General features: G+C 48.9%; 348 protein-coding genes, 8 tRNA genes, 2 rRNA genes, 1 other RNA gene, 8 pseudogenes, 6 riboswitches and 1 other annotated feature. Of the genes and pseudogenes, 116 read left to right on the top strand and 251 right to left on the bottom strand.

Features of this window, described 5'->3' with window-relative positions; genetic code table 11:
* Window positions 1-492 precede the first annotated feature (492 nt).
* From BMW55_RS01855 to BMW55_RS01830, 5 genes are all read right to left on the bottom strand, one after another.
* Complete coding sequence (locus BMW55_RS01855; RefSeq protein ID WP_211663646.1) at window positions 493-1,326, bottom strand: hypothetical protein; 834 nt, start codon at window positions 1,324-1,326, stop codon at window positions 493-495.
* 2 nt (window positions 1,327-1,328) lie between these two features.
* Window positions 1,329-2,063: an AAA family ATPase gene (locus tag BMW55_RS01850; protein ID WP_211663645.1), complete on the bottom strand. Its 735-nt coding sequence runs from the start codon at window positions 2,061-2,063 to the stop codon at window positions 1,329-1,331.
* A 21-nt stretch (window positions 2,064-2,084) separates the two neighbouring features.
* Window positions 2,085-3,005: a radical SAM/SPASM domain-containing protein gene (locus tag BMW55_RS01845; RefSeq protein WP_139179409.1), complete on the bottom strand. Its 921-nt coding sequence runs from the start codon at window positions 3,003-3,005 to the stop codon at window positions 2,085-2,087.
* Window positions 3,006-3,018: 13 nt separating this feature from the next.
* On the bottom strand, window positions 3,019-3,567 hold the full coding sequence (locus tag BMW55_RS01840) for an arylamine N-acetyltransferase family protein (protein WP_170839682.1): 549 nt from the start codon (window positions 3,565-3,567) through the stop codon (window positions 3,019-3,021).
* A gap of 807 nt (window positions 3,568-4,374) precedes the next feature.
* On the bottom strand, window positions 4,375-4,725 hold the full coding sequence (locus BMW55_RS01830; RefSeq protein WP_089964692.1) for a hypothetical protein: 351 nt from the start codon (window positions 4,723-4,725) through the stop codon (window positions 4,375-4,377).
* A gap of 395 nt (window positions 4,726-5,120) precedes the next feature.
* On the opposite strand from BMW55_RS01830, the gene BMW55_RS01825 reads away from it, so the two are divergent.
* Together BMW55_RS01825 and BMW55_RS01820 are read left to right on the top strand one after the other, a co-directional pair.
* On the top strand, window positions 5,121-6,425 hold the full coding sequence (locus BMW55_RS01825) for a helix-turn-helix domain-containing protein (protein WP_170839681.1): 1,305 nt from the start codon (window positions 5,121-5,123) through the stop codon (window positions 6,423-6,425).
* 675 nt (window positions 6,426-7,100) lie between these two features.
* Window positions 7,101-11,855, top strand: coding sequence for a DEAD/DEAH box helicase (locus BMW55_RS01820; protein WP_089964688.1), 4,755 nt, complete (start codon window positions 7,101-7,103; stop codon window positions 11,853-11,855).
* A gap of 199 nt (window positions 11,856-12,054) precedes the next feature.
* Here the strand turns inward: BMW55_RS01820 and BMW55_RS01815 are convergent, their stop codons facing one another.
* The gene (locus tag BMW55_RS01815) at window positions 12,055-12,741 is read right to left on the bottom strand and encodes an N-acetylmuramoyl-L-alanine amidase (protein WP_089964686.1); all 687 of its coding nucleotides are present in this window, start codon (window positions 12,739-12,741) and stop codon (window positions 12,055-12,057) included.
* 102 nt (window positions 12,742-12,843) lie between these two features.
* On the opposite strand from BMW55_RS01815, the gene BMW55_RS01810 reads away from it, so the two are divergent.
* The 7 genes and pseudogenes from BMW55_RS01810 to BMW55_RS01785 all read left to right on the top strand — a co-directional run.
* The gene (locus tag BMW55_RS01810) at window positions 12,844-13,140 is read left to right on the top strand and encodes a hypothetical protein (protein ID WP_089964684.1); all 297 of its coding nucleotides are present in this window, start codon (window positions 12,844-12,846) and stop codon (window positions 13,138-13,140) included.
* Window positions 13,141-13,144: 4 nt separating this feature from the next.
* Window positions 13,145-13,306 carry a hypothetical protein gene (locus BMW55_RS19190; protein ID WP_170839680.1) on the top strand — a complete coding sequence of 54 codons (162 nt, stop codon included), beginning with the start codon at window positions 13,145-13,147 and terminating at the stop codon, window positions 13,304-13,306.
* Window positions 13,307-13,549: 243 nt separating this feature from the next.
* Complete coding sequence (locus BMW55_RS01805; RefSeq protein WP_089964682.1) at window positions 13,550-14,890, top strand: hypothetical protein; 1,341 nt, start codon at window positions 13,550-13,552, stop codon at window positions 14,888-14,890.
* Between the two features lie 19 nt (window positions 14,891-14,909).
* Window positions 14,910-16,445 (top strand): cell wall-binding repeat-containing protein, encoded by a 1,536-nt coding sequence (locus BMW55_RS01800; protein WP_170839679.1) that lies wholly within the window; start codon window positions 14,910-14,912, stop codon window positions 16,443-16,445.
* 186 nt (window positions 16,446-16,631) lie between these two features.
* Window positions 16,632-17,021: a hypothetical protein gene (locus tag BMW55_RS01795; RefSeq protein WP_089964678.1), complete on the top strand. Its 390-nt coding sequence runs from the start codon at window positions 16,632-16,634 to the stop codon at window positions 17,019-17,021.
* Between the two features lie 104 nt (window positions 17,022-17,125).
* Entirely contained in the window at window positions 17,126-17,371 is a 246-nt protein-coding gene (locus tag BMW55_RS01790; protein WP_089964677.1) for a hypothetical protein, read from the top strand.
* An 18-nt stretch (window positions 17,372-17,389) separates the two neighbouring features.
* Window positions 17,390-18,175 (top strand): annotated as a pseudogene (locus BMW55_RS01785) (IS4 family transposase); the annotation flags it as partial.
* A 261-nt stretch (window positions 18,176-18,436) separates the two neighbouring features.
* Here BMW55_RS01785 and BMW55_RS01780 read toward each other — a convergent pair.
* The 3 genes and pseudogenes from BMW55_RS01780 to BMW55_RS01765 all read right to left on the bottom strand — a co-directional run bounded on the left by BMW55_RS01780 (window position 18,437) and on the right by BMW55_RS01765 (window position 19,936).
* Window positions 18,437-19,222 carry an N-acetylmuramoyl-L-alanine amidase gene (locus BMW55_RS01780; protein ID WP_089964673.1) on the bottom strand — a complete coding sequence of 262 codons (786 nt, stop codon included), beginning with the start codon at window positions 19,220-19,222 and terminating at the stop codon, window positions 18,437-18,439.
* Window positions 19,222-19,350, bottom strand: a pseudogene (locus BMW55_RS01775) (phage holin family protein); the annotation flags it as partial. The pseudogene BMW55_RS01775 and the gene BMW55_RS01780, both read right to left, overlap by 1 nt.
* A 370-nt stretch (window positions 19,351-19,720) precedes the next feature.
* On the bottom strand, window positions 19,721-19,936 hold the full coding sequence (locus BMW55_RS01765; RefSeq protein ID WP_089964669.1) for a hypothetical protein: 216 nt from the start codon (window positions 19,934-19,936) through the stop codon (window positions 19,721-19,723).
* A gap of 70 nt (window positions 19,937-20,006) precedes the next feature.
* On the opposite strand from BMW55_RS01765, the gene BMW55_RS01760 reads away from it, so the two are divergent.
* Window positions 20,007-21,545, top strand: coding sequence for a recombinase family protein (locus BMW55_RS01760; RefSeq protein WP_089964666.1), 1,539 nt, complete (start codon window positions 20,007-20,009; stop codon window positions 21,543-21,545).
* On the opposite strand, the pseudogene BMW55_RS19890 reads toward BMW55_RS01760, so the two are convergent.
* Window positions 21,526-21,678: pseudogene (locus tag BMW55_RS19890) on the bottom strand (RNA polymerase subunit sigma-70); the annotation flags it as partial. The gene BMW55_RS01760 and the pseudogene BMW55_RS19890 sit on opposite strands and share 20 nt — an antisense overlap.
* Window positions 21,679-21,702: 24 nt before the next feature.
* A complete protein-coding gene (locus tag BMW55_RS01755) occupies window positions 21,703-23,211 on the bottom strand; it encodes a recombinase family protein (protein WP_089964664.1) in 1,509 nt (502 codons plus the stop codon).
* A gap of 266 nt (window positions 23,212-23,477) precedes the next feature.
* On the opposite strand from BMW55_RS01755, the gene BMW55_RS01750 reads away from it, so the two are divergent.
* Complete coding sequence (locus BMW55_RS01750; protein WP_089964662.1) at window positions 23,478-23,837, top strand: winged helix-turn-helix transcriptional regulator; 360 nt, start codon at window positions 23,478-23,480, stop codon at window positions 23,835-23,837.
* An 85-nt stretch (window positions 23,838-23,922) separates the two neighbouring features.
* Here BMW55_RS01750 and BMW55_RS01745 read toward each other — a convergent pair whose 3' ends face one another.
* A complete protein-coding gene (locus BMW55_RS01745; RefSeq protein WP_089964660.1) occupies window positions 23,923-24,480 on the bottom strand; it encodes an NAD(P)H-dependent oxidoreductase in 558 nt (185 codons plus the stop codon).
* Window positions 24,481-24,763: 283 nt separating this feature from the next.
* Between BMW55_RS01745 and BMW55_RS01740 the strand changes: the two genes are divergently transcribed.
* From BMW55_RS01740 to BMW55_RS01725, 4 genes are all read left to right on the top strand, one after another.
* Window positions 24,764-26,233 carry a protein adenylyltransferase SelO gene (locus BMW55_RS01740; RefSeq protein WP_089964658.1) on the top strand — a complete coding sequence of 490 codons (1,470 nt, stop codon included), beginning with the start codon at window positions 24,764-24,766 and terminating at the stop codon, window positions 26,231-26,233.
* Window positions 26,234-26,617: 384 nt separating this feature from the next.
* Window positions 26,618-27,142: a DinB family protein gene (locus tag BMW55_RS01735; protein WP_089964656.1), complete on the top strand. Its 525-nt coding sequence runs from the start codon at window positions 26,618-26,620 to the stop codon at window positions 27,140-27,142.
* A 184-nt stretch (window positions 27,143-27,326) separates the two neighbouring features.
* Window positions 27,327-27,557: an RNA chaperone Hfq gene (gene hfq / locus BMW55_RS01730; protein ID WP_089964654.1), complete on the top strand. Its 231-nt coding sequence runs from the start codon at window positions 27,327-27,329 to the stop codon at window positions 27,555-27,557.
* Window positions 27,558-27,660: 103 nt separating this feature from the next.
* The gene (locus BMW55_RS01725; RefSeq protein ID WP_089964652.1) at window positions 27,661-28,296 is read left to right on the top strand and encodes a hypothetical protein; all 636 of its coding nucleotides are present in this window, start codon (window positions 27,661-27,663) and stop codon (window positions 28,294-28,296) included.
* A 290-nt stretch (window positions 28,297-28,586) separates the two neighbouring features.
* On the opposite strand, the gene BMW55_RS01720 is transcribed toward BMW55_RS01725, so the two are convergent.
* From BMW55_RS01720 to BMW55_RS01710, 3 genes are read right to left on the bottom strand one after another with little or no spacing between them, the layout of a single operon-like run.
* A complete protein-coding gene (locus tag BMW55_RS01720; RefSeq protein ID WP_089964650.1) occupies window positions 28,587-29,213 on the bottom strand; it encodes a class I SAM-dependent methyltransferase in 627 nt (208 codons plus the stop codon).
* Window positions 29,206-31,335, bottom strand: coding sequence for a heavy metal translocating P-type ATPase (locus tag BMW55_RS01715; RefSeq protein ID WP_089964649.1), 2,130 nt, complete (start codon window positions 31,333-31,335; stop codon window positions 29,206-29,208). The genes BMW55_RS01720 and BMW55_RS01715 overlap by 8 nt, the downstream gene beginning before the upstream one ends.
* A complete protein-coding gene (locus tag BMW55_RS01710; RefSeq protein ID WP_089964647.1) occupies window positions 31,316-31,693 on the bottom strand; it encodes an ArsR/SmtB family transcription factor in 378 nt (125 codons plus the stop codon). Before BMW55_RS01710 ends, BMW55_RS01715 begins: the two co-directional genes overlap by 20 nt.
* A 513-nt stretch (window positions 31,694-32,206) precedes the next feature.
* Window positions 32,207-32,352, top strand: a riboswitch (cyclic di-AMP (ydaO/yuaA leader).
* A 185-nt stretch (window positions 32,353-32,537) separates the two neighbouring features.
* Between BMW55_RS01710 and BMW55_RS01705 the strand changes: the two genes are divergently transcribed.
* Both BMW55_RS01705 and BMW55_RS01695 read left to right on the top strand, forming a co-directional pair.
* The gene (locus BMW55_RS01705; protein WP_089964645.1) at window positions 32,538-34,367 is read left to right on the top strand and encodes an APC family permease; all 1,830 of its coding nucleotides are present in this window, start codon (window positions 32,538-32,540) and stop codon (window positions 34,365-34,367) included.
* A gap of 422 nt (window positions 34,368-34,789) precedes the next feature.
* Window positions 34,790-35,536, top strand: a complete 747-nt coding sequence (locus BMW55_RS01695; protein ID WP_211663644.1) for a class I SAM-dependent methyltransferase — start codon at window positions 34,790-34,792, stop codon at window positions 35,534-35,536.
* A gap of 28 nt (window positions 35,537-35,564) precedes the next feature.
* Here BMW55_RS01695 and BMW55_RS01690 read toward each other — a convergent pair.
* From BMW55_RS01690 to BMW55_RS01655, 10 genes and pseudogenes are all read right to left on the bottom strand, one after another.
* Window positions 35,565-35,750 (bottom strand): annotated as a pseudogene (locus BMW55_RS01690) (sigma factor); the annotation flags it as partial.
* Complete coding sequence (locus tag BMW55_RS01685) at window positions 35,710-37,326, bottom strand: recombinase family protein (protein ID WP_089964638.1); 1,617 nt, start codon at window positions 37,324-37,326, stop codon at window positions 35,710-35,712. The gene BMW55_RS01685 and the pseudogene BMW55_RS01690, both read right to left, overlap by 41 nt.
* A 59-nt stretch (window positions 37,327-37,385) precedes the next feature.
* Window positions 37,386-37,526: a hypothetical protein gene (locus tag BMW55_RS19185; RefSeq protein WP_170839678.1), complete on the bottom strand. Its 141-nt coding sequence runs from the start codon at window positions 37,524-37,526 to the stop codon at window positions 37,386-37,388.
* A 462-nt stretch (window positions 37,527-37,988) separates the two neighbouring features.
* Entirely contained in the window at window positions 37,989-38,756 is a 768-nt protein-coding gene (locus BMW55_RS01680) for an SDR family NAD(P)-dependent oxidoreductase (RefSeq protein WP_089964636.1), read from the bottom strand.
* A gap of 25 nt (window positions 38,757-38,781) precedes the next feature.
* Window positions 38,782-40,152 (bottom strand): glutamine synthetase family protein, encoded by a 1,371-nt coding sequence (locus tag BMW55_RS01675; protein ID WP_089964634.1) that lies wholly within the window; start codon window positions 40,150-40,152, stop codon window positions 38,782-38,784.
* A 27-nt stretch (window positions 40,153-40,179) separates the two neighbouring features.
* The gene (locus tag BMW55_RS01670) at window positions 40,180-41,604 is read right to left on the bottom strand and encodes an NAD-dependent succinate-semialdehyde dehydrogenase (RefSeq protein ID WP_211663648.1); all 1,425 of its coding nucleotides are present in this window, start codon (window positions 41,602-41,604) and stop codon (window positions 40,180-40,182) included.
* 41 nt (window positions 41,605-41,645) lie between these two features.
* Window positions 41,646-42,836 carry a M20 family metallopeptidase gene (locus tag BMW55_RS01665; RefSeq protein WP_089964631.1) on the bottom strand — a complete coding sequence of 397 codons (1,191 nt, stop codon included), beginning with the start codon at window positions 42,834-42,836 and terminating at the stop codon, window positions 41,646-41,648.
* A gap of 47 nt (window positions 42,837-42,883) precedes the next feature.
* Window positions 42,884-44,422, bottom strand: a complete 1,539-nt coding sequence (locus BMW55_RS01660; protein WP_244527399.1) for an amino acid permease — start codon at window positions 44,420-44,422, stop codon at window positions 42,884-42,886.
* Window positions 44,400-44,564: a hypothetical protein gene (locus BMW55_RS19180; protein ID WP_170839677.1), complete on the bottom strand. Its 165-nt coding sequence runs from the start codon at window positions 44,562-44,564 to the stop codon at window positions 44,400-44,402. Before BMW55_RS19180 ends, BMW55_RS01660 begins: the two co-directional genes overlap by 23 nt.
* A 248-nt stretch (window positions 44,565-44,812) precedes the next feature.
* Complete coding sequence (locus BMW55_RS01655; protein ID WP_089964627.1) at window positions 44,813-45,961, bottom strand: metallophosphoesterase; 1,149 nt, start codon at window positions 45,959-45,961, stop codon at window positions 44,813-44,815.
* A 409-nt stretch (window positions 45,962-46,370) separates the two neighbouring features.
* Here BMW55_RS01655 and BMW55_RS01650 point away from each other — a divergent pair, with 409 nt between their 5' ends.
* Entirely contained in the window at window positions 46,371-46,799 is a 429-nt protein-coding gene (locus BMW55_RS01650) for a ferritin-like domain-containing protein (protein WP_089964625.1), read from the top strand.
* Window positions 46,800-47,075: 276 nt separating this feature from the next.
* Here the strand turns inward: BMW55_RS01650 and BMW55_RS01640 are convergent.
* The 3 genes and pseudogenes from BMW55_RS01640 to BMW55_RS01630 form a co-directional block, all read right to left on the bottom strand.
* Window positions 47,076-47,276, bottom strand: a pseudogene (locus tag BMW55_RS01640) (hypothetical protein); the annotation flags it as partial.
* Window positions 47,277-47,584: 308 nt separating this feature from the next.
* Window positions 47,585-48,922, bottom strand: a complete 1,338-nt coding sequence (locus BMW55_RS01635; RefSeq protein ID WP_089964621.1) for an MFS transporter — start codon at window positions 48,920-48,922, stop codon at window positions 47,585-47,587.
* Window positions 48,915-51,425, bottom strand: coding sequence for a PEP/pyruvate-binding domain-containing protein (locus BMW55_RS01630; protein WP_089964619.1), 2,511 nt, complete (start codon window positions 51,423-51,425; stop codon window positions 48,915-48,917). Before BMW55_RS01630 ends, BMW55_RS01635 begins: the two co-directional genes overlap by 8 nt.
* A 931-nt stretch (window positions 51,426-52,356) precedes the next feature.
* Here BMW55_RS01630 and BMW55_RS01620 point away from each other — a divergent pair.
* Window positions 52,357-53,754, top strand: a complete 1,398-nt coding sequence (locus BMW55_RS01620; protein WP_089964614.1) for a peptide MFS transporter — start codon at window positions 52,357-52,359, stop codon at window positions 53,752-53,754.
* 175 nt (window positions 53,755-53,929) lie between these two features.
* Here BMW55_RS01620 and BMW55_RS01615 read toward each other — a convergent pair whose 3' ends face one another.
* Window positions 53,930-54,208 (bottom strand): hypothetical protein, encoded by a 279-nt coding sequence (locus BMW55_RS01615; protein ID WP_089964612.1) that lies wholly within the window; start codon window positions 54,206-54,208, stop codon window positions 53,930-53,932.
* A 310-nt stretch (window positions 54,209-54,518) separates the two neighbouring features.
* Between BMW55_RS01615 and BMW55_RS01610 the strand changes: the two genes are divergently transcribed.
* Entirely contained in the window at window positions 54,519-55,253 is a 735-nt protein-coding gene (locus BMW55_RS01610) for a sulfotransferase family 2 domain-containing protein (RefSeq protein ID WP_089964610.1), read from the top strand.
* 168 nt (window positions 55,254-55,421) lie between these two features.
* Window positions 55,422-56,279, top strand: coding sequence for an undecaprenyl-diphosphate phosphatase (locus tag BMW55_RS01605; protein ID WP_089964607.1), 858 nt, complete (start codon window positions 55,422-55,424; stop codon window positions 56,277-56,279).
* A 60-nt stretch (window positions 56,280-56,339) separates the two neighbouring features.
* Here the strand turns inward: BMW55_RS01605 and BMW55_RS01600 are convergent, their stop codons facing one another.
* The 4 genes from BMW55_RS01600 to BMW55_RS01585 all read right to left on the bottom strand — a co-directional run bounded on the left by BMW55_RS01600 (window position 56,340) and on the right by BMW55_RS01585 (window position 62,098).
* Window positions 56,340-56,645 (bottom strand): hypothetical protein, encoded by a 306-nt coding sequence (locus BMW55_RS01600; RefSeq protein ID WP_089964606.1) that lies wholly within the window; start codon window positions 56,643-56,645, stop codon window positions 56,340-56,342.
* Window positions 56,646-56,748: 103 nt separating this feature from the next.
* Window positions 56,749-58,560 carry a peptidoglycan D,D-transpeptidase FtsI family protein gene (locus BMW55_RS01595; protein ID WP_089964605.1) on the bottom strand — a complete coding sequence of 604 codons (1,812 nt, stop codon included), beginning with the start codon at window positions 58,558-58,560 and terminating at the stop codon, window positions 56,749-56,751.
* A gap of 250 nt (window positions 58,561-58,810) precedes the next feature.
* Window positions 58,811-60,409 carry a PhoX family protein gene (locus tag BMW55_RS01590; RefSeq protein WP_089964604.1) on the bottom strand — a complete coding sequence of 533 codons (1,599 nt, stop codon included), beginning with the start codon at window positions 60,407-60,409 and terminating at the stop codon, window positions 58,811-58,813.
* A gap of 351 nt (window positions 60,410-60,760) precedes the next feature.
* A complete protein-coding gene (locus BMW55_RS01585) occupies window positions 60,761-62,098 on the bottom strand; it encodes a tetratricopeptide repeat protein (RefSeq protein WP_089964603.1) in 1,338 nt (445 codons plus the stop codon).
* Window positions 62,099-62,369: 271 nt separating this feature from the next.
* Here BMW55_RS01585 and BMW55_RS01580 point away from each other — a divergent pair, with 271 nt between their 5' ends.
* The 3 genes from BMW55_RS01580 (at window position 62,370) to BMW55_RS01570 (ending at window position 64,376) form a co-directional block, all read left to right on the top strand.
* On the top strand, window positions 62,370-62,639 hold the full coding sequence (locus BMW55_RS01580) for a hypothetical protein (RefSeq protein ID WP_089964602.1): 270 nt from the start codon (window positions 62,370-62,372) through the stop codon (window positions 62,637-62,639).
* 122 nt (window positions 62,640-62,761) lie between these two features.
* A complete protein-coding gene (locus BMW55_RS01575; protein WP_089964601.1) occupies window positions 62,762-63,844 on the top strand; it encodes a radical SAM protein in 1,083 nt (360 codons plus the stop codon).
* Window positions 63,834-64,376, top strand: a complete 543-nt coding sequence (locus tag BMW55_RS01570; RefSeq protein ID WP_089964600.1) for a class IV adenylate cyclase — start codon at window positions 63,834-63,836, stop codon at window positions 64,374-64,376. The genes BMW55_RS01575 and BMW55_RS01570 overlap by 11 nt, the downstream gene beginning before the upstream one ends.
* Window positions 64,377-64,682: 306 nt before the next feature.
* On the opposite strand, the gene BMW55_RS19885 is transcribed toward BMW55_RS01570, so the two are convergent.
* From BMW55_RS19885 to cymR, 16 genes are all read right to left on the bottom strand, one after another.
* Window positions 64,683-64,868 carry a LemA family protein gene (locus BMW55_RS19885; RefSeq protein ID WP_089964748.1) on the bottom strand — a complete coding sequence of 62 codons (186 nt, stop codon included), beginning with the start codon at window positions 64,866-64,868 and terminating at the stop codon, window positions 64,683-64,685.
* Window positions 64,869-65,388: 520 nt separating this feature from the next.
* Entirely contained in the window at window positions 65,389-66,447 is a 1,059-nt protein-coding gene (gene mltG / locus BMW55_RS01555; RefSeq protein WP_089964598.1) for an endolytic transglycosylase MltG, read from the bottom strand.
* A 174-nt stretch (window positions 66,448-66,621) separates the two neighbouring features.
* Window positions 66,622-67,683, bottom strand: coding sequence for an endolytic transglycosylase MltG (gene mltG / locus BMW55_RS01550; RefSeq protein WP_089964597.1), 1,062 nt, complete (start codon window positions 67,681-67,683; stop codon window positions 66,622-66,624).
* 108 nt (window positions 67,684-67,791) lie between these two features.
* Window positions 67,792-68,088 (bottom strand): DUF1292 domain-containing protein, encoded by a 297-nt coding sequence (locus BMW55_RS01545; RefSeq protein WP_089964596.1) that lies wholly within the window; start codon window positions 68,086-68,088, stop codon window positions 67,792-67,794.
* An 18-nt stretch (window positions 68,089-68,106) separates the two neighbouring features.
* Window positions 68,107-68,412 (bottom strand): DUF1292 domain-containing protein, encoded by a 306-nt coding sequence (locus BMW55_RS01540; protein ID WP_089964595.1) that lies wholly within the window; start codon window positions 68,410-68,412, stop codon window positions 68,107-68,109.
* 2 nt (window positions 68,413-68,414) lie between these two features.
* Window positions 68,415-68,867: a Holliday junction resolvase RuvX gene (gene ruvX / locus BMW55_RS01535; protein ID WP_089964594.1), complete on the bottom strand. Its 453-nt coding sequence runs from the start codon at window positions 68,865-68,867 to the stop codon at window positions 68,415-68,417.
* A gap of 14 nt (window positions 68,868-68,881) precedes the next feature.
* On the bottom strand, window positions 68,882-69,118 hold the full coding sequence (locus BMW55_RS01530; protein ID WP_280139725.1) for an IreB family regulatory phosphoprotein: 237 nt from the start codon (window positions 69,116-69,118) through the stop codon (window positions 68,882-68,884).
* A 92-nt stretch (window positions 69,119-69,210) separates the two neighbouring features.
* A complete protein-coding gene (gene alaS / locus BMW55_RS01525) occupies window positions 69,211-71,835 on the bottom strand; it encodes an alanine--tRNA ligase (protein ID WP_089964746.1) in 2,625 nt (874 codons plus the stop codon).
* 421 nt (window positions 71,836-72,256) lie between these two features.
* Entirely contained in the window at window positions 72,257-73,327 is a 1,071-nt protein-coding gene (locus BMW55_RS01520; protein ID WP_244527398.1) for an AI-2E family transporter, read from the bottom strand.
* 111 nt (window positions 73,328-73,438) lie between these two features.
* A complete protein-coding gene (locus tag BMW55_RS01515) occupies window positions 73,439-73,645 on the bottom strand; it encodes a hypothetical protein (RefSeq protein WP_089964592.1) in 207 nt (68 codons plus the stop codon).
* Window positions 73,646-73,669: 24 nt separating this feature from the next.
* A complete protein-coding gene (locus tag BMW55_RS19610; protein WP_089964591.1) occupies window positions 73,670-73,870 on the bottom strand; it encodes a hypothetical protein in 201 nt (66 codons plus the stop codon).
* Between the two features lie 15 nt (window positions 73,871-73,885).
* Entirely contained in the window at window positions 73,886-74,389 is a 504-nt protein-coding gene (locus tag BMW55_RS01505) for a PRC-barrel domain-containing protein (protein WP_170839676.1), read from the bottom strand.
* A 90-nt stretch (window positions 74,390-74,479) separates the two neighbouring features.
* On the bottom strand, window positions 74,480-76,744 hold the full coding sequence (recD2, locus tag BMW55_RS01500; RefSeq protein ID WP_244527397.1) for an SF1B family DNA helicase RecD2: 2,265 nt from the start codon (window positions 76,742-76,744) through the stop codon (window positions 74,480-74,482).
* An 89-nt stretch (window positions 76,745-76,833) separates the two neighbouring features.
* Window positions 76,834-77,334, bottom strand: coding sequence for a hypothetical protein (locus BMW55_RS01495; protein WP_089964589.1), 501 nt, complete (start codon window positions 77,332-77,334; stop codon window positions 76,834-76,836).
* A 16-nt stretch (window positions 77,335-77,350) separates the two neighbouring features.
* A complete protein-coding gene (locus tag BMW55_RS01490) occupies window positions 77,351-78,493 on the bottom strand; it encodes a cysteine desulfurase family protein (protein ID WP_089964588.1) in 1,143 nt (380 codons plus the stop codon).
* A 12-nt stretch (window positions 78,494-78,505) separates the two neighbouring features.
* Window positions 78,506-78,925 (bottom strand): cysteine metabolism transcriptional regulator CymR, encoded by a 420-nt coding sequence (gene cymR / locus BMW55_RS01485; RefSeq protein ID WP_089964587.1) that lies wholly within the window; start codon window positions 78,923-78,925, stop codon window positions 78,506-78,508.
* Between the two features lie 622 nt (window positions 78,926-79,547).
* Here cymR and BMW55_RS01480 point away from each other — a divergent pair.
* Both BMW55_RS01480 and BMW55_RS01475 read left to right on the top strand, forming a co-directional pair.
* Complete coding sequence (locus tag BMW55_RS01480) at window positions 79,548-80,876, top strand: AAA family ATPase (RefSeq protein ID WP_089964586.1); 1,329 nt, start codon at window positions 79,548-79,550, stop codon at window positions 80,874-80,876.
* Between the two features lie 153 nt (window positions 80,877-81,029).
* Window positions 81,030-81,563, top strand: a complete 534-nt coding sequence (locus tag BMW55_RS01475; protein WP_089964585.1) for a superoxide dismutase family protein — start codon at window positions 81,030-81,032, stop codon at window positions 81,561-81,563.
* A gap of 188 nt (window positions 81,564-81,751) precedes the next feature.
* Here the strand turns inward: BMW55_RS01475 and BMW55_RS01465 are convergent, their stop codons facing one another.
* The 4 genes from BMW55_RS01465 to hisS form a co-directional block, all read right to left on the bottom strand.
* Window positions 81,752-82,315, bottom strand: a complete 564-nt coding sequence (locus BMW55_RS01465; RefSeq protein ID WP_170839674.1) for a 5' nucleotidase, NT5C type — start codon at window positions 82,313-82,315, stop codon at window positions 81,752-81,754.
* 194 nt (window positions 82,316-82,509) lie between these two features.
* A non-coding RNA gene (gene ssrS, locus BMW55_RS01460) (6S RNA) lies at window positions 82,510-82,690 on the bottom strand.
* 68 nt (window positions 82,691-82,758) lie between these two features.
* Window positions 82,759-84,531, bottom strand: coding sequence for an aspartate--tRNA ligase (aspS, locus tag BMW55_RS01455; protein ID WP_089964582.1), 1,773 nt, complete (start codon window positions 84,529-84,531; stop codon window positions 82,759-82,761).
* 32 nt (window positions 84,532-84,563) lie between these two features.
* On the bottom strand, window positions 84,564-85,832 hold the full coding sequence (gene hisS, locus BMW55_RS01450) for a histidine--tRNA ligase (protein WP_089964581.1): 1,269 nt from the start codon (window positions 85,830-85,832) through the stop codon (window positions 84,564-84,566).
* 528 nt (window positions 85,833-86,360) lie between these two features.
* On the opposite strand from hisS, the gene BMW55_RS01445 reads away from it, so the two are divergent.
* Window positions 86,361-87,071, top strand: a complete 711-nt coding sequence (locus tag BMW55_RS01445) for an isochorismatase family protein (protein WP_170839673.1) — start codon at window positions 86,361-86,363, stop codon at window positions 87,069-87,071.
* Window positions 87,072-87,476: 405 nt separating this feature from the next.
* Window positions 87,477-87,851 (top strand): DUF423 domain-containing protein, encoded by a 375-nt coding sequence (locus BMW55_RS01440; protein ID WP_089964579.1) that lies wholly within the window; start codon window positions 87,477-87,479, stop codon window positions 87,849-87,851.
* Window positions 87,852-87,887: 36 nt separating this feature from the next.
* Here the strand turns inward: BMW55_RS01440 and BMW55_RS19175 are convergent, their stop codons facing one another.
* The 7 genes from BMW55_RS19175 to BMW55_RS01410 all read right to left on the bottom strand — a co-directional run bounded on the left by BMW55_RS19175 (window position 87,888) and on the right by BMW55_RS01410 (window position 100,298).
* A complete protein-coding gene (locus tag BMW55_RS19175) occupies window positions 87,888-88,046 on the bottom strand; it encodes a hypothetical protein (RefSeq protein WP_170839672.1) in 159 nt (52 codons plus the stop codon).
* A gap of 121 nt (window positions 88,047-88,167) precedes the next feature.
* On the bottom strand, window positions 88,168-90,171 hold the full coding sequence (gene tkt, locus BMW55_RS01435; RefSeq protein ID WP_089964578.1) for a transketolase: 2,004 nt from the start codon (window positions 90,169-90,171) through the stop codon (window positions 88,168-88,170).
* Between the two features lie 80 nt (window positions 90,172-90,251).
* Complete coding sequence (gene dtd / locus BMW55_RS01430) at window positions 90,252-90,707, bottom strand: D-aminoacyl-tRNA deacylase (protein ID WP_089964577.1); 456 nt, start codon at window positions 90,705-90,707, stop codon at window positions 90,252-90,254.
* A 12-nt stretch (window positions 90,708-90,719) separates the two neighbouring features.
* Window positions 90,720-92,870, bottom strand: coding sequence for a RelA/SpoT family protein (locus tag BMW55_RS01425; protein ID WP_089964576.1), 2,151 nt, complete (start codon window positions 92,868-92,870; stop codon window positions 90,720-90,722).
* A gap of 180 nt (window positions 92,871-93,050) precedes the next feature.
* On the bottom strand, window positions 93,051-93,434 hold the full coding sequence (locus BMW55_RS01420; RefSeq protein WP_089964575.1) for a hypothetical protein: 384 nt from the start codon (window positions 93,432-93,434) through the stop codon (window positions 93,051-93,053).
* Window positions 93,435-93,543: 109 nt separating this feature from the next.
* Window positions 93,544-97,104 carry a UvrD-helicase domain-containing protein gene (locus BMW55_RS01415; protein WP_170839671.1) on the bottom strand — a complete coding sequence of 1,187 codons (3,561 nt, stop codon included), beginning with the start codon at window positions 97,102-97,104 and terminating at the stop codon, window positions 93,544-93,546.
* Window positions 97,101-100,298, bottom strand: coding sequence for a PD-(D/E)XK nuclease family protein (locus BMW55_RS01410; protein ID WP_089964573.1), 3,198 nt, complete (start codon window positions 100,296-100,298; stop codon window positions 97,101-97,103). The genes BMW55_RS01415 and BMW55_RS01410 overlap by 4 nt, the downstream gene beginning before the upstream one ends.
* A gap of 466 nt (window positions 100,299-100,764) precedes the next feature.
* Here BMW55_RS01410 and BMW55_RS01405 point away from each other — a divergent pair, with 466 nt between their 5' ends.
* Complete coding sequence (locus BMW55_RS01405; protein ID WP_089964572.1) at window positions 100,765-101,139, top strand: group I truncated hemoglobin; 375 nt, start codon at window positions 100,765-100,767, stop codon at window positions 101,137-101,139.
* A 60-nt stretch (window positions 101,140-101,199) separates the two neighbouring features.
* Here BMW55_RS01405 and BMW55_RS01400 read toward each other — a convergent pair whose 3' ends face one another.
* The 5 genes from BMW55_RS01400 to greA all read right to left on the bottom strand — a co-directional run bounded on the left by BMW55_RS01400 (window position 101,200) and on the right by greA (window position 107,897).
* Complete coding sequence (locus BMW55_RS01400; protein WP_089964571.1) at window positions 101,200-103,866, bottom strand: AAA family ATPase; 2,667 nt, start codon at window positions 103,864-103,866, stop codon at window positions 101,200-101,202.
* The gene (locus BMW55_RS01395) at window positions 103,863-105,002 is read right to left on the bottom strand and encodes a metallophosphoesterase family protein (RefSeq protein ID WP_089964570.1); all 1,140 of its coding nucleotides are present in this window, start codon (window positions 105,000-105,002) and stop codon (window positions 103,863-103,865) included. The genes BMW55_RS01400 and BMW55_RS01395 overlap by 4 nt, the downstream gene beginning before the upstream one ends.
* A 210-nt stretch (window positions 105,003-105,212) precedes the next feature.
* Window positions 105,213-105,452, bottom strand: coding sequence for a hypothetical protein (locus tag BMW55_RS01390; protein ID WP_089964569.1), 240 nt, complete (start codon window positions 105,450-105,452; stop codon window positions 105,213-105,215).
* 174 nt (window positions 105,453-105,626) lie between these two features.
* Window positions 105,627-106,868, bottom strand: a complete 1,242-nt coding sequence (gene fabF / locus BMW55_RS01385; protein ID WP_170839670.1) for a beta-ketoacyl-ACP synthase II — start codon at window positions 106,866-106,868, stop codon at window positions 105,627-105,629.
* A gap of 549 nt (window positions 106,869-107,417) precedes the next feature.
* The gene (gene greA / locus BMW55_RS01380) at window positions 107,418-107,897 is read right to left on the bottom strand and encodes a transcription elongation factor GreA (RefSeq protein WP_089964568.1); all 480 of its coding nucleotides are present in this window, start codon (window positions 107,895-107,897) and stop codon (window positions 107,418-107,420) included.
* A gap of 1,341 nt (window positions 107,898-109,238) precedes the next feature.
* Window positions 109,239-109,402, bottom strand: a riboswitch (cyclic di-AMP (ydaO/yuaA leader).
* A 372-nt stretch (window positions 109,403-109,774) separates the two neighbouring features.
* On the opposite strand from greA, the gene BMW55_RS01370 reads away from it, so the two are divergent.
* Both BMW55_RS01370 and erm read left to right on the top strand, forming a co-directional pair.
* Window positions 109,775-110,818 carry an oxidoreductase gene (locus tag BMW55_RS01370; RefSeq protein ID WP_089964566.1) on the top strand — a complete coding sequence of 348 codons (1,044 nt, stop codon included), beginning with the start codon at window positions 109,775-109,777 and terminating at the stop codon, window positions 110,816-110,818.
* Window positions 110,819-111,309: 491 nt separating this feature from the next.
* Window positions 111,310-112,167: a 23S ribosomal RNA methyltransferase Erm gene (gene erm / locus BMW55_RS01365; RefSeq protein WP_089964565.1), complete on the top strand. Its 858-nt coding sequence runs from the start codon at window positions 111,310-111,312 to the stop codon at window positions 112,165-112,167.
* 77 nt (window positions 112,168-112,244) lie between these two features.
* Here the strand turns inward: erm and BMW55_RS01360 are convergent, their stop codons facing one another.
* The gene (locus BMW55_RS01360) at window positions 112,245-115,028 is read right to left on the bottom strand and encodes a DUF2339 domain-containing protein (RefSeq protein ID WP_170839668.1); all 2,784 of its coding nucleotides are present in this window, start codon (window positions 115,026-115,028) and stop codon (window positions 112,245-112,247) included.
* A 179-nt stretch (window positions 115,029-115,207) separates the two neighbouring features.
* On the opposite strand from BMW55_RS01360, the gene BMW55_RS01355 reads away from it, so the two are divergent.
* Complete coding sequence (locus BMW55_RS01355; RefSeq protein WP_089964563.1) at window positions 115,208-116,080, top strand: metal-dependent hydrolase; 873 nt, start codon at window positions 115,208-115,210, stop codon at window positions 116,078-116,080.
* Window positions 116,081-116,098: 18 nt separating this feature from the next.
* Complete coding sequence (locus tag BMW55_RS01350; protein ID WP_089964562.1) at window positions 116,099-116,938, top strand: sulfurtransferase; 840 nt, start codon at window positions 116,099-116,101, stop codon at window positions 116,936-116,938.
* 52 nt (window positions 116,939-116,990) lie between these two features.
* On the opposite strand, the gene BMW55_RS01345 is transcribed toward BMW55_RS01350, so the two are convergent.
* A complete protein-coding gene (locus BMW55_RS01345; protein WP_244527396.1) occupies window positions 116,991-118,361 on the bottom strand; it encodes an aldehyde dehydrogenase in 1,371 nt (456 codons plus the stop codon).
* Between the two features lie 376 nt (window positions 118,362-118,737).
* The gene (locus BMW55_RS01340; RefSeq protein WP_139179408.1) at window positions 118,738-119,379 is read right to left on the bottom strand and encodes a hypothetical protein; all 642 of its coding nucleotides are present in this window, start codon (window positions 119,377-119,379) and stop codon (window positions 118,738-118,740) included.
* A gap of 398 nt (window positions 119,380-119,777) precedes the next feature.
* Between BMW55_RS01340 and BMW55_RS01335 the strand changes: the two genes are divergently transcribed.
* Complete coding sequence (locus tag BMW55_RS01335) at window positions 119,778-120,185, top strand: hypothetical protein (RefSeq protein WP_089964559.1); 408 nt, start codon at window positions 119,778-119,780, stop codon at window positions 120,183-120,185.
* An 86-nt stretch (window positions 120,186-120,271) separates the two neighbouring features.
* Here the strand turns inward: BMW55_RS01335 and BMW55_RS01330 are convergent, their stop codons facing one another.
* Window positions 120,272-120,631, bottom strand: a complete 360-nt coding sequence (locus BMW55_RS01330) for a hypothetical protein (RefSeq protein WP_089964558.1) — start codon at window positions 120,629-120,631, stop codon at window positions 120,272-120,274.
* A gap of 271 nt (window positions 120,632-120,902) precedes the next feature.
* Window positions 120,903-121,388 carry a gamma-glutamylcyclotransferase family protein gene (locus tag BMW55_RS01325; protein WP_170839667.1) on the bottom strand — a complete coding sequence of 162 codons (486 nt, stop codon included), beginning with the start codon at window positions 121,386-121,388 and terminating at the stop codon, window positions 120,903-120,905.
* A gap of 212 nt (window positions 121,389-121,600) precedes the next feature.
* Between BMW55_RS01325 and BMW55_RS01320 the strand changes: the two genes are divergently transcribed.
* A complete protein-coding gene (locus tag BMW55_RS01320) occupies window positions 121,601-121,927 on the top strand; it encodes a DUF4870 domain-containing protein (protein WP_089964556.1) in 327 nt (108 codons plus the stop codon).
* 61 nt (window positions 121,928-121,988) lie between these two features.
* Here the strand turns inward: BMW55_RS01320 and BMW55_RS01315 are convergent, their stop codons facing one another.
* The 3 genes from BMW55_RS01315 to asd all read right to left on the bottom strand — a co-directional run bounded on the left by BMW55_RS01315 (window position 121,989) and on the right by asd (window position 124,756).
* Entirely contained in the window at window positions 121,989-123,203 is a 1,215-nt protein-coding gene (locus BMW55_RS01315) for an MFS transporter (protein WP_089964555.1), read from the bottom strand.
* A 99-nt stretch (window positions 123,204-123,302) separates the two neighbouring features.
* Window positions 123,303-123,896, bottom strand: a complete 594-nt coding sequence (locus tag BMW55_RS01310) for a rhomboid family intramembrane serine protease (RefSeq protein ID WP_089964554.1) — start codon at window positions 123,894-123,896, stop codon at window positions 123,303-123,305.
* Between the two features lie 2 nt (window positions 123,897-123,898).
* The gene (asd, locus tag BMW55_RS01305) at window positions 123,899-124,756 is read right to left on the bottom strand and encodes an archaetidylserine decarboxylase (RefSeq protein WP_089964553.1); all 858 of its coding nucleotides are present in this window, start codon (window positions 124,754-124,756) and stop codon (window positions 123,899-123,901) included.
* Window positions 124,757-124,851: 95 nt separating this feature from the next.
* On the opposite strand from asd, the gene BMW55_RS01300 reads away from it, so the two are divergent.
* The gene (locus tag BMW55_RS01300) at window positions 124,852-125,058 is read left to right on the top strand and encodes a gamma-type small acid-soluble spore protein (RefSeq protein ID WP_089964552.1); all 207 of its coding nucleotides are present in this window, start codon (window positions 124,852-124,854) and stop codon (window positions 125,056-125,058) included.
* On the opposite strand, the gene BMW55_RS01295 is transcribed toward BMW55_RS01300, so the two are convergent.
* Window positions 125,055-125,687: a DUF502 domain-containing protein gene (locus tag BMW55_RS01295; RefSeq protein ID WP_211663643.1), complete on the bottom strand. Its 633-nt coding sequence runs from the start codon at window positions 125,685-125,687 to the stop codon at window positions 125,055-125,057. The two genes, BMW55_RS01300 and BMW55_RS01295, sit on opposite strands and share 4 nt — an antisense overlap.
* Window positions 125,688-125,698: 11 nt before the next feature.
* Entirely contained in the window at window positions 125,699-127,675 is a 1,977-nt protein-coding gene (locus BMW55_RS01290) for a peptidoglycan D,D-transpeptidase FtsI family protein (protein WP_089964551.1), read from the bottom strand.
* 260 nt (window positions 127,676-127,935) lie between these two features.
* On the opposite strand from BMW55_RS01290, the gene BMW55_RS01285 reads away from it, so the two are divergent.
* Complete coding sequence (locus BMW55_RS01285; RefSeq protein ID WP_089964550.1) at window positions 127,936-129,240, top strand: S8 family peptidase; 1,305 nt, start codon at window positions 127,936-127,938, stop codon at window positions 129,238-129,240.
* Here the strand turns inward: BMW55_RS01285 and BMW55_RS01280 are convergent.
* Complete coding sequence (locus tag BMW55_RS01280) at window positions 129,229-130,356, bottom strand: S8 family peptidase (RefSeq protein ID WP_170839666.1); 1,128 nt, start codon at window positions 130,354-130,356, stop codon at window positions 129,229-129,231. The two genes, BMW55_RS01285 and BMW55_RS01280, sit on opposite strands and share 12 nt — an antisense overlap.
* Before the next feature lie 86 nt (window positions 130,357-130,442).
* On the opposite strand from BMW55_RS01280, the gene BMW55_RS01275 reads away from it, so the two are divergent.
* Complete coding sequence (locus BMW55_RS01275; protein WP_089964548.1) at window positions 130,443-130,841, top strand: hypothetical protein; 399 nt, start codon at window positions 130,443-130,445, stop codon at window positions 130,839-130,841.
* Window positions 130,842-130,848: 7 nt separating this feature from the next.
* Here the strand turns inward: BMW55_RS01275 and BMW55_RS01270 are convergent, their stop codons facing one another.
* The 4 genes from BMW55_RS01270 to BMW55_RS01255 form a co-directional block, all read right to left on the bottom strand.
* The gene (locus BMW55_RS01270) at window positions 130,849-131,184 is read right to left on the bottom strand and encodes a hypothetical protein (protein WP_089964547.1); all 336 of its coding nucleotides are present in this window, start codon (window positions 131,182-131,184) and stop codon (window positions 130,849-130,851) included.
* Between the two features lie 133 nt (window positions 131,185-131,317).
* On the bottom strand, window positions 131,318-131,857 hold the full coding sequence (locus BMW55_RS01265) for a hypothetical protein (RefSeq protein WP_089964546.1): 540 nt from the start codon (window positions 131,855-131,857) through the stop codon (window positions 131,318-131,320).
* 59 nt (window positions 131,858-131,916) lie between these two features.
* A complete protein-coding gene (locus tag BMW55_RS01260) occupies window positions 131,917-133,479 on the bottom strand; it encodes an acetate--CoA ligase (protein WP_089964545.1) in 1,563 nt (520 codons plus the stop codon).
* A 121-nt stretch (window positions 133,480-133,600) separates the two neighbouring features.
* Window positions 133,601-133,822: an alpha/beta-type small acid-soluble spore protein gene (locus tag BMW55_RS01255; protein ID WP_280139726.1), complete on the bottom strand. Its 222-nt coding sequence runs from the start codon at window positions 133,820-133,822 to the stop codon at window positions 133,601-133,603.
* A 328-nt stretch (window positions 133,823-134,150) separates the two neighbouring features.
* Here BMW55_RS01255 and BMW55_RS01250 point away from each other — a divergent pair, with 328 nt between their 5' ends.
* The 4 genes and pseudogenes from BMW55_RS01250 to BMW55_RS01235 all read left to right on the top strand — a co-directional run bounded on the left by BMW55_RS01250 (window position 134,151) and on the right by BMW55_RS01235 (window position 135,480).
* Window positions 134,151-134,402 (top strand): spore coat associated protein CotJA, encoded by a 252-nt coding sequence (locus BMW55_RS01250; RefSeq protein ID WP_089964543.1) that lies wholly within the window; start codon window positions 134,151-134,153, stop codon window positions 134,400-134,402.
* Window positions 134,402-134,656 carry a spore coat protein CotJB gene (locus BMW55_RS01245; protein ID WP_089964542.1) on the top strand — a complete coding sequence of 85 codons (255 nt, stop codon included), beginning with the start codon at window positions 134,402-134,404 and terminating at the stop codon, window positions 134,654-134,656. The genes BMW55_RS01250 and BMW55_RS01245 overlap by 1 nt, the downstream gene beginning before the upstream one ends.
* An 18-nt stretch (window positions 134,657-134,674) precedes the next feature.
* Window positions 134,675-134,905 (top strand): annotated as a pseudogene (cotJC, locus tag BMW55_RS01240) (spore coat protein CotJC); the annotation flags it as partial.
* Window positions 134,906-135,141: 236 nt separating this feature from the next.
* Window positions 135,142-135,480 (top strand): hypothetical protein, encoded by a 339-nt coding sequence (locus tag BMW55_RS01235; RefSeq protein WP_089964541.1) that lies wholly within the window; start codon window positions 135,142-135,144, stop codon window positions 135,478-135,480.
* A gap of 80 nt (window positions 135,481-135,560) precedes the next feature.
* Here the strand turns inward: BMW55_RS01235 and BMW55_RS01230 are convergent, their stop codons facing one another.
* Window positions 135,561-136,406, bottom strand: coding sequence for an MBL fold metallo-hydrolase (locus tag BMW55_RS01230; RefSeq protein ID WP_089964736.1), 846 nt, complete (start codon window positions 136,404-136,406; stop codon window positions 135,561-135,563).
* A gap of 271 nt (window positions 136,407-136,677) precedes the next feature.
* Here BMW55_RS01230 and BMW55_RS01225 point away from each other — a divergent pair, with 271 nt between their 5' ends.
* Both BMW55_RS01225 and BMW55_RS19590 read left to right on the top strand, forming a co-directional pair.
* Window positions 136,678-137,436 carry a DUF2087 domain-containing protein gene (locus BMW55_RS01225; protein WP_089964540.1) on the top strand — a complete coding sequence of 253 codons (759 nt, stop codon included), beginning with the start codon at window positions 136,678-136,680 and terminating at the stop codon, window positions 137,434-137,436.
* A gap of 18 nt (window positions 137,437-137,454) precedes the next feature.
* A complete protein-coding gene (locus BMW55_RS19590) occupies window positions 137,455-137,817 on the top strand; it encodes a GIY-YIG nuclease family protein (protein ID WP_089964539.1) in 363 nt (120 codons plus the stop codon).
* A gap of 379 nt (window positions 137,818-138,196) precedes the next feature.
* On the opposite strand, the gene BMW55_RS01215 is transcribed toward BMW55_RS19590, so the two are convergent.
* Window positions 138,197-138,559, bottom strand: coding sequence for a VOC family protein (locus BMW55_RS01215; RefSeq protein ID WP_089964538.1), 363 nt, complete (start codon window positions 138,557-138,559; stop codon window positions 138,197-138,199).
* A gap of 64 nt (window positions 138,560-138,623) precedes the next feature.
* Window positions 138,624-139,460, bottom strand: coding sequence for an AraC family transcriptional regulator (locus tag BMW55_RS01210; RefSeq protein ID WP_342027726.1), 837 nt, complete (start codon window positions 139,458-139,460; stop codon window positions 138,624-138,626).
* Window positions 139,461-140,249: 789 nt separating this feature from the next.
* Between BMW55_RS01210 and BMW55_RS01205 the strand changes: the two genes are divergently transcribed.
* Window positions 140,250-141,689, top strand: a complete 1,440-nt coding sequence (locus BMW55_RS01205) for a flavin monoamine oxidase family protein (protein ID WP_089964734.1) — start codon at window positions 140,250-140,252, stop codon at window positions 141,687-141,689.
* A 267-nt stretch (window positions 141,690-141,956) separates the two neighbouring features.
* Here BMW55_RS01205 and BMW55_RS01200 read toward each other — a convergent pair whose 3' ends face one another.
* Entirely contained in the window at window positions 141,957-142,457 is a 501-nt protein-coding gene (locus BMW55_RS01200; protein WP_089964536.1) for a VOC family protein, read from the bottom strand.
* 267 nt (window positions 142,458-142,724) lie between these two features.
* Here BMW55_RS01200 and BMW55_RS19605 point away from each other — a divergent pair.
* The 4 genes and pseudogenes from BMW55_RS19605 to BMW55_RS01180 all read left to right on the top strand — a co-directional run bounded on the left by BMW55_RS19605 (window position 142,725) and on the right by BMW55_RS01180 (window position 145,512).
* Window positions 142,725-143,022 (top strand): annotated as a pseudogene (locus tag BMW55_RS19605) (ArsR/SmtB family transcription factor).
* Window positions 143,023-143,083: 61 nt separating this feature from the next.
* Window positions 143,084-143,566 (top strand): SRPBCC family protein, encoded by a 483-nt coding sequence (locus BMW55_RS01190; protein ID WP_089964535.1) that lies wholly within the window; start codon window positions 143,084-143,086, stop codon window positions 143,564-143,566.
* Window positions 143,567-144,060: 494 nt separating this feature from the next.
* The gene (locus BMW55_RS01185) at window positions 144,061-144,486 is read left to right on the top strand and encodes a VOC family protein (RefSeq protein WP_089964534.1); all 426 of its coding nucleotides are present in this window, start codon (window positions 144,061-144,063) and stop codon (window positions 144,484-144,486) included.
* Between the two features lie 264 nt (window positions 144,487-144,750).
* Window positions 144,751-145,512, top strand: a complete 762-nt coding sequence (locus BMW55_RS01180; protein ID WP_089964533.1) for a MerR family transcriptional regulator — start codon at window positions 144,751-144,753, stop codon at window positions 145,510-145,512.
* Window positions 145,513-145,669: 157 nt separating this feature from the next.
* Here the strand turns inward: BMW55_RS01180 and BMW55_RS01175 are convergent, their stop codons facing one another.
* Window positions 145,670-148,324, bottom strand: coding sequence for a phosphoenolpyruvate synthase (locus BMW55_RS01175; RefSeq protein ID WP_089964532.1), 2,655 nt, complete (start codon window positions 148,322-148,324; stop codon window positions 145,670-145,672).
* Between the two features lie 184 nt (window positions 148,325-148,508).
* Window positions 148,509-148,672: riboswitch (cyclic di-AMP (ydaO/yuaA leader) on the bottom strand.
* A gap of 328 nt (window positions 148,673-149,000) precedes the next feature.
* Here BMW55_RS01175 and BMW55_RS01170 point away from each other — a divergent pair.
* Together BMW55_RS01170 and BMW55_RS01165 are read left to right on the top strand one after the other, a co-directional pair.
* Complete coding sequence (locus tag BMW55_RS01170) at window positions 149,001-150,527, top strand: recombinase family protein (protein WP_089964531.1); 1,527 nt, start codon at window positions 149,001-149,003, stop codon at window positions 150,525-150,527.
* Between the two features lie 17 nt (window positions 150,528-150,544).
* A pseudogene (locus BMW55_RS01165) lies at window positions 150,545-150,892 on the top strand (manganese catalase family protein); the annotation flags it as partial.
* Between the two features lie 159 nt (window positions 150,893-151,051).
* Here the strand turns inward: BMW55_RS01165 and BMW55_RS19170 are convergent.
* A complete protein-coding gene (locus tag BMW55_RS19170) occupies window positions 151,052-151,219 on the bottom strand; it encodes a hypothetical protein (protein ID WP_170839664.1) in 168 nt (55 codons plus the stop codon).
* 263 nt (window positions 151,220-151,482) lie between these two features.
* On the opposite strand from BMW55_RS19170, the gene BMW55_RS19165 reads away from it, so the two are divergent.
* Both BMW55_RS19165 and BMW55_RS01155 read left to right on the top strand, forming a co-directional pair.
* On the top strand, window positions 151,483-151,638 hold the full coding sequence (locus tag BMW55_RS19165) for a hypothetical protein (RefSeq protein ID WP_170839663.1): 156 nt from the start codon (window positions 151,483-151,485) through the stop codon (window positions 151,636-151,638).
* Between the two features lie 12 nt (window positions 151,639-151,650).
* Entirely contained in the window at window positions 151,651-151,869 is a 219-nt protein-coding gene (locus BMW55_RS01155; protein ID WP_089964529.1) for a hypothetical protein, read from the top strand.
* A gap of 42 nt (window positions 151,870-151,911) precedes the next feature.
* On the opposite strand, the gene BMW55_RS01150 is transcribed toward BMW55_RS01155, so the two are convergent.
* Window positions 151,912-152,361, bottom strand: a complete 450-nt coding sequence (locus BMW55_RS01150) for a hypothetical protein (RefSeq protein WP_089964528.1) — start codon at window positions 152,359-152,361, stop codon at window positions 151,912-151,914.
* Between the two features lie 306 nt (window positions 152,362-152,667).
* Between BMW55_RS01150 and BMW55_RS01145 the strand changes: the two genes are divergently transcribed.
* The gene (locus BMW55_RS01145) at window positions 152,668-153,492 is read left to right on the top strand and encodes a hypothetical protein (protein WP_089964527.1); all 825 of its coding nucleotides are present in this window, start codon (window positions 152,668-152,670) and stop codon (window positions 153,490-153,492) included.
* A 38-nt stretch (window positions 153,493-153,530) separates the two neighbouring features.
* Here BMW55_RS01145 and BMW55_RS01140 read toward each other — a convergent pair whose 3' ends face one another.
* The 5 genes from BMW55_RS01140 to BMW55_RS01120 all read right to left on the bottom strand — a co-directional run bounded on the left by BMW55_RS01140 (window position 153,531) and on the right by BMW55_RS01120 (window position 157,254).
* A complete protein-coding gene (locus BMW55_RS01140) occupies window positions 153,531-153,791 on the bottom strand; it encodes a hypothetical protein (protein WP_139179407.1) in 261 nt (86 codons plus the stop codon).
* A gap of 21 nt (window positions 153,792-153,812) precedes the next feature.
* Entirely contained in the window at window positions 153,813-154,613 is an 801-nt protein-coding gene (minD, locus tag BMW55_RS01135) for a septum site-determining protein MinD (RefSeq protein WP_089964525.1), read from the bottom strand.
* Window positions 154,614-155,029: 416 nt separating this feature from the next.
* Window positions 155,030-155,548, bottom strand: a complete 519-nt coding sequence (locus BMW55_RS01130) for a hypothetical protein (RefSeq protein WP_089964524.1) — start codon at window positions 155,546-155,548, stop codon at window positions 155,030-155,032.
* Between the two features lie 115 nt (window positions 155,549-155,663).
* Window positions 155,664-156,893 carry an MFS transporter gene (locus BMW55_RS01125; protein ID WP_089964523.1) on the bottom strand — a complete coding sequence of 410 codons (1,230 nt, stop codon included), beginning with the start codon at window positions 156,891-156,893 and terminating at the stop codon, window positions 155,664-155,666.
* A 106-nt stretch (window positions 156,894-156,999) separates the two neighbouring features.
* Entirely contained in the window at window positions 157,000-157,254 is a 255-nt protein-coding gene (locus BMW55_RS01120) for a YlbG family protein (RefSeq protein WP_244527395.1), read from the bottom strand.
* A 318-nt stretch (window positions 157,255-157,572) separates the two neighbouring features.
* Here BMW55_RS01120 and BMW55_RS01110 point away from each other — a divergent pair, with 318 nt between their 5' ends.
* Window positions 157,573-157,893 (top strand): hypothetical protein, encoded by a 321-nt coding sequence (locus BMW55_RS01110; RefSeq protein WP_089964520.1) that lies wholly within the window; start codon window positions 157,573-157,575, stop codon window positions 157,891-157,893.
* 8 nt (window positions 157,894-157,901) lie between these two features.
* Here BMW55_RS01110 and BMW55_RS01105 read toward each other — a convergent pair whose 3' ends face one another.
* From BMW55_RS01105 to BMW55_RS01095, 3 genes are read right to left on the bottom strand one after another with little or no spacing between them, the layout of a single operon-like run.
* On the bottom strand, window positions 157,902-158,318 hold the full coding sequence (locus tag BMW55_RS01105; protein ID WP_089964519.1) for a YlbF/YmcA family competence regulator: 417 nt from the start codon (window positions 158,316-158,318) through the stop codon (window positions 157,902-157,904).
* Between the two features lie 57 nt (window positions 158,319-158,375).
* Window positions 158,376-160,286 (bottom strand): helicase-associated domain-containing protein, encoded by a 1,911-nt coding sequence (locus BMW55_RS01100; protein ID WP_139179406.1) that lies wholly within the window; start codon window positions 160,284-160,286, stop codon window positions 158,376-158,378.
* A gap of 11 nt (window positions 160,287-160,297) precedes the next feature.
* On the bottom strand, window positions 160,298-161,944 hold the full coding sequence (locus tag BMW55_RS01095; RefSeq protein WP_089964517.1) for a DNA repair helicase XPB: 1,647 nt from the start codon (window positions 161,942-161,944) through the stop codon (window positions 160,298-160,300).
* A 413-nt stretch (window positions 161,945-162,357) separates the two neighbouring features.
* Here BMW55_RS01095 and BMW55_RS01090 point away from each other — a divergent pair, with 413 nt between their 5' ends.
* Window positions 162,358-162,726: a protease complex subunit PrcB family protein gene (locus BMW55_RS01090; protein ID WP_170839662.1), complete on the top strand. Its 369-nt coding sequence runs from the start codon at window positions 162,358-162,360 to the stop codon at window positions 162,724-162,726.
* 40 nt (window positions 162,727-162,766) lie between these two features.
* Here BMW55_RS01090 and BMW55_RS19160 read toward each other — a convergent pair whose 3' ends face one another.
* Together BMW55_RS19160 and BMW55_RS01085 are read right to left on the bottom strand one after the other, a co-directional pair.
* The gene (locus BMW55_RS19160) at window positions 162,767-162,919 is read right to left on the bottom strand and encodes a hypothetical protein (RefSeq protein WP_170839661.1); all 153 of its coding nucleotides are present in this window, start codon (window positions 162,917-162,919) and stop codon (window positions 162,767-162,769) included.
* Between the two features lie 160 nt (window positions 162,920-163,079).
* The gene (locus BMW55_RS01085) at window positions 163,080-163,430 is read right to left on the bottom strand and encodes a hypothetical protein (protein WP_089964515.1); all 351 of its coding nucleotides are present in this window, start codon (window positions 163,428-163,430) and stop codon (window positions 163,080-163,082) included.
* Window positions 163,431-163,545: 115 nt separating this feature from the next.
* On the opposite strand from BMW55_RS01085, the gene mgtE reads away from it, so the two are divergent.
* Both mgtE and BMW55_RS01075 read left to right on the top strand, forming a co-directional pair.
* Entirely contained in the window at window positions 163,546-164,904 is a 1,359-nt protein-coding gene (mgtE, locus tag BMW55_RS01080; protein ID WP_244527394.1) for a magnesium transporter, read from the top strand.
* 98 nt (window positions 164,905-165,002) lie between these two features.
* Window positions 165,003-166,343: a hemolysin family protein gene (locus BMW55_RS01075; protein ID WP_244527393.1), complete on the top strand. Its 1,341-nt coding sequence runs from the start codon at window positions 165,003-165,005 to the stop codon at window positions 166,341-166,343.
* Between the two features lie 40 nt (window positions 166,344-166,383).
* On the opposite strand, the gene BMW55_RS01070 is transcribed toward BMW55_RS01075, so the two are convergent.
* The 3 genes from BMW55_RS01070 to BMW55_RS01060 all read right to left on the bottom strand — a co-directional run bounded on the left by BMW55_RS01070 (window position 166,384) and on the right by BMW55_RS01060 (window position 168,596).
* Window positions 166,384-167,478 carry a S8 family peptidase gene (locus BMW55_RS01070; RefSeq protein ID WP_089964513.1) on the bottom strand — a complete coding sequence of 365 codons (1,095 nt, stop codon included), beginning with the start codon at window positions 167,476-167,478 and terminating at the stop codon, window positions 166,384-166,386.
* A gap of 81 nt (window positions 167,479-167,559) precedes the next feature.
* Entirely contained in the window at window positions 167,560-167,748 is a 189-nt protein-coding gene (locus BMW55_RS01065) for a type II toxin-antitoxin system antitoxin (protein ID WP_089964512.1), read from the bottom strand.
* Window positions 167,745-168,596: an SPFH domain-containing protein gene (locus BMW55_RS01060; protein ID WP_089964511.1), complete on the bottom strand. Its 852-nt coding sequence runs from the start codon at window positions 168,594-168,596 to the stop codon at window positions 167,745-167,747. The genes BMW55_RS01065 and BMW55_RS01060 overlap by 4 nt, the downstream gene beginning before the upstream one ends.
* A gap of 132 nt (window positions 168,597-168,728) precedes the next feature.
* On the opposite strand from BMW55_RS01060, the gene BMW55_RS01055 reads away from it, so the two are divergent.
* Complete coding sequence (locus BMW55_RS01055) at window positions 168,729-169,508, top strand: HAD family hydrolase (RefSeq protein ID WP_170839660.1); 780 nt, start codon at window positions 168,729-168,731, stop codon at window positions 169,506-169,508.
* A gap of 74 nt (window positions 169,509-169,582) precedes the next feature.
* Here the strand turns inward: BMW55_RS01055 and BMW55_RS01050 are convergent, their stop codons facing one another.
* The 7 genes from BMW55_RS01050 to BMW55_RS01020 all read right to left on the bottom strand — a co-directional run bounded on the left by BMW55_RS01050 (window position 169,583) and on the right by BMW55_RS01020 (window position 174,575).
* On the bottom strand, window positions 169,583-170,248 hold the full coding sequence (locus BMW55_RS01050) for an SGNH/GDSL hydrolase family protein (protein WP_089964509.1): 666 nt from the start codon (window positions 170,246-170,248) through the stop codon (window positions 169,583-169,585).
* A gap of 17 nt (window positions 170,249-170,265) precedes the next feature.
* Complete coding sequence (gene spoVAD, locus BMW55_RS01045; RefSeq protein WP_089964508.1) at window positions 170,266-171,279, bottom strand: stage V sporulation protein AD; 1,014 nt, start codon at window positions 171,277-171,279, stop codon at window positions 170,266-170,268.
* Window positions 171,280-171,296: 17 nt separating this feature from the next.
* Window positions 171,297-171,773, bottom strand: coding sequence for a stage V sporulation protein AC (gene spoVAC, locus BMW55_RS01040; protein ID WP_089964507.1), 477 nt, complete (start codon window positions 171,771-171,773; stop codon window positions 171,297-171,299).
* Window positions 171,774-171,901: 128 nt separating this feature from the next.
* Window positions 171,902-172,255 (bottom strand): cupin domain-containing protein, encoded by a 354-nt coding sequence (locus BMW55_RS01035; protein ID WP_170839659.1) that lies wholly within the window; start codon window positions 172,253-172,255, stop codon window positions 171,902-171,904.
* 57 nt (window positions 172,256-172,312) lie between these two features.
* Window positions 172,313-172,723 (bottom strand): YhjD family protein, encoded by a 411-nt coding sequence (locus tag BMW55_RS01030; RefSeq protein ID WP_089964505.1) that lies wholly within the window; start codon window positions 172,721-172,723, stop codon window positions 172,313-172,315.
* A 124-nt stretch (window positions 172,724-172,847) separates the two neighbouring features.
* On the bottom strand, window positions 172,848-173,294 hold the full coding sequence (locus BMW55_RS01025) for a CBS domain-containing protein (protein WP_089964504.1): 447 nt from the start codon (window positions 173,292-173,294) through the stop codon (window positions 172,848-172,850).
* 90 nt (window positions 173,295-173,384) lie between these two features.
* Window positions 173,385-174,575 carry a M20 metallopeptidase family protein gene (locus BMW55_RS01020; RefSeq protein ID WP_244527392.1) on the bottom strand — a complete coding sequence of 397 codons (1,191 nt, stop codon included), beginning with the start codon at window positions 174,573-174,575 and terminating at the stop codon, window positions 173,385-173,387.
* A gap of 135 nt (window positions 174,576-174,710) precedes the next feature.
* Here BMW55_RS01020 and BMW55_RS01015 point away from each other — a divergent pair, with 135 nt between their 5' ends.
* Entirely contained in the window at window positions 174,711-175,088 is a 378-nt protein-coding gene (locus tag BMW55_RS01015; protein WP_089964502.1) for a YugN family protein, read from the top strand.
* Window positions 175,089-175,347: 259 nt separating this feature from the next.
* Here BMW55_RS01015 and BMW55_RS01010 read toward each other — a convergent pair whose 3' ends face one another.
* Window positions 175,348-175,731, bottom strand: coding sequence for an Asp23/Gls24 family envelope stress response protein (locus tag BMW55_RS01010; RefSeq protein ID WP_089964501.1), 384 nt, complete (start codon window positions 175,729-175,731; stop codon window positions 175,348-175,350).
* 347 nt (window positions 175,732-176,078) lie between these two features.
* On the bottom strand, window positions 176,079-176,897 hold the full coding sequence (locus BMW55_RS01005; protein WP_170839658.1) for an NYN domain-containing protein: 819 nt from the start codon (window positions 176,895-176,897) through the stop codon (window positions 176,079-176,081).
* 232 nt (window positions 176,898-177,129) lie between these two features.
* Here BMW55_RS01005 and cax point away from each other — a divergent pair, with 232 nt between their 5' ends.
* Window positions 177,130-178,197 carry a calcium/proton exchanger gene (cax, locus tag BMW55_RS01000; RefSeq protein WP_089964499.1) on the top strand — a complete coding sequence of 356 codons (1,068 nt, stop codon included), beginning with the start codon at window positions 177,130-177,132 and terminating at the stop codon, window positions 178,195-178,197.
* 264 nt (window positions 178,198-178,461) lie between these two features.
* On the opposite strand, the gene BMW55_RS00995 is transcribed toward cax, so the two are convergent.
* From BMW55_RS00995 to BMW55_RS00960, 8 genes are all read right to left on the bottom strand, one after another.
* Window positions 178,462-179,148, bottom strand: a complete 687-nt coding sequence (locus BMW55_RS00995) for a class I SAM-dependent methyltransferase (RefSeq protein ID WP_089964498.1) — start codon at window positions 179,146-179,148, stop codon at window positions 178,462-178,464.
* A 101-nt stretch (window positions 179,149-179,249) separates the two neighbouring features.
* Window positions 179,250-179,567 (bottom strand): PQ-loop domain-containing transporter, encoded by a 318-nt coding sequence (locus BMW55_RS00990; RefSeq protein WP_089964497.1) that lies wholly within the window; start codon window positions 179,565-179,567, stop codon window positions 179,250-179,252.
* Window positions 179,568-179,664: 97 nt separating this feature from the next.
* Entirely contained in the window at window positions 179,665-180,096 is a 432-nt protein-coding gene (locus BMW55_RS00985; protein ID WP_089964496.1) for a hypothetical protein, read from the bottom strand.
* Between the two features lie 156 nt (window positions 180,097-180,252).
* Window positions 180,253-181,533, bottom strand: a complete 1,281-nt coding sequence (locus BMW55_RS00980; protein ID WP_089964495.1) for a dicarboxylate/amino acid:cation symporter — start codon at window positions 181,531-181,533, stop codon at window positions 180,253-180,255.
* 228 nt (window positions 181,534-181,761) lie between these two features.
* Window positions 181,762-182,472, bottom strand: coding sequence for a response regulator (locus BMW55_RS00975; protein WP_089964494.1), 711 nt, complete (start codon window positions 182,470-182,472; stop codon window positions 181,762-181,764).
* Window positions 182,469-184,073 carry a DcuS/MalK family sensor histidine kinase gene (dcuS, locus tag BMW55_RS00970; RefSeq protein ID WP_089964493.1) on the bottom strand — a complete coding sequence of 535 codons (1,605 nt, stop codon included), beginning with the start codon at window positions 184,071-184,073 and terminating at the stop codon, window positions 182,469-182,471. Before dcuS ends, BMW55_RS00975 begins: the two co-directional genes overlap by 4 nt.
* 156 nt (window positions 184,074-184,229) lie before the next feature.
* Complete coding sequence (gene sugE, locus BMW55_RS00965; protein ID WP_089964492.1) at window positions 184,230-184,553, bottom strand: quaternary ammonium compound efflux SMR transporter SugE; 324 nt, start codon at window positions 184,551-184,553, stop codon at window positions 184,230-184,232.
* A 71-nt stretch (window positions 184,554-184,624) separates the two neighbouring features.
* Window positions 184,625-184,724, bottom strand: a riboswitch (guanidine-I (ykkC/yxkD leader).
* Window positions 184,725-184,787: 63 nt separating this feature from the next.
* Window positions 184,788-185,891: a citrate synthase/methylcitrate synthase gene (locus BMW55_RS00960; RefSeq protein WP_089964491.1), complete on the bottom strand. Its 1,104-nt coding sequence runs from the start codon at window positions 185,889-185,891 to the stop codon at window positions 184,788-184,790.
* A 123-nt stretch (window positions 185,892-186,014) separates the two neighbouring features.
* Here BMW55_RS00960 and BMW55_RS00955 point away from each other — a divergent pair, with 123 nt between their 5' ends.
* Window positions 186,015-186,908: a LysR family transcriptional regulator gene (locus tag BMW55_RS00955; RefSeq protein WP_089964490.1), complete on the top strand. Its 894-nt coding sequence runs from the start codon at window positions 186,015-186,017 to the stop codon at window positions 186,906-186,908.
* Window positions 186,909-186,939: 31 nt separating this feature from the next.
* On the opposite strand, the gene BMW55_RS00950 is transcribed toward BMW55_RS00955, so the two are convergent.
* Together BMW55_RS00950 and glsA are read right to left on the bottom strand one after the other, a co-directional pair.
* The gene (locus tag BMW55_RS00950) at window positions 186,940-187,233 is read right to left on the bottom strand and encodes an Fpa/YlaN family protein (RefSeq protein WP_244527391.1); all 294 of its coding nucleotides are present in this window, start codon (window positions 187,231-187,233) and stop codon (window positions 186,940-186,942) included.
* A 125-nt stretch (window positions 187,234-187,358) separates the two neighbouring features.
* Window positions 187,359-188,270, bottom strand: a complete 912-nt coding sequence (glsA, locus tag BMW55_RS00945; RefSeq protein WP_089964731.1) for a glutaminase A — start codon at window positions 188,268-188,270, stop codon at window positions 187,359-187,361.
* 105 nt (window positions 188,271-188,375) lie between these two features.
* On the opposite strand from glsA, the gene BMW55_RS00940 reads away from it, so the two are divergent.
* Window positions 188,376-188,747, top strand: coding sequence for a hypothetical protein (locus BMW55_RS00940; RefSeq protein WP_089964488.1), 372 nt, complete (start codon window positions 188,376-188,378; stop codon window positions 188,745-188,747).
* Between the two features lie 378 nt (window positions 188,748-189,125).
* On the opposite strand, the gene xylB is transcribed toward BMW55_RS00940, so the two are convergent.
* Together xylB and xylA are read right to left on the bottom strand one after the other, a co-directional pair.
* Window positions 189,126-190,625, bottom strand: coding sequence for a xylulokinase (gene xylB, locus BMW55_RS00935; protein WP_089964729.1), 1,500 nt, complete (start codon window positions 190,623-190,625; stop codon window positions 189,126-189,128).
* A 117-nt stretch (window positions 190,626-190,742) separates the two neighbouring features.
* Window positions 190,743-192,056 carry a xylose isomerase gene (gene xylA, locus BMW55_RS00930; RefSeq protein WP_089964487.1) on the bottom strand — a complete coding sequence of 438 codons (1,314 nt, stop codon included), beginning with the start codon at window positions 192,054-192,056 and terminating at the stop codon, window positions 190,743-190,745.
* A gap of 452 nt (window positions 192,057-192,508) precedes the next feature.
* On the opposite strand from xylA, the gene BMW55_RS00925 reads away from it, so the two are divergent.
* The gene (locus tag BMW55_RS00925; RefSeq protein ID WP_089964486.1) at window positions 192,509-192,880 is read left to right on the top strand and encodes an iron chaperone; all 372 of its coding nucleotides are present in this window, start codon (window positions 192,509-192,511) and stop codon (window positions 192,878-192,880) included.
* 126 nt (window positions 192,881-193,006) lie between these two features.
* Here BMW55_RS00925 and BMW55_RS19155 read toward each other — a convergent pair whose 3' ends face one another.
* The 9 genes from BMW55_RS19155 to BMW55_RS00880 all read right to left on the bottom strand — a co-directional run bounded on the left by BMW55_RS19155 (window position 193,007) and on the right by BMW55_RS00880 (window position 203,798).
* Entirely contained in the window at window positions 193,007-195,073 is a 2,067-nt protein-coding gene (locus tag BMW55_RS19155) for a family 43 glycosylhydrolase (RefSeq protein ID WP_170839657.1), read from the bottom strand.
* A gap of 155 nt (window positions 195,074-195,228) precedes the next feature.
* The gene (locus BMW55_RS00915; protein ID WP_089964485.1) at window positions 195,229-196,977 is read right to left on the bottom strand and encodes a glycoside hydrolase family 2 protein; all 1,749 of its coding nucleotides are present in this window, start codon (window positions 196,975-196,977) and stop codon (window positions 195,229-195,231) included.
* A gap of 25 nt (window positions 196,978-197,002) precedes the next feature.
* Complete coding sequence (locus BMW55_RS00910) at window positions 197,003-197,809, bottom strand: carbohydrate ABC transporter permease (protein ID WP_089964484.1); 807 nt, start codon at window positions 197,807-197,809, stop codon at window positions 197,003-197,005.
* Entirely contained in the window at window positions 197,806-198,696 is an 891-nt protein-coding gene (locus BMW55_RS00905; RefSeq protein ID WP_342027725.1) for a carbohydrate ABC transporter permease, read from the bottom strand. Before BMW55_RS00905 ends, BMW55_RS00910 begins: the two co-directional genes overlap by 4 nt.
* 67 nt (window positions 198,697-198,763) lie before the next feature.
* Window positions 198,764-200,035: an ABC transporter substrate-binding protein gene (locus tag BMW55_RS00900; RefSeq protein WP_244527390.1), complete on the bottom strand. Its 1,272-nt coding sequence runs from the start codon at window positions 200,033-200,035 to the stop codon at window positions 198,764-198,766.
* A gap of 303 nt (window positions 200,036-200,338) precedes the next feature.
* The gene (locus BMW55_RS00895; protein ID WP_089964483.1) at window positions 200,339-201,256 is read right to left on the bottom strand and encodes an ArsR/SmtB family transcription factor; all 918 of its coding nucleotides are present in this window, start codon (window positions 201,254-201,256) and stop codon (window positions 200,339-200,341) included.
* A 340-nt stretch (window positions 201,257-201,596) separates the two neighbouring features.
* Window positions 201,597-202,079, bottom strand: coding sequence for a PaaI family thioesterase (locus tag BMW55_RS00890; RefSeq protein WP_342027724.1), 483 nt, complete (start codon window positions 202,077-202,079; stop codon window positions 201,597-201,599).
* Between the two features lie 78 nt (window positions 202,080-202,157).
* Entirely contained in the window at window positions 202,158-202,637 is a 480-nt protein-coding gene (locus tag BMW55_RS00885) for a PTS sugar transporter subunit IIA (protein WP_244527389.1), read from the bottom strand.
* A gap of 30 nt (window positions 202,638-202,667) precedes the next feature.
* Window positions 202,668-203,798, bottom strand: a complete 1,131-nt coding sequence (locus tag BMW55_RS00880; RefSeq protein ID WP_089964481.1) for an aminopeptidase — start codon at window positions 203,796-203,798, stop codon at window positions 202,668-202,670.
* A 180-nt stretch (window positions 203,799-203,978) separates the two neighbouring features.
* On the opposite strand from BMW55_RS00880, the gene BMW55_RS00875 reads away from it, so the two are divergent.
* A complete protein-coding gene (locus BMW55_RS00875) occupies window positions 203,979-204,482 on the top strand; it encodes a GAF domain-containing protein (protein ID WP_089964480.1) in 504 nt (167 codons plus the stop codon).
* A gap of 79 nt (window positions 204,483-204,561) precedes the next feature.
* Here the strand turns inward: BMW55_RS00875 and BMW55_RS00870 are convergent, their stop codons facing one another.
* The 15 genes from BMW55_RS00870 to BMW55_RS00800 all read right to left on the bottom strand — a co-directional run bounded on the left by BMW55_RS00870 (window position 204,562) and on the right by BMW55_RS00800 (window position 220,248).
* Window positions 204,562-206,232 (bottom strand): DUF4179 domain-containing protein, encoded by a 1,671-nt coding sequence (locus BMW55_RS00870; protein ID WP_089964479.1) that lies wholly within the window; start codon window positions 206,230-206,232, stop codon window positions 204,562-204,564.
* Entirely contained in the window at window positions 206,216-206,776 is a 561-nt protein-coding gene (locus tag BMW55_RS00865) for an RNA polymerase sigma factor (RefSeq protein WP_089964478.1), read from the bottom strand. The genes BMW55_RS00870 and BMW55_RS00865 overlap by 17 nt, the downstream gene beginning before the upstream one ends.
* A 115-nt stretch (window positions 206,777-206,891) precedes the next feature.
* Entirely contained in the window at window positions 206,892-207,653 is a 762-nt protein-coding gene (locus BMW55_RS00860) for a GntR family transcriptional regulator (RefSeq protein ID WP_211663642.1), read from the bottom strand.
* Between the two features lie 162 nt (window positions 207,654-207,815).
* Window positions 207,816-208,553 carry a glucosamine-6-phosphate deaminase gene (nagB, locus tag BMW55_RS00855; protein ID WP_089964477.1) on the bottom strand — a complete coding sequence of 246 codons (738 nt, stop codon included), beginning with the start codon at window positions 208,551-208,553 and terminating at the stop codon, window positions 207,816-207,818.
* On the bottom strand, window positions 208,540-209,736 hold the full coding sequence (gene nagA / locus BMW55_RS00850) for an N-acetylglucosamine-6-phosphate deacetylase (RefSeq protein WP_089964719.1): 1,197 nt from the start codon (window positions 209,734-209,736) through the stop codon (window positions 208,540-208,542). The genes nagB and nagA overlap by 14 nt, the downstream gene beginning before the upstream one ends.
* A gap of 255 nt (window positions 209,737-209,991) precedes the next feature.
* Window positions 209,992-211,674, bottom strand: a complete 1,683-nt coding sequence (locus BMW55_RS00845) for a sugar phosphorylase (protein ID WP_425283806.1) — start codon at window positions 211,672-211,674, stop codon at window positions 209,992-209,994.
* Window positions 211,671-212,825, bottom strand: coding sequence for a glycerate kinase (locus BMW55_RS00840; protein ID WP_089964475.1), 1,155 nt, complete (start codon window positions 212,823-212,825; stop codon window positions 211,671-211,673). Before BMW55_RS00840 ends, BMW55_RS00845 begins: the two co-directional genes overlap by 4 nt.
* 72 nt (window positions 212,826-212,897) lie before the next feature.
* A complete protein-coding gene (locus tag BMW55_RS00835; protein WP_089964474.1) occupies window positions 212,898-213,716 on the bottom strand; it encodes a sugar phosphate isomerase/epimerase family protein in 819 nt (272 codons plus the stop codon).
* Between the two features lie 26 nt (window positions 213,717-213,742).
* On the bottom strand, window positions 213,743-214,807 hold the full coding sequence (locus BMW55_RS00830) for a zinc-dependent alcohol dehydrogenase (RefSeq protein ID WP_089964473.1): 1,065 nt from the start codon (window positions 214,805-214,807) through the stop codon (window positions 213,743-213,745).
* Window positions 214,808-214,828: 21 nt separating this feature from the next.
* Entirely contained in the window at window positions 214,829-215,671 is an 843-nt protein-coding gene (locus tag BMW55_RS00825) for a carbohydrate ABC transporter permease (protein WP_089964472.1), read from the bottom strand.
* A complete protein-coding gene (locus tag BMW55_RS00820) occupies window positions 215,665-216,570 on the bottom strand; it encodes a carbohydrate ABC transporter permease (protein WP_211663641.1) in 906 nt (301 codons plus the stop codon). Before BMW55_RS00820 ends, BMW55_RS00825 begins: the two co-directional genes overlap by 7 nt.
* Before the next feature lie 24 nt (window positions 216,571-216,594).
* Window positions 216,595-217,896, bottom strand: a complete 1,302-nt coding sequence (locus BMW55_RS00815) for an ABC transporter substrate-binding protein (RefSeq protein ID WP_170839656.1) — start codon at window positions 217,894-217,896, stop codon at window positions 216,595-216,597.
* Window positions 217,893-218,942 carry a LacI family DNA-binding transcriptional regulator gene (locus tag BMW55_RS00810; RefSeq protein WP_170839655.1) on the bottom strand — a complete coding sequence of 350 codons (1,050 nt, stop codon included), beginning with the start codon at window positions 218,940-218,942 and terminating at the stop codon, window positions 217,893-217,895. Before BMW55_RS00810 ends, BMW55_RS00815 begins: the two co-directional genes overlap by 4 nt.
* A 389-nt stretch (window positions 218,943-219,331) precedes the next feature.
* On the bottom strand, window positions 219,332-219,763 hold the full coding sequence (locus BMW55_RS00805) for an NUDIX hydrolase (protein ID WP_089964469.1): 432 nt from the start codon (window positions 219,761-219,763) through the stop codon (window positions 219,332-219,334).
* Window positions 219,760-220,248 carry a PaaI family thioesterase gene (locus BMW55_RS00800; protein ID WP_089964468.1) on the bottom strand — a complete coding sequence of 163 codons (489 nt, stop codon included), beginning with the start codon at window positions 220,246-220,248 and terminating at the stop codon, window positions 219,760-219,762. The genes BMW55_RS00805 and BMW55_RS00800 overlap by 4 nt, the downstream gene beginning before the upstream one ends.
* Before the next feature lie 347 nt (window positions 220,249-220,595).
* Between BMW55_RS00800 and BMW55_RS00795 the strand changes: the two genes are divergently transcribed.
* From BMW55_RS00795 to BMW55_RS00785, 3 genes are all read left to right on the top strand, one after another.
* A complete protein-coding gene (locus tag BMW55_RS00795) occupies window positions 220,596-221,498 on the top strand; it encodes an ABC transporter substrate-binding protein (protein WP_089964467.1) in 903 nt (300 codons plus the stop codon).
* Between the two features lie 89 nt (window positions 221,499-221,587).
* Window positions 221,588-222,706, top strand: coding sequence for an ABC transporter ATP-binding protein (locus tag BMW55_RS00790; RefSeq protein WP_089964466.1), 1,119 nt, complete (start codon window positions 221,588-221,590; stop codon window positions 222,704-222,706).
* 14 nt (window positions 222,707-222,720) lie between these two features.
* The gene (locus BMW55_RS00785) at window positions 222,721-223,356 is read left to right on the top strand and encodes an ABC transporter permease (RefSeq protein ID WP_089964465.1); all 636 of its coding nucleotides are present in this window, start codon (window positions 222,721-222,723) and stop codon (window positions 223,354-223,356) included.
* 248 nt (window positions 223,357-223,604) lie between these two features.
* Here the strand turns inward: BMW55_RS00785 and BMW55_RS00780 are convergent, their stop codons facing one another.
* The 6 genes from BMW55_RS00780 to BMW55_RS00755 all read right to left on the bottom strand — a co-directional run bounded on the left by BMW55_RS00780 (window position 223,605) and on the right by BMW55_RS00755 (window position 230,314).
* Window positions 223,605-224,267, bottom strand: a complete 663-nt coding sequence (locus tag BMW55_RS00780; protein ID WP_170839654.1) for a histidine phosphatase family protein — start codon at window positions 224,265-224,267, stop codon at window positions 223,605-223,607.
* Window positions 224,268-224,430: 163 nt separating this feature from the next.
* The gene (locus BMW55_RS00775; protein ID WP_089964463.1) at window positions 224,431-225,258 is read right to left on the bottom strand and encodes a carbohydrate ABC transporter permease; all 828 of its coding nucleotides are present in this window, start codon (window positions 225,256-225,258) and stop codon (window positions 224,431-224,433) included.
* 14 nt (window positions 225,259-225,272) lie between these two features.
* Window positions 225,273-226,577 (bottom strand): carbohydrate ABC transporter permease, encoded by a 1,305-nt coding sequence (locus tag BMW55_RS00770; protein ID WP_089964462.1) that lies wholly within the window; start codon window positions 226,575-226,577, stop codon window positions 225,273-225,275.
* 97 nt (window positions 226,578-226,674) lie between these two features.
* Window positions 226,675-227,958 (bottom strand): ABC transporter substrate-binding protein, encoded by a 1,284-nt coding sequence (locus tag BMW55_RS00765; RefSeq protein WP_089964461.1) that lies wholly within the window; start codon window positions 227,956-227,958, stop codon window positions 226,675-226,677.
* Window positions 227,959-228,001: 43 nt separating this feature from the next.
* Window positions 228,002-229,288, bottom strand: coding sequence for an ABC transporter substrate-binding protein (locus tag BMW55_RS00760; protein ID WP_089964460.1), 1,287 nt, complete (start codon window positions 229,286-229,288; stop codon window positions 228,002-228,004).
* A gap of 57 nt (window positions 229,289-229,345) precedes the next feature.
* Window positions 229,346-230,314, bottom strand: a complete 969-nt coding sequence (locus tag BMW55_RS00755) for a sugar phosphate isomerase/epimerase family protein (protein WP_089964714.1) — start codon at window positions 230,312-230,314, stop codon at window positions 229,346-229,348.
* A gap of 223 nt (window positions 230,315-230,537) precedes the next feature.
* Here BMW55_RS00755 and trmB point away from each other — a divergent pair, with 223 nt between their 5' ends.
* The 3 genes from trmB to BMW55_RS00740 all read left to right on the top strand — a co-directional run bounded on the left by trmB (window position 230,538) and on the right by BMW55_RS00740 (window position 232,867).
* Entirely contained in the window at window positions 230,538-231,185 is a 648-nt protein-coding gene (gene trmB / locus BMW55_RS00750; protein ID WP_089964459.1) for a tRNA (guanosine(46)-N7)-methyltransferase TrmB, read from the top strand.
* A 417-nt stretch (window positions 231,186-231,602) separates the two neighbouring features.
* A complete protein-coding gene (rpsD, locus tag BMW55_RS00745; RefSeq protein WP_089964458.1) occupies window positions 231,603-232,205 on the top strand; it encodes a 30S ribosomal protein S4 in 603 nt (200 codons plus the stop codon).
* Window positions 232,206-232,459: 254 nt separating this feature from the next.
* A complete protein-coding gene (locus BMW55_RS00740; RefSeq protein ID WP_170839653.1) occupies window positions 232,460-232,867 on the top strand; it encodes an NUDIX hydrolase in 408 nt (135 codons plus the stop codon).
* Between the two features lie 47 nt (window positions 232,868-232,914).
* Here the strand turns inward: BMW55_RS00740 and tyrS are convergent, their stop codons facing one another.
* Window positions 232,915-234,180: a tyrosine--tRNA ligase gene (gene tyrS / locus BMW55_RS00735; protein ID WP_089964457.1), complete on the bottom strand. Its 1,266-nt coding sequence runs from the start codon at window positions 234,178-234,180 to the stop codon at window positions 232,915-232,917.
* A 40-nt stretch (window positions 234,181-234,220) separates the two neighbouring features.
* Window positions 234,221-234,434 (bottom strand) — a binding site (T-box leader).
* Between the two features lie 91 nt (window positions 234,435-234,525).
* On the opposite strand from tyrS, the gene BMW55_RS00730 reads away from it, so the two are divergent.
* Together BMW55_RS00730 and BMW55_RS00725 are read left to right on the top strand one after the other, a co-directional pair.
* Entirely contained in the window at window positions 234,526-236,820 is a 2,295-nt protein-coding gene (locus BMW55_RS00730) for a transglycosylase domain-containing protein (RefSeq protein ID WP_089964456.1), read from the top strand.
* A 237-nt stretch (window positions 236,821-237,057) separates the two neighbouring features.
* Entirely contained in the window at window positions 237,058-239,406 is a 2,349-nt protein-coding gene (locus tag BMW55_RS00725; protein ID WP_170839652.1) for a transglycosylase domain-containing protein, read from the top strand.
* A 41-nt stretch (window positions 239,407-239,447) separates the two neighbouring features.
* Here the strand turns inward: BMW55_RS00725 and acsA are convergent, their stop codons facing one another.
* The 12 genes from acsA to nagZ all read right to left on the bottom strand — a co-directional run bounded on the left by acsA (window position 239,448) and on the right by nagZ (window position 250,892).
* On the bottom strand, window positions 239,448-241,166 hold the full coding sequence (gene acsA, locus BMW55_RS00720) for an acetate--CoA ligase (protein ID WP_089964454.1): 1,719 nt from the start codon (window positions 241,164-241,166) through the stop codon (window positions 239,448-239,450).
* Window positions 241,167-241,310: 144 nt separating this feature from the next.
* Entirely contained in the window at window positions 241,311-241,466 is a 156-nt protein-coding gene (locus tag BMW55_RS00715; RefSeq protein WP_089964453.1) for a DUF1540 domain-containing protein, read from the bottom strand.
* A gap of 130 nt (window positions 241,467-241,596) precedes the next feature.
* The gene (locus BMW55_RS00710) at window positions 241,597-242,307 is read right to left on the bottom strand and encodes a 5'-methylthioadenosine/adenosylhomocysteine nucleosidase (protein WP_089964452.1); all 711 of its coding nucleotides are present in this window, start codon (window positions 242,305-242,307) and stop codon (window positions 241,597-241,599) included.
* 32 nt (window positions 242,308-242,339) lie between these two features.
* Window positions 242,340-243,377, bottom strand: coding sequence for a catabolite control protein A (ccpA, locus tag BMW55_RS00705; RefSeq protein WP_089964712.1), 1,038 nt, complete (start codon window positions 243,375-243,377; stop codon window positions 242,340-242,342).
* Window positions 243,378-243,560: 183 nt separating this feature from the next.
* Window positions 243,561-244,868, bottom strand: a complete 1,308-nt coding sequence (locus BMW55_RS00700) for an SseB family protein (RefSeq protein ID WP_089964451.1) — start codon at window positions 244,866-244,868, stop codon at window positions 243,561-243,563.
* 167 nt (window positions 244,869-245,035) lie between these two features.
* Window positions 245,036-246,136 carry a bifunctional 3-deoxy-7-phosphoheptulonate synthase/chorismate mutase gene (locus BMW55_RS00695; RefSeq protein WP_342027722.1) on the bottom strand — a complete coding sequence of 367 codons (1,101 nt, stop codon included), beginning with the start codon at window positions 246,134-246,136 and terminating at the stop codon, window positions 245,036-245,038.
* A gap of 81 nt (window positions 246,137-246,217) precedes the next feature.
* The gene (locus BMW55_RS00690; RefSeq protein WP_089964449.1) at window positions 246,218-246,952 is read right to left on the bottom strand and encodes an anti-sigma factor family protein; all 735 of its coding nucleotides are present in this window, start codon (window positions 246,950-246,952) and stop codon (window positions 246,218-246,220) included.
* A 9-nt stretch (window positions 246,953-246,961) separates the two neighbouring features.
* Window positions 246,962-247,513, bottom strand: coding sequence for an RNA polymerase sigma factor (locus BMW55_RS00685; protein WP_089964448.1), 552 nt, complete (start codon window positions 247,511-247,513; stop codon window positions 246,962-246,964).
* Between the two features lie 22 nt (window positions 247,514-247,535).
* Window positions 247,536-247,886 (bottom strand): bacillithiol system redox-active protein YtxJ, encoded by a 351-nt coding sequence (ytxJ, locus tag BMW55_RS00680; RefSeq protein ID WP_089964447.1) that lies wholly within the window; start codon window positions 247,884-247,886, stop codon window positions 247,536-247,538.
* Between the two features lie 122 nt (window positions 247,887-248,008).
* Complete coding sequence (locus tag BMW55_RS00675) at window positions 248,009-248,353, bottom strand: YtxH domain-containing protein (protein WP_089964446.1); 345 nt, start codon at window positions 248,351-248,353, stop codon at window positions 248,009-248,011.
* Between the two features lie 255 nt (window positions 248,354-248,608).
* Window positions 248,609-248,992, bottom strand: a complete 384-nt coding sequence (locus tag BMW55_RS00670; protein WP_089964445.1) for a DUF948 domain-containing protein — start codon at window positions 248,990-248,992, stop codon at window positions 248,609-248,611.
* 130 nt (window positions 248,993-249,122) lie between these two features.
* Window positions 249,123-250,892, bottom strand: coding sequence for a beta-N-acetylhexosaminidase (gene nagZ / locus BMW55_RS00665; RefSeq protein ID WP_089964444.1), 1,770 nt, complete (start codon window positions 250,890-250,892; stop codon window positions 249,123-249,125).
* 191 nt (window positions 250,893-251,083) lie between these two features.
* Between nagZ and BMW55_RS00660 the strand changes: the two genes are divergently transcribed.
* The 4 genes from BMW55_RS00660 to BMW55_RS00645 all read left to right on the top strand — a co-directional run bounded on the left by BMW55_RS00660 (window position 251,084) and on the right by BMW55_RS00645 (window position 254,397).
* Window positions 251,084-252,142 (top strand): isocitrate/isopropylmalate family dehydrogenase, encoded by a 1,059-nt coding sequence (locus tag BMW55_RS00660; RefSeq protein WP_089964710.1) that lies wholly within the window; start codon window positions 251,084-251,086, stop codon window positions 252,140-252,142.
* A 172-nt stretch (window positions 252,143-252,314) separates the two neighbouring features.
* The gene (locus BMW55_RS00655) at window positions 252,315-252,524 is read left to right on the top strand and encodes a hypothetical protein (RefSeq protein ID WP_089964443.1); all 210 of its coding nucleotides are present in this window, start codon (window positions 252,315-252,317) and stop codon (window positions 252,522-252,524) included.
* A 208-nt stretch (window positions 252,525-252,732) separates the two neighbouring features.
* Entirely contained in the window at window positions 252,733-253,425 is a 693-nt protein-coding gene (locus tag BMW55_RS00650) for a GntR family transcriptional regulator (protein ID WP_244527388.1), read from the top strand.
* Window positions 253,426-253,449: 24 nt separating this feature from the next.
* Entirely contained in the window at window positions 253,450-254,397 is a 948-nt protein-coding gene (locus BMW55_RS00645) for a DMT family transporter (protein ID WP_089964441.1), read from the top strand.
* A 189-nt stretch (window positions 254,398-254,586) separates the two neighbouring features.
* On the opposite strand, the gene BMW55_RS00640 is transcribed toward BMW55_RS00645, so the two are convergent.
* Window positions 254,587-255,348, bottom strand: a complete 762-nt coding sequence (locus BMW55_RS00640; RefSeq protein ID WP_089964440.1) for a hypothetical protein — start codon at window positions 255,346-255,348, stop codon at window positions 254,587-254,589.
* Window positions 255,349-255,694: 346 nt separating this feature from the next.
* Here BMW55_RS00640 and BMW55_RS00635 point away from each other — a divergent pair, with 346 nt between their 5' ends.
* Window positions 255,695-256,651 carry an ArsR/SmtB family transcription factor gene (locus BMW55_RS00635; protein WP_089964439.1) on the top strand — a complete coding sequence of 319 codons (957 nt, stop codon included), beginning with the start codon at window positions 255,695-255,697 and terminating at the stop codon, window positions 256,649-256,651.
* 17 nt (window positions 256,652-256,668) lie between these two features.
* A complete protein-coding gene (locus BMW55_RS00630) occupies window positions 256,669-257,964 on the top strand; it encodes an MFS transporter (protein WP_089964438.1) in 1,296 nt (431 codons plus the stop codon).
* On the opposite strand, the gene BMW55_RS19150 is transcribed toward BMW55_RS00630, so the two are convergent.
* The 7 genes from BMW55_RS19150 to BMW55_RS00600 form a co-directional block, all read right to left on the bottom strand.
* Window positions 257,951-258,124 carry a hypothetical protein gene (locus tag BMW55_RS19150; protein ID WP_170839651.1) on the bottom strand — a complete coding sequence of 58 codons (174 nt, stop codon included), beginning with the start codon at window positions 258,122-258,124 and terminating at the stop codon, window positions 257,951-257,953. The two genes, BMW55_RS00630 and BMW55_RS19150, sit on opposite strands and share 14 nt — an antisense overlap.
* A gap of 4 nt (window positions 258,125-258,128) precedes the next feature.
* Complete coding sequence (locus BMW55_RS00625; protein ID WP_089964437.1) at window positions 258,129-258,413, bottom strand: hypothetical protein; 285 nt, start codon at window positions 258,411-258,413, stop codon at window positions 258,129-258,131.
* A gap of 129 nt (window positions 258,414-258,542) precedes the next feature.
* Complete coding sequence (locus tag BMW55_RS00620; RefSeq protein ID WP_139179405.1) at window positions 258,543-258,818, bottom strand: DUF5320 domain-containing protein; 276 nt, start codon at window positions 258,816-258,818, stop codon at window positions 258,543-258,545.
* A gap of 32 nt (window positions 258,819-258,850) precedes the next feature.
* Window positions 258,851-259,417: a hypothetical protein gene (locus BMW55_RS00615; RefSeq protein WP_089964435.1), complete on the bottom strand. Its 567-nt coding sequence runs from the start codon at window positions 259,415-259,417 to the stop codon at window positions 258,851-258,853.
* A 260-nt stretch (window positions 259,418-259,677) separates the two neighbouring features.
* Entirely contained in the window at window positions 259,678-260,052 is a 375-nt protein-coding gene (locus BMW55_RS00610; protein WP_089964434.1) for a DUF309 domain-containing protein, read from the bottom strand.
* A gap of 263 nt (window positions 260,053-260,315) precedes the next feature.
* Window positions 260,316-261,038: a tetratricopeptide repeat protein gene (locus BMW55_RS00605; protein WP_170839650.1), complete on the bottom strand. Its 723-nt coding sequence runs from the start codon at window positions 261,036-261,038 to the stop codon at window positions 260,316-260,318.
* Window positions 261,039-261,221: 183 nt separating this feature from the next.
* Window positions 261,222-261,731: a DUF3907 family protein gene (locus tag BMW55_RS00600; RefSeq protein ID WP_089964432.1), complete on the bottom strand. Its 510-nt coding sequence runs from the start codon at window positions 261,729-261,731 to the stop codon at window positions 261,222-261,224.
* 212 nt (window positions 261,732-261,943) lie between these two features.
* On the opposite strand from BMW55_RS00600, the gene BMW55_RS00595 reads away from it, so the two are divergent.
* The gene (locus BMW55_RS00595) at window positions 261,944-262,417 is read left to right on the top strand and encodes an acyl-CoA thioesterase (RefSeq protein WP_170839649.1); all 474 of its coding nucleotides are present in this window, start codon (window positions 261,944-261,946) and stop codon (window positions 262,415-262,417) included.
* Between the two features lie 43 nt (window positions 262,418-262,460).
* Here BMW55_RS00595 and BMW55_RS00590 read toward each other — a convergent pair whose 3' ends face one another.
* Both BMW55_RS00590 and BMW55_RS00585 read right to left on the bottom strand, forming a co-directional pair.
* The gene (locus BMW55_RS00590) at window positions 262,461-262,646 is read right to left on the bottom strand and encodes a hypothetical protein (RefSeq protein ID WP_089964430.1); all 186 of its coding nucleotides are present in this window, start codon (window positions 262,644-262,646) and stop codon (window positions 262,461-262,463) included.
* Window positions 262,647-262,769: 123 nt separating this feature from the next.
* Complete coding sequence (locus tag BMW55_RS00585) at window positions 262,770-263,195, bottom strand: CoA-binding protein (RefSeq protein ID WP_089964429.1); 426 nt, start codon at window positions 263,193-263,195, stop codon at window positions 262,770-262,772.
* A 122-nt stretch (window positions 263,196-263,317) separates the two neighbouring features.
* Here BMW55_RS00585 and BMW55_RS18930 point away from each other — a divergent pair, with 122 nt between their 5' ends.
* On the top strand, window positions 263,318-263,584 hold the full coding sequence (locus BMW55_RS18930) for a hypothetical protein (protein ID WP_139179403.1): 267 nt from the start codon (window positions 263,318-263,320) through the stop codon (window positions 263,582-263,584).
* Between the two features lie 58 nt (window positions 263,585-263,642).
* Here BMW55_RS18930 and BMW55_RS00580 read toward each other — a convergent pair whose 3' ends face one another.
* The 9 genes from BMW55_RS00580 to BMW55_RS00535 all read right to left on the bottom strand — a co-directional run bounded on the left by BMW55_RS00580 (window position 263,643) and on the right by BMW55_RS00535 (window position 271,936).
* The gene (locus tag BMW55_RS00580; protein ID WP_089964428.1) at window positions 263,643-264,320 is read right to left on the bottom strand and encodes a hypothetical protein; all 678 of its coding nucleotides are present in this window, start codon (window positions 264,318-264,320) and stop codon (window positions 263,643-263,645) included.
* 375 nt (window positions 264,321-264,695) lie between these two features.
* Window positions 264,696-265,691, bottom strand: a complete 996-nt coding sequence (gene cbiB, locus BMW55_RS00575) for an adenosylcobinamide-phosphate synthase CbiB (RefSeq protein ID WP_089964427.1) — start codon at window positions 265,689-265,691, stop codon at window positions 264,696-264,698.
* A 2-nt stretch (window positions 265,692-265,693) separates the two neighbouring features.
* Window positions 265,694-266,395: an adenosylcobinamide amidohydrolase gene (locus BMW55_RS00570; RefSeq protein WP_089964426.1), complete on the bottom strand. Its 702-nt coding sequence runs from the start codon at window positions 266,393-266,395 to the stop codon at window positions 265,694-265,696.
* 13 nt (window positions 266,396-266,408) lie between these two features.
* Window positions 266,409-268,199: a S9 family peptidase gene (locus BMW55_RS00565; protein WP_089964425.1), complete on the bottom strand. Its 1,791-nt coding sequence runs from the start codon at window positions 268,197-268,199 to the stop codon at window positions 266,409-266,411.
* 37 nt (window positions 268,200-268,236) lie between these two features.
* Window positions 268,237-268,824, bottom strand: a complete 588-nt coding sequence (locus tag BMW55_RS00560; RefSeq protein WP_089964424.1) for a histidine phosphatase family protein — start codon at window positions 268,822-268,824, stop codon at window positions 268,237-268,239.
* The gene (gene cobS / locus BMW55_RS00555) at window positions 268,796-269,563 is read right to left on the bottom strand and encodes an adenosylcobinamide-GDP ribazoletransferase (protein WP_089964423.1); all 768 of its coding nucleotides are present in this window, start codon (window positions 269,561-269,563) and stop codon (window positions 268,796-268,798) included. The genes BMW55_RS00560 and cobS overlap by 29 nt, the downstream gene beginning before the upstream one ends.
* Entirely contained in the window at window positions 269,560-270,105 is a 546-nt protein-coding gene (gene cobU, locus BMW55_RS00550) for a bifunctional adenosylcobinamide kinase/adenosylcobinamide-phosphate guanylyltransferase (RefSeq protein WP_089964422.1), read from the bottom strand. The genes cobS and cobU overlap by 4 nt, the downstream gene beginning before the upstream one ends.
* Before the next feature lie 3 nt (window positions 270,106-270,108).
* Window positions 270,109-271,239, bottom strand: coding sequence for a threonine-phosphate decarboxylase CobD (gene cobD, locus BMW55_RS00545; protein WP_089964421.1), 1,131 nt, complete (start codon window positions 271,237-271,239; stop codon window positions 270,109-270,111).
* Window positions 271,240-271,570: 331 nt separating this feature from the next.
* Window positions 271,571-271,936 (bottom strand): hypothetical protein, encoded by a 366-nt coding sequence (locus tag BMW55_RS00535; protein WP_089964419.1) that lies wholly within the window; start codon window positions 271,934-271,936, stop codon window positions 271,571-271,573.
* Window positions 271,937-272,420: 484 nt separating this feature from the next.
* Between BMW55_RS00535 and BMW55_RS00530 the strand changes: the two genes are divergently transcribed.
* Together BMW55_RS00530 and BMW55_RS00520 are read left to right on the top strand one after the other, a co-directional pair.
* On the top strand, window positions 272,421-274,151 hold the full coding sequence (locus BMW55_RS00530; RefSeq protein WP_089964418.1) for an aromatic amino acid hydroxylase: 1,731 nt from the start codon (window positions 272,421-272,423) through the stop codon (window positions 274,149-274,151).
* Window positions 274,152-274,522: 371 nt separating this feature from the next.
* A complete protein-coding gene (locus tag BMW55_RS00520; RefSeq protein WP_089964416.1) occupies window positions 274,523-274,942 on the top strand; it encodes a hypothetical protein in 420 nt (139 codons plus the stop codon).
* A gap of 83 nt (window positions 274,943-275,025) precedes the next feature.
* On the opposite strand, the gene cobT is transcribed toward BMW55_RS00520, so the two are convergent.
* The gene (gene cobT, locus BMW55_RS00515; protein ID WP_089964415.1) at window positions 275,026-276,078 is read right to left on the bottom strand and encodes a nicotinate-nucleotide--dimethylbenzimidazole phosphoribosyltransferase; all 1,053 of its coding nucleotides are present in this window, start codon (window positions 276,076-276,078) and stop codon (window positions 275,026-275,028) included.
* Window positions 276,079-276,298: 220 nt separating this feature from the next.
* On the opposite strand from cobT, the gene leuC reads away from it, so the two are divergent.
* Window positions 276,299-277,738 carry a 3-isopropylmalate dehydratase large subunit gene (gene leuC, locus BMW55_RS00510; protein ID WP_089964414.1) on the top strand — a complete coding sequence of 480 codons (1,440 nt, stop codon included), beginning with the start codon at window positions 276,299-276,301 and terminating at the stop codon, window positions 277,736-277,738.
* Entirely contained in the window at window positions 277,725-278,330 is a 606-nt protein-coding gene (gene leuD, locus BMW55_RS00505; protein WP_089964413.1) for a 3-isopropylmalate dehydratase small subunit, read from the top strand. The genes leuC and leuD overlap by 14 nt, the downstream gene beginning before the upstream one ends.
* 86 nt (window positions 278,331-278,416) lie before the next feature.
* Here leuD and BMW55_RS00500 read toward each other — a convergent pair whose 3' ends face one another.
* The gene (locus BMW55_RS00500) at window positions 278,417-278,617 is read right to left on the bottom strand and encodes a YqgQ family protein (protein ID WP_089964412.1); all 201 of its coding nucleotides are present in this window, start codon (window positions 278,615-278,617) and stop codon (window positions 278,417-278,419) included.
* 80 nt (window positions 278,618-278,697) lie between these two features.
* Between BMW55_RS00500 and BMW55_RS00495 the strand changes: the two genes are divergently transcribed.
* Complete coding sequence (locus BMW55_RS00495; protein WP_089964411.1) at window positions 278,698-279,084, top strand: hypothetical protein; 387 nt, start codon at window positions 278,698-278,700, stop codon at window positions 279,082-279,084.
* 44 nt (window positions 279,085-279,128) lie between these two features.
* On the opposite strand, the gene BMW55_RS00490 is transcribed toward BMW55_RS00495, so the two are convergent.
* The 3 genes from BMW55_RS00490 to BMW55_RS00480 all read right to left on the bottom strand — a co-directional run bounded on the left by BMW55_RS00490 (window position 279,129) and on the right by BMW55_RS00480 (window position 283,283).
* On the bottom strand, window positions 279,129-279,710 hold the full coding sequence (locus BMW55_RS00490) for a biotin transporter BioY (protein ID WP_089964410.1): 582 nt from the start codon (window positions 279,708-279,710) through the stop codon (window positions 279,129-279,131).
* Between the two features lie 143 nt (window positions 279,711-279,853).
* Complete coding sequence (locus BMW55_RS00485) at window positions 279,854-281,758, bottom strand: S9 family peptidase (protein ID WP_089964409.1); 1,905 nt, start codon at window positions 281,756-281,758, stop codon at window positions 279,854-279,856.
* Window positions 281,759-282,194: 436 nt separating this feature from the next.
* Window positions 282,195-283,283: an alanine racemase gene (locus tag BMW55_RS00480; RefSeq protein ID WP_089964408.1), complete on the bottom strand. Its 1,089-nt coding sequence runs from the start codon at window positions 283,281-283,283 to the stop codon at window positions 282,195-282,197.
* A gap of 146 nt (window positions 283,284-283,429) precedes the next feature.
* Between BMW55_RS00480 and BMW55_RS00475 the strand changes: the two genes are divergently transcribed.
* Window positions 283,430-284,161 carry a S1C family serine protease gene (locus tag BMW55_RS00475; protein WP_089964407.1) on the top strand — a complete coding sequence of 244 codons (732 nt, stop codon included), beginning with the start codon at window positions 283,430-283,432 and terminating at the stop codon, window positions 284,159-284,161.
* Window positions 284,162-284,324: 163 nt separating this feature from the next.
* Here the strand turns inward: BMW55_RS00475 and sat are convergent, their stop codons facing one another.
* The 6 genes from sat to BMW55_RS00445 all read right to left on the bottom strand — a co-directional run bounded on the left by sat (window position 284,325) and on the right by BMW55_RS00445 (window position 291,058).
* The gene (gene sat, locus BMW55_RS00470; RefSeq protein WP_089964406.1) at window positions 284,325-285,500 is read right to left on the bottom strand and encodes a sulfate adenylyltransferase; all 1,176 of its coding nucleotides are present in this window, start codon (window positions 285,498-285,500) and stop codon (window positions 284,325-284,327) included.
* 263 nt (window positions 285,501-285,763) lie between these two features.
* Window positions 285,764-285,904, bottom strand: a complete 141-nt coding sequence (locus tag BMW55_RS19145) for a hypothetical protein (protein ID WP_170839648.1) — start codon at window positions 285,902-285,904, stop codon at window positions 285,764-285,766.
* Between the two features lie 67 nt (window positions 285,905-285,971).
* A complete protein-coding gene (locus BMW55_RS00465) occupies window positions 285,972-286,730 on the bottom strand; it encodes a phosphoadenylyl-sulfate reductase (protein WP_089964405.1) in 759 nt (252 codons plus the stop codon).
* Between the two features lie 69 nt (window positions 286,731-286,799).
* Window positions 286,800-287,015, bottom strand: a complete 216-nt coding sequence (locus BMW55_RS00460) for a DUF3906 family protein (protein ID WP_244527387.1) — start codon at window positions 287,013-287,015, stop codon at window positions 286,800-286,802.
* Window positions 287,012-288,637, bottom strand: a complete 1,626-nt coding sequence (locus BMW55_RS00455) for a nitrite/sulfite reductase (protein ID WP_089964404.1) — start codon at window positions 288,635-288,637, stop codon at window positions 287,012-287,014. The genes BMW55_RS00460 and BMW55_RS00455 overlap by 4 nt, the downstream gene beginning before the upstream one ends.
* Before the next feature lie 918 nt (window positions 288,638-289,555).
* Entirely contained in the window at window positions 289,556-291,058 is a 1,503-nt protein-coding gene (locus BMW55_RS00445; RefSeq protein WP_089964402.1) for an MATE family efflux transporter, read from the bottom strand.
* A 105-nt stretch (window positions 291,059-291,163) separates the two neighbouring features.
* Between BMW55_RS00445 and BMW55_RS00440 the strand changes: the two genes are divergently transcribed.
* Complete coding sequence (locus tag BMW55_RS00440) at window positions 291,164-291,604, top strand: YtoQ family protein (protein ID WP_089964401.1); 441 nt, start codon at window positions 291,164-291,166, stop codon at window positions 291,602-291,604.
* Between the two features lie 155 nt (window positions 291,605-291,759).
* On the opposite strand, the gene BMW55_RS00435 is transcribed toward BMW55_RS00440, so the two are convergent.
* The 3 genes from BMW55_RS00435 to BMW55_RS00425 form a co-directional block, all read right to left on the bottom strand.
* Window positions 291,760-292,116 carry a spore coat protein GerQ gene (locus BMW55_RS00435; RefSeq protein WP_089964400.1) on the bottom strand — a complete coding sequence of 119 codons (357 nt, stop codon included), beginning with the start codon at window positions 292,114-292,116 and terminating at the stop codon, window positions 291,760-291,762.
* Window positions 292,117-292,128: 12 nt separating this feature from the next.
* Window positions 292,129-292,557: a cell wall hydrolase gene (locus BMW55_RS00430; RefSeq protein ID WP_089964399.1), complete on the bottom strand. Its 429-nt coding sequence runs from the start codon at window positions 292,555-292,557 to the stop codon at window positions 292,129-292,131.
* Window positions 292,558-292,640: 83 nt separating this feature from the next.
* The gene (locus BMW55_RS00425) at window positions 292,641-294,248 is read right to left on the bottom strand and encodes an amidohydrolase (RefSeq protein ID WP_089964706.1); all 1,608 of its coding nucleotides are present in this window, start codon (window positions 294,246-294,248) and stop codon (window positions 292,641-292,643) included.
* Window positions 294,249-294,429: 181 nt separating this feature from the next.
* Here BMW55_RS00425 and BMW55_RS00420 point away from each other — a divergent pair, with 181 nt between their 5' ends.
* On the top strand, window positions 294,430-295,659 hold the full coding sequence (locus tag BMW55_RS00420; RefSeq protein WP_089964398.1) for a DNA polymerase IV: 1,230 nt from the start codon (window positions 294,430-294,432) through the stop codon (window positions 295,657-295,659).
* Window positions 295,656-295,994, top strand: coding sequence for a YolD-like family protein (locus BMW55_RS00415; RefSeq protein ID WP_089964397.1), 339 nt, complete (start codon window positions 295,656-295,658; stop codon window positions 295,992-295,994). Before BMW55_RS00420 ends, BMW55_RS00415 begins: the two co-directional genes overlap by 4 nt.
* Before the next feature lie 30 nt (window positions 295,995-296,024).
* On the opposite strand, the gene BMW55_RS00410 is transcribed toward BMW55_RS00415, so the two are convergent.
* Entirely contained in the window at window positions 296,025-296,534 is a 510-nt protein-coding gene (locus tag BMW55_RS00410) for an AAA family ATPase (protein ID WP_089964396.1), read from the bottom strand.
* A 92-nt stretch (window positions 296,535-296,626) separates the two neighbouring features.
* The gene (locus BMW55_RS00405) at window positions 296,627-297,181 is read right to left on the bottom strand and encodes a hypothetical protein (RefSeq protein ID WP_089964395.1); all 555 of its coding nucleotides are present in this window, start codon (window positions 297,179-297,181) and stop codon (window positions 296,627-296,629) included.
* 450 nt (window positions 297,182-297,631) lie between these two features.
* Between BMW55_RS00405 and BMW55_RS00400 the strand changes: the two genes are divergently transcribed.
* Complete coding sequence (locus BMW55_RS00400) at window positions 297,632-297,922, top strand: MTH1187 family thiamine-binding protein (protein ID WP_089964394.1); 291 nt, start codon at window positions 297,632-297,634, stop codon at window positions 297,920-297,922.
* 68 nt (window positions 297,923-297,990) lie between these two features.
* Here the strand turns inward: BMW55_RS00400 and BMW55_RS00395 are convergent, their stop codons facing one another.
* On the bottom strand, window positions 297,991-298,200 hold the full coding sequence (locus BMW55_RS00395) for a helix-turn-helix domain-containing protein (protein ID WP_280139720.1): 210 nt from the start codon (window positions 298,198-298,200) through the stop codon (window positions 297,991-297,993).
* A gap of 172 nt (window positions 298,201-298,372) precedes the next feature.
* On the opposite strand from BMW55_RS00395, the gene BMW55_RS00390 reads away from it, so the two are divergent.
* Entirely contained in the window at window positions 298,373-299,584 is a 1,212-nt protein-coding gene (locus BMW55_RS00390; protein ID WP_089964392.1) for a helix-turn-helix domain-containing protein, read from the top strand.
* A 533-nt stretch (window positions 299,585-300,117) separates the two neighbouring features.
* Here the strand turns inward: BMW55_RS00390 and BMW55_RS00385 are convergent.
* The 4 genes from BMW55_RS00385 to lepB are packed head-to-tail and all read right to left on the bottom strand — an operon-like array spanning window position 300,118 to window position 303,137.
* Window positions 300,118-300,675, bottom strand: coding sequence for an imm11 family protein (locus BMW55_RS00385; RefSeq protein ID WP_089964391.1), 558 nt, complete (start codon window positions 300,673-300,675; stop codon window positions 300,118-300,120).
* A gap of 42 nt (window positions 300,676-300,717) precedes the next feature.
* Window positions 300,718-302,016, bottom strand: coding sequence for an AHH domain-containing protein (locus BMW55_RS00380; RefSeq protein WP_244527385.1), 1,299 nt, complete (start codon window positions 302,014-302,016; stop codon window positions 300,718-300,720).
* 24 nt (window positions 302,017-302,040) lie between these two features.
* Complete coding sequence (locus BMW55_RS00375) at window positions 302,041-302,655, bottom strand: YIP1 family protein (RefSeq protein WP_089964390.1); 615 nt, start codon at window positions 302,653-302,655, stop codon at window positions 302,041-302,043.
* Between the two features lie 14 nt (window positions 302,656-302,669).
* Window positions 302,670-303,137, bottom strand: coding sequence for a signal peptidase I (gene lepB / locus BMW55_RS00370; RefSeq protein ID WP_089964389.1), 468 nt, complete (start codon window positions 303,135-303,137; stop codon window positions 302,670-302,672).
* Between the two features lie 327 nt (window positions 303,138-303,464).
* On the opposite strand from lepB, the gene BMW55_RS00365 reads away from it, so the two are divergent.
* Window positions 303,465-303,974 (top strand): Imm6 family immunity protein, encoded by a 510-nt coding sequence (locus BMW55_RS00365; RefSeq protein ID WP_089964388.1) that lies wholly within the window; start codon window positions 303,465-303,467, stop codon window positions 303,972-303,974.
* Window positions 303,975-304,127: 153 nt separating this feature from the next.
* Here BMW55_RS00365 and BMW55_RS00360 read toward each other — a convergent pair whose 3' ends face one another.
* From BMW55_RS00360 to BMW55_RS00335, 5 genes are all read right to left on the bottom strand, one after another.
* Window positions 304,128-304,604 carry an SRPBCC family protein gene (locus BMW55_RS00360; protein WP_089964387.1) on the bottom strand — a complete coding sequence of 159 codons (477 nt, stop codon included), beginning with the start codon at window positions 304,602-304,604 and terminating at the stop codon, window positions 304,128-304,130.
* A 154-nt stretch (window positions 304,605-304,758) separates the two neighbouring features.
* Window positions 304,759-305,616: a DUF817 domain-containing protein gene (locus tag BMW55_RS00355; protein ID WP_244527403.1), complete on the bottom strand. Its 858-nt coding sequence runs from the start codon at window positions 305,614-305,616 to the stop codon at window positions 304,759-304,761.
* 34 nt (window positions 305,617-305,650) lie between these two features.
* Window positions 305,651-305,866, bottom strand: a complete 216-nt coding sequence (locus tag BMW55_RS00350; RefSeq protein WP_089964386.1) for a helix-turn-helix domain-containing protein — start codon at window positions 305,864-305,866, stop codon at window positions 305,651-305,653.
* A gap of 10 nt (window positions 305,867-305,876) precedes the next feature.
* Window positions 305,877-306,359: a DUF2975 domain-containing protein gene (locus tag BMW55_RS00345; RefSeq protein WP_089964385.1), complete on the bottom strand. Its 483-nt coding sequence runs from the start codon at window positions 306,357-306,359 to the stop codon at window positions 305,877-305,879.
* A gap of 284 nt (window positions 306,360-306,643) precedes the next feature.
* Window positions 306,644-307,099 carry a hypothetical protein gene (locus tag BMW55_RS00335; protein ID WP_089964383.1) on the bottom strand — a complete coding sequence of 152 codons (456 nt, stop codon included), beginning with the start codon at window positions 307,097-307,099 and terminating at the stop codon, window positions 306,644-306,646.
* A gap of 290 nt (window positions 307,100-307,389) precedes the next feature.
* Here BMW55_RS00335 and BMW55_RS00330 point away from each other — a divergent pair, with 290 nt between their 5' ends.
* A complete protein-coding gene (locus BMW55_RS00330) occupies window positions 307,390-307,881 on the top strand; it encodes a DUF1772 domain-containing protein (protein WP_089964382.1) in 492 nt (163 codons plus the stop codon).
* Window positions 307,882-307,963: 82 nt separating this feature from the next.
* Here the strand turns inward: BMW55_RS00330 and BMW55_RS00325 are convergent, their stop codons facing one another.
* The 7 genes from BMW55_RS00325 to rlmD form a co-directional block, all read right to left on the bottom strand.
* Window positions 307,964-308,380 carry a toxin-antitoxin system TumE family protein gene (locus BMW55_RS00325; RefSeq protein ID WP_089964381.1) on the bottom strand — a complete coding sequence of 139 codons (417 nt, stop codon included), beginning with the start codon at window positions 308,378-308,380 and terminating at the stop codon, window positions 307,964-307,966.
* A gap of 4 nt (window positions 308,381-308,384) precedes the next feature.
* Window positions 308,385-309,140 carry a helix-turn-helix domain-containing protein gene (locus BMW55_RS00320; RefSeq protein ID WP_170839647.1) on the bottom strand — a complete coding sequence of 252 codons (756 nt, stop codon included), beginning with the start codon at window positions 309,138-309,140 and terminating at the stop codon, window positions 308,385-308,387.
* 320 nt (window positions 309,141-309,460) lie between these two features.
* Window positions 309,461-310,780 (bottom strand): ribosomal protection-like ABC-F family protein, encoded by a 1,320-nt coding sequence (gene abc-f / locus BMW55_RS00315; protein ID WP_139179402.1) that lies wholly within the window; start codon window positions 310,778-310,780, stop codon window positions 309,461-309,463.
* On the bottom strand, window positions 310,705-310,959 hold the full coding sequence (locus BMW55_RS00310; RefSeq protein WP_170839646.1) for an ATP-binding cassette domain-containing protein: 255 nt from the start codon (window positions 310,957-310,959) through the stop codon (window positions 310,705-310,707). The genes abc-f and BMW55_RS00310 overlap by 76 nt, the downstream gene beginning before the upstream one ends.
* Window positions 310,960-311,390: 431 nt before the next feature.
* Window positions 311,391-311,879 carry a GNAT family N-acetyltransferase gene (locus BMW55_RS00305; RefSeq protein ID WP_089964377.1) on the bottom strand — a complete coding sequence of 163 codons (489 nt, stop codon included), beginning with the start codon at window positions 311,877-311,879 and terminating at the stop codon, window positions 311,391-311,393.
* Window positions 311,880-312,154: 275 nt separating this feature from the next.
* Window positions 312,155-313,099 (bottom strand): nucleoside recognition domain-containing protein, encoded by a 945-nt coding sequence (locus BMW55_RS00300; protein WP_089964376.1) that lies wholly within the window; start codon window positions 313,097-313,099, stop codon window positions 312,155-312,157.
* 39 nt (window positions 313,100-313,138) lie between these two features.
* Window positions 313,139-314,536, bottom strand: a complete 1,398-nt coding sequence (gene rlmD, locus BMW55_RS00295) for a 23S rRNA (uracil(1939)-C(5))-methyltransferase RlmD (protein WP_089964375.1) — start codon at window positions 314,534-314,536, stop codon at window positions 313,139-313,141.
* 142 nt (window positions 314,537-314,678) lie between these two features.
* Between rlmD and BMW55_RS00290 the strand changes: the two genes are divergently transcribed.
* Window positions 314,679-315,185 carry a GNAT family N-acetyltransferase gene (locus BMW55_RS00290; RefSeq protein ID WP_089964374.1) on the top strand — a complete coding sequence of 169 codons (507 nt, stop codon included), beginning with the start codon at window positions 314,679-314,681 and terminating at the stop codon, window positions 315,183-315,185.
* A 55-nt stretch (window positions 315,186-315,240) separates the two neighbouring features.
* On the opposite strand, the gene BMW55_RS00285 is transcribed toward BMW55_RS00290, so the two are convergent.
* From BMW55_RS00285 to BMW55_RS00260, 6 genes are all read right to left on the bottom strand, one after another.
* Complete coding sequence (locus BMW55_RS00285) at window positions 315,241-316,560, bottom strand: homoserine dehydrogenase (protein ID WP_089964373.1); 1,320 nt, start codon at window positions 316,558-316,560, stop codon at window positions 315,241-315,243.
* A 68-nt stretch (window positions 316,561-316,628) separates the two neighbouring features.
* Window positions 316,629-316,742: riboswitch (SAM riboswitch) on the bottom strand.
* A 93-nt stretch (window positions 316,743-316,835) separates the two neighbouring features.
* On the bottom strand, window positions 316,836-317,870 hold the full coding sequence (locus BMW55_RS00280) for a fumarylacetoacetate hydrolase family protein (protein WP_425283801.1): 1,035 nt from the start codon (window positions 317,868-317,870) through the stop codon (window positions 316,836-316,838).
* Between the two features lie 44 nt (window positions 317,871-317,914).
* Entirely contained in the window at window positions 317,915-319,093 is a 1,179-nt protein-coding gene (locus BMW55_RS00275; RefSeq protein WP_089964372.1) for an MGDG synthase family glycosyltransferase, read from the bottom strand.
* Window positions 319,094-319,148: 55 nt separating this feature from the next.
* Window positions 319,149-319,430 carry a small, acid-soluble spore protein, alpha/beta type gene (locus BMW55_RS00270; protein WP_089964371.1) on the bottom strand — a complete coding sequence of 94 codons (282 nt, stop codon included), beginning with the start codon at window positions 319,428-319,430 and terminating at the stop codon, window positions 319,149-319,151.
* Between the two features lie 145 nt (window positions 319,431-319,575).
* Entirely contained in the window at window positions 319,576-320,250 is a 675-nt protein-coding gene (locus BMW55_RS00265; RefSeq protein WP_089964370.1) for a cell wall hydrolase, read from the bottom strand.
* Window position 320,251: 1 nt separating this feature from the next.
* Window positions 320,252-320,392: riboswitch (cyclic di-AMP (ydaO/yuaA leader) on the bottom strand.
* Window positions 320,393-320,533: 141 nt separating this feature from the next.
* Window positions 320,534-321,145, bottom strand: a complete 612-nt coding sequence (locus tag BMW55_RS00260; RefSeq protein ID WP_089964369.1) for a superoxide dismutase — start codon at window positions 321,143-321,145, stop codon at window positions 320,534-320,536.
* 254 nt (window positions 321,146-321,399) lie between these two features.
* Here BMW55_RS00260 and BMW55_RS00255 point away from each other — a divergent pair, with 254 nt between their 5' ends.
* Entirely contained in the window at window positions 321,400-321,966 is a 567-nt protein-coding gene (locus BMW55_RS00255) for an MOSC domain-containing protein (protein ID WP_170839645.1), read from the top strand.
* A gap of 78 nt (window positions 321,967-322,044) precedes the next feature.
* Here BMW55_RS00255 and BMW55_RS00250 read toward each other — a convergent pair whose 3' ends face one another.
* Window positions 322,045-324,399, bottom strand: a complete 2,355-nt coding sequence (locus BMW55_RS00250; protein ID WP_089964698.1) for an FdhF/YdeP family oxidoreductase — start codon at window positions 324,397-324,399, stop codon at window positions 322,045-322,047.
* A 232-nt stretch (window positions 324,400-324,631) separates the two neighbouring features.
* On the opposite strand from BMW55_RS00250, the gene fdhD reads away from it, so the two are divergent.
* The gene (gene fdhD, locus BMW55_RS00245; protein ID WP_089964368.1) at window positions 324,632-325,432 is read left to right on the top strand and encodes a formate dehydrogenase accessory sulfurtransferase FdhD; all 801 of its coding nucleotides are present in this window, start codon (window positions 324,632-324,634) and stop codon (window positions 325,430-325,432) included.
* Between the two features lie 20 nt (window positions 325,433-325,452).
* Here the strand turns inward: fdhD and BMW55_RS00240 are convergent, their stop codons facing one another.
* From BMW55_RS00240 to mobA, 4 genes are all read right to left on the bottom strand, one after another.
* Complete coding sequence (locus tag BMW55_RS00240; protein ID WP_089964367.1) at window positions 325,453-326,733, bottom strand: L-lactate MFS transporter; 1,281 nt, start codon at window positions 326,731-326,733, stop codon at window positions 325,453-325,455.
* Window positions 326,720-326,863 carry a hypothetical protein gene (locus BMW55_RS19140; protein ID WP_170839644.1) on the bottom strand — a complete coding sequence of 48 codons (144 nt, stop codon included), beginning with the start codon at window positions 326,861-326,863 and terminating at the stop codon, window positions 326,720-326,722. Before BMW55_RS19140 ends, BMW55_RS00240 begins: the two co-directional genes overlap by 14 nt.
* Before the next feature lie 93 nt (window positions 326,864-326,956).
* Window positions 326,957-327,319, bottom strand: a complete 363-nt coding sequence (locus BMW55_RS00235; protein ID WP_089964366.1) for a Na-translocating system protein MpsC family protein — start codon at window positions 327,317-327,319, stop codon at window positions 326,957-326,959.
* Window positions 327,319-327,933, bottom strand: a complete 615-nt coding sequence (gene mobA / locus BMW55_RS00230) for a molybdenum cofactor guanylyltransferase (protein ID WP_170839643.1) — start codon at window positions 327,931-327,933, stop codon at window positions 327,319-327,321. Before mobA ends, BMW55_RS00235 begins: the two co-directional genes overlap by 1 nt.
* Before the next feature lie 333 nt (window positions 327,934-328,266).
* On the opposite strand from mobA, the gene modA reads away from it, so the two are divergent.
* The 9 genes from modA to moaA all read left to right on the top strand — a co-directional run bounded on the left by modA (window position 328,267) and on the right by moaA (window position 334,351).
* A complete protein-coding gene (gene modA, locus BMW55_RS00225) occupies window positions 328,267-328,980 on the top strand; it encodes a molybdate ABC transporter substrate-binding protein (RefSeq protein ID WP_170839642.1) in 714 nt (237 codons plus the stop codon).
* 3 nt (window positions 328,981-328,983) lie between these two features.
* Entirely contained in the window at window positions 328,984-329,649 is a 666-nt protein-coding gene (gene modB / locus BMW55_RS00220; protein ID WP_089964363.1) for a molybdate ABC transporter permease subunit, read from the top strand.
* A 232-nt stretch (window positions 329,650-329,881) separates the two neighbouring features.
* On the top strand, window positions 329,882-330,361 hold the full coding sequence (moaC, locus tag BMW55_RS00215) for a cyclic pyranopterin monophosphate synthase MoaC (RefSeq protein WP_089964362.1): 480 nt from the start codon (window positions 329,882-329,884) through the stop codon (window positions 330,359-330,361).
* An 8-nt stretch (window positions 330,362-330,369) separates the two neighbouring features.
* Window positions 330,370-330,846, top strand: a complete 477-nt coding sequence (mog, locus tag BMW55_RS00210; protein ID WP_211663640.1) for a molybdopterin adenylyltransferase — start codon at window positions 330,370-330,372, stop codon at window positions 330,844-330,846.
* Between the two features lie 19 nt (window positions 330,847-330,865).
* On the top strand, window positions 330,866-332,113 hold the full coding sequence (locus BMW55_RS00205) for a molybdopterin molybdotransferase MoeA (RefSeq protein ID WP_089964360.1): 1,248 nt from the start codon (window positions 330,866-330,868) through the stop codon (window positions 332,111-332,113).
* A 5-nt stretch (window positions 332,114-332,118) separates the two neighbouring features.
* Window positions 332,119-332,616, top strand: coding sequence for a molybdopterin-guanine dinucleotide biosynthesis protein B (gene mobB / locus BMW55_RS00200; RefSeq protein ID WP_170839641.1), 498 nt, complete (start codon window positions 332,119-332,121; stop codon window positions 332,614-332,616).
* Window positions 332,613-333,029, top strand: a complete 417-nt coding sequence (locus BMW55_RS00195; protein ID WP_089964358.1) for a molybdenum cofactor biosynthesis protein MoaE — start codon at window positions 332,613-332,615, stop codon at window positions 333,027-333,029. Before mobB ends, BMW55_RS00195 begins: the two co-directional genes overlap by 4 nt.
* A 10-nt stretch (window positions 333,030-333,039) precedes the next feature.
* Window positions 333,040-333,297 carry a molybdopterin converting factor subunit 1 gene (gene moaD / locus BMW55_RS00190; RefSeq protein ID WP_170839640.1) on the top strand — a complete coding sequence of 86 codons (258 nt, stop codon included), beginning with the start codon at window positions 333,040-333,042 and terminating at the stop codon, window positions 333,295-333,297.
* A gap of 37 nt (window positions 333,298-333,334) precedes the next feature.
* Window positions 333,335-334,351, top strand: a complete 1,017-nt coding sequence (gene moaA, locus BMW55_RS00185; RefSeq protein WP_089964356.1) for a GTP 3',8-cyclase MoaA — start codon at window positions 333,335-333,337, stop codon at window positions 334,349-334,351.
* A 291-nt stretch (window positions 334,352-334,642) separates the two neighbouring features.
* On the opposite strand, the gene BMW55_RS00175 is transcribed toward moaA, so the two are convergent.
* Window positions 334,643-335,782 (bottom strand): HAD family hydrolase, encoded by a 1,140-nt coding sequence (locus BMW55_RS00175; RefSeq protein ID WP_089964354.1) that lies wholly within the window; start codon window positions 335,780-335,782, stop codon window positions 334,643-334,645.
* A 678-nt stretch (window positions 335,783-336,460) separates the two neighbouring features.
* Here BMW55_RS00175 and BMW55_RS00165 point away from each other — a divergent pair.
* From BMW55_RS00165 to BMW55_RS00155, 3 genes are all read left to right on the top strand, one after another.
* Window positions 336,461-337,570: an SH3 domain-containing protein gene (locus tag BMW55_RS00165; RefSeq protein WP_244527384.1), complete on the top strand. Its 1,110-nt coding sequence runs from the start codon at window positions 336,461-336,463 to the stop codon at window positions 337,568-337,570.
* Window positions 337,571-337,894: 324 nt separating this feature from the next.
* Window positions 337,895-339,286: an MDR family MFS transporter gene (locus tag BMW55_RS00160; RefSeq protein WP_089964351.1), complete on the top strand. Its 1,392-nt coding sequence runs from the start codon at window positions 337,895-337,897 to the stop codon at window positions 339,284-339,286.
* 221 nt (window positions 339,287-339,507) lie between these two features.
* Window positions 339,508-339,927 (top strand): PH domain-containing protein, encoded by a 420-nt coding sequence (locus BMW55_RS00155; RefSeq protein WP_089964350.1) that lies wholly within the window; start codon window positions 339,508-339,510, stop codon window positions 339,925-339,927.
* 218 nt (window positions 339,928-340,145) lie between these two features.
* Here BMW55_RS00155 and nadA read toward each other — a convergent pair whose 3' ends face one another.
* From nadA to BMW55_RS00140, 3 genes are read right to left on the bottom strand one after another with little or no spacing between them, the layout of a single operon-like run.
* Entirely contained in the window at window positions 340,146-341,237 is a 1,092-nt protein-coding gene (nadA, locus tag BMW55_RS00150) for a quinolinate synthase NadA (protein ID WP_089964349.1), read from the bottom strand.
* Complete coding sequence (gene nadC, locus BMW55_RS00145; RefSeq protein ID WP_089964348.1) at window positions 341,231-342,085, bottom strand: carboxylating nicotinate-nucleotide diphosphorylase; 855 nt, start codon at window positions 342,083-342,085, stop codon at window positions 341,231-341,233. The genes nadA and nadC overlap by 7 nt, the downstream gene beginning before the upstream one ends.
* Window positions 342,086-342,095: 10 nt before the next feature.
* On the bottom strand, window positions 342,096-343,604 hold the full coding sequence (locus tag BMW55_RS00140; protein ID WP_089964347.1) for an L-aspartate oxidase: 1,509 nt from the start codon (window positions 343,602-343,604) through the stop codon (window positions 342,096-342,098).
* Window positions 343,605-343,783: 179 nt separating this feature from the next.
* On the opposite strand from BMW55_RS00140, the gene BMW55_RS00135 reads away from it, so the two are divergent.
* Complete coding sequence (locus tag BMW55_RS00135) at window positions 343,784-344,935, top strand: cysteine desulfurase family protein (protein WP_089964346.1); 1,152 nt, start codon at window positions 343,784-343,786, stop codon at window positions 344,933-344,935.
* A gap of 37 nt (window positions 344,936-344,972) precedes the next feature.
* Complete coding sequence (locus BMW55_RS00130; protein WP_089964345.1) at window positions 344,973-345,620, top strand: Asp23/Gls24 family envelope stress response protein; 648 nt, start codon at window positions 344,973-344,975, stop codon at window positions 345,618-345,620.
* A 27-nt stretch (window positions 345,621-345,647) separates the two neighbouring features.
* Here BMW55_RS00130 and pepV read toward each other — a convergent pair whose 3' ends face one another.
* Together pepV and BMW55_RS00120 are read right to left on the bottom strand one after the other, a co-directional pair.
* Window positions 345,648-347,069, bottom strand: a complete 1,422-nt coding sequence (gene pepV, locus BMW55_RS00125; protein WP_089964344.1) for a dipeptidase PepV — start codon at window positions 347,067-347,069, stop codon at window positions 345,648-345,650.
* Between the two features lie 6 nt (window positions 347,070-347,075).
* Window positions 347,076-347,462 carry a VOC family protein gene (locus BMW55_RS00120; RefSeq protein ID WP_089964343.1) on the bottom strand — a complete coding sequence of 129 codons (387 nt, stop codon included), beginning with the start codon at window positions 347,460-347,462 and terminating at the stop codon, window positions 347,076-347,078.
* A gap of 141 nt (window positions 347,463-347,603) precedes the next feature.
* Between BMW55_RS00120 and BMW55_RS00115 the strand changes: the two genes are divergently transcribed.
* Window positions 347,604-348,512, top strand: coding sequence for a zinc dependent phospholipase C family protein (locus BMW55_RS00115; RefSeq protein WP_089964342.1), 909 nt, complete (start codon window positions 347,604-347,606; stop codon window positions 348,510-348,512).
* Window positions 348,513-348,718: 206 nt separating this feature from the next.
* Here the strand turns inward: BMW55_RS00115 and BMW55_RS18925 are convergent, their stop codons facing one another.
* Window positions 348,719-348,895 (bottom strand): GNAT family N-acetyltransferase, encoded by a 177-nt coding sequence (locus BMW55_RS18925; protein WP_244527402.1) that lies wholly within the window; start codon window positions 348,893-348,895, stop codon window positions 348,719-348,721.
* 142 nt (window positions 348,896-349,037) lie between these two features.
* Here BMW55_RS18925 and BMW55_RS00105 point away from each other — a divergent pair, with 142 nt between their 5' ends.
* Both BMW55_RS00105 and BMW55_RS00100 read left to right on the top strand, forming a co-directional pair.
* A complete protein-coding gene (locus tag BMW55_RS00105) occupies window positions 349,038-349,739 on the top strand; it encodes an AzlC family ABC transporter permease (protein ID WP_089964340.1) in 702 nt (233 codons plus the stop codon).
* Entirely contained in the window at window positions 349,736-350,047 is a 312-nt protein-coding gene (locus BMW55_RS00100) for an AzlD domain-containing protein (RefSeq protein WP_089964339.1), read from the top strand. The genes BMW55_RS00105 and BMW55_RS00100 overlap by 4 nt, the downstream gene beginning before the upstream one ends.
* A 38-nt stretch (window positions 350,048-350,085) precedes the next feature.
* On the opposite strand, the gene BMW55_RS00095 is transcribed toward BMW55_RS00100, so the two are convergent.
* From BMW55_RS00095 to BMW55_RS00070, 6 genes are all read right to left on the bottom strand, one after another.
* Entirely contained in the window at window positions 350,086-351,081 is a 996-nt protein-coding gene (locus BMW55_RS00095) for an inorganic phosphate transporter (protein WP_089964338.1), read from the bottom strand.
* Complete coding sequence (locus tag BMW55_RS00090; RefSeq protein WP_089964337.1) at window positions 351,074-351,694, bottom strand: DUF47 domain-containing protein; 621 nt, start codon at window positions 351,692-351,694, stop codon at window positions 351,074-351,076. The genes BMW55_RS00095 and BMW55_RS00090 overlap by 8 nt, the downstream gene beginning before the upstream one ends.
* 143 nt (window positions 351,695-351,837) lie before the next feature.
* Complete coding sequence (gene arcD, locus BMW55_RS00085) at window positions 351,838-353,262, bottom strand: arginine-ornithine antiporter (RefSeq protein WP_089964336.1); 1,425 nt, start codon at window positions 353,260-353,262, stop codon at window positions 351,838-351,840.
* 196 nt (window positions 353,263-353,458) lie between these two features.
* A complete protein-coding gene (locus BMW55_RS00080; RefSeq protein WP_089964335.1) occupies window positions 353,459-353,788 on the bottom strand; it encodes a hypothetical protein in 330 nt (109 codons plus the stop codon).
* Between the two features lie 34 nt (window positions 353,789-353,822).
* On the bottom strand, window positions 353,823-355,394 hold the full coding sequence (locus BMW55_RS00075; protein WP_170839638.1) for a vWA domain-containing protein: 1,572 nt from the start codon (window positions 355,392-355,394) through the stop codon (window positions 353,823-353,825).
* Window positions 355,395-355,527: 133 nt separating this feature from the next.
* The gene (locus tag BMW55_RS00070; protein WP_089964333.1) at window positions 355,528-356,889 is read right to left on the bottom strand and encodes a TrkH family potassium uptake protein; all 1,362 of its coding nucleotides are present in this window, start codon (window positions 356,887-356,889) and stop codon (window positions 355,528-355,530) included.
* A gap of 211 nt (window positions 356,890-357,100) precedes the next feature.
* Here BMW55_RS00070 and mnmA point away from each other — a divergent pair, with 211 nt between their 5' ends.
* A complete protein-coding gene (gene mnmA / locus BMW55_RS00065; RefSeq protein ID WP_089964332.1) occupies window positions 357,101-358,195 on the top strand; it encodes a tRNA 2-thiouridine(34) synthase MnmA in 1,095 nt (364 codons plus the stop codon).
* Window positions 358,196-358,244: 49 nt separating this feature from the next.
* Here mnmA and BMW55_RS00060 read toward each other — a convergent pair whose 3' ends face one another.
* Window positions 358,245-360,392, bottom strand: a complete 2,148-nt coding sequence (locus BMW55_RS00060; RefSeq protein ID WP_089964331.1) for a S8 family peptidase — start codon at window positions 360,390-360,392, stop codon at window positions 358,245-358,247.
* Window positions 360,393-360,618: 226 nt separating this feature from the next.
* On the opposite strand from BMW55_RS00060, the gene BMW55_RS00055 reads away from it, so the two are divergent.
* Entirely contained in the window at window positions 360,619-361,860 is a 1,242-nt protein-coding gene (locus BMW55_RS00055) for a glycosyl hydrolase family 18 protein (RefSeq protein ID WP_089964330.1), read from the top strand.
* 64 nt (window positions 361,861-361,924) lie between these two features.
* On the opposite strand, the gene BMW55_RS00050 is transcribed toward BMW55_RS00055, so the two are convergent.
* From BMW55_RS00050 to BMW55_RS00005, 10 genes are all read right to left on the bottom strand, one after another.
* A tRNA-Arg gene (locus BMW55_RS00050) sits at window positions 361,925-362,001 on the bottom strand.
* Between the two features lie 106 nt (window positions 362,002-362,107).
* Window positions 362,108-362,184: transfer RNA gene (locus BMW55_RS00045), tRNA-Arg, on the bottom strand.
* A 4-nt stretch (window positions 362,185-362,188) separates the two neighbouring features.
* Window positions 362,189-362,276, bottom strand: a tRNA-Leu gene (locus BMW55_RS00040).
* A gap of 32 nt (window positions 362,277-362,308) precedes the next feature.
* A tRNA-Cys gene (locus tag BMW55_RS00035) sits at window positions 362,309-362,382 on the bottom strand.
* Window positions 362,383-362,392: 10 nt separating this feature from the next.
* Window positions 362,393-362,466 (bottom strand) — tRNA-Trp (locus BMW55_RS00030).
* Window positions 362,467-362,469: 3 nt separating this feature from the next.
* Window positions 362,470-362,545: transfer RNA gene (locus tag BMW55_RS00025), tRNA-Thr, on the bottom strand.
* A gap of 7 nt (window positions 362,546-362,552) precedes the next feature.
* Window positions 362,553-362,628: transfer RNA gene (locus BMW55_RS00020), tRNA-Phe, on the bottom strand.
* A 78-nt stretch (window positions 362,629-362,706) separates the two neighbouring features.
* Window positions 362,707-362,800 (bottom strand) — tRNA-Ser (locus BMW55_RS00015).
* Window positions 362,801-364,266: 1,466 nt separating this feature from the next.
* Window positions 364,267-364,381, bottom strand: a 5S ribosomal RNA gene (gene rrf / locus BMW55_RS00010).
* A gap of 87 nt (window positions 364,382-364,468) precedes the next feature.
* Window positions 364,469-364,623 (bottom strand): 23S ribosomal RNA (locus BMW55_RS00005); the annotation flags it as partial.

The raw sequence follows: 364,623 nt of genomic DNA, 5'->3' as shown, positions 1-364,623 counted from the left end.
TCCTTCAAGCACAATGAACATCTTTTCTTCAGCAGACCACTTTCTTCTAGGCATAAGAAAAACCCCTTTCAACCCTATTCTATAATAACTTAGAGTTTGTCTGGGGTCTTATGGGGTCAGTATAGGGTTTCTAAACTGAACCGGCTCGAAAACCTGGCCTTTAGTTGTAACCATAATGGGATTGAAAGTTTGCAAAAAGAAAAAACCCCCTTTTGCAAAAGAGGGTTTTAGTTGTAACCATAATGAAAGAATTTCCCTTGAGGTATGAACGAATTGAACTCCTTTAAACATTAGATTCCAGCTGTCCACATGGATGGCTTTTTTGTTTCAATAAAACGAAAGAACCATCCAAAGAATGGCTCTTTTGTTAAGTAAGCATTTTTCGAACTTCTGTAGAAACGATTAACTTCTTATTTTGCTTCATCCCGCTCATTTTTATTCAATTTTGGTAAACAATGTTTAACCTTTGATTTTTCGTTCAAGGTAAATCATTTAGACCTTCTTCGAGAGGAGTCTGCGTGCATGACGATGAAGGGGGCCGGCAAGATCCATATAATCACCTTTATCGATCCGACGAAGAAGGCGAGTGATCACATAAAGTTGGGCGAAGACTCCTTCTGGAGTGTCGAGAATATCTTCAAAGGTTTTGTATACCCGTTCAGCAACTTCAGGAATAAGCAAACTATAACAATACAGTGTAGCAGCATCATATCCGGCTGGCGCACTTCCCCAGCCCTCCCAATCCAGAATGGTGAGTTGGGGAGACATTAAGTTTGCCCAATGAAGGTCACCGTGAGCAGTGGTCCAACGAGTCACTTTAGATTCAACGTCATCACCGTAGAACACTAAAAATCGACGGGTCACTTCGTCTTGGTCTGTGATTGTACGCTCCGTTTGCCAACTGGAGAGTATTTCCAGAGATGCCCGTAACTCTGACCACCAGAGTTCTGAAAGGTCCAGGTGCGATCTCAGCTCCTGGGTGGGTGAACAAACTTGGCCTTCAACAAAAGTCATTAGCTCCGCTCGTAATTGAATTTCCCCATCTTCCCACTCATAAACGTCAATCACATAAGGCTTTGGAATTCCTTTGAGTTGATTAGAGACAAGGTTCCCTTCCCACCAGTCCCCTTGTGCCCACCATTTTTTCTCGGAAACGACACGAAGCCAGTGTTTTTCATGCTTGCCACTCACTTTTGAGCCGATGGAACGATCATGCCAGCCGAATGTCGGATTCCCATGCAAAACAACTCGAAAATAATTAGCAGCTTTAGTTAGTGCGTCATACATGTAAGTTCTATAGTCATGCCAATCACCTGATGTATCCATTGCTAATCCTCCTCCAAAATGTGGCGCAGATAAAACGAGGGATCATTTAAGTAACGCCGCCAGTGGTCTACTAAGGAAAGTTCCCTCCATGAAACCTGCCGAATTCCTTTTTGGTCCAGTTCGAGAATTTCTGAACCGGGAATTGCTGTCAGCAGAGGAGAATGAGTAGCACAGATCACTTGTCCTCCGATACTGGCAAGTCGATGTATGATCGCAATTAAGCGCAAGCATGAAGAGAAAGACAGGGCTGCCTCCGGCTCGTCCATCAGATATAAACCAGGTTCAGAAAACATGGTATCAAGTACGGTGAGAAACCCTTCACCATGACTCATTTCAGTTATATCTTCCTTCCAATATCCTGGCATCCCTGATACAAAGGACATGAATCCAAAGGCAGTTTCAGCACGTAAAAAATAACCTTTCCTATTCCTAGGTGATATAGAACGTGTTAAACCAATGGGTGTATAGTGTAGTTGAAGCACTTCTCCAAGTGGTGTTTTAGGCCGATCATTTACATATTTTCGTCCTGCACGGCCTCCATGTGCATCAAGTCCGTATGCTTCAGCTATCGCTTCGACAATAGTTGATTTTCCTGATCCATTCTCGCCAACTAAAAAGGTGATCGGTGCAGTGAAAGTTAGCTCCTCTTCCACGATCTGCGCGACAGCCGGTACATTAAACGGCCACTCATTTTTGTTTTTTGAATTGATCTCACATGAAACACGTTCAATAATCAATCTTTCCACCTGTTTCTTTAACTATTTATAATCAGGCCAGCATCGTCTGCTCGGGGCACATGGGTTACAAGAAGGTGAGCAGCGCGGAGGACACTCAGGATTACACCTTGAATCTGGACCACATTCATCATCGTCGTCAGAAGAACCCATATACATGAAAAAGTCTTTAAGTTGCTCTCGAGCCTTTGCAACCTCTTTCCCCTCGATCAACTCAGGCAGTGATTTTTCTAATACATTCCCCAATGTCATCCATCTTGAAAATACGCAAGGCCAAACGTCACCAGACGGAGAAACTGCCAGAACACCATCTGCACATTTTCCACAAAGCTGATCTGGTCCTGGCTGAAAATCTCGAACTCCTCTACCCACTTGCCGTAGTTTATCATATCCTATTTTATTTTCATCCACACCCAAGTCAATGAGAACCTGTTTCGCCTGGTCTACCCGCTGCCCTTCTTGAACTCCAATAATTCCCACTCTTAGAGGTATATCCCGACGAACAGCCTCATCAATCGAAGCTTTGGTTAATTCAAAGCTCTTCCGGTTCGTAATGGCCGCATGCTCATTCGCATCATCAGAGTACCAACTGGTGGCTAGTGACACTCCAGTTTCAGAAAAAAGATTCCATAGAGACGGAGTGATATGAACTAAGTTAGAAAACACTTCAACCTCAATCCCATTTTTCACAGCCAACTTCAACAGATCTGGAAAGTCTGGATGCAAGGTAGGTTCTCCCCCGATAAACTGCAACGATTCCACACCCAACCCCGCTGCATCCTCAATAATTCTGGACCAATCATCCTTCGTCATTTGACCATGTGTTCCTGTAGGGCCACTAGCGGCATAGCAGTGTGTACACTCTAACTGGCAACGTCCCGTAATTTCTAACCACAAAAAATTTAATGGCTTTTGTTCAGTAGATCCAACATGATGCTTAAGCACTATTTTCCCTCCCTTAAGTGATCAAAACAAGATGCTTGGGGATCTGAATCCTGCGAACAATATCATCTTCAATGATGGTTAACTTATTGTTATAAAGGCTTATAAACCCATTTTTCAAATGCTTTCTTAACATGAGATTGGCTTTATAAGCATTCGGATTGTCTGCGAGCCATCGATATGTCTGTTCAAAATCCTTCAATTGTCTTTGTTTTAAATCAAAGCTGTATCTGGTTCTCCATCGATCCTTTTTTCTTTGTTGTAACAGAAATCTGTCAGGGTAGATCTCATCTGTGATCACCCTGTAATCGCCACTCATATCCTTTAAAACATCTCCATTTAATGGGATGGGGCGTCTGAAGAAAAATTCCCCAAATCCTACATCGACAAGATATGGTTGCTCCAACTCTACAACAACCGCCATATGATCAAAATCAAATCGGGATAGATATCCGGAGATTAAAGTACACTTGAATCCTAGTTCCATAAATAACCAATAAAGCGAGTAGTTTAAGTGGTAGCAAGATCCTCCGGCTGATTCCGAAATAGTTTTTTTAACAAGCAATTCCGGGTCATCAAATGTAATCCACTCATCCCCGAATTTGAATAATTGAGATTTTGGTAAGGCAACGAAAATAGATGTTGTTTTTGAATAGTGGCTATCCCGTCATAATCTAAAAAAATCTTGGAACGATCTAAGTTCAAGATCTTTAAATATTGATCTAGGAGCATTACCGTTCTCCTTCTTTTATGGTAAAAAGGCCCGTCGGCTTCCCAACGGGTTACATCTTAAACGGGAATTAGACCATTGAAGTTCAAAAGAAACAGACTTTAGGAGGTTGCAAAAGGTATAGGGAATTTGCACCGACTTACTTGATCAATACTTAAATGGCGAATAGACTTATGAAACGCCCCGCCCAAAGCATCTGGGCAATGGACAGGACGTTACAAAGTTAAGTATAATGGGGTTGGGATAGATTAATCATCGAGAAGCCTCTTACCTGAGAATGAGGTTTCTTTTTTTATGTTCCAGGCGGCTCAGTGTGTTGGTTGATGATTACCATTCCTATCACCTCCTTTCAATGATTATCTCATTCCTCGAATCCGTAAAATAGCTAGTGTCATAGCTTGGTATTCCAATGCTTCGCTTGATTGCGATTCTTTTAGACCCCGCTTTTCTCTACATAACTTACAAACGATCGTTTCCCCACCTGGTAAATCAACCAGGGCGCAGTCCCTTCTATCACGGAAATTCAAGCAAACCTGACAGAATGCCACTAGTGTTGTAAGACTCGGATGCGGTCCTTTCATGATCATGTCTCTGAGTTCTTCTTCGACCTTATAAGATAGATGTTTGATAAACTCTTCCTGTTTACTGATTTCCGACATCTTGCATCCCCTTTTCTTCGGATGCAATTTTGGGCAAGAAATTGGTTACTTTCCCAACAACTTGAATAATATTCCCTACTCGGATCACCTTGCCATAATCCAAAAAGAAATCTAGTTCATCACCATCGGTATCAAGTTTGATGTTTAAAGGCTTTCCGATCTCAGATAAGTGCGTATACCGGAATTGACAATATGAGACTACGTTGTTGCTGTCAATGATGTCCTCCATATACGGCATTGATTGAGCAATTACGTTGTATTGAGGATCATTTTTAATATCTCTGATGAAAGCGTTTACTTCATTTCTAGGACCTTCAATCCTGAGCGTCAACATGAAACTCACCTCTCGCTTAACTTTGATCGCTAATCAGTAATACAGACGACACATTTATGTTTGTAAAACTGCAAGGAAACCTTTAACTTTTATATAGCAGTCAGAACTATTGACTTTTTGGTTCGTAACGGTATCATCGTTTGAACCAGTCCCTTGTTGATTATTTGCTAGGATAGTCCCATTTTATAATTTTCTAAAAAATAATGCAAATATCCTCAAATTTAATAATTTAGGTGCATTTTTTTGAAGAAACAAATTAAATCTTTGTTACTCTATTTAATTACCTCTTAATTTAAATTCAATGTTTTAAATTTGGATACTCTTTGATAAATTCACTCAAAAACAATGACAAATTTAACGAAAAAAATTATTATTAAACTCAGGAGGTGATGATATTGATAACTAACCACAAAGAATTGGGTAGTGCCTTGCGACGTATCAGAAAAACAAAAAAGCTACGTCTGGAGGATTTAGCCGATGAGAACATATCTACTGGCACTATAAGTTTCATTGAACGTGGATTTGAGACTGTCAAGGAAGGTAAATGGCTTTACTTGTGTAAAAAGCTTGGGGTTGATCTCTTAGAGATCCCTGGATTGATTGAGCACGAACGCAGGAAAACAACTAACCTGCAAAATGAGTTAACGCTTATTGAGTCACGGATCGACCTGGGGTATTCCAAAAAGTCGTTAAAAGAACTAAACCAATTGGCCATTAAAACTGATGGTATGTATATGGAAACTATACACTACCTTAAGGCTCGATGTTATTACAGCAAAGAAAGCTGGAAAAAAGCTAAAAACAACTTTGAACTAGCTATACAGATAGTGGATGAATCAAATTCATCGAAATCAAACATTAAGGCGGCATGTTTTAAGGACTTAGCGAGGATTAGCTTCTTCCAGGACAATGATCTTAACCAAGCACTAAAGTACACAGAAGAAGGTATTTCCGCTTATCAACCTGACGGAGACAGAAAAGACATAATTTACTTTCTGTTGACTGGAAAAGTTTCATACCTAGAAAAACTGAAGAGGTATGACGAAGCATTGCAAGTATTAATCGAGTTATGGCAGTCCATTGATAAAATCAAAAACCTAGAAGTCATTCTAAATATGTACGAGATTCGAGCTTCAATTCTCAACAAAAAGCGTCAATATCCCGAGGCTTTAAAATATGCAATAGAAGGCTACAAGATAGCATCCTCGAATCAAAAGTACGAGAGATCCATCGAGCTCTTAACTACTTGGGGCGACATCTGCAAAAACTCTAAAGATTATTCAACTGCCGAACAATGTTACACTTTGGCCCTTGAATTGGAAGATAACATCAAAAAGAAGTATTTACTAGTTTCTACCTACACCCAATTGGGGAGACTATACATTGAGCAGAAAGATTGGGATAAAGCCCATGCTACACTTGAAACAGCCGTTGAACAAGGCTTAAAAGCTGGGGATATGCAAAGGTACACACAAGCACTTACTGCCACAGGTGACTATTATTTAGCACGTGAGATGTATTCAGAAGCCGTAATACCATATGAAAAAGCGAATGAACTCTCCAAAAAGCATGAGTTTCATGGACTTAGAAGGGAAATATTAGTGAACATGTCTGAATGTTGGAAGCAGTTAAACCATACAGAAAAATACCTTGAAACAATGAATCAACTTCAAGTATTATTACGACTAGGAGGTGTCTAACACATGAAAAGATTTGAATCTGACCCGCCAAAACCAAGCAAGGTATTAGAGAGTGATCCGCCGAAACCTTTGGAAAGTGATCCTCCGAAAAACATCTAAATTTGAGTGACTAAAACCAGGTATTATGGCCTGGTTTTATTGTTTTTCGTGATAAAGGACTCTCTAACAACTCCAATTGGAAATAGTTGCTCATTTAATAAAAAATGACATTGAAGTCACGTGCCTTCTGGTGGTGCAGGCGTCGTTAACTGTTGACGGTATATTTAACACGATAATAATATATATTGGACAAAGTAAATAGAATGAACATTTGCTTTTTGTGCCTACATTTTTTTGGAATTTTGCATTTTGGGGTTCCTTTATCTAGCCAACTACGATTTATTAAAAAAGTAGGTCAACGGTAGGAAATCGACATGAAAGATACGAATAAGTTAAATTTCAAGTTTAGTATCTCTATTCTTCTCCTTCGCTGGGGTCAATTCAACCGAAACAAGAATCAGTTCGGAGTTACGACGAGCATCCTACCTAGATTCTGTTTGTGAATGTGTACCCAAATAGCAACAGTAGTAGCCAGAACCAAGAGGTCGAGAACAGAGAATAGGGACTATAGAAGCGATAAAATGATTCGCTAGTAAATTACACTTTTCAATCGGCATATAACGGGAGGAGTATTTCATGAATACCATCTACGATATTCTCGACCAATTGCGCCAAGTAGCCAGAAACACCCGGGAACAAGGCGACTTATTTGAACGTTTGATGGCCTCATTTCTGCGTATTGATCCCCAATACAAGCAACTCTTTTCTCAAGTTTGGCGGTGGATGGATTGGCCAGGTCGGGATGGGCGAGTAGATACCGGTATTGATCTCGTGGCGGAAGAAGCTGGAACGGGAGAGATCTGGGCCATCCAGTGCAAGTTCTATGAGCCTGGTCACAAAATCCAAAAAGGCGAGCTTGACTCCTTTTTCACCGAATCAGGAAAAAATCCTTTCCACAAGAGAATGATCATCGCCACCGCCCCCATGAGCAAGCATGCAGAAGATGCTTGTCACGATCAACAAATTCCCGTGACCATTCTCGACATGGAGGCTTTGGAAAAAAGCCCGATTGACTGGAGCCGCTTTTCTTGGAGTTCACCGGAAGAATTGCGTCCTCGTCAAAAGAAGACGCTCCGACCACACCAAGAGACAGCCATTTCTGATGTGATCGTCGGATTTGAAACCCATGACCGCGGCAAACTGATCATGGCTTGCGGCACTGGTAAAACCTTTACTTCCTTGAAGCTGACCGAAAGAATGGTTCCAACTGGGGGACTTGTTCTTTTCCTTGTTCCTTCTATTGCTTTACTCTCTCAAACCTTGCGGGAATGGACTGCCGAATCTGAAATTCCTTTGCGTTCCTTTGCAGTCTGTTCTGATAAGAAGGTTGGCAAAAAGGAAGGTGAAGACCTGCGGGCATCAGATCTCGCTTACCCTGCCACCACGGATCCTGATCGGCTCGTTTCTGAAGTCATAAAGGGACTGGGTAATGATGTACTCACCGTTATTTTCTCTACATACCAGTCGATTGACGTGGTTTCAGAGGCACAAAAAGCAGGTTTGCCCTCATTCGATCTGGTGATCTGTGATGAAGCACATCGTACGACGGGTGTGGTGCGTGGAGGTGAAGCTTCTTACTTCACCAAAGTCCATGAGGACAGTTTCCTTCGGGCCAAGAAACGGCTCTACATGACCGCGACTCCGCGGATCTATACGGATGCTAGCAAGTCCAAGGCAAAAGATGCGAATGTACCACTTTACTCAATGGATAATGAAGAAAAATACGGACCGGAATTTCACCGTCTGAACTTCTCCAAAGCAGTCGAATCTGGAATCTTATCCGATTACAAAGTAATTGTTCTGGCAGTGGATGAACAGCACATTCTGCACCATCTTGGGCACAAAATTCACGACAAGGATGATGAAGTCACACTCGACGACGCAGCAAAAATTGTAGGTTGTTGGAATGCCCTCTCCAAACGTTTGATGGAGAACGAAACGGATCAGGCTGTTGATCCCATGCCGATGCACCGTGCAGTGGCCTTTTCCAATTCCATCAAAAACTCGAAAAGAGTGACGGAACTCTTTGCCCGTACCATCGAGGAATATTGTCGTTCTCTTCCTGGGGATACTGAGAATCTTCTCGTCTGCGAGGTCAACCATGTCGACGGTACCCACAACATTGTAGAACGTAACAGCAAGCTGCAGTGGCTTAAAGAAAACGCCGGCGACAACACCTGCCGAATCCTCAGTAATGCCCGTTGTCTCACGGAAGGTGTCGATGTACCATCTCTTGATGCAGTGATTTTCCTTAACCCACGAGATTCTCAGGTAGATGTGGTCCAAGCTGTAGGCCGAGTTATGCGTAAAGCGCCTGGCAAGCAATACGGTTATGTGATTCTACCCATTGCGGTTTCGTCAGAGGATTCACCTGAGGAAGCACTCAACAAGAACCAAAACTATCGTGTGGTCTGGGAAGTCCTGAATGCGCTGCGAGCTCATGATGACCGTTTCAATGATCTTGTCAACAAACTAGAACTGAATAAAAGGAAACCTGACAAGATCCAAGTGATTGGCGTAGGCGGCGGTGGCAAGGAAGGCAAAGATGGAGAACAAGAGGAAAAGCAGCAGCATGAACAACTTACATTAGGCTTCGAGAAAATTAAGGAATGGCGCGATGTCATTTATGCAAAGATTGTTCAAAAGTGCGGGGAACGTCGTTATTGGGAAAATTGGGCCAAGGATGTCGCGGAAATTGCCGAGCGCCATAATACGCATATCCGCACGATTCTGGACAGCTCTGATCCCAAAGCAAAAGAAGCACAACAAGCCTTTGCTGATTTCCTGAAAGGGTTGCAGAGGAATATAAACGAAAGCATAGGGCAAGAAGAAGCTATTGAGATGTTGGCCCAGCATCTTGTGACCAAACCTGTTTTCGATGCGCTCTTCGAGAATTATGCTTTCAGTAGCCACAACCCTGTTTCTCAAACCATGCAGAAAGTACTGGACGTCTTGGAGGAACACGCTCTCTGGAAAGAAACCGAATCTCTGGAGGATTTCTATAAAAACGTCCGGAAACGGGCCAGTGGAATCGACAACGCAGAAGGTAAGCAGAAGATTATCATTGAACTATATGACAAGTTCTTCCGAACTGCCTTCCCGAAAATGGCTGAACGGTTAGGAATTGTTTATACTCCGACAGAAGTGGTCGATTTCATCCTCAAAAGTGCAGACGACGTTCTTCAGGAAGAGTTCGGGATCCGTTTGAGCGATAAAGGTGTGCATATCCTTGATCCTTTCACCGGGACAGGAACATTCATCGTACGTTTGCTTCAAAGTGGCCTGATCCAGCCCGAGGATCTTGTGCGAAAGTACCGGGAAGAGTTACATGCCAATGAGATTGTGCTGCTTCCTTATTACATCGCTGCTATCAATATTGAGGAAGCATTCCATCGCCTGTCCGGACAAGACTATGAGCCGTTCCCCGGGATCGTATTGACAGATACGTTCCAGTTGGGGGAAGACAATGATTCTGTATCAACAGAATCTCTGTTTCCAGAGAACAATGAACGAATCGCAAGACAAAAACAACAAGAAATCCGGGTCATTGTCGGGAATCCTCCGTATTCCGTTGGACAAGGCAGCCAAAATGATAATAATCAAAACTTAAGTTATTACCATCTCGAAAAACGGATAATGGAGACTTATGCGGCAGAGTCCAAAGCAGTATCGAAAAAAGCTCTTTACGACTCTTATATCCTAGCCATTCGATGGGCCAGCGACCGCATTGGCGATCAGGGCGTGATTGCCTTTGTCACTAATGGATCGTTCATTGACAGCAATACGACAGATGGCCTTCGTAAGTGCTTGGCTGAAGAGTTTACAGCGATTTATTGTTTCAATCTGCGTGGGAACCAACGAACATCAGGTGAACAATCCAGAAAGGAAGGTGGAAAAATTTTTGGGTCTGGTAGCCGCGCTCCTATCGCTATTACCGTACTGGTCAAGAACCCTGCCAAAAAGGGATCCTGTGTCATCCGATATCACGACATTGGTGATTACCTCAGCCGCGAACAAAAGCTGAACATCATCCGTCAGGCAAGTAGTGTCAAAGGGTTAAACTGGACCATAATACAACCAAATAAAGAAAATGACTGGATCAATCAACGTAGTGATGACTTCCTAAAACTAATTCCACTGAGGCCCCAAACGGAAAATGAGTTTTCAATCTTTGACTCTAACTCTACTTCAACTGGAGTGGTAACTAGCCGTGACAGTTGGACGTATAACTTTTCCCACACGGCACTCCAGAACAACATGAAGGCAATGATTGATTTTTACAATCGTCAAGTGGATGAGTTTATCTCGTTAGGAAAAGCTGATCCTACAATGAACGATGTAAATGACTTTATCGATACTGATCCTCGCAAGATCAGTTGGTCAAGAGCTCTAAAACAAAACCTACGGCGCGGAAAGAAACATCCCTATGATGAAAGCAGTATTATTCCAGCGATGTACAGGCCTTTCTGCAAACAATGGCTATATTTTAGCCGTGCCTTTAATGAAGTAGTTAGCAAGATGCCAGATCTATTCCCAAACCCGTCAATGAAGAACAGGGTGATTACTGTAACAGGTATTGGAGCCAGTAAAGACTTTTCTGTTCTCATGACTGATTCAATCCCAAATTTCCATTTTCTTGACACAGGCCAATGTTTTCCGCTCCATTTCTACGACCAACCCGGTGGCTTGTTTGGGCATGACCAATACATTCGCCGTGACTCAATCTCAGATTGGGCACTAAAGGAGTTCCGCAAACATTACAATGATGAAGTACACAAAGAAGACATCTTCTATTACGTTTATGGCGTGTTACATTCTCCGGAATATAAGGAGCGTTTTGCACCTGATCTAAAGAAGATGCTTCCGCGGATCCCGTTGGTACCTTCCGCAGAGAGGTTTTGGTCCTTCAGTCGTGCAGGTAGAGAACTCGCCGATTTGCATCTTAACTACGAAACTGTGGATCCCTGGCCGCTCAATGAGATCCACGATGGCAATTTGCAAACGGACGATTTTTATCGAGTCGAGAAAATGCGTTTTGCCAAAGGGCAAGGCGGTAAGCCGGACAAGACCACCATCATCTACAATGCAAACATCACTCTTTCCGGGATCCCACTTGAAGCCTATAATTATGTGGTTAATGGCAAGCCAGCGATTGAATGGATCATGGACCGATATCAAGTTAAGACAGACAAGGACAGTGGCATCGTCAACGATCCAAACCAATGGTCCGAAGATGCCCGTTATATCGTGGATCTCGTTAAGCGTATTGTGCGTGTGAGCATGGAAACGTTAAGGATTTTAAAAAGTTTACCTGAGCTGGACTTGGCTTGAAGATAGTCGCGTCAGCTTTCAACGTTCTGTACATCTCTGAGTCGCAAGCGTGAAAATCGCAACGTGATTGCTAACATAGTTAATAAATGAGATAAACCCCCAACATCAAAGCGATGTTGGGGGTTATCTTTGTAAAAGCTTGATCTTTGGTCAATTTTCCTTAATAGCCAGCCGATAAAAAAACTGGCAGGCTTTATCGTTATTTATTATCAGGAAACATCTTGTTTAAAGCATTTTGTAAATTCCTTAGATCGAAGTCTCTCCTCAGAATTAATACGCATTGTGCATGTGCCCTCATCGCCCATTCAAGATGAGGAAGAAACTCCTCTGGATGCCGGGTGCTTCGCCGTCCCTCTAACTCATTCCCCTTCAAATAACTCATATCGTATATGCTCTCAATTTCCTGTTCAGGTGGAGGAGTAGTTACTTTACGTCTCAATCCGAACGCCGCCGCAATCCCCTTCGCATGGGCTACGCCTAATGCCTGGATAAAGCTGGCTTGTTTCAAGTCATCCGCGTTGCTACCGGTATCAATAAATCCGTTTTCTGTTAATAGAGCTGGCATCCGTGTATTCTTGATTACATAGAAGCCGGCAGTTTTTTGCCCACGATCCTTCCAGCCGCGAGACTTCGTTACAGCTACTACTGAAGCATGAATGTCATCCTGGGCTTCCCGGGATTTTACGGACGCGCTGCGGTAAACATAAGCTGGGGAGGTGAGTGATGCGAGATTCATTGTTTCTCGATATGACTGGGATAACATCACAACTGGAAGTACCTTTACAGCTACACCAGAACAAAAAATAACAATTGAACATGGGCTCAATGTTACAGGGCCTGGAATCCACTGTTGAATAGCTATGCAATAGGCTATCACTCGGTTCATGATCAGTTTGAATCTTATTTAGCAAATCCACAAAACAGGATCCATAAACCAAACGAGTAGGCGCATAGGCGTTTTTTTATTGCCGTAGAAAGGGGTGAAGTCATGGCAGACAACGGAGTAACAATCTCACCAAAAGAGATGTATGATCTGATCCAAGAGGCAATGAAAAGTCTGCAACGGATCGAGTCCCGGTTGGAGGTACTTGAATCAAAAATGGAATCTGCTAATAAAGTGGATGAGCGCAGCCAGGAGGCTTTGGATAAAGCGGAAGATGCTTTGGCACTAGCCGAAAGAATAGAACATCGCATATGGTGGGTTGCAGGGGTAATCATAGCAGAAATTATCGTAGGCGCTATTACAGCGCTTTTTTATTTTGCCCAGAGAGGATTAGGAGGTTGATAAAATGATAACTTTTGATGTGGCTTTAGTTCCGATCATCACTGGTATTGTCCAATTAGCGAAATTATCGGGGTACTATTACGGTGTACTAAGAAACAAGATCGTGGCAATGATCCGCGAAATTAACATGGCAGTGGTTCGTCAGCTTTGGTATGCAACGGAATAGTCAGATTTAATTAGATGGCAAAAGCAATAAAACCAGGTACGCGACCTTATTTCACAAAAATTAGACATTTTTTTGGCGGTTCGCTATCAGCGCCAAAGCGGGAAGAGTGCTAGTTTGTCGAAAATATTAAATAAATTATAAGATTTATTTTTATTTTAAATTAATTGACTATATAAATAATATTAATTATAATATATCTTGTATTAGATATATGCAAATATCTTTTCTGGGAGGTAGTGAGTATTGATTTTGAAAAAGAGTTTTAAAATCCTTGCTGTATTTTCTGTGTTAGTAGTTTTTAGTTTTTTTTCTGTAACTAATCTTAGTCTTGCTGATGAAAAATTAAAACCGGAGGTGAAGGCTAGCACTAATTCGGTAGAAATTTATTTTAATCTAATAGGAGACCAGTTTGAAGTGCTAAAAGGTGATAAACTAATAAAGAAAGGTAAAGTAAATAAGCCTATTATAAATAGTTTAACCACGGTAAATAGAGATAAAATAGTATTAAATAATCTTGATAGCAATACTCCTCAACGTTTTAAAGTAAAAGCTATTAAAGATAATAAAGAAATAGAGGGGGTTATTATTGAAACCTCGACATTACGATCTGAAAAAGATAAAGAACCAATAAAAAATAGCCCTCTAAAAGATTCACATCTTACGACTATTATCAAGAAAAATGAGGTTAACTTAACTTGGGCAGGAGTCCCAGATGACGACAATGTATATGAAATATACAGAAATGGAAAGTTGGTAAATACAGTAAAAGGAAATACATATGTCGACAATACCGTATTTCCTAATAAAAAATATTTATATGAGATTGTAGGAAAGACGAGAATTAGTAACGACGAAATTAAACAAAAGGAGAAAAAATTAAGAGAAAATAAAATTTCCTATAACAAAAAAGATGAAGAAGACCTTTTTTATGTAAGTAATCGAGTATATAAAAATGTAGATACATCAGGTGAATATTCTACGGCGGCCGCCCCCCCGAGTGGATATGGTCACTTGTTGAGATACCAAATTTTCATCCCTGACCCAAAAGCTGCTAATCTTTCAGCATCAGCATATAAGTGGCCATTTTTCAAAGGTGACAACAGATATAAATATGATTGGTACAGTAACAAATATAGAACAAGAGTAGATGTTTATGCACTTTTTAACTATAACCCAGCAAAAGTTGTAATTCGAAAAAGTGTTAACCCCACTGTGGCATACGATTGGCATATGAGAGAGGCAAAAAGACAACCGGCCGATCTATCTAATGTCAAACTAACAGCAAGTGGAGGCGGAAGTGATTCTGGAGGAAGGTATGCAAATATTGGAGTGAGCCATGCTGTATGTGATCCTTTAGTAGAACCTAAAAGTGGCTGTCCCGCAGTAGATTATTGGTACAAAGCAAAAGTTTATGAAAATGGTAATGTGAGCGCAATAGGTTCTCACGATCAAGCTCCTTCCCATGAACTTTGGATGATAAATTACCCTGGAGATTTTGATGTACCTCTTCATACATTCTGGAATAAAGGATTAATAAGACTTATATCGATTTACCCCTCAGTAAATTGGTCATACTCATACTAACATGAAAGGATGTAATCACTTGTTAAGAGGTCTTAAAAAAACAATTGGGATTGTATTGGTTGGGTTAATGTTATTTATGGTACACTACAACTATGTTTCTGCTGAAACTACTTCAGTCACTTATTCTGGTAGTATAGACGGAAAAGCCATGCATACTTATATATTTAGTACTTCGGCAGAAGGTACCGTAACTATTGAAGATTTAGGAACTTCTAGTTCCTTAATTAGTTATCGTTTGGAATCAGAAGATGCACAAACATCATATGTAAGTGGTGATGTATTACCGGAAGGAAAATATATATTTAAGGTTAATTCAGAAGATACTACTTCAGGAAATTATAGCTATAGAATTAGTGGTGTCCCCTTTATCGGAACACCTGATAACACCTTACCAACCTTAAATGTAACTAACCCAACAGCCCCTTTAACTAGATTGAGCAAAGGTACTACAACTATGAATGTCACTGGTTCTACCAATGGAACGACTGCGAGTGTCTCTGTTAACAAAAATAATTACTCTATCTCAGGAAGCTTTACAAAAAGTGCAAGTTTAAGGTTCGGTTCAAATGCTATTAACTTTAAAGCTACTAATGCAAACGGTAATTCCATATTACAAAGTCATGAAGTGATTTCGCCAGGCTATAAACGACTAGCTGGAGCAGATCGTTTTGGAACATCTGTTGCTATCAGTCAAGAAGTTATTTCTTTTTTTGGATTGGAAGATAATGAAAAAACAATAGTTTTGGCCAATGCTTATAATTTTCCAGACGCTTTAGCCGGTGCTACAATAGCAACCAAAGAAAGTGCCCCCATTTTATTAACTTCAGCAGATACGTTAAATACCAATGTAAAAACGGAAATACAAAGAATTAGCCCAGTAAAAGCAATTATACTTGGGGGAACTGGAGCAATTTCTACTACAGTTGAAAATGAATTGAAAGCAATGGGAATAACAACTGTAGAAAGAATAGATGGAATCAATAGATATGAAGTAGCTACAAATATTGCACAGAAAATCGTAACTCCCGATACTGATACAGCAATTATTGTAACTGGAAAGGATTTTCCAGATGGTTTAGCAGTTGCATCTATTGCAGGGCAACTCCAAATCCCTTTATTATTAACAAAATCAACAACTCTTTCCAGTGAGGTATCGACATTTCTACTAAATAATCCTCAAATTAAACACTTTGTAATTGTAGGTGGAACTGTATCTAGTACAGTAGAAACTCAATTGCAAACTTACGGAACAGTTGATCGGGTTGCTGGGGACAATCGATATCAAACAGCTACATTGACGGCGGATTATTTCAATATTACTCCTGATACTGTTACTATTGCCAATGGGCAGGACTTTCCAGACGCTTTATCAGGAACAGTATTAACAGCCCTTTTAAAAGGTCCTGTTTTATTGACACCTCCTACTTCGACGTCCGTTGATTTACAAAACTATTTTGAGAAGCATACGTTAGATATAGATAATATGTATGTTCTAGGTGGAACGGGTGCTGTTTCAGATACAACAGTTCAGACATTGAATCAATATATACAGTAAAATTTTCTGTCTTAAAAAATGTCGCTAAAAAATTAATTAACAATGGAGACATCTCCCTGACATAGCCGGTTTAAAATAAAACCGGCTATTGTCGGCTTTTATGCCGTTTAAATCTTTAATGCTACTCATGGTTTGGTCATCAAGTAATGTACCCAGACGATTATTCAAGGAAAAGGAGAAATTAATATGAGGAGTCTTCCGAGAAAGTTGTTTAGTGCTTTAATTACTTGGCTTATTTTTCTTAGTTTCAATGTTTTAAATGGGCTAATAAACTCCTTTCATAAGGAAGATATTATCTTTTTTACAATAATTACAGGTTTTTTCTCATTTTTAGGTATTTTTGGGTATGGGGTAGTATCATCTATTTGTATTGATTTTGTAGTAGACAGATATATTAAAAAATGGTCCTCGTTTCTTAAAGGAGTACTCTATATTTTATTTGGCATGATTGGTAATGCAATTTTCATGAATGATCTTTCTCGGTTTTTAGAGTTTCCATCTTTACCAGTAATTATTGCAATTATTTTTTTTGTTATAGATGAAGTATTAATGAAGTTTAAAAAAAAGAATAAATAGTAATGTCAGGCGTGTTGATTAGCCATCAATAGGAAGAAAAAAGGAAAAGACACCTCTTTGTTTAAAGGTTAAGTTGCCCACAAAACCAGAAAAGAGGTGTCTTTATGAAACAAGTTAACACTCTTTTCCGATCTTTACAATCATTTATTTGCAGGAAAGAGATTTCTGAAATACTAGAAATGGTAGATTATCGAGACCCAGCGCGAAAGTTTACAGTTCAGGAATTGTTGAAGTATTGGATCGCTTCCTCCATAGAAAAATGGAGTGGTTTTCGGGATAGCGAGGACAAAATGAAATCACATACGGATCTCGTAGCAGTAGATTATTCCACGCTTTCGAAGAAAGCGTAAGAAGTTCCTTATTCGTTCTTCAAAGAACTCTTTCATCTTTTTCTTGGCAAATGTAATCGAAGCACCCTTCGAAAACTGGATTTACCTATCCTCGCCACTGATTCGACTACGATGACAGTAGGAGCCGGAAGGCTCCCATGGGCTTACTATCGGGGTGAAAAAGCAGGTGTCAAATTGCATGTTTCCTTCGATGTGACTAGCTTGCTTCCGAAACGAGTGGAAGAATCAGTTGCGTTGCAACATGATTCCGAAGTCGCTTCCCAATTGCTAACGGGATCTCCCTCCATTTTTATTTGTGATCGCGGATATTCCAAATATGAACGAATGGATTCACTTCAAGAGGAGAACCATTTTTTTGTGATTCGCTTAAAGAAAAATACAGTGATTCAAGAAACACAATCCCTTCCTTCTATCGATTCCCATTCAAATATCGTAGGCGATGTAATGGCTTATGTCGGAACGGATTCTGTGAAGACGAAGAACCCCTTTCGAATTGTGAGTTTTGTAGATTTAGAAGGGAACATCATTCACGTAGCTACTAATTTACCAGTGAAGCCAGAAGTCATTGCCGACCTGTATCGGGCTCGTTGGCAAGTGGAGCTGTTTTTTCGTTGGATTAAACAGCATCTAAATGTAACTCGGTTGTTCGGAACCACTCCAAACGCTGTCTATGGCCAGCTTTATGCGGCTTTACTTGCTTATGCTCTCGTTCAGTGGTTGTATCTCCACACCCGCCCAGCCTACTGTTCGATCTCTAGAATCGATTTTTTCCGAAAGCTTTGGTTAAGGGAACTTCCAGCTTAATGGCTCCAAACGATCTATGAATTTCTACAGGCATGTATCCGGTATTTTTATCCTTAATTTTGGTAAATCAACACGCCTGGTGTTTTAATATCATTTTTTTATAAAACTCTTTTAGCCTAAAAATGTAAAAAACTTTAAGCTAAAGCTAGCCGTCGATCGGCTGGCTTATTTATTCTTTTTAAAGGTGTTGGGAGTTATCTATTTACAAGTCTTGGTCTTTGGTCAATTATTCTTTTTCCCTAAAAAGAAATAATTTCCTTTCTAACTCTTTGGTACATTATCGGGAAACATCTTATTTAAAGCATTTTGTAAGTGCCTTAGATCAAAGTCCCTGCGAAGAATTAAGACACATTGAGCGTGAGCGTCCATTGCCCATTCAAGATAAGGCATAAGTTCATCTGCATGCCGGCTGCTACGTAACCCTTCAAGCTCGTATCCTTTTAGATAGGACATATCATACCTGTCCTCTATTTTTTGTTCCGGCGTTGGAGTAGCTGCTTTCCGTTTAAGCCCGAACGCCGCAGCGATCCCCTTAGCATGGGCAACAGCTAACGCCTGGATAAAACCGGCCTGTTTTAAGTCGTCCGCGTTCCCTTCCGTATCAATAAAGCCGTTTTCTGTTAACAGAGCGGGCATTCTTGTATTCTTAATCACATAAAATCCGGCTTCTTTCTTGCCTCGGTCCTTCCATCCCTTTGCGTTGGTGACAGCCGTTACTGCGGCATGAATCTGATCTTGCGCTGTTCTGGACTTGGCGGATGCCGCCCGATATACATAAGATTCAAACCCGTTACCGCCGCCTGAGTTGATATGGATGCTCAGGAAAAAGTCAGCTCCCCAGCGGTTGGCCATCGCGCAACGGTCCGCCAGAGACAGGTATCGGTCGTCTTCCCGGGTGAGACGGACTTCCACACCCTCGTAATTGACCAATTCTTTTTTGATTGCCTTACTGATCGCCAGCGTCAAATCCTTTTCACGGAGACCATTCCCCATCGCTCCAGGATCGTTTCCACCATGACCTGGATCGATCATGATTTTAACTGTCATTAGGCATCCTCCTTATTTTTGTCCTTACCTTTTAGCACTTCTACTGCTTGCCGGACAACCGGTGGAACCGGCATTCCCAACCTTCCGCTATTCTCCAATATGCTAAGCGCTTCATTGGCAGCGACAAAAATTTATGTATTTGTTCCCGACTTGTTAGATTTATCATTAGGCTCTAGATCACAAGAACCCGAAATCTCAATAATCTCTCCAGATAAACATCAAGACAAAAAAATTAATCTAAGTGCATTGGGAATTCAACATAATGTAAAAAATGGAGAAGTTGGTAATAAACCTTTTATCAAAAGTGAAACTGATGAAATTGGTAATCAACCTTTAACCAATCCGGACAAATTACCTAAGTAGAAAACGAACAGGAACATCCGTTCGTATTTTTGATTATACCACTTTCCCCATGATAAGAAAAACAGGTAAAATCCAACAACAAAAGCCGGACAACGTGCCGGCTTCCTCACTCTCTGTACTTCCCAATGAGTGACCCTACTCATCTTTATCTGTGTTATACTTTCTAATGATCTTTTCTTTTTCATATTCTGATAATGAATCCCATAATGCCCAGATAATACTCTGCAATTCATCTACTCTACGTTGCCGTTCCTCATCGGTGATTTGGGGAGCGATGATTTCTATTCTTGTCTTTCCAATCGTGTACTGTCGATCCGTTTTACGACTTCCTTCTCCCTGCACGATCATCACCTCAATTATCTCTATGCAGGAGATGGAAGTGGACTGGCATGGAAAATTTACTATGTAAAAGGTGAACCTAATGGAAAGAGTCTGTATGTATCTCAGGAAATCCAGGGCAGACATTGAAGCTGAAGCCCGTGGAGAAGGGGAAACCCTTGCCAAGCATAAAAAAACTCTGCTTCAACTCGCCAAACAAAAAGGGTTGAACATCGTTAAGATCCGGCAAGAGATAGTATCCGGTGAAAGCCTTATTCACCGCCCCGAAATGATGAAGCTTCTTGAGGAAGTCGAAAATGGCCTTTATGATGCTGTTCTCGTCATGGATATGGACCGTCTTGGACGCGGGAATATGCGAGAACAGGGAATTATTCTGGAGACGTTCCAGAAATCCGGAACAAAGATCATCACTCCGCGAAAGGTTTATGATCTCCAGGACGAGTTTGATGAAGAGTACAGTGAATTCGAGGCGTTTATGGCCCGGAAGGAACTTAAGGTCATTACCCGCCGACTGCAGGGTGGTAGAATTCGGTCGATTCAGGATGGGAATTACATAGCAACCCGACCACCCTACGGCTATCAGATTCAGGAAGATCAAAAGGGTAGATACCTGGTTCCCGATCCAGATCAGGCCCCCGTAGTAAAACTGATCTTTGAATGGTATACGACCGATGACCCAAATGAGCGGTTGGGTTCAGCTAAAATAGCCAACAAACTAAATGAACTTGGATATCGTTCGTACACCGGAAACAAATGGACGAGTGCAAGCGTATTGGCAGTTCTCAAAAACGCAGTTTATGCCGGCCGGATTCAATGGAAGAAGAAAGAATACAAGAAGCCGTCAAATCCGTTAAAAAGACGAGAATCAAAGACACGTCCTCAATCTGAATGGATCGATGTTGAAGGAAAACATGAGCCGTTGGTCTCTATGGAGACATTTTTAAAGGCTCAGGACATATTAAAGAGAAGGTATCATCCTCCCTACCAGCTTGAAAACGGGATTACAAATCCGTTGGCAGGTATTATTAAATGCGGTAAGTGTGGAGCATCGATGGTTCAAAGGCCGTATACCAATCAAAAACCACATCTTATATGCTATAACAGATTCTGCGACAACAAGAGCACCCGCTTTGAATTTGTCGAGGCGCGCCTGATCGATAGCCTTGAAGATTGGTTGAGCGATTACAAATTGCAATGGGACAAAAAGAGTGCTGTAGATAACAATCAGAAAATCGAGCTTTACCAGGTGACAATTAAGAATCTGGTACAGGAACTCAAAAACCTGGAAACACAAAAAGGCCGTCTTCATGATCTTCTGGAACGTGGCATTTATGATGAGGAAACATATATCGAACGATCGAACAATATTGCGCACCGGATCAATACAGTTAGAGAGGCAATTGAAAAAGCACAACAGGAGCTTGAAGAGGAAACGGAGAGGATGCAAGCTCAAAACGAAATCATACCCAAGATTGAAAACGTCCTCCATCTTTATCGGGAGACAGATGATCCAAAAATAAAGAACACTCTCCTTAAAAGTATCCTTGACCATTGTGAATATAAAAAAGAAAAATGGCAATCGGGAGATGAGTTTTCCCTTAGACTTTATCCGAAAATTTAGGTATAATATTGCACAGATAAATAGTAAGGGGGAACTCATTCCCTTCCTTATCTGTGCCGATCGGATCATGCAGGGAAACATCTTTGCGGGCTTTTTTGAGCGATCGCAGATGCATGAGGATTTCGATGCTAATGTCATTAGTGTTGCGAAGGGATGATTAAAACGTGTAGATCTCTACACGGTCTTCAAAAACAACGATTTCCCTTACGACTTGTCGGATCAGTTCCCTTTTGTCTTCAAAGGTAAGATCATCCGTTCCCTTGACCAGATAATGCTCGGCAGCTTCTTTCATCAGTTCATACGTATAACAGATCTCATCATTCTGTTTTTTATGATCCTTTAAATCATGAATCTGCCTGATTAGCTCATCTTCCCGTTCCTTCAGCTCTCTGATTTCCTGGCGGATTTCTGCCTCCAGATCCGGTTCTTCCTGAAACATCTTAAACAGACGCTTTCTTCCTGCCCTGGCCTTTTCGATTTCTTTTTCTAACCTCTCAAGATCCGCTTCCTCAATAGATTTTGAGTTTGGATTGTCCGTTATACTTGCTGCAGCTACCGCAATCTCGTCAGGTTGATTCAGCCAATTGACAATCTGTTCCCAGACATGATGGTCAAGCTTTTCACAAGAGACCGAGCGACCGCATCCCGGATTCTTTGCCCCGGAAAAGTTTTTCCTGTCCGTATACTGAAACACATATTTTCCCCAGTTTTTTGCTTTACGGCCGGTCATCGTGTTTTTACAGTCGCCACATCTGAGAAGCCCGCTTAATAAATATGGATGCTTGCTTTTTTTGGCCCAACGCCTTCTCGATTCACTCAATAATTTCTGCGCATGATGAAAGGTAGTTTCATCGATAATGGCAGGGCAAGGGATCTTGATCCACTCTTCTTCGGGTCTCAACCGCATGGAAACCCGCTCTTCCGGATCTTTAAATTTGTTTCCCAACATCCCCTCCGTATTCCAACGATTCTGATAAAACTCCCCGATATAGGCTCGATTCATTAGCAATTGCCGTACCACCTGGCGATGCCAAACCGTTGCACCCCGTTTGGTCGGTATTCTCTTTTTAGTCAAATAATGGGCGATTCCATTCATGCCGTTCACTTGATCATTTGGTTTTGTGAAAAGATCAAAAATCAGCCGGACAACCTTTGCTTCCTCTTCATTAATAACTAATTGTTCCGTTTCTTTATCATAATCATAACCGTATATTTTGGGGTCTTTTACTACTTTTCCCTGGCGGGCTTTCTCTCTTCTTCCCCTGCTCATCCGTTCATTGATCTTGGCCTTCTCAAATTCAGATATGGCCCCACGCATGCTATAGAACAACTGGCCTTCCGGGGTTTTTGCATATTCCCCGTTAACGAAAACTAACTCAACCCCTCTCCTCTCAAATTCCTCCGAGATAATCAATTGGTTCATCAATTTGCGTGACAGCCGGTCCGGGTCCAAACAAACAACCTTTGTAATCAACCCTTTTCTGACATCTTCCCTCAATCTTGTCAAGGCTGGCCGGTCGAGAAACTCACCCGAAATCCCTTCGTCTACATATTCAATCGCATCTGTTGTTTGAGCTTTTTTCCGGCAATCTGATAATTGATCCTTGATGCTGTACCCTTTCCTGGCGGATTCCTCCGTACTGACACGGGCGTATATGCCGATCAACTTCAAGCTTCTCCTTTCGATATTTGTGCGTAAAATAACAGTAACAATCCATCCGAATCCGTTCAGTTGCTTCTCCCTCAATCATGATGACCTGCATCTGAAGCACCCCCTGCTATATGGGTATGCCGATGCAGCTTGTCAATTTGATTCTATATAGAAACATTCATCTGTTTGTGTGCATTTACATCCTTTCGATCAGCTTGCATTATGATATTGTAAAGTATGCATAGTTGTATCATGTACTTACCAAAAGGAGAGTGTAAATGATGCGTGAAACCTGTGTTCCAAGTGGTGTGGAGCTAAAAGACACCGGCTTTGGATACACGTTGTCCGTTATAGGTGGAAAATATAAAATGATCATTCTGTATTGGTTGTTTGAAAATAAGGTCATGCGGTTCAATGAGCTGAAGCGGCGGATCGGTACTATTTCCTTTAAAACGCTAAGCATCATGTTAAAAGAGCTGGAGACGGATGGCCTTATCATTCGCCAGGAGTTTCCCCAAATACCTCCAAAAGTTGAATATTCATTATCCGAACGTGGCCTTTCTCTCATTCCCGTGTTACATATGATGTGCGAGTGGGGAGAGAAAAACCGGTTGCCAGCTCCGGAAGCTTCACAGCGGTAGTCATTGCAATTTTGTTGAAATCAAAAGAAGTATCTCCTGAATCAGGAAATACTTCCTTTTTTGTAGCGTTCGCAAAGCGGACTTATTACAGGTTGTCAATAAAATTCAAATAATCTTGTGCGCTTTTATCCAATATGCTTGACCTCGTATTTTCTGCACCAGGCTGATTTTCACCAGGCTCATTTTCTGTTCCATAAAACGCAAAGAACGAACGATAATCTGCATTGCAGTACAGGAAGGTAGTTTCAAAAGGAGATAATAACTGTTCAAGTGTATAGCGATACCTTCCCTGTTCACTATAATCTTCTCGCTTGATTCCTGCAGACACACCTAAAGCAACTTTACGATGCTTTAATTGATGCCCAGTTGAACCGTATGCCCACCCATACGTTAAAACATCGTCAAACCATTTTTTAAGAAGAGGCGGACAATTAAACCAATAGATCGGGAACTGGAAAACAAGATTACCATGCGATTCAACCAATTTTTGTTCTTTTTCCACGTCGATGTTTTCATCAGGATAAACCTTATACAGTTCGTGTACAGTATACTTTTCCGGATATTTTTTGAGTTCCTCTACCCAGCGCTTATTGATGAGGGATGTTTCCATGCTAGGGTGTGCTACGATCACAAGAGTTTTCAAAGTTTTGTCCTCCTTATGAATTACTCATTTCACCTTGAGTATAAAGAGCACACCGCAAATAAGTAAGTACGCACATTTAGTCCAGGTACTTTCATGAAGGTGAGTGTGTCATCCCCCCTTCAAGTTGTTTTCAACTGACGGGAAACGATCGTTAAACAACCGACGCCAGTCTACTCAGAGGATAAACCAGTGTCAAAAGAAGACAATAAAAATGAATTCCTTCTGTTGAAGGGGAAATAAATGATGGATCATAACAAAAAAACAGCGGAGAAAAGGGGATACGATGACAAAGCGAACAGAAATCATAGCAGCTGGATGGAACTTTGACAACAGCTATGCCCGCCTGCCGGAAATATTTTTTTCCGAGGTTGACCCAACCCCGGTGCGCGCACCGAAGTTGGTCATCCTCAATGAACAGCTGGCGACATCTCTGGGATTGAACGTCGAGGCATTGCAAAGCAACGAAGGCATTGCGGCGCTGGCGGGCAACCGGATCCCCGATGGCGCTTTGCCGCTTGCCCAGGCTTACGCGGGACATCAATTTGGCCATTTCACCAAATTGGGGGACGGTCGGGCCCTGCTGCTCGGCGAGCAGATCACGCCCCGTGGAGAGCGGATGGATATTCAACTCAAGGGTTCAGGCAGGACTCCTTACTCCCGCGGGGGCGATGGCCGGGCGGCACTTGGACCGATGTTGCGCGAATACATCATCAGCGAAGCCATGTATGCGCTTGGCATTCCCACGACCCGCAGCCTGGCCGTGGTGACGACCGGTGAAGAGATTATTCGCGAAACGCTCTTGCCTGGCGCCATTCTGACCCGCGTGGCTGCCAGCCATCTGCGTGTCGGCACGTTCCAATATGCAGCGAACTGGGGAACGGTGGACGATCTCCGTACCTTGGCCGATTATGCCTTAGAGCGGCATTTCCCCGGTTTTGACGAAGTGGAACACCGCTATCTGTTCCTTCTTCAGGAGGTGATCAAGCGTCAGGCTGCGCTGGTCGCCAAATGGCAATTGGTTGGCTTTATCCACGGCGTGATGAACACCGACAACATGACCATCAGCGGGGAAACCATTGACTACGGCCCCTGCGCCTTCATGGATACGTATGACCCGGCTACGGTATTCAGTTCGATCGACATCCAGGGGCGCTACGCTTACGGCAACCAGCCTCCGATGGCCGGATGGAATCTCGCTCGATTTGCCGAAACCTTGTTGCCGTTGTTGGATGAAAGTCCAGAGCGAGCAGTCGAACTGGCCCAAGAGGAGGTTTCCGGTTTCATCCAATTGTACCGAAGCGAATGGCTTGCAGGAATGCGGGCGAAACTGGGGTTATTCAATGAAGAAATCGAAGATGAATCCCTGATTGAAGATCTTCTCAAAATGATGCATAAGCATCGTGCGGACTATACCAATACGTTCCTCGCATTGACTTTTGACCGGACAGAGGACAGCTGCTTGTTCGGGAGCCCGGAATTTGCCGAGTGGCATAAACGTTGGCAGGCGAGACTGGACCGGCAGGCGGAATCCAAAAAAGATTCCCACCAGTTGATGCGAAACAATAACCCGGCGATCATTCCCCGGAACCACCGGGTGGAAGAAGCGCTGGAAGCCGCAGTTAATGGGGATACCCGCGTCATGGAGCGTTTTCTTGATGTCCTGTCCAGACCGTATGCACATACCCCTGATCAGGCTGAATACGCCAAACCTTCGGAATCAACCACCCCGTACCGCACCTTTTGCGGAACGTGAAAAAATGAAAAACCGCCTTCTCCAGATTTTTGGGGGCGGTCTTTTTTTTGCTTGATGATGTTTGATCCATTGCGGCAAAATCGCCACTTTTCCCCCTTCGATTTTCGTTTTGCCTCTCTGTTTTTTTCTTATAACCCCCACCGTATCCCCTTTTCACAGAGAGCTTTATTCTCCGATATTCCACCCACCGCATCCCAAGACTTCTTCATGCGATGTCGCCGGCATCCCGTCTCCTTTCTTCCTTATACGAGGTTTCCGGACTTTTGAACGGGTAATCGGGTCTGAAGCATTTTCATGTCAGGAAGGGTTGAAAATCACCGGGAACGAATATTCTTATATCGAAGGGCAGACGTATTTTTAAGAAATAGCGAGAGGAGTCTTTTTATGAACTTTAACTTGCAAGAAACTATTGAAGTGCTGGAACGTACCCCTCAATCAATCGAGTATTTCTTATCTGGTTTATCTGATGGATGGTTGCTTGTGAACGAGGGCGAAGGAACCTGGAATGTTACGGAAGTCATTGACCACCTGATCGAAGGAGAAAAAAATAATTGGATCCCCAGGGTAGAAATGATTCTTAAAGAAGGAGAAAATAATACATTCCCCACATTCGACCGTTTTAGTCACCTAAAAGAAAATTCAGGAGGAACCATCGAAGAAAAGTTGCTCGAATTTAAAAATATGCGGAAACATAATATATCAAAGTTGAAAAGTCTATTGGAAACTGAATCGGATCTGGAATTAACCGGTATTCATCCGGCATTTGGTGTCGTTAAGTTAAGAGAATTGCTTTCTACTTGGGTTGTTCATGATTTGACGCACATTGCTCAAATTGTAAGAGTAATGGCAAAGAGATACCGCGAAGATGTCGGACCTTGGATAGAGTATTTAGGTATATTAACTAAATGATGAACGATTTAAAGGAGCCCTAAAAACGAAGTTGGACAGCTTCTGGGGGTTACGGGTCGGGAAATCAATTTGAAGCGGTGGTGCATGAAAGTCATGTATAACCGCTGAACAAAGGCCTTGGACTTTATGTTTGTTTTAATATTTCGGACTGCGATAAAAACCATCCATGATCAGGAGAGAGAAAATGAAGAACCTGCAGAGCATTTTCTTAAACCAACTGCGTACTAGGCGTACTCTGGTCACCATCTATCTCATGAACGGATTCCAGTTTCGGGGAGTTATCGTCGGTTTTGATACATTTACGCTAACCGTCCAGATTACAGGCGGAAAGCAACAGTTGATTTATAAACATGCCATCTCCACTATTATCCCAGCTGAACCTGTGTCCATGGGTCAGGAGCCGGGGGAAGGGTGATTGGACAACAAGCCATTCCCGGATGAGCGGGAGTGGCTTTTATTCATTACCCCTTCTATTTGGGGAAAAGAGAGTCTATTTAATAAATAGGAGTGTGGACTCTATGATGTTCTTAGCAGCGGAACCTTGGTATCTCAATTGGGACATGTGGGGAGCAGTTGGACAAGCTCTCGGAGCTCTGGGGACGTTCTATGCGGCTTGGCTAACCTATCAAGTGTCCAAACGGTCAGTGGAAATGGCATCTAAATCCAATGAGATTGCGGAAAAATCATTTAATTTTGCACAAGAAATCCATACGCCCAAACTGACATTATCTTTTACTTTCCAACAAAAAGAGTCTACGGGTGAACTTGAATACATCCGATATTTTGCTACCAACTCGGGAAACGTTCCCATTCCGATCCAGGGCATTAACTTTTATCAAATTTTTGACGATGGTACGGTCAAAAACTATGATCAAGACTGGGATCATCCATTTATCTTACAACCTGGTGAAATTCACACAAAAGAGATAGATTTAGATATTTTACGCCAATCTCTCCAGTCACTGGATGAAGAAGTGAATTATTATCGGATTCATTATTATGATACGTTGTGGAGAAATAACTGGTATAGTCAAATTACCGTTCTCCACGACCGGAAAAATCAGCAGACGAAGTATTACTTTACGAACGGACCGATCTCTCCTTCCCAGCTCAAGAATCCGAGAATTGTAGAACCTATGCGAATTACAAAATGAAAAAAGCATTAAAGGGAGAGGCAGTTAAGACCGGATTTGGTGCCATTGCTCCGACTGCCCCATTGATCCGTCCAACCTCAGTGATAAAGTGCTATTTACCCAAATCATGTAATAGGAGCCGATTCGATAAAATTGAATCGGCCCTTTTTGTTGAATTAACTTGTAGGTAAAAGATCCCTGCCCACACCGACTAAACTTGTCCTACCCAATCATAGTTCCCAAATACCCAGGTGTTCCTTCGCGTATTCAAAGCCAGACGAGATCGCCACCAAATTATCTTTAGAGATTACTCATGGCATGGCCTTTTTCCGAAGTAGAATTTTTCTATACATCCCATTAAAAAGAACAGGTAAATCGGCTTCAATCGAAACGTAGTTCCGAACAGGCATGACGATGTTTTCAAACCGCCGGCCAATGTCAGTCCCAAGCACAGCCACGATCGGCCGAATCATTCGTTTAAAAATCGACAGCGTCTGATTTGATGGGACAAACTTATCGAATATGATGATTTGCCCACCCTGACGTGTTACACGAATGATTTCCTTCATACAGCGAATTGGATCAGGGACCACCGACAGAATCAAGTTAGCAATGACCGTATCAAAAGAGTTAGAGGGAAAAGCCAGGCTTTGGGCGTCCATCTCCAAAAAAGTGATGTTGGACGAGCAAAATTTCTGTCTGGCTTTATAAAGCATATCCGTTGATAAGTCTATGGCGGTAATCTTCATATCATGATTGATCATAAACGGAAGATCTGCTCCTGTTCCTACTCCGACTAAAAGTGTTTTTTGACCTGACTCAAATTCAATATCCTCAAATACCTTTTCCCTGGCATCCAAAAACATACCCGCATTAAAAAACAAATCGTACAAAGGCGACCAAAGCTTATACACTGCTTTATTCCAGCGGTTATCCAAGGTTATCCCTCGTTTTTAACAGACGTAACCCATTCAATGTAACGATGAGAGTTGCACCCATGTCTGCAAATACAGCCATCCATAGAGTGAGCCACCCAGGCAGGATGAGAAGCAGAGCTAATGCTTTGACCGCCAAGGAGAACGTAATATTTTGCTTAATAATCCGGAGCGCCTGGCGACTTAATCGGATGGTAAATGGCAGTTTTTTCAGATCGTCTGCCATGAGTGCAATATCCGCCGTTTCGAGCGCCGTATCCGTTCCGGCTCCGCCCATGGCAATCCCAACGGTTGAAGCGGCCAACGCCGGAGCGTCGTTCACACCATCTCCCACCATTGCCACTTTGGAACCGTCGGCCCGGAGTTGTTTAATCAATTCTAATTTATCTTGAGGCAACAGTTCGGCTTGAACTTCCCCCACTCCTAATTGTTTTCCGACGGCTTCCGCAGTGGTCCGGTTATCCCCGGTCAACATGACTGTCTTCTTGATCCCCAGCTCATGCAACTGTCGAATCACTTCTTTACTGCTTTCTCTTTCTTCATCCGCTACGGCAATAAGAGCCAGCATTTCGCTTCCGGTACCCAGTACCATCACGGTTTTTCCTTGTTTTTGCAGGCTAAGAACGGTTTTCTTTGTCTCATCTGGAATACCGGCTGGCATAAGTTCTTCAAATAATGCAGGACTGCCGATGTAGTACAAGACACCATTTACCTTCGCTTGCACTCCTTTTCCCATGAGAGAAGAGAAATCCTCGACCTCCTGAACGGGAATGTCTTCTTCCTCCGCTTTTCGCAGGATAGCCGAAGCCAGTGGATGTTGTGAGTTTTTCTCAATCGATACCGCAATACTCAACAATTCTTTTTCTTTGTGGGATATAAGTGAAACAAAGTCTGTCACCACCGGAACTCCGCGTGTTAAAGTGCCTGTTTTATCAAAGGCAATGATGGAAAGGGCTCCGGCTTCTTCCAAGTGAATCCCGCCTTTGATCAGCACCCCGTTTCGTGCGGCATTTCCGATGGCCGTCACAATGGATACCGGAGTGGAAACCACCAATGCGCACGGACAACCAACGACCAGGAGGGCCAATCCCCGATAGATCCAATCACCCCAATCCGCTTGGAACCAGAGTGGCGGAATCACGGCAACCAGGAAGCCGGCAATCAGAATCAAAGGCGTATATATCTTGGCGAAGCGATCAACAAAAGCTTGAGACGGAGCCCGTTCCGCTTGAGCTTCTTCAACCAAATGGATGATCTTTGCAATCGTCGTATCTTCCACTCGTTTGGTTACTTTGACCTCCAACAAGCCTTCCCCGTTTAAAGTACCGGCATATACTTCATCACCAACGTTTTTTGCTGCCGGGATCGATTCTCCGGTAATCGGAGCTTGGTTGATCGAAGAACTTCCTTTGACAACGACTCCATCCATGGCCAGTTTTTGCCCTGGCTTCACGATCATAATATCTCCGATGCGGATCTCAGCGACTGGAACCATGATCTCTTCGTCCCCACGGCGAATCAGAGCCTGTTTAGGAGCAAGATCCATAAGTGCTCGAATCGACTGACGGGCTTTATCCATGGAGTAAGTCTCCAGCGCTTCACTGATGGCAAAGAGAATAACTACGGTTGCCCCTTCTCCCCACTCACCAATGGCAGCAGCACCCAAGATGGCAATGGTCATCAGGGTATACATATCAAATTGGAGTCGTGTTAGATTCAGTAATCCTTTTCGGAATAAAGCGTATCCCCCAATCAACATGGACAGGAGATAGGAAACGACAGAAGGAATGCTTTTTTCTCCATAAGATTCACCCATCAACCCGCCAAGAAGGAGAAATACCAACGAAACACCAACTTGAATGGCCTCTCTTCTCTTCCAAAAGGGCTCTCTCTCCATACGCACTTCTTGATTTTCCGGATAAATCTTCAGATTCTCAAATGCGCCCGCCTTCTCCAGATCTTTTATGGAAGGCTCGCCATATACAGTGATTTTAGAGGCCCCGAAGTTGACTTGGGCATCCCTTACACCGGGCAGTTTTTTGACATTTTCCTCAAAATGAGCCGCGCAACCGGCGCAAGTAAACCCCAGGACACGGTACACTTTTTTATCTTGGACTTGCTCCATCTGTGATCAACTCCTTACGATGGGCAAATGCCAGTTGGACAAGTTGTTTTACATGATCATCATCCAGAGAATAAAAAACGAGTTTTCCTTCTTTCCGATACTTCGCCAAGCCCATCGTCCGGAGTAAGCGCAAGTGATGAGAAGCAGTGGCCAAGGAGGAATCAATAATATTTGCTACGTCACAGACACAGAGCTCATCCTCTTGCACCAATGCATATGCAATTTTTAAACGAGTCGGATCTGCGAGTGCTTTAAACAGTTGTGCTGTATCGATCGGATCCACAGTTGCTAGTGAAGCTTGAACCCGTTTCACTTTTTCTTCGTCATAACAATAAATTTCACAATGGTCTTTACTCAAAGGATCACCCCTCGCTTTAATAATCAAACGACTATTTGATTAAAGTATAAAACGGAATCAACCCATGGTAAAATGATTATTTGATTATGATATTAAAAGTCCTTACCCGCTCGAACATATCAAGCGAGTTGGCGACTGCGTGATTGATTTAGAAAATCCCTGAAAATCAAATTGAACGGCTATGGGCTGAATCCGGCTTCACGAAGATAACCCCGTTTTTTTCTACCGGACTTTTTGCGGGATGGGTTTGCCATGCGGAATGATTGATCGCAGAATCAGCTGCTATTCCTTGTCTATAAGCATAAGCAATGAAATTACAGAAAACACACAAGTTCCAATACCGTTTTGAAAAACGGATCTTAAGAGAGCAATCTCTTGTGGCAAAAAGATAGTGCCTCATCTAACCGTTTAGAATTGATTATATAGCTTTTTTTTGACTATTTTTGGGTAAAATGGTGCTTTACAATCCAGAAGGCAGAGGAGTAAGATTTATCTCAAATTCAATTGGATAATGCCTGCAAATCGCTGAATCCCACCCGATGGGAACGGGGGAACCAACATATGGGGTGAATCCTAAGGAAGTGTTTGTCTTCCACAGGTAGGGTGACTCTCAACACCCGAATCCGTCAGCTAACCTCGTAAGCGTTGTGAGAGGGGGAACGACGTGTGTGAAACCACGGAAAGAGTCTCTCTTTTTTGTGGTTTTTTTTATGCCGAAGGGGAAGGATAGGTCAAATACGACGAACCGATGCACAGCTCAAATGATGTTAACTGATTTCATATCAGCTCATTTTGTGTTCATACAAAGAGCAATTGAATAAGCCGAGAGTAAGGGGAAGTTTTTATGTTTAGTAAAATCAAACGTATTTTGATTGGAAGACCGCTCCGATCCAATGAGTTACAATCTCAAAAATTAAGCAATTTAAAGGCTTTAGCGGTTCTTTCCTCTGATGCCTTATCTTCTGTAGCCTATGGGCCGGAACAAATTTTAATTGTGTTGGCAACTATTAGCGTATTGGCATTCTGGTATTCACTACCCATCGCTGTCGGAGTGCTTATTTTATTGACCGCTTTGATCCTATCCTATCGTCAAATTATTTACGCCTACCCGAATGGCGGGGGCGCCTATATGGTAGCCAAAGAAAATTTGGGGACGAACTTTGGTTTGATTGCCGGAGGATCGTTATTGGTCGATTATATCTTAACAGTTGCGGTGAGTGTTTCAGCAGGTACTGATGCGATTACTTCTGCGTTTCCGATCCTTCATCCATTTACGGTGGAGATTGCTGTAGGTATTGTGGCAATCATTACACTCTTAAACTTGAGGGGACTAACCGAATCGGCTTCCATTTTAGCTTATCCCGTTTATTTATTCGTTTTGGCTCTTCTCATATTAATTGTTGTTGGTCTCTATCAGATATTGACTGGACACGCGCCGGCAAATGCCCATACGGCGATTGGAACACCTGTGATGGGGATTAGTTTGTTTCTCATATTAAAAGCATTTTCCTCGGGTTGCTCTGCATTAACCGGGGTTGAGGCGATCTCCAATGCGATTCCCAACTTCAAAGATCCGGCCCCTAAAAATGCAGCATTTACCCTGGCCGTTATGGGAGTTATTTTAGGCGTGCTTTTTTCTGGAATCGTCTTTTTGGCCTATTGGTATGGGATTACTCCTTCAGAAACAGAAACCGTGTTATCCAAACTAGGCTCATCCGTTTTTGGGAGAAATGCTGTGTATTATTATATTCAGGCCACAACGGCCCTGATTTTGGTATTAGCAGCGAATACAGGCTTTTCGGCGTTTCCTTTACTTGCGTTTAATCTTGCGAAAGATAAATTTATGCCAAGAGCCTTTACCGTTCGTGGGGACCGCTTAGGATATTCAAACGGCATTGTTACTTTGGGTTTAACGTCGATCCTCTTAATTATCGCTTTTGAAGGAAATACGGAAAATCTGATTCCTCTCTATGCGGTTGGAGTGTTTATTCCATTTTCTTTATCCCAGACGGGAATGGTTGTCAAATGGATCCGGTCAAAACCAGAAGGCTGGGTATCCAAATTGATCGTCAGCCTGTTGGGAGCTTTGATCTGTTATGTGATTTTGATCATTTTCTTTATCACCAAGTTTGAACATGTGTGGATGACTCTGATCTTTATTCCGCTGTGCGTAATGATTTTCCGTAAGATTCATCAGCATTATCTTGCTGTTGGCGAACAATTGCGAGTCAATTTAGCTCATAAATTAATCGATATGGAAAACGCCAAAAATGTGGTGATCGTTCCTGTCGCCGGAATCACAAAAGTGGTTGCCCAATCTCTCGTTTACGCCAAATCCTTATCAGACCATGTAATGGCGGTGTATGTAGCCTCTAGCCCTGAGGCGATGGATCGCATGGAAAAAGAATGGGAAAATTGGCAAACAGGTGTGAGACTCGTGACATTATACTCCCTCTATCGGAGTGTTCTGACACCATTAAGTGAATTTATTGATACAGTGAAAGCACAAGCGGATCAATCAGGAGCCACAGTTACGGTCATCATGCCTCAATTTATAACAAAAAAATGGTGGCATAGTTTCCTTCACAACCAATCGGGTTTCCTCATCATGGCTTACTTGCTCAGAATGAAAAACGTCAATATCACCATCGTTCCCTATCATCTTAAAAAATAGTTAGAGTAAAGAGGGATAAGATAAAAATAAACAGACTGATCTTCGAAAAGCATCAGTCTGTTTTTCTATTTTTGGAGCAAATAACCGCAAAATCAGATTCACTTTTTCCTATTATTGGACAGATGCTCCTTCTCCCCAATTACGATCACGTTTCGTCTTGTCATCCCAGGGTGAAGGCAGTACTCAGTCACTGATCCCCACCGATGATGGCACAAGCTGACATGATTTCTCTCCTCTCGCAACTGCCAAATCTGATGCGGGATTTCTCGTCTTTTGAAAGAATGATCAAATTACATTTATTTTTGGAAGGGTTGGCATTCACCGGGAACGAATACTCTTATGATCCTGAGAAAGAGAGAGGGGAGATACATATGCTTGGAGCGGGGCCGGGAAAAGGATGATTTGTAAACATGAACAGAGATGTGGAGGTACATGTTATGGCAGATGAGCTTTTCGAGAATCCGCGTCTGGCTGCAATCTATGACTTCTTTGATTCTGACCGTTCCGACCTCGATGCTTACGAGGCCATGGTCAACGAATTTGGTGCTCGTTCCGTGCTCGACATCGGCTGTGGAACCGGAACTTTTGCCTGTCGTCTCGCTGCCAGGGGCATCAAGGTGACTGGAGTTGATCCAGCCGCAGCCTCTCTCCATGTGGCTCAAATGAAACCTTGGAGTGACCGTGTCGAATGGATTCACGGTGATGCCTTATCCATTCCCCCTTTGGCGGTGGACCTCGCGACGATGACAGGCAACGTTGCCCAAGTTTTCCTGACCGATGAAGAGTGGATGGGGACCCTCCGTGCAGTACGTGCGGCGTTGCGACCCGGCGGACGGTTCGTGTTTGAATCGCGGGACCCCAAGGCACAGGCGTGGCTGGGATGGAACCGGGAGAACACCTACCGCCGCGTTGTGGTGCCCGGCTGTGGCACTGTCGAGGGATGGGTCGACGTCACCGATGTACAGGGGTCTTTGGTGTCCTTCCGGACGACTTATATCTTTGAGAGCGATGGTGCCGTGATCACATCAGACTCGACATTGCGCTTCCGAAGCCGCGAAGAGATGACTAACTCGCTCCTGGATGCGGGCCTGTCCGTGGATGAAGTCAGGGAAGCTCCCGATCGTCCGGGACTTGAATTTGTCTTTATCGCCCGTCGCCCGATGGCTTAGGTGCGGGATTGGGCTACCATCTGTACACTATTGACATTAGAATCTCGTTTTCAATGCATCGGGCTGCATAAGTGGCCAGCTTTGTTCCTTTATTGGGCTGATAAGATTCAATCGCTTTGATCAGACCGATGGTTCCGATCGAGATCAGATCTTCCGTATCTTCCCCCGTATTTTCAAATTTTTTGATATTGTCGACTTGAGTCGATGTTCCTATGCTTGATTAAGGTATCCAGATATCCGGCACAAGTGATTTCACACTGCGTTTGATCCTCGTTAAAGCTGAGGCGGATCTCATCAAGCAACAATTGGATGATCCTTCTTTTCTTATCAAAAGGGAGATCCGCTTCATGATGGACCAATTTCTCAACGTAATCCATTACCTGGGCCACTTGCTCCTCATGCCGGTTTTTCACATTTTCACTGAATTGTACTTGCAATGCTTCCGCTTCTGTCCGCAACGCTTTCAGCTCTTTATTGATCACGCTTAAATCCCGGGTCATCTCTTCTTCCGAAATGACTTCACGTCTGAACATGATTTTCACTTTTTCCCGCTCTTTTTCCTTGTGCTTGATTTTCCCTTTGAGCACTTCCATCGTCTCCTTCAACTGATGATTCACGCTTTCTGCCGATTTCTCAAACTGGGTCACAATCGTATCCCGATCTGCCACTGTTTGCAGAATCAGATTCCATATGTATTCTTCGATCGATTCAGCCCTCAGTGTAGGGGCCGGACACTTTTGACCCCCTTCTCCGTATTTCCTCGGATTTTTGTTTGGACAGCGATAGCAGCGGTATTTTTCCCGTTGACCGGTTTGTTTGTTTCTTCTTCCGGTATAAGTGGTTCCATTCCAGATCCGGCCGCAATGCCCGCAACGGATGATGCCTTTCAATAAATAGTTGTATTTGGCATTTCCGGTATTGGTGAGATTTTTCCGGCGCTGCTCCTGGGCCAGCTCAAATAAGTCTTTATCGATGATCGCAGGGACTTCTGCATTTACCCACTCCGATTCATCACGGTATTCATAGATTTTTTTGGGATTACCGCTTTTGGTTTTTTCCCCTTTTAACTTCTTGGTTTTGCGTCTGTTATAGAGATAAATGCCGATATAAACTTGATTCGTTAAAATGCGGCTGATCGACGACTGATGCCAGTGCTTGCTTTCTTTTCTCTTGGGCATCACTCCCAGCTGAACCAAGCGGTTTCCGATTTCTCTGAGCGTTAAGTGATCGTGGACATACCACTTATAAATCTTTCTAACAATCTTCGCTTCTTCTTCATTAATCACCAATTTTCCGTCCACCAGGTCATAACCGAACGGCGCACATCGCATAGGCATGATTTTATTTTGCTTTTCAACGGCTTTGAGCCGGCCGCGACTCGTTCGTTTTCTGATCATAGACAGCTCATACTGGGCAATGGCGGATTGCAAGTTAAAAAAGAGTTGACCTTCCGGGGTATTCCGGTACTCGGTATCGCAAAAAATGAGTTCCACATTTTTCCGTTCAAACTCCCTGCATACAATGAGCTTATCCGTCAAATCACGGCTCAGACGGTCAGGATGGGCACAAATCACATGAGATATTTTGCCAGCCGCCACATCTTGCCTTAAACGGTCCATTTCCGGCCGCTGGATGTCTTCTCCCGATGCCCCGTTTTCTTTGTATACTTCAATCTGATGCAATCCTAATGCATGCGCTTTATGAATGCACATTTCTATTTGTGTATCAATACTTGTCCCTTCCGAGGCTTGTTGTTCCGTCGACACCCGGGCATAGACTGCAACCTTCATCCGTGTACCTCCCCTCACGCCGGCGAAAAATGAATCAAACTGGCTGACGCCAGTTTGATTTAGTCTTTTAAAGCTGTTTCAATCAACAGATGGACCACTTTTTCTTTCGCGCTGAACGCTTTTTCCACTTCTTCACGTGATTTTGTCTCACCGTTTTCAACCACAATAAACCGGATCTTCCTCCGACTGTGATGGTTCATGTTTCATGCACCGCCTTCAAGCCATCTGATTGAAATATATGAAAAAAATCAGTTGTCCTATAACCCGCTGCCGAGTGATTGAAAACCATAAAAAAGAAACCAGGCTTCTCATGCGAACTTCAGCCTGGCTTCTCTCGCAGGGAATTGTTATAGATTTGTAGGAGACGACTTCGTTCACAGCTTAGAACGATCTATGGCTGAACAGGTATATCATGACTGTCCGCTTCCATCAAGTACAGACGGATGTCCGGTAATTACACGCTTATCCTGAGGAGATGTATCCGTCATCTTCAAACAGGGATTCCTTCAGCGGGAGCAGTCTCAAGAAGGGCTTTAGATGCGGAAACGTCTATCTTCTAAACATGCACCGGCACAGGGGAATGGGGAACACCAGCGATGATTTTTGAACCACCCCTTCCGCTCCCGCCAGTATGCAGTCCAGATCCCGATGACCAAAGCAACTTAGAAATAGTTGCTCGTAATCCCTCCGTCAATGGTGATCACGGAACCATTGGTCCAATCGGATTCATCCGAAGCAAGGTAAATCGCACAGTGAATAATGTCCTCCGGACGGCCAAAACGCCCGCTGGGTTGACGGCTGAGGCGGACACGGCGGGCTTCTTCATCTTTCAACAGCCATTCCGTCAACAAAGGAGTTTCAATCGGTCCGGGGCAGATGACATTGCTTCGAATCCCTTTGGGCCGGAACTGGATGGCCAAAGATTTGGTCAACGAAATCACTGCTCCTTTGGATGCCGTATAAGCGTCCTGAGGGACACTGCATCCGACCAGCGCGACAAAGGAAGCAATATTGATGATCGATCCCTTCCCCTGCTCGATCATTTTAGGGATCGTGTATTTGCAGGTAAGAAAAATCCCCCGGACATTGACGGCCATGACTTGGTCCCACACCTGCACAGAAGTGTCAATCACAGAGTGATCCGCTTCCGGCATAATTCCCGCATTGTTGTACAGAACATCCAGCCGTCCGAACCGTTCATGGGCACTTTCCACAGCCTGTTTCACACTGGCTTCATCCGCGACATCGCAGGGAAAGTATGCAGCTTCCCCCCCTTGTTCCACAATCGTATCGGCCACTTGTCTCCCTGAGGTCTCATTTAACTCGAACACAACGACCTTCGCCCCTTCTTCGGCGAACATCTCTGCCGCCCGCTTGCCCATTCCGCTGCCGGCCCCGGTGATGACAGCAACTTTCCCTTTTAAGCGCATATTCGGTCCCCTTTCCGTCCTCCGCTTAAATTCGCTCAAAATAACGCTGTTTTTCCCAATTGGTGACCACCCGTTCAAAGGCCTGTTGCTCTACTTTGGCAACATGGAGATAGTGGGAGGCGACTGCCGGTCCCAACGCTTTTTGGACAAACTTGCTTTCAGCAAATGCGACGATGGCTTCGTTCAGCGAGGCGGGCAGACGCTCTGTACCGGATCGGTCGTATCCATTGCCGTCACAAGCCTCTTCCAACTCGTAGCTTTGTTCGATTCCTTCCAGCCCGGAAGCGATCAGTGCCGCATAGGCGAGATAGGGATTGGCATCCGCACCGGGAAACCGATTTTCGATCCGAAGACTTTGTCCTCTGCCCACGATGCGCAGCCCGCAGGTCCGGTTGTCCCAGCCCCAGACTATGTTGGTCGGTGCCCAGCTGGCAGTGATATAACGCTTATAAGAGTTGACATTGGGTGCGAACAGAATGGCCGTCTCCCGCATGTGGCGAATCACTCCCGCCAGGAAATGACGCATCGTTCGCGACATCCCCCTCTCCTCAGCCGGGTCGTAAAATGCGTTTTGTCCCTGTTCCCGGTTTTTCAAGCTCACATGGATATGGCAGCTGGAACCGGTCCAACCATGATCGGGCTTAGCCATGAACGTGACCGCGACTCCCTGCTGAATCGCCATTTCCTTCATGCCGTGCTTGAGGAGAACATGCCGGTCAGCCGATTCCAGGGCAGGTCCGTACCGCACGTTGATCTCGTGCTGGCCGATTCCCGCTTCGCCTTTGGTGCACTCAACCGGGATACCTGCCTTCATCAGCTGTTCCCGGAACACCCGGTAAACGGATTCATTTCGGGTTCCCTGCAAGAGATGGTAATCTTCGTTGTAATGACCGCCGAGATTCAATCCTTCATATCCCTTGCGCCAAGCTTCTTCGTAGGTTTCACGAATCAGGTAGAATTCAAGCTCGCTGGCCAATTGCAGTTCAAAGCCCATCTTGGAAGCACGGTCCAATTGCCTCTTCAAAACGGAACGGGGGGCGATCTCCACCAGTGCCCCTTCTTCATCTACCACATCGGCCAGGATGAGGGCGCTTTTTTCCAGCCAGGGGATCAGGCGCAGGGTACCCCAATCCGGTTTTGCCGTCCAATCACCGTATCCTTTGTCCCAACCCACAACGTCAAACCCTTCCGGGGTGTTCATCTCCATATCTGTTCCCAGCAAATAATCGCAAAAGTGTGTCCCTTTTTCCTGGATGGTGACAAAATGATCCGCGGTGAACCGTTTGCCGACCAATCGTCCCTGCATATCGCAAAACCCCAGGATCACCGTGTCCACCCTGCCTTCATCGATCCATCCCTTCAAAACATCCGGAGATGCTTGTTGCGCTGCGGTCATGTTATTCCACCTTTCAGCTTTTCCTTTTTACAGGTTCATCGAAATGTACTTGATATTCAGAAATTCTTCCATGCCGTAATGCCCGCCTTCACGCCCTTGTCCGCTCTCCTTGATCCCGCCGAACGGGGCCTGTGGAACGCTCAAGGATGTACCGTTTACGGCAACCATGCCAAATTCCAGCCTCTCCGCCGCCATAAAGGCCTTCTGAATGTCTCTGGTAAAAAAGTAGGCGGCTAATCCGTAGGGAGTGTCGTTCACCCGTTTCAGGATCTCTTCCTCGTCGGAAAAAGAGACCACGGGCGCCACCGGTCCAAATATTTCCTCCTGGGTTACCCGCATGTCGTAGGTGACATCAGACAACACAGTCGGAGCATAGAAGGTTCCGTTTGCCAGTTGCCCGTCTGTCAGCAGCCTGCCGCCCGTGAGAACCCTGGCTCCTCTCATCACCGCATCCCGGACCAGTTCAGCCACTTTCTCCCTGCCGGCTTCGTCAATGACAGGACCGATCTGTGTCCCCGGCTCCCAGCCGAAACCCACTCTTAGACTCCGGACCCGTTCAGTCAGCTGTTGTAAAAACTCCTCAACCAGACGCTCATGCACGTAGATCACGTTGATGCCATTGCACATTTGTCCGCAGTTCTCAAATTTGTTGCCTACCGCCGCCTTCACAGCCCTGTCCACTTCCGCATCGGAAAAAACGATCAACGGCGCATTGCCACCCAGTTCCAACGAAAGCCGTTTCACTTGCCCGGCGGAAGATTGGATCAATTGTTTCCCTACCTCAGTGGAACCGGTAAAGGAGATTTTTCTCACGCTCCGGTTCTCCATCAAGGCCCGACCGATCTCACTCGCGGCACCCGTCACCAGATTGGCGACACCCGGGGGAAGTCCGGTCTTCTCCAACAGCTGCATGAGGAATACGGCGGTCAAGGGGGTCTGGCTGGCCGGTTTTAATACCACCGTACAGCCGGCGGCCAAAGCGGCGGCCATTTTCCTCGTTACCATGGTGGCCGGGTAGTTCCATGGCGTAATCAACGCAGCCACGCCGACCGGCTGGCGGATCACCAGGATGCGTTGCTTGGGTTTGGAGCCCGCCAGAATCTCTCCGGTTACCCGTTTGGCTTCTTCTCCGTACCATTCTGAAAAGTCTGCCGCCGCATCCACTTCTTCCAGCGCTTCCGACAACGGCTTTCCTTGTTCGAACGTAAGGAGTCGGGCTAATGGCTCCCGTTCCCGCCGGATTTCCTCCGCCCACTTCTTGAGATAGGAACCCCGATCAGCCGCCGTCAGCCCCGACCACACCGGGAAAGCCTGTTCAGCGGCTCTTACCGCTTGTTCGGTTTCCGTTCGTCCTCCTTTGGGTACACTTCCCACCAATTCACCATTCGCGGGATTGATGACCGTAATGGTTTCACCCGTTTCGCTGTCCATCCATTGCCCACCGATCCACATCCGGTAATGAACTGCCGTCCGCATCATGCTCCCCCTTCTTTTTACTGTGATTGTTTGCAAAGAGGCGTACATGTCATCAGCAGGGCCAACAACGCCGTCCGTGGTACAAAACTGTCCGGTTCTATATACTCGTCCGGACTGTGATCCAACCCTCCCACGGGTCCCAGTCCATCCAAGCAGGGAACCCCTTGGGCGGCAATCCAGTTCGCATCGGAGCCGCCTCCCGTGCCGGTATGCCCGAGGCTCATGCCCAGGGAATCAGCGCACTCAACGGCCAAAGCGGCCAACCGGCCGATTTCCTGGTTGTAAAACATGGGCGGAAACCACAACTTCAAGTCTGCAGTGATGGTGACCCCGGGGGTTGTGGGACGGGATGCCGCTTCTTTTGCCAATCGGTCCACACGGTCAACAGCATCGTGATGAAACAGCCGGATGTCTACTTGGGCTACCGCCCGGTCCGGTACCACATTGGACGCAGTTCCTCCTTGTATGGTTCCGATGTTGATCCGGTAGGCGTCCTCCCCGGTCGTCCGCTGCCGGAGCCACTGGAGGAGATCCAGCAGGGCCACGATCGCATTGGCCCCTTTTTCCGGTTCGACACCCGCATGCGCAGAGCGGCCACAGGCAGTCAACGTCAACTGCGCCACCCCCGCCCGGGAACTGACGATGTTCCCGTTTGCCCTCGCTGCCTCCAACACATAGACAGCATCCATACCAGACAATTGTTCGGCCATCCGGTTTCTCGTGTGAAAAGAGCCCGTCTCCTCTTCGCTGTTCAGGACAAAGCAAATTTCGCTAAAATCTTCCCATCCCAGCTTTCGCAAAACTTCAACTGCGTAGAGCCCCACCAGCAGTCCGCCTTTCATGTCGGATACGCCCGGCCCCAAGAGCAGCTGCTCCTGCCGTTTCATCGGACGTGATTCGGCGGTTCCATCAGGGTAAACGGTATCAGCGTGCCCCAGCAAGCCAATGCGCTTTCGCCCCTTTCCAAACATTCGCCCCACCCATAATCCGGCACAACCCTCGACCGGCAGATGGTCGACCTGAAAACCGATGGCGGACATCCAGCCGGCAAAGATATCGCCCACCCGCTTCACGCCGGCCGGATTCCGGGTGCCGCAATCGACCTCCACCAGGGCTCGCAAACGGTTTTCCCAGCCAACCGTCGCTTCAGCGGCAACGGTTCGGATTTGCGAAGGGGAAAATAATGGCGGTTTCTCATGATTTTTCATACGCTCCCCCCTGATTTCCCCGACATGTAATGTTCATCCTTCCATCTTTAATCATGGAACTCGGCTTCCCGCCTGGCCAGCTCCTCGGGCGATACTTGCAAAGCCGCTTCCGGTCCCGGAAAATGATGCCGATAATAGGTCAGATCCATGATCAATAAAACGATCATCATCATAATCAATGCGATCCCCGCATTTTGATTGGGCGGTATCACCATCACCACACTGATTATCGCAATCCACAACAATGCGAGAATGGCTACCGTCCTCCCCCACTTCCCCAGATTCCACGGTCCCAAGTGCCTCGGAGTGAACCGTCCTTTCGACTCGGCGATCAGCCGCAGCCAAATGGGAATCCCGTAGGAAACATACAACCCGACCACACTGACCCCTGTCAAAAAAGCCAATGTGGTATAAGTGGTGTCAGGGTTGACCAGTTTGATGAAGTAGTCGGTTAAAGCCAGGATGAAAGACAAAATGACCGCCAGCCAAATCGCTGCAACGGGCGTGCGATAATGTTTGTTGATCCTAGCAAACCAATCGCTGCGCGGCATCCCTCTGTCCCTGGCAAAGGCGTACATCATTCGGGAAAAAGAAGTGACAGAGGACAGACCGCAAAACCACATGGCCAGAACAATCATCCATAAAACCACTTGACCGAACGTGCTTCCCAAAGCCTGACTGATCACGAAGATAAACGGATTATCTGCGGAAACGGCCGCATGAACATCCTGAATCGACAAAGTGACAAAAGCCAGCATGATCATCCCGGCAACAAAAGAAAAAGCGACCGATGAGAAAATTCCCCATGGTGCCCGAACCCGCGGATGGATCGTTTCTTCGATGGTGTGGGCGGAGGCGTCATATCCCGTAAACGTCCATTGCGCCTGCAACAAGCCGATGAGAAACGCCAGCCAATACGGCTTATCCGAAAAGGTTTCTCCCAGCCGGAACAGACTGTCGACAGGCTGCAGCTCCCCTTTGCCGAACCCAGCCAAACTTACGACCAGGATCAAGACCACCCCCAGGTGGTACCACGCGGAAAAATCATTCAGCCTGGCCACGATCCGGATTCCCACATGGTTCAAAACACCATGGGACACCAGCACCAGGGCAAAAATGATCAGGGTGGTGGTTTCTGTCATCCGGTATCCCAATACTGGGGAGAGTAAACCGTCGGCAAAAAAGGCGACCGAGTAATCGATTCCCGCGACAATCCCGATCTGTCCGATCAGGTTGATCCAGGCCGTATACCAGCCCCAGCGTTTATTTCCCAACAGAGACGCCCAATGGTACAACGCTCCCGCTGTCGGAATTGCGGAAGCCAGCTCCGCCATGGACGCAGCCACCATCATGCAGAACAACGCCACCAACGGCCATCCAAACCCCATCATGCCGGTCCCCCCATAGGTCAATCCATGACCGTACAGTGACACGGCACCGGTCAAAATGGAGATGATGGAAAAAGAGATGGCAAAGTTGGAAAATCCGCCCATATCCCTGAGAAGTTCCTGAGCATAACCGAATCTGTGCAAAAAGTTTTTGTCCTCGGACAATTGCTTCTCTCTATGAGACGGACGGGTCTTCAAACGCATCCCTCTCCTTTCTGTCCCCCAAAAAGCTTTCATGCGTCTCCTCATTGAAAGCACGTACATTCCGGTTGGCAATGATTCCGATTGCGAGTGCAACGGCACATGCGGCAAGGATCAACAATACACCCAACATTGTCATCCAAGTCCCCACTTCCCCCAAACAGGCTGGAAATAATTATATTACTAGTATATCATAAATATACAATATTCAAAATAAAATTACTATTTTTATAAAGATTGAGCCGGAATGATCATCATATGTCCCATCCCTGAACAACGTTAGGCAAATCCGATCTAAAAAAGACGGACACTCTTCTGTGCCCGTTCCTGATCAAAATAGCATCCCGTGTACACCTGAAAAATTTACAGACGAATGGCCATGAACCGTTATTTAAATGTCAACGTCACACTGACGACTTCCGGTTGGTTGCCGATTCTCAGCGGCGGACCCCAAGTGCCGTAACCGCATGATACGATGAGGTGATACGTTCCTTTTTGCAGCAGGCCCCAATCCAGTTCGTAGATCCACCCGGTGATCAGATTGGCGGGAAAGATTTGCCCCCGGTGGGTATGGCCGGACAGCTGCAGATCGATCCCGCTTGCTTGGGCCTTTTCCAGATCAATAGGCTGGTGATCCAACAGAATTAAGGGCTTGGAAGAATCAACTCCCTTCATCAGTTCGTTCAATTCCAACCTTGGAGGGACGCTGCGGCGGTTGGGATCGTCCCTGCCTATGAGATAAAAGCTGTCTCCAACGCTGACATAATTGTCCTTTAAAACACGGATCCCAGCCTCTTTTAAAGACCGCATGAATTCACTGTCCTTCTCGCGCAGATCACGATCATGATTCCCGGGAACGGCAAATGTTCCGTAGGGTGCCTGGATCCGCCCCAAAACTTCAGCCAATTTCCTGGCGTCTTCGGGCGGAAGTCTCCCGTCTGTCAGATCACCAGCCAGCAAAACGATGTCCGGCCTGGTTTCATGAATCATTTCGACTAAGCGGTTCAGCCGTTCAGCCCGAATAATTGAGCCATAATGAATGTCAGAGACCATCGCGATCCGGAGCTGCTTCATGGAACCGGCATCTTTGTTCACCTCCACCTCATATTCGGTGACTACCGGATGGCGGGCATTCCAACCGCCATAAGCCACAGTGGCCAAAACGAGGGAGGCCACCAAAATCGCCAAAAACAGCGGAGTTTTTTTATGCTCTTTTATGTATGCGGGCAAAAAACTCACCCGTTGATCCATGAGCCTGACTACATCAATCATCAGAAGCAGCAAAAAAGCATACAAAACCGCAACCATCGAATACCCTCCCCAAACGGTTAAGCAGGTCACGATGGAGGCAGGCAGAACATCCTCTCCCAGTTCTGCTGCGGGGAAGGGTAAGACCAATAAGAAGAAAACAGCCCAAAATAGGATCCGGTTATAGCAGGAAGCCGTTTGGACAAGCATCTTCCATCCTCTGTAGCCGATGTAGAAACTCATCAAAGCATATAAACCTAAAAATAACGTGATAATCAGACCCCACATGGTTGATCTCCTCCGTTGTTCGAACTACCTGTTTAAACAGAAATCTCTTTCTTTTATTTAAGATCATTCACAAAATAGAGCATAACCCCCGAAATTCCTACGATTCAAATAAGCAACAAACCTCTGGTCTCCACTGTAACGTTTAATTTAAAAATTTCCTCCTTTCAGTCTACCACGACACAAAGACTTTCTTTGCTCAAACATATGGATCTTTGTTCCTTGTGCAGATCCGTTTTTTCATCGTCATCATTCTCCAGTTGTCCTCTCACCCCAATATGACCGGCTTTCTCCTCCATCCTCCCCGATGGCCTTCCTTCCGCTGCCGGGGACAACACCTCTCCTGTCATGCAATGGGGTGTTTATGGCAAAAGCAGACAGGGTAGCAAAAAAACAAAGGAGGAGATATCCCATGGATGCCAAACAGGCGCTCATCGACGGATTAAACGAGGACCTTGCCTATGAACTTTCAGCGATCAACCAGTATATTTACAACGCGGCAGTTGTATCCGGGCTTGCCCGTTTAACTCTGCGCAACCTTTTTGCCAAAGAAGCGCAGGATGAAATGGGACACGCCCAATACCTGGCGGAGAAAATCGCGGCTCTTGGCGGTGAGCCTGTGGTGCAACCCAAACCCTTTTCTCACTCCCGCAATGTGAAAGAAATGCTGGAAGCAACGATTCAAGCCGAAATAGACACCATTGACCGATACACAGAACGGCTGGAGCAAGCGGACGCGGTTCAGGATATCGAACTGAAAACCAGACTGGAGGATATCATCGCCGACGAAACCAAACATAAGGAAGAAATGCTCCGGTTATTGGAAGACCCCCGCCTCTAGCGGTGATATAGCATCAAGCGAATCGGCTCGATGATACCAATCTCATTCGCTTTGGTAGTCCAAAAGCCAAAAAACACCGCTTCCCGCATTTTGGTCTGGGAAGCGGTGTTTTTTGGCTTGGAGCCGGTACCGGTTACACTGCCATGACGGGCAGGCTCACATGAGTGTCCATGCAACCAGTCCACTTACACTTGATCTTCTGAGCCTCTCCGGATGATCCCGGGTCAGCCATTGATTCTACGATGACTTTCTTACCTTGTTTTGTGTCTATATCGTTTTCACAATATGCGCAACGAGACGCAAGTTATGTTCGATCAGGGTGTTGCGGGCTTGCTGATCACCGTCTGCCATCATCTTTAAATTGCGTTCCTCTTCTTCTTCGGATAATGGTTGGGGGAATGCGTTATTTTTGATATAAGATACGAACAGGACCATTTCCCTCAACATCAAGGCAAGTGCAGTCATCAGACCGGGCATATCCTCGCCACCTCCATCCCGTTCATAAAAAGCCATTACTACCTTATGCATTTTTGGGCGAATCGTGTACGGTTTCAATTATATGCAAAGATTGATTTATGATTGAATAACTCCTTTTAAACCCTCCGGTAAACGACTGAATGTATTTTTATGTTTTCCGGCTAAGAGCCCTTCTGAATACCCCGATGCATGCGAACCGGGCTCGTTGACAGCCGAAGGATGAACAGTTACATTCATGGAAACTGCGTGGCTCCGGCTGCCCTCTCATGGCCATCTCATGTCGGACAGCCGGCAAGGTGCCGTGCCCTCTATTTCGCTCCCAACCGGGTTGCCTGGTCAGGCTCCCATTCCGGCTTGACTCCTCTGGCAACGAAGATTCCCGCCACCGACGCCGCCAGCAAAACAGCAAACAGCGAGGCCCTGCCCGCTAACAGGCTGACCAGCGTAGAGGACATCATGCTGCCAAAGTAACGGAATGTGGAAAATATCCCTGAGGCCGTTCCCGACAATTCTTTGCTGACCGATAGCAGCGATGCGGTCTGCATGGCGGAATTGCCGAGTCCGCCGGCCAATCCGCCCACAATGAGAGCGAAGAGGAGATAAGGAACAGACATGGATAAATGAAGAGACCAATAAAGCGCACTCGCGATCACGGACACGGAAAAGGACAACGCGATCATTTTGCTGTTCCCCCACCGGGCCGCCAACTGTCCGCCGATCCACCCCGCCATGGACATGGAGATGGAGAAAACAAACATGACCAGTCCCACTTGCTGCGTGGACAGGCGGAAGTCGGATTCCAGAATCAACGGCATGGCCAACAAGGTGGTATACATCACAAAGTTGCTGAGCAAAATAGAAAGATTGGCGCTGGTAAACGTGCTGTTTTTAAATAACGAAAATTGAATCAGCGGATGGCTGGCCCGAAGCTCCCTGTGCACGAACAGGGCTGAGAATAGCAGGAAAAATCCGCCCATAACCGCATACCGCAAGGGGGTTTGAGGATGGGTCAACAAAATCAGGAACGCAAAACTGACCGCCAGATACACAGACCCCAACCAATCGAGCTCCGCCTCCCTGCGGGAATCTTGCCGGGGCAACACCAGCCAAGTGGTGACGATGGCGAACAAGAGAAAGGGCACATTCACCCAGAAGATGGATTTCCAACCCCACAGGCTGATCAAGGTGGAACCCAATAGCGGACCGATGGCCGCCCCCAGGCCCATCCCCATCCCAAACAGGCCGAACACCTTGGCCATTCGTTCCTTGGATACGTGTCGGCGAATGATCGCACTGGCATTTGGCGTGGCAAGGGCGCCTCCGATGGCTTGAACCGAACGGAACGCGACCAGCCAAGGCAAGTTGAACGAAAACGCGCACGCGATGGATGAGAGAAACAATAATGCGAGCCCCCACATGTAGATGCGCCGGTTGCCGTAGAGGTCGCCAAGCTTGCCGGCGATCGGCTGGGTCACGGCCATGACGATGAGATATATGGTGACCACCCAAGAAATGGCGGCCAAACTTTCGTTGAAATAGGAAGAGATGGCCAACAAGCTGACAGCGATCATGGTGGAGTTGATGGGGACCAAAATCGTCCCCACCAACAACGACACAACCAACAGAAGTTCTTTGCCCCTAGTCATGAATCGTCACCGTTCCGTTCGTTCCGTCTACCGTCACCGTGTCACCGTCTTTCAGCCTGGAGGTTGCCACCTTGGTGCCGACAACGGCAGGCAACTTGTACTCGCGGGCAATGATCCCCGAGTGGGAGAGAATGCCTCCCGCATCCGTCACGACCGCCGAAGCCACCGAAAAGAGGATGGTCCAGGTGGGCGTCGTGGTTTTGCACACCAGGATTTCCCCCTTTTTCAATTTGCCAAACTCGTCCTCACTGCGGATCACTTTTACTTTGCCGGTATAAGTGCCTTGCGATGCGGCAAACCCTTTGAACGTCCGGCTCCCGTCGTCCTGTTCAAAGACCTGTAACGTACCGTGCATTCTGGCAAATTGGGGATCGGCCAATAACTCGGATGAAGGCTTGCCGAAATGGGTGGGAATGTCCTTGTTTTCGTTCTCCCTCATTTCCGCCTTGCGCTCCGCGATCCATTTCCTGAAGTCCCGCGGGTGTTCCAGCACTTGGATCAGCTCGTCATAGTAAAGGAAAAAAATGTCCTCATTTTCGTCCATAACCCCGTGATTCACCAACGTGTTGCCTACGTTTAACAGAAACAGGCGCGATTTGGCCGAAAGCATGGCATCAATGTAAAAGTGATGATCATCGCGTACACACGCTCCGTCGAGTGCCCATTCATACACCTGCATAAATCGGTTCTTTAGCTCGCTTTCCGGGAAACGATCGAGAAAAGCCCGGTATTTTTGCTCCCGCTCCCGAACGATGCGCGCATGTTCTCTGTCAAAGTCGTATCCGGTTTGAAGGTAGGTTTGAACATGGCTGAGCGGGATGGACACGTCCTCCAACCATGTTTCTCCCAGGAATTCATGCGTGTTTTTCTTACGGTACCCGTAGGTGTCCAGCATACGGCTCACTTCGGCCAGGAAGGCTTGCCCGGCATCGCTCAGTCTCAAACGGTCGGCCAGCCGGTTGGCCGGTTCACTTTGAAAGGCGGCCAATACTTCCGGTTGCCGTTTGGCCCGCTCGGCCAGTCTCCACAGCTCCAGGTCGGTCTCAAGCGATTTGTTCATCACGCCGACCAGCAACTCTTGAATAAAAAGCGGGTCCTTGTTGCCCGTCAATTGCTCATACAGGCGTTCCAGCAGCGAAAAAACGGCGCCGTACGGCCCGACCACATCGAAGTGCACTTCCCACGCTTTTTGATAAAACCGGAACAGTTCCTCCACTTTTTCGCGAGCTTCGGCCAAGGAGAGATCCATTTGCCGATCCCGGTCCAAACGTTCGTAAACCGGCATCAACACCTGGCTGACCATGTCGAGCATGCGCTTTTTGATCACCGGGAACAACGGGCGCATGATTTCCTGATGTTTGGCCAAACGCTCCTCCATGTTGCCCTTGAACGGCTCCATCGAAAGATAGATGTGATTCATATGCAATTTAATCCGGTTTTCTCCGACAGGAAAATGCAAGCGGCCAAACGCCGTGTTAAACCCGTGCACAAAAGCCGGAATCATATATGAGGCAAACAGGGGACTTTTGGGACCGGCCAAATGGGTTTCATCATAAAACCAGAACCGGCCTTGTTTGTCCTCTTCGTTCAACAGGATCGACCATTGGAATTCGGACACCGCCGTGGTGATCGGCCGGGCCTGCAACACATAGATGTTGCCTTCTTCAATCCCGAATTCCACATCGACCGGATGCCCGTAAATCTCTTCCACTCTGCGGGCGATGCCCGCCAGTTCCCTCACCACATCATCGGTCAGGCAAAATCGCTGTTGTTCTTCTCCAGTCGTCTCTACTGTCCGGGTGCCTATGACATCTGCGATGATTTTCACTTCTTTCAAGCCCCGCTCTTTCTTTAATTCGCCGTTCTTTTTATCGACGATGTACAAGTCGGGGGTGGCCATCCCCGACACGACCGCCTCCCCCAATCCATAGCTGGCGTTGATCACCACTTCGAGCGGGTTTTTGGTGATCGGGTTGGCGCTGAAGATCACTCCGGACACATCGGACCGCACCAACCCCTGCACCACCACCCCCATCGACAGATCGGTCACGGAGATGTCCATCTGATCCAGATACGCCAGCACTTGCTCAGAAAACATGGACGCCCAGCACAATCTCAATTTGTCAAGCAAATCTTCAAAAGTGATCACATTGAGGTAGGTCTCGTATTGCCCGGCAAACGAGGCACCCTCCAAGTCTTCCGCCGCAGATGAGGAACGGACGGCAACCGCGCCGAACGATTCCCGCAATGAATCAAACCGCCCTTTGATCTCCCGCTTCACATCATCCGGAATCGAAACCGCCTTCAGCTTCCCGTACAGCTCTTGTGCGTCTTCCAAACGGAGCCGGTTGGCATCCAGCGTGCGGGTCATCGCGTCCATCGTCACCACGAACCCGTCGGGAACCGGCAACCTTCGGCTCATCAGGATGGACAAGTTCTTCGCTTTGGCCCCCACCGTTTTCTCATGTTGCCAAGCGTTCTGAAATGGGATGGTGAACATCATCTTCTCTCCCTCTTTCTTTGTCTTGTTGGAGAACTTCTTCACCGGGGCACTGTCCGGCAAAACCGGAATGGGGATTACATCATCGGCCGGATCCGGTTTCCGGGCATACCGTTTCCGATCGGCGACCTTACATCAACTGCGCCTTGATTTGAAGAATTTTGTCAGTTCAAGCCACGGATCACCTGTGCAACCCATGCAAGATGAGATCCCTTCGCTTCAGTCATCGGCCCTTTCCTGGTTCAATAATATCTACTTTCTTTATATGTAAGTTTAAAAACTTATGGATACATTACCACTTTAAAAAAACATTTAAACCTTTTTTCACGTCAAACCGTATGGGCCGTGACCAGCGGGATGGTTTCCGGAATGGCGGAAGCAGTTGAGTTTCCCGTTCTCATCTTGCCGGAAAAAATTTAAACCTTGTCAGCAGTCATGGCCTCATCCTGCATCCGCCATCGAAACATCCTATGCATTCTGACCAGCGAGTTATGCGGTTTGTGAAGTTACGGACAACCCCCGAAAAAAATCTTTTGATTCCTAAAAAGGAAACCATCATACAACCATAGTATTTTGTTATTCAAATTTAATTTCCAATATATTCAGACGGCATTAAGATCAGGTTCAGCTAAGGTTTCCAGCCTCTTGAAGCCGTATTTCCAGATCCTTCTCTTGACTTTATTTCACAAGATAAAATAAAATACTGGTTAGCGCGCTCACGCTTATGTTGCTTTATAGTAAAAATTTATTATTTTTATGAAAGCCAAACACAACAAAAGTGCAGTTAACACCATCTTGAATCCGGATCCCGTAGCCAAAGCCGATTAAAACGATCAGTTTAGTTCATTTAAATGGGAATGATCTTTCTTTGCCCGGGATCGAGACGCAAGCGAAGAAAATCCTCTCACAGCATTCGTTTCCAGGAGGTAGAAAAATGGAAGCAGCACTTAAACTGCAACAATCAACGGAAGAATCCGTCCAACAGCCTAAAAAGAAACATCCGCCCGGTTTATACCTGCTCTTTTTTACAGAGATGTGGGAACGATTCAGTTACTACGGGATGCGGGCGATTCTAACCTTATACTTAACCACCGCTCTGATCAGTGGCGGGCTGGGTTTTGATAAGGGTTTGGCCGCAGCCATTTACGGCTTTTATACGGGAGCCTGTTATTTCACACCTTTGGTGGGAGGATATCTGACAGACCGATTCATCGGCAAAAGACTGGCCATCACCATCGGCGGGCTCACCATGGCGGTCGGAAACTTTATCTTGTTTGCCGAGCAAAGCAAATGGGGCTTATATCTGGGACTGGCTCTGCTGATTCTCGGAAATGGCTTCTTTAAGCCCAACATTTCCACTCTTGTCGGTGATTTATATGACAAAAACGATAAAAGACGGGATTCCGCTTTTACGATTTTCTATATGGGCATTAACCTCGGGGCCTTATTCGCCCCTCTGGTGTGCGGTTTCCTGGCGGAAGATTTCTTTAAAACCACCGCTAACGGAGTGATTCATTACGGTTTCAAATATGGCTTTTTGGCCGCTTCCATCGGGATGATGATCGGCCAAATCGCATTCAACGCTTTGTCAAACCGCTACCTTGGCAATATTGGGAAGAAACCGGTCGGCAAGCTGCCTGCAAAGAGGGAAGAAAAACAATCCAATGGACCCCTGACCAAACAAGAAAAAAGAAGAACGGCATCAATCCTCATCCTGGCTGTATTCGTCGTTTTCTTCTGGGCAGGGTTTGAACAAGCAGGAACCTCGCTCACCTTCTATACGCAAAATTTTATTGATCGACAGGTTTTTGGCTGGGAAATTCCGATCTCCTGGTTCCAATCCGTCAACCCGCTGTTTATCGTGCTGTTGGCACCGCTCATTTCCATGCTGTGGGTCAAGTTGGCCAATTCCAAAACAGGCGATTTGGCCATTCCGACCAAAATGGGACTGGGCATGATCCTGCTCGGCCTGGGTTACATGGTTTTAGTCCTGGCCGTACTGCAGACAGGCAGCGATGAACATCATGTCGCATATAAAGCCCATTTACTCTTTATCGTCGTCACGTATTTGTTCCATACTCTGGGCGAGCTGTTCTTGTCACCGGTAGGATTGTCCATGGTAAGCCGGATTGCTCCTGTTAAATTGGCATCCCTCTTAATGGGTGTTTGGTTGGCAAGTACCGGAATTGCCAACATTTTAGGCGGTCAAATCGCTGCGTTCACCGAGTCATTAGGGTATTTGGAAGTGTTTGGCCTGATTGGCTTCATGGCGATCCTGTTTGGTTTCATCCTGCTGTTTCTCTCCAGAAAATTGGTCCATATGATGGAGTAATATTCAATCCGATGAAAAAACCTGGCGATTCTCAGATGATCGCCAGGTTTTGTCTGCTTCAGAGCATCGTGATCACTTAAGTTTGCCTTGCTCTCTGTGTGAATGGCAGGGAGGAATCGGTTGGGTAACAGGAGAAGCCAGATCCTGAGACCTTCCATTCTTGGAAATTCCATTTTCAATACTCGCCAAGGTCCACGATCTCTTCGAGTTGAGAATACTGTTGATCCATCAACTTTTTTAGATTCAAATTCCAATGCTGTGCGATATAACGGGCAGCTTCCTTCAATTCTTCCATAATCAGCCGCTGGCCCTGATGGTAGATCACCCATCCTTCATTCATGCCCACAAAAACCCTGTCAACCTCTAAAAACACATCCGGGTCTTTCGTAGAAAAATGGATCGGCTCCCCGACGCGCATTTCCTTCAACTTCTCCATGATTTGCAATTCCTTCATTCTATTACTCCCTTTTATGATTAATCCAATCCATTGGGATCCGGAACAGGGTCAAACATAATCTTCTTATCGATCGACTCAAATTTCTTCTTATATTTTATTGACTCCTTCCGTAAAACTCAACTTCTTCACTCCCGGCCGCATGGATCCCCCCTGGCCTGCACATCTCCGGGGAAACCCATCCGTTTTTTATTGCCCGGTCAACCCAATTTTTCATATAGCCTCTGAAAATAGCCGTCTATCTTAACACCAACAACTTATCCAACAATATACTAAATAAGAAAATCCTTTACAAAGGAGCATTCAAGAAATGGCAGATCCCCTTCTCATCTTTACTCATATCCCGAAGACGGGCGGGCTCACCATGCGCCGGATCATCGATCAACATTTTGCTCCCCGGGAAATTTTCAGGTATCCTCCCCACCGGGCGGCCAGATCTTTAAGAAGGTTGACTCCTGAAGAAAGCGAGCCATTTCGTTGCGTTTACGGGCACTGCCCGTTTGGGGTTCACCGCTATTTTCATAAGCCTTTTCAATATATTGCTATGTTGCGCGATCCAGTGAGCCGGATTATCTCTATGTATTACTTCATCCGTTCCAGCCCGTCCAACAAAATGCATGACATGGTCAGCCGCATGAGTCTTGAAGAATTCGTCCACAGCAAGAACAGCAGAATTAAGATTCCCCTTTCTAATCACCAGACCCGGTTTCTCTCCGGGAAAAAAAATCCGGATCTGGCAAAAGCACTGGAAAATGTACGTAAACACTATGCGTTCGTGGGGATTACGGAGATGTATCCCGAATCCGTCTTTATGTTAAACCGGACCCTCGGCTGGAAACACATCCCCTATACCAAAGAGAACGTAACCAAAAACAAACCAAAAAAAGCGCCCGTTTCCGAAGAAGTCATCCGCTACCTGAAAGAGAAGAATGAGCTGGATTACCGGCTGTATGAATTTTGTAAAAAGCGTTTGCTCCGTTCGATCAAACAGCTGTCTCCCGCCGAAAAAAGGCAAATGGACCGGTTTGTGCGCATCCACCAATAATCCCGAAGGTTCTTCAAGAAATTTTCTTGAAGAGCTTTTTTTTGTCAAGAAAATAATACTTCCCCTTTGCGCGGGAAGTGATACAATTAAAAAATGTGGTCCGTAACCACCACACGCTAATCTCTGGACGTCATCAACGATCTGGAATGAATGGAGTGAATGAAGTACATGAACACCTGGTGGGATATCGTCGTCGGCTTTGTGTTGGGGGTTGTGGAGGGTTTAACCGAGTTTGCCCCGGTTTCCTCGACAGGGCATCAAATTTTGACCAGATCTTTATTGGGGATTCAAGAAGATGATGTTGCCGTGAACACCTTAATCGTCGTCATCCAGCTCGGCTCCATTCTCGCCGCTGTGATCGTCTACTGGAAGCGCCTGTTGAGCTTGTTCGGATTATACAAGCTGGATCACGAGGAAAAAGAACCGGCATACCAGCCGGGGCAATCCAGACGGAGACGCCATCGCCGGTTTAACCTTTTGCATGTCTTCATCGGAATTATTCCATCCGGAATTTTGGGCGTTTTACTGCACGACTTCATTAAAGAAAAACTATTTGGCAACGTCACCGTGCTTTTCGCCCTCATTGCAGGCGGAATCTTAATGATCGTCGCCGATAAAGCCAAAGTGCAGGTGACCGCCCATACATTGGATGACCTTACATATAAGCAAGCTTTTTATATCGGGTTGATTCAATGTCTGTCTCTATGGCCCGGCTTTTCCCGATCCGGATCCACCATTTCCGGCGGTCTTCTGGTGGGATGCAACCATAAAACGGCATCGGATTTTACTTTTATTATGGCAATCCCCATCATGCTGGGAGCTGCGACAGTCGACTTGGCTGAAAACTGGAATGTGCTCTCCGCCGCTGACCTGCCGTTATTCATCACCGGGTTTATCACCGCTTTTATCTTTGCCCTGTTGGCGATCAAATTTTTCCTGAAACTGATCGATACTGTCAAGTTGACGCCCTTTGCCATTTACCGGTTTATCCTGGCAGCCGTATTCGGTATTTTTATCCTGATGTAACAAACAGAGAGCCGCTCCGAAAATTGGCGGCTCTTTTTCTATATCCGAACATATCTGAATTTAACGGGAAAAGGGATATTGATTGGGAGCAGGATAATTTGAACCATGATATGGATTTGGAGCAGAATATTGTTGTTGCGGGGCAGGATATGGATTGGGGCGGTGAGCCGGCAAATTGCTCCTTTGTTTTTCATCTTCTTCCAATTCTTCCATACCAAACTCCTCAAGCACTCGACGCAACAAGCCAAGTTCGTAGCTGACCATTTCATCTTGGCTCTCAGATTTTAAGAGCAAATTTTGGTATTGCAATAGAGCCTCTTCAATTAGATCCAGTTCTGCCTTGGTCAAATTCACGGTGATTTTCATTCTTTTTTTCTACTCCTTTAACTATTCCTCTACCTATCTATATCATAATCATACAACCCTTGCAAAACAACAAGATTTAAACTGAAGAAGCTGTCAGTCTGTGCTATTGTTTCGTTTTTTTCTCATTTTTTTCTTCTGTTTCCAAATGAGCCAGCTCATCCATCACCCGCTGAAAAATCCGTTTTGCCCGGGGATCATCGGGATCAGGAACTGAACGCAGTAGAACGGCTACGGAATAACGCGGATGATCTGCGGGCCCAAAACCGATCATCCATTTATGATACAAATTGTTGTCCAAACCGACCTGGGCTGTTCCCGTTTTTCCCGCCAGCGGCCATTTCGCTTTGGAAACTGAAGTGGCTGTTCCTTCTGTGACGACCTCCCGCATCATCTCACGCACGGCCTGAAGTGTGCTTTCTTTAATGGGTTTACCAGTCCGCAACTGCTTTTGGGGGAAACGGAAAACGGTTCGTCCGGTTACATCCCTGATTTCCGAGACAATGCGCGGAAAAACCGGCTGCCCGTGATGAAAAAGAGTGGTGACCAGGTTTGCCGCCTGAACGGGCGTTATTTTCACATCCCTCTGTCCGATCCCTGTCTGCACAACGGCTCCCCGATCTTTTTTCGGGGTTCCCGCAGCAAAGATCAATCCCGTTTGTTCATGGGGAATTTGCGAAAAGTTCTTCTCATTGAACACCCGTCCGGACCAGATGATCTTCCGGGCCAAACCCAATCTTCTCGCATAGTCCTCCAGTGTTTGTCCACCCAACTTTTCCGCTACCTGCCCGAGAGTGACATTACATGAATCCGCATAAGCCTCCCGGAATGTTTGCTTGCCGTGCCCCTTGCTTACAGGGTCTGTCAACCCGTAACGCCCCAGCGTCCCTTTACAGACAAATAATGAATCCGGCTGAACAATCCCCTGGTCCAATGCTGCAATCGCCACAACTGTCTTAAAGATGGAACCGGGTGTCGCTTCCATCACTGCCCGGTTATCCCACGGGTTTAATCCATCCACCGGGGTCAAGCCCGTCGGTCGGCTCCCCATCGCCAGGATATCCCCACTGGCAATCTCCTGAACCACAACCGCCCCTTCCTTCACCTGTTCTTGAGCCAGAATCCGTTCCACTCTGCGCTGAATCTCTTTATCTAAAGTCGTTTTGATCACGTGTCGCGGGGATTCCCCAACACGCTCATTTTGTTTTATTGTTACCTGCACCCCGCTTAAGGGTTTCCCGCTCCGGTCGCGGGTATAGATTAAAACATTTTCTTCTTCCCCGTGCAAAAACGGTTCAAATGCGGCTTCCAACCCCGATATCCCGATATGCGTATGAGCGGTTGGACGCCCATTTTCCTGTTCATCCGCGTGATTGTCTTTGGCGCGGATCGGACTTTTCATCACCCGGCCAATGACCTGCTGCCCGATTTGCCCCAGTGCGACCCGGTTATCCGATTCCACGACAAAGAGACCCGGAATGTTCAACTTTTCAATGCGCTCTTTTTCCGCCGGGGACAAAATAAGCGCATCTCCGTCCGCAGAGGGTAAAATCGCCGGAGTATTTAATTCCGTCAGTTGACGGGTGAGTGCTTCTGTCGAATATCCGATGATTCCAGCCAGTTGCTCAAATTTGGCCCGCCGGAGTTTGACCTGTTGTCCGGATTGAGGGAAGGAAAGGAGATGCCAGTTTTTCTCGCCAACCAGGGAGCGCTCCTTGCGGTCCAAAATTTCACCGCGGCCGCTGTCGATCATGACTTCCCGATTCTGATAAAACTCCGCAAGTGCAATCAAGTCGATCTGTTCATCCGAAAAGGACCGGGTCGAAACCACTTGTATCATGAACAACCGGACAAGAATGGCGGCAAATAACCCGATAAACCCTAAAGTGATCATCCAGCTGCGCCAATTTTTTCTCATTCGTACACCCCGCTCTCCGTATTTCCAGCTTCGACATGAAAAAAGCGAGGTATACTTCCGATCAGACAGGTGACAACCATTGTTCAATAAAAAACGGACATGACCGTTTTCACAACCTTTGAATGAACACCTGTGCCGGAAAGTGTGTTTTGTTTACGCGCCGATCGGAACACAAATCCGCTCCATCGGGCGGTCCGTTTCACAAAAAAGACAACCCCTGTTCAGAGGTTGTCTCTGTATGGATCCGTCATCAAAATCCTTGAATGGCCACAACAGCCGGACGCGGGATGTCACCGTATGGCCAGCGGCTGGTCGGATTGGCCGGATCGGTCGTCTCTTCGCCCGGATGTTGCACGGCGATAAACAGCGTCTTTCCGTCAGGAGTGAAGTCCGGACCTGTGATCTCGCACTCCCGCGGGCCGGAGGCGAACTGGTATGCTTCCCCCACATTCCGTCCATGGGTGGAAATAAAGAAGACACCGTTATTTTTAAAGGACTCGTAGACATTGTTTTGATTCAGTTTGCTGGAAGAAATATCCGTGCAGACCCACAGGTTTCCGTTTTTATCAAATTCCAGGTTATCCGGACAGGAGAAGCCGCTCTGCGGACCGCCGACGGCAAACACCTCAAATTCAAATGTCAGCGACGCCGCATCATTTCCGTCTTCTTTAAAGCGGAGAATCTGGCCGTGGAAGTTGCCGTGTTTCGTATTGTTGGTGGTTGCCAAATAGACGGTCTGATCGAAGGGATGAACTTCCACGTCTTCCGGACGGTCAAGAGGGGTAGCGCCGAGCAGCTTGGCCGCATCGCGCGCATGAACAAGGACTTCGCCCTGGGTGTTGAATTTCTCTTTCAATTTCGGTGAGAGCTCGAGATCCAGCGGCAGCCACTTTCCTTCTCCCAATTCAGCCGCATAGAGAATCCCTTTTTCAAGAAGTTTGGAGTTGGCTTTTCCGGCTGCCGGGTTGTATTTCCCTTCACTTACAAACTTGTAGAAGAATTGGTCATTGGCATCGTCACCCATGTAGACGACCAGGCGTCCGTCCCTGGAAAGGGTCATGGCAGTATTTTCATGAGCAAAACGGCCCAAAGCGGTATGCTTCTTCGGCTTCGACGCAGGGTCAAAAGGATCGATTTCCACCACCCAGCCATAGTGGGTCCCATTGCGCCCCCAGCGGGCAGCATCACTCTCAAAATTTTCTTCACAGGACAGAGCCGTGTTCCATAACGTTTTCCCGCCGCTGCAATTGGCAAATGTACCCTTCACTTCCACCGCCCCGGCTACAGCGTCATCCCCTTTGGCCGGTCCGGTTAAGTCAATCATCGTATTGGCAGTGATTCGCCGGGCAAACTTGCTGTTTTTCTCCAGCGTCCATTTGCCGTTGACCCGTTTGACCTCGATCACGCTACCGCCCACATTATATTGCTCAATTTCATATTTTCTGGCTTCAGGAGTAGACGCATCGTACATAAAGAGGGCACCGCTTCCCACATATTCATGGTTTACCCACAATAAGCCGTGCTCGGATGACTTTTCAATCGGAAAGTACAGAGTCAAATCACAATTGTAACCAAATTTTTCTCCATTTCCAATGTCATCTCCCCAGGCAACCACCACATCCTGCTTAAAACCGGAAGGCAGGACCAACTCATCGCGGTCCGAGTGTTGAATGGGCCGAAAAGGCGGTTTCCCGCTGAATTTATGATAAAAATCCGTTTTCGCTTTTTCTCCCGCTTTTTCCGCGGCTTCCGCCACCTTGACAGCGCCTGTGGCCGACCCGACCAGCGCCGCCGTTCCGATACCGATGAATTTGATAAAATCCCTGCGTGAAACATGGTTATCAGACATGTTGTCCCCTCCTGTTTTGCCCAACATCACCTTTTAAAGTACAGGAAAAATGTTAATTTCATATAAAGTTGTGATTAAGATGGAAGAAAAGATGTTCAGGAAAAGAAGAAGGGGATTCAATGATTTCCATTTCCACGGATGGATGTGAGTTGATGAAGAGAAGCGGGTGGAGTTAGAAAGCAAAAGATGAAATCCTTGCAGCACAGATGAAAAAAGAGGGAAACAATTCCCTCTGTAACACAAAGCCTGCTATTTCATCTCATTGAAAAGCTGCTCATTCTTATTCATCATCATCGTCGTCACCCATTATGTACGATGCAAAAAAAAATGAACTAGTCCATTTCATAAACTTCAGCCTCGCTTTTTATCTTGAGTCCATTTTTGAAGACGGTACATGGTTTCAGTACAATCACGCAGTTTTTCCTTCTCGTCTAGGTTATCAAAACAGTCGGCTAATTTCAATAAAGCTGTGTACTGCCTTTGCTTGTACCCGTGTCTTTCGGCAAGACTTGCAGCTTCTTGATAATAAGGAATTGCTTCGGAGAACTGTTTTTGTGAATAACATATGTTACCTCTGACAATAAGCGCTTTTGCAAGTCGGAATGCATCAGGCCTTTCCTTACCAATCTTTAAAGCTTCTTCAACGTGCATAGTGGCTTTTGGCCATTCTTTCTTTGCAGTAAACAGAATCCCAAAGTAAGTGTGAACATCCATATGTCTGCGAGGAGACTTAAAATCCCGATCCGAGTCAAGAGCCAACTGGAATCGCTCAAACGCCTTTGTAAATTCTTTTTGCAATAAGAAAATACTACCCGAGAGAATTATGAAATCGAGATAGTGGCTTTTGCTACTACTGCGATAGCGCCTAGCTAATTTCTGCCCCTTATTGCAACATTGGAGTGCTTCCCCATAATGTCCTTGGTCACGCAAAATCGTGGACCTGAATTTATATAGATTCAAGACAGGATAGTCTTCATAACCATGATCCAATTTTTCTACTTCAGGCCAAACTTTATCAAGCAATCGGGAAGCTTGATCAGTATTAGAAGATTTCAATAAATACATAGTTTTATTGCCCAATATTTTGTACTTAATTCCCTTCTTGTTCTTTGTTTCATCATAAGCCTCTAAGCCTTGGTCGGCATATTTGATAGCCTTCTGCAAATCATGTTGTAAATGACTGCAAGCAGCTAACTCTGCATAACAAGCAGCGATAATATTATCTCTGGGTTTGAGCGCGTAATCTTTACATACTTTGATTGCCTGCTTAAATTTATTCTGTGCCTTTTCGATGTCTTTTTCTTCAGAACAAATGAGCCCTTGTAGAAAAAAATAGTTCGGTGTCAAGGGATAAAATTCCTCAAACTGAAACCTTTCTAACTGTTCTTTTGCAGCTTTCAAATCTCCATCCTCTATAATCGTTTCAATCGTTTCTAGTTGATAGTAAACTTCTTTCATTTCTTCCTCAAGTGCCTTAGCTCTTTTTATAACTTCATCCTCAGTAAGACCGATTTTTTTTAAATAGATTTCAAGGGTATCCGGTTTTACATTTCCTTTTTTCTCGATATTGCTGACAGATCCTTTTGAGATATCAAAATCCTCTATGTCTCTTGTGCTTTTATTTAACTCTTTTTTTCTTCTCCTTCTTAATACATATCTAATGATGTCATCCTTTAAGTTTATTTTCAATTTAATCCCACCTTTAACAGAATCCGCAACTTTATACTACAAGATTATTCTAAAAAATAAAACTAGTCTGTGCAGTCTATGTTTGAACATAGACATTATAGAAATGAGAAGGTAAAAAGGAGCGAAAAGACATTGAATAAAAAGATTAATGTTTGTCTGTTTAAAATTAAACTTAAACAGATAAATTATTGATTTTCATTTTTGAATTAACATATAATTCCCTCAAAGCTAATCCAGATCAGAATTAATTTTTTAAAAGGAGCGAAAGTCTATGGAGAAAAGAAAAGTTGTTTTAAAACTCGACCATGAGGCCAAACGAATCATTTGTCGATTACTAGACCATCATGTAAATACATTACGAAAACAGGCTGAGGAACAAAAAACATTCACCCGCCTTCTGATCGAAGATGAAATAGATCGTACAATCTATATGCTGGAACAAATCTATGCTCAGTGGAAACATGCACTGCCTTCATTACCCTATGCTTCCAGCAAGCATAGACAGCAAGTAGCCTTAAACAATGAAAGGGAGCTTTATTAAATAATGATTGAACAAGACAATATCTTTACTCATTAATCAAATTTGAAGTTGAGAATAGTTCCGCTTAACCTATTTTGAAAATTACGAATAAATATACAAATTTATGAAAGCGGTTGATTTAAATGAAAGTGTATGTTGAAAAGAATAATTCCCTGCGCGTTAAAATCATTGATTTATGTGGCATGACGTGTACGTTTTGTCATAATGAAGGTACTCCCGTAGTTGTTGACAATCTTGATCGCAAGGCGGGTGAGTGGACCGCAGAAGGAAAATCTGGGCGAGTGTCCATTTATACTGCTACTAATGGGGTAAGATTCTTACCAGGTATGGTCATTCCTGATGAAGAATTTACTCATTCACTAAATCTTTTACGTGATTCGTTAGGATTAAACGAATTACACCTGACAGGTGGGGAGCCGACTCTGCACCCCCAACTCACAGAGATTATTCAAACGGCAAGAGCATACGGATTCAAGGTTTGTATGACTTCGAATGGAGAAAATGGAGAACGTGTTCTCTCAAATTGCGTTAAAGCAGGACTTGATCGTGTGAATTTCAGCATTTTCGGCACAACGGCAGAAGAGTTAGCTCAGGTTCAGCATGAAAAGTTCAGGAATCAACAATTAGCTGAACGTAAAATCAATGCTTTGCGGCAGTCTATACGTGTAGCAATAAGCAACGGAATCAAAGTGAACGCAAATATTGTAGTTCCTGACTATAGCCACGCTCCGAGGGTGAGACGACTTCTAGAAGAATACTCTTCTAAATTATCCGTTAGGCTTCTTAACTCCCTTGAAAAAGGTCAATCCTCTATCGACGCTATTTACCGCATACTTGATGACCTAAAAGCAATTCCTATTGCCCGTTACGTCACAGCAGGAGTATCAGGGTGTCGCACCGCATATCAATTACCTTCAGGACGTATCATCTATTTCAAACAAATCCGCCCAGTACGTCTTCCCAAAACTTGCGCCAATTGTCGTTTCAATAATGACACTGATTGTCAGGAAGGGTATTATGGAGTCAGACTATACCGGAATCGGAATGGAGGTTACCTGATCGGAATCTGTATACGACGCATGGATCTCTGCATGCCTGTAGAAAATTTCGTCATCAGTCATTACCGAGATGAAATAGTTGATTTTTGTCAAATGGAATATGATCAGCTTACTAAAAACCCAGGAGGGAATGAATATGACGATTGAATATGAGGCAAAAGTTCTTGACATCAACCCCAACATCATTTCACAGAAAATCATGGGTCTTGGCGGTAAACAGATCGGTCAATTTTTCATGCGCCGTTATGTGTATGATGTTGTCCCGGGCGACAAAAGCAAATGGATTCGGTTACGTGATACGGGGCAAGAAGTGACCCTGACCGTTAAGGAAATCGTTCATGACGGGATTGATGGAACTCAAGAAGTGGAGATTGTGGTTGACGACTTTGAAGTAACTCATCAATTGCTTGAAAAACTGGGATTCACAGCGAAGAGCTATCAAGAAAATCGCCGTACCAGCTTTCTTCTCGATGGGGCTCGTCTGGAGATCGACCAATGGCCAATGATTCAGCCCTATCTGGAAATCGAGGCAGATTCCCGTGAACAGGTGGTCGAAGTGGCTGCCAGGCTAGGGTTTGGTGAAGTCCAATTGACCGGGGAAAATACGATAAAGATCTACGCACGAGCTGGTATAGACCTGAATTCGATCAAAGAATTGCGCTTCAGTGAATCTGTATGACTTGCAGTCGGGGATGTTTGCAATAAATAAAAAAAGACTTGAGATTGCAACCGTAGCAACTCAAGTCTTTTCGTTTATACAGGAAACTTAGAGATGATTCGTTCATATTCGCTCACACGATCACTGGAATGCAGAAAGGTCTTGATCATCTTGTGTTAGAAGTTCTTGGACTTACAGATATTTCATAATAGCGGTTGAATTTCGTGATACAAATATTCTTTGGCTCGTTAAGTATTATAAAAAATCAGTTGATTAAATCCTCATCAATCTGATCTTCATAAAAAGGTAACGTCTTCAATTTCCACCTCAAAAGATATTTGCCGGGAAACTGTAGATGACCGAATTGTAATAAGTGACATATTGATTATATAGCAAATTAGAGTCTAAAATGGTGTTTTGTGACTCTTCAATCTGATTAAGTAACGTTGAAATGTGCTTGTCTGATTTTAAATTCGGGTGATTCTCAACGTTACTTTCAAGTTCGTGAGTGATAAATTTTCCAGCTCATCTGCTACTTTTTCTGTTCCAACACGAGAAGCTGTTACGGATTTCTGAATGTCGCTTTCATGTTACAAAAAATTGAATAATAATTTCTTCCGCTTTGATATCAACTTCTTTTCACGTTTCTTATAAACTGTGATGTTACTACGCAAAGAGGTCGTTGCGAACACCAGTTGCTTCAGATAGTTAAATTCACTTGTGATGGAATAAATAACCATTATTGGCAAGAAAAGGACAAGTGTTAAAATAACATATTTATCAGGTATCCCTTCACTACTGATAAGCATCGCAACAATGAATAAATAGAAAAACCAGCCAATCACGAATCCAATAATAAAAGACAGGAGTTTTTGGTATAAGTTCATCTCTTAGATTACTTTCATATTTGAAACCCACTCCATTGGTAAATATTAACATTAACTTTTATATAGTATAGTTACTTGCAATAGATGATCAAGTCAAAAAACAAAGCATAAAAAAGGCAACCCTGACTCGTTGCCCTTCGAATAAACTACTCTCGTTTTGCCGCATTTTTTTTGCTCCGAGCGATATTCCGGTTATGCTCGGCCAGCGTCCTGGCGAAATAATGGCCGCCCGATCCGTCTTCGCGGGTCACATAATACTCATATTTATGCTTTTTGGGGTTTAGGGCGGCCGCCAGCGTGGCTTCACCCGGACTGGCGATCGGCCCCGGAGGGAGGCCCGTTATCTGGTAGGTGTTGTACGGGTGTTTGATTTGTGTCATCTTTTCGGTCACGGAAGTAATTTTTTGCCCTTTCATGCTGTAGATAAATACAATGGAGGCATCAATCATCAGCTTGTTGTTTGTTTTGCTGTGCAGGCGGTTGTAAATCACTCCTGAGATGACCGGCAACTCTTGTGGCAGCTTCCCTTCCCGTTCCACCAGGGAAGCGACCGTCACCCACTCATCTAGCGAAACTCCCTTGGTCAGCGGATTGGACTTCAGTTTTTCCCGTGCCTGAAGCTTGTCCATCTGCTTGGCGAATTGATCCAACATGGCATTGACGATCTCTTCCGGCTGGGTCTCCTTGCGAAACTCGTACGTACCGGGGTATAAATAGCCTTCTAACCGGTAGGGTCTTCTGGGGTCGCGCGGAATGGAGTTTTCAAAGTCATATTTCTGCTTCTTGTGATTTAAAGCGCGCAAAAAGCCCTGCCCATCCAGGCCCGCCTGCTCTAAGCGGTCGGCGATCTGCCTGGCGTTCCACCCCGGGGGAATGATCACTTTGATCAAGCCTTGATCCCCTTCGGAAAATTTATCCAGCATATCAGAAAGCCTGTCCTCAGGCTCAATTTCATAGACTCCCGCTTTCAGGTTGGTCCTGTTTTTATAAACGGCATATAAACGGAAAAAATAGGTTTCGCGAATAAGCTTCTTATTCTCGAGAATTTGCCCGATTTCCTTCAGAGAAGTGTCAGGCGGGATTTCAACCTCGACAGACTGGCTCCTTTTCGGAGAACCGAGCGTGTAATCGGCAAACAGATAGGCCAAAACGGCCCATCCCGCGAGCAGAAGAAGAGTAATCAACATGCGCAAAAACCATTTCATCAGCTAAGGACTCCTTTGATCCCAAGGGTTTCATCCTTCGAGCTTCATGAACCTTTCTTCCATGTTAACACAGATAACGAAAAAAAGAACGGAGAGATTGCTCCGTTCCCAGTTACCAACTTTTATCTGCATGCATTTCCCGTTTCTGCCGCCCGCTGAAAAACTCCCATCCGGTCAATGAACAGCCTCATTTCTGTTGCTCAACTGAATAAATTGCTGATGTTGCCGGTAAGTGGATGAAAAGTAGTGCCGCCCGGAGTTGTCCGAACGAGTGACATACCATTGATAGTTATGCTTCTCAGGATTGAGTGCCGCTTCTAGGGCATCCCTGTCCGGACTTCCGATCGGGCCGGGAGGCAAACCTACGATTTTATAAGTATTATATGGATTTCTAATATTTTTCATGCTAGCGGTTACTTTTGCCGGCTTTCCGTTCATCAGGTTTATGTAAGCAAGGGTGGCGTCGATTCTCAGAATTTGATTATCATTCCCGCTGTTTAAGCGGTTATAAATGACCCCTGCGATTCGGGGAAGTTCGTCTTTGACCTGTCCTTCTCTTTCAACCAGCGAAGCCACCGTGACCCACTTGTCGATGGTCATCCCTTTGGTCAAATTTTTCGCATTGGCAGTCAATTGCTCTCGTGCCTCGAGTTCATTCATGCACTTCGCAAATTGCTCCAGCATGGCATTGACGATGTCTTCCGGCTTGGCATTTTTTCGAAATTGGTATGTACTCGGGTACAAATATCCCTCCAATCGGTACGGACGTCTGGGATCATTGGGAATTTCGAGTTCAAACTGATATTTCGGCTTTTTATGATTGAGGGCGTCTAAAAAACCTTCTTTGTCAAATCCCAACCGTTCCAGACGATTGGCGATTTGCATGGCGTTGAACCCGGGCGGAATCGTTACTTTTACCACATTTTCATCGCCAGCCGATATTTTATTCAGGATATCAGCCAGGGTCTCACCGGGTTCAATCTGATAAACTCCCGCTTTCAGGTTTGTCTTCTTTTTATAGATTGCATAAAAACGAAAAAAATATGACTCCCTGATCAATCTTTTCTCCTTCAAAATATTCCCGATTTGTTTGAGCGAGGTATCGGGAGGAATTTCCACCTCCACGGGCTTGTCCCTTTTGGGCGAACCTAAGGTAAAATCGGCGTACAGGTAACTGAGCACCCCCCATCCGGCAAGGAGAAGAATGGTGAACAGGATCCGCAAAAACCAATTCATTACCTTGAAACTCCTTCTTTTTCTTCTTGTAAAATATTCTTTGTCTTAATAATTCTATGTTAGCACAGGTTCCACAAAAAAATAACGGGGAGTTTTCCCCGTTATTCGTCAAGTGTCATTGGAATAGAGCAGATAGTCTACCGCATCCGCAATCCTTTCCCATTCTGCTTCATCTTCTATCTCCTCTGCCCGGTTTTGATGAATCCGAAAGAGAAAAGCATCATCCGGGTAATCTTTCTCTTTACACATGATCGCATAATGCTGTCCATCCACTTCGACTTCATTCAGGATCCGGTACTGCTCCAGTTTACCATCCAATTCGGAACGAAGAAAAAGTTGGTCCGGACTCGATTGATTGCGAAGAATATACACTTCTTTAGCTTCTGGTTCGTTTGCATGGTTCATGGTATCACCGTCTGCAAATTAATCTTCAAGATCAGCCATTAAGGTATTAAAGGTTTCCTCAACCATATCCCATTCTTCCTCGTTCTCTTCATCAATCATTTGCAGTTCCAGATTTCCCTGATCATCTTCCGTATACCGAAAAGCGATCACTTCCTGATATTCATCTTCGTTTTCTTCTGCATCGGCAGGTGTGACGAACATGTACTTCCGGCCTGTCTCGTCATTCTCAAAGGTAAACAAAATCTCAAATACTTCTTCCGATCCGTCTTCATTGGGAATTCTCAGGAATTCGGTTCCTTCGTGTGCATGCGATTGATTTGGCACGTTTAACGCCTCCTTTGTGCATCTAAATAACCTTGTAATATCCACGAAGCCGCCATCCGGTCGATCACTTTTCTTCTCTTTTTTCTGCTGATGTCCGCCTCGATCAACGTCCGTTCCGCAGCAACTGTGGACAACCGTTCATCCCACAAGTGAACCGGCAGGGAGTAACGCTGTTCCAATTCTTTGGCCAGCTCCATGCAAGCTTCACCTTTGGGGCCCAATGTTCCGTTCATATTGCGGGGAAGCCCCACAACGAAAGCCCGGACATTGTATTTTCGAACCAATTCATCCAGCCGGTTCATCCAATCGTTCTCTTTGCGGTCAATTACTTCAACTCCCTGGGCGGTCCAGCCCAGGGAGTCACTGACGGCTACACCTATTCTCCTCTCACCGATGTCAAGTCCCATCACGCGGGAAGAGTGTATGTCCAATGAGGGAAAATCGCTGACGTCCATGATGAAATCCCTTTCTAGCTGTTCGACTCCAAATAAGACTTGACCAGTTCCTCGATGATTTCATCCCGCTCCAATTTGCGGATGAGCGTGCGCGCGTTGTTATGGCGCGGAATATAAGCGGGGTCTCCGGAAATGAGATATCCAACGATCTGATTGATCGGGTTGTAACCTTTCTCCTTCAACGCTTCGTAGACCAAAAGCAATATTTCTTTCGGATCTGCTTCTTGATCTCCCCGAAAATTAAATTTCATCGTTTCATCCATGGATGATCTCACAACCTCTCTCTTTGGATGACCAGCTCTTTATTTGATTTCGTCCTCAAGCTTTCGTATCCTTTTCGCCCTTACAATTGTGTCGGGAGCCATTCAAAGACTCTTTCCAAGGCGGCCGGCAAGCGATCAGGCTGTTTTCCGCCTGCTTGTGCCATGTCGGGGCGGCCTCCACCTCCTCCACCACAGATGCTGGCAACTTCTTTTATTAATTTACCCGCATGAAGGCCCGCTTGAACATATTTTGGAGAAACAGAAGCGACAAATTGAACTTTTTCTCCTGACACCGCTCCAAGGACAATAACTCCTTCTTGCAGTTTTTGACGAAGATCATCCATCATCGAGCGAAGTTGTTCCATATCCTTGGCTTCAACTTGCACACTGAGCACCGGAACACCTGAAACCTCCCGGACCCGCTCCAGCAGTTCGGATGCGGCTCTCTGATTCAGTTTGGCGCGAAGCGATTCGTTTTCACGCGACAACTCTCTCATTTTTTCCTGTAGCCCGGCGATCCGTTCTGCCACTTCCTGAGGGTTTGTTTTTAAAAGCCCGGCGGCAGCTTTCAGCCACTCCACCTGCTGTTCCAGGAAGGCGAATGCGCGTCTGCCGGTTGCCGCTTCAATCCGGCGGATTCCGGATCCGATTCCGCTCTCGCTCATGATTTTAAACAAGCCGATTTCACCTGTGCTGTTTACATGGGTGCCGCCGCACAGTTCCAAGCTGTAGTCACCGACCCGGACAACACGGACGACTTCCCCATATTTCTCGCCAAACAAGGCCATGGCTCCCATCGCCTTCGCTTCAGCAAGCGGTTTGATCATGGTTTCAACTTTAGTATTTACCCAAACTTGCTCATTTACGCGCTTTTCCACTTCGCGCAATTCTTCATCGGTCATCGCCCCGATATGCGTAAAGTCAAAACGAAGGCGATCCGGGGCAACCAGCGATCCGGCCTGGTTGACGTGTTCACCCAGCACTTCTTTGAGAGCTTTGTGCAACAAGTGGGTAGCCGTATGGTTTTTCACCGTTTCGGAGCGCAAAGAATGATCGACGGAAGCAAAGGCGGTGTCCCCCTGGCGAATCGATCCCGATTCAACGACCACCGTGTGCACATGCTCACCCCGCGGCCCTTTTTGCACATCTTCCACCCGGAGTTTGGCCGTATGGGTCGTGATGGTGCCGCGATCGGCCACTTGCCCGCCGCTTTCTGCATAAAAAGGAGTCTCTTCTAAGATGACCAGACCTTTTTTCCCTGCGCCCAGAATATCCACCAACTGATCTTCATAGATGATTGCAGCGATCCGGGTTTCTTTTTCCAGTTCCGTGTAGCCGACAAATTGGCTTTTCACTTCGAGGTTTGCCAAAGCCCCCCCCTGGACTTTCATGCTGTCCACATCCTGGCGGGCTGCACGGGCACGTTCGCGTTGTGTGGCCATTTCCTGTTCAAAGCCTTCCCGGTCCACGGCCAGACCGTGTTCACGCGCGAAATCCTCCGTCAGATCGATGGGGAAACCGTAAGTGTCGTACAGTTTGAAAGCTTCTTCACCAGAGATCTCCTTTTTGCCTACCTCTTTAGCCTCGTTCACCATCTCCTCCAGGATCTTCAACCCTTCGGTCAGCGTCTCGAGAAAACGCTCTTCTTCGCCCCGGATGACGCGTTCGATAAAATCTTTCTTATCGACCGGCTCGGGGTAGTAATCCTTCATGATCTCTGCGACAATACCGGTCAGTTCATATAAGAACGGGCGCTCCATGCCCAGTTTCCGCCCATAACGAACAGCGCGGCGCAAGAGGCGGCGAAGTACATATCCGCGGCCTTCATTGGAGGGGAGTACCCCGTCACCGACGGCAAAGACAATCGTGCGAATGTGGTCGGCGATCACTTTGAGCGCAATATCCGTTTCCTGGTCTTTGCCGTATTCCACACCTGCTTTCTCACAGGTTGCCTGGATGATCGGCTGGAACAAGTCGGTGTCATAGTTGGTGGGGACATTCTGCATGACCGATGCCATCCGTTCCAAGCCCATTCCGGTATCGATGTTTTTCCTCGGCAGAGGTGTATAACTGCCGTCCGGGTTATGGTTGTACTGGGAGAATACCAGATTCCAAATTTCCAGGAACCGCTCGTTTTCTCCACCCGGATAACATTCGGGATCAGACAGATCGCCGAACGCTTCCCCGCGGTCATAGAAGATCTCGGAGTTCGGGCCGCAGGGTCCTTCCCCGATATCCCAGAAATTGTCCTCCAGTCTCACGATCCGTTCATCGGGGATGCCGATTTTTTCATGCCAGATGCGGTACGCTTCATCATCTTCCGGGTGAATGGTGACAGACAGTTTTTCAGGGGCGAGCCCCATCCATTTGGGGCTGGTCAGAAACTCCCAGGCCCAGGTGATGGCCTCTTCCTTAAAATAATCGCCGATGGAGAAGTTGCCCAACATTTCAAAGAACGTATGGTGGCGCGCCGTATAACCCACGTTTTCGATATCGTTGGTTCGGATCGATTTTTGCGAATTGGCAATTCGTGGATTTTCCGGAGTGAGACGCCCGTCAAAATATTTTTTCAGTGTCGCCACGCCGCTGTTAATCCACAGCAAACTGGGGTCATCGACAGGAACAAGGGAAGCGCTTGGTTCTACTTTATGCCCTTTTTCGACGAAGAAATCAAGAAATTTCCGCCTAATTTCATATGCTTTCATCTGAAAAACCCTCCATTTCCATTTGTTCATCGGAGAAAAAACCAAAAGCCTTCCCTCCCTTTAAAAAGGGACGAGAAGGCTTCCCGCGGTACCACCCTTATTACCGCTATCTATATGACCTGCAAGGGCTTGCCAGCATGGCAGGTATGTAGACAGACCGGTCACTTCATTTACGCTGGATAACGGCACTGGCGCCGGCAGAGATTAACTGCACTCCGGAACTGGCCGCGACACCGTCGGGTCCGGGAAAGCCTTCCAGCCCTTGGGCCTTCCTCTCTGGCGGGGACAGAATCGCTCGGTTCCATCTTCATGTTGCCCGATATGCGGTTGTTGAGCTCCCCTTTAAGATGTTTTTATTATAAACAAAAAAAATAACAGGTGTAAACTGCACACCCTCAATTATATCATTTTTTGTAAAAAGCTATACCCGGTGAAGGTAATGGGTGATGATGTGCTCTGTCACCACTTTCCCCATGGCGAAGACGGGAACGGCAAACAGCAGGCCGAGGATTCCTCCGATTTCCCCGCCAACCAGAAGAGCAAAGATGATCATCAGTGGATGCAAGTGAAGAGAGCGCCCGACAATTTGCGGGGAAATCAGATTCCCCTCAAGCATTTGGACAATCATATTGACAATGATGACAGCGATCACCATCTCTTTCGATTCAGTCAGCGCCACCAAAACGGCCGGAATGGCACCGAAAATGGGGCCCAGATAGGGGATCAAGTTGAAGACGCTGACGATGGCAGCCAGGAGAAGCGCGTACGGCAATCCGATGAGGAGATAGCCGAGATATGCCAGCAGTCCGACAACGAGGCAGACCAGCAGTTGGCCGCGAATATAATTGCCCAGTGCATGATCCAAATCCCGGAACAACCGGACGATCTCTCTCCGCCTACTCCCGGGAAGCAAAGCCATGAGTGATTTTTCAATGCCTTTCGCATCCTTCATCATGTAAAAGGCGAGAAACGGAATAATAAAAGCGATAAATATCTGATTCAGCGTACTGCTGATGCCGCTCATCATGTCTCCTACCCAGTCTCCGATTCCCTGTTCAAGACGGGTGAGTGACTTCTGAATGCCGGCCTGTATGCTGATGGGCAGAAAATCTTTACTGTGGTCGTTATATTCTTGAATCATCCGTTGAAACTGGGCGTTCCATTCAGGAAGATGTTCGGCAAGTTCGTAAATCTGCTTTTCCAATAAGGGAAGCATATTGATGATCAGGGTAACGACTGAAACGATAAACAGGGTATAGATCAAAAGCACGGCAATGGAGCGCGGAACTGCCCGCTGACTGAGCAGGTTGACGACCGGATTCAACAGATAAGAGATGATCATCGCAATAAAAAAGGGTCCAAGCACTGCTTTTAAAAATGAAAAAAGAATGCGAATGTACGGACCCATTTGAAATAACAAAAATAGAATCCCCAGCAGAACCAAGATAAATAGGGCTGTGGTCAATCTTCGCGAATCGCTGAAACGTTCCACTGGCAGTTTCCCTCCAATATGGACCAGCTTACCCATAAGATATGAAAAAAGCGGTTTTTTTATGTCCAAAAGAAAAGCCTCCGGACAAAAGATGCCCAGAGGCTTTCCATGCTATCTAGCCCATTGAAAGCGACGAAGCAGCTTTCTGGCCACCGCTCCGGAAACAAGACGGCCGAAAAACACATTTTGCCGAATTTCCCTTCCCATCGATACTGCCCGACGGATCAGATCCATTCGGTTTCTCGGACGCACCCACCGGGATGCAATCAACGCCAGCAAGCCTCCGAGAATCATCGTGAAGACGGTTTGGCGACGCATGGAATCTCCCCCTTTGCCAACTGGTCAGACCGTGCAGGATGGGTCCGGGCCTTCCAAAAAAAGATCATTCAGCGAGCTGAGGCTCCCATCTTCTTCCACTTGGTATACCGAGGAGATACGGCCGTTTTCCATGGTCATTTCGATAAAACAATTCCAACAGTAAAGTTGGTTTGTCCCCACTTTTCCCAGGTCGTGTGAATTGCAGTTGGGACAACGAAAGATCATGCATTTTCCCTTCTTTCATCTGGCATCCTGTACTTGAACCTGATCTGCGGAGGCGATCAATACATCTTCTCCCCAGATGAGAGGCTGCGTCGATTTCAGCATTTTCCGTCCCTGTCTCAGATCATTCAAAATTCCGTCTGAGATCTCGTACCCTATCAGGGTTCCCACTTCTTCCAAAAAATACACATTTTCAATCATCCCGATTTCGCAGCCATTGGATAAAACGACAGGACGCCCCTTGAGCCGCTTGTGACCGGACAAAATGCCCGTCCATTGTTCAGCGACCGAATCAAGCGGAAGAACGGCATGCATGTTGTCCACAATCACTGCATCTTTGCCAATCGAAGTGATGCTTTCGGCCGGAATATACCTTCTTTTTTTAAGGAAACCTCCGTTCTCCACGAGTACTCCGCGAAGTTGCTGGGAACCGTCAAAGAGAAGATCTGTGACCGTTCCGATCTTTTTGCCGGAAGAGAGATGAATGATGGGAAGGCCGATCACTTCCTGGGATTTACGCAAAAGGAATCGCCTCCTTCCGCTATCCTTAGTATGGATCAGCGGAGGGGAGGCATGTAGGGTACTTGTTACCAGCAGCCTGTGTCAAACCAATCACCAATCTTCCTCGATCAAATCCTTTAAGCGGCTGTTCCGTTCTTCTCCTCTTTGCTGCTTGATTCCCTCCACAAATGCTTCCTTTTCCCCGCACATGATCAAATATGATTTGCTTCTCGTAATGGCGGTATAGATCAAATTTCTCTTTAACATGCGGCGGTAGGCGTGCAAAACGGGAAAAATGACAATGGAAAACTCAGAGCCCTGCGCCTTGTGTACCGAACAGGCGTACGCCAGGGAAATCTGGTTTAACTGGTTTCTCTTATAGGGAACTTCCAGCCGGTCATATTGCACCCATAAGACGGGCTGATCTGCACCGGCCTGTTCATCAATGGCACAGATGATGCCCATATCCCCGTTGTAAATGGGATGTTCGGAATGGTTGACAAGCTGCAAAACCTTATCCCCCAGCCTGAAGACCGATTCTCCCCAGGATATCTCCTTTTTGTCCGGAGTTTTGGGATTGAGGGCCTGTTGAATCTCCTGATTGATTCTTTCCACACCGACAGGACCTTTATAGATGGGCGCGAGCACTTGCACGTCAAATAACGCGTAACCTTTCTGAACAGCACTCTCGACCGTCTGTACGATGACGCTGAGCGCCTGATCCCGCTTGCATGAAAAAAAACGCCGATCGGGATGTCGTTCCAACAGGTCATCAGGAACTTCCCCGTTTTTGAGCGAATGAGCCAACCGGATAATGGAAGAATCTTCTGCTTGCCGGAATATTTCAGTCAACTCGACGCGCGGAATCTCTTTGACCTGTAGCAGATGATGCAGCACCTGGCCGGGTCCCACAGACGGCAATTGATCCTGATCCCCAACCAAAATGACTTGCATCCCCTTGGGAACGGCCCGGAATAATTGATTGGCCAGCCATATGTCCAACATGGAAACCTCATCGATAATCAGCAGTGAACCTTCAATGGGATGATCGGCATGATGTTCAAAAAAATCACCTTTCCAGCCCAGCAAGCGGTGAATGGTCATCGCGGGCAACCCGGTCGTTTCTGCCATTCGCTTGGCTGCCCGGCCGGTAGGAGCGGCCAAACGAATGGGGAAGGGTTTGTCGGTGCCTTCGTAATCATCGGGATCGATGGAAATCTCATGGAGACGTGCGAACATCTGGCAAATTCCGCGGATCACTGTCGTTTTCCCCGTCCCCGGCCCTCCGGTCAAAATCATAAGCGAAGAGGAGAGAGCGGTGATCATCGCTTCCCGTTGCCGCTCGGCGTAAGCGATCTGCCATTCTTCTTCCACTTCGCCGATCACCCGGTAAAGTTCGGAAACAGGGAAAGCGGTATCCACCTGATGGGCGAGCAGATCTTTAACCCGCATGGCCAGTCCGTATTCGGCATAATAGAGCGAAGGAAGGTAGTAACGGTCGTCTTCAAGAATGAGACGTTCCTCATCCACCATGCCGGTCAAACATTGTTCACGCACCTCATCCGTAAACAATGCGACTGCCTCGCTGCCGAGCAAGTCATCCACTTTTTCATTCAATTCTTCCCAGGTTAAATACACATGTCCGTCCGATAAAGCAGACTCCTTCATGACAAACATGACAGCCGCTTGAAACCGTTCCGGGGAGTCTTCAGCCAATCCCTGCTGTTTGGCGATTTCATCGGCTCGCCGAAAACCCACTCCGTCAATGTCATCAATCAACCGGTAGGGGTTTTCCTTGATGATGGTAATGGTGTGGTGTTTATAGGTCTGTACAATTTTGAGCGCCAGTGCGGGCCCCATTCCAAATTGGTACAAAAATACCATCGCCTGCTCCAAAGCTTGATGTTCATGCAGACTGTCCGCAATCGTCTGTGCCCTTGCCGGCGTGACACCTTTTATGTCTGTGAGTACGTCAGGATTGGCTGCGATTTTTTCCAAAGCATCGGTTCCCAAATGCTCGACGATTTTCTCGGCCGTCTTTTTTCCTACACCCTCAAACAATCCGCTGGATAGATATTTGATGATGGCATCTTTGGAGCGCGGCAGTTCCTTCTTGGCCCGGTTGACATGATATTGGCGGCCGAACTTGGGATGTTCCCGCCACTGGCCATAACAGGTATAAACTTCATCCTCATGAGGGCGCAAGAGATGTCCGACGACGGTAATTTCCTTCGTCTCCAATTCTTCCGATGCTTCAGTGACCCGCATCAGATAAACGCCGTAACCATTTTCTTCGTTATAAAAGATTTCCTGCACAATGGAGCCTTTTACATAGCTTTCAGCAAACAGGTCCAATTGTGATTGGTTCCTCTCCACGCTACTCACCTTTTACTTTTCCCAGGAGTGATTGAAAAATGACCTCGCTCAAGAGGTCATCCAGACCGGCGGCAACTGCATCCAAACCGCTAAAAATCCTCTTTCAACTCAGTGAGCACGGTTTCCATGGCACATTCAGCGGAGCAAAACTGGCTTTGTTCCTGGTCGGCATCCCAATCCGAACGGGCCGGGTCTGCCGGATTAAATTCGTGTTCGCAACAGCGGCATCGTTTGGTTTGGGTGACTTGGCTCATCCCTTTTTCCAGTTGCCCCATCTGTTCGTCAGATAGTTGCAGGAAATCAGCGATAAAAGCCATCGCTTCCTCTTGGCTGCCAAAGTATTTGGGATCCTCTTTCGCATACAGCTCCGGATTCCACCAAACCCATCGGCCGTCGGACAGATGAGTGATGTAATACGCATCGACGACAAGTTCCGAAGCTTGCTCCAATTTGTCATAAGCAGGAAAACCCAATTCGGCCGCCAAATTGTCCGCAAGGGCGCGATCAATGTCTTCCAGCATTTTTTTCCAGTCAATATTGTCCAGTTCGGACTCCCAGTCCTCCATTTGGCTTAGATGGTGAAGATTCAACGGCACCTCTCCCTTTCTATTCAATCGTCAGCCGGCGTACGATCCGCGCTGTGATCATTGCTGTCCGCCGCATCTCTTCCAGGGTATTTCCCCAGCCAAAACTGAACCGAATGGCTGAGCGGGTGAGTTCATCGCTTAAATCCATGGCCTCAAGGACATGGGATACCTCCAAAGTTCCGGAAGTACAGGCTGACCCGCTCGCACAGGCAACTCCCTCAAGATCCAGGTTCATCAGCATTGTTTCGGTCTCCGTACCCGGAAAACTTACATTTAAAATGTGCGGCAAAAAGCGCTTCGGATGTCCATTGATCACAAAGTTGACCCGTTCCCGGGCGAGCTCTCCGATCAGGGTCTCCCGCAACTCCAGCATCTGTTTGCGGTGCTCGGTTCTCTTCGCTGCCGCAATTTCCGCCGCTTTTCCGAATCCGACGATTCCCGGGACATTTTCGGTTCCGGCCCTTCTCCGCCGCTCCTGTGAACCGCCAAAGGCACGGGGGACAAGTTTCACGTTTTTCGACACATACAGGGCCCCGGCTCCCTTGGGGCCATTGATCTTATGGCTGGAAACAGATAACAGGTCGACCGGCAGCTTTTTGACATCGATCTCTTCCATGCCGAAAGCCTGGACTGCATCGGTATGAAAAAGAACTCCTCTTTCCCGCGCGATTTGACCGATTTCTTCAATGGGTTGAAGCGTACCCACTTCATTATTGCCGTACATGACGGAGATCAGCGCCGTTGTGGAACGGATCGCTTTTTTTAGCGCTTCCACATCGACAAGACCGGTGCGATCCACGGGAATGTAAGTGACTTCAAACCCCATGCGTTCCATAAATCTGCATGTATCCAGGATCGCATGATGCTCGATCCGGGAAGTGATGATATGTTTTTTTCCCTGTTCCGAGTAAGCCGTCGCCACACCCATCAAGGCCAAATTATCCGCTTCCGTTCCACCGCTCGTAAAGATGATTTGACCGGGTTCGGCATTCAATCCCCCGGCCACCTGCTCGCGCGCACGGTCCATCGCCATGCGCACCGTTCGTCCGAACTGATGGATGCTGGATGGATTGCCGAACGATTCACCCAAATAAGGAAGCATCGCTTCCCTCACTTCCGGGCGAATGGGTGTGGTTGCGGCATGATCCAGATAGATAGTCATCTTATTCACCTGCTAAATATAGAACATATAGTTATCATTGTTTCCGTCATGTGAGAAATTGATGAGAGACGCAAGTGTGGTCGTGTCCAGTTCCCTGGCGATTGCATCGCGGATCCGTTTCCATAAATCGCGGCGTGCCGGATCTTCCTCTTCCGTAAATTCAACCGGGCTGATCGGACCTTCCAGCACCCGGATCACATCCCCGGCGGAAATTTCTTCAGGAGGTTTAGCCAATTTATAACCGCCGTAGGCGCCGCGTACACTTCGTACCAGACCGGCATTTCTAAGCGGTGCAATCAACTGCTCCAAATAGTGTTCGGAAAGTTCGTGCCGTTCAGCGACGCTTTTTAACGGAACAGGACCCTTTCCGTAATGGGCTGCCAAATCCATCATGATGGTCAGCCCGTATCGACCTTTTGTGGATATCTTCAAACAAGACACCTCTTTCAACGACGATCACAATCTATTCCCGATCATGGCCAAGAATCGCCTGACCTCTGCCGATGCCACCAACTGCCAACTCCATTATAGTACGAACATAGCCAATCGACCAGTCAACCGTTTACCGACATTCTTACAAAAAAGCGTCCGGAGCCGATCTGCCGTGAGCGTAACATCGTGCGCCTCCAGTTCCGTTCACTCATCCTAGCTTAAGGATACCCTCTGTTTACACGCGACATCCGCACACTTGATCAGGACCATGCACTTCATGTTCTGCACTACCCTCGGGACCCTCCCGGACAGGCGTCCTGACACCGGCCCAACCGACAACTTGAGAGCAATCCATTTCAGTGTATCACAGGTTTATTCTGTTCGAACAGAATATTTCCGTCCATCGGTTCCGCCACACGCGCATCACTCTCGGTCTGAGCGAAAGCAAGATCCCCCATCCCGGCAGATCGCGTACATGGGTGATTATTTCCTCATTGTAGCAAACGAACATGCATTCGACAACGGTTTTTGTTTGCTCTCATCCCCGCAGCCGAAACTCGCCCATTTCCCGTCACGCTGTTTATAATAAGGAAAGGGATGAAAGAAGAAAGGCGGAAGAGAAGTGGACTTATTCGAATACGGGCAAAGAAAAGAGATGGACAAAAAAGCGCCGTTAGCCGCCCGGATGCGACCGCGGACGCTGGATGAAATCGTCGGTCAATCCCACATCGTGGGACCGGGAAAGCTCCTGAGGCGCGCAATTGAAGCTGACCAGCTTTCATCCATTATCCTCTACGGACCGCCCGGCACGGGAAAAACGACACTCGCCCGCGTCATCGCCGGGACGACGAAAGCTTTTTTTGAACAATTAAATGCCGTCACCGCCGGAGTGGCCGATTTGCGCCGCGTGGTTCAGGAAGCCAAAGAGCGTCTGGGCATGCACGGACAGCGGACGGTTCTTTTTATTGATGAGATCCATCGTTTTAACCGGTCACAGCAGGATGCCTTATTGCCTTATGTGGAAGACGGGACGATTATTTTGATCGGGGCCACTACAGAAAACCCTTCTTTTGAAGTCAATGCCGCACTGTTGTCCCGCTCCCGGCTGTTTACCCTCCAGCCTTTATCCGAAGAAGAGATGAGGACGATCCTTCTAAGAGCCCTGAAAGATAAAGAGCGCGGCCTTGGCGAATATGAAGTCCATGTGGAAAAGGAGGCTCTGGATCACATCATCCGGACAGCCGGGGGAGACAGCCGCAACGCCTTAAACGCTTTGGAACTGGCGGTGATCACCACCCCTCCGAATGAGGCAGGCGTAAGGGTGATTACGCTGGAAACGGCGGAAGAATCGATCCAGCGCAAAGTGATCCGTTATGATAAAAGCGGGGATAACCATTATGATACCATTTCCGCCTTCATCAAAAGCATGCGCGGTTCTGATCCTGACGCGGCTCTTTACTACTTGGCGAAGATGCTTCAAGCCGGAGAAGACCCCCGTTTTATCGCCAGGCGGATCTTTATTCATGCCGCCGAAGATGTGGGAATGGCCGACCCCCGGGCCCTGCTGATCGCCTCGGCGGCAGCTCATGCCGTCGATTTCGTCGGGATGCCGGAAGCACAAATTCCGCTGGCCGAAGCCGTTATCTATATTGCCACCGCGCCAAAAAGCAACTCCGCCGTCCGGGGAATCCACGAAGCAAATGCCGCAGTTAAATCGGAACAGACCGGTGATGTTCCTCCTCACCTGCGGGACGCCCACTTTCCGGGAGCCAAAGAACAAGGGAGGGGAAAAGGATACCTCTATCCCCACGATTTTCCCCGGGGCTATGTGAAACAGCAGTATCTCCCGGATGAACATGTGGGCAAAAGATTTTACCATCCCACGTCGATCGGTTATGAACAAAAGTTGCAGGAGTTTATGCGCTGGGTGAAAGGCGGGGAAAAAAAGTAGCTGCCTTTTTCTTACAGGCAGCAGGCTTTCGGATTCCTTGTTTTGAATATAAAAAAAGCACCGGCAAAATTTGGCCATATGACACCCTGTTGAAGTGAAAGTGTCAGGAAGCTTCCCGTCTTACGGCTCAATACATAATAAGGAGGAATGAAGATGAGAATCGCCATCATCGCCATCGCCTTCTTGCTGTCCGCATTGGCTTCCGGTTGTTCGGAAGGCGGACCGCAGTCGTTAACGGCTTTTGCCGATTTATATGACGCGAAAGGGCAAAAAATCGGAACCGCCCAACTCAAAGAGGCGAAAAATGGTGTGGAGATCCGATTGAGCGCCTCCCACCTCCCGCCGGGAAAACACGGTTACCATATCCATGAAACCGGAAAATGCGAAGCTCCTGACTTCAAGTCGGCAGGCGGACACTTCAACCCCGAACAAAAAAAGCATGGGGAGCATAACCCCGAAGGACATCATGCAGGTGACTTAACGAATCTGACCGTTTCCGAAGACGGACAAGTCAACGACACCCAAATTGCCGAACATGTTACATTAGAAAAAAACAAAGCCGTGTCTTTGCTGAAAGCAGGCGGAACAGCACTGGTCATCCACGAGAAAGAAGACGATCTGAAAACAGACCCCGCCGGCAATTCGGGAAAACGCATCGCCTGTGGTGTGATCGAAGCGAAACAGTGACAAGGATAAATACCCTCACCCATGAAACTGTCGGCCGGCCCCGCGAAACGAATGGAACAAGCGGAAAGAAAAATGAACTTAAGCGGGAAATCAAGCTCCAAAACCTTGTTGTAATGAAACCCATTCATCCTGCAAATCCGCCGGCCCGGAAAGGAAAAGACCGCGTTCGTATTACGATCGCGGTCTTGTCATGTTGATTCGCCCACTAGATCATATACTTCCCGCCAATCGTAAATCCGTTTGAGAGGATATGGAAAATCCCTGTTGTAGACAGCATCTACGATGACGGTGGGAACGTTGTTTTTTACAAGATTTTCAAGATGATAAGGCGCATCCTCGAAAAAGAGCTCAATACCCATTTTTTTGGCTACTTTCGCCTTATCCTGGGCACTCATCACCAAATTATCGCCATGATAGGGAAAGCCGTGCTTTTTCAACCACTCGCGTGTCACTTTGGCAATATTCTTCATTCCCGGCCTGGCGGTGATAAAGTAGACTTCATGCCCACGCCCGGCCAAATCATTCAATACTTCGGCCGCATTTTTTAGCGGAACGCCCAATGAGTAAATCTCTTCCTCCAACTTGCGCCATAATTTCCGGCCTTGTTGAGGCGTCAGCCCATAGGCCCGGTCCAAGTGAAACTCAGTAACATCCTCAACGCGGACTGAGCGGTTTAATTCCTTGTTATACACTTCAACGGCTGCCCGGTGGGTATCTTTGATAGTGCCATCAATATCTACACCTATTTTCATCTCTTTCCCCTGCCTATTCCGTATTCTTATATAGAAACTTTCCCAAAAAGAAAAAAGTATCCGTGAAAAACCCGGCTTTTTTATCCTATGCAAACGGAGAAAAATCCGCGAAATGACCTTGGAAATGAATGACGCAACATAAAAAGGAGTAAGCATTCCACTTACTCCGCCATCGACACCATTATGTACATAAAAAGAGCCCCGTTATGCCGTGCTCCTTAAGTTTTGAACCTGCTCTCAGCAGGTGGGTGCCCTGCACCTGTATTTGCGGTTCCGCACTTGCCGGCGGCTGCCACGAGCACAGGTGACCCCGGGCTCCCTTTTTACAATGCGTTGGTTACAAAACAGTCAGGGACACGTACATCGCAGGACTCTCCCTAGTGATTCCATGTTATCAAATTTAAGGCGCGAGTTCAATAGGAGGAACCATTTGTATAGCGAAGTTATTCGGTTTTTTCCGGTTTGCGCACCCGGATGTGAAGCTCTTCCAGCTGTTTCTCATCCACAGGAGAAGGAGCCTCCGTCATCAAGCAGCTGGCGCTCGCCGTTTTGGGGAAGGCAATGCATTCGCGCAGGTTGCTGCGGCCGGCCATCAGCATCACAATCCGGTCAAAGCCGAAAGCGATCCCCCCGTGCGGCGGCGCTCCATACTCAAATGCTTCCAGGAGGAAACCGAACTTTTCTTTTGCTTCTTCCATGGAGATTCCGAGTGCTTCAAACATCAATTCCTGCACTTCACGCTGATAGATCCGCTGGCTTCCTCCGCCGATCTCGTATCCGTTCAAAACCATATCGTAAGCCTTGGCCCGAACTTTGCCCGGGTCTGTCTTCAGGAGCGGAATGTCCTCTTCCATCGGCATGGTAAACGGATGGTGCATCGCATAGTAGCGCCCGTCTTCTTCGGAGTACTCCAGCAGCGGGAATTCGGTAATCCAGGCAAATTTGTATTGGTTTTCGTCGATCAGCTTCAGTTCTTTCGCCAAGCGAAGGCGAAGCTCTCCCAGCACTTGGGCGACCACTCCGGGCTGATCAGCGACGAAAAAGAGCAGGTCTCCCGTTTCCGCTTCAGCCGTCTGACGGATGGCTTCCATCTCTTGTTCGGACAGGAATTTGGCTACCGATCCCTTGATCCCTTCTTCTTTAAAAGCGAGCCAGGCCAAGCCTTTTGCTCCCAGCTGTTCGGCCACTTTGCCCCAATTATCTATTTCTTTGCGGCTCCACCCGGCACAACCTTTTACATTGACGGCTTTGACTTGGCCGCCCGCGGCGACCGTTCCGGCAAACACTTTGAAACTCGTTCCGCGAAGCACTTCGGACAAGTCGATCAGTTCCATCCCGAAACGTAGATCCGGCTTGTCAGACCCGTAGCGGTCCATGGCTTCCCGATATGTCAAACGCTGAAACGGTGTCGTCACTTGTACCCCGATCGTTTCTTCAAACAGGGTGGCAATCATCTCTTCCATCATGGAAAGGAAGGTCTCCGGCGGAAGGAAGGAAGCTTCGATATCAATTTGCGTAAATTCGGGCTGCCGGTCCGCGCGCAGATCTTCATCACGGAAACAGCGGGCAAATTGGAAGTAGCGCTCCATCCCGGCGATCATAAACAGCTGTTTAAACAACTGCGGAGATTGCGGCAGCGCGTAAAAGGAACCTTCATGAACCCGGCTCGGCACCAGATAATCTCTCGCCCCTTCCGGAGTGCTCTTGGTCAGGATCGGCGTTTCCAGTTCAATAAACCCGTGTTTGTCCAGGAAACGGCGCACCGATTGCATCGCACGGTGACGGATCATGAGCGTTTGTTGCATTTTGGGCCGGCGCAGATCCAGGTAGCGGTATTTCAGACGAACCGCTTCATCCACATCCACCCGGTCCTCAATCAGGAAAGGAGGCGTTTTCGCAGGGTTAAAGATATGTACCTTTTCGCCTTGCACCTCCACTTCACCCGTTGCCATCTTCGGGTTGACCGTTTCCGGGGAACGCGCCACTACTTTTCCGGTGATGGACAGGACATATTCACTGCGGACTTGTTCCGCTGCTTTCGCTGCTTCTGGCGAGATTTCCGGATTAAAGACCACCTGGACCAGACCGGAGCGGTCACGCAGATCGATAAAGATCAATCCGCCGAGATCCCGCCGTTTTTGAACCCAACCGTTTAACGTTACCGTTTCTCCAACAATCTCTTTGGTACATTCCAGAGCCTGATGGGTACGATGCATGATGATCCCTCCTATTCCGTTCGGATGTCAAGTCATGGTTGTTTGCTATGTTTTAGATAATCCGGCAGTTGGCTGATTTCGACCAACTCCTGCTCACCTGTCGCCATATCTTTCACCTGAATTTTCCCCTGGCTTAATTCCTCATCACCCAAAATAGCCGTAAAACGCGCCTGCGCACGATCGGCCGCTTTCAACTGGGCCTTCATTTTCCGGTCCAGATAATCCCGATCCGCCGATAATCCCGCCATCCGCAAGCTTTGCAAAATCTTCATTCCGTGAAATTTGGCTTCTTCGCCCAGGGTAATCAGGTAACAGTCAAGGCCCGTCTGAATGGGCAGCTCTACTTTTTGCTCATCCAATGCGAGGATCACCCTTTCCAGGCCGATCCCGAATCCGATTCCCGGCATCTCCGGCCCGCCGATTTCCCGCACCAAGCGGTTATACCTGCCGCCCCCGCCAATGGTGCTTGCCTGGGAGCCCGGAATATCAACCATAAACTCAAAGGCCGTCAGCGTATAATAGTCCAATCCGCGGACTAGCCGGTCATTCACCGAAAAGTTCACGCCCAGCAGAGTAAGGTATTTTTGCACCGATTCAAAGTGGCGCCGGCTTTCATCATTCAGATAATCCAAAATCGACGGCGCACCTGCGGCAATCTCTTTGGTCCGGGGGTCCTTGCTGTCCAGAATGCGCAGCGGATTGCGATAGAGCCGGGACTGCGCGTCTTCAGAAAGCTGGTCTTTGTACGGCTCAAAGTATTCGATCAGCTTTTCCCGGTAAACGGGCCGCGACTGGGCATCCCCCACACTGTTGATTTCGACCCGTACATCTTTGAGCCCGAGCGATTCGAAATACTGCATCCCCAGTGCAATCACTTCCGCATCCAAAGCCGGGTCCGTACTGCCAAACACTTCTACTCCAAACTGATGAAACTGGCGGTTTCGTCCCGCCTGCGGCCGTTCATAGCGAAACATCGGCCCCATATAAAACCATTTCGTCGGCTGGGGCTGAGCAAACACTTTATTTTCCACAAACGAGCGCACGACACCGGCCGTTCCTTCCGGACGCAGGGTCAGGCTCCGTCCTCCCCGGTCCGTGAAGGTATACATCTCCTTTTCAACGATATCGGTGGTTTCGCCCACTCCGCGTTGAAAGAGTTCGGTCATCTCAAACACGGGGGTGCGAATTTCTTTATAATCAAAACAACGGCACATCTCTCTCGCCTTGTCCTCGACCCACTGCCACTTTTCCACTTCGCCGGGCATGATATCAAATGTGCCGCGTGGAATACGATAGCCCATCGGACTGCCTCCTCCTTGCCAAAATAAAAATCTCCCGCCACTGACCTTGTTGTCAGGGACGAGAGATTGGTCTAACGAATTTCATATTCCCGTGGTGCCACCCTACTTGGAAACCGAATCAGACGATTTCCCACTCATTCCCGTTATCGCCAGGAATACGTCTAAGCCTACTAACTGCAACTGCTTAAGCAGCTTTCGGTTAGAACCTCCGGGGGTCTTTCCTCGTTTCGTGACATGGAGAACCTTTCAGCCCGCGAGTTCTCCTCTCTGGTTGCCCGTTTAACGAATACTTTTCCCTTCATAGGTGCTTCGTATTTTGCTGATTTTAAGTCCATATTCTAATGCCGTTCGTACGATTTGTCAAGAAAAAGAAATGTTACTTTCATATTTTTGTCACAGACGACCCGTCCGGCATCTTGTTGCGACCATCCCCGGTTCACCAGACCGGCCAATTCGTGAGACATGCTCATCCGGTCGGAAACAGCATACACTGAACAAGAGTTCATCCGTGAAACGAGGAGATCAGCGATGAATGGTTTTCACTCCAAAAAAACCGGACCCGCCTTCCCAACCAGCTCTTTCACCGAAGTCCATCACGAAGTTCATCATGAAGTGCACCATGAAGTTCACTATGAAAACCTGCCGCATCATTTCAAAGTGGGCAGGCCCGTACCTGCTAAAAAAGAACCGGGCCGGAAGAAGCCGCAACGGCTCACTCCCCAACAAGCAACCGTTTTATTTATAGATATCGGATCGAGCAGCTTTGGCCATCCACAGCTTCCCGTTCCCGGCCATGTGATGAAGCTGGGCAAGCTGGCAAAAATCTTCCATTTGCCCGCTATCATCACCCAAATCCGTTTGGACAAGGGTCCTGTCGGGATTCCCCAAGAGCTTTCGGACATGTTTCCCGAACGACCGGTGATATCAAGAACAGCCGTCAATGCATGGGATGAACCCGGCGTGGCTGATGCGATGAAAAAAACCGGCAGGGATCAACTGATCATCGCCGGGGTCCGTTACCATACAAGTCTTGTCCTGACCGCACTTTCCGCGGCTCAAGATGGATATCGGGTATATGCGACGGCGGAATCAGGAGAGCCTTGTAGAGAACAAGCGACCATTTACCGTATGGTAAAGGCAGGCATCATCGTTACCGATTGGATGAGTTTGGCAACGGAATTGCAACAAGACTGGAAGTTGCCGACCTCTTCACGGGTGCTTCAACTCTTCTCCACATAGGGAAACCGGCCTTCAAAGCGGAGAAGTCCCCATATTGTCAAGAATCCGGCCCGTCAATTGTGTTATAGTTATCGGTAGATGATGAGGTCTTGCCTAAGGGGAATTCCTTCCATCTCTTGGGTAATCTCCTCTGCTGATGGGACATGGACCAAGCTGATCAGCGTGGCCCAACGGTTCACAAAGAGTTTTCGTTCCCTACGCACAGGCTGGATTTAACGGTTGGGTTTCGCTTTTCAGCCTAGCCGGAGCAGTACACATCGTATTTTCATGTAAGATGAATGGCTCACAGTGGGTGCAGCCTTCTGCGGACAACCCCCATATACGATCCGCTTCTCTGGGGCTTCAGCACAGGAAGTCGTTTGGATTTTATAAAAATTGTCGGACTTGCGAGAGGGAGATGTCGGAATGAAGTTCTTTGTTATGCTCGGCAGTATAAACATGGCCCTGGCGATCGCTCTCGGGGCGTTTGGTGCGCACGGACTGGCCGGAAAAGTGACGGAAAAGATGCTCTCCATCTGGAATACGGGAGCCCATTATCACATTATTCATGCGCTGGGACTGCTTTTTATCGGGTTATTGATGGCCAAAACCGGAGGAACATCATTGCTGAATACCGCCGGCTGGCTGCTTTTTGCCGGGATCATCCTCTTTTCGGGCAGCCTGTATGCCATGGTTCTCACCAACGTCAAAGCGCTAGGCGCCATCACCCCGATCGGTGGTGTCTCTTTTATCATCGGGTGGATTTTGGTAGCCGTGTTCGCGGCCAAGCATTTGAATTAAATTGAGGCAGCCGCTTCACCGGTCATTCAAACCACATCATAAAAACCGTTTATTCACATAACGCTGAAGCGGGGGGTACAGCTCCTTATGCTCTTCCAGTTCGGACTGAATTTCGACCTGGTACTCCTCCGGACTGGCGCTGCCGCGAAGATTCATCTGCTGTTGAAAAACGGTTTCCTTGGGCAAGCGACGCATGTACAGACCCTCTTTTCCAAATCAGTTTTTGGTTAGCTTGCCCGTTTGAAGCGCAAATTAAGCCCGCTTTTCAAAAAACAATGAGCCTCTGTCATCGGTAGACAGAGGCTCATTCTGTTTTTTATCGATTGATCATTGCTTCCATTTGTTGAACCACATTGTCTACATGGAAGCCGTACTCCTTCATCACCAGGTTGCCCGGGGCGGAAGCGCCGAAACGGTCGATGCCGATCACGGCACCCTGTTCACCGACATAGCGATCCCAGCCCATCGGATGAGCCGCTTCCACAGCGAGGCGGGCACGGATGCCGGGAGGCAGGATCGAATCGCGGTAAGCCTGGTCTTGTTGGTCAAACAACTCGCGGCACGGCATGCTGACCACACGTACCCGAATTCCTCTTTCCAGCAATTTTTTCTGCGCTTCCAGGCTCAGGCTGACTTCAGAACCAGTGGCGATGATCACGCCCTGAGGATTGCCGTTGTCAGCTTCGGAAACGATATAGCCTCCCTTGGCGATGTGTTCCTTGCCGATGCCCACCGTGCCTTCCAGGATCGGCAGGTTTTGCCGGGTCAGAATCAGAGCGACCGGATGATCATGTTGACTGAGCGCGTATTGCCAAGCGGCCACGGTTTCGTTGGCATCCGCCGGACGGATCACCTTCAGTCCCGGAATCAGGCGGAGCGACGGAACATGTTCCACCGGTTCATGGGTGGGTCCGTCTTCACCCACAGCGATGCTGTCATGGGTGAACACATAGATCACCGGCAACCCGGACAGGGCGGACAAACGGATCGACGGACGCAGATAATCGGAGAAGACGAGGAAAGTGCCGCCATAAGCCCGGACTCCGCCGTGCAGGAGCATTCCGTTTAATGCCGCCCCCATGGCGTGCTCACGGACCCCGAACCAGATGTTGCGCCCGGAGTAATCTTCGGCGTGAAAAACGCCTTCCGCCTTCATCAGCGTGTTGTTGGAGGAAGCCAAATCCGCGGAACCGCCGATCAGCATCGGTACGCTTTTGGCCAGAGCCTGCAAGGCAACTCCTGATGCGGCGCGGGTAGCGATCGCTTTATCGCCGGTCTGGAATTTGGGCAGGTTTTGATCCCACCCCTCCGGGAGTTCGCCGACGATCGCCTGTCTCAGCTGCTTGGCCAGCTCCGGATACTTCGATTCATACTGTTTTAACAGATCGTTCCAAGCCGCTTCTTTCTCCGCCAACTGCGTCTGTAGCACGGCAAAATGCTCCCGTACTTCAGCGGGAACATAAAAAGGCTGTTCACTCGGCCAGTTGTATGCCTGACGCACCCCGGCCACTTCTTCCTTACCCAGCGGTTTGCCGTGAACTTCGGCCGTTCCCGCCCGGTTGGGGCTGCCATATCCGATAATGGTGCGGACTTCAATCAGGGTCGGGCGGCTTTTCTCCTGTTGCGCTTCTTCAATCGCGCGGCCGATCGCTTCCAGATCGTTTCCGTCTTCCACGCGCAAGTACTGCCAACCGTATGCCTCAAAGCGTTTTTGCACGTTTTCGGTGAAGGAATGCGCCAGTTCTCCGTCGAGGGAAATATCATTGGAATCGTACAGAGCAATCAATTTGCCCAAACGCAGATGTCCTGCCAGTGAACAAGCTTCCGCGGCCACTCCTTCCATCAAATCGCCGTCACTGCAGAGGACGTAGGTGTAATGGTCGATCACCGGAAAACCATCCCGGTTGTATGTAGCAGCCAGATGCGCCTCAGCCATGGCCATTCCGACCGCGTTTGAAATCCCTTGTCCCAGCGGTCCTGTCGTCGCTTCCACCCCCGGGGTATGTTTCACTTCCGGATGGCCCGGTGTCAGGCTTCCCCATTGCCGGAACCGTTTCAACTCATCCATGGGCAGGTTATAGCCAAAAAGATGAAGCAGACTATATAAAAGGGCGGATCCGTGGCCGGCGGACAGGACAAAACGGTCGCGGTTAAACCAGGACGGATTGGACGGATTGTGCTTCATGTATTTGGCCCATAAAGTATAGGCCATCGGAGCGGCTCCCATCGGCAGGCCCGGATGACCCGAATTGGCTTCCTCAATTTGATCAATGGAAAGCATGCGGATGGTGTTAATCGAAAGTTGGTCAATGGCAGACACTCGTCATCCTCCTCTTCTCTCTTGCGGCTCTTCTATAGATTGCCTCTGAATATTATAGCATATCCCTTTGTTTACACTCTTTATGGATTCGTTTGCGATTTGCTTTCCAAAATCAAAGTGACAGGGCCGTCATTGACGAGCGAAACCTGCATCATCGCTCCAAAAACGCCTGTCTCCACCCTTACTCCATACCCGCGAAGCACCTCATTGAAACGGTCATAGAGCACAAGCGCCTGTTCCGGTTTGGCAGCGGCCGTGAAATTGGGGCGTCTCCCCTTGCGGCAATCCCCGTAAAGAGTAAATTGCGAGACCGATAAAATGCTGCCCTGAACGTCTAAAAGTGATAGGTTCATCTTGCCCGCTTCATCTTCAAAGATGCGCAGATTCACCACTTTTTCCGCTAAATATTTCAGATCTTCTTCCGCATCCCCCTCCGTAAAGCCGACAAGTAAAAGGAGCCCGTGAGAAATGGCTCCCGAAATCCGTCCGTCCACACTTACCTGAGCTTCCTTTACTCTCTGCAGCACGATTTTCATCTGTTGTCACCCTTACTGTATGATCCGTCTGACACTGTAGATATCGCGAACTCTTTTCACTCTTTCGACCACCGACTTCAGGTGGTTGATATTCTGAATCCCGATCCGGATGTGAATGGATGCGATTCCTCTCTTATCCCCTTTGGCGCTGACCGCAGACAGATTGGTTTTGGAATCGTGAACCGCCTGCAACACTTCATTTAACAAGCCGCTTCGATCAAAGCCGGAAACTTCGATATCCACCTGATAGGAGTGGGTGGAATCACTGTCCCATTCGACCGAAATGCGGCGTTCTTCCGGAACATTGGCCAGATTGGGACAGTCGGAGCGATGAACCGTGACTCCCCGTCCCTGGGTGACATAACCGGCGATATCATCTCCCGGCACGGGGTTACAGCAGCGCGAAAGCCGAATGAGCAGATTTTCCACTCCTTTGACGCGAACCCCTTGGTCACCCCTTCGATTCCGTTTGGGAAGCGCCTTGACTTCCGGCAACACGACCGGAACCTCTGTCTTCAAACCATCTGTCAGCCGGTGAACCACCTGGGCGGTGGAAATACCTCCATACCCGACCGCTGAAAACATGTCATCCGCATCCTGGAAGTTGAACTTCTTGGTCGCTTCGGCGATGCGCTCCGGCGTCAGCACTACGTCCACATCAAATTCATGCTTCTTGAGCAGGGCAATGACCATTTCCTTGCCTTTCTCAATGCTCTCTTCACGCCGTTGCTTTTTGAACCAGGCGCGAATCTTGTTTCTCGCATGGGAGGATTTGACGATCTTGAGCCAATCCTGGCTGGGGCCGTAGCTGTGTTTGGAAGTGAGGATTTCAACGATGTCTCCGGTACTCAGCTTATAATCCAGCGGAACGATTTTTCCGTTCACTTTGGCCCCGATGCATTTATTGCCGATTTCCGTATGGATCCGGTAGGCGAAATCCAACGGAACGGAACCCATGGGGAGTTCGATCACATCCCCTTTGGGAGTGAAGACGAAAACGGAATCGGAGAACCAATCCACTTTCAAGCTTTCCACAAATTCTTGCGCGTCTTTGGACTCCTGCTGCAACTCCATCATTTCGCGGAACCATTTGAGTTTTTCTTCAAAATCGCTTTTCTGAAGCGCTGTCCCTTCTTTATATGCCCAATGGGCGGCGATTCCGTATTCAGCGGTGCGATGCATCTCCATCGTTCGGATCTGTACTTCGATGGGCTCCCCTTTCGGCCCGATGACCGTGGTGTGCAGGGATTGGTACATATTTGTTTTCGGCATCGCAATGTAATCTTTAAAGCGGCCCGGCATCGGTTTCCAAATGGTATGAATGATTCCCAACACCGCATAGCAGTCACGGACGGTTTCCACGATGACGCGGACGGCCAGCAGATCATAAATTTCATTAAACTCTTTATTTTGCGTTACCATTTTCTTGTAAATGCTGTAAATATGCTTGGGACGGCCGGAAACATCGATGACTTTGACTTCCATTTCAGCGAGGCGACCCTTGAGCGTTTGAATGATCTCGTTCAGGTATTCCTCCCGCTCTGCCCGTTTTTTCTTCATCAGGTGAACGATGCGGTAATACTGCTGGGGATTGAGATAGCGGAGCGAAATATCTTCCAGCTCCCACTTGATCTTGGAAATTCCCAGCCTGTGGGCAAGAGGCGCAAAGATCTCCAGGGTCTCTTTTGCTTTTTGCCGCTGTTTGTGTTCCGGCATATACTTCAATGTGCGCATGTTATGGAGACGATCCGCCAGCTTGATCAGAATCACCCGGATATCCTGGGCCATGGCGACAAACATTTTCCGGTGATTTTCCGCCTGGTGCTCTTCATTGGATTTAAATTTCATCCGTTTATTCAGCTTGGTGACACCATCGACCAGATTTTTCACCGTCTCGCCGAATTGCGCCTCAATCTGTTCCAGGGTGACACCCGTATCCTCAACGACATCGTGCAGAAGGGCAGCCACCAGCGTGGCGATATCCATCTGCAGTTCTGCCAGAATTTCCGCAACAGCTACCGGATGATGGATATAAGGCTCTCCCGATTTGCGCACCTGTCCCTGATGGGCCTCTCTCGCAAACTGATACGCCTTCTCCAATTGCTCTATATCATTTTCGGTTAAATATTCCCCAGCCTTTTCTAGCAGTTGCTCCACCGGCATAGTCGCTTCTCACCCGTACGAAAATAATTTTCCTATTATTATTACCCAAGGATGTAGGAAAAGCAAGCGAAGAATCCTCACCGTTTCACAGGGATGATACGCGGACAGACCATATCTAAATATTCCGAAATATATTCCGGAGCATAGAAGTGCCGGCTGATAGTATCAACCGGCTCTCTCTTACCGCCAATCCCCATGGTGCTCCTTCTCTTTGCGCATGCGAAGTCTACCTTTGGCAAAGCCTCCCGTCCGCTTCCGGATCGACAAGTAGACAGCGGAAAGCAGCACGGCTGCAAGGGTTACCATCAGATAGTCCATATAATTCTTCGTCCAAAACATGAGGACCGGACCGATGAAAACAGCGGCATAAGCAACCCATTCAAAGCAAGAAAGGAGCATTTTCCAAACTTTGCCCATGTATTCGCGAATAACCAGTTCACCAGGACTAAACATTTCACGGAAGAGCAGGATAATCAGTCCGACCATCCAGATGATGAAAGAAACAAAAAAGATTCCGGCAAAACCGGCTATCAACGCGGAAAAGATCTCGTGAATCATATCCACTTACCCATTCTCTCCCTCGATGCAACTTCATATTTGCATAACCAACCCTGCTACCATCATAGTGCATCCCGGTGTTCCCTGCAAATAGGCAATTAAAACGGATGAAAAATCAAGGCTCCCGCACGGCATCACAGATGATTCTGTACTCGCAGTATCCGCATCTTTTCCCCGGCCTCGCTTCCCAGGGCTCGGTCGGGCCCGCCGAGGTCCTAAGCAACCGGATGCTTTTCCCCACCTCTTCTTCAGCGTCCCGCAACCACTTGTCGGTAACTGTAAATGTATATTCCCGGTCGGGTTTTAAAAAATAGAGAGTCGCCTTTTCAGGAATCAGATTCCACATCCGCTTGGCAGAAAGCACATACAATTCCAGCTGGGGCTTGTATTCCATGGCCGCCTCCTCCACTTCAGAAACGGAGATCTGGTCCGTTTTATAGTCAATGATCTCCCAAGTCCCGTTCGGGTGGGGAAGCAGGCAATCGATCACTCCGATCACTTGAAGCCCGCCCAGATTGACGGCAAATTCCTGCTCCGTCCGTGGTTCCTCCCGGTTTATTCCGGCATAGACCCGGCTGTTTAAGAAGTTCCCGATATAAGGACGGACTTCGGCTTCGGCCGCTTTCTGCACAGAACGGGGCAGCGAAAATTCGTTCCAGACGTTTTGCGCGATTTTCTCCCACGAAAACGTTCTGTTTTCCGGTTTGGAAAGAAGTTCGATCAGCCGGTGAACCACTCTCCCCTTGACGGTTGGAGAAAGGACCGGCATCCCGGCATAGCCCCTGTCTTCCGGCTCCTCTTCCGTCAGCTGAGGCAAACCCAGCACATGCTGATAAAAATATTTCCGCGGACAGTTCACCAGCTTTTTCCAGTCTGTCACGCTAATCTCGAGCAGATCGTGTTCCGTGTATCCCCTTGGCTTTAAAAATTCAAGCGGTTCCTTCCCGCCCTCTCCTCGCTCTGTCGCCAATTCTCCCGCCAGATATCTGTCGAGCGGTGTTTCCATGGAGTCCGTGGGGATTTCGTCCTCCGCCAGATCCGCATGTACCCGAATCGGCAGGCAATGCTCGGAGAAAGACCATCTCCGTTCTTCCCAATCAATCTTTCGATAGTCCAAAATACCGTCCAGCCATTGACTCCATTTGGTCACTTCCCGGATGCTTTTCCCCTCCTTTAACGGTTCCACCGCCCCGCAGAGCACCAATCTGCTTTCCGCCCGGGTGCAAGCCACATAGAGCAGCCGCACCGACTCTTCCCATTCCAGTCGCCGGTTTCGTTCGACGGCCTGTTTCCAGCGGCTGAGTTCGACGCTTTCTCCCCGTTCATCTTTCATCACCACAACCAGTCCCGCTTCGGCATCGATCCGGACGGCTCCATGGCGCTCCGTATTTGCATAAGAAAGGTCAGCCACATAAACAACAGGAAATTCCAACCCTTTCGACTGGTGAATGGTCATCAGTTTGACACTGTCACTGTGTTCGGATTCGACGGATGCCTCTGTCTCCGCCTGTTGGTCTCTCATCAACAGGTCCATCCGCTCCAGGTACTCAGGAACGGAATAAGCGGCAAGCCCTCTCATACTCCGGGCCTGCCGGATCAGCTTTTTTAGATTGGCCACTGCCTGCTTGCCTTCCGGGGCCGCCCACATCAGATAACGATATCCGCTTTCCTCAAGCATGCGTTCCATCAGATCCGCCACCTTGAGCGCACCCACCCACTCTCCAGCGCGGGTCCAGAGATGATGGAACTGGTACAATTTGCTCCGCTCTTCTTCCGGAAGGCCCGGCAGTTCCGCCCAATCCTTGGCACTTACCTGCCACTGATTCTCCAGGGAGATCCTGAGCAGCGTTTCATCTGAAATGCCGCAAAACGGGGAGCGGAGCACCCCAGCCAGGGCAAGTCGGTTTTCCGGTTCCACCAGTACCCGCAAAAAGTGCAGCAGGTCAGCAATTTCCTGCCGGTCATAAAATCCGCGCCCTTTGACAATATGAAACGGAATATTCCATTTTGCCAATTCCCGTTCATATTTTTTTACGTGAGTCATCGCCCGAAACAGAAGCGCGATATCCCGTGCCGGGGTTCCCGCTTCCATCATCCCGGCGATATGTTTGGCCACCATCTGAGCCTCCGCGTCTCTCCGGTCCCATCCCGGCGGCAAATCCTCCTTCTTATGGGGCACAGCGAGATACTCCACGACAACTTCCGGACGCGTTTGATCTTCCCGCGACTGTACAGGCTGGTAATAGTTGGGCGACTCCTTTTCCTTTGCCATCAAGCGTCCGAAAAAGTGATTGTAAAAAGAAATCAACTCAGGGTGGGAGCGAAAGTTTGCCGTGAGAGCCACCTCTTGGCCGCCTGATGCCAGGATTTCCATCCGGGTGCGGTGGAAAAGCGAAACATCCGCTCCGCGGAAACGGTAAATGGATTGCTTTGGATCACCGACCACGAACCATGTTCCAGGCGTATGATTTCCCTGTTCATCATTGATCAGCAGGTCAATCAACCTTTTTTGCAGATCGTTGGTGTCCTGGTACTCATCCACCATCAAATACCGGATCTTTTTTCGCATCTCCGCGCGGATTTCCGGATGCTCGCTGAGCAAAGAACAAACCCGCGACTGCATTTCGTCAAAATCAACACCGGCCCGTTCCTGTTTGAGCCGGTTGTAGCGCTCAATGATCCGGGCGATCAGGTCGCATATCACCGCCGTCAGCTCTTTTTCATCAGGCAGATAGAGTTGCTCATGAATGATTCCGGCCAACTGTTCACAGGCTTCCCTGCACTCCTCCAGCGGCTGTTTCACTTCCTCCTTTGAGCCCCACCTGCCGGCCAGCGATTCCTGCAATGAATGGATCATTTTCAATTTCTCCGGATCACCGGCTGCTTTTTTCCAGATCCCGCGAATATCTGACCACTTAGCCCTGAACTCCTCCGCCCTTTTCAATTTTTTCAGTGCAAGCAAACGTTCCGCCGATGCCAACAGTTGCCCTTCCCATCTGCCAAACTCATTTTTCCTCTTTGTCTCAAGCTCTTCTTCCGCCTGATTCAGATGCCAAGTCGTCACCCGTTTCAGCTCGTCCGGGCTCCATCCATGGGTGAAACACTCCAAAACTGCCGACATGAACTGTCTCTCCGCCGCTTGGATGCCGACACCGACCAGCCACCGTTCGAACACCCGGGCTTCCCGTCCCCCGGGTGAAAGATCCAAAAAAGAGGAAAGTGTCTGCTCGACAGCTTCTTTTAACAGCCACCGCGCCTCAAATTCTTCCAACACCCTAAATTCCGGATCGACACCTGCTTCAATCGGAAATTTTTTAAGGATGCTGCGGCAGAAAGAGTGAATGGTTGTGATACAAGCCCGCTCGATTTCAGTTAACAGCCGGTACCACCCGTCCGCTTCCTCTACATTTCCGGCCAATCGGGCTTTCATGAGACGTTCCTCCATTCCCCTGCGCACTCTTTCTTTCATTTCGGTGGCCGCTTTTTCCGTAAACGTAATCGCAACCACCTGATCGAGCAAATCGGTGTTAAACCGGTGCTCAGCCAATATCTTTAAATAGCGTTCCACCAGCACGCGCGTCTTTCCTGAACCGGCTCCTGCGGAAACAATGCAATCCCGGTTCAGGGAATGGGTAGCCGCTTGCTGCTCGGGTGTGAGTTGGATGTTGCCGGTCATTCGCGTCCCCCTTTCCGATGGCTGAACCGGCATATTTTCCGCTGCGGACAGTACTCGGGACAAGTCCAGGCAGGATCCACAGCGAAATCGCCCTCCATCACTTTGTCCAGCTGATCCTCGATGAATGAACGCAGCTGTTTCTCCACCTCATCCCATGTGTCCTGATCCAGACGGGAGCGGACTTGTTTTCCGATTCCTGCACGGTCTGCCAGTTCCTTTTTCCATAAACCTTTATTTCTGTTGTCAACTGGTGCGCTTTGACTCGTCCCCCGCGTATAAAAAGCGGCTCCGACGGCTTTTTCCCGGGAGAACCCGAAGCCGTGCTCCAGCGCCCACAAGTAAAGGGGAAGTTGCAATTGCCTCCCTTCCTGTATTTCCTGAGCGGATGGAGCCTGTCCCGTTTTATAATCGTAAACGGCATAATACCCCTCATTCACATCCACCCGGTCAATTTTGCCTTTCAGCCGCAGGGTGTGCCTGGACAGGGGAATGGAAACCGGTTCGGAAACGGACCGCGGGTCCAATAAGCCGTCCGCTTGCCGGTTGAGATCGAGCGGCAAACCAAAGGAAAGTTCCAAATAAGCAGGCGGGTGATAGTTGTTGGTTTCCTTGCGCCAATGGAGTTCATGGTTCCAGAAAGCGCTCAGGGTCTGCTTCAGTCGCTGCTTCTCGATCCTGAGATAGGAGGGATGCCTGCCACGCACACGGGCGAGCAGCTTTTCCGCAGTCTCCCCGGCAATAGTCATCAATCGCTCCCGGGCATGCTCCTCATCGCGGAAACTCCATTTTCCCTGCCGATATTCACTGAAGAACCTGCACAGCGCTTCGTGAATGAGTTCTCCTTCTTCCAACCGGCTGATTCCCCGGACGATGTCTTCCGCCTGATGCGCTTTCCATATTTTTTCAGCCATAAAATGAAAACGGCATGTCATCATTTTATTCAAGTCCGTCGCACTCCAGATTTGCCTTTTGGCCCAATCCTCCAGTTGCCGCCGTAACTTTACGTCCTCCGCCACACCGTCAAACCGGGTAAAGGAGTCCATTCTCCTCGCTTGTTCTGCCTGAATCCGATTCACCAGCGATTGCCACATGCGGGGGGAACGGCGCAGAAGATCGTCCAAAACAGAGACAGCCAGTGACGATGATTCATCATCCACCGGTCTGGTCAACCGGCTGAAGGCAAATTCAAGTCCTTGATCCGGCGAAAAAGAATCCTGCCACTCCGGTGGTCCCACTTGCTCGGACAGGTCTTTTTCTCTCTTATGAATCGAATCCGGTTGAAAAACGGATACACATTCCTCCAAAAAAGGAGAGGGCAACTCCCTGTTCCCGTCTTCATCTGTGTTGGGATAAGACAGAACGAGAAAATCGACTGCGGAAATCACGCTCATAAAAAATGGGAGGAGTTGGCGCTGACGCAATTCCTGTGACAGATCCAACAAAACCTCTTCCGCCCGGAGTTCCTCTCGTGCCTCATCCGGGAGCAGCCAATGATCCGAAAAGTTACGCGGCCATTTCCCCTCCACACATCCCAGCACAAACACCGCACGAAACCGGTCGCCCCGAACCTGTGTGGCCGGGAGCAACCGGACTCCCTTTCTGCGGGCTGGTTTTCGTTGCACGAAAAGTTGTTCTGCGGATTGCAGCAATGTGGTCAAAAAACGGGTGCGGCTTACCGGTTCCCTTCCCTTGTCCTCAGCAACCAGGTACGACCATTCCCTGATCAATTGTTCGAGACAATGCCACGCATTCATCCCTTCGGCCAGTTCCTCGTAACGGTCCGGATCCAAGGCCATCTGCCGCCATTTATCCTTATTTTTCAGCGGTTTCATCCACTGCTGGAACCAATTCAGCCACCCGGACCAAGTCTCTTCTTCCGGAATGGATTCCACCCACTCGAAAACCGCTTCCACTGCTCGGCCTGCAGCAACGAGTGCGGGATCTGTCTCCTGATCACCCTGCCGAATATCCCACTCTTGCCGAAACTCGGCCAAACGGACCGGATCGCCGAGTTCGCGGATCAGCCGGAGACATTCTGTGTACCTGCCGTGGAACCAGGAAAGATGCGGGCTACAGAAAAGTGCGCGCCCTCCCTCAACCTTTCCCGCCTTCATTAAAAACGCGGCGGAAATGGTTTGCAACAGGGAATTTTCGGAGAGTTTTTGCTTGTACGGCGAACTGACGGGAATACCGGCCTGCTCCAACTTTTTGAACAAAATACGTGCATATGCATCCATTTCAGCAGAGATGATCGCCACATCGGAACAGTCTGCCTGTTCTTCTCTCAACCACTGTTTCAAACGGGCAACCACCAAATCCACTTCCGCTTCCATGCCGGGCGCGGACAGGATCTCCAACGCATCGTCGGCCAATGCAACTGCCGGTTCCGGTGAAAAAGCATTTTCAGCCAAGTGCATGAGCGAGATTCTCTCAACTTTCACTCGGTTGGGGTCACGGCTTACCGGCACAGTCTGGAACCCTTTGACCTGCAGCCTCGAGACCAGCGGTTCGACCATATTTCTCAGGCGCGGTCTGGTTTCATCCCACATGAGATGAAGGTGAACCTCGACTCCTTCTGTCACCAACTGGATGAGAAGCTGTTCCTGCAACGGGTTTAAGTCATGAAAATGTTCAAGCACCACCCGGTCGGGCAAGTGAATCGTCTCTGTCTTTTGAGACATGGATTGCATCAGATCAAAATAATATTGCTCATGGTCAGAAACCTGAAAACGCCGGAGCAACTGCTGGTACTTTTCATAAATAAGCGCCAGCTCCTGATATTTCGGTCTTTTATTCTTCCACAGCCGTTTGAGTCGCATCGGTAAAATGCCCGCTCGTTTCATTTCTCCAAGAACTTTTTCCAGTGACAGAATCCAATTGTCCGAGCAGGACGATACCATTTGAAAATAGGATAACTCCCCTTCCCTCTCCAGCTCCGTGACGGCTTGCTGAACCACCCAGTGCTGTTCTGCCGCCGACATCAGACGGTATGGCGAGTTCAACAGATGGCGGACAAAGTGGTCAAAGGTGATCCACTTCACTTGCTTTGTCCGCATTTGCTTTTTCATCCGCTCTGCTTGTCCGGAGCCGGGAAGAATATAGACGGTATTTTTCTCTTCCTGTTCATATTTCTCATCCCACCCCATACCCAGGCGAGCCTGGGAAACGGGATGCAAGTAAATCCAGCCGGCCATCTGATTAACCCCTTACTAAAAATATTTCCAAAGACAAAAGTGTCACCTGTTGTAACAGAGGCTCTAACTGCTTCTCCATTCGATCCGATAAACCTGTGGTGAGTGCCGGGCAGGAGTCCCCCATCGCACAAACCATAGAATAGATTTGCTGTCTGAGTCAATTCTCTGTCCGCCTCTGTATGCCCTGCTGGAAAAAACGAGATGATATCAATTATCGACTGATAAGTCCGAATAGTTTTAAATCTATACAATTATCATTGCACAAATAATAGAAATCGCATACACTTTTACTAAGAAATATGGATGCAAGAAAAGACAGCAGATGACGAAGTAAAGTTTCCCATATTCAATCGCTACAACCTGATCCTCTAACAGATCAGCGTACATATATTCTCATCATCAGCTTATTTTTTGCAGTCATTCCTACTCTTTTTCATTTGATTTAACGGTTGAACGGAGGTTGAATATGTTAAAAAGCTCAAAAAGCACTCTGTATGAAAGGATAGGCGGTGAACAAGCGATTGCGGCAGTCATTAATGAGTTTTATAACCGAATGTTGCAAGATGACCGGGTCAGTCATCATTTCGTAGGTGCAAATATGGACCGCCTGCGCAGGCATCAGATCACTTATTTTATGAGCTATGCCCTGGGAGGGCCAAAAAGGTACGAAGGCAGTACCCTGCGCTCTGCCCATGCCGGTTTGCAAATCTCTTCAGAGGAATATGAAATAGCCATTAAACATTTGAACAGCTCTTTGCGCAAATATAATGTTCCCATCGAAGATATCGCTAAAATTGAAGCTTTCCTTCGCAGTGTAAAACCGCACATCATCAATAAATAATTCATCATACCCGAAAAGCCGGTCGCAACCGGCTTTTCTTCTGTTCAAATCCGTTTCCGATTATCCGGGCAGCTGAATAGAATGATAATCCATCCCTTCTTCTCTCAACAGTTTGCTTTCACGGTGTTGGCACGTACAGAGGATAATCTGATGTTGATCCGAAAAATCGCGCAACAGACGAAGGGCTGCACGCAAGCGTTTCTCGTCAAAGTGGGCAAAGCAATCATCGAGAATCAGCGGAAGGCAAGTTTTTGTATGGCTGGAATAAAACTGAAGCAAACTTAACCGCAGAGCGAAAACCATCTGGTCCATGGTGCCTCTGCTTAATGCTTCCACTTCCTTGTTCTCTCCCGTTTCCGGCACAAACACCTTCATCTGTAAACCGTTTGCCGGATCGATCCACACTTCCCGGTACCTGCCCCCTGTCACCGTGCCGACCCATTTGGAAACATAGGGAGCCAATCGGGGAGCGATATTCTCTTTCACCTCCCGTGCCGCCTCCAGCAATACCTCTCTCGCCAACTCCAGCGCCTTTCGCTCGCGTTCCAGCTCCTGAACCTTCTGTTTGGCACATTCCCAGGCAGTCATGGCATCCGGGAGCCCGGAAATCCATTCTTCCAGCTTTTCAATGCTTCCTTGCAGCTTATCAAACTCTGCCTTTTTGGCGCTCCAAATCTCTCCGATCCGTTCACGCTCAAACTCCGCCTCTCTGAAGCGCTCCTTCCAGTCTATGTCCGTTTCTTGTTCATCCGGCTCCTCCAACGCCAGCCGGTTCGATAACCCCGTCATCCCGTCTTCCAATTCTTTTCTTTTCTCTTCCCAATTCTCCAGCTGTCTCATTTGCTCAAACGCCTCAATCTTCTCTTGCTCCGCCCGGATGATGCGTTCCCGTTCGCGCACCTGCTCGCTTTGGTCCAACCAGATTTTGATTTGGGTGAGATCAGCAGTCCCATATCTCTTTTCCCAGGCGGCAAGAACAGCGTGCAACTGGTCCAAATCCTGCCTGACGGCCAGTTCTTCCCGCTGCTTGGTTTCCTTTTGCAAGATGAGGCCGGATCGCTGTTCTCTTACCCGTTTGGCCTGACGGGCGACTTCTCGGATCATCTTCTCCCATACGGGCGGATCGAACGGAGGTAGACCTTCTGTCACGGAAGCCAGCCATTCCTTCACTTCCTGGCGGATCTTCTCCATCATCTCCTCGTTTTGGTCCAGTTCTCTTCTGTGCCACTGTTGAATCGCTTCCACTTGAAGCAAACTTCTCCTGATGCTTTCCTCAGCACGATGGCGGTTCCGCGTCCAGCGATAGATGGCAAACAAAGTAAAAAAGCCGGGAAGAAAGGCGGCGATGGGAAAAAGCATCAACAAGAGTATCGTGATCATCGCGCCGGATGCCGCGGCAAACAGCCAACCCTTTCCAGTCCCTGCCGGAGGATGCAGCCGGTTTGGCCTCGGCAACTTTGAATCATGTCCGCTGCTTTCCTGCCCCCATTCTCTCCCTTCCGGTTGCCGTTGATGGAGCCCATCCTTTTGCGACGGACCGTTCCCGCTCATCTCGTTTTCCAATTGGAGATTTCGCCGCTCCAGATTCTGAAACTCCTGCAAGCGATAAAGCATCTCCACCGGTTTGCTTTCATCCATCGCGAGTAAACGACGATGCCGGCGTTCCAAACTTTCCAGCTCCCGGTTCAACCGGTCTAATTCGCCGGAAATGCCGGACAGTTGACGGTTCAGCTCATCTCTCCGTTTCAATTGCTGTTCCAGTTGGTAGTATTCCTGATGGGTGATCCGATGCGGCGGTTGGAGGCTGTCTATTTCCGCCTGCAAAGCCGCTTGAAGACGAAGCGAAGCCTGGTAGGCGTCCATTTTTTCCTGTAACGAATCCCGTTGCAACGAAAGATTCTTCCACTCTTGCTGCATCGCGATTCGCTTTTCCTGTTGCTCAGCTTTTTTCTTGATCTCAGAACAGCGATGCTCCGCTTCCTCCTTCTTCTTTTGTAAAGATTCCAACTCGTTCCTTAACGCAAATAACCGTTCTTTCTCGCGGGTATATTGATGATAGTCTTCCTTCAGCTGCTTCAACTCTTTTTCCAGCTCTTCCATTTTTCTGAGAGCGGATCCGTACGGTTTGGCGGAGGTTTTGCCCGTACCGATGTCGCTTAATTGCGCTTCCAGCTTTTTGACAGCGGGAGTGGCATCCAGGTCTTCCCCCTGGCTCATGAGCAGTTTCAATTTTTCTACCATGCGGGAATCGCCATCGGGAGAATCATCTTTTAAGATCAATGAACCTGAAGTCAGCATCGCGATGCGGCGAAAACTCTCCCCGGATAAACCCGTTTGTTTCTCCAGAAAGCAGCGGTCCTTTCTCTTTTTATCCATGGGAAATTGGCTGGTGATATCAATGGATTTCGTCAGGTTGATCAGCTCTTCTGCGTCCTTGTCAATGCGAAGGTTGCGTACGAGTCGGTAGGAATCGGGTCCGAGCGTATACTCAATTTCGCCGCCGTAATCCTCTCCTTGCCACGGCAAAAACTTTCCATACCAGTCCGCCGCTCTCTTCGTTTTCAAACCTTCTTTTTTCGCCCCGTACAAAAGGGCGAACATCCCCTGCAAAAGAGTGGACTTACCCGCCTCGTTTGGTGCTTCAATCAGATTGATCCCGTCGACAAAAGTAAACTCCTGGTCGATCCATCGACCGAAACCGCGGAACTTGACCCGATTGATCTTCATGACCTCACATGCTCCTTTGCCAGCAGTGCTTCCAATCCCTTGTACAATGCCCGTTCATATTCCGCTTGCCGGTCAGGATTCTGTTCCATCCGCTCTTCCATCTTGCGGATAAACACACCAATCACCCCGGGTTGTCTCCGGTAATATTCCAGATCAAAGTCGGGTTTCGACTGATCCTCCAAATATACGGCATAAAACCCCGCTTGTTTTAAACGTTCTTCCATCCGGCGGAGGGAGTCTTCTTTCAGCTCCAACTCACGGGCCCGCCGTCCCGTTAACTCTACCGCGTGATAACCGTTTTTGTCAGCGGCCCCCGTTTCTTGAAGAATCCGGACGATGACCTCTTCCATTGTTTCGCATCCTTGGATGTCGACACGGTGTTTTTCGTACACCCGCGTTTGGATGGATACGGGTTCAATCCTAACTCCTCTTTCATCCAAAACGCCATAGGTCACCGTCCGCTCCCCTGTCTCTTTCCAATTTAATGCCTCCGGCGAGCCGGGATAGCGGACCCACGTCCGTCTCCGGTTGTTCAAACGGTAATCCGCCGCTTTATGGATATGACCCAGTGCCACATAATCCATTTCCAATAAGGCCAGCTCCTGTTCGCAGATGGGGAAATAAGGGGAAGATCCATCCTGCACCAAAAAATCCCCGTGAACGACCATCACTTTCCTCCCGTCTGCCTTCAAGCCGTCTGGAGCCTTCCACTCAGACTCGGTAAAATCGGTAAATCCCCGCCCATAGACAGTCAAATCAAACTCCGGAAAATGGAGCGATTCCCACTCTCCGCCAAAGATATGGACATTTTCCGGCCACTCCTCCAAACAGTAAACTGAATCCGGCCGATACGGATCGTGGTTGCCGGGGGCAATCAACACCCTTGTCCCGGAGATTTGGCGGAATTGTTCTTTGACAAACCTGACTGTCGATTTGCTTACAACTCCGTATTCCAAAAAATCCCCGGCAATAAATAAAAAAGGGACTTGTCTTTCTTTCACCAGCGAAATCATCCGTTCAAATGTCTGACGATACTCTTGACTGCGTTTCCAGGCCTCCTCTTTAGAACCCTTCCATCCTTTTACCGGCTCATCCAAATGCAGATCGGCGGTGTGGATCCACGTCACCGGCTTCATTTTATACCACCTCCGGATCAAGATTTCTGACCGGGATCATGATCGGATGACAAGAGAGCCCGGATAATATGTATTTATATAAGAAAAACAAACCAAACTAGTAAGGAAAATTTCTGTCGGTACAGGTGATTCGTTATGCAAAACAACAGAATAAACATTCTCTCAACCTGTTTGTTTCTCCTTCTGCTGCTGTCAACAAATAACGCCTGGTCACATCCCCTTCAGCCGGCCGGAACCCATATCACGAAACTGGAAGTTTGGCGCATCGACGGAAACACCCGGCACCCCGTTCGCACCGGGCTGATGATCGAAACCGAAATGGAACGAGTCCTGGGCAGCGTGCAGCAGATGGCCGGGATTTCTTCTCTGAATCTTCCCGCAACCTACTACCATTTCCGATTTGACACACCCGTCGTTTTGCCTGCTTCTCCCGTCGGTCACCCGATTCATGAGGCAGTCATCACTCTCCCGGCCAATGGTTGGGACCCGCCTAAACTCCTGATCAAAAACGCGCAAAATCAATGGGTTGAATATCGAGCGTCCCGTCCGCTGAGCATAGTGGTCAACCAGCTGAAAGCATGGGAAAAAGCAACGCCCCGGAAAAAGGCATCCGGGGCGTTTTCTTTATTCTTCCCACTTTTTCACGATCAGGCTGACATTGTGACCTCCAAACCCAAACGAGTTGCTCATCACGAACCGGCAATCCCTGCGACGCGGGTGATTGGGAACATAGTCCAAATCTGCTCCTTCATCCGGTTCTTCCAGGTTGATGGTGGGAGGAATCCACCCATGGAGCAGGGTCATCACAGAGGAGATCATCTCAACTGCGCCAGCCGCCCCCAACAGGTGACCGGTCATCGATTTAATTGAACTGATCGGTATCCTTGTGGCATCATCGCCAAAGACACGTTTCACAGCCAGCGTTTCCATCCAATCATTCAGCGTCGTACCCGTTCCGTGGGCATTGATGTAATCAATATCCGTCGGAGAGAGCCGCGCATCCTGTAAAGCCAGTTTCATCGCATTGACCGCACCGGTTCCATCCGGGGTCGGGGAAGTGATGTGATAGGCATCCGTCGTTGTCCCGTATCCAATCAATTCGGCCAGGATGGGAGCATTTCTTTTTCGGGCATGCTCCAATTCCTCCAGCACGACAACGCCGGCCCCTTCACCCGCCACAAATCCGTCACGCCCGCGGTCAAAAGGGCGGCTGGCCTTGGCAGGTTCATCGTTCCTTCTCGATAACGCCCGGATTTTGGAAAAGGCAGCCAGCCCCAAGGGAGTAATCGGCGCCTCTGTTCCACCCGCCAGCATGATATCAGCGGCACCGTGCTGGATGGTACGCATCGCCTCGCCAATACAGCTGCTGCCGGTTGCACATGCGGTGATAACCGCTGCCGAAGGGCCTTTGGCTCCGGTGGCGATGGCGATTTCCCCGCAAGCCATATTGGCCAGCATCGCGGGAGCCAAATAGGGACTCAGCTTCCCCGGTCCTGAGCTCAGGATGCGCTGATGTTCCTGTTGGATCATCTGCAGTCCTCCGCTGCCGGTTCCCACCATGACGCCGGCCCGTTCGCTCAAACCCCCCGTTAATTCCAATCCGGCATGCTCCAGTGCCTGCTTGGCTGCCGCAAGACCCATCTGCGAAAAACGATCCATCCGCTTCGCTTCTTTTTTATCCATGTAGTTTTCAGGGACAAAATCATCAATTTGTGCCGCAATGGTGGTGGAATATCCGGCGGGATCAAAGCGGGTAATCGGTCCGGCCCCGCTTCTCCCTTCCATCAAGCTTTGCCAGAAAACATCTCCGTTTAAACCGATTGGAGTGATTAACCCATAACCTGTAATGACCACCCGTCTGCGCACAATCCCCACATCCTTCAAACTTCGAATTACAAGGTAGTATGTGGAAATAAGGAAAATTTATACCATCCGGGTGGCATTTTTATGAAAAAAGCCCAAAAAACGCCCATCTCTATCAGACTATTCAGATATATTAGGGGAGTAATATTCGACCAAGAAATTTGTGGAAAGATGATGGGCCCCAATATATAAATATATAATGGATCAGTCAACTTCCCCTGTCTACAGCCGGGGGCTTGGCAGTAGCCTGCGCTCCGACGTTCGGCTGGTTGACGGCAGCCCGGTTCTTTCAATCCGACAGTTTCAACGGTTCATCAACCATTAATTTTACAGGCCATCGGCGCCCCCCCAAATCTTTCGTTTTCAACCGTTTGATCTCCGCAAAAGCGGGCGAGTGCCTTAAAAACGATTAACCTGCGCAAGAGGAGAACGGGAAGAAAAGCCGGATCCTTGAGGTCACAGAAACCAATCCATTCCGATGATTTCCTCACGTTATTCTCATTCCTGGTCGACAACAAACCCCTTTGCCGCTATGACAAAGGGGAATGCGAATTACTCGATTTCGATGATTTTAAATTGAATCGTGCCGGAAGGAGCCGGTACATCGACGGTATCTCCTACCTTTTTACCGATCAATTCTGCCCCGATGGGAGACTCGTTGGAAATTTTTCCGGAAAGCGGGTCGGATTCTGCACTTCCCACAATCGTATAAGTTTCAGTATCCCCGTCGGGCAATTCTTGGATCGTCACTTTGGAACCCACATTCACGATGTTTTTATCGATATGTTGGGAGTTAATGATTTTCGCGTTGCGAATCATATTTTCCAACGTAATGATGCGCGATTCAATAAAAGCTTGCTCCTCTTTCGCCGCATCATATTCGGAATTCTCGCTGAGATCTCCTTGCGCAATGGCTTCTTTCAAACGCTGGGCGACCTCATGCCGTTTTTGCGTCTTCAGGTATTCCAGTTCTTGCTTAACTTTTTCCAATCCCTCTTCCGTTAATAGTACCTCTTTTTTATTTTGCGCCATACCGATTCCTCCCTTAATCTGTCCAAACTAACTTATGTCAACTACCTTCGCTAAAGTAGTGAGCTTGCAGTTCATCACAAGAGACCGGCTTCGGCCGGTTGTCGCTGCGTGTGCCTGCCGGGTACCGCCACAGGGTCAGCCGGTCCGGTTCACACCACAGAATTTACCGTCCAGCTCCTCTCCGGCTATGGCGATACTTCATGCCGATCGGTCAGTACTACGGGTATTTCCGGGACCAACCACCTGCCCGTTGATGAACTATGTTGACATCGCTCTCTCCCTTCACTGTTCCCCGCCTGGGAATGCGAATCTTCGAGAGCAATCGGGTAAATATCTCCTTAAAAGATGAATGGTTGATCAGCCATTTTCCGGAGTACCAAGGCATACCCCCCGGGGCAAGCCTGAATACACCGGAAATCCATATGCAGCAATCTCCAGTGTTATGACAACTGCGCTTCATCGATCAATCAGGTTGCCAAGCGCAGTTCATTTTGTCTTCCCGTTTCGAACATATTTCAAACTATGGCCAAAACCGCAGTCGGCACCGGATGTCCAAAGACCAGTTTTTCCCTTGTAAGCGATTTCATGTACAGTTTCTTGGCAAAACTCTCCCTCCGGGATCTGATGAGCGGCGGCATCCCGTAGAGAAGACAGCATGAATACGGACTGCTGAATATATTAGCACATTTCATTCATTCCTCCAAGAGATTTACAAAAAAGTTTTTCCCATTCCAGTCTCTGTTGCGCCGCTTCCGCGGGCAGACTTCAAATCCCCCTTCGCTTCTCCCGTTTCTCTTTTTTTGCCACCCAATTTCTTTATCATAAATGTGCAGAAAAAGGTTTGAAGGTATGCATGTTTATACAAGATGATATTTTCCCTAAATTATTATAATATTCGACTAAGTTCAATTATTATCCTTCTTTTGCGCCAAAAAAATCATGAACAAACCCGAAGTTCCCCCGTATATTTCCCCTTTCAACAACCAAATCAAACACGATCGGTTCATGGTATAAAATGTTCATCCGTTTTTGTAATTTAAAGCGATCTTGTCCTTGACAGCACATGTTTTGGAAAGGATCTCCGCTAAAATATGAAATAAATGAAAAATCGGTTCCTTTGCCAAAACAGTGATCCTCTCCGGTTCGACGGTGTGAACATGCTGAATGCAAAACCATTCCTTTGCTTGTCTATGGGGGGAGTGTTCGGAAACAGTCGAGCATTTTTTCTCTTCATCCCCCAAGCTCCTGGATCCATGCTTCCGATGATGGGTGAATCAAGCGGGTTTTAAAGCACTAAAAAGCAACAGGTGGTTATCCTGTTGCTTGTTCTCAACAAAAATAACCCCCTCTCTCATCACGCTTACGAGGTTAGCTGTCGGATTCGGATCTTGAGAGTTACCCTACTCATGCCGGTGGTGGCATGAGATTCACCCCATGTGGAGGAGATCCATCCTCTCCACAATTGGTTCCCCCGCTCCTTGATCAGGATTCAGCGATCACTGGGATTGCATTCGTATTCAGTTGATGTCATCATACTCTTTTGAAAACAAAATGTAAATCTATGATTCCGGTTCATTCAGATCGATTTGCGTACGTCACGTCACATGTAAGCCATAAATCGGTTCTTTTCATATCCATTCTCGCATTTTCATTGAATTGATAGCCTGTTTCTTTATTTATAATAGCAGATTTCAGCCCAAGAATATAAACACGGATGGAGAAAAATCGCTTGAAAATAAATATCTGCAAGAGTATGATAGGTCTCAAAGCAAATCACGGCTTACGGGCTGGATTCCGTCATGGAGCATGAGAGCAAAGTTCCGGCGTTTTGCGGCTTTGTTTGTAGTACTTCATATATTCAATTGGGAGAGATGAAGTTGAACAGCATAAAGATCGGACTGATCGGATTTGGTTTTTCCGGAGCCACTTTTCACGCCCCCGTCATCCAGGCTGTGCGTGACTTGAAAATCCATACGGTCGTATCCTCTCAACCGGATAAGGTAAAGCGCCAACTCCCCGAGGCAACCGTCGTATCCAGTGTGGATGAATTGCTGCGCGACCCGGAGATTGAGCTGGTGGTCATCACCACTCCCAATGAAACCCATTTTCCCTTTGCCAAAGCAGCCCTCCAAGCCAAAAAGCATGTGGTGGTGGAAAAACCGTTTGTCATCCATGTGGAGGAAGCGGATGAACTGATCCGTCTGGCGGAAAAACAGGGCTGCCTGCTGAGCGTCTACCACAACCGGCGCTGGGATAATGACTTCCTTACCATCCAATCTTGCATAGAAAGCGGCCTGTTAGGCGAAATCCATACATACGAAGCCCACTTTGACCGCTACCGGCCGGAGGTGCGCAACCGCTGGCGCGAACAAAACCTGCCCGGATCCGGAATTCTTTACGACCTGGGCTCCCATCTGATCGATCAGGCTCTCCAGTTATTTGGCCTCCCCCATTCAGTCACTGCCGACCTGATGGAACAACGGCCCGGCGCACAGACAACGGACTATTTCCATCTGGTGCTCGGATATGGAGGAGGACGTCGGGTCATCCTGCACAGCGGCTCCATGGTAAAAAATCCGGGTCCGCGTTATCAAGTTCACGGAACAAAAGGATCATTCATCAAATATGGCATGGATTCCCAGGAAGAGAGTTTAAAGCGCGGAGCCAAACCCGGTGATCCCGGTTGGGGAGAAGACTTCCCTGAGCAGTATGGCACAATCACCACCAGCGTCAACGGCTTGGAGTTGACCGGAACGATTCAAACGCTGCGTGGCTCGTATGAGACTTATTATCATAAGATGGCGGCCGCCATTCGCGAACGGGCTCCCCTCCCTGTCACGGCACAGGAGGCCCGCGAAACGATCCGCATCATTCAGGCAGCCATACAAAGCCATAACGAAAAACGAACCATTTTGCTTTGAGAGCGCACAAGACGAAGAATCCCCTTTCGGCAGGCTGCGGACCTGGAAAGGTGTTCATTCTCTTGATGGAACAAGAATGATGGATCGGATCGGAGCATCCTTTTGACATGGAATGGAAAGCCAATTATAATTTTTCATGTACTTACAATCGTAACGAGGAGAAATCATTCAAATGTATTCCGTCAGACTTCGATTCCCAACTTTGAACAGGTAATGAAATATGTTCAAAGACTCTGCCTGTGTTCGCAGAGTAAAGGGGATCAGTCTGCCCTTATTTAATCATCTTTTTTTGCATGCGCATAGAGAAGGAAAATAGGTAGAAAGGCAGGCGAGTACTGTCTTTCTTTTTTTATTCATCATTGGTTTTTCCTTTAAACAATAGATTTCTCGGCTGATTGCTGATTGTCCCTAAAACTGAATGGAATGGGTTTCCCTTTGCTCTGAATCACAGGCAGCTGGCCTGTGATTTTTTTTGAAGGGATGAGAGTCTGATGAATATTCATCGAAAAGATCAGCGCAAGCAATCAAGCCGGGGAGAACCTCCCAACTTTCTCGGACAGCATTTCATCCATAATAAAAAGTTGCTTCATGAAATAGTAGACCGGGCAAATGTGAGCATAACAGACACGGTATTAGAATTGGGAGCCGGAACAGGCGCATTGACAACCGTACTGAATCAAAGAGCCGGAAAGGTATTGGCGGTCGAATATGATGCCAAGTTTGTTGATATTCTTAAACGGAAAACGGCTCAACATCCAAATACCCTCATTGTTCATCAAGACATAATGAAAATCCGATTGCCAAAAGAAAAGTTTCTTGTGGTGTCCAATATTCCATACGCCATTACGACACCGATTATGAAAATGCTGCTGAACAACCCTATTAGCGGCTTACAAAGAGGGGTTATCGTAATGGAAAAAGGGGCAGCCAAACGATTCACCTCAAAATTTGTGAAAAACTCTTATGTTTTGGCTTGGAGAATGTGGTTTGATCTCCGCTATGTCAAAGAAATTTCCAGATATCATTTTTCGCCTCCGCCAAGAGTGGATTCTGCGATGATCATGATCAGCAGAAAAAAGGAGCCGGTTGTACCGTACAAGGATCATTCAGCTTTTTTGGGACTGGCTCAATATGCACTTCAAGAGCCGTACGCCCCTGTTGAAAAAGCACTCAGAGGAATATTTACAGCTCCTCAAATGAAGCATCTGAAAAGAAATTTAGGGATGATAAACGAAACGCCAATCGGTTCTCTAACGGAATCTCAGTGGGGAATGGTTTTTAAAACCATGAGCCAATATGTGCAGCGTCCCCTCTGGCCACGAGCAATAAAGAGCAGGAATCCGAGATAATAAGGCAAAAGCCACAAAGAGCTATGAGTGGGATTTCATAGCATTTGTGGCTTTTCCGTAAAGGAAGTTGGTTTCATTTATGCCGACTGATGAAACCAGTGTTTATAGCGTTGGTACAGATAAGAAACGATCAGCAGAATCACGCCGAGACCGATGAAGGAGAAGATCCGGTACAACGTTCCCAGGAACGAAAGGTCAAACAGAAAGATTTTAAAGATCGACAAACCGAACAAGGCGATGGCGACCAGGCGCAACAACGGCAGCTTCCGCCATATGCCCGCTCCCATCAATACCAGCGAGTAGATCAGCCAGGCGATGGAGATCGACATCTGCTTCTGGTTATCCAACTGGTGAAGCAGGCGGACATCCGATTGATCCGCCAGGTAACGGATCCGCTCAAAGGCATCGCTCACTTCGACCGTGACCAATTCAAACAATAGACCGGTGATGAGGATGGTAAACAAGAGGGGGTGAACTTTCTTCGCATGGACTTCCGTTTGCTTTTTCCACCAGGCATAGTGAACAAGGAGCACACCTGCCGCTATCAGCAGGGTGAAAAAGCGCAGGTTATAGACAGGGGTGAACCGGTCCAAAACCGGATAGGAAAAGCCCTGCCAAATGGCTGTCAATAACCCCAGCGCCAACACACCCCAGGAAAGATAAACAAGCGCCTGAAGACGCTGCCTGAAACCGATCCAGGCGAAGAAGAGACTGTAACCAAACCAGGCCAGCACCAACGACATCGTTTTAGAAAAACGGATCATTTGTTCCATCGCCAAGCTGGTATGGAGCAGTTGTTTGTCATAATAATCTCCAATTTCCATGGAGATCAACTCGAACAGCAAAACAGCCAGCGTCCCGATCATCACGACCGGAATTGCCTTCAGCTTCAAATCGTGTTCATACTTTTTCCACCAGCGGAGGTGAACATAGATGATCCCCGCCGCGATGACAAAGACGAGAAAACGCAGATTGTATACGGGAATAAACTGGTCCGCCGGACCGTAAGCCATTCCCGTCGCCGCTGCAGTGATGACGCCGACACCCAGCAGGGCCCATCCCGTTGCCACCAGGGACCGGATTTGCTGCCTGAATGCCACCCAGGCAATCCATAAACTGTACGCCATCCAGACCAAAGAACAGATGAGATACCTGCTGTAACTGAGGCTCTCCCGTAACGCCGGTCCTGCATTCAGAAAGATGTGATCGAAGTAAAAGTTGGTTTCACCCGTCAAGAAGAGGAAGAGCAGAATGGCCCACCCGTTGTGCAGGAATGGCACGGCGGGAACAACCAACTTCATATCCCAACGTTTTAACAGCAGGGCACTTGTGCCCAAAGCGGCCGACAGCCCGATATAAGCCAGGGCACGCAAGTTAAAAAAGGGGAACCATGTCTCCTGCTCCGGTTGAAACTGAGCAGAGAGAGCAAGCAACATGAACGAGCTGACCGCGTACAAAATGACGGCAAACCCGCATACATGCCGGATCTTCCTCCTCGCTCCCCACCAGACGAGCAGCCAGGCTTCCACTGTCCAGGCATAGATCAAATGATATTTCTCCCATTGGTACGCATTGGCCAGCGTCAGCAGGATGAGAAAGGAAAAACCATAACGAAATACCTCTTCCCTCGAAACGAGCGAAAGTTTCTGCCTGCGGTGAAGGAATAGGAGCGGAACCAGGTAAGCCACGCCCCCCAGCAGGAATACGGCGCTCAACCCATCCTCATGCCGGGGCAAGAGGAGCAGATTCCAGCCGAGAAAGAAAAAGAAGAGATGGAATCCTGCGGCAATCGTATTCGCCATCGGCCATTTGGCGGGACGCAAGGAAGAATAAACTTCATAGGCAAAAAAGAACGCCCAGAACAGACACAAGAAAAATGATTCCAGCCAAAGCTCAGCCGGTTCCTGATTGAAAGGAATCCATGACAACAGAATCAGGTATACGGCGCCCAATGTCATATAGTAAAGAATGACCCAATTTGCTTTCTTGATGACCAGCAGCAGCATCCCTATGGTTAAAAAAGCCAAGTATGTAAACAATCCGAGCGTGCTGCCGCGTTCAGACCCCAGTAAAAACGGAGTTAAAAAGCCGCCGATCCAGCCGATAACCGAGATGGCCAATGCTTGATACCGCAATGCCTGTTGAAAAGCGAGAAGAGTGACGAGCGACATAAAGAGAAAGGCGACTTCCGGCGAGACCAAATGATAAAAGTTAAAGGAAGCGAAAGATGAAACATAAAGAATGGCAATCCCGGCCCCGATCCATCCCTGGGCAAAAACGGGCAATCCTCTTTTATGGAAACGGGCACCGCCCCACAGCAGGAGAAAACCGGCCGCACCCCCGGCCAATACCCTGACCGTCTCATTGATCCAGTTATTCTCAAATGCATATTTAACAAAAAAGCCAAGCCCGATCACGAGCGCTACAGCCCCGATGTAGTTTAACCACTTTCCCCCGATTAACAGTTCCCATTCCAGGCGTGAACGCCGGCTCAGCCGGCCGGATTCTGCCTCCGGAACTGACTCCGGTTCAGGTGAACGGCCCATAGGGGAATCTGCAACCCCTTCCGTAACCCGGACAGGAATGGGGGGAGAAACAGATTCTTTCGGTTGAGACTCCGTTTCCACTTCGGGCTCCATCCGGATCTCCCGGAACTCCTCCTCTCTTTCCGGCGCAGCAGCCGGCGGCTCATCCGAAGCTCCCGGGTCCATCCTGGTTTCCAGGGCTTCGATCCGCTGAACCAAACGGGTCACAGAAGCTTGCAGTTCTGACAGCTGGCGCTTCAATTTCTTTGTTTCCCTGCGGGAATTACTCCATCCGATCGCCAAGCCGATGATCATTAAAAATAGAAAAAAAGACACTTCCATCCTCCTTCTTTTTCCAACTTTCAAATTTAATCATATTTTACATGAGAAATGAATAAAAACCACCGTTCAAAAGAAACAAAATAAAAAGACCGCTTGTTCTCGATTCAAAAAGATTTGTTAAAATAGAGGGTAGCCGCAAATAACACCCAGCAAAAAAGAGAGCGTGAACGAAAATGGATACCCTAACACACGGCTTGTTTGGCTACACTTTATACAGGGCATCCAAAAAAGAAGAGATGCCGGTAAATATGAAACGGAGCTTGTTGGTGACGGCAATGGTCGGAAGCCAGATTCCGGACATCGATGTGCTATCCCAGCTGACGGAAACGGGCAGAATGATGGAACAAATGTGGCACCGGGGCCTGACGCATTCGGTGTTTCTCGTTCCTTTTTGGGCCCTGCTCATTTACGGGCTGTGCCGGTGGCTGTTTAAAGTCAGAGACCGGAAAATCTTTTATCTGGCCATGCTCGCTGTCTTCATCCATGATACAATTGATCTGTTCAACGCCTGGGGAACGGGCTATTTTGAACCTTTTTCCTCGGTACGCATCACGTTTGGCACCATCCCCATCATCGACTTTGTATTCTGGGCCATTTTCCTGACCGGATTCATCGTTTCCAAAATAAAAAAGTCACTCCCTGGCTTCAAGGTTTATCGCTGGATCGCCCTGGCCATGTTGATTCATTTTTCGCTTCAGACCCTGCAAGGTTTTTGGGTGGAACATGAGGCCAAGGAGCGCTTTGACCGGACGGAATTGGCCGCGACCTTTGTTCCGTGGCAATTCCAGGTGATCGGCAAAAAGGGAAACCGGGTTGAAATCTACCGGGACTCGGTCTGGTCCGAACCGAAACAACAAGCAACGCTGGTTTCCAGTGAGGACAGTGATTTAAAGCCGCTGTTGAATCAAAATCCCCGTGCGAAAGTCCTGTTGCAGTGGTCGCCGTTTGTCGTGGTCGTGGATGATGAGGAGCGGCTGGGAATTTTCGATCCCCGCTTTTACCGGAACGGCGAATCATTTGTCGCCGAATATATTCATAAAAAATAAAAAGGATGTGAATGAGGAATGAACCGAATCGTCAGCATGGACTGGGTAGCCAATCACCTGGATCAACCCGGCCTGGTGCTCGTCGATTGCCGCTTCACCCTTGGCCAGCCGGACGCGGGGAAGAAAGCTTACCTGCACAGCCATTTGCCGGGAGCCTTTTACCTCGATCTGGAAAAAGACTTATCCGGCCCTGTCCGGGAACACGGCGGCAGACATCCCTTGCCGGACATACAGATTTTGGCCGGCAAACTGGGGAAGATCGGTATCGACGAAAACGTCCATGTCGTGGCTTATGATGATCAAGGCGGAGCGATGGCTTCCCGTTTGTGGTGGCTGCTCACCTATCTTGGACATGAACAGGTCAGTGTGATGAACGGGACATTCAGCCGTTGGCGGGAGCAGGGCTATCCGGTGACCGCGGAACTTCCTTCTGCTGAACCGCGAACCTTTATCCCCCGCACACAGCCCCGGATGATGGCCGACATGAACGAAGTCAAGCAAAAGCTGCATCAAAAGGAGACACTGCTCCTCGATTCGCGAGAAGAAAAAAGATACCTCGGGGAAGAAGAACCGATCGATCCGGTAGCGGGACACATCCCGGGGGCGAAACATTCATTTTGGAAAGACGTGCATAATGAACAGGGAGGGTGGAAAACACCGGAAGAGCTGCGGCAACTCTTTGGCAAGTTCCCTCCCGCGAATGAGATTATCGTCTACTGCGGTTCCGGCGTCACCGCCACCCCCAACGTGCTGGCCCTCTGTGAAGCCGGGTACCGGAATGTTAAATTGTATCCCGGCAGTTGGAGCGACTGGATTTCATACAGGGAAAATCCCATCGCCCGCGGGAAAGAAGAGTGATGCTCCCGTCTCGTCAGGCACCCCCCTCGCGCGAAGCCAGGGGGGTTTTTCGTCAATTCATCAGTTTTTTGATCATTTTCAAGCCGTTTTTAAAGGAAGGATAACGAACAGGCAAGTCAAAACGGGTCGTCTGTTTGACAATGCTCTTCTGATGAGAAAAACACTCAAAGCTGTATTGCCCGTGATAACTGCCGATCCCGCTCGTACCCACGCCCCCAAACGGCAAATAAGGCGTCGCCAGATGAATCAGCGTATCATTGATGCAGCCGCCCCCGAAGGGAATCGAGGCGATGATTTCCTCCTGTTTCTTCTCATTTTCCGAGAAAAAGTACAGGGCCAACGGTTTGGGCATCTCTCTGACTTTAGTGATCACATCGGAAAGTTCGGAGAAGGTGAGCACAGGCAGGATGGGCCCGAAGATCTCTTCCGCCATGACGCGGGAGTTCCAGTCCACCTCATCCAACAGCGTGGGAGCGATCAATCGCTTTTCCGGGTCCGTCTCCCCGCCGATGATGATCTTTCCGTCTTTCAAAAACTCCGCCAACCGGGAAAAATGCCGGTCACTGATGATCTTCGCATACCCGGGATTTTGCAATGGATCTTCTCCGTAAAACTCCCGTATCGCCTCCTTCATTTTTTCCAGGAGCCCATTCTTCACCTCTTCATGAACCAGCAAATAATCCGGAGCGACACACGTTTGCCCGGCATTGATACACTTTCCCCAGACCAGCCGCTTGGCCGCCAGGTCCAAGTTGGCGTCCTTGTCGACGATCGCGGGGCTTTTTCCGCCCAGCTCCAGCGTGACCGGGGTCAGTGTCTTGGACGCGGCTTCCATAATCTTTTTCCCCACAGGAACGCTCCCTGTGAAGAAAATATAATCAAACGGCTCCTTCAAAAGCGCCTCACTCACTTCTGCCGCACCTTCCACCACGGTCACATACTCTTGCTCAAAAATTCCCTCCAACATCTGAACCAGGAGTTTGGAAACGTGGGGGGCATACTCCGACGGTTTGATTACCGCGCAGTTGCCCGCGGCGATCGCCCCTATCAGCGGTGCCACCGATAATTGAAAGGGATAATTCCACGGAGAGATAATCAGGGTGACACCGTACGGATCGGGGTATATCATGCTTCTCGAGCCGAAGTGGGTAAGCGGGGATTTCACTTTTTTCGGCTTCACCCATTCATTTAAATGTTTCATCACATATTTAATCTCTTGTAACACAAAGCCAATCTCAGTGATATAGGATTCGGCCTCCGATTTGTTGAGATCCTTTTTTAACGCGGTCATGATATCCGGTTCATATCGTTTCACCGCATCCCGCAACTTCTCCAGACTGCTCATCCGAAAAGCCAGTTCCCTTGTTTTTCCCGTATAAAAAAACTGCTTTTGCGCCTGAACAATGCCTGTCACTTCCTGCACTCCCGTTCCCTCCTTTTTTGGGCGCCGAATAGAGTCAATGAACATGAAAATCGATAATATTTTTCAAAACTAGCATACTTCTTCTTCAACAAAGAAGAAACCCCTCCTTCTTCCTGCAGGAGCGATTTTCTCAGACGATCATCCCTTGTTTGATGTCCAATAAATGAAAAACGACTTGAGGCTGTATACCTAAAAGCTCAAGTCAAATGTTACAGGAAATTCAGGGACGACTACTATTCGCCCGGGTCTCTACAAGCGGCTGACGGCCTGCATGTCGGAATAAGGCTGAATGAGTACGTCGTCCCTTCCCCTCCCTTGACCAGGTGCACAAAAGCGACGCAGCTCATGCGGCGAACGGTTGAAGTTGAACCCCTTATCAGCAACTTCTGGGTTTGTTCGCTTCCATTTCGGCAGCCGTAAGAATGATGGGCCCAATTACTTGAGCATTCGTAACAGTGGACGGAGTTAGCAGTACGACTCTTAACGTGTACTCAATCAATTGTTCTCCTCGACTGACAATCGGTTGTTCATCTACAAATGTAAAACTAGTGGCGGCAAAACTGTCTCCACCATCGGCTTCAGCCGAATCGATGATTGAAAATATTTCTTCCTCTGATCCGGTATCTAATCGGGTACGAAAAATCGAGAACCTTACACCAGGAACACCTTCAATTGCCTGCCAGCCTACTGTCCCGGTTAAAAAAAACCGGTCAGAAATATCATCCATATTCAGTCTGACACGAGCGATCGTTAAGGGAGGCGGAAGTGGGTCGCCTGGGGGTCTGCCCGGAATGGTAATGCTAACTGTTTCACCTTGTGTAGCAGGCTGGTCAGCTGTAAATTCAGTCAGCAATCCACGCTCTTCAATAAGTGGAGGAGTTGGGGGCTTCCGGCGGCATTTGCGCAACCGACGGCGCAGATGACAATCCTTACGGCGGTCACATTTGCGCGAGCGGCGGCGTGAATGACAATCTTTCGATGGGGCCAATCGTTTTTTTCTCTCCTTATGGTTATTCAATCCATCGACCTCCTTTCTAAAAATAGTATATTTTCTTGCTATATTTAAAGTAACGGCGCGACCCCTTAGGATGTAGAAAGGAGAGGCTGGTTTGCTCTCCATAGCGACTGCAAGGCCAATGCCTGGTTTCAATCGTCTGTTCTATCCCAGTAAACCATTGATAAACTCTGAAAACGCGCATCATACAATACGAACTCGTTTCTAGATTGAGTGCGTTCCAGTTATTGTAACCTCCTCCCATCCCTTTCTCATCTGGCGCACTTCAAATTGGCGCAATGTTTTGGTAAGCTTGGGGAAAGTGAGGAATTCTCAGAGTGTACAAAAGAGTTTTTCATCCTTCAGTATGAAATATTTGAAGCAAGAATGATGATGAGTTTCTTTAATTGGGAGGCGAAAAGATGACTCTGGGGGCGCGCATTATTTTGATGATCACAATCGGCAGTTTCATTTTTTCGACCGCGGGGCCAAAGTTAGGGCTGTCAGATCTGGAAAGTTTGGTTGTTGCACTGATAACCATCTTACTGCTCATTTTTTTGATTCCCCTTTTCAGGGAAGCCAGAGAAGAAAAATACATCATTATCGGCAACAGGAAAATCTCTGCACCACTTCTGGCATTCAGCATATTTGGTCTGATGGTCCTCGCCGTTGATGTTTTTGATTTTTTGCCTGAACCTCTGTCCAGTGCTGGTGTTTTTCCGTGGGTCTTTCTCATCTATTGGCCCCTTACGCTGTTCTTCAAAGTGGAGTATAAAGAAGACGAAGAACGGAAACAAAACATGAAATGGCGGAGAACCTGGCGTTCTTAAGTATCAAAAATCGTGAAATCAAGGAAGATCGCCTCACCCCGATCCTATCAAAAAACCCCTTTTGCATTTAGCAGAAGGGGAAATTATTATTCACTCACAGCTTCCAACACTTTGGGGCTAAAAATTTGTTTAACCTTCCGGACATCCGCATACAAGACTTTTACTTCATCGTTTTGTTGTTGCTCGATCCGGTCCAGTCTAGTTTCAATTTTGTCCAGTGTCTTCTCGATCTTGTCCATTCGGGTTTCAACTTGGTCCAGGCCCTGTTCGATCCTGTCCATTCGGGTTTCAACCTGATCCAGGCTCTGTTCAATCCTGTCCATTCTGGTTTCGACCTGATTCAGGCTCTCTTCAATCCTGTCTATTCTGATTTCAACTTGATTCAGGCTCTCTTTGATTTCCTGTTGACCATCCAGGATTTGTTGGAACATCGCTTGAAAATCCACGACAACCTCTCCCGTTCAATGTAAGTCGCCTTATTGTATCACGAAAACGGGATCATTCCCAGATATTTGCTACCAGATTTCTGCCACTCTCTCAAACTGAATACGAACTATTCGATCAATTACCCTGCTCTGACGGATGATTGCAACAAAGCAGAAATTCATCGCACATGTACCATCTTAAAACCATACCGTATGGAGAATTGCCCCTGATTCAAATCCTGTCCACCCCAAACAGAACCACTCACTTTCGTCAATCCCTCGATGAATCCTTTTACGCGTCTTCTTTTTTCAAAAAGTCATCCAGACCAAATTTTTCGCTCCATTCCCGGACAAGCTTTTTCCGGTAAGCATCGCTCAGTTGCTGCCGGGCCCCGTTATAGACCAATCGGGCATACTCCATGCTCGGCGGGATTTCGTCCGGAAGTTTCTCCACCACTGTATAAGTCATCGCCGATAGGACACGTCCCTGCCAATGGACGTTCACATATACTCTTCGATATCGGCCAAGCTCAACCCCTTCCCTTTGATCCAACGGGGGAAGAGCTTCCGGACTTAACCGGTATAAAACTCCTTCCACCTGATCACCCGGAGACATGACGACATCGGCCACTCCGCCTTTTCTGGTTTCGCTGTACAGATTGAAGGCGAGACGGTAATCAGGCAACACGGCCGCCCCCAATACTTCATAATTCTCTTTCCCGACGGTATTGGAAAAGCTTTCCGCATCCATACATGAGCCATATGCAAAATAATACATGCCACCCTCACTCCTCATTGACAAAGAGTCATTTAAATGTATGAGCAAAAGATGTTTTCAATACGGATGACAGAGCGGACAAGTGGGATTAAAGTCCCCTGTGTGAATACAAGGAGGAACCAATGCTTTTATACAGAATATCATCTTTATAAATAATAGAAATTGCATGACAGTTTGCACAACAATGAACGTCGATCCTCATGAGGTGAAAAATGGTTACGACGGAAGAAAAATGGCTTGGGGTGATTTGTCATGTCAGCGCTCTTTTTTTCCCCATTCTCGGTCCCCTGATGATCCTGCTGTTGAGACGAGACTCTCCGTTTGTTCGCGAACATGCCCGGGAAGCCCTCATCTTTCAGCTGGTCATGTACATTGCCATCTATCTCGCTTCCTGGACCATGTTTATTCTGATCGGCTTTTTACTCGTCCCTGTTCTGGTCGTGTTCGCTTTTATCGTCACCGTGATCGCCGTCATTCGGGCGATCGAGGGAAAAAACTATCATTATCCCTTCACCAGCCGGTGGGCGCAAAAAATTTAGCCTTCCTGAACATCCATCTTCCCAGCTAACCTCAAAAGCGGTCGGCTGGGAAGATGCGGTTTCATGCGGTTTTTAACGGGGGAACCCGGCGGATGGCGAACCAGACCCCCAATTGTACAAACGCCATCGCCAGTATAAACCAGCGTAGGTGCATGAGATCAGCGGAAATACTCACCCACCAAATAAAGATGAGAATACTGGTCAGCCTTCCCAAATTGAGCGCCAGCTCCCTGGCAACGACATATTCCACCCGCAGCTTGGCCGTTTCTTCGTTTTTCCCGATGATATCAAAGACGATGGATGTTAGCGGAGCCGCATACAACGGGTAAAAGAGGGCCCCACCCACGCCCAGGATAAAAATCGTCCAACTGCTGATGTGGAAGATGAAAGGAAGAACGGCCAGCCCCATCATCACCGTTCCGATGAAGATGAATGTGTTTCGCACCTTCGGCTTGACAAACCGGCCCACTATATAAAAGGACAACAGGGAAACAAGCGACGCCGCCGTAAAAAAAGTCCCTAACGTCAGCTCATTTTTCGTGATGACAAATACAAGAAGGCCGATTAAAAAGACAAAAACGCCTTCCCTCATCCCTTGAGAGATCATCGCCAAACTGACCCATTGCCAATGGTGTTTCCGCTGGTTGGTCCAAGACAGCACGGAAACAAGCCGGTAACGCCCCTGAGGGACCCGTCTTTTAAAAAAAAAGCTGACCACGACCGCTGCCAAAAAAATGCCAAGTGAAATCGCGAAAATAACGGTGTAACCCGTAAACTGATCCACTCTGGTGATGATCCAGCCGGAGAGCAAAGGGGCGATGATTCCGACCCCTGAACTCATTAAGCCGTTAATGCCATTGTATATATCCCGATTCTCCCGCTCGGTGATTTCGAAATACAGGACATTATACGCGAGCCAAAAAAATCCTCCCCCGACCCCCAGCAAGATCCCCAACAGGATCACGTAATCGATCGCTTGGGTTCCCAATAGCAGCACAGAAAGATAAAACACAGAGAGGAAGATGACACCCAGACGAATGGCAATCACGCGGTCGATCCGTTTAGAGATCCATCCGGCGAAAATAAAAGTGACGGCCCCGGTCAAATAATGGGTGAAGTTAAACCAACTGATTATGATCAGGTCATTTTTGATTTTCCATAGATATACGTTGACAAACGTGTTGGATAAAGCCGTGGCAATGGCAAATAAGCCGCTTTCCAATATTAACAGCCAAGCTTCCCGATCCAGTCGGTCAACGTTTCCCAAGATCCGCATAAGTCACTCACCAAGTATAGCTTAACCAACTGACCCGATTTTAAATAGAAATTCATTACGAGCGAAAAAAAACAAAAGCCCGGAGCAGGTTCCGGGTGTTTACTCTTGATATTTGTTCTGTTTCAGGGTGATGATGATCGCCCCCAAGATGAAGCCTGTGATCAAAGCCATCAGATGGACAGCCAGCAATTTGAAATTCAACAATAAATTGATGAGGATCAGTACAAGCAGCCCTTTTCCGCTCTGAGGATCGATCAGGCGACGAAAATAAAGGTACAGATAGACGCCCATAAAGCCATAGACGGATGAGGCGGCTCCCGCGTAAATTCCGTTGATATCAAACAAGTATAATGCCCAATTGCCGATGACCCCGGTTGCAAGATATAAGATCAGGAAAGAAAATCGGCCCAATAACCATTCAAGTTGTGGTGCAAAAATGTAGATGGAAAAAGATGTAAATAAAAAATGCAAAAATTGGGTATGTACAAAAAGTGAAAAGAACAGGCGCCAGTATTCCCCCTCTTCCACTCTCCATCTTTCGTATGCACCATATTGCACCCAGGTGGACGGGTCTTGTACGTGTCCTGTCAAAAGCAACATTACAAAAACAACGGTCTGCACCAGCAATATGCTCGTAACCACGGGAAAAACCTGAGGGAACCGCCGCAAAGGGATCCATGTGTGTCCAAACAAAGTTATTCCCCCTCAGCTGTTAAAAAGCGAGCCAGGCTTTGGCCCATTTGTACTTTTGTCCCCGGAACCGCATCGATCGTCCATTCAATCTGATTCCGTTCAAACAGCAGAATCACTGTGGAACCAAATTCAAAACGCCCCAGTTCCTCCCCTTTTTCAAGAACAACGGCATCCTTGTATTGCTTATGTTCCAGCATCTTGGAAACTTGAGGATTGGTAGCCACATTCTCATCAAAAACCACCTTAATGCTTCCGACATTGGTGGCTCCCACTTTTACCAGCGCGAGATGGCCGTGGCGGGTCTGGATATACGAAATCACCCGTTCATTCCGGGCGAACAGTCCCGGAATCAGTTTCACACCCGTCTCGTTGACCGGGTACAGGTCTCCCGGAATATAGGTTAGTTCTTCGACGGTTCCGGATACCGGCATGTGAATGCGGTGGTAATCTCTCGGGCTCAAATAAATGGTGACAAACTTCCCGCCTGTGAATTTCCCGGCATATTCTTGATCCCGCCCCAACAATTGCTCCACAGAGTAAGTGACTCCTTTTGCCTGAATCAACGTCCCGTTCTGGATGGAACCGATCTGTGAAATGGTTCCATCCACAGGGCTTACCACCACATCTTCATTCGGGTCAATGGGACGTGTTTCGGGATGAAGTTCCCGGATAAAAAACTCAAGCAGGTTTTCAAATTCGTGAACCGGGCGTTTCACAGGGGTCAAATCGATATCGAAGTGTTTGATGTACCAAGGGATGAGATGGCGGCTGGCCGGATGTTTGGCAAACGCCCCTGCCCAGCGGGATATTTTCTTTTTGGGCAGCCACCTCCAAAACATACGCGATAATGATCGGTTCATACATGCCTCCCAAAAACAGAGAATGAGATAGGAAAAAATCGGATGCAATATTTATTCGACGCCGCGGGCATGCTACCTACCAGGAGGTGATACTCATGCCACAACAGCAACAACCTCAAGCTAGCAAAACGAACGCTCAACAAGTTCGTCAGCAAAATCAAGCAGCGGCTCAAAGCCCGGGCGGTTACCAAAGCAAAGGTGCTCAAAACGCTCAATTTGAGTTCGCTTCCGAGACCAACGCTCAAGCGGTGCGCCAAAAAAACGCACAATCTCAGGCTCGGAAAAATCAAAACCAATTCTAAGTATCACTTCTCACAGTCCCATCCGCTACCGGCGGGTGGGATTTCCTTTTGACGGCAACCCCGGCTGACAGCACCAGTTGCAGCGCTTCATCCACCGGGAGATCCAGCTTTTCCACCCGTTCCCGTTCAAACCAGTGCAAATCTCCGGCGAACTGCATACTCTGCGGGAAATAAACACCTACATATTCTTTCCCGTCACGGGTCTTGAAGACCGGTTCTTTGACCGTTAAAAACCCAATCCGTTTGGAATCCGCTACGGTCACAAATACAACCGTGTCAAATGATTTCTTTTCTCCGATAAATGATTGGAGCGTATCCTTCAGTGTTCCGTAAACCCCTTTGATGAGCGGGATTCGTTCAATCACTGCCTCCAGGGTTTCCAGCAATTTTTTGGTTATCCACAGCCTGGCACCAAAGCCGATCAGCAACACCAGCAGGAGTACCGTGATCAGGCCGATCCCGGGAAATTTCCACTCCACGGACAATTTGGTCAACCAGAAGTTACCCCATCCATTGATCAATTTATAAAAGTAGTTCAACAGATACAGCGTGCCGGCGATCGGCAGGATCACCAACAATCCGTTAAAAAAATATATGCTCAGCCGTTTCATGATGCGGAACTTTTTCAAAACCGCTCACCTCACCTTTGTTTCATGAATTGTTCATAGTAAGCGGAAATCAAATATTCCGCGATGGGACCGGCGGCAACCGCCCCGTAACCGCCTTCCGGTACGACGACGGCCACGGCGATTTCCGGATCATCGGCCGGGGCAAAGGCGATAAAGACGGAATTTTCCACTCTCCCCCTCCCCGGGATATCCTGCTCGGAAGTCCCCGTTTTTGCAGCCACTTGAAACGGCAGATGATCAAACAGGTGGGAAGCCGTGCCTCCGGGCCCGGTGACTTGAATCATTCCCCGGCGGACAATGTCAAAATACTCGCGTTTAATCGGGACGCGATTTAAGACCTCCGGCTGGATCTCTTTCGCCTTACCAGTCGCGGGATCGACAATCCTTTCCACCAGTTGCGGCCTTACCCTGACTCCGTTATTGGCGAGCGTGGCTGTATATTGCGCGAGCTGCAAAGCCGTGTAACGCTGGGCCTGCCCGAAGGAGGCCAAAGCCATCGCTCCCAAGCCGGAATTTCGTTTGGCAATGACCTTATAATCCTCGGAACCATCCTGCTCCCCGACCAGATTGATTCCCGTGGAAACTCCAAGCCCAAAAGCATGGGTGATTTGTTCGAGCTCTCGGAGGCTTTTTTGTTTCTCGTTGCGGTACCAATTGGTAAAAGTCCAGGCCATAAACGTATTGGCCGATTTTTGGATCGCTTTTTCCGGTGTTAATGCACCGTAGTCATGCCCTCCGGCATTGCGGACAGGAGGAGTCCCCGGCGCGTAATAATAAGCGGCCGGATCAGACCAAACAGTATGCGGGGAGATCATCCCTTTGTTCAGTCCGATCAGCACGGTCAGAGGTTTAAAGGTGGAGCCGAGCGGGAGAACCGATAACGGATGTTTCAGGTATTCTTGCTCGGGTTGATCCGCTGACCGGGCATCATACGGCGCTTCACGAATGGTCCCGTTGCGCATGACATAACTCAGGTTCCGGTAATCCGCGGCGGTCACCTTTCCGTTCCAAATATTCGGATCGTAATCGGGATAACTTACCATCGCCCGAATTCGGCCCGTTTTTACTTCCATCGCCACCGCATACGCATTTTTCGCATAGGGGGCGTAATCCTTTCCTCTGGTGTTCCGTAAGGAACGAAGGTGATTTTCAATGAACTCTTCTGCCCCGAATTGCATTTTTTCGTCCAGGGATAAGATGAGATCATTTCCGGGGCGGGGCTTCACTTCTTTCAACACTTCCACCAATTTGCCGGTGGCATTGACCCGGACCAGGCGATAACCGTGTTTTCCCCGCAGCTGGTCTTGATAACTGTACTCCAAGCCGTCCATGCCCACCTGTTCCCAATCCAGATAGCCACCTGCTTCAGGTTTGGAGGCAGCCTGCCGATATTTCTTAAGCGATGCTTTTGCACCGGCAAACGGACGCACATAACCGATCGTCTGAACCGCAAATGTATCTTTGCGATACTCCCGGAGCGGTTCGGAAAAAATATTGACACCCGGAAATTGTTCGGGGTTCTCCGAGAGGATGACCACCTCTTTTTCCGTCAGGCGATCTTTGATTTTTTTCGGAAAATAGGGAGGTTGCCTGCGCGGAATACGATTCCCCTTCTCATCAAGCCCTACATCCATGGCCTCCAAAACCTCAGCGAGAGGGAGACGTAAGGCCTTGGATAACGCCTTCGCCGTCTTGAGTTTCTCCTCCTTGGAACTGTCCGGTTCCAGATAGATCGCCGTAAAAATGGACTGATTGCTGACCAGCAACTTGCCATTTCGGTCAAAAATCTTCCCTCTGGGTGCGAGGATGGGAATTTGTTTGAAGTTGTTCTCCATGGCCAACTGATGATACTTCTCACCAACTCCCAACTGAATCCAGCCAAGTCTTAAAATGAGTATGACAAAGAGCAGAAAAACAACGAGCCAGAATACTTGTAATCTTGCAAAAGTCCATTCATGTTTTCCTGATCTTTGCTGCCAATGTTTCATATCATCCAACAGCCCTTTTCAAGTTGAAGAAAGCGATTCCCTCAATTGCCTGTTCCACCTGTTCACTTGTTGAGAAACGCATATGTAATCGAATAATAGTTTACCACAAAACCCATGCCGGTATCGTTCCGTTTTGCAACCTTTTATGTCCGGGACAGGCATGGAATCTGAAAAATGCTGGATATATGACGTGTCATCTCCTTTCTATCATTCATATCCTACCTGAGAGAATTCAAGAATGACGGAAAGGGGTATTCAGAATGTCATCCATGATATCCAGATGGATTCAAGAACATCGTGGGCGGATGGACCCGGCGCTTATTTCCGCTCTGATGAATCGTTGCGGCTTTTTGCGTCACTTTCCCCAAGCTCTCCGCGCTCCTGCGGAAAAAATCATCCACAAATTTATGCAGATCCCCGTTCTTGTCCAGTGGGAGCCCAACCGGGTGCAAGTTTTTACCGATGCCAATAATCCGCTCAGCGAGTCAGGCTTTTCTGTCGATCAGTATTTCAGCAGTATTCATACTTTTTCCCTGCCCGTATCCATCTCCCGGTTGCCCCTGCTCATGAAGATCCCGGGAGTAAAAAAAGTTTATCTGGATCGGACCGTTTATGCTTTGTTGGATACAGCCACACCCACGACCGGAGCCCCTCGGGTTTGGGATCAGAACAACCTGGGAGAGAATGCCACAATCGCTGTGATCGATACAGGAATTACCCCTCATCCGGATATAGCTTCCAGAATTATCGCTTTTCACGACTTCGTGAACCACAAAACCAAACCGTACGATGATAACGGACACGGCACACACTGTGCCGGATGTGCAGCCGGTGACGGCACACTTTCGGCCGGACGTTATCGCGGCGTGGCTCCAAAGGCGCTGCTCATCGGGGTGAAAGTTCTCGGCAGATTCGGAGAAGGAAGTCTGTCCAATGTCATGGCCGGCATACAATGGTGTATCCGACATAAGGAAGAATACAATATTCGCGTCATTTCCTTATCCCTTGGCAGCGAGGCGAACATCCCTTACAAAGACGACCCTCTGTGTCAAATCGTAGAGCAAGCCTGGAAATCTGGCATTGTCGTTGTTGCCGCAGCCGGAAACAGTGGGCCGAAACCCGGAACGATCGGCAGTCCCGGCATCCACCCGCTCATCATCACAGTTGGAGCCACTGATGATCATGAGACAACCGATCGCTCAGATGATAAAGTCGCCAAATTTTCCAGCCGCGGCCCGACCATAGACGGGATCTCCAAACCAGACATCTTAGCTCCGGGGACCAATATTGTCTCCCTGCGAAGCAAATGCTCCTTTCTGGATCTTTCCATGCCGGAAAAACGGATAGCAAAATACTACTTTTCCTTGTCAGGCACTTCGATGGCCACTCCGATCGTTGCGGGTGTAGTCGCATTAATGGTAAGTGCCAATCCCAGTCTCAGCCCGGACGAAATCAAACAGCGTCTTCTAAGAGCGGCAGTTTCATTGGGTGAAGACAAAAACAGTCAAGGAGCGGGCCAGGTAGACGCAGAAAAAGCGGTGATGAACCAACATTTATCGTCTTAATTTTTGATAAAAACGAACGGCTTGATAAGCATTTAACAACCCGATTCCATCCAGGTTGCGTATTTTGGTCGAAGATTGCGTCAATATATATCGAATCTGCTCCGGATTTAAGCTTTTATCGAGATGAAGAAGGAGCGCAATCGTCCCTGTTACATGGGGAACCGCCATCGATGTTCCGCTCATTTCCCTGGTCGAGCTGTTCAGCCAGGCCGAAGGTATTTTCTCACCCGGAGCGGCAATATCCACTCCTTTTCCGACATTGCTGAACGGGGACAGTTGGCCGTTTTTGGATATCGATGTCACCGCAATGGTTTCGGGATAGCGGGCAGGGTAATCATATTGCGAGGATAATCCCTGGTTACCCGTGGCCGCCACCATAATAATGCCCTTGCGATGGGCGATCTGGATGGCCTGGCGCATGGATTCACTCATTTTTTCCATGCCGAAGCTCATATTGATCACATGCATTTTCTTGTCAATACACCAGTTGATGGCACTTAGCAGATCGGAAAGATTGGCGCTCCCTTTTCTGTTAAATGCTTTCACCGCGTAGATATAGGCTCTGGGTGCAACTCCCATAATCCCCAGTTCTGATGCTCTGCCTGCAATAATCCCGGCCACATGGGTTCCATGACCGTTATAATCCTGAGGCGAAAAATAGGGGGATAATATGTTCACTCCGCCGCGATAGTTGCCGCGGATGGCGGGATGATTATCGGAAATGCCGGTATCAATCACGGCGACTCGCACTGCGCGGCCACGGGTATATGGCCACGCTTTAGCCGCCTCCACCATTTCCACTCCCCAGGGCAGGGACAATTGTTTCATCGGAATAATCGTCCCCGCATAAGGTTCCGTAATCGTAACCCGAATATCCGGTTCCGTATATTCTATATCGGGATGGCTCTCCAGGCTTTGCGAAACAAAATCCTTCTCATACTCCGCGATGATCATCCCCAGATGTGGGAGATATCGAATCGGACGAACTCCGCAACGCCTCATGACCTGTAGGTATCGGTTTAATTGGATGCCTTCACGCAAATAAAAAATGCGGCGCTGTCTCTTTTTTTTTCGCCTCCAACTGTTATCCGAAGGGAGTAACCAATCTGACAGCATCTCATCCTCACTCCCATCATCACTCATTGACGCAGAGTTGAATATATTTTTTAAAATGGACGCCTATCAAGGGAGGTGCATTCAGCATGACAAGAGAGAGAAGCGTTTCAAAGCCATCTTCACACCCGCATCCGTCACTTGAGGCCCACCAGTCGAAATCATTTCTTTCTGAATGGGAACAGTTGCGAGGTCTTGTCAATCAATTTTCCTCCCGGTTCGGCCAAGTAGATGAACTGATGCAAGCCATCCATTCCCTCTCCTTCGCCGTCAAAGATAAGGAAAAATTAAAAGAGCTCATTTCGGCACTTGCAAAACTGAATCAATCCCAATTGAAAAAAACCTCGCCAGCGAAAAGCAATTCCGGCAAAACAAACAATCAATCAACACCCAATCTTACTGGTGACAGCTTTTATGATCTGCTCAATTCTCCAGCCATGAGTGAAATTGTTAAGGAGGTGATGAAAAAAAAGAAAAAAAGGTGGTAAGCGAGCCTCATTTTTTTCTTTTTTTTGCTTGAGCCGGTGTATCAGAAACTCCCTTTCTTCGCAAACCTTGTTCAACATGAAGTTCAACAGGAAGATTGATCTCTTTGATCAGTTGATCCACACCCTCCGGGGTTTGCATCTGGCTGATTGTTTTTTTCATCCACTCATTCGAAACCGGAGCTTGCACAATCTTACGCATGTATTCAAAAAATCCGTCCATTCCATTTGTTTGATAGGATTTTTTGGCGCCATGTAAAATCCGGTCCAGTTTTTGTTCCGTCATGGTGGGCTCACCGGTGATTTGATTGATTAAATCGGCGAAATCCTTCTTGGAAGGTCTCACGGGTCATCCCTCCTTTTGAGCCGTGCTTGCTTACATTTACTTGTATGATTTATTTGGGACAGTGCACACGTTAAATGCCCAGTTGACAATAAAAAAGGCAGAAGCCGAAGGGCTTCTGCCTTTTTTTGAGGTCTTATTCACAATCACATTTCTTCCACGTGCGGTTTAGATCATGAGCGGTGCATCCGGAGAGATTAAAATCCACATCCCTTCCCACTTCCGAAACCTGTTGCCAAAATTCAGCCACACACGCCAGCGGATGGGTAACCGCATTCGCGTCCGCGAAAAAGTAGGTGATCTCACCGCCACCTTCCCCATCGGCAAACGTGAGATAAACGACCCGATAGGAAACCTGTCCTTTTACATCGTCCAAGATATCAAACAAAGCTTCATGGCTGATCAGCAAGTCCTCTATGGAGTGAACGACGGTTTCCGCACCGGTCTCCTCAAGAAGGGTGAACGACATCTCGCACCGGTCACTCTCTTCGTCAAGCCGAATCGCTTGGACATGACCAAACAGGCGCACTTCTTGTTTGTCCAAATCGACCGTACCAAAAAGCATCTGATCCGTTTGGCGGATCAAGTTATTTATCAGGCGATCGAGGTCAGAAGAAAACATTTCCCTCGTGGACTCTTGAAAGTTTACCACACAACCGTGAGAAAATACCTTCATGATATTTGCTCCTTTTAGATGCAAAGTCGCATCAATTATATCGAAGGAGCTTTGACCATTCAAGATGAGGACTTCATTTTCCGCCTTTTTTCCAGTTCCCTCAGTTCAACCCGGCGAATTTTACCGCTGGTCGTTTTCGGCAGGGAATCGACAAATTCGATTTCCCGTGGGTATTTATAAGGAGCCGTAACCGCTTTCACATGTTCCTGCAATTCTTTCATCAATTCCTGTGAAGGAGCGGCCGTTTCTTTGAGAACAACGAATGCTTTCACGATCGATCCGCGCACGGGATCCGGACTGGCCACCACCGCGCATTCTTTTACCTGCGGATGTTTGACGAGGGCATCTTCCACTTCGAACGGCCCGATGGTATATCCGGAACTGATGATAATATCATCCGCGCGCCCTTCAAACCAGAAATAGCCGTCCTCATCCTTATGTGCCCGGTCACCGGTGAGATACCATTCCCCTCTGAAAGCAGCTTCTGTCCGTTCGGGATCGTTAAAATAACCTTTAAACAAAGCCGGCGAAGAACGATGAACGGCAATGTGCCCCACTTCTCCCACCGGCACTTCTTGCCCGTTGTCATCCACAATCGAGACCCGGTTGCCGGGAGTCGGTTTGCCCATCGAACCGAACTTCGGTTCCATCTCCTTCAGGGTGGCGATCAGCAAAGTATTCTCCGTTTGTCCATAACCATCTCTCACCAGAACATTGAAATGCTTTCTGAAGGTATCGATCACTTCCCTGTTGAGGGGTTCCCCGGCGCTGACTGCACTCCGCAGGTGAGACAGATCAAAACGCTCCAGGTTTTCCGTTTTTGCCATCATCCGGTATTCGGTGGGAGTGCAGCAGAGAACGTTTATTTTTTCGTCCTGAAGGAGTGTCAAATAGGTCTCCGGATGAAAGGCCCCATGATAGACGAATGCAGTCGCTCCCGCTCCCAATGTCGAAACAAACGGGCTCCAAATCCATTTGGCCCAACCGGGACCTGCCGTCGCCCATACCGTGTCTCCTTCACGAATGTCCAGCCATGCCCGGGTGGTCGTCTGTTGATGGGCGATGGCCCAACTGTGATGATGAATCACGCCTTTTGGCCCGCCCGTGGTTCCCGACGTATAGGAGATAAAGGCGATGTCGTCTTCACGTGTCTGCGGCAACGGGATCGTTGGCGACCCCTTGACATCTTCCAAAGAAATCCACCCTTCTGCCCGGCCGCGCACGATGCGATAAATGACACTGCTGCTCTCCCTTGTCGCTTCTGTCACTTGATTAACCAGACTCTCATCGGCAATGACCGCTTTGGCCTGGGCATGATTGATCCGGTAAGCGATATCACTGGGTCTGAGCATTTCGGACCCCGGGAGCAACACCAATCCTGCCTTTAAGCAGGCCAAATAGGAGATATAGGCTTCAGGAACCCGGGGCAACAAAATCATGACTCGGTCTCCGGGATTTAAGCCCTGTTCAATCAGCCCTCTTGCCATATCGTCCGATTGTTCCTTTAATTCCAAATATGTAAGGGTTCTCTGTTTCCCCTTGTCATTTCTCCAACGGATGGCCACCCGCCCTGTGGAAGCATGACGGTCGATATCTTGCGCAATATTATAATATTTTGTCATTCAAGTCCCTCCTAACTCCTTTTTTATGTATTTATTCTTTATAACTATGGAAAGTTCCTTTTAAAAATGAAGAGCAGTGGCCCGAAAGCCACTGCTAAGTGTTACCATTTTATTCAGTTGATTATTGTTGCGGGAAAGCGCCGCCAGCAAGTTGAGATTGAGCGGTAGCAACCAGGCGTTTGGTGATTTCTCCCCCGACAGAACCGTTTGCACGGGAAGTGGTGTCAGGACCAAGTTGCACGCCGAACTCTTGAGCGATTTCAAATTTCAACTGATCAATGGCTTGAGCAGCACCCTCAACCAACAGTTGGTTTCTGTTACGGCTGCGTTGTTGTTGATTCACCGGCATCATATTCACCTCCTTGCTGTTTGTAATCTTATATTGTGTTTTTTTGTGTTTAACATGCGTAGGAAAATTTGGTTATAGAGGATTTGCGTACTAGCTGGTCAGAAATCGAGGACTTGGCGTCAGCTCCGGCGACACATCGAACGGTGCTCTACTCTCAATCCCCCGGTCTTGGTCAGCACATCTGATTTGATCTGCAATCCGTTTGGAGCTTCTGCCGTTTTTAAAAATGGAATACAGCAGAAGTTCGACACATATAGTTATCTAGAAACGGCATAAAAACATCAGCTTGTCAAAGACATTCCAAACAGAAAGGGATGAATCGATGAAAAATCACCGAAAAACGCCCAATCCCTTTATCCATCAAACCAGGGTGTGGTTTCCCTTTGTGAGCCCTTACGATCCCTGTCCGCCACAAAGAACCAAAACTTATATCGTACCTCCCAATCAATATCTGGGGTTCCAGCCGCCCAATCTCCCGCAATTCCCACCGGGTGAAGCTCTTCTTAAGGGCACCTTGTGGCCGATTCTCTACAGTCCCTATACCAAAACATCCGAACGCGAAGGTGAAGACTGATGGACCGGGTTGAACAATTCCGTCACTTAAGGCGCATACAGGAAATTGATTTTGTGCTGGTGGAACTTAACTTATATCTCGATACCCATCCCGATGATCTGCAGGCCCTTGAGCAGTATAACTGGCTTGCCCGGCAACGAGCCGGACTTGTGAGCTCATATGAACAACAGTACGGTCCGCTCACCAATTTCGGGCACAGTTTGAATCGGTATCCCTCCGGTTGGGATGAAGGTCCCTGGCCGTGGGAAATGTAGTGGGGAGGGAAAACGGACGTGTGGATTTACGAAAAGAAACTGCAATATCCCGTACGTGTCAGCCAGTGCAATCCTCAGCTGGCAAAATACCTCATCGAGCAATACGGCGGCGCAGATGGCGAATTGGCGGCCGCGCTGCGCTATTTGAACCAGCGCTATACCTTACCGGATAAGGTCAAAGGCCTGCTCACCGATATTGGTACGGAAGAATTGGCTCATTTAGAGATGATTGCAACCATGGTTTATAAATAAACGTATGCATGATGGATACCTAAAATGCGTTTATTTGAACCGGAAGTTAACCAAGATAACTCGAAATATCTCCAAAATCAATATAGACCTCTATATTTTGACCTCGATTTAATTTTTCTTCTTCTCAACACGCAGCCTTCTGTTGCTTATTTTCTTTCCATTTAAATACAGTTTGAATGGATGAGGAAGGAGAAGACTATAGACGATGCCCAATACAAAGGAGGAACTTGTTAATGTTTTCAGTACAACAGGCTTTGAACCAGTGCCGCCAGGTAACCCAACAATTGATTCAACAAACGCAACAAGCAAACAATTTGTACAGGCAAATGTTAAATAAAGAGCAGCAAAATATAACGATGCTCGAACAAATGATTCAACGGGAAAAACAGGCAGTGCAAGCGATTCAGCAAAGTTTGCATGGACATGACCTGGCCATTCAACGATGCCAAGAAGTCATTGCCATGTGTAACCAAGCTGAACAACAATTAGCGAACCAGCCATTTGCAAACCAGCCATTTGCGCCTACCATATCCCCAGCCCCATCTCCCTTCAACCCCGGACAATATCAATAACAGAACGAAAACACCGTTCCGATCTGGGAACGGTGTTTTCGTTTATTCCCATTGGGAGTCCCGGCCGTCTCTATATTCTCTCAGTGGCTGCCGTCAACATAGCGACCGTAATCGGGAATCGCGATGCGGTTAAACTCGTTGGCAAGCTTTTTCAGGCCACGTTGCAATGTTTCCCCGAAGATAGGCATCCCATGTCCGGTAACGGCTAGAGCGGGATTTAATGCTTCCAGACGTTGTACCGATTCCCGGGCAGCCTGCCAATCCGTCGTCAAATATCTCGGCGGACCACTGATTTCCTGTTCCTGCATGACCACTTTGTAAAGGGAATCTTGTCTGACCGTAACGAAAGCATCCCCAACGATCAGCGAACGGTCTGACTCCCGGAATAAGGAAATATGTCCGGGTGTATGTCCGGGAGTGTGGATCCATCTCCAGCCGGACATTCCGGGTACACTACCGTCAGCAGGGAGCTCTTTTACATGATTGCCAAGATCAACAGGTTCAATCGGAAATAACGGAGACAGTTTAGCGACGAATCCCCCCTCAACGGTTGGATCGGGCTGGGGATAGCTGGCCTTACCTGTTAGATAAGGCATTTCCCTTTCATGTGCGTAGACAGGAACATCCCATTCCTTCACTAAATCAACAACTGCTCCCACATGATCAAAGTGTCCGTGGGTAAGAACGATAGCTTTTGGCCTGCTGTTTGGACCAAACCGTCTGGATGCTGCAGAAATAATGTCATCCGCTGACTCCGGCATCCCGGTATCGACAAGTACCCATTCATTCGGCTGTTCAGGGTTTCCAACGAAACATACGTTGACTATTTGAATAGTCAAACAGTACATGTCCGGAACCACTTCCTGGCCGACTCCGCTTCTTACAGATGTGGCCGGAATCCATTTTCCTTCCATCGTATCTTCCATTTGCCTCTCCAACAGCCCACCTCCTTTCAGGCTAGTTATGACCCATTGATACCGGAAGTATTCCGGAGAGTATAAGCGGACCTCCATCATGAGCAAAAGCCCCTTTGCACCCGAAGCCGGGTAGCAAACTTCGCACTTTCCTGTGGAATGTATTTCCATAATCTTTTCACTTGGCCCCCCTCCGGCCTGCAATGCCGTTAGATGGACATATTTATAGATGATGTGTTAATATGTTTATGAAATAAACGACATATCGGGGCGGTGTTTGTTAATGGCCATATCCGAACGATTTTGGAACGCTTCGCTGGAAGAGCTTAAACAAGGATACGTAGTGGAAGAAAACCGGTACATTTGCCTTCTTTGCGGAACGGAGACAGAGAAAGGGATCATCTATCCGGAAGGGGGCATGCTTTACGAGGCGGAGAGGCAAATGCAAAACCATATCCGTCAAAACCATGGCTCCGTTTTTCATTATTTGATCCGCCTCAATAAAAAACTGACGGGGCTTACCGATCACCAGAACCGCCTTATGCAACTTTTTTACGAGGGAAAAAGCGATAAGGAAATCCAACAGGAATTGGACATTGGGAGCACTTCCACCATCCGGAACCACCGTTTCGCGCTGAAAGAAAAAGAACGGCAGGCGAAAGTGTTTTTGGTGTTGATGGAACTGTTGAAGGAAAAAGACAAACATGCCCCGCAGATCGTGAATCCCCATCAAACAGCCAAAATGGTGGATGAGCGGTACAATGTGACCCAGGCAGAGCGGGAGGGCATCTTGAAAAAGCATTTTCCTGAAGGAACAGATGGTCCGCTAAAGTCCTTCCCGTCCAAGCAAAAACATAAGCTGGTGATTCTGCGGGAGATCGTCCAACGCCTGACCCCCGGCCGTTTCTACAGCGAAAAGGAAATCAACGAAATCCTGAAAACAACCTATCCCGACTATGCCTTGCTCAGACGATATCTGATCCAATACGGTTTTATGGATCGGCTTCCGGACGGCAGCCGTTACTGGCTGAAAACCGAATAAGAAAGCAGGTGCAGATAAATGGATCGCAAAAAAGAATTAAAGTTGCAATTCAAAGAATCCAAGCCTCACGCAGGTGTATACCAAATCAAAAATACCCAAAACCAAAAGATTTTCGTCGGCAGCACTATGAATCTTAAAACATTGAACGGCAAGCGATTTGAATTGAATGCGGGGACCTCGCCAAACAAATCGCTGCAAAATGAATGGAAAAAATACGGCGAAGAAGCGTTTGTTTTCGAGGTATTGGAAGTATTGAAAGAGAAAAAAGACGGACCCTTCAACAAAAAAGAGGCTTTGAAAAGCCTCGAGAAGAAGTGGCTGGACCGGCTGCAGCCCTATGGTGATCACGGTTACAATCGCAAACCGGACATCGAAACGTGATGAACATGTAAACCAATGAAGTAAAGGGAGTAACTCCCCACCGGACAAAAGTCTTGCTCAACTCCCACCATTTTATGAGTTAAGCGGATTCAACAACTTGATACAGGGGATGGTGACTGTTCGGCAGGCAGACCTAAAATTCTCCAGAGTGAACTCTTCTCTGTCTCCGGGGTGTTTTAGGTCTTTTTATTGAAAGCACAGTAGAAAGCAACGAATAATGGATTGAAGGCGAACGAAACCGCCTTCAACAACCTTTTTTTGTTGAATAGGAATTCGAAGGAAGGCTGCTATGTTCAGCCTCAGCATGACAAACCCTCAAGTAATCGCGGCTTGCTCGATTCCTTTCCCGAACCACTCGATTCTCGTACATTGACTGCATTTACCCCTTTAACACGTACATATTACCGTCTTCATCGTAAAATTGAGCGAAAGTGCCCCACTCCATCGTTTTCGGCTCGCCTTCGAATTTCACGCCGTTGTTCTTCATGCGTTCATACGTCGCGTTAATGTCGTCACATTCAAATACGATCGACGGCTTCATATTTTCCCAGCCCTTCATCATTGCACGCGGATACAGGACTAATGCGGTCTGCGCCCTTTTGGGAGCGACCTCAAGCCATGCCCCGCCGGGACCCATCGGGGTTTCGCGAATGAGGTCGAAGCCCACCTTCTCCACCCAGAATGTTTTGGCCTTCTGCTGATCTTCCACATATACTGCAGCCGTTGCGATTTTTGTAATCATATCAAAACTCCTCCTGACATATTGCAAATTCACTTGATTCCAACAAGCACTTTATCACGATCAGTCACGGCTCGTCTTGTAAAAAAACGACATCTTGTGAACCGTGGAGCTTGGCGGCCATCTGCCGGACCCATTTGCAGTACTGGACCGGAGTTACGCCGAGACACAGCTTGAAGTCCTTTGAAAAATGAGCATAATCGTAATATCCGAACTCCAGCATGCATTCATGTAAATCAAGGTCCGGCTGGAACATCAGGCGCAGCCGCGCCTGGTTGAATCGAGCGATCTTGTGCAACCGCTTCGGCGAAAGCCCGGTCAATTCGGCGCATCGACGCTCGAACTGGCGCTGTGAATAGCCGCTATCCCGCACGGCCCGGGCGATATCATAGGTCATAGGGTCCCCGTACAGCTTGGCCAAAACACGCGTTATCTTGGGATCAATCCGATCCGGAGCGTATAGATCCAACAAGAACGCTTCAAGCAGTTCTTGTGCCATGCTTATATCCAGCGTATCGGCCAGTTTGCGTTCCAACTGAGGAAGCAGATCGGCGGATTTGGGAGCGAACACCTCCTGCAACGGCACGAAACGGTCATTGAAACAGCGGACAGGCTTCTCCGACAGCGCGGACAACCCCCACGGCAGCAATCGCACACCGAATAATCGAATCTCGCCGTCCGCGTATAAGTGGTGGAAGTGCGACAACATACCGATAAAGAAGGCGCGGGGGAGCGACCGATTAGCCGTCGAGTAAGAGGCGCCGTAATGGAAAATAAGCTCCTGACAGCCGTCGGGCCATAGAACTTCGCCGACTTCCCCAGCATGGTACGTTCTGCGCAGATGCCAGATGCATTTGACATAAGGAGCCAGGGGAGCGGAAGGGCGTCTTTCTTCGTAATTGATAAGATCAAAACCCCCTTTATATGTAATTCATCATGTCCTGCCCGAGCTGCCGCTCTCTAGTGTAACTGTACGAGCAGCGCAAACTGGATGCCCCCGATGAACACCAGAAATAAATTGGAGACCTTGTCGAAGTTTTAAAAACCATTTACAAATTATTGTTTAATTCCCTTAATATCATAAGTATATTGTAAAAATGACTGTAGCAAAAACCATTAACCCTATTTTATCCATTTGCATTGTATAAGATGCCTTCATCCTATCATTGACTAAATCCATGTCAAAAAATTATCGTTATGATTAGAATTCGAGACAAAGCAAATGAACAATGAGCCAGCCGGTTTTGAATCGGCTGGCTCTCTTCATTGCTATTTCCATTTTTCAAGTGTGATTTGATCAACCTTTTGCCGTTTATTTTCGGCAACGGAGGCCGGATTTCAGTTTGCCGAAGAAACTATGTATGGATAACCGGATGCTTATCGTCCATACTCCGTGTATACAATATCTATCTTTGTCAACAGCCTCAAGCGAGCTTTAATCGGCTCACTTTTCCGCAAGTTTTCGTGGAGTGTCGGGTAGGTGGCCCCTTTCGGAGTTGTTCTCCTCGCCCCATAGATCGTACTCCGGACATTTTTTCGTCCCTGGCATAGGAAAACGGCAGCTGAATAAATTGATAAAAACTATTCAGATTCAAGCAGTCATTTTTCTAAAAAGAAATTGCTCCTGAAAACAGACGGGAAAGGGGCCGAGTTCGTGACAACACCTCAACCTCCACAATTAACAACAGATCAAATGATTTCGATCATCAGAAACGGGCTTAGGAGAACGCAAGCTCCCAAAAAAATCATCATCGTCGGTGCGGGCATCTCCGGTTTGGTTGCCGCCTCTTTGTTAAAGGATGCCGGGCACAAAGTGGTCATTTTGGAAGCCTCCGAAAGGATTGGCGGGCGCATCTATACATTGCGGTCTCCCTTCGTCGACGGTCAATATCTTGATGCAGGTGCCATGCGCATCCCATATACCCATGTTCTGACATTGGAATACATAAAAAAATTCCGTTTACCCATCAATGAGTTTATCAATACCACTCCGAACGATCTCATTTATGTGAATGGAATAAAAACCCGATTGAAATATTATGAGCAAAATCCGGATATTCTTCAGTATCCGGTCGCTCCGCAAGAAAAAGGTAAAACGGCGATGGAATTGTTTCAATTAGCCGCTCAGCCGGTGATTGATTTCATCAACCAAAACCCGCAACAAAATTGGCCTGTCGTTATCAGGGAATTTGATAAATACTCAATGGAGTATTTTTTAAGATATAATCCTGTTGGGGTCTCACTCTCTGCGGGCGCTGTCGAGATGATAAAAGTGCTCCTTGCCCTCGAGGGATTTCCCGAGCTCGCTTTCGTTTCCGTGCTGAGGGAGTTGATTTTCTTACTCACACCGGGGATGCGCTTTTATGAGATTACCGGCGGAAATGACCAGCTTCCATGGTCTTTTTATCCGCAATTGAAAAGAAATATCTTGTTTCAGCAAAAAATGACAAAAATTGTGCAACACGACAACAAGGTTACGATCCATTGCGTCCATACACAAACCTCAAAACCGCTTAAAATTACCGGCGACATTGCGATCATCACCATCCCCTTTACTGCCCTGCACTTTGTTGAATTGGAGCCCTATCATTCGTTTTCGCAAAAGAAGCGGCAAGCCATTCGTGAACTTCATTATGTCTCTTCGACCAAGATTGGCCTTCAGTTCAGAAGCAGATTCTGGGAAAGAGAAGGATTGTACGGCGGCAAGACGATTACGGACCTCCCGACCCGTTTCACTTACTATCCCAGCTATGGGCTCGGCACTCAGCGACCCGGAGTCGTCTTGGCCAGTTATACATGGGAGGATGATGCCATTCCCTGGGACAGCTTGAGCGAAGGAGAACGGATTGAGCAAGCATTGAAAAATCTGGCCATCATTCACGGCAATCAAGTCTACCGTGAATGCTTAGCCGGAGCTTCTTACAGCTGGGCCCAGCACCCTTTTTCCGCAGGAGCTTTCGCCTTGTTCAAACCAGAACAGGAATCGGATCTCGGCCCCTATATTGCAACCCCCGAAGGACGGGTTCACTTTGCCGGCGAACACACCTCCAGCCTTCCTGCCTGGATTCAGGGAGCCATTGAGTCCGGAATTCGGGCGGCGAATGAAGTAAATGATTTGCCGAGAACAACATGACGATGAATGGTTATGATCTTGCCTCAAGGCGATGCAATCCCACCCTTAAAAGCGATCAATTGAAGTAAAATGATGATACTCGTCCGAAGCATGCAGCAGCTATCCTAGCACGCAAAACAACAATCACCGAATGAAAGAGGAGGGGAATCCCCTCCTTTGAAATATGGAAATGATCTGACCGATCAGAGCAACGACCGTTTCACTCGTTCGGGGAAGGGGAGATGCTGTACCATCGCCGCTTGTCTCCCCCCTTCCCCTTTCAACCCTCTAACCCTCGTAAGCTTTCTTTAAGGTATGGATGTCAATTTTTTTCATTTGGAACAGAGCTTTCATAACCCTTTCTGATTTTTCGGAATCAGGATCATGTAACATGTCCTGTAAGTCGGAAGGGATGATCTGCCACGATACACCATACTTATCTTTCAACCAGCCGCACACTTGAGCCTTCTCGTCTCCTCCTTCCGAAAGTTTTTCCCAGTAATAGTCCAGTTCTTCCTGATTTTCACAACAGACAATAAAGGAGATGGCCTCCGTGAATTTGAATTGGGGACCGCCATTCAATGCTACAAAATCCTGTCCTTCCAATTGGAATTCCACAGTCATGACAGACCCTTCCGGCATACCATGAATTTCTGTTCCCACTTTTCCATAGCGGGTAATTCTCCCGAGCCTGGAATTTTTAAAAATCGAAACGTAAAACGCCGCAGCCTCTTCTGCTTGTGTATCAAACCACAAATTTGTTGTGATTTTTTTGATCTTTTCACTCACCAGTTTCCTCACCTCAATTTTGAATTATAAAAACTTTTTATCTATTAGAACATACATTCGCTATAAAGGTCAATAAGGAAATTTTGGCCTTTGCCCCAAATTTCTGAATCGAAATAAAAGCCCCTCTTACTGTCAGCTCGTGTTCCTCAGTCATTTTTCCGGTCTCTCAATGCATTTTGGAGTGCCCGGATCACTTCTTAATAATCCATGCTAAAAAGAACTGTACATTCCTTGACAGGAATATTCCATTTCGGGTATATTATAACCATGAAAAAGATTTTTAGCGCGCTTGTCGACCCAAACTGGCAACGCATGGTAGAGCTCTTGCGTTACTCTCCCCTTCCGTGGGGGAAATTTCCCATCGACTTGAGCTCAATCAGCCGCATACAACCAAACATCTTCGCGTACTCAGTCATACCCGGCTCGTCGAGGTGCAAGCGATCGCCAATCGACGGATCTACAAGCTACGGCTCCATCCCCTTAAAGAGTTAGACACATGGCTTCCCTCCGCCTCGTCTGGGATGAGCGGTTCGATCGGTTGGACGATTATCTGGAGGAACTGTAAGAAAGCGATGACAAGAAGCAGTCCTAGGTTTATAAACCAAACGATCTGGGAGGAATGAAACATGGCGGAAGGCAATGGTTCGAACACTACCTTTGTACAGGCAGAAGATCGGGAGCTCTTGGTCTCCCGGGTCTTCCACGCACCACGGAAGCTCGTGTTTCAAGCTTGGACCGATCCTGTTCATTTGCCAAAATGGTGGGGACCCAAAGGGTTTACGATCACGGTGCAGGAAATCGACGTAAGGCCGGGAGGTGTATGGCGTTACATCATGCACGGTCCCGATGGTACTGAATATGTGAATCGGATCGACTTCATCGAGATTGTAAGCCCGGAACGACTCGTTTACTCCCATGGCGGAGGTGAAGATGAAGAACCATTTCGGGTGACGGTGACGTTTGCCGAGCAAGGAAATAAAACGGAGCTTACCATGAGGATGCTCTTCAAGTCCGCTGATGAACTGAACAAGGTGGTCAAGGAATACGGGGCCGTGGAGGGAGCAAAATCTACGCTTGACCGACTGGAGGAACAATTGGCGAAGATTTGAGGAATCGAATGCTCGATATACACAAGGGAATGAAATTTGATTAAACAGGGATATGCAATCAAGCGGGTCTGAGGGTGAACTCCGTACCGATGACTGCTTTTCTTCATCAGATTCACCCGACAAGTAATCCTTGAATTATCACTGAGCGGCTGATTCCGGTTATGTGATCGTCCGCTCCCTCTCCCCTGCCAATATTGACTCAAAGAGCCCTCATTCAGATTATGAATGAGGGCTCCTTTGTGAATGGCACTATCTATAAACTTCCCCGCAATTTGCAAAAGCCCCATACATAAACAACTCTCTCTGTGCAATTGGCTTTTGTCAATTTTCCTGTTGCAAACATATGTTCCTTTGAATTATAATCGAATTATGGTTAATACTGACAGATAGGGTTGGTTCATTCAAAGGTCAATGGTGATTTGCCCCTGACTCTTTCCGGAAATTTGCAAACAGTACAAAAGTAAGATTCACCGAACTCAAGGAGCTGATGAAGCATGACATTGCGATTAAGCCCCTATTTAATGCTGAACGGAAATGCGAAGGAAGCGATTCAATTTTACGAAAAAGTATTCGATGCCAAAGTCCTCTTCAACCAAACATTTGGAGAGATGCCGGAAAACCCTGAATTCCCCTTACCAGCAGAGGCCAAGGATCTTATCGCACACGCCATGTTAAAAGTTGGCGAATCGGACCTTATGTTTTCCGACACATTCCCGGGTCAACCATCCCAAAGCGGAGATCAAGTTACCATCTGTATTACCATTGACAACTTGGAAAGATCAAAACAGATTTATGAAGCCTTGCTACAAGGCGGTCAAGTGAAAATGCCACTGCAAGAAACAGATTTCAGCCCTGCTTACGGTATTGTCACGGATAAGTTTGGTGTAACCTTCCAAATTTACACGGAGGGCCAAAAGTAAATGAATCGGGATTTACATATAACGCCTGCTACTCGCTAGCAGGCCATTTTCATGCAAACAAAAATCCCTGAAACACTGCGCAGGCCAAGCTGCCCTTTCTTCGTTCATCCCAGCTTCACCCTGTACCTGACCTCCGGCTTGAAATGAATCCACGCTGGTCCCTTTGATTGATTTTGCAAAAAAAGGGCACACTTCCTCCAAAAAAAAGTATTGACATTGACGTATACGTAAAGGTGTAGAGTGAAAGTGTGAGGAGGTGATCACATGGAATACACCGTTCAGAAGCTGGCTCAGTTGGCGGGAATCAGCACCAGAACGATTCGGTATTATGATGAGATCGGGATTCTGAAGCCGGCAAGAATCAACTCGTCGGGATACCGGATCTATGGTCAGGCGGAAGTAGACCGTTTACAGCAAATTCTATTTTACAAGGAATTAGGAGTCAGCCTCGACGTCATTAAAGAAATCGTCACTTCCCCTTCCTATGACGGAGCCAAAGCCCTTCGGGAACACCGTGAACAACTCCTCGCAAAAAGAAAACGGTTGGATGTATTGATCGCCAATGTAGAAAAAACGATTGATGCGATGGAAGGGAGAATCACCATGAGCGATAAAGAGAAGTTTGAAGGTTTCAAGCAGCAGATGATTGATGAAAACGAGGCGAAGTACGGGAAAGAAATCCGCGCGAAATACGGCGATGATGTCGTGGAACGGTCCAATGAAAAATTGAAGAACATGACAAAAGAAGAGTATGAAGAGCTTACCCGTCTGGGAGATGAAGTCCTTGCAACCCTTGCCGAAGCGTTTGCAACTGGTGACCCGGCCAGCGACATCGCCCAGAAAACTGCCGAGTTGCACAAAAAGTGGCTGATGTATTTCTGGAGCGAATACAGCAAAGAAGCGCATGCTGGCCTTGCCCAAATGTATGTGGATGATGAGCGGTTTAAGGCGTACTATGAAAAGCAGCCCGGTATGACTGAATTCCTGAGAGATGCGATTTATATCTATACAGGCGTTTCAAAATAAGACCTTAAACAGTTTTACCATGCATGTGATATGGAAAATGAGCCACCTTCCCCCTGAAGGTGGCCTTTTTTATGATCTCATGCAGATGAACATATCGGGATGATCCGGAGCCATCCGTCACATGGTGAACCGCTCCGGCCCAATTTAACAGTACGCCCTATTCATTTTTCTCATCCAAAATCTCCACATATCCATTGGTTCCGTCCACACGAACGTATTGACCGTCCTTCAAAATTTGGGTCGCATTTTCCACGCTGACGACAGCGGGGATTCCGTATTCCCGTGCGACGACGGAACCGTGGGTCATCATCCCCCCGACTTCCGTTACGAGGGCTTTGGCCGAATGGAATAAGGGAGTCCAGCCGGGGTCCGTGTAGGGAGCGACCAAGATGTCCCCTTTGTTCAGTTTTCCTTCTTCCAATCGGCGGACGACTTTGACATATCCTTCCACAACACCCGGGGATACAGGAATGCCAACCAAAGCACCGGGAGGAGCCTGCTCGTTCTGGATGACCGCCGAGAAGGTTTCCCCTTCGCTGGTGATGACAAGGGGAGGGGTCAGCTTTCGGTAAACCTCTTCCGATGCCTTGCGGGAACGGATGCGTTCCGTGACCTCATCCACCTTCAAGCCGTTTTCCAGCAGGGCAATCAATTCTTTCAACGTCAAATAAAAGACGTCCTCTTTCTGCTCGAGCATCCCTGTTTCAACAAGGGTCCGGGCTTCTTCCAAAATGGCTTCCCGGTAAAGGTCAAAATAACGGATCATGATATATTTGGGCAATTCGCGGATTCCCACGGTATTTCGGTAGAGCGCGAGGAGCCGGGCCAGTTTTTTTTCTTTCCGGGCCCCGCCGCGCGCTTTCACCCGCTTAAGCAGGGCCTGGACCGCTTCATGGGCTTCTTGTTCCCCTTGCTTGAATTTTTCCCGGTGCTCCGCGGGCGCGTTGCTTCTCATATGGCTGAGAATGGACGGGACAAGCATGGTAGGCGCCTCCTTGTAGCGAACCCGCGTGATGTCGATTTCGCCGGGTGCCCGCATCCCGAATTTTGCCATAAACCGGTCCAGTTCTTTCCGGAACGCGCCGCCGCCTTCCACTTGGCTCAAACCCTCATAAAAGGTGCGGTCTTCCGCCTGTTCCAGATAGCGGACGACTTCGGGGTAGGGTCTGGCCGCATCCGCCAAATCCCCGATCATCAGCCCCATTTCGCTGGTGATGTTGCCGGGCGGGGACTTTTGGATGGAGGCGTCCCATTCTTCTCCCAACCATTTTTTCATTGTTCTTTTGATCACCGGCAAGGCGATGAATCCGGCATAGGTGTAGGCCAAGGGATCGACGATGGTATAAAAAACGCGGTTGGTATGCTCCAGGATCAACCGAATCCGTTCTGCGCCGGTGCGTTGGGACAATGCCCGTTTGAATTGGGCCAAGTCTTGTTCGAAAGTGGCAAAGGCCCGTTTCACAGCGAGATTCGGATCTTCCCAATACCAGATCTGGATCAGCCGGGGAATGATCTTCCGGTAAATGGCCAACATGACTTTCACGGTGCCAAACGCTTTTCGAATCACGCCCCGCTTAGGTGCCAGCCGTTGAAAATCTTCGCATTGCACCACTTTTTTCAGCGCCAGCACATTATCGTCCGCGATCGTGCTTTGGAGAAGCTTGCGCTGGACGGGCTTCAGGAACAGGAAACTGGAACAATCCCAGTAAAGCCGTCCACCCGCCTCAGGAAACGGAGCTGTATCCTCATCAAAGGGAACGAGCGCTTGAAAAATCGAGATCCCGAGCGGTTTCATGTAATCGGTCATCATTTGCGAGTGGCCGATCGACAGATAGATCCGGTATTCATTATCCTTCACCGCAGGGACGGGATAAAGGGAAGTGATGGGCCGGCTTTGAAGGATATAGAGGTCATCGCCCTCCATACACCACTCGATATCCTGCTCGGAACCGTAGTGGTTTTCGATCCTTCGTCCCAGTTCCGCCAGCTCGAGGATCTTCTGATCCGGAAGCGCCTGTTTTTGGCGAAATTCGGGCGGCAGTTCCCGGACTTCCGTACCGCCCCCGGCAAGCGGGAAAACCCCTTTTTCCTTTTTGGCGATTTGTTTCTGGATGATCTCATGATCGCGCACTTTGTACAAATCGGCGGTCACGATCCCGGAAACCAGCGCCTCTCCCAGTCCGAACCCCGCATCAATGGAAACCGTGCGCCGATGACCCGTCACGGGGTCCGCGGTGAACAGGATTCCGGACACTTCGGGAAACACCATCCGTTGCACCACGACAGACAAGGAAACGGACTTGTGATCAAACCCGTTCTTGATGCGGTACACGATGGCCCGGTCCGTGAACAGGGATGCCCAGCATTTTTTGACCGCTTCCAGGAGTTGCTCTTCCCCTTTGACGTTCAGATAGGTTTCTTGTTGGCCCGCGAAAGAAGCGGTTGGCAAATCTTCGGCGGTCGCGCTGGATCGGACCGCGTACGCATAATCTTTTCCCAATTTGGCCCAGGCCTCGATAATCGATGCTTTGACCGTTTCAGAAAGCGTGAGTGTCAGCATGTGATCACGGATTTTTTGTCCCCATGCTCGAATCTCGTCCAGCTGTTCGGGATTTAACCGGTTCAATCGGTCCAACCACTGATCCATCTCGGCCCAGTCTTCCATGAAGTGGTGGTAAGCCGTTGTGGTGATACAAAAGCCGGGTGGGACCGGAAAGCCCGCTTTAGCCAGTTCTCCCAGATTGGCGCCTTTTCCACCCACGGTCGGCAAGCTGTGGCGATCGATTTCCTCAAAAAACAACACGTAGTTCACGACACTTCACTTCCCTTTCAAAAGAATGGAGTCAAGCGGTTAAAACAGATGGTCAGCCAGTTTCCCAGCAGAAGGAAAAATCCTACCGATCACCACCTTGCCAAATCGAAAAAGCCGTGAGAAGGAAGTCTTCTCGCGGCTTTTTTGGCACCACAAAACAAACCGTGGCTCAGCACGTCGACACTCCTCCTCTCATAACGCTTACGAGGTTAGCTGACGGGTTTGGGTGCTGAGAGTCACCCTACCCGGACAAGCTTGCCCGGGATTCACCCCATGTAGAGGATGACCGAAGCCAGCCCTACGCGTGGTTCCCCCGCTCCCAAAAATGGGATTCAGCGATTGGAATGGAGATGATTTATTTTAGATTGAGACCATCTTACTCCTCGGCAGTTGGGATGTAAAGCGGCATGGAGGGCAAAACAGGTGAAAGTTCGGCGATTTTTAAGGATGGGATGCCATTTTTAGCGTGTTCTCTTTTGCCCGTGAAAAATTTCATCGTTTTAGAAATGAAGACAACGTAGCGTCACTGGGACGCTTGCTTCCTCCAATAAGCAGGGGGATGAATCAAAAGTCAATAGAGACATAGGATGATCGTCTGATCCAAATCATCTGTAAGGAGTTTGCAGAAATTCCCCGGGCGACGGGCATATAAATGTCTACAGGAAGGGGGGATCTTATGGACAGAGTTTGCATGTATCTCCGCAAGAGCCGTGCCGACCTGGAAGCCGAAGCCCGCGGCGAGGGGGAAACACTGGCTAAACATAAAAAAACCTTATTGCAACTCGCTCATCGACAAGGACTCAACATCGTAAAAATACGCCAAGAAATTGTTTCCGGTGAAAGCCTGATCAACCGTCCTGAAATGATGGAACTTCTTCAGGAAGTGGAAAGAGGTCTTTATGAGGCTGTGCTCGTCATGGACCTGGACCGGTTGGGTCGCGGCAATATGCGTGAGCAAGGGATCATCCTTGAAACCTTTCAAAAATCGCGAACCAAAATTATCACACCGCGCAAAGTGTACGATCTTCAAGATGAATTTGATGAAGAATACAGCGAATTTGAGGCGTTTATGGCCCGAAAGGAATTAAAGATCATTACACGCCGGCTCCAAAACGGCCGGATCCGTTCTGTTCAGGATGGCAACTATGTCGGCGCCAGACCTCCGTACGGATATCAAATTAAGAATGACCCTTCCGGGCGTTATCTGGTTCCTGATCCGGAACAGGCTGCCATAGTAAAACAAATTTTCAACTGGTACACAGAAGAGAGAATCGGGACGCGCCTGATTGCCAAACGACTCAATGAAATGGGCATTCCTTCTTACAACCATACAACCTGGAGTTCAAACGGCGTTCTGAGTATTATTAGAAATTCGGTTTACATAGGCAGAATCCAATGGAGGAAAATGGAGCGGAGAAAAACACCGGACCATAACGGACGAAAGCATAAGACACGCCCGTTATCCGAATGGATTGACGTGGAAGGAAAACACGAACCTGTTATTTCCATCGACACTTTTCATAAAGCCCAAGAGATCAGGACCCAAAGAAGAAATTCTCCCTATCATTATGCATTTAAAAATCCTTTAGCCGGGCTGATTATTTGCGATCAATGCGGCGGGACCATGCTTTTGAAGTATTCGCGTTATCATGTGGCCCATCTCATCTGTGATCATAAAAAAAGGGGCGGCGGATGCAAAAACAAAAGCAGCCGACTCGATTATGTTGAATCACGTTTGTTGGAGGCTTTATATGATTGGCTGAAAGAGTACAAGATCAAATTGGATTTGCATGAAGCACCGGCAAATGACCAGACAAAGGTTTATGAGCTGGCCATGCAAAACCTGACACAACAAGAAAAGAACCTGGAAACACAAAAGGAAAACTTGCATGATTTGTTGGAACAAGGAGTATATGACGTGCAGACGTACATCGAAAGGTCCAACAACATCGCACAGCGCTTAAAAGAGGTCCGCGAAAAAATCGAAGAAAATCAAATGAAATGGGAAAGGGAAAAAGCCAGGAAAAATGCCAAACGGAATGTCATTCCAAAAATCAGTCATATTTTGGATACTTACCATCACCTTGATGACCCGAAACAAAAAAACATCCTGCTCAAAAGCGTAGTGGATCATTGCTTATACCACAAAGAAAAGCATCAAAAAAATGATGAGTTCTCATTAGTCGTCTATCCCAAGCTATAGGTATCCATCATGCATCCGTTAATAAATTAACCAAAGATGCCACTCCCGAGCAATTGCGCGAAGCGGGACTGGGTGATCATTACGCGGATCATGATAAAGCGCTCTTCTATCACAACGCCGCAGGAGTTCCTTTTACCGCCACCTATATTCAAGCCAAAGGAGACCCCATTGCCGATCTGTATGAGGATATCGCCGCGGAGGAAAAAGCGCGTGCGACCTATCAATGGTTAATCGATCTGTCCGATGACCCGGACCTCAACGACGGACTGAAGTTTTTGCGGGAAAGGGAAGTCGTCCATGCCCAGCGCTTCCGTGAAGCGGTTGAGCTGTTGAAGGAATATAACCAACAGAAGAAGTATTTCTAATGCCGGAACACGTACACCTCCTGAGGGTGTACTTTTTTTATGCAAAAACAGATCCGGTGATCCAAAAAGATTTGGATCACCGGATTTGTCCGGAATCCCCGTCAGCGGGGGAAACGTTTTATGGATCTATTTTTTTGGACGATCATTCTCTTTTCATGCTTAAGTACGCTTTATTTTAGCTTTGAGCTCCCGGTGCATTTTTTTCAATTGCTTGAGTTCTTCATGCAAGTCATACTGCGCTAAAAATTCATGCCGTTCCTTCGCCAGCAAATATTCTTGCTGTACCGAAGTGAGACGTTCTTCCAGTGCTTTTAGTTGTTCTAACATGTTAAGCACCTCAATTCTTTTCTTTTATTGAAGAAAAAAATCATGAGCTGAAAACTTATTACCCCGTTTGCAAAAAACGAAACCACAAAACTGTCAATTGGTTTAAGATTTTTTCATAAATTCGTCAAAAAGGAAACAAGGACCCCGGAATACGACAAAAAAAGAATAAAAGACACCCGGATTATCATTGACGTTCGTCGAATATTTGATAAAATATAAGTCCGGCTCCATGTCTTTACCATAATCCGAAAGGAGATTTTTCCGTGTCTGTGGGTCCCCATTATATGCCATCCTTTTTAGAAGAATTTCGTTCCATGAAGTTAGAAATCATGATTCGCGACCTGCATAAATTAAATCCTGATGAATTGATCCGCATCAAACAGGAGATTGAGGAATTGCTCAATTCAGACAAAGAGTAGGATGAATTCAACATGAATCAACCAACGGAAAAACTCTTGATCCAAGCTTACAAACATATTAATGAGTCACGCAATTTGATTGAACAACTCATTAACCAAATGGGTCAACAACAGCAGTTGATCCATCATCTGCCGGAAGATATTCAACACCTGGTTCATGTAGCTCTTGAACTTTCTCCTGACCAGCGTAAAACGTTGCGTTTATTCCTGGAATCGTTAAAACAAGAGTAAAAAAACCCAGCTTCCATAGGAGGATGAGCTGGGTTTTTTCATTTATTCCTGATCAGTTTCGATTGCTTTATAATATTGAAACATTTTTCGGGAGAGGAGTGATGAACGAAAATACTTGTACATCTTCGCAGCATCAACGGCGGCTAATAAACCTGTTCCCGGAACGATGCGCTGGTTCGCCTGAAACCTTATGTAATCATGTTGTTTGAGTAAAAATAAGATCTCCACGCATTGTTGCTTTTCTCCCAAGTATTCGCTAAACAGATGAACGAGCCGGTCAATCGTAACAGAGGGAATGCCACCCTTTTGTCTTAGATCCGGATCTAATTGCGGATAGACCAAAAGTCCCCATAAAATGACCAGTGCCGCCCGGGTGGAAGCATCCCAGTTGCGGTGTGGAGGGTGATTCTCCTGATCAGCAAGTCTTAATTTGGGAAAAAGCCAACGCGAAGTAAGCAGTGAGCTTATCTCTTTCACCGACAATGAACTCAACAGAAGCACTCCTTTCGCCGTCAAGTGTTACGTATAATATCCAATCATAGCCAAAAACTCTCTTAATATATGGGTATGGTCAAAAACTTACTGTTTCATACCTATGGCATTACAAAAATTCCCATTTGTAATTTGATGCCTTTATTCTTTAATTTTTATCTATCTTGCCTGGCTGCCGTTACCGGCATTCTTCCAATACCCATGAATAGACAAGTTTTTGAAACAAGGATAGTGGAAAAGATTATGTTTTTTCTGTTATATTAATAAGTAAGATTTTTATGGATTCAGAGAGAAAGGAGAATTTCAATGATAGAAACAAAAAAAGGAAAATATACAGAGGAAGAAAATGAACAAATAATTGAAGCCATTAATAAGGGGTTGCAAGAAGGAAAACGGGAACGCGAAATACTCAAAGAATTATCAGAACAGTTAAAAAGAGGATATGCAGGGATTATGTCCCATGTCCGGAAGCTAAGAGCTGAGTACCCGGATCGCTTTCATTTCAGTGAAGAAGCGGGTGAAGGCTCCAATCGTCTGAATAGCTGGGAAGAAGAGGAGGAAGAAATAGTCATTCAAACGGTGAATCAATTTTTAGAAGAAGGGAAATCGTTGTCAGCCGCCATTGCCGAATTGGAGAAAAAGCTGTTCCGCACACAAGGAGCCATTTATCAGCGAATCTATACCCTGCGTCGAAAATATCCGGACAAATTTACTCACTTGCCCGCACAAAGGCCCCGCCGCCGACGCAAACTTCAAGACTGGCAAATTTATCGTCCCGCGATTCGCGATCTCGATGAACCCTACTATCCCAATCCTGAAGGGCTCTCTTCAGCACCCACGGCTTCCGACACGCTCCACCCCCTTCACAACCAGTCTTTTGCATCCGGCGTGACGTGGCCGCAGGGAAACGAACAACCCACAACTCCTGAGGAAGAGATGCTGATCAAAGCGTTTGAGGAAAGGTATGGACGGCCCAATCCGGATACCAGGGAAAAGTTGATCCAGCTGATGAGAACCTACGGTTGTACCCGCGTCTCCATCGCCCTGTTCACCTTGGCCGAAGATAAAGCATTTCCGACCGTGATCACTGAATTTCTGGAACGGCGTTTGCAAAACCACAAATTTATATGAATAAGAAAAGCACGAACCTTCATTGCAGGTCCGTGCTTTTAAATAGGCTCTTTCAGTTTTACCGGGATACTCGCATTGATAATGGTCGTTCGTTCTTTTGACTGTGGAATGACAGTAATTTGACCGACAACATCGTAACCGAATTCATCGCAAAGCTGAACGAGCCTCTCTTGAAATAGCTTGATCTTTCTTTCGTCAATATCCGAACGCTGGTAGCTGAGCACTAGAGCCAGACGGTCGTCCGCTTTCGTTGCCGTGGGCTCTTCCTTCTCCCTGCCGAACATGTTCAGGAATGCCACCTGTTTCACCTCGTTTATGTATTAGGCGATGTGAAACAATCGCTTAATCCGATTAATGAGAGTTGGGGATTCCAAATCTAAGAAAGGCACCTCTTCCCCGGTCAGCCGTCTCGCAATATTGGAAAACGCTTTACCGGCCAGCGATTTTGAATCCAGGATAACCGGTTCTCCTGTATTGGATGAGCGGATGATCCGTTTATCTTCCGGAACAACGCCCAAGAGATTGATGGCCAGGTGGCTCTGTACCCTCTCTACACTCAGCATATCGCCATCGCGAACCATTCCGGGCTGAACGCGGTTCACCACTAAATCGATCTTTGTCAGGTTGGCCGATTCCAGCAATCCAATCACTCTGTCGGAATCCCGGACAGACGGGATTTCAGGGTTTACGACCAGAATGGCCCGGTCCGCGGGCGCAATCGCATTGCGGAAGCCTCCTTCTATTCCCGCTGGGGAATCGATCAAAATGTAGTCAAACTCCTGTCTCAGTTCATCGACCACCTGTTTGATCTGGGACGGTGAAACTTCTTCTTTATAGCGGGTTTGCGCTGCCGGCAGTAAGGCCAAATCAGGATATTCCTTATGTCGAACCAGCGACTGCCGCAGCTTGCTCACGCCCTCAATGACATCGACGATGTCGTATACGATCCGGTTTTCCAAGCCAAGCATCAGATCCAATTTTCTAAGTCCGATATCCGTATCAACCAAACAAACTTTATATCCTAATTGGGCCAGCCCCAGGCCTACCGATGCAACAGTGGTTGTTTTCCCCACGCCACCTTTTCCGCTTGTTACTGTAATGGCCACGGAGTTGTGGTTCATGCACATTACCCCTTTCCTAACCCTCTATGCAAAAGGGAGATTCAAACCAGGGAGAACCTTCAGCCGCGAACACCGGTCTTTCGCCGATTTCCCGTACTTAAGCACAGAATAGGTACCCGTCGCTGGATTGTGTATAAGATTCTTAAACATATTTCTACAGATTTCACCATTATTGTAGCAAAACTAAAAGAATAAAAAAAGCTAGGAATTGGAGCGGTACACGCCTTTCAACGCCATTCGCAAAATGTACAAACCGCTTCATAGGTCCCCCTTTGTCCGCATGCAGTTGGCTCACATCTTTATAATCCCTCCGGCGTATTTCACCTTTTGTTGCAAACCGCCCGGGAGTTTTTGAGGCAGCAATCGAATCAGCCGCTTCAACGGCTTGCCGAATTTCACCATTTCCCACCTCTCTTTTAGTAGAAACGCTGCCCGCAATGGGAACAGGAAGAGGCGTCATTTTTCACTTGATGCGCACAGAACGGGCAAATGTACAATACCGCTGCTCCGGGTTGAACCGTTTTTACCCGGGTTCGAGGCGACTCCTGATCGGGTAACAACACTTCGACTTTTCCCGAAGACGGCTCTTCTTCCTGGACAGAAGGAGGAATGCTTACCTTTTCAGCGGTATCATGAACGGTGATATCGGAGTTCTTCAAGTCTTCCAGCTCTTTTTGCAGAGACTTCAGCTGCTCGTTTAAATCGTGAATCGCTGTCAGCGTCGCTTCAATCTGATCCGTCATCTCCAGCTTTTTTGCCGGCTCCCAAGCCTCATATACTTCCCGTCCCAGCTTTTGAATCATTCGTTCGATATCGTCTTTTTTCCCTTTTATCTTCAGGCTTAAGCGGCTTATTTCCAACATTCTTTGGGACTTTTGCCCGGCAGTCTCCATTCCCTTTTCCAATTTCTGTTTTAAATCCTGAAAAAAATTCAATGCAAATCGCTCCTTTGCGTGCCATGACGTTCCTTTCCGTTTCCTTACTCTATTGTAAAAACTGGCCCGGGATTTCACAAGCAATCACAAAAAAAGAAACCCCGAAGCCGGCGATTCAGGCGGGGTTTTTCATTACATCGTCCGTTTTTTCATGAGACGGCTGCAGCCTGAGCTTGAGACTGAATTTTAACCAAACCGCGGCACAAACGAGCAACAGGGAGGTAAGCAGAAAGACTTCCCTGATCCCGGTCAAGCCGGACAAATATCCATAGGTGACCGGGCCGAGCATATTCCCCAGGAAGTTCGCGCTTGATTGATAGCCGAACGCCGTACTCTCTTTTCCCGGGGGAGCAAATTTGCGAATCAATGCGCTCAGCGAAGGAAGCAGCCCGCCCACGCACAGACCCAGCAAAAACCGGATCACGAGCAGCTGCCAAATGGAGTGAACAAACCAATGGGGAATGAAAAAGAGCGCTGCGCCCAGCATCGCAAAAAAGAGAACCCGCTCCGAACCATAGCGGTCCCCCAGTTTTCCCAGGAGCGGGGAAGCAATCATATTGGCCAAGCCGGTAGCTGCGGGAACCAGCCCTGCGAAGAAAGCCACATATCCGCCAGGCACACCCAGTTGGTCAACAAACAGTGACATCAACGGCATCGGGCCCATCATGGCAAACTGCACAAACACACCCACAATAAAGAAAAGCACCAATGGGCGCTGATGTAAAATCGCTGAACCGTCTTTCCAGAAGTTTGGCTTTTTCTCTTTTTTCTGGGGCTTACATTCTTCCTTTACCGCAAACAGAACCACCAGAGTAGCGATCGCGATCACCGTTGCCGTCAGGAAGAAAATCATGCGGAAGCCGATCATTTCCGCTAATATCCCGCCGATAAAAGGCCCCATAATCGAGCCGGCGACACCGCCCGATTGCAGCATCCCAAGGGCATACCCGACCTTCTCTTTCGGAGTATTGGTCGCAGTCAGCGAGATGGATGCAGGGATAAATCCCGAGATCGTTCCGTTGAGCAAGCGCAAGAACAGCAATTGCAGCGGCGAAGTAGCAAGTCCGGTTAAAAAGATGACAACCGCCATGCCAAATCCCGATCTCAGCACCATGATTTTTCGTCCGTAGCGGTCGGCCATGCTTCCCCAGATGGGAGCCATGATGAAGGCCGACAAAAAGTTGACGCCAAAAATGACCCCTGCCCAAAGTTGTGTCTCGGCAGGGTTCTTGATGCCCATCTCTTGCAAATAGAGAGGCAAAAACGGGATAATCATCGACATCGCGCTCATCACCAAAAACTGCGAAACCATCAAAATATACAGATTGCGCCGCCATGAACCCATAACCCGTCATCATCTCCTTCTGTTTTATTATATATTTCGCTCTACGAAGTATCAAACCAAAAAAAAACCGTCTGTTGACGGTAAGCACGTGAACTCTGCTTGTATTTTATATATGAGGCGAATTTATTTTCTTGCTAAAATCAAGCGATATTTTCGTGCGTTGTGATCGCTCCACGCGTTGTACATAAGGCAAGCGTTCAATGCGATGAATGAGTTGATCAGCCGTTCGGCCATCCACATACAGATAAACGTATTTGAGCCGTTTAGAAATATAATGTATATTTCCCATGCGTCCCAACGAACGAGCTGCTTTTAAATCCTTCACCCAAACAGCCAAGCCTAGCCTTTCTGCAATGTTCATGACAATCCAATCTCCTTTTCACATGTCAAGACTAGTCCGGAGGGCGCTTATCACTGGTTAAATGGAAGATGGATTTGTTTATGGGATCTGCTTTAATCGTACCATTCCGTTAGAAGAAGTTCAACTTGATCCGAGTGTCCGAAGCGCTGAAAAAGCGGCGTTGCGGACTGCCGCATCCGCCGGCAAAGCTTTTTGGTTCAGCATGCAGGAAGCGGCCGCTCCGCCGGAAGCAAATCCCTCATTCCATCTCTTCTTGCATTTTCATATTCAGTGCTTTTGATAAAATAAGAACTACAGACAGGACTGGAGTGAACATCGATGAAAAACCCCGTTGAAATATTTGTTGAAACGCTGGATACCGCAGAACAGAAGCCATATGTTGAGCTGATGCGGAAACAATTTGCAGGTGTTTCCTTTTTATACGTGAAACTCCAAGCCCCCTCCTCGCAGCAAGATTTTGAAAACTTTTTGCATAAGGAGGCGGAACGATTTATTACAGGTACCTCCTGGTTTTATGAATTTGAATATATCCGCTCTTCACAAGCCGGACTGATTTACCGCTTTCGCTTTCGCGTCCCCGAAGAAAAAAGCTTCTGCTGTGGCAATGAGTGTCCCAACTGCATCTTAAAGCAGCGTTAGTCTCAATCTTATCCTCCGCAGGAACGCTGGAATCTCTTTGCCCCGGGTACCGGGTCGTTCGCAGGCACCTTGATCGATTCGGACACCGAGCGGGCGATCACGGAGGAGACTTCGTAAAGCAAGAGATCCAGCTTTTTCTCCGCCTCCAAAAAAGCGCCGATCACGGGATGGGAACTCATTTTTTTCTGATAAACTTCGGCCTTTTCTTTCGCCTCATGATAGTTGGGGTGGAAAATGCCAAAGCGCTTTGCCTCTTCGTACATCTCTTTGATCTTCTGAAATTCCCTGATCATTTTTTGCGCTTCAGGGTCTTCCTGCATTTTCTTCTTCAAAGCGAGATAATTTTTCACTTCTTCCGATTCGTTTATCTGATCAGCCAGATGATAAGCATCCAGCAGGATTTCACTCATATCCAAAGTATCCATCGGCTTCCCCTCCCTTCCCATTTTAACACAGCTGCTTTCACCATTTATCTTCAAAAATCAGGAAAACGCTTGTCCGGCCGACCAAGGCAATAAAACTTGCAGCCGCTCCATCTCATTCAAACAAAATCTTCTCTTCTTTCCCTCTGTCTCTTTTGCTTCCAAAAGCCAGTTTCCGGATTCCAATTTTAGCTCCATCGGTGTCACGGTGACCGTATTCCCCCGCCATTCGAGCCGGACATCCAGCTGATGCTCCATACATCGTCGGAGGATTTCCCTTTTCATGAATGGATGATAAGCGCGAAGGCCGGATGTCCAGATCTTGGGCAACTGGCGGATCCCCGGAAAAACTTCTGCCGGCTCGGAGTACCGGTCTTCCAAGATTTCAGAACCCAAATGCGCAAAGGGCAGCCACCAGTCATTGAACCCGCCTCTCTCTGTGATCCTGCCGGGCAGCGGTTCAGGAATGCGGCTGACGTTTCTCTCTTCGTTCCGGAGCCACTGTTCCACTTGCGATGAAAGGGAAGATGGAATGGAAAGACAGGTGGAACTCCATCTTTTCACGGGCAAATGCTGGTTTAGGGCCAGTTGTTCCAGCTTTTCGGCCGTCAACCGGTCCGGTGTATGAACGAGCACCACCGATTCCAGCAATACACCGTCAAATTGCTGAACCCAGTGCCCGATCTGTTGCCGGACCGCATCCGGAAGGGGGAAACAGCTCCATTCCTCCAACCGTTGAAGGATTTGTTCAAGGGAGTATCCCCGCCGGCAAGCACGTTCGATGGAATGTTCGGTGATTTCATAGTGAAGATAATGATCTCCACCCATAAAATCAGCCATTTCCGCCAGTTGATATCGTTTGGCAAATGGGAAGGTATAGGGAATCATGATTTCCAGATCAGGTTGCACATAGACAGGCAGTTCTTCCCGAACCTCCCCGGTGAACGGCGGGAGATCAAGCCAGCGAAAAAACAATTCCCCCTTTGCCTCACCGATCTCGATCCAACCCAGTTCACGCAAAGGACGCAACAGGCTTCCGGACAGCTTGTGCATCTCCATGTCCAAAGACCGGGTCTGCTGTCGGTATGATAACTGTCTGGCCTTCACCAGCTCCTTGACGGAAACCCACGCTCCCGGTTCGACAATTTCCATGATCGTTAAGTACCCTTCCCCCTCGTTCCAGTAGCTGACCAGCGCCTGGCGCACGGCTTGATACAGGAGGGTGACCGTTTCTCCCCAAGAAAGTTGAAGCCATTTCTGAAGGCGGGCCGGCTTGGGCATGATATACCCTTCTTTCCGCTCCAGCAGATCCCATTGTTCCGCCAAGTCGGTGACGAGTTGTACCCATGGCGGCAGTTCGCCGTCTCCACTCCATTTGGTCCGGGTGAGAGCTTCGGGATCCAAATCCAAATCAACATCCAGCTTTTGTGCGTAACGCTTGGAAATCTGACCGGAACGGGTGAGGGGCCATGGCTGATGGTCCAGGGTGACCAGGAAATGAAACAGGGCTTGCCAAATGCCCATCGTCATCGGCGAAACAACCTTGATCTCTCCTTCGTCACCAAGGGGAGTGACGGCGGAACCCATCAGGACTTTTGCCAATGCCCGGCGGATTTCAAGCGGACAAAGGTAAAAACGTTCCCTGTTCTCATCTCTGCCGGTGTAGACCCATCCCTGCCGGCACAGGCAAAGGAGCGCATATCGAAATTGTGAAGGAGAAAGACCGTTGGCCGGGAAGCCCGAAAGATCGGGTTCTTTCAGGATTCCTTGGGGAGCCTTAAATAAAAAGGTCTGAAGCACCCTCTTTTCATTCTCACTCCACTGCTTCCAGCATGCTTTCAAGTAAACCGGATCTGTCAATAAATAAGAGAGCTGATTCCTCTCCGGTTGACTCAATCCGTGACCGGAAGCGATTTTGCCGATGACCGGGTCGGAGAGCGAGTTCAAACACCGCTCTAGCTCACCTATCACAATACCATCCCCTACATCTCATGGATTTGGTACGAATAACCTTGTTCAGCTAAAAACAGTTGACGATTCATCGCGTATTCCTGATCCAGCGTATCCTTCGTGACCACATGATAAAAATAAGCTCTGTTGTCGCCCGCTTTGGGGCGTAAAATTCTGCCCAGCCGCTGGGCCTCCTCCTGCCGGGAACCAAACGTTCCGGAGATCTGAATCGCCACAGCGGCATCGGGAAGGTCAACGGCAAAGTTGGCCACTTTGGAAACGATCAGCAGGGAAATTTCTTTATTGCGGAAGCGCTCAAACCAGGATTCCCGTTTTTCCTGCTTCATCTGCCCGGTGATGATCGGTGCCTGATACCGTTCCGCCAGCTGTTGGAGTTGATCGAGATACTGGCCGATGACCAAGATTTGCTCACCTCGATGCCGTCGGATGAGCTGATCAATCACTTTCATTTTGTTCGGGTTCTCGGCTGCCAATCGATACTTTTGCCTGTGGCTGGAACGGGTGTAGCGCTCACGCTCCGGATCGGAAAAAGGAACGCGTATCTCTGTACATACCGCTTCCGCGATCCATCCCTGATCTTCCAATTCCCCCCAGGAAACCTCGAACAACTTGGGACCGATCAGGGAAAAAACTTCTCCCTCTTTGCCGTCTTCACGGATTAAAGTGGCAGTCAGCCCGAGGCGCCGCTTGGCTTGTAATGCGGCAGTGGCACGGAAAACGGGAGCCGGCAATAAATGAACTTCATCATAAATGATGAGCCCCCAATCCCGTTCCGAAAACAGTTTCATATGATGAAATGGCCCGTTCCGATCCGTTCGGCGGGTCATCATCTGATACGTGGTGACCGTAACCGGCCGGACCTTTTTGCACTCAGACGTATATTCCCCGACTGCCTCCTCCGGCAGATCTGTTTTATCCAAAATTTCGCGAATCCATTGTTTGGCGGAAGTTGCATTGGGGGTTAGAATCAATGTCGCTTTCCCCACTTTTTCCATTGCCGCGATTCCCACCACCGTCTTCCCGGCACCACAAGGAAGCACAATCACCCCGTTTCCCCCAAAAGCTTCCACCGCCTGCTTTTGGTAATCCCTCAGGGTGAAAGCCCCCGTTCGGGAGTGTTTGGACAGCCGAATGGACAAGGATTCCCCTTCTTGGAAGCCGATCTGGTCAATAACCGGGTATCCGGCTTGCGTGCACGCCTGTTTTACTTGTCCCCGGGCCTGTAAAGGAAAAAGAAGCGCATTTTCACCGGGTCTCTCGATCGACCATTCCCGGATGGCCGTTTGGTCCATGATTTTCTGTATATATTCCGGTTGCACGCTAATGAGTTGGAAAGAGCTGGAGTCCACGCGTTCCAGGCGAAGCATTCCATATCGTCCCATCCATTCCTTCACTTCGGTGGCAACCGATGAAGGGACGGGAAGTTTGCTCATTTTTTCCAACCACTCAAGTATATCGCCGGGTGTTAAGTTCTGCACCGCCGCATTCCACAGGGTATAAGGAGTCATGCGGTAGGTATGTAAGTTGGACGGGCTTTTCACTCGCTCGGCGAAGCGGACCAATTGCTTTCGCACTTCATGGTAAGCCGGATGATTGACCTCCACCCGGATCATCCGGTCGCTGGTCACAAGGAGTGGATGATGGATTCTCGATGTCATGACTCTCCTCCTTTTCTTTTATTTTTTGCCAATCCATTAACTCCATACCCGTTCAGCTCTATTGGGAAATTCACGCACAGGGAAAGGAGAACGACCAAAACTATGATAGAATGATCTAAGAGATCGCCGGCCACCATGGACCCCTGATCCATGCACCCGTCATGTTTCAGCTCTTAGACAAGAATCCCTGCCAGACAAATCCCGACCTGTTCAGCCAAAAAAACCTCTTGCAACTTCCACCGGCTCTTCCCCGTCCAAACTAGTGAAAGCAGAACCAACTGAGGAGGAATTTCACATTGAAAGGGTTCAGAATGTTTCTGATTCTGTTATTCTTGGTGCTGATTCCTTTGACGGGGTGTGGCCAAGGTAATGTTTATCCCTCACCGTCCTCGCCAAGAGAGGAGGCATCGGACATGAACGAAGAGACGCTGGCCTATAATAAGGTGTCTCTGTCCCAACTGCCTGAATCGTTGAAGGAAAAAGCGAACGAACTGCAAAGATCTTCAAAACAAGAAACCTATGTAGGTTACGAAGACTCCCTCGCCTATGTCATGATCGCTCTTGGTCAGAGAAAGACCGGAGGCTACTCCATTCAGGTTAACAAAGTGACCCGGAAAGGAAACGAACTCATCATCTACGCCGAAGAGTTAACCCCGCCGAAAGACGGCTTTGTGACACAAGTGATTACCAACCCCATGACCATCATCACTGTGAAAAAGAAAGAGCCGATTGATCATGTAAATGTCCGGATCACCAACCAAAAACCTTCCGGTGGCACATAAGGGTAACAACATGCCTGTCCTAATGGACAGGCATGTTGTTTCAATCAAATCGTCTGGGAGTCGTTCGATCCGGCACCGAATGCGGAGATTCTTTGGGACCGGTTTCGGGATCATGGGGAGTAACGATTTCAGGATTCCTGGGAGTATAAATTTCCGGTTCCCCCATCGGATAGGTAACGTCCGGAATTCTCATGTTCTCACCTCTCTTTTGTACAGGTAGTGTTCCCAGCTGACCCGATTTATACAAAAAACCCTCCGACTCGATCGGCGGTCGGAGGGAAATAGCAAGGAAGGGGGGAAGCTGTGTAAGCAGCTTCCCGTACTATGTATGCAAACCAAGCTAAAAATATCCCCTAGTTTTCCGGCTGTTGGTGAAAGGCATGCATCCACGGGGACTGGGGAGACTCGGGCGAGTCCCAGACAGGTTTATACGTTTCTTCTTTTTGATAACTCGGCGTTTTTGGAGGCATCATAGGCATAGATGCCGGCATAAATGCTCCATATGGATAGGTTTGTGGCATCATCCAGGGAACTCCCGGGTATGACGCCACTCTCCAAGGATGGGGAGGGAAGTACGGCCTTTGGTAAGTTTCGGAACAGCAACCGGAAACCATCGGTGAATAAGCACCATAACCAGTCACCGGAGCCGGATACATCGGGTAATACCCTCCCCAGGCGGGATAATGAGCGGCATACGGTTGCATACAGTGTTTCCTCCTTCGCGAACTTCATCAGAGTAATTCGCTTTCACTATATGCTTTCTCTCGCTTGTCTTATGTTCGGATGAAGGTATCTGTTTTGACTTTAGGAGGTAAGTCCGTGGAAGAAACGGGTAAAAAGCGTGAAATCGAAAGATTGGTTCGCTATCTTCAGACACGCGACGACAACGCTTTACGGGCATTTATCGATGAGTTACAGCCTTATGATCTGGGAGAGATATTCTTTGAACTAAACGGGATCCATCGTCGCCGCTTTCTTACTGTATTACAGCCTGAGGAAATCGCTCTTTTGCTGGAAGAGCTGGAACCGAGTGAACAAAAAGAAGTGATAGAAGCTTTAGGCCCTGCAAAGACGGCATCTGTGCTCAACCTGATGTCCTCGGATGACGCCGCTGACCTTCTTGGGAAATTGGATGACCCCGAAGCGCAACATCTGCTCCGGGACATGCAGCGTGAAGAAGCGGAGCGGGTCCGTGATCTGCTTCGTTATCCCGAAGATACGGCCGGCGGGTTAATGACCCATGAATATGTAAGTGTTTACAACCATTTTACCGCGGAAGAAGCGATCAGCCATTTGCGAAAGGAAGCGCCGTCCGCTGAAACCATCTACTATGTTTATGTGACGGATAAAGCCCGTCATTTAGTGGGAGTGGTATCACTCAGAGATCTGTTAATCGCCCCGCCAGCGACATACATCCGGGACATCATGTATGAGCGCGTGATCTCCGCCCCTGTTGACATGGATCAGGAACAAGTGGCAGCACTGTTGGTTCGATACGATTTTTTGGCCATTCCGGTCGTGGATGCAGAAAACAGGTTGTTGGGAATCATCACCGTCGACGATATTATCGACGTCTTAATCGAAGAAGCACAAGAAGACATTTCCAACCTTTCCGCCGCAGGCCCGACCGACAAGGGAGCGTTCGTCCCTCCCCTTCGCTCGGCCGGCAGACGAATTCCCTGGCTGCTCCTTCTGTTGTTGATCGGAATGATGACGGCTAATTTGCTCGGCCTTTTCCAAAAAACGATTGAACTGTTGCCGGTCCTTACCGTTTTTATGCCCATGATTGCCGGAATGACGGGCAATACAGCTACCCAATCGCTGGCCATTATCATCCGAGCGCTGGCCAATAACCAGTTGGGACGCACAAATTACCGGAAAGTCATTCGGCAGGAGGGCACGGTCGGGATCATCATCGGGATCTTCTGCAGTACACTGATTATCGTCATGGTCGCCCTATGGAAACAAAGCGTGGCCTTAGGTGTAGTTGTCGGCCTTTCCCTGTTTTGTACCCTGTTGATCGGCACATTGGTGGGAACGCTCATCCCTCTCCTGTTGAACAAGTTGAACATAGATCCGACTGTGGCTTCAGGTCCGTTGATCACGACCCTGAACGATGTGATTTCTCTTATGGTTTATTTCGGGTTGGCCACCTTTTTCATTCATCAGTTGCTGTAATCGAACCCGGCGCTCGATCCGGGTATCGTATGAAATCGCCCGTTCGGACAAAAGTTAAAACCAGACAGACTCTTACAGAGAAAGGGGGGTTCTTCGATTTGGAGTTCAGTTTGCTCACGATCGCCGGAAAGTTGTTATTGGTACTTTTTTTAGTTTTATTAAACGGCTTTTTTGTTGCCTCCGAGTTTGCCATCGTCAAAGTGCGCACTACGAGGATCGCCCAGCTTTCACAAGAAGGAAATTTCCGCGCAAAAACCGCACAAAAAATACTGGCCAATTTGGATGCCTATCTTTCCGCCACCCAGTTGGGAATCACTCTGGCGTCACTCGGACTGGGTTGGGTAGGTGAACCCTTTATTGCCCAGCTCATTGAACCTCCGATCAGCCGGGCCGGCATCCCGGAAACATGGATTCACGTGATTTCATTTTCCATTGCTTTTTCGATCATCACTTTTTTACATATCGTACTCGGTGAGATGGCTCCCAAATCGCTCGCCATCCGCAAGGCGGAAGAAACTTCTCTCTGGGTGGCCAAACCGCTCAATTGGTTTTTTGTTCTCTTTAAACCAACCATTTGGCTGTTAAACAATGCCGCCAACCAAGTTTTAAAATGGCTCGGCGTCGAAATGGTTCCTGATCATCAGCAAGCCCATACGGAAGAAGAAATCCGCATGTTGGTGGAACAAAGCCATCGGGTTGGAATGATCGACCAGACGGAACTCTCGCTGTTTGACAATATCTTCGATTTTGCCGACCGGATCGGCCGGGAAGTCATGATCCCCCGCGTTGAGATGGTTTGTGTTTACGCACATGAGACATTGGAGTCCAATCTGGCCGTCATCAAACAAAGCCGTTTTACCCGGTTCCCCCTGTGCGGGAGAGATAAAGATGACGTGATCGGGATTATTCACATCCGGGATCTTTATCAAAGGCTGAGCGAAGGGGAAGCACCGGACTTGTCCGAAATCGCCCGCCCTCCGGTATACGTGCCTGAAACGATGGAAATCAAGGACATTTTGCGGACATTGCAAAAAAACCGCACCGAAATGGCGATTGTTGTAGACGAATATGGAGGAACTTCCGGACTTATTACCATTGAAAATATCATCGAGGAAATTGTCGGCGAGATTCAGGATGAGTTTGATGATGAGAGGCCGTTATTCCAGCAAAGAGGATCTGAGACCTCCATTGATGCCCATCTGCTGATCGAAGAAGTAAATGAATACTTTCATATCAATATTGAAGATGAAGATAACGATACCATCGGCGGATGGGTGTTTTCTCAACTGCAAGAGCTGCCTAAACTCCACTCCACCGTTGAATTTGACGGTTACCAGTTTATCGTGCAGGAAATGACCGGACGCCGGGTAACCCGTTTGCTGGTCAAGCCGATCCAAGGGGAAACCCTGTCAGAACAACAGAAAGAAGTCCCCACATGACAAAGAGCCTTTCATTGATGTCAAAGGCTCTTTGTCTCTGTTATCGTCCGCGCGCCTGGACCAATCCCGCCCCTGTAAACGAATCAAATCCCTTCGGAGGAAGGTCAATCGCCCTCCTCAGGAGAATGCTTCTCAACGTGTGCGAAGACACCCTTGGAAAAGCACGGCGTAAGAGTGCCAATACACCGGAAACGTGAGCGGTTGCCATGGATGTCCCGCTTAAGTAAGCATATCGTTTTCCCGAATAAGTGCTGAAAATATTGGCTCCGGGAGCCGCAATATCAATTCCCTTCCCTGTGGCTGAGAAAGGGGCACGCCGGTTCATTCGATCGAGCGCGGCAACCCCGATCACGGCGGGAATTCTCGCCGGTACTTCCACCGAATCCCCATTTCCGGAGGGAGAACCCGAATTGCCTGCCGCAGCAACGATCAATATCCCCCTCTTGATGGCAGCCTGGATCACTCTCATCAGCCCCGGATCGAGATTGAGTCCCCCGCCGATACTGATGTTTAAAATGTGCATATGATGATCAATTCCCCACTCAATCCCGCGAATCAAGTCGGACATCATTCCGGTCCCTGTGGAATCCAATACTTTGATGGCGTACAGCGAAACTTTCGGTGCTACACCCACCACACCGATGCGATTGTTCAGCGCACCGATCACACCGGCAATATGGGAACCGTGCCCGTTATCATCCTGCGGAGATTTAGAGGGATCAAGGATATTGACGCCTCCTTTGATGTTTGCTGCCAGATCAGGATGAGTCAGGTCAATCCCGGTATCCACGACCCCGACCCGAATTCCCTCTCCGTTGTTTTGCCGCGCTCCTCCCAATACACGAATGATATTCCAGGGAATGATTTGGCCCGAGGTCTTTTGGCTGGTTAATCGGCCCAAGGGCTTGAACACTTTTTCTACCCGGTGATAAGGGAGAGACAAGGTTTTCTCTCTTTGCACATGCAGCAGATCGGGATCATTTTTCAATACCTTCAACTTGGATCTGGGCAGGGAAACGGTCACCGTAGGGCTGTATTTGCTGATATACCGGACCGTCCCTCCCAATAACCGGAGCCGTTCCACCTTGGGCATGGAACGAAAGGTCAATGTATAAAACGGATGACGCACCGACATAAAAATCACCTCTTTATTCTTTATGAACAAAGAGGTGAAAAGGTTTGGACTCTGCCAAAGATGTACAGAAGCAGGAGATGTTCAGTCCTCATCCTGATGTTTATTCTGCTTCATTTTTGTTGGATAGCGGCCCGCTTTTCTGGCCGCCGCTTTTAAGATGTATTCGATCTGGGCGTTTACGCTGCGAAATTCATCAGCCGCCCACTTCTCAAGAGCCTGGTAGAGTTCGGGGTCCATCCTGAGCAGAAATCTCTTTTTCTCCCTGCTCATGTATACAAGCTGCCGGTATTGATAACCGGATGGGTTTCCCCTTCCGAAACAAGGGCTACCATCAGGTTATTCACCATTGCCGCTTTCCGTTCTTCATCCAGCTGGACAACCCCGTGGCCTTCCAGATGATGGAGGGCCATCTCTACCATGCCCATCGCTCCCTCGACAATTTGCTGACGGGCAGCGATCACAGCCTGGGCTTGCTGGCGGCGCAACATCACCTGAGCAATTTCCGGGGCGTAGGCCAAATGGCTGATACGGGCTTCCACAATTTCCACTCCCGCGAGTTCCAGCCGGTCATGCAGTTCCTTGCGGAGCGTTTCCGCCACTTCTTCGGGCACGCCGCGCAGGGAAGGCTTATCATCGGAGTGGCTGTCATACGGATATTGACTGGCGAGATTGCGGATCGCCGTATCGCTCTGGATGGCTACAAATTGTTCAAAATCATCCACATCGAACAAGGCTTTGGCCGTATCCACCACTTTCCATACGACCACCGCCCCGATCAGGATGGGATTTCCGTCCGCATCGTTCACTTTTAGTTTCTCGCTGTCAAAGTTCCGCACTCTCAGGGAGATTTTCTTTCTCATCGCAAACGGATTGGCCCAGAAAAACCCGTCCTCCCGGATGCTGCCTATATATTTGCCGAAAAAGACAAGCACTCGCGCTTCATTGGGTTGATTGATCACAAGTCCCGGCAAAATCAGAAGTCCGGCAATGAGCAAAACAGCCCCGAATGCCAGACCGCCAGTCAACAGAAAGATCCCGCCAAACAAGAGCAAGATGGACAGAACCAAGAAGAGGAATCCATTCCCCTTCCATGCCTCCCGTTCCTGAACACGTCCCATGTGCATCAGACTCCTTATCAATTTGTTATTAATATGATATCACTTTGATAATAAAAAGTCCATCTTTATCTGAAGGTTTCATCGAATAAAGAAAAGAGAAAAAAATAAAAAAAGAAAGCGAGGATGAAGTCTTTGGCCCGCGATCTCCTGATCTCCTTTGACCTTGATTATACGCTGATGAAAAACCCGTTCCGTCAATATGTATTTCCGGAACTTCAACAATTACTCGGAGCCCATCCCCCATTTCAGGAAAAATGCATTCGGGCGCGGTTAAAAGAAGAGCATGCGGAACGATTGTCGGAGGGCCGTCTGGCTTCCGCCTACCACTGGGACGAGATGTTGGAAAAGGTTACCGGGAAATTGGGAATCCCTTGCCCGGTCTCGATTCAAGAGCTGGTCCAAAAGCATGCGGCCATCGGGAAGGTATGGCTGTTCAGCGACGTTCTTCCCGCTCTGGAGAAGCTGAAGGGTATGAACATACCCATGGTCGTAGCCAGCAACGGATTTGAACGCTACCAGCGGCCGGTCACGGACTGTTTGGGAATCACTTCGTATTTTCAAGGTTATTACACTCCTGAGCGGCTCTCATTCGCCAAACCCCAGCCCGAATTTTTTCACTTTCGCGGGGACCGGAAGCTCATTCATGTCGGCGACCGATTAGATCATGACATTCTCGGAGCCAACTCGGCAGATGCCGTCTCGGTATGGATTTACCGGGAGCTTCCGTTCTCCTGGCGGCAAATTCCCGTTTGGCAGAGAAAGGATCACCCCCAACTGGTGCAATTGCTTCAAAAGAAGCTGCACCAAGAGGGTTCTCCTTTGCAACTGTTGGATCAGGTCATTCCCCGCTATATCCTTTCTTCGCTTGATGAAATCGTTTGGGTGTTGCAAATCGAGCGCGGCGAAAGATAACTGCCGACTTTCCTGATCAACCGGACCTCGTCACCTGCTTTCTGTATTGACCGATCCGCTTCTCGTTGGTATATTCACATGTTCACTTCCGTTTGAGGGTTTTGACCCGCCACAGAGCCCCAACCGGATTCGATGAACAACCGTGCGAGTTGGTCATACCCTTGCTGATTGGGGTGAACTTCATCGGCAAAGTAGTCAAACCGGTTGTAAAACGTATCAAACGGGTTGATGAAGTGAACATGGTACTTGCGGCACAGCTGAGCATAGGCATGGTTCATCGTCTGAACGAACAAAGAAGCCTTTTTCACCCCTAATTCATAGGCGGGAAGCGGAATATAAAAGCCCAGCAAGTATACGGTCGATTGCCCGTTATGCGTGCGGATCACCTCGAGAATCCTGGCCACGCGGTCCTGCACCATACGGATCGTCTGCAGAATTGTTCTCAGGCGCATCGGACCTTTTTCGTACATTTCGATGAAATCACAGCCTCCGGTTGTGATGGAAAGATGGGTCAGGCGAGGCAAAAGACGTGTGACACCGGGAGTGGTGACAAGAGAGAGAAGTTCGGCCGAAGTCATCCCGGAGATCCCCCAATTGCGCATATGGCACTGCTTTGAATGCTGAAGATGACGAAAAAATTGGGCCACAAAATGTTGCTGAGGGCTGACCGCACCAATTCCTTCTGTCAATGAATCTCCCAAGGCTAAATAGGAAACAGGCGTTGACAGACTTTCCATCATCTTTTCCTTCCTTTCTCTCAGTTCATCTCAAAAGCGACAGCGTGAGCTACACAGGGGATCACTTCTCCCTGTTGGTATGAAATGGGGCTGAGCAATGCGCCGGTGGCCACGACGAGGATCCTCCGGTACGTCCCTTTCATCATCTGTTCAAGCAGATGACCGTAAGTGACGATGGCACTGCAGGCACATCCGCTCCCGCCGGCAAATGTCTCCTGCTCGGAGGTATAAATCATGAGCCCGCAGTCCTGAAACTGATCACCCATGCGGTAGCCTTCTTTTTCGAGCAGCTCCCGGGTGATGGGATGGCCGACTCCCGCCAGGTCACCGGTAACGATCAAGTCATAATCTTTGGGGGTTCTCCCTGTATCTTCAAAATGGGTTTGAATGGTTTTGGCAGCAGCCGGAGCCATCGCGGTCCCCATATCAAAAGGATTTTTAATGCCCCGATCTGTCACGGTTCCAATGGTGGCATAACGGATGCGTGGTCCCTGCTCCCGGATTCCGACAATCCCGACCCCGGCTCCCGTTACTGTCCACTGAGCAGTAGCCGGCTTTTGTCCGCCGTATTCTGTGGGATAGCGGTATTGTTTTTCCGCCGTACAATGATGGCTGCTCACCCCTGCTGCGGCGTATCTGGCATAACCTGCTTCTACCAAAGCCGCAGCCAATGAGAGTGAAAGCATGGATGTGGAACAAGCCCCGTAGACGCCCAGAAAAGGGATTCCCACAGCTTTGGCCGAGAAGGAAGCGCTGATATTTTGGTTTAACAAGTCGCCTGCCAGATACACGTCAATATCCCGGTTGGTCAGGTCCGCTTTTTTCAGGGCGATGCTGACAGCATCTTCGAGCATTTTCCGTTCTGCTTTTTCCCAGGTTTCCTGACCGGCATACAAATCGTTGTAGATGAAATCGTAACACTCACCCAGTCTGCCTTCCCCTTCCATCGGACCGGCCACAGCCGCACTGGAAATGATCCGGACCTCTTGCTCGAATGACCAGGTGCTTCGCCCCACTCTTCTTTGCCCGGGCATATGCTTCTCCCCTCAAATCACATCATCATCTGGATCAGCGTGTGAATGATACCGATGAAAAAGGCAGAAACAGTGCCGAATACAATGACAGGTCCCGCCAATTTAAACATGTTGCCCCCTACGCCGAGCACCCATCCTTCCGCCCGGTGCTCGAGGGCAGCAGATACGATGGCATTGGCAAAACCGGTCACCGGCACTGCTGTACCTGCTCCGGCCCATTGTCCGATCCGGTCGTATACTCCTATCCCCGTCAAGAAGCAAGAAATAAAAATGAGTGTGGCAACAGCAGGATCTCCCGCTGTTTCCGGCTTGAAGCCGAATCCTTCCACATACATCCACATCAATCCCTGTCCCAGCAGACAAATCAGTCCCCCAACCGTAAATGCTTTCAGGCAGTTGAGCAGGACCCTCGGCTTGGGGCGGTGTTTATTTGCCAATTGTTCATATTCTTGATCCTGTTCTTTTTTTAGGATCGCGGATGTGCTGAAACTCATCGGCATTTCGCTCCTTGTCGGTTCTTTGCTCTTTACTATCGTGCGGCTTGAAGGCGGGAATTATTCGTAACAAAAAAAGAGAGCATTCATTCGCGAATGCTCTCGAACAGGGGACATGATTGGTTTTTTCACTCGCTGTTGACCGGCATGCGGTATTCGGAAACGTTGTTCGCTTCCAATCCTTTGGCGGAGCTGATCAGGAGTGTGCATCCTTTTTTGGTCTGAGCTGCCTGGCTGAAACCGGGAGGAGAATAGTAATAGTCTCCGCGACTTAATTCAACATCGCCGAATTGAACTTGGCCGTCAATGACAAACACTTCCTCACCGCCAATATGTTCATGCATCGGAAACTGTCCGCCCGCTTCCATTTGCAGTAAAATGCTGTATTCACCAGCAGTTTTTCTCAGATAACTCATTTTTACTCCACATCCCATAGGGATACTGTCCCGGTCTCCCTTGCGGATGACATAGGGCTTGTTCATCGATAAAAAACCCCCTAAAATATTTGGCATCATTGTACATTGATTTTGAATGCGCCTTCAAGTAGTTTTGTCAAAAAAATGATGCCCCTCTTTCAGGTTTTCTTCTCCACACAGATTCCAACAAGACTCCAATATCTCTGTACATTCTTTTTTGATCCATTCATTCAGCAATCGATCTTGATAGAGGTATCCGCGAAATTGGGAGGTAATGTTTCGGCTGTGCTCTGTCTGCTTCACCTCCACAATCCGCCCGCCGAGCTGCTTCAATTGCCGGAAAGCATCCGATAACGCTTCCTCCAACTGGGCGGTCGTGTTTGACAGCAGCTTGACCCAGACTTCTTTCATCTTGATCGGTGCGGCGGACAACCTTTCCAGATCAACGCGTAAAACCAGCAGTAACACTTGTAATACAGTAATTCTTTTAACCAAAAACAGAAATTGATGGTATTCACCCGGAGATACCATCATTTGACCCCACTCCCGCAATTCCCATGAAGGGCTATGTCTTTTTTTATTATACAGGAACATATGTTTTCTATCCATGGAAAAAATTAAAAAAAAGCTGCCGGTTCTAAAACCGGCAGCTGAGACATTAGTGCTGAATATCGTTGGATACACGAGGGTTATGGGTCTCGGAGATCTCATTCAGAGCCTGGCCGGCTTCATCTTCATATCGTTCTTGCACAGCCAGATCGCCGAGGGATACAACTCCAACCAGTTTATTGTTTTCAACGACCGGCAAACGACGGACCTGGGCGTCAGCCATGAGTCGTGCTGCTTCGTCAACCGACATATCCGGAGTTCCGGTGAGCACCTGGTTGGACATAATTTGACCGACAGACAAGGAATTCGGTTTCCTCTCCGCAATCCCGCGAATCACCAGGTCGCGGTCAGTCACCACACCTTTGAGGGCACCGTTTTCCACAACCGGAATCATCCCCACATTGTGGTCTTTCATCAGACAGGCGGCTTCATAAACGTTATCCTGGGGAGAACAATAAGCTACGTCTGTGGACATAATATCTCTCAGCTGATTCATGAATGATCCCTCCTCTGCCGTTTATCATGTCCAATCGGCAGCGAAAACATCCTGCCATTCCATAGCAGCAACAGGTGCTAAAGGTAATCCTCACAAAGCGGAACCGGACGTTTCCCCCAAATAGTCAAGTGCGGAACGGATGAGAAGTTCCACACCCACTTTCATCGCCTGCTCATCGATATCAAACCGAGGATGGTGATGGGGATAAGTGACGCCAAGTTCGGCATTCCCTGCCCCCACAAAGCAAAATGTTCCTTTTCTCTCTTGCAGATAGTATGCAAAATCTTCAGCGGCCATCATCGGCTGCATTTCCCGCACGTGAGTCGAATCAACGATTTGCCGGGCAACTTTTGCCACGCGGCGAGTTTCACCCGGATCATTGACGACAGGAGGGTAACCCCAAATATAGTTAAATTCATAATCGGCACCATACATCCGGCAAGTAGCCCCGATCACTTCTTCGATCTGTTTGACCAGCTGCTCCCTGACCACCGGATCAAAACTGCGGACGGTCCCGGTCAGCCGGCATTTCTCCGCAATCACATTAAAAGCCTGCCCTCCCTGGATCGTCCCGACGGTTATCACCCCTGATTGGAGCGGGTCCAACCGCCGACTGATAATCGTCTGCAAATTGACCACCACATGCGAGGCGATCGCCACCGCATCAACCGCTTCATGGGGCAGTCCCCCATGACCGCCTCTTCCTGTTATCTCCAATTCAAACGAATCTGCAGCAGCCATGAGCACTCCTTCCCGGAATCCTACCACCCCGGACGGCAGGGGGGTCCAAAGATGGATGCCGTAGACAACATCCACCCCGTCCAGCACCCCTTCCCGGATCATCTGGGCCGCCCCACCCGGCACCAATTCTTCTGCATGTTGGAACAAAAACAAAATATTTCCCTTGACCGACTCTTTCATCTCGGAAAGCAGAACCGCTGCTCCCAAGAGCATCGACATATGAGCGTCATGGCCGCAGGCATGCATCACCCCGGGAACCCTGGATCTGTACTCGCACTCTTTTTCATCCTGGATCGGCAGAGCATCCATATCTGCCCGCAAGGCAACGGTCGGACCCGAAACACTTCCGCGAAGCAATCCTGTCACCCCGTTTCCGCCGATGCCCGTACGCACTTCCAAGCCCAGACGCCCCAAAATCTCAGCCACTTGCCGCGATGTGTTCACTTCTTGGAATGAAAGTTCCGGATATTGATGAAATGTTCTCCGCCATTCGACCAACTGTGGATAAAGCCGTTCGATTCTCTCTTTTAATTCACTCATTGTCCCCACCCTCATCCCATTTATTTATTTTTTTCATAATTCAATTATATAGAAAAAAAGCTTGTTTTTCGCACATCTGTCAAGCCGGTGAGTTGCGTCCATGAGCAGAACATACTATCATAAAGGAGGACTATATTGGGTGCCATTTTAAAGGAGGCGCTTCTGTTCATGTACTTCAATGAAGTTAAGACGAAAGGCATCAAAAAAGAGTTCGGCGAACTCGAAAAGTTGATGAAAAGCCTCGGCTTCATCCGTTGGACGTGGGATTACGACAAAGCGGTTTATGATCTCAAATATACGCTCGACGGAGTCGACTATTTTCTTCGTGTACCGGGAAAAGTGGTCGGAGACAAAAAATTGGAACACCGCAAAGCATTACTCGAATTGGGAGTCCCGGTCTTTGCCCGCCACTTCTTCCCGCACGGACTGGATGATACAGTCGAAGTGCCGGAAGGTTTGAAGCAGCAGGTAAACGACAAACTGGCCGAACTGGAACAAGCTCTGGCCTCTTGACCTCTCCCCTGCCTTTAGGCGGGGGATTTTTGGGTAATCCCTTCCACCGAAGAACAATGAATCAAGCGTAGACCGCCAGTCCAGCCGCAATAGCTGCGGATTTTTTTTGCCTGAACGCGAAGGGTTATTTTTCCGGACCAACCCTTCCCGGAAATGCCACGCTAGATGTTTTCAGCGCGGACTGGCAGAAGCAAATAAAAAACCCAGCGAACCAACAGACTTGATCGCCAGGTTTGTCAGCGGGTATTCAATGCACTTTTTACTTCACTCTGTGCTGTTGATCCTTCGCGTGGTCGGGATTCTCCTTTACTTCTACACCTTCCACTTTCACGTTCACCTCGACCACCCGAAGTCCGGTCATCGTTTCAACGGCTTCTTTCACCTCTTGTTGCAAAGCTCTGCACACTTCGTTAATCTTGACACCATATTCAACGATGACACGCAAGTTGATGGCTGCTTCCACCTGCCCGACTTCCACAGCCACTCCTTTGGTCACATTTTTGCCGCTGACCCGCTTTGCCCAGCCTTCCGCCATGCCCCCGGACATGCTGACAATTCCCTTGGTCTTGCTGGCAGCGAGCCCCGCGATCACGGCAACGACATCATCAGCAATGCGAATGGTACCACCATTTTGGTCAGTCATCTGGTATCCTCCTTGTCAACTACGCCCAGCTAAAGCCGAGAGCTTGCAGATATAGCTTTTGCTACTCCGCGTACGGCTGGTTGACAGCAGCCCGGCCCGCATCATACAATCCGCGAGTTTAAACCGATAGCGCCGACGCAAAAGGTTTTACGCGCCAAACGATTTCTTGACGCAACCCCATACCTTCGGCCAAAGACAACCATTCGCTCCGCTATACGGAGTGCCTTACGCTTATTATAGCACGAAGGGAGGGGAGTGGCCTCAAACAGGACGAAAATCATTTAGCATTAGTTTAGCATATCTGCCGGTGGATGGATACGGTTGAGACCTCGATGGAATGAAGCGGATCAACTCACCTTGTATCCGGCGATTTTAATCATGGTTTGAACCTGAGGGTGATCCAAATTCACTTTGTATCCGTAATAGGTTTTATCATTCAAGGCAATCTCGATCGGCACAATATATTTTCCCCGGAGCATGCGGCTGAACAATTGGTTGGCTTCCATTTCACTCAGATGAAATTTCCGCACAAAATCATTTTTGATCCACGTGCTTCCGTAACTTTTCCCCACATTGTTCGGATCGTGATACCATTCGTAGATCTGCAGCACTGCGTTATGAAATAACCGGTCGATCCGGGACATATTCTGGAATTGGTCAATATTCAAAAATTCAAACAAATTGTGAGTGTCATCACAAAATTCATGGAGTTGGGCGGTTTTGGATAAACTTTCATCACAGAGACAAAAGAGCTCGACCCGTTTCCCCTTTGACCACAGGCGGTCCAACAGGGGGATCATATCCTGATCGGCGCTCACAATGACAAAGGTATTGATCTCGGGGATTTGATATAAAACCTCCATCGCATCCAAACACAGTTGTATATCCGCGGCGTTTTTTCGCTCTTTTCCTTCTCTGCCGTTTCCGTATACCTGATGGACATGCACCCGTTTCTTCTGTAAGCTCATCATGGAAAGATCCATCTGTTCAAAGTCAGCATATGCTTCCATCATGCGGATGGATTCTTTCCCGTAATATTCTTGCAGGCGTAAAAACAAGTTATGGCATTCCTCCGGGTGATCAGGGTCCATATGATACTTTTTGAGGCCGTAATAAACGTTCTCCAAGTCTATGAATATCGCTGTGTCTTTCACCCTGGTGATCACTCTACCCCTCCTTTCACATTTTTTTAGGATGATGGACAATTTCGATCTTTTCCGGTGATTTCCTGCTCATAAATGCGTAAAACCGACCGACACATCCGATCGCAATATTTGACATTTTTCGTCTCATGCGTATGCTAAATTCGTACTTCCTTCGTCTTGTTGTGTAAGAAACATCGGAGGACGGCTTTTTTTTCTGTCGGGTACCAATTACGGCTCACAAGGAGTGAAAAAAGTGAACAAAAAATGGTTTTATCCTTTATTAATCATCTCTACATTGTTGAGCGCCTTCTCGCATTTTTTCACGCACAACCAGCCGCTTCAGTTTGGCACCGCCTGTTTGTCCCTGCTCTTTTGGGCGGCTCTCCTGGGAAAAGCGACGGAAAGTGTGGCCCATTATTCCGGCGAACGCCTCGGCGGGTTGTTAAACGCGACATTCGGCAACGCCGCCGAGCTGATCATCGCGATCTTCCTGGTTAAAGAGGGCTTGTTTGACATGGTCAAAGCCAGCATTACAGGCTCGGTCATCGGCAACCTGCTGTTGGTGCTGGGTTTGAGTGTCTTCTTCGGGGGACTGAAGTTTAAAATCCAATCTTTTAACTCCATGCTGGCCGGACATAACGCTTCCCTGATGATGCTGTCCGTGATCGCCCTCTTTGTCCCCGCTGTGTTCATGGGCGGATTAGCCCCTGCTGATGTGAATACCGTCAGTTTAATCATCGCTGGCGTATTGATCATCGGTTATTTCCTGTGGCTGTACTTTTCGCTGGTCACGCACCGGGAAGAACTGGGGGAAGCGATTGACGGATTGCCTGACGAAGAGCCGGGACACGAAGAATCACCGGAATGGTCTAAGCGAATCTCTCTTCTGATGCTCTTTGTCTCTACCGCCTTTGTCGCCCTGCAGAGTGAATGGCTCGTACATAGTGTGGAAGCGGTCGCCCATGCCCTGGGATGGTCCGAACTGTTTGTGGGTGCCTTCCTGATCGCCATTATCGGCAACGCGGCCGAACACAGCGCCGCCATCTTCCTGGCCATGAAAAACCGGATCGGAGCGGCGGTCGAAATCGCCATCGGCAGCAGCTTGCAAATCGCTTTGTTCGTGGCCCCCATGCTGGTGTTTATCAGCTTTTTGTTTGGCAACCCGATGAACATCATCTTCAGCAACTACGAAATCGCAGCCATTGCCGTATCGGCGTTTATTGCGACTTCTATCTCCCGCGACGGTTCCACGAACTGGTATGAAGGAGTCCTGCTGTTGATTGTATACTTGATTCTCGGAACGGTGTTTTTTGTGGTGTAAATGCCTCCCCGTCGCCGGAGACCATCGGCGAAGGCTTGGTCTACGCCTGAGAAGGATGAGCTCTCATTGTCCGTATGTTCGGTTCGTAAACAGACGCCAATGCAACACTGGAATCTACCGATCTTGATCACTCATACAACCAGGCATCGAAAAGCAACAATAAACCCGATTTTCCAACTTAAAAAAGGGGAAAATCGGGTTTTATACTTGGTTATTCGTATGTTATCCCCGGCAGTGTTTGCTTAACCCAACCCTTTGGGCATGCTAAAACACACGCCACCAAACCCCGGCACACTCCGGCAATTGAACAAGCCCCTCTTTCACAACCCGGTTTGCCAACTCATCCCCAAAGAAAAACCGGGTCAGATTTTCGGCTTCCGCCAAATCGGCAAACGCATAGTCCGTTCTGATCACAGTATGTGAAAAACCATATTCATTTTCTAACATGGTATAATACCCTCTCAGAAATTCGGGGGGATCCGGGGTCTCGGTTCCTGTCCCCATCGTTTCAAAAATGATCACGCTGCCGCCGGGCCTGAGCACGCGTTTGATTTCTTTCATCACCTGATCAATATTCTGTTTCCAGTTCGCTGCATTTGAACTGCCGAGATAGCAGATACTCCACCCCGAAACAATCAAATCCGCACTGTGGTCGGCAACGGGAAGCTGTCGATGGTCGGCAACTTCAACTTTCCAATTCGCCAAACCCATTTTCTTTAGCTTGGCCGCTGCGACATCCAGCATGGCTCGTGAGCGGTCAAGAGCCAGTACCGATTTCGCTTTTGGAGCCAACAGACAAGTCAGTCTGCCCGTCCCCGCCCCCAGATCAATGATATCCAATCCCTGGAACGGCTTGATCTTTACCAGCGTTTCATAAACACTTTTTTGCCTTGAAATCAAAAGGTCGTATGACTCAGCTTTCTCAGCGTAAATGATTTCATGATCCGGCATGGGTCAACCTCCCCGTCAACTTTTTCACCTTAAGCGTACAAGTTGACGTTACGTCAAGGTCAACCGTCAAAGATTCGCCGGGAATGAATACGGGTTAGCTGTTACTGCTTTCCTTGACCGGAATGATCATTTCGGGTACCGGGTTCCGTGAATCGTTTGTTGTACCGCAGGATGAGTACCACCATCCAGAGTACAACGAACAGGGACAGCGTGTTCGTCATCAAGAAAGCATACCCGACTCCTGAGAATGCCAGATTGAGGGCATATGCTTCCATCAAACTGATCCCTAAAAGAATAAGCAAGTAAGATTTGAGATTCAAATCCTCCACAGACTTCGTCCGAATGATTTGAACAATCTGGGGGATCCATCCTAATGAGAGGATCAAACCACCGATGATTTGCATCACTGCAAAGATCAAAATAAGATCACTCCTTATCAGTGATTTACTGAAAATTATCTCAAAGTATACAAAAGGCCCGCTCTCCTACCGGAGACGGGCGTTGAAGTTTCATCCCTTAATCACGCAGAGCGGCATGGATGACATTCATTTCCGAGGTGTCCAGGTTGGTGATTTTTACGGTATATTTCCCCGGCCTGAGTGACTCAAAGTAGCATTCTGCGGTCACTTCAAAGTCATAGCTATCCCCTATACAAGAATCGACGACTTGACCCTTCCGGTTGAACAGTTCAATGGTGTAGGAGCCCTGCCAGGGATCATTGCTCACCCTGCCGGAGGAAATATGAGTGATTTCAAGGACTTTCTGTCCTCTTTTCAGGAAAATCGGATCGGACTCAATAGACTCCCCTGGGTGCAAGACTCCTGATCCTGACCAGTAAACGGCGTTGGCATACATTTGTTTCGCTTCAACAACGGATGCCGCACCAAGACTAAATGCCAGAGCTCCTGCAAGCAAAAGCACGCCCAAACAGCGTAACCATGGCTTCATGAATGCTCCCCCTTTTGCAGTTTCTATCTATTTATTCGAACCCGCCCGGCATTTTGTGGTCAGAATTGACAAAAAATTAAATCATCCGGAGTGGAAAAAGGAGAAGCCAGTCTGCATGGGCGGACTGGCTTCTCCCGCGGGACAAAGTAATTCTACTTAGGATACATGGACTCTCACGGCGTCCGAAGAATCTTCATTTGTCTCAGCGGCTTGCCGGTGATCAGAGTTGAATTCATTTTCACTTTTGGCAATGACGACCGTGGCGATCCCGTTGCCGATCATATTGACGATTGCCCGGGCTTCGGACATAAAACGGTCTACACCGAGCAACAGCGCCAGCCCTTCCATGGGAATCACCTGCATGGCACTGAGAGTGGAGGCCAGCACGATAAACCCGCCGCCGGTGACGGTCGCGGCTCCCTTGGAAGTCAGCATCAGGATGGCGAGGATGGTCAGTTCCTGCGTGAGAGTCAGGTCGACTCCGCTTACCTGGGCCAGAAAGACGACGGCCATGGTCAAATAAATCGAGGTGCCGTCCAGGTTAAAGGAATAGCCTGTAGGCAGAACCAGCCCCACCACCGACTTGGAACATCCGTACTCTTCCATCCGTTTCATCATGCGGGGCAACACGGATTCGGACGAGGAAGTACCCAGCACGATCAACAGTTCCTCTTTAATGAACTTCAGATAATTCCACAGACTGAAACCGTACATTTTACAGATCAGATTCAACACGACGAACACAAACAAGAACATCGTGATATAGACGGAAAGCATCAACTTTCCCAGCGGGATGAGGGACGACAGACCAAACTTTCCGATGGTGTAAGAGATGGCGCCAAACGCCCCGATCGGTGCTACCCGCATCACCATGTTCACGATTTTGAAAAATACTTTGGCGATCCGGTCGAACAGGTCGATCACCGGTTGTCCCGTTTTGCCGAGCGCCGCCAAAGCAAATCCGAACAGCACGGCGAAAAAGACAACCTGCAGGGTATCCCCTTTTGCAAAGGCATCCACCATATTGGAGGGGACGATATGAACGAGGAAGTCGACAAGATTCATTTTTTCCCCTTCGCTGACATACTCGGCCACCTGCTCGTTGCCTTTGGACGGATCCAGCTGGACCCCTTCGCCGGGTTTCACCGCATTAGCGACGATCAAACCGATGACCAGGGCTAGGGTGGTAACGATTTCAAAATAGAGGAGCGCTTTTCCTCCCACTCTGCCCACCTTTTTCATATCACCCATTTTGGCGATCCCGATGACGATGGTAAAGAAGATAATCGGGGCAATCACCATCTTCACCATGTTGATAAAAACGTCTCCGAGCGGTTTCATCGCTTTCGCCGTATCCGGCGCAAGGATACCGAGGATAATCCCGACGGTGATGGCACTCAAGACTTGAAATGTTAAATTTTTGAATAATTTCTTCATTCTGCTCTAACCTCCCTGAATGTCAATCGATCCATGTTGGAGCATTTTAGATGAGTCAGGTAATCAGGCCAAAATGGATTCCATCTTTCATACCGGATTGGTAACCGCTTTCAATCCGACAAATTTGTCTATTATGTTACGTGATGACGCCGATTTCGTATATTATATGAAACTAAGAAAACCATTTTGTAACTAAAGTAATCAAGGCGCCCGGTTACACCCAGGCGCCTAGAGATAAGGGTCAATTCTATCGAGATTAAATTCATTTACATAATATTGATAGACCGGACGTCCCACCGTTCCGTAGGCCAGATCAATCGACACAAAACCGATTCCCGTTAAAAATTTCAAATACTTGCGAATGGACACGCGGGATATTCCAACCTGATTGGCCAGCGCTTCCGCGGTAAATCTTTCTCCTTTCATTTCCAAGATTGAATCGACCACGCGCTTCAGGGTCTCTTGCGTCAAACCTTTCGGAAGCTGCCGGTGATCCGCCCCTGTTTTGTTCGGATGAAGCAACAGCTGATCCAGTTCCTCCTGGCTTAGCTCCTCTTGTTCTTTCATGATTTCATGTTCGGTCCGGTATATCTTTAAAGCAGCGTTTAATCGCTCAAACTCAAAGGGCTTGATCAAATAATCGACGGCACCGAGCCGCAGCGCTTTTTTGATGGACGGGATATCATTGGCGGCGGAAATGACGATGACGTCGATACTTTTTCCTTCCTTTCGGATCTCTGTCAACAACTCTAACCCGTTTTTTCCCGGCATATAAATATCCAACAAGACCAGTTCTACCGGATGTGTTTCCAAAAACGCCCATGCCTCCGATACATCGGAGACAATCCCGGCACACACAAAGCCCGGAATGGAGTCCAGGTAGCGTTTATTGATTTCCGCTACCATCGGGTCATCTTCCACAATCAACACTCGTATCACTGGTTCTCATCCTTCTCTTCGTACGGCAGTTTTACCGTAAACGTCGTCGATTGGGCATCTGACGTCAAAGCCAATTCCCCCCCTAATTCCTGAACACTTTTGCGAACCAAAAACAATCCGTACCCGCGATTCTTTCCTTTGGTTGAAAAACCTTTTTCAAAAATTTTCTCTCTCAGTTCTTCCGGGATTCCCCTTCCGTTGTCTTTGACGGATAACACAAATACCGATCCGTCATACCCGAGAGAAACATCAATCTCTTTCTTTTCGTTATTTTCCAACGCTTCAATTCCGTTATCGATCAAATTGCCGAAAATCGTAATCAGATGATGGATGATTCCGGGGTCTGCGGGAGACGGCAATGTACACTCCCCTGAAATGTTCAATTTTACGCCTTGCTCTCTGGCATAGCTCAATTTGCTGAGCAGAAATCCCGCCAGGACGGGGTCTTTGACAAGGCGCGTCACGGAACCGACTTCCATTTGGTAAAGATCAGTAATTTGACGAATGTAGTCGGACAATTTCTCGTACTCTCTGATTTGCACCATACCCAAAATCACATGTAATTTATTCATAAATTCATGTGTTTTCACCCGGAGTGCTTCTGCATACATCTTCACGCCTGTCAATTGTTCCGCCAATTGTTTTAATTCCGTTTTGTCCCGGAAGGTGGCGACGGCCCCGATCACTTGATTTCCGACTGTGATCGGCACGCGGTTCACCACAATGACCATCCCGTTTAACTGCTGCTCCTGGTCGTACTCAGAGGTTCCGCTTTTCAAAACCCGGGGCAAACCGGAGCCCGGCAGGTAATCTTCCGCCTTTTTCCCGATGGGGTCCTCATAGATTCCCGCCTTTCGAAACATCCGGACCGCTTCGGTGTTAGCCACAACGATCCGGCCATCCCGGTCCACCCCCAAAATCCCCTCACGAACCGATTCCAGCATGGCATTTCGCTCTTGGAATAAACTCGCAATCTGAAAGGGCTCCAATCCTAAGAGAACCGTTTTGATTTTTCTCGCCAATACCAGCGCACCCAGGATGCCAACCGGGATTCCGAACCCGATTCCGATGTACACGATCCGGGTACTCTTTGCTACCGCCTCTTCGATATGATTCAACATGATACCGACAGCGACGACACCAATCTGTTTCCCGTCAGCATTACGGATCGGCTCAAAGGCACGCAAAGATGTTCCGAGCGTTCCTCTGGCAACAGAGATATATTCTTTCCCGTGCAAGGCATTTACTTCATCCCTGCCCACAAATCGCTTCCCTATTTTGTCCGGATCGGGATGCGATTTGCGGATGCCGTTCATATCCATCACGACAATAAACCGGACGTTCGTCATGTGTTGAATTTGACTGGTGAAGGACTGGATTTCCGCTTGGTCCCGTTTTCCTTCCAGCGCTTCGATCACGAGCGGCGAATGTCCCACGATCTTCGCAATGTCCATCGCTTTCTCGGACAGGTTTTCCTTCGTTTGATCCGCGATTTCTTCGGCGATCAAAAGCCCGGTGACGGACAAGGACAAAATCACGACGATACAAACAAAAAGAGCGATGGCCGAATGCAGTCGGATATATTTCTTTTTTTTCCTCATATTTACTCCCCGAAGTTTTATGGAAAAGATACGGCTTCTTCCTGGGCTTATTATCATTGTAACTTTTGCCCGGCATAAGGGTAAAGAAAGTCCCCTGTCCGGGGACGACCAAAAAATGGTGCACCCGTGTCAGGGGACTGTTTGACTTTCATTTGCTCAGTGGGCAGGTGAAGTCAATTTTAAGCCGATGATCCCCGTCAAAATGAATGCCAGAAAAACCATCCGGGTCCAATCGCGCGGTTCACCAAAGAGAATCATGCCTAAAATAACAGCACCCAATGCTCCGATTCCCGTCCAAACGGCATAGGCGGTCCCGATCGGCAATGTCTTCGTAGCCAGCGACAGAAAATAAAAACTGATCACCATTCCGATGATGGTTATGATCGAAGGGTATAAACGCGTAAACCCATGGGTATATTTCAAACCAATCGCCCACACGACTTCAAAGATTCCCGCGATCAACAGATAAATCCAAGCCATTTAAAGCCACTCCTTTGATGGTTAGTATTCCGCCGCTCAACTAAAAAACCCGGAGAAGATATCTCAAGATATCCTCCCGGGCTTTTGTCCCTCCGTGTACACAGCCGAAGCCGTGCGTTTTCTCTCGGACCTGACCAGTTCTGATACTGCGGAACCCTAGAAAACCTTGAATATGCGTTTTAAATGAAATTATTTAGCAACCTGTATGATTTGTCAAGATAATAGATATGGATATTAATTATTTCGTATCCGCTCATTTTTGGGTCCAATATAGCGGGAGCTGGGGCGAATGATGCGGTTGTTGGCCGCCTGCTCCAGGATGTGCGCGATCCAGCCTGCCGTTCGGCTGACGGCAAAAGTGGGAGTATAAAGTTCTCTCGGCAATTCAATCGCCTTTAAGATGGCCGCTGTGTAATATTCGACATTGGTGTGTATTTGCCGGTTGGGCTTTACTTCCCTCAAAACGGCGAGCGCTATTTTTTCCACCTCCACCGCCAGCTGAAACCAAGGCTCTTCGCCCGCACCTGCCCGGACCACTTCCCGGAGCGCTTCGGCGCGGGGATCGGTGGTCTTGTAGATGCGGTGACCGAATCCCATCAACTTTTCACCGCCGAGAAGCCGCTCTCTGATCCAGCTTTCCGCCCGCTCTACCGATCCGATTTTGTCCAGCATATCGTCCACATGGGAGGGGGCTCCTCCGTGAATAGGCCCTTTGAGTGCGCTTAAAGCTGCGATAACCGCTGAAGCCAGGTCGGTTTCGGTCGAAGCAGCCACCCTGGCCGTAAATGTAGAGGCATTCAACCCGTGTTCCGCCGTAAGGATCCAATACGCCTCCAGTGCTTTGACATGGGCGGGCAGAGGTTCTGTACCCTTCAGCATATAAAGATAATTGGCGGCGAAAGAAAGATCCTCCCTCGGCTCCAGCATGGTTTTGCCCTGCAGACTCCGTGTTCGGGCGGCGATAATGACCGGAATCGCTGCCAGCAGTTTGATTCCCTTTTCCGCTGTGGGAGGCCATAGAAAAGAAGAATCCCCCAGTGAAGAGAGGATGGTGCGAATCACGCTGATCATGTCGATCTCGGGAGAAAGCAGCCGGATCATCTGCCTCTGGCGGTCCGATAAACAGCCGGATCCAAATTTCCGACGCCACCGGTCCAATTCCGAAGGTTCGGGAAACTCTCCGTTCCATAACAGATAGACGACCTCTTCAAACGTATGCCGTACAGCCAGCTCATCAACGTTCCATCCCCGGTATATTAATGTGCCCGCTTGTCCGTCAATCTCCGATATTTCCGTATCCGTCACCACAACACCGTCTAATCCCGGATTCACCCTCACCTGTATCCCCCCAAGAGTTGAATTTATGTTTATGATAATATGTGAATCACGAAAAATCTAATTTATTATTTTGATAAATTTGATAAAATAGTGTTATCAGACGAAGATAAGGGGAAAACATCGATGAATGAACAACAGCTGATCACCTTTATCGAAGTGGCACGTAAGCGGCACTTCCGCCTAGCGGCGGAATCCCTGAAGCTCACCCAACCGGCGGTCAGCGCACAAATCCGCAGCCTGGAAGATGAGCTGGGAACAACTCTTTTTTATCGCAACCAAGTAAAGCTGACGCCGAGCGGTGCACTCTTCCTGCCCTACGCGCATCAAATCCTTGATCTGATCAGAGAAGGACGGGAAGCTGTTTCCGAACATGAACAGAAGCCGCCCGGACCGCTCAAGATCGGGACGACCTCTTGCTTATCAATGGCCATCCTGCCCCGTTTAACCAAATACTTTCATACCAATCATCCGAATTTACCCTTAAGGCTCCTCACCCTGCCCTTTGAGCAGATCTCCCAGCAGTTGAACGATGGGCAGATCGACTTGGGGATCGCGTACAAAATGAGGCATATCCCGGGCCATATCGAAACACGGACGTTATTCTACGACTCCTTCTCCCTGATCACGTCCGTTCATCATCCGTTGGTGAATAAAGGTTATCTCACCCCTGAGCAGATGGAAGAGCTGCCGATGATTTCTTTTGCTCCGATGACGGCGGAGCGAAATATGCTGGATGAACTGCTCAGTCAGTACGGGATCGAACCGCAAATTGTCATTGAACTTTCCAGCGTGGAAGAAATAAAGCAATTAGTGGCGGACGGGTATGGGACCGCTTTAATTCCCACTGTCTGCCTGGATTCCGGCGGAGGGAAACTTCGGCGGATCCGGGTCACGCCGTTTGATCATTCCTTCCCTGTTCTTCTCTATTATCCCGCCAAACGCTATCAATCCCGGGTCATGCGGCAATTGATCGACGATATCAGCGGAATTTACCCCGCTGACCTCCATGAAACATAAAAAAGACTCCAAAAGCGGAGTCTTGTACCTGTTATTCTCCTACGGATGCGGGAAGAATCTTGGTATACAAATCTGCCAATTTCCGTTCCAAATCGTGAATGATCTGCTGACCTTGCTCTCTTTGGATGAGTCCGGCACGCACAGCAAAGTCAATTTCTCTGGAAAGGCCAAACATTTGTGTATCCAACACTTCTTCATACAAAGGACATTTCGGCAAAGTCAGATTATCCAGTTGAACCGCAATCAATTGCGCTATTTTCTCAGCATCTTCCTGCAACAGCTGCAGAGCTTTCAAGTTCAAATCGGCCTTTGTCGGTGTGGTCAAAGCAAACCCCCCCATCGACCGTTCCAATCGGTTTGCTTAAAACGGCCCTTGATCCGAGATACACTAAACTTAGTTTATCACGATCGTCCATTCATTGCAAAACCCAAGTCCCGCTTACGAAAAAGTTAAAAAATGCTCAGGTTCCATTCTCTGGATAAATCTTCCAAAACGGCAACTCCACCGATACTGTTCCCTTTTTTGTCGAGAGCAGGCCCGAATATGCCGATTCCCATCCGCCTGGGAACAGAGGCCAAAATGCCCCCTGAAACCCCGCTTTTCGCCGGAATCCCGACTTTGATGGCAAATTCGCCGGACGCATTATACATCCCGCAGGTTACCATAAACGTTTTTACCAGCCGGGCGATCGACGGGGGAATGAGTTGTTTTCCGCTATACGTGCGTCCGTACTGCGCTAGACAAAAACCCATCTTCGCCAGATCCACACAATCGACGCCGATGGCACACTGGCGCAGATATACCTCCAGCGTTTCGTCCACATCGTCAATCAGCCCCAACTCGCGTAAGAAATGAGCTAAAGCCCTGTTGCGATGGGCATGTTCCCACTCGGACCGGAACACTTCCTCGTTGATTTGAATTTGGTCATTTTCCGCCATCTCCCTGACCAGATAAAGCAGCCGGCCGACCTTCTCGGAAACGCTGCTCCCTTTGATCAGAGAACTGACTATCATGGCTCCGGCGTTGATCATCGGGTTGAGGGGTTTGGCGTGAGAAAAAACCTCCATCTTATATATGGAGTTAAACGGATCCCCTGTCGGTTCCATGCCCACCTTATCAAATACTTCTTGTTCACCGCAGTCCATAATGGCCAAGATCAGGGCAAACACTTTGGAAATGCTCTGAAGGGTGGAATGGACGGGGCAGTCACCCGCACTCACGATTTCCTGATCCGTCGAGATCACCGTAATTCCCAGACTGAGCGGATTTTGTTCCCGCAAGATGGGAATATATCCCGGCACTTCTCCTTCCCGGCACTTGGGCCGGTGTTTTTCAATTAATTGATCCAGCAGCTCCCGCATCCTCCCGCTCCTTCCAATCACAAACTTTTTATTATCATCCCCTTTTTCGGTCCGCTTATTTTCCATCTTCATTCTTTTCCGCTATAATGAATGATGGTGATCTTTATGAACTCTGTTATTCTCGTTACGGGAAAAGTGAAATTTCGCATTACTTTGGACCCTTCCATCTGGATTATCGACGACCGCAAGTTTCCGCTCAGTGACCGCATTCCGGGTACGGAAGGATTGGCCGTCGAACTGGGGCCTTTTTTAACCAACGCCGAACCGGACCCGGCAGCCACCCACGTCATCTGCCATCGCTCGCAGGGAAAGCCCGTTACGCTCACGATGGAGGAAGCGCATTCGGCTCTGATGTGCTTTGCCAAAGAAAACAAGCCGATTCGGGAAGGCGGGCCCGCTCTTCTCTATTTGGCGGATGGCAGCAACAAAGAACAGCCGGTCGATTTTCTCACGCAATTGGAAGTTGTCGCACTTTAAGATTTGCGAACTGGAATTCTCCCCTTTTCAATGAGGTAGATGAAAGTGAGCGTTGCTCGGTATCCCTCTAGTGAGAATGCTTAGAGCAACTGTATAAATGTGAATATGGAGTGCGGAAACACTATAAACTATCATACGAGCGAGAACTCGAAAAACTTAACGAATCTTGGGCATGGAACGTGCCTTCGTGGAGAATGCGACGTTGGTCCGGTTCAATGAAACGAGAAGCTTGCCGTTTCCATGGCGATGTAGTTCACGATGAAAAAACTGGAGGAAATCTGCATCCTCCAGTTTTTTTTCAAATGTAGAAGATCATCTTCCCGACCGTTCCCGGATGGTATTCCTCATCCGCTTGCCGTTTCCGGTTGTTGAGGGGGGCTACTTGCGAAATTCCTTTAGTTGCCGCGAGAGCGCGCGGGTGTTTTCATATACATCCCGGTAAACGGCAAAGAGTTGGCGATACTGTTCAACGCTTTCCGGACGGGGTTGGATCACCTGCCCGACTTGAACAAAAGCGGCGGCGCATTCCTCAAGCGAATCGAACCAACCGCATCCGCATGCAGCGATCATGGCTGCACCCATTCCCGGCCCCTGTTCGTTTTTCAGCTTCACAACCGCGGCATCGAACACGTCTGCCTGGATTTGCAGCCATTCGCCGCTTTTGGCGCCGCCGCCGATGGATACGACGGACTCCACCGACTTGCCGCTTTGCTTCAGGATTTCGATCGATTCATGCAATGAAAAGGTAATGCCCTCGATCACGGCACGGGCAAACTCCCATTTTGTGTGGGAAGCGTCGATTCCGATAAAAGAACCCCTGATGTCCCCGTCCGCGTGCGGCGTGCGCTCTCCGACCAGATAAGGGGTAAACAGCAAACCTCTTGCCCCAACCGGAACCCCGACCGCCTGCTTGACCAACTCGCCAAACGAAATATCCCCGTCGAAGGTGCTTCTGAACCAGTCCAGGCTATACCCGGCGGCTAATGTAACTCCCATGAGATAATAAGCGCCCGGTTTGGCATGATTAAAATAATGAACTTCGCCCGAAAAAACCCTCTCCCCGGTACTTTCATAGGAAAGAACGACTCCCGATGTGCCGATGCTGCACATCGTTTTCCCCTCCGACAAAACTCCGGCCCCAACCGCTCCGCAAGCGTTATCCGCCCCGCCGGCAAACACTTTCGTTGTGGTTGAAAGTCCCGTTTCTTCTGCAACCTCAGGGCGGATCGTGCCGACAAACGCCTCTGATTCAACCAATGGGGGACATATGTGCGAATCAAGCCCCAGTTTTTCCAACAAGTCGCTACTCCACACTTTTTTGGCGATGTCGAGCAGCAAAGTGCCGGCCGCATCCGAATAATCCATCGCGATCTGGCCTGTCAGGCGGAAACGGACATAATCTTTGGGAAGCAAGAAAACTCTGGCCCGCTTGTACAGATCCGGTTCATGCTTTTTTACCCATAATAATTTGGGCAGAGTGAATCCTTCCAACGCACGGTTCTTGCAGATGGCAAGCAGCGAATCTTTCCCGATCACCGCTTCAATTTCACGACATTCTTCACTCGTTCTCGTGTCGTTCCACAAAATCGCCCTTCTGAGCGGGCGGGCCTGTTCATCCAATAAGACCAACCCGTGCATTTGCCCGGAAAAACTGAGTCCCTTGACGGCATCGGGCCTCACTCCGGACTTCTGGATCAGCTTTTTTAATGCTGCCAGCGTTTTCCCGACCCAATCCTCCGGATTCTGTTCACTGTACCCGGATCGATCATGGTACAGCGGATAAGACTCCGAGCAGTCGGCTTTCACCCGGCCGTTTCGGTCCACCAGCAAAACCTTGACCGCGCTGGTTCCGAGATCAACCCCGATGACATATTCCATGGGATCCATCCTTCCCGCCTCACTTCGTTTGAATCCGCTTTTTCTCACAGAGACAGCCCCCTGCCCGGCCATGCAACGAAACGTCAGGAACCCTCGTGTCCGGCGAAAACAACCGTTTTATTCCGCCTCCAGAATATACTGGTTTAAAACGGAACGCAGCATTTCCTGCCGACCGGATACATACCGGATTTCCGTTTGGAAGGCATGTTGCTCAAGTTTGTGAAAGTCGGCTTGTCCGTTCACGATTTCAAGTCCGATGCCGCTGGTGTAACTTTGATACTTTTGTTCAATGAATGAATCAAACACCCGGTCCTCAATCAGGCGATGTGCCACTTTCAAACCAAACGCAAAACTGTCCATTCCGGCGATATGACCGTAAAAGAGATCGATCGGTTCAATCGAGGTGCGGCGCACTTTGGCGTCAAAATTGAGTCCCCCGGAGCCCAATCCCCCGTTTTTCAAAATTTCATACATCGCCAGGGTGGTCGTATACACATTCACAGGGAATTCGTCGGTATCCCAGCCCAGCAACAAATCCCCCTGGTTGGCATCCACCGATCCCAACAATCCGTTGATCCGCGCATAGCGCAATTCATGTTCAAACGTATGACCGGCAAGGGTGGCATGGTTCGCTTCGATATTCATTTTGAAGTGATCGAGCAGATCGTATTTCTGCAGGAAAGCATAAGCAGCGGCAACATCATAGTCATATTGGTGTTTCGTCGGTTCTTTCGGTTTGGGTTCAATCAGGAACTGACCCGTAAAACCAATTTCCTTCGCATAATCGACCGCCATGTGATAAAACCGCGCCAGGTTGTCGAGTTCAAGCTCCATATCCGTGTTCAGGAGCGTCTCATAACCTTCCCGGCCTCCCCAGAACACGTAGTTCTTCGCATTCAATTCTTTGGCGATGTCCAATTGCTTTTTCACTTTGGCGGCTGCATAAGCGAAAACATTGGCATCACTGGAAGTGGCGGCTCCATGCATAAACCGGGGATGGCTGAACATGTTTGCCGTATTCCACAGCAATTCAACCCCTGTGTCTTGCATATAAGACTTCATGAGACTGACGATTTCATCCAAATATTTGTATGTTTCACGCAAATGGTCGCCTTCCGGTGCAATGTCGACATCGTGAAAGGTGAAAAACGGGACGCCCAACTTCTCAAAAAACTCAAATGCTGCTTCCAGCCGCGCTTTGGCCAGATCCATTCCGCGGTAACCATTCCACTTCCGAACCATCGTCGGATGGCCGAACGGATCGGTTCCTTCCATTGTGAATGTGTGCCAATAAGCGACTGAAAAACGCAACCACTCCTTCATCGTCTTATCCCCGACCTTCTCCTCAGGATGATAATATTTGAAGGCCAACGGATTTTTTGATCTCTTTCCTTCAAAAGCGATTTTTGTAACCCCGGAAAAATAAGACATGTTGAGGATCCCTCCCGTTTTTCTCAGAGATGAATCGGATGTGCCATCAAACACTTCTGTCTGAAGCAACGGAAGACTATAAAGATTATCCTATTTCAGTTTGTTTATCCTATAAACTAAGTATAAAGAGTAAAAGAAAGCGCTGTCAATAAAATAAATCAAAGCACCAATCGCTTGTCTCAATGATGGTTCCATTCCCTGATACCTCTATCTCTATAAAAAAGTTGGTCTATCATCCAAGACCTACTTTTTGGACATTTCCAGGGGTGTGTAACTCCGGAAGCGGGTACTGCGTTCGACAGTAAAGATGTAAAGACGTTCCTCTTTTTTACATTTGAAGCCATCTTGACTAAAATAATAGTTGAAAACAAGCGGTTCTGTGAGGAGTTTTAACGACGAACGGGTTTGAGGAACTTCTGAACGATATAATTTTTATTTTAGGAGGGAACAACATGGAAGTTTTTGCGGAATATTTAGCGCGTATTGATAACCCGCAGCATCGGGCCCGAACGGAAGAAGTTTTGACCTGGGTAACGAAGAAATTCCCATATTTAAAGCCGAAAATTGCGTGGAATCAGCCTATGTTTACCGATCACGGCACATTTATTATTGGCTTTAGCGTAGCCAAACATCATTTGGCTGTTGCCCCTGAAACGGCAGCGATTCATCATTTTTCTGAGGAAATTGTGCAGGCCGGCTATGATCACACCAAGAATTTGGTACGTATCCCGTGGGATCGTCCGGTTGATTTCTCATTACTTGAGAAAATGATCGAGTTTAATATTTTGGATAAGGCAGATTGTCCAACTTTTTGGCGGAAATAGAAAAAATAGGATAATCCTTAGAGACTCCTCATTGCGTTTGAAGGCCTTTTGGATCAAAAGATAGCCACTCAATAAAATAAGAGGTGTTGGCACACCCCTTCATCAATCGCGAATGATTATCCTCCACTACTGTGGTTCCTTCTCAATTTTAAAGAAATCAAACTTGGCTGGTATATTTCTTCCACTTACCGGAGAGATCGCAAACAACCCGATTTGTTCTTTTCCATAGGATGCGTCAAACGGTATACCGACGGAATTCCATTCTTGTCCGTTCCCGCTCGCGAAGAAGGTATAGGTGGTTCCTGTCTTTCTTATCTTCAGATACACATCATCCCCGATTTCATTTGCAGTTTGAGCCGAGAAATAGCGGCCTTCCGATTCCATGGCCGTTTCAAATACTTTCCGGTCCGTATATACAAAAGCAAGCTTCAGAAAGTTATCCGGTCCGTTCCAGACGGTAAGTCCAGCCTGCTCAAAGCCTCTTCCGGGAGAGAAATTCAGCTTGGCAGTAAACTCGTAGTCTCCCTTGGGAGCCTGGCGCAGGAAATAACTCAACGGTTGATTGCGCCCTTGATAAACATCAGCATCCTGGGTGGTGAGGGTCAAATACCCTTTGTTCTCCGTCAATGACCAGAAGTCGGGATTCTCCTGCCCTTCACCAGGTCCCACGATCCAATGCTTGCCGAGAACCGGGTCATTGAAATTGTCTGTCATGGGACCCGCTTTACTTCCTTCTGAAAGCTCGCTGTCAGTTGGAAAGCGTGTCGGTTTGGTACCGGGGAACACATCCAGACAATCAACCTCTGCATAGCCCACTTTTTTCGTAAACCGAACTTTGTTTGCCCCTGCTTCCAGATACACATTGGCGGTTGCCATACCCCAATGGTTCCAACCGGAATTTATCACGTAAACATTGGTTCCGCTCTCCCCATTCACCTGCAGGGAATCCAGCGCCCATTCACCTAGACCGGTTCCCGTGCGGGCAGCCAGGATATAGTAGCCGGCTCTCTCAACACTCACGGTAAACTCGATATAACTGTCGGGGTTATCTTTATACCCTACTTTCTTGCCTCCGGAAGCGGTCACCTCATCAACGACTCTTGGACCGTTGCCCAGCACCGCATCTTCAGCTTCATACCGAACCCGGGACGGTTCCCCGGATGGCAGCTGGATTGGAACATTCGGGTTTGCCGGCGTTCCCAAGTTCGGCGTGTTATCAGGATTCCAGGTAAATTTTTGTGCCCGAATATTGCGGTTCCATCCGGCTCCCTTATATCGGGCAGTGTGATAAATCATCCAGTCTTCACTGCCGTCGGGGGATTTCACAAAACTGTTATGGCCTGGTCCGTAGAGTCCGTTTCCACTTTGGAAGATCGGAGTATTCTTCTTCGTCCAGGAGGACGGATCCAGCAAGTTACTGGAAACAGAAGCTGTAATCAGCCCCAGACAGTAAGTATCTGTCCAGCTTCCGCTTGCCGAATAAACCAGATTGATCGTATCCCCCTTAATGATCACTTCCGGACCTTCGTTTACCTGGGGATTGGTATTGGTCTCCCAATGGTAAGAGGGGGTTGAAATCAGCACCCTCTCCGAACCAATCGTCCAGGGATTGGCCATTTTGGCAATATAAAGATTTTGTTTGACATTTGTTGTGCCCTCCCAGCCGGACCAGATGAAATATTTCGTTCCCCTCACTTCGAAAACCGTTCCGTCAATGGCCCAGCGGTCAGTCGGATCGGAAATCTTTCCTTTGAAGGTCCATGTTCCCGAGAAAGGATCCGCGCTCTCATTCTCAAGTACATACATCCGGTGATTCTCATTGTGGCCATCATCCGCCGCAAAGTAGATGTACCATTTGTTATCCAAATAATGAAGCTCTGGCGCCCAAATATTCCGGCTATAGGAAGTGTTGGCGGGCGGAGTCCAGACCACTTTGGCGTCTCCCGCATCCACCCCGGTGATGGTCCTGGATCTCCAGAGGGTCACATTGCCGCCGGTCGTCTTTGTAAAGTAGTACCAACCATCCGAATGTTTGATCATCCAGGGATCGGCACCCTCTTGCATCAACACGTTATAAAAGTTATTCACTTTAGACATCTGCCCTTGAGCAACTCCTTGGGGAAATGTAAAGGAAAGAGCCAACGCCAACGTCAACAATGCGTAAAACAGTTTCTTCACAACCGACTTGTTCATACAAATCCCCCTTGTTCGGCAATCCGATCCATACACGGCCGATCTTCCTTATTCTGCAAGGTCCCTTCAATGGGATGTTTTGTTTACCCTGCTTGGGCGTTTTACGGGGAAGGATAACGCCGCAGAACGGCGCGGTCCCACGGCGTTATGGCCTGTCACTCTTTGGATTTGTTTCCTTCATTGATCTGTCTGATCAGTTCGGGCGGCACTTTCGGTTGGCGGTCGTAGGTGAGCAATCCATTGATCTCTTGCTCCACATCGGTTAATTGTGTGTAACAATACCCTTGGACGACCGGGGAGTCAAGCAGCGGCTGGATGACGTTCTTCACGCGATTCACGAAGTCATCCTCATCTTTGGCCTCTGAGTAACCCCAGCCTTCCCGGTCGCCCGTTTTAAAAGAGATCCCGCCAAATTCGGACACGATGATCGGCTGCCCCTCGTGAAGGTACCCAAATGCATACAACGGGCGGTTGGCGGGCATCGCCGACAAGGTGTTCTCCTCGCTTCGGTAGCGCTCGTCCAGCACTTCCCTGCGCCATTCATAATCGTGGATCGTCAGCAAGTCGGATCGGGTGTGCTCCCATCCGTCATTGGAGATGACCAGGCGGGTCGGATCGAGAGACTTGGTCAAATGGTACAGGGACAAAGAATGATGCTGTTGGCAATCGTTCAGTTTGATTTGGGGAACCCCCCAACTTTCATTGATTGGCACCCAGGCCATGATACACGGATGATTGTAATCCCGTTCGATCACCTCCAGCCACTCCCCCGTCATCCTGGTCACATATTCCTCTGAATATTGGTAAGCGTTGGCCATTTCGCCCCACACCAGCAGTCCCAAGGTATCACACCAGTACAAATAGCGCGGGTCCTCGACTTTTTGGTGTTTGCGCGCGCCGTTAAAGCCCATCGCTTTCGTCAGTTCCACATCCCGCTTTAAATCTTCGTCTGTGGGGGCCGTCAAAAGACCGTCCGGGAAATACCCTTGATCCAGCACCATCTTCAAAAAGAAAGGTGTATTGTTAAGGCACAATTTCCCGTTATGGATCGAGATTTTACGCATGCCGAAATAGCTTTTCACGCGGTCAACAACTTCCCCATCGCGAACAAGTGTAAGTTCTGCGTCATAGAGATGGGGCGATGATGGCGTCCACATGCGGTGGTGTTCAAACGTTTTCCAGTCGGAAAGCGTAATCTTCCGCTCTTCCACCGGATGCCGCACCTGGATGATGTCTTCGGCCACCGGCTCACCCTTAAAGGAGATGCAAATCTTTAAGTTCGTATGTGTCCCCTGTTCAAAGCCCTTAAGTATGCATTTAATCCCAATTTGTCCCGTATCAATGTCCGGCGTGAACTTTACTTTTTCCAAATGCGTTTCCGCCACCGCTTCCAGCCAGACCGTTTGCCAGATGCCGGTGGTACGGGTGTAGAAAATACCTTCGGATTGCTCTTTCCAGTACTGTTTCCCCCGGGGCAGCGTCACATCGCGGCTGAAATCCTCCGCCCGCACTACCAGAATGTTCTCCGCTTGCAATTCATCCGTGATGTCGACGGAAAACGGAGTGTGACCTCCTTCATGTTCCTTCACCAACTGGCCGTTCAGCCAGACTTTTGCCGCGTAATCGACGGCGCCGAAATGGAGGAGCACTCGCTTGCCAAGAAACGATTCGGGCAGGGAGAAGGTCCGGCGGTACCAAACGACATCGTGAAAGCCGGGGTCGCCGATTCCGCTCAATTTGCTTTGATAACAAAACGGAACTTGGATTTTCAATGGGAAATCATATTGTCTGTACCATTTGTCCCGCAATCCGATTTTCCCGTCATCAAAGGCGAATTCCCATTCACCGTTCAGGTTCAACCAAGGGTCTCTTACAAATTGCGGTCTCGGGTATTCTTTTCGCATCTGATTTCTCCCCTCTTTGTCCGGTTCATCCTTTTAATCCGGTTAAGCTTACTCCTTTGACGATTTGTTTTTCAAAGATGAGGAACAGCAGGATAATCGGAATGGATGAGAGCGAGTTGACCGTCATGGGAATGACATAATCCCGTGTATACCCGCTCATCAGGGTGGGTACTCCGATCGGCAACGTGAACAATTCGGATGAAGATACGCAAAGATAAGGCCATAAGAAACTATTCCACGAACCGATAAACGTCAGGATGGCAATGGACGACATCGCCGGTTTGGTCAGCGGCAAGACGATCCGGCTGTAGATCGTCCACAAACCCGCCCCGTCCAACTCGGCGCTTTCCAACAGTTCTCCGGGCAGGGCGTCATAAAAACTTTTCAACACGACGACGGCGAAGGGTGAGGCGATCGCCGGAAGAATCAATCCGGAATAACTGTCAAGCAAGTGCAGGTCCTTCACCACCTGATACAATGGGATGATGGTCGCTTCGCCGGGAACCATCAAGCCGGCTAAAACAATCATATACACGAGCCGTTTGAACCGAAACCGGAGGACCGACAGCGCAAACGCAGCCATCGAGCTGAGCAGCACCACCAGCGCCGTTGTCGCGGTCGCGACGATGAAGCTGTTTCCCGTCCAAGTCAACAACGGTGTTTGGGCCAACACCTTCTTGTAACTGTCCAGCGAATAAGGGGGCAAAAACCAGTCGAACACGCTGTCCAGCTTAAAGCCTTCCACCTTGACGGATACGGCCAGCATCCAGATGACCGGAACAAGGAAGATCAAGGCCAAACAGATCGAGAGGAAACGGTAAATCCATTTCATGCCGGTGTTCCCCCTTCCGCTCGTTGGTTCCATTTCATATGGATGAGGGATAAGATCAGCAGGATGAGAAACAGCACATAAGACATCGCGGCCGCATAACCCAGGTTATTGTTTTTGAATCCTTCTTCGTAGATGTACTGGATGATCGGCCTTGTCTGGTTCAACGGCCCCCCTTTGGTGATCAGCCAAATTTGCGCGAACACTTTGTAGGAGGCGATCAACTGCAATAACAGGATCGTGCTGGTAATCGGCCTTAACGATGGCAAGGTGATATACCAAAATAACTGCCTGTCCGTCGCTCCGTCCAGTCGGGCTGCTTCGTACATGGAATCCGGAATATCCTGCAAAGCGGACAAATACAAGATCATGTTGATGCCCACTGTCCACCACAGCGTTACTGCCACCAAGACGAGCCAGGCGTTGGTTTCATCTGTCAGCCAAAAAATCTCTTTGTTTTCGGGCAAAACATGAAGCCACTTTAGCACGTTGTTGACCAGGCCCGTGTATGGCCTGAACATGAACAGCCCGACATAAGAAATGACCGTGACGGACAGCACGCTCGGGAGGAAGAATACGCTCCGGTAAAAGGTCTTCAGCCGTGAATTCCGGTTGGCGACCAATGCCAACCCTAAAGCCAATACAATCATCGTCGGGGTGCTCAAAATAACAAAGTATGTCGTGTTCCAGAGCGCATTCCAAAATTCCGGATCGCGCATGATCTGAACGTACTGGTCCAAACCCACAAAATGCAGTTTCGCGATCAGCGTCCATTTATACAAGCTCATTTGCAGCCCCTTCAGCATGGGCAACAGGGTGAACAAAACATAAGCCACAAAAAACGGAAGCAAAAAAAGGAAAGCGAACATCCCCTCCCGTTTGCCATTCACAAGGAATCCCCCCTTCACAAGTCTCCCGCGAACCCGGACGATCCGTGCCCGCGGGGAATAGGGCCGGTCACTTTTGGAGTAAATCGTTCACCGTTTTTTCCATATTCTCAATCGCTTGTTCCGGTGTGAGTTTGTTCTGGAGACAAGCGTCAAAGTTTTTGATCATCGCTTGGTCGCGGATGGACCAGTTGTTGTCGGAGTGTTTGCTGAAGACGACATGGCTGGCCACACTGACATAATCGCTGCGGTAAGGAAGCTTTTTGAACTCCGGTTTTTCCAAAATGGCCGGTTTGCTGGGGATGTGTCCGGCTTGCGCCCAGATGTGACCGTTGTCGGCTACCCAGTTGGCAAACGTCAGTGCCGCTACTTGTTTCTCTTCATCCGCATTTTGGCTGACCGGCAAAATCAAGGTATGCGAATCCCCCCAGGTCGCCTCTTTGCCGAAGATCGCGGGCAGCGGTGCGGCACCGAAATCCAATCCTTTGGTTTTCTCCCACATCCCGGTCGCCCAAACGCCGGTGATCATGACGGCCGCTTTTTGGTTTTGGAACGTTTTGTAGAAATCCGGGTCATTCAGCTTGACGAATTTGTTCGTGAACAAATCCTTGATAAAGCTGAGAGCCTTCAACGCTTTCTCTTTATCTACGCTCGCCGTTTTCAAATCATCGGCAACCACATCATTGCCTCCGAGTTGGGAATACAACGCCCACCACAAGCGGTAAATGTCTTGTCCGCCTGTGGGCTGGGCCAACGGCGCCACATCGGACGGCAATTTTTCTTTCAAGGTGGCGAAAAATTTCACAAACCCTTCCGGAGTGGGTTCCAATATGGGTTTCCCTTGACCGTCCAACAAACCGGCTTCTTTCAAATATTTTTTATTGTAATAAAGAATCAATGGATGCGTGTCGATCGGAACGGCGTAATGCCGGCCATCATAAACAATTGATTTCAAAATATTTTGATTAAAGGATGCCCAGTTCACGTTGGCTTTGCCCGCCAACTCATCCAAGGGGACAGCCAAGCCCTGGTTCACCAATTCCGGCAGCTTGGACGTGTGGGAAACAGCCACATCGGGTCCCTTGCCCGCCGACACTGCGGTCATCAGCTTGGTGTAATAATCATCCCAAGAGATCTTTACGTTTTTCACCTGGATATGGGGATGGGTTTTGTTAAATTGTTGGATCAGTTGGTTCATGTAATCCCCATCGCCTCCGTCAAACAGGGTCCAGTAAGTGAGCTCCACCTTTCCGTTGTTTGCCGGATCCGCTTGGGAGCATCCCGCCAATCCCACCATTGCCAGGACCATGAAACTCAGCACAAGCATGCCTATCCTTTTCACTGACAGCCCTCCTTGCTGATTTAGGAAAGTGTTTTTATACAATTTTTTTATAATAAAACAATTCCGTTGATATAATCATAGAATGTAAGCGTTTTCTAGTCAATTAATTTTCTAATATTTCAATAACATTTTAGTATTTCGCCTATTTGTTCCATGATTATTGAAACAAAAAAATCTACCCGCTCTTGCGGGCGAAATGGAAGGGGGCAGGTCGCTGAACATCAGCTTAACGGGGCTCGCGCCAAGCTGATACAGGCAACAACCTCTCCGTGCAATCTCCTCAAGGTCCATTTGCCATTACTCCTAAGTCGAATAGTATACTTCTATCAGGATATCTTGTTCATAATCCCCGAACTTTTTCCCGAACAGATTGATGCCGCCCTTATGAATCGCGTCCGGTTTGATGCCGATCCGCATCGTGACGTAATGGGAATTCAACAGACCCAGGTCCCGAACTGTAACCTTGCTGATCTCCGTATTGTCAATCAAGGTTTTGCTTCCGTCTATTTTCCATGTTTTCAACAAGCCGTACTGCGTGCATGTGTCGCTCCACCACGCCGGATTCAATTTCCCGCGCCGATCGCCGAAGTCCCCGGGTGACCGCCAGGTTCCCACTTCAATTCCGTTGACCCACATGGTCATGTCGGACGGCCAGTCATTGTCGTAATTGGGCGCTTCGGAACACAATTCCATCGTGAATTGGATTGACCTGATCTCCGCAGTCGGGGGGAGGCTCAACGGAAACTTATACTCCACATAACCGGTACGAAACCACAGGAGTTGCGCCTTGACCCGCTCCGGATACAAAAACTGCAGCGGATCATCTTCTGACAAAAACGACTCTTCATCCGCCATTCCGCACGTCGGGATGACATGGCAATCGCTGAAATGGCCGATCGGCATCTCCATGCGGTAACATTCGATTTGGGGTGGGGAATCAAGCGGTCTCAGAATCATGTGCACATCATCAAAATTGCGACTGCAGACTTTCATCGCCCCGCGCGAAGCCGGCTGCAATTCGGTCAGGATTAATTTGGCGTTTTCCAGCACCTTCACGTTGGTGGCAGCCGTCGATACAGGGATTTGCAAGGCCTTGGCCAATTCGATCACGTTCATGTTCCGTTCGTTCAACAGCTTCAACATATCGACGCGAATTTCCGAGGACAAGGCGTGGGCCACTTTGATCAATTCTTCCGGATCATTGATGCTCAAGCGTAACATACGTTTTCTCCTTCCCTCCCGCCAAAAAAGCTTCATACTTTAGATTTTAATACATTAATTTTGAAATATTAAGCGCGTTTTTCGATCTTCACTGCCCTCAGAGCGGTTCTATTCGGCTATTTATGAAAAAAACGATTGAAAATACATCTCCGTGGTTAACCCATAGCCGACCCACAGATGACCACCTCAGAGAGATTCGTACCATGAAACATTTCCAATCTGCCATTGCAATGCAAAACCCAGCTCTCCAGTCATTCCCTCTTGAAGAGCTGGGTGGCAAAGGGTGGGCGTGAACGGCACCAATAAAATCCCCAGACTTTCGTTTGCTATTTTGCTCATCTTATCTGGCTTTGATCATATAAAAGGTACCCGTTGCGTAAACAATCAACCTGCCTTTATCATTCTTAATTTCACAAGCCGCCGTCGCCAAGGTTTGTCCCATGTGCAGCAATTTGGCGCGGGAGATCAGGTATTCTCCGCGGCCGGGGGCTAAATAATTCACTTTCATCTCTGCCGTCACCGCCCCCCCATACCCCTCGGGCAATCGCTGATTGATGAGGGATCCCATGGTGGAATCGGCCAGAGATGCGGTGATTCCCCCATGAACCATTCCGGCCCGGTTCATCATAAACGAAGTGATGGGCACGCGAAATTCATACTCATCCTCAGCGACAAATCTCCCCTTTAAGCCCATAAATCCCGATAGATAGGCGCTTTTCCTTTCCCTTTTCTGCCGGATGGCCTGTACGGCCAGGGCTAATATCTCTTTTTCTTCCTCCGTTCCCTCTTCACACAGTTTAAGAAGCTCTGCCGACAGTTCCAACGTTTTTACCTCCAGATCAATCAGATCGTTGATAGTAAAGGCTTCCTTCCGTCGTCAAGGAAAGAAGCCCGGCGAAATCTATTTCTTTGGCTCTGCGGTTGCCACCAAGGTTGTTCCGGCAATCAATTTTCCTTGATTCTCAATCTGTAGTTGCCAGTCCGCCGATTGCGGAAAAATAATGGGGCTGACCGGGGATTTGCCTTTCTCCTTAATCTGCTCGATGTCAAAGGTAAGCAGTTTTTGCCCGGCTTTTACTTGATCCCCTTCCGACACATGGGCCGTAAATCCTTCCCCGTTTAGCTCCACTGTGTCGATGCCGACATGGACCAAGATCTCCAAACCCTTGGATGTCTTCAGTCCCAACGCGTGTTTCGTCGGGAACAAATGGATCACTTCCCCGTCCACGGGGGATACGACTTCTCCGTGTTCGGGGTTGACAGCAAAGCCGTCACCCATAATTTTTTGCGAAAAAACCTGATCAGGAACTTGTTCCAACGGCAAATACTCTCCCGTAATCGGAGCCAAGATCTCCACTTTTTTCTTGCGCCAGAAAAGCAATCGGATTCTCTCCTTTCGGCTGACATGAGCTTATAATGAACCGGTGTTCTTCAGGTTTTCCGGATTGAGCGGAATGAGATCATCCACCACGAACAGGCCGTCTTTGCGGATCAGCTCGCCGTCAAAGTAAATTTCCCCGCCGCCGTAGTCGGAGCGCTGGATGGAGACCAGATCCCAGTGAATGGCGGATCGGTTTCCGTTATCCGCCTCTTCATAAGCTTGACCCGGAGTAAAGTGGAAGCTTCCGTTAATTTTCTCATCAAAGAGGGTATCTTTCATCGGATGATGGATCGATGGATTGACTCCAAGGCTGAATTCACCGATGTATCGGGCCCCTTCATCGGAATCCAGGATTTGGTTGAGCCGCTCGGTATTGTTGGCAGTGGCTTGAATGATCTTTCCGTCTTTTAACTCAAAACGGATGTTTTCAAACGTGGTTCCCTGATACACCGTCGGAGTGTTAAAGGTGATGACACCGTTCACCGAGTCGCGCACAGGAGCTGTAAACACTTCTCCGTCCGGTATGTTGTTTTCTCCCGCGCATTTGATGACGGGAATATCTTTGATGGAGAACGTGAGATCGGTTCCCGGGCCCACAATGCGCACTTGATCCGTTTGTTCCATCCGTTTCACGAGCGGTTCCATCGCTTTAGCCATCCGTTCATAGTCCACGTTGCACACTTCAAAGTAAAAGTTTTCAAACGCCTCCGTGCTCATGTTGGCCAGCTGGGCCATCGATGCGTTGGGATAGCGCAAAATGACCCATTTGGTATGCTTGACTCGTTGTTCGCTGTGGACGGGATGGTTGAACAGTTTCATGTACAGGCGCATATTCTCGTCCGGCACATCGCTCAATTCGCTCACGTTATCGCCGCTGCGAATCCCGATATAGCAATCCATCGCTTTCATCTGTTCCAAAGCATACTTTGCCATCGTCGTCAAATGCTCTTCCGAGGTACCCAAGAGCAGGGCACGGGTGATCACATGATCATGAATCTGTACATAGGGAAAACCACCTGCATCATAGACGGCTGCGATCAGAGCACGTGCCAGTTCGCGCTCAGAGCCGAATACGTCGATCAGAACGCGCTCCCCTTTTTGCACGCGGCAGGAGTGTTCGACAAGAATTTTCGCTAACTTGGCCACACGTTGATCACGCATAAAAGAATCCCCTTTTCTTATGTACTTGCACAGTGTAAAATGACTCGAGTAGACCTTTCTTATTCTATCATGGTTTCAATCTTAATAAAATCTACTCCCGCCTTTAACAAAGTTCACACATGTTTCATCAGGCAAGCCCGTGGGTAGGAGAGTAGAAAGATTCCAACAGGAGGCCGTCTCATGTTTGTATTTGAAGAAATCAAAGGAGATAAAGCGACCCGCTATCAGCATATGCTCAAACAAATCACCCACCTGCTCGAGGGAGAAACCGACTGGCTGGCTAATCTGGCCAATGCTGCCTCCCATCTGTACAACTCATTGGATCAGGTGAACTGGGCAGGTTTCTACCTGATGAAAAACGGCGAATTGGTGCTGGGCCCCTTTATGGGCAAACCGGCTTGTGTCCGTATCGCTGTCGGGAAAGGGGTTTGCGGAACCGCTGTCGCCAAAGACGAAACCCAGCTGGTTGAAGATGTGCTGAAATTTCCCGGCCACATCGCCTGCGATGCTGCCACCCGTTCGGAAATCGTCATTCCGCTCCGGGTGAACGGAAAGATCATCGGCGTCCTGGATATCGACAGCCCCGCGGAAAAACGCTTCGACCAGGAAGACAAAAAGTACCTGGAAGAGTATGCGGAAATTCTGCTGAAAAGCACCGACTGGTCCCCGCTCCTCGATCAATAGAAAACCCCTCGCTTTTTTCTGCGCCAACCGGTCACCAAAAAAGAAGACTTCCCGCAGATGTTGCAGGAAGTCTTCTTGTTTAGCGCGGGTTCGGATGAGCGGGCGGGATGGGAATCCGGAAGTTTACATTTTTGTATTCTTTGGCGAGGATGGGGCGGATCATCAGCTTTTCGGGTATTCGATCCATGTGGATTTCAATCGTTTTCAATGTCTGGTTCCTCTCTAGTCCGTCACGAACGCCGTCTATCCCGCCTGTACGTCTCATTTCATAGGTTTTCCCTGTTTCATCCTGGATGATGAAAAATGGATCTGCCAATTTCGATTGGTCCTGATATCGTTCCTCGATGATGATTTCAGCGAATTTTTGTAATTCCTCTTTTTCCAGTTTAAAGCTCTTAATCACAAAGGTACTGCCATCGGCCTGCATCTTCGCCGGGAGCTGACCGGGTTCAAACGCCAATACAAAATCGGCAGGTTCGTACCTGACCACGCTGTCCAAAATGAAAGTAAGCTGTTTGGTCTCGGGGAAGGGCTGGTAATGGACCACATATTCTCCTCCGGAAGTTTTTCCGTAGGTGGTGAGGGATTGTACTTTTGGTTTTTCATTTGCATTTCTGCCGGGAGCATAACTTTGCGCAATTAACCGGCCATGTTCATCCACAATGCGGTAACGGATGTCTGTCTCAAGCAAGCGAAATTCTTTTGCCATCAAGTTACCTGGATATTCTTTTTCAATTCTCTCCCGCTCACTCTGCACCAGATTTTTGCTCAATGTCAATTTGGTCATGGTCGGCGTGTAGGCAATTTGCTGGACACCGGCTTCGACTCCGTGTGAACTAAATTTTTTATTGATTTTATAGACGTTGGCAGCTTGTTTGGGCTTAGTCAAATCGATGGGTATGGAAAGCTTCCAGTTGCCTTTGACTTGGCCGATCTGCCTTGCCTCCAGCTTAAAATAAATTTGGTTCGGCAGGTCTTCGGGTAAGTGATCGAAAACGTATGAGCCTATCTTCTTTTTTTCTTGATCCCAGCGAGAGAGTTGCACCATCCGTTTTCCTTTCTCGTCGGCCAGAAATACCAGCGTTTCCAGCGGTTTCAATTTTTCTTCTGTAATCGGCTCCCCATTTTTCTTCCACTCCTCAATCACTGTCCTCCGATAGCCAATGGGATCGAGATATTGAGGATCGATCACCTGTCCGTTTTTATCCAACAATTGGTACGAAACCAGGATTCTGTTCGTATCGGCCAGAATATCTTCAATCCGCAATGTAATGCCGTTGTCCGTCACTTCGATGCCCTGTTTGTTAAAAGCATTTTTCACATTTTTTTCGCTGATTCCGAGAAAGCGTCCCAGATCCTTGACGTAGGAAAAACCTAAGTACTCGGCAAACGTGGGCGACGCGATCGCTCCGGCCGCCGTAAGCACCACCAGCCCGGCGGCAGTGGCCGCGATCATTTTTTTCATCTTTTTCCCTCCCGGCTGAGACGGAACTTTTCGTTCAGACCAGGCTGTCGGGCGGCTGTCTTTTATTTTTTCTCTCACTGATGCTACAAACGATTCATCCAACGGCTCGGGAAGCGGCTCATATTTGGCCAATTGGGTAAACATCCGAAACTCATGCCGGCTCTCTTCATACCGTTTTTTGCAATGAACACAGTTTTGGATATGTTTGGCTATTTCCGCCGTTTCTTCTGCTGTGCATTCTCCTTCTGCACAGGCCATGATCAACTCTTCAGACAAGCATTTCATCGGGCTTTCCCTCCTTTGCACGGGTGCTGAACTGCTTTTTTAATTTCTTTTTCGCCCGATAGAGATAGTTCCTCACAACTTTCACGGTGATTTCCAGGACATCACTGATTTCCTGGTAGCTCAGCCCCTCATGATATCGCAGCAAAAGGACAGCCCGATAATTTTCTGGAAGCCGGTCCAGCTCTTTTCGATACAAAAGATAATCCTCTTTGCGGATGAAAACCGTTTCCGGAGTTTCCCGATCCACGAATGGTTCAGCTTCCAGTGAAACTTCTTTTCTCTTCTGCTTGCGAGACTCGTTGTAGCACAGATGGATGGCGATTTGATAGAGCCAGGAAGAAAATCTTCGGTCCGGCTGAAAGGAAGCCAAATGTTGGTACGCCCGCAAAAAACATTCTTGCGTCAAATCTTTGGCGTCTTCGGTTCTTCCCATCATCCGGTACAACAAAAAATAAATCCGGTTCATATATTTGCGCACCAAATGATCATAAGCTTCCAAGTCTCCGTTCAACACTCGTTTGACCAGCAACGAATCTTCTTCCATCGACTTCAATCCTCCTTTAAGCAATTCCGTCTATAATACAACCGGGGCGAAAAAAAGTCTCACTTCAGGCAAACAAAAAGGAACAACCTGAGTGGTTGTTCCGTGATCGGTACCGTTACGCTCTCAACAGCACCTCGTATTTATGAATGTCGGTTCTGTAGATACACTTGGTATACTCGATCACCTCATCCCGGTCCGTATAAGTAGTCCGGCTGAAGAGCAGGGCGAGCGATTCATGTGGCAGACCGAGTAGTTTGCTTTCATATTCATTCAGTTTAATCGGTTCAATCGTTTGGGTTCCGTAAACGGGAACCAGGTTGTACTTCTCTCTGAAAACCTTGTATAAAGAGCCGTCTTCCAATTCATCACGGGTGAGATCCGCCATCTTGTCATAGTTCAACCAAACCGTTTCCAGAGCGAAAGGCAGACCATCTACGATGCGGAGCCGTGCAATTTCCAGCACTTTGTCTTGATGAGGCGGCATTTGCAGTTTATTTTTGATGCCGACCGTGGCCGGGCGCACCTCAAAAGACAAAATCCTGGTCTGAACCTTCAAGCCTTTTTCTTTCATCTCTTCCGTAAAGCCGCGAAGCTGGTTGAGCTGATGTTTGGGTTTGGGTTTGGCAACAAAAGTTCCCTTTCCTTGTTCGCGGTACAAGACCCCTTCATTGACCAGTTCCATGACGGCTTTGCGGGCAGTCATCCGGCTGATCCCGTGGATTTCGCACAATTCCCGTTCGGGAGGTGCCGCATCGCCCGGTTTCAGCTCCTCATTTTCAATCATCTCACGCAAAATTTCTTTTAATTGATAGTATAGGGGCAGGGGACTGTTTTTATCTACTTTTCTCATCATTTTCTTCACGCTTAACCCTCTCATCCGAAGGGCCCTCCCGGCAAATGTTCCCCTGTTCGGGGGCTACCATCGGGATCACTTGCTCTGCCGGAAGCAGCCCATCCACTTTTGTTGGCCTATCTACCATTATACTGTATGTCGTCGAGCGAAGTGGAAAGTAATTGGCTTTATTCTCCCGCTCCCTCGTTACGGGAATACATATAAGCGGGAACATGCTTCTTCATCAGCAATGATTGTCACATGGGGATGTGTTTTTAAAACGGAAGCCGGCAACTGCTCGGTGACTTTTTCCTCAAACAGGCGGCGCAGAATGTCGGCCTTGTTCCGTCCGTTCACCAGGAGCAGGATCTCCCTGCTTTTCATGATGGTGCCGATTCCCATGGTAACGGCATGGGTCGGCACTTCATCCGGGGAGCCGAAATACCGGCTGTTGGCCTCTCTCGTCGTTTCAGCCAGTTGAACCACGTGAGTGAGCGAGTCAAACGGGGTTCCCGGTTCATTAAAACCGATATGACCGTTTAGGCCAATGCCCAGGATCTGAATGTCAATCCCGCCTTCCGCTTCGATCAGCGTCTCATAACGCCTGCACTCCGCTTCCAGATCTGCGGACATCCCGTTGGGAAGATAGGTTTTCTCCTTGGGAATGTCAATATGCTCAAACAGGTTTTTGTTCATGTAATAGTGGTAGCTGCTCGGATGTTCAGGAGACAGACCCACATATTCATCCAAATTAAAGGTGGTTACATGGCGGTAACTGGTTCCGTTTTTGCGATGATCCTCAATCAGTTCCCGGTAAACTCCTGTCGGAGTGCCGCCTGTGGCCAGTCCCAGCTTGATGTTGCGCGCCCTTTTCACTTTCCCGATGATCCGTTCAGCCGCCATCCGGCACAGTTCCTGATAGTCTTTGGCTTTAACCAGTTGCATCGCGGACTCCCTTTCGATCGTAGGCAACTTTGCCGGAGCACAGGGTCAGTTCCACTTCCCACTCGTCGTCAATCACGACCAGATCGGCGTCTTTGCCCACGGCAATACTCCCTTTCCGGTCAAATAAACCGAGTTCTTTGGCAGCATTGGACGAACACATCCGGATAAGCTGGGGGATGGAGCACCGGGTAAACTCTCTCATATTTTTGATCGCATCCTTCATTTTTAAAATGCTTCCCGCCAGCGTACCGTCCGCTAATCTCGCATCCTGCTCCGTCACATACACGGTTTGCCCGCCCAACTCGTACGTTCCTCTTTTCAGACATTTGGCCCGCATGGAATCGGTGATCAGGATCATCCGTTCACTTGTGATCTGATCAAAGGCGATTTTCACCATCTCCGGCCGGCTGTGAATACCGTCGGCGATCAGCTCGACCATCAGTTCTTCGCGCAGAAATGCGGCTCCGACAACTCCCGGATCACGGTGATGCAACCCGCGCATTCCGTTATACAGATGGGTCACATGCGATGCCCCTGCCCGGATGGCTTCCACGCACTCATCATAAGTGGCATCCGAATGACCGATGGAAGCGATCACACCTGTCTCGCGAAGGTATTTCGCCAATTCGAGCCCTCCCTCTTCTTCGGGAGCCAGGGTGACCAGCTTGATATGGCCGCCCGCAATGGATTGCCAGTGTTGAAAGAGTTCCACACTGGGGTGAATGATGTATTCAAGAGGCTGAGCTCCTGACCGTTTGGGCGACAAAAACGGCCCCTCGAGATGAATGCCGGCGCACTCCGCTTTTCCGGGGGCTTGATGATGGGCGATGTAATCGGCGGCATTGGCAAGTGCCCGTTCAATCGATGGTTGGCTCTGCGTGATCGTGGTTGCCAAAAAGCAGGTCGTACCCTCTCTCGGCAGTGCAGTTGCCATTTGATCCAGCGCGCGGGTGGTGGCATCCATCGTATCCGCCCCGTCAACTCCGTGAATGTGGACATCGATCATTCCCGGGATAATCTTGGATCCTTCCGGAAGTGGAACGACGGTATACCCGGTCGTGTCGGTCAATTCACTCACCGAGCCGATCCCGGCAATTTTCCCGCCGGCAATCTTTATATAACCATCAGCGATTTCGTTCGTCTCTGTAAAAACCGTTCCATTCATCAGAATGATGGGCTCCATCTCAAACATGGTCTCGCCTCCATGGGAAGGTTGCTTTCTAATTGTAGTTTATCGCTTATAAAGTATAGTTGTCTATACCAATTTGATTGAATGATAAATGGAGTTTCCCCGGCAGCACCCGTACGTTCGGGCATCAACCGGTTCCGGACTCAGACAGGAGGACCCCTCAATTTCCATAAAAAAAAGCGATATCAGGCACCGGTTCCATGCTGACATCGCTTGAGTGATTCCTGGCGAAGCTTTTTTAACTTTTTCTCAACTGCATTTTACCCACATCGCTTGATAAGGTTTAAGAACGATCTGCTTATCAACCCTTTGGTTGCTGATGAGATCCCGGCCGGTGTATTCCATCCGGAAATGAACGGTTTCATCGGAAACATTGATGAGGGCCGCGATCTGCTCGCCTGTTTCTTCATTGGTTCTGAGAATGGAAAAGACGCGGTCATCCAGGAAGAGGACCTCTTGTTTGGCCCGGGGGCTGAAAGCCGACTGTTGTCTTCTCAGCCTGATCAACTCACTCAACTGATGAAAAATCTGTTTGCGTACCGGATTGGCCTCAAGCTCCGCAACCAACACATCTTTGTCCAGTTTTTCGCGGTTAATGCGCCGATTGATCCCGGATCTCACCATTCCTTGGGTATCATTGCGGGAGCCGAGCAGACTGTGGATATAAATCCCCGGTACTCCGACGACCGACAGCAGAATGGCATGGGCAGCCAAAAAGCGCTTCACCCGAAGTTCATCCGATTCGTCCGGATGCGTCAAAGCATCGAGATAGGTAATATTCAGCTCATAAGGGCTCCTCGTTCCGTCCCCGTTATCCTTGTATGAAACGCGTCCTCCGTGCTGCAGGGCCTTGTCCACCATCCACTGCTTCTCCGCTTCGGATAAGATCCCTTCGACCGGCCTCACGCCGATCCCGTCATGGGAAGCCAAAAAGTTGAAAAAGGTCGTGTTGGGAGTGGTCGGTTCCAGGCTGGCAGCCCACTCCAGCAGCTTGCGGGCATTTTTTGCATGAAAGGAAAACAGGGTCAGCGGCGGTAACGGGAATTGGTATACCATATGTGCTTCATCATAACCATTGCCGAAGTAGCTGATATTATCCTGATGCGGAACATTGGTTTCGGTGATGATGATGGTTCCCGGTGCGGCAATGTCCAGTGCATCCCGCATCAGTTTGACCAGAGCATGAGTCTCTTCCAGGTGCATGCAAGGGGTCCCTGATTTTTTCCAGGCAAACCCGATGGCATCCAGCCGGATCAACCGTGCGCCATTGTGGGCATACATCAGCAATATATCCAAGATTTCCAGCAATACTGCAGGATTTTTATAGTTAAGATCAATCTGGTCTTCGCTGAAGGTTGTCCAAATATATTTGAGGCCGTTCTTCGTCTCAAACGGGGTCAGAAGCGGCAAGGCGCGCGGCCGGATAACCATGCTGGTATCTTCATCGGGATCCGCTTCCAAAAAAAAGTCGGCATATTTTGGTTCACCTCCTAAATATCCTTGAAACCACTCACTGCTCCGGGAAATATGATTTACCACCGCATCAAACATCAAATCGTAATCTTCGGCCAAATCACGGACATCGGACCAGTCGCCCAAATCGGGATTAACTTTCCGGTAATCGACGACCGAGAAACCATCGTCGGAAGTATACGGATAAAACGGAAGGATATGAACGGCAGTAATCGTCTCTTTTGCATATTGATTTAAAAATTCACGCAGGGTCTGCAGCGGAATTTTGTCTTTGCATCTGATCGAGTCGCCATAGGTGATCAAGATGACATCGTTTTCCGTTACCCACGGTTTGGGCGTACAACGCCGAGCCGCATATTTTTCCAGCAATGATTCGATGCCGGCGAACACTTCGGCGCTTTTTTCCCCATACAGCAATTGAAGTTTGTGCAGCATCTTCTGCTTCTTTTCCTCATTCACGATTTGCATGCTCCTGATTCCTCCGATTTGACATGTAACAGCCGGATCGTATTCTCCACGGTGCGCAGAAGATTTTCCGCTCCGCGGGCCAATGCTTCATCCAACGTACAGGGCTTGGAGATAATGCTGTGAACGGACAGCAAGCCTTGTTCATACAATCGTTCATATCCGGGCAAGACACTGCCGGCAAAAGCGATGACCGGGACATTTGCCTTTCTCGCGCGCTTGACGATTCCGGCGATCACCTTTCCGTCCGGGGTCTGGTCATCGATCTTCCCTTCCCCTGTCAGCACATAATCGGCTCCGGTAAGTTTGTCTTCAAAGGAGAGGACATCCAACACCAGATCGATGCCCGGAACCAATTGGCCGCCGCACAATAACAAAGCAGCTCCCAGACCGCCCGCGGCGCCCGCTCCCGGAACATGGTGCAGGGAGACTCCTGTCTGCTTCCGCACAATATCCGCAAAATGTGTCAAATTGGCCTCCAATTGGCTCACCATTTCCGGAGTGGCTCCTTTTTGCGGCCCGAACACATGACTCGCCCCCCGGGGGCCCACCAGCGGATTGCTGACGTCACAGGCGATCTGAATGGTGATTTGCCGGAGACGGGGATCCAGACTGCTGAGATCGATCCGGGAGACCTCACCCAGACTGCCTCCGCCAAATGCGACCGGTTTATGGTTCGCATCGTACAACTTGGCTCCCAGGGCCTGCAGCATGCCGGCCCCGCCATCATTCGTCGCGCTGCCGCCTATGGTGACAATGAGCTTTTCAATGCAATGGTCCAATGCAGCCTTGATGAGCTCACCCGTTCCATAGGAGGTGGTCAGAAGGGGGTTCCGTCTGGCCGGCGGGACGAGCTGGAGGCCGCTCGCCTGAGCCATCTCCACCACCGCTGTCCGGCCATCTCCCAAAATGGAATACCTGGCCGGAACCGGATCGCCGAGCGGACCCGTCACCCGGGTTTCAACCATTGTTCCCCCGGTGGCATAAGTGAGAACGTCCAGCGTTCCCTCCCCGCCGTCTGCCACTGGCAGGAGCAGGGTGTCCGCATCGGGGAATACGCGATGGACAGCCTCTTTCATCACCAGCGCCGCTTCTTTGGCCGTCATACACTCTTTAAAAGAATCAGGTGCCAGCAGAAATTTCATTATCCTTCCCAACCCTCTCATTTCTTTCAACGGAACATGATCATCATGCCCCGTTCCCGATGAAATGGCCCTTCATTCCCTTTCCTCTTCACCCGCTTGCCGGAGACAGGATTGGATGTATTTTACTGATTTCCGGTAGGCCTCTTCTGCCGGCTCACCCAGCACCCGGCATTCAAAAGCCATGTAACCGGCGTAGCCGATCTCATGCAGCACTTTAAAACCGGAAACGAAATCAAGGTGGCCATCGCCTGGCTGATAGCGATGGCTGTCCGCCAGATGGATGTGCCCGATATATTGTTGAGCCGCCCGCAAGCTCGCCTCCACGCTCGCTTCCTCGATATTCATATGGAAAAAGTCGGCGGTCACTTTTACATTGGAGAAATTCCCTTCCTCAATCAGGCTGACTGCATCGGACAGCTTATTCAGCATATGGTCCTCATAGCGGTTGAGCGGCTCCAAATACAAATAAGTTCCTGTCTCTTGTGCCGTCCGGTTGAGTTGAGCCAGTGAATCCAACAAAATCCGGCGATCCTCTTCTTCCGAGCGCGGCGGAACCAGGGGAGGCAGTCTCCTGGAAAACATTCCCCACGCTGCGGGGACAATGATCCCCTGTCCGGCGATTTCGGCCACATGTTTTAAAATCTCGCTGATATCGGCAATGGCCTGCCGGCGTTTCTCCCGATCAAAATCCCCAATCCACCCGCGGTATCCGCCGCAAGCCGTACAGACAGGCACACCGGTCTCTCTGATGGCCTGTTTGATTTCCGCAAAGCGCTCGATCAAGACTTTTCCATCCACTTCAAATGCCGCAAATCCCATGGACTTCACGAACTGCAGTTTTTCGGCAAACTGATCCGGGAAAAACGGCTTGTCCTGCGTAGCCAATCTCATTCCATTCACCTCATCCGCTTCGGGGCTTATTCTGAATCAAAGGCTACTCCCAATTTAATGCTTAATTCCGGATGCCTGTCCACGTACTCCATGTAGGCCTCCGCCGATTTTTCAAACGGAACCACCGGGGACACAATCTCTTCGCAATCAATCAGCCCGGAACGGAGCATTTCCCAGCAAACATCCTCGATGCGCCGCCGGTTCCAGCGCGGATAGTCCGGATTGGGTTCGCTGGCGGCGCGGGAGAACACGATTTTGGCGTTATTGAAATGGGCTTCCCGCCCGAGATTCAGGCCGCCTGTAAACTCCCGGGCCCAGCCGACGTATGCGATGGTTCCGCCGTAAGCCAGGCCGCGCAAAGAAGCCTGCAGTGCATGGACGTTGGCGCTGGTTTCAATGATGACATCCACCCCTGTTTTGCCGGTCGCCTTTTTCAACTCCAACCCCACGTCCTGGGTGAGCGGGTCGAACGCTTCATCCGCCCCCGCCTTGAGGGCGACTTCCCGCCGGACTTCAATCGGGTCCACTACCGCCACATAACTGGCCCCGCATTTTTTGGCGATTTGCGCGGCAATTTGCCCGATCGCGCCTAAGCCGATGATCGCGACCCGGTCGCCCGGGCGCATATGCGAATCGCGAATGCCCCCCAGGGCAAATTGGGCCGGGTCATAGCAAACAGCGTTTTTCCACGACATGCCCGGCGGCACTTTACGCAACCGGTAATTGTCAACCGCATTTACGATCTGTGTCTCACGAATGCCGCCGTAGCTGCACACCATCTCTCCTGCTTGGAAATCCGTCACTTCAGAGCCTGCTTCGGTGATGACCCCAACCCATTGATTGCCCAAATTCCATTCGCCAAACTTCACTCCTTGGGGCTCGCCCGGTGACCGGGGGAGAAACAGTTGCCACTCTGCATCATACTGTTCGTTCAAAAAGGGGGTTTCTCCCCGGAAATCGGCCAATTCGGAACCGTGTTTCGGAGATGCGTATTTCACTTGGACCCGTACCTCATGAGGCATGATTTCTCTGTCCTCATAAGGAAGATGTTCCGCTTTTCCGGGAGCCACTGCGACTAGCTGTTTAACCATCATTCATTCCTCCATGTGTCGTTAACCTTTTACTCCGCCGTCTGTGAGTCCCCCGACAAAATATTTTTCCATCATGCTGAACAGGAGCACCACGGGAACGGCAGTCAACAGGGATGCCGCCATCATCCTTCCCCACACATAATGTTTGGTATGGAACAGATGACTCAGCCCGATCGGCAGCGTCATATTCTCTTCAGACGTTATAAAAACCGAAGCGAACAGATAATCATTCCATGCGATCATAAACACATAGATAAATACCGAGGCTATGGCCGGAAGCGAAAGCGGGATCACAATCTTGTAAATCACCTGAAGCCGGTTTAACCCGTCCATCATCGCCGCTTCTTCCAGCGACTCTGGAATCGTGCGGAAATAGTTTCCCAGCATATAGAGCGACACCGGCATCGTCAGCACCAGATACGTAATGATAAGCGAGATTTTGGTATCATACAGGTTTGCCGCAGTGATCATCTGATACAGCGGAACCACCAGCAAAACTCCCGAAAACATATAGATCAGCATGACGCCCTTTTGAAACCATCCCCGTCCTTTATACTCGAGCCTCGCAAAACTGTAAGCTCCCAAAGTCCCGACCACCACAGAAAGGAGCGCGGTAGCAAAGGAGATCTGAAAGCTGTTGAAAAAATAAGTCCAAAACGGAAATACCTTTGGATTTAAGACATCCATAAAATGCTCGAGTGTCGGGTTGGCGGGAATCAGATTCGGCGTCGTCGATAACGCTTCCTCATTGGACTTCAGGGCCGTACTCAGCATGACCAAAAACGGGAATACCGTCGTGACAACCGTCAGCGTGACCAAACAGTACAAAATGATCCGGTTCAGCGTTTTGTTTTTCGTCACCATTTGAGCACCTTCCTTACAGCGGTGAGCACAAATACCATCACCAATACGAATAAGGTTACGGTAATGGCTGCCGCCAGCCCGTGGTTAAACGTGGAAAAAGCGGTTTCATAGGAGTATACGCTTATTACGGGCACTTCTTTGGTTAGCAGATAAATTTCATCAAACTTATAGAAGTTCCAGACAAAACGCAAGATGACCACAGAGCCCAGCACAAATTGCAGCTCCGGCAGCGTCACAAACCGAAATTTGTGCCAGATTCCCGCTCCGTCCATCTCCGCCGCCTCATAGATCGAGGGGTCAATGGATTGGAGCTTGGCCAGGATCATCATGAAAGAAAACGGAAAAAGATGCCAGATATCAAACAGAATCACCAGCCACAGCGCCGCATTCGGGGAATCCAGCCAATCGACATGCTGCTTTAACACCCCCAACTGTTCGACGAGCGTATAATTGACCATACCATATACCGGATTAAATAAATATTGCCAAACAAATACCAGCGAGATGACCGGGGCCACATACGGCAGCAAGATGACGGACCGGAAGAAGCGCCGCCCTTTGATCGGCTGATTCAGGAGAAGAGCGGCCACCAGACCCAAGATGGTGGCTCCGGCCACGGTCACGATCGTATAGATCAAGGTAATGGAAATGGAATGCCAAAACCCCTCATCCTTCAGCAAGGATGCGTAGTTTCTCAAACCGATGAACAGATCCGGCCGGTTGGGATTGATCGACACTTTATGAAAACTTAGCCAAATATTATAGAGCACCGGATAAATAATCACCACAGCGATCAGCAAAAACGCCGGAGTGATCAACAGGTATCCCAGTCGCGCCTCTTTGGCTTTTAAGGAACTTCTCTTTCGGCTACTCTCGTTCAACACCGCATGATTCTGCATGTTTTCACTCCCTTGCTCTGCCCCTTACTCCTCTGCCGTTTCTTTCATTTTCTGTTGTGCAGTGCCGGCAACCGCTTCGGGCTTCTTGTTGTGCTCGGTCATGTTGTAGATCGCCTCGCCGATGATGAATTGCGCGGAGATATCGCCCATTTGCGGATAAACTTTTCCGTCCTGGAATCCGAACTTCTGTAATGTCTCCAGTCCGGAAGCGATCGCGACCGCCGTATCCCCGTATTTCTTCAATACTTCGTTATTCAGATAAGCCGGGTCTTTGGCGATCGATTTTCGGGTCGGATTGGCTCCCCCCGGGGACATGTGCAGGTACCGGATATAGTTTTCCTTTTGCATCAGAAAGAGCACAAACTTCTTGGCTGCTTCACGCTCCGGTTTGCTGATGGTATTGGCGATGGAAAGCGAGGTGATCTCACCGAACGTTGCTTTTTGTTTCCGCGTGGGAATGGCAAATCCGGTCTCTTTGACCAGCTGATCGTTCTCTGCCAGATCGCCCATAATGTAGGAAGAGTACATCACCATGGGAGCGCGGCCCGATAAATACAGCTCGCGCGCCTCACGCCAGCTTTCCGCACCCGGCGGAGTATATTTGGCCAACTCCTGATAGTACCGGAGCGTCTCCACCATTTCCGGGGTGTTAAAGCGAACTTTCCCGTTTGTATCAAAGATGGCAGCCTGATTGGAAAGGGCAAACTGGCTGAAAGTCTGTTCGGTAAAATCATCTTTGGCGGTTCCGATCACAATCCCGTACCGCTTGTGTTTGGGATCGTGAAACGCCTTGGCGGCCTTCAGAATGTTTTCCCATGTCTCCGGCGGTTCCAGGCCCTTTTCTTTAAATAAGGTTTTGTTGTACCAGATCCCCTGCACCCAGCCGTTGATCGGCACACCGTAATATCCCTTGCCATCGGGCTTTTTCAATTTTTCTAAAGCTCCGGTGAAAAAATCATCCATTCCCAGTTGCCGGATGATCTCTTCATGCATGACTGTATCGCTGGCTTCTTCAGATCCCAAAAACAACATATTGGAAATCCCGCCCTCAATGATCGCCGGCAAACGGTTTGCCCCGAGCGCTGCCGGAATTTTGCTTGCAAAATCCTCTTCGGGAACGGGAACTTGCTCTACGTGAATGCCCGGATTTTCCGCTTCAAACTCTTTGATCAGCTGTTTGAGAACGGCGACCCGCTCTTCTTCTGTCTGTGTATGCCAATACTGAATGGTAATTCCGTCGCCGCTTTTTTCAGTACCCGAACTGCAGGCTGTCAGCACAAAAAGCGATGATAAGCAAATAGCGACCCATCGAGCGAGCTTCTTCACGAATCTTCCCCCTCCTGCCGAAAACGTTTTTGGAGCACGGCCGTGGATTGCCTGATGATCAGCTGGCTCGGCAATGTGACGGGCGTTGGCTGATAATCGGGATTCTCGATTATATTCAGCAGCATGCGTGCCGCCTCACTCCCCAGTTGATATTTATCCTGCCTGACCGTCGTCAGCCTTGGCTCGAAGAATTCCGCTTCCTTTATATCGTCAAACCCGACCACGGAGATATCATCAGGCACGCGTTTGCCCAGATCCCGAAGCGTTTTGATGACGGAAAACGCCATTTCATCACTGGCGGCAAAAAAAGCGGTAATGTCCGGCTTGTTTGCCATCAATTCACGGGTTCCAAGAGCCGCTTTTTCCTTGGAAAAATAGCCCAGCCGAATGAGTGTCGGGTCAAATCCGATTCTATTTTCCATCAATGTATCCTGATATCCGCGCAGCCGGTCGTAGCTGGTCTTGCTGATTTCGTCTCCACCGATAAAAGCGATCCGCCGGTGTCCCAAATCAATCAAGTGTTGCACTGCCAGTTTGGCCCCGGCATAGTTATCCGACTCCACATAAGCCGTTTTTTCACCTATGAGCGGAATATCGATCGCGATGCAGGGAATGCCGCTGTTTTGCAGCTCAACGAGCGGCTCCGTCCGCCGTTTTCCTTCTCCGGTCAACAGCAAAACCACACCGTCTACGCTTCGTTCTCTGCAAAGCGTCGTATAAGTGGCGCGCTCTTTGTTTTTATTGGTAAATACCAGCAGATCATATCCGGCATTGCCCGCCACCTCCCGCACCGCTGATATCACATCGAGGAAGAACGGGTGATCAAAACCCGAGTTCATCTTGTTTCCAAAAAAAACCCCGATGGTGTATGTCTTTTTCTGCACCAGGCTTCTTGCCACTGCATTCGGAAAGTAATTGAGTTCCTTGGCGATTTGCAGGATCTTTTCTTTTGTCTGCGGATTGACATCGGGATAATTATTTAAAGTTCTGGAAACTGTGGATACGGAAACTCCCGCTCTTTGCGCGATTTCTTTGATTGTTGCCATGAATGCTCTCTCCCCCCTTTGCTTCAACTTTTCCAAAAACGTTTTTGGTTGCGCTTTCATTTTATCAAACCGATCTGGATCTTGTCTACGGAAAAGTTTCCGGGATTTCAGACAGCAAGATCAGCTACGGGACAAGGGTTTCCCCATCACGAAATCGTTGTTCCGGACTACTCTTTTTATTCTGAGCCATCGGTTCAGCCGTTCCGAAACGGAAGATTTACCGAAAGCGTTTTTGAAGTTCATTTAAGAAGAATTGCCCGGTTTCGTCAGGGTTGATCAGCGAATTATCCTTGCGTCCTGTCTGAACGAATCCTCCGTTCCCCGGGTATGACAGGAGAAGCACCCAAAAAAACGCCCTCCTCTGAACAACGAGTCAGAGTTGGGCGTTTTTACCGGCTGACACCGCGAAAGTCGGTGTATACGCGATACGCACGGCGGATTTCTTCTTTCATCCACTCGGGAAATTCACTTTCATTCAGGTCGTCCATATGTACCCAGTAATATTTTTCATGTTCCGGGCTGAGAACGAGCTCTCCCGTTGGCTGGTCACAGGCGAATTTGATAATAATGAGGTGTTTTTCTTCCTGGATCTCATCATAGATATAGGCGGGCGCGACCACTTTTACCTGCAAACCCGTCTCTTCCATCACTTCACGCGCGAGCGCATCCATCAGCGGCTCCGAAGGTTCCAGGCCTCCTCCGGGAAAATCCCAGCCGTGAGTATCTTTGGCGCTGCGCTCTTCTTCTGACTTCCGCAAAATCAGGACACGATCTTGATTGAAGATGATCGCTTTGGCGGCAATTTTATATGGTTTGCTCATCTTACCTCCTGGTCTAATCGAAAAAAGGTTGAAGAAGCGGAAGCGATCAGCTTCTCCCGTTCATCCGTCACTTTGGTTTCCATCACAATGATCGTCTTTCCCCGTTTCACGATCTTTGTCTCAGCCGTGAGCCAACCATCCACACCCGGCGCGAGGAAGTTCACGGTCAGCTCGAGGGTGACGACTTTCACATCCGGACCCAGCGCCTGGAAGACCGTGGCCCCCATCGCCGTATCAATAAAGGTGGCGGTGATTCCGCCATGCAAAATCTTAAAGCGGTTTTTCAATTCATCCGTGATCAACATGCGATGAACGTAAACATCCTTCTTCTCATTGTAACCCACCGGCTGAAAGTTCATCAGCTCTTCGATATAAGCGAGAGGACTGACACGGGTACGCTTCAGCGCCTGGACCAACTTGTGGATCGTTTGGGCTTCGGTTTCATTCAGATCAGCCAGTTCTTTGTACAATCCTTCCAGTGTCATGTTACCTGTTTCCTGCCTTATCTTCTGAATTCGTCACTCATATTATATATTAGCGAATAGAGAATTTTATAGCAACTTGCCTGGGCGTGACCGCAGTCAAGGGAACTTCACGGATGAGGAACACGCAACGAGTCACCAAGGGTAATATATGTAAATTATTAATTTCATTAAAAAAATATTTGATCAAACTTAAGAAGAGTTCTTTTACATCCCTGCCAGAATCACCTTCAGTCTCGTATCCCCTTTTAAAACCAGCCAAGCTTTTACTTTATTTTAAAAAAAGAGGTTTACCTGTCGGAAAATGAGGTTATATAAATAAACAAGTTATAGATAGAGGAGGGAAAAGAGTGAAGAAATGCTTTATTTTGCTTTTTTGCCTGATTTTGCCTTTGAGCCTCACCTCCTGCTCAAACGGAGAAGAAGCGGAAAAAGGTGAAATCGTCATTTCAGGCAAAGATTGGACCGAACAATGGATATTGGCTCATCTTCTGGCCGAATATCTGAAAGCCAACACCGATCTGAAAGTCCGTGTCAGGGAAGGACTCGGTACGGAGGCGATTTTGACGGAGGCGTTAAAGTCAGGCGATATTGACATGTATGTGGAATATACCGGCACCGGCTATCTGGCTATCCTCAAACAGACCTACCAGCCGGGAATGAGCCCCAAAACCATCTACGAGCGGACGAAACAGGGATATGAAAAAAACTTTCGTCTCATCTGGCTGAAACCGCTCGGATTTTATAACAATTATGCGATGTCCGTGCGCAAGGAGACAGCGAAAAAGCTCGGTGTCACCAAGCTATCGGAATTAAAAGGGAAAGCTTCTTCTTTAACGATGGGTGCTCCTTCTGTCTTTTACGAACGCACAGACGGGTATAACGGAATGACAAAAACGTATGGTTTCTCGTTTGGGAAGAAGCTTTCTCTTGATGAAGACCTGATGTACGAAGCAGTCAATAACGGCGATGTGGATATCATTACCGGTTTTTCTACAGACCCCCGAATCAAACAGTACGATTTGGCCGTACTCGAAGACGATAAAAAATTCTTCCCGCCTTATGATGCCGTTCCGGTCATCCGGGAAGCCGTCCTCAAAGCAAACCCCGGCTTAAAAGAAAAGCTGAATGCCCTTGCCGGAAAAATCTCTACAGATGAGATGATGGCGATGAATGCCGAAGTAAATCTCAAAAAGAAACGGCCCCAGGAAGTGGCCAGATCGTTTTTGAAGAAAAAAGGATTAATTCCGTAACTCCATTATATGGAATATTTCGATTTCTTCAGGGTGAAATCCATCTGATTCCACACGTCGATCAAAAAAATGAATAAGAGGGGATAGGATTGATTCGATTTGAACATGTATCCAAGGAATATAAAGACGGTACGGTTGCAGTGAAGGACTTGAATCTGGAGGTCCGCCGTGGGGAGCTGTTAACCCTGATCGGCCCGAGCGGATGCGGAAAGACGACGACCATGCGCATGATCAACCGGCTGATCGAGCCAACCAGCGGAACGATTACCATTGACGGCGAAGACATCTCCGAGGCTGACCCGGTTGAATTAAGGCGGAACATTGGGTATGTCATTCAACAAATCGGCCTGTTTCCCCATATGACCATCGGGCAAAATATCGCGCTGGTGCCCAAATTGAAAAAATGGAAACCCGACCAATATGAAAAACGGGTAGATGAATTGCTGGATCTGGTCGGTCTGGACCCGTCCGTCTTTAAAAAGCGGTATCCCGGAGAACTGAGCGGGGGGCAGCAGCAACGGGTAGGCGTGATCCGGGCGTTGGCCGCGGAACCGGATATCATCCTGATGGACGAGCCGTTCAGCGCCCTCGATCCGATCAGCCGGGAACAGTTACAGGACGATATCGTCCACCTGCAGGAAAAAATCCAAAAAACCATTGTGTTTGTCACCCATGATATGAATGAAGCGACCAAAATCGCATCCCGCATCGCGATTATGAATGAGGGGGAGCTCATCCAGATGGATACTCCGGATAAACTGCTCCGCCATCCGGCCAATGAGTTTGTGCGCAATTTTATCGGCGAGGATCGGCTGTCACCATCGACGCCGACGGTGATCGATTTGATGCATACCTCTGTGGCAACCTCTTCGCCCCGACGCGGACTGGCCGAAGCTCTTCGTCTGATGAAAGCCAAAAAAGTGGACAGCTTGTTGGTGACTGATCAGCAAAATCATTTACTGGGTGTGGTCACCCTGGAAAAAGTGGCCGAACATTATCGGGATGAAGAAAAAACCATTGCCCATCTCCTGGACCGGGATATCAAAACCCTCCAGCCGTCTGACAGCGTCAGCACTGTTGCGGAAATTTTCCACGAGAGCCAAATCAGAGCCGTCCCGGTTGTCGATGAGGAACACAAACTGATCGGGATCGTCACCCGGGCAAGCATGATGCGCGGTTTAGCCAACTGGAACAACGGAGTTTTGTAAAGGAGGGAATTTGTATGGAACTGCTGAAGACATTTATCGAGCGGAAAGAAGACATCTGGTATGCTTTTATCGACCACATCTACTTGTCTGCCGTATCCATCCTTTTCGCCATCGTCATCTCGGTCCCGTTAGGCATCTTGCTCACAAGGTACCGCAAAATCGCCGAGCCGATCATCGGTGTGGCCGCCGTCATCCAAACCATCCCCGGTCTGGCCCTGCTCGCTTTTATGCTTCCCCTGTTCGGAATCGGACAAGAACCGGCCATTATCGCGTTTACTCTGTACGCACTCCTTCCGGTTTTGCGAAACACGTACACAGGAATTTTAGGTGTAGATCCGTCGATGATTGATGCGGGAAAAGGGATGGGGATGACCTCCTGGCAAATCCTGTTCATGGTGGAACTTCCTCTGTCTCTGCCGGTCATCATGGCCGGAATCCGCACCGCTTCCGTTTTCACGATCGGACTTGCCGCACTGGCCGCCTTCATCGGCGGAGGAGGGTTAGGCGAGTTGATCGTCCGCGGAATGAGCATGAACGATGACAGCCTGATCATGGCAGGAGCGATTCCTGCCGCATTGTTGGCGATCCTGTTTGACCTTGCCTTCCGGCTTCTGGAACGGACCATGACGCCACGCGGACTAAAGGTCTAAAAAATCGCCTGCGGAGAACCTCCTGATAAGGCTCTCCGCAGGCGTCTTTTTCTGGCATCCACCATACACGGATCGTTTGACCCGTATCCGAAGCGGCCGCATCCAAGCGCGCCGGTTTGTTAAACAGATCTTCCTCATTTGAATTCTTTCGATGCCCCGCATTCACTCCCCGATCGAAAACCGCGTGTGACGAAAAATACTTAGCTCTGTCGTTTTGGGGCAGCGGTCGTGTGAATCGTTGCCTAGTCCTAGGAGTACATTTCTTTTTTCGCGTTCAGATGGGGAGTTTCATTGATCCCCAGCAACTTCCATCCCGCTTCTTTTTCATAACTCAGCCGGGTCATGCTGGTATTGTGGAGCCTTGTTTTTCCGATGCCGTATTCTCCGCCGGTCAGGACGTGTAAGACGGCATTGATGCACATCCCGTGCGCGACGATATAAATATGTTCTCCCTGATGCTTTTCCACCAATGCCTCCACGCCTCCGAGCATGCGCTTTTTCAATTGCTCGACCGGCTCAATCCCGTAAGCTCCTCCCGTGAACCGAATCTGTTCCCAATCGGGGTATTTTTCCTTTATTTCGGACAGGGTTAACCCCTCCCATTCACCAGCGCTGCGCTCCCTGAACTCAGGAGTTGCCCGAACCGCAAGTCCGTGCTTGGCGGCAATCAGCTCGGCCGTTTGCCGTGCGCGCTTTAAGTCGCTGGAATAAATGGCGGAAATGGTGTGATCCTTCAAATATTCGGCCAGGAACTTCGCTTGTTCCACACCCGTTTCACTGAGCGGGATATCTGTCTGTCCTTGAAAGCGGATCTCTTTATTCCAATCGGTTTCGCCGTGTCGAATAAAGCAAACGTAAGTCATCATCGGTTTCATCTCTCCCGTTTCAACCAAAGTGACCATTCGGCCCATTCCGGATTCCTTCAAAAGTCCGGATGCGTTCATCTGCCTTCAATGATTAACTGAATGGTATTATACATCGGACCCTGAGACGATCTCATTTACAGATCTATGTGGCTACCCATTAGAAAAAAACCATTTGCCAAGAAAGACAAATGGTTTGAAACACATCTTTTTATTCCTTGACCGCGCCTGCCGTAATACCCGAAATGATCCTGCGCTGGAATATGAGCACCATGATGACGAGGGGAATCGTTACGATGACGGAAGCCGCAGCAATCTCTCCCCAGGGGATCGTATACTGTCCCTGGAATAAAGCAATGCCTACCGGAACAGTTTTTAAATTTTCTTCCGTGTTAATGGTCAGCGAGAACAAAAACTCATTCCAGGCAGCGATAAAGACAAGGATCGCCGTTGTAAACGTCCCGGGCATGGCCAGGGGCAAGAACACCTTGCGAAACGTTTGCATCACGCTGGCTCCGTCGATCTTTGCCGCTTCTTCGAGATCGGACGGAATTTTGCGGTAAAAAGTGGTCAGGTTCCAGATGGCCAGCGGAAGCGCGAACGTCGTATACGGAATGATGAGCCCCAGATAACTGTTGGTCAGATCGACCGATTGCAGGAACATAAAGATCGGGGCGATCGTGGCAATCTGCGGGAACATGGAAACAGCCAGCACAATTCCCAAAATGAACGTTTTTCCTTTAAAATTCAAGCGGGCGATGGCAAAGGCCGCAAACGACGCCACCACGATGCAGTAGAGAGTCGTCAGGGTGGACACGACCATGCTGTTCCACATATAGGTTAAAAAAGGCCGTTGTGTAAAGACGCGTTCATAGTTTTCCAGAGACGGGTTTTGGGTGATAAAGTGAAAAGCTTTCTCCCCAAACAACTCGGATGGAGGTTTAATCGAAGCGATAAATTGCCAGAAGAACGGGAACATGATGACAACTAAAAATCCTGCGAGCAAAATGTAGAAGACGGGTCCGGTTCGCTTTTGCATTCAGCTTCCCTCCTTTACCTTTCGCGGCTGTCGCTGACCAGGTCCGCACCCAGCAACTTCACGAAGATGATGCTGATGATGGCCACACAGATAAAGACAATCACCGAGAGTGCAGAGCCTTCGCCGAAATTCATCTGAGCAAACATGGTTTTATAAGCATAGATGGAGATCGTTTCCGTCGAGTTGGCGGGTCCGCCCCCGGTCAACACATAGATGAGGTCAAAAACGCGGAAAGCATCCAGCGTGCGGAACAAGAGCGCCACCAAGATCGTCGATTTCAACAAAGGCAACGTTATCCGGAAAAATTGCTGTACTTTGGAAGCCCCGTCCACTTCCGCCGCTTCGTACAGAGAAGAGGGAATCGTCTGCAGTCCCGCCAGGAGGAGCAACGCCATAAAAGGTGTTGTTTTCCAAACATCGGCAAAAATAACAGCAAACATCGATCCCGCTTTCGTGGTTAACAACAATCCCATATCAGGAACAATACCAATCAGTTCAAAAAACTTGGCCATGATCCCATTTTGCCCGTCAAACATAAACTTCCACATCAATGCCGATACGACGGTGGGTATCGCCCAGGGGACCAAAACCGCTGCCCTCACCAAACCGCGGCCGACAAAATGCCGGTTGATGAGCAGTGCGATCAACAAGCCGAACACCAGCTCCAGAAAGACGGAGATGACGGTAAATACCAGGGTGTTATTTAATGAATCCCACAAACGCTGATTCTGAAGCAACTGAATGTAATAGTTTATGCCGATAAAGTTGGGCGAGATCAACGCCCCGTTCAAACCTCTGGCTAACCCCAGCGCGGTATCTTCCTTGAGCTGTTTTTGATCTGTCAGCTTTTGCAGCTGGGCCTGCACGAGAGTCAGTTGCTTTTTCACTTCTTCGCCCGTCTTTTGATCGAGAGAGGCAAACTTCAGGTCTTCGGGAACGGGTTCTCCTTCAAACAACAGCTCATCCACTTTTTCGTATTTGGCGGCAAAATCTTTGTTTGCATCCAAGCGGGCTTTCATCTCCTCCAATTGTTGGAGGATCGCTCCTACTTGTGCTTTCGTTTCGCCGTCCGCCTGATTGCTTGCTTCTTCCAAATTTTTGGTCAAGACCGGATAAATCTCGGCCACTTTTTCCACATCGACGCCGTGTTGGTAGTGAATCTTTGTTTTTGCCGGATTGTTCAACCGGACATCATGCAAACTGATCCAGAACGACCGGAGAACCGGCCAGATGGCTATGACCACGATGATCAGCAATGCGGGCAGCACCAACAAATATCCAATCTGTTTTTCCGACAAGCCTCGGTTTATCTGCTTCATCTTGTCACCACCTTGTTCGATAAAGAAGAGAGTCATAAGACCGATTGGCTTATGACCCTTTTATCATGTGCACCGGGTGAAGAACCCCGGATCAGCGTCACTTTTTGACGATCTCTTTCAACTGGGTCTCAATGTTTTTCAGCGTATCCTCAGCCGATTGTTTGCCGGTAATGGCTTTGGAAACCTCGATCTGAATCACTTCGGAGATTTTCGGATAAACCGGGGATACCGGTCTCGGAACCGCGGCGCTGATCCCGTTTACATAGTTCTTATCCGCAAACAGCGGGCTTGCTTTTTTCACTTCTTCATCATCGAAAGCCGGCAGGTAAGTGGGGGTGGATCCACCATAGACAGCGGAAATTTTTTGCCCTTCGGCACCTGTGGCAAACTTGATGAATTCCCAGGCTTCTTTTTTATGTTTGGAGTATTTGTTGATCCCCATCATCCATCCGCCGAGAGTGGCCGCTGATCCTTTATCCCCTGACGGCAACGGGGCCACGGCAACCTTGTCCACAATTTTGGATTGCTTTTGATCCTGGGCGAGAGCGTATTGATAAGGCCAGTTGCGGATCATCACCGATTGCCCTTCAATAAAAGCCGTGTGCGACTCCAACTCCGTGAACGTGCTGATATTGCTCGGCACAAAGTCGGATTTGGCAATTTCGATCATCTTGTTCAGACCTTTGACTGACTCGGGACTGTTGATCACCACATTGCCGTTTTCATCCAGGACTTTTCCCCCATACGCACTGATAAACTCCAGGAAGTTACAGACAAGACCTTCATATTGCTTGGCTTGCATGAGATAGCTATACTGGGTTTTCCCCTGGCTTTTCGCCTCTTTGGCTTTTTGGATCAGCTCATCCCATGTTTTGGGAGCCTCTGGCATTAAATCTTTGCGGTAAAACAGCAGGCCGGCATCGATAAATTTCGGCATGGCAAACTGTTGCCCGTCCACTTTCCCCGCTTCGACAGCACCCGGAATATAATCATTCAGATTGATCTTATCTTTTTCAATATAACGGTCCAGCGGCTGCAGATAACCGGCCTTGGCAAATTCAGCCGGCCAGATGACATCCAGATTAAATACGTCGATCTCGCTTGACTGGCTGCTGAACATCGTGACTAGCTGATCATGGTTTTGTCCTGTATCTGCCGGCATTTCCTTATATTTAATCTTAATGTTCGGGTGTTTTTTCTCAAACGCTTCGATCAGTTTTCTGGTTCCTTGGGTCACATCTTTACCGGTGGCATATACAATCTCCACTTTTTCCCCGCTATCGCCACTTCCTGCACTTGGTTCACCGCTGGAGCATGCGGTCAGCGAAAATGTCAAAGTGGCGGCCAATCCGGCGATGAAACCTTTTTTCCAGTTCTTCATTCTAGCACCTCCAGTAATCATGAGAGGAGAAATGGCAGCAAAATTACTTTTTGACGACCTCTTTCAACTGGGTCTCAATGTTTTTCAGCGCATCTTCAGCCGATTGTTTGCCGGTAATGGCTTTGGAAACCTCGATCTGAATCACTTCGGAGATTTTCGGATAAACCGGGGATACCGGTCTTGACACGGCTGCGCTAACTCCGTTTACAAAGTTTTTATCAGCGAACAAGGGGCTTGCTTTTTTCACTTCCTCCTCATCGTAAGCCGGCAGGTAAGTGGGGGCTTTTCCGCCGTGGACGGCTTGAATTTTTTGCCCTTCGGGGCCTGTGGCAAACTTGATGAATTCCCAGGCTTCTTTCTTATGCTTGGAGTATTTGTTGATCCCCATCATCCACCCGCCGAGAGTGGCCGCTGATCCTTTATCCCCTGCCGGCAGCGGGGCCACGGCAACCTTGTCCACAATTTTGGATTGCTTTTGATCCTGGGCAAGAGCATACTGATACGGCCAGTTCCGGACCATGACCGATTGCCCTTCAAGAAAAGCGGTATGAGAATGCTCCTCCATAAACGTGCTGATATTGCTCGGCACAAAGTCAGCGTTGGCAATTTCGATCATTTTGTTCAGACCTTTGACTGACTCGGGGCTGTTGATCACCACATTGCCGTTTTCATCCAGGACTTTTCCCCCATACGCGCTGATAAACTCCAGGAAGTTACAGACGAGTCCTTCATACTGCTTGGCTTGCATGAGATAGCCAAACTTGGTTTTTCCCTGGCTTTTCGCCTCTTTGGCTTTTTGGATCAACTCATCCCATGTTTTGGGCGGTTCCGGCATTAAATCTTTGCGGTAGAACAGCAGGCCCGCATCGACATACAGCGGCAAGGCGAATTGTTGTCCGTCCACTTTTCCTGCCTCAACCGCACCTGGAATGTAATCATTCAGATTGATCTTATCTTTTTCAATATAACGGTCCAGCGGTTGCAGATAACCGGCCTTGGCAAATTCAGCCGGCCAGATGACATCCAGATTAAATACATCGATCTCGCTCGACTGGCTGCTGAACATCGTCACCAACTGATCATGGTTCTGCCCGGTATCCGCTGGCATTTCCTTAAACTTAACTTTAATGTTCGGATGCTTTTTCTCAAACGCTTCGATAATTTTTTTGGATTCACCGGTCACATCTTTGCCACGAGCAAAGACGATCTCCACTTTTTCGCCGCCTTTGCCCCCTTCTGCGCTTTGTTCACCTCCCGTGGAGCAAGCGGCCAGCGAAAATGCCAAAGTGAGGGCCAATCCGGCTGCAAGACCTTTTCTCCAAAAGTTCATGCTATCGCCTCCTGCAATCGGCTAACCAGAATGGAAAGCAGAGAAGGTACCCGCGCTTTACACCCACCACATTTCAGACAACTCTTCATAAGGCAATACTTGCTTCAGGTTTTGCACCGCTTTCGTGAATCCTTCTTCTATAGATAAGAGCGCATCTTCATGCTCAATGCTGACAACATAATCGTAACCGACCAGGCGCAGGGCGCTTAAAATGTCCGCCCATTCTTTCAAGCCGTGTCCAAATCCGACGGTGCGGAACTGCCAGGCCCTTGTCTGCATGTTCTCATACGATTGCATATCGGTCAGACCGTACATATTGACATTATCCTGATCGATGGCCGTGTCTTTGGCGTGGAAATGATGAATCGCCCCTTGTTTGCCGAGGATTTTAATCGCCGCGACCGGATCGATTCCCTGCCACCAGAGATGGCTGGGGTCCAGGTTGGCTCCAATCACTTCTCCCACTGCTTCACGCAGGCGAAGAAGCGTATAAGGGGTATGCACCGAAAAACCCCCATGCAATTCCAGGCCGATTTTTACCCCGCGCTCTTGCGCGAATTTGCCGGCTTCTTTCCAGTACGGGATAATTTTCTCTTCCCATTGCCATTTCAGAATCTCCCGATATTCATTGGGCCACGGGGCAACCGGCCAGCTGGGAGCTTTGGCCCCTTCGTAGGCGCCGGGGGTTCCCGAGAAGGTATTGACCACCGGTACTTCCAGCTTCTCAGCCAGTTCAACTGTTTTCAGAAATGTACGATGGGACTCCTCGGCAAATTTCTTGTCAGGTGTCAGGGGGTTTCCGTGACAGCTCAGCGCACTGATGATCAAACCGCGATTTGTAACCGCTTTCTTAAATGCTTTAAGTTTGGCATCATCCTCCAACAGCTCGTCAGGATTGCAGTGAGCATTTCCCGGATAACATCCCGTTCCAATCTCAACGGCATCCAGCCCTGCCGCTTTTACATAATCCAGCATTTCCTCAAATTTCATCTTGCTGAATAATACGGTGAAAATTCCTAACTTCAACCGTCGTCCCCCCATAAAAAAATTGTAATCGATTACATTTTTCTTCATCTTTAGAATAATGGAGATGCGGATCAAAGGCAACACTTTTTTGCATAATCAGCCGAAGTTTTCGAATCCAATTCTTTCAAATCTTTCAAGTCATCTGCACGACTTGCCCGTTGCGTCCTTCCCGGCTAGGATATAATATAAACGACACTAAAAAGAATGGTTGAGGCAAAAGATCATGCGATTAAGAAGAAAACCCGAAGCAAAAAAGATTTTGTCTGAACATCCTCTCGTCGTGAAAGTGCCCGAAGAATATCGCGGAAAATGGAAAAGCCTGTTTGGCCGCCCCTGCCCCCTTTATGTCGAACTGGGAACGGGTAAAGGCCAATTTCTGGCTAAAGCCTCCGAGATTTACCCTGATATCAACTGGATCGGCGTCGAACGGATCGAAGAACCCCTTTTGCAAGCGGTAAGAAAAGGGGAAGCCACAGAGAACACAAACCTTCGCTATATCTGGATGGATGTCGAGAAATTAGCCGAAGTTTTCGCCGAAGAAGAGGTGGACCGCTTTTACCTCCATTTCAGCGATCCTTGGCCGAAAAAGAGGCATGCCAAAAGGCGCTTGACCCACCGCCGTTTCCTGGAAGTGTATAAAAAATTGCTGGCTCCGGACGGGGATCTCATCCTGAAAACGGACAGCACCATCCTGTTCGATTTTTCCCTGGAGGAGTTTGCGGAAGCAGGTTGGCAGATCATCGAGCAATCCAGGGATTTGCACCAAAGCCCCTATGCGGAAACCAATATCACGACCGAATATGAAGAAAAGTTTGCCTCCCGCGGAATGCCGATTTATTATGTGCGGGTAAAGCCGGAAAAACCTTCATGACTTCCCGACACCAACCTGGCATGAACAGAAATGGCAGGTGAAGGCCCGTATCGGCGAAAGCAGCCGTCGGGTCACCGTTCCGGGGGTTGGACGGTTCTTTTCCAAACCTTGACAACCTGAATGTTTCCCAGCGAACCATCCCGCCGGGGACGGTCCCGGGAAGACGCTATCATCGTTGACTTTTTCTCCAATAAAGATATAATAATAGTTTGTATGGCTCAAACTGCCTCCTAGGGGTATTTGAGGATAGCAAGCAAAGGATAGGTGAAGGGATCACCCTCACTGATTCGCCCTGTGAAGGTTCTTCACAGGTATCCGGTCTTTCGCCGCTATCCGGAAGACCCGGGTAAGACGAGCGGATCAGAAAACCCTGTCATTTGCGAAGACAAAAGCAAATGATGAAAGGAGCATCTTTCTATGGCACGTTACACTGGACCGCGTTGGAAACTGAGCCGTCGTCTGGGAATCTCTCTTTCCGGCACCGGTAAAGAGCTGGCTAAACGTCCTTATGCTCCCGGACAACACGGCCCCGGCCAACGCAAAAAGTTGAGCGAGTATGGCATGCAGCTTCAAGAAAAACAAAAACTGCGCCACATGTACGGAGTAAGCGAAAAACAATTCCGCAACCTGTTTGTGCGCGCAGGTAAAATGAAAGGAATCCACGGGGAAAACTTCATGAAACTCCTGGAGTCCCGCTTGGATAACCTGGTATACCGTTTAGGCTTTGCCCGTACTCGCGCACAAGCCCGCCAATTGGTGGTACATGGTCACATTACCGTGAACGGCAAAAAAGTAGACCGCCCATCTTATCAAGTCCAAGTGGGCGACGTCATCGGCTTGCGGGAAAAAAGCCGCAACCTGGATGTAATCAAAGAAGCTTTGGAAGACCGCGCTTATCTGCCGGAGTACCTCTCCTTTGATGAAAGCAAAATGGAAGGGACTTATACCCGTCTTCCCGAGCGCTCTGAGCTGCCTGCCGAAATTAACGAGACCATGATCGTAGAGTTCTACTCTCGTTAATCATAACGGTACAAAGAAAGGCATGGTGAACAGTTGTCACCATGCCTTTTCTCTTTGCCCCCATTTTTCCCCGGACAACCCATCACCGCATTCCCGCCACAGACCGGAATGATCACGCCTGCCTGTTTCTGTTAAAATATGAATATACGGAAATTTTCTGCCTCTATCTCTGCCCGATACTGTTCCTCATTTTTCTCCCGCCGATCCGAGTGTTCGATTGCGACACCAAACCATCAAAGGTCAGGTGATCCCTCGTGTCATTTCCCAAACACATTGTCACTGCAGGAGTGGTCGTATTAAACGATGATCACGAAATTTTGATCGTGAAAAGCCCCAACCGGGGTTGGGAACTCCCGGGAGGCCAGGTGAAGGAAAAGGAATCGATCCGCACGGCGGCCCTGCGTGAAGTGAAATCGAAAACAGGGATCAACATCAAATTAATCCGCTTTTGCGGCATCTTTCAAAATGTGCGTGCCGGCATCTGCCATACGCTGTTTATCGGGAAACCGATTGGCGGTCAATTACAAGCGGGCCAGCCATGTCTGGACGTCGGTTATTTTCCGGTGGAGACCGCTTTACGGCTGGTCTCATGGAAGCTCTTCAAACAACGGATTCTGTACTGTCTGGACGAAAAGAAACACCCTTTTTTCGTGGAGTTTTAAGCGGATCCCAACCGCCCCGGCACCCTCTGAGAGGGTGCCAGGCGGGGCTACATAGACTCATCCAATCTCACCCTGACGAATTTGCGGCGCCCCACCTGGACCACCAGTCCGTTTTTCACTTGTACTTGCACATGTACATCCGTTACTTTTTCCTGATCGATGCGCACCCCGCCCTGCCGGATCATCCGCCTCGCTTCTCCATTCGTCGCAACCAGCCCCAGTCTGGCCAGCAAAGGGACTACCCCCATCCGTCCATTCTCCAGCTCATTTGCCTGAATGGTTACTTGATCCATTTCTTCGGGAAGTTCTCGTTTCTGGAAAACCGTGCGGAAATGATGTTCTGCTGTTTGTGCGGCTGCTTCCCCGTGATACATGCGGACAAGAGTGTAAGCGAGTTTCATTTTGGCATCGCGCGGATGCGTGCTTCCGTCGGCCAGGCCGCTTTTCAACCGCTCCACTTCCTCACGGGAAAGGTCCGTTGCCAGTTCGAAGTATTTCACCATCAAGGAGTCGGGAATCGACATCGCTTTCCCGTACATTTCGTTCGGAGGTTCATCAATCCCGATGTAATTGCCCAGGCTCTTGCTCATCTTTTTCACGCCGTCGAGTCCTTCCAGGAGCGGCATCGTAAGGATCACTTGTTCTTCCTGTCCGTATTCTTTTTGCAAATGGCGCCCCATCAGCAAATTAAAGGTTTGGTCCGTTCCCCCCAATTCGATATCTGTCTTCAGGGCGACGGAATCATATCCCTGCATGAGCGGATAGAAAAATTCATGCACACTGATCGCCTGTCCGCTTTGATAGCGTTTGGAAAAATCGTCCCGTTCCAGGATGCGGGCGACTGTACATTTCGCCGCCAGTTCCGTGACTTCGGCAAATGAAAGGGGACTGAGCCAGTGACTGTTAAAATAAATTTCCGTTTTTTCTTTATCCAGCACCTTAAACAGTTGATCCGTATAGGTCTTGGCATTTTCTTTTACTTCTTCTGGCGAGAGCGGTTTTCTGGCTTCTGACTTCCCGGTCGGATCCCCGATCCGCGCCGTAAAATCACCGATCACCAGCTGGACGATATGTCCGAGTTGTTGAAACTCCCGCAGCTTGTGAAAAACGACGGTATGCCCGAGATGAATATCGGGAGCGGTTGGATCTAACCCCAGCTTCACCTTTAGCGGGGTATTCGTCCGGATGGAACGGCGCAGTTTTGCGATCAAGGCATCCATCGGGAGGATTTCAGCCGCCCCCCGTTGAATTATTGCTAATTGTCTATCCAGCTCTGCTTCTGCTTGGGAAGAAAGGATTTCATCCGTCAACATCTAAGCTCACCTCTTCATAAAAATAAAAAACTCCGCCCATCGAAGGGACGGAGTCGGATCCGCGGTACCACCCTTGTTGAAGACAGAACCATTCCCGTCTGTCTTCCGCTTGATTGGGATAACGGGGACTTCCCGTGGTCAACGCCAAGCTCCCAAGTGTAATTCGCCGTGCAGCGGACTGCTGGTTTGCACCGTCCACCAGCTCTCTGAAAAGCTCACATCTGCCGGCTACTTCGCTTGTTCACCGCTTTTTGTTCTATTCAGTTCTCCACTCACAGATTCGGCGAAAATACTTTTCAAACAGATTATGATATAATATTACCCGATGAATGAGGGGGGTTCAAGTTGAGGAGGAGAAGACCAGATAAAAAATCCCTTGGTCGGCGAATATTCTATGTGCTCTTCACCATCGTTGTCATCGGCTTAGTGATGGCCGTCGGAGCCATTGGCGTCGGGGCCGGAATCGTTTCAGCGATGGTCAAAGACGAAAAAGTCCGAAGCAAAGAGGATTTCCAACGGGATTTGAACAGCTTGTCACAAACCAGTTATGCCTATTTTCTGAACAGAGACAAAAATGGCAAACATATTCCGATCGGCTCCATGCGCATGGAAGGCAATGACCGGCAGCCGATCAAATCCGTCAAAGATGTAAGCCCTTATCTGATCGATGCTTTTATCTCGATTGAGGATCATGAATTCTACCAGCACAACGGAATCGTCCCCCGTTCCCTGCTGCGGGCCGCCTACCAGCAGGCCGTCAATGCCGATGTGACGACAGGGGGAAGCACGATCACCCAGCAGCTGGTCAAAAACGTCATTCTGAAGGACTTTGACAAGAAGCTGGAACGGAAAGCCAAGGAAATCATCCTGGCGATCCGGCTGGATTCGATGTATAAAAAGGACGAGATCCTTGTTTACTATATGAACAGCGTCCTCTTCGGAGACGGTGCCAACGGTCGGAGACTGTACGGGGTACAAGCCGCCGCCAAAGGGATCTTCAATGTGGATGCCAAAAACCTCAACCTCGCGCAATCCGCCTACATAGCGGGAATGGTTCAGCGTCCCAACGACATGAACCCGTTCAGCGACAACGGCAAAGGTTTGGAGCGCGGCATCAAGCGGATGAAGCTGGTTCTCGCCAAGATGCTGGAAAATAACAAGATCACCAAAGAGCAATACGACGAAGCGCTGAAGTTTGACATCAAGAAATCCCTTGCCAAACCGCAAGATTTCACAAACAGCTATGAAAAATATCCTTTTATCATGCATGCCCTGGAAGAAGAAGCAGCCGAAGCCCTCATGGAAAAAGACAACCTGAATATTGAAGAGCTGAGCAGACAGGGAAAATACAAAGCCACGCTGGAAGAGTACAAGAAAAAAGCGATGACCGGCGGCTATCATTTTTATACGACCATTGACCGGGACATGTATGAAGCAGTCAACGCTGAGGCGACGAAAAAGTTGAGCTTCCACAACCGCACCTATAAAGGAAAAAAAGGACAGGAACAGTTGGGAGCCGTGATCATCGACAACCAAACAGGCGCCGTTCTCGCTTTTGTGTCAGGGACCAACAGTTTTGATGCCAACCAGAAAGACCATGCACTGGATGCGACAAACCAGCCCGGGTCAGCAATTAAGCCATTACTGGTCTACGGACCGGGGATTGAGGAGCGGGTCATCTCCCCGGAAACGATGATCCTGGATGAAAGGATTCCCAAAGCGGACGGTTCCGGGTATTACAAAAATGCCGACAACAAATACAGAGGACCCGTGTCGGCCACCCTCGCCCTGAAATTCTCGATCAACACTCCCGCGATCAAGATTTTTAACCATATGGGACATCAAACGGGTTTTGAATACCTGAAAAAGATGGGCATTCCACCCAGCCCCAACGATACCGAATCCGCCGCGATCGGCGGCTCCTACAAAGGCTATACGGTGGAAAAAATGGCCGCGGCATATGCGACTCTCGCAGACGAAGGCAATTACAAAAAGCCTTATATCATTTCCAAAATCGTCGATTCCGACGGCAACGTCATCTGGGAACACAAGGTAAAACCAACCCGGGTCTTTTCCCCGCAAACGGCGTACCAGACCACCCGGATGCTCAGACAGGTCCTCAACGGCGGGACGGGGACCTATGTCGGTGCCCGCATCAACGGCTATGATCTGGCCGGAAAAACAGGCACCACATCGGAAGACAGGGACAAGTGGTTTATCGGGTATACCCCGCAAATCACGCTGGCCGTCTGGGGAGGGTACGATTACAACCATCCCATGACCCATAATCAAAAATTCGCGATGCAAGCATGGGTCAATATTTTTAGAGCGGCCGCCGAGGCCAGCCCTGAATACTTTGACAAACAACGCCGCTTTGAAAATCCCGGCGGATTGCCCGGGGGAATTGAATGTCTTGAATGTGACCGGATTGAAGAATATCTGAGAAAGAAACAAGAAGAAGAACAGAAAAAACTGGAGGAAGAAAAGAAAAGGCAGGAGGAAGAGAAAAAAGGCCAGCAGCCGCCACCTCCACCCCATCCGTGGGAGCCGCGTCCGGGAGGTCCCGGTGACGGAAACGACGGAGGAAATGATGACGGCAAAGTCCGATTACCCTGGCCGCCTCCGAGACGAGACTCATAAAAAGGATTTCTTCCGGATCATTGCAAATCAGCCTCCGTCCACTGAGTGGACCGGAGGCTGATTTGATTGGCCAAGCTTTCAAGAAAGGGGCAAGTGTGGGATCACCGCACACTGGATAAAAGCGCAACAGCGCCCATCTCTTTTTTCACTTGATTGTCAAAATTTCTCTATGATCACTACCTACTTCTTCCATGATATAATGGTATGGCTGAAGTTCAAAGGGGGGTATGGATCCGCATGAAGTTTGGAAACACGCAGTTTGACAAAAAGAAAATCATTAAGCAAATCACGCGAATTTTGTTCGTTTGTCTGGTCATGGTGCTAGTCGTTGCGGTCGGTGCGGTGGGTGTGGGCGCAGGTGTCGTATCGGCCTTCGCCAAAGATGAAAAGCTCCGCACCAAAGAGGATTACGAAAAAGAATTGTCCAACTGGTCGCAAACCAGTTATGCATACTTCCGTTCCCCTGACGGAAAATCGACACCGAAAAAGATCGGATCGCTGGTAACGTCAGATGACCGGCAACTCATTCGCAGCCTGGATCAAGTCAGCCCCTACTTGATCGATGCGTTTCTTTCGGTCGAGGACCGGGAATTTTATAATCACAACGGGATTGTCCCCCGCTCCATCCTGCGTGCCGCCTATCAACAAATCACCGGCAGTGAAGTGACCACAGGCGGAAGCACTATTACGCAGCAGCTCGTCAAAAACGAAATCCTGGGTAACCGGGAAAAAAGTTATGAACGGAAAGCTTTGGAAATTCTAAATTCCATCCGGATTGAAAAATATTATGACAAAGATGAAATCTTCGTTGCCTATTTGAACAGTGTTTATTTCGGGAAAGGCGCCCACGGGAAGCATATGTACGGTGTGGCTGCCGCTGCCCGGGGGATCTTCAATAAACCGGTCAAACAACTGGAGCTGGCACAAGCCGCATACATTGCCGGAATGGTGCAGCGCCCCAACGATTACAATCCGGTTGATCCCACCCGCGGGGAAGAAAACAGGGAGGAAAACCTAAAACGCGGGTTGAAGCGGATGAAGCTCGTCCTCGAGCAAATGTTGAAGAATCAAAAGATCACCCAAGAGCAGTACGAGCAAGCCCTTCGTGTTAATATCAAAGGATCCCTCGCCAAGCCGGACGATTTTACGAATGGGTATGAAAAATATCCGTTTATCATCTCCGCGGTGGAGAGAGAAGTCATTGAAATTCTGAGGGAAAGGGACAAAGGCAATCCGGAAGCGAAGAATAAAACCTATCTGGATTACAGAAAAGAAGCCACTCAGGGCGGCTTCCATATCTACACGACCATTGATGAACAACTTTACAATGCCATGAATCAATCGGTCCAAAATCTGTACTTCCCGAAAAAGAAATTGAAAGGAAAGCGTCGCCAGGAACAAATCGGTGCCGTTTTGATCGACAACAAAACGGGAGCCGTCCTGTCTTTCTATTCAGGTGTCGACTTTAAACAAAATGAAGTGGATCATGCCTTTGTCGCCAAAAACCAACCCGGTTCAGCGATTAAACCGTTGCTCGTCTATGGCCCGGCCATCAACGAGGGAATCGTTTCGCCTGACTCCACCATAATCGATGAACCCCTTGCCAAGGCAGACGGGTCAGGCGTATACAAAAATGCGAACGGAAAATATAAAAACGGGCCCGTTGACGCAACCTATGCGTTAAAATGGTCACTCAATATCCCGGCCATTAAAATCTTCAGGCAGCTGGGAATCGAACGCGGCTTCAACTACCTGAAAGAGATGGGGATTGAGCCTCATGAAAACGATCTGGTCGAAGCAGCCGCACTGGGAGGCTTTACTTACGGACCGACCGTCGAACAGATGACAGCCGCTTATGCGATGTTGGGAAATCAGGGAGTTTACAATAAACCTCACTTGATTGAAAAAATCACCGACTCGTACGGCAATGTGATCTACGATTACCACAAACAACATCAACCCAAACAAGTCTTCAAGGCACAAACGGCTTATCAATTGACCCAAATGCTGAGACAGGTCGTGACCAGCGGAACGGCGGCTGAACGAATCGGAAACCGAATCGGCAGTTACAACGTAGCCGGGAAAACGGGAACCACCTCCAATGAATGGGATTTGTGGTTTGTCGGCTACACTCCCGAAGTCTCCCTGGGTGTGTGGTCCGGATATGATTACAATACCAAAGGAAGCAAGAATCTGGCCAAAGACGCCTGGGTAAAACTCTTTAAGGCTGCTGCCTCTACCAGACCCGATCTGATTCCCCAGGGCAGCCAATTTGCAAATCCCGGTGGCTCCATAGAAAGCAAGTGTTTTGAGTGTAACAGGATCCCGCAGAATCCCTCGCCGGGAACTCAAAACCCGGGGAACCAGAATCCGGGAAATCAAAATCCGTGGAATCCAAACCCGGGACAAAACCCGGGAACACAAAATCCGGGAGTATCTAATCCAGGAACACAAAATCCCGGAACAACAGACCCGGGAACGCAGAATCCTGGTACTTCGGATCCTGGAACTCAGGACCCGGGAACACCTGACAATCCGGAAAATCCTGATACCGGCACGCAAGATCCCGGAACACAAAACCCTTAATTAATTAACCCCCCTTAGTCAGGAAGGGGGGTTATTTTATGTCAGTCTTCCATCGTGGACAGATCGCCGGTCGGAAGACCCAGTTCCCATGCTTTCAAGACGCGGCGCATGATTTTTCCGCTTCTCGTTTTGGGCAATTTATCTTTAAACTCTATTTCACGGGGAGCGGCGTGAGCGGCGAGACCCGTTTTGACGAAATTGCGGATTTCCTCTTTCAATTCCTCTGACGGTTGATAGCCGGAACGCAGCGCGATAAACGCTTTGATGATTTGCCCGCGCACCGGGTCCGGTTTCCCGATGACGCCTGCCTCGGCCACCGCCGGGTGCTCGACCAATTTGCTCTCCACTTCAAACGGGCCGACTCTTTCCCCGGAAGTGTTGATCACATCATCGATCCGCCCCTGGAACCAGAAGTATCCGTCTTCATCCTTGTATGCCGAGTCACCGGAGATATACCAGCCCGGGATGCGGAAATACTCCTGATATTTCTCGGGATTTTTCCAGATTTGGCGCATCATCGACGGCCACGGGGTTTTAACGGCCAAATTCCCCATTTGATACGGCGGCAGCTCATTTCCTTCATCATCGATGATGGCTGCATAGATGCCCGGGAACGGTTTACCCATGGACCCTGGTTTAATCTCCATCTGCGGATAGTTGGAGATCAGGATTCCGCCTGTTTCGGTCATCCACCAGTTATCATGAATCCGCTTGCCGTACACTTTCATTCCCCAGCGCACCACTTCGGGGTTTAGCGGCTCTCCCACGCTCAAGACGTGGCGGACCGAAGAGAGATCGTATTTTTTGACCACCTCTTCCCCGGCACCCATCAGCATGCGGAAAGCGGTCGGGGCGCTGTACCATACCGTCACTTTATTTTTTTCAATGGTTTGATACCAATCGTCAGGGCTGAAACGACCACCGCGAATCACATTGGTCACGCCGTTCAGCCACGGGGCGAAAATGCCGTAAGAGGTTCCCGTTACCCAACCGGGGTCGGCGGTACACCAGTAGATGTCATCTTCTTGTAAATCGAGGACCCATTTCCCGGTTTGATAATGCTGGATCATGGCATTGTGAACATGGAGCACGCCTTTCGGTTTACCGGTGGAACCGGAGGTATAATGAATCAGCATCGGATCTTCCCGGTCCATCCATTCGATCTCCAGTTGGGTGGAGGCCTGTTTCATCTCTTCTTCAAAGCTGTAATATCCTTCGTCCAGCTTCCCTTCCGCGCCAACGAGGATGATGTGTTTCAAATGGGGCAGCTCATTGACGGGCACCCTGGGCAGCAGAGCCGGCGTGGTGACCAGTGCGACGGCTTCGCTGTTCTCAAGGCGGTCTTTGACGGCCGCTTCCATAAATGCTTCAAACAGCGGCCCGACAATGGCCCCGATTTTAATCGTTCCCAGAAAACTAAAATAAAGCTCGGGTGTGCGAGGCATAAAAATGAACACACGATCTCCCTTATGTACCCCGATCTTTCTCAAAACGTTTCCAAATTGGTTTGACTTTTCTTTCATTTCTTGGAACGTGTATTTCTCATCACGGCTGGGGTCGCTGTACATCAGCGCGATTTTGTCCCCTTTTCCCGACTCGGCATGCCGGTCAATCGCTTCATAGGCGGCGTTAACTCTTCCCGTTTGTGACCAGGTAAATTCCTTCTCCACCTGACTCCAATCAAAAGAACGGTATGTTTCCTCGTAGTTTTTCAAATTATTGCCCGATGTTTGGACAGCAATGCGTTCATCATGATTCATGGTTACGCCCTCCCTTTTGTGAGCGATTACATTTTTAATTATTATACCATAGATAAAAAGATTGACAATTTACTTAATTACCTGTACTTCGCTTTGATTTTTCTGTTAAAAAGGCCGATTGCACCGGGTGCAATCGGCCATCGGTTATTGCTTCGGCTTAAAGGTTTTACAATCGGTTTCTTCGCTGTCCGACGCCTGCTTTTCATACTTATTGACCACATAGATCTCATCCGCTCTGCAAAGATTCCCCTGCCCCCAATAGGTGCAGCTGTTCACTTCACACATCACATTTTCCGGCATATTGGAACCCCCCTTTCACTGATCATATTATGTTCAGGCATCGTGCAGCTAATCATCCCAAATTCAACCTTTGCCAAGAAAGAAAGGCACCTTCCAGGAGTTGACTTCCCCCGGTCAGGTGCCTTTTTGGTTAAGCTTTCGCTTTTTGCTGCAACAAGTGCCGGACCATCAAACACGATCGTTCCGCGGCCAGCTCCGTAAACTCCAGAAAGTTCACCTGAGCTGTTTGGTCGGCACGGTCGGACATCGAACGAATCACTACATAGGGAACGCCGCTCAAATGACAGACATGAGCGACAGCCGCTCCTTCCATCTCCACACAGGCTCCGTTAAACTCTTCACGCAGCTGCTTCACTTTTTCCACATCAGAGATAAACTGGTCCCCCGAAAGCACTTTACCCGTAAGCACTTTGACCCCTTCAATGCTCTCCCCCGCTTTTTTGGCCCACTCGATCAGACCGGGATCGGCGGGAAAAACGGAAGTTTCCTGAAAGGGAATCGTTCCTTTGGGAAACCCAAGCGGACTGGCGTCCATGTCGTGTTGTTGACACTCGGTCGAGATCACCAGATCCCCGATGTCCAAATCCGAATGCAGGGCACCGGCCACCCCGGTAAAGATCACCGACTCCACCCGGTAGCGGTCGATCAATAGCTGCGTGCAAACCGCGGCATTCACCTTGCCAACCCCTGATTTGCAAACGACGACCGGAACCCCGGAAAGCTCTCCTTTGTGGTAATGAATCCCCTGAATTTCCCGGGTTTCCACCTGCTGCATCTCTTCTAAAAAACGCGCGATTTCGGCGTCCATGGCCCCGATGATGCCAACAATGCCCGTACTCATATCCTGCCACATCCTCATCCCATTTGTCTCACTTATTTCGTCTCTTCCCATTCTTTCAGCCGGGTCGAGTCGCGAAGCTCAATGCTGTATTGCAGGGTAACCTGCCCTGTCTCCACATGTTCATCATTCATGTATTTGGTGAGAAGGCGCATCGCCACTGCCCCGATATCGTACATCGGAACCCCTACTGTACTGAGCAGAGGGCGTACCTGGGCCGCCAGAGGAATATTCTCAAAGCCGATGATGGAAAGATCCTCCGGAATCCGTCGGCCCAAATCTTGGGCGGCATGGATTCCGCCTGCCGCCATTTCGTCGCTGGCCGCAAAAACCGCGGTGACAGGTTCTTCGGCAGTCAAAAGTTCCTGCATCGCTTCATAGCCGGAGCGATAGCGGTAATTACCGAGGCGGACCAGTTTTTCGTCAAAAGGAATTCCATGTTCGGTCAGCGCTTCTTTGTAACCCAGGTAACGCGGATAGCCATTTACCGAGTCCGTCAGCGGTCCCCCGATATAGGCAATCTTTTGGTGACCCTCATGTATGAGAACAGATGTGGCTTCTTTGGCGGCCTGAATTTGATCGATGGTCACGGATGCCAGCTCTCTCTTTTCATCCCGCGTTGCCGCCAACACGATCGGTACATTGGCGGCGTGGAAAATCTCCCTGTGCGCATCTGTAATCTCTCCACCTAAAAAGAGAAGCCCGTCCACCTGTTTCTCCAACAGCGTTTCAATGCATTGCAGCTCTTTTTCCTTTCTTAAATCGGAATTGCTCAGAATGATATTGTAATGATACATCGTGGCAATATCTTCAATTCCCCGCGCCAGCTCAGCATAAAAGGGATTGGAGATGTCCGGGATCACCACCCCGACCGTGGTGGTTTTCTTGCTTGCCAAACCACGGGCGACGGCATTGGGACGGTAACCCAACTCACGGATCACGTCCAACACTTTTTTGCGCGTTGCAGGTTTTACATTCGGGTTTCCGTTGACTACGCGTGAAACGGTAGCCATCGAAACACCCGCTTCTCTCGCAACGTCGTAAATGGTAATCGTTTCTTTTTTCTTCACCATCTTTTTTTCCCACATCCAATTTCATTTATCTGGTGTCTGTATCCAATATACGTATATTATAACAGGACAAATAAACAGCTGAAAATAAACGGCTCAGCGGGTGACGGCCAAAATGGCCAGGCCGCTTGCGATAAGATTTGCCCTTATTTTTTCCAATCTCAAAAAAAAGAACCAGCCCAAAGGTCAGGTCTTTTCCCGCTCCAGTTGGGACATCAATTGAAGCACATAGGGAAGCGTATCACCCATGATACTGGTCCAAGCCTCAGGCGACCCGCGGTTGATCCAAACGATCGGCTGGCGGGGAGCCAACGCTTTATACAGCTTCTTGGTTGAAATTAAACGCGGGGTCATGGGCGGCAAATTCGGGTTCTTCCGGCGGGCTTCGTCGATCAGGATCTGGGCATGGCGGGCGGAGGTAAAGAAGTCGACAATCGGGCTTTGATCTTGACCGGCTAAAATGACCATGTTCCCATCTGGGTCTACAACCACCCAAATTCTCCTGAGTTCCGCCATCGCCCGGCAAACTTCCCAGCCGTTGGCCATTCCCTGTCCCTCAACTGTAGCTTTCTCCAGTTTTTTCAACCCGGCTTCCACGTCAGGATCCACTGCGGGTTGGGGGGGATAAGGGGTGACCGACGTTTTTTTCTGCTGTTGGGGCATAGTAGCAGGGCCGCGCTCTTTCAGCGAAGCTGGCGGCTTTTTCTTTTTCTCTTCAGCTTCCGCCTTCGGCTGTACCTCTTGTTTCCGCTCCGGCTCTTCTTGATCAACGGAGCCTGTTTCGGCCTTTTTGATAAACGGACGGACGATCGGTTCCTCTTCCATGAAACCGTTTTGCTTGCCCCTTCTTATTTTTTCGGCATGTTCCCAGGTTAACGGGGTTTGTTCAGGCAGCCCGTAATGAAGATAAGGTGCCGGGGCCCCCAACTCCCTGCATCGGTCCAATATCACATGCCATGGTTGCCGGATCGCGGTACCTCCGGATTTTTGTGTAATCAATTTCGCGTCTTTTTCACTGGCATAGATGGCTACCGTGTAGGAACCCTTTTGATATTCCACCAATAACAGGTTGTTCTCCAGAGTCGGCACCCACGCCCCCGGCAGTTGGGACAGCTTCACTACCGCGTATTCCCGCAGCAAATGAAGCAAATACGGTTTAGCGAGAAAAAAACGGGAAGGCGATCCGGGGTTGAAGACAATCCCATCCGCATCCGAGCGGTAAGCTTTGATCAGAAAAGGCAATGCGGGTTCTACGACCATCTCCACCATCCATGGCTGATCGACTCGCACAACTCTTGCCGCCTCTTCGTCGGTAAAAGTGACGACAAATTTCCTGCCAGGTTTATTTCCCTTAGCCAAAAACGGCTTTTTTCCCCGTTCCGATTTTTGGTATAAGACAACGAGCCGCGGAACTTGAGCGGAAAAAAAGTCATAAAGCTGATCAGGTTTTACAAAATCCGCGTTCGCAAGCTCCAAACATTCCCTAGCGTTCAACGCTTCTTCCTCCCCAACAAGCACCGGCATCGGCGAAGGCGATCTTCGCACGAGTTGCCGAAACGATTCTTTATCTCAACCTATCATAACAAATTTTAAGCAAAAAAAGCGAACCCGACTTAATAAAAGTCTGTTCGCATATAATCATTTATTTGATTAAGATCCATTTATTTTCTTTCCAGAACCCTCTCTTGGTTTCCCATCAGATTTGATGCGCGAAGATCTTTCATAAATGTTTCAAAAGAGGGAATGTCGATCTGCTGTTTGGCATCGGACAGGGCAACAGCCGGATTCGGATGCACTTCCAGCATAATGCCGTCCGCGCCTGCGGCCAAAGCTGCTTTGGCACACGGCAGCAAGATATCCCTGCGTCCCGTTGAATGGGTAATGTCTACGAACACAGGCAAGTGGCTTTCATTTTTAAGAATCGGAACTGCAGATATGTCTAATGTATTGCGGGTCCATTTTTCATATGTCCGGATTCCCCGCTCACACAGCATCACTTGGGTATTTCCCCGGGAGACAATATACTCGGCGGCAAACAGGAATTCCTCCATGGTCGCAGACAGCCCCCGTTTGAGCAACACAGGAGTACGGACAGATCCTGCTGCTTTCAGGAGCTCAAAGTTTTGCATATTGCGTGCCCCGATTTGGATGACATCCACATATTGCTCCGCCATTTCCATATCGCCCGGGTTGACGATCTCGCTGACCACGATTAAATCATATTCATCCGCGGCACGACGCAAAATCTTGAGTCCTTCTTCCCCCAACCCCTGGAAGTCGTAAGGGGATGTTCTCGGCTTAAAAGCCCCTCCTCGCATCAAGCGGACCCCTTGCTCTTTTAACGAACGGGCAACGGCAAACACCTGCTCTTCAGATTCGACCGAACAGGGTCCTGCCACAATCACGGGTGTCCCATTTCCGACCAGGGTTCCTTTCAAATCGACAACCGTATTTTCCGCTTGCTTTTTCCGGCTTACGAGGAGTGTTTTCTTCTGCTCCTCAATCTGCAAATCCAAGGATGCTTTAAAAATCTGTTTGAACAGATAGCGTACCGTATGGTCATCAAACGGGCCTTCATTGTGTTTTACGATTCGGTCCAGCATATCTTTCTCGCGCTCAGGGTCAAATTTATTCACGCCCTGCTTCTTCTTGATTTCCCCAATCTCCCGAACTAGCTTGGCCCGTTGATTTAAAAGGGTAAGCAGCTGTAAATTGAGTTCGTCCAATTGTTTGCGCAGCTCTGCCAATACATGTTCGCTCACTCGTCTATCTCCCCTCTTCTCTACTAAAAGAAAGATTTCGCTCATTATAACGAAAAATAGTTCAAATGTCATCCCCGGATTTTACGGCAGGGATGCTTGGGTCGCTATTTTATGAAACCAGCGGGAAACCGCCTGTTTGTTGTCCGGAAACTGGAAAGTTTCGATCCGGGGATGCCGCCCGGTCTTCAAAATAACCGAGGTTGGAAAGCGGAGATCGGAAATCCTCAGCTGGTCAGGGTGCAATGGAATCCCCACTGTGGTGAGCAGCTTATTCAACGTATCCATGTCCGGGACTTTCACAAAAATAAATTGGTTCACTTTTTTCAACCAGGACGGGTCTTCATTCTGTAAAAAGGGAACGGCACTGGGATAGATCCACGCCGTGCGGGGCAGGGGCGGGGCCTCATCTCTGGGCCGGATCACCCGAATATTCTCATCATCGGGAATATGCAGCTCTTCGGTCTGGGTTGCCAGCACGACCATTTCAAACATCTGCTGGCTTGGTTTGGCGGTTAGCACCATCGCAGGGCTGCTGGGGGACGGAACCGAGCGGACAGGAGAAATCAACAACAAAAGGGTGACCGCTGCCAAAACCGCCCCCCACTTTACCGGCAAAAGCAGGGTCCGCCGCTTTTGCATCCTCTCTTCGTTTCCGATCTCTTCCAAACTTTGCACCAAAGAGACCATCTCTTCCCACTGGATGCGGCAGGAAGCACATGTCTTGACGTGCTCATGCAAACTTTGCCGCTCCGTGACCCCGATTTCCCCGTCTACATCTAATTGAATAAGCCAGTCGATCTCTCTACACGAAGGCATCTTCAGCCCTCACCTTTCAAGTTTCCTTGACAGGCGTTCTTTCAACATCTTGCGGGACCGGAACAGCTGAGTTTTAACGGTGCCTTCAGGAATGTCCAACTCCTGGCTGATTTCTGTATAAGATAAACCGTGATAATGGCGCAAAATAATGACACGCCGGTAAATTTCAGGCAACTCCCGGATTTCTTTCTTGATATGCTCTAACAAAATCTTTTGTTCCACTTGTTCTTCGACTGACATCACCGCGTCAGGGGGAGGCTCCGACTGAATAAAGGTATCGTCCAGAGTGACGATATGTAAGCTTTTTTTTCGCTTCTGATCGCGAAAGCGATTGGTCATCAAAGTCCTGAGCCAGGCTTTGAGGGACTTCTCATATACGTATTTGTTCGATTTCCGGTGCGCATGCCACAGGGTTTCCTGCGTCAGATCTTTGGCGTCTTCGGTATTTCCCGTCAATCGGTAAGCGACATGAAACAAGTATCGCTGATGCTGCTGCAACCTCTCCATGAACTCATCAGCGACACATTTCCATGCTTTCTCCCCCAATTCTTTAGAAACCATGTCAACCTCCAGTACTCTCCGGTTAGTCTGTCAACTTTTTGGCCTGTTTCAGCGAATCTTCGGTAATATTCCAATGGGATGCATGCCAGACCACCTGATCCCCTTTGACCAACAGTGCTTGCGGGGACTCGTGTTTAATGTTGAAACATTCGGCGATTTCATTGGATACGGGCCGATGTTCAATCACGTAAACGACCGCGATCTTGATGTCTTTTGCTTCCTCCGAGCTGCTGAATTTTTCCAGTTCATCCATCGCTGCGGCGCTGATCGGACAGGTGGTGCTGTGCTTGAAGAGCAGAACAGGCCGTTCTTTCGAATATTCTAACACATCCTGCAGTTGCTCTGAGTTGGTAAGTTGTTGAAAAGCGTCCATTTTCATCACGCTCCCGTTTTTATTTTATCTTTAATAAGATACTCTTTTTCGCGTAGATATACAAACCGGTTTCCGCCCTTTTTGTTATGAAAAAGAGTGACGAAAACCGGTCATGGGCCCTATCAATCGACTCTCAGTCGGTCCGAATGAATTTCTTCCGCTTCCACATCGGGGAAACGGTTCTTCATCGCTGTTTCTTTCGATGCTATCTTTGTGACTCTCCGGATCGGAATGGTTCGATTCCGCTCAGACAAGGTATTGCCGAGCAGATTGCGGACTTCGATCAGCTTATCCACCACCCCGGCGCTTTTCTCTTTGGCTGTTTCCAGGCTTTTGCTCAGGTCTTCCCGCATTTCTCTTCCTGTTTTCGGGGTGGTTAAAAGCACAACGGCGGCTCCCACAAGTCCCCCGAACAGGGCCCCGATCAAGAAGTCTCTCAATTGAATTCCATTGTTTTGATCTCCCACTCAAATCTCTCCCCTTTTCTGTTAACTTGCACGCTGACACCACAACGTTCCGGTGATTGCATCCGGGCGGTCGTCTGTGTTCAGCAGCTCAACCGGCCCGCACCGGCTCGGGCCCGGATTGGATTCGCTATCGCCGCAGGAGGGAGCTGAAGTCCTCCGTCACGATCCGGGTACACAGGTGCTTCGCTCCATGTTCAATCATGGATGCTTCATCCCGGGATTTTTATTGTGCTCCATCCACAGACGTTTCTCCGGCTAAGGGTCTCTCCGCCACTGTTTGGCCAAATCAATTCCGGCACTGACGAGGGCAATGATCTGGCTCAACCGGTCTTTATGCAGTTCCGCATGACGAATGATGCCCGCAGATACTTCCTGCATATTTTTCCCTACTTCTTCCAGGGATTGAAACATTTCATCGGCCTGCTTCGATTTGATGCGAAGATCTTCCACGAGCTGACGCGCTTCTTTTAAGGTTCGTGTCGATTCATCCACAGCCTCTTCCACTTTTTTCTTGAGCCCGTCCATGGTCCCTTGAACGGATTTCATCATCCTTGTAAACACAATAAGAGATCGAATCAGGAAAATTGTGAGTATGCATATCGCAAAGGCAGCGACCCCTGCACTGATTTCAATGATCAAAGCTGATTCCTCCTTCGTCCTATCCTTTTCCCCTGAGTTTTTTGGGGCAAACTCCCCACGCTGGACCCGTTACGGGCCGACGGCCCCGGAGCCGCCGTCAACCAATCAAATCAAATAAATGGGCAAGCAGTCAATGGCTATTCTTTGTGACTCTGTGTGTCAAAATCCCGGCTCCAAAAGGAAAGGTTTGAGATACTGTTACAGGCAAACGCCCGACAAACGGAATTTTACCCGTCATCGCTTTGGCCACCGCTTGAAGGGTGGGGTACGTTGAACCGTAAGCGGCTATGTATGTCGTATCTTTGGGCAAAGCATTGATATCATAAGGGGTATCCAGCCCCACAACCACCACCGGTTTTCCGGTTGCCTTGAGTCGGAGAACCAGTTCCGCCTGCGCCGAATCAGGTTCGATCCCGCTTGCTCCGACCATGACCGCATCCGTTTGTTCCGCCTTCTTCACCAGACCCGGAATCTGTTCCTTCTCCAGCTTACTGATCGGAACAACGGTTGCCTGAAAGCCTTGCTCCGTGAGCACTTGACCGAAGGTTTTCGGCTTCGCAGCCGTCAGCACCAACAGGTTTGGGACTTCCGCCGGGTTCAGCGGCAACAGCTTTTGCTTATCTTCGACCAAAGTGACGGATCTTTCCGCAATGCGAAGAGAGAGTGCCGCCGTTTCCGGTTGTGATGTCTGACGTGGGATTTCCTGTATGGATGCATAAGGATTGGCGATGATGGACCCGCCAGGAAGCCGTTTCGCTTTCAGTGTCAAAATCCGGCGAACCGATTCATCGATCCGTTCTTCAGATATCATTCCTTTCTCTACAGCCTGTTTCACCGTCTCGATCGCCTTTTCCTGTTTGTTCAATGAGTGGCCGACCAAAATCACGTCAGCTCCGGCCTGGATCGCCCTTACTGCGGCGACGCCCGTGCCGAAATGCTCGGCGATCGCTCCCATCTCCATATCGTCAGTGATAATCACGCCTTGATATCCCCATCGGTTTCGCAATAAATCGGTTAACACTTTTTTTGACAAGGTGGCAGGCAAACCCGGAGTAGGGTCCATCGCCGGAAAGGTAATATGAGTCGTCATCACCATATCGGGATCGTTCTCTACAGCTGCCCGGAACGGAACCAGCTCGATTTTCTCCAGCCGTTCCATCGAATGGGGCACTTGCGGCAAATCAATATGAGAATCCAGTTTCGTGTCGCCGTGACCGGGGAAATGTTTAACGGCCGTCAGCACATTCCCGTCACGAAACCCCCGCATGATCGAAGTCCCCAACCCGGCAACCAGCTTGGGATCATCGCTGAAAGAACGGACCCCGATGACCGGATTCTGCGGATTGTTATTCACATCCAGGGAAGGGGCCAGATTCAGATTAATCCCCATGGCTCTCAGCTCTGACCCCATTCGTTTTCCAGCCTCATAGGCCAGGGCGGGGTCACGGGTGGCCCCCAATGCCATGTTGCCCGGAAACTCCGTTACCCCTTCGGTGATGCGCGCCACTTTCCCCCCCTCCTGATCGACCGAAATGAACAGCGGTATGTTGGGTGAGGAGGAAAGAGCCAGTTTTTGCAGATCGTTATTCAATTGCCCGACCTGCTCAGGATCGCGAATATTTCGGTCAAAAAGAATGATTCCTCCCACATGGTAATCTTCGATCATCTTTCGCGCATGATCACTGACGGAAGTGGCCGACGTGCCGAGATCCCCCTTGAAACCGACCAGAAACATCTGCCCGATTTTTTCATCCAGGCTCATTTCATTCAGCTTCGTTTCAACCCAGTCCGGCCCGGCTTCCGAAAATGTCCGCGTCGGTTCCGGTGAACATGCCACGGTTGTTGTAAGAATCCCCGCAATGAGACTCAAAGCCATCCCTTTGATTCGTTTTCTGTTCAAAAAGGAACCCTCCCTCTGCCCTCTATACCATTGTACCTGAACATTTATGCGACTAAAAGGAAAGGCAAAGTTCTTCACATTTATGCAAATCTTCTGCGTCTAGTTATTGAACGAACTGAAGAGTATAATAGACGGGGATGCTACATTAGACAGAGGTGAGACGGTTGAACAATACAAAATCAGTCGTTGTCATGAAAGGGGACCAGACAGGGCAGGAATTGCTGGAAGAAGCTTTGCGGGTCCTCGATCCCAATGTGATTGGTTTCGAAATTGATTTTCAAATGTATGATTTGAGTCTTGAAAATCGCAGAAAGACAAATAACCAAGTGGTTCATGAGGCTGCCCGAGCCATGAAACGGACTGGCTTTGGTTTAAAGGCAGCAACCATCACTCCGGAAGCAAAAGGAGACATCGGAAGCCCGAACGCGATTTTACGCAAAGAGATCGATGGAAAAGTGATCATCCGCACCGGCCGCCGCATCCCCGGAGTTCGTCCGGTCGCGGGAACCTACGCGCCCATCTCCGTGATCCGCATGGCCGTCGGCGATGCTTATGGGGCAAAAGAATGGCGGGAAGGGGAAGGCTTGGATGAAGTCGCCTACCGCACAGAAAAAATCGACCGCAAAACCTGCCGGGCCGTAGCCGAGTTTGCTTTCCGCCACGCCAAAAAGATGAATGCCAAAGTTTTCGGGGGTCCCAAATACACCGTGAGCCCCATCTATGAGGGAATGTTAAAGGAAGAGATGGACGCGGCCAGCAAGCGCTATCCCGAAGTCCGCTATGAACCGCAATTGATCGATGCCACTTACGCCTTGCTGATCAGCAGTTCGGGCGATCCGATGGTCATTCCCGCCCTCAACCGGGACGGCGATTGCCTGAGCGACCTCGTCCTGCAACTGTTCGGTTCAATCGCCGGTGCAGAATCGATCTTAATGAGTTTTGATGAAGATTTTAATACCCAGGTCGTCATGGCCGAAGCACCACACGGAACAGCCCCCTCCCTGTTCGGCAAAAACGTGGCCAATCCGATGGCGATGATCCTGGCCGGCGCATCCCTGCTCACCTATTTTGACGATCCGAAAGCAACTGCTGCCTCACGGGCCATTTATGAAGCCGTCATCGAAACCGTCCGTGAGGGTGTACGCACAGCCGATCTTGGCGGAAATGCGACCACCACTGACTTCACCAATGAAGTGATCCAAAAAGTACAAACCAAACTGGAAGTTTGGTCAACCTTGCAAGGCTTTTAAGCAAACTAATGTATATGTACCATCTGTTTCATAAATAGGCGGCTGTTTCCCTTTCCTAATCGGGTAAAAAACCAGCCTGAGGCTGGTTTTTTTTCTTCTGTTACATGAGCTGACGGCGTAATGGAAATCCTATCGGAAAAGAGATTGCATTTACGCTGTTGGAGTGATCGGGATGCACGGACTGGCCAATGCGGTTACACATGCGATTGTCTATCTGGATCTCGCTTTTGTCTGTTTGCTATTCGCTGTCGGTATATACAGGCGAATCAATGAGCAAGATCGTTCCTTGCGGCAGAAGAGACAGAGCGGGGCGAACGAGACGGGCGAATTTAGGCAGGATGTGAGCAGTGAGGCATCTTTACGAGAAAGTTTTATAAAGTAAAGCAGTCAAGTTTTCTCCTTGTCTGCCAACGGGTTCCCATCTGCACATATAAGGAGATTCAAGGGAATGATTTGATGAGTGAACCGGATCTCCATCATCCGCCACAAGCTCAAAGGGTAGCCTTTGAGCTTTCATTTATTCTCGTATGCAATATATCGCATATATGATACAATATTCTTAATCAGTCTTCTGAATACAGGAGGGATTCATGATGCCCATCCCTTCCGAATCTTGCAAACTGCAACGCAAGTCGGCCAAAAGCCTTGTTTTATCTCAACTGCAGGAATGGATTACAGAAGGCACCCTGCAGCCCGGTGAAAAAATTGTAGACATCGATTTGGCCCGGGCTTTGGGGGTGAGCCGTACTCCCGTTCGGGAAGCCCTGCAAATATTAGCCACTCAGGGCTTTATTGAGATGAAACCCGGAAAAGAAACGAGAGTCACCCCCATCCGTTATGAAGATGTCTATCTTCTTTATCCGCCGCTCGCAGCGCTGGATTCGACAGCGGCTGAACTTGCCGCAGAGAAAATGGATCGAGAGACACTAAAAAATCTGGAAGAGATCAACAGGCATTTTGCACAGGCCGTGCAGGCAAAAGATAAACAGGCAGCCATGAAATGGGATGAACAGTTCCACCAAACGATTGTGGACGCAGCCGACAACACGTATATCCGCTCTTTTACCTCGATCCTGCAATTACACATCCGGCGATTGAAGGTTGTCTTTTTTGAAGTCTCCATGATTCCCGCTCAAGAATCCATCGAAGAACACCAGGCCATCATTGAAGCGTTCAAAAAACGCGACAAAATGAGCGCTGCCAGGTGGATGCGCCAAAATTGGCTTCGCGCGATGGAGATCGTTGCCGCTCATATGAAAAGCGACATGAACAAGCAAGAATGATCACCCAATGTCAGGAGGATCCCCATGCAAGGCAACTCTGCGTCACTCCGGATCACGTATCTCATGTTGATTGCAACCACCTCTTTTTGGGGCAGCGCTTTTGTCGGTTCCAAATGGACCGTTGCTTCCATCCCCCCGGTGACAGCCGCATTTATCCGGTTTGGGCTGGGTGCCGTTTTTATGTTTGCCTTACTGATGACCAGAGAGAGGCCTGCCCGCACCATCCCCAAGAGCGCCTGGCTCAGCGTTTCATTGCTCGGCCTGGTGGGCATCGCCGCTTATAATTTATTCTTTTTTTGGGGATTAAACTTATCGAGAGCTACCGACGGCAGTATGATTATTCCAACGATGAGCCCTGTCATCACCGTTTTGCTGGCCGCTGTTTTTTTCAAGCAAAAAATGAAAAAACAGCAGATTACCGGTTTGCTCCTGGCTCTGCTCGGATCTGCCGTTTTCTTCTGGGGAATCAGTTTAGAGGGAAGCTTCGATCATCAACGGATCCTTGGCGATCTGTTTTTCTGGATGGCCGCTCTCTGTTGGGCGGTTTATACCATGTACGGAAACCGGGTCTTGGAGAAGCTGGACCCTCTGACGGTGACTGCTTATGCGACGCTGTCGGGCGCTCTCCTTCTTGGCCTCCTCTCTGCCCCGTCCCTTACCGAGATCCAATGGGGGAATTTGGGAGTTAACTTCTGGCTCATCCAGCTCTACCTGGCTCTGCTTCCGACGGTTCTCGGGAACTGGTTTTATTATTTGGGCGTAAGGAATATCGGTGCCCCGCGAGCTTCCGTATTTATGTACTTCGTTCCGGTTTCCGGGTTATTGTTGGCTGCTTTGATTTTGGACGAAACGCTTACTTTTGTGCAGATGATCGGCTCGGTTTTGATGATTGCAGGCGTTTGGTTGGTGAATCGGCGCAATCGTCCATCTGCTCCGGTTCAGAAAGCCGCACACGAAACAGGGAAGAGCTGAAAAGCACTGTCTCATCCTTCCGGGGCAGCGAAGTTTTTTGGTTCATCCGCCGTCTTACCCATGGAGCGGAAAAACAAATCAAGCATAAAGTGTGCCAATTCTTGAGTTACGTTGGTTTAGCTTCATTTGTACGGTAATAAGCCCCCTGTTGGATCTGATCCACAGGGGGCCTGATACAATCATCCGATTTTACTTATCTTCTTTCAATTGCTCTCTCCATTTTTTCAATTCTTGACGAAACAGCTGTTGCAGTTTTTTGCGCTCTACCTTGACTTGATCCGGGCTTACTCGGAGAGCAGAAGCCACCTCTTTCCAAGTTTTCTTTTCCGTCTTGATGGCCAGAACTTCCTCCAATCTTTTTCCGCTCGCCTTGGCTAACACTGCCGCATGCATCGCTCCTTCGGGATGAACCCGCGAGTGATAGAGAGCCTTCCGGATCTCCTCCGGCTCACGCCCAAGATAGGAGGCTAAAGCTTGAAACAAGAGAGCGGGGTGGTTTTTCAGAAAATGCATTTTCGTGTTCAGCTGAGGAAAAAGAAGGCGCAATTCCTTCCAAACCTCTTTCGGATCCATGCGGTAAGCCTGCACAACTTCTTTCCAGTTCCTTTTCTGCTTGATCGCTGATGCCACTTGTGAGAGTGGTTGGTTGCTCTTTTTGGCGATGACGGCGGCGAGGGCGATCTGATGAATCCCGAGGCTTTTCTCCCTCAGCACCGCTTCGACATCTTCTTTTTTCATTCCGAGATAAGACGCCACTTTTTCCGTCACTCGAATCGATTGGTGTTCATCAGCCTTTTTCTTATGGAAAAAAGAGCTTAATTTCTCCAATCTCTTATCTTTTAAGGTAGACTGAATGTCCGCGTATCCCACCTGACCCGCTCCCAGCAGGATTCCGCCGACAAGGCCGATCGCGACCGCTGTACCCAGAATCTTTTTCAGTGAGAAAGCCATAGTTTCCACCTCTTTCTGATTGACTTCAGGATAGTCTACCCCAAATGTATGACGAAACTTTGACATGGGTATGACTCAATTGAGAAAGCGGAAAGACGAACGTAAAACAGGTTCCATTTCCCGGTTCGCTCTCCACAGAGATTTTCCCTCCGTGTGCTCTGTTTTGGTCTTTCTCCACATAGTCTTTTTGCAAGGCTTCCAGCCAGCCGCGGATCGATGTCAAAACCCGCAAGAGGCTTATTTGTATAAAAAATTCTAAAAATAGTGGTTGAGTATGTTTTATTCCAATATAATATAATTAATAAATGTTCTATAAATATCGAACAAAAAGAGGGTGGGTTTTTAAGTGAACTACTCGGTCCAGGTGATCTTTCATGTCTACCTCGAGTGTGTATTGAGTTTGCTCACCTATATGTCGAAACCTTCCCATAAGCATTATGAATTGTGGACCGGGTGGGCCGCATCGGTCAAGAAGGCAATCAGCTCCAGGCTGCATCAACAGATTTCCGACTTGTATCAGGATAAAAAACAAGATGTCTTTCATCCGATCCTGATCGGTTTTTACGGAATCCTCAGCCACAAAGAATGGATGGATGAACAGAATCCCATAAGAGTGATCCATTGGATCGAGCAACTTCCCGTTGAGGAATTAGTAGATCAAACCTCGCTTCTCGTACAAAAAAAACCTCTTCCATCCGCAGCAACGCTCCATTATTTTCGCAATCGCTGGGTGCAAATCTTATATGAATGGAACGAACAGTATTTCCGTCAAGTCGATTCGCAAATCATCACAGGACTGAAGAAGGATGCCCTTGAGAAGCAAAAATGGTTTTCCCTGTATCCGGTTGAAGAGCAGGTGGAGAAAGCAACCAATGGTTTATATATTCAACCGGGAAATGGGGTGGATCGGGTTTATCTGTTCCCGCAATATCACAGCAGGCCTTTTAACATCATCGATTATGACTCAAAAAACTTCTATATAGGTTATTCTGCCGATCCTCTTCCAACAGCTGAGGAAGAACCGCCTCCTTCCCTTACCCGCATGACGCACGCACTGTCAGATCCAAATCGCCTGAAGATCTTGCGTTTTCTTGGAGACAAAACCCGCAGTTTCTCAGAAATCGCTCAAGAGATCGGCTTGTCCAAGAGCACCGTACACCATCATCTTGTCGCTTTAAGGGCCGCAGGAATGATTCGCGTGCTTTATCAAAAAAGCGGTCATGATCGCTATCAGCTGCGCGGTTCATTTATCCCGGAACTAGCAATTCAATTGCAGGATTACATGAAAAAAGGAATGGGATAATTTAAGGAGGATCAGAGATGCTTTCTGTGAAAAACCGCCCTTTCTGGCTGCTTCTCAGCGCCGAAACCATCAGCGCACTGGGCGATATGATCGGCTTGTTCAGCATTGAGTGGCTGCTGTACCAGATGACTGGCTCCAAATGGCTGATGGGAAGTGTCTTGGTCGCTTTTTCTTTGCCGGAAGTGATCATTCGTCTCATTGCCGCCCCTTTGATCGACCGGGTGGACCGCGTGCGGCTGATGTCCGCTTTAAACGCGCTCCGCTTTTTCACCTTACTCGCGCTCGCTCTGTTTGCTTTCACCCGCACGATCGAGGTCTGGCACATTTTTGTCGCCGCTGTCGTACTGGGCAGCTGCAGCGCCTTGTTTATCCCTGCGGGGATGGCTCTCGTCCCGAACCTGCTTGGGAAACAACATTTCGTCCGCGGCTACTCCCTGATGGATGGATTCACCAATACCGCCCGCTTACTCGGCCCTGTGATCGGAAGCACCTTGGTCTCTGTCTCCGACCCTTCGGCCGGAATTGGCGTGAACGCGGTTACTTATGCACTGAGTGCGGCTCTGCTCTTTCTGTTGCCCAAACAAACCACATCACACTCCGAAAGGGAGCAACTGTCCGCCTGCTCATGGAAACAACTGGCCCGGGATTGGGCGGCCGGCTTTCTATTCTTCCGGCAAGTCCCCGCCTTGTTTGTCATCATGATCCTGCTGGCCGTCAGCAACTTGTGCTTTTCTTCCTGGAACATGCTGATCATCCCCTTGGGGCAAGAAGTGCTGAATATCCGTGCGGTGCAAATCGGGCTGCTGATGCCTGCCTTTTCACTGGGGATCATCACAGGGACTTTGATCACCTCCTGGCTGGGTGAAGTCAGGCGGAGACGTGTTTTGATGCTGGGCAGCTTTATCGCAATGGGAATCTTCATCGTCCTGATGAGCATGAGCAGGGAGTTTATCCTCACGCTTTGTTTATTTTTCCTGCTCGGCCTCACGATCCCGTTTTTCAATTCGTACAGCTCCGCCTTATACGGACAACTGGTTCCGGACAACTACCGCGGGCGTGTCATGTCTGTCCGCCTGCTGTTGGGGCAGGGAATGATTCCGCTGGGCGGTTTTCTGGGCGGCGTGGTCTCGGAATCTTTCGGTCTTCCTCTCTTGCTGCTTCTCTCCGGCATCATTCAGATCCTTTGCGGCTTGATCGGATTGTTCATGCCGTTATTAAGAGGCATTGACGGTGATTTAACCCCCCTGGCAGAGCAAATACAAAAAAAACTGGCTCCCCATCCAACCGGACGCGTACACGCTACGCCCCGATAAACAAGACCCGGCTGAATGTACGCAAATCCAGCCGGGCGTTTTGTTGATGCAGGAGCTGCTGCGGATCATCTTGCCCGACTTGCTCTGAAGCGATGTAACTTTCAGTGAGTATAAAGGGATAAGTGCAAAGGGCTGGCAACTGCCAACCCTTTGATGACATTTATTTATTTACTCTTGCGCGAAATTTGTTTTTTCCCCTGCAATATATCCATACCCAGGTCGGGATTCGATTTCACGCGATGGGAAAATTGTACCAGCTCATCCATCTCGACGTCAGCCTGCGTTACTTTCATCAAATACTCTAAAACCGCAGTCATGCCACCCTGGCCGAGTGCTTTTTGGGCTCCCTGCATGATTTGTTCCAACTGTTGTTCGGTGAGGACCTTTTTCCCCATCACTTGATTGATCATATCAGCCAAATTTTGCATGGGCAGACCGTTTCCGGACATATGATTCCCCCTTCCACCAATGTCCTTACAACATATGTGAACAAAAAGGGGAATGAGAAAGGTCAATCGCCCAAATCTCAGGGATTCATAAACAAACGAGCCCTTATTTTGTGAGGCTCGTTTTTCCTTTTACTCGCTGTTTGGTGATTGTCTTGATGCAGGAGAATCACGGATGGAATGAATGCTCAGATCACCTTGATCCCTTCCGAGCAATTGGATCAACAGGTGGTATTCTTCCAACAACATCAGTTCAAAAAATTTCATATCCCGACGGAGTTTTTTGTTTTCGATCACCAGCTGCTTCAGTTGTTGCTGCATGAGTTCAAGCTTCTCTTCCAAACAGGCTAACCGTTCTTCCAGCTTCCTGGTATCTTCGGCGGAAGGATCATGGGACAAAAAACGCACCTCTTTCTCCCTGAAACATTCATATGAACAGTTTATGAAGAAGTGCTGCTCTCTGTATCCGCACGTATCTCGGCTGCATTTTCATCCTTTATCTCCGTTGAAAGCGGAACGGAAGATTCTTCCCTCACTCTTTTCAAGATCTGCAAGAGATCCTGATAACGCTCCTTCACTTCCCGTTGATACCATTCATACGAGCTCTTTTCTTCCTTCAGCTTTTGATGTTCCTGCACAAGTAGCTGGTATCTTCTGTTTTTTTCCGCGAGTTGTTCGGATAACCGGCGGATTTCTTCCTGTAATTCATTCCATGATTTTTCAGCTTGTTTGAGTGAATCAATAATTTGTGTAAACGACCCGATTTGCGAACCCTTTTTTTTGTGGATCTGTCGGTAAACCCGTTTCTTCTTCGCCTCCGTGTAAGCGAGAGGATCCTGCCTGCGCAACACGGCATTCCAACGAAAACCGCAAGCTCCAGAAGTCCGCCCCAATTTTCTGCCCACTTCTTCAAAAGCTTCCAGCTGCGTCCCCCCATTGCTGATCGATTCCAGCACCTTTTCTCTGAGCAGCCGATCTTCTTGTTCCGTCCATCGTCGCCCTTTCATTTTCCCCATTCCTCCTCTCCCTTTCCAAACACCGGGATCATAAAAACACAAAATGGCTTTTATATAATTATTTAGTCATCCAAGTAGCCAATTATGTTATTTACAGATAAAAAATCACAGAACGTTGCCCCCGTTCTTGATAACCGCCCTCCAAACAAAAATGCCGAACCTTCTTCCGATCTCTAAGGTTCGGCATCCCGCGGCATATATTTCATTCGATGCGTTAACGGCCAGGGAATTCTCTATAATGGAAGATTAGTTTATAAAGCAGGCAGGCGGCATGTCCCGATGCCCAATTGTTCCACTTTACCCGGGTCCATCTTTTCTATCCCTTCCGGGAGAAGCTCCAAACATTTTTTCAGCCAAGCGAGAACTTCATCGACAGCGACACCGTCTTTCGACGGAGCGAAGGGAGTAAGGTAACGGAACGCCGAATCGGCCAGCTTTCTCGCTCCCCGTACTTTCCCCCTTTTTAGCTGGTGCATAATGGCCGCAATCTGAATCAATCCATGGTAAAAGTCGTTCTCTCTTTGAGTTTGCCACAGTTCTTCCAACACTTCATGGGCTTCCCAATACTCTTCGCGATGATAACATTTGAAGAATTCCACATAAAGCGGATGATATGACGATTTCATGTCCGGCCTTTCCCTCCTCCATCTCGACCATACGGCTCCTATTTATCTAGCATACTCGATCCCGGGGTATAAAAAAAAGACCAGGTGCGCCCTGGTCACATGAAAGAGGGTCAAGATTAAGGAGTTAAAAGAAGCGTGGTAGCGTAAGCAAGAAGGTCAACCTTACTTACAGCATACATTGTATCATGCTCCCCGAATTTTGTCGATATTTCACGAGGAACTATTTTCAAACTTTTTAAATTTCTGGTCCCAATACTTTCGTTTTAAATTCCCCACCGTTTCCAAAGAGTTAAGAATCTTGGTGTATTGGTCTCCTTCAGAATTTGACGAAATTGTGAACGGATGATTTTATTTTTAGGATCTACGCGAAGAGCCATCTTTAACTGCCTGACTGCTTCTTCATATTGTTCCATCCTGATGAACAGATTGGCTGTACGCTGGTGATAAAAGGGTTCTCCCTCTTGAAAATGGGCGCCAAGTTCGAGATGAAGTAAAGCTTGTCCCGTCCGACCCCGGAGCAGGTACACTTCCGCAAGAATGGTGTGTGAAAGAGCATCTCTGGGATCCAGTTCCAAGCTGCGCAACAATAAATTTTGCGCCAGGTGAAGCAAATCGGTATGTGTCATCAAATATCGCGCGTACTCCCGGTATCCTTTGCTAAAATGAGGATGACAGTTGATGAGGGATTCATAGACTTCGCGAGAACGCTGCAGCTCATTTTTTGCTTCCAGCACTTGTGCCAGCATGAGCTGGGCTTCTGCTCGCATGGGGTCAAGATCTAATGCGCCTTGAACAGCTGCCAGCGCGCGGTCCCAATATTGATTTCTGGCTTCCAGATGTGCCAGCGCCAAATAATGATCGGTTGTCGGGTTTTTCTTGATGAGCCGTTCGATGCGGGCTCGAGTCCGCCGATAACTCCCCTGAACAAACCGCTTTCCTTCATATGTTTCAACAGGTGAATGCGATTCAATGATTGGCCCTGCCATCTTCATTCCCCCTTTGCCCATTTAGCCTCTCTACACTGAGTATCCGTTCAGTTGCCCATCCTTTTTAAGTGTACCTGATTCGACAAAAAATGTCACGAACAAACAAAAAACAACAACCCTCGTCAGACCGGGGATCGCGGGGTTGTTGTCCGGCGTGGATGAAAGTGAAGATGGCTGCCCAGTTTATTTGGTTCCGCTTTTTTGCATGCGAATCCGGGTAATATAATCGGTTTCATAGTATTCCAGCTCATCGCGCAGTGTTTCAAAAATCTTGGAAAGTGAAAGGGTGATTTGTCTAAGCGCTTCCGGCGGCTCCTGCCTGAACTTGATGGCATCATGCTTGGTATAGCAATACCGCCCGTCTTCTTCATACACTTCGTTCCGGGGATAATAAAAGTTATATATGCAGGAATGGACGATTTCGCTCAGCACTTTTTCCGCAAAATCATGGTTAAACTTGGACCGCCGCAAAACGAGGCTCACTTTTTCATAGCCCAATTCGCAAGCTACGCTCAAATGTCTGAGATCTCCAAGAAATTCGCAGATGTATTGTTCCCGTTCCCGGCCATCCGCCTGTTCATCCAACAGCTGCGGAACACTGTGATAATTCAAAAACTTCTCCAATTGCACTTTTGCTTCGCGCAGCTTTTCTCTCGTTAACACGCAGAGCTGCTTGGTTTGTTCAGTCGGCATAAAAACATGTCCCCCCTTGGACCCGCCCATACAAACAAGTGAATTCCAATCTTAGTATATCATAACAGCGGTTTGATTGGTTCAAGATGAGAAGACGGCAGCAAAAAAAGAAAAACCGTGCTTTTCAAACGAAAAAGTCAAATCAAGAAACAGATTGTGTTATGATATTAAACAATATTACTGACTGGTCAGGCAAAAGAGGGGGGATACCATTGTCTCAAGCATGGCCACCGGAGAACAAGCAAGATTGGTTAAGCAAATTCCGCTTCTATACTCCCATCCAGGTCCGCTTTTCGGATACGGACATGTTGGGCCATATCAATAATGTCAGCTATTTCAGTTATTTTGAACACGGAAGACTAAGTTATTTTGAAGAATTGGATTTGAGAAGGCTTCTGTTCAATCCTGATCGGGGAATCAACGGGGCGATCGTCACCGCCAGTTTGGAGTGCCAGTATCTCCATCAGATCCACTTCGGCAAAGAAATACGCCTCGGAGTGCGCGTCAGCCGGATCGGAAACAGCAGCTTGGAATTCCAATATGCGTTGACACTTCCTGCCGAAAATCTGCTTGGTGCAATCGGGAGAGGGACCGTCGTTTATATCGATATTCCTACCGGAAAAAGCAAGCCCATCCCCGATGCCGCCAAGGAAATCATCCGTTCATTTGAATATGAAAGGAAGTGAATAAGAGTCAAGCCCAGCGGATGAGAGCCGCTGGGCTTCAAATCTAATGATAAGGCTCGTGTTGGTGATGAGCGATGGTCTGCGCAATAATGATATTGATATCCTCTTCGCTTAACGAACCAAGATCCCCTTGAATGAGAATATCCGAGTCTCGCTCCGCTTCAGTCAACAAATCATATAGCTCAGGTGACACTGCCAAAACCAGCTCAGACAGTTTGATGGTTTGCATAGGTATCACCTCATGAAAAGTACTGGCAACGAAACCGGAAGCAAGTTATTCCGTCTATTTTGTTTCTTTCATTATGTCATAAGTACCACGATTGTCAATCGACTTATGTCCATTTTTCTTGCCTTAGCGGCCGGCTCCGAGCAAAATGGCGTGATCCACTTTGATGCAGCGGTCCATCACCACGATCAGGCCGTTCTCCTCTGCCAGTCTGGCGGCTTCTTCATTGATAACTCCTTCTTGCATCCAGATCGCTTTTGCTCCTGCCTTCACCGCTTCTTCAGCTACCGGCATGACAAATTCACTGCGGCGGAAAACATTGACAATATCGATCGGTTCCGTGATCTCGGTGAGTGATGCATAAGGCTTCTCACCTAAAACAGGTTCCTTCAGATTGGGATTGACGGGAAATATACGATAACCGGCACGTTGGAGTGCTTCGGCAATCATATAACTCGTTCGTTCCGGATTATCTGACATACCCACCACAGCGATGTTTTTCGCATCTTTTAACAATCTGGCTCTTTCCTGATCACTTGGATTTTGAAACATGGAAATATCTCCTTTGTCTTTGTATTCAAGCTGTATCCCTATTATACCCTTTTCAATCTGCACGTTGTAACTGCCGGGTATTTATTTATATGAATATTTTGTATATTTATGTTGCCAGGTGATTGAAGGAGAAGCGGCCGTCTGAAGCCCCCTCCCGACGGCAGGAGCAATCCGTTTATGGGTGCATCGCGACCCGGTTCATTTCATCGCTGAACGCAAGGAGCAAAACACCGATCTTGCTGCGCCGCCTGTCGATGGGCCATTTGGCTGGGGACCATTGGAGAGAAGGATGTTGGACACTCCCCTTCGCACGCGGGTTGTTGACGGACGAACAAACCAATCGGAATCCCGCGGCGATCAACGGGAGTGCCTGTGTGCTTCCGCTTTGAACCTTGCCCCTTTATGCAGATAAGTTGAAAGGGAGTTTTTCTGTCATGGTTGTGGTAGTCAATCACGTTTAGAAAGTCCGATCAATTGAAGAAACCGTCTTGCGAACTCCGCAACTGAAATCTCCCCGGGCCCGTGCATATAATAGTTCTTTTTGACCAGCTCCATCAACCAGGCAGGGATTTTCTTTCCTTTGATCAGATCATAATAAGACCGATATCCCTCAACCAGATAATCCCATCTTCCGTCATCGCCCGGTTTCATGTACTCGGAAACGTCGATCACCTTGGCTCTCCCGTCCTGCAACAGGACATTCTTCAGATGGATATCCCTGGGGTTCAAACCGCGCGCTCTGGCGTAAGCGCGCGCCGCTTCCACATCCTGAATCACCTGTTCGGGAATGACGATGCCTTGTTCCAAGCACTCGTAAAGTGTCGGCCCTTGTTCATAGCTGATCATGAGATAATTTTCCCCCTCCCCCAACAACCGGGCGAAATAGGGGGAATTACCAAGACGTTTATAAACCGTCGCTTCCGCCTGCTTTTTATGAAGGCGATCACTGGCAAACACCTTAAATACACGATCGGGCAGATCCGGATGCTGGACCACTACCGCATCCGTGCCCAGACCGATCACACGAAAAACTGGCGGAATCCATTTGACGGTAACCAATTCAGTTCGCGGATTGGAATGAAAATCAATCTGTCTCAGCTGAGATTCAATCGCATCGCTATTCATCAAGTTCCTCCGGTTCTTCAGACCTTCAACTACTAAAGATATCATGTACCCGAATCCAAACCGTTAATCTCTTCCGGCCGATATCCGTCTCACATCCATCCCGCCATGGCTTCAGCAGACCCAAATTCATGCATGCTCTCTTCTTTTTCCCTGGACGAGAGACATCTCATAGACTCCTTCTTTTTGCTTTCCTCTCTTCTATTTTACAGAAAAAACCGCCTGAAAGCTCACGGTTTTCAAATCGTTGCCGCCAACCGCACGGGATCGGGCAATGACACACCACCGGGGTTTTGGGCACGCCCTGCGTCAACGGAATCGCCAGGGGAGGCAATTAGCGAAACCGCTTGGTGAAGGCGCTTCAGCCCGGGTGAAGAGTTAATATCCCTCCAGCATGAGGCGGAATATCCCCGCGCAAACGGAAAGAAGAGCAACATAAATCCAGGACGTAGTGTAAAGAACGCGAATGGATTGCAACAGATGAACGGGTTTTTTAACTTCCAAGGGACGCCCCATGGTTGCCCGCGGGGAAATCTTCCCTTGATATGTATTGATACCCCCGAGTTGAATTTGCAAACCTCCGGCCATGATCGCTTCCGGAATGCCGCTGTTGGGGCTGGGATGACGCTGGGCATCCCGCCGGTACGCGTCCCAAGCTTCCCGCGGATGAAGTTTTAACAGCGCCAGTGCCGCCAACATCGGAAAAATGGTGAGCCGTGCCGGAACCCAGTTGGCCCAATCATCCAGACGGGCAGATGCCCAGCCGAGATGCAGATATTGTTCATTGCGATATCCGACCATGGAATCCAGTGTATTGACGGCCCGGTAAGCCATCGCGAGCGGTGCTCCTCCCAGCGCGGCATAAAAAAGCGGAGAAGTAACCGCATCGACGATATTCTCCGCAACTGTTTCCACACCGCCGCGCACGATCTCCTGTTCATCCAACTTCTCCGTATCCCTTCCCACCACCATCGATAGGGCAGATCGGGCGCGGTCCAAATCCTTTGCCCGAAGCGCTTCATAGATGTGACCCGCCGCTTCCGCCAGGCCCTTGGTCGCTATGGTTGTGGCGATCAAATAAACTTCCAGTACCCGCCCTGCCCATACACTCCAGCCGGAAACCCACTGTACGATATACAAAACCGCCAGATACACCCCGCCGACAATCACCACCGGGAACAGTAGACCGAGAAGGCGGATTTGCCTGTGATGAGATTCATTTTCCCATCCCCGTGATCTCATCAGGCGACGCGCTCCTTTTTCCAGGAGAGAGATGCATTTTCCCATGGCCACAACCGGATGAGGAAGCCAGCGGGGATCACCGATCAGACGATCCAGCAGGTAGGCAGCCAGCAGAATCCCGACCCATTCCATGATCACTCTCCCCCCTGTCTCCGTCTTCTCTCATTCTCCACCGCTTCCCGTACCGCCTGATATACCGCTTGCCCGATCGACCGGCCCAACGGACTGGCTACCCCCGCATAAGAATGAAGATAGGAACCCACCCACTCCTGGGTTGATGCGACGACAATCGCATCCGTACTGGTCCCTGTGGCGATATTTCCCTGCGGATCAGTCACACACAAATCCTGAAGAGCGGCCGCTTTGGCCTCGGTGGCTGTGATGATGCTGTTCACCATCGCCGGAATCGTCATCCTGCCGTCGATGAGCAAGATGAGGTTAATGGTTCCGGGCATCTCCTGCAGGTAAACCGGACCGTCCAGCCCCGCCCGGGCAGCGTTGCCTACCCCGGCGGTTGCCCAGACGGCCAGGCGAAAATACTCCGATTCCACCCGGCGATATCCCCCCTCATCCACATGAGCCGCCGTTAACAACACCACTGTCTGACAGCGGGATAACCCTTTGGCTTGCAGCCAGTCTTGAATTTCCGCTTCCGGATCAGGGGGACAGTACGATGATTCCACGTGCCGGTTGAGAATCATCGTCGCGGTTGCCAGACCTCCTCCCACCACGGCACTGGTTAAAACGGTCAACGGCTGTTCCGACTGGATCTGTATCATTTCCGCCGTCACCCGGCTGTGAATGGGCCAGGCGGACCGGCCAAACACTGGTTGCATGGCTCGACTCCTTTCAAAGAAAACGGTTGAAAAACTGAAACACTTTTCGGTACACCAATATCTCGTTTTCTTTTTTGGAAAAACCGTGTCCTTCGTCCTCCAAAACGAGATATTCGACGTCTACGCCTTTTTTCTTCAATTTCTCCACGATCCGGTCCGATTCCGCTTTCACCACGCGCGGATCATTGGCTCCCTGGATGACAAGCATCGGTTTCACCATGTGGTCCAGGTATGTGTCCGGGGAGTCTTCGATCAGCTTTTGGCGGTCTTTTTCCGGATCACCGACCCATTGCTTCATGGCCGGTTTCCAATGCTCCGGAACGGAATTGATAAAAGTAAACAAATTGCTGGGACCGAAAATATCGACCACGGCCTTAAAATATTCGGGATGACGTCCCGCCAGGAGCAAAGCCATATAGCCGCCGTAACTGCCTCCCATCAGAAAAATCTTCTTCCGGTCGGCATATCCATTTCGAATGAGCCAGTCGAGACCGGCGATATTATCCAAACGCGGGCCATGCCCCCAATCCCCTTCCACTTTTTTGCTGAAACGGATGCCATATCCGATCGACCCGCGGAAATTGGGCGCAAAAATACTGTATCCCTGGTGGAGCAAAAACTGGAATAGCGCGCGAAAATTCTTGCGCTCTGCCGCCTGCGGTCCCCCGTGCGGCCACAGGATGACATGGCCGTTGGACGACTCCGGTTTGGCGCGGAAAAAGAGTGCTTCAATCGGGGTGCCGTCATAAGACGGATAAGTGAGGACCTCCGGTTCGATCAGATCTTCCTCCGGGACTCCCGGCACCCCAAAACGGGTTAACGTCTCCCATTTCGTGCTGCCTTTTTTCAGCCGGTAAATATTCCAGGGACGGGTCGCCCGGTTGCCCAGGAGATACAGGTTCCCCGCGTCCGAAACGGCGATCTGCCCGATCACGCTGGCCGGCACCTCCATTCGGGTCAACTCCCGCGTTTGGAGATCCAAACGATAGAGAAAGTCCTCCACTCCTTTGCAAGTAACCAGATACAGCTCCGAATCCTTCCGGTTCAATTTGATCTTTTTAATCTCCTCATTTTTTAGTGTCAACATTTCCGTCAGCCTGTTGGTGTTCAGATCGAACTCAGCGAGATAAGAAAAGTCTGCACCGTAATTGGTGACCACCAACAACCGGTCATCATCATAAAACTCCACATCGGAAACCGTGTGCTGTGCCGCTTGTTCCGAAGTAAGGCAAACCGGTTTCCCTTCTTTCCTCTTCACATACGCCAATATGTATGTGTTGGCGAAGAACTTGTAATAAACCAGTGTCTGTTCGTCTTCGCTCACTTTTCCCAAGTAAGTGGGGGCCTCTTTTCCTTCCAGAATCAGTTCTTCCCGGTTTTCATCGATATGGTAGCAATACGAATTGATAAAAGTCCCGTTTTCCTTATTGGAATAATAGTAGAGCCTCTTTCCGTCCCCGGACAGATGCACCGGATGATTTTGTTTCTTTTCCGCCAGCCTGACCGGCTTCATGGGCCCTCCGGACGGTGGCAGGGCATAAATCTGTGCATTTTCGTCTCCGTCACGGTCAAAGGAAGCGAGTAGAAATCGCCCCTGTTTGTCGAAGAGCAGATGGTGGCAATTCTGCCCGTTGAACGTGAGCGGGTAAGGAAACAGAACGGGCAAGTCGATCGCCCACAGGTCATATTTGCCGGCTAAGTTGGTGCTGAACACCAATTGTTTCTCATCAGGGCTTACCGCGAAACGCTGAATGGAAAACGTTCGAAAAAATTGTTCCACATCCGGTTTGTCAAATGAATTCATACGTACACCCTCTCGTTTTGTCCGTTTTCCTTCAAATCTAAAAAGTCGAAACGATCTTCCAGGTATCCCCCTGTTTCTTCACCAACTGTCCGCTTCCATGGGGAACGGATGGTTTCCAGAAAGCAGCCCAGTCCCGGTAAACCAGTTTCGCCAGAAACCAGCGGATCGGTCCGCCATGTGTAAATACGGCAATCCGCTCCCCTGCATGCCGTTCTTCCACTTGCTTGAGCCACCTGCTTAAACGCTTGTCCATCTCCCGCAAACTTTCACCCGCAGGCGGAGCCACTTGAAACGGATTGGACAACCACTGCCTGACATGCTCCGGGTTCTTCGCCGAAATCTCGTGATACGTACAACCCTCCCAATCGCCAAAAGACAATTCCCGCAAGTTCTCACTCTCCAGGCAGGGAAGGTGGGGAAAGCGTCTCAGAAACACCCGAGCGGTCTGTCTGGCACGCAACAGATCACTCGTATAAACCCGGTCGACCGGAAAGGCGGTTAGATGAAGCGCCAATCGCTCCGCTTGTATAGATCCCTTTTGATTCAGCGGGACATCCCGGTGTCCGAGGTAACGCCCGGAGGCATTTTCGTCCGTTTCACCATGCCGGAGCCAAATCAGCTGCAAGTTCGTTCACCCCCGGGATCAGCATCACGAGCAGAATAACGATTTCCGTTCCCTCAATCACGGCACCGTAAATATCCCCGGTGCACCCTCCCAGCCTTCGGGTCACCCGCCATCCAGCCAGCCAGCCAACTCCGAGGGCAAGGGCAAACAGCACCAGCCCCAGCCAGCCGCTTAAGAACATGACGGGAACGATGGCGCAGATAAAAGCAAACAGCAGGCGGCGGAGAGTTAATTGTTCTTTCATCCCTTTCCCGGTTCCGTTTGCTTGAATATAGGGAAAAACAAACATCACCCAGACCACGGCCGTTCGCCCCAATACCGTTGCCGTCACAACCGGGACAAACAAAGGGCAGACAGCGGGAAGGGAAATCAGTGAACCCACCTTAAGCAAAACGGCAAAGACGCCTGCCAGCACACCCATCGCGCCGACGCGGCTGTCCTTCATAATCTCCAGCGTACGCTCACGTTCCCTGTAAGAGCCCAACCCGTCAGCGGTGTCCATCCACCCGTCCAGATGAAGGCCTCCCGTGAGATACGCCCAACACGCCGCATCCAGCACCGCCCTCACAGGCAGTGGAAACCACCGGGCGATCAGCGTATCAAACAGTACGATGGCAATCCCAAGCAACAGGCCGGCCAGCGGATACCACATGGGGCTCTTCTCCCAATCCTCCCGATTGGTGCTCAGCGGGACAGGAATACGCGTCAAAAAAGCAACCGCATGAAAGAAAGCGTTCATCCTTTGATCCTCCACGGAATTCCCGATACAACCAGCCAAACTTCCTGTGCCGCCTCAGCCGCCTGTTGATTCACTTGCCCCAGTGCTTCTTGAAACAGCCGTCCCACAGCATTCATGGAGACGCCGCCCCAGCCCGCTTCATCGGTGACAAGAACGGCCTCGCGCTCCTGTAATCCCTGAAGCAGGCGCCCCATGTCATCTTTCATCAAGGAAAGAAAGCGTTTCTTCTGTTCCTTCGTCCAAACTTCCGTTGCATTTGCCTTCCACATCCGATTGGAAACCCAAGCCGTCAAACTGTCAATCAGCAGAACGGCATGGCCGGGAACCTTCGCCACCGCCTCAGGCAAACGGAACGGTTCCTCCACAAGCCCCCACGCGGCGGGGCGCTGTTCGCGGTGCCGGATGATCCTTTCTTCCATCTCGGTGTCCACCGCTGTCCCTGTCGCTATGTAGATGACTTCCCTTCCCAGAGATGTGCAGATCGATTCGGCAAATCGGCTCTTTCCCGACCTGACTCCTCCTGTGACCAAACGAATCCCCAAATTTCATCCCTCTTTTGAAATCAGTTCATCAATGGCGCGGACCAGTACCCGGTTGGCCCGGCTCGTCTTGACCGCAATTCGGAAATACCTTTCATCCAGCCCGGGATACATCGAGCAGTCGCGAATCAAAAACCCTTTTTTCCCCAACTCATGCTGCAGCCAATCGGCGGAGTAATGACCGGCTCTCTCCCGAAATCGAAGAAGCAGGTAGTTGGCCTCTCCGGGGAATACCTCGAGCTCTTTTATCTTTTTCAACTCTGCCGTCAAGCGTTTTTTTTCTTCAGACAACCACAGAAGCACTTCCTGTGCAAAATCTTTCCGGATGCTCTCGTCCAGAACCACACAGCCCGCTTCTTGCGCCAACGCATTGACACTCCACGGGACTTGCATCTGCTTCAGTTTTTTGATGACCGGCTCTGACGCGACCAAATATCCCAACCGCAATCCCGGCAAAGCATAAAATTTCGTCATGGAGCGGACAACAACGGTGGTTGGAAACGAATCGACCCGATGAACAAAAGATCTTCTTTCCCCGTCCGGAACAAAGTCGATAAACGCCTCATCGATGACCAGCCATTTTTCCGCTTTTGCGGCATATTCGGCCATCTCCTCCAAAAAGGGGACCGAAAGCAAATGTCCGGTCGGGTTATTGGGAGTGCCCACAATCAGAAGATCGCTCTCGTCGATCAAGGACTTCACCTCATCCAGTGTCGGGACAAACCGGTTTTCCCATGAGGTGATGCAAGAAACGACAGGAATTCCCCGCTTCCGGGCGCTGCCGGCATACTCGGCAAAAGCCGGTTCTATGGTTCCCGCCCGGCCGGGTTTGAACACCGAGATCAAGAGATCGATGAGTTCCGCCGCACCATTTCCGGTTAAAACCCGGGAGGGCTCAATGCCATGAAACGAAGCGATGGCCCGTTTCAGTTTTCGCGAATCCGGGTCCGGATAACGGGTGAGTGATGCCAAGCCCGGTTCCGCCAGCAATTCTTTCAACTTCTCCACTACCGCAGGAGGAGGCCCGAAGGGATAAATATTGGAACTGAAATCAATCAAATCTTCAACAGCCACCCCGAAGAGTTCTGTTGCCGTCATCAGATCTCCCCCGTGCCCGAATCGTTCCAGCTGTGCCATATGTTCATCCCCTTCCCGTGTCTGTTCCGGCCGGAGCCCTTCTCTCACACATTCTAAAGTAAAATATTCAAATAAAAAAGATCAATCTAAAAGGCGAAGGGCGGGACCCCACCCACGATAAAAAATTCAACGCTGAACGGAAGGCGAAAACGGACCGTGTGTGCTCCGTCCCGCCGGACCGGAAAATGAAAGCACCATCATCATCGGTTTGGAAAGCCGATGTGATGGTGCCTGCCATTCCGCCGACCAAGTCACAGCCCCCTCGTAAGAAACCGGGAATGGCTTCGGATCAGCTGACGAACCGAATGCCGGGGGTGACTGTCATAAGCATTCATTGGCTGAGTGTTCCGGATGCTTCTGAAGAAAGAAATTCGTCATTGTCCATTTTAAACATATATTTCCCTGCCGGATGAGGGGCCGAAATGTCCAGCGTTTTGCCCGGTTCCACCTCTCCGCTCCTCAAAGCGGAACATTCATAGTAAGGACAGTATTCAAGAACATAGAAATGAATCGGCCGGGATCCTTTGTTTTCGATATGAATCTTCATTTTGCCTGCCGGGAAGTAAATCCAGTCTGTGTGGGCTGTAGGCTGCCCGGTGTTCAATTGTAAGGGATAGGCAGTGTCCGCATAGGTCATCGCGCTGAGAACAAAGATCGTGCAGATCGCAAAGAAACTGAGAACGAGTTTTTTTCTCATTGCATCTCCCTTCCTTTCCGTCGTATTGTTTCCAGAACAGGCGGGTGTTTCCATCCGTCTTAGCAACCATTTTCCATGTTTTTCTGAAAACGTCTTTACCTTCTTGTTTCCCTTTCAGTTTTTCTTTAATCGTCATTTTCGATCCGGTTTTTCTTTACCTGCTTTGATTCGGTTGACAAAACAGCTCGGCTCATTTACAATCGCTTTAATACTTAAAAGCATATAAGCATGAAAGAGTCAGTACGTTTAATAAAATAATATTTTCTCATCGGCAAGAAACAGTAGCTGGCGGCGTCACAGCAGGCAGAGACCGGGTGGCAGGTGAAAACCCGGGTGTACCGTACAGCGAATTACACTTGCAACGGATGATGGGAACCAAATGAGAGGGTGAACGATTTCGTTCGCCAAATAGGGTGGTACCGCGGAACTTCCGTCCCTATGGGGCTGGAAGTTTTTTTATTTTTGCAGACAAGGAGTGAACAGTATGCGTCCAACCCTAACGCTGAACAAAAAGATCCCTGTGCATCTTCTCCGCTATGTGACAAAACAGGAGTACGGGCAGTACAGCCCTGTCGATCAAGCTGTTTGGCGTTACGTGATGAGACAAAACTTTCACTTTCTTAAAGGCAGAGCCCATGACACTTATAAAAGCGGCTTAAAAAAATCGGGAATTTTGATCGACCGGATCCCAAGGATGGGAGAAATGAATGAATGCTTGCAGTCTGCCGGCTGGGAAGCTGTTCCCGTCCGGGGCTTGATTCCGGCGTCAGCCTTTTTCGGTTTGCTGGCGCACGGTTTCCTTCCCGTCCCCACCGGTATTCGCACGCTGGAGAGAATCCCGTACACCCCCGTTCACGATCTGGTCCACGGAGCGGCCGGACTGGCTCCCATGCTGTTTGATGAAAAATACGCCCGATATGTTCGGACATTAGCCCAAATCGGAGCCAAGGCGCTCTCAGATGCAGCAGAACGTGAGCTTTTCCCGGTCCCCCGTCTACTGTCAGCCGTCAACGGCGCCGGGGAAATAGCAGAGGCGAAAACAGAGGTTGCCCAAACAATCAGCCAATCAAAAGGAATATCCGAAGCCGCGCAGATCTCGCGTCTCTACTGGTGGACGGCCGAGTGCGGTCTGATCGGCAATCCGGAAAACCCAAAAATTTACGGAGCCGGCTTGCTGTCATCGATGAGGGAACGGCAGCTTTGTTTTTCTGAAGCAACAGCGAAGATTCCCTTTGATCTGGAAACCTGCATCCAAACCGATTACGATGTCACGCGGCCGCAACCGCATTTATTTGTTTGCCGTGATTTTGATGAACTGATCGAGGCCGTCAGCCTCTTTTCCGAACGGATGGCCTTTCGCGTGGGTGGAACCGAGAGTCTGAACAAAGCGGTTCGTTCCGGGGACATAGCCACCGCCGAATACAGCACAGGTCTTCAGGTAAGCGGAATATTTAACCTGCTTCTGTACAATGAACAAGGAGAAGCCATTTACCTGGAGACTTTCGGACCTACGGCGCTGGCATATGAAGGAGAGGAACTGCCCGGGCATGGAAAAAGCACTCATTCTCGGGGCTTTGGTTCGCCGATCGGCAATGTGAAGGATCTTCCCAAACCTCTCGAATATTTTACACCAAGAGATTTACATCTTTATCATATGGACCGTGGACGTGAAGTAGAACTCCATTTTCAAAACGGGATTCGCATCAAAGGAGTCGTGAAGGACTGGATTTTCCGCGGAAACCGGCTCATTCTGCTCACCCTGACAGCGTGCACGGTGACTTATCGCGATCACGCCTTATTCTTGCCGGAATGGGGGGATTACCATCTGGCCGCTGGAGGAAAAATCGTGTCCGTCTTTGCCGGTTCGGCAGATCCCGCGTCGTTTTATGCCGATGCGATCCCGGAAGAAACGGAGCGGGAGCAAACCTATCCTGCAATGTCCACCCTGGACCACCTGTATCAGGCCGTTCAAGATATTCGAAACGGAAAAGAATCATCCACCATTCTTCCCACCATTGTCCGTACGCTGGATGATCTGTATCCGGAGGATTGGTTGCTCCGAATAGAAATCCTGGAACTCTGCTCACGTCTCCCGCTCTTTCACAATCACGCGATGAAGGAGCAAACCAAAGACCATCTGTTCCGGCTGATCCAGAACAAGCCCGGGGTGAAATCCTTCATTCTCAACGGTTTAAAACTCGTTTCGCTGCCATGACAAAACAGAGCCGCACCGAAGCTGCAACGGGATCGGTGCGGCCCTTCTCCTTGGCATCAGGAATTTTTCATGGAATCATCGCCTTCCACGTGTAAACGGATTTTTTAAAAGAATCGCCGGACTTGCGGGAGGGATGAACTTCCTTCGTCCGATGTTCAGGCTCATCCCCGTAACTGAAGCTGGGGTTTTTTCTCTCCAAAGATATAATATAAAAAGAATAATTCCTGCATCCCGGAATATCGGATCCAACAGCGGAACATTTCCGGGAGCTAACGGGCACTCTGTGAGTGATGATCTGTTTGAACGATCCTCCACGGAGTTAACGGGTAAAAATATAATGACCATTCCGTCACTTAGTCAGGAGAGAAACTATGAATAGCGAGATTCACTTTCGGTCCAAATTTTTCGCCAAAGATGAAGTCAGGGAAAAAGAGGATTGGTTGAATGAGCATTTTGCCAAAGGATATGTGATCGTGGAACTCGAGGAAATCGAGTCCGGTTATTTCGTGCATCTCGCCTTTGATCCCAAAGCCGGCATTTCCTCGCGTGCCCGTTTTTTCGCGCGCGGCATGGAAGAACAAATGGATCAATGGATAACCGGCAGGTTTGCGGACGGTTGGAACCACGATGTGCATGCAACCGCCGACGGATATTGGGTGATCGTATATAAAGAAGATGAGGAGCAGCTCCCTCCACTTCCTTATCTGATTTTGAATCAGTTTATCGAGCTGTGGTGGTTGTGGCTGATCGGAACCATCGTCTTCGGCTTTCTCTGGTATACCAATCGTTGAATGGTTGCTTCCGGACAATGGAGCATTTTTTTCACCAACCGCTTTTGCGGCTTTCTTCATGACCGGGTCGGTCCAGTCCCGTTTTATTCGGGGTCCGGCAGTCCCAAATCGGCAAAAGTGGCCATTTCGCGGGCAATCGCAACGGCAGCATCAAAAATCGGGAAAGATAAAGCGGCTCCGCTGGCTTCCCCCAGGCGCATCCGGGCATGAAGGAGAGGCTCGAGCCCCAGTGCATCCAACAACACGCGATGTCCGGGCTCTACCGAGAGATGAGAGGCAAACAAATACGGTAACACTTTTGGGTCCAATTTGACAGCGATCAGAGCGGCCGCCGTGGAAATCAATCCATCCATGACGGCGGGAATCCTTTCTTGAGCGGCTCCGATGAAACACCCCACCATCCCGGCAATTTCCAATCCCCCGACTTTGGAAAGAACATCCAAGGGGCGTTCCGCCGAAAGCCGGTGTTTCTCCAGGGCTTGTTCGATGACGCGAATTTTCCGCTGCAATCCTTCTTGACGAATCCCCGTGCCCGTTCCTGTCAATGCGGCGGCCGGCTGCCCTGTCAAAGCGGCGGCAATGGCTGTTCCGGCAGTTGTATTGCCAATTCCCATTTCCCCTACGGCCAGGAGCTGGACGCCTTTTTGTCTGAGCTGGCCAACGATTTCAATCCCTGCCCGAATCGCTTCGGTCGCTTCTTCCTCCGACATGGCCGGTCTCTCTGCAAAATTGTCCGTTCCCAACCGGACTTTGCGGTTGATCACTCCTTCCGGGACTTCGGCAAGCAGACTCCCGACATCGACGACGTGCACCTCCGCGTTAGCCTGCCGGGCCAGGACATTGACCGCTGCTCCGCCCCGGACAAAATTATGGATCATCAACCCGGTCACTTCCTGGGGATAGGCGCTCACTCCTTCTCTGGCGACACCGTGGTCCCCGCACATGACAACGACCGCTTTTCGGCTGACATCGGGAATTTTCTCTCCTGTGATCCCCGCCAACCGGATCACCAATTCTTCCAGGCAACCCAAGCTGCCTGTCGGTTTTGTCAGCTGATTCATATGTTTGCGTGTTTCTTCCTGCACCTCCTTGCAGATGTCAGGAATCGGTCGAAATGGGCTTCTTGTATGTTGCATGGATCTTCCCTCCACTCCGTTTCGTGGACTCTTCTATTGTAGCATCTGAAATCAGGTGAAAAATAATGATTTTCATCTAAACTCCCTCTAATTCAAGTGTTTTGTTTGTTTTTCCTTGAATTTAAAAATTAACTATTGAATCTCCTCTCAATTTTGTTACAATATTGAGCAATATATTTTTTAGATAGTCGAGACTCTAGCCCAGTTGAGGTGAGCTTACATGAAACCACGGACGATGTTTGAAAAGATTTGGGATCGCCATGTCATTGAACAGCAAGAAGGAAAACCCGCCATCCTTTACATCGATCTCCACCTGGTCCACGAAGTGACTTCCCCGCAAGCATTCGAAGGGCTGCGCCTGGCCGGCCGCCGGGTCCGCCGACCGGATTTAACCGTTGCCACGATGGACCATAATGTTCCCACCACCGACCGAAATCTGCCCATCGCCGACCCCATCGCCAAAAAACAAATGGAAACCCTGGCCAAGAACTGTGAGGAGTTCGGCATCCAACTATACGATCTCAACCACACACAGCAGGGGATTGTCCATGTGATCGGCCCTGAACTGGGACTGACTCTCCCCGGAAAAACGATTGTCTGTGGTGACAGCCACACATCCACTCACGGTGCGTTTGGCTGCCTCGCCTTTGGAATCGGCACCAGTGAAGTGGAACATGTCCTCGCCACCCAATGCCTGCAACAGAAAAAGCCGAAAACGATGGAAATCCATTTCAAAGGCTCATTGCCGCCGGGCGTGACCGCAAAAGACGCCATTCTCGCCGTGATCGCCAAAATCGGCACCGACGGGGCAACCGGGTATGTGATCGAATACACGGGCGAAGCGATTCGCAACATGTCGATGGAGGAGCGGATGACGGTCTGCAACATGTCGATCGAAGCGGGAGCCCGCGCCGGGATGATCGCTCCCGATGAAACCACCTTCAATTATTTAAAGGGACGCCCGTATGCCCCTCAAGGGGAAGCCTTTGAACGTGCGGTGGCTGAATGGAAAGAGCTGCGGACAGATGAGGGAGCGATATATGACCACCGCGTAGAAATTGATGCTTCCAAGATCGCTCCGCAGGTCACCTGGGGAACCAGCCCGGGCATGGGTACCGATATTACGCAGGTGGTTCCCGATCCCGAGTCCTTCCCGACCGAAACCGAACGCAAATCGGCCCGCCTCGCTCTCGAATACATGGGACTTACACCGGGCACCCCGATCAAAGAGATTCAGATTGACCGCGTCTTCATCGGTTCATGTACCAACTCCCGCATCGAGGATCTCCGCGCTGCCGCCAAGGTGGTAGAGGGATACAAGGTTTCTCCCCGTGTTCACGCCATGGTTGTGCCCGGCTCCCAGCAAGTGAAGCGCCAGGCGGAGGAGGAAGGCCTGGACCGGATCTTTAAGGAAGCGGGTTTCGAGTGGCGCGAATCCGGTTGCAGCATGTGCCTGGCCATGAATCCGGATATCCTGCAGCCGGGAGAACGTTGCGCCTCCACTTCCAACCGCAACTTTGAAGGACGGCAGGGACGCGGGGGAAGAACCCATCTCGTATCTCCGGCCATGGCCGCCGCCGCTGCCATTAAAGGCCATTTCGTCGATATCCGCGAATGGGAATATCTCGGAGAAGGGGGAAAAGTACATGCAACCACTTAAACAGCATCAAGGTCTTGTCTGTCCGTTAGACCGGGCCAATGTCGATACAGATGCCATAATTCCCAAGCAGTTCTTGAAACGGATCGAACGCTCCGGATTCGGACAATTTTTGTTCTACGACTGGCGATTTGATGAGCAGGGAAATCCGGACCCCAACTTTGTCCTGAATTTCCCGAAATATCAAGGGGCTTCCATTCTGCTGGCCCGAAACAACTTCGGTTGCGGCTCTTCGCGGGAACACGCTCCCTGGGCGCTGATGGATTACGGTTTCCGCATCATTATCGCCCCCTCCTTTGCCGATATTTTCTACAACAACTGCTTTAAAAACGGAATGCTGCCCGTCGCCTTGAACGAAGAGCAAGTGGACACCCTGTTCCGGAAAGCCTCAGGGCAAGAAGGCTATCGCCTCACGGTCGATCTGGAGCAAAAGCGCGTTTATGATGATGAGGGACTCAGCTATGAGTTTGAAGTGGATGAATACCGGCGTTACTGCCTGCTGAACGGATTGGACGACATCGGCATCACCCTGCAGTCGGAAAAAAGCATTGCCGCTTATGAAGCCAACCTTCCCGGTTATTATTCCGTAAAGTAAAAAAGCGATGAAAAGCCAAGCCTTGAGGGTTTGGCTTTTCATCGCTTCAGGGACAGCATGAAAACGGCTCTCTGTGCGATCCCGCTTCATCCGTCAGCAAATCTGCCCGCACCGGCACCCTTCAGCACCCTGTATGCTGCTAAAAAGACATCTTTCTCAATCATCCCCATATCCCTGAGTTCCTTTAACTCATCCAACATCAAATCGAGATCCCCTAGGGAATCACCAGTGTAGATGACACAGCCGAATTGTTTTAACAGGTTGCGGACATCGGCCACGGTTTTCATCGTTTTCGCCTCCCTCATCATCATCCGTTTGACGTGCATGATACAATAATACATATGTCTGAAAATGAAAGGTGCGAGATATGTCCTATTCAAACTTTATCCCAGTCAAACGGCTGGCCGGTGACTTGCTGATCTCGCAAAAGAGGAACAATATGCGATATACGCTCACAACCAAGGAATTCGTTTTTCAGAAGCCACATCTCTCTTACCACATCCTTCTCGAAGATGTGATCGGACTCATCCCCTATCCTGTCAAACCTGCCAATCTCCCAAACATTTTTGCCGGAGAAGCATGGCTGCATGCCAAAATCTCTGCCAACTATTATAAAATCTCTGTTCGGGAGATGCACGTGATCAGCCGCCAAGGGATTTATACGAGAGGAGCCGCTGACCTGATTATCCCGCTCCATGAACGGTTTATCCAGTTTGTCAAAAAGCATACCGATTTTGTTGTAGTGCCCACGTAAACAAAAAAAGCGTTCCGTCATCGGAACACTTTTTTTGCCGGATCTTATGCCATATTCGATTTGCGTCCCGGTTTCAGCGACGGAATCGCTTTATAAACGGCGAGCGCCACGGGAGCACCGACAAAGGCTTTGATGAAGTCACCAGGCATAAAGATCAGCAAGGAAGAGATCAACGTATCCGGGTTTAACGGCAGATTCATCACCATCACCAACCAGGGAAACCCGATGGCATGGATGACCAAGATTCCACCTGCGATATGAGCCAGTACAATCTGCCATGTCTTAATCCGGCCGTTGGCTGCACATTTTTCCACGATCCACCCGGTCACAAAAGCGGCGAGCGGCCAACTCAAGATATAGCCTCCCGTCGGCCCGACCAGTGCGCCCAAGCCTCCTCTGAACCCGCTCAATAAAGGAGCACCGACAGCGACTAAGGCGATAAACACCACCATGCTCAATAAGCCGCGACGGGCACCGAGAATGGAACCGGCCAACATCACGACCAGTGTTTGCAGCGTGATCGGCGCAGGACCGATATCCAGTCGCACCTGGCCCCCGATCGCCGTTAAAGCGACAAACATGGCGATGAAAGTCATATTACGTACAGATAATGCCGATGAAGTCATGACAACTACCTCACTTAACGAAAATCATTCCTTCATCAAGGATAAATTCAATTCTTCTGTATGTCAACCAACGACATGAATTCGTTTACAAATCGAAAACAAAGACCGGCTGCCTGATTTTTTGTTCAGGCAGCCATCGTCTCCTATGGCCGTAAATGCTTGATGAAAAACTGAGTGATGGCATTGTAACAGCGAACCCGGTTTTCAAATTTGAGCACATCATGGCCTTCATTTTCAAAAAGCAGGTAATCCACTTGTTTGCCCAATGAACGCAGATGTTCCACCACATCACGCGATTCCTGTTCCACGACGCGCGGGTCGTTTTTTCCCTGGATCACCAGGAGGGGACAGGAGATCTGACCGATATAGGTACTGGGAGAGCGCTCGGTCAGAAAATCCCGGTCCTTGTCCGGGTCACCCACGGCAATGGAAAAATACGGCTTCCAGGTTTCCGGGATTCGTTCGATGAATTTCAACAGGTCATACGGGCCGAACATATCCACTGCCGCTGACCAGAGTTCCGGATGCCGGGCCGCCAGCGTCAGGCTCATGTATCCGCCGTAAGAACGGCCCACCACCGCAGCCCGTGAAGTGTCGATCCGCGGATCCTGCGCCAGTACCTGCATGGCATGGACATGATCCAGCCGGTCCTTGCCGCCCCAGTCACGGTCTACCTGCTTGGTGTAATTTAATCCGTAACCCGTGCTTCCGCGAACGTTCGGCACAAAAACGGCAAACCCGTGCAAGGTCAAATACTGGATCAACGGCATGGAGAACCAGGCGAAGTTGGGCCGTTCCTGGCTTTGGGGACCGCCGTGAATATAGTAGACGAGCGGCCGCGGCCCGGTAAACCCGAGCTCTTCCGAAGGCATGTACAGGCGGGCGGAGATGCGCAAACCGTCAAAAGAGGTAAAGGAAGCGTCCTCACCCGGTGACAGAAGTTTCTCATCCAAGCCCAATGTGCGCTCGCGCGTCCGCTGAGAGATGTTCTTGCGGTCCTCTCCTTCCAGGGTGAAAATTTGCGTAGGGCAAGTTGCGGATGAGAAGGAAAGAGCATAGCGGTCATTCTCTCTGTCGTAACTTACGGCTTCCACCACCCCTCCGGCCAGGGGGGCTTCCCCGGTGATGACTTTGTGCAGATCCAGTTTCAGATTTTGCTCATCAAATGTTCCTTCGTACAGCCACGTAACCCCGTCGATGTTATATTCGATCAGGTAGCGGTTGTCGTACAGCGGCTTCAACGAGACCATCTCTCCCTGCCCCTGATGGACGGTTCCCGAAACAGCCACCGGCTTGACTTCTCCTGGTGTTTTTAAATCAAGATAACCCGGTCCGAAAGTATCATCAAAGATCGCCGTGAGAAACAGAAGGCCGCGGTCATCCCGGGTGAAGTGGCAATGATGGATTCCGTTCGGCTTGACTTCTTCCCCTTCGTCTCTCTGCTCCAACGGCTTCCCAAAGAGAAGTTGCAGTTGATCCTTTCCTTTTTCGTGAAGATAGACTACCTGATCTCCCACCGTGTAGGAATCGATCAAAATCGCCTTCGTATGGTCGGCATTCACGCCGCTCACCCATACGCCCCATTTGCTTTCACCCAGTTTATCCAGTGCTCCGGTCTCCAGATTGCCCCGGTAGGCTTCATACATCTGTTCCTGGCGTGACTCCGCCATCAGATACACGATATTTTTGTCCGGGTCGCTGTATCCCGCATGAACACGGTATGCAGCCAAAGCCCCGCCGAAAGCAGGTTCTGGAAAACCACCTTCCGTCGGAATCAGCATCGGCTGATAGTTCTCGTCCCCATCCCGGTCGATCATAACCAGGATCTTGCCCAGCTTCGGGAAAACGCGAAACGCCTCCCCGTCGATCAATTCGGGATTCTGCAAAGCAATGTACGCCGGAAGCAGGGGCTCCGGAATGCTTCCCTCCTGATCCATCCGATACAGGCTCATCTGGCCGCTCAGGTTGCTGATAAAATAGATCTTGTCTCCCACCCATTCAGGACAAAGGAAAAGGCGGGCAGAGAGGAGTGACTCGATCCTTTTCATTCTCATCCCCCGTCTTTCTAATCAAAGCATCGATCCGTCAAAAACGGCATTACCGATCAACAGACATGCATGAAAGATTTTAAAAGCCTCCAGATAATCGTCTGCGGTTACCGCTACCGTCCGCGGTCCCCGTCTCTCCACCCCCGGAATCAAGGTAACCATATAGATAAAAAAGTCCGGCAATATAAAAATTTTATCATATCTATTCTAAAAAATATATAAATAAGAAATAATCATCGTTTTCTGCTATAACCTCCCTGTCATGATACGAAGCCGAAGTCTCCGAAAAAAAGAAAGCCATTTGCAAAAGCCCTCCGCTCGATTTGTGAATAAAAGATTCCAATCGAGAGGACTTTTGAAACGGCCTCCATTTCAGCTTACCGGATCTTGCACCTCTAACGCTTCTATCCCCCAAGTGTTCATGGACACGGTTCTTCTAGTCCAGCTTTCCGCGTCCGGCTACCGTTACCCTGGTTAACCCTTGAGCGCTTTTAATATAAACATGGTTATGGAGATTCACCGTGCTGCAAATATGATTAGGAATCACTTCCAGCGTGTCTCCGATCCGTATATCTCCGCCACCCCGGAGTGTAATCATTCCGTGTTCCTCCGTCATCCTGTCCAAGACCGCTTCCGGCAGGTTCGTAATATGACCAAACCCGTTTAAACGGGTTGGATCGGTATGGGGTTGAATATCTGTGGCAAATGTTTTACTGCCCCCGTCAATGATCAGCAAGTTTTCCGACGGTTTGCTGACAACAGAAACCAAGACGGTCGCGGCACATTCATCCAAGCTACATGCACCGAGATTGACTTGCATCTTGTCATAAAATACGTAAGTACCCGGCCGAATCTCGGTGATCCCTTCGACCCTGGCGGCATACTCGGCTGTGGGGGTGGATCCAACGCTTACATCTTGTATCCCGATTCCGGCCTGTCTCATGGCGTTCGCTAACGAAACCATCAGTTTTCCTTCTTCCAATCCGGCCTTTTCCAAATCAAGGGTTGGTTTCCCTTGGAAAATCGCCCCCCGGAAGGTGTAGATCCCTCTTAACTGAAGGTTGTCAAGCTGGTTGATCTCCTTCGCAAGCGCCACGGCCTGTTCGTATTTCACCCCTGTCCGCTTTAATCCCGTATCCACTTCCAGCCGAACAGAGAGCGTGTGTTGATGCTTTTTGGCCAATTCCGAACATTTCTTCGCTCCTTCTATACTATCGACCCCAACAATCAAATCAATGTTTTTGCTTAACGCAATCGCCCGTTCAATTTTAGACTCGACGACCAGCGGATAAGCGATAAAAATATCATGGATGCCGTGGTTGGCCATCACTTCCGCTTCTGATACTTTCGCAACAGTAATGCCGGCCGCCCCTTCCGCCAGCTGCTTCCTGGCGATCGCGGGAATTTTGTGCGTTTTGACATGAGGGCGGAGCCGGACACCATTTTTTTGGGCAATCCGCGCCATTTTTCTAATATTTTGGTCCATCTTTCGTTCATCGATGATCACACATGGGGTTTCGATCATTTCCGATCCCTTCTTTCACCGTGATGGAAGGAGACAGGGTCAGGAGTATAGCCCTGTCGAAATGGATTCCTTTTCATAAAATGTATATCAATCTAACGCGTGTTGCCAACCATCTCGATACTAGGCTGGGTTGGGAGTGATATTGCATGTACCGACGAAAAATTCACTTGCACAGTTCGGAAGCCAACCTGGCTTCGGCTCATCCTGCCAATATTTTTGTTTCCGTGGTCCGTCAGGTGAAGAACAGTGTGGTTTCGATCATCACAGAAGAAAAAAGCAATTCCGCCTCCGTACAAGATCAGCTCTGGAGTCTATTGTTTCCGGAACTTTCCCGTTATCGAAGACAATCGTCAAACCAATTCGGCTCCGGCTTTGTCATCCATCCGAGCGGCTATATTTTGACCAATGAACATGTGGTGAATGGCGCTTCCACCATCCGGGTAAAAGTCGAGGGTTCCCGCAACCCGTTTCCGGCCACCCCTGTGTGGACAGATGAATCCCATGATCTGGCCGTGTTGAAAATCAAATCGCCCCGGCTGTTGAAACCCCTCCCGCTCGGCTCTTCTTTAAATACAAAAATCGGAGAGTGGGTACTCGCAGTGGGCAACCCGTTCGGCTTGGAACAAACGGTGACTGTCGGCGTCATCAGTGGAAAAAACCGCCCCTTGCGCGTTGGAAACAAGTATTACGACAAAGTGATTCAAACAGACGCCGCCATTAATCCCGGCAACAGCGGCGGCCCGCTCGTCAATATACTGGGTGAAGTGATCGGCATCAACACGTTGATCATTTATCCCTCCCAAAGCATCGGGTTTGCGATTCCCATCGAAGACGTAAAACCACGGATCGCCCGTTTTCTCAACTCATTGAAAAGTTAAATTTAAATCTCTTTCATCCGCCACTGCGAAGCCGGATCTCGCCTAAGACCGGCTTATTTCTTTTTCGGCCGCTTCCCACTCCAGCCCCCGGGGGCCCAATGGAAAGGATCAAAATGAAAAGAAAGCTCAGGGAAGATCCCTAAGCTTTCTCATAAACCACAAGTCAAACTTTTTCTCTGCGCTTCTCCCGCAATCCTTCAATCAACACACGCACCACTTCCGGGCGGGAGAATTCCGGCGGCGGAGTTTCACCCTTGCTCAACATCGCTCTTACCTTGGTTCCCGATAGGATCACGTGATGTTCCGGGGAGTGCGGGCATGTTTTGTATGAGGCCATCCCATCGCATTTTTTGCAGTAGAAACTGTGTTCAAAAAAGAGCGGAGAGATTCCCAGCTCCTCATCCGTGAAATGGTCGAAGATCTTTTGCGCATCATAGGTGCCATAATAGTTGCCCACACCCGCATGGTCGCGTCCGACAATAAAATGGGTGCAGCCGTAGTTTTTGCGGGCGATCGCATGGAGAATGGCTTCCCTGGGACCCGCATATCTCATCGCTGCCGGAAAAGCGCCAAAAAAGACCCGCTCTTTCGGATAATAGTGTTCCAGGATGACTTCGTAACTTCTCATGCGGACATCAGCCGGGATATCGTCCGCTTTGGTAGCCCCCACAAGTGGATTGAGAAACAGCCCGTCAACGGTTTCCAGTGCCGCTTTTTGAATATATTCGTGCGCCCGGTGAACGGGATTGCGCGTTTGAAAACCGACGACCTTCTTCCATCCTTTCTCCCGGAAAATACGACGCGTCTCGGCGGGATCATAAAAGTATTTGGCGAACTCCCCCTGATCCGGGCGATTTAACAGCCAGATCTCTCCACCGAGATATAACGAAGATTGTTGATATAATCTGGCCACTCCCGGGTGATTGGGATCAGCGGTTTGGAACACTTTTTCCGCCTCTTCTTCCACGTTCACCCGGTATAAATCATCAACCTTCACCACAGCCAGGATGGTTCCCTGTTCATCCCGCAAAGTGACATAGGCGGAATCTGCAACTTTGGATGCCAGATCTTCGGGAACGGGCAGGGTGACCGGGATGCTCCACACGGTACCGTCAGCCAGTCGCATGGTATCACGAACCGAGCGATAATCCTCTTCTTTCAAAAATCCTGTTAATGGCGAGTAGATACCTGTGGCTATACATACCAGATCCGCGCGTGTAACCGGAAAAGCGAGGAGAGAGGGGAACGTTTCCGCCTGTTTTAACCATTTTTCCCTTTCTGCTCCACGCAAGATTCTATCAACCAATATGCCACCGTGTGGGGCTATCGACTCTTTCATGATGCAACTCCCCTCATGCCATTTTGATTGCTATGAACAATAACGGGAATGAGCCCTAATCGAAGTACGATTTTTGGTATGCGCAGGCCGAACGACTGCCCAATCAAATCCCGGGGAAGGAACCTGAACAATCGGGGAAACAACGGCCAATCCATCACGGGCAGCAACATCGACGCGGCGGCCATTTATTCCCAAATACGTCCGACTCTTGTTGTCAGACGACAAAAGCACCACCAATAAAAAGAGAAACAGTACCCCGGTGCTCACCCGGGATGCTGCCATGCTCCGTCTTTCAACCATATGTCTATTTGCAACCCGGCTGTTGCGGCCCGGACGATCAAACGGGTTTCATCCGCCGAAGCGGGAGAAATCCCGGCCGGCGGAATGAAAAGCGGCGTCGGCAAGAGCCCGCTTCCCATTCCGGCACTCTAACGGGTTGACTGACCGTTAAGCGGGTGATCCTGTCCGGAATCATTTGACCGGGCTGTTATGAAGTCCGCACTCTGTTTTGGTAAATCCGGCCCACCGCCCCGCACGCGGATCTTCACCGGGCTTCACCGGCCGGGTGCACGGGAAACAACCGATGCTGGGATAATTTTGATCATGCAAAGGATTATAAGGAATGCCATGTTCGCGAATGTAAGACCATACCTGATCTGTTTTCCAGAAAGCCAGCGGGTTTAACTTCACCAAACCGAAACTATCGTCCCACTCAACCACTTCCGCATGGGCCCGGGTAATGGATTGTTCCCGCCTGATACCTGTGATCCATCCCTGGTAACCTTGCAAATTCTTTTTGAGCGGTTCCACTTTTCTCAAGCGGCAGCACAGGTTGGGATCACGCTTCCATAGCTCCGGACCGTACTCACTCGCCTGCTCTTCTACCGTAAGGACGGAGGAAACACGGATAAAGTCCTTTTGATACCGTTCACTCAGCTGATCCCGAACTTGATAGGTCTCTTCAAAAAGCAATTCTGTATCCAGATAGAAAATATCGACCTCCGGATTTACTTTCATCACCATATCGACCAGCGCCACATCTTCATACCCAAAACTGCAGGCCAGTGTAATGGAAGAAACACCGATTTGTTCCACACCCCAGCGGATGATCTCGATGGGATGCTGATTTTTTAACTCATCAGCCACCCGTTTCAGTCGTTCCGGCTCCCATTTGGTTTCTTTGTCGGATCTATCATGAAGTACGGCTTGGCTCGTTGAAGATTTGTTCATATCTGCTCCCTCCCTCTCCCATTCCTTATTCGTGAATCGCTTGTGTTGTCACTCATTTTGCAAAAACTTTTATTCAATGACATAACCGGCCCCCGAGCGGACGCGCTTTTTCTCTTCCAACGTCCACTCGGTTACTTTAGGTGTGGCGATCGTATAGCGTTCCAACTCTTTTTCGGCCTGGTCAAATGCTTTTTCCTCCGAAGGGGAAAGCACGATGACGTGGTAGATCCTGTTTCCTTCCACTTCCGCCCGCAGCCGGTACAGATACAATTCCTGGCCGCTCACTTGGCAACCACCTGTTTCAGAGCTTCATCCAATTTCTCCTGGAAAGCTTCAATTCCTACCCGCTCCACAAACGCGGTAAAGCCTTCCCCTTCTTGCCGGTTCTCTTTGAAGAAGAGGATGAGCTCCTTTAATACCGGGGCTACATCATCCGCCAACACCCGACCTTTGAGGGGAGTGTTAAACTTCCCTTCACCGAAGAGATGGCCGCCTACGGAAATGGTGTACGAATCGACCATGCCTTTGTCCGTTTTCGTCTTGCCTCCCAACAGCCCGATATCCGCGATTTGCTGTTGTCCGCAGGAGTTGGGGCATCCGTTGATATGCAGGCGGATGGGAACATCCAGTTCTACCTGCTCATCGAGAACCTCCACCACCCGTTTCATCAAACCTTTGGTTTCCGTGAGGGCAAGGTTGCAAAACTCTATTCCCGTACAGGAGACCGCGTGTCCCTCAAATGTTTTAGGATTGGGCGACAATCGTTTCAAGAGGGGCTCTTTGAGTAATTCGTCCACTTTCTCGTTCGGCACGTCCGGTATGATGATATTTTGCGTGTTCACGGTCCTGAGCGATCCCGAACCATAACGATCGGCTAAATCGGCTAATTGGAAAAATTCATCGGAGGAAGTGCGTCCGATCGGGATATTCAGGGCTACATAAGAGTACCCTTCCTGTTTTTGCGGATGGACTCCGGTAAAATAGCCCGCATTCCAACCGATGAGTTTGTCTTCCCCGCGTGTCGGGTAAGGCCCGATGAGTTCAGTTAAGACTTCCAGGAATTTTTCCGGTCCCCAATCCGCTACCAAAAACTTCAGTCGTGCCCGATGGCGCTTTTTGCGGTAACCGTAGTCCCTGAAAACTTTCGTGATTCCGACGGCTACTTCGACCACTTGTTCCGGACGGACAAAGATATCCAACTGTTTTGCCAAGTGAGGCCGGTTAGACAATCCGCCTCCCACCCAGACATGGAAGCCGGCCACTTCTTCCCCGTCGATGTTTTTTACGGCCGGGGTGAACGACAAATCGTTGATCTGCGCATTGGCCGGGTTGTAGATGCTCGAGGAAACCGAGATTTTATATTTGCGCGGCAGGTTGGAAAACTCCCGGTTGAGCAAAAATTCCTTTTCAAGCGCTTCGATGATCGGGCGGGTATCGATCAATTCATTGGCATCGATTCCCGCCAGAGGGTTCCCGACGATCGTGCGCGGACAATCCCCGCATGCTTCATAGGAGTGAAGCCCCACTTCAGCCAAGCGACGGAAAATATCCGGCAGATTTTCCACGCGCAACCAGTGGTATTGCACGGCTTGACGGGTGGTCACATCGATGAGCCCGCGCCCATACTCCTTACCCAACTCCGCAATCACACGGGCTTGCCGGCTGGTCAGCACACCGCCCGGGATCCGGACACGCATCATGAAATACCCGTCTTTTTTGGGGCGTTGCTGATACACACCGGCCCATTTAAACAGCGCAAACTTTTCCTCGGGAATCGACTCGAAACCTTTTTTTGCGTAAACATTGACGATCTCATCAATAATATCGAGCCCATCCTGTTCCAGTTTTTGCAGCTCTACTGAATTGAGTTCTGCTGGGTTTTCAGCCCATTTCCACTTGATTGCCATCGCGCCCACTCCTCTTTTAAAAAGATCCGTGTTTCAGAGAGCAAAAGGGCTGAAGGCTCCTTTTCTCTCGTCTCCCAATTGTAAGGATGGAAGGGCTCATCCCCTCTACACCGGCCATTCCTTGTTAACCCATTAAAGAGCTAATTCCTATAAATTAACTTGGTATTGGTTATTGTTAAATGTAGAATACCTAGAAAAAAAAGAACTGTCAACAGGTTTTTTGCCCTTAATTTCCGCGACAATCCGCCTCAAACAACAATGACTGCTGAATACAACCGGGAATGAAGGCGGATCTGTTTGAAGGACGCTCCGAAATCTTTTTGGCGACTCCGTTCCGATGCAGTGGCAGAGTCACTCGTCGCCAAAAAGATTTTTCCGCTGGTTCAGCTTATGGAGTTTGCAAAGAATACAGTCCATGGCAGTTTGATACAACCGTGGATGAGAGCCCGCTCCGGAAATGGTTTTCCGTCTTCGCTCCGATGCAGTGGCAGAGTCGCTCCGCCGGAAAACCATTCCTCCGCTCATTCGTGTCGATCATTTTCTCAAACTCATCCACGAAAGGCGGACATTCTCGAGATGAATGGAAAAAACGTGCAGGAAGGCCGTGATTGGTCGAAGTGCCTTTGAGGCCGAACCCAGCGGAGGCCCCGAGCGGAGGGAGGAAGCGGGTAACGTGTCCCAAGCGATAGCGGGTTTTACCCGCGCCCGTAGCGAGAGGGCCGGAGCAGCCAGTTATTCACCCTTGCCGGCCTCAAGAGCACGGAGACCAACACGGCCGACCGCCCCGGAAGCACAACCACAGAAACACTCTTAATCAGCGCACCTTCACAGCCCCCCCATGGACGGACGTCCAGCACCATGGATCAACAGGCGAATCTTGCTATTTTCATATAATACTGTTGCGAGGGAGCGCATCGTTTAAGAAGGATTGGCAAAAAAGCTTTGATGCTGTTTTGTTTTCCAGAAAAAGCGATAGTACATATATTGAACGCTGACGTTAAACAGAAAAGAAATGGGGTACGCCATCCAGATCCCCTTTAATCCGAGCGTATGGGATAAGAAATAGGCCGTCGGCACTTGTACGCCCCAAATGGAGATGATTCCGATGACCGTGGGCCACAACACCGTGCCGCTTGAACGCATCATTCCGGAAAGAATGCTGGCATGGCCAAAGATCATATACGCCCACAGCACGATATAGAGAATTTGCTTGGCAAGGGCAAGCGTGTGGGGCTCCACCAGGAACCACGACAAAATGGAACCACTGAAAAGATAGACCAAGCTCACCAACAGAAAACCGATTACATAATTGAGAGTGACAGCGCTGATCAGCAGTTCTTTTAACCGCTCACGCACATTTGCCCCGATCAACTGGGAACCGAAGATTCCGGCGGCCATGCCCAGGCTTAAGGCAGGCAACTGCACATAGGTAATCACTTGGATCACAGCCCCGTAAGCCGCTGTAGCCCTTTCGCCGTAAGCGTTGATCAGGGAGATGACAGCCACGCCGGACAGAGAGACGAAGATCATCTGAATACTGGTCGGCAATCCGATTCTGACGAGGAGTCGCAGGATCTCCCCGTCCAGTTTCAAACTGGAGAAAAAACCCCGGTCCAACGCGAGAATGTGATTCTTCATTTTCAAATAAACAAACAGCAAAACGGTCGCTACCAAAAAGGAAAAAATATTGGCGATGGCCACCCCATTCAGCTGAAGGGCGGGCAAGCCCAGCCATCCGAAGGCGAGGACGGGAGTCAGCAAAATATTTAAAACGATATTGATCACTAAAAAATAAAGAGGTGTTTTCGAATCACCCGTTCCCCGCAAAAAGGTCGTGTAATTGATATACATGAATTGGATCGGCAAAAAGGCAAACAGAATCCGCGCAAAATCGGCCGACTCGTCGATGATGGAGGCAGGAGTGCCGATCCAGGCCAATAATTGCCGGCTAAAGAATACTCCCACGGCTCCCATCAATACTCCAAGCAAAAATGAAAATTTGAGCGAGGTGTTCACCGTCTGCTTCAACCGCCCGTTGTCTCCGGCGCCATAGGCTTGTCCGATCAGGATCGAGCTGGCGCTGCCGAGCCCGATGACGAGGGAGACGAGAAAAAACGTGACGGGAAAAACGGCACTGGCCGCCGCCAGGGCACTCTCCCCCAAACCGCGCCCCATGATGACCGAACTGACTGTTCCCCCCAATGAATTTAATCCATTGCTGATGATCAGGGGAATCAAAAATACCAAAAGCGGCTTCCACAGCGGCTGATTGCGGTCGAGCAGATTCAATTGATCCAATGACTTCTTCTCCGTTTGAGGTCCGGTATTTCCCGGACTTTGCTCTAGTGGCGTCGGCGCTGCAACTGTATCCCCGCTGTGCAGGCTGTTTGCATTTTCTATTGTTCTGTCTTTTTCTTGCATCGCTCCGCCTCTCCTCATTCCGAAATTTCGATTTAAATAGATATACCCCAACCATGTTTGATACAATCAGATGTGAAGTACATAAAAGAAAGGAGCCAATCGATCGTGGAACTGATCGTTTATCTAGCCGGCCAAATTCATGATGATTGGCGGGAAAAATTGCGTCAATCGGCCGAACAACGCGGTCTGCCCATCATTTTTAAGGGACCGCAGGAAGACCATGACCGTTCCGATGACATCGGCGAAGTCATAAAAGGAAAACAGCCAAATGCCGTTTTCCGCGATCAGGCAGCTTCTGAATTTAACAACTTGCGCACCCGCATTTGGATGCAAAAAGCGGATGTGGTGATCGCTCTCTTTGGCGAAAAGTATCGCCAGTGGAACACGGCCATGGATGCTTCCATCGCCCTGGCTATGGGCAAACCGCTGATTCTGGTCCGTCCCGAAAGCCTGCACCATCCGCTGAAAGAATTGGCCCAGCGGGCCCAAGTGGTTGTGGAAACACCGGAACAGGCTTTGGACGCGCTGGCCTATGTACTGGAATAAAACATCCTGCAAGCCCGCCTGAGGACGGGCTTTTTTCGTTGGGGACAAAAATAAAACCGGAAACTACTCCCGGTTACATCTCCAAGTTATTGTACCCTTTTCATTTTAATGGTTTTATCAGCTGATTTCTACGGACAATTCAAAACAGTTGATCGCTAATAGCGGTAAGATGCTTCCCTCACAACAGCGGGTTCATCAAATACCACATAATCCAGGTTAATATTCAGCATCATCATATCTTTGCCCGATTTTTGATCGCGAATCACGAAAAAGTCACGCCCCACCTCGCGAAGCGTACCGGTAAACACTCTGTTTCTCCATTGCTCACTCGCATCAAAGGTCATATAGACGGTAATCCGTTTGCCCACATTTCTTTGCATCAGATCTTCGGAAAAGATGCGGCCTGTATCCCGGTCACCCGGAGGCACGGGTTGTCCCGGTTGCCGCCCCGGTTGCTGCTGTGAGATCAGCCCTGAACCGGCCATCATTCCGTAAGGATAACTCCAATACATCTTCTTCTCCTCCTAGAATTTATAGACTCTTGGGCAGTCTGCTGGTGAGGGTATGTAGAAACAATGGCTTTTATAGCGCCCGCTGTGCGGTTGGCCAAACCATCTGGCCGGACAGGGGCCCACCGGTCTGAAAAACCATAACCCGTATCTCGCAGGGGAATAGCGTTCTCCCCGAACCGCTTTCCTGGCAAGCCGGATATCTTTTTCCCGCGCCCGTTGATAAAAATAGGATTTTTGTACCGCTTCAAATCCGCCGGGAGTCTGAAAGACCATTTGCCAGATGTTTCTTATCCCCCTGAAGTCCAGACAGTCACCCAAAACCCGGTTTACCCCCACGTTCCCGACCATCAACATGCCTAACGGCCCTTCACCTTCCGCCTCCGCACGCATCAGCCTCGCCAACAGCTTCACGTGGCTTTCCGGAGCATTGATCACTGCCATTGGGATCACCCCTGTACCCATGTTATGTTCCGGGTTGTTGAAAAAGAACTCGCGAAAAAGAAAAGATGAGGATGATTCCTCATCTAAGCTTGATAGGCCACCTTTCCGTTAACAACCGTAAACATCGTTTTCACTTTTAGCAGATCATCGGGAGGGATGGTCAGCAAATCACAGTCATATACCGACAGATCCGCCCGCTTGCCGACAGAGAGTGTTCCCCGTTCATGCTCTTCACCTGCGGCCCACGCGCTTCCCTGTGTAAACAGCAGCAGGGCTTCCAGGCGATCCAGTTTCTGGCGGGGAAGATACCCCGGATGATCGGGCGGATCATCCAAACGCCTGCGGGTGACGGCTGCGTGCAGGCCCAAGAGCGGGTGAATCGGTTCGATCGGTGCATCGCTTCCACCTGCTAAGCGGATGCCGGCTTGGAGAAGGGTTTTCCACGCATAGGCAAATGCGGCCCGCTCCTTTCCGATCCGCTTGAGCACCCATGGAAAATCGCTGGCAACAAAGCGGGGTTGAATATCGATTACCACGTCCATTTGCTTCAGCTGCTCAATGAGGTCGGCGCGCAGGAGTTGTCCGTGAATGAGCCGGTGGCGCAGGCGAATTCCTTTACTGCGGGTGACCGGATAGGCTTGCATCGCCCGGATGACCCGGTCAGCTGCCTCATCTCCGATCGCATGGACAGCGACGGGCATATCCCGGTCGGCTGCCTGGGCCGTCAGATACAGCAATTCTTCTTGTTCATGGATCGCAATTCCGGAGTTGCCGGGATCATCTGCGTATGGCTCGGACAGCAAAGCGGTTCTCCCGCCGATCGCTCCGTCGGCAAAGATTTTCACCGCTCCGATGGTGAACCATTCATCCCCCTGCCCCGCCCGGAGCTTGAGTTCATCCAGTTCGGATAAAAACGGGTGATAAATCAGATGATGGGTCCGAAGAAGCACCCCTTCTTCCGTCAATTCCCGGTAAATCCGGACCAGATCCCGTACACTGCCTATGTATCTCAAATCTTCCGTATGTACCCCGCTAAGTCCGCAGGAGAGCGCCATTTTCATCGCCTGGCGGATGGACTCTTTTTTTTCCTCATAGCCCGGTTCAGGCTGCGCAGCATAAAAAGGAGCCGAAGCATTTTCATAAACCCACCCGTTTAAACGGCCTGCTTCATCCCGCCCGTAAACGCCGTTCTCCGGGTCGGGTTGGTCCGGCCGGATGCCTGCCTGCTGATAGGCCCGGCTGTTCACCAGATGGGCATGATGGCAAACGCGGCTGAGCAAGAGCGGATGATGGGGGCAAACGGCATCCAGTTCCTCCAGGGTAGGGACCAAGCCTTGCATCCTGTTTTCATCCCACCCGATGCCTACAATCCAGTCCCCCGGTTTCACCGTATCCGCCCGCTGGCGAATGGCGGCCAACATCTCTTCTTTCGACCGGCATCCGGTAAGATCGAGTGATCTCAACTTTTGACCAAGAGCAGACAGGTGCATATGGCTGTCCACCAGCCCCGGATACACATACCCCCCTTGCAAATCCACTTTGCGGACATCGGCCCGTCCAAAGCTCAACAGCATTTCCTCATTGGAACCTATGGCGGCAATCCGGCCATCATCGACAACGATCGCTTCCGCTTGCGGGCAAGTCGGGTCCAGTGGAGTGATCTGCCCGTTATAATAGATCACTTTGCTCATTCCCATTTCCCTCTCGGTCTTAGGATCGATAATCTTACTGCTTTCATCATAGCCGGAATGACGGGGCAAGAAAAGACTTCTTTTTTGTCACTGGAAACATTTCTCGGTATAAAGCGAACGTACATTTGCATATAATAAGGACAAATGCAATCATACGTTCGGTTTTCGAGGGTGGTTCAGCATGGATTCCGTCGTTTTTCTCATCGATATGCAGTCGTTTTACGCCAGTATTGAAAAAGCGCTGCGCCCGGAGTTAAAAGACCGGCCCGTGGTCGTCTCCGGTGATCCGGAGCGCCGCAGCGGAGTGGTGTTGGCCGCTTGCCCGATTGCCAAATCGTACGGGATCAAAAACGCGGAAACCCTGTGGCAGGCCCAGCAAGTCTGTCCGCAACTCACGGTCGTCCGCCCGCGGATGGAACTGTACCTGAAAGCCTCCCTGCGCATCACGGAGATATTGGAGCAATTCAGCGACCGGGTCGAACCCTACTCGATCGACGAGCAGTTTATTTCGGTCAGCGGCAGCGAACGGCTTTTCGGTCCTTCGCTGATGATCGCCCAAAAAATACAGGATGCCATCCGCACCGAGCTGGACGTCTACGCGCGGATCGGCATCGGCCCCAACAAAGTGCTGAGCAAAATGGCCTGCGATAACTTTGCCAAAAAACACGAAACGGGCATCTTCGAATTGACCAGGGAGAATATGAAAGAGTACCTGTGGCCCCTTCCGGTGGATCAAATGTTTGGCGTCGGCCGGCGGATGGCCCGCCATCTGCGGCAAATGGGCATCCGCACCATCGGCGACCTGGCCCGCTTCCCGCTGGACCGGCTGCAAAAACGCTGGGGAGTGAACGGTCATGTCCTGTGGATGACAGCCAACGGCATCGATCTGTCTCCGGTCACACGGGACACTTTTCACAGCCAGAAAGCGATCGGGCATCACATGACCCTGCCGCGCGATTACCGCACACCGGAAGAAATTCAAGTCGTTCTCCTGGAACTGTGCGAAGAAGTATGCCGTCGTACCCGCAGCCATCACTTGATGGGCCGGACAGTCACTGTGAGTTGCCGCGGAGCCGACTTCGATCTGCCTGAGGGCTTCCACCGGCAAATGAAAATGCCTGATCCCACCAATCAGACGATGGAAGTATTTACATATGCCTGGGAGTTGTTTGATCAATTTTGGAATGAAAAGCCCATCCGCTCCCTGGGGGTCAGCCTCAGCCAACTGGAGCGGGATGATGCCGTCCAGCTCAGCTTATTTGAGGAACGAAACAAAAAGTGGAAACTGGGCTATGTGATGGATGAAATCAAACAGCGCTTCGGCCCCACCGCCATTTTGCGGGCCTCCTCTCTCACCTCGGCCGGCCAAGCGCGCGAACGTGCCCGCAAGATTGGAGGTCATTACAAATGAGCAAGATTCTAAACCGCAAAAACCTGCTTTGGGAAGGAAGCCGCATGTTCCTGCCCGAACACCGGGAAGCCCTTCTGGAGCAACGCCGCCAAGCCGAAGAGTTTGTCCCCCCGGAACTGGATGAAAGCCATATGGAGATGATCAACTATATCCTGCAAGAGGCCATCGAAGAAGAAAAACCTGTCGTCGTCACTTATGCGGAAAAGTATGCTCCCGGGCAGTTTTGCGGTTTTGTCGATCAAGTGGACCCGTACAACCAGGTGATTCAGCTGTCCAATGGAACATGCAGGAAACAGATTTCCTTTCAAAAGCTCATCAACATCGAGTGGCCTTGAATCTGCCCGGAGGGTGTCACCCCGGCAGATTTACCGCCTTTCAATGGTTACCTGATCAGCCTCTTCCGGGGACGATAAGATAAACACTTCTTTGAAACCTTCATCTTTTAATGTGTGAAGGGATTGCCGCAGATTTTCCGTCATCTTACGAATCACATCCGCAGGAACGGTGCGATAGGCTCTTTCTCTGTTTCTTTCCAGACAGATTTCCTCGGGGAAGTGAAGAACGACGGCGACAGGAGTGCAACTGTACCGCTCGGCGAGCTGAAGAAGCGGCTTTCTCCGGTCTTTCTTCACATTGGTTGCATCGATCACCGTCAGTTTTCGCCGTTTCAAGCGTTGAACGGCCGCTTGATAGAGAAGGTCAAACGCATCCTTGGAAGCCGTGATATCATTTTCATCATCGGTAATCATTCCCCGAAAGAAATCAGAGGAGAGGATCTCGGTGGCCCGGAAATGTTTTTTGGCAAAAGAGGATTTTCCGCATCCCGCTGCCCCCACCAGGACAACGAGTGAAAATTCGGGGATTTGGATGTTCATGTGGGACACTCCGTTAACTCAGTACTTTTTATAAGGGTACCCAAATTGGCTTTTTTGATGATTGGCTCTTGTTCTTTTCAGCTCTTCCCCAACTATCCGGACCTCACCCTGCTGCCCGATTGTTCAAGTGTCCGTTTTGCTTGTTGAATCACTTTCATTAAATCATTTTCATCCCGATACTTGACAGGCAAAAGCTTTGCATCCACACGAATATTCAATATTTCGTCCTGCCGGTATGTATTCCAAAGCCAATGTGCGTTATCCCAAAGGTCATCCACGTTTGAATTGCAGCCAATTCCGGCATAATGAAGGCCCGCGATTTTTGCTTTTAAGAGCTGGAGATCATGCCAATTACACTGATCCTGACATTCTTTTTTCCTCACATAGAACTCAACGGCTTTCGGAGGATAACCCAACACGAGTCCCAATTCTCTGTGAAATGCAGGAGATCGATGCGAAAGCGGATCGACCCGCTTTGCAAAACATGCCCTCTCCTTTTCCGTATGAAAAAACAAATATTGCGGGCGATCATCAATCAAGTCAATCTCCAAGCTCGGATACGCTAACACTTTTTCAAACAACGGATGTGCCGTTGAGAGAAGAAGACTCGGTTTAATACCGGTCAGAAACGCTTCGACATCGTACATAGGCACCCCTCTTGCAAAAAAGATAGAAGGTTCAAAAAGAACCTTCTCATTATTATAGCATCTATTTATTGAACTGAACGGCATCGCACTCACGGCAGATATATTCACCACAGTCTGTTTTGACGATGTCATCGCTCCCACAATTCCAACAACTGAAACGAAAGAGGGAATGGGAGAATTTCACCCGGCATTCACCACCTTTCATCCCCTTCATCCTTTCAAATGAAAACAAAGCTCGTCCAACTATATTCTAATTATAATAAATATTCAGTATTAATACCAAAATATAAAATGTTATTCCCTTCCGCAGATCCGGAAATCCATCCGTCTCATTGGGTGGACAACCATTCTCTTTTGTTTCCACCCTTCATTCTGACTCATCACCCCGCATAATTCTCCACTTTTGGGACATTTTATCCATATAAACAGACCAACAGGGAGTGATTACACTTGGCATTGCTTGAAATCAGCGTCGTCCCCGTCGGCACCAACACAGCCAGCTTCAGCTCCTATGTATCGGATGCGGTACGCCTGATCCAACAAAACGGGCTCAACTACCAACTGACGCCGACGGCCACAGTCATTGAAGGCGAAGTGGACCAACTGATGGATCTAGCCAAACAGATCCACAAAAATGCGATGGCCAACGGAATCCATCGGGTCATCACCCATATCAGCATCGATGAGCGAACGGATAAACCGACGAACATGCAGCAACAAGTGCAAGCCGTTCAGCAGTAACCGGATTTTTAACGAATAAACGCCCTGGACTCAACCACAGAGTGCAAGGCGTTTTTTATATACCACGATTATCTTTCCTCCTCACCATCTTTAATAATTCTGGTTTCAAATAGCTTCTCGACCGGAATCCCTAGTACATATGCAATTGTAAAAATATGATCGATTTCGTGTCTGGATGTTCGATCGAAACGCGAAATGGTTGCTTGGGTTATTCCTGTTTCATCTGACAGACGTTTTTGTGTCCAGTTCTTTTGAATCAATAAAGCGATAAGCCTCAAGTTGCAATTTTCAATTTACATAACTAGATTCACATGGAAATTGGGGTCACTTCTAATGATCAGACTTCGAAAGCCATTGGTATATTAACGCCTCTCCTTTAATTACAACTGTAGTAATATAGAGATAGAAAATACAATTATGGGGAACTATTTATTGTGAGGTTGTAAAAGTATGAAATACCATTATGGGATAACGATTCGTGAAGCCAGGGAAAAGCTAAATATGACGCAGGCGCAGTTGGCTGAGATGTGGCCCCAAGCAGGTGGAGGAACCGGCGTTAGTGTGAATTACGTTTCTGATGTGGAACGTGGCAAAAAGCATATCACTGATCCCCAAACGCTTCGACGTTTATGTCATATTTTACAGATTCCACTCTGGAAAGTGGGACTTTCCGATTACGATCCATTCAATCCAACTACCTTTTGTGAAACGTTTATGTATGATGAGACATTGAACACAGCTGAAAGTTTGATAAAGCGGACATGGAATCTTCGTCGTATTATGTCTTTGCCGTACGTTGAAGAGGCTGTCAATGATCTGAATCGACTTTTTGACTATTTACAAACGAATACACCTCCCCCTGTACGTCTGGATGAGCGTTTTCAAGTTCTGTACGCTCAAGTACTACGTCTCAATGCTGTAATCGACGTAGAAAATCAGCGATATCAAGAGGCCTTAAACAAATTTCGCAAGATGAATGAGATTGCGAAAGCAATTGATCATCCGGCTACTCTCGCGATGAGTTATCTTAATATAGGTACGGAATTAGAGCGAATGGGAAAACAAGAGGAAGCGATTGAGTACCTCGAGTTGGCCAGAGACGAATCTTTCCGAGCATCGAAACATGTCATGGTCGTAACCAACGCCTACCTTGCAAGGGTATATGCTAGTGCTGGACAGAAAGTGAAGTTTAAGAGAGCCATAGAAGCAGCATTACGCACGGCAAAAAGTATCGAAAACTTTAGTTATGGTGATGGTACAGATTTTGTGTTCCACTCATTAAGTGGTGTAATGGCAGAAAAGAGCTATGGCTATCTGGAGATTGGAGAGCCGGAAGAAACCCTGGCAATGAAAGAGGAAATCAAGAACCAGATCGCCTTAGAGGCTAATATCTGGTTGGATGCGTGGATTCCTCTAGATTGGGCGAGAGCACATCTAATGCTAGGTCAAGTTGATCAAAGTGTAGAAGCCGGTCAGGAATTCTATCGGAAGGCCAAATTGTTGAAATCTCCTCATGCGAAGAGCCGTGCCTATCGACTACTAAACACAATTGAAGCAGCAGGTTATGGAAATGTTCAATCTGTAAAAGATTTCCGCCAGATGCTTGATAATGATGAGGATAAGAGCGGACTAAAAGAGCTGGATGCTCACTATTCCACCTAAGTAAGATCCAAAATCTGAAAACTTATCGATATTGAAGTAATTTGCGGATAGAAGTTTATCGAAAATAGAGGCGAAATAATTAGATAGCAAAGCTTTAATAACGGCTGTTATGTGATTTATAAGGGCTTGGTTCTTTCTTTAAATGTATTATCCCCACAAAAAAACAAATATATATCTTCTGCATTATTCATCTATTAACGTTAGAAGTTTGTTTAAAAGTCCAATTTCTACAAAACGAAAAGGGCTCGCTAGTCGCGAAGCCCTTTGATTTTGACGGAGAGGGTGGGATTCGAACCCACGGTACGAGTTGCCCCGTACAACGGCTTTCGAGTTATGCGTACCGTCGAAATTACGAGTAACTGCAATCAATTAAATCCAAACAAACCGCCCGTTCAGCCAACCTCAGTTAATCGAAATAAATCCAAGAGAAGACGGTACGTTAGAAGGTTTGTTAGAAGCCTGGTTCGTCCTAAAGATTAGCCCCATTCTTGCTTCAGATCGCCTATTTTTATTGAACATTTTTTGAAGAACAATTAACGGGCCACATTTTCTGAATCCCAAACCTCAATAAAATTAAATCCAGCCAGTCCATTAGACTCGACGGCTTTTTTAAACTCATCAGATACAAATACCTTCCACTGCACTCGATCATCCAAATATATACGGAAAATATGTTCTCCTGCAATTTTCTCTTGAATAAACGCGTATTTTTCAAAACCAACACGAAGCCCTGTTTCCAACTGTTCAATAACCGCGCGATCATAATCAATAGCATCAATGACATTAATCACGTGCATCCCATAAAAACTCTTTTGACTATGATGAAGCGGCAATGCTTCTGCCCTTCCTTTTAAAAAACTACTCAAAACACGGACAGCTTTTTCACTAAAAACAGGAATAGGACAGTCCCAAAAATGAGGACAATCACTTTCCTTACCTTCATCGATTGTACATATTTCCACAAAATCCCATTTATCTGCGATAGGTGTGATCTGAATTAGTAGATCATTCAATTTAGAGTCACGGTCAAAATCTCTATACCCCAATGTTTCAAAACCATTTAACGAACTTTTTAATTGCCATACTTTCATGATCATCCCACCATTATCAACCTCATAATATATACTATTTCTTCAATTCAATGATAATGAACCATTTAACAATTTACCTCGAATGTTGTTTAATACTTTTACAGCATCTAAAGTTGTTCCTCCATTTACTTTTACTTCTTCTAACTTCTCCGTCACATATTCAATATATTCTAGACCATGATTCCCTATATGAGGGGTTTCATCACCTATATATGTCGTCTCCGGCTTGTTACAATCTTTCTTTTTACAGGGCAAATAGACACCGTTAGCTGCCGAGTTTGGATCAATACCGAACTGCTCTAATAATTGTTGAGCCCGTCTAGCTCTTCGATCATTCCAAGGAACAATATGATGTGCAGCATTTGGATATGGCGGAGGCTCAACACCTGCTAATTTGAGTTCGTTACGTAATATAATGGATGCCTGTGTACCTTCTTTATAATGCCCAACTAACTGGGTACGGTTACTCACTAAAGCAACATAACCTTGGGCTGTGTAAACTTTTGCACCATCCCGACCGCTGGCTTTTGTACCTGCACCGCCCCCCTGGGACGAAGTATTATCAGCAATTTCACAAGTACAACCTTTATGAACAAGAATATTTTTCCCGATTGTGCCGATCTTGAGTAATTTGGTCGGAAGCGGTAAGCTTTCGGCGATTTTATAGACACGGTTTGCTATAGGAATGCTTTTTCCATCTTTGTCTTTGCCGTTTAACCCTTCCATGAACTGCTCTTGATCGAAGAGCAATGTCCAGGGGTTATCGGCAATGGCTTTGAATTGCTCTTTTGCATTATTCCAAGAATCCTTCAGATAACCGAGAGGATCGCTCGTCATTTTGTTCCAGGTATATTTTATGTCCTCAGCACCGATTACATCGGACAAATAGCCGAGCGGGTCGTTGTACGCCCGTTTTAGGTCATCGTTCCAAATTTGATCTTTTTGCTTCCCCAGCCAATTGAGAACTCCGTTTCCTTTCTCTTTGAGCCAGCCTACAAACCCGCCGCCGTCTTTCTTTTCTCCGGTGTCATCTACAATGTGCGTCTGCGTATAATTCGGGGTGTTCGAGTTGGAGGTTGGAGGCGTTTCGATTTTCGGATCAGTCGGACTTGGAGGCTCGCTTTCTTTCGGGGCATCCACTTGCCCTGCATTCCCCGACAGTGCTTGAACAACCTTTTCTTTCAGCTCTTCCTTTACCTGTGCATCCGTAACGGCAACCAACAACAAACTCGCCAGAAGAGCCCCTGCTGCCAGAACCATGACATATTCCAGAGTAGAACTTCCTCGCCTTGAGAACCAGATCCTGCTCAAATGGTTGATGATGGTTTTCCAATATGGCACAGCTTCTTCCCCTTTGTTCTCAGATTACGAAATGACCAATGCAATCACGATCATCAACACAACCAGTGCAACCGGAATGAGAACAATGGAAGAAAATCCTCTCCAGGCTGAAAACTCATGCACTTCTCCAACGATCTTGGAAAAGATCACAAAATAGATGACGGTCATGGCGATATTCAATAATCCCAGAATGAAGAAAAGAAGAAGCAAGAACATCGATTGATCCATGATCGGGGTTTGTGAGGTAAAGAGCTCTTCCCGGAAAATGAGCAGTTCGGGAAGCAGCAACACCCATTTGGATGTGTAAGGAATGGTTGCCCAGGTTGTGGCGATCCGTGTTTCTTGAAAGGTCGCCTGACCTCCTAAAAGACGGGCCATGCCGTATGTACAAAGACTGAGCAAAAACCATCCAATGGCACCCAAGATGGGACCGAGAATCAGGGCAAGGATCAAGATGGCACCGACTGAAGTGGTATCTCCCATATTCCGGTTCGATGCTTGCTCGATAAAGTAAGTGATGCCGAATAAGGAAACAAGCACGATGGTGAGGGAGGGAGTCGTTTCATTCATTGCATCACGAATCGCAGCACGTGGTTCACGCCAAAACCGAAGCCAATACCCTTTCAAAAGTTCGATCATCTTTCCACACCTTTCTATGGTTGAAGAATCCCAATGATTTGCTCATATGGAATGGCTCCCATATGTCGGCTATCAAAACTGGAAACACGTTCATCGCCCAAAACATAGTAATGATTGTCGGGTACAGTGACCGGGCCAACATCTTGAATATCAGGAAATCGGGAAAGGTAGGGTTCATGCAGGAGCTGGCCATTGATGTACACCCGGTTGTCTTTTATTTCGATTGTTTCGTTTGGCAGGGCAATCACCCGTTTAATGAAGTCGTAGCGATGCTTGGGAGAACGAAAAACAATGATGTCTCCCCGTTGAATGGTTTCAGGAGTCTTATCAACGAGATAAATCTCATGCTCTTTCAATGCAGGTTCCATACTTTTTCCTTCCGCTTGATAAAAAGCATAAAAAGAATTCCAGATCATATAGAGAACAACCAATCCCGTCAGGATTCCAACACAGATCAGGATTTGTTTTCGTGAAAAAACCATGCTTGAGTCTCACCTCCCCTGAAAATTGTGATTCGTTTTCAACCATCAGCCAATGGAAGCACGAAAAACACTCCCATTTTTATTGAAATTCTCTCAACAGTTGGCAGGATATGCTTATTCGTATAACCCTTCACCATCCGTCTTGTATTTGGGAATACAACTATATTAAGTCAAGCGGTAAATAGAGGAAAGATAAAATGATGTTTTTCATAAAAAATTTATTTTTAAAAGGGAATGAAAATATAAAAAATGTATTGACTGTTGGGATGCGAATCGTGAAAAAATGATAAAAAATATGAATAAAATCATCAGTAAAGGGGTTTGCGTATGGAGTGGTATATCAATGTAAATACAGATGCCAAAGTAGCTTATGTATTAACCTTGACAGAAAAAATCACGGAGAAAACAAGAAACTATGAGTGGTACCACCTGGTCAGAAGAATGATAGACATGTGCTGGGAATGGGTGGAAGAGAAAAAGCACAGTGGAGACGAACTTTATGAGAGGTTCGATGATGAAGATGATGCGTTGGTTTTGATTGAAGGATATGGTGAAATACAAGACAATCCCCAAAACAAGCTCATCTTGTTTTGTATCATTGATGCCGTATGTTATGCGATCTGGCAAGCTTATCAATGCGAAAAGTCAAAGTATCTTCCGCAAGTCCTGGAAATGGAAAGTGATCAATCCATTGACCGGTTTATGGAGAAAATCAAAAAAGTGGATGGGTACCAAGAAAGATGGGCAGAGCATCTAAAGCGGTATTTGCTCGAACATTATTCAGCAGCGGGCAACCATAAAAAAATTAATCGATCTGAAATCATGAATCAGATTTAATTTCCAATGAAAAAATCCACAGTAAAAATAACATTACTGTGGATTTCATCCCTTTATCATCATTTCATTCTTTTGGTTCCTCATAAAAGAGTCAGACTTACATCCCCTTACCGGTTCGGTACACTGGGTGTCTTCCAGAAGGAATGAAAGGTGTCAGACCATTTTCGCCAGTTGGGCCTCAAGGCGATCCAAGTTCTGTTCGTTGGCCTCGGTGACGAACTTTTTCACCCTGTTACATTCAGCGGCCGATTCGAAGAGCATGCGCCAGTTGAGCTCGGTCTTTCCTTCAAACTCACTGAAGGTGACGGTCAGCAGAAACTCGTGGACCGGCTCCAGATGACGGAGGACAATCCGTTCAGGTTTCACGACCTTGACAAAGACGCTTTTATTCTCGTAGTCGACGCCGTTGGGAGCGTGCATGACATAGCGCCAAATGCCATCCGGCCGGAGATCGAACTCATGAAACGTGTTCGTAAAGCCTTCAGGTCCCCACCAATGCATCAGGTGATCCGGATCGCTGAAAGCATTGAACAAGAGTTCACGCGACACATTGAAGATGCGAGTATTGACGATCTCACGGTCTGAAATCGGTTCAGCAGGGTTATTATTTGTTGTAAACCCGGAGGACATGGTCAATTCTCCTTTTTTTGTTGATCTCCGTTTGCAGGCTCATATCGCAACGCTTACCCTGTTAGCCCATTATGACATCCGTTTCGTGCCCACGATTGGACTGGCCCACACGCTTCGCTCTCCACTAGAGCTGCGGCTGCCAGTGGCCCTCTAATCAGTTTTTTGTTTCCACGCTTTTCTTATCTGCATACGATGCAAAATCGTCGTTGCCTTTCCCATTCGAGATGAATCCCAGCGGGGACTCCCCAGGCGGAATTTTTCCCTTCACCTGCTTTAACGTCGCTACGATAAGAAAGCTGACAATCACCAATAAGAACCATGAACTCACCTTTCCCGGATGAACGAGACTCCATGCCTCGGTTTGGTTGGGATATTCCCAGGCTCCAAAGAATGTTGCGATATTTTCGGCGATCCATATGAAAAATCCGATGAGCACAAAAGAAAGTGCGAGCGGCATCCGGTAACGGGTTCCCCCTACCTCGTATGTGACCCATGATGGCCAAAAGACGATCATGACAAGTCCGGTCAACCACCAACGAACGTCAACCCAAAAATGGTGGGTGAAAAAATTCAAATAAATCGCGGTTGCCAGAGGCACCACTGCCCAAAACGGCGGCCAATGGACCAGTTCGACCTTCAGCCTCCTCCACGCCTGGCAAAGATAACTCGCCACACTTGCGTACATGAATCCGCTATACAAAGGTACGCCGAAAATTTTGAAATATCCTTCCTCCGGATAAGACCAGGAACCCATGTGTACCTTGAAAATTTCAAGCGCCAGTCCGATCAGGTGGAATAAGGTGATCACCTTTAATTCATCCCGTGTTTCAAGCCCGGAACGCACCATCCACCACTGCATCAGAAGGCAGATGATGAGCAGCCAGTCATACCGTGGCAGGAAGGGAAACGGCATGTTTTGTGTAATAGCCAAAGAGGCGAAAATGACGGCGGGGAACAAGCATGACAGGGCCTGCTCCCAACCAAAACGAACGAGTTGTTGTAGTGCTCTCATGATTTCTGCCCCCAAGATTCCTGCTTTCTTCATCTCAGGTGTCTTCCTCACTTCGGTATTCCAAAATATCTCCGGGCTGACATTCCAAAACCTTGCAAATCCGATCCAAAGTGGATAATCGAATGGCTTTGGCCTTCCCGTTTTTCAAAATGGAGATATTGGCCATCGTGATTCCGACCCTCTCTGAGAGCTCGGTGACGCTCATTTTCCTTTTGGCCAGCATCACATCAAGATTGATAATGATTGCCACGTGATTCACCTCAGATCGTTAAATCATTTTCTGATTTTATATCGATGGCATTTTTTAATAGTTTTTGAAGAACAGCCACACAGGTTGAAATCACAATGGAAGCAAAAATAATGACCAATGCGAGTGCCAGAACCCCCGGAGCGTCGTCTTTCTCCGCCACGAAATAAAAGAGCGGCAAGCCTGCCACATACAGGATACTGATGGCAAACGCACAGTGTTTGATCGTCTTCAACGCCTTTACAGACATCTCCGAGAACGCTTCGTTCCTGTCAATATACTGCAATAGTTTGAAAGCCTGATACAGAGCAAAGTAAAAAGGGATCGCCGTTACATACAAGAGTAAAAGGATATATTGCAAGTAAGCATACTCTGTCTTCGAATCCGCAGCTTCGCGGGCTCCCACAGGCAACCATATGCATAAAGAAAGTACCGCAATTCCAATCAGTATAATCACTGCCTTCAAGAAGAGAGTTGAACCTTGTTCCCGTTTCATAAAAAGCACCCCACTGATTGATTTTCAATTTGACTTTAGCACATATTTTATCGTTTTACAATAAATAAATATCGTTTTTGATTATATTGTTATATATTGTTATTGCAAAGGGATAGTCCTTTTTATTCCGGACGAGATAAAAAGCGTTCCTCAACTGCTTGTTTTCGTCTTTCAGCTTCTTCATGCGACCTTCTAGACAGGCCAAGGTCTTCAGCCACGCAGAGCTCAGCAAAAAAGTCCCCACACCCGGGGACTTTTTTGCTTTAAACATTCCTCATTTGGAGTTAGAAAAAGTATAGATACGCAAAGATCACGGCTGCAATGAACCAGACAGGTGAGAGAAGAAAGAACATGATAACAAGAAGAGGAATCCAATCCTGTTTCTCTTCAACCTCATCAGAAAAATCCCAAGCAAAAAGAAGCATTCCACCTTGGACTTCAAAACGGAGAACCCCCTTCTCCTCTCTTTCACGAATCCATTCTTCCATCTCCTCTCGTTCATCAAAAGAGAAGAACCGAGCTTCTCCCTTCCCCGAATATTCATCTTCATACTCTTCTAATTGCACGAGAATATGAGTATCCACATCCTCAATATGATGGAGATCGTTTCTGCCTGTGGTAAATTCAATAAAGGATTGTGGATCGTCCTTAGGAAAGATGTAATAGAGCTTCTTGGGAGGGTCTTCTTGAGTCTTCTTGTTTAAATTGATCTCAATGGAGTCTTTATCCATTTTTATCATTTTCGATCTTCCCTTTGCTGAAAGTTAATCATTCCCCCTCTTTTATCTATTCGATAAATATTGTTCCTTTCATTTACTACAGAAAATTACAGAGACAGGAAAACCTTCTTGTTTTTCATTCAAATCAGACTATCGCTTTTGAAATGATCTTGCGCATGACCTCGGGCAATTCCCCTCAGACCTGAGTCTCAGATAACAATCCTTCCGAAGTAGGATGGTAGGATTGTTCATGTTTGATAAGTTATATATGTGAAGTCATTTCTGAATATTGGTACGAAGGGGGTCTATCAATGAGGAGACTGAAGGAAGCGTTGCTGTGGCTGTTTGTCATTAATCTTGGCATTGCGTTCGGCGCAGGGCTTTACGAGAGCAGGGTAGTCGTTCCTGAATGGGCGGGCACTCCTCCGGAAACATGGCCAAACACGGGGCTTTTGTTCTGGGTCTATGTGACGACGGTGCCGCTCACCCTGCTCACTATAGCCAATGCGGTCGCCGCCTGGAAAACGCGGGGGCCGAGACGTGGCTGGTACCTGGCAGCAGTGGTGGTCGTCATCGCCGAACGGCTGGCAACATTTTCGTACTTCATTCCCACAATGGCCGGACTGATGGGCGCTGAAGGCCTGTCACAAGCAGAGGTGGATGCCGTGCTGTCCCAATGGATGTTGATGAACCACGGCCGTCATCTTCTTTCTCTGACAGGGTGGCTAATGGCCCTGAAGACACTGTCCATTCCCGGCAGGGGCAGCTACATGCAGCAGGAAACCCAAACACGCTCAGCATAACATAGAAACAAAAAAGACAGGTCTTTTTCGCCTGTCTTTTTCCATTCCACACAAGAGCGGACTTTCCCGCGGGCTGCGTCGTCTACGGATAAGCTTTTCCTGAAATGATGTAAGGAATGATTGCGTTGAATGCGTCCTCCAAAGATCTGACATTCGGGTTCGCCTGAACTTGTTTCCGGTCAAACGGGACATGATGATGGTGGTGCGGATCGGTGGGAAGTCCGTGATTATGTTCATTTTCCCAAGCCGTGATATGACCGGTGGGTCTTTTGTTGATTTCCCAGCAATACCGGTAAAAAAACAAGTTGCCACCGGAATCATACCTCTCCCTTATGCGGAATTTGGTCTTTCCGTAGACGGGATGAGGGATAAATTGAAGGTTGATTCTCACCTTTGTGACTCCGGTGGCAGCATCCGATTCCAAATCAAGTAGCGGGGGAGCGGCGATATACGGGCTGTACTTGTTGATCAGGGCGACATACTTGGTATATTGGACCATCTGCTCACCCGTTCAGCTGAGAAAGGAGTCTTTGCTTCTCTTTCTCAAGCTCTTTCCAGTCAGCAATATCTACCGCTTCCGACATGCCATCGATTTCATGATCATCCAAACCGCCGAACAGCTGATAGAAGGTTCCCCGATACTCTTTTTCATACTCGGCAATCTGTTTGTTGATCGACTCCAGTTTTTCCTCGACACTTTGCGTTCTGGATTTTTTCACTTGGTAAATCCACTGCATTTGAAATGCCAAAGCAGGATTTTTCCAAGCTTCCAACATATGCTTCGGAATCTTCTGGCTCCCCTTTTCCCCTACCGTTTCCAGTCCCCGGTCCATATATTTGTACATCATCGCTCTGGAAACCCCGAGTTGTTCAGCCGCGTCCGTAATCGAGAGCAAGTGATCGGGTTTGTAGTGAAAGACTAATGTTCCATCCGATGTGATCTCGTAAAACCACGAATCCACGCTCAGTTTTAACTCCGAGAAATCCACGGGCTCCTGAAAAATGCGTTCGGTCAGAAACAACATCTTTTTCAGCGAGGAAAGAAAGTCTTCTTTCAGGATAAATTCCGGCTCTTTCCGAATTCGTACCCGCATCGGTTTGATTAAATGGAGAATATCGGAATATCTCTCGGCCAGGTTAAAGGCCAGGTTGTTGAGTATAAAGATCGTTTCTTTTTCAAGCATGGGGATGTTTCGCTCTTCAAAAGCTTGATTGATTTGTTTTTCTGTTAGCGCCAACACTTCTGTGCTCAATCGCATCCCCTCCTTTACCTCCTATTCTAAAATACGGTTTACATTTAATCAATACTGTATACTATACAATATGCTAATATTGTCTTATTTATTCCTCTTTCCGAAAAAAATGGGTTCATAAAAACAGATCCGCTCCGGACCGGGATGATTCAAGAAGCACCGGCGATCCATCCTCGAAGTCCTTTCCATGAATAAATGCCCCCGTTTGGGAGCCTGATTTTACTTTCTCAACCTCCTGATTTCTTTTAACAACTCCTGATACCTCTGCTCCAACCGCTCGACATCATCCCCCTTTTGCGGCATGGACAAACGCCCGAGAATTTCAGTCAGCTCCGTTTCCAAAGACAGCAGACGCTCTTTTCGTTCCTGTTCGGAAGAGCGGCTTTTCGTTGTTGGCTTTCCAGATATTCGTCATAGTTCCCCGTAAAATAGGTGGCTGTTCCCTCGTTTAAAATGAGCAGATGATCAGCCAGTTTCCGGATGAACCAACGGTCGTGCGAGGCAAAGAGGATGGTTCCGGGATAAGCGCGCAGCACCTTTTCCAGTTCTTCACGGGTAAAGATATCCAAAAAATTGGTCGGCTCATCCAGCAAGAGCAGGTTGGCATCGCTCAAAAACACCTTGGCCAGCGCCACTTTCACCTTTTCCCCTCCGCTTAAAACGCGGACCGGCTTATATACGGCTTCGCGGGGAAACAGGAGACGCGCGAGCACGGTACGGATCAGGGTTTCCGAATAGGGACTGCTTCCCTGCACATTATTGAGGATGGAACGCTCTTCATCGAGATTGGCCAACTGCTGGTGAAAGTAACCGATTTTAGCCAAGGGAGCCTGATGAACTCCTGCCGCCTGAGAAGCGATCATCTGCAGCAAAGTGGACTTTCCGGCCCCGTTTTTGCCGAGGACCGCTACTTTCTTGCCGGATGGGATGGTGCAGGTAAGCTGATGAAACAGTTCTTTCTTCCCGAAACGCTTGCTCAGGCGTTCCAGCCGGAGAGCGTTTTTTCCCTCAATCGGCCGATAGACATCCAAATCGAATTGAACCGTCGGCAGTTCGACCGGCTTCTCCTTTTTGGGCAGCTTTTCGATCCTTGATTGGATCGCCCGGGCCTGTTTTTCCACCTTTGCCCTGGCGGAATTCGCTTTTTGTTTATTGGAGATCAACCTGGCTTCAGACGGGCTCATCCCCTTTGGCGGCTTTTCCATGGACCGGGCTTTTTGCTTTTTGTCCATCACCACCTGTGTCAGCCTCTTTTTCTCCGCCACATATTGTTCATACTCAAACCGGGAACGCTCCAACTGCTCTTCCTTCTGCCGCCGGTAATCGCTGTAGTTTCCCTGATAAACGGTGATTTGCCCGTTTTCCACCTCCAGGATTTTGCTGCATACAGCATCCAATAAAGCGCGGTCGTGGGAAATCAGCAGGAGGGCTCCCGGGTAACGGGACAGCTCTTTTTCCAGCCATTCGACTGCCTCCGCGTCCAGGTGGCTGGTCGGCTCATCGGCCAGGAGCAGGGCCGGTTTCTCCGCCAAAGCGCTGATCACTTTCTGCCTCGTCCGCTCTCCCCCGCTCATTGGCATCGGATCTTTTTCCGGGGAGTCCGGATCATCCACTGGCGAATCCAGCCAACCGTCCCCCGGCGGCAAATGTCCCCCTCATCAGCCGGCTCTTCCCCGGCCAGCACCCGCAGCAAGGTGGTTTTGCCGGCTCCGTTGACCCCGACAACACCGATTTTTTGCCCTGTTTCCACTTGCAACCGGTCCATTGAAAAAAGCAAGCGATCGCCCAGCCATTTTTTCACCTGATATGCCTCTAACACAAACATAAAAAAACCTCCCTGATTCCAGAGAGGCATTCATATCCCAAAAAATGCACCCAAAAAACGCGATGATCCCGCGATCTGGATCAACGGGCAAATGGGCACAAAAAAACAGCACCTCGAATTTTGGGCATACGAATCCTACTCCGGAAAGCAAATTTCTAACCACTGAAATTTCGCTTCGGTAAAGTAGGATTAGTTGTCCATCGCTCGAAGTACCGTTCCTTTCCGTATCATATGTTTGAAACTATTTTAATTGACATCCAGCCTCGTGTCAAACGGGCAAACGCTCAAAAAAAGTCAACATGGATTGAAAACTAAAAACTGGGCTATCTTTCGTTGTATCTCTCTTTCGAGGCTGGATATCGGGATCAAATATCGGGGTCAAGTCCAGGGAGAATTCTCCCCTGTTTTTTCGTCTCCACACCTTTTCCGGTTCAAAATACCCGTTGCATCACTTGTGTATCGCCCAAATCGCGGACGGGTTTAAAATCGAGCCGTTCATACAGGCGGATGGCCGGATTTTGTTTGCTTACGCTGAGGGAGAGGCCGGGGAATCCTTCCAGTCTCGCTTGATGGATCAAGCGGGTCAAGAGGTCCCTTCCCAATCCTTGCCTGCGGTATTCGGGCAATACGGCGATGGATAATTCGGGGATATTTTCGGCGACAAACCCGTAACCCGGTTTCTCCTTGCTGAATTGGCGGAACCATGCGGCGCCGATCGGTTGGGAGTTTTTTCGCAATTCGGCAATAAAACCGATATCTCCGGGTTGGCCCCAATTTTCCAGGTATCGGCTGAGTTCAGGCCGTTCCACAATCTCTCTGGCCGGGGGTTGTTCTCCTTCCGGTACATAGATCGCCAGGTACAAAAATTCCTGTAGAAGGGGTGCGTCAGATGGTTTTATTGTTCGAAAGATGTACTCCATAGATTCAACCCTTTCCGAGAAAATGGTTCAGATGCCTCCGTTTTTTAATGGAGAATAATAAAAAAGGAAGGTTGTCCAATCCTGAAATCCATCCAACGGATTTCTCTTTCAATCCATTTCGAATGAGAATAAATTTTTATTTTTATTAAATTTATTTCGATAAAAAGATAGCCATTTCCTGCTAATTGAACCACAAATCAAAATTTTATCATCATCCATCGCATGAAACGAGAAGAGAGGCAGGTTTTCCGCCTGCCTCTCATTTTGATGGATTCCTATTTACCTGACACCGCGGCCACCGGCTGCACCGCGGGAGTTTTCCAGAAGCGCGCCACCAGGAGTGTGACGATGACCGCCGCCAGGAATCGAATCCATAACAGATGGAGAACCGGGATGCCCAGCGGCACAAAGATGAGCGTATCTTCAATCACCGCATGACAAGCCGCCAAAAAAATGATCAGCAGATGAATATCCCGCCTGGAAAACGATTGTTCTTCCGCCTGTTGAATAATGATCCCGGCACCAAAAAACAGCCCGACCAGCAAGCCGCTCGCCAGAGTCACCGCTCCGCGGGGAGCGATGCCAAACGGACGGAGCAGCGGAGCAACCCCCTTCGACAGCCAATCCAGAAAGCGCAAATCCTTGAGAATTTGAATCAACATCATGAGCGGAATGACAATCACGACCAGCGTGATCACCCCCTGAGCCGCCGTTACCAGTGCTCCCTGCGCGATCTGGAACCAACCCGCCGGCTCCGACTCTTGAGGAGTGATTCCGGCGAATACGGCCCGCTCATTTCCTCCGATCCAGAGCCAGTGAATCAGTAGCGCGGATAAGACGGCCAGCCCCATCCGGACCAGGAGCACCACCCAGGTGGCTACCCCCACTCTTTTGCACAAGGCGGATTCAATCAGCAGATTATGTGAAAAACTGAGCATCAACGCGATGATAAATACTTGTTTGACAGTGAGATCGAGGGTTAACACAGCCCCGATTCCCGCATACAGATTGAGTATGTTTCCCAATACCAACGGAATCGCCGCTTCCCCGGGTAAACCGATCCATGACATGAACGGAGCCAACCCCTGCGTGATCCAGCCCATCAATGGGGTATGTTTGACCAATTGTACCAACAGGGTGACGGGAAACACGACTTTGGCCAGTTCCCATGATGTTTTCAGCCCTGCCTGCCAACCTTTTCTCCAATCAATGGAATACATGGTTTCCTTCGCTCCCGTTTCTTGAGATGACATCCGTGTTTATGATTGCGGCTTGCGGACCAGCTCGCAGACGGTTTCCACATGCGCCGTTTGCGGGAACATGTCCAAAGGAACGACGCGCTGCAAGCGATAACCTCCTTCCAACAGCTGGTCACAATCTTTGGCCAGTGTGGAAGGATTGCAGGAAACATAGACAAACCGCGGCACTTTGACTTTGAGCAAGGCGTCGATCAAGGGTTGTCCCAGACCGGTGCGCGGCGGGTCGGCCACAACCACATCCGGTTTCAGCCCCTCTTCCACCCAGCGGGGGAGCAACACTTCTGCTTCACCCACATAAAACTCGGCATGTTTAATCCCGTTGAGGGCGGCATTCTCCCTGGCATCGGCGATCGCTTCCGGAACCGTATCCATGCCGATCACCCGTTTCGCATCCCTGGCCAGCCATAAACCGATGGTCCCAACTCCGCAATAGGCATCGACCACGGTCTCTTTTCCGGTCAGCCTCGCCGCTTTTCTCACTTCTTCATACAACTTGACGGTCTGTACCGGGTTAAGCTGAAAAAATGCCCGGGCCGACAAAAGATAAGTCAGGTCGCCCAGTTTTTCCGCCAGCTTTTCCTTTCCCCACAGCAAGCGGCTGTGCTCGCCGAACACCAGCGATGTTTTGTTCGGATTGTGGTTCAGGATCACACTTTTTACCCTGGGCAACCGAGCCCTGATCTTTTCCACAAACTCGTTCTCTTCAGGAAACGACTCCGTTCGCGTCACGATCACCAGTTGCACTTCTTCGGCGGCAAAAGAAACCCTGGCGACGAGATGGCGTAACACACCGTTGTGCTTGCGTTCATCATAAATGGAAATCTTCAGCTGTTCCACCACTTCGCGGGCCGTGTGCAGGGTTTCATTGACCAGGGGATGTTGGACGAGACAACCGCTCACATCCACCAGCCGGTGCGACCTTGCCGAAAACATGCCCATCGCCACCCGGGAGCCGATTCTCCTGAGCGGAAGCTGGGCCTTGTTCCGGTACGCCCACGGTTCATCCATGCTGACCGTTTTTTCGATCGGAATCTCGGTGAGCCGGGTATAGCGGGCAAATGCTTCTTCCACCAGCTCCCTTTTCAGGCGCAGCTGCAACCTGCGGTCGATGTGCTGAAGCTGGCATCCCCCGCACTCCTGATAGACAGGACAAGGCGGCTTCACCCGGTATGCGGACCGCTTTTTGATCTTCAGAAGCCGGGCTTTGGCAAACTTGCGGTCAATCTGCGTAATCCGCGCCACCACTTCTTCTCCCGGTATGGCGCCGTCCACAAAGACCACCTGTTTTTGGTAAAACCCTACTCCTTCCCCATTGATCCCGAGACGGCGAATGGGAAGCTCGATCACCTGACCCTCCCGCAGATGGATCGTTGTTTTTCGCTGCTTGGTTGTTGACATCTGACAAGTTCCTCTCAATTTCATCTCTTACATGTTATTGTACCCGAAAAATCTACCCCTTGTTAGAGAAGAGATCACGGCAGGAAAAAAACTTTTTCTTCCGTATTTATAAAGTAAACCATTGATGAAACGGAGAGATCTTATGCGGATTCGCAAAGCAAATCCCTCGGATGCGGAAGAAATCGCCCGGGTGCATATCAAGAGCTGGCAAACCACCTACCGCGGGATCGTTGATGATGAGGTGTTGGACAACTTCGATCTCGGGGAGCGGGTAGAGCTATGGAACCGGATCTTGACCCACCGCTCCATTGTCTATGTAGCGGAACATGCGGAAGGAAACATTGTCGGCTTTGCCAGCGGAGGAAAGGAACGATCCGACGATTACCCCTATGATGGCGAACTGTATGCCATCTATCTGCTCCAGGAATACCAGGGACAGGGAATTGGCAAAAAGTTGGCCTCCGCCGTGCTGGGTGAGTTAAAACAGCAGGGCATGACATCCGCTCTGGTCTGGGTGCTCGCCGAAAATCCGGCCCGCCGCTTTTATGAAGCACTGGGCGGAAAGGAGATTGCCACACAGCCGCTGACGATCGGGAAGAAGACCTTTCAAGAAGTGGCCTATGGCTGGAGCAATCTGAATGACTTTTAAAATTAGAGAAGTCACTCCTCCTGAGAGTCGTGACTTCTCTTCGCGATTCATCCCATCAGTTGGACACCACGCCGACTTCGGATTTCACTTCTTCCCCGGCCGACAAAGCGTTCACCGTCACCACGGGCCGGATCACCAAGCGCTTGATCTCTGCCCCGAGTTTGGATAAGGCCACTTCTTCCAACGCTTTTTCCCAGCCTGTGACCAGCAGCCCCAACCGGGATTCTCCGTTTTCAACCGATAAATGCCACTGTTTCAGCGAAACACCCAAGGCCTCCCATCTGTCCTTCAACGCGGGAAGTTCCCGGTCGGACAGGGGTTCATCCGTTTGAACGAAGACAAACCGGGTACAACTGTTTTCTCCGGCCGAAAACAAAAGCGGCTCGACAGATGGAAGCAATTTGGCTGATGGCAACCGCTCGAGATTGCATAAGTCTTCCACCACGGCACTGGCCGTCGGCTGCTCGCCCGCCCCCTGACCGACGAGCGTGAGGTCTTGAATCTGATCCCCTTCAATGTGAATGGCATTGTACACATCATGGACACTGGCTAACGGGTGGCTTAAAGGCAGCAGAGTGGGATGCACCGAACAGGAGATGGGGCCGTTTTCCCCGTATTGTTCCGCCTGGGCCAACAATTTGACCGCATATCCGAGCGACCGGGCGCACTGGAGTTCAGCTGCCGTCACATCGGTGATTCCTTTACAGGGAATTTCTTCAACGGGAATATGGACATCAAACACCAGACGGATGAGAATGGCCAATTTGCGGACAGGATCATGGCCTTCCACATCAGCGGTTGGATCTGCTTCTGCGTATCCCTTTTCCTGAGCGTCTTTCAGGGCTTCGGAAAAATCGCGGTGATAAAGATCCATCTGTGTCAGAATGTAGTTGGTCGTTCCATTGAGTATACCGGAAATCTTATGGATGCGGTTGGCTTTTAAAAAATGCTGCAGCGTTCCGATCACGGGAATTCCGCCGCCCACACTCGCTTCATAAAAGAGCTGGACACCGTTTTGCCCGGCCAGCCGCTCCAGCTCGACCCCATGAACCGCCATCAGTTCCTTATTGGCTGTGATCACGTGGCAACCTTTTTCAATAGCCCGCTTTATGTACGTGCGAGCCGGCTCAATGCCCCCCATGGCCTCGATGATGACCTGCACGTCCTTCTTCATCACATCTTCAAAGTCGTTGGTCAACAAGTGTTCGATCCCGCTGACTTTTCTCTTTTTCTTCAGATCCCTCACAAGTATGGTTTGAATATTGAAAAACCTCCCGGTGCGGCGTGCGATCACATCCTGGTTGCTCACCAGCATTTTCCATACGCCTGTCCCGACGGTTCCCAAACCCAGCAAAGCCACTTGTACTTGTTCCATCGCTCTCCCTCCCCAGGATAAATAAAAACCCTCTTCAGATAAGAAGAGGGTGATCAAAACTCCGGACCTTCTTATCTCTCAGTGCTCGGCACTGCAGGATTTGGCACCTCATTTGCCTCTGAGCAAGGCAAACCGGTTGCCGGGCTTCATCGGGCCAGTCCCTCCGCCTCTCTCGATAAAAAAATCCCAAATGATATCCAGTTGTCAGATATTTAGAGTCTATTATGGACAAACAAATGTTTTTTGTCAATAGAAAAAATAATCTTTCTGATGAACTATTTGGGCAACAGAGATGATTCGCTTTTTACGATCCGGTTGCTCAGCACTCCCAACCGCTCGATCTCCAGTTCGACGACATCTCCCGGTTGCAGCCAGCGGTGCACCTCGGGGCCAAGCTCCAGAATACAGCCGGTTCCAACCGTTCCTGAACCGATCACATCGCCGGGGACCAGCTCACACTCGAGTGAAGCCCTTTCGATCATCTGGGGGAAGCTCCAATAAAGATCCTTCATATTGCCGCTGGAGAGTGGTTTGCCGTTGACTTTCGCGGTCATTTGCAAGTCCCAATGGTGTCCGGTTCGGCGGTCCTCCAGCTCATCCAAGGTAACGAGATACGGCCCTAAGGAGGTAGCGAAATCTTTTCCCTTGGCCGGCCCCAAACCCACTTTCATCTCCTGCCGCTGCATATCGCGGGCGCTCCAATCGTTCATGATGGTAAAGCCCGCTATGTACTCCAAGGCACGGTCAGCCGGTATATTTTTTCCTTTTTTTCCAATCACACAAGCAACCTCCAGCTCGAAGTCCAGCCATTCCGTATACGAAGGTTTGGCGACAGCCGCTTCCGGCCCGACAATCGATCTGTGGTTGGAAAAATAAAAAACGGGGATCTGGTACCACTCCGGAATCATTTCCAGGCCGCGCCTTTGGCGGGAGGTTTTCACATGTTGCTCAAAAGCGTAAAAATCGCGGACGCTGGTCGGCATCGGAACAGGAGCCAGCAATCGGACCTCGCTGAGCAAGACAGCCACCGGCTCTCCCTCCACACGAAGGCGGGGAAGGTCTTCATTTCGAAGAAGCCGTCCCACCTCTTTCAACATCTGAAGCTCAGTTGCTCCCCTGGTCAACAAAGTCAAGATATCGGCCGGCAACGAATGCGGAAAGGAGATCCCTCTGTTGGCTTCCAGCCAGCGCTGGGCGAACACCGCGTCCACCACATACGAGTCTGCCAACCAACCCAGGCGGGCTCCTGCGCTTTCATTCATCTGAATGTTCAGCTCATCCGCCCGGATGATGTAGGTAACCAGTTTCAAGCCGATCCCTCCTCTTTCAAAAAATATACAAGAATGCAGACTCGTCATAAAGTCTGCATAAAGGGAACTTTGGCTTTAAATGTTTCGCTGACAATCTGACGGGCCGCATCGGGAGCCATCAGAGGCTGAAAACGGTCTCTAATTTTCTCCCTTTTGAAATCCGGCGAGAAAAATTTCCTGATTTGAACGCGAATCGTGGACGGCCGTGTGGCCACCGCCACCCGATGATGAATTAAATATTCCTGATTGGCTTGCTCTTGTCCGGGAAATGCTTCGAACAAGAACATGGGCAGCCGCTTGGCAATCGCTTCACTAATCGTAACCCCGCCCGGTTTGGTGACCAGCAGGTCCGCTGCCGACATCCAAAGCGGAATATCATCGCGAAATCCCTCGATGCGGATGTGGGGGCACGCATACCTGTTCTCCAATCGTTCATACAGGCTGCGGTTGTTTCCGGTAAGTACGATAAACTGGATGTGCTTTAATGGGGACAACTCTTTGACCAGATGTTCCATAGGGCCCAGACCCGTGCCGCCGCCCATGATTAAGACGACAGGCCGTTTCAAGTCCAAACCCAGCTGAAGGCGGGCCTCTTCCATCGAAACAGATTCATAAAATTCCCGCCGGATCGGCAGTCCGGTTTCACACAATTCCAGGCCGGTCCTCCACTGAATCCGCTCCAACTGATTTTGCCTGAGCAGACACTTCGGTACACAGAGTACCTTAGGAGCCCGGGCCAGCCAAATGGGATGCAATTCATAGTCGGTCAACACACCGACAGTGGGCACATCCTCCCATCCGGAGGGGCACATCAAGAGTCCGAAAGGGTGGGTAGATACGATTCGGGTCGGCTCAACTTCAGAAAAAACAGTGGTTAACTTTTTGCGAATGCTCCAACCCATCTTCTCGATTAACTCGCTGGATACATACCTGACAACACGGGATTGATGAGTCCAGTCATACAAATAATGATAAAATGAAGGAAACTTATTCAACATGCCGAGATAGCCGGATTGCAAAAGGGGATGAAAGGTGTTAGGAATCAACTCCAAAAGGTCCACCGCCTCCGCTTTTACTCCGGGCAGTTGTTCAAAATGAATTTTTAAAGCTTTTGCAGCGGCGTTATGACCCGTACCAAAGCCCATGGAAAGCAGTAAGACACGTTCGATGGTGACTCCCTCCTTGTACCCATCTATCCCCATTATACTGATTTTGAGCTGCAAAACTGATTCATCCACCAAACTTAAACAAAGTTAATCGATTATTAATATCGAATGATCATCGTTTGGAGAGCAGATTTTTTTCCGCCAGGCGGATCATCTCCTTCACCATGTTGCCGCCGATCGCTCCCCCGATTTTTCCGGCGTCTTCCGCCTTCAAATCGCCGTTCCCCTCTTTGGAGAGAGGAATGTCCAATTGTTTGGCTACTTCCATTTTTATTTCGTCCGAGTCTTGAAAATGAGTCCCCAACACTTGATTCATCACTTTTGTTTTAAACTGTTCCATACCCTGGCGTGCTTCCGGAACCAAAAGCCGGTTCCTGTTTCGCCGACGTGCCATCACAAACCACCTCCTTTAGGGATAGTTTGTGACAGTCACACCCCTTTCTATTACTCAAAAAAAATGTCCATCTCATTCTACACTTTCCCCCACATGTAGGGCAAATAAACAAAAACCCTTGCAGCTTCCTGCAAGGGTTGAGAAATTATTTCATAAATACGTGTTTCCCAATTTTTACGGTTTTCATTTTCTTCGCGCGATTTTTCATCCACTTGGAAGATGCCGTCTCAGGATTGTAGTAGTACAGAGCGCCGGATGTGGGATCTGAGCCTTGGATCGCCTGATAGGCAGCCTTATAGGCAGAATCGTTTGGCTTGAGATTAATCTGTCCGTCCGCAACAGCGGTAAAGGCTCCCGGTTGGTACACCACCTGTTCGACCGAATCGGGAAATTGATCTGATTCGATCCGGTTCAAGACCACTGCTGCAACGGCAACCTGACCGTTAAACGGTTCTCCGCGGGATTCACTGTAGACGGCGCGGGCAAGCAAGTCAATTTCTTTTTGGGAAAACGTCACTTTTTTCAATGCGCCCGTTGTTTCCGGACCCACGATTCCGTCAATCCATTTCAAGTGGTATGTTCGTTGGAACTTGACGACCTGATCCCGGGTATAGGAATCATAGACGCCAGTCACTTTTTTATGATAAAAACCGAGTTGTTTCAGCCGCAGTTGCACATCTTTCACTTGGGCGGCATTATTCTTGCGGCCAACTTTTAACAACGGAAAAGCTGCATCTGCTTGGTGGCCTGAAACAGGCGCTGCCCCTAACAGCAATCCGACGGCGATTCCGCCGGCCAACAATTGTTTGAAACGCTTCATGAATCCTCCTCCTTGTTGCCTCCGAGGTTAGCTGACGGGTTCGGGACGGAAGAGATCCCGGCAACTGTCGTCACAGTTGCTTCACCCCACAAAAAATTGCATCCCCCGTATCTGTTTTCACAGAATTCGGCTTAGGATTTTTTGAACCGGTTCAAAACATTTTCCATTATAAAAAGAGAGTTCATAAGTCCTCAATAGTAATTGACTGGGTTTGAAAGAATCATTTTCCTGTAAATACAAAAAAACACAGCCTGTTTCCAGGCTGTGTTTGAGCTTGATCCGATCAGCCGCGTGCAGCGAGATAGCGTTTGTTTACTTCTTCCCAGTTGACAACATTCCAGAAAGCTTTGATGTATTCCGGACGTTTGTTTTGATATTTGAGATAGTAAGCATGCTCCCAAACGTCGAGACCCAGGATCGGAGTAGCCCCTTCCATGAGCGGGTTGTCTTGGTTCGGAGTGCTGGTCACTGCCAGCTTGCCGTCTTTTACGACCAGCCAGGCCCAGCCGCTGCCAAAGCGTTTGACTGCAGCGTCGGAGAACTGCTCCTTAAATTTCTCGAAGCTGCCGAACGTTTCGTTGATGGCTGCAGCCACTTCTCCGGTCGGGGCTCCGCCACCGTTCGGGCTCAGGATTTGCCAGAACAGGGAGTGGTTCGCATGTCCTCCGCCGTTGTTGCGAACTGCGGTGCGGATGCTTTCCGGAAGGGCATCGAGGTTGGAAATCAATTCCTCGATGGTTTTTTCTCCCACATCATGTCCCTCGAGTGCGGCATTCAGGTTATTCACATAGGTAGCGTGGTGACGGTCATGATGGATCTCCATGGTCAGCGCATCGATATGGGGTTCCAGAGCGTTAAATTCGTATGGCAGAGCGGGTAATTCGTATTTTGCCATCGCAAAACCCTCCTATGTAGACATAAGATAAAATCCCCAGGCACAACCTAAGGATTTTTCATAATAATGTTTACCCATATTTATTATGCTAAAAACCCTTGTCTTTAGTCAACAAATATGTTTCAAAAGTAGGGGTGTTTCCTTTGCTTCTTCCAGAATAGTCAATAAAGGAACGGATCCCCCATTGACATAATGGAAAATAAAGGGGATTATTTATACCATGTATTTCAAGTTACAGAAAGTGAGGCAGGCTCTTGAAAATCATCGAAGCCAAAACGGAAGCGGTCCTGATCGCGGATCAACCCGAGACATTCGTGACACGCCGGATTCCCGAAGCTTATTTTGAAATGGGCGGGATTCCCGGCGACCGGCATTTTGGCATCACCCGCCCGGCCGATTCGAGGCAGCCCATGTACCCGCGGGGGACAAAAATTTTTAACCGAAGACAAATTACCATCTTGTCCGCCGAAGAGTGCGAGGAAATAGCCGACCGGCTCGGTATTGAAGAAGTATTGCCCGAATGGCTGGGAGCCAATCTTTTATTGAAGGGTATTCCGGCTCTGACTTCTTTGACAATGGGTTCCCGCCTGCTCTTTCCCAGCGGGGCGGGGTTGATCTGTCAGGGCGAAAATTTGCCGTGCAGGTTGCCGGGTGAGGTGATTCAAAAGATGAACAGCCATCATCCAAAGCTGGCCGCAAATTTTGTGAAGGCAGCCGATCGGCGCAGGGGGATCGTCTGTTTGGTTGAACGGCCGGGAATCGTCCGGCAAGGAGACACGGTTCGCATATGGGTAAATGATTTTGCCCGCCCTCTGCAATAATGGTTTGGGTGGTAACCAAAGGGGTACAAGCCGATTTTCGTCCCCGTCCCGTTGAAAATCGGCTTGGCCGCTTCCGGTTCACTCAAGTGCTTCCGTCACCGGCTCTTCGACCCGTTTCTCCACATACTTTGTATCTTTGAATGCATGGTAGGTTTCCGCCTTTTCCACAATTACCGCCGTGTTGTATTCAGGGATGCCGGCATATTTCTCATACACACCCTTGGGTATGAGAACATTTCCTTCCGGCCAATGCACTTCAATATTTCCCGGCTTCACATGATCCAATTTGACCCGGCCATGAAACGTGCCGTGTTCATTATAGACAACCACTGCCTCTCCTTCGCCGACCTCCAATCTGGCGGCATCCTCCGGATTCATGAGCACATCATAACGGCCGGCATGGTTGAACGGGTCCGTTTCACTGTAAATCATGGAATTAAATTGTTTGCCCCGGCGCGTCGTCAGATAAAAGTGGCCTTCCGGCTTTTGCAGCTCGGGCAATTCAATGGGGATCAGATTGCCCCGGCCATCAGGCGTGGGACAAACCCCGTTCTCACACAGCCACGCTCCGCCCCACTGAAATACGTCTCCCTGCTTTTTCAGATGTTGAATGCCGTCATAATTGGGAGCCGCTTGGGCAATCTCATCGCGGATTTGCTGGGCGTTATCAAACCAGATCAACTCTTTTTGTTCCGGTTTCACGCGAACGGCAAGATCCCGGTATATCTCCCATTCCGCGCGGGCTTCTTCGATGCGCGGGCCCTCGATTTCCGGAGAGAAGTAAACCATCCGTTCCGTTGAAGTCGACGTCACTCCCCCCGGCATCTCATAACGGGTCATTGCCGGCAACACGATGACCGCCTCTTTCGCATCGACAAAGGTGGATGTATTAAAGATAATATCCTGATGGACCCGGATGTCCACACTTTCCAGGCATCTTTTGACAAAGTCGGGATCCGGCATCGTCTCCAGAAAGTTTCCGCCCGATGTATAGAAAAGCTTCAGCTTACGTTCATGTTCTTCGGGAAGAAGCGCATTTTCCAGCGTAACGCCCACAATATCCCCTTGCCACTTCGGCAGTTCAAACCCCCAGACTTTTTCGATACGGGAAATATCCGGTTCTTTAAAATCACCTCCGGGCAAGCTGAAGGGGTCGGCACCCATTTCACCCGAACCCTGCACGCCGGAATGCCCGCGAATCGGCATCACTCCTGTGTGCTCCCGGCCCAAAAATCCTCTGAGCAGAGCCAGATTCGCCACCTGTGAGACATTATCCGTCCCGAACCGGTGTTGCGTCAGGCCCATCGACCACACAAATACCGCAGACCCGGCTTTTGCGAGAAGTTGGGCAAATTCGCACATCCGCTCCCGGGACAGCCCGGAAGATTGTTCGAGTGTTTCCCAGTCATACTTCATCACGTGGCTCTTCAGGGCTTCATAGCCGTTCACATGTTTCCTGACAAATGCGTGATCGATCGCCGATCCGGGTCTGGTCTCTTCCATTTCAAACCAGTGTTTCATCACCCCGTTCATAAACGCGATATCCCCGCCGATATTCACCTGATAGAAATCATCGGCGATCTTGGTCCCAAACAACGCGGAATCCGGGATGGAAGGAATCCAGTATTTTTCCATCGAGGGTTCATAGTACGGGTTGATGACAATAATTTTCGTCCCTTTCCGCTTGGCTGCGTACATGTATTTAGTGGACACCGGCTGATTGTTGGCGGCCACACTCCCCCAGAAAACCAGCACATCCGTGCCGATCCAATCTTTATAACTGCAACTGGAAGCGCCGATCCCAAGCGATCGTTTTAAGGCGGTCTTGGAGGGGGAGTGACAAATCCGGGAAGCGTTGTCGATATGGTTGGTTCCCAGGAACCGGGCCACTTTTGCAGCCACATAGTAGGTCTCATTCGGAGTTCCCCGGGAGGTCAAGTAAAAAGCCAACTGCTTGGGATCGATGCTCTTGATTTTTTCCGCAATCAAATCCAGCGCTTGATCCCAGGAGATGCGCGTGAATCTGCGTTCACCCCGCCTGCGGATGAGCGGATACGGGATGCGCCCCAATTTTCGAAGAGCCGTACTATCCATCTGACGGAGCTCTTCCATGTCGCTGTGGATCACTTCCGGCTTCATCGCCGGCATCGTATTCAGACGAAGCACATTCAACCGCGTAGTGCAAAGGTGAGGCCCGGTTAATGTCTGATCGTGGAGTCCGGCCACGCCGAGTGCGCATCCGTCGCATACACCCCGGGTTAAAATCCGCACGGCATAAGAAAGATTGTCGCGATTTTCCCAGGCCGCTTTGAGCGTATCCCGGATATGATGCGGTTTTATTTTCCCCAGGCCGAAGGGAACCGGACTCACCCAGAGTTTGGGGTCCGGCAGTTTCGAGAGTTTCATCGGGCCTGAATGTTTTGTTTTTCCCACCTGAATCACCCCATTTTTTCTTTTCCAACAAAAAAACCGCAAAATTCCCCTTTGCCAGGTAAAGAGAATTCCGCGGTTGTTAGTTCTTTAGCAGGTTCGCTACTAAAGGGCCAACTACCTGATGTACAAATGCAGACTTTCATTGGTCCCAATTGTATCCTGAATATATTTGATAATAATTATATAATGAAAACAAAAGACTTACAACCGCTTACACAAATGAGGGATCGACATGAAACTGACCACGAACCGAAATATCTTCAAATATACAGAGAATTCCCGAACCGAACGGGAAGATGAAATCGCAGTGGAATATCCGCTGACGGTTGTGTTGAACGGGGATGAATTTGCCACGCTGGTCTGTTCCCCCTCGGATCTGGAAGATCTGGTCATTGGCTTTCTCGCCTCCGAAGGGGTCATCCGCTTCCCCGACGAAATCAAAACGATCAGTTTGGACGAAAAAGGCGGTTTTGCCTATGTGGAAATCACCCATCAAAAACCGGCCGGCGCCGAGTTTTATTCCAAGCGGTTCATCGGATCATGCTGCGGCAAAAGCAGGCAATCCTTTTATTTTTACAACGATGTAAAGACGGCCAAAACGGTGCTGACCCGGGCGCAAATCACCGTCGCACAATGTTTCCGGCTGATGCGGCTGCTGCAGCAACATTCATCCGAGTTTAAAAATACCGGAGGGGTCCACAACGCGGCGTTGTGCGATCCCCATTCCATCCTCATCGCCCGGACGGATATCGGCCGGCACAATACATTGGATAAAATCTACGGCCACTGGCTGCGAAACCGGATCCCCCTCCATGATAAACTGATTGTTTTCAGCGGCCGCATTTCTTCGGAAGTGCTGCTTAAAACAGCTAAAATCGGGGTGGGAATCATTCTTTCCAAGTCGGCTCCCACGGATCTCGCCCTGCAATTGGCGGATCAGCTCGGCATTACCGTTGTCGGATTTATCCGGGGGGATCAATGCAATGTATATACCCATCCCGAGCGAATCACAGAAACCATTGCACCGGACTGAGCGAAACGAACCAAACAGGCTTATTTTTTGAATGCGATTCCACGGGATTCAACCTGATTTGGCCCGCTCAGCATCCGCAATTTCCTGATATCGATCCGAATCAATAAAGAAACCGCCAATGCCACGACAAAAAGCATCCCAAACACATACAACGTACCCACATAGCTTTGGGTCGTGTCTCTGACCCAAGCTGCAAAAATGGGACCGGCGAGGCCGGCGGCCGACCAGGCGGTGAGGATGTATCCGTGGATCGCTCCCAGCTGTTTGGTGCCGAACAGATCGCCGATATAGGCCGGGATCGAGGCAAAACCACCGCCGTAACAGGTTAAGATCAGGAAAAGAAGGATCTGGAATAACAGGGCATGGGTCGATTCAGGCAACAAAAAATAAGTAACGATCTGAATCACGAAAAAAGCTGTATACGTGTTGGGCCTTCCGATGTAATCGGATAGCGAAGCCCAACCGATGCGCCCCAGCCCATTGAACAATCCCAGGAGACCCACCATGGACGCTGCAGCCAGCGGACTCAGTTTGGCGATCTCCTGTGCCATCGGGGAAGCAACAGACAGAATCGCAATGCCGCAAGTAACATTGATGAAAAGCATGATCCACAGATACCAGAACCGCCGCGTTTTGACAGCTTCATTTGCCGTTAATTGCGACAAGTCGCGGTTGACCGGTTGCGCTCCTGTTTGTCGTGCTGCCCCTGTTTTCTCAGGCACCCAGCCCTCCGGAGGCGGAGACAGGTATTGAGCCGATGCGAACATGACCAGAAAATAGATGATCCCCATGATCAAGAATGTACCCGCTATGCCAAACGAAACAATGAGCCTCGCCATCACCGGACCGCCGATCAGCGCGGCAAATCCAAAACCCATGATGGCCAGACCGGTGGCCAGCCCCCGCCGGTCCGGAAACCATTTGACCAAGGAAGAAACCGGCGTGATATAACCAACTCCCAGTCCAACTCCACCCAGGACTCCATAAAACAAATATAAAAGCGGAAGAGATTCGAGGTATACAGCCAACCCTGAACCCAGCATCCCCAGGCCGAAAAAGACGGCTGCCAGAGTCCCTGATTTTCTGGGACCGTGCTTCTCCACGTAATGCCCGAGAAACGCTGCCGCCAGTCCAAGGATCAAGATGGCAATACTGAAAGTTAACGATACTTGCTGGGTATTCCAGCCAAATTGCTTCATCAAGGGTTTGGTAAATACGCTCCACGCGTACACCGAACCGATGGAAATGTGGATTCCCACAGCCGCAGCCGCAATAAGCCAGCGATTTTTAACCTTCTGCATTGGATAACCCCCTTTTATTTCCAGCAAAAATAAAAACCGGCATAAAACAAGCTCCGAAAGAGAGTTGTTTTATGCCGGATAATACTTCTACAACACCTATAGAAGCACCAACCCTGGCAAGCGCTTTCACCGATAGCCCATCAACGAAATTTCATTGACGGACCATCTAGTTTTATTATATATATTGTCGCAACTTTGTCAAAATAGAAACAAATATGCCTTATCAATCTTTCGGACCCGTCCCATCCACTTTTCTGTCAAAAATAAATACGGAGACCGCCATATCTTCTTCGATTTTGATATCGGAAAATAAATGCAGCAATTTGGCCCCTACCACCTCTTCCATCCCCTCAGGCACCTTTTCAGCATAGACGCGCTGGATCATCTTGGTACGGGCGGCGTGAATCATGTCCGCACCCTGGGGATTCTGAGCGATAAACTTCTCCGTGGGGGTCAAATTTCCGTGCAAAACGCAGATCGCCATATTGTCCACAAAAGTAGTCTTGATTCTTTCAGGGCCTTTGCCGAACAGATCCTTCCGGACTTTCCGCACAATTTCATTAAACAAGGCTTCTTTCTTTCCCACTACAGATGTTCCACCCCTGTTCCTCTATTGATCAGCGCTTTTTTATACTCCTCCGGCGTATTGACATTCGTGACGAACCGCAAGTCCAATCCGTGTTCCATGAAAAACGATTCATCCGCCCGTTTCCAATGGATCCGTTCCAACAACTGTTTCACCTGCCTGATCTCCTGCCGGAGAAGGTCTAAAATGACAGATCCGCACGCTTTGCCGTAGATGGCGTGAAGCGGATGAGTCCGACCGCTGACGACCGGAACCACCGCATCACATTTGAACCGGCGCCGGCAGGCAATCAGGGCTTGGGCGACCCGGCTGGACAGAAAGGGAAGATCGCAGCCAACGATCCAAACATCGTCATGGCTCGCCCGGGTCAATGCCGTATGCATACCCCCGAGCGGTCCCTGAAAAGGAATCTCATCCCGTACGATTTGTACCCCCTCTCCAACTACAGGAGAAAACAGATCGGGCTGATTGGTAACTACAAACAGCTCATCACAGATCCGCTTCATTTCTCTCACTTGCCGCTCGATCAGGGTCTCCCCGCCAAATGGCAGCAACGCTTTCATTCGGCCATTCATCCGGCGGTTTTCACCACCTGCCAATATCACACCTGTCACCATTTGATCCACCCTTTCCAACCGCTCCAACGACTGTCCGGCCGTGCCACCTCATTTTGGATCGGATAGGAATGACATATGATAGTTTAAATATCCAATTTTAATAATAAAAACATTTATTTGATTTATCTAGCAATCATTTGACTACAGATTCATTATCTATTACCATAAGTAGATGGTCAATTATTCCCTGTATTTAAAAGTTGTATGGAAATATTCCCCTTCCCCCATACAGCTCACAAGGAGGTTCATTCCGATCCGGGCATGAGGAAAATACTGGCTATCTTTTTTATGATTATTTTTGTTCTTTATTCCGTCACGGGCTGCTCAACGATGGACAAAGTGCCCGTCATCGTCTCAGCCCCGGCAAGCATGAGCAATGTTTTGCTTGCGATCAGTCAACAGTACGAAAAATTGCATCCGCAAGTGGATATCAAGCTTAATTTCGGCTCTTCCGGTGCGCTCAAACGCCAAATCGAAAAAGGCGCAGCTGTTGACGTATTTATTTCTGCCGGCAAATTGGAGATGGATGCACTGTCGAAACAAGGGCGGATCGATTCGGATACGATACACAACTTTGCCGAGAATGAATTGGTGCTGATCCGGCCCGCCCAAACGGCCAATCCCGTCCGGTCCCTCCAGGATCTGAACAAGAATGAGGTTAAACGGATTTCCATCGGCGAGCCGAATTCTGTGCCGGCCGGACGTTACGCTTTCCAATCGTTAAAGCATTTGCGTCTCTGGAATGACCTCCAGCCCAAGCTCGTATTTGCAAAAGATGTACGGCAAGTGCTCACATATGTCGAAACGAAAAATGTGGATGCGGGGATTGTGTATCGAACCGATGCCCTCTCCAGCCGAAAAGTTGCGATCGTGGAACAACTGGATTCGGCAAGCCACGAAAAAATCCTGTACTGCACAGGCATTGTCAAAAACGCGGCCCATCACCCGGAAGCTCTGCAATTTCAGCAATATCTGCTTTCCAAAGAGGCTGGCTACATTTTAGTGAAAAACGGATTTTTGCCTCTTCGGCACCAGAGGTGGTAGCAGTTGGTCGATTCATTTTGGAGTCCGGTCTTCGTCTCAGTAAAAGTTTCTCTTTTGTCAACGTGTTTGGGGATTATAGCCGGAATCGGATTTGGATGGATCATGGCCAAATACCGTTTCCGGGGAAAAGGGTTGATCGAAACCTGTCTGCTGTTGCCGCTGGTTTTGCCCCCGACGGCCGTTGGATTGTTTATCCTGACGATGCTCGGCAGACAATCGCGATTGGGAGAGTGGATGGAACAAACCTTCCATTTCACGCTGATCTTCTCTTACGAGGGCGCCGTTTTAGCCGCCGCCGTTGTCGCGTTTCCACTCATCTATCAAACATTGAAAACGGGCTTTGAGTCTGTGGACGCAGAACTGGAAGCTGCGGCCCGCTGCGATGGTGCCAATGGCTGGCAGGTTTTTCGGTATATTCATCTTCCCCTTACCAAAAGATCCTTTGCAGCCGCCACCATCCTCGGATTTGCCCGGAGTTTGGGAGAGTTCGGGGCAACCCTGCTGGTCGCCGGCAATATCCCCGGCGAGACGCAAACGATTCCTACCGCCATGTATGTCGCCATCGAGTCAGGGCAAGACCGGCTCGCTTTATTATGGGCCATGTGCTCAACTGCTCTCTCCTTTCTCCTATTATTACTGGTGAACCAAACAAGCAGCAAACAAACCTAACTTCAGCCGGTCATGCCAGGATGGTTTACCAGTTTTTTATTTTTTAACCGGTCACATGGTCATTTATTCCAATTGGCATTCGATCTATTATTTATATAATATAATTTAACTGACGAAGGAACGTCCAGTTACGCTTGTTGATTTGTATGAATTGTTCGGTTATTCTATTGTTAAGCTTTTCGACAGAAACAACCATCAGGATACACACTACGAAGCTAGAGAGGATTCAAAGATGCTTACCCATTTTAATGAACAACAGCGCGCCAGGATGGTAGATGTTTCCCATAAAGAACCGACGGAGCGCACGGCGGTGGCCAAAAGCCGGGTGGTCATGAAACCGGCAACGCTCCAAACCATTGAACAAGGCAAAATATCCAAAGGGGATGTGCTGGCCGTAGCCCAGGTGGCCGGTGTGATGGCGGCCAAGAAAACATCTGAGCTGATCCCCATGTGCCATCCCATTTTTACAACCGGAGTGGATCTCGCTTTTGAAAAGACTGCGGACGATACCATAGAAATCAAGGCAACCGTCAAAACGGTGGGCGTCACCGGAGTGGAGATGGAAGCTTTGACAGCGGCAACCGCGGCGGCGTTGACGATCTATGACATGTGCAAGTCCGTAGACCCGGACATGGTCATCGGGCCTACCTATTTGGTTCGGAAAACGGGCGGCAAAAGCGGAGATTATGTTCGGACCCCAGAGAAAGGATGACCGTTGGCGTGAGTTGGAAAGTGGGAATCGTAACCGTCAGCGACGGTTGCGCATCCGGAACAAGAGAAGATTCCAGTGGAAACCTGCTCAGACAATTGTGTCAGGAGTGGGACGTGATCGAATATCGGGTGATCCCCGACGAGCAGCAGGAAATTGAGGAGACTTTAAAAGAGCTTGCCGATCAAAAAGGTTGCCACTTGATTCTGACGACCGGCGGTACAGGATTTGCTCCCCGCGATGTGACCCCCGAAGCTACGAGAGCGGTAATCCACAAAGAGGCTCCAGGAATATGCGAAGCGATGCGGGCAGTGACTGTTGCTCACACCAAATACGCGATTTTATCCCGGGCGGTTGCCGGCATCCGCAACCAGACACTGATCGTGAATCTGCCCGGAAGCCCCAAAGGTGTAAGGGAATGTTTCGACGCCATTTCTGGCGTCCTGCCTCACGCCCTTCGCATACTGTCAGGAAATACGAGACATTAAGCCACCCGGAGGATTGAGCATGCGTTTTAATCGTGAAATCGTAAAAGTCGCAGAAGCACAACAGAGAGTCCGGCCGTACATCCGAACGGGAAAAACGGAAAAAGTCGCTCTTCTAGACTCATTTGGGCGTTATCTGGCTGAAGACATCCGGGCAAATGAACCTCTGCCTCATTTTCGCCGGTCCGGGATGGACGGGTTTGCCATCCGGTCCGCCGACACAAAAGGCGCTTCCAGGGACAATCCGGTCTGGTTCCAAGTCATAGAAACGATTCCTTGCGGTTCCGTTCCTGAAAAAGATGTGCAACCGGGCACCGCTTCGCGAATCATGACGGGCGCGGCCGTTCCGAACGGGGCCGATGCGGTTGTGATGTTGGAAATGACCCGGACAGAGGAACGGGACGGACAAGTTTTCATCTCCGTTTCCAGAGAAATTCCCCCCGGACATAATATCACCCCCGTCGGTTCAGAAGTGGAACAAGGGAAGCTGCTCCTTGAAAAGGGGCGGAAAATCAATGCGGGAGCAGCAGCCCTCCTGGCAACCTTCGGCTATGCAGAAGTAGAAGTATACAAGCGGCCGCGAGTTGCCGTATTTGCCACCGGATCGGAACTGCTCGATGTCGAATCCCCCTTACAGCCCGGAAAGATCCGAAACAGCAACAGTTATTTGCTGGCCAGCCTGCTGCTCGATGCAGGTGCATGTCCGCTCATTCATAAAACGCTGCCTGATGACCCGGACCGGGCCCAAGCGGCCATTCTCGCTGCTTTTGATGAAGCAGATTTGGTCATTACCACTGGTGGTGTCTCAGTCGGAGACTACGACATACTCGTAGACATTTTCGAGCGGTGGGACGGCCGGATGCTGTTTAATAAAGTTGCGATGCGCCCGGGCAGCCCAACCACTGTAGGCATCTGGAAAGACAAGTTTTTATTTGCCCTGTCGGGAAATCCGGGAGCTTGTTTTGTGGGATTTGAACTGTTTGTCCGGCCTGTTCTCAAGGGCATGCAGGGAAAGGCCGACCCGGATCTGCCATATTTTACGGCCACCATGGCTGAGGATTTTACCACCCCCTGTCCTTTCGAACGGTTTGTCCGGGCGTATCGCTACGTGACCGATGGGAAAGTGTTTGTCAAACCCGCCGGGATGGAGAAATCAAGCATAACCTTAACGATTAAGGATACCGACTGTTTGATCGTCGTTCCCCCCGGGGGGCGCGGCGTGTTGGCCGGAGACCAGGTAAAAGTGATTTCTCTTGCAGAGTGGGAGTGATTTTTTTGCACCGGCAAGCGGTTTTGCAAATCGTCGGCTATAAAGATTCGGGAAAGACAACATTAATCTGTCAATTAATCAGACAATTATCGGAGAAAGGATTGCGGATCGGCACCATTAAGCATGACAGCCATGAACTCCGGCTGGATGCTGAGGGAACGGATACTTGGAAACACAGCGAGGCCGGTGCCCAGGTGGTTGCGGTTAGCTCACAGAAAAGAACCGCCATCTTTAAACAGCAGGCAACGCCTCTGTCCAATCTTTTAACCGCTATGTCCGGGTTGGATTTGATCCTGGTGGAAGGATTTAAGCGGGAGCCCTATCCCAAAATCCTGATGATCAAAAAAGAAGACGATCTTGCATTGATGGAGCAATTATCAAATATTATTGCCGTCGTTTCCTGGATTCCGCTTGAAAATGCCTGCACCCCTGTCTGGTCTGTCAACCGCACAGAGGGGCTTGCTGAATTTTTGCTTCGCTATACGGGGGTTGAGCATAAATGAAACATGTTGCTGTTACACAAGAGGAAATCGATGTCCGGCACCTGATCGAATGGGTACAAGACCGCAATTGCGGGGCGGTTTGCACCTTTATGGGAACCGTACGCGAGTTTACCCATGGAAAGAGAACCTTGTATTTGGAGTATGAAGCTTATCAGGAAATGGCCGAAAAGATGATGGAAAAAATCGGGGACGAAGTGCTGGAAAAATTTCAATGCACGAAGATCGCCGCCGTTCACCGGGTCGGACGTTTGGATATTGGAGAAGTGGCCGTCGCCATCGCTGTTTCCGCTCCCCACCGAAAAGATGCTTTCCAGGGGTGCCGTTATGCCATCGACCGGATTAAAGAGTTTGTACCCATCTGGAAAAAGGAGTATGGCGAAGACGGTTCCTACTGGGTCGGATGCAATTGTTAAGGAGAGAAGGGTGATAAAATTGCAAACAAAGGTAAAGGTCCTCTGTTTTGCCGGTCTGGGGGAAGCCATCGGCAAGTGTGTGGAGATCCCTGTGGACAGCGAAATATCGGTCTCAGAACTGCGTGAACGGTTGATCAGCACATATCCGGAGCATGAACGATCGATCCGGTCGTGCATGATCGCCGTCAATCACGAATACGTTACCCAAGAAACAGCGATCAAAACCGGTGATCAGATTGCCCTGATCCCACCCGTCAGCGGCGGATAAGGATCAGAACCATATGTGAAAAAAAAGGGGGGGTACGATGGGCAAAGATCTAACCGACGCACTGGGCCGACCCCTTAGAGACTTGCGCATTTCGGTTACCGATCGTTGCAACTTTCGCTGCCGATACTGTATGCCGGAAGAGATCTACAGCCGGAACTATCCGTTTTTGCAACCGGACCAGTTGCTCAGTTTTGATGAAATCGCCCGGTTGACCCGCATTTTTTCGTCCATGGGCGTCAAGAAAATTCGCATCACAGGCGGCGAACCTCTGCTGAGAAAAGACCTCCCGGAACTGATTCGCTTGTTGACCTCCATCCGTCCGGTTCAAGACATTTCCCTGACCACCAATGGAGTTTTGCTCAAAAAGCAGGCCGCTTTTCTCAAAGAGGCGGGCTTAAACCGGATTAATGTCAGTCTGGATACACTGAAGGACGAAACATTTACCCGCCTGAACTCGCGCAATCACAGGGTGAAACAAGTTCTTGAAGGAATTGATGCAGCTGCTGAAGCGGGACTCCGGGTGAAAATCAATATGGTCGTCATAAAAGGAATCAATGATGATGAGATCGTGTCGTTTGCCCGGTACTTTCGGGGCAGCGGACATATCGTCCGCTTTATCGAATACATGGATGTAGGAAACAGCAATGGCTGGAACCTGAAGCAAGTGGTCTCCAAAGAAGAGATTGTCCGCAGAATTCATGCCGAAATGCCGGTGGAAGAGATCGAACCCAACTACTTTGGAGAAGTGGCCTCCCGTTACCGCTATCAGGGGTCGGACGAGGAGTTTGGTGTGATCTCTTCCATTACGGCTCCCTTTTGTTCTTCCTGCACGCGTGCCCGGTTGTCTTCTGACGGTCAATTGTACACTTGTCTCTTTGCTTCAAAAGGCCATAATCTGCTGGGCCTTCTGCGTTCCGGGGCCTCTGATCCCGAGATCGGGCAGTTTATCAAGGACGTTTGGCAGCATCGAAACGATCGCTATTCGGAGGAGCGTTCATTCCAAACAAGACAGCAAAAAAGCGATAAAATTGAAATGTTCTATATCGGTGGTTAGTAACAAATGTCTGAATCGGTATGAAAGACCCACAAAACAAGATCGCAACGGGGGAGAAGACTTCACGTACTGTACGGAGGGGATTCTCCCTTTTTTTTTGACCACTCCGCCTGAGCGCAAATTCGGGCAATTCCTGAATATCCCGCTAAACCGACGGGCCCGGTTAAACCGTTCGGGTCGCTGTATCAAGTTAATTTGTCGTGCGAGGATGATCGAAACAACCCTTTTCAAAGAGGAGCGGATTGTGCCGGATCCAAACGAAAAGCCCGCCATGTTAAAATGGCGGGCTTTTCATTGAAAAATACGTTCCAGCTCTGTCACATCGTTTAAAATGTAATCTGCTTTCAGCTCTTCAAACTTGCTTCTCGCCGCTTGGCCGGTAAGCCCGGTCAGAGTTGCCGCAAAATCACAACCCATTTTCCTGGCCGCCAATAGATCGGCAACCGAATCGCCAACTATGAGCACTTTTTTTCCATCCGCAATGGGCAATGCCAGAGTTAAACATTCTTCAGCAGTGGAAGAACGTCCCAAATATGCTTTGATATACGTAAACGGCTCCGGTTTTCCAAGCGGGGCCCGCTCCGGATACGATTCCTCCGCGGTGATCACATCGGATGCCGTGGCAATTCGCTCCGGATCAAAAGCCGAATAGAGTCCCAAGTCTTTAAAGGGCACTTCCGTCTCCAGCAAGCTGCGCCCTGTGCCTATTCCAAGCGTAATGCCTTTTTCGGCCAGCCGCTCCAGCATGGTGCGCATCTTCTCCGGTTCGGCAATGGGAATCTCCTGGTAAAGAAATCCTTTTTTACCCCCGAGACGCGCTGTTTTCCCTTCGGTTTGCAGATACAACGGGTCTCCCAAATACCATTCCTGATATACGGAATAACCCAGCTCCCACAAAGAACTGTTGCGTGAAAACTGGCTGACTGGCACTCCGAACCACTTTTCGGCAAGGCGATTAAAATAGACGAGCAATTCGTGCTTTACAATTTGCTCATCTCCGTCGAACAGGGAGATAAATGAGCCGAAGGAAGGTTTAAAGGACCGAACCTTATTTCCTCCCCATTCTCTCAGCTCCCGCAATGCTTCTTCCGTGACCGGTCTGGTTAAAAACCGTTCCACTTCCTCCTTATGATCCGGATACAACTCTTTCAACAAAAGCATGAGTTGGGCGGAAAAAGCAAGGTAAACCATATCCCAGTTGGAATTGATGCCTTTTGATTTCATCCAGTCCAACACCCGGTCGTCCTGAAAAACTTCGCTCCGAATGCGGCGGATCTCTTCTTCATCCGGTTGTGTGGTATGGGATTTCCCGTTCAGCGACAAAAAATGCGGAGCATAAAGCAATTCCCAGACAGACAGCGCCGAGGCGTCAAAACAACGCTCTTCACTTAAGAAGACCCCGTCTACGTCAAATAAGATGATGTCGTACAAATCCAAAGCCTCCTACCCTTCCGAGAATATTATTACTTTATCACAGTATCGTATGAAAGAAAATCCTCCGGACAAGCCCGGCCGATTTCCTATTATTATAAACCGAACCACGGACTTTGCCACAGAAAAGAGCGTCGAAAACTTGAACCGCCGGGCCGCAAAAGAAAAGCACTCATTTTAAATGAATGCTTTTCACACAGAAACGGCAGATCAACCCCGTCTCCCTGTTCAATGGCACCCATCGTTTTTTCGCAAATCGTCAAGCCCGGCTTCAATGCCTTTGCCGGGAACCGTCAACACGCTCTCCGGAAGTTGTTCCATCCCGGAATTTCCTTCCCGTTTTTGTTATAGCTCCGCCACTTTTTAATTACCGAATTTTCAAACTTAAATTCGCCTTGACTACTCAATTTAAGGAAAACCTATATATCTGACCATTTACATCCGCAAACGCGTTTCTGATCCATCTCCGAGGGTCCAGCTGTTATATAATAGAATGTAAATAGTATAATTTGTATTGGTACTTAATTTTTAAAAAAATTTACATAAACTGTCTTCCCAGGCATCATTCTTTCGATTATGATGGAAGGAGAGATACTTAAGCACCGCGGGAATTTCTTTTTTGATTGTGCCAAGGGGGAGGGGAACACCATTAAACAGATAAAATGGTGTCGTTTTATCGTGTTTGCGGCCATTTTGGCACTGATTGCTACGATTCAGCTTCCTGCTACTGGTTATGCGGCTTTTACAGAGTACAAAATTGAAATCAATAAAAGGACCAATAAGTTATATCTTTATCAAAATGGCAAGGTAAAGAAGGTTTATCCGGTAGCGACCGGGAGAACCCAATCGCTCACTCCGGAGGGAACGTGGCCGATTGTGGTCAAAATCAACAAACCGGGTTGGAAAGGAATTCCCGGGGGGCATCCGTCCAATCCGTTGGGAGAGCGCTGGAACGGGCTCTCCGTCCGTGGTGACAATGGCCGTACCTATGGCATTCACGGGACGAACAACCCGGGATCGATCGGAACACACGCGTCCAGCGGTTGCGTACGGATGTATAACAAAGATGTAATCGAACTCTCTAAGACGATTTATGAAGGAACACCCGTGTGGATTCACAGCGGAACCAGCAACAATAAATGGCGCGGAGATTCGCGGGTGGGTCTCAAACCGGCTTCGGGTACGGTAAAAATCACGGGCAGCAATGTGAATGCGCGCACCGGTCCATCGACAGGTTCCTTTGTCATTCAAACCCTGAAAAAAGGAACCGTTTTTCCGAAAACAGGCGTGTCCGGTGATTGGTATCAAGTCAAATTGCCCAACGGCCGGCTGGCATTTGTTTATAAAGCTTATGCCAGCAGTTCGGGCGGATCTGCACCACCGCCGTCATCCGGAATCAAGCCCGCTTCCGGACAAGTGGTAGTGACGGTGGATGTGGCCAATGTCCGCGCAAATCCCAGTTTGAAGGCGGCAATCGTCACCAAAGCGAAAAAAGGAACCAAATTCACCCTGACGGGGATGAACAACGAATGGTTCCAAATCAGGCTTTCAAACGGGAAAACCGCCTACTTGCACCATACGGTTGCCAAGCAAACCACCTCTCAATCCATCATTCGGGTCGTGGTAAACTTAGCCAATATCCGGTCAGCCCCTTCTTTATCGGCAAAGGTTCTGCAGCGGGTTCCGAAAGGAACCACTTTGACGAAGACCGGCATGTCGGGTGATTTTCACCAAATCAAGCTGAAAAGCGGAACAACAGCTTATATTCATAAATCCTGCGCAAAATAAAAAAATTTCCCGCGGCGCGGCGGATTTAGCCAGGTGGCCATCCAGGTCACCTGATTTTTTATTCCTGCCCGGAACCGGCAAACGAAGTTTCGTCAACAGAGCTCGCCATGTCATTATCTATTATTTGGGAGAATTGAATGTGGTTTCATGCAATAGGATGATCATACTATTCAAGAAAAAAGCTCTTATCATTTAAAAGAAGCGTCAAAAATTATTTATTTTTATCTTTTATTTAATCAGATATGATAATAATATAAAGCATATATAATTTTTCTCAAACGACCGTCTTTTAAGGGGGGATGACCGATCACAAACTGCCAGGAAATGCCCCTGTCAAGAAAAGAGAGACACAGAAGGGAACGTTTACATCCTTTAGTTGTTTTCTTGTTATTCGGAACGGCTGTCACCAAAGCGGCCACGTCGATGAGTCTGCCCTTTCTTGCGTTCTATTTGACGAAGCAGATCCATTTGAACGCCCTTCAAGTGAGCATGGTGTTAGGCATGATCGGACTAGGCGGTGCGGCGGGAGGGATCATTGGAGGATACTTATCGGATCTCCTCGGCCGGCGGGCTGTTCTCCACTTTTCCCTGATCGCTTGGGCCGGTATTTTTTTTGGCTTTCTATTTGCCCGTGACTATTTTTCATTCGTTGCGCTAAGTTTATTGAACGGCTTGTGCCAAGCATTTTTCACCGCCACTTCCCAGGCTTTAATGGCTGATCTTACCAATCCGTCCAAGCGTTTAAAAGTTTTCAGCTATCGGTATACTGCGGTAAACATAGGGATGGTCACCGGCCCTTTGTTGGGGGCTTACCTTTTTTATTGGATCGGTATCCTTTCTTTCTTATTTACCGGAATCGTACTTGCTGTCTATACCTATTTGTTAATTCGAAAGTTGGCGAAATACAGACGGGAGATCAAACAGACCGGAGCCGCTGCTCAGGTGAATCTTCCGGATTGCTTCCGTGTAATCGGGCGGGACAGGGCGCTCGGTTACTATATTTTGGGCTGTCTGTTGTTCTATGCTATATATTCTCATTTGGAAACAACGCTGCCTATTTTTTTGTCCAAGGAATTAAGCAACGGAAGCACACTCTTTTCCCTTTTGTTAACCGTCAATGCCCTGATCGTGATCCTCTTCCAGAGCATGGTTTCCAATTGGTTGGAAAATAAAAATCCTCTCAGCGGCATCATACTGGGATGTATGATATTCTCTTTAGGTTATGTAACGTTTGCCATGGGCGAAAGCCCTGCCATCTTTGTTACCGGAATTATTTTTGTCACCCTTGGGGAAATGGTGATATTTCCCTTGACGAATCAAATGATTGACCAGTTGACGGATCAGCGGTTCCGGGGAACGTATTACGGAGCAGTCAACCTGGCACAAGCCGGACTTTTTTTGGGACCTCTTTTCGGCGGTTGGATGCTGAAACATGTGGGAGCTTCGGAATTGTGGTGGATCACTGCTTTTATAGGACTACATATCATCTGGTTCTACTCGCTCGGTTATCGCAAATATACCAAAAATCACGGGGTTGCAATCGTTGAAATTGTTTACAGAGTGTTGCTGGATTTGCGTTTAACCACACTGATTAAATTCGTGTTTAAAATCACCCCGCTTGTCTCCATTTTAGCCATTCTAACCTTTTTGGCATTTCGCTATTATGATGTAAAAGTCTCGTTTATTCCATACTGGATGCATCTCGCGTCACTGTAGACCCGGGAAAGTTGGCAATTGCAAGTGAGGACTTACTAGAATAGATGAAACTCCATCCCTTTCCAGATCAAGGGATGGAGTTTTGTGCATGTGGGTGAAGCTGAGGAAATATATTTAAATATCCGACGGGGTGTTGTGTAAGTTCTGGAAGAACAGGTTTCCTTTAACAACTCCTCGGGAAATGAAATACCAGGAAGCCCTCAGAGAGGAGACCAAGCAGGATGCGGGAAGAAACACTGTGGGTCGGAACCCCTTCTCATGTGGCCAGGCTGGGGACTTATTTGCTTTGTCTGTTATTCTGCTGGCTGATTGTCCCCATCTTTATCGCTATATGGACAGCGATCAAACTGAAGTCAACCCGTTATGTGTTGACAACGGAACGGCTCCGCATTACGGAGGGGATCTTCTCCAAACGGACAGAACAAGTGGAGCTGTACCGGGTGAAAGATATGAGTATGGAAAAGCCCTTTATCTACAGGATGTTTTCCAAAGGAAATATTCATCTGATCACATCGGACCACAGTTTCCCCAACTTCAAGTTGGAGGCGATTTCCGATGTGGACGTTCTCATGGACGTTCTTCGCGAACATGTGGAAATCTGCCGGGAGCGAAAACGGGTAACGGAAATCGACATCGATTGATTCTGATCAGCAGCACGGAAAGGTCAAGCCCGGGCAACGAGTCACTGTTTGGCAACGCTCCACTCCCATTGCTTGCATTTCATTGCATTGCAAACGGTTCTTACGCATCCCGGGCTCAACAACTTTCTGTAAGGCTTGATGTGTCTGCTGTCCCCACTTCATAAACCTTGAATCAGGTAACGAAAAACCCGACCTCACCAAGAGGTCGGGTTCGTTTTTCAGACGGCGAGCATGCGGTCGAGAGCCACTTTGGACCAGTATTTGGTTTCGTCATCCACCGTAATGACGTTGATCGGATGTCCCTCCGTGATGCTTTCCAATGCCCACAACAAGTGCGGTCGGTCGATCCTGTTCATGGTTAAACACGGACACATGGTTGTGGACAGAAGGACAATATGCTGATCAGGGTGTTCCTGGGCCAGACGCTGAACAAGGTTGACTTCCGTTCCCACCGCCCATCTGCTTCCGGCCGGTGCAGACGAGACCGTTTTGATAATATATTCCGTGGAACCCGCGAAATCGGCCAGCTGAACAACTTCAAAACTACACTCCGGATGGACGATCACTTTCATTTGCGGGTCGCGTTCACGCACACTGTGAACTTGTTCAGGAGTGAACTTTTGGTGGACAGAACAGTGACCTTTCCACAAAATCATCCGAACCTCTTGCAGATCCCCTTTGACATCCTCCGGTTGACCGGTTCCGGGGTTCCAGATGATCATTTGTTCAAGCGGAATGCCCATTGCGTAGGCGGTATTTCTGCCCAAATGCTGGTCCGGAAGGAAGAGAATCCGCTTTTTCCGGGAGAAAGCCCATTCCAGCACCTGTTTGGCGTTGGAAGAAGTACAGGTGGTTCCTCCGTGACGTCCGACAAACGCTTTGATGGCAGCTGTGGAGTTGACATACGTGACGGGGATGATCGTATCCCCAAATTGTTCCTGAAGAATTTCCCACGCCTCTTCCACATCTTCGATATCGGCCATATCCGCCATCGAGCAACCTGCTCTCATGTCAGGCAGAATCACCGTCTGTCCTTCCGCCGCCAGGGTGTCGGCCGTCTCCGCCATAAAATGAACACCGCAGAAAACGATATATTTTGCGTCTCGTTGCTGTGCGCCGATTCGGGCAAGCTTGAGCGAATCGCCGCGAAAGTCGGCATATTGAATCACATCATCACGCTGATAGTGATGACCGAGAATCACCAAATCTGTGCCGAGTTGTTGTTTGGCACGCAGAATTCTTTCATCCAGCTCATCGCTCGACAGATTCCGGTACACTTCGGGCAATTGGCTGGGAACATGGGTCAACATGATTCATCCCCCGTTTCATGTTCAAAGTCCAAGCTGATATCCAATGCGGTCGCCGAATGGGTGATCCAGCCCAGCGATACGGCATTGACGCCTGTTTCCGCGATGGTGCGGATCGTCTCCGGCGTGATTCCGCCCGAAGCTTCGGTCCACACTTTTCCGTCGATCAGGCGGACGGCTTCCCTCATCGTTTCCACATCCATATTGTCCAGCAAGATGGCGTCCACATCCAGCTGGAGAATCTCTTTCACTTGTTCGAGTGTATCCGCTTCCACTTCCACCTGGACCATATGGCCCACACGCTGCCGGACCAGCTCGACCGCCTTTTTGAGACTGCCTGCCATGGCAATATGGTTGTCTTTCAGCATGACCCCATGGCTCAGGCCGAATCGGTGGTTGGTCCCGCCGCCCACCCGAACGGCATACTTTTCCAACTGCCGCAAACCGGGAGTGGTTTTTCTGGTGTCCAGCACTCGACAATCAAGGCCTTCCAGCTTTTTCACCAATTGCCGGGTCAATGTGGCAATCCCGGACATGCGTTGCATGAGATTTAACGCGACACGCTCCCCGGTGAGAATCGCTCGTGTCGGGCCGGACACCCGGGCGATTTGGGTCCCTTTGGCTACCTCGGCTCCTTCGTCCACCAGAGGAGTCAGCCTGCAGGATTCATCCAGTTCCTTAAAAACCAGTTCCGCCACCGGCAATCCGGCGATGACTCCCGCTTGTTTAGCGATGATAAGGCAGGTGCTCTTATGCCCGGAAGGCACGATCGCCTCCGTGGTCAGATCACCCGCGCCGATATCTTCGTTCAACACTTCACGAATAAATTGTTTTAATTGTATTGGATTCATGGTCCCGCCCCTAAATTACATTGTGTTTTTTCGACCATTCAGGTATCGTCTCAGGGAAATCATGCCGATAATGGCCACCTCGGCTCTCCCGGCGCCAGAGTGCCGCATTCATAATCATTTGTGCAGTAATTAACATGTTGTGGCACTCGATAAACCCTGATGGAATTTGATTTTGCAACTCTTTGATTCTCGAAATTCCCGTTAACAAACCTTCCGAAGTTCGTACAATTCCCGCTGCATCCCACATGATCTGCCTGATTTCTTTTTTCCAGGTTTCTTCAATTTGCTTATCTCTGCACAAACTTGGATACACGGGCTCAGGCACATCGACGGATTGATCAGCATAAGAGGACAGCTTTGCGGCGACACGCTGCGCGAAAACAGCTCCTTCCAACAGCGAATTGCTTGCTAGCCGATTGGCTCCATGCACCCCTGTACAAGCGACCTCCCCGCAGGCAAACAGACGCGGAAGCGTTGTCCGCCCGAATAAATCGGTCTGTATTCCTCCCATGATAAAATGGGCGGCAGGTGTTACGGGAATGAGATCATGCGCCGGATCGATGCCGTGCATCCGACAATATCTGTAAATTTTAGGAAAACGTTCTTCAAACCGGGAACCAATGACTTGTGCATCAAGATAGACACGCCGTCCTGCTTGCATTTCGCTGTAAATGGCCCGTGAAACAACATCCCGGGGGGCCAGGTCCTTCCATTCATGGTAGCGTGCCATAAAAAGTTCGCCTTGTTCGTTGACGAGTACGGCTCCTTCCCCGCGTACAGCTTCAGACACCAAAACCATCGGGTTTTGCTCCACAGCGAGCGCGGTCGGATGAAATTGGACAAATTCCATATCGATGAGAGCGGCTCCTGCGCGATGAGCCATCGCAAAACCGTCTCCGGTGGAAACAAGATCATTGGTCGTGTAACGGTAAATCTGTCCGCAGCCGCCAGTGGCGAGCACGACCCCTTTTCTGGCCAGGTAGATGACCGGGCCTTTCCCTTCATCCACCGTGATGACCCCGCGACAAGCTCCTTCATGCACGATGAGGTCTGCCACCATGGTATGCGTGACAAGCTCGATCTGTGGATGCCCGGATAACTGCTTTAATAAAGCCGAGGTAATTCCCGCCCCGGTCGCATCCCCCGAAACGTGCAAAATCCGGGATACGCTGTGTGATCCTTCCCGGCCCAAGGCCCATTTGTCACCCTCCCGGTCAAAACGGGTTCCCCATTTTGTCAAAAGCCGGATCGTCTCAGGAGCCATCTGGACCAATATGTCTACCGACTTCGGGTCACACAGGTCAACTCCCGTCCTCAGTGTGTCCTGACGGTGCAACTCCGGAGAGTCCCCTTCACCCACAGCTGCCGCGATTCCGCCTTGGGCACGGTAGGAGTTGCTCTGTTCCTCTTTGGCCTTGGTTAAAACGATGACCTGCCCGGACTTTCCGAGTGAAAGGGCCGTCATCAAACCGGCAATGCCACTTCCCACCACTATAAAGTCGGTTACTCTTCGGGTCATCTCGTGTATTCCTTTCACGAATTCTTAACAATTTGGTTCAGTATTATTTTCTCAGGAATATGAACAATGTCAACTACTAATTTTTTGGTATATTATTTAACTCTTTGGCGAAAGGGGTCTTTCTTTTGATTTATTTCGTTATAATGGTATGAAGAGAGTTTTTGACGGAGGAAACAAATATGAAACCCATTTACCTGGATTATGGAGCAACCAGTCCAGTACGTCCTGAAGCCATGGAGGCGATGCTCCCTTTCTTTCAGAAGGAGTTCGGTAACTCCGGCAGTATACATGATATGGGACAACACAGCCACGAGGCTGTTCTCCATGCCCGCAACCAACTGGCGGAAGCGCTCGGCGCGTCTTCCCCGCGCGAAATCATCTTTACCGGGAGCGGGACGGAATCAAATAATTTGGCCATCATCGGGGCCGCGCGCAAACGAAAAGCGTTCGGAAATCACATTATCACCTCATCCGTTGAACATCCTTCCGTGCTTGAAGCGTGCAGGGCACTCGAGCGCGAAGGTTTTCATGTCACCTACCTGCCCGTCGATGCATACGGGCGGGTCAGCGCGGAAGATGTGAAACAGGCCCTGACGGACAAGACGATTCTGGTTACCATCATGGCCGCAAATAATGAAGTTGGCACACTGCAACCCATCAAGGAGATCGGGCAAATCTTGAAGGACACCCCCGCTCTGTTTCACACGGATGCGGTCCAGCTGTTTGGCAAAATCCCGTTTTCGGTGACGGAATTAGGGGTCGATCTTCTCTCTGTGGGCAGCCACAAGATTTACGGTCCCAAAGGGGCAGCCGCTCTATATATACGGAAAGGGGTACGCATTGAACCCCTGATGTACGGCGGTGGCCAGGAGCGGGCCCTCAGGCCGGGCACGCTGAACACCCCGGCGATTGCCGGTTTCGGGGTTGCGGCCATTCTCGCCGCCCGTGAAGCAGAGGAAGAAAACCGCCGGCTCACCCGGTTACGCGACCTCTGTTGGAAACGAATCCGTACCGAGATCGGCGACGTGGAGCTGAATGGACATCCTGTGGACCGTTTGCCGGGCAATCTCAATCTGAGCTTTCACCGCGTAGAAGGCCAAGCGATTCTGTTGGAGCTAAACCGTGCGCAGATCTATGTGTCCAGCGGCTCCGCATGCAGTGCGGGAAAACACAGCGCCTCGCATGTGCTGATGGCGATGGGCAAAAGCGAGGAAACGGCTTATCAAAGCCTTCGCGTCACGCTGGGAAAAGATACGACGGAAGAAGAGATTGATCTTTTCATCGCTAAGTTGAAGGAAGTTCTCGGCTACTTACGCTCCCTGTTAAAATGAAAAATCTATGGATCCGTTCTTTGGAGGCAGAGACAAATTGCGCAAACTGCTGTCATGGTTCTTGAAGTTGGTCTCTGGTCTGTTACTCTCGGGAATTGCCTGGATTCTGTTCGTCGCTCTCCAGCAGATCTACTACTCGGAGCCGGATCAGGTTTATCTGATGGGAACGACGATCTCGTATGCATTTGTCTATGTTTTTCTTTGTATCGTCATTTTCTTCGTTTTTTCTTTTCTTAAACTCCGCTTCAATCCCGACAAACTGAAAAGGCGTTTTTTTGTGTTCGCTGCATTTTATCTTGTCTGCAGCCCCCTGGTGATCCTCGCATTTGATAATTACTTGCTGGTGACACCCAAGGGGATGGTATACAACAAATTCTTAAGCGTAGGAGACGGGAAGGTAAAAAGGTGGAGAGAGATTTCGCAAGTGGAGCTGGACTATCAGGTCACCGCTTTCCCATTTCAGCGGGAGAACAGAGTTCGGTTGCGCTACTTCGTGCACTTTAAAGACGGCCCCACCGTTGATCTCAACCATTACAATTCTCCTCTGTATGATGCGGACCAGTTCAAAGCCATCCACCGCGTTTTGCTTAAACAAGGAGTCCCGGTGAAGCTGAAGCGTCCTCTTCCCGAGAAATATGCCAAAGAGAACCCTTTTGTCTACGAAATGTTTCATTTTAAACAGTAGAAACCCGAGCCGGTGGACTCGGGTTTTTTATTTCGCCAATTCATAAATGGCCTGTGCATAGATCGCCGTTGCTTTCAACAGATCTTCCACTTCAATGTATTCATCTTTTTGATGAGCCGTTTCTTCTTTGCCCGGAAACAGAGGACCAAATGCCACCCCCGTATCCAGCACACGGGCGTACGTACCGCCCCCGATGGCCAACAAGCGGGCTTTTTCCCCGGTCTGTTCTTCGTAAACTTTTGACAGTGTGGTGATGAGCGGGTGATCGGGATCGCAGTAATGGGCCGGTAAATGATTCAGATCCGTGATCTTCATTCCGTAATCGGCCACTTTATTTTCAATGATCTTGAGAAGGTCATCGCTGTCTGCAGAAATGGGATAGCGCACATTGATGCGCACAAAATGCTGATCCCCTTTTTTATAGCCAAACACGCCCGGATTAACGGTCAGCTTGCCGACCTTGTCATCTTCCATGGCAATGGTCAGCTTTTCGCCGAAAAAGCCGTCCACCAGAAGCGAATTGATCATCCGGATATAGTTGGCCCCGTACGGGTCAAGCGGAATACTTTCCATAAAGCGGGCCAGTTCAAGAGCTGCATTTAACCCCTTGTCCGGCTCAGATCCATGGTGCGAACGACCTTTAAACACGATTTTTAAATGGTCATCCGCTTCTTCCGCATACCCCTGGATCCGACGGGTCAACAGGAAATCCTGCACCTTCTCTTTCAACTCAAACACATCTCCGTCCCCGCCGATCCTGGCGATTGCGAAATCCGGCACCATGTTGACGCGCTGTCCCGCTTCAAAATCAATCAGTGTCCATTCAGCTTCGGCCGACTGCTCCGCTTCATGGTCGGGCAATCCCACCACTTTTAAATCGACAAGCCCTTTTTCCGCATTGATAATCGGGAAGTCAGCGTCCGGAGTAAACCCCATCGCAGGCATATCTTCGTGTTCAAAGTAATACATCATACAACGCCAGTGAGACTCTTCATCGGTGCCCAAGATCAATCGGACCCGCTTGGAGAGCGGAAGACCCAGTTCCTTTACAATTTTCAGGGCAAAGTAGGCGGCCATCGTCGGTCCCTTATCATCGAGCGCTCCGCGGGCATACAGCTTGCCGTCGCGAATTTCAGGTGAAAAAGGCGGAGAAGTCCAGCCCTCCCCGGCCGGGACTACATCCACATGAGACAATATTCCCACCAGTTCATTTCCGTCGCCATACTCCACATGTCCGGCATAACCGTCCACATTTAGGGTTTTAAAACCGTCTTGTTCAGCCAGATTCAACATATATTCGAGAGCCTCCGCGATTTTCCGCCCAAAGGGGGCTCCGGCCCCTGCGGTTGATTCATCCAGCACGCTCTCAATCGACAAAAACTCTTTACACTTGGCCAGCAGTTCTTCCTTGCGCTTTAAAACTTCTTCATGCCAGTTTATCTGACTCATCCATCATCACTCCTGCTCTTCCCACTTCATATTGGGGGTATAAGCCACTTCCCATATGTATCCGTCCGGATCACGGAAATCAACGGTATAGTATCCGGGGGAATACCCGGGCATCTCCACAGGCCCGCGAATGATCTCGGCCTTCTGTTCATTTAACCAGCGATGCACGGCATCTACTTTTTCCCGGCTGGAAACGGACAAACAGATATGTCTCGGACCGGGATGGTTTTGTTTCACAAGCCCGCTTTTTTCCATAAAATAAATCTCCGTCTCGTTGCAAAAATACGACCGCTCACCTAATTGTTTCCATCCTGTCCGCCGGAATAAACCATCATAAAAAGGGCGGGATCTCGTCAAGTCGCTCACCCAAAATTCAAGGTGGTGAATTCCCATGTATCCTCCCCCGCTTCTCCGAACTTCTCTTACTATATCACGGGAGATCTCAAACAACCAACCGTTTCGTCCGAAAGGAAACCTCAGTCCTCAAAAAGAAAATATGTAGCAAGAAAAATTGTTTTTGAGGAGAGATGTTGCTTGCCGTATGCCTGGACCCATCTCATGTTTGGATATGAAACGATCCAACAGGCCGGGTTGCCTCAACCGGAAAACCGGATCGTTTTTCAATTCGGTTGCCAGGGACCGGACTTTTTATACTTCCACCGTTTTTGGCCCTGGATCAAAGACCGCCGCGCCAGCCGTCTGGGGGATCTTTTTCACAATGAACACTGTGGCCCCGTTTTGGCGGAACTGGTTGAGTATGCCAAATCCCGTCCGTCCCTCCGGGATTACGTCACCGGTTTTATCACCCACCACATCCTGGACCGGACGGCTCATCCTTATATCCATTATCGTGCAGGATACCAAAAATATAAGCACCAGCGCCTGGAGGTGATTTTAGATACACTGGTGGCCAAAAACCGACAGAACATCGAAACATGGCGCACCCCTCTTGTTCCGGAAATCGATCTGGGTGACCGGCTGCCTGCCGAACTGGTTGAAACCCTTCACCAAATCGCTTGTAAATATTATCCAGAAGCGGCGAATAAATTGCAACCCCGTGACTATCATGAAGCGTACCGGGACATGAAAAAAGCCCTGTCCCTTTTTTTTGATCCCTGGGGGATCAAGCTGGTTCTCACCTGTGGCCTGATTCGCCCGTTTCGCCATTCCAAATGCATCCCCGCCCGGGATTATTTAAACATCCATCGGGAAACCTGGCTGCACCCGGCCGCGGCAGAAGAAAAACATCAAGAAAGCTTTTGGGATTTATGGGAAACGGCGATCCAAGAAGGAAAAGACATTTTGCCGCAAGTGCATCACTTTTGGGAGACGGGCGAAGGAAGCCGAGATTTTCTGTGCAAGCTGATCGGCAACCGCTCCTACGATACCGGGAAGGATTGTTCACTCGGACTGGTCAACCAGTTTGCGGACCCCCTGGTATAAAGCGACCCCCTGCAAAAGAAGGTTAAACGAGCTGAAACAGAGTGCTTTTCCGGCGCGTTTTTTTCATTCCATCCATTCAGTTTTTTATGAACGACCGTCCACCTTCCGATATCCCGACAGCCCAAACGCTTATAGATTCTACCCGCCTCCGTGTTATGATCATACAGGCACAACACTTTTCCTTTTTTCAATACCTGCCCGCATAACTATGCCATCCATCCGGTGGCCAACCCCTGCCGCCGGTAGGAGGGATGCGTCCCGACACCTATGACCATCGCCGAAAATGAATTTTCCGCGGCAGTACGCGCCATCGCTATACACTTTTCGTCCCTTTCAATCCAAGATCCGCGAGCTTCACCCGAGCGAAGTGGGTGCAGAAGCATCTCTTCGGAAGAAGGAGTTTTTGATTGAATCGCTTGATGGCATGCTCCCGGATCAAACTGCAATCAATATATTTTCTTGATAGACAAAATATGAGATAATCGAAAAAAATAGAGACATTTTAGGGTAAATGGAGGAACTGTCATGAACCCGGCATTTCTCACTCAATTTTTGCAAGGATCGAAAAAAGGGCTGCCTCTGATGATTGGTTACATACCGATCGCCATCGCTTTTGGAGTACTGGCAAGACAAGCAGATCTTCCGATGCTGCCGACTCTGCTGATGTCTCTGATGGTCTATGCCGGAGCGAGCCAGTTTATGGCGGTCAATATGATTGCTGCGGGAACGGCCGGGGTGGAGATCATCATCGCCACCTTTATTTTAAATTTGCGTCATCTGATCATGAGCCTATCGTTAATGAACGCCCTCCGTCATATACCGAAGAGCTGGAAAAGCTTCCTTTCATTCGGCATTACAGATGAAACGTTTGCGGTGGCTTCCCTGGAAGCTTCGCAAGACCGTTCGCGCATGCATCATTTTTATGTTCTCGGTTTATTTGCGGCCGCATATGGATCCTGGGTGATCGGAACGTTCATCGGAGCCGCCCTGTACCAATTGATTCCGGCTTCCATCAGCGACAGCATGGCGATTGCTCTTTATGCCATGTTTATCGGGTTACTGGTTCCTGCCGTGCAAAAATCCTGGAGATTTGGTCTGATCGCAGCGGTGAGCATCCTGCTTTGCACAGTTTTTCATCAATTTTTAAGCAGCGGCTGGTCGATCGTATTGGCGACCATTTTCGGGAGCATGGCGGGAATCTTCGTATATAAGGAGGAAGAAGCATGAACACGACACATTTGATACTGGTTGTGGTTGGCATGGGGATCGTCACGTTTCTCCCCCGGCTCTTTCCCGTTTTCATCCTTGAAAAGCTGTCTCTTCCTCCTCTGGTGGAACGCTGGCTGAAAAGCATTCCTTATGCCGCCCTCGGGGCTTTAATTTTTCCCGGCATTTTGACGATAGACCCTTCCAATCCGTGGATCGGTGTGACCGGCGGCATTGTCGCGTGTGTGCTGGCCCTATTACGGCTGCCGATCCTGGCGGTGATTGCCGGCTCCATCCTGACCGCCTGGCTCGCCAACGCATGGTTTTAAAAAAGCATCCGTCTTGGTTCAGACGGATGCTTTTCCTTTTAACTTTCCAGGAAACGAAGCACCAAATAGAACAGATAGCCCATCAAAGCCGTTCCCGGAAGGGTTAATATCCAGGCGTAAATAATCTTGCCCGCGACTGACCAGCGAACGCTCCTTACCCGTTCCGCCGCACCTACCCCGATGATGGAGCCTGTAATGGTATGGGTAGTGCTGACCGGAATCCCGATTTTGGCCACGGTGGTCAGCAAAATAGCCGCCCCTGTCTCCGCGGCAAATCCTTGCGGAGTTTCCAACCTGCTGAGGCGTGAGCCGATCGTATGGATAATTTTCCTTCCTCCCATCGCCGTTCCCAACGCCATCGCTACACCGGCAGCAACCATCACCCAGAACGGAACAACCATCTCTTGCTGGTATCCTGCCGTCACGAGGGCAAGGGTAATGATCCCCATCGCTTTTTGCGCGTCGCTCGCTCCATGGCTGAACGCCATAAAGGCGGACGAGGCGATTTGCAAAGGACGGAAAATGCGCTTCACCTTTGAGCGGGGGACATTGTTAAACGTTCTTCGGATCAGTTTCGTCAACGCGAAGCCCATCAAGCCTCCGAGCAGCGGCGAGAGCAATAAAGCGAGCAAAATAGTGATAATTCCCTTGACCTGTAACACTTCAGGCCCCTTGAACGCCAACGCCGCCCCGACGAGACTTCCGATCAAGGCGTGAGAGGAACTGGTGGGCAATCCCATCAATACCGTTACAATGTTCCACGTAATTACTGCTAATAGTGCGGAGATCAGCACCACCTGTGTAATCCCGTGCGGATCCACGATGTCTTTTCCAATCGATTTGGCCACCTCGGTCGAAAAAAAAGCACCCACCAGGTTGAGTAAAGCTGCCATCGCGATGGCTTTTCCCGGCGAAAGTGTGCGTGTTCCCACAACTGTAGCGATTGCGTTCGCTGTGTCATGCCAACCATTGGTAAAATCGAACACGAGGGCCAGCACAATGACAGCGACCAGTATCCAATACGGATCAAGCATACTTCATAACCACGCTTTCCATGACGTCCATCACGTCTTCAAACGTATCGGTTACATCTTCCAACCTTTCGTAAATCTCTTTCATTTTGATCAGTTCAACCGGGTCGACCGGCTCCTCAAATAATGTGCTGACACTTTCCCGCATCAGCTTGTCGCCTTCATTTTCCAAATTATTAATTTCAACGGAGATTTTGCGGATCGTACCAAAATCCCGTTTCTCCAAGGCGATAAAAGCATCTTGAAGATGGCGGGCACTATTTTCCAGGATTTCCGCGAATTTCACAAGATATGGCGTCGATTTGTCCACATGCATATAGACAAACCGCGCAGCACAGGCTTCGATGCCATCCAGGACATCATCCACATTGCTCGCCAGTTTTAAAATGTCCTCGTGGTCGAGAGGAGTCACAAAGGTTTGGTTCAGCTCTTTAATCAAAAGGTGCGTATATTCATCCCCTTTTGATTCCAGTTCCTTGATTCGTTCTGCATATTTTTCTTTTTCCTCCAACGTCTCCACGTTTTCCCGAAACAACTGTGCTGCTTCCATAATGTTGGCTGTCGCATCCACCATGATTTGGTAAAACAGCCGGTCTTTAGATCGATTAAAAAGCACCTTGATGTCCTCCTGTTAACTAATTCTTAACCAAAACTTATCTTAATCTTAATGAATGAAGTTGAAAACTATTTCAACCCACTCGTCACGAATTATTTAAGTCCAGTTAATATAATCTTAATAAAATCTTTACAATGGAAAATTTAAGGAGCTAATTGTCCTGTCGAGATCAACCTCACTGCTTGAATCCCCATTAGTATGATTCCCGCAGCCAAAAGCCATTCGATTCCCGTAAACCATTTTCTTTGGTTCTCGCGTTGAACCCAGATGTACATCAAGAGGCCGGCCAGATACAGCACCGAAACCATCAAAAGGTATTCAACTCCAGCGGCGTACAGAAGCCAGACCGCATAGATGAAGGCAAGCAAGCCAATGATCCAATCCATTCCCTTTCCTGCACCTGCTTGCTCGTAAGTTTCCCCCGTTCGGAGCAGTTTTAATTGGTAGAGGGAGGATAAAAGATAAGGAATTAAAACAGCCACACTGGCCATCGAATACACCATTTGATACGTCGATGCGGCAAAAAGAACGATAAGAATAAATGTTTGAGTCAAAAGACTTGTCCACCATAAAGAGACAACCGGACTGTTATTTTTGTTTTGACGGGCGAAACTTCTCGGAAACATTCCGTCTTTCGCCGCAACATAGGGAATTTCCACGGCGAGAAGCGTCCAGCTCAGCATCGCGCCAAGCAATGATACAACCAGACCTAAGTTGATGACAACTGCTCCCCAGTCACCGACGATGGACTGCAACACATAAGCCATCGACGGTTCCGGCAATTTTTCCAGCTCTTCGCGGGGCATGATGCCCAACGAAAGAATGGAGATCAGCATATAAACGGCCAGGGTACCGATTAAACCGATCACCGTCGCCTTTCCGACGTCCTGATAGCGTTTCGCCCGGCCGGAGAGAACAATCGCCCCTTCCACACCCACAAAAGCCCATAAAGTAACCAGCATGGTCTCCCTGACTTGCTCTAGCACCGTGTTCCACGAAAACACAGAGCTTTCACCCCAGAAATCCATGAAAAAGGTACGTTGATGAAAGGCAAAAATCGTGATCACGATAAAAAGAAAGATGGGTATCAATTTGGTGACCGTGGTAATGATGTTAATAAAAGAGGCACTTCTCACGCCGCGCAGAATGAGACAGTGGACCCCCCAAACGAGCATGGATCCTCCAAGCACGGAAGGCAGATTATTACCGTTTTCAAACACAGGGAAGAAATAGCTTAGCGAACCAAATAAAAGGGTAACAAAAGCCACATTTCCCAACACCGTTGCAATCCAGTAACCCCAGGCACTGTTAAATCCGATAAATGACCCAAAGCCGGCCTTGGCGTAACTGTAAATGCCTCCGGAAAGTTCGCTTTTTCGGTTGGATAAATTCTGAAACACAAGTGCAAGGGCGATCATTCCCAATCCCGTAATCACCCAGGCAATGATCACGGCGCCGCTGTTGGCTGCTGCGGCCATATCCTTCGGAAGGTTGAAAGCCCCTCCGCCTATCATGGTTCCAACTACTGCAGCCATTAACGCCCATAAGTTCAGCTGTTTATCTTTCATGCATGGACCACTCCAATATTCCGATTAACCAGTTTACCCCCGATGATTTACGCCCAACCCGTTTTTATGTTGCCCCATCGGCGGGAAAACACGATATGTATCATAATAAATTTTCTATCATCCAGTAAAGTGTTAAAGAATGGAAGCAAAAAAAAACGCTGAACGAGATCGATCCGTCTCATTCAACGCCCAATTTTCAGGCATGCACACTGGATGCCAGAAACGTGCCCTCAATATATAGAAACAAGATATTCAGATCACAGATGGTTTTCGAGAGATCATTCATTTCGTCTGTCAATCGGTAAAAGGTTTCATCATCTTCCGCTTCCTTTAACGCTTCATAGCGATCAAGGTATTCCTGCTCCAAACATTTGATTCGTTCCGGGATCCGTGCGCAGACCTCTTGGCATTTTAGCTCAAATTCCTGCCGAAGCTCTTCCGGCAATTCTTCATATTCCACATGCAACAGAGGCCGGTCGATTCCGAGTCGTTCATCGAAACGGATCTCATAAGCTGGTGTCATCATCCTATTCACTCCACAACATCCCACGCTGTTTCAGCTATTTTAAATGCACCTCAACCCGAAGGCGTTCCAACCTCTTTTTCATATCCTGGCGGGTTGCCTGTGATTCTTTGCTCCCGAGAACCTCTTGTTTCCGTTTTTCCAGTTCTTCCGGCTTTCCGCCTTCTTCCTGCCAAGCCTCCTGAATTTCCGAATAACGATCTTCCCATTCTTCGTCTAAGCGGGTTCCAATTTCCTTCCAGCGTTGATCAGCATAATTGCCTACCTGCTTCCAACGGTGATCAATCCAGTTGCCAATCTGTATCCAAGCTTCTCCATCAATTTTTCCTTTTTCTTTGATATAATCATTTGCTTGATCGAGACGCTGGTATTCCTGATCGGTTTTTTGAACCAGTTGCTGATAGTGCTGTTCAAGGCGTTTATGATCGTAATGATAGGATTTCGCAATCGATTCGACCGCCCTGAACTGCCACGGTTCATGGGTTCGCTGGATCCATTTTAGGTAGGTTTGCAAGGATCCCATCAATTCTGCGTGGTTCGACACATGGTGATAATCGCCCCCTGTGATGTCAGCCGTTTGTCTCAACTGTTTTTCCGCCTCTTCATCAGGGGCCAACCCAATTACATGAATGATCGAACGAGCGTCCGAACGGTTCAGCGAGCGGGCCGCCTGCACAGGATCGCCACCGCATGTATCCTTTCCGTCACTGATGACCAGCACAATATTTTCAACCTGACCAGGCGCTCCCTTTTGCATGTCCTGATAGCTGGTCGAGAGGGCATGCGCAAAAGGAGTCCAACCCGTCGGACGGATTTCCTGGAGGCTGGAGTTCAATTTCCCTGTATCCACTTGACTGGCTGAATACAACTTATCCGTGCTCGAGCAAGAGATCTCCTTGTCCTCATCTTTGTTGCTTCCCCGATGGCCATAAACGCGCAGTGTAAAGACCGCAGTATCCTTCGGAAGTTTGGATGCAAACTGAAGAATGGCTTCTTCCGCACGAAAGAGTTTGCTCTTTCCATCCATCTCCCCATTCATGCTGCTGCTTGCATCGAGCAGTACCACAATATTGGCTTTTTTGGCAGGCGGCTGAGGTTGTACAGGTGATCCCGCCAGTGCTCCGATGATCGGTGACTTCCCCACATTTGAACCCGATTTTCGGCCTTCCCATGCCAGTAGTTTCTGCCCGTAATCAGGCTGCTCCATTTCATGATAGCGTTCAACTTCTTTTTTGTAATTTTCACCGACAAGTCCCAGCAGATAAGCATAAGCCTTATCTTCGGACAACCCTTTCGGCATCTGATCGAGTGCCTCGATCACTGCCGATTTGTCATATTCCTCACCCGCATATTTTCCCTTGCCGTCATCATTTAAAATCTGTTCCAATTCAACATAGGGTGCAGGGCTTTTCGGAATATCCTCTTCTTTATCTATTTTTATTTCCTCAGCCGGTTCTCGCTCCGGTTCATCTGTGACCAGTTCATCCACTTTTTCAATTCTGCTTCCCGTTGTCTGTTGGATCTGCTCCATCACCGTGGCACAACCACTCATCAGGAAACAGATGCAAACGGAACACACGAGCAAAGGAAAGTTTGGCTTCCGCCGCATAGGCCCCTCCTCTTGGCTCTTCATTTCATTTCCGCTTGAAACCATGTGAAATGATGTATTTGACCCGTTGTTTTTAGACTACTTGATTCCTCGGATTTTGACAACACCCGCTAATCCTCTTCCCACTCGATCCTTAGCCGATGAGCGGCCTCTCTTCCGGGAATCGAATCGGGGGATCTGGTTCCTGCAGCCTGCGTGCTAAAGCAACAGCAATGGTCAGCGGTCCCAGCCGTCCGGCAAACATGGTCAGGATGATCAGAATTTTGCCCGCTACGGACAACTCGGGTGTCAAACCGATGGACAAACCGACCGTACCGAAGGCAGAGACCGTTTCAAACATGGCTGTCAATATATCGGCACGTTCGGTAATCGTGAGAAACATGGTGACCATGATCACCAGAGTAAGCGCGGCAACCGTAATCGTCAGCGCCTTATACACCTGATTATACGGAATGCGCCTCCGGTAAGCGACGACATTATCCCTGCCCCGGATCATGCCCCAGACGGCGAGAAGGATGGTGGCAAGCGTGGTCGTTTTAATTCCGCCCCCCGTCGAGCTGGGGGAAGCGCCCACAAACATCAGCAGAATGATAAAAAACAACGTTGCGGGGTACATTTCTGCCAGATTCAGTGTATTAAAGCCCGCCGTCCGCGGTGAAACTGATTGAAAGTAAGAAGCGAGCAGCCTGTCGCCAAATGATAATTTACCCAATGTGGCCGGATTGGTCCATTCCGTGGCTAAAATAAGGATCATGCCCGCCACAATGAGGATCGAAGTCATCGTCAAGACTAATTTGGTATGCAGGCTCAGCCGTTTGGTCTTCCGAAACTGCACCAATTCCAGAATCACGATAAAGCCGATTCCGCCCAAAATGATCAGACCGCTGATCGTCAGGTTTACCATCGGGTCTCCTACATAACGGATCAGGTTGCTAAACTTCTGATAGTCGCCAAACAAGTCAAATCCGGCGTTATTAAACGCGGATACCGAATGAAACAGCGCATAATAGAGACCCTTTCCCCAGCCCCATTCAGGCACAAAACGGATGGAGAGCAGAATAAACCCCAGGCCCTCGATGACCAAAGTGATGATGAGAACCATTAAGACCAGGCGCACCACACCCGACATGTCCACCTGATTAAACGCTTCTCTCAAGATGAGCCGTTCACGCATCCCGATTTTTTTCCCTACCAGAAGCGCAAAAAATGTGGCATAAGTCATAAATCCGAGCCCGCCCGTTTGAATGAGGAACATGATGACAACTTCACCAAATGTGCTGTATGTAGTAGCGGTATCCACGACAACAAGCCCGGTCACACAGACCGCTGATGTCGAAGTAAAAAGTGCATCAATAAAAGGCAAAGGTTTGCCGCTCTCTGTGGAGATCGGCAAGGACAAGAGGATCGCTCCCGTCAAGATCGTGAGTGCAAAACCGATCACCAATACCTGAGAAGGTGTCAGTCTGCTAAAAATCCCTTTTTCCAACCGGTTCATTTCTTCTTACGTTCCTTCCATGTCTTTTCATTCATTTTACCCTTCATTTGTTAAAAAGATTGATTTGGATTATAATGTTGACAATCCAATCGATGTCAAATCTATGTTGCATCAGACCCTTTTATTTTGTTTAGATTATAATGCAGTCAATCACTGCGAACAAGCAAACATAGACAAAAGAAGGGAAATTTTTACTTTAGGACTGATATGTATGAGCAACAATCATATACGTGTGATCGTGGGGATGTCAGGCGGTGTCGATTCCTCTGTGACAGCTTGGCTTCTGAAAGAACAAGGTTACGATGTCATCGGATTGTTTATGAAAAACTGGGATGATACAGATGAGTTCGGTCACTGCACCGCCACCGAAGATTTTGAAGACGTCCGCCGTGTCTGTGCGCACATCGGCATCCCCTATTACTCGGTAAACTTTGAAAAAGAATATGAACAGAGAGTATTTGAATACTTCCTGGAAGAATATCGGAATGGCAGAACCCCCAACCCTGACGTGATGTGTAACCGCGAGATTAAGTTTGGCGAGTTTTTAAACAAAGCCAAACAACTGGGAGCCGACTACATCGCCACCGGTCATTATGCCCAAATCAAGGAAATCAACGGGCAAAAATACCTGGCCCGCGGGGCGGACCCCAATAAAGATCAAACCTATTTTCTGTACGCGGTAACCAAATCCCAATTGTTCCAAGCCATGTTTCCGATCGGGCATCTGCAAAAACCGGAAGTTCGGGAGCTGGCGGAAAAAGCGGGCCTGCCCACGGCCAAAAAAAAGGACAGCACCGGAATCTGCTTTATCGGGGAAAGAAATTTCAAAGAGTTTCTGAGTCAATATCTTCCAGCCCAACCTGGAGAAATCCGAACCCTTGATGGTGAAGTGAAAGGCACCCATGACGGGCTCATGTATTACACGCTGGGCCAGCGGCAGGGTTTGGGCATCGGTGGAGGCGGGACCGGTGAGCCCTGGTTTGTCGTGAAAAAGGATGTAAAAAACAACATCCTTTACGTAGCGCAAGGGCATGATCATGAAGCCCTTTATTCCAACGGATTGATCGCCACTGACATCAACTGGCTGGGTGAAGGGGATTCTTTCCCTTCCGCACCGTTTGAATGTACCGCTAAATTCCGCTACCGGCAAAAAGATCAGGAGGTGCGGGTCATTCCCCAGGAAGACGCCACTCTCCGCATCGAGTTTAAAGAGCCGCAACGGGCGGTTACACCCGGGCAATCCGTTGTTCTGTACGACGGAGAAATTTGTCTCGGCGGCGGAATTATCGACCGGACGTTTTCATAAACAGAAAACCCAACAGCCTTCAACGGTTGTTGGGTTTTCTGTTTATGGATCAATTTCCTACATGGTAATAATACGGGACACGAATCTTGTTTCCATTACTGGCTGTAATATTCACATAGCCTTGATAATCTCCGCTCGCTCCGCTGTGTCCGCTTACCAGCACCTCAATGGTTCCCGTTGCTCCCGGTCTCAACAGGAGAGCCGAGGTTCTCACTCTCACCTTGGTACTGTCATCCGGGGCAATACGGTAATATTGTGTTTTTTTCGTGGTGTTTTTCAAAACAACCTTAATTGCAGCTGCCTTTTTCGCCCCGCGATCCAACTTGCCGAAGCTGAGGCTGGCCGGGTTGGCAAGAGCCACCGGATTTAGCGCATTGCCCACATTGATAATGCCTGCCCCTACTTCCAGCGGCAGGGGAGCACTTTTCGGATCACCAGCGGTTCCCATCAGCGCGGATTTGATATCTTGCGGAGTCCAATCAGGATGTGCCTGTTTTAACAGTGCTGCAGCTCCGGCTACATGAGGCGCTGCCATGGACGTTCCGTTGTACGAAGAAAGTCCGCCGCCGACCACGCTGGAATAAACATTCACGCCAACGCCGGCCACATCCGGTTTCAAGGTATAATGAATCGTCGGCCCCCGTGAAGAGAAGCTGGCGATCAAGCTGTCGTTGGAAGTTGTAAATTCACGGTCTGGCCCCGGTTCCATCACTGCCGAGCCGGACGTTCCGTTTAAAATCCAAGCGCCGTCTTGATCTGTCACCATCACGATCGGAATCGTTACGGATGGTTCCACAGACATTAAAGAGGGATCCCCAGAGGTATTGTTGACAAGAATCACACCTGCAGCACCCTTGGCTTGGGCATTGGTTGCTTTTTGAGTAAAGGTGCAGGACCCCCGTTTTAAAACAGCGATTTTCCCGGTCAGATCCGCTGTGATCGGCTCACAACCGAGTCCGCTTCCTTCCGTGACCACGTACAGAGGCGCTTCCACTCTTTGGGTCACTTTTCCTCCGGGATCCGCGGAGCCAACCGGTATCACGCGCTCTTCACCATTCACGGTCACCTTGATCGACTTTCCGAAGAAATGGCCATTGGTTACGGCAGCAACCGTGATCGCCTTTTCAGCGATTCCGGGTGATTCCACGGTCATGGGAGCCGGACCCGAGTTCCCTGCGGCAATCACCATCGTCATTCCAGCCTCACTCGCTGCATTCACAACTTCGACGAGCAGGTCAAACCCTGGTGTAGCCGTGCCGCCCAAGCTTAAGTTGGCGACATCCATGCCGTCATTCACAGCCTGCTCAATCGCAGCGGCAATATAAATGCTTTCCGCAGAGCAATCTTCACAAGGAAACACGTTATAGTTCCCCAGATAAGCTTTTGGAGCCACTCCGCTGAGCTCACTGGTTGCGACGCCGCTCGGATCCTTGTACCCCGCTTTGCCGGCGATCGTTCCCGCTACATGCGTTCCGTGTGAGTCGATCGCTTCCGGGGTCGCATTGGGATCAGGGCTGAAAACTTTGGCGACAATCACTTTATTGCTGGTAAATTTCAGCCAGTCCTGAATCGGATTGCCGTCCGGACCGGTTCCCACTTTCGGGAAGCCTTCCGGCATCTTCAGGGAGGGATCTTTTAAGAACGGGTGATCGGCATCAATCCCGCTGTCGATGACGGCCACTTTCATGCCGGCCCCGTCATAGCCACTTTTCCATGCCGGCATGGTATTCATGATCGAATGGCTCCGGTTCATCAGGGGACGGTATTGTTTGCTTTTTACAACTCTTTTGACACCCGGTCCCTGACCCAGAACTTTGGCCTCATCCGCATCTGCTTTCACGGCGATTCCATTGAGGGTGAGGGAATATTCCGCGACAACTTTGGTTGATTTCGCTTTTTGTTTGAGCCACGTTTTGTAGCTCTCCCGCTTTTTGCCCAAATAAGCCCGGTAGTTTTTCACATCTGAGGACTGGACATTCAGCTTTTGGTTGTCTTGAACCTTTGTCCCTTTCAGGCCCGCCAGGCCTCCTTGGTAGGTAGCGACAGGCTGATCTTCCAGCTGGACGAAATAATAACTGCCCTCACTTGCTGCTTTTGACGATGCTTCACCCGAATTGGCGGAAGCAAAAGAAAAACCGGATAAAACGAGTGCTCCGCTTAAAACCATGGATAATGCGAACCGCCATTTCCCCTTCATGCTGAACCCCCTACAAAAATATACAATTTTTATTTTGCATCTATTTAATACGTCACAAATATTCAAAACCCTTCTATCTATTTAGAACAAATGGCTTTTCTGATGGGGAATCTTGTCGGTTCATGGCGTATTTTATTTTTTGTGTAATAAAAACAGGACTTTGGCCTCTCAGGTAAAAAATAACAAATATAACAGCATGGAAACGAGTTGTTAAGGGGGCCCGTGAGTGAGTAAGAATTTGAACTTGAGTGAGTCGAACATGGAAGATAAGAAGGTGGCCGAAGACTCTTTGTCCCGGGATCACAGCCTGCAGATTAAACAGATGAGTCTCACCTTTATTTCGGCAGGGGTCGTCTGCTCCATTTTATCTTTTGGCGGAACTTATGTCCTGTACCATTTCGAACCCGACAGACAGCCCGCCGCAACAGATGCCGCTTCCATCCCGTCAGGCCTGTACGCTTCGCGTTTCTCGGATAAAAAGAATGATCCGGCAACACATCTTCCTCAGAATTTCAAACCGGGTCACAAGAATCTCCCTGGCAAAGAAACTCCGCTTGCAGACAAAACATCATGGATATTCCATGTCAACGAGCCTGGCGGAGGTCAGGATGGGTTCCAACAATTTTTTAAGCATCTGAATGAGATCCAGGTCATTCATTTATACGGGTATGAACTCACCACAGAAAACAAGCTGCCAACACTGAACCAAGAGATGAAGAACCTGCTTTCCACTGTACAAATGAAAGGGATCCCCGTCTACCCCACCGTAAACACAGGAGGAAGCCCCGGTCGGCTGCATCAACTCATTTCTTCTCCGGAAAAGCGCAACCAAATGGTTGACGAATGGGTAAAATTGATTCAGACCGATCGGTTCGACGGAATCAATCTGCACGTTGACTCGATATCGGAAACGGATCGTGAATCATTTGCTCTTTTTGTGGAAAATCTGTCAAAGCCATTACATCAACAAGGAAAGAAAATCAGTTTGTCCATCGCCCTTCAGTCGGAAACGCTGAAAAACCCGGGGCTGGATCTCGGACGATTGGGGAAGACTTGTGATGAAATTAAAATTGTCTCCAGTGCGTACAGCGCAATCCGGTCTGAGCCTGTTCAATCATTCCAGTTGCTGGACCAAATTCTCTCCTATACCAAAACAAAAGTGCCTGCTTCAAAAATCTATATCGATCTTCCGGCTGCAGATCATATCTTGAGTTCAAAAACGGACCAAGTCCAGCAGACGGTCCGGCCGCCCCAGAAACATAATGCCGGCTCCCCCCATCAGCGCGACCACGCGGGAAAAGCTGATACCAAACTAAAAGGGCCTGATCCGGTTCAAACGGAAAGCATGAAGAAAAAGATCACCTTTATCAAAGAGAATCATCCTGATATCGGAGGGATCTACCAGGACATTTCTGCTCCGGTGGAAGAATCTTTGGATGCCCTGCATGATTTGCTGCCAAGCCAATAATGAGATCGCATGCTTGTGAAAAGAAAGGGAGCTTATCCGAATAGGATAAGCTCCTTCTATGGATTGGCGTGCCCTGGAAGATTCGAACTCCCGACCTTCTGATCCGTAGTCAGACGCTCTGTCCAGCTGAGCTAAGGGCACATATTTTTAACAACAAATCTTATTATATCATTCCAACCATTTTAAGTCAAGGTTTTTGATGAGAAAATGGAAAGGATGCTGGAGAACGTCAGCACCCTTTCATGTTTGGCGTGCCCTGGAAGATTCGAACTCCCGACCTTCTGATCCGTAGTCAGACGCTCTATCCAGCTGAGCTAAGGGCACATAATGGTGCGGACGAAGGGACTTGAACCCCCACAGCCTTAACGGCCACAAGAACCTGAATCTTGCGCGTCTGCCAATTCCGCCACGTCCGCATATTCGTGTTGAAAGGGAAATTAATCAGCATTGGAGGCGGCACCCGGATTCGAACCGGGGATAAAGGTTTTGCAGACCTCTGCCTTACCACTTGGCTATGCCGCCATCATTCATCTGGCAGGGGCGGTAGGAATCGAACCCACACTGGAGGTTTTGGAGACCTCTGTTCTGCCATTAAACTACGCCCCTGTATGGTGCTGGTGAGAGGACTTGAACCCCCAACCTACTGATTACAAGTCAGTTGCTCTACCAATTGAGCTACACCAGCGAGGACATGGTGGCTCGGGACGGAATCGAACCGCCGACACGAGGATTTTCAGTCCTCTGCTCTACCGACTGAGCTACCGAGCCTCATCTTAACATCAACCCGATCATTTTGTCAATGGTCGGATTAAAAAAACTTCTGTCTCATGCTCAGAAGTTAATCAGTGGCGGAGAGAGAGGGATTCGAACCCTCGAGACGGGTTTTGCCCGCCTACACGATTTCCAATCGTGCTCCTTCGGCCAACTCGGACATCTCTCCGCGTTACCTCTGTTTTTGAGCATCATTGATCTGTTATTTATTGTGCTATGTTGTTGTGCTGCGTTTGTTTCAGTCACTCGTTCAATCGACAAGTTATATAATACATGGGACAACCGATGTTGTCAACGGGAATTTTAAAATAAATTTATTCTGAATTTAATTTGTGTCCCTGTTATTTTTCGTGTTCTCATCATATGCAGCTGTCAGCCTTTGCGTTCCTTTATACCGTATTGACCATAAGCGTTAGAACTATCGTTTCAGTATTTTAAACCTGTTTCGTTGGGATTGGCGGATCAGTCTTACCCTAAAATGTTCCTGTGTGAATTGGTTACCTGGTTTTCGTTCAAATGATCGCTTTAAAAGTTTCCGCACTCCACGGCAACCTGAGCCTGTTGCATCCATTGAGAGGCAAATCCAGCCATCTTGGGTTTCATCTAACCCGATAAACGGGGGTTGCCAGATCGCCTGATCCTCAACGGTGGACGGATGGCAGTATTTTCTGTCCTTTTTTCGAACTATTGTGCAGTTTTTTATTCCAAGCAAAATCATCCGGCAAAAAATTAGTTACAACCGCTGTCAGATCGGTTCGATTTCATGAGTCACGGACGATAGTATTGTTTTTGATTAAGTTTATTTGCGAAGTATAGTTGCAAAACTGATTTAATATACATTCATTAGGAGGTGATTGGGGTGCTTGAGCTTTATCTGGAAATCATACTGTCTCTCTGCAACTGATCATGATCTTCAACATTACAGACATCAGCGGTTTCGAATACCTACTAGTTTCAATCGTGGGATGAAATACGACGTTGCACGGTAATCCCTTGGTGGGATGGAGCCGCAATTTTGACGTATCTTCAATTTTGACGTATCTTCGGACATATGAGCAGTGTTCATCCCACCGGTAGCGGGTTTTGTTCCTCTGTACGTCATAAGATGGGATTCCAGTGACGAACCAATCTCTCCCACTGGGTCAAATCACTGGTGCTCAGAAAGTAACAGAGTGAGTAAAAGCGGAACACGGATAGCAGTGTTCCGCCCATGCGGGTACATGCAACTTTAGTTGCAGAACTGCATGGGACGGGGTGATGGCACATCCCTGCATGTCCTTGCTTGACAAGGAAGCTTGGGCGTCGTCCAAATCAAAAATGGATGGACGCTAACGCCCCAAGAACCCATTGCGAAGCCTCCTGGAAGGGGGCTTCAGACGTGTGAGTATCAATTATAAACAAAACTCCCTGAGCGGGAGTTTTGTTTGTTCTATAAGCAATTCTTTTTGGCATTCTTTGTTTTAAATATGCACTGATTTTCATTCGGATAATGCTGTTCACCGAATCAGGGGTGGATCATCAGCGACATGAATGCAATACATGAAGGCAGAATAGGGGAAACCACTATTTTGTATGACTTGTCATCGAATTTGAACATCAAAAAACCGCTCAAGTCCTGAGCGGTTTTGTACGTTCGCCTGGCAACGTCCTACTCTCCCGGGGGTCATCCCCAAGTACCATCGGCGCTGGAGGGCTTAACGGTCGTGTTCGGGATGGGAACGAGTGGATCCCCTCCGCTATGGTCACCAGACGATTATGGAGTTGTTGAAGATGGTTCACACCTTCAAAATTAGATTGGAATAAAGCGGGTTGCATTCGTTGGAGAAGGAAGATGGAGCAGGTTAAGCCCTCGACCGATTCGTATCCGTCAGCTGAACACATTGCTGTGCTTACACTCCGGACCGATCTACCTTGTCATCTGCAAGGGGTCTTACCTGAACGAGTCAGTGGGAAATCTCATCTTGAGGGGGGCTTCGCGCTTAGATGCTTTCA

The sequence above is a fragment of the Lihuaxuella thermophila genome, assembly GCF_900110165.1.
GTDB classification, from domain to species: domain Bacteria; phylum Bacillota; class Bacilli; order Thermoactinomycetales; family Thermoactinomycetaceae; genus Lihuaxuella; species Lihuaxuella thermophila.
Note: the sequence above shows the minus strand (reverse complement) of the source record. Positions and strands in the feature narration are given on the sequence as shown.

Coding starts and splice junctions, on each gene's coding strand:
- BMW55_RS01855 (WP_211663646.1), bottom strand. CDS start 1,326: ATGGATACATCAGGTGATTGGCATGACTATAGAACTTACATGTATGAC.
- BMW55_RS01830 (WP_089964692.1), bottom strand. CDS start 4,725: ATGTTGACGCTCAGGATTGAAGGTCCTAGAAATGAAGTAAACGCTTTC.
- BMW55_RS01820 (WP_089964688.1), top strand. CDS start 7,101: ATGAATACCATCTACGATATTCTCGACCAATTGCGCCAAGTAGCCAGA.
- BMW55_RS01815 (WP_089964686.1), bottom strand. CDS start 12,741: ATGAACCGAGTGATAGCCTATTGCATAGCTATTCAACAGTGGATTCCA.
- BMW55_RS01810 (WP_089964684.1), top strand. CDS start 12,844: ATGGCAGACAACGGAGTAACAATCTCACCAAAAGAGATGTATGATCTG.
- BMW55_RS19190 (WP_170839680.1), top strand. CDS start 13,145: ATGATAACTTTTGATGTGGCTTTAGTTCCGATCATCACTGGTATTGTC.
- BMW55_RS01795 (WP_089964678.1), top strand. CDS start 16,632: ATGAGGAGTCTTCCGAGAAAGTTGTTTAGTGCTTTAATTACTTGGCTT.
- BMW55_RS01790 (WP_089964677.1), top strand. CDS start 17,126: ATGAAACAAGTTAACACTCTTTTCCGATCTTTACAATCATTTATTTGC.
- BMW55_RS01780 (WP_089964673.1), bottom strand. CDS start 19,222: ATGACAGTTAAAATCATGATCGATCCAGGTCATGGTGGAAACGATCCT.
- BMW55_RS01760 (WP_089964666.1), top strand. CDS start 20,007: ATGGAAAGAGTCTGTATGTATCTCAGGAAATCCAGGGCAGACATTGAA.
- BMW55_RS01750 (WP_089964662.1), top strand. CDS start 23,478: ATGCGTGAAACCTGTGTTCCAAGTGGTGTGGAGCTAAAAGACACCGGC.
- BMW55_RS01740 (WP_089964658.1), top strand. CDS start 24,764: ATGACAAAGCGAACAGAAATCATAGCAGCTGGATGGAACTTTGACAAC.
- BMW55_RS01735 (WP_089964656.1), top strand. CDS start 26,618: ATGAACTTTAACTTGCAAGAAACTATTGAAGTGCTGGAACGTACCCCT.
- hfq (WP_089964654.1), top strand. CDS start 27,327: ATGAAGAACCTGCAGAGCATTTTCTTAAACCAACTGCGTACTAGGCGT.
- BMW55_RS01725 (WP_089964652.1), top strand. CDS start 27,661: ATGATGTTCTTAGCAGCGGAACCTTGGTATCTCAATTGGGACATGTGG.
- BMW55_RS01715 (WP_089964649.1), bottom strand. CDS start 31,335: ATGGAGCAAGTCCAAGATAAAAAAGTGTACCGTGTCCTGGGGTTTACT.
- BMW55_RS01705 (WP_089964645.1), top strand. CDS start 32,538: ATGTTTAGTAAAATCAAACGTATTTTGATTGGAAGACCGCTCCGATCC.
- BMW55_RS01685 (WP_089964638.1), bottom strand. CDS start 37,326: ATGAAGGTTGCAGTCTATGCCCGGGTGTCGACGGAACAACAAGCCTCG.
- BMW55_RS19185 (WP_170839678.1), bottom strand. CDS start 37,526: ATGAACCATCACAGTCGGAGGAAGATCCGGTTTATTGTGGTTGAAAAC.
- BMW55_RS01680 (WP_089964636.1), bottom strand. CDS start 38,756: ATGCGCTTAAAAGGGAAAGTTGCTGTCATCACCGGGGCCGGCAGCGGA.
- BMW55_RS01675 (WP_089964634.1), bottom strand. CDS start 40,152: ATGACCGCAGCGCAACAAGCATCTCCGGATGTTTTGAAGGGATGGATC.
- BMW55_RS01670 (WP_211663648.1), bottom strand. CDS start 41,604: ATGTGGATCGGTGGGCAATGGATGGACAGCGAAACGGGTGAAACCATT.
- BMW55_RS01665 (WP_089964631.1), bottom strand. CDS start 42,836: ATGAAAAATCATGAGAAACCGCCATTATTTTCCCCTTCGCAAATCCGA.
- BMW55_RS19180 (WP_170839677.1), bottom strand. CDS start 44,564: ATGACAATGTTGGGTGTATTGTTGATCCTTGCCGCATGTGCCGTTGCA.
- BMW55_RS01655 (WP_089964627.1), bottom strand. CDS start 45,961: ATGTGGGGTCTGATTATCACGTTATTTTTAGGTTTATATGCTTTGATG.
- BMW55_RS01650 (WP_089964625.1), top strand. CDS start 46,371: ATGGATGCCAAACAGGCGCTCATCGACGGATTAAACGAGGACCTTGCC.
- BMW55_RS01635 (WP_089964621.1), bottom strand. CDS start 48,922: ATGACTAGGGGCAAAGAACTTCTGTTGGTTGTGTCGTTGTTGGTGGGG.
- BMW55_RS01630 (WP_089964619.1), bottom strand. CDS start 51,425: ATGATGTTCACCATCCCATTTCAGAACGCTTGGCAACATGAGAAAACG.
- BMW55_RS01620 (WP_089964614.1), top strand. CDS start 52,357: ATGGAAGCAGCACTTAAACTGCAACAATCAACGGAAGAATCCGTCCAA.
- BMW55_RS01615 (WP_089964612.1), bottom strand. CDS start 54,208: ATGAAGGAATTGCAAATCATGGAGAAGTTGAAGGAAATGCGCGTCGGG.
- BMW55_RS01610 (WP_089964610.1), top strand. CDS start 54,519: ATGGCAGATCCCCTTCTCATCTTTACTCATATCCCGAAGACGGGCGGG.
- BMW55_RS01605 (WP_089964607.1), top strand. CDS start 55,422: ATGAACACCTGGTGGGATATCGTCGTCGGCTTTGTGTTGGGGGTTGTG.
- BMW55_RS01600 (WP_089964606.1), bottom strand. CDS start 56,645: ATGAAAATCACCGTGAATTTGACCAAGGCAGAACTGGATCTAATTGAA.
- BMW55_RS01595 (WP_089964605.1), bottom strand. CDS start 58,560: ATGAGAAAAAATTGGCGCAGCTGGATGATCACTTTAGGGTTTATCGGG.
- BMW55_RS01590 (WP_089964604.1), bottom strand. CDS start 60,409: ATGTCTGATAACCATGTTTCACGCAGGGATTTTATCAAATTCATCGGT.
- BMW55_RS01580 (WP_089964602.1), top strand. CDS start 62,370: ATGGAGAAAAGAAAAGTTGTTTTAAAACTCGACCATGAGGCCAAACGA.
- BMW55_RS01575 (WP_089964601.1), top strand. CDS start 62,762: ATGAAAGTGTATGTTGAAAAGAATAATTCCCTGCGCGTTAAAATCATT.
- BMW55_RS01570 (WP_089964600.1), top strand. CDS start 63,834: ATGACGATTGAATATGAGGCAAAAGTTCTTGACATCAACCCCAACATC.
- mltG (WP_089964598.1), bottom strand. CDS start 66,447: ATGAAATGGTTTTTGCGCATGTTGATTACTCTTCTTCTGCTCGCGGGA.
- mltG (WP_089964597.1), bottom strand. CDS start 67,683: ATGAATTGGTTTTTGCGGATCCTGTTCACCATTCTTCTCCTTGCCGGA.
- BMW55_RS01545 (WP_089964596.1), bottom strand. CDS start 68,088: ATGAACCATGCAAACGAACCAGAAGCTAAAGAAGTGTATATTCTTCGC.
- ruvX (WP_089964594.1), bottom strand. CDS start 68,867: ATGGACGTCAGCGATTTTCCCTCATTGGACATACACTCTTCCCGCGTG.
- BMW55_RS01530 (WP_280139725.1), bottom strand. CDS start 69,118: ATGAAATTTAATTTTCGGGGAGATCAAGAAGCAGATCCGAAAGAAATA.
- alaS (WP_089964746.1), bottom strand. CDS start 71,835: ATGAAAGCATATGAAATTAGGCGGAAATTTCTTGATTTCTTCGTCGAA.
- BMW55_RS01515 (WP_089964592.1), bottom strand. CDS start 73,645: ATGCGTCGCCAAACCGTCTTCACGATGATTCTCGGAGGCTTGCTGGCG.
- BMW55_RS19610 (WP_089964591.1), bottom strand. CDS start 73,870: ATGATCTTTCGTTGTCCCAACTGCAATTCACACGACCTGGGAAAAGTG.
- BMW55_RS01490 (WP_089964588.1), bottom strand. CDS start 78,493: ATGACTATCTATCTGGATCATGCCGCAACCACACCCATTCGCCCGGAA.
- BMW55_RS01475 (WP_089964585.1), top strand. CDS start 81,030: ATGAGAATCGCCATCATCGCCATCGCCTTCTTGCTGTCCGCATTGGCT.
- BMW55_RS01465 (WP_170839674.1), bottom strand. CDS start 82,315: ATGAAAATAGGTGTAGATATTGATGGCACTATCAAAGATACCCACCGG.
- aspS (WP_089964582.1), bottom strand. CDS start 84,531: ATGCATCGTACCCATCAGGCTCTGGAATGTACCAAAGAGATTGTTGGA.
- hisS (WP_089964581.1), bottom strand. CDS start 85,832: ATGGGCTATCGTATTCCACGCGGCACATTTGATATCATGCCCGGCGAA.
- BMW55_RS01445 (WP_170839673.1), top strand. CDS start 86,361: ATGAATGGTTTTCACTCCAAAAAAACCGGACCCGCCTTCCCAACCAGC.
- BMW55_RS01440 (WP_089964579.1), top strand. CDS start 87,477: ATGAAGTTCTTTGTTATGCTCGGCAGTATAAACATGGCCCTGGCGATC.
- BMW55_RS19175 (WP_170839672.1), bottom strand. CDS start 88,046: ATGCGTCGCTTGCCCAAGGAAACCGTTTTTCAACAGCAGATGAATCTT.
- dtd (WP_089964577.1), bottom strand. CDS start 90,707: ATGAAAATCGTGCTGCAGAGAGTAAAGGAAGCTCAGGTAAGTGTGGAC.
- BMW55_RS01425 (WP_089964576.1), bottom strand. CDS start 92,870: ATGCCGGTGGAGCAACTGCTAGAAAAGGCTGGGGAATATTTAACCGAA.
- BMW55_RS01415 (WP_170839671.1), bottom strand. CDS start 97,104: ATGACCGGCAACATCCAACTCACACCCGAGCAGCAAGCGGCTACCCAT.
- BMW55_RS01410 (WP_089964573.1), bottom strand. CDS start 100,298: ATGGCCGGCTGGATTTACTTGCATCCCGTTTCCCAGGCTCGCCTGGGT.
- BMW55_RS01405 (WP_089964572.1), top strand. CDS start 100,765: ATGTTAAAAAGCTCAAAAAGCACTCTGTATGAAAGGATAGGCGGTGAA.
- BMW55_RS01400 (WP_089964571.1), bottom strand. CDS start 103,866: ATGAAGATCAATCGGGTCAAGTTCCGCGGTTTCGGTCGATGGATCGAC.
- BMW55_RS01395 (WP_089964570.1), bottom strand. CDS start 105,002: ATGAAGCCGGTGACGTGGATCCACACCGCCGATCTGCATTTGGATGAG.
- BMW55_RS01390 (WP_089964569.1), bottom strand. CDS start 105,452: ATGAATCGGGTGACCGACGGGAGAAGCAGGCAAAACGACGGGTGTGTC.
- greA (WP_089964568.1), bottom strand. CDS start 107,897: ATGGCGCAAAATAAAAAAGAGGTACTATTAACGGAAGAGGGATTGGAA.
- erm (WP_089964565.1), top strand. CDS start 111,310: ATGAATATTCATCGAAAAGATCAGCGCAAGCAATCAAGCCGGGGAGAA.
- BMW55_RS01355 (WP_089964563.1), top strand. CDS start 115,208: ATGGATACCCTAACACACGGCTTGTTTGGCTACACTTTATACAGGGCA.
- BMW55_RS01350 (WP_089964562.1), top strand. CDS start 116,099: ATGAACCGAATCGTCAGCATGGACTGGGTAGCCAATCACCTGGATCAA.
- BMW55_RS01335 (WP_089964559.1), top strand. CDS start 119,778: ATGACTCTGGGGGCGCGCATTATTTTGATGATCACAATCGGCAGTTTC.
- BMW55_RS01325 (WP_170839667.1), bottom strand. CDS start 121,388: ATGTATTATTTTGCATATGGCTCATGTATGGATGCGGAAAGCTTTTCC.
- BMW55_RS01320 (WP_089964556.1), top strand. CDS start 121,601: ATGGTTACGACGGAAGAAAAATGGCTTGGGGTGATTTGTCATGTCAGC.
- BMW55_RS01315 (WP_089964555.1), bottom strand. CDS start 123,203: ATGCGGATCTTGGGAAACGTTGACCGACTGGATCGGGAAGCTTGGCTG.
- asd (WP_089964553.1), bottom strand. CDS start 124,756: ATGAACCGATCATTATCGCGTATGTTTTGGAGGTGGCTGCCCAAAAAG.
- BMW55_RS01300 (WP_089964552.1), top strand. CDS start 124,852: ATGCCACAACAGCAACAACCTCAAGCTAGCAAAACGAACGCTCAACAA.
- BMW55_RS01290 (WP_089964551.1), bottom strand. CDS start 127,675: ATGAAACATTGGCAGCAAAGATCAGGAAAACATGAATGGACTTTTGCA.
- BMW55_RS01285 (WP_089964550.1), top strand. CDS start 127,936: ATGTCATCCATGATATCCAGATGGATTCAAGAACATCGTGGGCGGATG.
- BMW55_RS01280 (WP_170839666.1), bottom strand. CDS start 130,356: ATGCTGTCAGATTGGTTACTCCCTTCGGATAACAGTTGGAGGCGAAAA.
- BMW55_RS01275 (WP_089964548.1), top strand. CDS start 130,443: ATGACAAGAGAGAGAAGCGTTTCAAAGCCATCTTCACACCCGCATCCG.
- BMW55_RS01265 (WP_089964546.1), bottom strand. CDS start 131,857: ATGAAGGTATTTTCTCACGGTTGTGTGGTAAACTTTCAAGAGTCCACG.
- BMW55_RS01260 (WP_089964545.1), bottom strand. CDS start 133,479: ATGACAAAATATTATAATATTGCGCAAGATATCGACCGTCATGCTTCC.
- BMW55_RS01250 (WP_089964543.1), top strand. CDS start 134,151: ATGAAAAATCACCGAAAAACGCCCAATCCCTTTATCCATCAAACCAGG.
- BMW55_RS01245 (WP_089964542.1), top strand. CDS start 134,402: ATGGACCGGGTTGAACAATTCCGTCACTTAAGGCGCATACAGGAAATT.
- BMW55_RS01235 (WP_089964541.1), top strand. CDS start 135,142: ATGTTTTCAGTACAACAGGCTTTGAACCAGTGCCGCCAGGTAACCCAA.
- BMW55_RS01230 (WP_089964736.1), bottom strand. CDS start 136,406: ATGGAAGATACGATGGAAGGAAAATGGATTCCGGCCACATCTGTAAGA.
- BMW55_RS01225 (WP_089964540.1), top strand. CDS start 136,678: ATGGCCATATCCGAACGATTTTGGAACGCTTCGCTGGAAGAGCTTAAA.
- BMW55_RS19590 (WP_089964539.1), top strand. CDS start 137,455: ATGGATCGCAAAAAAGAATTAAAGTTGCAATTCAAAGAATCCAAGCCT.
- BMW55_RS01215 (WP_089964538.1), bottom strand. CDS start 138,559: ATGATTACAAAAATCGCAACGGCTGCAGTATATGTGGAAGATCAGCAG.
- BMW55_RS01205 (WP_089964734.1), top strand. CDS start 140,250: ATGATTTCGATCATCAGAAACGGGCTTAGGAGAACGCAAGCTCCCAAA.
- BMW55_RS01190 (WP_089964535.1), top strand. CDS start 143,084: ATGGCGGAAGGCAATGGTTCGAACACTACCTTTGTACAGGCAGAAGAT.
- BMW55_RS01185 (WP_089964534.1), top strand. CDS start 144,061: ATGACATTGCGATTAAGCCCCTATTTAATGCTGAACGGAAATGCGAAG.
- BMW55_RS01180 (WP_089964533.1), top strand. CDS start 144,751: ATGGAATACACCGTTCAGAAGCTGGCTCAGTTGGCGGGAATCAGCACC.
- BMW55_RS01170 (WP_089964531.1), top strand. CDS start 149,001: ATGGACAGAGTTTGCATGTATCTCCGCAAGAGCCGTGCCGACCTGGAA.
- BMW55_RS19170 (WP_170839664.1), bottom strand. CDS start 151,219: ATGTTAGAACAACTAAAAGCACTGGAAGAACGTCTCACTTCGGTACAG.
- BMW55_RS01155 (WP_089964529.1), top strand. CDS start 151,651: ATGAATCAACCAACGGAAAAACTCTTGATCCAAGCTTACAAACATATT.
- BMW55_RS01145 (WP_089964527.1), top strand. CDS start 152,668: ATGATAGAAACAAAAAAAGGAAAATATACAGAGGAAGAAAATGAACAA.
- minD (WP_089964525.1), bottom strand. CDS start 154,613: ATGAACCACAACTCCGTGGCCATTACAGTAACAAGCGGAAAAGGTGGC.
- BMW55_RS01125 (WP_089964523.1), bottom strand. CDS start 156,893: ATGGGTTCATGGCGGCGCAATCTGTATATTTTGATGGTTTCGCAGTTT.
- BMW55_RS01120 (WP_244527395.1), bottom strand. CDS start 157,254: ATGAACATTGCAGAAAGGCTAGGCTTGGCTGTTTGGGTGAAGGATTTA.
- BMW55_RS01110 (WP_089964520.1), top strand. CDS start 157,573: ATGAAAAACCCCGTTGAAATATTTGTTGAAACGCTGGATACCGCAGAA.
- BMW55_RS01105 (WP_089964519.1), bottom strand. CDS start 158,318: ATGGATACTTTGGATATGAGTGAAATCCTGCTGGATGCTTATCATCTG.
- BMW55_RS01095 (WP_089964517.1), bottom strand. CDS start 161,944: ATGACATCGAGAATCCATCATCCACTCCTTGTGACCAGCGACCGGATG.
- BMW55_RS01090 (WP_170839662.1), top strand. CDS start 162,358: ATGAACGAAGAGACGCTGGCCTATAATAAGGTGTCTCTGTCCCAACTG.
- BMW55_RS19160 (WP_170839661.1), bottom strand. CDS start 162,919: ATGAGAATTCCGGACGTTACCTATCCGATGGGGGAACCGGAAATTTAT.
- BMW55_RS01085 (WP_089964515.1), bottom strand. CDS start 163,430: ATGCAACCGTATGCCGCTCATTATCCCGCCTGGGGAGGGTATTACCCG.
- BMW55_RS01070 (WP_089964513.1), bottom strand. CDS start 167,478: ATGTCGGTGCGTCATCCGTTTTATACATTGACCTTTCGTTCCATGCCC.
- BMW55_RS01065 (WP_089964512.1), bottom strand. CDS start 167,748: ATGAGCAGGGAGAAAAAGAGATTTCTGCTCAGGATGGACCCCGAACTC.
- BMW55_RS01060 (WP_089964511.1), bottom strand. CDS start 168,596: ATGGGACGTGTTCAGGAACGGGAGGCATGGAAGGGGAATGGATTCCTC.
- BMW55_RS01050 (WP_089964509.1), bottom strand. CDS start 170,248: ATGATGGAAAGTCTGTCAACGCCTGTTTCCTATTTAGCCTTGGGAGAT.
- spoVAD (WP_089964508.1), bottom strand. CDS start 171,279: ATGCCCGGGCAAAGAAGAGTGGGGCGAAGCACCTGGTCATTCGAGCAA.
- spoVAC (WP_089964507.1), bottom strand. CDS start 171,773: ATGAGTTTCAGCACATCCGCGATCCTAAAAAAAGAACAGGATCAAGAA.
- BMW55_RS01035 (WP_170839659.1), bottom strand. CDS start 172,255: ATGAACAAGCCCTATGTCATCCGCAAGGGAGACCGGGACAGTATCCCT.
- BMW55_RS01030 (WP_089964505.1), bottom strand. CDS start 172,723: ATGATGGTATCTCCGGGTGAATACCATCAATTTCTGTTTTTGGTTAAA.
- BMW55_RS01025 (WP_089964504.1), bottom strand. CDS start 173,294: ATGAATCAGCTGAGAGATATTATGTCCACAGACGTAGCTTATTGTTCT.
- BMW55_RS01020 (WP_244527392.1), bottom strand. CDS start 174,575: ATGAGTGAATTAAAAGAGAGAATCGAACGGCTTTATCCACAGTTGGTC.
- BMW55_RS01010 (WP_089964501.1), bottom strand. CDS start 175,731: ATGACTGACCAAAATGGTGGTACCATTCGCATTGCTGATGATGTCGTT.
- BMW55_RS00995 (WP_089964498.1), bottom strand. CDS start 179,148: ATGCCGGATCATGAAATCATTTACGCTGAGAAAGCTGAGTCATACGAC.
- BMW55_RS00985 (WP_089964496.1), bottom strand. CDS start 180,096: ATGAAGCCATGGTTACGCTGTTTGGGCGTGCTTTTGCTTGCAGGAGCT.
- BMW55_RS00980 (WP_089964495.1), bottom strand. CDS start 181,533: ATGAAGAAATTATTCAAAAATTTAACATTTCAAGTCTTGAGTGCCATC.
- dcuS (WP_089964493.1), bottom strand. CDS start 184,073: ATGAGGAAAAAAAAGAAATATATCCGACTGCATTCGGCCATCGCTCTT.
- sugE (WP_089964492.1), bottom strand. CDS start 184,553: ATGGCTTGGATTTATCTGTTGATCGCGGGAATCTTTGAAGTCGTGTGG.
- BMW55_RS00955 (WP_089964490.1), top strand. CDS start 186,015: ATGAATGAACAACAGCTGATCACCTTTATCGAAGTGGCACGTAAGCGG.
- glsA (WP_089964731.1), bottom strand. CDS start 188,270: ATGCGGGAGCTGCTGGATCAATTAATTGAAAAACACCGGCCCAAGTGC.
- BMW55_RS00940 (WP_089964488.1), top strand. CDS start 188,376: ATGAACTCTGTTATTCTCGTTACGGGAAAAGTGAAATTTCGCATTACT.
- xylB (WP_089964729.1), bottom strand. CDS start 190,625: ATGGAATATGTCATCGGGGTTGATCTCGGAACCAGCGCGGTCAAGGTT.
- xylA (WP_089964487.1), bottom strand. CDS start 192,056: ATGTCTTATTTTTCCGGGGTTACAAAAATCGCTTTTGAAGGAAAGAGA.
- BMW55_RS00925 (WP_089964486.1), top strand. CDS start 192,509: ATGGAAGTTTTTGCGGAATATTTAGCGCGTATTGATAACCCGCAGCAT.
- BMW55_RS19155 (WP_170839657.1), bottom strand. CDS start 195,073: ATGAACAAGTCGGTTGTGAAGAAACTGTTTTACGCATTGTTGACGTTG.
- BMW55_RS00915 (WP_089964485.1), bottom strand. CDS start 196,977: ATGCGAAAAGAATACCCGAGACCGCAATTTGTAAGAGACCCTTGGTTG.
- BMW55_RS00910 (WP_089964484.1), bottom strand. CDS start 197,809: ATGAAATGGATTTACCGTTTCCTCTCGATCTGTTTGGCCTTGATCTTC.
- BMW55_RS00895 (WP_089964483.1), bottom strand. CDS start 201,256: ATGTTACGCTTGAGCATCAATGATCCGGAAGAATTGATCAAAGTGGCC.
- BMW55_RS00880 (WP_089964481.1), bottom strand. CDS start 203,798: ATGCGTGATCAACGTGTGGCCAAGTTAGCGAAAATTCTTGTCGAACAC.
- BMW55_RS00875 (WP_089964480.1), top strand. CDS start 203,979: ATGTTTGTATTTGAAGAAATCAAAGGAGATAAAGCGACCCGCTATCAG.
- BMW55_RS00870 (WP_089964479.1), bottom strand. CDS start 206,232: ATGAAATGCTTGTCTGAAGAGTTGATCATGGCCTGTGCAGAAGGAGAA.
- BMW55_RS00865 (WP_089964478.1), bottom strand. CDS start 206,776: ATGGAAGAAGATTCGTTGCTGGTCAAACGAGTGTTGAACGGAGACTTG.
- BMW55_RS00860 (WP_211663642.1), bottom strand. CDS start 207,653: ATGAGAGGGTTAAGCGTGAAGAAAATGATGAGAAAAGTAGATAAAAAC.
- nagB (WP_089964477.1), bottom strand. CDS start 208,553: ATGCAACTGGTTAAAGCCAAAGACTATCAGGAACTGTGCCGGATGGCG.
- nagA (WP_089964719.1), bottom strand. CDS start 209,736: ATGGAGCCCATCATTCTGATGAATGGAACGGTTTTTACAGAGACGAAC.
- BMW55_RS00840 (WP_089964475.1), bottom strand. CDS start 212,825: ATGAAATTTCTGCTGGCACCTGATTCTTTTAAAGAGTGTATGACGGCC.
- BMW55_RS00835 (WP_089964474.1), bottom strand. CDS start 213,716: ATGAGATTGGCTACGCAGGACAAGCCGTTTTTCCCGGATCAGTTTGCC.
- BMW55_RS00830 (WP_089964473.1), bottom strand. CDS start 214,807: ATGGTTAAACAGCTAGTCGCAGTGGCTCCCGGAAAAGCGGAACATCTT.
- BMW55_RS00825 (WP_089964472.1), bottom strand. CDS start 215,671: ATGGTGACGAAAAACAAAACGCTGAACCGGATCATTTTGTACTGTTTG.
- BMW55_RS00820 (WP_211663641.1), bottom strand. CDS start 216,570: ATGCAGAATCATGCGGTGTTGAACGAGAGTAGCCGAAAGAGAAGTTCC.
- BMW55_RS00810 (WP_170839655.1), bottom strand. CDS start 218,942: ATGGCAACAATCAAAGAAATCGCGCAAAGAGCGGGAGTTTCCGTATCC.
- BMW55_RS00805 (WP_089964469.1), bottom strand. CDS start 219,763: ATGAGCAAACCATATAAAATTGCCGCCAAAGCGATCATCTTCAATCAA.
- BMW55_RS00800 (WP_089964468.1), bottom strand. CDS start 220,248: ATGACACTGGAAGGATTGTACAAAGAACTGGCTGATCTGAATGAAACC.
- BMW55_RS00785 (WP_089964465.1), top strand. CDS start 222,721: ATGGAACTGCTGAAGACATTTATCGAGCGGAAAGAAGACATCTGGTAT.
- BMW55_RS00780 (WP_170839654.1), bottom strand. CDS start 224,267: ATGGGCCGAATGGTCACTTTGGTTGAAACGGGAGAGATGAAACCGATG.
- BMW55_RS00775 (WP_089964463.1), bottom strand. CDS start 225,258: ATGCAAAAGCGAACCGGACCCGTCTTCTACATTTTGCTCGCAGGATTT.
- BMW55_RS00770 (WP_089964462.1), bottom strand. CDS start 226,577: ATGAAGCAGATAAACCGAGGCTTGTCGGAAAAACAGATTGGATATTTG.
- BMW55_RS00765 (WP_089964461.1), bottom strand. CDS start 227,958: ATGAAGAACTGGAAAAAAGGTTTCATCGCCGGATTGGCCGCCACTTTG.
- BMW55_RS00760 (WP_089964460.1), bottom strand. CDS start 229,288: ATGAACTTTTGGAGAAAAGGTCTTGCAGCCGGATTGGCCCTCACTTTG.
- trmB (WP_089964459.1), top strand. CDS start 230,538: ATGCGATTAAGAAGAAAACCCGAAGCAAAAAAGATTTTGTCTGAACAT.
- rpsD (WP_089964458.1), top strand. CDS start 231,603: ATGGCACGTTACACTGGACCGCGTTGGAAACTGAGCCGTCGTCTGGGA.
- tyrS (WP_089964457.1), bottom strand. CDS start 234,180: ATGTTGACGGATGAAATCCTTTCTTCCCAAGCAGAAGCAGAGCTGGAT.
- BMW55_RS00725 (WP_170839652.1), top strand. CDS start 237,058: ATGAAGTTTGGAAACACGCAGTTTGACAAAAAGAAAATCATTAAGCAA.
- acsA (WP_089964454.1), bottom strand. CDS start 241,166: ATGAATCATGATGAACGCATTGCTGTCCAAACATCGGGCAATAATTTG.
- BMW55_RS00715 (WP_089964453.1), bottom strand. CDS start 241,466: ATGCCGGAAAATGTGATGTGTGAAGTGAACAGCTGCACCTATTGGGGG.
- BMW55_RS00710 (WP_089964452.1), bottom strand. CDS start 242,307: ATGAGTACGGGCATTGTTGGCATCATCGGGGCCATGGACGCCGAAATC.
- ccpA (WP_089964712.1), bottom strand. CDS start 243,377: ATGGTGAAGAAAAAAGAAACGATTACCATTTACGACGTTGCGAGAGAA.
- BMW55_RS00690 (WP_089964449.1), bottom strand. CDS start 246,952: ATGCCTTCGTGTAGAGAGATCGACTGGCTTATTCAATTAGATGTAGAC.
- BMW55_RS00685 (WP_089964448.1), bottom strand. CDS start 247,513: ATGGTTTCTAAAGAATTGGGGGAGAAAGCATGGAAATGTGTCGCTGAT.
- ytxJ (WP_089964447.1), bottom strand. CDS start 247,886: ATGGACGCTTTTCAACAACTTACCAACTCAGAGCAACTGCAGGATGTG.
- BMW55_RS00660 (WP_089964710.1), top strand. CDS start 251,084: ATGAAAGGGGACCAGACAGGGCAGGAATTGCTGGAAGAAGCTTTGCGG.
- BMW55_RS00655 (WP_089964443.1), top strand. CDS start 252,315: ATGCACGGACTGGCCAATGCGGTTACACATGCGATTGTCTATCTGGAT.
- BMW55_RS00650 (WP_244527388.1), top strand. CDS start 252,733: ATGATGCCCATCCCTTCCGAATCTTGCAAACTGCAACGCAAGTCGGCC.
- BMW55_RS00645 (WP_089964441.1), top strand. CDS start 253,450: ATGCAAGGCAACTCTGCGTCACTCCGGATCACGTATCTCATGTTGATT.
- BMW55_RS00640 (WP_089964440.1), bottom strand. CDS start 255,348: ATGGCTTTCTCACTGAAAAAGATTCTGGGTACAGCGGTCGCGATCGGC.
- BMW55_RS00630 (WP_089964438.1), top strand. CDS start 256,669: ATGCTTTCTGTGAAAAACCGCCCTTTCTGGCTGCTTCTCAGCGCCGAA.
- BMW55_RS19150 (WP_170839651.1), bottom strand. CDS start 258,124: ATGTCATCAAAGGGTTGGCAGTTGCCAGCCCTTTGCACTTATCCCTTT.
- BMW55_RS00625 (WP_089964437.1), bottom strand. CDS start 258,413: ATGTCCGGAAACGGTCTGCCCATGCAAAATTTGGCTGATATGATCAAT.
- BMW55_RS00615 (WP_089964435.1), bottom strand. CDS start 259,417: ATGAAAGGGCGACGATGGACGGAACAAGAAGATCGGCTGCTCAGAGAA.
- BMW55_RS00610 (WP_089964434.1), bottom strand. CDS start 260,052: ATGAAATCGTCATATCATCCGCTTTATGTGGAATTCTTCAAATGTTAT.
- BMW55_RS00605 (WP_170839650.1), bottom strand. CDS start 261,038: ATGGCAGGGCCAATCATTGAATCGCATTCACCTGTTGAAACATATGAA.
- BMW55_RS00600 (WP_089964432.1), bottom strand. CDS start 261,731: ATGCCGACTGAACAAACCAAGCAGCTCTGCGTGTTAACGAGAGAAAAG.
- BMW55_RS00590 (WP_089964430.1), bottom strand. CDS start 262,646: ATGCAAACCATCAAACTGTCTGAGCTGGTTTTGGCAGTGTCACCTGAG.
- BMW55_RS00585 (WP_089964429.1), bottom strand. CDS start 263,195: ATGTTTCAAAATCCAAGTGATCAGGAAAGAGCCAGATTGTTAAAAGAT.
- BMW55_RS00580 (WP_089964428.1), bottom strand. CDS start 264,320: ATGAATAGCGATGCGATTGAATCTCAGCTGAGACAGATTGATTTTCAT.
- cbiB (WP_089964427.1), bottom strand. CDS start 265,691: ATGGAATGGGTCGGGATTCTGCTGGCTGCCTACCTGCTGGATCGTCTG.
- BMW55_RS00570 (WP_089964426.1), bottom strand. CDS start 266,395: ATGCAACCAGTGTTTGGCCGGTCCGCCTGGCCCATTCACAGCCGGGTG.
- BMW55_RS00565 (WP_089964425.1), bottom strand. CDS start 268,199: ATGAATTCATTTGACAAACCGGATGTGGAACAATTTTTTCGAACGTTT.
- cobS (WP_089964423.1), bottom strand. CDS start 269,563: ATGAACGCTTTCTTTCATGCGGTTGCTTTTTTGACGCGTATTCCTGTC.
- cobD (WP_089964421.1), bottom strand. CDS start 271,239: ATGGCACAGCTGGAACGATTCGGGCACGGGGGAGATCTGATGACGGCA.
- BMW55_RS00535 (WP_089964419.1), bottom strand. CDS start 271,936: ATGAGAAAAAAACTCGTTCTCAGTTTCTTTGCGATCTGCACGATCTTT.
- BMW55_RS00530 (WP_089964418.1), top strand. CDS start 272,421: ATGCGTCCAACCCTAACGCTGAACAAAAAGATCCCTGTGCATCTTCTC.
- BMW55_RS00520 (WP_089964416.1), top strand. CDS start 274,523: ATGAATAGCGAGATTCACTTTCGGTCCAAATTTTTCGCCAAAGATGAA.
- cobT (WP_089964415.1), bottom strand. CDS start 276,078: ATGCAACATACAAGAAGCCCATTTCGACCGATTCCTGACATCTGCAAG.
- leuC (WP_089964414.1), top strand. CDS start 276,299: ATGAAACCACGGACGATGTTTGAAAAGATTTGGGATCGCCATGTCATT.
- leuD (WP_089964413.1), top strand. CDS start 277,725: ATGCAACCACTTAAACAGCATCAAGGTCTTGTCTGTCCGTTAGACCGG.
- BMW55_RS00500 (WP_089964412.1), bottom strand. CDS start 278,617: ATGAAAACCGTGGCCGATGTCCGCAACCTGTTAAAACAATTCGGCTGT.
- BMW55_RS00495 (WP_089964411.1), top strand. CDS start 278,698: ATGTCCTATTCAAACTTTATCCCAGTCAAACGGCTGGCCGGTGACTTG.
- BMW55_RS00490 (WP_089964410.1), bottom strand. CDS start 279,710: ATGACTTCATCGGCATTATCTGTACGTAATATGACTTTCATCGCCATG.
- BMW55_RS00485 (WP_089964409.1), bottom strand. CDS start 281,758: ATGAAAAGGATCGAGTCACTCCTCTCTGCCCGCCTTTTCCTTTGTCCT.
- BMW55_RS00480 (WP_089964408.1), bottom strand. CDS start 283,283: ATGATCGAAACCCCATGTGTGATCATCGATGAACGAAAGATGGACCAA.
- BMW55_RS00475 (WP_089964407.1), top strand. CDS start 283,430: ATGTACCGACGAAAAATTCACTTGCACAGTTCGGAAGCCAACCTGGCT.
- sat (WP_089964406.1), bottom strand. CDS start 285,500: ATGAAAGAGTCGATAGCCCCACACGGTGGCATATTGGTTGATAGAATC.
- BMW55_RS00465 (WP_089964405.1), bottom strand. CDS start 286,730: ATGAACAAATCTTCAACGAGCCAAGCCGTACTTCATGATAGATCCGAC.
- BMW55_RS00455 (WP_089964404.1), bottom strand. CDS start 288,637: ATGGCAATCAAGTGGAAATGGGCTGAAAACCCAGCAGAACTCAATTCA.
- BMW55_RS00445 (WP_089964402.1), bottom strand. CDS start 291,058: ATGCAAGAAAAAGACAGAACAATAGAAAATGCAAACAGCCTGCACAGC.
- BMW55_RS00435 (WP_089964400.1), bottom strand. CDS start 292,116: ATGTATTGGAGTTATCCTTACGGAATGATGGCCGGTTCAGGGCTGATC.
- BMW55_RS00430 (WP_089964399.1), bottom strand. CDS start 292,557: ATGGCAGTGATCAATGCTCCGGAAAGCCACGTGAAGCTGTTGGCGAGG.
- BMW55_RS00425 (WP_089964706.1), bottom strand. CDS start 294,248: ATGAGCAAAGTGATCTATTATAACGGGCAGATCACTCCACTGGACCCG.
- BMW55_RS00420 (WP_089964398.1), top strand. CDS start 294,430: ATGGATTCCGTCGTTTTTCTCATCGATATGCAGTCGTTTTACGCCAGT.
- BMW55_RS00415 (WP_089964397.1), top strand. CDS start 295,656: ATGAGCAAGATTCTAAACCGCAAAAACCTGCTTTGGGAAGGAAGCCGC.
- BMW55_RS00410 (WP_089964396.1), bottom strand. CDS start 296,534: ATGAACATCCAAATCCCCGAATTTTCACTCGTTGTCCTGGTGGGGGCA.
- BMW55_RS00405 (WP_089964395.1), bottom strand. CDS start 297,181: ATGTACGATGTCGAAGCGTTTCTGACCGGTATTAAACCGAGTCTTCTT.
- BMW55_RS00390 (WP_089964392.1), top strand. CDS start 298,373: ATGAAATACCATTATGGGATAACGATTCGTGAAGCCAGGGAAAAGCTA.
- BMW55_RS00385 (WP_089964391.1), bottom strand. CDS start 300,675: ATGAAAGTATGGCAATTAAAAAGTTCGTTAAATGGTTTTGAAACATTG.
- BMW55_RS00375 (WP_089964390.1), bottom strand. CDS start 302,655: ATGATCGAACTTTTGAAAGGGTATTGGCTTCGGTTTTGGCGTGAACCA.
- lepB (WP_089964389.1), bottom strand. CDS start 303,137: ATGGTTTTTTCACGAAAACAAATCCTGATCTGTGTTGGAATCCTGACG.
- BMW55_RS00365 (WP_089964388.1), top strand. CDS start 303,465: ATGGAGTGGTATATCAATGTAAATACAGATGCCAAAGTAGCTTATGTA.
- BMW55_RS00360 (WP_089964387.1), bottom strand. CDS start 304,604: ATGTCCTCCGGGTTTACAACAAATAATAACCCTGCTGAACCGATTTCA.
- BMW55_RS00355 (WP_244527403.1), bottom strand. CDS start 305,616: ATGAGAGCACTACAACAACTCGTTCGTTTTGGTTGGGAGCAGGCCCTG.
- BMW55_RS00345 (WP_089964385.1), bottom strand. CDS start 306,359: ATGAAACGGGAACAAGGTTCAACTCTCTTCTTGAAGGCAGTGATTATA.
- BMW55_RS00335 (WP_089964383.1), bottom strand. CDS start 307,099: ATGATAAAAATGGATAAAGACTCCATTGAGATCAATTTAAACAAGAAG.
- BMW55_RS00330 (WP_089964382.1), top strand. CDS start 307,390: ATGAGGAGACTGAAGGAAGCGTTGCTGTGGCTGTTTGTCATTAATCTT.
- BMW55_RS00325 (WP_089964381.1), bottom strand. CDS start 308,380: ATGGTCCAATATACCAAGTATGTCGCCCTGATCAACAAGTACAGCCCG.
- BMW55_RS00320 (WP_170839647.1), bottom strand. CDS start 309,140: ATGCGATTGAGCACAGAAGTGTTGGCGCTAACAGAAAAACAAATCAAT.
- BMW55_RS00310 (WP_170839646.1), bottom strand. CDS start 310,959: ATGTTTGTGTTAGAGGCATATCAGGTGAAAAAATGGCTGGGCGATCGC.
- BMW55_RS00305 (WP_089964377.1), bottom strand. CDS start 311,879: ATGGAGTACATCTTTCGAACAATAAAACCATCTGACGCACCCCTTCTA.
- BMW55_RS00300 (WP_089964376.1), bottom strand. CDS start 313,099: ATGTATTCCATTGATTGGAGAAAAGGTTGGCAGGCAGGGCTGAAAACA.
- rlmD (WP_089964375.1), bottom strand. CDS start 314,536: ATGTCAACAACCAAGCAGCGAAAAACAACGATCCATCTGCGGGAGGGT.
- BMW55_RS00290 (WP_089964374.1), top strand. CDS start 314,679: ATGCGGATTCGCAAAGCAAATCCCTCGGATGCGGAAGAAATCGCCCGG.
- BMW55_RS00285 (WP_089964373.1), bottom strand. CDS start 316,560: ATGGAACAAGTACAAGTGGCTTTGCTGGGTTTGGGAACCGTCGGGACA.
- BMW55_RS00270 (WP_089964371.1), bottom strand. CDS start 319,430: ATGGCACGTCGGCGAAACAGGAACCGGCTTTTGGTTCCGGAAGCACGC.
- BMW55_RS00265 (WP_089964370.1), bottom strand. CDS start 320,250: ATGAAGCGTTTCAAACAATTGTTGGCCGGCGGAATCGCCGTCGGATTG.
- BMW55_RS00260 (WP_089964369.1), bottom strand. CDS start 321,145: ATGGCAAAATACGAATTACCCGCTCTGCCATACGAATTTAACGCTCTG.
- fdhD (WP_089964368.1), top strand. CDS start 324,632: ATGAAACTGACCACGAACCGAAATATCTTCAAATATACAGAGAATTCC.
- BMW55_RS00240 (WP_089964367.1), bottom strand. CDS start 326,733: ATGCAGAAGGTTAAAAATCGCTGGCTTATTGCGGCTGCGGCTGTGGGA.
- modA (WP_170839642.1), top strand. CDS start 328,267: ATGGACAAAGTGCCCGTCATCGTCTCAGCCCCGGCAAGCATGAGCAAT.
- moaC (WP_089964362.1), top strand. CDS start 329,882: ATGCTTACCCATTTTAATGAACAACAGCGCGCCAGGATGGTAGATGTT.
- BMW55_RS00205 (WP_089964360.1), top strand. CDS start 330,866: ATGCGTTTTAATCGTGAAATCGTAAAAGTCGCAGAAGCACAACAGAGA.
- BMW55_RS00195 (WP_089964358.1), top strand. CDS start 332,613: ATGAAACATGTTGCTGTTACACAAGAGGAAATCGATGTCCGGCACCTG.
- moaA (WP_089964356.1), top strand. CDS start 333,335: ATGGGCAAAGATCTAACCGACGCACTGGGCCGACCCCTTAGAGACTTG.
- BMW55_RS00160 (WP_089964351.1), top strand. CDS start 337,895: ATGCCCCTGTCAAGAAAAGAGAGACACAGAAGGGAACGTTTACATCCT.
- BMW55_RS00155 (WP_089964350.1), top strand. CDS start 339,508: ATGCGGGAAGAAACACTGTGGGTCGGAACCCCTTCTCATGTGGCCAGG.
- nadA (WP_089964349.1), bottom strand. CDS start 341,237: ATGTTGACCCATGTTCCCAGCCAATTGCCCGAAGTGTACCGGAATCTG.
- nadC (WP_089964348.1), bottom strand. CDS start 342,085: ATGAATCCAATACAATTAAAACAATTTATTCGTGAAGTGTTGAACGAA.
- BMW55_RS00140 (WP_089964347.1), bottom strand. CDS start 343,604: ATGACCCGAAGAGTAACCGACTTTATAGTGGTGGGAAGTGGCATTGCC.
- BMW55_RS00135 (WP_089964346.1), top strand. CDS start 343,784: ATGAAACCCATTTACCTGGATTATGGAGCAACCAGTCCAGTACGTCCT.
- pepV (WP_089964344.1), bottom strand. CDS start 347,069: ATGAGTCAGATAAACTGGCATGAAGAAGTTTTAAAGCGCAAGGAAGAA.
- BMW55_RS00120 (WP_089964343.1), bottom strand. CDS start 347,462: ATGGGAATTCACCACCTTGAATTTTGGGTGAGCGACTTGACGAGATCC.
- BMW55_RS18925 (WP_244527402.1), bottom strand. CDS start 348,895: ATGCTTCTGCACCCACTTCGCTCGGGTGAAGCTCGCGGATCTTGGATT.
- BMW55_RS00105 (WP_089964340.1), top strand. CDS start 349,038: ATGAACCCGGCATTTCTCACTCAATTTTTGCAAGGATCGAAAAAAGGG.
- BMW55_RS00100 (WP_089964339.1), top strand. CDS start 349,736: ATGAACACGACACATTTGATACTGGTTGTGGTTGGCATGGGGATCGTC.
- BMW55_RS00095 (WP_089964338.1), bottom strand. CDS start 351,081: ATGCTTGATCCGTATTGGATACTGGTCGCTGTCATTGTGCTGGCCCTC.
- arcD (WP_089964336.1), bottom strand. CDS start 353,262: ATGAAAGATAAACAGCTGAACTTATGGGCGTTAATGGCTGCAGTAGTT.
- BMW55_RS00080 (WP_089964335.1), bottom strand. CDS start 353,788: ATGATGACACCAGCTTATGAGATCCGTTTCGATGAACGACTCGGAATC.
- BMW55_RS00075 (WP_170839638.1), bottom strand. CDS start 355,394: ATGCGGCGGAAGCCAAACTTTCCTTTGCTCGTGTGTTCCGTTTGCATC.
- BMW55_RS00070 (WP_089964333.1), bottom strand. CDS start 356,889: ATGAACCGGTTGGAAAAAGGGATTTTTAGCAGACTGACACCTTCTCAG.
- mnmA (WP_089964332.1), top strand. CDS start 357,101: ATGAGCAACAATCATATACGTGTGATCGTGGGGATGTCAGGCGGTGTC.
- BMW55_RS00060 (WP_089964331.1), bottom strand. CDS start 360,392: ATGAAGGGGAAATGGCGGTTCGCATTATCCATGGTTTTAAGCGGAGCA.